This is a genomic window from Nocardia vaccinii NBRC 15922 (assembly GCF_001613305.1).
Classification (GTDB): domain Bacteria; phylum Actinomycetota; class Actinomycetes; order Mycobacteriales; family Mycobacteriaceae; genus Nocardia; species Nocardia vaccinii.
In genome coordinates this window covers 56,370-517,742 of sequence record NZ_BDCC01000009.1, presented here as the reverse complement: position 1 = coordinate 517,742, position 461,373 = coordinate 56,370, and the positions used below count along the sequence as shown (strand labels likewise).

The following is a 461,373-nucleotide window of genomic DNA, read 5'->3' as shown; positions in this document are numbered from 1 at the left end:
GCACCACCGCGTTCTGGGATGCGGCCGCGTTCGGCCTGATCCGGGAGCGTTCGCTGCACCTGACCTACGGTGAGTTCAGCTCGAAGTTCGCCACGGTGGCCAAGAAGAATCCGTTCATCGGCGATCCGATCGTCATCTCGACCGATCCGGGCACCGCGCCCGTGCCGGTCGCGGATCCGCAGGCCGATGTGATCGCCTGGGCGCACAACGAGACCTCGACCGGCGTCGCGGTTCCCGTGCAGCGTCCGGCCGGTTCGGAGAACGCGTTGATCGCCATCGACGCCACCTCGGGCGCGGGCGGTCTGCCGGTGAACGTCGCCGACTCCGACGTCTACTACTTCGCCCCGCAGAAATGCTTCGCCTCCGACGGCGGGTTGTGGATCGCCCTGATGAGCCCCAAGGCGCTCGAGCGGGTCGCGGAGATCAAGGAGTCGGGCCGGTTCACCCCGGAATTCCTGTCCCTGCCGATCGCGGTCGACAACAGCTCCAAGGATCAGACCTACAACACCCCGGCGCTGGGCACCCTGCTGCTGCTGGCCGACCAGATCGAGTGGATGAACGCCAACGGCGGCCTGGACTGGACGGTCAAGCGCACCCTGGATTCCTCCTCGCGGCTGTACGCCTGGGCCGAGTCCAGTGAATTCGCCACCCCGTTCGTGGCCGATCCGGCGCATCGCTCGCAGGTCGTCGGCACCGTCGACTTCGTCGATTCGGTCGATGCCGCGCAGGTGGCGAAGGTTCTGCGCGCCAATGGAATCGTCGACACCGAGCCGTATCGCAAACTGGGCCGCAACCAGTTGCGCGTCGGTATGTTCCCGGCGATCGATCCCGATGACATCACGCAGCTGACGCGTAGTATCGACTGGGTCGTCCAGGAAATCGCCGAGTAGTAGGCGAATACGGCAGGGGGGTTCGGATGTTTCAGCGGATTTCGGCCATAGAATGGCGATCCGGCCGGGTCGCGAACATGCTGATCGAAGCGAGCTGAATTGAACACGATAGCGCGCGCGGAGGTCTCGCGAGAGATTTCCGCGCGCGTGTCCTGCCACATGAATCTCAGAAGTGCACTACTGTTCCAGAACGTGGGCGGTGTCGCGAGCCTTGCTGTGATCGACGCGGCGCTGTGTTCGCTGCACTGATAAGGAGGTAACGGTGCGTGAGCTTCGAGTGATCGGTCTGACGCCCGATTCCGCGCACATCGTGTGCATCGATCCCGAGTCCGGACAGAAGTACCGGCTCGCCGCCGACGAGAAACTGCGTGCTGCCGCCCGAGGAGACCTTGCCCGATTCGGCCAGATCGAGATCGAAACGGAAGCGACTATGCGTCCTCGCGATATCCAGGCCCGTATCCGTGCCGGTGCGTCGGTGGAGCAGGTGACCGAGGAATCCGGAATGCCGCTGAGCCGCGTGGAGCGGTTCGCCTATCCGGTTCTGCTGGAGCGCGCGCGGGCCGCGGAGCTGGCGCAGAAGGCGCATCCGGTTCGCAAGGACGGCCCGGCCGTGGAAACTCTCATCGATGTGGTCTCGGCCGCGTTCGCCGAGCGCGGCCACAATATCGATATCGCCGAATGGGATGCCTGGAAGGACGAGAAGGGCTACTGGGTCGCCCAATTGCAGTGGCAGGCAGGTCGTTCGGTGATCGCCGCGCATTGGCGTTTCCAGCCCGACGCGCACGGCGGTTCGGTGACGCCGCTGGACGACCCGGCCAATGATCTGGTCGATCCCGATTTCGGCCGGGCGCTGCGAGGGCTGGCGACGATACTGCCCGAACCCGCCGCCGAACAGGCCGCGCCGGTGGAACCGGTAACTCCGGTGGCACCGACCCCGCCGCCGCGTGAGGAGCCCGCGGCGGTGACCGAGCGGGAGGCCGAGACCGAGGAGTATTTCGAGAAGCGTGCCGTCGGTGGCAGTTCGGTGCCGGTGACCGCGCAGCCGGCTCCGGTCGCCGCGCCGCCCGCCGCACCGTCGCGGGAGCCGCAGGCCCCGGCCGCCGAGTACGCCGCGCCCGCGCGTGAGCAGTCGGCTCCGGCCGCACCGCCGTCCCGCGAGCAGGCCGAGCCCGAACGCGCACCGCAGCCCGCGGCGGCGAAGGCGACCGAGCCCGCTGCCGCGGCGAAGCCGGCTCCGGCACCCGAGGCGAAGCCGGCCGCCGCGGCCACGGCGAAGTCCGCTCCCGCGGCCGCCGCGAACCAGCCGGCCGCCGAGGAGGCCAAGCCGCCCGCCAAGCAGACCCGGTCGAAGGCCAAGCGCGGTAAGGCGCCCATGCCGTCCTGGGAGGACGTCCTGCTCGGCGTGCGCAGCTCCGGTCACTGATTTCCCGCGTCGCACACCGGAGTTCGCCGATCCGGCGATGTGCTGTGTTTCGGCGGAACCGGTCTTGACACGCGCACGCGTCATCCGAAGTGCACCGTTTCGGTGTGCCAAAGGGTAGATTTTCTCATAGCGCCCAGCTATTTCGGGCGGGCACCCGGTGATCGTGGGTTCGGATGTCATCCGGCACTGTGGTTGCTGTGGAGTAGCTATGCTTACCCGTACGAGGATCGGGAGGTGTCGCAAGTGCCGTCCACTGCTTCGTCCCTCTGGTACGTCGACGCACCCGATCCGGTCGCGGTGCTTCGCGATCACCCGGATCCGGATCCGGCCGCCGCACTGGCGCTGGCCCGGCAGCTCAATCCCGACCTCGACGTGGTCCCGGCCGCCTCGGGCACCATGAAGGTCTGGGCCGGGCCCGATCCCGGTTCGATCTACATCGGCTGCTATCCGGGCGTCACCGTGGTGTGCACGACTCAGGCCGCGGTGGCCCGCCCGACGCGGCTTCCGGAGTTGCTGGTCCGCCCGCTCGCCTCCGAACACAGCTATCTGATCTCGTACGACGTCGAGCGCGGCTGGGGGGCGTTCGCCCATTGGGAGCGTGGGGAATTCCGCCGGTCGTTCAGTTCCACGCGAGTCGACATTCTCGAGAACGAGGGATTGCCGCAGGTGTGGGAGCGCTCATACTGGGCGGGGGAGCATCCATTGCGTTTGCTGCCCGGCGAATTCCCGGACCCGCAAACTCTGCCCTTCGATCCGACCGAATTCGCCGACGGGGCCAATGCCGAATGGCTCGGCTTCCATTATCGCGGCGGCCATCATGACGGTGCACTGGAACCGGCCGATATTCCGGTCTGCGGCTTCAGTCTGTTCCCGAAGGGGCAGGCGCCGTTACCGATCCGTCCGGAGGAGCTGCAGGGCGAGCCGCACACCAGCGGTCGCTGGTTCGGCTGGCTACGCGGTCGAACCGACCATGTGCACGAGAAGACAGGGTGACGGCGGCTCGCGCGAGTCAGGAAGATATCGCGGCGATCAGTAGTGCGCTCCAGCCCAGCACGATTCCGACGGCGATGCCCAGCAGGATCCACCGGACGACCGGCGTGCTGCGCCAGCGCCAGGCGCTCGGGGCCGCGCCGCCGACCGCGACGAGGTTCACCGCGACGGCCAACGTCCAATGGACCTGTGCCAGTGCGGCTCCGAACGCGTACACCCCGGCGGTGGCGAGCACCGCCACCAGGACGGACACCGCGATTCCCGCCGCCCACGGCGTCGGTTCGGGATAGGCGCCGTAGCGGGCGCCCGGAGGCTGATTCACGAGATGCGCACCCTTTCGTAGAAGGCCATCGCGGCGGCGGTGGCCACATTGAGCGAATCGGTGCCCGGCGTCATCGGGATGCGGGCGCGAATATCGGTGGCGGCCATGGCCGCTTCGGTCAGTCCCGGCCCCTCGGCCCCGAGCAGCAGCGCCACCCGGTGACCGGTCATCGCCCGGGCCAGTGTGGCCGCGGTCGGGTCGGGCGTCAATGCGATGATCTGAAACCCCTTGTTACGCAACATTTCCAGGCTTCCGGGCCAGTCCGGCAACCGGGCGAACGGCACCCGCAGCACATGCCCCATCGACACCCGCACCGCGCGCCGATACAGCGGGTCGGCACATCGGTCGCCGAACAGCACCGCATCCGCGCCGAGCCCGGCGGCATTGCGGAAGATCGAGCCGATGTTCTCGTGATCGTTGACGCCCTCCAGCACCGCGACGGTGCGCGCCGGGGCCAGTAGCCGATTCAGATCCGGTTCGGCTGGCCGGCGAGCGGCCGCCAGCACCCCGCGATTGAGATGGAATCCGACGATCTCGGCCATCACCTCCGCGGTGGCTCGGTAGTACGGCACGTCCACACCGGTCAGATCGCCGGCCAATTCCTCGTATCGCCGCCCGACGCCGAGCAGGCCGAACGGAGTGAAGCGCGAACCCAGCATCCGCCGCACCACCACGACGCCCTCCGCGATCACATATCCCTGCCGTCCGGGGAGATCCGGGCGGCGGTCCGCGGACTTGAGGTCGCGAAACGCCGCGACCCGCGGATCGGCGGGGTCCTCGATATCGATCACGTCGGCCACGATGCACAATCCTGCCCTGTGGGCATCGCGACTCGCTTGTGAGGCGGCCCGCATCAACTTTCTGGTTTCGCGAGCAACGATATGGTGAACAGTAAATTGGCCAATCCATCGAAACGGAAGAGGACGCATGACCAAGCCTGAAGTCGAGTTCCAGGACGGCCCCGCGCCGAGCACACTGGTGATCAAGGACCTCGTCGAGGGTACGGGCGCCGAGGCGGCGCCCGGCGGCACCGTCGAGGTGCACTACGTGGGCGTGGAATACGACACCGGTGAGGAATTCGACTCCTCGTGGGGCCGTGGCGAGTCCATCACGTTTCCGCTGCGCGGCCTGATCCAGGGCTGGCAGGAGGGCATCCCGGGGATGAGGGTCGGCGGTCGCCGCCAGCTCACCATTCCGCCGGAGCAGGCCTACGGTGCGGCCGGTGCGGGTCATCCGCTCTCGGGTAAGACCCTGGTCTTCGTCATCGACCTGCTGAACATCGTCAACTAGGGGCGTCGGACACTGCTCGCGCGCACGGCACCACACGTGCCGCGCGAGTGCTCACCGGTTCGGGAATTCCAGTACCAGTCGCACCCCGCCCAGGGCGCTGTCCTCGAAATAGGCTCGCCCGCCGTGCAACTGGGCCTGCTGGGCTACCAGCGCAAGGCCCAGTCCGGAGCCGCCCTTGGTGGCCTGGCTGCCGCGGATGAACCGTTCGAAGACCGCGGCTCGCTCCTGTGCGGGTATGCCGCGCCCATCGTCGTCGACCGAGATCACGACGCCCTCGGGGGTGCGATGCGCGGCGACCAGCGCCCGGGTCGCGCCGCCGTGCCGGGCGGAATTGGTCAGTGCGTTGTCCACCGCGAGGCGTAGCCCGGTGGGCAGGCCCCGGATGATCAGTTCCGGATCGGTGTCGATGCGCACGGTCAGTTCCGGGAAGAGCCGCATGGCGTCGTGGGCGGATTGATCGATCAGATCGCCGAGGTCTGTTTCCACGTGGTCGCGCTCGTTGGTGAGTTCACCGGCCGCGAGACGTTCGAGTGCGGCCAGGGTCGCCTCCACCCGGGCCTGGCTGCGTTGTAGATCGACGAGGATCTCCGCACGCTGGTCCGCGTCCAGGTCCAACGTACGCAGCACCTCGAGATCGGTGCGCATGGCCGTGAGCGGGGTGCGCAATTCGTGTGCGGATACCGCGGCGAAATCGCGGGCGGTCTCGAGTGCGGCGGCCGTTTCGGCCTGTGCCGCGCGCACGCGTTCCAGCAGCGAATTCACCGCCTCGGCGAGTTGTTCGGCCTCGCGCACACCCGACCCGTCCACCCGGGCCGTGCCCTCGCCGGTGCCGCTGTGCTCGCCGACCTGCCGGGTCAGATTCACGATCGGCCGTACCGCCCGGCCGCCGAACATCCAGCCCAGCGCGGCCGCGGCGACCATCGCCAGTCCGGCCGCGGACAACACCCAGCGACGCTGCTGGCTGGTCGCGTGATAGGCGTCGTTCAGCGGGATGCCCATCGAGACCACGCGGCCGGGCTGCTGATTCTCGGTGGTCGTCATGATCCGGTAGGGGGTGTCGTCGAGGGTGACGGTGTGCGAACCCGGATCCAGTCTCGGCAGTCGCATGAGCGTCGAGGCCTGGACCTCGCCGTCGTCGCGCACGGTCACCGCGAGGTCTCTGCTCGGGGTGACCACCGACAACACCCCGGCCGCGATCACCGGCTGCATCAGCACGATGCGCGAGGCGACATTCAGTTCCTGATCGGCCTGGGTGATGGCGTTGCGCTGGATGGCAACCATGGACAGCCAGCCCAGCAGAGCGGTGAGGATGATCGCGCCGAGTGCGGCGGCCGCCGCCACGCGGGTGCGCAGCGAATAGGAGCGACGTCGCCGTCGCCGTTGTCGAGCTCGCGGCGCCGCGACGGTCACTTCGGCGCTCGCAGCACGAAGCCGACGCCTCGGATTGTGTGCAGCAACCGCGGTGTGTCGTCGGCCTCGAGCTTGCGCCGCAGATAGCCGACGAAGACGTCGACCACATTGGTGTCGGCGGCGAAGTCGTATCCCCACACCAGCTCGAGCAGGCGTTCGCGGCTCAGCACCACCCCGGCGTTGCGGGCGAGTGTGGACAGCAGTTCGAATTCCCTTTTGGTGAGTTCGAGTTCGTGGCCGTTGAGCAGGGCGCGATATCCGGCCTCGTCGACCTCGAGCGGGCCGACGGTGATCGCGCCCGGAGTCAGCGGCGCGGCGGTGTCGGTGCGGCGCAGCAGTGCCCGGATCCGGGCGACCAGTTCGGCCAGGACGAATGGTTTGACCAGGTAGTCGTCGGCCCCGGACTCCAGCCCGGCGATCCGGTCGTCCACCGAATTACGCGCGGACAGAACGCAGATGGGCACCTCGTTACCCATCGCCCGCAGCGCCGTGACCACCCCCGCGCCGTCCAGGACCGGCATGTTCATGTCCAGGACGAGCGCATCGGGGGACTGCTCGGTCACGCTGCGCAGTGCCTGCGCGCCGTCGCGGGCGATGATCACCCGGAACCCGGACAGCCGCAGTCCGCGCTCGACCGAGGCCAGCAGGTCCTCGTCGTCGTCGACCAGCAGAACGGTCGGATTGTCGTGGCTCGTCACCACTACATTCTGCACAGATGGGCGCGCCGGGCCCGGGTAACAGACCGTCAGTAGTTGTGGCAGCTGTCCGCGACGGCCTGGATGGTCTGTCGCATACCCGAGGCTCGCGGGTCGTTCTGGATCTGCCCCTGCGCCTCGGGATGCTGGGCCAGATACTGCTGCGCCTCGGCGCGCCGCTGCTGGACCGGCTCGTCGAACTTCGCCTTCAGCTGTGCCTTCTGGCTGGGGTTGGAGTCCAGGATCGAGGCGAGCTGAGGGTTCTTGGCGTGCAGCGCGCGATCGACCTGATCGAAGGTGCAGGTGGAATTCAGAAGGGGCGCAACCATATCCATCGGCGCGGCCGCGGCTGGGCCGGTGGAGAGCAGGGCGGCGGCGGTGGCCAGGCCACCGATCGCGAGGACGGTGCCGGTGCGGCGGCGGTTACGCAGCGTGATCATGAGAAATCCTTCGGCTCGGGAACGTCCGAAACCCTAGGGGCTCGCTCTGGGGCCGGTGTGAACCGATTATGAGAAGACTATGAGGACCGGACCTGAGAGTTGTCGGCCGTCGCGGCCGGCCCCTCGGGATGAGCGCTCGCGATGATCTGGTCCTCCAGCGCGACCAGCACGGCGGGGTCCTCGATGGTGGCGGGCATCTCCCACTCCTCGCCGGAGACGATCTGCCGCATGGTCTTACGCAGAATCTTGCCGGAACGGGTCTTGGGCAGCGCCTGCACCACGATGACGTCGTGCAGGGTCGCGATCGCGCCGATCTGGTCGCGGACGCGGGCGGTCAGCTCCTCGCGCAGCCGATCCGGATCGACCTGGACGGTCTGCCCGGTCGCGTCCGATTTGAGCACCACGTAGGCGATCGGGCGCTGGCCCTTGAGCTCGTCGGGGATGCCGATCACGGCGCATTCGGCGACAGCGGGATGTCCGGCCACCGCGGCCTCGATACCCCCGGCCGAGAGGCGGTGCCCGGCCATGTTGATCACGTCGTCGCTGCGGCCTAGGACGTAGAGGTAGCCGTCCTCGTCGAAATAGCCGGAGTCGCCGGTCAGGTAGTGGCCGGGAAAGGCCGACAGGTACGAGCGCACGAATCTGTCGTCGTCACCCCACAGGCCGGTGAGCGTGCCCGGGGGCAGCGGTAGGCCGATCACGATATTGCCTTCGGTGCCCGCGGCGACCGCGTCGCCCTCGAAGTCCAGTACCCGCAGCCGGTAGCCGGGCACCGGCAGCGAGGCAGAGCCGGTCTTGATCGGAAGTGGCTGCAGCCCAAGGGGATCCGCGCAGATCGGCCAGCCGGTTTCGGTCTGCCACCAGTGGTCCACCACCGGGCAGTCCGGGCGATCGGCCAGCACCACGTCGCGGGTCCACTCCAGGGTGGTGGGGTCCAGCCGCTCACCGGCGCAGAACAGCGCGCGCAGACCGGACAGGTCGTGCCGGTGGGCAGCGGCGGCGTCCGGATCGGCGCGGCGGATCGCCCGCAGTGCGGTCGGTGCGGTGAACATCACGTGCACGCCGTGCTGTTCGACCATGCGCCAGTACGCGCCCGGGTCGGGGGTGCCGATGGGTTTGCCCTCGTAGAGTACGGTCGTCGCGCCGATCAGCAGGGGTGCGTAGACGATGTAGGAGTGCCCGACCACCCAGCCGATATCGGAGGTGGTGAGCATGACCTGGCCGGGGGCCATGTCGTAGATGTATCGCATCGACCAGATCAGCGCGACCGCGTGGCCGCCGTTGTCGCGCACCACGCCCTTGGGTTTTCCGGTGGTGCCGGAGGTGTAGAGGATGTAGAGCGGATCGGTCGCCGCGACCGGAACCGGATCGGCCGGTTCGGCGCCGGCGACCATGTCCTCCCAGTCCAGCCATTGCGCGGCAACGCTTTCCGCGGAACCCGGTAGATGTTCGGTGGCGGGCTGCGGCGCCGCGAACCGCAGGATGGGGAAGTTCGGGCGCTGTTTGACCACCACGTGCCGGGGCGCGATGGTGCGGACCAGATCCAACGCCTGCAACACGATCGGCGGGTACTCGAGCCGCTTGCCCGGTTCCAGACCGCCCGAGGCGGTGACGATCAGCACCGGTTCGGCGTCGTCGATGCGGGCGGCCAGTTCGTGTGCGGCGAATCCGCCGAACACCACCGAATGCACCGCCCCGATCCGCGCGCAGGCCAGCATCGCGATGACGGCCTCCGGAATCATCGGCATATAGATGACGACCCGGTCGCCGGTGCGCACCCCCAATCGCAGCATCGCCCCGGCGAACTGCGCCACCTCGGCCAGCAGTTCGGCATAGGTGTAGACGACGGTGGCGCCCGTCATGGCGGAGTCGTAGATCAGGGCGGGTTGATCCGCGCGGCCTCCGGTGGCATCCCAGACTCGATCGGAGTTCGATCCGGTCTCGAAGAGATCACGACCCGGCTCGCCGTCTGTCGAGGGCTCTATCGGTGTGATATCGCGCACATGACGGTCCAGTGCGTTGTAGGAGGTGTTCAGGCGGGCGTCCGGGAACCAGCGGGCCGTCGGACGGGCGGTGCTGTCGACGATCTGCGTGGGGGGAACATCCCAGCTGACAGCAGTCGCGGCCGCGCCCCAGAAGTCCGACGGGTCGACCAGGCTCGTCTGGTATGTAGGCCGGTACTCCTGCTGTGCGTTCAAACCGTGTGACTCCCTGCCTCGCCTCGATGCCCGCCTCGATAGATCAGCCTGATTGTGGCAGACTTCACGCGGCGTCCGGGCGGGCGCCGCGACCTTTGATTTTGTCCAGAACAAGCTGGTCAATGTGCGGAGGTTGCCAACAGGTCACACAAGAAGTTATTGATCCGTTAGAATCGCATGTCACATATTTCGGCCGTCAAGGACGCAATTTCACGGCCTGCCGCAGATCTCGGCCCGCTGTGCCAAACGAGTCCAGCCATGCGATCGTGGAGGCTCGCTGATGGCGCATGGCTGGGGCCAGTTTGGAAAGTGAGTGAAGATGCGCGACGCCGCTAGGTCCGGCAACAAGCGTTGGGCGCTTAGCAACTGGGACCTGCGTTGGAAGGTTACGGCGGTCTTGGCCGTCCCCCTTCTCGTTGCGGTGGTGCTCGGCGCGTCGAGGATCGCGGCGCAGTTCAGCGACTCGAGTCGACTGGATGCCGCGGTGACGCACGTCGGGGCGATTCCTGCGGTGACCGGCCTCAGTGGCGCGGAGGCCACGGTGGCCAGTGAGCAGATGGCGCAGATCGGCCCGGGCCAATCGCTGGTGCAGGATGCCGATCTCACGGCGCTCGACAACGCCATCACCTCGGCGCAGAAGAACGCACCGCGCCTGGACGGCGTGCCCGGCGGGCAGGCCGCGCTCGATCAGATGATCAAGGGCGCCCAGGAGGTGCGGGCCAACGGCCACACGCCGTCCCCCTCGGTCCCCGACGCGGTCAATCACGAAGAGAGCATTCGGCAGAACAGCGTCCGGACGACAGAGCAGATCACCTCGACGGTTTCCGACCCGCAGGTGGAGCAGGCCAAGCTGCGCCTGGTCGACACCCTGAACACCCGTGCGGTGGAGGTTTCGGAGGTCGCCGCCATCTCGGAGGCGCTGCGCGGCGATTCCAAGGGCGCGCTGCGCGACTTCCAGATCGCCGCCAACACCGAGCGGCAGATGCTCTCCACCCTGGCCCACCGCTTCCCGGACGGTGATCCGACGATCACCGCACTGACTCAGCTGGTCAGCAAGCGAATCGAATTGGCGGGTAGTCCGCAGGCCGCCGTCGGCCAGATTCCGGTGGCGGACATCAAGCAGTCCCTCCAGGACAGCCTGTCGTACTACCAGAAGATCGTCGACAGCTCGACCAGTCAGATCACCGCGCGAACGAACCACCTGGCCGACGATGCCCGCACCGGCGCGATCCGGTACGCGATCATCGTGATCGCGACGATCATGGCGGCGCTGCTGCTCGCGGTCGTCATCGCGCGGTCGATGATCGTGCCGCTGCGCAAGCTGCGTCTGGCCGCGCTGCGCGTCGCCGAGCATGATCTCGGTCACGAGGTCTCCCGGCTACGTGACGGCGCATCCCCCGAGGACGTTCCGCTCGAGCCGATGCCGGTGCACACCGACGAGGAGGTCGGCCAGCTCGCCCGCGCCGTCGACGACATCCACGGCCAGGCCTTGCGCCTTGCGGCGGATCAGGCCTCGATGCGTACCCAGGTCAACGATATGTTCGAGACCCTGGCCCGACGCTCGAAATCCCTTGTCGACCATCAGCTCTCGCTCATCGAGGCGATGGAGTACGACGAGAAGGACCCGCGTCTGCTGGAGAACCTCTTCCGGCTGGACCACCTCGCCGCTCGTATGCGACGCAACGGTGACAACCTGCTGATTCTGGCCGGTACCCGGCAGCGCCGCGGCAAGTCCGCGCCGGTCGAGATCGCCGACGTGCTGCGTGCGGCCATCTCCGAGGTCGAGGACTACGAACGCGTGAAACTGGGCGCCACCCCGCGCGGCGCCATCACCGAACCCGCCGCGTCCGACCTGGCGCACCTGTTCGCCGAGTTGCTGGACAACGCGCTGCGCGCCTCGCCGCCGGAGACCGACGTCAAGTTCACCTTCGCGCAAGCGCACGATCAGGGCCTGCTGGTCGAGGTCGCCGACCGCGGTATCGGTATGCCCCCGGCCGAGATGGCCGATATCAACCGTCGTTTGGAGACGGCCGCCGAGGTCGGGCCGGACACCGCGCGGCACATGGGTCTGTTCGTGGTCGGCCGGCTCGCCGAGCGGCACGGTCTGACGGTGCGGTTGCGGCCCACCTTCGACACCGCCCGGGATCCGGGCGTCACCGTCACGGTGCATCTGCCCAAGCCGATCATCGTCGCGCCGGTCGGCGGCACGCTCGCCGTGCCGACGCAGGCCACCCCGCAGGTGCCCACGCCGTCGCAGCCGATTCCGGTGCAGCCGCAGCCGAGCACTCCGTCCGCCACCATGCAGACGCGCGCGGTCACCCGCACGCCGAGCGGCAACATGATGGTGACCGTGGATCCCGGTGTGAGCGGGGCGATCCCGACCGATGCCGAGGATGTCGAGGACGGCGTATCGGCCGAGGGCGTGATCGGGTCCACCCCGCCCGCGACGGCCGCCCCGAGCGGCGGCCTGCCGCAGCGTCAGCCGGCCGGCGCGGCGCCGAGCGGGCTGCCGCAGCGTCAGCCGGGAAGCGCTACGCCCGGCGGACTGCCGCAACGTCAGCCCGGTGCGGACGGTCCCACCCTGCGGCGCAGCACCGTCGACGGCGGTCCGGGTCTGCCGCAGCGCGAGCCCGGCGCCAACGGTCCGCAGATGCCTGGTGCGCAGCCCGGAGCGAATCTGCCGCAGCGTCCGAATACCGGTAGCGGACTCGCTCAGCCGCAGGCCAATCTGGCCGCGAATATGCTCAAGCGTCAGCCCGGCGCGGCGGGCCAGCCCCGCACCGGCGGTTTGCCGCAGCGTCAGCGCGGCGGTAACGGCGCGCCACCGCGTGAACCCGGCGCGGGCGGTGTGCTGCCGCCGCGCGAGGCCGCCGGACCCGGCGGTCTGCCGCAGCGCGGTATGGGAGCCGTGGGTCTGCCGCGTCGCGGAGGTCCGGCGGGGCCGGATGCACCGGGCGGGCCGACGCCACCGCAGGGGCCCGGCAGTCTGCCGGAACGTCCGGCCGCCAACCGGCAGCCGGGTCCGAGTGGTCTGCCGCGGCGGGAGCCCGGCGCCAACGGCCTGCCCCAGCGTGGACCCAACGGTTTGCCGCAGCGGGGTGGTGATGGCCCGGCCCAGCGCGATGCCGCGGGTAACGGCCTGCCGCAACGTGATCCGGCCGGAAACGGTCTGCCGCAGCGCGGTCCGGGTGGTCTGCCCCAGCGGGATGCCGCGAAGGACGGTCTGCCCCAGCGTGATACGGCGGGCAATGGTCTGCCACAGCGCGATCCGGCCGCGCCGCAGCGTGATACGCCGGGCACCGGCCTGCCGAAGCGGGATCCGCTGACCGGGGACTTCCCGCAGCGCGATGCCGCGAGCAATGCCCTGCCGCAGCGGGATTCGTCCGCCGGTGGTCTTCCGCCGCGCGAGGGTGGTCTGCCGCAACGTGAGTCGGGCGCGAACGGTCTGCCGCGGCGTCAGCTGGGCGCGAACGGTCTGCCTCAGCGTGGTCCGGGTGGTCTGCCGCAGCGGGATGCCGCGAGCAATGGTCTGCCGCAGCGGGAGAACACCGGTGGCGGCCTGCCGCAACGTGACGGCAACGGTCTGCCCAAGCGCGAGAGCCCCGGCCTGCCGCAGCGGGAGAACACGGTCGGCGGTCTGTCGAAGCGGGATCCTCTCACCGGGGATCTGCCCAAGCGTGACGACCCGCTGACCGGCGATCTGCCACAACGTGATTCGATCGGAAACGGCCTGCCCCAGCGCGATTCCGCCGGAACCGGCCTGCCGCGGCGCAGCCCGACCCCGCCTGGATTGCCGCAGCGGGAATCGGCGGAAACTGTGACGCCGCAGCGGGATTCGGGTATAACCGGTCTGCCGCAGCGCAAGCCCGGTGCCGAACTGCCGCCGCGTCCGCTGCCGACGCCCGGCCTGAGCCTGCCGCCCGCGGATCGGTCGGCCGAGAACACAGACAAGGGGGAGGACCTGGGCGAGGGCCGCGAACGCGGTCGCCACAGTTTCAAGTCCAACCCGCAGAAGACGGCCGCGTTCTTCCAGACGCGGTTGCAGCCCACCGAGGACACCCAGTCGTCGATGGCCGACAGCCCGATCTTCGCGGAGATGATGTCGGCCTGGCTGGCGGATCCGAATTCGGATCGGTCCGAGGTGGCTGCCGCCTTCGAGTCGCCGGGCGACGAGGGCTGGGAGGCCGCCCGCCGGGCGGTCGAAGCGCCCTCGGAGAAGCGCACCGCATCCGGACTGCCGCAACGCGATCCGGGTAACCGGCTCGTTCCCGGTGGTGTCGATGGCAAGGTCAACCGGGTACCGAGTAGCCGTGACCCAGATTCCATCAGGTCAAGTCTGAGTCGTCACCAGCAGGGCGTCCGGGATGGCCGCGCAATGAAGGCAATGAACCTTACCGGAGATAAAGGAGACCGATGAACCCCGATCTAGGTGGTACGAACCGTCAGCTGGACTGGCTGGTTTCGAACTTCGCCAACGAGGTTCCTGGCGTCGCTCATGCCGTGCTGGTTTCGGCGGACGGTCTGTTGATGGCCGCGAGCGCCCAGTTGCCCGTGGACCGTGCCGAACAGCTATCCGCAGTGACCGCCGGGCTGGCCAGCCTCTCGGTGGGTGTGTCCAACCTGTTCGAGGGCGGCACCGTTCTGCAGTCGGTGGTCGAGATGGAACACGGCTACCTATTGCTGATGGCCGTCGGCGACGGGTCCTATCTGGCCGTACTGACCAACACGTCGTGCGACATCGGCCAGGTCGGCTACGAAATGGCGTTGTTGGTCGAGCGGGTGGGCCAGACGGTTCAGGCGACGCCTCGCGTCACGATGGGTTCCTGATGGTGGGATGGACATAGACAACCAGCGCGTGGGGAGCGCCGAGCCGAGCCTCGTACGCCCGTACTCACTGACCGCCGGCCGTACGCGGCCGACGGTCGAGTTGGCGTTGGAGGCGCTCGTCGCAGCGCAAGCGGTCGCCTTCGAGCGGCAGTTCGAACTCACCAATATCGAGACGTCAATTGTGGAGTTGTGCAGGGAGTCGCCATCGGTTGCCGAACTGGCCGCCCGGCTGGGTATCCCGATCGGGGTGGCACGTGTTCTCGTTGCCGATCTCATCGAGGCCGGACATGTACGAGTCTCGGCGACATTGAAGGACGACTCGAGCGACGATGAACGTCGCGAGCTGATCGAAAGGGTTCTTAGTGGACTCCGGCGTATTTGATTCGACGGCCCAGGTCGATACCCGCACCAGTAAACCTACCTCGGCGAAGATCGTGGTCGCGGGCGGTTTCGGTGTGGGCAAGACGACCCTGGTCGGTGCGGTTTCGGAGATCGTTCCGCTGCGCACCGAGGCATTGGTGACCAATGCCAGTGTCGGGGTCGACAGCCTGGCCGCCGTGCCGACCAAGAACACCACAACGGTGGCGATGGACTTCGGCAGGATCAGCCTCGCCGACGACCTCGTGCTCTACCTGTTCGGTACACCGGGGCAGTACCGCTTCTGGTTCATGTGGGACGACCTGATCCGCGGCGCCATCGGCGCCGTGGTGTTGGTCGACACCCGCCGGCTGGAGGACAGTTTCGCCGCCGTCGATTATTTCGAGGCGCGGAGCCTGCCGTTCCTGGTCGCCATCAACGAATTCGATGATGCGCCCAGGTATCCGACCGAGGACATCCGGCAGGCGCTGGCGGTCCCGGCGGATGTGCCGATCATGTCGATCGACGCGCGTCGCCGCGAGCCGGTGAAGCAGGCGTTGGTCTCGGTCACCGAGTACGCGCTGCGCAAGGTCGTGCAGGGTTACTGAGCGGCCCGGCGAGACAGGGTCGCGAGCCCTGTCGGCTGGAGAAGGGCCGCCCGGCACTCCGCGGCGTGTTCCGGCGTTACGGGGTGATCACCAGTCGCACCCTTGCCGGGGATGCGCACGATCATCCGATCCGAGTGGGTCGGATGCGTCGCGTATCCCGGGCAAGGGTGCGACTGTCCATGACTCGATGAGGGCTGTGGTCCATTAACTCTCGGTGTTACGAACGCCGTGTAGCGCACCGCCCACGCCTGCGCGAACATATCCTTAACTCGATCTCGGACAACGCGATCAGGTCCACTGGGCATCATCCGAGTTCCGTTTACCCTGAATAACGCCAACTTCGAGGCCGCGGCCGGGGTTGATTCCGGACTGACGGAGCGGAGGAGCGGAGGGAAGAAGCGGCCCCTCGGGGGCTGCGGCCCGCCGCCGGAGCGGAGGCCGAAGATGCAGGAGTTGTTGGCGGAGTTGCTCGATCCCGGTTCGTTCGTGAGCTGGGATCGGCCGCCGGTAGAGGTTGCGGCGGGGCCGGAGTATCGCGAGGACTTGCGGGCGGCCGCGGAGCGGTCGGGGGTGGACGAGTCGGTGGTGACCGGCGAGGGCCGGTTGCGCGGGCGGCGGATCGCCGTGATCGCTTGTGAATTCGGGTTTCTCGCGGGGTCGATCGGGGTGGCGGCGGCCGAGCGGATCGTGCTGGCGGTGGAGAGTGCGACCGAGCTCGGGCTGCCCCTGGTGGCCTCGCCGACCTCGGGCGGGACCCGGATGCAGGAGGGCACAGTCGCTTTCGTGCAGATGGTCAAGGTCGCCGCGGCCGTGACGATGCACAAGGCGGCTGGATATCCGTATCTGGTGTATCTGCGTGATCCGACGATGGGCGGGGTGTTCGCGTCCTGGGGTTCGTTGGGGCACATGACATTCGCCGAGCCGGGTGCGTTGATCGGCTTTCTCGGGCCCAGGGTGTATCGGGCGCTGTACGGGCGGCAGTTTCCCGCTGGCGTGCAGACCGCCGAGAATCTGTATCGCAGCGGCGTGATCGACGGCGTGGTGTCGGTTCGGGTGTTCCGGCGGATCGCACATCGGGTGTTGAACGTTGTGAATAACTCCGAGCGGCAAGATATTTCGGATTCGGACGAGTCGGGCAGACTTCCGGACATTCGCCTCGCCGGAACGGATGAGGTGGAACACGCTGCCGGACAATCGAATTCACCTTCAGGACTATCGACTTGGGATTCGGTGCTGATCTCCCGCCGCCCGGGCCGTCCCGGAATACGTGAACTGTTGCGCCACGTGACGGATCGAGTTCCGTTGAGCGGCACCGGTCAAGGCGAATCGGATCGGACCGTCGTCCTCGCCCTGGCCCGCTTGCGCGGTCGATCCTGCGTGGTATTCGGCCACGATCGCGCGGGACAGACCGGTGAGAACACCATGGGCCCGGCCGCATTGCGGGAGGCGCGGCGCAGTATGCAGTTGGCCGCGGAACTGCGTCTGCCGCTGGTCCTGGTGATCGACACCACCGGTGCGGCGCTCTCGCGCGAGGCCGAGGAACGCGGGCTCGCTCCCGAAATCGCGCGCTGCCTGGCCGATCTCATCACTCTCGGCACACCCACGGTGTCGGTGTTGCTCGGACAGGGCAGTGGTGGCGGCGCGCTGGCCCTGCTCCCGGCCGACCGGGTGCTCGCCGCGACGCACGCCTGGCTCGCGCCGCTGCCGCCGGAGGGCGCCAGCGCCATCGTTTTCCGCGATACCGAGCACGCGCCCGCCCTCGCCGACGCACAACGCATCCGCGCATCCGAACTGCTGGCCGACGGTGTGGTGGATCGCATCGTGCCCGAAAAGCCGGACGCCGCGGACGAACCGGTCGATTTCGCCCGCCGCATGGTGGGCGCGATCGCCGCGGAACTGACCTGGTTGGGCGGCCGATCGGCGGACGAACTCGTGCTCGCTCGGCAGCGGCGATATCGCCGTCTCGGTTTGCGATGAGTATCCGATGTCGCACCAACACGCTCGGGAGGGTTCGTTGACGGTCGGACGAACCGCTTCTACCGTCGGATTGTGACCTATCGCAGCGAGACCAGTGCCGTCCCCTCGATCGTCCTGAACGACGGGTCCGTGATACCGAGGCTGGGCTTCGGTGTCTTCCAGGTTCCGCCGGAGGAGGCGGCCTCGGCGGTTACGACTGCGCTCGAGGCCGGATACCGCAGTATCGACACCGCGGCTGTATACGCCAACGAAGCCGGCGTGGGCGAGGCGGTGCGCAAATCCGGTCTGGACCGGGACGAGGTCTACGTCACCAGCAAGCTGTGGAATTCCGAGCAGGGCTACGACTCCACGCTGCGCGCCTTCGACACCACGATGGCCGAGCTGGACATGGATTATCTGGATCTGTACCTCATCCACTGGCCGGTGCCCGCCGCCGATCGGTACGTAGATGCGTTCCGGGCGATGCAGGAGATCAAGTCGCAGGGTCGGGTCGGATCGATCGGTGTGTCCAATTTCACTCGCGAGCATTTGGAGCGACTCATCGGCGAAACCGGGGAGATTCCGGTACTGAATCAGGTCGAGCTGCACCCCAGCCTGGCACAGCCGGAGCTGCGCGCCTTCCACGCCGAACACGGCATCTCGACCGAGGCGTGGGCCCCGCTCGGGCAGGGCTCGGAACTGAAGGATCCGACGATCGCCTCGATCGCCGCGGAGGTCGGCCGCACCCCCGCGCAGGTGATCATCCGCTGGCATCTGCAGCTGGGCAATGTGGTGATTCCCAAATCCGTGACGCCGTCCCGGATCGCGGAGAATTTCGACGTGTTCTCCTTCGAGCTGAGCTTCGAGCAGATGCAGCTCATCTCCGCGCTGGACACCGGTTCTCGCCTCGGCCCGGACCCGGACGACTTCAGCGTCGGCCTGGAGGCCTGATCACGCGCGGGCCGTCCGCTATGGCCGGCGCAGGTCGAGGTATTCCGTGAGTTCCACCGCGGCGGCGCGGCCCGCGCGATTCGCGCCGATGGTACTTGCCGACGGGCCGTAGCCGAGCAGGTGGATGCGCGGGTCGGCGGCGACCTGGGTAGCCAGGCGTCCGGTCATCGTGATGCCGCCGCCCGGCCCGCGCAGCCGCAGCGGCGCGAGATGATCGAGCGCGCTGCGGAATCCGGTGGCCCACAGGATCACGTCGGCGGGCTGGAAGGAGCCGTCCGCCCAGCGCACGCCGCCGGGTTCGATCCGGGTGAACATCGGATGCCATTCCATCGCGCCGCGCGCGCGTGCGGCGCGAATCCGGTCGTCGACCGGTAGTCCGGTCACCGATACCACCGAGCGGGGCGGTAACCCGCGCCGCACCCGATCCTCGACCATCGCCACCGCGCGCCGACCGGCCTCGCGGGTGAATTCGTCGGTGCGCCAACGCGGTTCGGTCCGCGACGTCCAGGTCGTCGTGGTCACCTGCGATATCTCGTCGAGCAACTGCACCGCCGAGATTCCGGCGCCGACGACCACCACGTGCCGGCCGGTGAACTGCTCCGCGGTCCGGTAGTCGTGGGCATGTAATTGCCGTCCGCCGAACGTTTCCGCGCCCGGATAGTAGGGAATGAACGGCTTGTCCCACGTTCCCGTCGCATTGATCAGCCCACGTAGCCGCAGCGTAGCTACGGGGGTTTCGGAAGTCATTGCCGCACCGGCTGTTTCGATCGCTGAACCGGAACTCGCGGCCGTCCGCGCCTCGGCCGCGCGAGACGCTTCGGCCGCCCAGGTGCGATCCGTCTCGGGCGATCCACCGAGAGACGGTGTGGCGCTGCGGGATCCGCCGGTCGTCTCGGCTGAGGTCCGACGTGCCCGGTCGGCTTTCCCGGCGGAAGGGGATATCGTCTCGCCGGATGCGCCCGGAACGGTCTCGGCGTGCAGGAGGCCGTCGACGGATTCGGCGGGGCAGGTGGTGGGGGTGGCGCGGTCGCACACCACGCGGACGGTGGTGGGGCGGTGCACCCGCAGGCCGAAGCGCTGTTCGTAGCGGGCGTAGTACTCGGGGACGGCGGTGGCGGCCTCGGCGTGTTCGGAACCGGGCCGCAGCACCTCGGCAAAGGCCATTCCTGGGAGGTCGTGTACGCCGTTCACGGTGGTGAGGGTGAGCGAGGGCCACCGGAACTGCCAGGCTCCGCCGGGGCCCGGTGCGTGATCGACGATGAGAAAGTCCTGTTCGGGACGCAATCCGAGGCGTCGGAGGTGATATCCGGCGGACAGTCCGGCCTGTCCGGCGCCGATCACCAGGATGTCGACATCGGCTGCGGTCACGGCCGCCACAGTACCGCGAAGTGCGTCGGGTGCGGCCGGGCAACCGCCCGCCGCATACAGTGAAGGTTGTCCGAGGCGAGACGACGCGTCCAGTCCACTACCGTACGAACCGGGGAGGCCCCTTGCTCGCAGTGAGTCGCGATGGTGACGTCGTCACCATCGAATTACAGCGTCCGGAGCGCCGCAACGCGCTCAACGAGGAATTGGTCGGGCGGCTGCGAGAGGCCGTGGTCACCGCCGCCAAGGATGCCCGGGTCATCGTGCTGACCGGCCAGGGCACGGTCTTCAGTGCCGGCGCCGATCTCAACGGGGTGTACTCGCAGACCTTCCTCGACGCCCTGATGGACATGCTGTCCACCATCGAATCCGTCCCGGTGCCGGTCATCGCCGCGCTGAACGGCCCAGCGCTCGGCGGCGGCGTGCAATTGTCGCTGGCCGCCGATCTTCGGGTGATGGCGCCCGACGCCTACATCGGTATTCCGGCCGCGAAAATCGGTGTCTCCGTGGACCGTTGGACAGTGCGTCGGTTGGCCTCGATCATCGGCGGCGGCCCCGCGCGCAGCATCCTGCTGGGCCTGGACACCGTATCGGCTTCCGACGCGTACACTTTCGGCTTCGCGAATCGGATCGGCACATTGGCCGACGCACAGGGGTGGGCGAAGTCGATCGCGGAACTGGCCCCGCTGTCGCTGCGTCACCTGAAGCTGGTGCTCAACGACGACGGCACCCGCGATCCGCAGTCATCGGCCCAGCGTGCGGCGCTCGAGGCCGCCTGGAGCAGCGCCGACGCGCAGGAGGCGCGGTTGGCTCGGCAGGAGAAGCGTCCGGCGAAATTCGAGGGGCGCTGATGAGCACCTTGACCACGATCGTGCGCCGAACCGCCCTGGGCATGGCCGGCGCGGTCGGACTGAGCTGGGTCGCGCGGGCGGTCTGGGAGATGCCCGCGACGATGGGCGCCTCGGTGTCGGCAATCGCACCGGTGGCCGCGCGGTCCGCGCGCTATCGCAACCGGCAGTTCTACAACACCGAGCCCAGTTCTCTGATGGTCCCGGGATCCGGTGTGTCGCTGATGTTCTCGGCGCTGACTCGGCGCGGTGTCGGACGCCCGCCGGGCCGGATCCCGCTGGTCACGCCGGATGTGCCCGAACAGGCGGGTGAGCTGGCGGTCACCTGGTACGGGCACGCCTCGACGCTGCTCGAGGTGGACGGATATCGGGTTCTCACCGATCCGGTGTGGAGCGAACGGGTTTCGCCGTCCGCGATCGTGGGGCCGACGCGCATGCATCCGGTGCCGGCGCCGCTGTCGGAGCTGCCGCCGGTGGATGCGATCGTCATCTCGCACGACCACTACGACCACCTGGACCGCGATACGGTCACCGCGCTGGTCGCGGCTCAGGATGCGCCCTTCGTGGTGCCGATCGGCATCGGCGCGCATCTGCGCATGTGGGCCGTTCCCGAGGATCGCATAATCGAATTGGATTGGAACGCTTCATTTTCCCTGTCCGAACCGGTCGGCGGCGGGCAGCCGGGCGAACTCGTGATCACGTGTACCGAGGCCCGGCACTTCTCCGGTCGCGGGCTGGTACGCAATACCACGCTGTGGGCCTCGTGGACGATCGCCGGACCCACCCGGCGCGCCTTTTTCGGCGGAGATACCGGGTACACCAAGGCATTCGCGGAGATCGGCGAAAGCCTGGGCCCGTTCGATCTGACGCTGTTGCCGATCGGCGCCTACGACGTGCACTGGCCCGATGTGCACATGAATCCGGAGGAGGCGGTGCGCGCACACGCCGACGTGTGCCGTGGAAATTCCGGTCACGGCCTGATCGTCCCGATTCACTGGGCAACTTTCAATCTGGCATTCCATGGCTGGTCGGAGCCGGTGCGGCGGCTGGTCGCCTCGGCCCGCGCGGCCGGAACGCCGGTATCGGTTCCGTTGCCGGGTCAACGTATCGATGCCAATGCGCTATCACCGCAGGTTCGCTGGTGGGAAGATGTGGGCTGACCAGCGATAAATCCGATGGGTGAAGGAGCGGGACGGATGAGTCTGATGGATACACTCAAGGGCTTGGTCGGCAAGGGGAAGGAGGTTGCCGCCGAGAACGCCGACAAGATTCAAGCGGCCGTGGACAAGGCCGGCGGGTTCATCGATGAGAAGACCCACGGTAAGTACTCCGATCAAATCGGCAAGGGCGCCGCGGCGTTGAAGAACGCCATTCCGGAGCAGCCCGGATCGGCCGAATCCGGGGCCGCCGCGGAAGCCGCGCCTGCGCCCCAGGCCGAAGCCGCACCCGCTGTGAAGCCGCCGGCGGAGGTGGTCGCCGAGCCTGCGCCGCCGGCCGAGCCGGAGGCGGAGGCGGCTCCGGATACCGAATCGGTGCCCGAGGCCGCGCCGCCGAGCGATACCGAGCCAGAGCCCGGCAAGGGCTGATTTCCGGTCGTCTGTCGTCGGACGGGATGTGCTGTGCTGTGTTGGTGGTCCGCACCGCCCGTCCGTCTGCGGACCCGTGTGTGCGAAACCGATCAGCAGTTATCGGCCCGTAAACTTCGACCATGGCCACCCGCCGGAATTTCGGGGGTATCGAGGTTGAGCTGAGCAACCTCGACAAGGTGCTGTATCCGTCGACCGGAACCACCAAAGGCCAGGTCATCGACTATTTCACCGCGATCGCGCCCGCGCTGCTTCCGCATATCGCCGACCGGCCGGTGACCCGCAAACGCTGGCCCAACGGCGTGGCCGAACCCGCTTTCTTCGAGAAGAATCTTGCCGAGCACGCGCCGAGGTGGCTGGACCGCCGGGCGCAGCAGCATTCGAACCGCCGGGTGGTGTATCCCGTGATCGACTCGGTCGCCGGGCTGGCCTGGCTCGGCCAGCAGGCCGCGCTGGAAATTCATGTGCCGCAATGGATTTTCGACGACGAGCGGCGGGGTCCGATCACTCGGCTGGTCTTCGATCTGGATCCCGGCCCCGGGGCCGGGCTGGCCGAGTGCGCGCTGGTCGCGATGCGGATTCGCGATACAGTCCGCGATGTCGGACTGGATGCCTATGCCGTGACCAGCGGAAGTAAGGGAATTCACGTCTACGTCCCGCTGGCGCACATGCTCGATGCCGCCGGGGCCTCCACGGTCGCCAAGCAGCTCGCGGTGGGCCTGGAGAAGTTGTATCCGGATCTGGTGACCGCGACGATGGCCAAGGCGGCCCGGCCCGGCAAGGTCTTCCTGGATTGGAGTCAGAACAATCCGTCCAAGACCACCATCGCTCCCTACTCGCTGCGCGGGCGCACTTCGCCCATGGTCGCCGCGCCGCGCGCCTGGGAGGAGATCGAAGACCGGGGCAGCTTGCGGCACTTGACGTTCGAGGAGGTGCTGATTCGGTGGTGCGAACACGGTGATCTGCTGGCGGGGTTGGACTCATCGCACCGAGCCGACACGCCCGACCCGCTGCGCACCTATCGCTCGATGCGTGATCCCGACCGGACCCCGGAACCCGTTCCGGTGCAACCACCTACGCCGGGTTCGGGTGATCGCTTCGTCGTACAGGAACATCATGCCCGGCGCCTGCATTGGGACGTGCGGCTCGAGCGTGAGGGGGTCCTCGCGTCCTGGGCGGTGCCGAAGGGGCCGCCGACCTCCGCCACGCAGAATCGGCTCGCCGTGCGGACCGAGGATCATCCGTTGGAGTACCTCGACTTTCACGGTTCGATCCCCAGCGGGCAGTACGGCGCGGGCGAGATGACGATCTGGGATTCTGGCACCTACGAGACCGAGAAGTGGCGCGAGGACGAGGTGATCGTGCATTTGCGCGGCACCCGCCTGGACGGTCGCTACGCACTGATCCGGACCAGGGGCGATCAGTGGCTCATGCATCTGATGAAGTCGAAATCTGCTGCTGCGCAGCAGCTGTCGAATGACGGCCAACGTCATGTCGCGCAGATGCCGCACGATCTGAGCCCGATGCTGGCCACTCCCGGCGACGTGGCCACCCTGGACGCGAGAGACTGGGCTTTCGAGACCAAATGGGACGGCTTCCGATTGATCGTCGAAATCGAGGACGGCGTGGTCACCGCCCGGAGCCGGGCCGGAAACGTCGTGACGGAACGGTATCCACGTCTGGCCGCGCTCGGCGAGGAACTCGCCGAGCATCGCGTGGTACTCGACGGGGAGGCGGTCGTCTTCGATGCCGACGGCATCTCGAACCTTGCCCTGTTGCAGGCGGATTCGGTACGCGCCGAATTCGTCGCCTTCGACGTGCTGTATCTGGACGGCACATCACTTGTCCGCAAACGCTTTTCGGATCGTCGCTGGGTGCTCGAGGCGCTGGCCGCCCGCTCGCCCGGGCTGCGGGTACCGCCTCCGCTGGACGGTCCTGGCGCACAGGCATTGGACTACAGCCGCGAGCACGGACTGGAGGGCGTCGTCGCGAAACGGCTGGACTCGGTCTATCTGCCGGGACACCGCGGAAAGTCCTGGGTCAAGACCCGCAACTGGCGCACTCAGCAGGTGGTCATCGGCGGCTGGCGCCGAAGTGCCGCGCGGCCGTTCGCCTCTCTGCTGGTCGGTGTGCGGCACGAGGGCGCGCTGATCTACGCCGGCCGGGTCGGCACCGGATTCGGCGAGCGGGAAATGGCGGATCTGGCCGCCCGGATGCACCGCCTGCAACGCAAGACCAGCCCGTTCGACAACGATCCGACTCCCGCCGAACGCCAGGATGCCGTCTGGGTGACTCCGAAACTCACTGGCACCGTGCGCTATATGAACTGGACCGAATCCGGCCGCCTCTGGCACCCGGACTGGCTCGGATCCGATACCTGATCAGGCATTCCCGGCCAGCAGCGGGACGATGGTGTCCACATCGGTGACGATCGCGTTGCCCTGGAAGGCGAAATCGTCCATCGCCCGGCCCATGGCCGCTTCGTCCCGGCCGCCGCAGGCATCGCCGATGACAACCGGGACGAACCCCAGATCGGTGGAGTGCGTGACGGTCGGCGCGATCCCGATCTCCAATGCGACGCCGGCGATGGCATAGGAGACGATGCCGAGGTCGCGCAGCGTCGCGGTCAGCGGCGTCCCCTCGAATGCGGACATGGTTGTCTTGTCGAAGACGATCTCGTCCGGCCCCGGACGCAATTCGGGCACCAGTTCGAAGCCCGGCGTGTCGCGCAGCAGAATCGGTTGCAGGTCCTCGACCGAATCGACGCCCTGCCACGACATCGCCATGCGCAGGGCGAACACGCCGCTCAGACGGGGTGGCAGGAACATGTGCCGCAGGAAGACGATCGGATATCCACCCTGCCGCGCGGCCTGCACCACGCGCACCACCCGCGCGACGATCGCATCGGCATGCTCGAGCTGGGACAGCACGCCCACCTGCATGTCGTAGACGATCAGCGCCATCCGGTGTGGGCTGCAGACGTCGGCGAGTCCGTCCGGGATATCGAGCCCATTGCCGTGTCGCACCGAACTCTCCTTCTGTCGCATGCATTTTGGACCCACAGTACCGGGCCTCGGCGTGTCGCGGGAAAGCTTGCCCGACCGGCCGCGGGCATCGTTGACCTGGGTATTCGGGACCGATAGCGTGCACTTTCGGTGGTGAGGTGCGGTCGGGGTGGTCGGTGCCCGCGGCCCCTCGGGTGGCGACGTGGGAGGTTACGGATGGGATTCGGCTGGCTCGCGGGTGCACACGCTTCGCGTCGACGGGCGGGCGTGGTCCTGACCGTGGCGATCGCCTTGGTGCTGGGCCTGCTGTCGGCGCAGGTGGCCCGCGGCGAGGTGCTCGCTCCGGACGTCGACCCGTTCTACAGCGCGCCCGCGGATCTGGCCGCGCATCCCGCCGGCGCGGTGCTCGGTATCCGCCCGATCGGCGTGTTCGGCCTGCCCCTTCCGGTCTCTGCCTGGCAATTGCGGTATCGCACAACGGATTCGGTGAACCGCCCGATGCTGGACGTGGCCACGGTGGTGGTGCCGACCACGTCGTGGGACAGGGGCCCGCGGCCACTGCTGAGTTATCAGGTGCCCGAAGACAGCCTCGGCACCCGGTGCGCACCGTCGTACGCGCTTTCCGGCGGGCACGATCCGGGGGTGGTGAACACACTGCTGGACGTGCCGTTCATGACCGCCGCACTGTTGCGCGGCTGGGGGTTGGTGATCAGCGATTACGAGGGCCCGTACTCGCGCTTCATGGACGGGCCGGGTGCGGGCCGGGCGGTCCTGGACGGCGTGCGTGCGGCGCTGAACTTCGCTCCCGGCGGGCTTCGTGCGACGAGTCCCGTTGGGGCATGGGGATATTCGGGTGGCGCGTTCGCCACGCTGTGGGCTGCGCAGCTGCGCGCGAGTTATGCGCCGCAGGTGCGGTTCGCGGGTATCAGCACCGGCGGTGTTCCGGCCGGCATCCCCGCGATCGCCCGGCGCGTGGACGGCGGGATACAGGCCGGGCTGGCGTTGCTGATCGTCATGGCGCTCGCCCGCAATCACCCGGAATCCGGCCTGCCGGGCATGCTCAACGATCGTGGGCGGGGGCTGCTGGCCGCGAACGCCACCGCCTGCGGATCCGAGCTGGTGCCGCGCTACGTCAACGCACATGTCGATGATTTTTCGGCCGCCCCTGAACTATTGGCCAGCAAGGAATTTCGGAGTGTCGCCGCAGCGAACGAACTGGGCGGCAACCCTCCGGACGCCCCGTTGTACACGTATCACAGCAACTCCGACGACGTGATTCCCGTGGCCGGGTTCGACTCCCTGGTCGAGCGGTACTGCGCGACGGGCGCGACCCTCACCGCGATCCATTCACCGTTCCCCACACACAACGGCGCGGCGGTCGGGGAGGCATTGGGCGGTATGAATTTCCTCGCCGACCGCTTCGCCGGGCGGCCCGTCACGCCGGGCTGCACCATTCGCTGAACTCGGTGATCACTGATTCCACTTGGTGGTGCCGGGCGCGGCGCCGAGGGTGTTGACCAGGTCGAGACCTGCGACGACCAGAGCGGGACCGCCGACGGCGATGGTGCCGACGATGCCGCCGAGCGCGGCTCCGGCCAGTACGCTCGCCACCACACCGGGGCCGCTGACGATGCCGGTCAGCCCGATCAGCGCGCCCAGGGCGGTGCCGATGAAACCGCCGATCGCGGTGGCAATGCCGAACTGGGTCGAGAATGCTTCCAGCGCACGCTGATTCTCCGTCACCGAGGCGACCGGAAGCGCCCGCGCCGGGCGGGCCGCGGTCACATCCTTCACCGCGGTCAGGTCCAATTCGTGCGAATCGGCGCTGATCCGGTGTGGCAGCGGATATTCCGTGCCGTTCTGCCGGACCGACAGCGGCAGCGTGAGGACGGTGTTGCCGTCGGTGTCGCGGATGTCGACGGTTCGTCGGTCGGCGGCCGGGCGGAACGAGCCGCCGGTGAGTGTTGTCCGCACCGTGTTGCCCACCAGTTCGGTGGTGTAATGCACCACGGGCATGGCGGGGTCGGCGTGCACGATACCGGCCCCGAGGCCGAGGGCGATGGCCACCGGTACGACGGTAGCGATGAACTTGCGCAGGAGCATTCCTGTTCCAATCTTCATCAGGGTCGTCGGAAACTCGAGCGTGCGCAGGAACGGACTCCCGCTGCTCGATGGAGTTGCGCGGGGGTCTGTGTAGCGAGATGGTAACTGCTGCACGCTCGCGCAATCCTAGAGACTTTCCGGAATACAGCCCGCGAATTTTGGGTAACACCAAGGATTTCGGCCAGGATTGGATGATTCCGGGGTGCGAAAAAGACTCCGGGTAGGTTGCGGCCCTCTGTGATTCACGCGAAACGGAGGATTCCTACCGATCGGTCCGGATGGTTTTCTACAGCGCGAGGTTGATCGCCACTGCCGCAACGCATATCGCGATCACCACAATCAGTGCGATCGCATCGCGGCGTCCCGGTGTGCTCGGATACGCGGTGAGCTGTCCGGTGCCGCCGCGCGCGGTGATCGCCTCGCCGAGTTCGCCCGCGCGGCGCGTGGACACCGCCATGGCGGCGGTCAGGATGTCCATCATCGCGTTATCGGTGGCGCGTTGCAGCAACCCGTCGTTCGGGCGGAGTTTGCGTGCTGCTCGAAGGATGCGCATCTCGTCGAGCAGCAGCGGAAGCCCGCGCAACGTCAGCGCCACCACCACGGCCCACTCGTCCACCGGTATGCGCAGCAGGCGTAGCGGCGCACCGAGTTTCGCGAGTGCGGGGGCGATCTCGCCCATCGGCGTGGTCCACGCGATCAGGAAAGAGGAGATCACCAGCAGCAGCCCGAACGTCATGGTCTGTGCGTAGTGCAGTACCGCCGCCCAGCCGGCCGGGAGGGAGATGAAGGCTCCGATGCTCAGCAGTGCCCAGAACTGCCAGGGCAGTCGCGGCAGCGTGCCCGGCGGCAGGTGCGCCACCGCGCCGACGGTGATCAGGAAAACCACCACCAGACCGAGCACCGGCCAGGACGGCTCGAACAGGACGATCAGGCTGATCAGGAAGACCGCGATCATCTTCGTGCCGGCCCACAGCCGGTGCACCGGACTCTGGACCGGAACCTCGCGCAGCAGCACCATGGTCATCGCGGGACCCCCGGAACGTCGGACGGAATGCGTTGTGTGGGAACGGTTCTCATCGGTTACCTCCGGTCGCGCCGGGCCGCTTCGGAGTCAGCCTGCTCAGGCTGCGCGCCGCGAGTCCGGGAGCCTCGACGGGTTCGGTCCTCGGCTGCACCGCGGTTTCGGGGATCAGACCGTGACGCAGGTGCACGGTCCGGTCGCAGACGCCCGCCATATCCTCCACGTCGTGCGAGATGACGATCAGCGTCAGGCCCGAATCACGCAGTCGGGCAAGAAGTTCCACTACCTCGGCGCGGCCCTGCGGATCGAGTCCGGCCAGTGGTTCGTCGAGCACCACCACCTGCGGATGGCTGGCCACGATCGCCGCGAGCACCACGCGTTTGGCCTGACCGCCGGAGAGCTCCTCGATCGAGCGTGAGGCCAGTGCGCGATCCAGGCCGACCGCGTCCAGCGCCCGGCCGACCGCGGCCGAGCCGGTGCCGCTGCCGCCCCAGTCCTCGATCTCGGCGGCCACGGTCTGCCGCTGCAGTTGCAGCCGGGAATGTTGGAAGGCCAGCGCCACCGTGCCGATCCGGGTCGAGACTCGGTGGGTGCCGACGCTTTCGTGCAGTTCGCAACGGCCGTGGCTCGGTTCGACCAGTCCGGCCATGATCCAGGCCAGGGTGGACTTGCCCGATCCGTTCCCGCCCACGATCAGTAGTGCCTCGCCCCGTCGCACGGTGAGGTCGACACCATGCAGAGCTGTTGCGGCCCAGGGAGTTCCGCGATTGTAGGTGTGGCGGACATCGCGCAGTTCCAGGATCGGCTCGCCCATCGGGCGGCGGCGTTCGTCGCGGGCGGGCCGCGGCCACGCAGGCAGCCGATCCACCTGCCGTCCGGCGGACAGATGTACCACGCGGTCCGCCGCCGCGGCATCGGCCTCGTGATGGGTGACCAGGACGACCGCCATCCCATGCCGCCGGGGCAGTTCGGCCAGCAGGGCGACCAGATCGCGGCGGCCCTCGGGATCGATCATCGAGGTGGCCTCGTCCGCGATCAGCAATGCCGGTCTGCGGGCCAGCGCCGCGGCCACGGCCAGACGCTGCTGCTGACCGCCGGAGAGCGTCGCGGTCTCGGACTTACCCATCCCGCCGAGCCCGACCTCGGCCAGCAGCGACTGCACATCGACCTGTTCGGCCAGTTCCGGCGAAAGGCCCCACACCACGTCGTCGGCGACCTGCACGCCCAGGGTCTGGCTCTCGGGCCGCTGCAGCACCAGCGCGGTCCCGCCGAGCCGGCCCAGCCCCGCCGAGCCGGGACGTTCGACGGCGCCCGAGGTGGGCGGCTGTCCGGCCAGCAGTCTGGTCAGGGTGGATTTACCCGAACCGTTGTGTCCGACGACGGCCACGAACTCCCCGACGTCCACGGTGAGCGAGACCGCGGTGAGCGCGTCGGTGCGCGCTCCCGGATAGCGGAACGACGCCTCGTGCAGGGTGACCGGCAGCGGCGCGATGGGACGGTCGTCGGGCGGGGCGTCCAGCAGATCTCGGCCGGGCAGCCAGGTCAGTCTGTCCAGAACCGAACCCAGCGCGAACCAGGAGAACACCGCGGAAGCCACCAGGCCGACGAGAATGCTGCCGCCGATATAGATCCACCACCAGCGCAGAACCTCGTCGGTGATCGATCCGAGCGCGCGGCCGAGCGGTGCGAGCTGGGGCTGTTGTTCGGCGAGGCGCTGCACGCCCTTGGACAGGTTGCGAATGGTCTCGAACATCAGGTGCCGCGCGGCGGTGAACACCAGCAGCATCCCGACCGAGAACAGCGAGTAGGCCAGCCCGGCCAGGATCGAAAGGCCGAGGACCGCGGGCAAACCGCCGCCGCGACGTTTGACGATGCCGACGATCCCGCCGATGGTCGCCATCGCCACCGTGGTGAACGCGGGTAACGTGCCCGCCACCACGAAGGTGACCAGGGTCGCCGCCACACCCGCGGTGAACAGCGCGCGCAACCGGTGCCGATGTGCGAGCAGACCCATCGGCACCGCCGCGATCAGCATCAGCGCGGTGGCGATCGGAAGGACCGTGCCGACCGTCACCAAACCGACCGTGACGCCGGCCAGGACCGCCCCGGTGGCCAATTCGATCGGGCGCAACGGCCCTTGCCCCACCCGGGGCCGTTCGCTGCCTGTGGAAAGAGCGGTCACGGATCAAGTCTGCCAGGCGCGCCTGAGCGGTGTCGGAGCGCGAGCGGCAGGAAACCTGTGCGGGGAGCCGGGTGCGCCTGTGGACGACTGGGGATGAGCGTTCGGGACGTTCCACTGGACTGTGCCCGGGCCGTTCCGCGGCGGGTCGCTCGGCTGGACGCGACAACTCGGCGAGGAAAGTATGCGTACCGGCAGCACCGGTGATCCGCTCCCGGTGCAGTGAGTTCGCGCCGGGGAACGTCGTCCGCCGTGGATGGCATGGCTGCTCGAGGCGTGGTCGCGCGCACGGCCGGTCCGGATGACGCGCAGACCTCGGGCCATTTCGAACTGCTTCGCGATGGGCTGTTTCGGCATGTGGTGCGGGTTGTCGAGTGGTTGTGCCAGGACGGGTGGATCGTGGTCGAGCCGATGGTCGGTCTTGTGGTTGCGCCCCGAATCGGGGGCCGCTGCCGAAACAGGGCCCGCGGCGATCGGCTCCGAACGGGAGGGGTCAGGGAGTGCGGGTGAGGGTGTAGTCGGTGGGGTGCAGGGTTCGGGTGCGGAGGCGATAGGCGGTGACCGTGCCGGGCCAGTTGTTGGTGATGCGGCCCGATGCGTTGCGATACCAGCTCGAACAGCTGGACCAAGGCGTGCGAAGGAGTCGGCGTTGGACATCGGCGTCGAAATCGCGGGCGGCCCGCGAGGTGACCTCGAGGGTGTGGCCGGGGTGCGCGGTCAGGTGGGTCAGCGCCTGGCGGATGTAGCGGGACTGACATTCGATCATGTACACGATCGAGCCGACGCCCAGATTGGTGTTGGGACCGTACAGCAGGAACATATTCGGGAAGCCCGGGACCGTCATACCCAGGTAGGCGCTGGCGCCCTCGGCCCAGGCATCGGCCAGGTCCAGGCCGTCGCGGCCGAGAATCCGCATGGGCCAGAGGAATTCGCTCCCCTTGAAACCGGTGCCGTAGACGATCACGTCGGCAGGGTGCTCGACGCCGTCGGCCGTGCGCACCCCCTCGGGGACGATATCGGTGATCGCGGTGGTGACCACATCGACGTTGGGCTGGACGAGTGCGGGGTAGTAGTCGTTGGAGAACAGCACCCGTTTGCACAGCACCGGATAGTCCGGGGTGAGCTTGGCGCGCAGGGCCGGATCGGCGACCTCGCGCCGCAGGGTGCGGCGGCACAGGTATGCGGCCAGCCGGCGCAGCAGTGGCAGATCGGCCAGTCCCAGGGCGAAGAACTCCAGGAAGCACCACACCCAGAGTCGTTGTGCCAAACGCAAACCCGGCACGTGGCGGAACAGCGCGTGATGGATCGGCCGATACTCCCGGTCGGAGCGGCTCACCACCCATGCCGCGGTGCGCTGGAAGACCGTCAACTGGGCCACTCGCGGCTGGATCGCCGGGATGAATTGGATGGCGCTCGCGCCCGTGCCGATCACGGCCACGCGTTTACCGGTCAGGTCGACCGTGTGATCCCACTGCGCGGAATGGAAGGACGGTCCCCGGAAGGTTTCGCGGCCCGGGATGGCGGGCAGTTGCGGCCGCGAGAGTTGACCGACCGCGGAGATCAGCACGTCAGCGGTGTATTCCGCGCCGTCGGCGGTGTGCACGCTCCAGGTTCCGGTGGATCCGTCGAAGGCGGCCTCGGTGACGTCCGCGCCGAATCGGATGTGCTCGAGCAGGCCGTTGTCGGCGGCGAAGTTCCGCAGGTAGTCCAGGATGTCGGCCGCGCCCGAATAGCGGTGCGGCCAGTCCGGTTTGGGTGCGTACGAGTACGAGTACAGCGGTGAGGGCACATCGCAGGCCGCGCCCGGATAGGTGTTCTCCCGCCATACTCCGCCCGGTTCGGCGGCCCGCTCCAGGATGGTGAAATCCTCGAAACCGTTGCGCCGCAGCTCCATCGCCATGCCGAGGCCGCCGAATCCTGCGCCGATGATGATGACCGACGGTCTCCTTGCTGACATTGTGGCGCTCCTCACAGTTGCGGGTGTAGCCTCCACTCTAAAGAGCAGGGGCGCTGGTGATCGAGATATTCGGCCATAATCGGAGTATGGCAACGGAGCAGCATCCCGCGATTCGCAATTGGGATTTCCCGCGAGGAATGGCGAGCGTGGCTCTCATGGTCGGCTACGCCCGCGAATACGGAGTGTCCGCCGAGGTCATGCTGCGCGGCACCGCCCTGACCGAGCGCACCCTCGCCGATCCGGACGCGCAGATCGATGCGCGGACCGAATTGGCGGTCATCCGCAATCTGGTGCGCGCGCTCGGCGTCGAGCGTCCGGCGCTCGGCGTGGAGGTGGGGCGTCGCTATCACATCACCACCTTCGGCATCTTCGGCTTCGCGTGCGTCAGCAGTCCGACCCTTGGCGAGACGATCGCGTTCGCGCTGCGTTACCTGGAATTGAGCTTCACCTTCTGCCTGCCGGTAACCCGTTGGGAGCCGGGGCAATTCATTGCCGACATCCACGATGAACTGGTCCCCCCGGATGTGCGGCGCTTCCTGGTGGAACGCGACGTGCTGGCCATGCACCAGGTGATGAGCGATCTGCTGGGCCGTCCGCTGACGCTGTTGCGCGCCGAATTCGATTATCCGGAGCCGGAATACGCCGACCGCCTCGCCGAGATCATCGGTGTGCGACCGCGTTTCGGGCAGCCGCAGAATCTGTTCGCACTCGATCCCGCGGTACTGGAACAGCCACTGCCACAGGCCAACGAGTACACCTGGGCGATGTGTCTGGCCCAGTGCCGGGAGTTGGTGCATCGCCGACGCGCTCGCACCGGCATCGCCGCCGAGGTGCGCGAACGTCTGGTGCCGCGCGGAGGCGTCGACGGCTACGCAGCACCCCTGGGCATCGACGCGGTCGCCCGCGATCTCAATATGAGCACCCGCACCCTGCGCCGCCATCTGGATGCCGTCGGGACCAGCTACCGCTCCCTTCTGGACGAGGTCCGCCGGACCCTGGCCGAGGAAATGCTCACCGCGACACCGCTGTCGGTCAGTGATGTCGCCATCCGCCTCGGCTACGCCGAGGCCTCCACCTTCATCTACGCCTTCAAACGCTGGACCGGGACCACTCCGGCCTCCTACCGCCGCGAACGGGTGCGCAAGTAGCCGGTTTCGGTGTGCTTCGTAGCTGGATGGCTCGTTGGCGGGCGGGAGCGGTGCGTGTATACGGCTCGTTCGCGCGGACGGGGTTATCGACCTGGAGTGATTCGCTATACGGCGGCTATCCGGCCGCCCATGGGTACCGGGCGCAGGAGGGTCGTGAGGCGGCCCTCATCGATGACATGAAACAGGAGCGCCGGGTCGGGAGCGTAATCGATAGGGACATCGCCGGGTGCGGCCACCTCCCAGGCGCCGCCGATGGTCGAGGCGACGCTCGGGGCGACGACGAGCGGTTTACCACCGAACAGTGTGGTGCCCATGGTGTGCATATGGCCGGTGAGAACGCCGAGGATACGGTGATCCGCGGCGACGATCTGCTCCAACCACTGCGGATTGGCCAAGCGGATGGGGTCCACGACCGTGCTGTACATCGGCATCGTCGGATGATGCAGCGCGATCAGCACCGCATCGCCGGGCGGGGTGGCGCGCAGCAGATCGGTGAGCCAGGCGAAGGTGTCGTCGTCGAGTTCGCCGCCCGCGATGCCGGGCACGGTGGAATCGAGCAGCGCCACTGTCAGACCGTCCAAGCGTATCGCCCGATCCATTGGCTCGGCCGAGTCCGCTTCGCCGAGCAGTATCCGGCGCAGTGCCGCACGGTCGTCGTGATTTCCGGGCAGCACCCACAGTGGGATCGTGGTCGACCGCAGGGTGGCCAGCGCCTGTTCGTACTCTTCGGGCTTGCCCGCGTCGGCGATGTCGCCGGTGAGCAGGATCGCATCGGGTTGCCGTGGCAGTGCGGCCAGATAGGCCAGCACCCGTTCGACTCTTTCGGCGTTTCTGGTCTTCAGATCGAAATGTGTATCGCTGAGCTGAGCCAACAAAATCATCGGCGGGTGCCTTCTCGTGAGATCGCGCCGTTGCGCCCGAGCGTGCCTGGACAGCACCTGATCAGGCTGGATTGCGGGTTGCCGTCGCGTCTTCATGAGACGCGCCACCGAATATAGCCGAGATGCATGACAATTCGGTCTCTGCCGGCGCCGCGGGCGGGTCACGCGTCCGCGGCGTGTGCGAGCAACGCGTCCGGGTCATCGGTGAGCCGGGTGGTGCCCGCGGTCCAGAAGTCCGGGCCCGGCGGAGCGACGAGGTCCAGGTCGGCGGGATCGCGCCACGGCGCGTCCAATCGCAACCGCCACGAATGCAGGTGGGCGCGCGAGTAGGTGCCGGACCGGTCGAACAGGGGGTCACCGGCGATCGGATGTCCGATCCAGGCCAGGTGTACCCGGATCTGGTGGCGGCGTCCGGTGATCGGGCGCACCGCGAGCACCGTGTGCGCCGCACCGCGCAGCACGGTGGTGAATTCGGTGCGGGACGGATAGTTCTTGCCCGCCAGCACATCTCGCGATGCGACGGACCAGGTGGCAATTGCCGGGCCCTCGTCGGTGCGCACGATGGTCTCGCGCGGAGCCGCGATCCGCACTCGGTTCTTGCGGCCCACACTCAGCGGCAGATCGATGACACCGCGATCGGGCAGCCCGGTGGACGCGGTGACGGCCAGATAGGACTTCTCGGCCGTACGTTTGTTGAACTGCCTGGTCAACTGGCCGTGCGCGGCGAGATCCTTGGCCAGTAGCACCAGCCCGGAGGTCACCTTGTCGATCCGGTGCACCGGATACAGCGTTTCGCCGTACTCCTCGGCGAGTCGCACGATATCGGTATCGTGCCGCTCCCCGGTCACGGAGATTCCGGCGGGTTTGTTCAGCGCCAGAATCGCCGCATCCTCCTCGAGACGGCATCGCGCGCGCAGTTCCGGCCAGTGCATACCTTCAATAGTGGCGTCCGGCATTCGACGGCCCCTGTGCGCCCCCCGCGGTGTTGCTCGTCGTGCCTGCGCGGGCTGTGTGCACGCGTGTAGTCGGGTGACGACCACAGCGGAGACGAGCACGGTCACCGCACTCGGCGGACGGGCGGGTGTGAGTGCTCGTCACCGGACACATCTCGCCGATCCGGGCTGTCGTGGCCGGTGCATATCGATCGCATCGAGGCGCTGGATGTTCGCTCGATGCGGTGCCCGGTCCGGGCCTGGGTTCTGTCTCGAAGTGCCTCGTGGCTATGCCTCGTCGAGCTGGAGGACCATGCTGCGGATAGTCGCATAGCGGCTGAGGTGTTCCCGCACATCGGCGGCGCACTGCCGCCCGAGCTCTGACTCGAACGCCGCGACGAGGGTGGCCATGTCATCCCAATCCAGCATTCCCACGATGTAGTACGGCTCGCCGACTACGGGCATCGCGTCGCGGCTGACGGTGTAGCGACGCAGGCCCGGCAGCTTGTTGGCGAGCGGGATATGTACATCCCAGTAGTGGTGTTCGAAGGCCTCGATGTCGGAGGGGGTTTCGTACATGACCAGGAATCGGGCCGCAGGCTTGGGCGGCGTCGGTGCGCTCATCGGTCGGTCTCCTCGGGTGCTTGGGGGTCCAGCCGCGTTGTTCGACCGGATCCATAGTTCCGACGAACGACACCCCACCAGATCGACAGCTCGGCATGGAATTGTGAAACCCGTGCCCACAGGCTGCGAGCGCTTCCAGCCTCGCCCCTTGCGCATCGGTCAGGTCCGCCCGCCCCATGGCTCACTTCGAGACAGAACCTAGTGGCCGAGTGTCTAGCACGTCGCGTGTTCGAGTTCGGCGAGGGCGGTGTCCAGGTGGTCGACGAGGGCGGGGAGCTCGGGGACCGAGCGTCGGCAGCCCACTATGCCCACGTCGAAACTGTCCGCGGTGCTGGTGACGGTGATATTCATGGCCTGGCCGTCGAACGGGATGGACAGCGGGTAATTGTGCTCGAGCCGGGCGCCCTGCAGATAGACGGGTTTGCGCGGGCCCGGCACGTTGGAGATGACGAGGTTGAACGGGACTCGGGGCAGGGCCTGGAAACCGGGGAGGAAGGTCAGCCCGAGCGGAGACATCAGTAGTGCGGACAGCGCCAGTGCCTGCAATCGCGGCAATTCGGTGAAGACGCGCTTGGCTTCGCGCATCGATGTGCTGATCGCGGCCAGCCGCTGTGCCGGATCCGCGATGTCGGTCCCGAGATCACACAGCAGCGCGGCGACCAGATTGCCCTCGGGTTCGGCATCGTCGGTACGGCGCAGATTCACCGGAACCATGGCCGTGAGAGGCTTGTCCGGCAAGGCATTTCGTTTCAACAGGTATTCGCGCAGAGCGGTGGCGGACAGTGTCAGGACCACATCGTTGACGGTGGCGCCGGTGGCCCGGCGCACGGCGTGGATGCGTTCCATCGGCCAGGAGCCGACGGCGATACTGCGCGCACCGCCGATCGGGACGTTGAACATCGTCGGGGGTGCGGACAACGGCAACGCCAGTTTGCCCTCGGCCAGCGCGCGCACCGCACTGCGCACGCCACCGACCTCGGTGGCCAAGCGCGGTAACGCGTGCCGCACCTGCTGCCACAGGCTCTCCGGGACATCAGGGCCGGGTTCGGGCTCGGTGCGGCTCACCGTCCACGGCGCGCGGACTCGGGTGGCGTACGGATCGTCGGTCAGGCTGCGCTGCAACAGCCGCTGCGCGGAGACGCCATCGATGAGGGCGTGGTGCATCTTGACGTAGATGGCCAGCCGATCCTGCGCCATCCCCTCGATGATCCGCCCCTCCCAGAGCGGGCGGTGTCGGTCCAGCAGGGCTCCGTGCAGATGTTCGACCAGGTCGAGCAGTTCGGCCGTGCTGCCGGGCTGGGGCAGTGCAGAGCGGCGCAGGTGGTATTCGAGATCGATCTCGCCGTGCGCCCAGACCACGCTGGAGAAGCTGCCGAGGATGCGCCGCTGTCGTCGGCGAAAGCGCGGGTGCACCGGCGTGGCGGACATCAGCTCCGCGTAGAGCGAGCGTACGAAATCCTCGCCCTGCTCAGCGGGCCGCTCGAAGATCTGCAGACTGCCCACGTGCATGGGATGTTCACGTGATTCGGCTGTGAGGAACAGAGCGTCGATCGGGTTGAGGAGTTCCATCGGATCCGCCTATACCGGGTGGGTGTAGCCCTTGTGTGTACGGTGCGGCGTCGTTGCCTCCGTCTGGACGAATGCGACCTGATCCTGCTCGACGTGCTCGGCGCGACTACAGCGCCGCCGGGTCCAGGTCCAGGGTGGTGCGGTCGAGCGAGTCGAGCAGATCGAACAGCGGTGTGGTGCGCGGAAGTTCCCAACGATAGAAATAGCGTGCCGCGACGCGTTTACCGTCGTAGAACACGCCGGAATGTCCGTGCGCGGCGATGGCCTGTTCCAGCCAGATCCAGGCCAGCACCACATGTCCGAAGGCCTCGAGGTAGGCCGCCGAATTGGCCAGCGCGATCCGCGGATCACCGGACTTCCACAGCAGTGCGGTGCTGGTCGCGATCCGCTGGGCGGCCAGGGCCAGATCGTCGCCGAAATGGCCGAGTTCGGCATCGCCGGTGGCTCCGGCGGCGGCGACGGTTTCGCCGATGGTGTCCAGCAGCAACGACAACGCGACCCCGTTGTCGGCGGTGACCGCGCGCCCGAGCAGATCCAGGCTCTGAATACCGTGTGTGCCTTCGTGAATCGGATTGAGCCGGTTGTCCCGATAGTGCTGTTCGACGTCGTAATCGCGGGTATACCCGGCGCCGCCGTGCACCTGGATCGCCAGATCGTTGGCGGCCAGGCACCACTGGCTGGGCCAGCTCTTGGCGATCGGGGTGAGCACGCGCAGCAGCGACTCCGCCCGATTGCGCTCGGAATCGGTTGTGGCACTTCGTAGATCGTCGATCAGGGTGGCGCAGAACAGTTGCAGCGCCAGGGCGCCCTCGGCATAGGACTTCTGGGCCAGCAGCATGCGGCGCACATCGGGATGGTCCACGATCGGCGCCTGTGGGCCGTCCTTTGCGCCGGTCGGGCGGCCCTGCGGGCGATTGCGGGCGTAATCCAGCGCCTTGAGGTATCCGGTGTATCCCAGGGCGGTCGCCGCGAGTCCGACGCCGAGCCGGGCCTCGTTCATCATGTGGAACATATAGGCCAGGCCGCGATGCGGCTCACCGACGAGATAGCCCACCGCGCCGGCCCGCCCGCCCGGGGTGAACGCGCCATCGCCGAAGACCGGCGCGGTGTTGACCGTGCCGCGCCAGCCCATCTTGTGATTGATCCCGGCCAGTACCACGTCGTTGCGCAGGGTGTCCGAACCATCCTCTGCCGGAAGGAATTTGGGCACGATGAACAGGGAGATGCCGCGGGTGCCCGCGGGGCCGCCCGGAATTCTGGCCAGCACCAGGTGGACGATGTTCTCCGACAGATCGTGATCGCCGCCCGAAATCCACATCTTGCGGCCGAACAGCCGGTACGTGCCGTCCTCCTGGGGTTCGGCGCGGGTGGTGATATCGGCCAGATTGGATCCGGCCTGTGGTTCGGACAATGCCATGGTGCCGAAATACCGGCCCTCGATCATCGGCGTGACGAACTGCTCGATCTGCTCGGGCGAGGCATGCGCGGCGAGCAGGTTCGCATTGCCCATGGTGAGCATCGGATAGCTGGTCGTGGCGACGTTCGCTGCGTAGAACCAGGACATACACGCGGTGAACACGGTGTGCGGCAACTGCATACCGCCGACCCGCTCACTCATTGCCGCGCCGATCATGCCCGCCTCGGCGAACGCCTTCAACGCCCGCTCGACCTCGGGGAGGACGTGCACCTTCTCCCCGTCGAAGGTGGGCTCGTGCAGATCGCTCGCGCGGTTGTGCGGGGCGAAGTATCTGGTCGCCAGCTCCTGCGCCAGTTCGAGGACCTGATCGAAGGTCTCCCGGGAGTGTTCCCGGTAGTACTCGCGCTCGTTCAGCCGCGCGGTGTCCAGCCACTCGTACAGCAGGAACTCGAGGTCCCGCGCAGACATGATGAGCGAATTCATGGACTCCACCCTTGCGATCCGCGAGCCCGCGCGCAACCCTTCCCGGATACCCGCACCCGGTGTATGAAGACGCACCCCGTACAGGGCTTGCTCGGGGTGTGGATCCGCGTTCGGGGTGCGCCGGGACGTCCGGCGAATCAGCGGTGCGCGGAGGTGAACAGCGGGGCGATGAAGCGGTGCAGCATCTGCGACTCCTCGGCCTCGTCCCGGCCCGGGACGGTCAGCAGCGAGACGATCGTGCGAGTCAGCCAGCGGGCGAGCAGCGTCGCTTCCGGGTCCGGCGCATCGCCGGTCACCGAACCGGCAATGGCCTCGATGACCTGCGAAGTCTGTGCGATTTCGATGGCCAGCCCCGCGTCCCCCGGACGGAACCAGGCGATCAGCAGCGGATCGGCGCGCACCGCCCGCAGACTGGCCAGTACGCCCGCGACCGCGCGCTCGCCCGGATCGGTGATTCCGGCGATCTCCTCGGCGACCCGCGCCCCGACGTGCCGGGCCGCACGATGTACGAAGGCCAGCTGCACCGCCTGCCGGCTGTCGAAATAGCGGTACAGCGTGGCCCGGGAACAACCCGCGGCCTTGGCGATATCGCCCATCTGCGTGGCTGCCACCCCGCGCTCGGCGAACAACCGGGCCGCGGCGTCCAGGATCCGTTCGGCGGCGCTCAACGAACGCGCCTCGCCCAGCCAATCACTCACAACTCTCCCGTCCCCGCTCGTCTCCGGCATTCGCCGCGAACGCTGTGTCGAGGATGCACCGACTCCACCTCACCGGCCTCGTGCCGATTCGCTCAGGAAGCCGGGCCGCCGACACCGAATGGCACGCTGACCGGCCAGCGCACATAACTGCCGTCGGTGTACCGCACGTCATCGATGTCGATGGTGAACTCCGGACAGCGGGCGAGCAACTCCTGCAATGCGATGGTCGCCTGCATCCGCGCCGCGGCCGCACCGAGGCAGTGGTGGTTACCGTTGCCGAAGGTCATGATGTTCCGCGGGGCCCGGGTGATGTCGAGTTCGGCTGCGTCGGGCCCGAATTCGCGCTCGTCGCGATTGGCCGAGGCGTACAGCAGCAGTACGCGACGGCCCGCGGGAATGGTGCCGCCGTCGAGTTCCACATCGCGAGTCGCGGTGCGCGCCAGGCCTTGTACCGGTGAGGTGAGCCGCAGGAATTCGTCCACCGACCCGGGAATCAGATCCGGATCCTCGATCAGCCGCCGCCGCTGCGCGGGATACTGGGTCAGCAATTGCACCGCGCCGCCGAGATTTCCGGTGGTGGTGTCGTTGCCGCCGGTGATCATGGTGAAGGCGAAGCCGAGGATCTGCAGGATCTCCCCGACATCACCGTCCGCACCCAGCCCGGAGGCCACCAGATGGGAGATGGTGTCCGCACCCGGTGCGGCACGGCGCTTCTCGATCAGTCCGGTGAAGTACTGCATGAGCTCGGTGACCGCGGCCTGTGCCTGCATGACGCCGCCGGTACCGGTGGCCGACGCCGCGACGATCGCCTCGCTCCAGCCGTCGAAGGCGGCCCGATCCGCCTCGGGCACACCGAGATAGTGCGCGACGACCATGGTCGGTAGCGGTTTGAACAGCTCCGCCGTGATGTCGCCGCCGCCCGCCGCGCGCAGCCGCTCGATCCGTTCGATGGCGAATTCTCTTACCGCCGGGCTGATTTCCTGCACCTGCCGTGGGGTGAACCCCTTCGCCACCCGACGCCGGAAGATGGTGTGATCCGGCGGATCGGTGAACACGAACGGCCGGTTCCCGCCCAGTCCGATCGCGCTCAGATCGGTGTAGTCGACCGTCAAACCCTGTGCGGAGGAGAAGGTTTCGGGATCGCGCACGGCCTCGTAGACGTCGCGATACCGGGACAGCACGTAGTAGTCCTCGTCCTCGCGCCCCTCGGGTACGACGTGATGCACCGGATCCTGCTCGCGCAGCGCGGCATACATCCCCCACGGATCGCGCCAGCTGTCCCCGGACCGGAGTTCGAAGCGTGGCTCGCGAGACAAAGTATCGCTCATGTCTCAACGGTAAGTCAGATCAGGAAAAGTGTCTATAGGCGATATCGCTGTTATTCGGTCGGCGAACTCATATTCGCTCCCGTACGATCGCGTTCGAGACCCCGGCCCGCCGGAGTCCCGAACGGCCAGCAGGAGGGGGAGGGAGTTGAGACTTCGTCTACCGGCGACCGTCCGTCAAGGCGCGGACTGGTTGCGGCGTCTGGCCGCTACCACGCCGGGGGTGATCGCCGCGGTCGCAACCGCCGCCGTCGTGCTGTGCTTGATATCGGGTCTGGTCTGCGCGAACGAGTTGAGCGACAAGACCGCTCGCCGCGACAACGCCCTGACTCGTTCGGAGCCGCTGAACAACGCGGCGCAGAGCCTGTACGTCGCGCTGTCCCAGGCCGATGCGAGTGCTGCCACCGCATTCCTGTCCGGCGGTATCGAACCGCAGCAGATCAGGTCGGAGTATCAACAGGCGCTTGCCGACGCGGCAGCCGCACTGGCCACCGCGACGGCCGGGGCGAACGATCCGCAGAGCCGCCGTATCGTCGCCAACATCTCGGCGGATCTGCCGGCCTACACCGGACTCGTCGAGTCGGCGCGGGCCAACAACCGGCAGGGCTTCCCGGTGGGCTCGGCCTATCTGCGCGAAGCCTCGGGGCTGATGCAGAAGTCGTTGCTGCCCAGCGCAGCTCAGCTCGCCACCGAACGTGCGGCCGCCCTGCGCGCGGATCAGCGCGCGATCACCGGGCCGCCGTGGCTTGCGACCGTACTGCTGCTGGTGGTGCTCGCGGGTGCGGGCGTGGCGTCGCGAATTCTGTTGCGGCGCACGAACCGGCTGTTCAATCTCGGCATCGTCGCCGCCGCGGGCGCGGCGCTGGTGGCGCTGGTGTGGATCGTGGTCGCGACGATCACCTCGGCCGGTGCGATCGATACCGGCGCGGGCGGGCCGACCACGCGTTCGGAGAATCTCGCGCAGGCGCGCATTCTGGGACAGCAGGCCCGCACCGACGAAATGCTCGAATTGATCACCCGCGGCGACACCACCGGCACCGAGGCCGATTTCTCGGCCAAGACCGGTCAGCTGCGCGATCGCCTGTCCGGAGTGGTTCCGTCCGATTCGCCGGTGCTGCGGCAGTTCTCGCAGTGGCTGGCGGGCCATCGCGCACAGGTCGGGTACTACGACGCCGCGAACTATCCCGCCGCGGTGGAACAGGCGATCGGCACCGCGCCGGCCGACTCCTCCGAGACCTTCACCGCCCTGGATGGTTCGGTGCGCGGCGACCTCGCGCAGACCCGGGTTCAGGTGCGCGAGCAGATCGCCTCGGCTGGTGACAGCTGGATCGGCGGCGCCGCGGGCACACTGGTGTTACTGGTGTTCGCGGCCGGTGCCGCGGTCATCGGACTCTGGCCGCGGCTGAAGGAGTTCCAGTGAGGCGCACCCGATTGTTGCGAGCGCTGGTCGTCCTGGCGACGACCGCGCTGCTGGCGGGCTGCGGGGCCGATGCGGCCGTGCCGGTGTCCACGCCGGTCCCGCCGGTTCGGCCGCTGCCGCCCGATTCCCGGACGATCACGCCCAGTGCGACGCCCGCCGCCCAGTGCGGCGACGCCACCACCAGCCTGACGCCGAGTTCCGGTGGGTTCGCGGCGGATTCGACGATGGCGCGGCTCAGGGCGAAGGGACGCCTGACGGTCGGTGTGGACCAGAACACCTATCTGTTCGGGTTCCGCGATCCGTCCACCGGACAGCTGGAGGGTTTCGACATCGATCTGGCGCGGGAGATCGCCCGCGACCTGTTCGGCGACCCGAGCCGGATCGAACTGCGCTCGGTCTCCACCGCCGAGCGGGTGCCGGTGCTGACGGACCACCGGGTGGACATGGTGGTGCGCACCTTCTCGGTAACCTGTGATCGTCGTCGTGAGGTGGCCTTCTCGAGTACGTATTTCACTGCCGCGCAACGCATCCTGGCGACCAAGACTTCCGGTATCCGATCCGCGGCCGATCTGGACGGCAAGCGGGTGTGCGTCACGGTGGGCGCGGATTCGGCCGATCGGCTGTTCGCCCTGAATCTGCCGCACCCGCCGACGGTGCTGGGCGTGACGAACTGGACCGACTGCCTGGTCGCGCTGCAGCAGGGGCAGGTGGACGCGGTCAGCACCGACGAGCCGATTCTGGCCGGCCTGGCCGCACAGGACGCCAATCTCCAGGTGGTCGGCGGTCCGCTCGGATACGAGAATTACGCGGTCGGCTTGCCGCACGGCCAGGACGATATGGTCCGGTTCGTCAACGGTGTCCTGGATCGCATTCGCGCCGACGGCACCTGGCAGCGGCTGTACAACGCCAGCCTGAGTCCGCTCGGCCCCTCGACCGGACCCCCGGCCCCGCATTACAGCGGGTGAGGTCGTCGATGCACGCGCTCACCGCCCTCGAGATCGACAACGAACTGGCCTCGCGCGGCCGGGAGATCGATGCGGTCACCGCGACGCTGCTGGAACTGGATCGGCATCCCGGACTGCTCCTGCTGCGCGGATTCCCGCCTACCGGCGTCACCGCACGACAGTGGCGTCCGATCGAGGAGCTGCTGGATCTGATGTGGGAGGATTTCGGCCGCGTCCAGGCGATTCTGGATCAGGCGCGGGTCGTGCGGGCGCGGCGCACCAAACTTTCCGACGCCGATCGCGCCGAACTCACCAGACTGCTGCGTGATCGTCCGCACGAGGCGACGCGGACCGCTATCCCGATGGCGCAGCGCTCGTTGACCGGACCCGGCGAGCAGGTGCTGTTCGTGGGCATCGCGGACACGCTGGATCGGATGCGCACCGCATTCCCGCAGATCGCCCGGTTCCTCGATGCCGTGGACGCGGCCAACACCCGAGTGCTCGAGGCGCTGAATCCGGTGCAGGCCGAATTGACGCGGCTCGGCGGCGTCACCCCGGAGTTGCGCGAGATCGCCGAGACGGTCACCGATATGCTCCGCCACTCCGCGACCGACCCACTGGCCTCGAGTGCGGCCGAAACCGATTCTCGCGTGGCGGAATTGACGCGCCGCCTGGAGCGCGAATCGCAGGATCTGGCCGAACTGCGGGTGCTGAGCGCGCAGTGGGCGACGGCGATTGCGCAGACCCGCGACCGGCTCGCGGCGATCGGCAAGGTGATCGACCGCGCCGCACTCGCGCGGGAGCAGGTGCAGGAGAAGATCCACACCGCACCTCTGCCCGTCCATCGCGACGAGACCGGGCCGCTGCGGCGCGAACTCGACGCCCTCGCCGACCGTCCCCCGGACGCGCGCGCCGCCTTGGCCCTGCGGGAATTGCGTCACCGGATCGCCGCGACGCACGTCCGCGCCGAACAAGCGCTCGAACTGGCCCAGGGCCTGCTGGACCGCCGCGCCGAACTACGCGGCCGATTGGCGGCCTACCAGGCCAAGGCGGCTCGCCTCGGGGTGAGCGAGGAACAGAATGTCCTGTCCGCCAACCGAATCGCCACGGGCCTGCTCGGCCGCGTCCCGTGCGATCTGGCGGCGGTCACCCGGGCGATCACGGACTATCAGCAGGTCGTCGCGGAAGTGTCGGGGAGGCGGGGATGAGTGGTACGGCGGGAACGGGCGGGCAGTGCGCCGAACCCGGATGCACCGGGACGATCGTCGACGGGTACTGCGCTACCTGCGGTACGGCGCCGCAGGTACCCGCGCCGTCCGCCAACGCTGCGTCGAACGGTGGTCGATGCGGTGAACCCGGTTGCGGCGGAACGATTTCCCGTGGTTTCTGCGGTACCTGCGGGGCCGCTCCGGTTTCGGCGGGCCATGCCGCGGGCGGGTCGGCGGACGGATCGCCGTGCGGTGAACCCGGTTGTGCCGGGACGATTTTCGATGGCTATTGCGATAGGTGCGGGACCGCTCCCGCGGCGGTGCCGCCGGGAACATCCGGTGCCGCGGCGGGAGAAAGTCCGCCGCCGGGGACGCAGCCGGTCGCGACCGTAGGGGCGGCCCGCGGCGAAACTCGCTCGGCGCGGGCGCGGTCCACGTCGTCGCGATCGCGACGCGGGAGACTCGGGGCAGGGATGGTCGAGGTGCCCCGGGTCGCGCGGGTGGATCCGGCGAGTGCGGTGCTGACCGATCCGAGTGTTCCGGAGAACAAGAGATTCTGCGCGAATTGTGAACGGCCGGTGGGACGTTCGCGGGACAATGCGCCGGGGCGAGCCGAAGGCTTCTGCCCGCACTGCGGCGGCCGGTTCTCCTTCACGCCCAAGCTGGTTCGCGGTGAACTGGTCGGTGGGCAGTACGAGGTGGTCGGGCCGATCGCGCACGGTGGGCTGGGTTGGCTGTATCTGGCCGTGGACCGCAATGTCAACGATCGCTGGGTGGTGCTCAAAGGCCTGCTGAACACCGCTGACCCGGCGGCGATGGCCGCGGCGGTGGCCGAGCGCCGTTTCCTGGCTCAGGTCGAACACCCCAACATCGTCAAGATCTTCAACTTCGTCGAACATGCCGGGGCGGACGGCATTCCGGTCGGCTACATCGTGATGGAATACGTCGGCGGAACCTCGCTGAAGCAGGTGTTGCGCCGTCATCGCGACAGCACCGGCGCGCATTTACCGCCCGCGCAGGCGATCGCGTACGTCCTGGAGATGCTGCCCGCGCTGGGATATCTGCATTCGCTGGGGCTGGCCTACTGTGATTTCAAGCCGGACAACGTGATGCAGTCCGATGAACAGCTCGAGCTGATCGATCTCGGCGCGGTCATCGCGATGGACGATCAGGACAGTCCGATCTACGGCACGGCCGGATATCAGGCCCCCGAGATCGCGGAGACGGGCCCCACCGCGGCGACCGAGGTGTACACCGTGGGACGCACGCTGGCGGTGCTGGTGCTGCCGCTGCCCGAGCGCGACGGCCACTTCGCCGAACTTCCCGGCCCGGCAACCGAACCGGTTCTGGCGCAACATGATTCGCTGCACCGATTCCTGCTACGCGCCACCGACGCAGATCCCGCCGCGCGCTTCGCCTCGATGGAGGAGATGGCCGATCAGCTGACCGGTGTACTGCGTACGGTGCTCTCGGTCCAGGACGACGTACCGCATCCGGGGCTGTCGGTGAATTTCGGTCCGCCGCGCGGCGTATTCGGCGCGGGAGCCCCGGTACCCGACAATGCGGCGAACGCGCCGGTCCGGCTCGAGCCGCGGGATATCGTCGCCGCGCTGCCGGTGCCGCTGGTCGATCCCGCCGACACCGGCGCGGGGTTGCTGGCCACGACCAGCGGTACCAGTCCGGCCGAGCTCGAACCGGCATTCGCGGCGGGGCTGCGCGCGGTGGTCACCGGGGCGGCCGAGTCGGTGGAGATTCCGCTGCGGCTGATCCGCGCGGCCCTGGAGACGGGCGATGCCGTCGACGCCCAGCGCCGGATCGACGAGTTGGCCGCAACTCTCGGCGAGGACTGGCGGCTGACCTGGTATCGCGGGCTGGCCCGGCTGCTGGTCCGCGAATTCGACTCGGCCGCTGCGGAATTCGACGCCGTGTACGCCGCGCTGCCGGGTGAGGCGGCCGCGCAGCTGGCACTCGCGGTGGCGGCGGAACTGTCGGCCGGCCTGCCGGGCGCCGATCCGGATATCGAATTGAGCAGGGCCACAAGATATTACGACATGGTGTGGCGAACCGATCGAAGGTTCGTGAGCGCGGCCTTCGGTCTGGCCCGGCTGCGGCGTGCGGCCCGGGATCACGCGGGCGCGGTCGCGGTACTGGATCAGGTCGACCCGGCCTCGGCGCGACACACCGAGGCCGCGATCACCGCGGTGGAGGTCCTGTTGGCGGGCCGGAGCCCGGCCGAAATCACCGAAGAGCTGTTGCGCGAGGGCGGCAGCCGGATCGAAAGGCTCGTCATCGAATCGAAACATCGTGCCGCGCAAGTTCGCCGGGTTGTGCTGGACGCCGCCCTGACCTGGCTTTCCGCCGGCCATGCCGCGACCGGGTCCGAACCTCTCCTCGGCCGCGATCTGGATCTCGCCGGGGTGCGCTCGGGTCTGGAGAGCTGCTATCGCGATCTCGCCCGGGACGCCGGAGATCTGTGGGGCCGAATCGAACTGGTCGACCATGCCAACCGGATCCGCCCAAGGACGATGCTGTGAGCGCCGCCGTGGATCGGCACTGCCCGACATGCCGGGCCGGCATCGGCGCCGCCGACCGCTTCTGCGAGCAGTGCGGGCACGAACTGGCCATCACCCGCGCGGTGCTGCCGGACGTCACCATCGATCCGGCGGCGGTCTGCGAGGACTGCGGCGCGGCGGATTTCGACGCCGACGGCTACTGCGCGGCCTGCGGCGGGTTGCGTCGCCCGCCCGACCGGAGCGAGGCCGACCTCGGTGCGGTGCAACTGATCACCGATCGCGGACTCGTGCACGCCCGCAACGAGGACGCGGTCGCCGCGGCGCTGCTGGACGACACTTCCGGGCCGACGATCGTGATCGCCGTGTGCGATGGGGTGTCCACCTCCGAGGATCCACACCTGGCGGCGCGGGCCGGTGCACGCGGCGGGGTGGACGCCTGCCTGTCCGCGCTGGCCGCCGACCGCACCACCACCGACGCGGTGATGGCCGGTCTGGAGGCCGCGTTCCAGGCCGTGCGGGATGTGTCCACCGGTGCGGGCCACTCCCCGTCCTGCACCTACGTGGCCGCGGTGCTGCGCGCCTGCGGCGAAGGCGAATTCGAGATCACGGTCGCGAATGTCGGTGACAGCCGGGCATATTGGCTGTGCCCGGACGAGGCGCACGGTACGCCACCCTCGCAGCGGCTGACCATCGACGATTCCTGGGCGCAGGCGCTGGTCGACGCGCGCGTGATGGACGAGGAGTCGGCCATGCAGGATCCGCGCGCGCACGCGCTGGTGCGCTGGCTGGGTGCGGATTCCGAGCACAAGGCCGCCGATACCCGGGTGCGGTCGGTGCGGGTGCGCGGTCCCGGACTGCTGCTGCTGTGTAGCGACGGGCTGTGGAACTACCTGTCCGATCCGGCGGGCATCGCCTCGGTCGCCACCGCGACGGCGACGCAGGCGACCGAGTCCGCCCGCGAGCTGGTCGAATACGCCATGGCCGCCGGTGGCGGTGACAACATCACCGTCGCGCTGGCGCCGGTCGGCATGCCGTGGGGGCGGGGAGGCGAGGAATGAGTTCACCTGCGGTGGGGGGTATTTCGGTCGTCGTCGACCAGAATCAATATCTGGCCGAGGGCGCGGACACCGTGGACGCGGTCGTCACGGTGGAGGCGGGCGCGCAGTTCGCGGTGGCCGCACCGGCACGCGAGCGCGTGGAGATCATCATCATCGACTGTTCCGGATCGATGGCGGCCGGTGACCGGTTCGCCGGGGCCCGCGCGGCCACCCTCGCGGCGCTGGACGAGATGCCCGACGGCACCCTTTTCGCCATCGTGAAGGGCACCCACCTGGGCGAGGTGGTCTTCCCCGCGCACGGCCCGCTGCGGCGCGCCGATCCCGAATCACGCACCGCCGCACGGCATGCCCTGGACACGTTGCGCCCCTACGGCGGTACCGCGATGGGGATGTGGCTGGGGGTGGCGCGCCAGGTCGCCGGGCAGTATCCCGGCGCGATGGCCCATGCCATCCTGCTCACCGACGGCAAGAACGAGCACGAGGAACCCGCCCATCTGCTCGATGAGATCCGGCAGTCGGCGGGGCTGTTCACCTGTGACTGCCGCGGCGTGGGCACCAATTATGTGGTGGCGGAACTGCGTACCGTCGCCTCCGGGCTGCTCGGCTCGGTCGACGTGGTGAAACGGGGTTCGGAGCTGACCGCCGACTTCCAGGCGCTCACCCGCGCGTCGATGGGCCGCACGATTCCCGAACTGACCCTGCGGGTCTGGACGCCCGTGGGCGCCGCGGTTCGATTCGTCAAGCAGGTCGCGCCCACCATCGAGGATATTTCCGGTCGGCGTCGCGAGACCGCCGCGCAGATCGGCGACTATCCGCTGGGCTCGTGGGGCGCCGAGGAGCGCGACTATCACGTGCAGGTCCGTCTCGATCCGGGCGCGCCCGGCCGAGAGAAGCTGGCCGCCCGGATCAGTGTGGTCGCCGGGAACGAGGTGGTGGGCCAGGGGCTGGTGAAGGCGGTGTGGACCACCGACAGCGAGTTGTCGGCCCGGATCAGCCGCCGCGTCGCGCATTACACCGGTCAGGCCGAACTCGCCGAGGCGGTGCAGGAGGGGCTCACCGCCCGCAAACAGGGCGATGTGCATGCCGCGACGGCCAAGTTGCAGCGAGCGGTGGAACTGGCCGCCGAGTCCGGAAACGACGGCACCGCCAAACTGTTGCGCAATGTCGTCGAGGTGGACGACCACACCGGCACGGTCCGGCTGCGGCACGATGTCGACACCTTCGACGAGATGGCGTTGGACGCGCGTTCGACCAGGACCGCCCGGGTACGGAAGGAGTCCTAGTGCTCACCTGTCCCGATGGTCACCCATCGGCCGCCACCGATTACTGCGACGTCTGCGGGGCGGCCATGAGCAGCGGCCCGGCCCCGGTTCGGCCGGCCGCGGCGCCGCTGCCGTGCCCGTCATGCGGTGCGCCGATCTCGGCGCGGTTCTGCGAAGTGTGCGGCCATGACTCGGCACTGCCCGCGGCCGCATCGTTTCCGGCGCAGGCCGATCCCGCCGCCGCGGTGTCCGAATCTGCGGCGCCGACAGTCGAATTCGGTAAGTCTGCTCCGAACAGCGCTGCGGGAGAATTGATCTGGGTGGCGACAGTCGTGGCCGACGGCGATCTCTACCAGCGGATGTTGTCCCGCAAAGGTCCGGACGCCGAGCGGGTGGAATTTCCCGGCTATTATCCGGAGCGCCGGATTCCGTTGCGGGGCAGCGATTTCCTGATCGGCAAGCGCAGTGTGTCGCAGGGTGTGCTACCCGATATCGATCTCGGTATCGCCCCGGTGGACATCGGCGTATCCCGGTCGCACGCGCGGATCCACATCGACCGCGACGTTCTCACCGTCACGGACCTGGGCTCCACGAACGGGACCAGTCTGAACGGCATCGACGATCTGATCCCGCCCGGTACGCCGGTTCCGCTGCACAGCGGCGATCGGATCCACGTCGGCGGATGGACCACCATCACCGTGACCTACGAATCCGCCTGAACGGGCCGGAATCCGGCCCTCGGCAGCGGCGGCATGCAGATATGCCCGACAATCTGCTTGTCCGATCCGACGAAATCGCCCGATTTCATTCATGAGAGCGGACAATCTGGGTGTTACCGCTCACATTTACACTGCCCCGATCAGGTAGTACAAGGAGCAGCACATGCCAGCCAGTCCAGTCATGCCCAGTCTTTTCCTGCGCATCTCATCAGGCCAGCGCGAATTCTTCCGGCGCAAACCCATCGATCAGATCGAGGAGCACGACTCCGGTGGCTTGAAACGGGTCCTGGGCCTGTGGCAGCTGACCACGATCGGCATCGGCGGCATCATCGGCGCGGGGATCTTCAGTCTCGCGGGCGAGGTCGCGAACAAGAATGCCGGACCGGCGGTGCTGGTCTCCTTTCTCATCGCCGGTGTCGCGAGTGCGGCCGCGGCGCTGTCCTATGCCGAGTTCGCGGGCCTGATCCCGAAGGCCGGTTCGGCGTACACCTACGGGTATGCGGTACTGGGTGAGCCGGTCGGCTGGTTCATCGGCTGGGATCTGCTGCTCGAATACACCGCCATCGTCGCGGTGGTCGCGATCGGCATCTCCGGCTATATCGAATATCTGCTCGAACAGCTGAATCTGCATCTGCCGGTGTGGATGCTCGGTGCGCCGGGCACCGGTGCGGGACACAAGGTGGATCTGTTCGCCGCGTTGCTGTGCCTGCTCATCGCCCTGCTGCTGAATCTGGGCATGAGGGCGGCGGCGCGATTCGAGGCGGCCGTGGTCGCCATCAAGATCGTGGTCGTCCTGATCGTGATCGTGGTGGGCTTCTTCTACATCAAGTCCGGCAACTATCACCCGTACTTCCCGTTCGGCTTCGGCGGTGCGGTGACCGGGGCCTCGACGGTGTTCTTCGCGGTGTTCGGCTACGACGCGATGTCCACCGCCGCCGAGGAGTCCGTCGATGCCAAACGGCATCTGCCCAAGGCGATCCTGTATTCACTCGCCATCGCGATGGTGCTGTACGTGCTGGTCTGCCTGGTGCTCACCGGTATGCAGCACTACAGCGAGATCAATCCCAAGAGCGGGTTGTCCACGGCGTTCAAGTCCGTGGGACTGCCGGGTCTGGGCAGTCTGATCGCGGCGGGCGCGATCATCGGCATCACGACGGTGCTGTTCACCTTCATGCTGGGCGTCACCCGGATCTGGTTCTCGATGAGCCGGGATGGCCTGCTGCCCAAATGGTTCGCCAAGACCCATCCGACCCGGCACGTGCCGACCCGGATCACCTGGATCGCGGGCGCGGTGTCCGCGGCCATCGCCGGATTCATGCCGATCGGCTCGGCGGCCGAGCTGACCAACATCGGCATTCTGCTGGCCTTCGTGGTGGTGTGCGCGGCGGTGATCGTATTGCGTTACCGCTCACCCGAATTGCCCCGTTCGTTCCGGACCCCGCTGATGCCGGTGGTTCCGCTGGTCGGCATCGGCTTCTCGATCTGGTTGATCACCTTCCTGCAGCCGATCACCTGGTTGCGGTTCGCGATCTGGTTCGTGCTCGGCATGATCATCTACTTCGGTTACAGCAGAAGGCATTCGCTGCTGGCGACCGGGCCTCGCCCGGATGCGAGTGAAACCGCGAACGCCTGATCGCGCGAGCGGCCCATCGAGCGAATTCCGCTCGTCCGACGGGCCCTTCGCATCGCGGAGGCCGGCAGGCGCAACGCCGGCGCACCCGGATCGGCGCCGGACAGGGCGCCGATCCGGGCGGCGCCCTGGCCGGTGCGATCGCGATCACCGACCGGCGAGCTCGAGCGGGCTCAACCGCCGATCCGGTCCGGGTGAGCAGCGACGGTGCGGATCCCGGTAAGCGCCGTACCGCGGTCGGATACGTCGCCCCGAAATCGGGCCGCTGCTACGCGGGGCAGCGGCCGAGCTACCGTGTTGTCTTCGGTTGTCTGCGGCTGCTCACTCCCAAAGCGACGATCAGCAGCGCCGCGCCGCACCACCCGGCCGACGAGAGACGTTCGCCGAGAACGAATACTGACAGCAGGGCTGCGGTCAGCGGTTCCAGGAGCGCCGCGATGGCAGCGAAAATCGGTGCGGCAGTGCGTAATCCGCGGAAGTAGGCGGTGTAGGCAACAACGGTGGGTACGGTACCCAGGTAGGCCGCCGTGGCCAGGGGTGCGGGCCGAAGAGGCAGCGCCATGCCGCTGGCCAGGGCGATGGGTGTGAGCAGCAGGCCGCCGGTGAGCATGCCGAAGGCGGTGGTGCGCAACGGGTCCAGGCCCTCGATCGTCCGCGCGGTGAGCAGGGTGAGGGTCGCGAATCCGGCGGCGGCGAGCAGAGCGAAGCAGATGCCCGCGGCGAGTCGCCATCCGGTCGTGACGCCGTCCGGTGACCAGGTGAGCAGAATCAGTCCCGTGACCGCCGCTGCGATCGCGGCGAGCGTCGCGGTATCGGGTCTGCGCCGGGTCCGCGTCATGCCGCCGAGGGCGACGAAGACGGGCAGCGTCCCGATCGTGGCCATCGTCGCGATGCTCACCGAAATATATTGCACCGCAAGAAAATAGCTGCCTTGGAAGGATCCCAGCAGGCCGCCGGTGAGCAGGATCCGGCCGGCCGCGGCACGGGTGCGCGGCAGGCCGCGCAACCCGCCGGAGAAGGCCAGCAGGGCGATCGCGAGACCGCCGCCGATGAGCAGCCGGTAGGCCGCGACGGACAGCGGTGACAGATGTGCCTCGCGGGCGAGGATGGAGCCGGACAGCCCTCCTGTGCCCCAGAGGATTCCGGCCGAGATGAGAGTCAGTGCGGATCGGTCGCGCGCGGGCGCGACGATGTCGGCGGACATGGTTGTTGGTACTCCTGCGTCGAAGAGGAAGGAAGGACGACGACGCGAGGCAGTTGCCGACGATGTTCGTACCGGGAGACGGGTACCCGAACTCAACCGAGCGGCTGACGCCACCCGGCCCGTGAAACCACCTCGCTCAGGAGGCGGGCGGCGGAGTGACGGTGAAAATTCGGTGCATGGCCGAGATACTACCGGGCGTCCGGCTGCGTCCGGTATGCGTAGCGTAATTCCGGCGTGTCCAATTGGACACGCCGCGCGCATCGAGCGGTTTCGTAGTTACGCCCGTGTAAGACTGGCAATCGCACAGTTTTACTCCTCACTACGGGAGGACCGTCCATGACGAATTCTGTTGCATCACTGGATCTGCCTCGTCCCCTGGTCATCACATTGGGGAATCTGAAGGGCGGTGTCGGGAAGACCACTTCCGCGTTCTTTCTGGCCGCCTATTTCGCTCGGGTACACGAATTGCGCGTCCTGGTGATCGATGCCGATCCGCTCAGCCAGACCGGATATTCCTGGCATCGCAGGCTGGTCCGGGCCGAGGTGGACATCCCGTTCACGCTCATCGCATTTCCGTCCAGACACGTCGGCGACTGCATCGCCGACAATTCCGCCGACTACGACGTCGTGATCGTGGACGCCGGAGGTGAATCGGCGGATATTTTCAAGGCGGCCATTCCCGCTACCGATGAGCTCGTCCTGTTGACGAGCGTGAGCCCCTCGGAGGTGAAGCGAGTGCCCAGTACCTATCGGGCCGCCGAGGAGGCGGCTGCGGGCACGGACCGGGAAATCCGGGTCCGGGTCCTGATGACAAAGGTTCCGGTCACGATGAAGAACGGTGTCAACATTTCCACGGAATACCGCTCGCAGCGGGCCTGTCTGGAGGACGCCGATTATGAGGTTTTCCAAGCCTGTGTGAGCGCATGGAAGTGGTATCGCGAAGCCGCCGATGGGGAAGTCGGCGAGGGGGCGGAGAATCCACTCCAGGATCTCGGTGAATACCGACAGGTGGGCGATGAACTCGTCGCGCCCTACCGCGCCGCGCTGGGGGTGCCCGCCTGATGCCTCCGCAACGCAGAAAATCAATGATCGGCGGCGGACACGCGCAGGCGCTCAATCCGCTGGACGATTCGGCCGAGCACACACCCGCGGTCTCGCCGCTGCGCGATGCCGAATGGAATCAGCAGGGACGTTCCGGGCCGGCCCTGACGGTCGTACCGCCGTCCGGTGAACCACAGCTGGTGGATGTGCTCACGGTCCCGCTGCCCGATCCGGGCGAGGGACCACTCAGCGATGGTGAGCAGACGCAGTTGTCGGCCTGTGAATCCTCGATCGGCACCCTGCGCATGGCCTTCTGGGCGGCCGGGCGAGCGCTGCAGATCGTTCGTGACGGGCGGCTGTACCGCGATTCCTATGCCAGTTTCGACGATTATGTCGAACAGCGATGGGATATGCAGCGCTCGTACGCGCACAAACTGATTCGCGCCTGGCCGCTGGCCGCGAAACTGCATCCGCTTGCCCCGGGGATCAACGAGGGGCAGATCCGGGAATTGCTGCCGGTAGCGGCCGAGCACGGTGAGGATGCCGCGGTCACCGTCTACGCCACCCTCGCCGCGGGCGATGTGAAGATCACCGCGGGCAAACTGCGCGAAGCGGTTGCGGTGCTGCCCGGTGAATTCGATCGCGACCGGGTGGTGCAGCGCTTGCAGGCCTGGCTGCGCGGTGAGGTGGCCGAGGATCAGCGCGAACATCCGGTGGATCTGTTCAGTTCGGCCGAGACCCGGCTGGCCGCGCTGACCCGCCGGATCGTCAAGGGTTCCGGCGGCGACCCGGACGCGGCCCGTGAATTCGCCGCGAAGTTGCGCGGCCTGGCCGAGCAGATCGAACAGCAGATCAGCGCCTGAATGGTCTCCGGTAATGCCCCGTAGTGCAAAAAATGCATTACGGGGCATTGTCGTGAGATCGGTTGTTTTTCGATAATTTATCCTCTCGTTATGGTATTTCGTGCGGTTGTATTTGTAATTCCGCATTTTCCGGCGAAAGATTGCGCCTCGGATCCGCTCGACTGGACGCATCACCGTGATGTTTTTCGAATCTATTTCGAGGAGCTCGACGGAGTCACCCGCGTCATCGGGACGCGGCGTCGCACGGCCCCGATCGACCCTCGATGACAGGATCGTAAGGAGCACATCATGAGCGCAGGAAACGACGAGGTCCGATATAGCCGCCTGCTGCGGCGGGTGCTCTGGTTCGCGTTGGGAGTCGCCGCGGCAACTGTCGGAATGGTCTGGGCGACGGTGCTCACCACCGGCCAGGCAGCCGCCCAACCCCTGAACCTCCCCGGCATCGGTGTGATCGATGTACCGGACCAGGTCGCCGTCCCCGAAAACGTCGAACATGGGCTCCATCTGGCTCCGGCAGCGCCGCAGCCGAATTCGAACATCGAGCCACGGGTCGTGATCGGCGCGGCGCACATTCCCGAAATCGTGCGGTCCGCCGTCGGGCTCGCGTCTACTCCCGCGGTCGCGCACCCCGCCGCGACGCCCGTGCCCGGCGCGGTCGAGACCGAACCGGGCCTCGAAATCCTGCACTCCGCTGTCGTGGCGACACCCGCGATCGCCCATCCCGCTGTCGCGCTCGCACCGGCTCCAGCGATTGCGGGCTTTGCCGCCGCGCCCACCGTGACGACCACACCTGAACAGTCATCCCCATGGACATTCACGTTCGCCCCGGGCTCGGCCCCGGCTCCGAACTCGGCCCCGGCTCCGAACTCGGCCCCGGCTCCGAACTCGGTCCCGGCTCCGAACTCGGCCCCCGCACCCGGCGCCGCACAGCCCCAGCTGCCGGCCCTGCCGTCCGTGCTGGATATTCCACAGGTCCGGCAATTCCTGTCCGCACCTCAGTTCCGCGGTTTGACGCTGCCCGGCCTGAACCTGCCCACACCTCCGGCGCTGTCCGTACCGCAGGCGGCACCCGCGCCCCGGGAGACCGCCGGTGAACGCGCCCTCGATGCCGCTCGCTCCAAGCTCGGGTCCGCCTATCGCTACGGTTCGGCTGGTCCCAACGCCTTCGACTGCTCCGGCCTGGTGCAGTGGTCCTACCGGCAGGCCGGAGTCGCCTTGCCGCGCACCAGCTACGGCCAGCTCGACTCCGGAACCCCGGTACCGCTGAGTCAGTTGCGGCCCGGTGATGTGGTGTCGTTCTACGGCGGCGAGCATTCGGCCATCTACGAGGGCAACGGGCGAGTCATTCACGCCTCGACCGACAGCACCGGGGTGATCGAATCCCCTATCTCGCAGATGCCGGTCGCCGGCGCGCGTCGATTCTGATCGGCGGGCAACTGTGCACGTAAAGCCGGTGTGTTTCGTTCAGCCCGCGGCGAGTTCGCTGCCCGCCGCGACGACCAGCGCGTTGATCGCGGGTGGCAGGGTCTGCTCCGGATCGGGCGCGAAGCGGGGGGAGTGGTTGGAGGCCGTCCCGGCGGGCAGCGCCATCTCCCGATGCAATCCGATCCAATCCTCGGCGGTGTACCGATCCGCGGAGAATCCGCCGACGTACCAGAACACCGACGCGCAATTCGCCGCGGTGGCGAAGGCGCCGAAATCCTCACTGCCGGTGATCGGCCCGGGCAACGGGAAGGCTGGGAATCCGTTGGCGGCGAACGTTGCCAGCAGGCGGTCGGTATCGGCGACGGTATTGGTCGTCACCGGGAAGCTGTCGAATACCTCGACCACCGGATCCTTGTGCGCCCCAGCGGATTCGGCCTCCGTGGCGGCCATCCGGCGCACACCATTCAGAATCGTCTCGCGCGAGCCGGAGGTGAATGTCCGCAGGCTCAAAAGCATTTCGGCTTGTTCGGCGATCACGTTCGGGCGGTCACCGACGTGCAGCGCGGCGGGTGTGAGCACCGGTGCGGATGGCAACCCGGAATGCTGGGCGGCCAGGCCCTGCAACCGCTGCACCAGGGAGGCGGCCATGGTCAGCGGATTCACCGCGGCATGCGGCATGGAGGCGTGCCCGCCCGACCCGGTCAGCTCGATCCGGATCGAATCCGACGCCGCCATCAGCGTGCCGCCGCGGCTGAGGATCAGTCCGGCCGGAACCGGGCCGACGTGCTGACCCAGCACGATCCGCGGACGCGGGAAACGGTCCAGCAGGCCGTCGTCGAGCATGCCGCGTGCGCCGAAACCGGTCTCCTCGGCGGGCTGGAAGACCGCCACGATCGTGCCCGGCAGGTCGGACCGCTCGGCCAGGCGCGCACAGGCGCCCAACAGAGCTGTGACGTGTACGTCGTGGCCGCACGCGTGCATCACGCCCGGCGTGCGCGAGGCGTAGTCCAGTCCGGTCTCCTCCTGTACCGGCAGCGCGTCCATATCCGCGCGCAACCAGATCACCGGGCCGGGACCGCCGCCGAGCACACCGACCACACCCGTGCCGCCGACGCCCTCGGTGACCTCCCAGCCGGGCATCGCCCGCAGTTCGTTCGCGACCAGACTGGCCGTGGCGACCTCCGCGCCGGACAGTTCGGGATTCGCGTGCAGGTGCCGGTAGACCTCCAGCCAGTGCTCCTGCGCGGCGGGCATCGCCGCGACGGCGGCCAGACCGGCGCGCGCCGCGCTCTCGATATCGGCGGGGGAGGTCATCGGGCAGCTCCTTCATGGCGGGAGATCGGGCAGGGTCGCGCCCCGCGCACCCGAACCCGCCCGTCTCCGGACCGGATCCGCACGGCCGTGCGCACCACGAATATATGAGCAGCGGCGGCTTCCCGAGCGCCGAGGCGGTCACCGAGGCGAGCGATCAGACCGGCGCGCCCTGATCGACCCGCTCGTGATCGGCCAACTCGTCCTCGCTCGGGCTCGGGCAGATGCCCACGGTGCGCCAATCGGCGGCCTCCGGATTGCCCTGGTACAGCGAGATCTTGCAGTCCAGCACCGCGACGGTCTGTCGCAGCTCCTCGATCTGGGCCAGAACGTCGGCACGGGTGCGCTGGAACATCGCCAGGCGCTCCGGATAGGTCGACTCCCCGGCGCGGACGAGTTCGGCATAGCGGATCATGTCCGCCACGGACATTCCGGTGCGACGCAGCTTGCCGATCAGCGCCAGCCAGTCCATATCCCGATCGCTGAACCGGCGTTTGCCGGCGTGATCGCGGCCCACCGAATCCAGCAGCCCGATCCGCTCGTACCAGCGCAGGGTGTCGCGGGTCAGACCGGACAGTTCGGACACCTCGCCGATCGAATAACGCGCCCGCTCGTACTCGGGATCGTCCCTGTCGGTGATCCGATCCCATGCGGCCGTGCCCATATTTCTTGCCTCCGCTTCCGCTCTGCCGCGAACCTTGGTGCCGGCGTTGTTCAGGGTGTCGGAACAAGGTGTGGGTTTTGTCCACCTTCGGCTACCGGACGGTTCCGGTAGCCGTCGCAGCCCCGAACTCGTGACCCATTCTGCCCGAATTCGCCGTCGGCGGTCGGGGCCGGTGATCAGGAGCGCTTCGGGATTTCCTGCACCGCCCACTTGTTCCCGTCCGGGTCGGCGAAATAGGTGAACAAGCCCCAGCCCTCGTCCTTGACCGGCGTGGCGGCCACACCCGCGGCGGTCAACTCCTGATAGGCCTGTTCGGCGCTGGCGACGACGATCTGCATGCCGACCACGCTGCCGGGCGCGGCATCGGTGATACCCCTGCCGATGGCGATCGAACACCCCGAACCCGGCGGGGTGAGCTGTACGAAACGGATGTCCTCGGTGGGACTCTCGTCGTAGTCGGCGTTGAAGCCGATACCGGTGTAGAACTTCTTGGCGCGATCGACGTCGGTGACGGGGATGGCGACGAGCTCGATTTTCCAGTCCATGCGCACAGGATGACACCGCCCACCGACACTGTTTCGCGGCTCGCGCGGGTACCGACTCCGCACCCCTTCCAACAGGGCTGGAGGAAAAGGGCCGGACGATCGGGAAGAGTCGGCCTACGCTGAATTCATGGCCAAGGAGATCGATCGGATCCGCGCGAGATCGGCGCTCGAGACGATCAGGGAAAGTCCGCTCATCGCCGCGATCGCACTGTTGCCGGTGCTCGTGGTTCTGGGCGTCGTATGGTGGCTGACCAACTGGTTCGTAGCCCTGGTGCTGCTGATCGTGTTCGGTGTGGTCGTCGTGGTCCGCGGGCGGATCATCAGCTAGCCTCCCGTCGGCCGGCGCGGGACGTGGAAGCGCACCAGATCGCCCGTCCCGGTGTCCAGCTCGGCCCAGGTCCGATCGAATTCCAGGACCGCCAGCGCCGAGGTGGGAAATTTGCGGCTGAGCTGCGCGGCCGGTTCGGAATCGCGGTTGGCGGCCAATTCCCAAGCCGTCCACGGCATTCCGGGGGAGTGCCCGACCACGAGCAGGGTCTGCACTTCCGGATCGGTGAGCTGGATCAGCTCGATCAGCGTGCGCGGCGAAGCGTCGTAGATCGAGGATTCGTACTGCACCGGCGCGGTGACGGCGGTCGCGGCGAGCGTTTCGCGAGTGCGCACCGCGGTCGAACAGCGGACCGCATCGATCGCCGGTTGAGTCTCGCGCAGCCAGCCGCCGGCCAGGGCCGCCTCGCGCCGTCCGCGCGCCGCGAGCGGCCGATCGTGATCGACGACACGTTCGGGGTAATCGGATTTGCCGTGTCGCATCAGGATCAGGGTCCGCACCATAGCCGATACCGTATGCCGACCGGCCCGAACCGGTGCTCGGGCATGCCGGTCGAGGCGGTATTCGGGTTACCGAAACTCTGTTCCGGCACATCCTGATGAGAGAGACGTCTCACTCTCGAGGCACACTGAAGGTGGCGTCACATCCAGTGCTTACGAGCATGGGGTGCGATGCCCGTCCCGCTCCGAGCCCCGGCGCGGGTACGGCCCCATGATTGTTTTCGAGGATCTGCGAGATATGGCCTATGTGATCACGCAGCGCTGTTGCGACGACGCCAGCTGCGTACCCGAGTGCCCGGTCGATTGCATTCGTCCGACTCCGGAGCAACCCGAGTTCGCGACGACCGAGCAGCTGTACATCGACCCCGACACCTGTATCGACTGCGGTGCCTGTGTGGATGCCTGCCCGGTGGAGGCCATCTTCTCCGAGGACGATCTGAGCGCGTCCCTGGCGCGATTCGCCGAGATCAACGCCGCGTACTTCCAGCGTCATCCGCTGGAATCGAATTTCGACCCGCTGGTCACCCCGGCGCGTCCGCCGAAGGACCTCGGTACGCTGCGGGTCGCGATCGTCGGGGCCGGGCCCGCGGCCTGCTACGCCGCCGAGGAGCTGCTGCGCCGCGCGGACGTCGAGGTGGAGATGTTCGACCGCCTGCCGACCCCGTGGGGTCTGGTGCGCGCCGGGGTGGCCCCCGACCACCCGGGCACCAAGGGCGTGTCCAACATGTTCGAAAGCGCATTCCGCCGCGAGACCCTGCAGTACCACCTGAACGTCGAGGTGGGTAAGCACATCTCGCACGAGGAGCTGGTGACCCATCACCACGCGGTGATCTACGCGGTCGGCGCGTCCACGGACCGCCGCTTGGACGTGCCCGGCGAGGATCTGCCCGGCAGTCACTCCGCGACCGAGTTCGTCGCCTGGTACAACGGTCACCCCGACTACGCCGAGCGCACCTTCGACCTGTCGGGTGAGCGTGCGGTCATCGTCGGCAACGGCAACGTCGCGCTGGACGTCGCGCGCGTGCTGACCCTGGACCCGGAAACCCTCGCGAAGACCGATATCGCCGATCACGCCCTGGATGCGTTGCGGCAGAGCAACATCCGCGAGGTCGTGGTGCTGGGCCGGCGCGGGCCGCTGCAAGCCGCGTACACCTCCTCGGAATTCCTGGCCCTGGGCCATCTGCAGGGGATCGACGTCGTCATCGATCCGGCCGAGCTCGAGCTGGATCCGGAAAGTCAAGCGCTGCTGGATGATCCGGATATCGAGCCGTCGCAGCGGCTGAAATACGAACTGGCGCAGGAGTATGCGGCCAAGGCGCCGGATCCGGCCAACAAGCGCATCGTGTTCCGCTACCTGACCTCACCCACCGAAATCACCGGTGACGGTCACGTCGAGGCGGTCCAGATCGTGCACAACGAACTGGTCGTCGAGGACGGCCGGGTGGTGGCGCGGGCATCGGATCGCACCGAGACGCTGCCCGCCTCGCTGGTGCTGCGGTCGATCGGTTATCGCGGTCAGCCGGTGGGTGAGCTGCCGTTCGACGAGCGCAGCGGAACCATTCCGAACGAGCACGGCCGGGTCGTCGCGGACGGCTCGCATCTGCCCGGCATCTACGTCTCGGGCTGGATCAAGCGCGGCCCGCGCGGCATCATCGGATCCAACCGGGTGGATGCCACCGAAACCGTCGAGCAGTTGCTCGCCGATTTCACCTCCGGCAAACTCCAAGCGCCGCAAGCCGATCGGGCCGCACTGAAGACCCTGCTGGCCCAGCGTCAGCCGGATCTGGTGGACCGCGAGGGCTGGAAGGCGATCGACACCGCCGAACGCACCGCGGGCAAGTCCGGCGGCCGCCCCCGGGTCAAGCTCACCACGCGCGAGGACCTGCTCAAGGCTGCCCGGGGGTAGCACCCGTTCGGGCACCACCGAATCGACTACGCCGGAGGATCACTCGCGATCCTCCGGCGTTTTCGTGTGCCGCCGCCCTCACTCCGGCAGCGGGCCGATCCGCACGGTCGTGGTGGTCGTGCCGCCGACCACGAACCACAGCCGCAGCGCGGTGTCGCCGTTGTGATCACCCGATTCGAACCGGCTGCGCACGCTGACGTGCTGACGCGCGAGCACCGGCTCGATGTACTCGATGACGGCCCGGTGCGGGCCCGCGACGAGTTTGGGGGTATCGATCAGGTAGTGCTCCACGGCCTGCCAGTACACGCTGGTGTTGATGTGGTTGTAGAGGTCGATATCGGTGGCGCGCAACGGGAAGGGCAGATCGGTGTCCGATTCCGCCGGGGCCACGTCGGTGAGCCAGGGCCGCCAGCGCAGCCGGGTCTCGGAAGTGGTGCGCGCCAGGTGGGCCAGACCCTGATCGCTGATCCGGGTCGGCATGTTGGTCGACTCGTTGAGGTTGATCCAGAAGCCTTCGGTCTCGATCAGTCCGCCGTTGTCGCTGGTGATCCGGACTCGCATATTCGCCCAGCGCGTCGACATCGCCGAGCACCACCGCCGCAGTACCACCCGATCCGGCCACAGCACCGGCCGCACCACATCGATGACGGTGCGTCGCACGATCCACACCGGATCGGTGCGATGGAAGAAACCGCTCTCCAATTCCTCCCAGGCGACATCCTGCAGATAACGGGCGACGGTATCGAGCCGCACCCGGTTGTACGGATCCACATCACCGGTGCGGACAGGCCACGACGTGGTGAAGCCGATGCCCTCCTGCGGAAGCGGGGCGAGTGGCTGATCGAGTGACACTGGTGCTCCTCGCGCTGCACGGTGTGCCGCGTTCTCGTGCGGTGCTGCTTCTGCATGACTTTACGGTGCGGGCGGTCCGGCGTTACGCGGAGATGTCGGTACCAGCGCGTAGCATCCGTCCGTTTTGCGTGGGAATGGCGTGCTGAGGGGGCGCGGTGCGGCCGTTCGCTCGGGTACTATGCCGAACAGGTACGGGAGGGGCTACATCCAGGACCAAGCCACCCGATATCCGCTGCTGCAACGCGCCGGGGTGGACCGGATAGCGCTGACGCCGCAAATTATCGTCTTCCGGACTCGGGACGACGCTGCCGCAGGCCAACTCGTCGTCGATTCCGCCGCGCTCGGTGCTGCCGCGACTCGCGAACCAGCGGATCCCCCTGACAACGTTCCGGGTGCGGTCTGTGTGCACGACACGATCGCGCCGAACGCGGCGCAGATCCGATGCTTCGTGTCCTATCGCCGTTATGTGGCTCTGATCCTGGGGCAGAGTTTGTGGAAGACTCAGCAGGCAGCGGCGGCGCAATACGCGTTACTGGCCAATGCGCAAGCCGTGCTCGCGGATTGAGCCGCGCGTCAGTAGCCGACGTAGGAGCCACCCTGGCGAACCGCGACAACGCCCGGAACCTCGCTCAGCGAACCGTATTTGTTGATCGCGTATCTGCTGGCGGCGACGATGTTGTCGACCGGATTCATGATGTCCGTATGCCCCGGTACCGCAAAGGAATTGAAGGTGCTGTCGATGGTTTGCATGAGGCCCTTCGAGGGGTGCCCGGCGAGATAGTTGCTGTCCCACTCGTTGACGATCGAAGGGTTGCCACCCGATTCGTGCTCGATGATCGTCGCAATGGCGTTGTCGTCGATCTGATCGGCCGGAACGCCCTCTTGGATGAGGATCTCTCGGGCCTGGGCGATCCACTCGGCGACATTGCCGGACGATTTCGATTCACGGTCGCTGAACGAGGCATTGCTGTAGTGGCTGCTGCCGTTGTGCGATGACGTGCCGTTGCTGTGGGAGCTGTAATTCGTCGATTGATGATGCGGCGTCGAGGAATTCGAGGTGACCGACGCGGGGCTGGTGGTCGTCGGGACGGCGGGCGCCGGGTTGGCGCCGAGTTTCGGGTCGCCGAGGCCGGTGTATGCCGCGTCGACCTTTCCCTTCGCGGTGTTCACGGCGTTGATGAGATCGTTGGCGGCCGACTCCGCCTGGGCGAGCGCCCCCGTGATCTTGGCTTGGTGATCGGCGGCGAGCAGATCCTGGAAGCATTTCTGCCAGGTCTTCTCGCCGTCGTTCAGGCCCTGCAGTTTGTCGAAGTAGTCCTTGCGCTTGGTCGCGGTGACCACGCCGTTGTCGGCCACTTCGAACGGATCGGGGGGCGTGGCCTCCTTGTCCGCCGGATGCAGTGCCAGATCGCGGGCGTCCAGGACCGCTTTGCGGGTGTTCGTCAGGTTCTCGACGTGCGGGGTCATCGCCTGCTGCAGATCCAGCAGTGCGGCGCTCACCGCCGAGGCCCGGGTCTTCTCGGTGTCCATGCGGGTACGAGCGGCCTTGGCGGCGTTGCCGTCCCAGGTGAGATTGTTGATCGTCTTGTCCGCGTCGCCGAGGGCCTTGTCGAGGTTCGTGCTGGTGGTGTTGACCGCCGTGGCCGCGGTGGTGATCGCGGCGGGGTTCCATGCCTCGACGTTGGAAATGGTGAGGGTCATGCGTGCAGCCCGACCTTCTCCAGATCGGCGGCGAACTGTTCGTCGGTCATCGTGAGGACCTTGCCCGCGTGCTCGACCGAGTCCGCGAGTGTGGTCACGCGGTCCGAAATGCGTTGCAGGGCATTGTCTACGGATGTCTTGGTCTGCTGGCAGGTGTTCTGCCAATTGGTGCCGGGCAGGGCGGTCAAGGCGTCACCGAGTCCGGGATTCAACTTACCGATCGCGGCCGCCTCGTCGGTCAGCGCCTTGGCGAAATTGGCCAGCGCTCCGACGTCGACGTTCATCGATGGTTCCGGTGCCAAGACATCCCCCTTGCTCCGCAGTTCGGCGGGCACAAGCGTAGCAAAACCCGCTCCCGTGGACAGCTCGCTGCGAAGACCGGTTAACTTGTTCGGACAGGTGTCGGACGATCAGGAGCGATTCATGCGTGCAGCCCAGGTGAGCAAGCTCGAGGGGCCGGAGTCCATCGAGGTCGTCGATATTCCGGAACCACAGCCGTTTACCGGCGGCGTGGTGATCGACGTCCACGCCGCGGGCGTCGCCTTCCCGGATGTGTTGATGACGCGCGGGCTGTACCAGGTCAAACCGGAGCTGCCGTATGTCGTGGGCGGTGAGGTCGCCGGCGTCGTGCGGTCCGCGCCCGAGGGTGCGCACGTGCGGCCGGGTGATCGGGTGGCGGCGCTGACCATGCTCGGCAACGCCCTGGCCGAGGTCGCCGTGACACCCGCCGAGATGGTGTTCGCGCTGCCGGACAACATCCCGTTCGAGGCCGGCGCCGGAATCGTGTTCAACGATCTGACCGTGCACTTCTGCCTGCGCAATCGCGGCCGACTGGCCGCCGGGGAGTCGGTGCTGGTGCACGGTGCGGCCGGCGGCGTGGGCACCTCGACCTTGCGAATGGCCGCGGCACTGGGTGCGGGCCGGGTGATCGCGGTGGTGAGCACGCCGGAGAAGGCCGAGGTGGCGCGGGCCAACGGCGCTACCGATGTCGTGCTCGCCGACGGCTGGCTGGCCGCGGTCAAGGAGTTGACCGGTGGCCGCGGCGTCGACATCGTGCTGGACCCGGTGGGCGGCGACCGCTTCACCGACAGTGTCCGTTCACTCACCGCCGGTGGCCGCCTGCTGGTCGTCGGCTTCACCGCGGGCGAGATCCCGACGGTGAAGGTGAACCGGCTGCTGCTCAAGAACATCGAGGTGGTCGGCGCGGCCTGGGGTGAGTGGGTGGGTTCGCACCCGGGCTACCTGCAGGAACAGTGGGCCGAGGTCGGGCCGCTGCTGGCCGCGGGGAAGATCGCCCCGCCCCAGCCGGTGCTGTACCCGCTCGAGCGGGCCGCGGAAGCGGTTGCCTCCCTGGACAATCGGACCGCCACGGGCAAGATCGTCGTCACGATTCGGTGACCTGTCGGCCGGTGCCGAGTGTCCGGTCCGGATACGGGTGCTGCCCGGCTGCGAATCGTGCCCGCACGCACCTGGTCCGCGGTCGAACGCTCCGCGGTCGAAGCGGAAGGCGCCGCGCTGCTCGGATTTCTGGAGCCGGCGCTGAGCCCGAGCGTCGAAATTATCGTCTCGGAAGCCGACTCGCGGATTCGGCTCGGCACGGTCGACGGGCCGGTGTGAACGCTCAACTGTGCCGGTAGGCCGGGGCCTTACTGGTACCGGTCGGCGTGAGCGTCCGCAGCAGCGGCAGGGCCCGGCTCGGTACGACCGTGGACAGCACGATGACGCTGTGCGAGCGCACCACCGCCGCGCTGCGGTCGATACTCAGCAGCACCGACTGCAACCCGGCATGCGAATCGGCCCCGATGCGGCACAGCACATCCTGCGAGCCGGTGGTGGCGTACGCCTCCAGCACGCCCGCGATCGCCTCCAGATCGGCGGCGACCGCGTCCAGGGCGCCCTGGGCGATCTCCAGCGTGACGAACGCCTGTACGTCGAAACCCGCTGCGGTGACGTCGATATGGGGATCGTAGGAGGCGATCACGCCTGCCTCCTCCATCCGCGCGATGCGGGACTGGACGGTGGCCCGGGCGACGCGGGTGCGGCGCGACAACTCCAGAATCCCGGCCTTCTGGTACTCATGCATTGCGGTCAGGATCGCCAGGTCCAATTCGTCCAGCCTGGTCTCGGTGCGGCCCATCGGTAGTCTCCACTTCGATCCGTTGTTCTAGACAGATTGTCCAGCATGGGTGGGGTTTCAGTGGCATAATTCACCATCATGTCTACCGAATTTCGGTGATATTGCCTAGCGCCTCGGCGGACGATTATCTGGGGTCATGACTACCGAAACCGCCCCGATGACCATCCGCGAGGACCCGTCGGACATCCAGCTGATCGGCCTGGTCGAGCACGACTGCGCCCACGATCCGTTCCCGGTGACCGGCTGGGATGCGCTGGTCTGGGTGGTCGGCAACGCAACCCAGTTCGCGCACTACCTCCAGACCGCGTTCGGAATGCGGCTCGAGGCGTACTGCGGTCCCGAGACCGGCGTGCGCGATCACAAGGGATTCGTCCTGCGCAGCGGCAGTGCGCGTTTCGTGGTGACCGGCGCGGTTGATCCGGACAGCCCGCTGGTCACGCATCACGGCCGGCACGGCGACGGCGTCATCGATATCGCGCTCGAGGTGCCCGATGTGGACCGCTGCGTCGAATGGGCGCGGTCCCAGGGCGCGAACGTACTGGTCGAACCGCACGACGACACCGACGAATTCGGCACCGTCCGCTCGGCGACGCTCGCCGCCTACGGCGAGACCCGGCACACCCTGGTCGACCGTTCCCGCTACGCGGGCCCGTACCTGCCCGGGTACATCGCCCGCGAAACCACCTTCGTGCCCCGCCAGGACGCGCCGCGCCGGTTGTTCCAGGCGGTGGATCACGTCGTCGGCAATGTCGAGCTCGGCGAGATGGATCGGTGGGTCGACTACTACCACCGCGTGATGGGCTTCGCGAATATGGCCGAATTCGTCGGCGACGACATCGCCACGAATTATTCGGCGCTGATGAGCAAGGTCGTGGCGAACGGCAACCACCGGGTGAAATTCCCGCTGAACGAACCGGCCTTGGGCCGCAAGCGATCCCAGATCGACGAATATCTCGAGTTCTATCGCGGACCGGGCGTTCAGCACATCGCGCTGGCCACCGCGGACATCCTCGGCACGGTCGACATCCTGCGTCGCGAGGGCGTGGAATTCCTCGACACTCCGGACGCCTATTACTCCGATCCGGAACTGCGCGCCAGGATCGGACATGTCCGCGTCCCCGTCGAGGAATTGCGGTCGCGCGGCATTCTGGTCGACCGTGACGAGGACGGCTATCTGCTGCAGATCTTCTGCCGCCCGCTCACCGACCGCCCCACCGTCTTCTTCGAACTCATCGAGCGCCACGGCTCCCTCGGTTTCGGCAAGGGCAACTTCAAGGCTCTGTTCGAGGCCATCGAACGAGAACAGGACGCCCGCGGAAACCTCTGACCCGGCAGCCGGTCGGCATCAACTACTACACTTCGGCGCATGCGGAGGATGACGTCGGCAATCGTCACGGGGACTGCCATCGCAGCACTGTTGACGGCCTGCGGGTCGGGGGGCGACGCCAACGGCGACAACTCGTCGATGCGGCCGCCGATGAAGGTGGCCGCACTCGGCCCGTTCGTCGGTGAGTGCGGCGGTGTCACCGACGACGAGGTGCGCAATATCGGTGGGCTGGGCCAGATCTCGGCGGTGTACAAGAATTCGGTCGGCTGCAACTGGCAGGCGACCGGAATGGACGGCGCGAGCGTGACATTCGCCTCTTATCGGGGTAGTCCGCTGGGCCGGGAGAAGGCGTGGGTGACCGCGCAGGGCCGCAACCCCGAGACCATCGATGTGGGCGGGCACGCGGGCTTCCAGGACGCCACCCAGGACGGCACCATCTGCGATCTGGCGGTGCAGCTCGGTGACGATTTCTTCGAATGGTCCACCTCCAGTGGTCTTTTCGGTACGCCCAACGCCACCCCGTGCGACAAGAACCGCAAGCTCGCGGAGCTGACCGTGCAGCGATTGAAATGAGGTGCGCCATGAAGGCCCGGTCCGTTCTCGTCGCCGCGCTCGCGGTGGTGGTCGGCATGTCGGTCGGTGGATGCGGCAAGACCATCTCCGGCACGGCTCAACCGGCCGGTGGCGGCGGGGGCATCAACACGAACTTCGACAAACTGCTGCGCGAATGCGATGTGGTGAAGAAGGACGACATCGCGAAGACGACCGGTGCGCAGGACACGCAGGGGTCGTTCAACGGCGCGGTGTGCATGTGGAGTCTGGCCGGAACGCCCAGCGGCGACGGCATGGCCACGCTGAACTGGTACGAGATGGGATCGCTGACCAACGAGAAGACGACGAACGACAAACTCGGCTACAGCTCGACCAATGTGAACGTGCAGGGCCGCCGTTCACTGCAGATCCGCCGCCCCAACGACGGCGATTCGTGCGGGGTGATGACCCCGGCCGCCGATACCGGGATCGTCGGATGGTGGGTCAACTATCATCCGGGCGGCCACGGGGACCCGTGCGCCGCCGCGCAGAAACTGGTCGAGCTGACCGTGAACCTCGCTCGGTGAGCCGGATGTCGCCGCCGGTCTCGGCGGGACCCCTTTTTGCTACGCGCCGCGCCGACGGGTATCGTGGATCGCTGTGCCCGGAGCGTGCGGGCAAGTTTGTGTGCAGGACGTAAGCCAGCGAAAGCGGCCGACCGTTCAGACATGCCCGAAAATCGGGCGCTGATCTGCGCGCGACACGCCCGACCTCGGGACGCGAGTGACGCGATCCGGGCGAGCGGGTGAAGGCTCGACAACAGACACATGAAGTTCCAGACGCCTGGTAACTAACGAGGAAAGCCGGTCTATGCCAACCATCAACCAGCTGGTCCGCAAGGGTCGCCGCGACAAGGTCGCCAAGACCAAGACTGCGGCCCTGAAGGGGAGCCCGCAGCGTCGTGGCGTGTGCACCCGCGTGTACACCACGACCCCGAAGAAGCCGAACTCCGCGCTGCGCAAGGTCGCGCGTGTTCGCCTGACCAGCCAGGTCGAGGTCACGGCCTACATCCCCGGTGAGGGCCACAACCTGCAGGAGCACTCGATGGTGCTCGTCCGCGGTGGTCGTGTGAAGGACCTTCCCGGTGTGCGCTACAAGATCATCCGCGGTTCGCTCGACACCCAGGGTGTGAAGAACCGCAAGCAGGCCCGCAGCCGCTACGGCGCCAAGAAGGAGAAGAGCTGATATGCCGCGCAAGGGCCCCGCACCCAAGCGTCCGCTGATCAACGACCCGGTCTACGGGTCCCCGCTGGTCACCCAGCTGGTCAACAAGATCCTGCTGGACGGCAAGAAGTCCACCGCCGAGCGCATCGTCTACGGCGCGCTGGAGCAGGCTCGGGACAAGACCGGCACGGACCCGGTCGTCACCCTCAAGCGTGCGCTGGACAACGTCAAGCCCGCCCTGGAGGTCAAGCCCCGCCGCGTCGGTGGCGCCACCTATCAGGTGCCGGTCGAGGTTCGTCCCGGCCGCGCCAACACCCTGGCGCTGCGCTGGTTGGTGAACTACTCGCGCGCCCGTCGTGAGAAGACCATGGTCGAGCGTCTGGCCAACGAGCTCCTCGATGCCAGCAACGGCCTGGGCGCTTCGGTGAAGCGTCGCGAAGACACCCACAAGATGGCCGAGTCCAACCGGGCCTTCGCGCACTACCGCTGGTGACCCGCCACCCGGCCCCCGCAATGGTGCCGGGAGGGTTGGTCGCAGCCGGGCGCGGCACTAACCAGCCGCGTCCGGCGTTGTACAGACAGAACCCCCGACAGAGTCGAATCACCCGGCTCACCGCCGGGTTGTTCCCGAAAATCCCAACTAGCTGATCGCTAACAAGCAGAGCGGGGAAGATTTCCGTGGCACAGGACGTGCTCACCGACCTCAACAAGGTCCGCAACATCGGCATCATGGCCCACATCGATGCCGGTAAGACCACGACAACCGAACGCATTCTCTTCTACACCGGTATCACCTACAAGATCGGTGAGGTCCACGACGGCGCGGCCACGATGGACTGGATGGCTCAGGAGCAGGAACGCGGCATCACGATCACGTCGGCCGCGACGACCTGCTTCTGGAAAGACAACCAGATCAACATCATCGACACGCCCGGACACGTCGACTTCACGGTCGAGGTGGAGCGCTCGCTGCGCGTGCTCGACGGTGCGGTCGCCGTTTTCGACGGTAAAGAGGGCGTTGAGCCGCAGTCCGAGCAGGTCTGGCGGCAGGCCGACAAGTACGACGTCCCGCGTATCTGCTTCGTCAACAAGATGGACAAGCTGGGCGCGGACTTCTACTTCACCGTGCAGACGATCAAGGATCGCCTCGGCGCCAAGCCGCTGGTCATCCAGCTGCCGATCGGTGCGGAGAACGACTTCGAGGGCATCGTCGACCTGGTCGAGATGAACGCGAAGGTCTGGAAGGGCGAGACCAAGCTCGGTGAGTCCTACGAGACCATCGAGATCCCGGCCGATCTGGCCGAGCGCGCCGAGCAGTACCGCCAGGAGCTGCTCGAGACCGTCGCGGAGTCCGACGAGGCCCTGCTGGAGAAGTTCTTCGGCGGTGAGGAGCTCTCGGTCGAGGAGATCAAGGGCGCCATCCGCAAGATGACCGTCAACTCCGAGCTCTACCCGGTACTGTGCGGTTCGGCGTTCAAGAACAAGGGCGTGCAGCCCATGCTCGACGCCGTCATCGACTACCTGCCGACCCCGCTGGACGATGGTGGCACCGACGGCATCGTCCCCGGCAAGGAGGACCAGGTCCTGCACCGCAACGCCGACGTCACCGAGCCGTTCGCGGCCCTGGCGTTCAAGGTTGCCACGCACCCGTTCTTCGGCAAGCTGACCTACGTGCGCGTCTATTCGGGCAAGGTCGCCTCCGGCGCCCAGGTCATCAACTCGACCAAGGGCAAGAAGGAGCGGCTGGGCAAGCTGTTCCAGATGCACTCCAACAAGGAGCAGCCGATCGATGAGGCCCAGGCGGGCCACATCTACGCGGTCATCGGCCTGAAGGACACCACCACCGGTGACACCCTGTGCGATCCGCAGAACCAGATCGTGCTCGAGTCGATGACCTTCCCGGACCCGGTCATCAAGGTGGCCATCGAGCCGAAGACCAAGGCCGACCAGGAGAAGCTGGGCACCGCGATCCAGAAGTTCGCGGAGGAGGACCCCACCTTCAACGTCGAGCTGGATCAGGAGACCGGCCAGACCGTCATCGGCGGCATGGGCGAGCTGCAGCTCGACATCTACGTCGACCGGATGAAGCGCGAGTTCAAGGTCGAGGCCAACATCGGCAAGCCGCAGGTGGCCTACCGTGAGACCATCACCAAGCCGGTCGAGAAGCACGAGTACACCCACAAGAAGCAGACGGGTGGCTCGGGTCAGTTCGCCCGCGTCATCATCGCCCTGGAGCCGTTCAGCGGCGAGGACGGCGCGACCTACGAGTTCCAGAACAAGGTCACCGGTGGCCGCGTGCCGAAGGAGTACATCCCCTCGGTCGACGCCGGCATCCAGGACGCCATGCAGTACGGTGTCCTCGCTGGTTACCCTCTGGTCAACGTGAAGGCGAGCCTGCTCGACGGCGCCTACCACGAGGTCGACTCCTCGGAAATGGCGTTCAAGATCGCCGGTGCGCAAGCTTTGAAGGAAGCTGCGCGCAAGGCCGGTCCGGTGATCCTCGAGCCGTTGATGGCCGTCGAGGTGACCACGCCCGAGGAGTACATGGGCGATGTGATCGGTGACCTCAACTCCCGCCGTGGCCAGATCCAGGCCATGGAGGAACGCAGTGGTGCCCGTGTCGTCAAGGCGCTGGTTCCGCTCTCCGAGATGTTCGGTTACATCGGTGACCTGCGGTCCAAGACCCAGGGCCGAGCGAACTTCTCGATGGTGTTCAACTCGTACGCGGAGGTTCCGGCCAACGTGTCGAAGGAGATCATCGCCAAGGCGACCGGCGAGTAGTCCCATCGGGGCAAGTGCTAGCTTGCCCCGATAAGCCGGGAGTCCGTAGTACCCAACTCCTCGCACAAGCGGGGACGATCCCCAGCACTGCTGCAACTGCAAGCACCAACAAGTCCAGGAGGACCCAAAAGTGGCGAAGGCGAAGTTCGAGCGGACGAAGCCGCACGTCAACATCGGCACCATCGGTCACGTCGACCACGGCAAGACCACGCTGACGGCGGCTATCACCAAGGTTCTGCACGACAAGTACCCGGACCTGAACCAGAGCTTTGCGTTCGATCAGATCGACAAGGCTCCGGAAGAGAAGGCTCGTGGTATCACGATCAACATCTCCCACGTCGAGTACCAGACCGAGAAGCGCCACTACGCGCACGTCGACGCCCCGGGTCACGCCGACTACATCAAGAACATGATCACCGGTGCGGCGCAGATGGACGGCGCCATCCTGGTCGTGGCCGCCACCGACGGCCCGATGCCGCAGACTCGTGAGCACGTGCTGCTCGCCCGTCAGGTCGGCGTGCCCTACATCCTGGTCGCGCTGAACAAGTCGGACATGGTCGACGACGAGGAGATCCTCGAGCTCGTCGAGATGGAGGTCCGCGAGCTGCTGGCCTCGCAGGAGTTCGACGAGGAGGCTCCGGTCGTCCGCGTTTCCGGCCTGAAGGCGCTGGAGGGCGACGAGAAGTGGGGCGAGTCGATCATGGAGCTGATGAACGCGGTCGACGAGTCGATCCCGGATCCGGTTCGTGAGACCGACAAGCCGTTCCTGATGCCGATCGAGGACGTGTTCACCATCACCGGTCGTGGCACCGTCGTCACCGGCCGTATCGAGCGCGGCGTGATCAACGTGAACGAGGACGTGGAGATCGTCGGCATCCGCCCGACCACCACCAAGACCACGGTCACCGGTGTCGAGATGTTCCGCAAGCTGCTGGACCAGGGCCAGGCGGGCGACAACGTCGGTCTGCTGATCCGTGGTATCAAGCGCGAGGACGTGGAGCGCGGCCAGGTCGTCATCAAGCCGGGCACCACCACCCCGCACACCGAGTTCGAGGGCCAGGCGTACATCCTGTCGAAGGACGAGGGCGGCCGCCACACCCCGTTCTTCAACAACTACCGTCCGCAGTTCTACTTCCGTACGACTGACGTGACGGGCGTTGTGACCCTGCCCGAGGGCACCGAGATGGTCATGCCCGGTGACAACACCGAGATGAGCGTCAAGCTGATCCAGCCGGTCGCCATGGACGAGGGCCTGCGCTTCGCGATCCGTGAGGGTGGCCGCACCGTCGGCGCCGGTCGCGTCACGAAGATCATCAAGTAGGACCTGCGCTCAGCAGAGCTACGCGTGAAGGGCCGTTCCCCTCGGGGAGCGGCCCTTTTCGCGTGTATGAGGTGCTCCCCGTTCGATTCGGTTGATCGGATTGACTGAAAAGCAGAAATTCTGCGCCATGGATGTGGAATTTCGGGTCGCCTGACGGCCGTGCGACATTCCATTCGGAGAAGGACGAGGCAAGCGACCCTGTGGTGGCCCGGCCCCGTGTCGGTGACCATTCGATCTACAGGACGCCGTAATTCTGCTGTTCGTCGATGAGTTCGGTCACCGGGCCAGAGCCGTGAATCGCTTCGGGCGAGGCGCCTTGGGTTGACACGCCGGTTGGGTGTGAACCTCCGCCCGCACTTGTTCCGGTCTTGTCGGATGCTCGATCGGGACTATCAGGACGACCGGCTTCGCGTGTTCAGTTATGGTGACGATGTGCCCCGACTGGACGTCTGCCAGATAGCGGTCCAGGTTGTCCTGTAGTTCGCGTACTTCGACGTCCATGGGCAATCCCCTTGTATGGCAATACTGTTGAGTTCTGTTGCGGCCGCATCAAGGTTCGGTGCTGGTGGCTCACGCCGAGTCGGAGGCGGCCAGGAGAGCCTGGGCGAATTGGCGCATCTGGTCGGCGCCGCCGAACCAGGCGGAGACCAGGTCTACCGCTGCGGTGCGGGTGCGGCGGGCGGCGCGGATGAACTCCTCGAGGGAGACGTCGCCTGCTTCGGCTTTGTCGGCGATGTTCTCCAGGGTGTGGCTGGCCAGGAGTAGGTGCATGATCAGGTGGACGTCGATGTTCTTGGTGGCGTCGTCCTGGGGTGAGCTTCGACGTGGTTCTGCGGTGCGGGTGCGGCGGAGTGGGGTGGCATCGGGACTCGTTGTGCTGCTTTGGTTTCGATCGTCCGGCGCGGTGGTGGACGCGGCCTCCGCGGCGGCGCGTTCGGCGGCCTTACGGCTCATTCTGCTGCGGGGTGGGGCGGTGGTCGGCGGGGTCGGCGAGTCGACCACGTCGGTGGAATCAGGGGCGGTGAGTCCGGAGGTGGTGCGGGCGCGGGGCGCACGTTCGGCGGATGTGCCGGTAGACGTGGAGTTCGGTATCGGACCGGTTGCTGTGGAATTCTGTTCCGGCCCGGCCGCGGGCGCGGAGCGCTCGGGAAGGGGGGCCGGAGCCGCGGCGAGGGCCGGACCGCCGGTGCGGGTGCCGAATTCGGTGGAATCCGGCGGGGCATCGGTTGCTGTGGCGGTATCGCGTTCGGCGGTGGCCAGGAGGGAATTATTGGTGAAGTGGCCGGATTCGGTCGAGGTGTATGCCGAACCGTTCGTCAGATTGCCCGATCCGCCGGAGTTGCGGCGGGCAGGTGGCGGTGAATCGAATTGTGAGTCCAGCAAATTCACGATGGGCTGACTGTACGCGTAGTCGGACTCGTCGGAATCGGTGAATCGGTGCGGTAGTCCCGGAGTTCGTCGAGGTAGGCCCGGAGATTCCCCGGCCGGTTCGGCATCGGTGCGAAAGGCCGGATCGGGCACTGGTTTCGATGGCTCGGGTGCGGGCGGTGCGCTGAATTCTGTTGTCGCGGGCGGAGTATTCGATGCTGTGCGTGCCGACTCGGTATGAGGCATTCGCGGCGGTGGATTCGCGCTGCGCGGTTCGGGCACGGCAGGTGCGCCGAACGCGGAGAATTCCGAACCGTTGGACCCCGACGGGAATTGGGCGCTCGTGCCGGGAGAATTCTCGGGTTGCCGCCCCGCGGCCACCGAATCGGCTATCGCCGTGCCGAAATCGGGTCGGATGGCAACCGAATCGGGTGCGGACATCAGCGATTCCGCTCGGCCGTACGCCCGTTCGCCGATATTGCTCTGTGATTCCGGTGCGACCGAAGGTGTTGCGCCGCTCGACCATTCCGGGGCGGGATCGGCCGGAGTCCATCCCACGGCGACCTCCGGACGGCCCAGGCTGCCGCGGCCCGGATCGAATCCGGTGAGCCCGTTCGTCGATCCCGCCGCCTGTTCGTTGCGCGGATGGGTGAGGCGATAACCCTCCGGGCGCGAACGATTGGGCTCTCCGAAACTGGCGAAATCGGGGTCGGTCATATTGCCATTCTTACCTCCACATCCGTGGTATGCGAGCCTGCGGGTCATCGGATTATCCACAGGCGCACTCGATTCGCGTGGTAGCTGGGAAGATACGAACGGTGTGAATTCATCGGAGCCGGGGCGCCGGAACCCACCGCCCGTGGCGGGTGAGGCAGGCGGCGGCCTCGGTGGCGGTGGTGATCCGGCGGGGCACCTCCTCGGCATCGTCGAGTTCGCTCGAGGTGCATCGGACCGGGATCCAGCCGAGGGCGCGCAGCCGGTCGTCACGCAGTTCGGCGGCGAGTGCGGCACGTTCGGCGGCCTCGCTTTCGCGTCCGGGCTCCGGCCTCGGATCGAAGTCGACCGCGACGCCGAGCTCGGGGAACAGACAGTCGACGCGGGCGACGAAACTGTTGTCGGGGCTGAGTATTCGGGCCTTCACCTCGGGTGCGGGCAGGTCGGCCGCGGCCACCGCTACTCGCAGACGGGATTCGCCGACGCTGGAGCTGCGGCCGTCGAGGAAGGTCAGGACGTGCGCGGCTTGTTTGTAGCCCGGGCGGGCTCGCGCCCGGTGCAGCTGTTCGCGCAGCTGCGCCGCCGTCGTCGCGCCGCGGTGCAGGGCCGCGTCACCGGCCGCGACCGCCTGTTCGAACCCCTCGGTTCGGGCGATGTCGACGATCGTGCGGGCCGCGGTCGTGTAGCGGATTCCCTCCACCGTGACGATCTCGTCCGGCGAAAGCTGCCCGGCGTGCACCACCAGCAGGCGGCCGATCCGCGCGCCGTTGCGGCGAGTGCGGGTGAGATGGGCGCGATCCAGCCGGATCCGCCAGGTCGGCAGGTCGTGCCCGATCAACGCCGAAACGTGGCTCATCACCGCGACATCCGCGGTTGCCGCGATGGTCGCCCGGATCAGTGCTCGATGCCGGTCCACCGCGCTGAGCGTCTCGGCCGGTGCACTGAGATAGTGCCCGGTCCGGACGCGATGCCACAGGCCGTGCCGGCACAGTCTGCGCAGATCGGAATCCGACAGCCCGGTGGCGAGGGCGTCGCGGCGAGAGATCGGTTGCGGGGTTGCCATACGTCGATCATCAGTGCGCCGAAGCCCTTTCGGGCGCGCCTCGGGACGAATGTGGACAACTCGGGGGTTGTGGATAATTCACCGTCTCGCGGTCCGTTTCGCCACGCCGGAGGATGCGGCGGCGAATGCCCCAGCGCTCAGCCCAGATGCGTCATACCCGCGGCGACGACCTGCGAGATGTTCAGGATCTCGTCGGCGGTCGGCAGGCTCAGGCCGTCCAGGGCGTGCAGCCGGTCGGTGGTGGCGATGGCCAGCATCGCCGAGACCCACGCGCCCGCGCAGGCGCGCAACGTGCCGGGCCGGACCGGGCCGGGCGCGCTCGCCTGTAGCACTCGCGCGGTGATGTCCTGCAACTGATCGCGCATGCGCCGCAACTGTTTACGGACGTCGGGGTGGGTGTCGGCCTCGCGCCACATGATGACACGCAGCACCGAGGAATGGTGATCGCGCAGATTCAACGCGGCATCCAGGGCGATCAGGCTCTTGGCCGGATCACCGGGGGAGACGACGGCGTCGATGTCGTCGAGCGGGTTGGCCGGAATCCGCTCGGCCATCAGCGCCGACAAAATCGAATCCTTGGTCGGGAAGTAATAGAAGACCAACCCCTTGGGCACACCTGCCGTCGTGGCGATCGCCGCGGTCGCGGTGGCATCGAATCCGTGAGTCGCGAAAAGACTTTCGGCGGCATCGAGAATGAGCTGGCGGGCGTCGCCATCGACCTTCTTGCTCCGGCGGCGCCCGGCTCGATGGGGTTTGGTCATGTGCATCAGTGAGCAGTATGCATCCGTGCTGTTACTTGTGGAAGGGCTGCGACGGCGACCACGACGGTCAGTACGCCCACGATCCAGGACGTCCAGGACGCGCCGTTGAAGGAGCTGTAGTCCATGACCCACGGGGCGATGAACAGCAGGACGCCCAGCACGCCCATGGCGTAGTCCGTACCGGACATCGCCGGACGCGCCATCTGTGCCAGACCGGTCAGGGCGATGAGCACGCCGAGCACGATCAACGTCCACAGGGCCCGGTCGTTGTGATCGACCCATATCGGCGACAGCGCAGTGTAGACACCGAGCACGACTGCTACGAAGTCCTGCGCACGGGATTCGGTGAACATGTTTTGCCTCCTCGAGGGCGGTGATGTGTGTTCAATTCCCGGTATAACTCTGATTGACCGCCCGATCAATATCTGGTCAGGCACGATTGGGTGGCAATATCCGGTGCGGTCGGGACGTGTCGGTGATCACAGTCCAGAAATTAGAACACGTTCTAGAATAAGTTGGGTATCGTGCACCTTTCGATACCTGAAATCTGCCATGTCCGCGACACGCCCGGGGTGATCCGATGACCGGCCGGCCGATCGTGATCGTCGGTGCCGGCCTGTCCGGACTGCGCGCCGCGGAGGAACTGCGGCGCGCCGGATATGAGGGCGGGCTGGTTCTGGTCGGTGACGAGGTACATCTGCCGTACGACCGGCCGCCGCTGTCCAAGCAGTTCGTGCGCGGGGAGACCGACGACACCACGCTGCGCCCGGCGGAGTTCTTCGCGGAGAACGATATCGAGGTGCGCCTCGGCGTCGCGGCCACCGGCGTGGACATCGTCGCTCGGCGGCTGCTGCTGGCCGACGGGAACGCCTTGGACTACGACCGTCTGATCATCGCGACGGGCCTGCGTCCCAAGCGGATTCCGGGTCTGCCCGACGCGTCGGGGGTGCACGTGCTGCGCAGTCACGACGATGCCGCCGGTCTGCGCGACGGGCTGGCCGGCGCGTCTCGCGCGCTGGTCGTCGGCGCGGGTTTCATCGGTTGTGAGTTGGCGGCCAGTTTCCGTTCCCGCGGCGTCGAGGTCGTCCTGGTGGAACCACAGCCGACGCCGCTGGCCGCCGCACTGGGCGAGCAGGTCGGTGCACTGGTCGGGCGGCTGCATCGAGCACAGGGCGTCGACCTGCGCTGCGGCGTCGGTTTGGAATCGCTCGTCGTCGAGGATGACGCGGTGCGCGGTGCGCGGCTGTCGGACGGTTCGGCCGTCGAGGCCGATCTGGTGGTGATCGGCGTCGGCTCCGCCCCGGCGACCGACTGGCTCGCCGAATCCGGTATCCCGCTGGCCGATCGGTCCGCCGGCGGCGGCGTCCTGGCCGACGAGTCGGGCCGCACCTCGGTCGAGCACGTCTGGGCGCTCGGCGATGTCGCGGCCTGGCGCAAGGGCGGGGTGCATCGTCGGGTGGAGCATTGGACCAGCGCGGGTGAACAGGCTCAGGTGCTGGCCGCCGCGCTGCTGGGCGCCGAGGGGCCCGCGGCCGGGGTGCCGTATGTATGGAGCGATCAATACGAGGTGAAGATCCAGGTCCTGGGTTCGACCAGCGGGGCGGACGAGATCCGCATCGTCGAGGACGACGGGCGCAAGTTCCTCGCCCACTACCTCACCGACGGCGTGCTCACGGGGGTGGTCGGCGCGGGCAAGGCGGGCAAGGTGATGAAGATGCGGGCCGAACTTGCCGCCAACACCCGTCCCGGCGAGCGGGTCGGTTGACGTACCGGCTCGTCCTGCCGCAGGGCAGGGTGCGGCGCAGACAGCACGCCGGTCACTAATACAGTGGCGGGTGTGATTGTCGCGCTGATCGATTCGGGCCTCGGACTGTTGACCACCGGAGCGTGGTTGCGTCGGCTGCGGCCTGATCTCGACCTGCTGCTGCAGCTCGATCCCGAGGGTGCGCCGTGGGGTCCCAAGCCCGAATCCTGGCTGGTGGACCGGGTGCTGAACGCGACCCGTCGGTCGATCGAGCTGGGCGCGGAGGTCATCGTGCTGCCCTGCAACACCGCCAGCGTGTCGGCCCTGGAACAGGTGCGCGCCGAGGTTGGTCCAGGTGTCCCCGTGATCGGCACGGTACCGGCGATCAAACCCGCGGCCGCGGTCTGCGCCACGGTGGCGGTGTGGGCGACCGCCGCGACGACCGCGAGCCGCTATCAGTCCGATCTGATCACCCGTTTCGGCGGCGCGGCCGAGGTGACCGGCGTGGCCTGCCACGGGCTCGCCGACTCGATCGACCGGGGCGATCCGACCGGCATCGGGGAGGCCATCGCCGCGGCCGCCGCACTGACACCGCCGGGCACCGAGGGCATCGTCCTGGGCTGCACCCACTACCCGCTGGTCATGGACGCCATCCTGGCCGCGCTGCCGCCGGGTGTGCGGTTGTTCGACAGTGCTGAGGCCGTCGCGGTGCAGACCCTCCGTCGCATGGACGCGCTCGGCCGCCCTGCCGCGGGCTCCGGAACGGTCACCGTCTTCAACAGCGGCCGCCCCGGCGAACTGCCTACCAGCGCATCGGCTTTCGAAGCCGGACGGGTCCTGGGCGCACCCGCCGAAGTCATCACTGCCTGACCGAAGAGCGCGGACCCCAGTCGACTCCTCGCCGCCGAGTGAACGACGAGCCACGAAGCGAGCCGAAAACAGCCGTAGCGGAGCGGAGGCCGAATTACAGCAGCGGAGGCCAAATTTCAGAACTGGATTTTCAGGTGGTCGGTCACCGGGTGCGCCTGGCAGCCCAGGATGTATCCGGCCTCGATGTCCTCCGGGTCGAGGATCTCGGAGTTGTCCATCTCCACCTTGCCCTCGAGGACGGTGCAGGCGCAGGAGCCGCATTCGCCCTCCTGGCAGGAGTACGGCACGTCCAGGCCCTTGCTCAGCATGATGTCGACCAGGGTCTTGCTGCGCGGCCACTGGAGGTTGTGCACCTCGCCGTCGAGTTCCACGTCGACCGTGGCGGCCGCGGCGGCCTCCTCCTCGCTGACCTCTTCGGCTTCGACATCCGCGAACGGGTCTCCGGCGAGGGAATTGAAGACCTCGGCGTGGGTGCGGTTGCGTGGGACGCCCAATTGGGCGAGGGCATCGTGCACACCCTCCATGAACGGCTTGGGTCCGCACATGAACGCCCGGTGCTCGGCGAAGGGCCGGGCCAGCGCGGCCAGCTTCTCCACGCTCGGCAGGCCCTGCAGGGTTTCGAGCCAGTGCACGATCACCAGCCGCTGTGGATATTTATCCGCCAGTTCGCGCAGTTCCTCGGCGAAGATGACCGATTCGGCGTCCCGGTTCGCGTAGATCAGCGTGATCCGGCCGCTCCCGCCGACCAGCGCCGATTTGAGGATCGACATGATCGGCGTGATACCGCTGCCCGCGCCGAACAGCAGCAGATCCTCGTCCAGATCCTTGGGTGTGAAGACGCCCGAGGGCGGAAGTACCTCGATGGTGTCCCCGGCCCGGACGTTGTCGCACACCCAGTTCGAGGCGTATCCGTCGGCCGTGCGCTTGACGGTGACCTTCGGCGCGTCGTCGGTGTGCGGTGAGCTGGCCAGCGAGTAGCAGCGCGCTACTGAGCCGGTCAGCTCGCTGGGGATGCGCAGGGTGAGGAACTGACCGGGCTGATACTCGAACCGCTCGCGCAGCTCCGCGGGCACCTCGAAGACCAGCGAACAGGCATCGGCCGTCTCGGTGACGACCTCGGATACCCGCAGCATCACCGATCGCGAGCTGTGCGGTACGTCGGGATCGTGTCGAGGGTCGGCGGTGGTCATAACGTCCTCTCGGGCCGGGCGTTCACGCGAAAACATCAAACTAGAACGTGTTCTAATTTCATGATACGCAGCCCTCCTGCCGCCGGACAAGCTGGGCTTCCAGACCGGAGATCAGTACGTCCATACCGAAGTCGTAGGAGTATCGGCCGCGCAGGTCGCCCATATGTTTGACCGCGCGGGCCATTGCATCGGGCAACGTCGCATCGGCCAGGGCGGCGCGGTCCCGTGGATTGACCCGGCTGCGCCCGAACAGATACGTATGGATCGTCGCATAGGCCGACAGCACGGCGCGATCGTCGAATCCGGCGTCGGATAGGATTTCCATCACAGCGCCGATCAGATCCAGCTGTTTGCCGAGCATCTGTTCGATGAGTACGTCGCCGAGCCCCGGATGCTTGCGCAATTTCTCATCGATCTGATCGACCAGTTCGCGCAGGCGCTGCTGCCACGGACCCGATTCCCGGGTGGGTTTACGCACCCCGGTCAGTGCGGCGGTGGCCACCAGATCGAGTAGTTCGCTTTTGTCGGCGACGTAGTAGTAGGGGGCCATCGGAGAGACGCCGAGTTCGCGGGACAACCGCCGCATCGACAACTTCTCCACGCCATCCTGACGCACCACGCGCAGCGCGGCCTCCACGATCTCCGATTCCGACAGTGTCTGATTGGTGGCGCCCCCGGCATTACGGCCCCCACTGGTCTGCATCCGTCCGACTCCCATAACACCTCGAGACTGTGCCGGTGGTCCGCTCATGCTGTGTCCTTTTTCGGCATGAGCTCTGGGCCCTCCGTGGTTACGCAAGCTGCCTTCTCCGGGCCCTGATCGCTCATGCTGTGTCCTTTTTCGGCATGAGCTCTGGGCCCTCCGTGGTTACGCAAGCTGCCTCCTTCGGGCCCTGATCGCTCATGCCGTGTCCTTTCGGAATGAGCGGGGCGCGCGTGGTTACTCCGCTGCCGCCTCCGGCCACGACCGCTCATTCGGCGGCATACTCGTCCTGTAGCTGTTCACCGTGCTTTCTCCCCGAAGTCTAGAGCGCGTGGCGCGGCTGAGGTTCGGTTGTGTGTCACTCGTCGGCCGCGCACATTCGTGCGGGCGTCCGATTGCAATAGCCAGTTGTGAACTGTCCGATGCGGCAATGCGATCCGCCTCGTCGTCGAGTTCATTTGCGGTGTGATAGCCATTGATCGCGATCCGGTGTGTGATCGCGGGGCGGCGGGCATCGCGGTCGCTGCCGGGCTATTCGCGCCGAATGCGATCTGTTTTTCCGACACCTTGCACCGGAACGGCAGACAGCGCATAACATTTCCGGAATGCGCCATCAGCGACTGCCCAACGGGTTCGGGGTGCGGATCGATCCCAGGGTGCGCGCGTATTCCGGTGGCAGGTTCCTCGTCGGCGTTTCGCCGACGAGGTTGCTGCGACTTGCGCCGGATGCCGCCGCCCTGATCGGCGACGGCTACCTCGAGGTGACCGATCCGAAGTCCGCCGTGGTTGCCAGGCGGCTGCTCGATGCCGGGGTCGGCAATCCGCGACCGCGCCTGCTGCCGCGGCCGGAGGAGGTGACCGTCGTGGTGCCGCTGCACAACGACACCGACGGTCTGAGACGTTTGCTGCGCACCCTTCGCGGGCACAGCGTGGTGATTGTGGACGACGGTTCGGACCGGCCCGTGGACATCCCACGCACCGGCGGCCGATGCCGGGTGACCGTGCTGCGGCACGACCGCCGACAGGGGCCGGCGGCTGCACGTAATTCCGGATTGCGTGCGGCCACAACCGAATTCGTCGCATTCCTGGATTCGAACGTGGTGCCCCGGGCCGGGTGGCTCGAGGTGATGCTCGGACATTTCAGCGATCCCGAGGTGGCATTGGTCGCACCACGCATCGTCGCGCGCGAACCGGCCGCCACGGTGCTGGGCCGATATGAGCAGACCCGTTCGTCGCTGGATCGCGGTCGGCGCGAGGCCGAGGTGAGTTCGCGCGGTGCGGTGTCCTATGTGCCGGGTGCGGCGCTGCTGGTGCGGCGGCGCGCGGTGCTGGCCGAGGGCGGATTCGACGAGGAGATGTTCTCCGCGGTCGAGATCGATCTGTGCCGCCGGTTGGAGCAGGGCGGGTGGCGGCTGCGCTACGAACCGGCCGCGCAGGTCGCCTGCGATCATCCGGTGTCGTTCGGAAAGTGGTTCGGGCGCAAGGTATCCCACGGCGCCGGGGTTGCTCCGCTGGCACGTCGGCATCCCGGGACCGCGGCTCCGCGATCGGTGCCGCTGTGGGCGGTGGTGGCGACGGTTCTGCTGGGTATCGCCTCCAGAATCAGTGTTCTGGGTGCGGTGCTCACCCTCGCCGCCGCACTCGTGCGCCTACGCCGGGTCTTCGCCGACCTCGACCATCCGACCCGGGTGGCCGCGATCGCCCTGGCACGCGGCTATTCCGGGGGCGTGTGGCGCATCGTCTCGGTGATGTGCCGCGACTATTGGCCGGTCACCGCGGTGGCCATGGTGTTCTCCGCCCGGCTGCGCCGATTCGCGCTCACCATGGCGGCCGCCGATGGCCTCGCGGACTGGTTCACCCACCGCGACTCCGGCGGACTGGACCCAGTGCGCTACCTGGTCTGCAAACGCCTCGACGACCTCGCCTACGGCACCGGCCTGTGGATAGGCTGGTGCAGAGCCTGATCGCCGGCCGAGAACGGCTCGCTTCGTGCGGGTCGGTGAGAGTACACGGTCAGTGCCGCCGGGACGTGGCGCCGGGACGTGGCGCCGCTCACTGTGCGTGGTCGAGTAGACCGAGGTCGCGAAGGCTTTCGGCGGTTTGCACGATCGTGGTCTCGGCGGGGCGCGGTGACCAGTCGAGTTCGGTTTTCGCGCGGTCGTTGTGGATGATCAGCCGGGGCGGTTCGGCGCCGGGGACTTCCTCGGTCGGTACGCGGGCGGCGAGGGGGCCGAGATGGTCGCGCAGGATTCGGGCCATGTCCAGGAAGCTGATCGTCGGGCCGTCGGCCAGGGCCAGATAGCGTTTGCCCGCGGCTTCGGGGGCGGCCATCGCGCGGATGTGCAGATCGGCGATATCACGCACGTCCGCAACGCCGAAACGCTGACGCGGCGCGGCTGTCATCGTGCCGTCGAGCATCGACTTGGTCAATCCCAGTGACGAACGCACCTGCGCGATCAGGGTGGGGCCGAGAATGAACGTGGGGTTGACCGTGACCAGTTCGGTATCGCCGCCCTCGCGTCGGATGAAGTCCCACGCGGCGCGCTCGGCGATCGCCTTGGACCGCGGGTAGGGGGCGAGACCGGGCGTGTCGGGATCGGTCCAGTCCTGCTCGGTGTACTCCGCACCGGGTTTGGGCGAATAGCCGACCGCCGCGAACGACGAGGTCAGCACGACCCTTCGCGCGCCGGAGTCGCGTGCGGCCCGCAGTACGCGCAGTGCGCCGTCGCGTGCGGGAACGATCACCTCGTCCGGATCCTGCGAGTGGATCATCGGGGAGGCGGTGTGATGGATTTCCTCGCATCCCGCGGTCGCCTCGGCCCAGCCGTCGTCCGCGGTCAACCCGGCGGCGACGATCTCGAGGTCGCCGTCGTCCGCGCCGCCTCGCCGAACCGACGCACGCACCAGTGCGTCGCTCTCGAGTGAACGCACCGTCGTGCGGACCGGGCGGCCCTCGCGCAGGAGTGCGGCTATCAACTGGGTACCCAGATAGCCGGTCCCGCCGGTCACCAGAACTCGGCTCATTGCAGCACCATCGCTTCCAGTCGGGGGTACATGCCCTGCACCCGTTCGTTCGCCTCGGCTTCGGCGGCGGCGTCACCGTGATCGCGGGCATCCCACAGCGCGGCCTTGGCGCGTAGATAGTCCAGGTGGACGTGCAGCGTCGCGATCTCGGCCTCGATTCGCTCGGCGTGACGCAGCAGCAGATCACGCTGTTCACCGGCCGCGGCGTGGCCCCGGGCGCGGTTCGCCTGATATGTGCGCATCTCCGCGATGCCCAGGCCCACGGCCCGCAGACAGGCCAGAATCTGCAAATTGTCGAGGTCTCCCTCGTGGTATCGGCGATGCCCGCTGCTGGGATCGCGTTCGACCGGGCCGATCAGCCCGACCTGTTCGTAGTAGCGCAGTGTCGGTTCGCTCAGCCCGCTGCGCCGGGCGGCGTCCTGGATGGTGAATGCCATATATGCAGAAAAACAGACTTCAAGCGCTTGAAGTCAAGGAGTAGTTCGGTGCGAGCGTGGACGTTCGCGCGAAAGGGCATAGCTGGTTCGGCATTTCGGCAGCTGAGTGGCGGTGCCGCAGCTGAGGCCAGGGCTGGGATGGGCGCGTATTCTGGACGTCGAGGTGGTCCGGGTGTGCCCGCGGGGATGTGGGTGGGGTCACCGAATGCTTCGCCGGTGCCGGTCCCGGGGAAGGTGCGGCACCGGCGAAGGTTCGTGGGGGATCGCACTTACGACTGCAGTTGCTCCACCACCCAGGCCGCGGTCTCGGGGCTCGAGCGCAGGGTCGAGTGATCGACCGCGGGTGCGGCCGGGAATCGATCCTCGTACACGACGTTCACCACCCCCGGCTCCTCGATCAGCGAACAGGCCACTGCCGGGGTGGCGATGTGGTCCTTGCGAGTGGCCATGATCGAATACCGCACACCGGGCTGGGTGACCTTGCCGTCGAAGACCGCCCGATACACCTCGGACGTGGGGGACATCTGCATGGCGGGCGCCATGCCGGGGAACATGATCGCCAACGCGGACACCAGATATGGCGCGACCTCGGCCGCCTGGACCGGAGTCATCGGCGGGTTCGTGATCCCGTACTGGGCGAGCAGACCAGCGCCGTCGCAACCGCGTGACTCGGGCGCGAGCAATACCGTGTCGCGGACCGAGGACGCGCCGTGGAGCACCTTGAGGTAGTACTGGACAACGAAGGTGCCCGCCGAATGCGCGACGATGTCGACCGTGTCGGCGCCGGTGGCTCTCCGGACCTTCGTGACGAAATCTGCGACCTGCCACGCCTCGCTGGGCACATCACCGGCCCAGCGCTGCCCCTTGATGATGCCGCCCTGGAACACGAAGGCGCAGCCGCCGTCCGCGCGCAATGCCGTGAGCATCGGATTCCATTGCGCCGCAGTCTGATCGGTGGTCCCATCAGCGCCCGGGAGAACGATCACCGGATGTGGTCGACGCGGGCCGGGCATGCAGTTCACCACCGGCTCGATCACGGTGCCCGCCGGAATGGCCGAGGTATCGGTCCGGACCGGCGACTCGATACCGGGTGACGCCGATGGGCCGATCGGCGCCGCGACGGCCGGTGTGGCCACGACCGCCGCCACCCCCGCCAGCACGATGCCGATCAGCGCGATTCGAGCGCGCAACAACGTTGTCCTCATCTGCGGCACAGCCTTTCGATACGGTCCGAACCATCCCGGCCCGGTATGACCGGCGCATCGCGCCGCCGACCGGACCCCGTGGCGGGACGGGCCCCCTGATACCCGTACATCGGGCCGACCCCCCGAAACTGTCCCTATCGCACCAGCGTCATCCGCCCATGTCAACGGGTATACGGCGTGGTGACGCAAACGCGCCGCTGGAAGGGGTGCGTTCGGCGTCGCCGAGTCCGCGCGGATCGCGGTTGCGGGGGTGGTGACGGTTCGGCCGCGCGGTGGCCCGATTCGAGCGGGAAATATCCGCGAGGCAATGCCGTATGGTTGCTGAACATTTATGAAAACGTAATTCTTCAGCCGGCTTACAACTCTGTGAGTTGTGTCTGCAATGAAGCGAACGAAACATGGTCGGCGACTTGTTGTCGTGTCACCCCGGCCGGTCATACGTGCATTCGGGCGTATCACCCGTCCGGGAGCATTACTCTTTCGCCTTCGGCAAACCAGCCGATTGGTGCGAAACGAGGGCTGTATCTCGAACGTAACCCAAGGTGCGAGCAGGTTTTGTTAATGTCGGCATACGCTGTTGATCCAGAGTTGAAGGTTGGCGTCAATTCGATTCGAAGTCGTTCGGAAGAGTGTCTCGGAAATGCGTTTCGAGGTTGTCGTACGAAGGGGTGCGCTGTAATGAGCCAGAGCTGGAACCGGCGGCGGAACGTCGCGGAGATCCTGGTGGAACAACAGTCAGGAGATGTGCTGGTGTTTAACGACAGTGGATCCGCCGAACCGAGTGCGGCGGGGTATTACCTGGATCGTGACGGAGATGTGTGGGAGAAGGAGGCGCAGGGCTGGCGGTTGATCCTGCAGCGCGGCGTCGCGGTGGATCCGGTGTCGCTGTGGGATTGGGTGGAGGGGCATGTGCGCGACTATGCGCCGTTCATGCCCGTCGCAATGAACTGATCATTCGACCGGAAGCATTGCCGCGCCGGATGTTATCGTCAGGGTGACGATTACAATCTCGGTCATGGCCAATGCTTTTCGTCTCAATGCAGCGGTCGCCGTCGATCTCGTCGTGCTCACGCTCGGCGCTCGGAACGCGCCCAACGACACCCTGTGTGCCCTGCTCGTGCAGCGTTTGTACGCACCGTATCGAGGCAGGTGGGCGTTGCCGGGCGGATTCGTGCAGACCGACGAGAGCTTGTCGGCGGCGGCCGTGCGGCTGCTGCGGGAGGAGACCGGCATCCGCGCGGACCGGATGCATCTCGAGCAGCTCGCCACCTACGGCGAACCGAGCCGCGATCCGCGCGGCAGGGTCATCAGCACCTCCTATCTGGCGCTGGTGCCGAATCTGCCCGCGCCCACCGCGGGCGGGGATGCCACCGCCGCAGCGATCTGGTCCGCCGAGCAGATTCTGGCCGATCCCGGGCGGCTGGCCTTCGATCATCATCGGATCCTGGCCGACGGGGTCGAGCGCGCCCGGGCCAAATTCGAATACACCCCGCTGGCCACCGCGTTCTGCGGCCGCGAGTTCACCGTGGCCGAACTGCGGCGGGTGTACGAGGTGGTGTGGGGGACCGAGATCGATCCGCGCAATTTCCATCGCAAGGTGACCAGCACCGCCGGATTCGTGGAGGCGACCGGACGGACCAGCACCCGCGACGGAGGCCGTCCCGCCCAGCTGTACCGGGCCGGTCCGGCCGTGGCGCTGCGTCCGCCGATGATGCGCCCGCAGGCCGCCTGACCACCCGCTCGACCCGGGCAGCGGCATCACCGTCGACGAACCGCCCACCGCGATGTGGGTGCGGCGTTCACTCGCCGGTGCGTCGGTTCGGCGTCGTACACCGCGGCGGTCGCGGTGATCGCCGGACTGGCCGGCCCGGTGGCCTGTGCGGTCGAGACGGTGGCGTTGCCGCACAGTGGCGGGAGCCCGTACAGCGGACCGGTGCGGTTGCGCGGCAACGGTTCCGGGTGCGACGTTGCGGACAGGTGTCGGTGTGGCATCTGGTCTGTGCGAGGCGGGGCGTTCGCCGGTTACCGGTGGTACACCAGGGGGTATGAGCGAGGTTGTGGCCGACGCGCGGGAGATTCGCGGATGGTCGGCGGAATACTGGGGATATCTGATGTGGGGTCTGGCGGCAGCGGCGATCGCCGGGCCGGAGCTCGCTTCGGTGTTCGGAGTGGGGGATTGGCCGACGATCTCCGCCACGATCGGACATCTCGAGGCGGCGCATTCCTGGGTGCGCCTGGTGGTGGTGTTCGTGATCTGCGTCCTCGGGTATTACGCTGTGCCGCAGTTGCTTACGCATCCGTCCCGGCCGCGGGTCGTGGCGGGGCACCAGACCACGGCCAACGGCCGGGCCACCCGTGACGCGGAGGCCGTGCGATCCGCCGGCATGGGCTGGTATCTGGTGGTGGCCATCGCCGGACTCGTGCTCGGGCTCGCTGTCGCGCCCGGCGCCCGGCAGATGCATCCGGGCAGCTACGTCGGCGCGTACGTGCTCTACGGACTCATCGCGGTGCTGTGGGTGGTCGTGCCCAGTGTGCTGGCGATGTTCTTCGCGCGAGAAGTGCCGTTCCCCACGCTGTTTCGCACCATCGGCTACCTGGAGCGTCGCGCTCACCCGATCGCCGCGATCATCCTCGCCCTGCTGGTGATCCTGTTGCTGCACCTGGCGTTCTATCCTTGGCCGCGCTTCGGAGCCTGAAGTCGCACAGGGGAATCGGCGCGCAGTGCAGCGTACGTCCGAAGTCAGTGCGGTTCGCCGAACAGAGTCACCTCGAGCAGGCTGATGACGCGGTCCCGGGGACAGATTCGATCGCCCTCCCCGAAGACCCGGCCCAGGTCGACCACGAGGCTGAAGGCGGCCTGGACCAGGATGCGGGCTTGGGCCTGGGAAAGTTCCGGACGAACCTGGACCAGCAGCGTCACCCATTCGGCCACGATCAGCCGCTGGACGTTGCGCAGCATGGTGCGCTCCTCGGCCGGAATGTGGCCGAATTCCGCGTAATAGACGAAAGTCAGCTCGCGCTCGGCGAAACAGCCCGCGACGTACAGATCGATCAGCTTCGACAAGGCCTCGGCCGGGCTGTTCGACGAGGCGGTCGCTGGTCCGATCGCGCCCGCCATCCGATCGGCGGCCCGCCGGAACGCGGCGGCCAGCAGATCGCTCTTACTGCGGTAGTAGCGGTATACCGCCGAGGCCGCCGACAGTTCCGCGGCCGTCGCGATGTCCTCGACGCTGACGTTCGGATAACCGCGCTCGTGGAACAGCTCCACCGCCTTCTTCAGCAGCAGTTCGTGTTTGAACGATTGCGGGATCTCCACCGCACGGGGTGTGCGCGGATCCACTTGGGGTTCGGGCAGATCCGCGCGGACCACCGCCCACGCAGCTGAATTCAGCACGGCTGTCAGTGGTTTCACCGGGAGCGCGGCGTGATGGTCACCGATGCTGCTGATCACGCTGAACAAGGTCACCGAGCGCACCAGGCTGTCCCGGCTACCCAGCTCCGGGCGCAGATCGTCGATCAATCTGCGCACCACTGCGATCGATGTGCGGAACTGCTCGTCGAGGGTTTCGCGGTCGGTGTCGTCCAGATAGCGCCGCTCCCAGCGAGTCAGTGCGACCGTCGGGCGATTGGCGATGGTGTCGGCGATCATCGCGTCGATCACGTGACCGAGCCGCTGTTCCGGGGTCCAGTCCGCCGCCTCGTCGGGCAGCGTGACCGTCGCGACGGTGGCCGCGCCCAGCCGCAGCAGTTCCTCGCGGAACAGCGCGTATTTGCTCGGATAGTGCCGGTACAGGGCCGCGGAGGAGATGCCGAGGCGGGAGGCGATGTCCTCCATGCTCACGCCGTGATAGCCGAGAGAGCCGAAGGCGGCCGCCGAGGTCGCCGCGATCTGCGCCCGGCGATTCTTGGGGCGGCGGCGAATCACCCGTTCGGGTTTTCCGGTCTTCGATACCTCTGCTGAGTGCGCGGTACCGCGCTGACCTCGGCTCACAGTGCTGGCCTGTCTTTCGGTGACGGCGCGCGCACCCCGGATTTCGGTGTGCGCACGCGGCTGGCGGGTTGCCGTCGCGGTGGGTTCACCGCCGTGGCACTCCCGGAGTGTTCATGATCGCTATGGTAGCCAGCAGGCGATATGTCGCCGACCTGTGCTACCGGCGCGGTTGCCGTACCGTGCTAGGAGCCCGGTGGCGTCGCCAGCGGGGAGTCGACCTTGTTCACCAGCCAGCGATCGCCGTCCTTTTCCAGGCGCATCGAGATGGAGAGCTGTCCGGGTTCGGGTTTGCCCTGCGTGCCGAGGCTGCTGATGGACTGCCCGACCACCACGATGGCCTGCGCGGAGGTGGCGTCGCCGGAGATGATCGCGCACTGGACGTCGCTCACCGTGGTCGTCACCTCGCCTTTGACCAGCACGTCGCGCAGGTCCTTACTGGTGGAGTCGAATTGTCTGTGCCAGTCCCCGGTCGCACCAGCGAGTACCGCGTGGAAGTACGCGTCCAGATGTTTCGAGTCGTAGGTGGCCAGTACCGGCCCGTACTTGCAGGCGGTGTCGCGAGCCTGTTCCCGCGCGGACAGCGTCGACTTGTCGTGCTGGTCCTGAAGGTAGAAGTACCCACTCGACGCGACCGCCGCGATGAGCAGGATCGCGGCGGCACAGGACACCGCGACCCGCCCTGTCCGGCCGAGCCGCCGGCGGCGCGACCGCCGGGTACGACCTGCGGCCACCTCGGTCGAACCCGGCTCGTCGGCGCCGGATTCCGCTCCGGCCGGTGCGTCGACAGCCGCGGCGCCGGATTCGTCCGCGCCGGTGCCGTCCTCAGCGGATTCCGCTGTGATTCGGCCGGTTTCGAGCGCGGTTCGCCGGTCGGGAGCTCCCGCCCCATCCTCGGTCTCGGTGACAGCGGATTCGGTGTGCCTCGCGATCGCCTCGCTGGCAGCGGAATCGCCTGCGGCACTGCTGGTTCCGCGCTCTCGACAACCGTCCGAGCCGGTGTCGGTTGCCGCATTCCGAGCGGCGTCGGCGCGGATGGATTCGGCGGTAGCGCTGCCGGTTGATTCGGTGCTGGTGTTGGACGTTTCGGCTGTGCCGTCGGCGTGGGCAGTCGCGGGTCCGTGGGAGTCGGTCACCCTGTCGCTCATGGAGATTCGGCTCCTCAGTTGCCGGAGATGGGGCGGGACAGTTCGTTGCCGGTGACGCCCGGAGGCGGGCCGGAGCCGTTGTCGGGCACGTTGGGCCGCGGAGCGTCGGCCGAGCCGCGTACCTGAAGTGCAGGGTTGTCGGTCACGCAGTAGTTGTAGAGGCGGACGCGGGTGTCGGCGATATTCGTCGGCGCGACCGGAATCGTCTTGTAGTCGCAGCTCGGGCGCGGCCAGGGATCGACGAGGGTGTGATAGCTGCCGTCGTGGGCAGGTACGCCCAGGGCCTGGATGCCTTGGCGCAGCGCGGGAAACAGCGCTTCGATAGCGGGCTGCCGCAGTTTGGCCGCCTTGGTGATGGCGACGAAGTTGATCACCAGATCGGTCATCGGATCCTGGTTCTGCGTGACGACCCCACCGAGGGTGGCCAGATCCCCAGGACCCTGGTCCAGCAGTTCGCGAATCTCCCCGTCGGCCGCGCGGGCCTGCTGGAACAGCGCGGTGCCGCGTGCGGTGAGGGTGCCCAGATCCGGTTGCGCGTGCTGGGTGGTATCGGCGATGACCTCGAGGTTCTCGATCAGCTGACGAGTCTGCGGCAGCAGATTGCTCAGCCCGGCCATGGCCGTACTGATCCCGGCGATCATATTGCGCATCATGTCCGGACCGCCGGCCAGCGCCTTGTCCAGCTCGTTGATCACGACATCCAGCCGGTCCGGATTCAATCCGCTGATCAGCCCGCTCATATCGGTGAGCACGTTCTGGATCGGGACGGGCACGCTGGTGCGGGCGCGCTCGACGGTCGAACCGTCGGTCAGATAGGGGCCGGTGTCGGCGTCCGGGCGGAAGTCCAGGTACTGCTCACCGGCGGCGGACAACCGGCCCACGTGCACGGTGCCGCCGATCGGGATCTTCGTGCCCGCATCGATGGCCGCGACCGCGGTGATCCCGTCGCCCGAGACGCGCACATCGCTCACCTTCCCGACGCGGGTGCCGCGGAAAGTGACGTCGTCGCCGGGCAGCAGCCCGCCGGAGTTCGCCAAATCCACGGTTACCTGGAACGTGCGCGCAAACGGGTTGAACCGCAGCACTTCCCGGCCCAGATAGCCCGATCCGAGCAACAACACCAGGACCAGTCCGAGATTGGCCAGGGCGACGCGTTTGCGCACCAGCCATTGCCACAGCGGCGGATTCATCGCGCACCGCCCTGCACGGGCACACCCGGAATCGGCGACGGGAGCGTGGGATTCGTTGTGCTCGACGATGTTCCGGGAACGGGCTGCGGGGGACTGGTGATCCGTCCGAACACCTTCGCCAGCACCTGCGCGAGGCTGCCGATGAACGCGGGCACATCACCGACCTCGGGCCACCGGCTGCCCTTCGGATCGGTCAGCGCGCCGACGCTCAGATAGGAAACCGTCGCCGCGACCGCCAGTACCGGCCCGCGCATACTCGCCATCAGCGAGGGATACAGCGTGTGCAATTCCGCGAGCGACTGGGTGAAATTGTCGCCCATCTGGGTGAATCCGGACATCAGCTTCTGAATGCTGTCGAACAGGCTCAGGAATTGCGGTCCGGTGGTGTTGGTGAAATCGCCCATCGCGTCCATCGTGGTGGCCACCTTGGTGGTCAGGTCCACGATGCGCTGGTCGTTCTCGTCGAACAGTCCGAGCAGTTTCGGGAACGCATCGGCAGCCGCACCGAGTTCGGCCTTGTGCCTTGCCAGTTCGCCGGCGAGCGAATTCATTCCGGCGAGCGCGCCGTCGATATCGCCGGTGCGCTTGTTCAGATCGGTGATCACCGTGGTCAGCTCGGACAGCAGATGTGCCAGTTCCGGTGCGCGTCCGCCGAACATGGAGTTCATCTCGGAGGTGATCTGCGCGGCCTGATTGATGCCGCCGCCGTTGACCAGCATGGCGATCGACATCATCAGCTGCTCCACCGAGGCCGCGGTGCCGGTCCGATCCAGGCCGATCGTCGCGCCCGGTTTCAGCTCGGGGCCGGCCTGTTGTGCGGTGGGCAGCGTCATCGCGACGAACATGTCCCCCAGCGGGGTGGCCTGTCGCAGTTCGGCCGTGGTGCCCGAGGGGAGGCGGATGTCGTCGCGGATGCGCATCTGCACGTCGGCGATGAAATTCGTGGTCGTGATCTTGGTGACGATGCCGATATCACTGCCGCCGATCCGGACGTGCGCGTGATCGGGCAGGTTGAGCGCGTCCTGGAAGGCGGCGTGCAGGGTATAGCCGGGACCGCCGATGCCGGGTTTGGGCATCGGCAGGTTCTGCACCGTGACCGCGCAGCTCGACGCGCCGAACAGTGCGGCGGCCGTCACCAGCGCGGCCGCGGTGCGGACTCGCATGTGTCGCATCATTTTCTCGTGATCCCCAGCAGTGCGGCGGTGAGCCCGAAATCCGGGCCGAAATCTTCGATCTTTCCGGTGCGGCAGCCGTCCAGGCGCATCTGCACGCGTTCACAGAACGTCGCGAGCGCCTCGCCGTCGAGCAGTGATTTGTCCAGCAGGCCGTGTAGGCGCAGCGCCTGATGTTCGGTACTGGTCGCATTGGCCAGGTTCTGAAACATCAATGGGCCGACGTCCACGACCTCGGTGAGATTGCGCGCGTTGGCGCGCATCTGGTTGCTGATGGCCACGAACCGGTTCAGCGCACCGGCCAGTTGGTCCTTGTTCTGCCCCACCACGGCCGAGGTGTTGGTGACGAACGCGTCGAGCTGGGCGAGCACGGCCTGCAGACCGGGCGCCTGGCGTCCGAGCAGATCCACGAGTTCGGTGAGCTTGCCGCTGAAATCCCTTACGGTCGAATCATTCTGGGCAATCACCTGGGTGATGTCGTTCAGTTTGACGATGGTCTCGGAGATCTGGTCCTTGTTCGCCAGGGTGGTCCGGAAGGCCGAGGAAAGCTCGTCGAGGGTCTGATGGAGCTTGTCCCCGTTGCCGTTCAGCAGCGGGTACAGGACCCGGCTCGCCATCGGCCCGGTCTGGTTGTCGCCTTTCAACGCGGTGCCGATCTGGTCGAACGTCTGCAGGATGCGATCGAGCTCGACCGGAGCCCTGGTGCGCGGCAACGGGATATGAGCGTCGTCGGCCATCACCGGACCGGAACCCGAATAGGCGGGCGATAATTCGATGTGCCGGTTGGTGATCAATTGCGGATTCACCAGCGCGGCCATGGCATCGGCGGGTATCTGGACGCCCGGATCGATACCCATCGTCACCTGGACGTAACTACCCTCGGCTTCGATCGAGTCGACCTTGCCGACCGGGACGCCCAGTACGTCGACCTCGTTACCGGCGTAAAGCCCGGCGACGTTCTCGAAATCGGCGCTGATGTGCCGGTGCGGGCCCAGATACCGGCCCGGCATCGAGATCGGGCTGGCCGGCAGCAGCGAGCATCCCGAGGCCAGTCCGGTCAACGCGCAGACGGTGACGAGTTGGACCAGTGCGCGAATTCTCATCACTTGCACCCCTGTACGGCGTGGGCGAAACACAGCCAGTTGTCCGGGAACAGCCACGGGGCGTACACATCTCCGTACGGGCCGTTACCGAGCACATTGTCGAACTGACGCAGGGTGACCGGCATGATCTCGTACAGCCGGTCCAGGTTGTCCTTGTTCTTCTGCAGGCCCTCGGACATGGTGTTCAGATCGCGAATCGTCTGGCCGAGTTGGGAATTGTTCTCCAGGCCCATGTCCTGGAACAGCTTCGACAGGGCCGCGACATTGTCCAGCAACCGCTTCAGCAGGGCCTGGCGTTTTTGCACGGCCGCACCGATCGCCTCGCCGCGGGTGAGCAGCATCAGCACGCTGTTCTGGTTGTCCGAGGCCAGTTTCGAGACCGAGGCCATCCCCTTCAACAACGAATCGACCTCGCCCTTGCGGTCGTCGATCACCTTGGCCAGCTCGCCGATGCTGTTGAGCGCCTGCACCGCCAGCTGCGGAGAATCGCCCATCTGCTTGTCCAGGGCGTCCAGCGCGGTGCGCATCTGCTGCGGGTCGATCTGCTCGATGCGATCGAAGGACTGCTGGTACCGCGGATCCCGGATGACCTTGCTCAGGTTGTACGGGACGCTGGTGTTGCTCAAGTGAATCGTGTTGTCCGGCAGTCCGTTTCCGTTGCCCGGTGTGAGATCCACGTGCAGGCGGCCCAGGATGGTCTCCAGTTTGATCGCCGCCTCGGCGTCGGGGCCCAGCCGCAGGTCGCGACGCACCCGCAGGTCCGCGACGACCTCGGTCCCGGCGAGCCGGACCGCACGCACCGAACCCACCTCGATACCCGAGACGTCCACGGTCGCGCCCGCGCGCAGACCGGCGGCCTGCTCGAATTCGGCGTGAATCGTCTTGTCTCCCAGCTTGGCCTGGGTCAACGCACTGGAACCCACCAGCAGCACCACCACGACGGCCGCGGCGAGCAGACCCAGCCGCAGGAATTTGTTGCCGAGAAATCCGGGCAGTGGCACCGGCCGCAGCCGCACCGCCCGTAGCCGTGCCATCATCGGCACACCTCCGAATGTGAATTGCCGCCGACCTGGGAGAACAGCCCCGGCGGGAGCAGCACACCCCACAGCGAGACGTCCAGGGTGCACAGATAGGCGTTGCCGTATGCGCCGTTGCCGGAGAACTGCGCCACCCGGTTGAGGAAGTTCGGCAGTTCGACCGCCGCGGTGTCCAGTGCCGCGCCGTTGGTCAGCAGCAGTGCGATACCGCTGGTGGCCTTGTTCTGCGCCGCGGCCACACCGGGCTTGACCTGCGAGATGAGACCGACCAGCGAATCGGTGGACGCGGCCACCCGATCGACCGAACTCTTCAACGCCGAGCCCTGCGCGTACAGGCCGTCCATCAGCGAACGCGTCTGGGCTATCAGCGTTTCCAGGTCACCGCTGCGATGCGCCAGGCCGGTGACGACCGAGCTGAGATTGGTCACCACGTCGCCGAGGATCTTGTCGCGCTGACCGAAGGTGGTGGCCAACTGCGCGGCCTGGGTGATCAGCTCGCTCATCGATACGTCGTTACCCTGCAAGGCCTGAATCAGCGTCTTGGACAACGAGTTCACCTGATCGGGCTGAAGTACCGAGAACAACGGCTCGAATCCGGACAGCAGCGCGGAGACGTCGAAGGATGGTTCGGTGCGCTGGATCGGGATCTGCCCGCCCGGCGGCAGCAGCGTACCGGGATCCCGGCCGGGCATGAGCGCGATGTACCGCTGGCCGATGAGATTCTGATAACGCACCAGGGCCTTGGTGGTATTCGTCGGATGCTGATCGGATTCGATCCGGAAATCCACCTTGGCCCGGTAGTCGTCGCCGAAATCGATCTTGTCGACCCGGCCCACCCGGACCCCGGCCATCCGGATGTCGTCGCCGGCCCGCAGGCCGAGCACATCGGAGAAGATCGCTGAATAGCTCTGCGTCGCACCGGAAACCGAACGTTGCAGGGTCGAGTACATGGTGTATGTGAGCAGCACCGCGACGACCGCGAACAGGCCGAACCCGGTTGCCGCCTTACCCGATCTCATTGCGCCGCACCGCCTTCGCTCACCGTCAGATGCCCACCCGAGAGCACCGGGCCGAGTAGCAGCACCTGCGCCATATTCGGTTTGCCGCCGACCACCGCGTCGACTGCGGCCATGCCGCGCAGCGATGTGGGATGTACTGCGCCGGAGTCGGTTCGGTCGCGTTCCGCCGCCGGGGCGGTGATACCGGGAATCCGGGGGACGCCGGGGAGCTGCGACAGTCCGGGCAGCAGCTGCTGCGCCGTACCCGAGGCGGACGCGGCGAGCCGGTGTCGGCAGCGGTTTCGGTCCGGCCGCATCGAGCCATTGCGGCCGCATCGAGGCCGGATACTGTTGCGGCGGTGCGGCGGCCGGAACGCTGGGCCCGCCGCAGCGCGGTCCCCGCAGGCTGCCGTAGTGCGGGCAGTCCTTGGCCGTGTACTGCTGGAACGGGGTGAAGGTGACGTCCATCGTCCACACCATCTGTTTCTGTGGGCCGTAATGGAATGCGGTCTGCAGCCGCCGCAGCGCGGTATTGAGATTCGCTGCGGTGAACGGGATGGCCTGCGGGTCCTCGGCGAGGCTGCCGAACAAGCCGTCCAATCCCGAGACGAGGTATTTGCCGGAGTTGGGATTGCGGGCGAACAAGGCATTCACCGAATCGACCGCGCCGGACGCGTTCGTCAGCAGCGCAACGAGATTCGATCGTTTCTCGGTGAGAGTCCGCGCGGTGGTGACCGACTGCGCCAGCACGCCCACCAGATCCGGCGCGGATCGGCTCAGCGCCTGCGAGGCCCGGCCCAGGTTGCCGAGCAGATCGCCGATGTGCGGAATGTCGTGCACCTGGGTGAGCCAGATGTCCAGGCGTTCGACCGTCGAACCGGGTACGCGGGAGGAGGAGTCCAGCGCCGCGGACAACGTCGCCAGCACCCGGCCCAGCTTCTCGGGCTGAATCTTGTCCAGCACGTTGCGCAGGGTGTCCAGGGTGGTCTGCAGGGCGATCGTGGGTGTGCCGGTGTCCTCGGCGATGGTCATCCCGCTGTGCAGAGTGGCCGTGTCCGGGCCGTTGTCGACCAGTTCGATCGCGGTCACGCCGAAGATGTTGCTGGGGACCGCGCGTGCGGTCACGTTGGCCGGAATCGTCTGGGCCACAGCGGGTTTCAAGTCGATACGAGCACGCTGACGGACACCCGCGGCCACCACGTCCACCGAATCGACCGTGCCGACCAGCATGCCGCGGAATTTCACGTCGGCATGGGCGGGCAGCCCGTCTCCGGTGCTGGTGAGTATCGCGGTGACCGGTACCTTCTCGGTGAAATGGCCGGTGTAGCGCAACATCAGCAGATACAGCAGTCCGGCCAGAGCCAGGATCATCGCGATGCCCGCCAGGCCGAGCTGACGGGCCGTGGCGCCCCTGCCGCTGGGATCGAGAATCATGCTGTGCCCTTTCCGGCATGAACGGGGCGCTGCGTGGTTACGCTCCGCTGCCTCCTCCGCGCCTGACCGTTCATGCTGTGCTCTTTCCGGCATGAACGGGGCGCTGCGTGGTTACGCTCCGCTGCCTCCTCCGCGCCTGACCGTTCATGCCGGGCCCCCCTATCCCGAGATCCGGAAGCCGGGGTCGATACCCCAGATCGACAGGGTCAGAAACAGATCCGCGAACACCGTCACGACGATCACCATCTTGATCGCGCGCCCGGCCGCGGTGCCCACGCCCTCCGGGCCGCCGGTTGCCACGAAGCCGTAGTAGCACTGGATGAACGTGGCCAGCAGTGTGAACAGCACCACCTTCAGCAGCGAGTAGAACAGGTCGTGCCCGATCAGGAACTGGTAGAAGTAGTGGTCGTAGGTGCCCGCGGTGGTGCCGCCCAGGAACAGCACGGTGAGCTTGGTGGCCAGGTAGGCCGCGGCCAGGCCGATGCTGTAGAGCGGGACGATGGTCACCGTCGCGGCGATCATGCGCGTGCTCACCAGGTACGGAAGCGGCCGGATGGCAATGGATTCCAGCGCGTCGATCTCCTCGGAGATGCGCATCGAGCCCAGCTGCGCGGTGAATCGGCAGCCGGACTGGATCGCGAAGGCCAGGGTGGCCAGGATCGGCGCGAGTTCGCGGGTCGTGGCGAATCCGGAGATCGCGCCTGTCAGCGGGCTCATGGTGAGCAGATTCAGCGCCGTGAACGACTCCATCCCCACGATGATCCCGCCGAACGCGCACAGGATGAACACCACGCCGACGGTGCCGCCGCCGACGATCAACGAGCCGTTGCCCCACCCCACGTCGGCGGTCAGTCGCGCGACCTCGCGGCGATAATGTCTGAGCGCGAACGGAATCCCGGCCAATGCCCGGAAGAACGTGATCGCCTGATGGCCGAGCCGCTGGTTCGCCTGGACCGGCGCCATCGCGACCGTGCCGACCGCCCGTAGTGGCCGCACCGCCGGCGGAGTGTAGCTGCTGGCCATCTCAGACCACCTTCGACGGGAGCAGCGTGTTGTCGAGCTGGGTGAGGATGATGTTGGTGGCGAACAACATCAGCGCCGAACTCACGACCGCGGAGTTGACCGCGTTGGCCACCCCGCCGGGGCCGCCGTGGGCATGTAATCCGATGTCGCAGGCGATGATCGCGGTCAGCACCCCGAAGATCGCGGCCTTGGTCAGCGCGACGAGCAGATCGTCGGCCACGGCGAACGAGGCGAACGAGCCGATGAACGAGCCCGGCGTACCGGATTGCGCGTAGACGTTGAACATGTACGCGGTGGCGAAGCCGACGAAGACCACGAAACCGCACAGCAGCATGCTCACCAGCACCGCCGCGGCCATGCGGGGCGCGACCAGCCGCCTGACCGGATCCACACCCATCACCATCATCGCGTCGATCTCCTCGCGGATGGTGCGCGAACCCAGATCGGCGCAGATGGCCGAACCCACCGCGCCCGCGATCATCAACGCGGACACCAGCGGAGCGCCCTGGCGGATGATGCCCAGACCCGCGACCGCGCCGATGAACGTGGTCGCACCGACCTGGTTGACCAGCGCCCCGACCTGAATGGAGACCACCACCGCGATCGGAATGGCGACGAAAACCGTTGGCGCGGCGGACACATTGGCCATGAACGCGCACTGCTTGATGAACTCCCGGTACGGGAAGCGCCGCTGCACCAGCGAGAGCACCAGCTGGATGAACGCGTCGCGGCCCAGCATCACCTGGCGGCCCAGGGTTTCCAGAGACTGCTGCGGATGGCCGCGCCACAGCCCGCGCACCGATTCGGTGATCCGCGCCAGCTCGCCCTCCGCGGGTGGGTAGGGGCGCTGCGAGGGCGGCAGCGACTGTTCGGGAACCGGGGTCCGGGTCACGGGTGCCGATCCTTTCTCCATGGCCGATCGGCTCGGTACGACTTAGTTCAGGGTTGTCAGATAGTGGTCCAGCAGGACCAGACCCGCGCCGATCGCCGCGATCACGGCCGCGAAGCCGAGCAGCACGATGAGCCAGAGTGCCGGGCGCACAACGGGATTGACCTTCGTTCGGCCGCCGAGAATCCTGATCGCGATCACCAGGAGGTCGATGAGCCACACCAGCGCGAGCATTACGTCATGCACACGTTCGAGAAGGTGAGCACGGGCCAGCACACGATGGATCCGAGGAACGAGACCACGACGTCGATCCCGTGCATGTTCCGCAGCTGGGCGGTGTGGGTGAGGCTCCAGATCACCCCGATGATCCCGTACGGGATGCCGATCAGGATCAGCGTGCCCAGGAACTCCGAGACCCGCATCTCGTAGCTCAGGAGCCGGTCGAGCCGTTTCAACATGGTGGTGTCCGTCCTTTCGGATGCGAAGCGGCCGGTGCGGAAAGCGACTGCCCGCGGCTGCGTATGTTACGTACAATTCCACTCATAATGGAAGGGTTTGTACGAGATTGCGTCGACTTGGCCACAGGTCTATCGGTATATGACTCGCTGGAGGATCTGCATGAGTTGACTAAGTTATCAAAGATTCTTGGTATAAATCTGGCCGATTCGATTCCGTTCGGGGTGTGCTCGCCGTTATGCTCGGCGACTGTGCCGGTAGTTTCGAGCGCAGCATCGGCAGCTGCGAGAAGGGCGGGGCGGCGATGACCGCAGCACGGGCGTTCGAGCCCTCCGACGTCGAACCGTTGACCGTCGAGCAGACCCGGATCCACATTCCGGACGGGCATCGACTGGATTCCAAACGTCCACCGCGACTCGGTGATGCACTGGACTTCTGGCAATTCGCCGGTGCCGCGGCCAATGTCGCGATGCAGATGTCGCGCCCGGGAGTGGGCCACGGCGTCGCGGACAGCAAGGTCGAATCCGGTGCGCTGATGGTCCGGCCGTGGAAACGCTTGCGTACCACCGCTTCCTACCTCGCGGTCGCGGTCCTGGGGTCCGAGGAGGAGAAGGCCGCGTTCCGCGAGGCGGTGAACGTCGCGCACCGGCAGGTCAAGTCCGAGCCCGGCGCGGCGGTGAAGTACAACGCGTTCGACCGGCATCTGCAGCTGTGGGTGGCGGCGTGTCTGTACATCGGATTCGAGGATTCGTATCAGCTGCTGCACGGCAGGATGAGCCCCGAGGAGGCCGAGGCGTTCTATCGGACTTCCTCGCCGCTCGGCACGACCTTGCAGGTGCCGCCGGACATGTGGCCGCCCACGCGCGCCGAATTCGATGTGTACTGGAACGAGGCGTGCCGATCGGCGGTGCTGGACGAAAAGGTGCGCGCCTACGTCGAGGACCTGCTGAATCTGCGGATGATCCACTGGTACCTGCGGGTGTTCTTCGGCGGTCTGCTGCGGTTTCTGACCGCGGGATTCCTCGGGCCCTACTTCCGTGAGCAGATGGGTGTGCGCTGGCGTCCGATCGATCAGCGGCGGTTCGAGAACCTGTTCGTATTCGTGGGATTCGTCAACCGGTTCATCCCTCGATTCGTCCGGTTCGCACCGACCTATGTGCTGATGTACGACGTGCGCAGGCGCATGCGCAAGCATCGCGCTATGATCTGAAAATCCAGCTGTCACAATCTGTTACGTGATCATGCGGGTCGCGGACCGGTCTCGAAAGCGCATCGATTCGACTCGGTGCCCTGGCTCGGCGGGGGTGACGCATCGTAGGCTGCGCTGCGAATCTTCCACCCCTGATGAACGGAGTCCTGATCGATGCGCACGGTGAAGCTGGAGCGCACCATCCGGGCACCCCTCGCCGATGTATTCGAATGGCTCACCGATGCCACGAATTTCCAGCGCGTGCCGATCATCCGGCGGGTGACGCTGGTGCGTCCCGGCGATCTGGTCGAGCACGGCGTCGGCGCGGTGCGGTTGCTGGTGACGCCGCTGGTCCGGGTCACCGAAGAGATCGTCGAATACGAACCGCCGCGCTTGATCCGCTACAAACTGCTCAGCTCCTACCCGCCGATGCGGGTCCAGGACGGTTGCCTGGAGTTCAAGGAGACCGAGGGCGGCGCCTGGATTCGCTGGACGGCCCATTTCGAGGTCGCGGCCCCGCTTTTCGCCGACCTGTGGACCGCGAGTATGGCTCCGATGGTCGTCGGTGGAATCCGCAGTGTGCTCGTCACCGCCGAGAAGGAACTGCGCCGGCACTGAGGTGCCGAATGAGCGGAAGAATTGCGCTGTGTGCGCGTCCCGGGGTCGTATTGTTGACGGACCGGTGATTCGGCAGGTCGTGCGTGTTCCGCGGTGCGCGGAGCGACGAGCGGTCGTGGGTGCGCCAGGCGGGGTTGCCGGGGTGAAACGCGGGTCGGCGAACGTGCGATGGATTGCCGGTGCAGGAAGGTGAGGAGCGATGCGGCCGCAGTGGGTGCCTGACGAGAGTGATGTCGCGAAGGCGCGGATCACCGATTTCACGCGGTTCGTGACCAGCCGCACGGGAACCGAATTCGCGGATTACTACGCGCTGTGGGAGTGGTCGGTCCGCGATCTGCCCGGTTTCTGGGGTGCGCTGTGGGAGTATTTCGGTTTGGGCCCGGCGCCGGAGCAGGTACTTGTCGATCCGGAAATGCCCGGGGCACAGTGGTTTCCGAAGACACGGGTGAACTACGTCGATCAGGTCGTGCGGCAGGCGCGCACCGATCGACCGGCGATCGTATCGGCCACCGAGGGCGGCCCGCTCACAGCGGTGTCCTGGCATGAATTACTCGGTCGGACAGCGGCATTCGCGCGCACACTGCGCGAACACGGTGTCGCGCCCGGCGATCGGGTGATCGGCTATCTGCCCGATATCGCCGAGACGGTGATCGCTTTCCTGGCCACGGCATCGATCGGCGCGGTGTGGAGCGCGTGCGGGCAGGACTACTCGGCCAAGGCCGCGCTGGATCGGCTCGGGCAGCTCGAACCGGTGGTGCTCGTGACCGCCGACGGCTATCGGTACGGTGGCAAGGTCCACGACAAGCGCGAGGATATCGCCGCGCTGCGGGCGGGCCTGCCGGGGCTGCGGGCGACGGTCGTGGTTTCCCGCGTGGGCGGTGAGGTGCCCGATTCGCTGGACTGGGCGCGGGTCAGCGCGCCCGGCGAGGGCGAGATCGTGACCGAGGCAGTGGAATTCGACCATCCGCTGTGGATCCTGTTCTCCTCGGGCACCACCGGCCTGCCCAAGGGGATCGTGCACGGCCACGGCGGCGTACTGGTCGAACATCTGAAAGCCACTGCGCTGCAATCGGATATCGGCCCGGATGACGTGTTCTTCTGGTTCACCAGCCCATCCTGGATGATGTGGAACTTCCAGGTCGCCGGGTTGCTGGTGGGCGCGACCATCGTCTGTTACGACGGCAGTCCCGCCTATCCGACGCCGGATGCACTGTGGGACATCGCCGCTCGCACGCATACCACCGTGCTGGGCACCAGTCCCGGTTACGTGCTCGCCTGCATCAAGGCGGGGGTGCGGCCGAGGCGCGACCACGATCTGACGGCGTTGCGCACGGTCGGGATCACCGGCGCCTCGCTACCGGAATCCTCCTCGCTGTGGCTCGGGGAGAACGTCGGCGATCATGTGCAGGTGTCCTCGATCAGCGGCGGGACCGATGTGGTCTCGGCATTCATCGGCGGTGCGCCGAACGTTCCGGTGTGGCCCGGCGAGCTGTCGGTGCCATTCCTGGGGGTGGCGGTGGACGCCTGGGACGAGTCCGGCAAGCCGGTGCGCGGCGAGGTCGGTGAGCTGGTGATCACCGCGCCGATGCCATCGATGCCTATTCGGTTCTGGCGCGATGCGGATGGAACACGTTATCGCGCAGCCTATTTCGAGATGTACCCCGGAGTCTGGCGGCACGGCGACTGGATCACCGTCACCGACCGCCGCAGTGTCGTGGTGCACGGCCGGTCGGATTCGACGTTGAATCGGCACGGTATCCGGATGGGCTCGGCCGATATCTATCAGGCCGTGGAGTCGTTGCCGGAGGTCGCCGAGGCCCTGGTGATCGGCGCCGAACAACCCGACGGCGGTTACTGGATGCCGCTGTTCGTGGTACTGGCCCCCGGCGCCGAACTCACCGACGAACTCCGTGACCGGATCAGATCCGTGATCCGCACCGACGTCTCCCCGCGCCACGTGCCGGACGACATCATCCTCGCCCCCGGCGTTCCGCACACCCGCACCGGCAAGAAACTCGAGGTGCCGATCAAGAAGTTGTTCCAGGGTGCGCAGGCCGATCGTGTCGTGGAACGCACCGCCGTCGACAACCCCGCACTGCTGGATTGGTACTCGGCGGTCCGGATGCCGGGCGCCTCCGAATAGTGGTTGTCGCCCGCCGACCTTGCGTGCAGCGCAGTCGGGGGCGGGCCGTGTCGGCTCATCGGGATGCCAGGCCCGGGCGCGTGCTCGACCGCGGATCTCGACCCGGTCCGCACGGATTCGTGGGCGTGGTCGCGCGGTCGAGTGGCGGGGCGCGGACTCGGCTGTCGGGCAGTTGGCTCTGCGATATGTTCGATCATCGATCGTTTGTCACGCAACGAGTTCGGCGTTCTCGGCGGTGAGTTGTCCATCGACCATGCGGTATACGGCATCCATCCGGTGCAGGTGGGCGCGGTCGTGGGTGACCAGGAGGGTGGCAGCGGCGTGGTCGCGGACGATGCGCAGGATGAGGTCCATGACGGCGGCGCCGCGCTCGGAGTCCAGGGCGCTGGTGGGTTCGTCGATGACGAGCAGGGCCGGGTCGTTCATCAGTGCGCGGGCGATATCGATGCGCTGGCGTTGGCCGCCGGACAGTTGGGCCGGGCGCTTGTGTTCGTGGCCCGACAGACCCACGGCGTTGAGCAGATCCTCTGCTCTGGAACGTATTTCGTTGCGCTTCCGGTATGCGACGATGCGTCGGTCGCCGAGATGGGCGGTCACCTCGAGCTGTTCGGCCGCGGTGAGGGCAGGGATGAGGTTCGGTTGCTGGAATACGATACCGATCCGCCGGCGTCGCAGGGTCGCTGCCTCGCGGCGGTTCAGTTTTGTCAGATCGACTGTGCTGCCTCCTGTTTCGATGATGATGCGGCCGGAGTCCGGGCGCAGGAGGGTGGATGTCACCGCCAGCAGGCTGGACTTGCCCGATCCGGACGGCCCGGTGATGGCGGCGATCCGGCCGCCGTCCACTCGCAGATTCACCGAATCCAGGGCAGTGATACGTTCGCTGCCGTCGGGATAGGTGAGGGTGACGTTGTCGACGGTCAGTGTGGTCATCGAGAACTCCTGTGCTTCAGCGTGTCCGGTCGAGGGCGGTGAGCGGGTCGGCGGTGGCCACGAAGCGCAGGGCGACAGCCGCACCGAGCAGGCCCAGCGCGATGAGCGCCGCGCCCGGCGCCAGAGTCGTTGCGGCGCTGAGGACGAACGGCATCGCCGTGTCGAGCGCTGTCCCGGCGGCCGAGGTGATGGCCAGGCCGATGCCGACGCCGGTCAGCAATACGATCAATGCCTGGCCGAGGGCGTCGGCGACGAGGGAGCCGGTGGTCGCGCCCAGGGCCTTCAATATCGCGATATCGGGGCTTCGCTGAATCGTCCACACCGTGAAGAAGGCCCCGATGACCAGCGCGGATATCGCGTACAGCAGGATCGTCATCAGGGTGAGCGAGCTGTGCTCCGCCCGGTAGGAACCGATCGCCCGCAAGGAGTCCGAGGCGCTGGTCGTGACGGTGTGCGCGGCGGCGTTCACCGCGCTCGCATCGGGCACGCCCGAGGTGACCAGAATTGTCGCGGCGCCGCCGTGGGGAGTGAGGGCTCGCCAGTCGGGGAGCGTCGTCCAGACGACCGGGGTGTGCGCATACCAGTCGTCATCGCCGACCGCGGCCACGACGAAAGTCGCATTCCCGAGCATGATGTGGTCGCCGGCCGTCGCGGACAGATTCCGGGCCGCGGGCGCGCTCAGCACAACCGAACCAGTAGAGGTTGCCGATCGGTTGCCGAATGTGGCGCCCTCGCTGCCGAACAGCGCTACCTGCACGGGCGGGCCACCGTCCCGGGTGGCCCGGGCGCGGCTGATGCCGACGGGATCGGCGGGTGCGGCCTGCCGCCAGGCGCGTACCTGATCCGCGGTCAGCGCGGAGGAGTCGAAGGACGGTGCGGTCCCGGTGTCCGCGAAGACGACGGTATCGCCGGATATCTTGCGCAGGGCGGAGACGTTCTGGTGGGCGAGGCCGGAGGTGAGCCCGCTCAGGAAGCTGACGAGGATGGCGACCAGGACCACGACCAGCGTGATGAGCGCGAACCGGCCGCGCGCGGCCCGCAGATCTCTCAGTGCGACGAACATGCTTTCACCGTGCCCGGATGCACGGCTCGGTACATCGGCGGTGCGATCGAATCCGCGACCGGCCGAGGATGGGTGTCCGATTCCATCTTTCGATGGATGCCGTCGATGTAACCCCGCATAAGCTGGCAGGGTGCACCGCTCTCCGCTCACTCCCGTCTTCGCCGCGCTGCAGGCTGCCCTGCATGTGCTGATGGTGGCGTTGACGGTCTATGTGATGGTGCGTGCGCTGGTTCCGGGCGGGCAGCACCGGATCGCGGTGCTGGTGCTGGCGGTGCTGTTCCTGCTCATCTATTTCGGCGGTGCGGTGCTGCGCTCGCGGCCCGTAGCGGCGCGGGTGTGGCTCGGGGCGCTGACGGTGTTGTGGCTGGGGCTGGTGGCGTTGGCGCCGGAGGCGATCTATCTCGTCTTCGGGTTGTTCTTCTTGTATCTGCATCTGCTGCCGCGGTTCTGGGGGTTGATCGCGGTACTGGCCGCGACCGTCGTCTCGGTCGTCGGCTTCGCCTTGCACGAGGGGTGGACCGCGGGCGGGGTGATCGGGCCGGTACTGGGCGCGGCCGTCGCGCTCGCGATCGGATTCGGGTATCGGGCGTTGTACCGCGAGGCCGCGGATCGTCAGCGGCTCATCGACGAATTGCTGGCCACCCGCGCCACACTCGCCGAACGCGAGCGCACCGCCGGAAAACTGGCCGAACGCCAGCGGCTGGCCCAGGAGATTCACGACACGGTGGCACAGGGGTTGTCCAGCATTCAGATGCTCCTGCACGCGGCCGAGGGGGTCGCGCCGGATCATCCCGCGCTGCAGAAGATTCGGCTTGCGCGCGAGACCGCCGCGGACAATCTCGCCGAAACCCGGCAGTTGATCGGCGATCTCACTCCGGCGGCTCTGGAGGGGCAGTCCCTGGCGGATGCGCTCGAGCGAATCGCCCAGCGGGCCAGTGCGCCCGGGCTCGACGCGCACGTCCTGGTCGAGGGCGAGCCGGAGCGATTGCCCATGCCCGTCGAGGCGGCGCTGGTGCGGGTCGCGCAGGGCGCGGTATCCAATGTGGTGCGTCATGCCCGCGCGCAACGGATGCGGATCACGCTCACCTACGGTGAGGACGGTGTGCACCTGGACGTGGTCGATGACGGAATCGGTATCGCCCCGGAGGTTTTCGCGCAGGGGACGTTCGGTCTGAACGCGATGCGCAGCCGCGTCGAACAGCAGGGCGGCAGTATGGATGTGGAGTCCGAATCCGGGCACACCGCGGTCACCGTCTCATTTCCCTCCTCGGCGGCATGATGAATTCCGTTGGCGCAGGGCCGATCCGGTTGCTGCTCGCCGACGATCACGCGATCGTCCGGGCCGGGCTGCGCGCTCTGCTCGATGCGGCGCGGGACGTCGAGGTGGCCGGGGAGGCGGCGACCGCCGAGGAGGCCGTATCCGCTTGTGCCGCAATGCCTGTCGATCTGGTGCTGATGGATCTGCGGTTCGGGCCCGGGAAATCCGGTGTGGACGCCACGCTGGCGCTGCGCGCGCTGCCCGATCCGCCGAATGTTCTGGTGGTCACCAACTACGACACCGACGCCGACATCCTCGGGGCCATCGAGGCCGGTGCCTGCGGATACATTCTCAAGGACACCCCGCCGGGGGATCTGCTGGCCGCGGTGCGCGCGGCGGCGGCGGGGGAGAGCGTGCTGTCGCCGTCGGTGGCCTCGCGGCTGATGACCCGTGTGCGCAAACCGGATACGACGCTGAGCCCCAGGGAGATCGAGGTGTTGCGGTTGGTCGCGGAGGGCCATTCCAACCGGGAGATCGGCCGCAGCCTGTTCCTGAGCGAGACCACCGTGAAATCCCATCTGGTGCACATCTATGCCAAGCTCGGGGTGAAGTCCCGCACCTCGGCGGTGGCGCGCGCCCGTGAGCGCGGCGCGATCTGAGCGCGTCTCGCGCGGTTGCCGCGCACGGTCGGCACCCGCCCCTACGCTGTGGTCATGGCCATGACACTCGCTGATCCGAAGGTTCGTGAATTCCTCTCCCACGGCACCCGCACCGGAAAGCTCGCCTTCACCGCCACCGACGGCCGTCCCGTGATCAACCCGGTCTGGTTCATCCTCGAGGGCGAGGAACTGGTCTTCAATACCGGTAAGGACACCGCCAAGGGTCGCGCGATCACTCGCGACCCCCGCCTCGCACTCTGCGTAGACCTCGAGGAACCGCCGTTCGGGTATGTCCAGGTTCAGGGAGTGGCCGAGGTGTCCGAGGATCCGGCCGAGTTGTTGCGCACCGCGACCGCCATCGCGGGTCGCTATATGGGCGCGGAGCGGGCCGCGGAGTTCGGCGCGCGCAACGGCGTACCCGGTGAGCTGGTGGTGCGCATCCGCGCGGCCAAGGTGCTGGGCGGCTTCGATATGACCGGGTAGCCGCGCGGTGATCATCCGTACGGGCACCGAAGTGTCCGCGACCCGAGATCAGGCGGTGATTGTGAACTCGACGGACCGATGTCGGTCGGCGACGACCGTGGTCTGGGGTACGTTCGCGGGCTGTTCCCGGCCCGGCGCGTCACACGGAGGTGTCGGCTGATGTCCTCCGGTCCGGGCGACCAGCTCGATTATCGATTCACCCTCGCCAACGAGCGCACCTTCCTGGCCTGGATCCGGACCTCGCTGGGCCTGCTGGCCGGCGGTGTGGCGGTGCACACCCTCGTGCAGCCGTTCCATCGTTCCGGATTGCGGCGGGCCATCGCGGCCAGTTGTATCGTGCTGGCGGTGATCATGGCCATCGGCGCTTACCAGCATTGGCGCAACGTGGAGGACGCGATGCGTCGCGGCGAACCGCTCTCCGGCACCGTCATGGTCCCGTTGCTGGCGGTGGGGATAGCCGTGGTGTCGGTGCTGGCGGCTGTCGCGGTGCTGTTCGCATGATGCGGTGGACGGGCCGATGACCGCCGACACCGGTATGGCCCGGGAGCGGACGGCGCTGGCGTGGCGCCGCACCGCCGTTGCCTCGATGGCCATCGCCGTGCTGTTCCTCAACCATGTGGTGGTCAGCGGTTGGACCCATGCGGCCGCGGCTCCGCTGGTCGCCGTTCTCATGCTGGTCGTACTCGCGGTCATGGGCCTTCAGCGCAGTCGTGCCCTGCGCCACGGGGAGCACGGCCGTTCCCGCATCGAAGTAGCCCTCACCGCGACCGTGGTCACCGTGGTCTGCGTCGTCGCCCTCCTGATCAGCCTGGGCGCTCCCCCACGCTAGCCGCTTCGCAGACCGACTACGACAGAATTTCCCATGCCGCGCTAGAACCCTTTGCCGTACAACTGAATTGGGTGAGCGATCTTATCGCCTCCGAGCCCGCCTACTCAGGCGAAGATGGCATCGATGGTTTCGGCGGTGAGGATGCGTGTGGTCCAGGTTGTGAGGTCTGCGAGGGGTGCGTTGCGGACTGAATGGCGGACTGTTTCGGAGATGTCGCCGAACTTTGTGGTGAGTAGTTCGAGTACTACAGTCGCTCGCTCTTCGGTGCGTCCTTCGGCGATTCCTTCGAGGCGGAGCATGTCGCCGGTTGTCATGGTGGCCTCCTGGGCTGCTGGTCCGAGTCGGTCGATGATGGGTTTCATGCGGGTGAAGGGGGTGTCGGCAACTTTGATTATGTACCTCGTCGACTTTGCTCTGGTGCTCGACCAGGACGTGGATGTAGCCGTCGTGGCCGTCGATGCGGGCCCGGAAGAGGATGTCGCTGCGGCGGTCGTGCAGTTCGGGGGAGACGAAACTGTTCTTGCACACTCTCAGGGTGTTCCAATTCACCGCTGCGACAGTCTCTTCTGGCAGCACCGCACGTAGCTCGGACGCGGCCTCGGAGGAGCGGGTGAACACGTGCCGGAAGAAGGCGTCGTGCGGATTCGACGGAATGGTCCCCATGAGCGGCAACGGTAGCCGGGAATTCGGTAGATGGCGAACTTCGACAGAGCTCGAAATATATTGTCTAGGAGCGGTTTTCGTTCTTCTGACGCTTGGTCGAATGGGCGCGTTGAGGGTGGTCTGTTTCAGAGTGATCTCGTCGGGAATGGGTGCGTCGGTACGGTGCCGTTGGCGTAGGTGTGACGTCGCACGTCCGGCAGGGCTGTGCGGGGTAGTAGCCGGTCGACCCCGGTATAGCGGTCCGCCTACACTCGCCCGCATGACCGTGCATTTCATCGGGGCGGGCCCCGGGGCCGCCGACCTGCTGACGCTGCGCGCGCTGCGGTTGATCCGGGAGTCGCCGGTCTGTCTGTACGCGGGGACGTATCTCGATCCGGAGGTGCTGGCGCAGTGTTCGGCGGGGGCCCAGCTGGTCGATACCCAGGGGTTGGATCTGGATCAGATCATCGAGCACTGTGTGCGGGCCGATGCCGCGGGGCGCGATGTGGCGCGGTTGTGCTCGGGGGACCCGTCGTTGTACTCCGCGCTCACCGAGCAGACTCGCCGCCTGGACGCGCACGGTATCGCCTGGGACGTCACGCCGGGGGTGCCCGCGTACGCGGCGGCGGCCGCGGTGCTCGGGGCCGAGCTGACCGTTCCGGAGTTGGTGCAATCGGTGGTGCTCACCCGGACACAGGCGCGCTCGACCGCCATGCCCGACTCCGAGGCGCTGGCCGGTTTCGCCCGCACCCGCGCCACATTGGTACTGCATCTGGCGATCACCCGGATCGGCCCGATCGCCGCGGAGCTGACCGCCGAATACGGTGCGGAATGTCCGGTGGCCGTGATCTATCGCGCGAGTCAGCCCGAACAGCTGGTGCTGCGCGGCACCCTCGCCGATATCGCCGATCGAGTCGCCGAGGCCGGGCTGCGGCAGGCCGCGGTCATTCTGGTCGGCGGCGCGGTGGGCGCTCGCGCGCAGTGCGCGCAATCACATCTGTACGACCCCGCCCGCGAGCGGAGCGGAGCGTCGTCACCGGGGGTATCGGCCGCGACGGAGGCGAGAGGCGGTGAGGTGCGGTTGTGAGAGCGGAGCCGGCTATCGCCCGCGTCACATACGACCGGAGTCGAAGCGCCGCGGGGTGGAATCGTGAGCGCTACCATCTCCCGACGAGATTCGGCGCGGGGACAAACGCTATGAGCTGATCTGATGTTTCTTGGCTATGAACCTTTTTGGTCCTACACGGGATACGGACGGTAGATTGGTTCGGTGTTCATCAGTGAGGTTCGACGGAGGGCCGTGCCGTGGCCGGCGAGCGTGGTCGGGTCGATGTAACAAGATCGGCTCGAGCGACGGATAACTCCTTTGAACACGTATGTCTGATTGAGATTCGAAGTGAGCCCCGACCGCTGAACGCCATGCTGGGACAGATGTGCGTTCGCGTCGGTGTGCCATTGGGGAGCACTGCAGGGTGTTCCGGAAGTGAGGTTGCGGGTTGGACCGGCGGGAATTCGGCGGGAACGGCGAAGCTGGCAGCGAGATCGCGGCCGCGCCGGACTCCGGGGAGGCGCTCTTCCCGTTGTCGCCGGCGCAGTTGGGTATCTGGTATGCCCAGCATCTGGACCCGCAGGTGCCGATCACCATCGCCCAGTACGTCGACCTGCACGGCGATCTGGATGTCGACGTGCTCGAGCGGGCCAGCATCAATGCCTCTCGCGAGCTCGGGTCGGGTTTCCTGCGCATCGTCGAGCGCGACGGCGAGCCCCTGCAGTGGATCGACCATTCCATTGCCGACTACGACAAGGTCACCTACGTCGACCTGCGCGATGAGGCCGATCCCGAGGCCGCCGCGCACGCTTGGATGCGCGCGGAGTACAGCCGCCCGCTGAACCCGACCACCGATCGGCTCGTCGCGGTCGCGGCCCTGCAACTCGCCGACGACCACTGGTTCTGGTACTCCCGCGCCCACCACATCGCACTCGACGGCTTCGGCGCGATGACCAACCAGAAGCGCATCGCCGAGCTGTACACCGCATATCTCGACGGCGTCGAGCCCGAGCCGGCCAAGGCCGCGGATCTGCGCTCACTGGCCGAATCCGAATTCGCCTACCGGGACAGCACCCGTTTCCAGTCCGATAAGGAGCACTGGGCGCAGCGGGTGGCCGGGCTCGAGGAGGGCTCGAGCCTGACCGGCCGCTCGGCCCCGCCCGCACCGCTGAACGGCGTGGTGTCCGAGGCGCTGTCCGATGAGCGCAACGAACTGCTGGACGCGGCCGTACACGGGCACGACTCCTCGCCCGCGGCCCTGCTCATCGCGGGATTCGCGGCCTATCTGGCGCAGTGGACCGGCGTCGAGGACGTCATCCTGAGTCTGCCGGTGACCGCCCGCACCACCGCGCTGATGCGCCGCTCGGGCGGTGTGACTTCGAACATCGTGCCGCTGCGCCTGCACGTCGGCCACGAGACCACGGTCGCGGATCTGCTGCGTTCGGTGACCGTGGAGGTCTCCGGCGCGCTGCGGCACCAGCGCTACCGGCACGAGGACATCCGGCGGGACAGCGCGGGCGAGGGGGCCGCGGTCACCAAGGAGTTCTTCGGCCCCTGGGTCAACATCATGCTGTTCCAGGACGAGCTGGCACTGGGCCCGCTGGTCGGGCAGTTGCATGTGCTCTCCACCGGATCCATCGAGGATCTGGGCGTCAACTTCTATCAGACCGAGGGCGGCGCGCGCTCTCGCATCGACTTCGAGACCAACCCGAATCTGTATTCGGAAGATCAAGCGCAACAGCATCATTCGCGTTTCCTGGAGTTCTTCGACCGGTTCCTGGCGGCCGAGGCCGGGCAGCAGGTGTGGGCGCTGCCGATCACCACCGCCGTCGAGCTGGACCGGACCCTCGTCGAATGGAACGAGTCCACACACGAGGTTCCCGAGACCACGCTCGCGGCACTGCTGGACGACCGGATGCGGCGCAACCCTTCGAGCGTCGCGCTCGACTTCGAGGGCGATACGCTCACCTATGCCGAGTTCTCCGCCCGGGTCAACCGGCTCGCCCGGCACCTGATCGATGACGGCGTCGGCCCGGAATCGCTTGTGGCCCTTGGCATGCGGCGTTCACTGGAACTGGTGATCGGCATGCACGCGGTGCTGCAGGCCGGTGGCGCGTACGTGCCGATCGATCCCGATCACCCGGCCGAGCGCACCGCCTACATCCTGGACTCCGCGGCACCGGTCTGCGTACTGACCGTCTCGGGTGACGAGGTGCGGCTGCCCGAGTCGGTGCGGCAGATGCCGATCGACACCCTGGACGTGTCGGAGTACTCGGCCGATCCGATCACCGATGCGGATCGCCTTGCACCGCTGCGTGATTCGAATACCGCGTACGTCATCTACACGTCCGGCTCGACCGGTCGCCCCAAGGGCGTCGCGGTCACCCACCGGGCGATCGTCAACCAGCAGTTGTGGATGCTCGACCAGTACGGCTTCACCGCGTCGGACGTCTACCTGCAGAAGACCGCGACCACCTTCGACGTCTCGCTGTGGGGTTACTTCCTGCCGCTGCTGTCCGGCGCGAAACTGGTCGTCGCCACACCGGACGGCCACCGCGACCCGGTATACGTCGCGGAGATGATCCGCCGCCACGGGGTCACGGTCACCGACTTCGTGCCATCCATGCTGAGCGTGTTCGTCACCTCCGCTTCCCGCGCGGACTGTGCCACGCTGCGTGCGGTTTTCGTCATCGGCGAGGCCCTGCCGCCGGAGACCGCGGCGGGTTTCCGGGCGATCAGCGACGCCGGTCTGCACAACCTCTACGGTCCCACCGAGGCCGCGGTCTCGGTGACCCACCGGACTGCCGCCGACACCGACGCCACGGTCGTGCCGATCGGTGTGCCCGAGTGGAATGTCGAAGTGTACGTGCTGGATTCGCGGCTGCGTCCGGTCGCGATCGATGCGCCCGGCGAGTTGTACCTGGGTGGTCGGCAGCTGGCGCGCGGGTATCGCGGCCGGGCCGACCTGACCTCGGACCGGTTCGTCGCGAATCCTCACGGCCTGCCCGGTGAGCGCATGTACCGCACCGGTGACCTGGTCCGCTGGAACGCAGCCGGTGAGCTGGAGTACATCGGCCGCACCGACTTCCAGGTGAAGTTCCGCGGTCAGCGCATCGAGCTCGGTGAGATCGAGACCGATCTGCTCGCGCATCCCGCGGTGAGCCAGGCCGTCGTGCTGGTGGTCGATACCGCCACCGGTCAGCAACTCGTCGCCTATGTCGTTGCCGCGCGGGGACTTTCGATCGATCCGGTGGAGCTGAGCAGATTCGCCGCCGAGCAGCTGCCTGCCTACATGGTGCCCGCGGCGATCATGGTGCTGGACGCCCTCCCGCTCAACACCTCCGGCAAGTTGGATCGAAAAGCGTTGCCCGAACCGGTCTTCAGCGTCGACGCGGCCGGATACCGGGCCCCGCGCACCCAGGCCGAGGAGATCGTCGCGGGGATCTTCGCCGATGTGCTGAGCCAGGACCGGGTCGGCATCGACGACGACTTCTTCGATCTCGGTGGCAACTCGCTGGTCGCCACCCAGGTTGTCTCGCGCATCTCCGCCGCCTTCGGCATCACCCTCGGGGTGCGGGCGCTGTTCGAGACGCCCACCGTGGCGGCTATCGCCGCGCGTGCCGAATCCGCCACGCCCGCACAGATTTCCAGGCCGCCGCTGGTCGCCCAGCACACCGGCGAGAACGGTGAGCCGGTGCCGCTGTCGCTGGCCCAGCAGCGGATGTGGTTCATCAACCAGTTCGACCCGACCGTTCCGACCTACAACCTGCCGTTCGTGGTGCGGTTGCGCGGCGCGGTCGACATCGACGCGCTGACCGCGGCGCTGCTGGATGTGATGACGCGGCAGCAGTCGCTGCGCACGCTGTTCCCCGAATCCCCCGACGGCGGCGGCTACCAGCAGGTGCTGCCCGTCGAGGAGATCGATCTCGGCATCGCGGTGCTGCCGATCGCGGAGGCCCGGTTGGCCGCCGCTCTGGCCGATTTCGCCTCCACCGGCTTCGACGTGACGCGCGAGCTGCCGATCCGGGTGCGGGTCTACAAGGTCTCGGGCGGATCCAGCGCGCCCGGCGCCGATTACGCGATGGCCTTCGTGGTGCATCACATCGCCGCGGACGGTTTCTCGTTCGGCCCGCTGGCGCGCGATGTGACCGCCGCCTATCTGGCGCGCGCGGCGGGCGAGCCGCCGGCGTGGGCCCCGCTTCCGGTGCAGTACACCGACTTCAGCGTGTGGCAGCGCGAGGTACTCGGCTCCGAGGACGACCCGGACTCGATGGCCGCCCGCGAAATCGCTTACTGGCAGGGCGCTTTGGCCGGTCTGCCCGATCAGCTCGACCTGCCGACCGATCGCCCGCGCCCGCCGGTGCAGAGCTTCCACGGCAGCCGGGTCACCTTCGAGATCGATCCGGACCTGCACATTCTGTTGTCGAGATTGGCTCGGGCACAGGGTGTTTCGCTGTTCATGGTGCTGCACGGCGCATTGGCGGTGTTGCTGGCGCGGATGTCGGGCACCGAGGACATCGCGATCGGCACCCCGATCGCGGGTCGTGGCGAGCAGGCGCTGGACGATCTGATCGGCATGTTCGTCAACACCCTGGTACTGCGCTCGCAGATCGACGGCGGCGAGACGTTCACCGAACTGCTCTCGCGCACGCGGGAAACCGATCTCGCCGGATTCGCGCACGCCGACGTCCCGTTCGAGCGGCTGGTCGAGGTGCTCAACCCGGCCCGCTCGCAGGCGCGGCATCCGCTGTTCCAGGTGATGCTCTCGTTCCAGGAGCTCTCGCACGCCACCATGGAGATGGACGGGCTCACGGTCACCGCCGACGAACTCGACGTCGACATCGCCAAATTCGATCTGCAGTGGACCCTGACCGAGCAGCGCGGCGCGGACGGCTCGCCGGCCGGGGTATCCGCGGTGATCTCCTACGCCACCGATCTGTTCGACGCCACCACGGTCGCCGCATTCGGTGATCGCTTCCTGCGGACGCTGCACGCGGTCGTCTCCGATCCCGCCCGCCCGGTCGGGGATATCGAGCTACTCGACAACGCCGAGCGCACCCTGGTCCTGCGCGACCGCAACGCCACCGCCAGCCCCGTGCCGGACGCCGAGACGCTGGCCTCGCTGTTCGCCCGGCAGGCCGAACGCACCCCCGATGCCCCGGCGCTGACCTTCGAGCGGACGACACTGACCTACGGCGAGTTCGCCGCGCGGGTGCATCGCCTGGCCCGGCATCTGACCGATCTGGGCGTCGGCCCGGATTCGCTCGTGGCGCTGGGGATGCGGCGTTCGCTCGACCTGGTCGTCGGCATGTACGCGGTGACCGTGGCCGGTGGCGCGTACGTCCCGCTGGACCCGGATCATCCGGCCGAGCGCACCCGCTACGTGCTGGGCACCGCGCGTCCGGTGTGTGTGCTGAGTACCGTCGAGGACGAGTTCGAGACCGGCACCGATATCGCGGTGCTGGAGATCGACCGGCTCGACCTGTCGGACTACTCCGACGCGCCGCTGACCGACGCCGATCGGCTCGCCCCGCTGCGCCCGGCGAATACCGCGTACGTGATCTTCACCTCCGGTTCGACCGGTCGTCCGAAGGGTGTGGCGGTGCCGCACGGGGCGATCGTGAACCGACTGCTGTGGATGCAGCAGGAATACCAGCTGGACGGCACCGATGTCGTCGTGCAGAAGACCCCGGCCACCTTCGACGTGTCGGTGTGGGAGTTCTTCTGGCCCTTGCAGGTCGGCGCCCGGCTGGTGGTCGCCAAGCCCGACGGGCACCGCGATCCGGCCTATCTGATGCGGTTGATCACCGGTGAACAGGTCAGCACGGCGCATTTCGTGCCGTCGATGCTCGCGATGTTCGTGACCGAGATCGGCGCGGCCTCGGCCGAGGAACTCGCCGGACTCGGCCTGCGGCGGGTGTTCGCCTCCGGTGAGGCGCTGCCCGCGGTGACCGCGCAGCGGCTGATCGAGCTGACCGGCGCGCGCCTGCACAACCTGTACGGCCCGACCGAGGCCGCGGTCGACGTCACCTATCACGAGGTGAACGAGCTCGACACGGTGTCGGTGCCGATCGGTCGTCCGGTGTTCAATACCGCTGTCTACGTTCTGGATTCGCGGCTGCGGCCGGTTCCGGTGGGTGTCGCGGGCGAGCTGTATCTCGCGGGCGCGCAGCTGGCGCGCGCGTACGTGGCCCGGCCCGATCTGACCGTGGATCGCTTCGTTGCCGACCCGTTCGCGGGCGGCACGGCCGGTGAGCGCATGTACCGCACCGGCGACCTGGTCAAGTGGACCCTCGCGGGTGAGCTGGAGTACCTGGGCCGCACCGACTTCCAGGTGAAGTTGCGCGGTCTGCGGATCGAACTCGGTGAGGTCGAATCCGCGCTGACGGCCATCGACGTGGTCGCGCAGGCCGTCGCGGTGGTGCGTTCGGACGGCCATCTGGGTGATCAGCTCGTCGGCTATCTGGTCGCCGCACTCGATCACGAGGTCGATACCGACGCCGTGCGCGCCGAGCTGACCGAGGCGCTGCCCGGATACATGGTCCCCTCGGCGCTGGTGGTGCTGGATGCGCTGCCGCTGAACGCCTCGGGCAAACTGGAACGCCGGGCGCTGCCCGCGCCGGTGTTCGAGCTACGTGAATTCCGTGCTCCCACAACGCCGATCGAGGAGATCGTCGCGCAGACCTTCGGCGAGGTGCTCGGCCTGGCCCGGGTCGGCGTCGACGACGACTTCTTCGATCTGGGCGGCAACTCGCTGATCGCCACGCAGGTCGCCTCCCGCCTGGGCATCGCGCTGGACACCCGGGTTCCGGTGCGCATGCTGTTCGACGCGAGCACGGTGACCGCCCTCGCGGCCCGGATCGAATCCCACGTCGGCGACGGCGGCCGCGAGGCGCTGGTCGCCCGCGAGCGTCCCGAGCAGGTGCCGCTGTCGCTGGCACAGCAACGGATGTGGTTCCTGAACCGCTACGACACCGCGTCCTCGGTGAACAACATCCCGGTCGCCATCCGGCTGTCCGGTGAACTGGATGTGGCGGCGCTGCAGGTCGCGGTCATCGACGTGATCGACCGGCACGAATCGCTGCGCACGGTGTTCCCCGAGACCGGCAGCGCACCGGTGCAGGTGGTGCTGGACGCGGCCCAGATCGTGCCCGATCTGACCCCGATCCCGGTGACCGAGACCAATATCATCGAGCACCTGATCGAGCTGGCCTCGATGGCGTTCGATGTGACCAACGAAGTGCCCTTGCACGCAAGGCTTTTCGAGATCAGCGAGACCGAGTACGTGCTCGGTATGGTGGTGCACCACATTTCCGCCGACGGCTGGTCGATGGGGCCGCTGGCCCGCGACGTGATGGTCGCCTACGCCGCGCGCACCACCTGGGAGCCTCCGGCCTGGGCGCATCTGCCCGTGCAGTACGCCGACTACGCACTGTGGCAGCGCGAGGTGCTCGGCTCGGAGGACGATCAGAACTCGTTGATCTCCAACCAGATTCGCTACTGGACCCGCGAGCTGGCCGATCTGCCCGACGAGCTGATGCTGCCCTCGGACCGGCCGCGTCCGGCCGTGGCCACCTATCGCGGCGGTACGCACACCTTCGTCATCTCGCCCGAAATCCAGTCCCGACTGGTGGAATTGGGTCGTCGGCACAACGCGTCGCTGTTCATGGTGATGCACAGCGCGCTGGCCGTGCTGCTGGCGCGGCTGTCCGGAACCACGGATATCGCCATCGGCACGCCGGTGGCCGGTCGTGGCGAGGCGGCGCTGGACGATCTGATCGGCATGTTCGTCAATACGCTGGTGTTGCGGACCGAGGTGCGCGATACCGCGAGCTTCGCGGATCTGCTCGGCCGCTCGCGCAATACCGACCTGCAGGCGTTCGCTCACGCCGATGTGCCGTTCGAGCGGCTGGTCGAGGTGCTCAACCCGGCCCGCTCGCAGGCACGCCACCCACTGTTCCAGGTCGCGCTGTCGTTCGAGAATCTGCCCGAGCGCAATTTCGAGCTGCCCGGATTGCGGGTCACCACAGTCGATTTCGATGTGGAGACCGCGAAATTCGATCTGGCGCTGACGTTGCGCGAGACCGGTGCCGACAACGCCGGAATGCTGGGTGAGTTCTCCTTCGCCCGGGACCTTTTCGACGAGCCGACCATCGCGGTGTTCGCCGAACGTTTCATGCGCCTGCTCGAACAGATCACCGTGCGCCCCGAGCTGGCGGTGGGGGATCTGGAGATCCTGGCCGAGGCCGAGCGCGCCGAATTGCTCACCCGCCGTGGCGATGACGCGATCGAGCCGGCCACGCTGCCGGAGATCATGGCCGCCGCGGTGGCGGCCAATCCGGACGGGCAGGCCGTCGTCTTCCGCGGGCGTTCGCTGACCTATGCCGAGCTGGATGCGGCCGCCAACCGGCTGGCGCGGCTGCTGATCGCGCGTGGCGCGGGCCCCGAAGTCCTTGTGGCCGTGGCGGTTCCACGGTCCATCGAATCGGTTCTCGCGATCTGGGCGGTGACCCGCACGGGCGCGGCGTACCTGCCGGTCGACCCGGCCTACCCGGCCGACCGCATCGCGCACATGATCTTCGATTCCGGTGCGCAGCTGGGTATCACGCTGCTCGACGAGATCGAAGCACTGCCGTCGATGGCGGGTGCGGGCTGGCTCGCACTCGACGATCCGGAGCTGAGCGCCGCTGCCGAGGCCGCCTCGCCCGCGCCGGTCACCGATGCCGACCGCCGCGGCCCGCTGCGGTCGCGGAACATCGCCTACGTCATCTACACCTCCGGCTCCACCGGTCTGCCCAAGGGCGTCGTGGTCACCCACGCGGGCTTGGCGAACTTCAGCGCTTTGCAGGTGGAACGCTATGGCCTGGACCGTGATTCGCGGGCGCTGGCCTTCGCCTCGCCCTCCTTCGACGCGTCCGTGCTCGAAATGCTGCTGGCCGTGGGGTCGGCCGGCGCCCTGGTGGTCGTGCCGCCGGGCACCTACGGCGGTGAGGAACTCGGCGAGCTGATCGCGCGTGAGCGCGTCACGGTCGGGCTGATCACGCCGTCGGTGCTGGCGTCGCTGGATCCGGCCGCCCTGGCCGGCATGTCGGTCATCATCGCCGGCGGTGAGGCCGTCTCGGCCGATCTGGTCGCCAAATGGTCTGCCGCGCCGAGTGGTTCGGGCACCGACCGGCGGTTCCACAACGCCTACGGTCCGACCGAGGCGACCGTGGCCACCAATATCAGCGCGCGGCTGCGGCCGGGCGATCCGGTCACCATCGGTGGTCCGGTCCGGGGTATGCGTGCCCTGGTGCTGGACAGCCGCCTGCATCCGGTGCCCGAGGGCGTCGCGGGTGAGTTGTACGTCGGCGGAATCCAGTTGGCCCGAGGCTATTTCGCGCGCAGCGAGCTGACCGCGGCGCGTTTCGTGGCCGACCCGTACGGCGGCGAGGGCGGGGCTGGGGGCGCTGGTGGAGCGCGGTTGTACCGCACCGGTGACGTGGTGCGCTGGCGGCGCACCGGTCGCGACGCCGCCCCGGTCGTGGAATACGTGGGCCGCAACGACTTCCAGGTGAAGATCCGCGGTTTCCGCATCGAACTCGGCGAGATCGATGCCACGCTGACCACCCATCCGGACGTCGATTTCGCGGTCACCCTGGGCCACACCGTGGAGAACGGCTCGACCGTGCTGGTGTCCTATGTGCGCGCGGTGCCGGGGCGCGCGGTCGACGTGGCCGCGGTCTCGAACCATGTCGCGGACCGGCTGCCGGGTTATATGGTCCCCACCGCGATCATGGTGCTGGACGAGATCCCGCTGACCCCGGTCGGCAAGCTCGATCGCCGCGCCCTGCCCGCCCCCGAGCTGAGCACACGTGAATTCCGTGCCCCCTCGACACCGCTCGAGGAGCTGGTCGCGGGCATCTTCGTCGAATTGCTGGGCGCCGAGCGGATCGGTGTGGACGACGATTTCTTCGCCCTGGGCGGCAACTCGCTGATCGCCACCCAGGTGACCGCGCGCCTGAGCGCCGCGCTGGACGCGCAGGTCGGGGTGCGGACGCTGTTCGAGGCGCCGACCGTGGCCGGGCTGGCCGCGCGAGTCAGCACGCAGACCGGGTCCGGTGAGCGCCGGGCCCTCACCGCGCGGCCGCGGCCGGAACGTCCGCCGCTGTCGCCGGCCCAGCAGCGGATGTGGTTCCTGAACCGGTTCGACACCGATTCGGCGGCCAACAACATCGCGGTGGCGGTGCAGCTGCGCGGCGAGCTCGATCTGGCCGCGCTGCGCGGTGCGGTGGGCGATATCGTCGCCCGGCACGAGTCGCTGCGCACCGTGTATCCCTCGCACGAGGGCGTCGGCTATCAGCAGGTGCTGCCCGCGGCCCAGGCGCTGCCGGGCATCGATCTGGTCGATGTGATCGACGCCGGTGAACTGCACGCCGCGCTCACCGAATTCGCCGGCCGCGGCTTCGACGTCACGGCCGAGCCGCCGGTGCGGCTGCGCCTGTTCCGCAACGGTCCGACCGATCACGTGCTCGCCGTCGTCGCGCATCACATCGCCGCGGACGGTTTCTCGATGCGGCCGCTGGTGCGCGATCTGATGATCGCTTATGTCGCGCGCGGTGCGGGCCACGCGCCGGAGTGGGCGCCGCTGCCGATCCAGTACGTGGATTACGCACTGTGGCAACGCGATCAGCTCGGTTCGGAGGACGATCCGCGCTCGGTGGTCTCCACTCAGCTCGACTACTGGCGCACCACGCTGGCCGGACTGCCCGAGGAACTGCGGCTGTCCACCCGCCCGCGTCCGCCGATCGCGTCGTACGCGGCCGGGACGCACCGGTTCCAGGTGCCCGGCTATCTGGTCGACGCGCTCAACGAGGTGGCGCGTGCGCACGGCAGCACGCTGTTCATGGTGGTGCACAGCGCGTTCGCGGCGCTGCTGGCCCGCCTGAGCGGCACCGACGATATCGCGGTCGGCATCCCGGTCGCCGGTCGTGGCGAGCAGGCCCTGGACGACCTGGTCGGCATGGTCGTCAACACGCTGGTACTGCGCACGCCGGTGAATTCCGGTGCGGCGTTCACCGAACTGCTGGCCGATGTGCGCGAACGGGACCTGGGTGCGTTCGCGCACGCGGGCGTGCCGTTCGAGCGGCTGGTCGAGGTCGTCGATCCGGCGCGTTCGCAGGGCCGGCACCCGCTGTTCCAGGTCATGCTGACCTTCCAGAACATGGGCCCGACCGTGCTCGAGCTGCCCGGGCTGACCGTCTCCGAGCTGCGCGCCGATGCGCCGATGGCCAAGTTCGACCTGCAGCTGACGTTGTCGGAGACCGTTTCCGGCGAGGGCGCGGACACCGCGATGGACGCCGAACTCGTCTATGCCGCAGACCTTTTCGACTCCGCGTACGCCCGGACGTTCGGCGCGCGGTTCGTGCGCGTGCTCGAGGCGGTCGTGGCCGATCCGTCCGCGGCGGTGGGCGATCTGGAACTGCTCGACCCCACCGAGCGGGTCCGGGTGCTGCGTCGCTGGAACGAGACCGATTTCGAGATCGCCGCGGCGCTGCCGAGCACCTCCGACGACGCCGCCGACACCCTGATCTCCCTGTTCGAGGCCCAGGCCGCGCGCACTCCGGACGCGCCCGCGCTCAGCTTCGAGGGGACGACTCTGTCCTACGGCGAGTTCGCCGACCGCGTCCGGCGGCTGGCGCGCTGGCTCGTCACGCAGGGCGTCGGCCCCGAATCCGTTGTCGCACTGGGCATGCGGCGTTCGATCGAGCTGGTGGTGGGCATCTACGCGGTGAGTGCGGCGGGTGGCGCCTATCTGCCGCTGGATCCGGACCATCCGATCGAGCGCAACGAGTACATCCTGGACACCGCTCGCCCGGCGTGCGTACTGACCAGCGATACCGACTTCGTCGATCTGCCCGGCGGGCGTCCGGGCACGAACGCGCCGACGGTGGTCGAGGATCTGGACCTGTCGGTATTCTCCGGTGAGCCGCTCACCGACGCCGATCGGGTTGCGCCGCTGCATCCGTCGAATATCGCGTACGTGATCTTCACCTCCGGTTCGACCGGTCGCCCCAAGGGTGTGGCGGTGCCGCACGGGGCGATCGTGAACCGCCTGGTGTGGATGCACGCGCAGTACGGCCTCGCCCCCGACGATGTGGTGTTGCAGAAGACTCCGTCGACGTTCGATGTGTCGGTGTGGGAGTTCTTCTGGCCGTTGCAGATCGGTGCGCGACTGGTGGTGGCCAAGCCCGACGGGCATCGTGATCCGGCGTATCTGGCCGAGTTGATCGCGGCCGAGGGCGTGACGGTGGCCCACTTCGTGCCGTCCATGCTGGCGGTGTTCGTCGCCGCGCTGGCGAACGAGCGTGGGGCCGTGGCGCTTCCGGGTGGCGTCCCGGCGGTGCGGCTGCGCAACGTCTTCGCCTCCGGTGAGGCGCTGCCCGGCCCGATCGCGCAGCAGTTGCGCGCGCTGACCGGCGCGCGCTTGCACAACCTCTACGGCCCGACCGAGGCGGCGGTCGACGTCACCCATCACGAGGTGACCGATGCCGACGCCGTCGCCGTGCCGATCGGCGCGCCGGTGTTCAACACCCGGGTGTACGTGCTGGATTCGCGGCTGCGGCCGGTTCCGGTGGGTGTCGCGGGTGAGCTGTATCTGGCGGGCGCACAGCTCGCACGCGGGTATGTGGCGCGGGCGGATCTGTCCGCGGATCGGTTCGTGGCCAACCCGTTCGGTGACGGCGAGCGCATGTACCGCACCGGCGACCTGGTCGTCTGGACACCGAGCGGTGAGCTGGAGTACTTGGGCCGCACCGACTTCCAGGTGAAGTTGCGCGGCCTGCGCATCGAACTGGGCGAGATCGAATCCGCGCTGACCGCCATCGACACGGTCGCGCAGTCGGTCGTGCTGGTGCGGGCCGATGAGCGCCTGGGTGATCAGCTGGTGGCCTACCTGGTCGCCTCGCCCGGCGCGCGGATTTCCGTCGATGTTGTGAAATCGGAGCTGGCACAGCATGTTCCGGCATACATGGTGCCGACGGCATTCGTGGTGCTGGACGAGTTCCCGCTGAACGCCTCGGGCAAGTTGGACCGCAGGGCGCTGCCCGAGCCGACCTTCGAGGCGCGGGTGTTCCGGGCCCCGGGCACCTCGGTCGAACAGGCCGTGGCCGACACCCTCGCCGAGGTTCTCGGGGTGGAGCGGGTCGGTCTGGACGACGACTTCTTCGCCCTCGGCGGCAACTCGCTGCTGGCCACGCAGGTTGCGGCCCGCCTGGGCGCGGCGCTGGACACCGAGGTGCCGGTGCGCGTGCTGTTCGAGGCATCCAGTGTCGCGGCGCTGGCCGCACGCGTGGAATCGCATGCGGGACAGGGCGGTCGCGCACCGCTGACTCCCCGGTCACGGCCCGAGCTGGTGCCGCTCTCGCCCGCACAGCAGCGGATGTGGTTCCTGAATCGCTTCGATCACCGCACCGCGGTCAACAACATCCCGGTCGCCATCCGGCTGACCGGTGAGCTGGACCGGGACGCCTTCGCAGCCGCCGTGCGCGATGTGCAGATCCGGCACGAGGCGCTGCGGACCATCTATCCCGAGATCGAGGGCGTCGGCTATCAGCAGGTGCTGCCCGCGCCCTCGGTGGAGTTCGAACTCACCGCCGAACCGGTGACCGAGGCGGAGCTGCCCGCGCGCATCCTGGAGCTGGCCGGGGTGCATTTCGACGTCACCGCCGAGATCCCCTTCCGCGCGAACCTGCTGCAGGTGACTCGCCCGGCCGCGCCGAACCGCAATGGCGACCGTCGGCCGCTGCCCGACGAACACGTCGTGGTGCTGGTGATGCACCACATCAGCGGTGACGGCTTCTCGCTGCGGCCGCTGCTGCGCGATGTGGTGGCCGCCTATTCCGAGCGTTCCCGCGGTGAGGCCCCCGCCTGGACGCCACTGCCGGTGCAGTACGCGGACTACGCGCTGTGGCAGCACGAACTGCTCGGCGCCCCGGACGATTCCGCCTCGGCGGCCGCGCGTCAGATCGCCTACTGGACCGAACAACTGCGCGACCTGCCCGAGCAGATCGATCTGCCCGCGGATCGGCCGCGGCCGGAGGTCGCCACCAATTCCGGTGGTACGCACAACTTCTCGATAGACGCCGAACTGCACGGCGCGCTGACCGAACTGGCCCGCGCGCATGGGGTCACGCTGTTCATGCTGATGCACGCGGTGCTGGCCACCTGGGCGGCGCGGCTTTCCGGCAGCCGGGACATCGCCATCGGCACGCCGATCGCGGGCCGCGGCGAACGTGCGCTCGACGATATGGTCGGCATGTTCGTCAACACGCTCGTGCTGCGGACCGAGGTCCGCCCGGACACGCGGTTCGCCGAACTGCTCGACGAGGTGCGCCGCACGGATCTGGCCGCGTTCGGCCATGCCGACGTGCCGTTCGAACATCTGGTGGACGTGCTGAGCCCGGTCCGCTCGCAGGCGCACCACCCGCTGTTCCAGGTGGTGCTGACCTTCGAGGCGACCGGTCAGCGTGACGCCGCCGCGGTGAGCCTGCCCGGGCTCGACCTCGAGGTCGTCGAATTCGACGCGGCCACAGCGAAGTTCGACATCCAGCTGACCGTCGGCGAGGCCGTTCCGGAGGATCCGGCCACGGCCGCCGGTGGGCTGTCGCTGTCCTGGAACTACGCCACCGATCTGTTCGATCCCGCGACGGTCGCGGCCTTCTCGGACCGGTTGCTACGCATCCTGTACGCCGTGGTCGAGGATCCGGCGACGGTGCTCGGCGATATCGATCTGCTCGGCGAGGCCGAACGACTCGATGTCACCAGCCGTTGGGTGAGTTCCGGAAACGACACCCTGGACGCGGTAGTCCCGGCGGAGGTGGCAGCTCGCGCGACCACGCAGCGCCCCGGGAATGCCGCCAGCGGTACGGCGCGTTTCGCCGATCGCGACCGCACCCTGTCGGATCTGTTCGACGAGATGGTCGTGGCGAACCCGGACCGGATCGCGGTGAAGTCCGGCGAGGACCGGCTCACCTACACCTCCCTGGATCAGCGCGCGAATCAGTTGGCGCGCAGACTGATCGACCAGGGCGCTGGACCGGGCGCGCTGGTCGCGGTGATCCTGCCGCGCTCGGCCGATCTGGTGGTCGCCCTGCTCGCGGTGGTCAAGTCCGGCGCGGGCTACGTGCCGATCGACCCGAGTTATCCGGCCGAGCGGATCGCCTATGTGCTGGGCGATTCGGATCCGGCGGTGGCGATCATCGACAGCACCGTCGAGATCGATCTGGGCGTGCGCGCGGACGGCACCGCGCTACCGGTCGTGCTGATGGACCACTACGGCATCGATGTGCCCGATCTGCTGGACTCCGGCGAACATCCGGTCACCGACGCCGATCGTCTCGCACCGTTGCGCGCCGAGGACGTCGCCTACGTCATCTACACCTCCGGTTCGACCGGCCGTCCCAAGGGCGTCGCGGTCGAACACCGCAACGTGGTGCGGCTGTTCGCCAATACCGATCGGGACTTCGGTTTCGGCGCCGACGACGTGTGGACGCTGTTCCACTCCTTCGCCTTCGACTTCTCGGTGTGGGAACTGTGGGGTCCGCTGTTGTTCGGCGGCACCCTCATCGTGGTCGACTACTACACCTCGCGCTCGCCCGAGCAGTTCCTGGAACTGCTGCGGCGCGAACGGGTCACGGTGCTCAACCAGACGCCGTCGGCGTTCTACCAGCTCGCCGAGGCGGACCGCAACGCCGTATCCGATCCGCGGACCGCGGCGCGGCCGCTGTCGTTGCGGTACATCGTCTTCGGTGGTGAGGCGCTGGAGCTGCGCCGCCTCGCGGACTGGGTCGCGCGCTACGGTGCGGGTGCCGACGGCAGCACGCCGGGTAATCCGCAGCTGGTCAACATGTACGGCATCACCGAAACCACCGTGCACGTCTCGTATCGGCCGATCGACGCCGAAACAGTGTCCGCCGCAACGGGTTCGGTGGTCGGCCGGGCAATCGCCGGACTGCGCGTGCACGTGCTGGACGATCGCCTGCACCCGGTGCCGGTCGGTGTGGCCGGTGAGATGTACGTCTCGGGCCGTCAGCTGTCCCGCGGCTATCTGGGCCGCCCGGATCTGAGCGCGGCGCGGTTCGTCGCGAATCCCTTCGGGGGAGACGGCGCAGCCGGCGGCGGTTCCCGGATGTACCGCACCGGTGACGTGGCGCGCTGGAACCGGCACGGTGAGCTGGAGTACCTGGGCCGCGCCGACGATCAGGTCAAGGTGCGCGGTTTCCGCATCGAGCTCGGCGAGATCGAGGCCGCGGTGCTGGCCCAGCCGGGTATCGCGCAGACCGCCGTCATCGTGCGCGAGGACCAGCCCGGCGATCAGCGCATCGTCGCCTACGTGGTACCCGAACCGGGTTCCGCGCCGGCGCTGGAGGTCGTGCGCGACGGCGCCGCCGAGCGGTTGCCGTCCTATATGGTGCCCGCGGCGTTCGTGCTGCTTGACCGAATTCCGTTGACCGTCAACGGAAAACTGGATCGGCGTGCGCTGCCCGCACCCGCGGCGCAGGCCCGCGCCTACCGCGCGCCGGAGACGCCGGTACAGGAGGCGGTGGCAGCGGTCTTCGCCGAGGTGCTCGGCATCGAGCGGTCCGCCGGTCGCGGCGTCGGCCTGGACGACGACTTCTTCGATCTGGGCGGCAACTCGCTGATCGCGACCCGCGTGGTGGCGCGGATCGGCGCGGCGCTGGGCACCACGGTGGCCGTGCGCGCGCTGTTCGAGGCGCCGACGGTGGAGGCTCTGGCCGCCCGGGTGGAATCGCACACCGGCGACGAGGCCGGGCCGCGTCTGGCCCCGCGCCCGCGCAACAGCACCGACCTGGTGCCGCTGTCGTTCGCGCAGCAGCGGATGTGGTTCCTGAACCAGTACGACAAGTCCTCGGCGGCCTACAACCTGCCGCTGGCGATCCGGTTGTCCGGTGAACTCGACACCGCCGCACTGCAATTGGCGATCTTCGATGTGGTGCGGCGGCACGAGTCGTTGCGCACCCGCTACCCCGAGCACGGCGGCGCGCCGACCCAGCTGGTGGTGGCGGCCGAGCAGATCGCGCTGGATCTGCGGGCCTATCCGATCGGGGCGGACGAGCTGGCCGCCGCGCTCGCGGAGTTCGCTTCCATCGGATTCGATGTGGTCGAACAGGTTCCGTTGCGCGCCCGGTTGTTCCGGGTGCAGCCCGACGAGCACGTGCTGGTCGTGGTGGTCCACCACATCGCCGGTGACGCCATCTCGATGACGCCGCTGGCCCGCGACCTGATGACCGCGTACACCGCGCGCACCCAGGGCAGCGCCCCCGGCTGGGCTCCGCTGCCGGTGCAGTACGCCGATTTCGCGATCTGGCAGCGTGAGGCGCTGGGCACCGAGGACGATCCGGACTCGCTGCTCTCGCGTCAGCTGGGCTACTGGCAGGGTGCGCTGGCCGGTATTCCGGACGAGCTGACCCTGCCCGCGGATCGCCCGCGGCCCGCGGTCGCCTCGCATCGCGGCGCGACGCTGTGGCGCACGCTGTCCCCGGAGCTGGTTTCGAAGCTGGAAGATGTTGCCCGCCAGCGTGGTTCGTCGCTGTTCATGGTGATGCACGGTGCGCTGTCGGTGCTGCTGGCCCGGCTGTCCGGTGGCGACGACATCGCCGTGGGCACCCCGGTCGCCGGACGTGGTGAGGCCGCGCTCGACGATCTGGTCGGCATGTTCGTCAACACCCTGGTCCTGCGCACGGAGATCGATCGGGCCGAATCGTTCGGCACGCTGCTCGAGCGGGTGCGGCACACCGATCTGGAGGCGTTCGGCAACGCCGACGTGCCGTTCGAGCGCCTGGTGGAGCTGCTCGCACCCGAGCGGTCGCAGGCGCGCAATCCGCTGTTCCAGGTGGCGCTGTCGTTCCAGAACATGGAGCGGGCCGGTCTCGAGCTGCCCGGTCTGACGGTCTCGGCGCTGGACCTGGACGAGAACATCGCCCGGTTCGACCTGCAGTTCACCCTGTCCGAGCGGGATGCGGTGAACATCTCCGGCACCGCCGGGGCCGGGATGTCGCTGGCGCTGACCTACGCGACCGAACTGTTCGACGAGGCCACCGCCGCCTCCTTCGTCACCCGCTGGCAGTGGGTGCTCGAGGCGATCGCCGCCGATCCTGAGGTGGTCGTCGGGACCATCGAGATCCTGGAACCCGCCGAGCGTGCCGAAATCGTCTCTCGCACAGGAGGTCCCGGGCTCGCGCCGAGTACGCTGCCGGAACTGCTGGCGGCTGCCGTTTCCCGCGATCCGGCCGCGCCCGCGGTCGTGTTCCGCGACATCCGGCTCAGCTACGGCGAACTCGACGAACGCTCGAATCGCCTGGCGCGCTTGCTGATCGATCGGGGCCTGGGCACCGAGGATCTGATCGCGATCGCGATTCCGCGTTCGGCGGACTCGTATTTCGCCGAATGGGGTGTGACCAAGTCGGGTGCGGCCTTCGTGCCGATCGACCCATCCTATCCGGCCGACCGCATCGAGCACATGATCACCGATTCGGGCACCCCGATCGGCCTGACCGTGTCCTCGGTGCGCGCGGATCTGCCGGACTCGGTGCAGTGGCTGGTCCTGGACCAGCTGGACCTCGACGTGTTCGACGGCGCGGCGGTCACCGATGCGGACCGGGTGCGTCCGCTGCGGCCGTACAACCTCGCCTACGTCATCTACACCTCCGGTTCCACCGGCGTGCCCAAGGGTGTCGTGGTACCGCACGCGGGTCTGGCCAACTTCAGTGCCGAGCAGGTTTCCCGCTACCGCCTCGACTCCGATTCGCGCACATTGCATTTCTCCTCGCCGAGCTTCGACGCCTCGCTGATGGAACTGCTGTTCGCGGTCGGTCCCGGCGGCACGCTCGTGATCGTGCCCACCGGTGTGTTCGGCGGCGAGGAGCTGTACGAGCTGATCCGGCGCGAGCAGGTCAGCCATCTGTTCATCACCCCGGCCGCGCTGGCGACGCTGGACCCGGCCGGACTGGACAGTCTGCGGGTGCTGGCGGTCGGCGGAGAGGCGTATTCGCCGGAGCTGCTGGCCAAGTGGGCGATTCCGCTGGGCGGACCGGACGGGCCGATCCGCGCGTTCCACAACATCTACGGCCCGACCGAGACCCAGATCGTGGTCAACATCGGTGAGCCGCTGCTGCCCGGCGACGCGCTGACCATGGGCGGTCCGAACCGCGGCGTCGGGTCGCTGGTCCTGGACAACCGGCTGCAGCCGGTGCCCGACGGCGTCGCCGGTGAGCTGTACGTCTCGGGTATCCAGGTCACCCGCGGTTATCACGAGCGGGCGAGTCTGACCGCGGACAAGTTCGTGGCGAACCCGTTCGCACCGGGTGAGCGCATGTACCGCACCGGTGACGTGGTGCGCTGGACCTCGCGGCAACTGCGCGACGGCACGTCGGAGCACCGGCTGGAGTACGTCGGCCGCTCGGACTTCCAGGTGAAGGTCCGAGGTTTCCGCATCGAGCTCGGCGAGATCGACGCCGCGCTGACCTCGCACGAGAGTGTCGACTTCGCTGCGACGATCGGACACCGCAGCGCCGCGGGCGCGACCTCGCTGGTGTCGTATGTCGTTGCGACACAGGGGCATACGATCGATATCGCGGCGCTCACCGAGCACATCGGCAAGCGGCTGCCCGGCTATATGGTGCCCGCGTCGGTGATGGTGCTCGATCACATCCCGCTGACCCCGGTCGGCAAGCTGGACCGCCGGGCGCTGCCCGAACCGGTCTTCGCCTCCGAAGCCGCCTTCACCGCACCGCGCACGCCGCTCGAGCACACCCTCGCCGAGGTCTTCGCCGAGGTGCTGGGCATCGAGCGGGTCGGCATCGAGGATTCGTTCTTCGCGCTGGGCGGCGACAGCATCGTCTCCATTCAGCTGGTCGCGCGGGCCAAGGCGCGCGGCGTGGTGTTCTCTCCGCGCGACGTCTTCGAACAGCGCACGGTGGCCGCCCTCGCCGAGGTCGCCACCACCACCGACGCGCAGGGCGACGCGGTGGCGCGACTGGCCGAACTGCCCGGCGGCGGCGTCGGCACCATGCCGCTGACCCCGGTGGTGCGGTTCATGGTGGAGCGGCCCGGTGGTATCGGGCGCTTCAATCAGACTCTGGCACTGGAACTTCCGATCGGCATCGACCGCGCGGGGATCGCCGCGACGGTGGCCGCGGTCATCGACCGGCACGACATGCTGCGCGCTCGGCTGCGGCGGCATGCGGGCGCGGAATGGATCATCGAGACGGCCGAACCGGGCACGATCGATGTGGACGCGCTGATCGACCGGGTCGAATTCGATGCCTCGGCCGACGAGGCCGCGGTCTTCGACATCGCCCGCGCCGCACTGGATGTCACGCTGGACCGGCTGGATCCCGAAGCGGGCGTGGTGATCCGGTTCGTCTGGCTGGAGCCGGTATCCAGCTCGGGATCCGAGCGCGCCGGCCGACTCGTCGTCGCCGCGCACCACATGATCATCGACGGCGTGTCCTGGCGAATCCTGGTGCCGGACTTCGTTACCGCCTGGGGACAGCTGTCCTCCGGGCAGACTCCGGAGCTGGCCGAGCCGGGCACCAGCATGCGCACCTGGTCGCATGCGCTCGAGCAGGTCGCGGCCGAGCGCACCGGTGAGCTGGAGCGCTGGCGTTCGGTGGTCGAGGGTCCGGACCCGCTGCTGACCGCGCGTCCGATGGATCCGGCCATCGATGTGTCGGGCGTCATCGCCCGCCATCATGTCGAGGTGTCGGCCGAGGCCACCCGGGCGCTGCTGACCACGGTGCCGGCGCTGTTCCACGGCGGCGTCAACGATGCACTGGTGACCGCGCTGGCGCTGGCGACGGCGGCCTGGCGGGCCGAGCGTCTCGGCGAGGCCGCCGCGGACGGCGCGGATTCGCTGCTCATCCGGCTGGAAGGCCACGGGCGCGAAGAGGATCTGGTCCCGGGCGCGGATCTGTCCCGGACCGTCGGCTGGTTCACCGCGATCTACCCGGTCCGCGTGGATCTGTCCGAGATCGATGTCGCGGGCGCGCTGACCGGCGGCCCCGCCATGGGACGCGCGATCAAGGCGATCAAGGAACAGTTGCGCGCGGTCCCGGACAAGGGAGTGGGCTACGGCCTGCTGCGGTACCTGAACCCGGATACCGCCGCACAGCTTCCGGCGCAGTTGCCGGGCCAGGTCAGCTTCAACTACCTGGGCCGGGTCTCCGAGGGCGGTGTGCCCGAGGCACTGCGCGGCTTCGGCTGGATCCCCGCACCCGAACTGGGCGAGTTGGGCGGCGACTACGACGCCGATATGCCCGCGATGGCGCCCCTGGACATCAACGCCATCGTGGTCGGCGACCAGCTCACCGCCAATATCGGCTATCCGACCACGCTGCTCGGCGACGAGGCCGTCGCGGGCTTCGGCCGGATGTGGGTCGAGGCCGTGGAAGCCGTTGCGCGCCACGCTGTTTCCGCGCAGGCGGGCGGACATACTCCGTCCGACTTCGCGCTCGTGCACAGCACCCAGCAGGATGTGGACGACTGGGAGCGCCGATTCCCGACGTTGACCGAGGTATGGCCGCTGTCGGCCCTGCAGGCCGGTCTACTGTTCCACGCTCAGCTCGCGGCCACCTCTGTGGACGTGTACACCGCGCAGGCCGTGCTCACGCTGACCGGCTGGGTGGACGCGGACCGGTTGCGCGCGGCCGCGCAGGCGCTGGTGGATCGCTACGAGAACCTGCGCACAGCCTTCGTGACCGACGCCCAGGGCAATCCGGTACAGCTGGTTCTGGACGGTGTGCGGGTGGCCTGGGCCGAACACGACTGCCGTCCGGCGCTCGCGCGTCCGGGCGCGACGGCGAGCGAGATCATCGACGCCGACCGCACGCGGCGGTTCGACCTCGCCGAGCCGCCGCTGATCAGGTTCACGCTGATCCGGGTAGGCGAGAGCGAATGGCAGCTCGCGGTGTCCAACCACCACATCCTGCTGGACGGCTGGTCGATGCCGCTGCTCATGCGGGATCTGCTGGTGCTGTACGCCACCCGCGCCGACACCGCCGCGATGCCCGCGGTGCGCTCGTACCGGTACTTCCTGGAATGGGTTGCGCAGCAGGATCATTCGGCCTCGGTCGCGGCCTGGGCCGCGGCACTGTCGGGTGTCTCCGAGCCGACTCTGCTGACCCGTCCCGATTCGGGGCGCGAGATCACCTCGCTGTCCGGCGAATACCTGTTCGGCCTCGACCAGGCCGCCACCGCGCGGCTCACCGAGCTGGCGACCCGGCTCGGCGTCACGCCGAATACGGTGCTCCAGGTCGCGTGGGGAATTCTGCTGGGCCGCACCACCGGACGCGACGACGTGCTGTTCGGCACCACGGTCTCGGGACGCCCGGCGCAGTTGCCCGGCGTGGAATCCATGGTCGGCCTGTTCATCAACACCGTCCCGGTGCGGGTGGACATCGACCCGGCCGAATCGGTGCGCGCACTGCTCACCCGGACCCAGGGCGAACAGGCGGACCTGCTCGACCACCACTACGTCGGCCTGGCCGACATCCAGCAGGCCGCCGGAATGGGCGGGCTGTTCGACACCCTGGTCGTGTTCGAGTCCTATCCGGTCGATTCCGAGGGGATCCGGGAGCAGGCCGCCGATATCGACGGTATGGCCGTTACCGGACTCGAGGCCGCCGACGCCACGCACTATCCGCTGACGCTGATCGCGCAGCTCGACACCCGACCGGGCGATACCGGGCAGAGCCTGCGGATTCGCGCCGGATATTTGCGAGACCTGTTCCAGGAGAGCTCGATTCGGCGTATCGCGGGCCGATTGGTTCGCGTGCTGACCGCGATCACCGCCGATCCGGAGGTTCCGGTGGGCGATATCGCCCTGCTGGACGACGCCGAACGAGATCTGGTGGTCACGCGGTGGAACGACACCGCGCACCCGCTGCCCGATCCGGCCGCGACCCTGGTTTCGATGTTCGAGGCACAGGCCGCCCGCACGCCGGACGAGCCCGCGCTCACCTTCGAGGGGACGACTCTGTCCTACGCCGAGTTCGCCTCCCGCGTGCACCGCTTGGCGCGCTGGCTGGTGGATCGCGGCGTGGGCCCGGAGTCCTTCGTCGCCCTGGGCATGCGCCGCTCGATCGATCTGGTGGTCGGCATGTACGCCGTCGCCGCGGCCGGCGCTGCCTACGTGCCGCTGGATCCGGATCACCCCGCCGAGCGCACCGAATACATCCTGCGCACCGCGGACCCGGTCTGCGTGCTCACCTCCGGTGACGATCTGGAGATCGACACCGCGCAGGTGCGGATCGACCTGCTGGATCTGTCCGGTTACGCGATCGAGCCGCTCACCGATGCCGACCGCCGTTACCCGCTGCGCGCGGCCGACACCGCGTACGTCATCTTCACCTCCGGCTCGACCGGCCGCCCGAAGGGCGTCGCGGTGCCGCATTCGGCGATCGTGAACCGTCTGGTGTGGATGCAGTCCGAATACGGCCTCACCGCTGATGACGTGGTGTTGCAGAAGACGCCGTCGACGTTCGACGTGTCGGTGTGGGAGTTCTTCTGGCCCTTGCAGATCGGCGCGCGCCTGGTGGTGGCCAAGCCCGACGGTCACCGTGATCCGGCCTACCTGGCCGAGCTGATCGCGGCCGAGGGTGTGACGGTAGCCCACTTCGTGCCGTCCATGCTGTCCGTCTTTGTCGCCGAATCCGCCGTGGCGCAGTGCCGTTCGCTGCGCATGGTGTTCTCCTCGGGTGAGGCGCTGGCGCCTCGCTCCGCGCATCGGCTGCGCGAGCTGACCGGTGCGGCGGTGCACAACCTGTACGGCCCGACCGAGGCCGCGGTCGACGTGACCTACCACCAGGTCACCGCGGCCGATCAGGAATCCGTGCCGATCGGCCGTCCGGTGTTCAACACCCGGGTGTACGTGCTGGATTCGCGCTTGCAGCCGACTCCGGTGGGTGTCGCGGGTGAGCTGTATCTGGCGGGCACGCAGTTGGCGCACGGTTACGTCCGGCGGTCCGATCTGACTTCGGATCGGTTCGTGGCCAACCCGTTCGGTGACGGTGAGCGTATGTACCGCACCGGCGACCTGGTCTACTGGACCGGCGAGGGTGAACTGGAGTATCTGGGCCGCACCGACTTCCAGGTCAAGCTGCGTGGCCTGCGTATCGAACTCGGCGAGATCGAATCCGCGCTGACCGCCCTGCCCGAGGTCGGCCAGGCCGTGGCCGTGGTCCGCCACGACGTGCACACCGGCGATCAGCTGGTGGCGTATGTCGTTGCGGCCGAGTCGATCCTGGACACCGACGAGGTTCGCGAAGAGCTCGGCCGCCGCCTGCCCGCCTACATGGTGCCCGCGCTGGTGATGGTGCTGGACGAGCTGCCGCTCAACGCCTCGGGCAAGCTGGACCGCAAGGCGCTGCCCGCACCGGTGTTCGAGGCCGCGGTGTTCCGCGCGCCGACCACGCCGGTGGAGGAGATCGTCGCGGAGATCTTCGCCGAGACACTGGGTGTCGCGCGCGTCGGCCTGGACGACGACTTCTTCGCACTGGGCGGCAACTCGCTGATCGCCACCCAGGTCGCGGCCCGCCTGTCGGCCGCGCTCGACACCGATCTGAGCGTCCGCGAGATCTTCGAGGCGTCCACGGTGTCCGCGCTGGCCGCGCGAGCCGAGTCCGGAACCGGCGGTTCCACCCGCAAACCGCTTGTGCCGCAACCGCGTCCGGAGCGGATCCCGCTCTCGCTGGCGCAGCAGCGGATGTGGTTCCTGAACCGCTTCGATCCCGAGTCCGCGGTCGACAACATCCCGGTCGTGGTCCGGATGTCCGGTCTGCTGGACCGGCAGGCACTGCATATCGCGGTCGCCGATGTGCTGGCGCGGCACGAATCGCTGCGCACCCGGTATCCCGAGGCCGCGCTGGGCTCCCGCGAGCCCGCCCTGGCGGCGTACCAGGAGATCGTGCCGACCAGCCGGGTGATTCCGGATCTGACGCCGATCGACATCACCGAGGCCGAGTTGCCCGGCCAGCTGTCCGAGCTGGTGCTCACCGGCTTCGACGTCACCGCCGAGGTGCCGCTGCGGGCCCGGTTGTACGAGGTGAGCCCCACCGAACACGTGCTGGCCGTGGTGGTGCACCACATCTCCGGCGACGGATTCTCGATGGGCCCGTTCGCCCGCGACGTGATGACCGCCTACGGCGCCCGGGTCGACGGCGGCGAGCCCGCCTGGCAGCCGCTGACGGTGCAGTACGCGGACTACGCGCTGTGGCAGCGCGAGGTGCTGGGTTCGGAGAGCGATCCGGAATCGCTGATCGCCCAGCAGATCTCGTACTGGACCGATACGTTGCGCGGTCTGCCCGAGCAGCTGGACCTGCCGTCCGACCGGCCACGGCCCGCGGTCGCCTCGGGCCGCGGCACGATCCACACCTTCGAGATCGACGCCGAAACCCAGGCCCGACTGGCCGAGCTGGGCCGTCCGCACGGCGCGACCATGTTCATGGTCGTGCACGCGGCGCTGGCGGTCCTGCTGTCCCGGTTGAGCGGTGAAACCGATATCGCGATCGGTACACCGGTCGCGGGCCGCGGTGAACGCGCACTCGACGACATGATCGGCATGTTCGTCAACACGCTGGTACTGCGCACCGAGGTCGAGGCGCAGTCGAGTTTCGCGGATGTGCTGCGCGCGGTCCGCGGTGGCGACATCGCCGCCTTCGGACATGCGGACCTGCCGTTCGAGCGGTTGGTGGAGATCCTCAACCCGACGCGTTCGCAGGCCCGGCATCCGCTGTTCCAGGTGATGCTGTCGCTGCAGAACACCGGCCGCACCACGCTGGAGCTGCCCGGCCTGACCATTCACGGCGTCGAATTGCCCATCGAGACGGCCAAATTCGATCTGCAGCTCGAGCTGACCGAACGGATGCAGGACCCCGAGGGCGTCGGCGGCATACCCGTGCCCGCGGGGATGAGCGCCAAGTTCATCTACGCCACCGACCTCTTCGACGCCGACACCGTCGCGCAGTTCGCGCGTCGATTCGTCCGGCTGCTCAAGGCCGTCGCGGTGACCCCGGATCGCCCGGTCGGCGATCTGCCGCTGCTGGATGCGCGGGAGGCCGAACTCGAGCTGCGGGTGTGGAACGACACGCGATTCGATCTGGACTCCGCGCTGGCGGGGCGCGCGGCCACGCTGCCGTCGATGTTCGCCGCACAGGCGGTGCGCACGCCGGACGAACCCGCGCTCACCTTCGAGGGGACAACCCTCTCCTACGCCGAGTTCGCCTCCCGGGTGCGCCGCCTGGCGCGCCGGTTGATCGAAGCGGGCGTCGGTCCCGACGTGCCGGTGGCCCTGGGCCTGCGGCGTTCGCTCGAGCTGGTCGTCGCCATCCACGCGGTGGTCGAGGCCGGCGGCGCGTACGTGCCGCTGGATCTCGAGCAGCCTGCCGAGCGCATCGCCCATGTGCTCGAGACCGCGCGCCCGGCGTGCGTACTCACCACTGCCGCAGATGAATTCGCGCCCGAGGGTGTGCCGGTGCTGCTGCTCGACGGGCTGGACGTGTCCGGCTACTCCGCCGCGCCGGTCACCGATGCGGAGCGGATCGGCTCGTTGCGGCCGCAGCACACCGCGTACGTCATCTTCACTTCGGGTTCGACCGGTCGTCCGAAGGGTGTGGCGGTCTCGCATGCGGCGATCGTGAACCGTCTGGTGTGGATGCAGTCCGCGTACGGTCTCACCGCTGATGATGTGGTGTTGCAGAAGACTCCGTCGACGTTCGATGTGTCGGTGTGGGAGTTCTTCTGGCCGTTGCAGGTTGGTGCGCGGCTGGTTGTGGCGAAGCCGGATGGTCATCGTGATCCGGTGTATCTGGCGGAGTTGATCGCGGCCGAGGGTGTTTCGGTGGCGCACTTCGTGCCGTCGATGATGTCCGTGTTCGTGGCGGAACCCGAAGTGGCACAGTGTCGTTCGCTGCGGCTGGTGTTCGCCTCCGGTGAGGCGCTCGGACCGGAGGCCGCGCACCGGCTGCGCGAGCTGACCGGTGCGGCGGTGCACAACCTGTACGGCCCGACCGAGGCCGCGGTCGACGTCACCTCGCACGAGGTGACCGACGCGGACGTCGATCTCGTGCCGATCGGCCGCCCGGTGTTCAACACCTGTGCGTACGTTCTCGATTCGCGGCTGCGGCCGGTTCCGGTGGGTGTCGCGGGTGAGCTGTACCTGTCGGGCGATCAGCTGGCGCGCGGCTATGTGGGCCGCACGGATCTGACCTCGGATAGGTTCGTGGCCGATCCGTTCGGTGACGGCGGCCGGATGTACCGCACCGGCGACCTGGTCGCCCGCGCCGCGGACGGCGAGCTGATCTACCGCGGGCGCACCGACTTCCAGGTCAAGCTGCGCGGTCTGCGTATCGAACTCGGCGAGATCGAGGTCGCGCTGCGGGCGCACGAGACCGTCGCGCAGGCGGTGGCCATGGTGCGGTCCGACGATCGCACCGGGGCCCGGCTCGTCGCGTACGTCGTCCCGGCCGAACAGACGGATGCCGAATTCGATTCCGCCGGTTACGATCTGGCGCTGCGGACGCATCTGACCGGGCTGCTGCCCTCCTACATGGTGCCGTCGGCGATCGTCGTGCTCGACGCGCTGCCGCTGAGCCCCAACGGCAAACTGGACCGCCGCGCGCTGCCCGCGCCGTCGTTCGAGGTGCGCGAATTCCGCGCCCCCTCCACGCCGATCGAGGAGATCGTCGCGCACACCTACGCCGACGTGCTCGGACTGGGCACGATGGTCGGTGTCGACGACGACTTCTTCGAACTCGGCGGCAACTCGCTGATCGCTACCCAGGTCGCGGCCCGCCTGTCCGCCGCCCTGGACACCCGGGTTCCGGTCCGGCTGCTGTTCGAGGCGTCCACGGTGGGCGTACTGGCCGCACGGGTGGAACGGCAGGCCGGATCCGGCCATCGCGCACTGGTGGCGGGCCCGCGGCCCGAACGTATTCCGCTGTCGCTCGCGCAGCAGCGAATGTGGTTCCTGAACCGGTTCGATCAGTCCTCGGCCGCGTACAACGTGCCGATGGCGGTGCGGTTGCGCGGATCGGTGGACGTCGAGGCGCTGCGCGCGGCGATCGGCGACCTGGTCGCCCGGCACGAGGTGCTGCGCACGGTGTACCCGGAGGTCACCGTGAGTGGATCGCAGGCCGGGGGACCGGTGCAGGTGATTCTGCCGGTCGGCCGGTCCGTGCCCGAACTGGAGATCACCGCGGTCACCGCGGACGAGGTCGAGGCGGCCATGGCCCGGCTCATCTCGACGAGTTTCGATGTCACGAGCCAGGTTCCGGTGCGCGTCGCGCTGTTCGAGATCACCGGCGCGGATCGGCCGGAGTACGTGCTGGCGATGGTGGTGCACCACATCGCCGGTGACGGTTCCTCGATGGGCCCGCTGACACGCGACCTGATGTCGGCATACGCGGCTCGCACCATGGGCGAGGCGCCGGGCTGGGCCCCGCTGCCGGTGCAGTACGCGGACTACAGCATCTGGCAGCGCGAGCTGCTGGGTTCGGAGGACGATCCGGAATCGCTCGCGGCCAGGCAGATCTCGTACTGGCGCTCGGCCCTGGCCGAGCTGCCCGATCAGCTCGACCTGCCCTCGGATCGGCCGCGGCCGCCGGCGCAGACCTTCGCCGGGAGCCGGGTCGAGGTGCGGATCGATGCCGAGATCCACCGGGCGCTGGCCGAGCTGGCGCGCACCGAGGGCGCGACGCTGTTCATGGTCGTGCACACCGCGTTCGCGCTGCTGCTGGCGCGCCTGTCCGGCACCGACGACATCGCGATCGGTACGCCGATGGCCGGTCGTGGCGAGGCGGCGCTGGACGACATGATCGGCATGTTCGTCAACACGCTGGTGTTCCGGACGCGGGTCGATCCCAGCGAATCCTTCACCGATCTGCTCGCGCGGCAGCGGGAAACCGATATCGCGGCCTTCGCGCATGCCGACGTGCCGTTCGAGCGGCTGGTCGAGGTGCTCAACCCGGTTCGTTCGACCGCTCGGCATCCGCTGTTCCAGGTCGGTCTGTCGTTCCAGAACCTGGCCCAGGCCGGACTGGAACTGCCCGGCCTGACCGTCTCGGCGCTCGAACTCGATACCCGGCAGTCCCAGTTCGATCTGAACCTGATCGTCGCGGACGCCTACGGCGAATCCGGTGCGTCCCAGGGCATCAGCGGCTATCTGACCTATTCCACCGATCTGTTCGACCACGCCACGGTGCAGGGCTTCGTCGATCGTTTCGTGCGGATGCTGGGTGAGATCACCGCCGACCCCGGCGCTGCGGTGGGCGATATCGATCTGCTCGACGGTGCCGAACGCAGCCGGATCTTGGTGCGGCGCAACGCGACCGACCACGCGGTGGACTTCTCCGCGACCCTGGCCGCACTGCTGGCCGCGACCCTGGGCGCCCGCTCCGACGCGGTGGCCCTGGTCGGCCCGGACGGCGGCCGGATCACCTTCGACGAGCTGGATCGCCGGGTGAATCGCCTTGCGCGGCACCTGATCTCGCTCGGCGTCGGCCCGGAGTCGCGGGTGGCGCTGGCCTTCGACCGGTCGGTGGATCTGGTCGTGGCCATGTACGCGGTGGTGGCCGCCGGCGGTGCGTATGTGCCGCTGGGCCCGGATCAGCCCGCGGATCGCACCGGCTACATCCTCGAGACCGCGGCGCCGGTCTGTGTGCTGACCAATGCGGAGACCGCGTTCGGCACCGGGATCGCGCCCGTGGTCCGCATCGATGAGCTGGACCTGTCGGACGTCTCGGACGCCTCGATCGCCGCCGATGAGCGGACCGGACGACTGCGTCCGGACAACACCGCGTACGTCATCTTCACCTCCGGTTCGACCGGCCGTCCCAAGGGTGTGGCCGTCTCGCACGGCGCGATCGTGAACCAGATGCTCTGGGAGGTCGCCGAATTCGGCATCGACGAGAACGATGTGATGCTGCTGCAGACCGCGGCCACCTTCGACGTCTCGACGTGGGAATTCTGGGCCGGCGCGCTGACCGGCGGCCGCCTGGTGATCGCCGCGCCCGGCGGGCACCGCGACGCGGCCTACATGAACGAGCTGATGGCCCGCGAGGGTGTGACCACCCTGGGCACCGTGCCCTCGATGCTCGACGGCCTGCTGACCGAATCGGCCGACGCGCTGTCGCCTTCGCTGCGGCGGGTGCTGGCGATCGGTGAGGCGCTGCCGGGTTCGGTGGCGCAGCGGTTCCTGCGCGCCAACTCCGCCGGGCTGTTCAACGTCTACGGTCCGACCGAAGCGGCGGTCTCGATCACCAATCACGAGGTCACCGAGGCCGACGCGACATCCGTGTCGATCGGCGTGCCGGAGTGGAATTCCCGTGTCTACGTGCTGGATTCGCGGTTGCGTCCGGTACCGGACGGGGTGGCCGGTGAACTGTATCTGGCCGGTGTGCAGCTGGCCCGCGGCTATCTGGGCCGCGCCGAGCTGACCGCGGACCGGTTCGTGGCCAACCCGTTCGGTGTGGGTGAGCGGATGTACCGCACGGGTGACCTGGTGGTGTGGAATGCCAACGGCGAGTTGGACTATCGGGGTCGCACCGACTTCCAGGTGAAGATCCGTGGTTTCCGGATCGAGCTGGGTGAGATCGAGGCGGCTCTGCTGACGCTGCCGCAGGTCGCCCGCGCCGCGGTGGTGGCGCGTGCGGATCAGCGCCTCGGCGACACCCTGGTCGGCTACCTGATCCCGGCCGACGGCGCGTTGGACGTCGCGGAGGTGAAGTCCGCGCTCGCGGCGAGCCTGCCCTCGTACATGGTGCCCGCGGCATTCGTGGTGATGTCCGAGTTCCCGTTGAACGTCAGCGGCAAGCTGGATCGAAAGGCGTTGCCGGAACCGGAGTTCGAGACCACCGAATTCCGCGCGCCGACGACGCCGATCGAGCAGATCGTGGCGGGCGTGTTCGCCGACGTGCTCGGCGTCGAGCGGATCGGCCTGGACGACGACTTCTTCGCGCTCGGCGGTAACTCGCTGCTGGCCACGCAGGTGGCCGCGCGCCTGGGCGCCGCCCTCGACGCGCGGGTGCCGGTGCGCACGGTCTTCGAGAATTCCACCGTCGAGGGGCTGGCGACCGGGGTCGAACAGCACACCGGCGGCCGTCCCGCGCTGCGCGCGGCACAGCGTCCGGAGCGGATCCCGCTGTCGCTGGCGCAGCAGCGGATGTGGTTCCTGAACCGGTTCGATCAGCAGTCCGCGGCCTACAACGTGCCGATCGCGGTCCGGCTCACCGGCGACCTGGACGTCGCCGCGCTGGGCGAGGCCGTCGCCGACGTGGTGGCCCGGCACGAGGTGCTGCGCACGGTCTACCCCGAGACCGAATCCGGTCCGGTGCAGGTGATCCTGCCGCCGGGGCAGTCGGTGCCCGAACTGGTGGTGCGCCCTGCCGAGGCCGGTGAGATCGAGGCATTGCTGCTCGAATTCTTCTCGGCCGCCTTCGATGTGACGGCCGAGGTGCCGTTGCGGGTGACGTTGTTCGAGACCGGTGCGGGCGAGTACGTGCTGGCGATGGTGGTGCACCACATCTCCGGCGACGGCTCCTCGATGGCCCCGATGACGCGCGATCTGATGACCGCCTACGCGGCCCGCTCCACCGGCCACGCCCCGGGCTGGGCCCCGCTGGAGGTCCAGTACGCGGACTTCAGCATCTGGCAGCGGGCGCTGCTGGGCAGCGAGGACGATCCGGAATCGTTGCTGTCCAAGCAGACCGCGTACTGGACGCGGGCGCTGGCGGATCTGCCCGATCAGCTGGATCTGCCCGCGGATCGGCCGCGCCCGGCGGTGCAGTCCTTCGCCGGTCGCAAGGCCGCGCTGCGGATCGACGCCGAATTGCACCGTGCGCTGGTCGATCTGGCGCGCGAGCAGGGTGCGACGTTGTTCATGGTCGTGCACACCGCGCTGGCGGTGCTGTTGGCGCGGTTGTCGGGTACCGAGGACATCGCGATCGGTACGCCGATGGCGGGTCGCGGTGAGGCCGCGCTGGACGACATGATCGGCATGTTCGTCAATACGCTGGTGTTCCGCACGCGGGTCGAGCCCGCGACGACGTTCGCCGAACTGCTGGAAACCCAGCGCGAGACCGACATTCAGGCGTTCGCCAACGCCGACGTCCCGTTCGAGCGTCTGGTCGAGACGCTGAACCCGGTCCGCTCGACCGCTCGGCATCCGCTGTTCCAGGTGGGTCTGTCCTTCCAGAACATGGGCGTGACGAATCTGGAACTGCCGGGCCTGACGCTGTCCGGGATCGAGGTGGACACCGAGATCTCGCAGTTCGACCTGCACCTGTTCCTGGCCGACGGCTACGACGACGCCGGTCAGCCGAACGGTATGGACGGCTACTTCACCTACGCGACGGATCTGTTCGACGCCGCGACGGTCGAGGGCTTCGCGGCCCGGTTCCTGCGGCTGCTCGGCGAGGTCTCCGCTGCTCCCGCCACCCCCGCCGGTGAATTCGAACTCGTCGACGAGGCCGAGCGCGCGCTGATCCTGCGCGACTGGAACGACACCCGGCGCCCGATCGAGGCGACCTCGCTGCTGGACGGATATCGCCGGACGGTGGCCGCGCATCCGGATCGGGTGGCTGTTGCCTTCGACGGTGTGGAGCTGACTTATCGGGAGTTCGATGAGCGGGTGAATCTGCTTGCGCGCCGGTTGATCTGGGCTGGTGTCGGTCCGGAGTCGCTGGTCGCCTTGTCGATTCGGCGTTCGATCGATCTGGTTGCCAGCATGTACGCGGTGATTACCGCGGGTGGTGCGTATGTGCCGTTGGATCCGGATCATCCGGCCGAGCGGATCGCGCATGTGCTCGAGACGGCTCAGCCGGTGTGTGTGCTGACTCGCGACGCAGATGCGGTGCCGGTGCCGGAGGGCATCGAGGTGTTGAGTCTGGACACCGTCGATCTGGACGGTTTCGAGGTCACGCCGCTGGAGCCGGATGAGTTGGAAGGCCCGGTGCTGCCGGAGAATCCGGCGTATGTGATCTTCACGTCGGGTTCGACCGGCCGCCCGAAGGGCGTCACGGTCCCCACCTCCGCGGTGGCGAACCAGATCGCCTGGATCACCGGCGAATACGGCATCGGCGCGGACGACGTGGTGCTGTTCAAGACACCGGCCACGTTCGACGTGTCGGTGTGGGAGTTGTTCGCCCCCTTGGCCGTCGGCGCGCGCATGGTGATCGCGAGCCCGGACGGTCACCGCGATCCGCAGTACCTGGCCGAGGTGATCTCCGCCGAGCGGGTCACCATGACCTCGTTCGTGCCCTCGATGCTGCGGGTGTTCTCCGACAGCGTGTCCGCACAGGCGCTCCAGGCGCTGCGCATCCTGTTCGTCGCGGGTGAGGCGCTCACGCCCGACACCGTGGCGGCGTTCGGCCGGCTCGGTGTGTCCGCGCGGCTGCACAACCTGTACGGCCCGACGGAATTCACCGTGCACGCGACCTACGCGCCGGTCGCCGAGGATGTGCGCACGGCGGTGCCGATCGGCTCGCCGGTGTGGAATGCCCAGGCGTACGTGCTGGATTCGCGGTTGCACCCGGTGCCGGTGGGCGTCGCGGGCGAGTTGTATCTGGCGGGTGCGCAGACCGCGCGCGGCTATCTGGGCCGCGCCGATCTGACCGCCGACCGGTTCGTGGCGAATCCCTTCGGGGGTGGGTCCGGGGGCAATGGTGCAGCGGACAACGGGTCCCGGATGTACCGCACGGGCGACCTGGTCCGGCACACGAGTGACGGCGCGATCGTCTACCTGGGTCGCACCGACTTCCAGGTCAAGCTGCGCGGTCAGCGCATCGAACTCGGCGAGATCGAATCCGCGCTCACCGCAGCCGATTCCGTCGCGCAGGCCGTCGCGATCGTGCATTCCGACGAGCGCGCCGGTGAACGACTGGTCGCCTATGTGGTGCCCGCGGGCGGGAGCGTCGACATCGAGGCGCTGCGCGCCCAGTTGGTCGCGCAACTGCCCTCGTACATGGTGCCCTCGGCATTCGTCGTACTGGATGTGCTGCCGCTCAACGCGAACGGCAAACTCGACCGCAAGGCGCTGCCGGAACCGGAGTTCGAGGCGGCGGCCTTCCGCGCGCCGTCCACGCCGATCGAGGAGATCGTGGCGGGCGTATTCGCCGATGTGCTCGGCGTCGAGCGGATCGGCGCCGACGACGACTTCTTCGCCCTCGGCGGCAACTCACTGCTGGCCACCCAGGTGACCGCGCGTATCGGCGCGGCCCTGGACGCGCAGGTGCCGGTGCGCGCGATCTTCGAGTCCTCGACGGTGGCGGGTCTGGCGGTCAAGGTCGAGCAGGACTCGGCGGCCGCGAACCTCCCGGCGCTGGTCGCCCGGCCGCGGCCGGAGCTGGTGCCGTTGTCGCTGGCACAGCAGCGGATGTGGTTCCTGAACCGGTTCGACCAGCAGTCCGCGGCCTACCACGTGCCCGTCGCGGTGCGTTTGACCGGCGAGCTGGACACCTCGGCACTGCGGGCCGCGGTGCGCGACGTCATCGAGCGGCACGAGGTGCTGCGTACCGTCTACCCGGAGCGCGACGGCCTGCCGCATCAGGTGATTCTGCCGGTGGCGCAGGCGGTTCCGGATCTGGAACCGATCGCGGTGCGACCGGACGAGCTGCGGGAGACCGTCGTCGGACTGGTCACCGCGGGCTTCGACGCGAGTGCCGAAGTGCCGCTGCGGGTTCGGTTGCTGCGTGTGGCCACCGAGGACGCCAACCCCGAACACGTCCTGGTCGTCGTGGCGCACCACATCACCGCGGACGGCTGGTCGATGGGCCCGCTGACCCGTGACGTGATGCTCGCCTACGCATCGCGCAGCACCGGCGAGGCCCCCGCGTGGGCGCCGCTGCCGGTGCAGTACGCGGACTTCAGCGTGTGGCAGCGCGAGGCGCTGGGCGCGGAGGACGATCCGGACAGTGTGCTGGCCGCACAGGCCGACTACTGGCGCGGCGCGCTCGCGGGCCTGCCCGACGAGCTGAATCTGCCCGTCGACCGGCCGCGTCCGGGCGTGCCGACGTATCGGGGCGGGCGGGTGCCGTTCGCGATCGACGCCGATCTGCACGCCGCACTGCAGCGGGTGGCCCGCGAGCAGCACACGACGCTGTTCATGGTCGTGCACGCCGCGCTCGCGACCTTCCTGGCCAAGCTGTCCGGAACCGAGGACATCGCGGTCGGCACCCCGGTCGCCGGGCGCGGCCGGGCCGAACTGGACAACGTGGTCGGCATGTTCGTCAACACCCTGGTCCTGCGGACCGACGTGCGGCCGGAGGCGAGCTTCACCGACCTGCTCGCGCAGGCCAGGGAGACCGATCTGCAGGCGTTCGCGCACGCGGACATCCCGTTCGAGCGACTGGTGGAAATGCTCTCGCCGGAGCGTTCCACGGTGCGCAATCCGCTGTTCCAGGTCGCGCTGTCCTTCGAGAACATGCCCGAGACCGCTTTCGAGCTGCCCGGTCTGCGGGTGGGCGCGGTCGAGTTCGAGTCCGGGATCGAGAAGTTCGATCTGTCGCTGACCATGCGCGAGGCGCTCGACGACTCCGGTATGCAGGCCGAATTCTCCTTCGCGCGTGACCTTTTCGACGACGAGACGGTCGAGGTGCTGGCACGCCGGTTCGTGCGCCTGCTCGGCGTGCTGGCCGCCGATCCGGGCGCGTCGATCGGCGACGTGTCGCTGCTGACCGCGCCGGAGTTCGAGCTGCTCACCCACGTGCACGGCGACGACGTCATGGCCACCGCCCTGCTGCCGGATCTGCTGAGCCGGGGCGTGGCGCTCGGCCGGGACCGGGTCGCGGTGCGCTACGAGGGACGTTCGATCACCTACGGCGAGCTCGACGAGCGGTCCTCGCGTCTGGCGCGGGTGCTGATCGATCGCGGCGTCGGCCCGGAAAAGCTCGTGGCCGTTGCCTTCCCGCGCTCCTACGAGATGGTGCTCGCCGTACTCGCGGTCACCAAGGCCGGTGGCGCGCACGTACCGGTGGACCCGAACTATCCCGCGGACCGGGTCGCGCACATGCTCACCGATTCCGGTGCGGTACTGGGCATCACGGGTTCGGCGCAGGTGGCGGACCTGTCCGGTGAGGTGGACTGGCTGGTTCTGGACGATCCGTCGACCGAAAAGCTGTGCGCCGCACGATCGGCCGAGCCGGTCGCCGATGCGGACCGGATCACACCGCTGCGCATGCGGCATCCGGCGTACGTGATCTACACCTCCGGTTCGACCGGACGACCCAAGGGCGTCACCGTGACGCACGCGGGCCTGGGCGGCCTGGTCGATGTCGCGGTGGGTCACTACGAGCTGGAGTCGCAGCACCGGATGCTGCACATCTGTTCGCCGAGTTTCGACCCGTCGGTGCTGGAATGGCTGTGCGCCTTCTCCACCGGCGCGACGCTGGTGATCGCGCCCGCGCACGTCATCGGCGGCCCGGATCTGGCCGAGCTGATGCGGGCCGAGCAGGTCACGCACACCATCGTCACCCCGGCCGTACTGGGCACCGTGGACCCGGCCGGACAGGAACAGCTGCTGGTCGCCTCGGTCGGTGGCGACGTCACGACGCCGGAACTGCTCGCCAAGTGGCAGCCCGGCCGCAAGTACTTCAACGCCTACGGTCCGACCGAGACCACGATCATCTCCTCGTACGCGCGGCTGTTCCCGGGCCGCCACGTCACCATCGGCGAGCCGGTGCACGGCATGTCGGCGCTGGTGCTGGACGCACGGTTGCATCCGGTGCCGCCTGGTGTCGCGGGTGAGCTGTATCTGGCGGGCGCGGGTGTGGCCCGCGGTTATCGCAACCGGCCGGATCTGACCGCGGATCGCTTCGTGCCCAACCCGTTCGGCGCGCCCGGTGCGCGCATGTACCGCACCGGTGATGTGGTGCGCTGGTTCGCCGAACCCGGCGAGCGGGCCGGTAACGAGGCGGTGGCGTCGGTCCGCTGGGAGCTGGACTATGTGGGCCGCTCGGACTTCCAGGTGAAGATCCGCGGCTTCCGCATCGAACTGGGTGAGATCGACGCGGTGCTCGGCACCCACCCGGACGTCGAGTTCGCGTTCACCATGGGGCATGAAACCGCAGCCGGCGCAACGATTCTGGTGGCGTATGTATTGGGCGTCCCGGATCGGGCGGTCGATCCGGCCGATGTGAGCGCCCATGTCGCGAAGACTCTTCCGCCGCACATGGTCCCCTCGGCGATCGTGGTGCTCGACGAGATCCCGTTGACGCCGGTGGGCAAGCTGGATCGCAAGGCGCTGCCCGAACCGGAACTCGCGCCGCGGGAATTCCGCGCACCGGTCGGCAAGATCGAGACGATCATCGCCGAGGTGTTCGCCGAGGTGCTCGGCGTCGATCAGGTGGGTGTGGACGATTCGTTCTTCTCCCTGGGCGGCGATTCGATCCTGTCCATTCAGCTGGTGTCGCGGACCAAGGCGCGCGGTGTGGTGTTCTCCCCGCGCGACGTGTTCGAACGCCGCACCGTGGCATCGCTGGCCGAAATCGCGACGCGCGGTGACGCTTCCGAGCGGAAGCGGTTGGCGGAGCTGCCCGGTGGCGGCGTCGGCGAGATCCCGCTGACCCCGATCATGCGGCAGTTGCTGTCCAGTGGTTCGTCGTACGAGCGGTTCTCGCAGTCGATGACGGTGCGCCTGCCCGAGGGCATCGACCGGCAGACGCTGGTCGCGACCATCGGCGCGGTCTTCGAGCACCACGACGTACTGCGCTCGCGGCTGCGCGGCGACGTCGAGACCGGCTGGGTCCTCGAGGCCCTCGAGCCCGGCGCGGTCGATGTGGACGCACTGCTGCATCGCGTAGAGGTGCCCGGCGATACCGATCCCGAGGCGCTGAACCAGTTGGCGACGACGGAACTCGATGCGGCGCTGGGACGTCTGGACCCGGCGAACGCGGCGATGATGCAGTTCGTGTGGTTCGCCGCCGAGGCGGGCAGCGCGCGACGCGACGCGCTGCTGATCGTCGGCCATCACTTCGTCGTCGACGGCGTGTCCTGGCGCATTCTGCTTCCGGACTTCGCGCTGGCCTGGTCGCAACTGGCGGCCGGACAGCCGGTTGCCCTGCCCGCCAACGGCACCTCGATGCGGCGGTGGGCGCACGCACTCGCCGAGGCCGCGTCCGATTCCGAGCGTCTGGCGGAACTGCCGTTCTGGCAGCAGGTTTCGTCGACCCCGGACCCGCAACTGGGCTCGCGGCCGTTCGATCCGGCGGTGGATACCAACGCGACCGTGGACCAGGTGCGCGTCAGCGTGCCCGCCGACGTCACCGAGGCCGTGCTGACCACCCTGCCGGGGCTGTATCACGGCGGTGTCAACGACGGACTGCTCTCGGCGCTGGCACTGGCCGTCGCGCGGTGGCGTCCGCGTGCCGGTGACGCCTCGCTGATCCGGGTCGAGGGACACGGCCGCGAAGAGGATGTCGTGCCGGGTGCGGACCTGTCGCGCACCGTCGGCTGGTTCACCACCGCCTATCCGGTGCGGTTGGATCCGGCCGGCGCCGACCTGGATGACGCCTTCGCCGGTGGACCGGCGCTGGGCGCGGTGGTCAAGGCGATCAAGGAGCAGTTGCTGGCCGTGCCCGACAAGGGCCTCGGTTACGGCCTGCTCCGTCGGTTGAACCCCGAAACCGCCTCGCAGCTGGGCGATCCCGGCCAGATCAGCTTCAACTACCTGGGCCGGGTCTCCGCCGGCGAGGTGCCCGAGGGCCTCGCCGAACTGGGCTGGGTGCCGGTGGACGATCTGGGCGATCTGTCGGTCGGCCAGGACGCGGATATGCCCGCCAACGGCGCGGTCGACATCAACGCGATCGTCACCGACGGCGAGCAGGGCCTGCGCCTGGGTGCGTCGTTCACCTATCCGACCGGTCTGCTGGATCGGGCGCGGGTGCAGGAGTTCGCCGACCTGTGGGTCGAGGCGTTGACCGCGCTCGCGCGGCACGCCCGCCGCCCGGACGCCGGCGGTCTGACCCCGTCGGATCTGCCGCTGGTGCCCGCGACCCAGGCCGATATCGCGGTGTGGGAGCGGAACTATCCGGCGCTGATCGACGTGTGGCCGTTGTCCACACTGCAGTCGGGTCTGCTGTTCCACGCGCTGTTCGCGCAGAGCGGCATCGATGTCTACACCGTGCAGTCCACCGTCGGGCTGCGCGGCACGGTCGACATCTCGCGGCTGCGCGCGGCCGCGCAGGGCATCCTCGTGCGGTACCCGAACCTGCGCACCGCCTTCGTCACCGATGCCGACGGGCGCTCGGTGCAGGTCGTGCTGGACAAGGTCGAAGCGCCGTGGCGCGAGGTGGATCTCACGGGTCTGCCTGCGGCACAACGCGATACCGAACTGAAGCGGCTGATGGCCGCGGACCGTGCCGAGCACTTCGACCTGTCCGCGCCGCCGCTGCTGCGCTTCACGCTGTACCGCACCGATGCGCAGGAATGGCAGATCGTCATCACCACGCACCACATCCTGCTGGACGGCTGGTCGATGCCGCCGCTGCTGCGGGATCTGCTGATGCTGTACGCGGTGCGCGGCGACGCGAGCGTGCTGCCGCGCGTCGCGCCCTATCGGAACTACCTGGCCTGGCTGGCCGGTCGCGACCGGGACGCGTCACTGCGTGCCTGGCAGGCCGCGCTGGCCGGGGTCGAGGAGCCCTCGCTGCTCGCACCGCAGATCGTGGTCGAGGAGCAGACCTACGAGATCGGGCGTCAGGTCACCGAGATCGACGCCGAGCGGACCGAGCGGATCAAGCGGTACTGCGCCGAATTGGGCGTCACCGTCAACACGCTGATCCAAGCGGCGTGGGGTGTGCTGCTGAGCCGGATGACCGGCCAGGACGATGTGGTGTTCGGCGCGACGGTCTCGGGTCGTCCGGCGGAGCTGCCGGGCGTGGAATCGATGGTCGGCCTGTTCATCAACACCCTGCCGGTGCGGGTGCGGGTCGACGACGATACGTCGGTGGGGCAGTTGCTGTCCGGTCTGCAGGCCGAGCAGGCCGATCTGCTCGATCACCACTACGTGGGCCTGACCGATATCCAGCGGGTGGCCGGAACCGGTATCGGATTCGATTCGCTCGTGGTGTTCGAGTCGTATCCGGTGGACAAGGACGCGATCGAGGCGACCAGTTCCATCGACGGCATGTCGGTGACCGGTGCGGGCATGTACGACGACACCCATTACCCGATGACGGTGATGGTCAGCGCCGAGGCGACCGTCGTACTGGCGATGAAGTACCTGGTCAGCCACTTCACCGACGATCAGGTCACCGAGCTGTCCGCGCGTCTGCTGCGGGTGCTGGACGTCCTGGTGGACCGGCCGGATCGGCGCGTGGGCGAGATCGAACTGCTCGACGCCGCCGAACGCGACCGAATCCTGGTGCGCTGGAACGACACCCGGCACGATGTCGCGCCGGAGCTGCTGCTGGACGGATATCGCCGCGCGGTGGCCGCGCATCCGGATCGGGTGGCGGTGAGCTACGAGGGCGAGGAGCTGACCTATCGGGAGTTCGACGAGCGGGTGAACCTGCTTGCGCGCCGGTTGATCTGGGCCGGTGTCGGTCCGGAATCGCTGGTCGCCCTGTCGATTCGTCGTTCGATCGACTTGGTTGCGAGCATGTACGCGGTGATCACCGCGGGTGGTGCGTACGTACCGCTGGATCCGGATCATCCGGCCGAGCGGATCGCGCACGTGCTCGAGACCGCGCAGCCGGTGTGCGTGCTGACCCGTACCGCCGATGCGGTGCCGGTGCCCGAGGGTATCGAGGTGCTGGATCTGGATACTGTCGATCTGGACGGTTTCGAGGTCACGCCGCTCGAGCCCGACGAACTGGAAGGGCCCGTACTCCCGGAGAATCCGGCGTATGTGATCTTCACGTCCGGTTCGACGGGCCGCCCGAAGGGCGTCGCGGTATCGCACGCCGCGATCCACAACCAGATCACCTGGATGCTGGCCGAGTATCCGATGGGTGCGGGCGACGTCTACTTCCAGAAGACCGCGACGACGTTCGACGTCTCGCTCTGGGGCTATTTCATGCCACTGCGGGCCGGATCGAAACTGGTCGTCGCCACGCACGACGGTCATCGCGATCCGGAATACCTCGCCGAAACCATTGCCGCGCAGGGTGTCACGGTCACCGACTTCGTGCCCTCGATGCTGACGGTGTTCGCCGCGCACACCCGGGCCGGTGCGGTGCCGACCCTGCGCGACGTATTCGTCATCGGTGAGGCGCTGCCGCCGCAGACCGTCGCGGCGATGCGTTCGATCTCCAACGCCACGGTGCACAATCTGTACGGTCCGACCGAGGCCGCGGTCTCGATCACCTACTGGCCCGCGACGCGGGAAGACCGGTTGAGTGTGCCGATCGGTGCGCCGCAGTGGAATTCCCGGGTGTACGTACTGGATTCGCGCCTGCGACCGGTTCCGGCCGGGGTGGCCGGTGAGCTGTATCTCGCCGGTGACCAGCTCGCGCGCGGCTATGTGGCTCGCCCGGATCTGACCTCGGACCGGTTCGTGGCAGACCCGTTCGCGGGCGACGGTGCGCGGATGTACCGCACCGGTGACCTGGTAGCGTGGCGCGTCACGGACGGCACGCCGGTGCTGGATTACATCGGCCGCACCGACTTCCAGGTGAAGTTCCGCGGTCAGCGCATCGAACTCGGCGAGATCGAATCGGCGCTGCTGGCGCATCCGGCGGTGAGCCAGGCCGTGGTGCTGGTGCTGTCCTCGGAGCTGGGCGATCAGCTGGTCGCCTACACGGTTGCCGCGCCCGGACAGGTGATCGACCAGCGCGAACTGCTGGCTGCCGCCGCGGAATCGTTGCCCGCCTACATGATTCCCGCCGCGGTCGTCGAACTGACGGAATTCCCGCTGAACACCAGCGGCAAGCTGGATCGAAAGGCGTTGCCGGAGCCGGAGTTCGCGCACCGCGAGTTCCGGGCGCCGTCCACGCCGGTCGAGGAGATCGTGGCCGGCGTGTTCGCCGAGGTGCTCGGCGTGGACCGGGTCGGCGCGGACGACGACTTCTTCGCCCTCGGCGGTAACTCGCTGATCGCGACGCAGGTCACCGCGCGACTGGGGACAGCCTTGCAGACGCGGGTGTCGGTGCGGGAGCTGTTCGAACGCTCCAGCGTGGCCGAACTGGCCGCGCGGGTGGCGCAGTATGCCGGTTCGGATGTCGCCCGGCCCGCGCTGACGGCCACCGTGCGACCTGAGCAGGTGCCGTTGTCGCTGGCACAGCAGCGGATGTGGTTCCTGAACCGGTTCGACCCGACCTCCACGGCCTATCACGTGCCCGCCGCGGTGCGGTTGTCCGGGGACGTCGACCTGGACGCACTGCAGTCCGCGGTGCGCGATCTGGTGGAGCGGCACGAGGTGCTGCGTACCGTCTACCCGGAGCGCGACGGCCTCGCCCAGCAGGTGATTCTGCCTGTGGCACAGGCGGTTCCGGATCTCACTCCGGTGCCGGTGCAGCCGGATGCGGTGCCGGACACCGTGCTCGGACTGGTCACCGCCCCATTCGACGTGACCAGCGAGGTCCCGCTGCGGGCTCGCCTGCTGCGTCTGGACGCGCCCGGCGGCACGACCGGGTCAGGGCCGGAGGCGACAGCGGAGCGTAACCACGTAGGCCCCCCGGTTGTGCCCAATGGACACAACCCCGAATACGTGCTCGTGTTCGTCGCGCACCACATCACCGCGGACGGCTGGTCGATGGGCCCGCTGACCCGGGATCTGATGCTCGCCTACGCGGCCCGGACGGCCGGTGAGGCTCCGGGCTGGGCCTCACTGCCGGTGCAGTACGCGGACTTCAGCGTGTGGCAGCGCGCGGTGCTGGGTTCGGAGGACGATCCGGACAGCGTGCTCTCCGCGCAGGCCGAGTACTGGCGGACCACGCTGGCCGATCTGCCCGACGAGCTGAACCTGCCGGTGGATCGGCTGCGTCCGGCGGTGCCGTCGTATCGCGGCGGGCACGTGCTGTTCCCGATCGACGCGCAGGTGCACGAGGCGTTGCGGGAGATCGCCCGCGAGCAGAACACCACGCTGTTCATGGTCGTGCACGCCGCGCTGGCGGTGCTGCTGGCCAAACTCAGCGGCACAGAGGACATCGCCGTCGGCACGCCCGTGGCGGGTCGCGGCGAGGCCGAACTCGACGATCTGATCGGTATGTTCGTCAACACCCTGGTGTTGCGGACCGAGGTGAGCGCGCAGCGCAGCTTCCTCGAGCTGCTGGCCGAGGCCCGCGATGTCGACCTGCAGGCGTTCGCCCACGCCGACATTCCGTTCGAGCGGCTCGTGGAGCTGCTCGCACCGGAGCGTTCCACTGCGCGCAACCCGCTGTTCCAGGTGGCGCTGTCGTTCGAGAACATGCCCGAGACGACCTTCGAACTGCCCGGACTGCGGGTCGCCGGGGTCGAATTCGATTCCGGTATCGAGAAGTTCGACCTGTCGCTGACCCTGCGCGAGTCGACCGGCGATTCGGGGATCTCGGCCCAGTTCTCCTTCGCCCGCGACCTGTTCGACCAGGCATCGGTGGAGGTGATCGCGGCGCGCTTCGTCCGTTTGCTGCGGCAGATCGTGCAGCGGCCGGACACTTCGATCGGCGACCTCGAGCTCATCGAGGACAGCGAGCGCGCGGATCTGATCTCGCGCACCGGCCTCCCGGCCACCGCGCCGCGCACGCTGCCGGAGTTGCTGGCCGAGGCCGCGGCGCGCGATCCGCAGGCGATCGCCGTGGTGGAAGGCCATGCACCGGTGGCGGGTTCGTCGTGGGGCCGGAGTCTGTCCTACGCCGACCTGGACGAGCGGTCGAACCGGTTGGCACGCTTGCTGATCGAGCGTGGCCTCGGGGCCGAGGATCTGGTGGCCGTCGCGGTGCCGCGGTCACTGGACTCCTATCTGGCGGAGTGGTCGGTGACCAAGTCGGGTGCGGCGTTCGTGCCGATCGACCCGACCTATCCGGCCGACCGCATCGCGCACATGCTCACCGATTCCGGGGCCCGGGTCGGCCTGACCGTGGCGTCGGTGCACGAGCAGCTGCCCGATTCGGTGCAGTGGCTGGTGCTGGACGAACTCGATACCGCCGCATTCGACTCGGCCGCGGTGACCGACGCGGATCGGGTGCGGCCGCTGGTCCCGGCGCATCCGGCCTACGTCATCTACACCTCGGGTTCCACCGGCGTCCCCAAGGGCGTCATGGTCACCCACGCGGGTCTGGCGAACTTCCGCGACGAGCAGCTGGAGCTGTACGGACTCGATTCCGAGACGCGGGCACTGCATTTCGCCTCGCCGAGCTTCGACGCGTCGATCCTGGAGCTGCTGCTGGCCGTCGGTGCGGGCGGACGGTTGGTCATCGTCCCGCCGGGTGTCTACGGCGGTGCGGAGCTGGCCGATCTGATCCGTGCGGAGGGCGTCACGCACGCGTTCATCACCCCGGCCGCGTTGTCCACGGTCGACCCGACCGGGCTGGACAGTCTGCGGGTGCTGACCGCCGGCGGTGAGGCGGTGCCCGCCGATCTGGTCGCCAAGTGGGTCGTTCCGCTGGCGGACGGGACGTCGCGCCGGATGCACAACGTCTACGGGCCCACCGAGACCACGATCGCGACCACCCTCGGCGCGCTCTCGCCCGAGGAGCCGGTCACCCTCGGCGGCCCGATCCGCGGTATGCGCCTGCTGGTCCTGGACGAGCGGTTGCGGCCGGTGCCGGTGGGCGTCGCGGGTGAGCTGTATCTGTCGGGTATCCAGCTCGCGCGGGGCTACCACGCGCGCAACGGCCTGACCGCGCAGCGGTTCGTGGCGGATCCGTACGTGCCAGGTGGGCGCGTGTACCGCACCGGTGACGTGGTCCGGTGGACCGCGGCCGGTTCGGTGGAGTACGTCGGCCGGTCCGACTTCCAGGTGAAGGTGCGTGGTTTCCGCATCGAACTGGGCGAGATCGACGCCGCCCTCACCGCGCACGAGACGGTCGGCTTCGCGGTCACCCTCGGCCACCGCGGTGCGGCCGGATCGACTGCGCTGGTGTCGTATGTCGTTCCGGCGCCGGAACATTCGATCGACGTCGGCGCGCTGACCGCGCATCTGGAGGATCGCCTCCCGGCCTATATGGTGCCCGCCTCGATCATGGTGATCGACCGCATCCCGCTCACCCCGGTGGGCAAACTGGACCGGCGCGCTCTGCCGGAACCGGTGTTCGAGGCCGATACGCAGTTCCGCGCACCGCGCACCCCGATCGAGGAGGTCGTGGCGGGCGTCTTCGCCTCGGTGCTCGGTGTGGACCGGGTCGGCGCGGACGACGATTTCTTCGCGCTCGGCGGTAACTCGCTGATCGCGACCCAGGTCACCGCGCGCATCGGCGCGGCGCTGGACACCACGGTCACGGTGCGTTCGCTGTTCGAGTCGCCGACGGTGGCCGGGCTCGCGGAGGCTGTGGCGGCGCAGAGCCGCGGTGACCGGGTGGAGATCGGCAGTCTGGAACGGCCGGAACACATTCCGCTGTCGCTCGCGCAGCAGCGGATGTGGTTCCTGAACCGGTTCGATCCGGAGTCCACCGCGTACAACGTGCCGATCGCGGTGCGGTTGACCGGTGCGCTGGACATTCCCGCGCTGCGGGCGGCGATCGGCGATCTGGTGTCCCGGCACGAGGTGCTGCGGACCGTGTATCCGGAGACCGATCAGGGGCCGGTGCAGGTGATTCTGCCTGCGGTGCAGGCGATTCCGGCGCTGGATGTGCGGGTGACCGGGGCGGATTCGGTCGAATCGGCGGTGCTCGAGTTCTTCTCCGCCTCGTTCGACGTGACCGCCGAGGTGCCGTTGCGGGTGGCCGTGTTCGAGGTGTCCGCGGCCGGAGCCGACGGTACGGGCGAATACGTGCTGGCGATGGTGGTGCACCACATCTCCGGAGACGGTTCGTCGATGGGGCCATTGACGCGGGATCTGATGACGGCCTACGCCGCGCGCTCCGCGGGCGTGGCCCCGGACTGGGAGCCGCTGGCCGCGCAGTACGCGGACTACAGCATCTGGCAGCGCGCGGTGCTGGGCTCGGAGGACGATCCGGAATCGTTGGCCGCCAAGCAGATCGCCTACTGGCGCGAGGCGCTGGCGGATCTGCCCGATCAGCTGGATCTGCCGGCGGATCGGCCGCGCCCCGCGGTGCAGTCCTACACCGGTGGCACGGTGAGTCTGCGGATCGACGCGGACACCCACGCCGCGTTGGTGAACGTGGCGCGCGAGCGGGGTGCGACGTTGTTCATGGTCGTGCACACCGCGCTGGCGGTGCTGTTGGCGCGGTTGTCGGGTACCGAGGACATCGCGATCGGTACGCCGATGGCGGGTCGCGGTGAGGCGGCGCTGGACGACATGATCGGCATGTTCGTCAATACGCTGGTGTTCCGCACGCGGGTCGAGCCGGGGGCGTCGTTCACCGATCTGCTCGCGAGCCAGCGAGAGTCGGACATCCAGGCGTTCGCACATGCGGATGTGCCGTTCGAGCGCCTGGTGGAGGTGCTCAATCCGGAGCGGTCCACCGCGCGGCATCCGCTGTTCCAGGTCGGCATGTCGTTCCAGAACCTGGCACCGATCAGTCTGGAACTGCCCGGGCTGGCCGTATCCGGTCTGGATGTGGATGTCCAGATCTCCCAGTTCGACCTGCATCTGATCGTGGGCGACGGGTACGACGAGTCGGGTACGCCGCTCGGCATCGCCGGTGACCTCACCTATGCGACCGACCTGTTCGACCGTGAGACGGCGCAGACGTTCGCGGACCGGTTCGTGCGACTGCTCGGCGAGATCGTCGCCGCACCGGACGAACCCGTGGGCGATCTGGACTACCTGGACACGGGCGAGGTCACCGAACTGGTGACGGACCGCAACGCGACCGCGCACGAGACCGATCGCTCGGCGACCCTGGTGTCGTTGCTCGAGCGCACCGTCTCGCGCACGCCCGGCGCGGTGGCGCTGGTCGCACCGGACGGCAGCACGATCACCTATGCCGAACTCGGCGCCCGGGTGAATCGTCTCGCGCGTCGGCTGATCTCGCTGGGCGTGGGCCCGGAGGCGCGGGTCGCGCTCGCGCTGCGCCGGTCGGTGGATCTGGTCGTGGCCATGTATGCCGTGGCGACCGCCGGTGGTGCGTATGTGCCGGTGGATCCGGATCAGGCCGCCGAGCGCACCGATTACATCCTCGACACCGTGGCCCCGGTCTGTGTGCTGACCGATGCCGAGACCGCGTTCGGGACCACGATCGCGCCGGTCGTGCGGATCGATGCGGATCGGGACGGCGATGATGCGCCGATCGCGGCTGCCGAGCGGCTCGGTGTGTTGCGTCCGGAGAACACCGCGTACGTCATCTTCACCTCCGGTTCGACGGGACGCCCGAAGGGCGTGGCCGTGCCGCATGCGGCGATCGTGAACCAGTTGCTGTGGGAGATCGCGGAATTCCACCTGGGCGCGCAGGATTCGGTGCTGCTGAAGACCGCCGCCACCTTCGACCTGTCGGTCTGGGAGTTCTGGACCGCCGCGGTCTGCGGTGGCCGGTTGGTCATCGCCACGGCGGACGGCCACCAGGATCCGGAGTACCTGAACGGGCTGATGGCGCGGGAGTCGGTGACCACGTTGCACGTGGTGCCCTCGATGCTCGATGCGCTGTTGACCGAATCCGTAGGGGCACTGCCGGATTCGCTGCGGCGAGTGCTGGCGATCGGCGAGGCGCTGCCGGGTTCGGTGGCGCAGCGCTTCCGCGCGGGCAATGCGGCCGGGCTGTTCAACACCTACGGGCCCACCGAGGCGGCCGTGTCGATCACCAGTCACCAGGTCGGCGAGGCCGATCTGGCCTCGGTGCCGATCGGTGTTCCGGAGTGGAATTCCCAGGTGTACGTGCTGGATTCGCGGTTGCGGCCGGTGCCCGCCGGTGTGCCCGGCGAGCTCTATCTGGCCGGTGCGCAGCTGGCGCGCGGGTACTTCGCCCGCGCGGAGTTGACCGCGGACCGGTTCGTGGCGAATCCGTTCGGGGGCGATGGCGCAGGTGAGCGGATGTACCGGACCGGCGATCTCGTGGTCTGGAATGCCGCGGGTGAGCTGGATTACCGGGGCCGGACCGATTTCCAGGTGAAGATTCGTGGCTTCCGGATCGAGTTGGGCGAGATCGAGGCGGCGCTGCTGGCCCTGCCGCAGATCAGCCGGACCGCCGTGCTGGCCAAGTCCGATCCGCGCCTGGGCGACCGGCTCGTCGCCTATCTGGTGACCTCGGACGCCGAACTCGATGTGGCGCAAGTGCGTTCGGAGCTCTCGGCGAATCTGCCCTCGTACATGGTGCCCGCGGCGTTCGTCGTGCTCGATGCGCTGCCGTTGAACGTGAACGGCAAGCTGGATCGAAAGGCGTTGCCGGAACCCGAATTCGAGTCCACCCCGTACCGGGCGCCGTCGACTCCGGCCGAGCAGGTCGTGGCCGAGGTGTTCGCCGATGTGCTCGGGCGCGAGGACATCGGCGTCGACGACGACTTCTTCGGCATCGGCGGTAACAGCATCCTGTCGATTCAGGTGGTGTCGCGGTCCAAGGCGCGCGGTGTGGCGTTCAGTGCGCGCGAGGTGTTCGAGCGGCGCACCATCGCCGGGATCGCCGCGGGTGCGGTGCTCGGCGGCGACGAACTCGAACTGCCGACCGGTCCGCTGGTCGAGGTCGGTCCGGCCGACCAGCGGGCGTGGGAACAGACCTATCCGGCGATGACCGAGGTGTGGCCGCTCTCGCCGCTGCAGTCCGGTCTGTTCTTCCACGCGATGATGTCCGAGGCCACCATGGACATCTACAGCCAGCAGGCACGACTGGACTTCACCGGCACGCTGGACGCCGACCGGTTGCACGCCGCCGCGCAGGCGCTGGCGGACCGCTACGAGAACCTCCGGGTCGCCTTCACCACCGATGCCGACGGCAAGCCGGTGCAGATCGTCCAGGAACGCGTCGAACTGCCCTGGCGGCAAACGGATCTCACGGATCTGCCGGTCGAGCGCCGGGAGGCGGAGCTGGCGCGGCAGCTGGCCGCCGATCGCGCCGTGCAGTTCGATATGGCGGCGCCGCCGCTGATCCGGTTCGGCCTGTACAAGCTCGAGGCGGACGGTGAGCCGCGGACCCAGCAGTGGCGTCTGTCGATCACCGCGCACCACATCCTGTTCGACGGCTGGTCGATGCCGCTGCTGATGCGGGATCTGCTGGTGCTGTACGCGGTGCACGGTGACGTGAGTGTGCTGCCGCACGTGGCGTCCTACCGGGACTTCCTGGCCTGGCTGTCGGTGCGCGACCGCGAGGAGTCGTTGCAGGCGTGGGCGCGGGCGCTGGCCGGTGTGGACGAGCCGACCCTGATCGCACCGCAACCGAAGGCGGTCGAGAGTTTCGACATCGAGCATGTGGGCATCGAACTCGACGCCGAGCGGACCCAGCGCCTGAGCAAGTTCTGCGCCGATCTCGGGATCACCGCGAACACGCTGGTGCAGGCGTCCTGGGGGCTGCTGGTCGGCCGCCTGACCGGCCGCGGGGACGTGGTGTTCGGCGCGACCGTGTCCGGGCGTCCGGCGGAGCTGCCCGGTATCGAGTCGATGGTCGGCCTGTTCATCAACACCCTGCCCGTGCGGGTGCGGGTCGACGATCGCCGCACGGTCGCCGATCTGCTGACCGGGCTGCAGGGCGAGCAGGCCGCGCTGATGGACCATCACTACGTCGGGCTGCCCGAAATCCTGCGGGTGGCCGGACTCGGTGCGCAGTTCGACTCGCTGATCGTCTTCGAGTCCTATCCGGTGGATCGGGAGGCGATCGCCGCCGCCAGCTCCATCGACGGCGTCGCGGTGACCGGTATCGATTTCAAGGGTGGTACGCACTATCCGCTGACCATCACGGTGACGGCCGATACCACGATCGCGGTGAATCTGGAGTACCTGACCAGCCGGTACAGCGAGGCCGAGGTGCGTACCCTGGCCGCCCGGCTGGACCGGGTGCTCGAGGCGCTGGTCGGCGATCCGGACGCGCTGGTGGCCGACATCGATATCCTCGACGCCGCCGAACGCGCCCGAATCCTGGTCGAATCCGGCGGCGCGGCAACCGAACCCGCGTCCGCGCGGGTCGGCGCGCGCACCGTGGCCGCGACGTTGGGCGCGGTCGTCGAGGAGGATCCGCAGGCGCCGGCGGTGCTGATCGGCGAGTCCGAAATCGGCTATCAGGTGGTCGATTCGCGGTCCTCGCAGCTGGCGCGGGTGCTGATCGACCGCGGTGTGGGCCCCGGCGAGATCGTCGCGGTGGCGCTGCCGCGATCGATCGAGGCGGTGGTCGCCCTGTGGGCGGTGCAGAAGGCCGGTGCGGCGGCGTTGTTCGCGGACGGGCTGTCCTTCGGCGAGATCGTCTCGGCCGGAGCGGGATTCGGCATCACGCTGGAACCCGCTGCGAAGTCGGTGCGCTGGCTGGTGCCGACCGATCCGAAGGTCCAGGCGGAAATCGCCGCGGCCCCGGCGCATCCGGTCTCCTACGCCGATCGGCTGCGCCCGCTGCACGAGGACCATCCGGCCCTCATCGCCCGCCGCGTCGACGGCACCTGGCTGATCCTGACCCAGGAGCAGGCCCTCGACCACGCCGAAACCCTGCGCGAGGACAACGGCATCGACTACGAGTCGACGACGTTCACCGCCGCCACCGCCGGCACCGCGGCCCTGGCCGAATTCCTGGCCTCGGCCACTGCGGGCGCCCTGTCGGTCCTCCCGACCGGCGCGGACATCGCCGACGACCTCGCCGACGCCGAGGTCACCCACTGGTTCGCCACGTCCGCGGACTCCACCGAGGCCGCGAGCGAGGAGGTCCAGGTGGTGATCACCGACTGAGCCGACCCCTCGGTGGGGAGTGCCGCACCCGGCGCTCTTCACCGAATGGGACCGGCCCCACATGGTCTAGAATTCGACGGTAGTAGCAGGCGTTTCCAGCTCAGCTAGGTCGGAGGTGGTGTTTCATGGCGATGCCATTGTCCGAGTCATCGATGGAATTTCTAGCGAAACCAGGTCGATGGACTGCCGCCGACCTTGATCATCTACCCGAGAACGGAATGCGGTACGAGGTACTGAATGAGCAGCTCATCGTGAATGCCGCACCGAAGCCGCGTCATCAGAAGCTGTTGAGCCGATTGCTTATTGCGTTGTCGGCTATCGTGCCGGAAGGCTTCTGGGTGTTGCCTGGCGTCGGCATCTTCATTGGTGACGATGAGCCCATTCCGGACCTGATCGCGGGGCAGGGCACGGTGCTCGAGGACGAGCGTGGTGTTCCGGTCGAGCAGGTGGTCCTGGCTGTCGAGATCGTCTCGACCTCAACGACCATGCAGGATCGTATGGTCAAACCCGTCATGTATGCCGAGGCCGGCATTCCGAACTACTGGCGTATCGAGATCAACTCATTCAAGGGCCGCCTGCCGGGGGAGGAGTTGCCGGTTCTGTTCGCCTACACTCGCGACGGCGACGGCGAATATCAGCTCACCAACCGAGTTGCTGCTGGGCGGTCGGTGACCCTCGAATCGCCATTCGAGTTCACCGTGGATCCGGCCACCCTGATGCGCTGACGATCGGACGGGTGCGTCCCGGCGACCTGTCTGGGTGAGGATGTTCCGGTCGCGGTCATCCCGGAATCGGCCACTTGATGCGCTGACGTTCGACCTGCGACAGTGCCCGTGTCGGCTACGACGCGCGGGCCTGCACCGGCGCGTGGTCGGTGGGCTCGCCGGGGGTGCGGGCCGAGGGTATGAACCGGCGTCGTGGGCGATTCCGCGTGCTTGCCGCCGGCGTGGGTGTTCGTGATCGCGCGTCCGACCGGGGTGCCGCGCAAACGCGCGTCGGGTGGTCTGTATCGGCCAACCAGGTTTCAAAATTGCGATACCTGTTGTGTAGCAACTGGGTTCGGGGCGATTCGGTGAGCCGCTGGTACTCGGATGGGTGGTGGACGTCACTCGAAGATACGGGTAGTGCAGTACTGGCGATTTCCGTGCGGGATCAGTGGATCGTGGGGTAAGACGGATTGTCCGTCGGGCCGCGACAGTGCGGCGGGCCTGTCCCGCGGCCCAGCGAACTAGGGAACAGACGGTGGATCAGATCCTGTATTGGAACCTTCAAGTGCTCGGGGCGGACAGGTCGGAGCACGTCGATGTCGGCGGGGTGGCGCGTGCGCTCGCGATGACCCATCTGGCCATGTACGAGGCGTATCGCAGTATCGCCTCGGTCCCGTATCCCAGTTATCTGGCAGAGCCGCCGGTTCCGGAGCCGGGAGCAGCGCCCGAGACGGCCATGGCGGTCGCCGCGCATACCGTCCTGACCGCGTTGTATCCGCAATGGACCGCGCGGTTGGACAACGCCCTGCAACGGACCGGCCTGCGTGGTCCGGGCCGCACCGGCGGCACCGCACACGGCGTGGCGGTCGCGCACGCGGTGCTGGCTGCCGGCGACCTACCGGACCGATGAGCGCCCTGCGCCGGTAATCCGAATCGGGCCGTAGCCAATTTTGGGCAAATGACCCGTAGACTGAGTCCTCGACTGTTGTCGGGCGACGGCGGGAGCGGCGCATGACGGACACCGAGGTCGATTCGGAACCGCTGCGAGGTAGAGCGCGGTGGTTGGCGCTGGGGGTGCTCGCATTGGCTGCGGGCACGCTGGTATTCGACGCCACTATCATCGGCGTGTCGCTGCCGGCGGTCATCGCCGGAACGGGTCTCGGGTTCGCCGCCGCGCAATGGGTGCTGAGCGCCTATTCGGTGATGTTCGCGGCACTGTTGATCAGCGCTGGGCGGGTGGGCGACCGGGTGGGGATGCGCACACTCATGGCTATCGGTGTGGTGCTGGTCGTCGCGGGCAGTCTGCTCGCCGCGGCGGCACATCATCCGAACCTGCTGATCTGGGGCCGGATCGTGCAGGGCGCCGGGGCGGCATGTGTTCCGGCGGGGGTGTTCAGCGCCATCGATGCGGTGTTCCGTGGCCGCGACCGCACCCTCGCGCATACCGCCGGTGGTATGGCACTCGGCGGCGTCGCGGTACTCGGCGCGCTGCTGGGCGGGTGGCTGACCACCTCGTTCACCTGGCCCTGGATTTTCCTGGTGAACGTGCCGATCGGCGCGGTGCTGCTGGCCGGCATTCTCGCCGTGGTTCCCGAGGTCCGCACCGAGGATCGCGGTATGGACGTGGACGGCTTCCTGCTCTGCGCGGCGGGTTTCGCGATCGTCGTTTTCGCGCTGATCGAGGGGGCCGTCTACGGCTGGGGTCGGCCGCTGCGGACCTTCGGGGTGTTCGGCACGCACTGGTCGGCCCGCGCGGCGGCCTCGCCGGGGCCGGTGCTGCTGCTGCTCGGACTCGTGTTGCTGGCCCTGTTACTGCTCTGGGAACATCATCGGGCGACAGTGAATCGCCCTGCGCTGCTGGATCTTTCGTTGTTCGGCTCGCCCGCGTTCCGGTGGGGTGTGGCGGCGTCGTTCGCGAGCGCGCTGAGCGTATTCGGGCTGCTGTTCGTGCTGCCGCTGTATCTGGTCGACGTGCTGGGCTTGTCCACGCTACGCGGTGGCCTGGTCGTCGCGGTGGCCGCGTTGGCGGCGTTGCTCGGCGCGCTCGTCGCCCGCGGACCCGCGGCCGAGCTGGGGCGGGTGCGGATCCTGCGACTGGGCCTGGCCATCCAGACCGTCGCCGTCGCGCTCACCGCGCTGTTCATCACCGCGCACATCTCGCCCTGGTGGATCGCGGTTCTGCTGGTCTGCTACGGCGTGGGACTCGGGGTGACCGCCGCACATCTCACCGCCCTGACGCTGGGCGGAACCCTGCCCACGCGCAGTTACCGCCGCGCCCGGGCCGCACAGGCCACACTGGTCGGTTTCGGCGCGTCACTGGGCGTGGCGATCCTCGGCGGCACGCTGTCCCTCTCGCTCGGCAACGCGCTGCCCGATCGCCTGTCCGCGATTCACGGCCTGCCGCCTCGCGCGGCCCGCGAGATCACCATCGCCACCCGCGACTCGGCCGGTGGCGCGATCGCCGCCCTGCGCGCCCATCACGCCGACACCGCCGTCGTCGACGCCCTCGCCCGCGGTTTCACCGATGCCACCCGAGCCGCGCTCTTGGTCGCCGCCGTGATCCTGCTCCTGGGCTTCTTCGCCGCCACGCGCATTCCGGGCGGCGCGGGAAGAACCACGAACGCCCGGGTTCCCGACGGCGCGGCCGGAGGAATTTCGGGCGCCCCTGGCGAAGCATCGAACGGCACTGCCGAAGCATCGAACGGCACTGCCGAAGCATCGAACGGCACTGGCGAAGCATCGAACGGCAATGCCGACGGTGCAGGGGATTCGGACGGTACGGCAGCGTCTGATTCGACGTCCGGTACGCGGCCCGATGCGGCCGGAGGCCCGGCTACCTGAACGCATCTCGACCACGCCGACGGCCTGCCTACCGCTCGGTCGGTGTTGCCGTAGCGCTGCCTCACCAATCGATGAGGTTCAATTCGTGCAAGTGGCGGAAGATCAGCATCGAGCCCGGCGCGACGTGGGGCATGGCGGCGTATTCGCCGACGGTGAAGTAGCGGAGTTCGGCGATTTCGCTGGTGGGGTGGGGGTCGCCGGCGAGGTCGGCGGTGAAACAGGTCATGTGCAGTGCGGTGCCGGGGGCATGGCCGTACGCCTCGCATTCGAAGACGCCTAGTTCGGCGTACTCGGTGACCTCGACGCCGAGTTCCTCGCGGACCTCTCGATGCAGGGCCTGGACCGGGGTCTCGCCCGGATCGATCTTGCCGCCCGCCATGTAGAACACGTCCTTGCCCGCCGAACGTGCCTGCAGCAGGCGGCGATCGCGGACGTACGCCAGCGCCGCGGTGCGAATCATGGTGTCCACCTTCGTCTTCGGTGCTCAGCGGGCGGTGGGCGGCGCCAGCTTCCAGTGTTCGTGCAGGGCGTGTGCGATCTCGGGCAGCACTGTCACCGGAACTTGCTTGTGCCGCAACATCTTCCGGATCTGCGCGACCTGCTCGCGCTTGCGGTGCTCATAGGCGTTGGAGACCGGGCGGACCACCGGCGGGATGGACAGCAGCACCAACTCGCCGTGCTGCTCGTCACCGCCGGACAGGTCCAGCGCCAGCGCCCAGCGCGCCCGCTCGTCCAGGGTGAATCGCCCGGCAACCACTCGCTCCCAGGCGATATCGCTCTCGCGCAGCGGAGTGCGCCGGGAGATCGCCCGATCGGTCAGTACGACGACATCGCGCCCGAAGAGCGCGACCAGCACCGCGATCCCGACGGCGAGCCCTGCGAACAGTCCGGTGAACACCCGGTTCACCCCGAATGCGGCCACGGTCGCTCCGCAGATCAGCGCTGTCGCCAGCACCCCCAGCGTGCCGTAGATCAGCGCCCGCTGCCCGGGTACCACGCCCGCACGTACCATCGCCCTCGGTCCTTCCTACCCAGGACAGCACCGTACCGTGCGTCGTGTGGCCGGGGTGCCGAGGTGTCGCGACTCAGGGGCGCAGCGCGACCGCGGCCTCGGCGGTGTACACCAGGAAGGTCAGGCTCTCCTGGAAGTACAGCTGCACCGTCTCCGCGTCGTGCGACAGATAGCCGATCGAAAGATCCTGTCCCAGTTGCAGATCGAAGTCCCCGCCGCGGGTGGTCAGCAGGAACGCGCCGTCGATGGCCGGGGCCCAGATGATGTCGCCGTCCGGGATGAGACGTTCGATATGGGTGCGGATCGGATAGCCGTGATCGGCGGTCTCGCTGACCGCGGTGTACAGATCTGCATTCAGCAGAACCGAATACGGCCCGTCCACACCGGCCAGGCGCAGTTCGGTCACCGCCTGCGCGATCGCCTCCGGCGCCTGCCGTGCATCGGCGGGCGGGGCGATCGGCGTATTGGAGGAAGCCGCCCGGATTCCGGTGATGCCCGCGGCCGCATACCCTTCGAAGATCGTGCGATCCTCGGCGTAGGCGATCTTGCGTGCGGCATCCTTGACCGCGTCCAGATCGGTGTCCTTCCCGCCGCGCTCGACATTGTCGAGTTCCTCGCGGGAGAGGGTGAACGGCACGCGCAACTCCACCACCGGCGCGACCTGCCGCTGCCGCGCCACGATGCCCTCGTCGGGTGCATCGATGAGTTTGGTGCGGCCGAGACCGACCGCGGAGAACTCGCTGCCGTGTGGTCCGGAGACGTCGACCACGCGACGTCCGGCGATATGCCGCTTGAACGTGCGCGTGGCCTCTTCCTCGATCGCCGACCACGCTTCGGAGGTGATCGGAGCGAGTTCGCGGTGCAGATTGTTCATCGCTGGAGTCCTTTCGACGTGGTCGGACCCGTGGGCCGGACCGCTCGCGTACCCGACCCGATCATGCCGGGCCCTTCTTCAATGTGCCGATGCCGAGAGAGCCGTCCCCGGAACTCGCGGGGGTCCTCGGCGCGTCGGCGGACTCCCCGGGCGCGGGGTCGGGCAGATCGTCCAGGAAATCCGCGGTCGGGGTGAAGAACAGCGTGCCGGTGACCGCTGTGGAGAAATCCAGGATGCGGTCGTAGCGGGCCTCGTCGCTGCCCAGGAACATGCGCTCGAGCATGCGCTCGGTGACGCTCGGCGTCGCCGCGTAAGCGACGTAGTACGTGCCGAATTCGCCCTCGCGCACACTGCCGAAGGGCATGTTCGCGCGCAGAATCTGAAGTTGCGTACCGTCCTGGTCGTACACCGTGTTGACCGCGACATGTGAATTCGCCGGTTTGTCCTCGTCGGACAGCTCGTAGTCGCCCAGTTTGGTCCGGCCGATCACCAGTTCCTGCTCGTGCACCGGCAGCGCGTTCCAGGTTTCCAGATCGTGCAGATACTTCTGCACGATGACGTAACTGCCGCCCGCGAACGCCGGATCCGCATCACCGATCAGCGCCGTCGATGCCGCGAGCGCGCCCTCCGGATTCTCGGTGCCGTCCACGAATCCGAGCAGATCGCGCTGTTCGAAGTAGCGGAATCCCACCGTCTCGTCAACGATCGTGGCCGCACCGCGCAACCGGTCGCCGATCACCATCGCCAATTCGAAACAGGCGTCCTGGGCCTCGGCCTTGATGTGGAACAGCAGATCCCCGGGAGTGCTCGGAGCCGAATGTCTCGGACCACGGTAGGCGGGGAACTCGTGCAGTTCGGCCGGGCGCGGACCGGCGAACAGCCTGTCCCAGGCCGCCGAACCGATGCCGGCGATGCAGGTCAGATTCGCCCCGGGTAGGCGGAAGCCCACCGAACGCCGCAGCCCCGACAGATCTGCGAGCAGATCCCGGACGGTGCTCTCGCCGCCGTCGTCGATGGTGAAAACCAGGAAGAGGGCGGCCGGACTGAGCGGATCGAGGATCGGCTGCGACTCACTCATGATCGACAGCGTACGGGGGCACGCCGACAAGTGTGCGGAATGGGTCCGCGCCCTCGCTATTTCGCGACTGTCAGCAGGAAAGCGACATCCTCGACCGCGGACACGCTGTGCCGCGCGGCGGGCACGATCAGCAGATCGCCCGGCGAGCCCTTCCACTCGTTGGCGCCGCTGAACAGAGTGAGCGTCCCGGACAGCACCTGCAGTGTGGCCTCGCCGAGATTGTCGTGCTCGGCCAGGCTCTGTCCCGCGGTCAGCGCGATGACGGTCTGTCGCAGCGAATGGGTGTGGCCGCCGCAGAGGGTCTGGGAACTGCGCCCACTGGTATTGGCCGCAGCCAACTTGAGCTGCTGGCGGGCCACTGCGGTCAGCGATTTCTTGTCCATGAACAGCCTTTCACGCCTGTGCCGTGCGAGTTGTCACGGGCTGAATAGTCGTGAGTATGCCGCAGGCGCCGGGCGATAACGTCCTGTTTCACATTGCAATTCGATGTTCGGACGGGATCTGCGACCCCGCGCGCCTGGTGTAGTGCCGGACGCGGTAGCGCAAACCGGTCCTGGATTGCTCCCACGGCCCGTCCCGCACGATCCATTCCGGTCCGATGGCGGGCGCGTAGGTATCGCCGTCGATCTCCGCGTCCACCTCGGTGACCATCAGTTCGGTCGCGTATTGCATTGCGGCACGGTAGATTTCGCTGCCACCCATCACCCAGAGCGGGTCCGTTCCGGATGCCCGTAGCGCCTGCTCCAGCGAATCGGTGTGCTCGGCTCCGGCGGCGGACCAGTCCGGCTGCCGGGTGACGACGATATTGCGCCGCCCGGGCAGCGGGCGGAAGCGCTCCGGCAGCGAATCCCAGGTGCGGCGCCCCATCACCACCGGATGTCCGCCGGTGACCTCGCGGAAGTGGGCCATATCCTCGGGTATGTGCCAGGGGATCGTATTGTCCCGGCCGATCACGCCGTTCCTGGCCTGCGCCCAGATCAGCCCGACATGCGTCATACCGCGACCGGCGCTTTGATCGCCGGATGGTGCCGGTATCCGACCACTTCCACATCGGAGTACTCGTAGTCGAACAGCGACGGCGCGGGGCGCAGATGTAACTGCGGGAACGGGTAAGGCTCCCGCCCGAGCTGCTCGCGCACCTGCTCGACGTGGTTGTCATAGATGTGGCAGTCCCCGCCGGTCCAGATGAATTCGCCGGGGGCCAGCTCGGTCTGCTGGGCGACCATCAGGGTGAGCAGGGCGTAGCTCGCGATGTTGAACGGCACGCCCAGGAACAAATCCGCGCTGCGCTGATACAGCTGACAGGACAGCTTGCCGTCCGCGACGTAGAACTGGAACAGCGCGTGGCAGGGGGCCAGCGCCATCCGGTCCAGATCGGCGACGTTCCATGCCGAGACGATCATCCGCCGCGAGTCGGGATTGGTCCGCAGGGTGTGCAGGACCTCGGCGATCTGGTCGATCTGCGAGCCGTCGGGCGTGGGCCAGGACCGCCATTGCACCCCGTAGACCGGGCCCAGCTCACCCTTCGCATCGGCCCATTCGTCCCAGATGCTCACCCCGTGCTCGTGCAGCCAACCCACGTTCGAATCGCCGCGCAGGAACCACAGCAGCTCGTAGACGATCGACTTCAGATGCACCTTCTTCGTGGTGATCAGCGGGAACGACGCCGACAGGTCATACCGCAGCTGATGGCCGAACAGACTGCGCGTGCCGGTGCCGGTGCGATCGGATTTCGCGGTTCCCGAAGTGAGTACCAGGCGCAGCAGATCCTCGTACTGGGTATCGGGAACGCCGCCCGAGACCGTGTCCGGCACCGTGGCGAGCCGCGAGTCGTCCATACCTGGCAGCTTACGCAGTTCCGTGCGGCCGTCGACGGGACGGTCTGCCGCCCGGGCCCGGGCCCGCCCGCACCGTCCACCGGGAGGTTGCGGGCCGGGGCGGTTTGGCAAGCTTGCGCGTGTGCGGAAGCTTTATGTGATCGGGATCGGGGCCGGCGATCCGGAGCAGGTGACGGTGCAGGCGGTCAAGGCCATGCGCCGGGCCGAGGTGTTCTACGTCATCGGCAAGGGGGAGACCAAGCGCGAGCTGGTCGAGGTGCGGACCGCGATCCTGGCCGAGCATATGGATCGGGCGTATCGGATCGTGGAGATCGCCGATCCGCCGCGTGAGCGCACCGTCGCGGACGGGGAATACCGCGATGTCGTGCGGGATTGGCACGAGCGGCGGGCGGCGCTGCTGGGCGAGGCGTTCGCCGGGCACGACGGTGTCGGGGCGATCCTGGTGTGGGGTGATCCCGCGCTGTACGACAGCACGTTGCGGATGATCGAGCGGGTCGACGCCGTCACGCCGCTGGATTACGAGGTGATTCCGGGGGTGACCAGCGCACAGGCCCTGGCCGCGCGGCATCGGATCGTGCTGCACGAGATCGGCGAGCCGGTACACATCACCACCGGGCGTCGCCTGCGCGAGGAGGGGTTGGCGCCCGGTGTGCCCACGGTGGTCATGCTCGACGGCGAGACCTCGTTCACCGGAATCCCCGGTGACGATGTGCACATCTGGTGGGGCGCGTATCTGGGCATGCCCGACGAGGAACTCGCGGAGGGTCCACTGCGCGCGGTGGAATCACGAATTCTCCAGCGCCGCAGCGAACTTCGCGAGGCGAAGGGCTGGATCATGGATATCTACCTGTTGCGCCGCGAGGTCGGCTGAGCAATACGCGTTCTGCGTTCGGACGAAATGTCGTCGCCGGGTATCGCGGTGAGCAACGATTCCGGCGCAGGCAGCCGGCGCGACTCGACTGCGAGGTCGTTGTACGCGACCTGCATGGCTTCCGGCTACGGAACCGGCCGCTCTCGAGGGCGCGGTTCGTGAGTGCCGATCGATTCCGGTCGGAGTTCGCCGCCCGGCCTGTCGTGCGACGACGCGTCGCCGCGTCAATCGGCTCGGCGACGGGCGGGCGGGATTTCGGGCCGGGATTGTCGGTGCTCGCCGGTAGTCTGCACAGGTGCCCGAATTACCGGAGATCGTGGCGCTCGAGCGGTTCCTGGCCGAGCATGCGGTGGGCGCGGTGGTGGGGCGGATCGATGTCGCGGCGCTGAGCGTGCTCAAGACGTTCGATCCGCCGATCACCGCGCTGTCCGGTCGTGATGTCACCGGGGCGGGGCATTGGGGCAAACATCTGGGCCTCGAGTGCGGCGGGCTGTGGTTGATCACCCATCTGTCGCGCGGCGGTTGGCTGCGCTGGATCGACGAACCGGGCCGTACCCCGCCGAAGCAAGGCAAGGGGCCGCTGGCGCTGCGGGTGCATCTGTTCACTCCGGAGGGTGCGACCCCGGCGTTCGATCTGACCGAGGCGGGCACCAAGAAGCGCCTCGCCGTCTGGATCGTCGAGGATCCGCGGAGTGTTCCCGGGATCGCCCGTTTGGGTCCGGACGCGCTGGAGGTCACCGGCGAACAGTTCGCCGACCTGCTGCACGGCACCGCGCAGCGACTCAAGACCGTGCTGGCCGATCAGGCGGTGATCGCCGGCGTCGGCAATGCCTATTCCGACGAGATCCTGCATGCGGCGAAACTTTCCCCGTTCGCCACCGCCAACCGCCTGACCCCCGAGGAGGCCGAGCGGCTGTACGCGGCGATGCGCGAGATCCTCATCGGCGCCATCGACCGTTCGGTAGGTCAGGAGGCGGCGAAACTCAAGGGTGAGAAACGGTCCGGGCTGCGTGTACACGCCCGCACCGGGCTGCCCTGTCCGGTCTGCGGTGACACGGTGCGCGAGGTCGCATACGCGGACAAGTCGTTCCAGTACTGCCCGACCTGTCAGACCGGCGGCAAGATTCTCGCCGATCGGCGCATGTCGCGACTGCTGAAATGAGCCGCACGAAATTTCACGTTCCCCGCGTGGGCGGCTGATAGCCCGCAAGGCCCAGGTGCGCACCGATTTCCGCGAGCGCGTCCACGATCGTCCTGCCGTTCAATTGCGGCCATCCGGCGAATATTGCCGGCATGTCGTTGCGAGTGCCCGGACCGCCGATCTGGTCGACGGTCAGATCCGTGTGGTAGAGCAGCCATTTGAAGGCATCGCCGACGGAAACCCGATTTCCGTACGCGTCGGTGATGGTGTCGCTCAATTGCATATCTCCTCCTAGACTCCATTGGCCGAAATCGTCGGTCAGGGCTTGATCGATATCGCATTCGACGCCGTTGACATAGGCGTAGCCGAGTGAGACGTTCTGCAGGATGTTGATGCGCGGATCCTGATTTCCGCCGCTCCATGCCTGGGTCTGCCACGCCCAGGTGGCCACGCCCGCGTCCAGTGCCCGCGAGACGGGCCAGTAACCGCCGTAGATGCCCACGTAGTTCGTGCCGAGAACCGTTGCCGCGCCTTGCAGGTAGGCGTTGATCGGGGCCTGTTGTTCGGGCGTGGCGTCGAAGTCGGCGGAGAAATAGATCGGGCGATCCGCGGAACCGCCACAGGCGAGTGCCTGATTCAGTGCCGCCTGGGCATCGGCTCGTCCGGCATCGTATCCGTTCAGCATCGCCTCGGCATCGGTCTCCCAATTGGAGACGATATCGATACCGTTGGCGCGCAGATCATCTGCTTCGGCCGGAGTCAGCAGTTTCGCCGGCAGACCGGAACCGCCCGAGGCGAGATATCGGCACACGAATCGATATCCGGCGGCAGCTATCGCCGCACCTCCGGGAATTCCTCCGGCATAATCCAGACCATTGGCCATGTCATTCCTCCCCGATTGAGGATATTGGTGATCGGCGACGGACCGTAGTCGCCGCGAGAATATGCGCGTGCGGTCGGGGCGGATGCCTCGATTACCTTCCGGGCGTGTGCTTTACGTGCGACGACATTGAAGGTCTGTGCCGACGACGTCGGCACCGGGATGGATGAGCGGCAAACCCGCCGCGGGCCCATGGCGCGAATGAATTGGCGTGCATACGAATTCCTCAGTCTTCCAATGGAATCGAGAGACAGTACGCGAACCTAACCCTTCAATCTTCGCAGAGTGCGGCGCAACGAGCAAGCAAAACCGGCGCAATGGCCCTTGCTGCTCCCCCGGGGCGGCGGCGTCGGAAAAAACGGGCGTCCGGTTCGACGCGGCCCGGCAAAGCGGTTGCAGCGACGTATATCCCGGACTGGTATCGCCGAAAAATGTTGCGGCGCAAATGATCCTATAGTGCGCCCGGCTTTCGCGCGGCGGTGGCAACGGTTGTGTACGACATCGTGAAACTACCGCCCAGGTCATCGATCGCCGCGCCCACACCTGCCAGGATCTCGGCGAGACGATCCGGTTCGAGCCGGGTGAACAGGCCCGTCGTCGGCAACTGGTCGAGCCATTCGTCGCGGGTGTAGCCGCGCTGCCACTCGAACTGCCACCGTTCCGGTTCCTCGAACGCGCCGCTCGCACGAATACCGTCGGCAGCCTTGTCGAAGAATGCCCGGTAGACGTCGAGGGCCGGGCGGGGCGGCTGATCGGCGAACGGCGAGTCGGGTATCACCCGCCGATAGACGGCGTGCACTCGCTCGGCCAGCTCGGGCGGCAACTCGAAGACATGGTTGAACGGTGCGAGCAGACCGCCGGGGCGCAGCACGCGTCCGGCCTGCGCGGCTCCGGCGACCGGATCGACCCAGTGCCACGCTGTCCCCGAAACCACCGCGTCGAATCGCCGATCACCCGATTCCCAGGTCTCGAAGGTGGCCACCTGGGTCGCGATCCCGGTACCCCGCGCGAATTCGGCCATTCGCGCATCGGGTTCCACCCCGAGCACCGTGCAGCCGAGTGCCCGGAACTGTCGCGCGACGATGCCTGTTCCGGTGCCGACGTCGAGGATCTCACCGCCCGGCGCCGCCGCGCGGATCCGCTCGATCAGCTCCGCCGGATAGGCCGGGCGGGCGCGGTCGTAGCGGGCGGTGTCCACGCCGAAGGATTCGGCCATGGCGCGGGCCTCGTGTGGGTTGTTCGCCGAGGGGGTCTCGGCCCGTGCGGGACGGGCTCCTGGCTGTCCGGAAGGTAAAGTGGGCATGCGCCCACAGTAGTGGGCGCATGCCCACTCAACAATCGTCCGGGTGGCCGATCGTGTTCGCCCTGAGCGGAAGGAGCGCCGTTGCCCACGGGAGTGGCCCTGCGTGATGTGCGGGAGCAATTGTTCGGCGCGGCCGAGCGCATCCTGCTACGAGACGGTCCCGACGCGCTGACCAGCCGCGCGGTCACCACGGAGGCGGGCTGCGCGAAGGGTGTACTGCACCGGCACTTCACCGATTTCGACGAATTCCTGGCCGAGCTCGTCCGGGACCGCATCGCGAGGCTCGGTGCGCAGGCGAACGCGCTGGAGGAATCCGCCGGGACCGGAACGGTCGTCGGGAACCTCAGCGCCGCACTGACGGATCTGTTCGGCACCGTCGCCGTCTCGATCGTCAGCCTCGTCATCTTCCGCGACGAACTGCGCGCCCGGCTGCGCCGCTCCCAGCCGGCCGGAATACCGCTGCTGCGCGAGGCCGGTGCGATGATCGCGATCTATCTGCGCCGCGAGCGTGAACTCGGGCGCATCACCGCCGACGCCGATATCGATACGCTCGCACCGACATTGGTCGGTGCGGGACATCTGCGCTTCGCCGATCGAACCGCGCCACCGGAGTCCGCGGAGCTGGCGAAGATGGTGGCCACGGTCCTGGCCGGAGTACTGGCGGGCTAGCCGCTCAATATCCGGTCGAGACGCGAATCCCTTCCCAGGCAAGGCGTTTGGACTTCTCCGGATCGACCTCGAGGCGCGGCGGCGAGTCGATGACGCGGGTGATGCGTCGCTGTTCGCTGTACTCGGGCCAGGACGGCAGCGGGGCGCCGGTGCGCGCGAACGCCAGCCAGTTGTCCTGGAATTCGCGTTGCACCGCGAGGAAACCCTTGCGCCCGCCCGCGGCTGTGAGTGCCCGGCCGATCACGGAATCCACGCCGCCGAAGACGGGGATCAGGTCCAGCGCGTGCGTCGCGCCGAAACCGGCCAACCGGACCGCCCGCGGTGCGAAGTCCAAACGATAGGCGTAGGTCGGCGCGTGTCGGCTGTGCCCTGCCATGACCTCGAGCGAGGGCCGCCAGAACACGAAGTCACCGCCTGCCCGCACGGCAGGCTTCGCCGCTGGATAGCCGGGATACGCCGCGGCGATACGGGCTTCGGCGCCCTCGGAACCGGCCAGCACCTTGCGCATGCGCTCCTGCGTGGTGGGCAGGGTGTCATCGAACCGGGCGAACAACGTCGCCTCGTTGCGGTTCGTGCCGATGATCAGCGGCAGCGGGTGAGCCGTGCCGTTCACGATCGCATCGATCGGCGCCTCGGGCAGATAGTCGCCATCCACGACCGGGGATACGGCGAAGGTGCCCGGATATTCCCGCGACCACTTGTTCAGCCGGGATTCCACCGCCTTGCGGATCTCGTTCGGACTGGCCTCGACCAGCATCTTCGCCGCGTTTTCCGGTGTGGCGCCGAGCTTTTCGATACAGCTGCGGCCGAACCGCCGGGCCTGTTCCGCGGTCATCGCCCAGTCGGCGGGTGCGCTCTGGGCGATCCCGCGATGGAACAGTCCACGCGCGGCCGGTGTGGCCAACAGCGACAGCACCGCGTGCGCGCCCGCGGACTCGCCGAATACGGTGACGTTGTCCGGATCTCCGCCGAATGCGGCGATATTGCGCTGCACCCACTCGAGCGCCGCCACCTGGTCGCGCAGGCCCAGATTCGATTCGAAAGGTCGTTCGGGCGTGGAGAATTCGCTGAAATCGACGTAGCCGAACGCGCCGAGACGATAGTTGATGGATACGACTACGACATCACCGCGAGTCGCCAGGCGGGTGCCCGAATACAGGCTCAGTGCCGAGGTCCCGATCAGATACGCGCCACCGTGGATGAACACCATGACCGGCCGCGGAGTCGTGGACGGCTCCGCCGGGGCGACCACGTTCAGCGTCAGGCAGTCCTCGGCGGTCAGCTGCGTGGTTCGCGGGCCGATCCGTGCACCCGAGCGATGCTGCATCGCCGCGAATGCGAATTCGGTGGCCTCGCGCACCCCCTGCCACGGCTGCAGCGGTTGCGGAGCCCGGAACCGCAGCTCGCCGACCGGTGCGGCCGCATAGGGAATCGAACGCCAGCGCACGACGTGACGGCCGCGATGGCCGCGAACCACGCCTTCCGCAGTGGAAATCTCTGCCATGATGACGATGGTAACTGTTACTGCAGGTATCCTTCGACCTGCTTGGCCGGGTTGACCTGGGCATCGTTCGGATCGCCGCCCTGATCTCTCCGGGCTCGCCGCTGCCGCAGCAGATCCCAGCACTGGTCGAGCTGCACCTCCAGCTCGGCCAATTGCGCCCGTTCGGCCTCCTGACCGAGCGTGCCCTGTTCCGCCTTGGACCGGAGCTGATGCTCCCGATCCACCAGTTCGGTGATTCGCGCGAGGACATCATGTTCGGACATGAGATCGAGTCTAGTGGCCGCTGCGTGGCTGTGGTGGGGCCGCGGCCGCTTGCCGCTCACCGAGCTGTCGGATGTGCACAGCGGGAAGGCAATGCGGTCGGGGCAGAGTTTACCCGGGCTGGCCCCGGCGTTGCCGGAGCGGGCAGGGGTGGTGATCCTGAAATTCGAACGGGGCGAGCTCACCGGCCGGCCAGGCAACGGGCGGCAATCCGGGCCGCGGTGGCCAGGTCGGCGGGTGCGAGGGCGGCGTAGCCGAGGGGGATGCCGAATTCCCGGGGCGGGCCGCTGTGATGCCGGGCCAGGCCGTCGAGCAGGACTCCGTGGGAGCGGGCCGCGCCGACGGCGCGTTCCTCGTGGGCGGCGCTGGGCAGCGGCACGGTGACGTGGGACCCCGCGTCGTCGCCGACGACCTCCAGGCCGTGACCGCGCAGTTCGTCCACCAGAAGCGCTCGCCGGGGCGGCATCTCGCGGCGGAGGCGACGCAGGTGGCGGGCCAGGTCGCCGTGGCGGGCCAGTTCCACGAGGACCCGCTGTCCGGCGGGCGCCGGATGCGTGCCGGTCCATTCACGATGTGCCACCAGGGCGTTCGCGATATCGGGATTCGCGACCAACCAGCCCACGCCCAGGGTGGTCGACAGGATCTTCGATGTGGTGCCCAGGTGGATCACCACATCGGGGGCCAGGGTGGCCAGCAGGGGGAGCGGGGCGGTGTCGTAGCGCAGTTCGCCGTCGTAGTCGTCCTCGATCACCAGGGCGCCGGTGCGGCGGGCGAAGTCGACCAGGGCAACGCGGCGAGCCGCGGGCATTCGCGCGCCGAGCGGAAACTGGTGTGCCGGCGTGCAATACACGGCGCGGACGTCCGGCGGGATCAGGTCCACCCGCAGTCCGCCGGCGTCGAGTGGGACCGGGATCACCCGGATGCCCGCGGCTCGCAGCGCGCCGACCGCGCGCAGATAGCCGGGTTCCTCCACGGCCACCGCATCGCCGGGACGCAGCAGCGCGGAGGCGAGTTCGCTTACGGCCGAACCGGTTCCATTGGTCGCCAGGACCACGGTCTCGCTGCCCGCGTCCAGGCCGCGGTGTCGCAACAGATGTTCCGCGACCGCCGCGCGGTAGTCGGGTTCTCCCGCTCTGTTCTTGTGCGCGGCGGGAATTCGATCTCCGGCCGCGCGCCACGCCCGCCGCCAGGCCGCCCGATCGATCGCCGCGACGCACGGCGTACCCGGGACCAGGTCGAGCAGATTCGTGGCCGGATGTTCGGCGCTGACGAAGGTGTGGCCGGGCGGCGCGGCGGCGGGTGAGGCCGTGAGATAGGTACCCGAACCGTGGCGGCCGCTGAGCCAACCCTCGGCGTGCAACTGGTCGTAGGCAGCGGTGACGACCGTGCGGCTGACGCCGAGTTGGCCGGCCAGCGCGCGGGAGGAGGGTAGCCGGTCGCCGCCGCGCAGTCGGCCCGCGGTGGCGGCGTTGCGCAGTCCGTCGGCGATCTGTACGGCCAGCGGCGTCGCCGACGTGCGGTCGACCAGGAGCGGCAGATCGGGCTGGCCCATGAAAGTGGTCTTTCGAAACAGTGCGTAATTGGCCATTCGATAATGCCACTGGGCCGGGGAGCCTGGAAAATATGACCGAGTCAGTCGCCACCCGAACCCCGCTCTCGCCGACGCCCCGCAGCACTCTGACCAGGTACCGGGGCCAGCGTGACGCCACCGACCGCGCCGCGCTGGACGCGATTCTGGACGCGGCCACGATCTGCCATCTCGGCGTGCTGATGCGTGGCGCTCCGGTCGTGCTGCCCACCATCTACGGACGCGACGGAGACACCCTCTACCTGCACGGGTCCACCGGAGCGGGTAACCTCCGCGCGGCCATGACGGGTGCTGTGTCCGTCGCGGTCACCCTGGTCGACGGCATCGTCTACGCGCGCTCGGCCATGCACTTCTCGATGAACTACCGTTCGGCGGTGGTACACGGCCGTCCGGTCGTAGTCACCGGCCACGACCACCGCCTGCACGCGCTGCGCGTGATCGTCGAACACGCCGCTCCCGGCGCCTGGGACTCCGCCCGCCCGCCCACCGAGAAGGAGTTGGCCGCCACCACCGTACTGGCCCTGGACCTCACCGAATCCTCGGTCAAAACCCGCACCGGCGACCCCGGCGACGACGAGTCCGATCTCACCGCCGACACCTGGGCGGGCGTCCTGCCCACCCGCCACGCATTCGGCGCACCCATCCCGTCCGCCGACCTCACCCCCGGCATCGAGATCCCACCGCACGTCCTTGCCCGCCTCGGGTAGTCGTTCGGTCGCCGATCGTTCTCGGCTTACCAGAAGGTCGGGGTCAGACCGTGCTCGGCGAGGGTGGACTTGGCGAGATCGTGTAGGGCCGTGGCGGATTGGATGTGGTCGGGGTCCAGGGAGGTGAGGGCGAGGGTGTAGGTGTGGGCGAGGCGGGAGAGGTAGGCGGACAGCCGGGTGCGGGGGAGCGGGGGTGTGAGGCCGGGGTGGATGGCGCGGGCCGCTACACCGCGACACGGATGCGGGCCCAGGTGGGAAAGGGTGGTGGGGAGGGGGCCGATATTGGAGCACAGGATGTCGCGTTCCCCGGCTCCGCGGGTCAGGGCGTGCGCGGCGCGGGCCGGGAGCACCTGGAGGATCTCCTCGGGCAGACCGCCGGGGCTGGACATGCGGTGTTCGTATGCGGCACGGCACTTTTCGCGCAGGGATGCGGGAGTGTCCGAGCGGGTGACGGTGACCTCGGTCATGGCCATGTCGTTGTCGACGCGCGGTTCGCCGCGAGTGTCCACCGGAATGCCGGCCGAGATCTCCGGTTCGCCGAATCCGCTGTCCCACAACATCCGTGCGACCAGATGGACGAACAGGCTGTTACCCGTCGCCGCATGCGAGGCCACGGCCGTCTCCCAGTCCGGCACCGGAATCTCCAGTACGACACCGTATGTTCGGGCGATGCCCGAACGATTCGCAGAGGTGGCCGGGCGTTCCGGCACGCCGCGCCGCAACGCCCGCGCGGTACCGCCCAGGACGATGCTCCACTGTCGCCGCGCGTCCCACCAATCCGACCGCGGCGTAACGATTTCCGCCGCCGCAGTGCCCGAGAGCGCCTGATCGACCGCGATGGCCAGCCCGCGCCCGTCGGCCAGGACGTGTGAGCAGGTCAGCGCGACGATCGAACCCCCGTCCTCGAGCGCCGCCGCGGCCAGCCGCCAGCCGGGACCGTATTCCGGGTCGAGATCGAAGCCCTGGGCATCGGCCCAGCCGAGCAACTCGTCCGCGCGCAGCACCCGCTCTGTGATCCGGAGCGGATGGGCGCTGATATTCGCCCGCCAATACGGCCGCGCGCCCGGAATCCGCGCTCGTACCACCCGGCGCCCCAGCGAACCCGTGCACAGTGCGGCATGCACCTGCTCCAGCGCCTCCGGTGGGACCCGATCGGCGATCCGCCACAGCCCCTGCAGTGCGATCGGAGTGCCCATACCTCGATGGGTGCGCAGGAAGATCTCGTCGACGACGCCGAGCCGGCTCGTCGGGGGCTGATCGGCAGGCATGTCGTCATCGTGCCATCGCCCCACGTCGCGGGTTCCCCGGGGGAATGGCGAGATCAGGCAGGGCTGCCGTGGCGGCCCGCGCCGGAGGCGAAGCGCTGTGCACCCGCGAGCGCGCCGTCGGACAGGGCGTTCATGCCGTGGCGCAATTCGTTGGCGATACCCGCGGCCTCGTCCAGGCCCTGCTGTTCGAGCACGGACATGCGGTCCGAACGCAGGCAGGTCTGCGGGAGGGCGGCCAGCTCCCGGGCGAGATCCTCTGCGGCAGAGCGTGATTCGCCATTCGCCACGACACGGTTCGCCAAGCCCATCTGCAACGCCTCGGTGGCGCCGACGGCACGGCCGGTGAGGATCATGTCCATGGCGCGGCCCTCGCCGACGATGCGGGGCAACCGGACCGTGCCGCCGTCGATGAGCGGAACGCCCCAGCGGCGGCAGAATACGCCGAAGGTGCTGTCCTGCTCGGCGATTCGCAGATCGCACCACAGGGCCAGCTCGAGTCCGCCGGCCACCGCGTACCCCGCGACCGCTGCGATCACCGGTTTGGACAGGCGCATCCGGGTCGGGCCCATCGGCCCGTCGCCGTCCTCCGCGACGCGATTGGATCGCTCGGTGCCCAGACCCTTGAGATCTGCCCCGGCGCAGAAGGTTCCGCCCGCGCCCCACAGCACCGCGACGGCCGCCGCCGGATCGGCGTCGAACTCCCGGAACGCATCCGCCAGGGCGTTCGCCGTGGGGCCGTCGACCGCGTTGCGCGCCTCCGGCCGATCCAGGACGACGGTGAACACCGGGCCGCTGCGCTCGATTCGGACGCTCACATCTGCTCCTCGCTGTTGGTCGTACCCGCGGGTGGCGCTGGTCCGTTGCCGATACCCGACGATACGTCTCCGCTCGGGGCTTGCGTCAAGAAATGAATTTATGATTCACTTCTTGCGTGGCCTACCGCAGAACCCCCGCTGTGCAGGCCCGTCTCGACAAACAGGCGGGCGTGATCGTGCACGCGACCACGCGGGTGCTCTCCCGCGAGGGTTTCGCCGGGCTGTCGATGGCGGCGGTCGCAGCCGAGGCAGGAGTGGCCACGGGCACCGTGTACAAGCACTTCAGCGGCAAGTCCGAATTGGTCACCGCGGTGTTCCGCGAGGTCGTGGCGCGTGAGGTGGCCGCCGTCGCGCAGGCGGGTGCGGCCGGGTCCGGGGATGTGGTCGAGCGCGTCACCGCATCCGTGGAGACCTTCGCCGGTCGCGCGTTGAAGAACCCGAAGCTGGCCTACGTCCTGCTCGCCGAACCGGTGGATACGGTCGTCGACGCCGAGCGGCTGCGTTTCCGTCGCGCCTTCGCCGAGATCTACGAAACCGCCGTCGCCGAGGGCGTGGCCGGAGGCCGGTTGCCGCCCCAGAATCCGCGGATCAGCGCCGCAGCCCTGGTCGGAGCCATCGGCGAGGTGCTGGTCGGCCCGCTCGGCGAGGCGCGGCAGAGCGAGTCCGTGATTCCCGAACTCGTGGATTTCGCCCTGCGCGCGTTGGGATTCGCAGACGTCCGTGGTGTGGGCGGTGCGCATCCGGATGCCCGCACCCCGCAGACCCGCGACGACCGAGCCCCGGCGTCGCCCGAATAGGAGTTCCGCATGCCCACCCACGAGGTGTTCAACCAGGTTCCGAATATCGTTCCGTTCGACAACTCGCGCAATCCGGCGCTGATCGAGGGCCTGCACCGCGAGGGTGCGGGCTGGGCGGAGCCCGAGGTGCGCGAATTGGGCGCGCTCGCAGGCGGGTTCGAGGCCCAGGAATGGGGCCGGGTGGCCAACGAGTACCCGCCGGTGCTGCATACGCACGACCGCTACGGCAACCGGATCGACGAGGTGGAGTTCCACCCGTACTGGCACCGGCTGATGGACGTCGCGGTGGCGCACGGCCTGCACGGCTCGCCCTGGCTGGATGAGCGTCCGGGCGCGCACACCGCCCGTGCGGCCAAGTTCTACACCTGGGGGATGGCCGATGCCGGTCACATGTGCCCGATCTCGATGACCTACGCGATCGTGCCCGCGCTGCGGCACAATCCAGAGCTGGCCGCCCGGTACGAGCCGCTGCTGGGTTCGCGCACTTACGATTTCGGGCTGCGCGAGCCGTCCGGCAAGGCCGGTCTGATCGCCGGAATGTCGATGACGGAGAAACAGGGCGGCTCGGACGTCCGCGCGAACACCACCACCGCCACACCGCAATCCGACGGCTCCTACCGCATCGTCGGGCACAAGTGGTTCACCTCCGCGCCGATGTCGGATATGTTCCTCACCCTGGCCCAGGCGCCGGACGGACTGTCCTGCTTCCTGCTGCCGCGCGTACTTCCCGACGGCAGCCGCAATGCCCTTCGCCTGCAACGCCTCAAGGACAAATTGGGCAACAAGTCCAACGCCTCGTCCGAGATCGAATACGAGAACGCCGTCGGCTGGCTGGTCGGCCGGGAGGGCGCGGGCGTCAAGACCATCATCGAGATGGTCAATATGACCAGGCTGGACTGTGTGATCGGCTCGGCAACCGGAATGCGCGCCGGGCTCGTCCAGGCGGTGCACCACGCGCGGCACCGGGAAGTGTTCGGCGCCAAGCTGATCGATCAACCCGCCATGCGGAATGTCCTGGCCGATCTGGTGATCGAATCCGACGCCGCGACCACCGTGATGATGCGCCTGGCCGGGGCCACCGATCGCGCCGGAGGCGATCCGGCCGAGGCCGCGCTGCGCCGGATCGCCCTCGCGGTCACCAAGTACTGGGTGTGCAAGCGCGCCCCCGTGCACGCCGCGGAGGCGCTGGAATGCCTGGGCGGCAACGGATATGTCGAGGAATCGGGCATGCCCCGGCTGTTCCGCGAGTCTCCGTTGATGTCGATCTGGGAGGGTTCGGGCAATGTCGCCGCGCTGGATGCGTTGCGCGCCATGGGCCGTCAGCCCGAGAGCGTGGAGGCGTATTTCAACGAGGTTTCGCTGGCTCGCGGCGCGAACCACCATCTCGACGACGCGATCGATCGAATCGGCAAGGAACTCACCGACCTCGGCGATATCGAATATCGCGCCCGCCGGGTGGTCGAGCTGATGGCACTGGTGCTGCAGGGCGCGCAACTGGTCCGTCACGGCCATGCCGCGGTCGCGGACGCCTTCTGCGCGAGCAGATTCGGCGGCGACTGGGGTATTGCCTTCGGCACTCTGCCCACTGGCGTGGATACCTCGGCCATCCTGGAACGCGCCTACGTGGACTGACCGCGGGGTCGATCCGCCCGGCCCCTCACATCACGAGTCCTCTGCCGGGCCGCGAGCCGGTCGTCCAGCAGCCGGAACCGCGAAACCGCCATGACGACAACGTCACCGGAAGGCCGAACGAGCAGGGCGCATTTCCCGGTCCGGCGCGTATGTGATCGGTCTCAGCGGTGCTCGCGGTACCAGCTGATGAGGGCGTCGGTGGACGAGTCGCCTTGGGAGGCGGGATCTTCGGAGGAGGTGAGCAGCGGGGCCAGTTCGAGGGCCTGCTGTTTGCCCAGTTCCACGCCCCACTGGTCGAAACTGTCGATACCCCAGATGGTGCCTTCCACGAAGACCTGATGTTCGTAGAGGGCGATGAGCTGCCCCAGAACCGAGGGGGTCAGCTCGGGGGCGAGGATGGCGGTGGTGGGGCGATTGCCGGGCATCACCTTGTGCGGCACCACATCCGGGTCGGTGCCTTCGGCGGCGATCTCCTCGGCGGTCTTGCCGAACGCCAGCACCTTCGTCTGCGCGAACAGGTTGCTCATCAGGATGTCGTGCATGCTGCCGGTGCCGTCGCGGGTCGGCAGATCGTCGGTGGGCCGGGCGAATCCGATGAAATCGGCCGGAATCAGCCGGGTGCCCTGATGCAGCAGCTGGTAGAAGGCGTGCTGCCCGTTCGTACCCGGCTCACCCCAGAAGACCTCACCGGTGGAGGTAGTGACCGGGGAGCCGTCGGCGCGAACGGATTTGCCGTTGGACTCCATGGTCAGCTGCTGCAGATAGGCCGGAAAACGGGCCAGATCGTTCGAGTACGGCAACACCGCCCGGGACTGTGCGCCGAAGAAATTCGAGTACCACACGCCGAGCAACGCCAGCAGCACCGGCGCGTTCTCCGCCAGCGGCGTCTGCGCGAAATGCTGGTCGACACTGTGCATTCCGGCCAGGAACTCCGCGAACCGCGCACGCCCGATCGTCGCCATCACCGCCAGACCGATCGCCGAATCGACCGAGTAGCGGCCGCCGACCCAATCCCAGAAGCCGAACATATTGGCGGTGTCGATGCCGAACGCGGCCACCCGCTCGGCATTGGTGGACACGGCCACGAAGTGTTTGGCGACCGCGTCCTCGCCCAGCGCATCCACCAGCCAGCGGCGCGCGGCGGTCGCGTTGGTGAGCGTCTCGAGCGTCGAAAAGGTCTTGGAGGCAATGATGAACAGCGTCGATGCCGGATCGAGGCCGTCGAGTTTCGCGGTCAGATCGGCGGGGTCGACATTGGAGACGAAGCGTGCCGAGATTCCGGCGTCGACGTAGTGCCGCAATGCCTGGTACACCATCACCGGCCCCAGATCGGAGCCGCCGATGCCGATGTTCACCACCGTCGTGATGCGTTCGCCGGTCGCGCCGCGCCACTGCCCGGATCGCAGCTCATCGGTGAAATCGCCCATGGCACGCAGAACTTCGTGCACCTGTGCGCCCGCATCCTCGCCATCGATGGTCAGCGATGCCCCCGGCGGCAGGCGCAGTGCGATATGTCCCACCGCGCGATCCTCGGAGGTGTTGATGTGCTCGCCGCGGAACATCGCGTCGCGTCGCTGCGCCACACCGGCGGCCTCGGCCAATCCGACCAGGAGATCGAGGGTTTCGCGGGTCACACGATGCTTGCTGTAGTCGATGTGCAGATCGGCGATCCGAACCGTCAGTTCGTGGCCGCGCCGCGGATCTTCGGCGAAGAGTTCGCGCAGCGTCCGGTCGGCGATCGCCGAATAGTGTTCCCGCAGTTTCCGCCAGGCCGCCGTCGCGGTGATGTCGCTGCTCACCGATCCGACATTACCGCCAGTCCCGCGTGCATGTCGGCAATGCAACCGATGTCGCCGGCCGCGGCGACGGGTGCGCCGCGGCCGTGCGATCGATCAGTTCGCCCGGCAGATCCACATCCAGCGGGTGCCGTAGTGCGCGGCGGCATCGTCGTTCAGATGCACCCACTGCTTGTGGCCGGGCTTGTTGCCACCGGCCCGGCAGGGGTCGCCGACATGGTCTCCGTTGGGCGGAGTGGGCGGGGTGTTGTCGTCCTGCGGCGTCTAGGCGCCGAGACCACCGCTGCCGCTGGCGATGGGGCCCAGGTCGATTCCGGCGATGGTGGCGGCACTACCAGCACCCGCCGAGAATGCGGCGATGGCGAGGGCCATGATTACTACGACAGCCGTTTTCCGCACGATTGGATCTTCTCCTCACACGATCTTCGTTCGATCTTCGTTCGGTGTTCATCCGGGGCCGCGAACGGTGCTCGACCGGGCCGAGCGCGTCCGGGCCCGACAGTCATCAGACCATGGTCCAGGCCGGTCCGCACCGTCCTGATCGCGGCGGCGGGCGCCGCGGACGCGGTGCGGCCGGACCGCCCGGTGCGCTGGACAGCCGGGCATAGGCTGGTCACATGGTGTCCGAACGAGAACTACTCGCATCCGTCCCCACACAACTCTGGATCGGCGGCCCGGTGGATGCCACCGGTGGCGCGACCTTCCCGGTGGAGAATCCGGCGACCGGCGAAACCCTCGCCGAGGTGGCCGACGCCACCCCCGAGGACGCGGTGCGCGCCCTCGACGCCGCGGTGGCGGTGCAGGACGAGTGGGCCGCCACCCCGGCCCGGCAGCGCGGCGAGATCCTGCGCGCGGTCTACGAGCGGATCATCGAGCACACCGAGGATTTCGCGCTGCTGATGACCTTGGAAATGGGTAAGGCGCTGCCCGAGAGCCGCAACGAGGTGCGCTACGGCGCGGAATTCTTCCGCTGGTTCAGCGAGGAGGCCGTGCGCATCCACGGCCGCTACCAGACCGCGCCGACCGGCACCGGCCGCATCATGGTGCACAAACAGCCGGTCGGGCCGTGTCTGGCGATCACGCCGTGGAACTTCCCGCTGGCCATGGGAACTCGCAAGATCGGCCCCGCGCTGGCGGCGGGCTGCACGATCATCGTCAAACCGGCCTCGGCCACTCCGCTGACCATGCTGCTACTGGCGCAGCTGTGCCGTGACGCGGGCCTGCCCGACGGTGTGCTGTCGGTGATCACCAGCCGCCGTTCCGGCGCGGTGACCGCGCCGCTGATCAACGACCCGCGCCTGCGCAAGCTCACCTTCACCGGATCGACCGAGGTCGGCAAGAAGCTGGTGGAATCCTCCGCGCACGGCCTGCTGCGCACCTCGATGGAACTCGGCGGCAACGCCCCGTTCGTGGTGTTCGACGATGCCGACATCGATGCGGCGGTCGAGGGGGCGATGCTGGCCAAACTCCGCAACGGCGGTGAGGCGTGCACCGCGGCCAACCGTTTCCACGTGCACAACTCGGTGATCGAGGAATTCACCCAGAAGTTCGTCACCGCGGTTCAGCGGACCACCCTCGGCCCGGGCGCGGATCCGGACACCACGCTGGGTCCGCTGATCAACGCCGACCAGCTCGACACGGTCAGCGAACTGGTCGACGACGCCGTGTCCAAGGGGGCGCAGGTGCGAACCGGCGGCAAGGCGCCCGGTGGTCCCGGCTACTTCTATCCGGCCACGGTGCTGGTCGATGTGCCGTCGAATGCCCGCATCCTGAGCGAGGAGGTGTTCGGGCCGGTCGCGCCGATCATCGGGTTCGATACCGAGGAGCAGGGCCTGGCCGCGGCCAACGACACCGAATTCGGCCTGGTCGCCTACGTTTACACCCGGGATCTGGACCGGGCGCTGCGCATCGCCGAGGGCCTGGAGAGCGGCATGGTCGGCATCAACCGGGGCGTCATCTCCGATCCGGCCGCGCCCTTCGGCGGGGTGAAGGCATCGGGCTTCGGCCGCGAGGGCGGCACCGAGGGCATCGAGGAGTATCTGTCGACCAAGTACATCGCGCTGCCGTAGCCGGCGAGCGACTGCGGCAGGACAGCGAAAACCGCCCCGGGACCGATGCCCGGGGCGGTCCGATGCGAAATGCGATGTGACCGAGCCGATCTCGGCTGATTGTGGGTCAGCGGCCGAGACGGCCGCGACCCAGGCGCAACAGCAGCATGGCGAGCGTGTGGCCCTCCTGGCCCAGCTCGCTGAAACGCTCGAGGACCTTCATCTCGCGGGAGTGGACCAGCCGCGTACCGCCGTTGGCCATGCGAGTGCGGCCGATGATTCGCGAGATCTCGGTGCGGCGTTTGATCGCGGCCAGGATCTCCGCGTCGAGGCGGTCGATCTCCTTGCGGAGCTTGTCGATCTCCGCCTCGCTGCTGGGCAGCGCGGCATCGGACCCGGTCGTCGTCGTAGAGGTGCTCATACTTCTTCTCCTCGTGTCAGAACTTCGATCGGCGGGCGACCGCTGGCCGTTACCGATGGGTTCTTTCACCGTGAATCAGGCCCGGTGGGCCATATATTCCCCCCTTCGTCACCCATGCGCTCAAATGCGAAATCGGCGACCGGGGTGGACGGCGGTCGGCCGGGCTGCAGTGGTTGCGCGAGCACTGGACATGTGGTCAGTCTGCCATGCTGGGTACACGGCTACAAGCTTGTCGGTGCTCGCCGGTAGCGTGGGAGAGCGATGGAGACCACGGTGGCTGACAAGAGGCGTCCGCACGCGCGGACGGGGCAGGCAGATGACGCGGGGCATGCGGCGGGCCCCTCGCACGATGCGGCGGCGGGTGCGGTCGAGCGGCTACTCGAGGGTCTGAATCCGCAGCAGCGTGCGGCGGTGGTGCACAGCGGCACACCGCTGCTGATCGTCGCGGGCGCCGGATCGGGCAAGACCGCGGTGCTGACTCGCCGGATCGCCTATCTGCTGGCCGCCCGCGGTGTCACCCCTGGCCAAATCCTGGCGATCACCTTCACCAACAAGGCCGCCGCCGAGATGCGCGAGCGGGTGGCCGGGCTGGTCGGCCCGCGCGCGGCGAGTATGTGGGTGTCCACGTTCCACTCCAGCTGCGTGCGCATCCTGCGCACCCAGGCCGCGCTGCTGCCCGGCCGGAACACCAACTTCTCCATCTACGACGCCGATGATTCGCGCCGGCTGCTCGCGATGATCGGCCGCGATCTGGAACTGGACGCGAAGAAGTACACCCCGCGCCTGCTCGCCACCGCCATTTCCAATCTCAAGAACGAGCTGATCGACCCGGAGCAGGCCACGATCGACGCGGAGGCCGACGAGAGTCAGCTGCCCCGGATCGTCGCTCAGGTGTACACCGAATATCAGCGTCGGCTGCGCGGCGCCAATGCGATGGACTTCGACGATCTGATCGGCGAGACGGTCGCCCTGCTGCAACGTCATCCGCAGGTGGCCGAGTACTACCGCCGCCGGTTCCGGCACGTGCTGGTGGACGAGTACCAGGACACGAACCACGCCCAGTACGTCCTGGTCCGCGAGCTGGTCGGGCATCACGCCGCGGGTCCGGCCACCGAGACGGACGATGCGGATGCGGGTGCGGCAGCGGCGGATCCGGAGTTCACCCCGGCCCGGCGCGAGGATGCGGTGGCCCCGAGCGAGCTGTGCGTGGTGGGCGATGCCGATCAGTCGATCTACGCCTTCCGCGGCGCGACCATTCGCAACATCGAGGAATTCGAGCGCGATTTCCCGGACGCGGAAACCATTCTGCTGGAGCAGAACTACCGCTCCACCCAGCACATCCTGTCCGCGGCGAACGCGGTCATCGCGCGCAACGAGGGGCGGCGCGAGAAGAAGTTGTGGACCGATTCGGGCGAGGGCGACCTGATCGTCGGCTACGTCGCGGACAACGAGCACGACGAGGCGTCCTTCGTCGCGCGCGAGATCGATCGCCTGGTCGACCAGGGTGATTACAACTACGGCGACGTCGCGGTCTTCTACCGCACCAACAACAATTCCCGTGCGCTGGAAGAGATCTTCATCCGGATGGGGTTGCCGTACAAGGTGGTCGGCGGCGTCCGCTTCTACGAGCGCAAAGAAGTGCGCGATATCGTCGCCTACCTTCGCGTTCTGGAGAATCCGGAGGATGCGGTGAGCCTGCGCCGCATCCTGAACACCCCGCGTCGCGGTATCGGCGATCGCGCCGAGGCGTGTGTGGCCGTGCATTCCGAACAGCGCGGCATCGGTTTCGGCCAAGCCCTGCGCGATGCCGCCGACGGCAAGGTGGCCTTGCTCAATACGCGGGCTCAGCGCGCCATCGCGGGATTCCTGGATCTGCTGGAGGAGATCCGTACCGCGGGTGTTCAGGAGGATCTGGATTTCCCGGATGTGGGAACCGTGGTCGAGGCGGTGCTCGACCGTTCCGGATATCGCGCCGAGCTCGAGGCGTCCGATGATCCGCAGGACGGCGCCCGCCTGGACAACCTCAACGAATTGGTCAGCGTCGCACGCGAATTCAGCTCCGAGGCGCGTAACAACATGGAGGCTGCCCGCGCGGAGGGGCTGTTGCCCGAGGCCGCCGAGGGTGAGCCCGATCCGGGGTCACTGGCCGCATTCCTCGAGCGGGTGTCCCTGGTGGCCGACACCGATCAGATTCCCGACGAGGGCACCGGGGTGGTCACCATGATGACCCTGCACACCGCCAAGGGGCTGGAATTCCCGGTTGTCTTCGTCACCGGTTGGGAGGACGGCCAGTTCCCGCATATGCGCGCCCTGGGCGATCCGACCGAGTTGGCCGAGGAACGCCGCCTCGCCTACGTCGGCATCACCCGTGCCCGCCGCCGCCTGTATCTGACTCGCGCGGTGGTCCGGTCCGGCTGGGGACAGCCGGTGTCGAATCCGGAATCCCGCTTCTTGCAGGAGATTCCGGGTCATCTGATGGACTGGCAGCGGTTGGAACCGGCCAACTCACCCGGTGCCCGCGGCATGCGCCGCCGCGGCGAGGGCGACGGCCTGGAACGTGACTGGACCCGCGGCGACGGCTGGTCCGAACGTCCCGGCGTCCGCGGTGGCGACCGCCGTCCCGCCCCCGGCAGCGCCAAACGCGGCGTCACGAACCTGGTTCTGGCCGTGGGCGATCGGGTCAACCACGATAAATACGGCCTGGGCCGTGTCATAGCCGCCGAGGGCACGGGCCCCATAGCCAGCGTCACCATAGATTTCGGCACCGCGGGCAAGATCCGCCTCATCCCGCAATACAGCGGCGGAGTTCTGGTCAAACTGTAAAAGGTTGTCGCGCAGAGACTTCGCCACACTCTCCGCGAGAGCGTCCACCACGGCCCGTGATGCCCGGCGTACTCCCTGCTGCCGAGGTGTGCTTCCGTCCTTGTGACCACCTCGATCGCGCCCAGCGGCGAAGCGTCTCCGTTCCGCTGATAGTCGCCCGCGCTGCGAAAGACTCGGAAAGGCCGACTCCGAAGGTCCTCGGCGCGGGCTGGTCGTTCACTTCTTGGAAGCGCATGGCCGAAACCCCGAGTCTCGACCGCACAACACAAGCTTCTGGACACTGAAACCCCGCCGAAGCGAGGCAAGGCGAGGACTGACGCGCCCAGCGGCGAAGCGTCTCTGTCCCGCTGGGAGTCGCCCGCGAAGCGAAAGGCTCAGCACACCAACACCTAGGTTTTCGGCGCGGGCTCGTCGTTCAGCCCTCGAAGCGCATGGCCGAAGGCCGAGTCTCGAGGGGTGAACGACGAGCCATCAAGCGCGCCGAAAACAGCCGTAGCGGAGCGGAGGCCATTAAACCCAGCTAATCCTCTTCGGGGCCCAGGGAAATGCCGCGGCTGGCAAGCCAGGGGAGTGGGTTTATGCGGTCGGTTCCGTGCAGCCAGACCTCGAAGTGGCAGTGCGGGCCGGTGGAGAAACCCCGGTTGCCGATGGTGGCGATCTGATCGCCCGCCATGACGTGCTGGCCCACCGACACCGTGGTGGTGTTGACGTGCCCGTAGACGGTGACGGTGCCGTCCTCGTGACGTAGCCGCACCCACATGCCGAAGCCCGAGGCCGGCCCGGCATCGATGACGGTGCCGTCCATGACCGCGTAGATGGGTGTGCCGATCGGGCCCGCGATGTCGACGCCGGGGTGCAGCACGCCCCAGCGGGTGCCGTACCCGGAGGTGAAGGTGCCGCTGGCGAACTTCACGAAGACCGGCCGGAGTTTGGCCGCGGCCTGGGCGGCAAGGCTTTCGGCGAACTGCTGCCCGTGGTGCAGCACATCCTGGAACTGACTGATATCGGTCACCGGTGCGGCGTCGAGCACCTGCGGCGACTGATTCGAAGTCGCGGCGCCGTTGGTGGGCGTGGAGGCCGCGACCTGGCGTATCTCACCGGTCCTCGGCGCGTCGGCCGTGGCAGGGCGCTGACTGCCGACATGCTGCGCACCGGCCTGGCCGGCGGCGACGACCGCGCCGGCGGCGACCGCCACGACAGCCGCGCGACCCTTGAGGGCTGCGGGCGGAACGGGCATCCGGTGCGCGCCCGGGACACGAGCGGGCCGGTGGCCGGCGTTGCCGCGCGTGCCGCGGGAGATGGGCTGATACGGCTCGTCGGGCTGGTCGTAGTCGATCTGCTCGACCGCGGACGGATCGTCCGAAGCCCAGGGGTCCCACGGGGGATCCTCGGAAGACGGTTCCCCCCAGTGGTATTCGGGGGTCTGCTGCCATTCGTCGGGTTCGGGGTCTGCCCACGCGTCCGAAGGCGTGTTCCACGTATCGCCGACGGGTACGTTCCAGGTAGCCGCCGAGGCGGCGCCCGACCAGCTGTCGGCGCGGCGCGCGGGCCCGGCATACCCGCCGAACGACGCGGCATCGCCGAGGTTGCTCAGACCGTCGCCCTCGCGGCGGTAACGCAATGCGGAGGGGGCGCGATGTCCCGGCTGAAACGGATCGCCACTCATTACCGAATACCTGAGGAGAGATGGTGTCGTGCGGTCGACGGGTCGCCTGCGACGCGGCTCTCTACCTGCGGAGCGCTGTGCTGCAACAAGCCTGCCGTCCTCCTGTGCCCGTCAGCTGCGGAATGTAGTCGTCCGGTGGAGCCCGGTCGGGAGTACAGAGACTACCGCGTCGGACGCCCTCGTTCATGCCGGTCTTGTGACCTTGTTGTGACATCGGTCGCATCGACGGTAACGAAACGATTGCGACCCGGCAAGCGCTCCGACGCATCTACGCCTGCATGTGAGATTCATCACAAGAATTTCCGGGAATAACATGTTCGATATCGGAGCGGGTACGCGGCATTTCGAATACTACGCGGCGTAGTAATTCCATCCTCGCGAATGGCTCGAACCCTGGTCCCGCAGCCGCCGTGGCAACCTACTCGTGAGTAGGGGTGGCCAGCGGTTTTCCCCTCCCGGGCATGGGCCGGTGACCTGTGCCACTTAGGCTGTATGCGGCTGATTTCCCGTGCTCGCGAGTGATTAGAGTCCGATCCGACCCGCCCTGGAACGACGGGACGCCAACAAAGTCGTTGTCACCACAACGCAGACGAGACGGTGAGTACATGGATCTCTTCGAATATCAGGCGAAGGAGCTCTTCGTGAAGCACGGAGTGCCTTCGTCGGAAGGCCGGGTCACGGACTCGGCCGAGGATGCGCGTGCGATCGCGACCGAAATCGGCAAGCCGGTCATGATCAAGTCCCAGGTAAAGGTCGGCGGCCGTGGCAAGGCCGGTGGCGTCAAGTACGCCGCGACCCCCGATGACGCCTTCACTCACGCCCAGAACATCCTGGGTCTGGACATCAAGGGCCACATCACCAAGAAGATCCTGGTCGCCGAGGCCAAGGACATCGCGGAGGAGTACTACATCTCCTTCCTGCTGGACCGTTCGAACCGCACCTACCTGGCCATGTGTTCGGTCGAGGGCGGCATGGAGATCGAAGAGGTCGCCGCCACCAAGCCGGACCGCTTGGCCAAGGTGCCGGTCGACGCGGTCGAGGGTGTGGACCTGGCCTTCGCCCGCTCGATCGCCGAGCAGGGCCACCTGCCCGCGGACGTCCTGGACGCCGCCGCCGTGACGATCCAGAAACTGTGGGAGGTGTTCGTCGGCGAGGACGCGACTCTGGTCGAGGTGAACCCGCTGGTTCGCACCCCCGAAAACGAGATCCTGGCCCTGGACGGCAAGGTCACCCTGGACGAGAACGCCGAGTTCCGGCACTCCGAGCACGCCGAGTTCGCGGACAGGGATGCGACCGATCCGCTCGAGCTCAAGGCCAAGGAGAACGACCTCAACTACGTGAAGCTGGACGGCGAGGTCGGCATCATCGGTAACGGCGCCGGCCTGGTCATGTCGACCCTGGACGTGGTCGCGTACGCCGGTGAGAAGCACAACGGCGTCAAGCCCGCCAACTTCCTGGACATCGGCGGCGGCGCCTCGGCCTCGGTGATGGCCAACGGCCTGGACGTCATCCTGAACGACGCGCAGGTCAAGAGCGTGTTCGTCAACGTCTTCGGTGGTATCACCGCGTGTGACGCGGTCGCCAACGGCATCGTCAAGGCGCTGGAGATCCTGGGCGACGAGGCCAACAAGCCGCTGGTCGTCCGCTTGGACGGCAACAACGTCGAGGAGGGCCGCAAGATCCTCGTCGAGGCCAACCACCCGCTGGTGACGCTGGCGCAGACAATGGACGAAGGCGCGGATAAAGCAGCCGAGCTGGCGTCAACCTCCAACGGCTCGGCCAAGTAAGGAAACAACGGCAATGTCTATTTTCCTCAACAAGGACTCCAAGGTCATCGTCCAGGGCATCACCGGTGGCGAGGGCACCAAGCACACCGCGCTGATGCTCAAGGCCGGCACCCAGGTGCTCGGCGGCGTCAACGCCCGTAAGGCGGGCACCACCGTCTCGCACACCGACAAGGACGGCAACCCCGTCGAGCTGCCCGTGTTCGCGACCGTCGCCGAGGCGATGGAGAAGACCGGCGCCGACGTCTCGATCGCGTTCGTGCCGCCGGCGTTCTCCAAGGACGCCATCATCGAGGCCATCGACGCGGAGATCCCGCTGCTGGTCGTCATCACCGAGGGCATCCCGGTGCAGGACACCGCCTACGCGTGGGCCTACAACGTCGACAAGGGCGGCAAGACCCGGATCATCGGCCCGAACTGCCCCGGCATCATCACCCCGGGCGAGTCGCTGGTCGGCATCACGCCGAACAACATCACCGGCAAGGGCCCGATCGGCCTGGTGTCCAAGTCCGGCACCCTGACCTACCAGATGATGTACGAGCTGCGCGACTTCGGCTTCTCCACCGCCATCGGCATCGGCGGCGACCCGGTCATCGGCACCACCCACATCGACGCCATCGAGGCGTTCGAGAAGGATCCGGAGACCAAGGTCATCGTGATGATCGGCGAGATCGGCGGCGACGCCGAGGAGCGCGCCGCGGCCTACATCAAGGCCAACGTCAGCAAGCCCGTCGTCGGCTACGTCGCGGGCTTCACCGCCCCCGAGGGCAAGACCATGGGGCACGCGGGCGCGATCGTCTCCGGTTCGGCCGGTACCGCCGCCGCGAAGAAGGAGGCCCTCGAGGCCGCGGGCGTCAAGGTCGGCAAGACGCCGTCCGAGACCGCCGCGCTGGCCCGGGAGATCCTGGAGAAGGCCAGCGTCGAGGCCTGAGCCCAGTAGACAGCAGGAAGGCCGTCACCCAATTGGGGTGACGGCCTTCGTCATTGCCTCGGGCGCGTGTTCACGGTGCTGGGAATACGTGGCACAGCCCGAGGGTGCGAACCACTGTGCAGAACATTTCCGAAAGATTCACGGCAAACCTCCTTTATCTCCTCCCGGTAGCACGATCAGCTGGTTCACCTGGTTCATCGGGCGCACATTCCGGCCGACTGCGCGGTTCGCGGTGGCCGTGACCCGGGCGCTTTCGTGCAGTAGCGTCAAGAGGGAATTCAATCTTGACTACGAAGGACTCGATAAGGAGACGACGACATGTCATACCCGTCCGGGGGCTCCGGGTACAACGCACCCGCGCCGACGCCACCCTCCTCCGCGCCCGGCTTCGCGCAGCAGCCGGGCGGTGCTACCAGCAGCAAAGCGGGTCGCCCGGGTTCGAATGCCATGGGGCTGCCGTTCTATCTCACCGTCGGCGCCGCCGTGCTCGGCGTCATCAACTTCCTGCTGGGTTTCGCGCCGTTCGTCTCCACGAGCAGCCACGACCTCGGCGAGGGTTTGCAGACCCCCGCGACCAGCAGCGATTTCTTCTTCTCGTTCGCCGTGTCGGTGTTGATCGTGCTCCTGGCCGGCGGCCTGCTGGCGGGTCTGTCGCTGTTGCCCGGGCAGAACTGGACCGGCGCCGCGGCGGCGGTTTCCGCGGCCGGGTTCGTCGGCCTGATCTTCATCGTGATCGAGGTGCCCGACGGGGTCAGTGTGGGCTGGGGCGCCTGGGTGGTGCTCTTCCTGGCGCTCGTGCAGACCGCCGCGGCCGTTGTCGTGGTGCTCTTCGAAAGCGGCATCCTGTCCGTGCCGGCACCGAAACCGGCTACGCCACAGGCTGTTCCGGGAGGTTACAGCACACCGGGCTACGGCCAGCAGGCGTATGGTCAGGCGCAGCCGGGCCAGTACGGTCAGCAGCCGCCCTCGGCCCAGTCTCAGCAGGGACAGAGCCAGCCGTCCTACGGTCAGTACGGTCAGCAGCCCGGTTACGGTCAGTCGGCCCAGTCGCCCTACGGCCAGCAGTACCCGCAGTACGGTCAGCAGCAGGGTCAGGCGCAGTCGCCCTACGGTCAGCAGCAGTACGGCCAGCAGCAGTACGGTCAGCAGCCGGGCGGGTACGCGGCTCAGCAGCAGCCGTCCGGATCGAATCCGGGTGGTGAGGCGGCCGGTGGCCAGCAGCCGCAGTACGGCTCGCTGAACTTCGGTCAGCAGCAGGGCGGTCAGGGCGCCGCGGCCGGTCAGCCCGGGCAGTCGGCGAGCACGGCCAAGCCGGTCAACCCCTTCGGTGAGGAGCGGCCCGCCAACCCGGCCGCGGACCCCACCACCGCGTTCCGTCCCGGCGAGGACGACAAGAAGTAGCTGTATCGTCGGTCGTCGCTCGCCCCGGCGTGTTCGCCTGATTCACCGGCGTGCCCTGGATTACGCATGGACGAGTGGCGCACGATAGGGAACCTTGTCCACATGAAACCTTGTCCACATGATGGAGTCGGTTCACCTCAGGCGGTGCTGACGCCGGACTCGGAGGGTGGGTGCACAGCGCGGCTCGCCGAGCTGCCTGGTGCGATCAGTCAGGGTGACACGGTCGAGGAGGTGCTTGCGAATGTGCGCGAAGCAGCCGAGTTGCATGTGGAATACGTGACTTCGCAGGAGTGCGCCGCGATCTCAGCGCACCCGATCACGGCTCCTGTTCAGGTGGAAGTGGCGTGACTCGACTCCCGGTGGCATCCGGCGCGGACGTGGTCGAGGTGTTGGCGAAAGCCGGCATCGGTGCCGATGAATTCCGTGACCTGTCGTGACTGCCCCATACCCGGACGAACCGAGCATGAGCGGTGTGACGATCGATATCGGCGAGTCGGGTGCGTGTCGGCGCGCCTGACTCGCCGACACGGTGGAAGCTGTCACCCTGGGGTGTCGTGAGGGAGCGCCGTGGTGAAAGCGGGCGCGCCGACCCGTCGTGAGGGGAAGTCGTGACTGTCGCATCGAATGCCGGACGTCGCGGGGGAGTCGGACCGTGAAAGCTTCTCCCGTCCGGTGGGATCCCCGCGACGCACGCCCGCCGCGTGATGAGAATGCCCGCGGCCCGGGGCACGGGCCCGAGGACAATCTGTTCCTGTCGCTGAGCCCGGATCGGGCTCGGGTACTGCTCATCGTCGCCGCGCGGGCGACCAGTTACACGATCGTGGTGATCGTGGCATTGGTCCTGGCGACGCTGTCCGCCGCGGGGAGCGCGATGACCGGCGCATCGGGCGCGATCGCCGCGGGTTGGCTTGCGGTGCACCAGGTTCCGTTGGTGATCGGCCGCACGACGTTGAGTCTGCTGCCGCTGGTTCCGACGGGTCTGGTGCTGTGGCTGACCGCCCGCGACTGCGCCCGCGCGGTGGAACCGCGCTCCTCCCGCGCGGATCTGGGCTGGATCGTGGCCGCCGCGCTGGCGGGACCGCTGTTGGTCACCGCGGTATGTCTCGCGGTGGCCGAGGACGCCGCGGCGGTGGTAGCGCTGCAAGCGCCGCAGGCCTTGGCCGCCTTCGCCTGGGTGGGCGGATTGCATCTGGCGGCGGCCCTGGCCGGGCTGGCCGGGCGGCCCAATCCGTTGCGCGACCGGGTGATCGCGCGAATCCCGCTGTGGGTCGAATCCGCGGTCCGGATCGCGGTGCGCACGGTATGGCGGCTGCTGTTGTGCGCCGCGGCGCTCACCCTGCTGTCCTTCCTGCTGCACTGGTCCCGGATCGGTGAGACCTACCGCGCGTCGGGCAATATCGGCGGCGCGCTCGGGCTGTCGCTGCTGTCGCTGGCCTACCTGCCGAATACGATCGTCGGCGCGACGGGCTTGCTGGTCGGCGCGCACGTGCACATCGGCGTCGGCGGGCTGAGCGTGTTCTCGGTCTCGGGTGCGCCGGTTCCCGCGCTGCCCATCCTGGCCGCGGTACCGACCGGACCGGCGGCCGGATGGTGGCCGGTGGTGCTGGCCGTGCCCGCAGCGGTGGGTTTGCTGGCCGGGCGGGACTGCGCGCGCGGCACCTACGATCAGCCGCTGCGGCCGTGGGCGACGTTGACCGCGGCGGCGGTCGGGGCGGTGATCCTCGGTGTGCTCGGCGCGATCGCCGGTGGCGAGGTGGGTTCTTTCGGCGCGATCGGGACGGGCGTATTCCTGTTCGCCGGCTTGGCATTCGCCTGGTTCGCGGTGGCCGGATACCTCGGTCTGATCGGTTCGCGCTGGTTCCTGGCCGTCCCCGCCGCCGAACTCGTCGACGAACACGAATACGCGGATGCGAGCTACGCCGACGAGGAATATCACGAGGACGAGTACGACGAGGAGTACGCCGAGGACGGCTATTACGAACGGGACGGTTACGAAGCCGGCGACTACGAGCACGAGCGTCGCTATCTCGACCAGGGTTATGCCGACCGCGGCTACGAGAGTCAGGGCTACGGCGGCCGCGGCTACGACGAGCTCGACTACGACCGCCACGCCCGGCACGGCAATCCGGACGTCGAGGAGATCGACGGTGAACTCGTCGAGGAGCAGGCCGCCCTGGAACCCGTTGTCGATCCCGACGAGATTCTGGACGCCGAGGTGGTGGAGACGGACCTGCCGGAAGGCCGCCGGTGGGACGGTAGCTAGGCTCTAGAGCGGCGGTCCTCGCATCCGCCGCAATCCTGCAGTCTCGACGCACAGGGAGTAGAGCGCTGACGACTCCGCCCGCCCAGTTGGTGCCCGCGGCCTTGCCCGCGACCGTCGTCGTGCTCGCCTCGGGTACCGGATCGTTGTTGCGTTCGCTGCTCGAGGCCGCCGCCCAACCGGGTTATCCAGCCCGCGTGGCCGCCGTCGGCGTCGACCGGGCCTGTGCCGCAACTGATCACGCGGACGCCGCCGGTATCCCGCATTTCCGCGTCGCGCTGGGGGAGTACCCCGACCGCGATTCCTGGGACACCGCGCTGACCGAGGCGGTCGCCGCCTACGCACCCGATCTGGTGGTGTCGGCCGGTTTCATGAAGATCCTGGGCCCGGCTTTCCTGTCCCGCTTCGGCGGCCGGATCATCAACACCCACCCGGCGCTGCTGCCCTCGTTCCCGGGCGCGCACGCGGTGCGCGACGCACTCGCCTACGGGGTGCGGATCACCGGCTCGACCGTGCATCTGGTCGACGCGGGCGTCGACACCGGGCCGATCCTCACGCAGGAGGCGGTCGAGGTGCTGCCCGAGGACGACGAGGACACCCTGCATGAGCGGATCAAGGTCGTCGAACGGCGGTTGCTGGCGCAGGTCGTCGCCGCCGTCGCGACGCGAGGCATTGTCTCCGATGGACGAAAGGCAGTTATCCCAGATGAGCGAGTACTCCGGTGAGTGAACGCAGCGAACGACCCGCGAATGAGGCCGAGCGCAGGCCGATCACCCGGGCGCTGGTGAGCGTCTACGACAAGACCGGACTCGTCGAGTTGGCCACCGGGCTGCACGCGGCGGGGGTGGAGTTGGTGTCGACCGGTTCGACCGCGGCGCGGATCGCCGATGCGGGTGTCCCGGTGACGAAGGTCGAGGATCTGACCGGTTTCCCGGAGACCCTGGACGGTCGCGTCAAGACACTGCATCCACGGGTGCACGCCGGGATCCTGGCCGATCTGCGCAAGCAGGAACACGCCGATCAGCTGGTGGAACTCGGTGTGGAGGCGTTCGGTCTGGTGGTGGTGAACCTGTACCCGTTCACCGAAACCGTGGCCAGTGGCGCGAGTCCGGACGAGTGCGTGGAGCAGATCGATATCGGCGGGCCGTCGATGGTGCGTGCCGCGGCGAAGAACCACCCGTCGGTGGGCGTGGTGGTGGACGTCGCCGACTACGACCGGGTGCTCGACGCGGTGCGCTCCGGCGGATTCACCCTCGCCGAGCGAACCGTACTGGCGGCGAAGGCTTTTCAGCACACTGCGGGCTACGACGTCGCGGTGGCTGGCTGGATGACGAATGTGCTGACCGCGGAACAGGATTCGGAGGCGAAGGATTCGACCGAGCCGGATTCGGTTGCCGCGGTGCGGTTCCCGACTTGGCTGGGTGCGACGTGGACCCGCGAATCGGTGCTGCGCTACGGCGAGAATCCGCATCAGGCCGCCGCGCTGTACACCGATGCGGCGGGTGCTGCCGGTCTGGCGCAGGCGAAGCAGTTGCACGGCAAGGAGATGTCGTACAACAACTACACCGACGCCGATGCCGCCTGGCGGGCCGCCTGGGACCACACCGCGCCCGCCGTGGCGGTGGTCAAACACGCCAATCCCTGCGGGATCGCGGTCGGCGAGGACATCGCGCAGGCACACCGCAAGGCGCATGCCTGCGATCCGGTGAGTGCGTTCGGCGGGGTGATCGCGGCAAATCGCGAGGTGACCGTCGAGATGGCCGAGCAGGTCGCGGAGATCTTCACCGAGGTGATCGTCGCGCCCGGCTACGCCGATGGCGCGGTGGAAGTGCTGCAGCGCAAGAAGAATGTGCGCATCCTGATCGCCGAGCAGCCCGTCCGCGGCGGTGTGGAACTGCGCCCGATCAGCGGCGGGGCGTTGCTGCAGCAGCGCGACATCGTCGACGCCGAGGGCGACGATCCGGCCCACTGGACCCTGGTCTCCGGCGAGGCCGCCGACGCGGCCACTCTGGCCGACCTCGAATTCGCCTGGCGCTCCTGCCGTGCGGTGAAGTCGAACGCGATCCTGCTGGCCCACGATGGCGCCTCCGTGGGCGTCGGTATGGGCCAGGTCAACCGGGTCGACGCGGTCCATTTGGCGGTCCTGCGCGCCGACGACCGAGCCAAGGGTTCGGTGGCGGCCTCGGACGCCTACTTCCCCTTCCCCGACGGCCCCCAGCAGCTCATCGCTGCGGGCGTGAAAGCCATTGTGCAGCCGGGTGGTTCGGTCCGCGACCAGTTGACCATCGATGCCTGCCGAGAAGCGGGCGTCACCATGTACCTCACCGGCGCCCGACACTTCGCCCACTGAGGGGAAGGCAGCCGGGAACACGAAACCCTTTCCGGGAGTCGGCAAACCACCCACCTGGTTCCGTAAATCCCCCAGACCACACCGACGCCGAGGTTCGTGGCCCGTCTTGCCGTTCGGACGCGCGGCGATGGGGCCGAGAAGTGCCGCCGAAAGTCACCCAGGCCCGCTCACATCGGACGACACCGACACCAGGTTCGTGGCCCGTCTTGCCGTTCGGACGCGCGGCGGGTGCGAGGAACGAGTGCCCGACACGGGGCCGAGCGGTGAGACTTCGGGGGCCGCGGACCCGCCGCAGCGGAGCGGAGGCCAAGAACGCAGAGGCCGAAGATACAGAGAGACCCTGCGCGGGGCTGCGGTTCCCGCGCAGGGTCTCTTTTCATCCAGGCACCGGGCCGTGTACATCCCGGGTCCCGGGTTTCGTCATCCCGGCGGACGCCGGGAATCGGTCTGGGGTTCCCCTGGTGCGGGACGGGAATTCGGAGTAGCTCGACGGATGCGTCGCGAGGGGGAAGTGCGTGACATGAGTGCTCTGTGGGTGTTGTATGGCCTGGAGTTTCTCTACGTAACGCTTATGTCACGCAACGTATCACTTCCGAAGCGCTGCCGCTTCAGATGCTCTTGCTATAACAGCTGTTCGGGACGCTTTGTGATCGACATCACATTAGCTGGGATTTATTTCGCGCTGAGCACTTCTCGATTGCCGAGAGGTTGCTTCAGCTGGATGTCGAGGGTGCCGAACACCGCGATCATGGTGCACATGCGGCCCTGTGCCTCCGGCAGGCGGCCGGAGCGCAGTGCGATGGTGACGGTGCTGGAGGTCTCGGTGGCGGTGGCGTCGACGCCGAAACAGTCCGGCGATCCGATCTGGAAGTTCACCGCGATCCGATCGGCGGCGAGTGGGCTCCAGCTGTCGAAGGCCATCGGGCGGGCGTCGACGATTGCGGGATTCGCGGTGAACGTGCGTCCCGGATCGGGGGTCGCCTGTTCGGTCGGGGTGCTCGGCCCCGAGGTCGTGCTCGTATTCGCCTGTGTGCCACCATCGTTCGCCTGTCCGCAACCGGCCGCCAGTAGCGCCAGCAGGGTTGCGGCGGCCGCGCCGACGCGGCGCGGTCCCGAATTCGCCTTCATGCGCCACACCCTAGTGGGCTGCGCCTCCGGTTCCGGCGCCCGTGGTGTGCAGCCGGCCTGACCCACGGGCGTGCGCGGCCCGCATGCGCGATGCGAAGAGCCCCGGTAGATGTACCGGGGCTCTCGCGGCTCGACCGAGGGGATGGTCAGCGACTGGTGAACGGCAACAGAGCCATCTCGCGGGCGTTCTTCACCGCGACGGCGACCTGGCGCTGCTGCTGCGGGGTCAGGCCGGTGACGCGGCGGCTGCGGATCTTGCCGCGGTCGGAGATGAACGTGCGCAGCAGGTTCACATCCTTGTAGTCGACCACCTCGACGCCCGCGGCGATCAGGGGATTCTTCTTCGGGCGCCGCGCCTGCTCGGCCCGGACCTTCTTGGACGGTGCTCGCTTGACAGCCATATCGGTATCCTTCCTCGGCATGAGCTCTGGGCCCTACGTGGTTGCGCGAGATCTGGGTGGTCCACCAACTCGATTTGTGCACACCCGGCAGCTCCCCGCGGTGGGCCGGCTCGCGCACACGCACTCGGGAAAGGCCGAACTTCCGCGGATATCCACGTGGGCGGCCATCGGTAGCATCCCGATTGGGTAATCGTACCGGACCAGCATCGCGTGGCAGCCGCTGTAGTGCCGCACAGAGTTCTACAGTCTCGGGGGTCTGCGCGACGGGCGGCCGCCTTCGGTTCGTCGCCTCGCTCGGCACGGCAGCGGCTATCCGCTGATCACCGTCGAGTCGGCGCCGATTCCCATTCGTTCCGGACCGGTGCGCACCGCATCCTGGATACCGCGGGGTGGGTGGGGAGGTTCGAGCGCAAGTACGGTCGGCGCGTACCCGGCCGTCGCGGCGGCGAGCAGCGGGGTGGTGAGCTGGGATGGCGGTTCCCGGGCGGCGGATGTCCAGATCGAATTCCCGTAGCCGACCGGCTGTTTGGAAGGCGAGCGCACCGGATCCGGTGCCGCTGTGTGCCGACGGCACGGAGTATCGCGCGCGTCGACGGTCGATCGCCGCGGTGTGTCGGCGCCGGTCGATCCGCACCGGCGGCGGGTCGGCCGCGAGATGTGCTGTAGAACTGCGCAGTTTCACGGCATTTGTCCGTATACCGCGACCATCGGGCAAATGTTGAGATCGGTTCGAGCAGTCGAGAGTTCGCCAATGGCGATTGCGACAGAGTAGCTGATCTCTGAACTACCAACTGTCAGTTGGTTTTTGAATGTGAAAAAGTCCACGTGAAGTGATGATTTCGTGCTCCCGGCCCGGTAGCCTCATTCGGGAGGGCGGGTTCCCTCGGATATCCTGGGAACCCGCTCATCGCCATTTCTGGGGCCCGGTTCCGGCCGCACGTCCCGACGCGCTCGACCGAGCTTACGAATGTTCCGATCCGGCACCGCGTCCGAGCGGCTCGGGCAGCAGCGATTCCAGCCGCGCGAGCTGTTCGGCCAGCAACGCCAGCGGACCTTCCGCCAGCGAGAGCGGCCACGGCAACCGCGGTTGTTGTGACAGACCTCGCACCTGCTCCTCGAGTTCCGCGATCGTGGCCTCCAGATCGCCCACCTCGGTGCGCAATTCGGAAATCTGCGTCAACGCGGCAGCCACGGCGTCCACCAGGGACCGGTGCCGACCGTCCTCGTCGGTGCCCAACTGCGGCCATCCGGCCAATTCGGGCCCGCGAAGCTGGGTCTGGATATCGCGGAGTACGGCCACATGGTCCGGGGTTGCCTGCGACGCGTCGGTCTCCTCGGCGTCATCCGGGCGGGAATGCATGAGGCCACTGTAATTCGCCTACTGTTCGCGGCGCTCGGCATCGGTTGTGGCACTGCCGATCCGAAGCGGACGCAGGTGATGCACGACACTCTTCAATACCCGGGCAGGGTATTCGAACTGGCGCCATATGACGTATTTGTCCGAATTTGCGGGCATTTAACACGACTGCGGCAATTTTGCCGGGTTCTTGACTGCCGATGTTACAGTTTCGTAATCATCGAGCGCGAGTCTCTGTCTGGGCCACACGCCACGGCCCCGTGCACCCGGATTCCGGGGGGCATGCAGTGTGAGAAAGACCTGATGGGATCGCTATGAAGAAGATGACGTACGCCGTGTCGCTCGCGACCTTCGCGACGACAGCCGCGGTTGCGCTGGCCACCGGCACCGCCTCGGCCGCCGTGCCCGGCGCGGACGCTCCCGTTGTCGATCCGCACACGTTGAGCGTGCCGATCGCACCGGGTGTGCAGTACACCAGCAACACCACCGACCGCTCCACGGTGCTGGACACCCCGTTCGGCAAGGTGACCACCCAGGGCGGGCAGATCCAGGTGAACGACGCGAAGGGCTCGACGGTGTTCGGGCAGAAGACATTCCCGGTGATGCCCAAGGCTGCCGACACCGTGCCCGTGGCATCGAACGTGACGACCCACCAGGCCGATGCGACCGCCCCCGCGCCGCAGCCGGTCGACGCCCCGGCCCACGACCCGCAGGCGGACTTCAACTCCGCCCTGGGCACCGCGGCCACCCAGTTCGGCCTGGCCACCGGTGTCGGCACCATGGTCGGCGGGGTCGGCGGTCTGCTGGTCGGTTGTCCGCTCGGCGTCGCCACCGGCGGCCTTCTCACCGCGCCCACCGTCATCGGCACGCCGCTCGGCATCGTCGGCGGCTGCCTCCTCGGGGCCTCCGTGCTCGGCGGTGTCGGAGCTATCGTCGGCGGCGCGACGCTGGGCATCCCGGTCGGCGTCGCCAGCGGTGTGCAGATGTACAACAGCCTGCATGCGCAGGGAGACGTATAAAACCAGCCAGAGTATCGGGGACGCAGCGGTTTCGGTGAAACCCCGACCCTGACGGATTCGGGCCGGACCGCCCACTGTCGAGGGCGGTCCGGCCCGATTCGTTCCACTACCGCTCTCGGAACCGTCCGGGAGACCCGCTCACCCGACCGATTCGGGCGTGCGGGCGGTCTCGGCGGTGCGGTTCGGGCTGGGAATGCGGCGCTGGCGCGGGCCCTTGGGGACGCGTTTGGCGCGTGCTTCGGGCTGCAGTCGGCCCGTGCGGTCCGGCGCGACCAGAACCGCGGTGATCGGAATCGCGAGCGACATCGTGGCGACGACGAAGATCGGGATGAACATGGTGAACAGATCCCGCCCGCTGGGCTGCGGCATGGCCGGATCGATGTGGACCGAGACCCCGGCCAGGCCGAGGTAGTGAATTCCGATGATCGCGCCCGCGTACACCACGGAGATTGCGACCAGTGCCGTCGTCACGCGCCACCGGGTCGCCCACAGCAATCCGGCGGCGCCGACCACCAGCAGAACGGTACATCCGGCCATGAACCCGGGGCTGATCGTCGTGGTGCCCTGCACCGTCAGGGAGTTCAGGCCCAGATAGTTCATCAGCCCCAGACACAGCCCGGCGACCAGCCCGCCGATCGCCAGGCGCACAGGTTTGCGATCGTCGCCCGCGATGATCAGTCCGGCCAGCAACCCCACCGGCGCCGCGACGAGTGCCGCGATGCGCTGCATCAGGTCGTAGCGGACGACCCCACCGGGCAGTCCGACACCCAGCATCGTGACCGATACCGCCACCTGTGTGCCGATCGCGCCGATACACACCGCGGCCGCGATCAACCATACGAGCCGGAATTTCGCGGTCACCGACAGCGTCGACTGCCGGATACAGATCAGGCCCACCAGGGTGCCCGCCCACGCCACCCCGAGCGCCAGCACGAGCACCCAGGTCCCCATGGTGAAGTACTGCACGCAAAACCCCCTAACCGGGTCGGATTAATTCTCGATTACTTTGCTGCGTTCAGGCCTTGTACCACCGGCCGCCGTCCTGAGTCGTGATCTCGTCTCCCCGCGATGCCAGGGCGACAACTGATTTCGCGAGCACATCGGTAACTCGCCGGGAACGTCCGAAACCGTACAACATCCCTGACCGCCGCCCCGACGCGAAAGTCTCGTACCACCCGACGACCCGCTGAAGTCGCGGAGAGGCGGACTAGTGTGCTGGATCGCGGGGTCGCTCCGAGGCGGGCGGTCCGGTCAAGCGGGCGATGGCGTATTCCGTTACCGCTGCCAGGGATTGGCGCACCTGGACCGGATCACGGGCGTCGATGTCGACGATGGGTACGCCCTCGCGGATCGACAGCGCCTCGCGCAGTTCGGTCGCCGGGAAGCGGGGAGAATCGGGAAAATGGTTGACCGCCACCAGGAATGGCAGCTGCCGCGCCTCGAAGAAGTCGACCACGGCGAAACTGTCCTCGATCCGGCGGGTGTCCAGCAGTACCACCGCGCCGATCGCGCCCCGGACCAGGTCGTCCCACATGAACCAGAATCGGCGCTGGCCCGGGGTACCGAACAGGTACAGGGTCAGATTGCCGGGCAGGATGATGCGGCCGAAATCCATGGCGACCGTGGTGGTCTCCTTGCCCGGGGTGGCCGACAGATCGTCCACGCCGTCGGAGTAGCCGGTCACCATGGCCTCGGTACGCAGCGGCACGATCTCCGAGACCGCGCCGACGAAGGTGGTCTTACCCGCGCCGAAACCACCGGCCACCACGATCTTCGTGGAGGCGGTGCGGGTTTCGGCGTCCGAGACGTCAGAGAGCGCGGAGTCCACGCAGGGTCCTCTCCATGAGCGAACGGCGCTCATCGTACGTGGCGTTTTCACTGAGCGTGGTGTGCACCCGCAGCGTACCGGCGACGACCAGATCGCCGATGACGACGCGGACCATACCCAACGGCCGTTGAAGATGGGCGGCGATCTCCGCGACCGACAGCCTGCGACCGCCGAGGCGCAGGATATCGGTGCGGACGTCGCCTGCGGGCCAATCGAATCGGCTCGCATACGGCAGGGTCTCCACGACCGCCTCGAGCGGCAGATCGACCGCGGGCTGGGTGCGCCCGGCGGTCAGCGCGTAGGGGCGAACGCGTGTTGTCGGCCGGGGATCGGCTCCGAAGGAACTCGCCATGACACCGTCAGACCGACGAGCGGGCGGTGGCCTGAACGACCGCTCCGACCCGATCGGACAGTAGTGCCATCTCGTAGCCGATGCGGCCGATGTCGTGCTGCTTGTTGGCCAGCACGGCCAGGTGGGAGCCGTTGCCGACACTCATCACCAGCAGATAGCCGCGTTGCATGTCGACGATCGACTGCATCACCTTGCCGCCGTCGAACAGCTGGGCGGCGCCGGAGGACAGACTGGCCAGTCCGGCGGTCACCGCGGACAGCTGTTCGGCGCGATCCGCGGGCAGGTGCGGGCTGGTGGCCTGCAACAGGCCGTCGGCCGATACCAGCACCGCGTGCGAGACGCCGGGGACCTCGCGCGTGAAGCGCGTCACCAGCCAGTTGAGATTCTCGTCGGTGGGGGGCTGCTCGGTATCGGTCATACGTGTCCTCCATCGTTGTACTGCGCGTCGTGATGTTCGAGCCCGCCGCCGGACCGAGTTCCGTTGTACCCGTTTTCATCGCCGTACGACGCGAGGCCCGCGCGTCCGCTGCGCACACCGCTCAGGTGCCGGGATAGATTGCTGCGGATTTCCTCGGGATCGGGTGCGCCGGTGTCGGAGGGGGGAGTCAGGCCGCCCGGGACGAGCTGAGCGCCCGGATTGCGAATGGGAAGTCCACCGGAGGTCCGATGGTCCAGGGTCGGTTTGCTGGCCTCCTCGGCCGCGGCCCAGCCGGCGTCGGCGGGGGAGGACCAGGCGCCGCCCGGTTCGTTCGCCGACGGCTCGACCAGCCACTCCGAGACCATGCGCTGGTAGATGGGTGATTCGGCCGGTTCGGGAGCGCCGGGCCGCTGGACCGGCAGGGTCGCCGTCTGCGCCCACAGGTCCGCGGCCTCGGTTTCCCAGGACGGGGTGGTGCGGGCCGGTTCGGGGGTGGCGGGGGCCGCTGTGTTGCCCGGCATCGGCGGGAATTCACCCGAGGGCCAGGGCTCCGCCGCCGGGCGGCGGAGCCGCGGTCGCAGCACCTGCTCGCCGCCGGGGCCGGACCCGGCTCCGGCGGGCGAGCTCGGTGTCGCGGGCATGGAATCCGGCCCGCCCCAGGGCTTTTCGGTGACGCCACTCGGCTCGGGCCGCGCATCGGCCCAGAACTGTTGTGCTGGTTCGGATCCGGTCTCCTCCCAGCGCACCGTGCCGGACCACGAGTCGCCGCTCTTCCAACGGGCGACGTCCGGGCCTTGCTGGTACTGCGGCGCCTCGGTATCCCAATCCTGTTCCGACGCAGCCATTTCCCGCGAGCGCCAACCCGATTCCGGTCTCGACCATTCCTGCGCCGCCGACTCGTTGTCGTCCTCGTCCGGCCGCGACAACGCCGACCGGTCGGGGACGGCCCAGGGGTCACGCGCGCTCTCACCCGCGTGTCCGTACGGATTCTGTTCCTCCTCCGGCGGCTGATAGCCGATCACGCCGTCGGAGGCAGAATCCCGATCCTGGTGCGGGGCGAACAGTCCGGTCGGCTCGTCGTCGGGCTCCGGATCGTGCTGCGAGACGAACAGTCCGGTGGGTTCGTCGTCGGCAACGGCCGCGATCTTCGCGGCCGAGTCGCCGGAATCCTCGCGTGCCGGGCGGCGCTGGGGCAGCGGGGTCACCGACGAACCGAACAGCGGCACCGGGACCGCGATCTCTTCGGGCGCGGCATGAGCCGCGGTCGAGACCGGCGCGGCGGGCAGCGCGTCGCCCGGGAATTCGCCGGAATCCGGTTTGTCGGAGGTGATCAGAGATTTCGGCAGATGAACCGTGGCGGTGATGCCGGGCTGCTGCGCCATCGTGGAGGTGCGACGCAGGCTGACGGTGACCGTATGCCGCTTGGCGAGCCTGCCGACCACGTAAAGACCCATGCGGCGGGCGGTTTCGACGGTCACCTCACCGCCGGAGGCCAGCCGGTCGTTGATCTCGCGCAGATCGTCACCCGACATGCCGAGGCCGCGGTCGGTGATCTCGATCAGATAGCCGCCTTCGGGCGCGGCGGACACCGAGACCGCGACCGGAGTGCTCGGCGGCGAGTACCGCAGCGAGTTGTCGATCAGCTCGGCCAGCAGATGTTCGATATCCACCGCGGGCTCCCCGGCGACGATGCCGTCGGGCACCGCGCCGATCTCCACGCGCTGATAGTCCTCCACCTGGGAGACCGCACTCCAGAGCATGTCGGAGAGCGGAACCGGGGGCAGCTGGCCGCGGCGCAGCGCGGTTCCGGCCAGCACGAGCAGGTTGTCGCCGTTGCGGCGCATGCGGGTGGCCAGGTGGTCCAGGCGGAACAGGCTCTGCAGCCGACCCGGATTCTCCTCGTCGCGTTCGAGATCCTCGATCAGCGTCAACTGCTGTTCGACCAGGGATTGGCTACGCCGCGAAAGGGTTTCGAACATACTGCTGATCAGCAGTCGGAGGCGGGCCTGGTCGGCGGCCAGGTGCAGCGCCTGCCGGTGCATATCGTCGACCGCGCGGGCCAGCTGACCGATTTCCTCGGTGGTCTGCACGTCGACCGGGAGGATTTCCGGGGTCGCACCGCCGTCGCGCACCACCGACAGCTCGGCGGGCAGATCCACGTGGGCGACCTGCAGGGCGCCGCGACGCAGCCGGCGCACCGGCACGACCAGTGAACGCGCCACCGAAAGCGCCAGGGCCAGGCCCGCGAGCAGGGTCAGGACCACGGACGCGACGTCACGCAGAACCGTGCTGCGCGCGTCGATCGAGGTGCGGCTCAGACCCGAGGTGATCAGGTCGGCCGTGTTGTCGATGGCCTCGGTGTAGGTCGCGGTGCTGCGCTGCAGCGAATCGCTCACGCCGGCGATCGTCATCGGCTCGATGGAGTCCTGGCTCAGCGCGCGCAACCGGGTCTGCTGGGCGTCCAGCAGGACGTCCGGCTTGTACGCCGAGTTCGGCTGGACCACGGCGTACTGGTTGATCATGGTGAGTTCGGAGCCGGTCGCGGTGAGCGCCTGCGCCAGCATCGCCGGATTGTTCCTGATCTCGCCGCTGCGGATGATGAGCTGCTGCTGCAGGAACATTCGACGCGCGATGGCGAGATCGCCGAGCTGGGTGTAGTTGCGCTCGAGAACCGTTTCCTTCGGCGTGATCAGCGTGGTGACGGCGTTGCTGATGTGCGTGGCGACCTCGTCGGCCTGGGTGCCCACCACCTGGGCGGAACTGCCGTGCAGACTGTTTCGCATCCCGCGTCCGGTGGACAGCGCATCGGTGATCTCGGTGCTGACCTGCTGGTCGACCCGGGCCAGCGGCAGTGCGGACTGCAGATTGGCCGCCGCCTGGTCGAAGCGCGCGGAGACCTGGTCCAGTGTCGCCTGCCCGATGTGGTCGCCGACGCCGCCGGTGCCCGCGGCGACCGCGAGATCATCGGCGGCGGAACCGAAGTCGAGCAGTGGCCGGATGATCTGCGCCTGCTGGGTGGCGACGTTCAGCTGGGAGATGGTGCCCAACTCGTCCCGGATCCTCAGGAAGGCGAAGACCGAGGCCAGCACGACGGGCAGGAGCAGCACGATGCCGACCTTGCTCGTCACCGAGAGGTTGGAAAGATTCCGCTGCCATGGTCGCGGTGCAGTTACCATCCCGCTTCCGTCGCCTCCGCTCGCGCATTCGCCCTGCGGGTCCCACCGCGGCCGGTTCCCGGCTCGCAGCCTCACCTCGCAGGTGCTCGGCGCGCTGTGCCGAAGGCGCTGTATCCTCGGCCAGCTCTCGAGCTACCTCGCGGTAACGCAGATCCCGTCGTGCTCGAATTTGCGCAATGTGAACTGACGTTCTTCGGGTCCAACCGCCGGAGAACCGACTGCAGGTCTTCTTTTACGGCAGGCAACATACCGCGTGAACTTGGCCACGGCAATTCGGACTTCTATGCTCTGAAATTCGGTAATTTCGCCACGCACAAGGTGTTTCGTATGCGTGTGTCCGCGCGAGCGGGTAAAGCGACTGGTCACCGGCTCGCGGTGGTCGGCGTGTCGGACGGGGGCTTCTCAGTGGACTCTCAGTCGGTGCGGTCAGACTGGATCGCATGCGCATTCTGGTAGTCGACGACGACCGCGCGGTACGGGAATCGCTGCGGCGGTCGCTGACGTTCAACGGCTACTCCGTCGAGCTGGCGGTCGACGGGCTCGACGCTCTCGAACAGGTGGCCGCGCAGCGGCCCGACGCGCTGGTACTGGACGTCATGATGCCCCGGCTGGACGGCCTCGAGGTCTGCCGCCGGCTCCGCAGCACCGGCGACGACCTGCCGATACTCGTTCTCACCGCCCGGGATTCGGTCTCCGAGCGGGTCGCGGGCCTGGACGCGGGCGCCGACGACTACCTGCCGAAACCGTTCGCTCTCGAGGAGTTGCTGGCCCGGCTGCGCGCACTGCTGCGCCGGACTTCCGCCGATGCGGCGGGCGCCGACGAATCCGAGACGATGACGTTCGCTGATCTGTCGCTGGACCCGATCACCCGCGAGGTTTCCCGCGGCGAACGCGCCATCAGTCTCACTCGCACCGAGTTCTCACTGCTGGAAATGCTGATGGCGAACCCGCGCCGGGTGCTCACCCGCAGCCGCATTCTCGAGGAGGTCTGGGGTTACGACTTCCCCACCTCCGGTAACGCGCTCGAGGTGTACATCGGCTACCTGCGGCGCAAGACCGAGGCCGAGGGTGAACCCCGGCTGATCCACACCGTGCGCGGCGTCGGCTACGTGCTGCGCGAGACCCCGCCGTAGCAGTGGGCGTCATCGTGGGAAGGCATGTTCCGCGTTCGGTCGCGCGCGGCTCGGGCGGCCGGGGACGCGATGGGAACGGGCGCGGCCGCGACGTCGTGGCCGGGTTGCACCCGCACGCGGACACGCCCGATCTGCGCCCGCCGATGCCGCTGACGCGGTCGGTGTCGCTGCGCTGGCGAGTGACGCTGCTGGCGGCCTCGGTCGTGGCGATCGCGGTGGCGGTCACCTCGATCGCCGCCTATGCGGTGGTGGCGCGCGCGCTGAATGCCGATGTGGACAAACAACTTCGGGCCAGGGCGACCGGCATGATCGACCAGCGCCTGGACGCGCTGGACTATCAGGAGGTGCTGCAACTCGGCGCGCTGTACTCCAACGACGTATCCATCGCGCTGAACTATCCCGGCAGCGATCAGTGGGTTTCGTTGTCCCGCAACTCCGATTCGCCGATCGGGGCGCCCGAGGTCGCGGTGGCGCACGGCCGGTCCTCGTTCTCCCTGCGCACCAGCCGGAATCAGCGAATTCTCGCCGAGCATATGGAATCCGGTGCGACGCTGGTGATCTGGCAATCCCTGGAACCGACCCAGGAGGTGCTCGACCGGCTGGCCCTGCTGTTGTTCGTGGTCGGCGGCTGCGGCGTGGTGGTGGCCGCGGCAGCGGGAGCCGCGGTCGGCCGCACGGGATTACGGCCGGTGGCGCGGTTGACCGCGGCCGCCGAACGAGTCGCGCGCACCGACGATCTGGCGGCCATCCCGGTGACCGGTGACGACGAATTGGCCCGTCTCACCGAGAGTTTCAACACGATGCTGGTCGCGTTGGGCGAATCGCGCGAGCGGCAGCGGCGGCTGGTCGCCGACGCCGGGCACGAACTGCGCACACCGCTGACCTCGCTGCGGACCAATATGGAACTGCTGATCGCCTCGTCCCGGCCCGGCGCGCCGCGGATTCCCGAGGACGATATGGCCGAGTTGCGGGCCGACGTGGTCGCCCAGATCGAGGAGCTGTCCACCCTGGTCGGCGATCTGGTGGATCTGGCCCGCGAGGACGCCCCGGAGGACGTCTACGAACGGGTGGACGTCGGCGGGGTGACCGAGCGGGCGCTCGAGCGGGTGCGCCGCCGCCGCGCCGGAGTGGAGTTCGTCGCCGAGCTGTGCCCCTGGTTCGTCTACGGCGACGAGGCCGGACTCGAACGTGCCGTGCTGAACGTCCTGGACAACGCGGCGAAGTGGAGTCCGGCCGGGAATCAGGTGCACGTCACGATGGCCGAGACCGGGCCCGGGCTGATGGAGATCACCGTCGACGACGCGGGACCGGGAATTCCCCCCGCCGAACGCCGCCTGGTCTTCGAACGCTTCTACCGGACGATGGCCGCTCGGTCCATGCCCGGCTCCGGGCTGGGTCTGGCGATCGTGCAACAGGTGGTGACCAAGCACGGCGGGACGATCACCATCGAGACCTCCGGACGTGGCGGTGCGCTCGTCCGAATCGTATTGCCCGGCGAGAACCCGGCGCCGCCGGTGCAATAGGCCGGTGGCGAAACGGGCAATACCCCCGTGCAGTGCGCCGAATGCCGTCGACGGAGTTCCGCGGGGGCCGGTAGGTTGAGCTTACGAAGGCGGCCCGCCCACGATCGCGGAAGAACTGATGGAGAACTGAAAGCGCCGTCTCAGTTCGCTCTCAGTCGATGTCATCAGTCTGGTCGGCAGACGTGAGGAGAAACGAGAAGATGACCGAGGACCCGAAGGACAACCGGGAACAGCCACAGCCGTCGGCGAACTCGGAGTTGCGGGGGCGGACGCCCGATGCGCAGCCGAGCGAGCAGCAGTCCGCCGAGGCCGGTCGATCCGCGGGGGTCGCGGGCCAGGACAAACCTTCGCACGAGCCCGCGCAGCCGTCGGCGCCCCAGCAGGGCGCATCGCAGTCCGAGGCTCAGCAGCCGGGTTTGGGCGCGCCGCAGTCGCCGTGGTCCGGATCTGCTGTGCCGCAATCTTCCTCCGCGCAGTCTTCCTCCGCGCAGTCGTCCTCGTCGCAGTCGCCGTTCGGGCAGCCGGAGTCCGCGCAGACGCCGTCGGGCGGATCGGAGTCACCGTTCGGCCGGACGACGTTCGATCGACCGGAATCGCAGGGGCCCGCGTCCCAGGGATCTGCCGTGCCGCGGGCGCCGTTCACGCAGCCCGGCTCGGACCAGTCGCCGTTCGGGCAGCCGACCCCGGGCGGGGCGACCCCGTCGCAGTCGCCTTTCGGCCGGTCTCCGGCGCAGGAATCTCCGTTCGGGCAGCCCGGCTTCGGGCAGCAGCCGTCGCCGGATTCGCCGGCGCAGCCCGGGTACGGTCGGTCGCCGTTCGCCCAGTCGCCCTCTCCGTACGCGCAATCAGGGCCGCAGCAGGCGGTCACCGGTCAGTTCCCGCCGGCCGATCAGCTGACCGGCTCCGGTTCGGTGCCGCCGGAATACTCGCCGTACGCGCCCCGGGAGATGCCGACCCAGCACACCACCCCGATGCCGCCGTATCCGCACGCCTACGGGGCCGGTGGCGGGCAGCAACCGCCGACCGGTCCCGTGCCGGCCGTCGCGGGCTCGCCCTTCGGTCCCGAGCACCCCGGCGCGTACGCGAGCGCCCCGTATGCGGCCGCCGCGCCACCGCGGCGCGGCCGGGCCGGACTGGTCGCCGGCGCGATCGCGCTGGCGCTGGTCGCGGGCGGCGTCGGCGGCGCGGTCGGCGCGCTGGTCGCCGATTCGGGCAACGGCTCCTCGGTCGGCAACGCGCTCGACAACTCCTCGCCGAACGCCAATCCCGCCTCGGTCACCGCACCCGCCGGATCGGTGCAGGCGGTCGCGCAGAAGGTCGTGCCCAGCGTCGTGATGATCAAGGTGGCCGGTGATCGCGCCGAGGGCGAGGGCTCCGGGGTCATCCTGTCCTCCGACGGGCTGATCCTGACCAACAACCACGTCGCCAGCGGCGCCGGGCCGGACGCGAAGATGCAGGTGCAGTTCAAGGACGGCAGCACCAGTTCCGCCTCGATCGTCGGCATCGACCCGATCTCGGATCTGGCGGTCATCAAGGCGCAGAACAAGTCCGGCCTGACGCCGATCGACCTGGGCACCTCCAAGGCACTCCAGGTCGGCCAGCCGGTCGTCGCGGTGGGGTCGCCCCTCGGCCTGGCCGGAACGGTCACCACCGGTATCGTCTCGGCGCTCAATCGTCCGGTGTCCACCAGCGGCGAGTCCGGTTCGACCGGCACCGTGATCTCCGCGGTGCAGACCGACGCGCCGATCAACCCGGGCAACTCCGGTGGCGCCCTGGTCGATATGAACGGCAAGCTGATCGGCATCAACACTGCTATCGCGACCCTGGGCGGAGGCTCGGACAGCAGTCAGCAGAGCGGTTCGATCGGCCTGGGCTTCGCGATCCCGGTCGACCAGGTGCGCCGGGTGGCCAACGAGTTGATCAAGACCGGTCACGCCACCTATGCCCAGATCGGCATGACCGTGCTGAACCAGGCGCCCAGCAACGTCAGCGCCAACGGCGCGGTGGTCAAGGACGTCGCCGCCGACGGCCCGGCCGCCAAGGCGGGCATCCCCACGGGCGTCGTGGTCACCAAACTCGGCGATCTGGTGATCGACAACGGTGACGCGCTGGTCGCCGCGGTCCGCTCGCATCAGCCGGGGGACAAGGTCTCGCTGACCTACACCGACACCAACGGACAGAACGCGAAGACGGTCCAGGTGACCCTCGCCGGAGCCGCCGCGGACGGTACCCGTTGAGCCGCCCGCCGCGCCCCCTGACCCTCCTGACGGACAGCCGATCCGGCAGCGGGGGACCCGATTTCCTGTCACCCCCGGACGCTACGGTTAGCGATATGGAAATCGATGCTCCTGTGGCGGGTCGTGCGCTCGTGGTGATTGTGGACGACCGGTCCGCCCATGGCGGGGAGGATTCGCTGGGCCCCCTGGTGACCGAGTTGCTCACCGAGGCCGGGTTCCTGGTCGACGCCACGGTTCTGGTGGCCGGCGACGAGGTCGAGATTCGCAACGCGCTCAACACCGCCGTCATCGGCGGTGTGGACCTGGTGATCTCGGTCGGCGGTACCGGCATGTCCCCGCGCGATGTCACCCCCGAGGCCACCTCCGAGGTGCTCGATCGCGAACTACCCGGGATCAGTGAGGCGCTGCGTTCCTCCGGCCTGGCCGCGGGCTCGCTCGACGCCGGGCTGTCGCGCGGCCTGGCCGGGATCTCCGGCAGCACGCTGGTGGTCAACCTGCCCGGTACCCGGGCCGCCGTACGCGATGGCATGGCCACCCTCGGCCCGCTCGTCAGCCGGGTCATCGATGAGTTGTCCGGTCTGGACGAGTAATGAGTTCCACCCCTGACCAGGACGATCGAACCCTCCGCCCGCGCCGGGCGGAGGGTTCCGCGCGTTCGGCGGCCGATGCCGCGAAATTGGCGCGCATCTTCGGCGACATCCTCCCGCAAACCACCAGCGATGAACGCGGTACCGATGGTGAATCCCCAACTGTGGGAACATCATCCGACGAATGGTTGCGGTCTCAGGTCCCGCCTCATCACGGATGATCGATCCGTCAGCGCATATGCGTCGTTCTGGCGCATAAGAGCCGTCACTCGCTGCGGTTCTATTTTGCGAGCGCTAACACGGTTTTCGAGCCGGGCGTTCCATGCGCATTCGCTAATGTGATTTAGATCACAACATGTTTACATGAGCTTACGTTGTCAGCGTCTCCTCACTGCGTTTAATGTTCGCCTTTGGGCTATACCACAGCGGCTCTTCAGGGCCCGGGAACGGCGTCTCGGCGTCGGTACCGGCGGAACGTAGCCCGGTTCCGACAGGTTGGTCTGGCGGTAGCGCGACCCATGTCGCCGGTTAGGCGGCGGCAACATGCTGGCGAATGGACTGAGCTGGGCCCGGCAATGGGCCGCGTTTCCAACCCCGGTGGTCGGGGTCGGAAATCAGCCTCGGTGGTCGAGGCTGACTGCTATAACCTGATGAGGGGAAATATGAGCGAGAACCGCACCAGCGGTGCGCGTCGCGGTGCCCGTTTCGCGGGTATCGGGGCGGCGGCAGCCGTTGCGATCGGATTGCTATCGACCGGCGCTGCCAACGCCGACACCTTCGTGCCGTTGCCGGACGGTCACAAGGCGGGTCCCGATGGTGTTACCATCACCCGTACCCAAGAGCACGCCAACATTTCGACATCCATGGCAGACAACGGTGCCGGCCGTACAGTCTGGGTGTCGGGTATCGCGGCGGCGGATGTTCCCAATGCGCCGATCACCACGGTCGGACCGAACAACGGCCAGTTGAACACACCTGGCTCCAACAATTCGTCGACCCATGGCGCGTCGCAGCTCAACTCGGGCTACATCGTCGGCTGCCAGGTCGACATCGGCACCGACGCCATTTCCGCCGGAATCTCCGGCAGCGTCAGCCTCACCAGTGGATCGCTCGGTGGATCGATCGGCTTGAACCTCGGCCCCGGCCAGGTCAAGTTCGTACAGATCGACTCGATCGACATCACGCACCCCGGCCACTACTCGGTGGAGTACCAGGATGCCGAGATGCAGATCCAGGGTTGCGCGGGTTACGCACAGGCTCGTGCCTACACCGTTGTCGAAGTTGTCGGCAACAACTACTCGAAGACCACTCTGTACGGGCAGCCCTTCAGCATCGGCTGACGTGCGTGCGTGGTCCCAAGCGCCAACTCTTTTCTCGCGCATAGCGATTCACCCATGAGGGAATTAAATATGAACATCCGTAAGACTCTGGCACGTGTGGCCGGCGTCGGTGCCGTGGCCACCGCCGCTCTAGGTCTGTTCTCGACCGGCGCCGCGAACGCCGACACCTTCGTCCCGCTGCCCGGTGGCAGCATCGTCCGCAACCTGACCGATGGCACCTCCGTCCACATCTGGATGGATGGCGAGTCGGCGAACATCAACCCGTCCATGGGTTCGACTCCGCTGCACCGCAATGCGTGGGCCTCGGCCACCGCGCATGTGCACATCTCCGGTAAGACGACCGCCACCGGCGGCCACATTTATCCGGGATATGTCGTCGGCTGCCAGGTGAACATCTCCGGCGGCGGCGTCAACGCGGCGCCGAGTGTCGGCGCCAGCTGGGACAGCTCCGGCAACGTCACCCCCAGCGCCTCGGTGGGCACCGGCGGCAACCTGACCCTCGGCCCCGGCCAGGCGCAGGCGTTCTACGTCCTGGACCTGGAGAAGAAGGACGACTTCGGTGCGGACGTCCACAAGTCCTACACGCCGTTCACCGGTAACGACGGCTCGGTCGCGTGGGCGGACGAGACCATCGGCCTGACCGGCTGCGGCGGATACGCGCAGGCGCGTTCGTTCGTCAGCGTGGAGGTCTCCACCGATAGCGTCATCAGCTGGGTGACGCTGTGGGGCCAGCCGTTCAGCCTGGGCTGATCGGACTCTTTCTCCGGCATGACGGTGGGCCCGGCGCATTTTGCGCCGGGCCCACTGCCGAATCGGTGGTGGCATATTCCGTTGTGCTACAGGGGATTCAACTCCTTGGAATCAGCTCCGATTCGGGATTCGTGCCGACCGCCTGTGCTCTTGTTGCCTTCGGCGAGCAGATCGCGGATCTCGGCCAGCAGTTCGACTTCGGTTTGCGCATCGGCCATACCCCAGCGCTTCTTGACCCGAGCGGCCGGAAGCACGAGGAAGAAATAGACCACGGCCGCGATGATGACGAAATTGATCGCCGCGGTGATGATCGGGCCGAGTGCGACATAGGTCGCGGGTTTATCGGCGATGATCCGGAATCCCAGGCCCAGCTCCCCGGTTCCGCCGAATATCTCGATGAGTGGTTTGACTATTCCTTCGCTGAACGCAGTGACGATGGCGACGAATGCGGTGCCCATCACGACCGCGACCGCCAGGTCGATCACATTCCCGCGGAATACGAAGTCTTTGAAACCCTTCAGCATTGCTGCTCCTGTCTCATCCGGCGTACCCGGCCAGTGTCGAATGGTCTGGTCATAGCGGTGGACACCCATGATTACCGCTCATAGATCGGGTATCCGGGATGCTAGAGGGATTTTGTGGCAAATTGTTGGCGAATCAGTCGAACGCTACTGAAAAATAACTGTGAGCGCCGTCCGCAGCGAGGCCGCGGCGACGGCTGTGGCATGCGCCGAATCGAGTGCGATCAGTACGACGCGATCCTCGGGGCGAGGTGTTTTCCCGGTGCCGGATCTCTCGGGTACCGACACCACGACGGCCCCTGCGGCGAGAGTGCGAGCGGTGGTAGCGGCCGGAGTGTCGGCTTCGGCCGCGGCGACCACATCGACCCGATCCCCGGTGCGGAGTATCTCGGCAACGGCATTGTCCGCCAGGCGAATCGGGACGATCCGGGCATCGTGCGCCGCGATGGCGGCCGCGGCCAGGCGTGGCCCGAGCACCCGCAGATCGGTGAAGATCTCACCGGCCCGCATGGGTGCGGAAAGAGTGGCCCCCAACAGCGGCGCGGGTTCGTGGATCGCGCCCCCGGGCAGGCCGTTCGGGCTGAAGGTGGCGGTGCGCAGATCGGCGGCGGCCATCGGGCGGCCCGGCGACAGATCGTGTGCGGCGACCACGACCTCGACGCGCTCCGCGGCCGGGTTGCCGCGCAGGATCAGGAATCCGGCCAAGGCGGTGAGCGCCGCGGCCAGGATCCGGCGGGCGAGGGTGCCGTCCAGCCAGGCGGGCCGGCGGTGTCGCAACCATTCCCAGCGCGGGGCGCGGCCGAGGTCGATATCACCGCCGCGGTCTGGAGCCGACCTGCCTCGGCCGGACACGCTGTACGTCATGCCGGGGACATTACGGCCCGTGCGATATCGCTCCGCCTGGAAAACAGCTGGTCGGAATTGGGCTGTGGATAACTCGGGAGCTGTGGACGAAATCCGATGCGTCCACAGCGTCGACGGGTCAGGCAGCCGGTGTGCTCGTGGCGGCAGTGCTGCTGGAGGAGCTGCTCGACTCGCTGGAGGAGCTGCTCGAGGAGGAATCGCTCGACGAGGACGACGAGGAATCCGCTTTGGCGGGCTCGCTCGCGGTGGTCGAACCGCTGCGGCTGTCGGTGCGGTAGAAGCCGCTGCCCTTGAACACGATCCCGACCGAATTGAAGAGCTTGCGCAACTTGCCGTCGCACTTCTCGCATGTGCTCAGAGCATCGTCGGTGAACTTCTGAACGATGTCGAACTTATCGCCACACTGCGTGCACTGATACGAGTAAGTAGGCACAGGAACCTCCACAGTCTCCGTCGTTAGCACTCTACAGCCGACAGTGCCAACAACACCAATCGCCGGTTGATTCCGTGCCGGATTCCGGGGTGATTTCGAGCACGGAACACGGTGATGTCGAAGCTGGGCGCAGGGCGTCGCCGGGGCACGGGTCAGTGCGCTGCGGACAGCGGTGTCAGGCCCGCGCGCGGGGTGAGGGCCCAGCCCATGCGGCGGTCGTGGGGTTCTTCGGGTAGGCGGTCGAGGAGTTCCTCGTCGCGGACGACCGCGATGAGGCGCGCGTCGGGGCGGGCGGCGGGTAGGGTGCGGTCGTAGTAGCCCGCGCCGCGGCCGAGCCGGACGCCGCGCCGATCCACGGCCAGAGCGGGAACCAGGATAGCGGCGGCCCGGGCGATGGCGGCGGGGGACAGGTGCGGGCCGGTCGGTTCGAGCAGGCCGTAGCGGGCACGACGCAATGCCGCGGGTCCGGTGTACTCGGCCCAGTCCAGGGGGCCCGGCGGGCCGGTCACCGGCAGGAGCACCCGTGCGCCCGCGGTTCGGAGCGCGTCGAGCATGGCCGCGGAACCGGGTTCGCCCCGCACCGGCACGTAGGCGGCCACCCAGACCTGCTCGGCGTCGTCGAGCGCGAGCCGGGCCGCCGCGGCGGCCAGGGCGGCCGCCTCCGCCTGGTGTACGGCGGGGTCCGCCGCGGCCCGCGCCGCCAGCAGTTTCGCGCGCCATTCACGTTTGCCCGGCTGACCAGCGATCTCCACGCGGACAACGATAGGACGCCGATGCCCGGGGTGCGCTCGCCGCCGCCGGTACCGCTCACCACCGGCCCGCGGCTCGTCCAGGCGACCCCTCGCGCCCGTCCGCCGGGCAGCTCTCCCGCGCCCACCGGTTCTGGTCCCCGACGCGGCGGACTACTCGCCCGCTGGACGCGGTAGGCCGCGCGTTCATCGCCCCGGCCTGTTCGCGGTGGGTTCCCTTCGCGCACACCACGTCGCGAAGGTCACGTGCGACCAGGGTTTCCCGCTCGACTCGACGGGGAATTGTGCAAGCACGCTGGTGGCGGGCGCGCGGACGCGCCGCGGTATGGGGCGGAACTCGGCGAGCGGTCGCAGGGGCAGCCACCTAGGCTTCCCGGTGTGCCGCGCCGGGGCGAAGCCCGTCCGGCCGACGAAACTGATGGATAGGGTGTGCTTTATGACAGCATCGCGCAGCGGTTCCGTGAGGGGTGACGGTCGGGCGACGGGTGGGTCAGCTGACGCCGCGACGGAGAAATCCTGCTTCCGCACCGCGGTGGTCCCCGCGGCCGGACTCGGGACGAGGTTCCTGCCCGCGACCAAGACCGTGCCGAAAGAGCTGCTGCCGGTGGTGGATACGCCCGGCATCGAGCTGGTCGCCGCCGAGGCCGCCGATTCGGGCGCGGCTCGTCTGGTGATCGTGACCTCACCCGGAAAAGACGGTGTGGTCGCGCATTTCGTCGAGGATCTGATGCTGGAGAGCACCCTCGAGGAGCGCGGCAAATTCCATCTCCTGGAGAAGGTGCGCAAGGCGCCGGGCCTGCTCGACGTGACCTCGGTGATCCAGGAGGAGCCGCTGGGCCTGGGGCATGCGGTGGCCCAGGCGGAGAAGGTGCTGGACCCCGACGAGGACGCCATCGCCGTCCTGCTGCCCGACGATCTGGTGCTGCCCTCGGGCGTCCTGGACGTGATGAGCCGAGTGCGCCGCAAGCGCGGCGGTTCGGTGCTGTGCGCCATCGATGTGCCCAAGGACCAGGTGAGCGCCTACGGCGTATTCGACGTGGCGGCGGTGCCCGACGCGACGAACCCGAACGTATTGCGCGTCAACGGGATGGTGGAGAAGCCCGACCTCGCGGACGCGCCGTCCACCTACGCCGCGGCGGGTCGTTACCTGCTCGACCGCGCCATCTTCGACGCGCTCGGCCGCATCGAACCCGGTGCGGGTGGCGAATTGCAGCTCACCGATGCCATTTCGCTGTTGATTTCCGAAGGACATCCGGTCCATGTCGTCGTCCACCGTGGGTCGCGACACGACCTGGGCAACCCGGGCGGCTATCTTCGAGCTGCGGTCGATTTCGCTTTGGAGCGTGACGAATACGGGCCGGCCTTGCGTGAATGGCTGGAGCACCGACTCGCCCCCGACTGGGATCCGCAGCTGACCTCGCCGGAGTAGTCTGGCGGGCAGCCGAGCGAGCGCCGCATCGGACACGGAACGTGAGGAAAGGGCTGCATGCGCTCGGTGGAGGATCAGCAGATCAAAGTGACCGCGGCGGCAGTTGCGCCGAGACCGGTCCGGGTCGCGATCTCCGAAGCTCAGGGGCTGCTGTGCGCCGAGGATGTGGCCACCGAACGTCCGCTGCCGGGTTTCGATCAGGCGGCCATCGACGGTTATGCGGTGCGCAGTGTGGACGTGCAGGGTGCGGGTGCGGATATCCGGGACGAGAACGGTGATCCGGTCGATCTGACCCTGCCGGTCGTGGGCGAGGTCGAGGCGGGTTCGCGGCAGCCGATCCGGTTGCAGCCGCGGCAGACCGTGCGCGTGGACACCGGTGCACCGCTGCCCACTCTCGCCGATGCCGTGCTGCCGGTGGACTTCACCGACGGCGGCCGCGCTCGGATCAAGGTCTACGAGCCGGTCCGTACGGGCGATTACGTGCGCCGCATCGGCGACGACGTGCAGCCGGGCGATATCGCCGTCCGGGCGGGCACGATCATCGGCGCGGCGCAGGTGGGACTGCTGGCCGCGGTGGGCCGGGACAAGGTGCTGGTGCATCCGCGCCCGCGGCTGTCGGTGATCTCGATCGGCGGTGAGCTGGTCGACATCGATCGCACGCCCGGTCCGGGCCAGGTCTACGACGTGAACTCCTATGCGCTGGCCGCGGCCGCCCGGGACGCGGGTGCGGATGTGAACCGCGTCGGCATCGTCAGCGCCGATCCCAAGCGGCTGCGCGACGTGGTCGAGGGGCAGCTGGTCCGCTCGGAGGTGGTGGTGATCGCCGGTGCGGTCGGTGGCTGGGCGTCCGACCAGGTCCGCGAGGCGTTGGACGGCCTGGGCGAGTTGACGATCGATCGAGTGGCCATGCACCCCGGTTCGGTGCAGGGTTTCGGGCGGCTCGGCCGGGACGAGGTGCCGACCTTCCTACTGCCCTCGAATCCCGTTGGCGCACTGGTGGTTTTCGAGGTGATGGTGCGTCCGCTGATCCGCATCGCGCTGGGTAGACGGCATCCGATGCGGCGAGTGGTGCGGGCGCGCACCATCATGCCGGTCAGTTCGATGGCCGGGCGGCGCGGTTATCTGCGGGCCCAGTTGATGCGCGACGAGCAGACCGGTGATTATCTGGTGCAACCGCTGGGCGTGAACGGTTCCTCACATCTGCTCTCCACCCTGGCCGAGGCGAACAGCCTGATCGTGCTCGAGCCGGATGTGACCGAGGTTCGCACCGGCGACGAGGTCCAGGTTGCCTTTCTCGCTCAACGTGGCTGAATAGTTATGGATATGAACGTTTTTCGGGCCGCACAGCATCCCGGCTGGCCCGCGCACCTCGGACCGGTGCGGGTGGCCGCCGGGCAGGTCACGCTGCGTCCCGTCCGGTTGCGCGACGCGTCGGCGTGGGCGCGCATCCGGATGCGCGACCGCGACCATCTCGAGCCGTGGGAGCCTACCGGCCGCGGGACGTGGGAGGCGCGCAACCATCCCTCGAACTGGCCGTCACTGTGGTCGAGCCTGAAGGCCGAAGCCCGGCGTGGGGCGATGATTCCCCTGGTCATCGAGGTGAACGGTGCCTTCAGTGGACAGCTGACGGTCGGCAATATCGTGCGCGGCGCATTGCGTTCGGCGTGGATCGGGTATTGGGTCGCCAAGGATGTCGGCGGCCAGGGCGTCGCGACCGCCGCGCTGGCCCTGGGGCTGGACCACTGCTTCGGCCCGGTGGGCCTGCACCGCGTGGAGGCGACCGTCCGTCCCGAGAATCTGCCCAGCCAGGCGGTGCTGCGCAAGGTCGGTTTCCGCGAGGAGGGCATGTTGCGCCGCTACCTGGACGTCGACAGCGCGTGGCGCGACCACCTCCTGGTCGCGATGACCGTCGAGGACCTTTCCGGCACGGTGGTGGACAGACTCATCCGTGCTGGTGGCGCCGCTCCCGCATGATCATTCGTGGGCGAGAAGAGAGTAGGGATGTGCGAGGGGTCCGTCCGCGGCGCCTTTACCCGTGTTACTCCTGGGACAGATGTTGACGGCGCGCCTGCGACGGATTTCGCGATGGCCGAATTAGCCTACGGACGTCGGTGGTGCGTCCCGCATCGCCGGAAGGGAGCCGGTGCAGTGGCCCGAACATGCGGCGGTACAACCCTTTCCGCAGTTCCGGGACACGGTGCGGGAACGGTCGGCAGCATGTCGGCGATGTACGAGCAGGTCGCGAAATCTGTCGCAGGGTCGACAGCCTGGCGGGGACGGAGGTGCGGGCGCAGTGCCGAATTCGATCTTGTGGGTCGGCTTGGTGGTCCTCTGGGTCTTCGTGCTGTTCCCGATGCTCGCCGCGCGGTATCCGCGCATTCGGCGTACCACCGATACCGCCCTGGCCACCCGGGTACTTCATCGGGGTGGCACCAGACGACGCGCCAAGTCGGGGCCTGCCTCCGGGCACGACTCGGATCCGGACTGGGTGCCCACACGAGTGCAGAGAAGGCTTGTACACGGCGATGATGCGGAGGATCGGATGACGACTTCGGCCGACGAGCCCGTCACCGAGCACGACGACAGCAGCGGTACCCGAGCGGGTGGCGGCGTCGGTGAGGTCATCGAGGCCGAGGTCGGCGAGTCGGGCGAAGCCGAAATCGGCGGAGTGGACATCGCTCGCGAGGATGTCGGCACCGCGGCGGCCGAGGTCGTGGACGTCGAGTCGGGTGTGATGGACGATTCCGGAGCGGTGGCGGATGAGCCCGCCCCGATGAACGCGCGAATCCCTCCGGCGCGCACGGTATCCGGGGCGGCGGATCTGCCCGAGGCCGATGGCGCCGAATGCGCGGCTGCCGAGACGGATCTGATCGATGACGAACTCGTCTCCGCGACAGGACGTTTCATATCGAACCGGCGAGGTCGCGGCGGCTACGATCCGGAGGCCGACGCGATGGCCCGCGCGGCCCGCTACCGGTTCCGGCAGCGTATGACGCTCGCATTGGCGTTGAGCGCCTTGCTGTTCGGTGCGTTTTCGCTGGTGGTCTCGCCGCTGTTGTGGTGGGGATGCGGTCTGTCCGGCCTGGTGCTCGCGGGGTATCTGTTCTACCTGCGCCGCCAGGTGCGTTTCGAGGAGGAGATCCGGCGGCGCCGGTCGTCCCGGCTGTCTCGTGGCGCGCGGCCCGCGACCGCCCGCGACTCGGCCCGCCCCGCCGGGACCGAACCGGGCCGTGACGATGCCGGTGATCTGCGTCGCCGCGCCGTCGTGATGGATATCGACGACGAGGACCCGGCCTTCGACTTCCTGGAGACCTTCGACGCCGCTGCGGCCCGCGCCACCCGCGCCCGCGCGGCGGGGGGCGAAATCGCCCGCGCCGCAGGCGAATAGCCATCCGCAGCCGATCGGCCCGGTCAGTGGAGAGCTTCCACCGGCCGGGCCGAATGCACTGCGGGCGTAGGTGTCGGCGCGATTACTCGACCGTCGGGGTGATCACCGCGGCCACTACCGCGCCCAGGCCCCACACCGCGCCCGAGCGCTGCCAGGGGCGGCCGCGGTCGAGCGAGGTGCGGCCGGGCCGGTGAAGGCGATCGCGCGACGGCGAGGGCGTCGACGGCGAGGGCACAGACGAGGGGATTCCCGGGTTCGCCGACTCAGTATTTCGGGATGCCCGGGTCCTCGAACCCCGGGTCGGCTCGGCGCATGGCGGCGATATCGTCGCGGTCGCGCAGCTGCGGCATGGCGTTCCAGCGTTCGTGCAGGCGGGCGACCGCCTCCCGGTCGAGCGTGACGCCCAGGCCGGGTGCGTCCGGGACGGTGACCGCGCCCTCGGTGAAGGTGATCCGCTCGGTGATCACGTCCTCGCGCTGCCACGGGTAGTGGCTGTCGCAGGCGTATTCCAGATCCGGCACGGTGGCCGCGACATGGGTCATCGCGGCCAGGCTGATCCCCAGGTGGGTGTTGGAATGCATGGACAGGCCCCGGCCGTACGCGCGGCACACCGCGGCCAGATCGCGAGTGGCGAACAGACCGCCCCAGTAGTGATGGTCCGACAGGACGATCTGCACCGCGTCGCGGTCGAAGGCGGGCTTCACCTCGTCCAGTGCGGTCACGATCATATTGGTGGCCAACGGTATTCCGGTGAGTCGATGTACCTCGGCCATCTCGTCCACCGTGGCCGCGGGATCCTCCAGGTATTCGACCACCCCGGTGAGCTCCTCGGCGACGTGCAGCGCGGTCTTCAACGACCAGCCCCCGTTGGGATCCAAACGCAGTGGCATGCCCGGGAATTCGGCCGCCAGCGCCCGGATCGCCGCGATCTCCTCGTCCGGCGGCATGACTCCGCCCTTGAGTTTGAACGACCGGAAACCGCCGTACTCGAAGAACTTTCGCGCCAGTTGAACCACACCCGCGGGATCCAGCGCCGCGCCCCACTCGTCGGTGGGTGCGTCACCGATCGGATGCTCGGCCCATTTGTAGAACAGGTATCCGGAGTACTCGACCCGATCGCGCACCTTGCCGCCCAGCAACGTGTGCACCGGCACGCCGAGATGTTGTCCCAGCGCGTCGAGCGCGGCGACTTCGAGTGCGGACAGCACGCTCAACCGGACCTTGTCCGTGGTCAGCGCGCCCCGCAACCCGCTGGCCGCGGGCTGCGCGTCCAGTAGCGTGCTCGCTCCCCGCCCGATGCCGCCGATCGAGTTGACCGCCCCGATCGACCGCCCGGCCAGCTGCGGCGCGAGTGCCGTGGCACGCTCGAAATACACGGTGTCGCCGTAGGTTTCACCGAGCCCGACGATCCCGCCCTCGATTTCGACCTCCACGATCAGTCGTGGCGTGTACGGCTGATGCACTCCCGACAGATTCAACAGCGGCGGATCGGCGATCAGGATCGGCGTCAGCCGGACGTCGGTGATCGCGGGAAGTGCTGTACCGGTGTGTAATTCGTCGGTCATCGGTGTGCTCCATCGATTAGTGGGTGACGATTGCGCGCTTCGGCCTCGGGCAGTCGTGGGCTCCCCACACCGACGGCAACGGACTCGCGACGAGCTCTGGCGCGAGCGGGCGGGCGATCGCAGGGAAAGGCCGTGTGAGTGATCGAGAGAGCTGTGTCGCTGACCGATGCACCTTCCATCAGCGCACCCCGTCGACGCGACGGGGCAGATTCCAGGGGTTCGCGTCCTGGAGCGGGGGTGGGAGGAGAGCTTCGGGAAAGCCCTGCCAGGCGACGGGACGCAGGAAGCGGTCGATGGCGGCGGTGCCCATGGAGGTGAACTGGGGAGTCGTGGTGGCGGGATAGGGGCCGCCGTGCTGCTGGGCCCAGGACAGCGTGATGCCGGTGGGCCAGCTGTTCCAGATCAGGCGTCCGGCCAGACGGGTGAGCGCCGGGAGCAGGGCGCGGACGGTGTCGGCGTCGGAGTCCTGGGCGTGCACCGTGGCGGTGAGGCCCGGTTCGAGGTGGCGCAGCAGGGAACGCAGTTCGTCCGCGCCCGCGTATTCCACGATCAGCGAGACGGGGCCGAAGCACTCCGCGTCGAGGGATTCGGCGTGCGCGAGGAAGTCCGCGCCACTGACCTTCAGCAGCGTCGGGCCGAATTCGGCCGCGCCCGGTCCAGGTGCGTACAACACCGTGACCGCGGGATGTTCGCGCAGCCGGTCCAGGCCGTCGCGGTAGCCGTGCGCGATCCGGTCGTTGAGCAACCGCTGCGCCGGAACGGCGGTCACCGCCGCCAGCAAGGCCTCGTCCAGCCCGTGCTCGGCGGGCAGCAGCAACAGCCCGGGTTTGGTGCAGAACTGCCCCGCACCCAGCGTGAACGATCCGACGTACCCGCCGGCCACCTCTGCTCCGCGCTCGCGCACCGCGGTCTCGGTGACGACCACCGGATTGACGCTGCCGAGCTCACCGTAGAACGGGATCGGCCGCGGCCGCGCGTTGGCGATATCGAACAGGGCGCGCCCACCGGCCTCGGATCCGGTGAACGCCGCCGCCGCGATACCGGGATGACGCAGCGCGGTCACGCCCGATTCGAGCCCGTAGACGATGCCGACGGTCCCTTCCGGCGCACCTGCCGCGAGCAGCGCCTCGGACAGGATCGCGAAGGTGCGCGCGGACAGTTCCGGATGTCCGGGATGAGCCTTGACGACGACCGGACATCCGGCGGCGAGCGCGGCGGCGGTGTCGTGCCCGGCGACGCTCAGCGTCAGCGGGAAGTTGCTCGCCGTGAACACCAGCACCGGTCCGATCGGAACCGTCATCCGCCGGATGTCCGGACGCGGCCCCATCGGCCAGTCCGGATCGGCGTGATCGACCGCGGCGCGCAGGAATTCACCGTCGGTGAGCACCTGCCCGAACAGCCGCAGCTGGAATACGGTGCGCACCATCTCCGAACGCAGCCGCGGCTGTTCAGGTAGGTGGGTTTCCCTCGCCGCCAACGCGACCAGTTCCGGCGAGGCCTTCTCCAGCGCATCGGCCGCGGCCCCGAGCCAGCGGGCGCGTTCGGCGGGAGTGGTCTGCGCGAGCTGTTCCGCGGCGTCCACCGCCGCGGTGACGATGCGATCGATGTCCTCGGGAGACGTCTCGGTAGTCACTGTGTCCTCCACCGGTAGTTGGAATCTGTTGTCGGCTGGGCGGTTTCAGGATCGAATTCGGAATTCGTCGACGGTCCAGGCCCGCGCCTGATCGCTGAGTGTCACGCCGAGGCCGGGGCGCGACGACAGGTGCATGCGCCCGTCGCGGATCTCGAGCCGTTCGTCGAACAGCGGGTCGAACCATTCGAAGTGTTCCACCCAGGGTTCGATCGGATACGCCGCGGCGAGATGGACGTGCACCTCCATCACGAAATGCGGTGCCAGCTGGAGATGTTCGCGACCGGCCAGGGACATCACGTCCAGGAAGCGGCTGATGCCGCCGACGCGCGGCGCGTCCGGCTGCACGATATCGATTCCGGCCCTGATCAATTCGCTGTGCTCGGCCACGCTGGTGAGCATCTCTCCGGTGGCGATGGATGTGTCGAAGGTCTGCGACAGCTGTGCGTGTCCGGCGAAATCGTAAGCGTCCAAGGGCTCTTCGATCCACACCAACGACAACGGGTCGAACGCCCGGCACATCCTTCGCGCGGTCGGCCGGTCCCACTGCTGGTTGGCATCGACCATCAGCGGCGTGTGGTCGCCGATCTTCTCCCGCACCGCGGTGACCCGCGCGATATCCACCGCGTTGTCGGGATGTCCGACCTTGATCTTGATACCGCCGATACCGGACTCGAGCGAGGCGGTGGCACGGTCGAGCACCTCCTCGATCGGTGCGTGCAGGAAACCGCCGGAGGTGTTGTAGCAGCGAACCGAATCACGGTACGCGCCCAGTAATTTCGCCAGCGGCAGTCCGGCGCGCTTGGCCTTGAGATCCCACAGCGCGACGTCGAACGCGGCGATCGCCTGCACGGACAGGCCGCTGCGGCCGACCGAAGCCCCGGCCCACATGAGCTTGTCCCAGATCTTGCCGATATCGCTGGGGTCTTCGCCGAGCAGGACCGGCGCGATCTCCCGGGCGTGCGCGAACTGTCCGGGCCCGCCCGCGCGCTTGGAATAGCCGATGCCGATGCCTTCGAGCCCGGCTTCGGTGGTGATCTCGGCGAACAGCACGGCGACCTCGGTCATCGGCTTCTGCCGCCCGGTGAGGACCTTGGCGTCACTGATCCCGGTGGGCAACGGAAGGGTGACCGAGGAGAGCGTGACGCCGGTGATCCGGTCCAGTACGGCTGGGGTAGTGGTCATAACGGATCTCCTTGTCAGGCAATGCTCTTGACGAGCTCGGTCAGCTCGGCGAGCTCGCCGTCGGTCAGGTCGGTCAGCGGCGGGCGCACCCGGCTCGACGAGCGGCCCACCGCGGTCAGGCCGGCCTTGATGATCGATACCGCATATCCCGCGCTGCGATCGCGGATATCCAGGTAGGGCAGGACGAAGGTGCGCAACCGCCGGTACACCTCCTCGCGATCGTGCGCGCGCACGGCTCGATAGAACTCCAATGCGAACTCCGGCACGAAGTTGAAGATCGCCGAAGAGTATGTGGTGACGCCCATTTCGGTGTAGGGCAGGGCGAAGGTCTCCGCGGTGGGGAGCCCGCCGATATAGGTGAGCCGGTCGCCCATCCGCGCGTAGATGCGGGTCATCGTCTCGATATTGCCCACGCCGTCCTTGAATCCGACCAGGTTCGGGCATCGTTCGGCCATCCGCGCGACGGTCACGTCGTCGATGCGCGCATTCGCGCGGCTGTAGAAGATCACGCCCAGCGAGGTGGCCGCGCACACCGCGGCGACATGTTCCACCAGCCCCTCCGGCCCGGCCTCGGTCAGATATGGCGGGAGCAGTAGAATCCCCTGTGCCCCAGCGGATTCGGCGTTCCGGACCTGTTCCACCGCGACGGCGGTCCCGGCGGTTGCCGGGGCGATCACCGGCACGCCCTGTCCCGCTGTCTCGGCGACCGCGGCGCGCACGACCCGATCGATCTCGGCGGTGGTCAGCGAGAAACCCTCACCCGTACCGCCCGCGGCGAACAGCCCGGCCACGTCGTATTGCGCCAGCCAGCCGATGTGTTCCCGATAGGCGGCCTCGTCGAAGGCGAGATCGTCGTCGAAATGCGTGACCGGGAACGACAGCAGCCCGCGCCCCAGCGCGGGGCCGAGATCTTCGGCGGATATCTGTGACACGGGTTTCCTCCTCGGGGAATGGCATTCGCGGGCGGTATGCCGACGCGTCGGACTCAGGCGTCCGGCCAGGACTCCAACAGGTCGATGACGCGGCGCAGGGCCGGATTGGCGGGATGCCGCCGCCAGACCGCATACAGTTCGGCGGGTTCGCGCACGCCCGACAGGGGGCGGTAGCGCACCCCGTCGGGATGCAGGTGGCTGGCGGTCTCGGGAACCAGGGCCAGCCCGCGCCCGGCGGCCACCAGCGCGAGCATGGTGTGCACCTGGGTCAGCCGGTCGGCGGGATCGTAGGAGATTCCGGCCAGTGTCCTGGTCATGAGTTCGGCGAAGTAGCGGGCCGGACCCGGTGCGTACACCAGCAGCCGTTCGCCCTCGAGTTCGTCCAGCGCCATCGGTGTTTCGGCGTCGAGGCGGTGCCCGGCGGGCACGGCCAGCACCAGCGGTTCGCGGTGCACCAGCCGGGCGTCGAATTCGGCGCGGTCGAAGGGCGGGCGGGCGAACGCGAGATCCAGTTTGCCGCTGGACAATTCCTCGAACTGTACGGCGCTGACCTGTTCGGCGAGTACGAGTTCGATCTCCGGCAGCGACCGGGAGATCTGGTTGAGGAATCGGCCCAGGAAACCGAAGCCCGCGGTGGCGGTGAAACCGATTCGCACGGTTCCGGTCCGGCCCGCCGCGACCAGTCGCGCGGTACTCGGCGCAGCCTCGGCCAGGGCGAGCAACCGGCGCGCCTCGGCGAGGAAAACCTCACCGGCGGGGGTCAATTCGACCTGCCGTTGGGTCCGGTCCAGGAGCAGTACGCCGATATCGCGTTCGAGTTTCTGGATCTGGCGGCTCAGCGGGGGCTGGGTCATCTGTAGTCGTTCCGCGGCGCGGCGGAAATTACCCTCCTGCGCGACGACGACGAAGCCGCGGACCTGTTCCAGGGACAACATGGCGGACAACTTTCCGTCGCCGGTCATGGTTGCTCCTCGGTGCTGCGGGCGTGGTGTGTGGGCATCGGTTTCCTTTGCAGGCTAGGACGAGCCGGTGATACCCGTCCAACATCGTTTCAGCATCACGATATGCCCAAGAGGTATCATTCACGATTCATATATCTGAATACTTTCCGAAAGCCGGAGGTATTCGAGATTGAGAATGCGGAGGGCTCTGACTAGCCTTCCGAGACACGGGTCACCCAGCGAAGGAGTGCCATGCAGCGCCGCATCGGCAGTGAGCGTCGTGCTGATACCGATTCCGAATCCGATTCAGCCGCCGGGACCGGCGCCGCGGCCGAATCCGCGGCCGGGGTGAAATCCGCCCGCCGCGCGATCAGCCTGCTGGAGGTGTTCGCCGCACAGCAGTCCTGGTTATCCCTGGCGCAGTTGCACGCGGCCACCGGATTTCCCCGTTCGAGCCTGCACGGTCTGCTGCGCACCCTGCGCGACGCGGGCTGGATCGAGACCGAGGAGACCGGCACCCGATTCCGGCTGGGGGTGCGGGCATTGATGTGCGGCACCGCCTATCTCGACCGCGATCCGGCGATGCCGTTCGCCACCGAAACCCTCGAGCGGCTGCGCGAGCAGACCGGATTCACCACGCACTACGCCCGGCTGGCCGGTGCCGAGGTGGTGTATCTGGAGACCCGCGAATCACGCACCTCGGGACATCTCATCTCCCGGGTCGGCCGGGCGCTGCCCGCCCACGCCACCGCGCTGGGCAAGGCCCTGCTGGCCGAACTCGCCGACGCCGAACTGGGCGAACTGCTGCCCGCCCGGTTGCATCCGCTCACCGACCACACGATCACCGACCGCGACGTCCTGCATGCCGAGCTGGGCGTGGTGCGCGAACGCGGTTACGCGACCGAGCGGCAGGAGGGGACCGCGGGCGTGGCCTGCGCCGCCGCCGCGGTGCCCTACCGGATCCCGGCCACCGACGCGCTGAGCTGTTCGATGCCGATGGGCGAGGTGACCGAGGGCGAGCAGCACCGCATCGGCGAGGTGTTGCGCGAGGCCGCCGCCGAATTGGCCATGCGGCTGCGGCGCGCCGGAATACGTTGACCCGCCGCGACTTTCGCGGCACCGTACGCTACGCATCACAGCGAGGAGTTTCACCCATGTCGGATCAGCGCATCCTCATCACCGGTGCGGCGGGCATCGTCGGGACACTGCTGCGTCCCCGGCTCGCCCGTCCCGGCCGTACCCTGCGACTGCTCGACATCGCGCCGCTCGAACCCGCCGCGCCCGATGAGCTGGTCGAGATCATCACCGGATCGGTCACCGACGCCGAGGTTCTGGCGCGGGCCTGCGCGGGCGTGGATGCGGTGATCCATCTGGGCGGAGTCAGCCGCGAGGACACCTGGGAGCGCATCCTCGAGGTCAATATCGATGGCACGCACACCGTGCTCGAGGCCGCGCGGGCGGCCGGGGTGCCGCGGGTGATCCTGGCGTCGAGTAATCACGCGGTCGGCTTCCGCCGGATCGGCGAGGCCGGACCCGCCGGGCTGCCCGCCGACAGCAGCCCACGTCCGGACACGTACTACGGCGTGAGCAAGGCGGCCGTCGAGGCGCTCGGCAGTCTCTACCATTCGCGGTTCGGGATGGATGTGAGCTGCCTGCGCATCGGCAGCTGTTTCGAGCGTCCCACGGACGTTCGCCAACTCTCGATCTGGTTGTCCCCGCAGGACTGCGCGCGGTTGCTCGAGTCCTGCCTGAGCACGGCCGAACCGGGATTCCGCGTGCTGTGGGGCATCTCCGCGAACACCCGCGCGGTGGTATCGCAGAGTGCGGGGGAACAGATCGGCTATCACTCCCTGGACGACGCCGAGGTCTTCGCCGATCAGGTGCCGCCGGGTGAATTGCCCGGCTATTTGGGCGGTGCGTTCTGCGATATTCCGCTGGGGCAGCACAACCCGTTGTGACGCCGGATCCTCGGCCTGGCCCGAGGGCTGCGTATGCGCGGGATGTTCACATATGTGACAGCATTACGCGATACCGAATGGGCATCGTCATGTGTATTGCGTCCACCTATCGAGCATGTGACCCTGAGCACACTTGTTTGGTAGTGAAGGAAGCAGCACATGCAGTACTCGGCAACGGCGCCGGATCAGCGGCGCCGGATCAGCATCTCCTACCTCTATTTCTTCGGTGCGCTCGGCGGCATCCTGTTCGGATACGACCTCGGTGTGATCTCCGGGGTGCTGTTGTTCATCAACCCGCTGTGGCATCTGGGGTCGGTCGCGCAGGGCGTCGTCGGCGGCTCGGTCGCCTTCGGCGCGATCTTCGGCGCCATGTTCGCCGGCCGGATCACCGATAGGTGGGGGCGGCGGCCCTCGATCGTGGTCGCATCGGTCGTCTTCGTGATCGGCGTGCTGGGGTGCACGTTCGCACCCGGATTCGGGGTGCTGGTGGTTGGGCGGTTCATCACCGGCGTCGCGGTGGGCTGCTCCTCGGCGACCGTGCCCACCTACCTGTCCGAGCTCGCGCCGACCCGGGTGCGCGGCAGGCTGTCGACGTTGAATCAGCTGATGATCGTCTCCGGCATCCTGATCGCGTACATCATCGACTGGGCGCTGTCCGACGCGGGCTCGGCCAACTGGCGAATCATGTTCGCCATCGCGGCGATTCCGGCCGTGGTCCTGTTCGTGGGGTTGATGTTCATGCCGGAAACCCCGCGTTGGCTGGTCAAGGCCGGGCGCGAGGCCGAAGCACGCGAGGTGCTCACCCAGACCCACCGCAACGACGACATCGATGCCGAATTGGGCAGTATCCGCGAGGTCATCCGGATCGATTCCGAACAGCGCGGCACACTGCGCGATCTGATCGCACCGTGGGCGCGGCCCGCGTTGGTCGTCGCGTTGATTCTCGCCGTGGGACAACAGTTCGCCGGCACCAACGCGGTGAATCTGTACGCGCCCACCATGTTCAAGCAACTGGGCCTGGCCACCTCGGGTTCGCTGATGGCATCGATCATCATGGGCGCGGTCAAGCTGGTGTTCACCGGCTGGGTGTTCCTGGTCGTGGATCGCTGGGGCCGCAAGCCGCTGTTGCTGATCGGCAATGTGCTGATGGCGTTGTCGCTGATCCTGTTGGGCGCCTGCGTGCTCGGCCTGGACAAGGGCACCGGCACCGGCATCATCGCCCTGCTGCTGCTGTGCCTGTACTGGGTCGGCTACGAATTGGGTTGGGGTGCGGTCGTCTGGGTGATGATGGCCGAGATCTTCCCGTTGCGGGTGCGCGGTATCGGCATGGGCGTCGGCAGTACGGTGCTCTGGGCGGCCACCTTCGCCATCACCTTCCTGTTCCCGGTGATGAGCGATCATCTCGGCCTGGCCGCCTCGTCCTTCATCTTCGCCGGTGTCAGCGTCGTGCTGTACGTCCTGGTGACGAAGTTCGTCCCGGAAACCAAGGGCCGCAGCCTGGAACAGATCGAACTCGACCTGCGCGCACGCGTCGGCGGCGTCGCTCGGGAGGCCGCGTGAGCGGCTCGGCGACGACGGTCGTCTATGTGTCCAATGCGGGCAGCGCCGAGATCTCGGTGCTGCGGCTCGAGGACGACGGCGCACTGAAACCGGTGCAAACGGTGCACACCGGCGGGTCGGTGATGCCGTTGACGACCGGGCCGGGCCATCGGCATCTGTACGCTTCGCTGCGGTCGGAGCCATATTCGGTGGTGTGTTACGAGATCGCCTCGGGCACCGGGGAACTCACCGAACAGGCGCGAATTCGGTTGCCGGACAACATGGCGTATCTGTCCGTCGATCGGGCCGGTCGTTTCCTGTTCGCGGCATCCTATTCCGGCAGCGTCGTGTCGGTGAATCCGATCGGGCCGGACGGAATCGTCGCGGCCGAGCCGAGTACGGTTCTCGCCACGCCGCCGCATGCGCATTCGTTCGTGGCCGATCCGTCGAACCGGTACCTGTTCGCGGCCTCACTCGGCGGCGATGTGCTCCTGCAATATCTGTTCGACCACGTCACCGGGGTGCCCATACTCAACGTGCCGCCGCATGTCCCGACCCTGCCGGGGGCCGGGCCGCGGCATCTCGTGTTCCACCCCGACGGCCGGTGGGTCTACGTGGTGAACGAGCTCGACGGGACGGTCGGCAGCTATGAATTCGACACCGGCACCGGATGTCTCAGGCCGATGGCCACTTATTCGGTGATGCCCGAGGGGTGCGGCGAACCGTGGGCCGCGGAGGTGCGGCTCACCCCGGACGGGCGTCGCCTGTACGTGTCCGAGCGACGTTCCAGCACACTCGCGGGGTTCCGGGTGGATACCGGCACCGGCGCGCTGGAACCGCTGGGGCACACCGCGACCGAGACCTGCCCGCGCGGATTCGATATCGATCCGAGCGGGCGGTACCTGCTCGCCGCGGGGCAGGAATCCGATGCGCTGACGGTTCACGTCATCGATCCGGATACCGGCGCGCTGAGCACTTGCGGCCGCCAGGGGCTGGGGCGCGATCCGAACTGGGTGGAGATCGTCGAACTCCGCTGAGCTCGCCGTGCCGGCGGGCTGTGCAATGCTGATGAGGGGCACAGCCCGCCGGGTCCGGCGCGGCGGCCGGACGACTGGAGGCGAGGGTGGCCGAGGAGACCCCGGTGACGGACGAACTGCGAATGAGCGCGGGCGAGGCGCTGATGACGGTGAACCCGGCGACGGGCCGGATGGCCCGGTTCCGCGCGGGCGCGCACGATCTGTTGCGGGTCGGCCCGCGATTCGGTTGCTTCCCGATGGCGCCGTGGTGCGGCCGGATGCGCGAGGGCGTCCTCGAATGGGCGGGGCAGCGGTATCAGCTGCCCCGCAATGCCGAGCCGCACGCCATCCACGGCACGGTACGGGACCATCCGTGGGAGGTGGTTCAGCATTCGGAAAGCAAACTCGTTCTCGCCCAGGATCTTCGCGAGCCCTGGCCGTTCGCCGGCCGGGTGACGCAGTCCTTCGAGTTGGGTCCGGAAACCGCGACCTTCGGGATGACGGTCGAGGCGGCCGCGGAACCCTTTCCCGCACAGGCGGGTTGGCATCCGTGGTTCGAACGCCGCCTGAGCGCCGACGGCGCGCCCGTCGACATCGGCTTCACCCCCGCCTGGCAGGAGAAACGCGGTGCGGACCAGCTACCGGACGGGAACCGCATCGCACCCGAACCCGGCCCGTGGGACGACTGCTTCGGCATGCCCGACGGGGTATCGGTCACGCTGACCTGGCCCGGCGCGCTGGAGTTGACCGTGCGCAGCCCACTGCGCTGGGTGGTCGTCTACGACGAACCGGACGACACCGTCTGCGTAGAACCGCAGTCGGGGCCGCCGAACGGGCTGAACACCGATCCGTCGATCGTCGAGCCCGGTGTGCCGCTGGCCACCGAGATGTCCTGGGCTTGGCGGGTTCCGGCCTAGGGGGCCGACCGGAGAACCGGTCACGTGACGGATCGAAAGATCGGTTGCGGGCCCCGAGCGCGTCAGTGCACCCGGGACGAGTCGGGCACCAGATGCCCGACCGAGATCAGAGTGCGTACCGCGGCCCGGCGACGGGGGCATTCGTCGGTGCGGCAATTCAGATGCATCTGCATGATGGTGTGCGCTCGCTCGGCGGTTAGCCCGATGGGTTCGACCCAGCACGTACTGAACCTGTCCACGATCCCCTACCCTTCCTCATAGACGTCGGGTATGACGCCGCCCTGAAATGAGACTAGAAGCTGTTTTCGGGGGGAAGAATGTGACGAGGGGACTGATTGTTGGTAATTTCGGACCGTGGTTCCTATCGGAAGTCCGTTCGGCGCACTCCCCCGCAGTAGCGCCAGTGTGCGAATGATGATCGCGGTTGGGCATGCGCACGGGCTGGATGATTCGACGTTATTACGTGGCACAGGAATTACCGAGCAGAATCTGGCTGACGAGTTTGCCCAATTCTGGGCGGATCAGGAATACGACGTCGCGCGCAACCTGCTCGGTGCATTGGGAGATGAGCCCGGCCTCGGTGTTGAGACCGCTCGACACGCGACGCTCGGCAAGGCCGGTCTGGCGGGTCTGGCGGCATTGGCCAGTGCGACCACCGGCGCGGTGCTCAACGTCGCGATCCGCTACCAGGATCTGGTTCCGGTCGCCGCGCGGTACTCGCTCGAGGAAGTCGGCGAGGAGGTCCTGATCATCGTCGACGGCCAGGCGATTCCGGAGGATGTGCGAGCCTACTTCGTCGAGCGGGACGTGATGCTGATCTTCATCGCCGGGAAGGTTCTCGGCGTCGACATCCCGGTGCGTGAGATCGGCTTGCGCGATCCGGCCGAGCGGGTCGCCGGACTGACCTCGGTGCCGCCGTTCGATCGCTATCCGGTGCTGTCCGGGCAGGTCCGCAACAGTATCGTCATCCCGCGCACCTTCCTGCGGCAGCCGATGCCGCAGGCCGATCCGCACACCGCGGCGATGGTGGAGCGGCAACTCGGGGAGGCGCTGCGTCAGCTGGTCGGGACCGGTCGCGGGTTGACCGCCGCGGTGTGCGATCGGCTGCTGCGCGATTCGGGTGTGGTGCCCACGATGGCCGAGGTCGCCGGGGAACTGCACGTCACGGCGCGCACCCTGCGCCGACAGCTCGCCGCGGAGGGGTCCACGTTCCGCGGTCTGCTCAACAACGTCCGGGAGAGCCGGGCCGCGGAGTTGTTGCGTGGCGGGTCGACCGTCGAGGAGGTCGCCCGACTGCTCGGCTACGCCGAGACCGCCAACTTCACACACGCTTTCACTCGCTGGCGCGGTATGTCGCCGAGGGCGTTCCGGCAGTCTCTCACGCGTGGCCGATAACGTGATTATTCATGCGCGGATGGCGGTAATCCGGCCGATCGGATCGGCCGGAAAGTGAGGTCGGGATTGGTCAGAAATCGGCTTGGTTCACAATTCGCGACGCTGATTTGGTAACGATGTTACAACATTGAACAATCGGCCGTCGGAATAGTTGAATTACGAGTTATTTCACGGCACCCACCATTTCCGGGACTGCGCCGGGGAATCCACACACACTCGGCTTGTCGCCGTTTCGCGGCTCGCCTCCGGTTTCGGTGACTGTAGCGCCCCGAGGTCTCGCTGGGGACACGAAGGGTGAGACGCCGCACAGCGAGGTATTTTCCGGGTAAAATATCTGCTGAGCTTCTCGCGTGTTCCCGCCCCCGCACATGCACCTTCGCCCGGTCGATCGCTCGGCCCGGATGTTGTGGCGCGCATGGCAGGTGCTCTCGTTGCACGGGGCATTCCGGATGCGCCCGGCCGCCGACACCTGGCGGCGGTCCGCGGTCAGTGGACTGATCGCACTCGGTGTTCCGGAGGCGTTACTGCTGGCCGCCGGACATCTGCCACTGGCGTTCTACACGTGCGCCGGCGGACTCTGCGCGCTCTACGGGCACGGCCTGCCCTATGCGGCGCGGGCTCGTGCCCTCGGGTGGGTGGTCTTCGGGATGACCGCGGGGGTGGGCATCGCGCTGACCACCGCGGCGCTGACCGAGTCCGCGGTGGTTCGGGTGCTGGTCCTGGCGCTGCTCGCGGGCCTGTGCAAGTTGATCTGCGATGCCTCCCGGATCGGCCCGCCCGGCAATGTCATCTTCACCTTCATCATTTCCGCCGCCGGATTCCTGCCGGTACGCCTGGTCGACGTACCGGCGCATCTCGAGCTCGTACTGTGCGGTGGCACCCTGGCGTGGGTGGTGTGCATGGCCCCCGCGCTGACGCGTCCGTACGCTCCCGAACGGTGCGCCGTCGCCCGCGCGCTGACCGCCACCGCTCGCCTGGCGCGGTTGCCGGCCGGCGATCCGGCCGCGGCCCGCGCCCGGTACGACGCCGCGGCGGCGAGCCATGCCGCCTGGCACACCGTCCGATCGGTTCGCTGTGATACCCCGCAGCGGGTCGCCGAGATCACCGCGCTGATCCGCCTCCTGGTTCGGGCCGAATCCCTGGCCGCCGCGGCGCAGCCCGACCCGTCGACGCCGGACCGGTCCGGATCGGCCACCGCTGCCGCGTCTTCCGAGCGCGCACTGCTGGTCGGCTCCGGTCATACCGACCCGCTCGATCGATCCGCCGAGGCCGATCGACTCATCGACTGGGCACGCCAACTGCGCCGGCGTGCTGCCGATCGTTCCGGCCGGACCTCGTCGAGGCTCGAGGTCGACTGCCTGGTCGCCGAACAGGACGAGATTCGCGGCATCGCGATGCAACGCGAGGCGGGGCGTGCGCCGAGCGGAATGCGCAGGGTGCTGAAGGCTTTCCGGCCGACCTCGCCCGGCTTCCCACTCGCGGTGCGTGTTTCGGTGGGTGCGGCTGCGGCCGGACTGCTGTCGGTCGCGCTGGGTGTGGATCGCCCGTACTGGGCGGTCATGACGGCCGCGGTGCTGATCGTCGCCAATACCGTGCTGTCCTGGCATCGCGCGGTGCAACGGCTGCTCGGCAACCTGATCGGGGTCGGGCTGTTCACCGTTCTGATCCCGCTGACCGCACAACCGGTTGCGCTGGTCGCCGTGGCACTGGTCTGTCAGCTCGTGGTCGAGGCGACGGTCTCCCGGAACTATTGGGTAGCGTCGGTATTCGTGACGCCGATGGCATTGGTGATGGTCGAGTTCGCCGGGACCCGGCCCGCCGGGCGGCTGGCTCTGGACCGTTGGCTCGATACCTGCGTGGGCGCGGCCGTGGCGGTGGTGATCTGTTTCGCCGTGCCCAACCGGCGCGCCTTCGATCGGGTGGCGTTGGCACTGCGCGAGCTCGACGCGGTGCTCGCCCGTGCCCGCGAGGCGATGAGTTCCGGGCGCGCGGATCATGACGTGCGCCGTCGGCTCGCGGCCGCGCTGGTGGAGGTGCGCGAGTCCGCCGACATCGCGGCGGGGGAGTGGTGGAGCACCGAGGTGCCCGAGGAGCGGATCGTCGCCTCCGAACGATCGGGACATCAAGTGCTGGCTCAACTTCCGGTCCGGCTGCCGGTGCTCGTCCGATGACCGAGGATGCGGTGGCGGGCGTGCTGCGCCAATGGGAGATCGTATATCCGGAGCTGAACTTCGGCCCGATCGCGGTGCTCGGTCGCCTCAACCGCTGCGCGGCACTTCTGCAACGGGTCGCCGATGCCCCACTGGGTACGGCGGAGTTGAGCCGCCCCGAATTCGACATCCTGACCGCGCTGCGCCGCATCGACGGTGAGGTGACGCCCGGTCGCCTGGCCCGGGAGACCTTCGCCTCACCGGCTGCGGTTACCAAACGGGTGCGCGGACTCGAGAAACGGGGCCTGGTCGACCGGCGCATCGATCAGCGCGATCGCCGGGTGGCCCACCTCGCGCTCACCGACACCGGTCGGGAGCTGATCGATCGCCTTTTCCCGCAACAGCTTTCCTACGAACATGCGCTGCTGTCCCGGCTGCCCGCAAGTGAACAGGGAGAGCTGGCGCGCATCCTCGGTGATCTGCTGCTCCTGCTCGAGGGGCAGCTGGGCAGTGTGGACTACTGAGCCGACCAGCCCGTGACCAGCCTGCGCTGGACACGGGGCGCCTGACTATCGATGGATGGATCTGTCCGGTCCCTGCTCCGCGATCCGGCAGGACTTGGAATACCGGGGGCGATCAGTGATTCGCCGCGAAGGACATAGCCTGGTCGAGCTGTGGGATATCCGCCGGAACCTGGGCTGCGGTAAGGGATTCCAGCGCCGCGTAGTAGGCGGCCTCGTATCCGGCGCCGAGTCCGTCCACCGAGAACCGCTCCACCACGTGACGTCGGCAGGCGACCGGATCGATGCGACCCACCTCGGCGATGGCGGCGGGCAACTCGGACGGGTCGTCGCAGATGATTCCGGTGACCCCGTTCTCGACGACTTCCTCCACCGCGCCGCCGCGCAGTGCCACGACCGGGGTGCCGCAGGCCATCGCCTCGATCATCACGATCCCGAACGGCTCCTCCCATCGGATCGGGAACAGCAGGCAGCGCGCCGAGGACAGCAGCAGCCGCTTGGCCACCGCATCGGCCTCACCGAATACGCAGTCGCGGTCGGTCAGCAGCGGGCGCACCGCGGAATTGAAATACTCCCGTTCGGGGGGTTCGTTCATCTTCGCCGCGAGTACCAGGGGAATATCGGCCGCGTGTGCGGCCTGCAGGGCCAGATCGGGGCCCTTGTAGGGGGCGTACCGACCCAGGAACAGGGCGAAATCCTGTTTTTCCAGCTGCAACGGCCATTCGCTCGGCCGCACCGCATTGTGCACCCGGCTCAACCAATTCAACCCGGGGGCAAGGGCCCGCTGCCGATCGCTGATCGCGATCAACTCCGCGGAGGTGCCCAGCGCCCGGTAGTAATCCTGTGGTTCACCGTCCACCGGGCCGTGCACGGTCACGACGGTGGGGATGCCCAGCGACGAATACATCGGCGCGTTCAAGGGCCCCGCGAAGGTGTGATCGTGCACGATATCAATGCGTTCGGTACGCGCCATTTCGGTGACGATGCGCCGGACCTTCAGCGCATGCAGTACCTCGGGAAAGGGATCGCCGAGACGCTCGGCCAGAATGTCGTCCCAGACCTTGACGAACCGCGCGCTGGTTCCCGATCGGCCCGCTCCGAGCAGCGTGACGTGATGTCCTCGGTCGGTCAATGCGTCCGTGAGCTGCGCTACCACCGCTTCGACGCCGCCGTAACCCGACGGTGGAACTTCGAAATACGGCGGTGCGACCATGACGATATTGAGCGGCGCGACGGACCGTCGGAATCCCACAATGCGTGAATCGGCATCGGACGGGATGGAACTCATGGTACTGCCTCCTCAACGTGTGAAGCTGCGACCAATCGGAACATCAGGTGGATATCGCGCTCACCTGGTGTTGGAGCTCTCGCTCCGGTAACGGGTGCGACCGCATTTCACCGGGCGCGACCCCAGGGTGAGACATACCCAGCATTCAGTCAGCTAATCATATGTCCGAAAATCTTACGGAAGTGCCCGAATTGCACCGGTAGAATGTGGCTCCTGCTCGCCGCTGGTAGATAAAGTGCGCATACTTAGACCTTCTTGTCCGTATATCGCATGACCAGTTCCGAAGGTTGAGCAAAGGCTTTCCTACTTCGGTCGCCCGACCGGAAAGCGGGGCGCCGAACCCGAGCTGGAGCCGTTACGAGACACGAGCCGGCACTACAGCCGTTTCACATCCGGTCACCCAATATCTTCTCATCCTTCGGTAAAGGGACGCAAGGGATCCTCAGGCGGACCGGCGCGATGATGCCGACGAGATGACCGCCGCGACCACGACATTGGCCGCCAAGGCGAACAGACCACCGTTGACGCCCCACAGCGGATCTCGCCCCGCGGCGTGCAGGGCGAGTACGACGACGGTGCCGACCAGCAGCCCCGTGGCCGCCCCGGCGGCGGTCAGACGTCGCCAATAGAGTCCGAACAACACCGCCGGCAGCAACTGCGCGATGCCCTCGTAGGACAGCACCGACAGATTCACCAGCAGTTTCGGATATCGCAGCGCACCGCCCAGGGCGATCGCGCCGGCGATCAGGCAGATCAGCCGCGACCATTCGCGTTGCCGGTCACCGGATCTGCTCGGTCCCGCGGCCGCGCTCCGGGCGGCGCCGGCCAGACCGCCGCCGAGAATCGTTCTGCCCCACAGTGTTCCGATCGACACCAGGAATACGCTCATCGGCACGATGGCCGACAGCGCACCCGCGATGCCGATGATCGCCACTGGAACGGGCGGCAGCGAATCGGTGACCAGCGTGAACAACGCAAGGTCCGGATCGGCCAGCTTCGGCGCGACGAACAGCGCGGCCGCGCCGATGAACATCGGGATCACCAGGAGCAGTTGATACCAGGGCAGCAGGATCGAATTGCGGCGCAGCGCGGTGGGACCGCTCGCCGACAGATATCCCGCGACGGTGGTGGGGAAGATGCAGATGGTTACGACGTTCAACACGATCGTCGAGACGAACCAGGCCGTGCCGAAGGTCCCGCCGCCGGCGCCCGGAAATGTGAGCCACTGTGGATGTTCGGTGACCAGCCGGTCCAGCAGATGTCCGGGCCCGCGGAAGTAGTGCCATGGCACGTAGACCGCCAGGAACACCACCGACAGCACGGCGAGCGCGTCCTTGAGCACGCTGACCCAGGCCGATCCGCGCAGTCCCGAGGCCAGGATGAACGCCTCGGCCACCGCGAACGACACGACGGCGGCCACCTTCAGGTCGATGGCTCCATAGGACATCGCGTGCACCACCACGCCCATCCCCTGAATCTGCAGTTGTACATAGGGAATCAGGAAGACCGTGCAGATCACCGCCACGACGACGCCCAGGGCTCGCGATCCGAACCGGAATTCGGCGATATCGGCGATCGACATCAGCCCGTGCCGGGCACAGTAGGTCCACAGCAGCGGCGCGACGAAGTAGGCGGCGACCAGGCCGGTGCTCAGGTAGGCGATCAGATAGAAGATCGGCACGCCGTATCGATACGACCAACCCGCCGCGCCCAGGAACGAGAAGCTCGTATAGGACTCGCCCGCCATCAGCAGCAGGACGAACAGCGTGCCGAGCCCGCGTCCGGACACCGACCACTCCGACATCGAGCGTTCCCGCCCGCGCCCGGACAGCACCCCGGTCGCGACGGCGATGACCATGGCGACGGCGAACAGCGAGACGGCCACCGCCGCGCGAGCACTCACTGCCGCACCGCGCCGCGATCCGGTTCCGGCGTGCGGCCCCCGAACTCGCTCATGCCTCCTCCGCCGGGGGCACGGGGCGGGATTGGTCGTCGGCGGGCACATATTCCGGTGTGCCCGCGCGGTATACCGGATCGAACCGGGCGACCAGGCCGACCAACGGTCCGGTCAGCACCGTTACGGCGAGGAGATAGACGACGAGGAAGGGGATCCCGGCGACCCGCGGCTCGATGCGGTTGGCCACGAAGGGGGCGAGGCAGTACAGCACGCCCGGCAGCGCCAGCAGCCACAGGATCTTGCCGCGTCCGCGCAGCGGGATGGGTTCGGGCGCGGTTGTGGACTCCGGCATGGTGTCGCCTCTCGGTACGGTCCGGCGATCGTCTCACCCACCTTGGCCGATGCCAGGCTCGCGCGCCAGCGGCCCGCACGTGTCCGCCGCGGCCGATGTTGCCGGCGAATCCGCCTCAGGACGCCCCGATCCGGACCGGAACCTCATGTTTGTATTGCGACATTCCGGCGAAAACTCCTCCCTCATAATGGCGTGGCGCCGGTTTTGCCGGACCGACGCCGGATAGTGTTGTGTCCGCACTGACCTGCCGGATATGGGCTGTTTGTCCTATTAGCTGGGAGGTCGCTGGAGACTTGTTCCGACACGATTCCGAGGCATATCAAGATCATCTGTATGAAGATCAAAATTGTTGCTACGCAACGTCGTTGAGTATGTGTAAGCTGACGGACAATCATGACCCACTACGAGGTGGGACGACCGGCGAGGCGGTGTCACAGTGAATGTCGACAGACTCCGGATACGCCGCGCGGCCTATGTTGCGACCGCGTTCGGTGTGCTGGCTCTGGTGGTAGCGGGTCCGCTTGACCGGTTGTTGCTGGGCACGTTCATCTGCGTCGGGCTCGGGTTGGGCTGGCTGAACGCTCAGCTCACCTGGAAGTTCATCACCCATCAGATTCGTTCGGAGACGCCCAGTAAGCAAGGGTTGCTGCTATCATCCGCGGTCCGGTTGTTCGGACTGACGGCACTGTCGATCCTGGTGGCCTACCTCGCCCGGCCGAACGGCATCGGAGTCTTCTTCGGCCTGGCCCTCTTCCAGGTCATCCTGGTTCTTCACACTGTCCTGCCCGAGTGGAAAGCGATGCGCCAGCTGTCATGACGATCCACGCTTCGTTGACCGGTATCCCGAGTTCGATCGCCCGGTCAGAACTCCCGCTTGCCGATTCCGGCGCCAAGATCAAAGTCGGCGAACACGCTGTAGCGCATTTCTGGGGCATGGACTTCAACGTCGACACCATCGTCTCGACGTCGGTCGCCGCGCTCATCGTGATCACGCTGGCCATCTTCCTGCGCGTCAAGCTGACATCCGGTGTACCCAACGGGGTTCAGCTGTTCTTCGAGACCATCACCGTGCAGATGCGCGATCAGGTGGAATCGGCCATCGGCCTGCGGGTCGCGCCGTTCGTCCTGCCGCTGGCGGTCACGCTGTTCACCTTCATCCTGCTGTCGAACTGGCTCTCGGTCCTGCCGGTCCAGTACGGCGAGGGTGAACTGGTGTCGCCGCCCGCCTCGGACGTCAACTTCGTCTATGCCCTGGCGCTGTTCGTATTCGTCTTCTACCAGGGCGCGGGTATCATGCGGCGCGGATTGGGCGGGCACTTCAAGGCGCTGCTGAAGGGCCACACCGGATGGGGTCCGATGGTGCTGATCAACATCATCGAAGAGATCGCCAAGCCGCTGTCGCTATCCCTGCGACTCTTCGGCAATATGTTCGCCGGCGGTGTGATGATCGCGGTGATCACGCTGTTCCCGGTGTGGATCAGCTGGGGCCCGAACGCAATCTGGAAAATGTTCGATCTGTTCGTCGGAGCGATTCAGGCGTTCATTTTCTCGCTGCTGACCGTACTCTACTTCAGCCAGTCGATGGCGTTGGAGCATGAAGACCACTGATCGGCGCCGCCGGTCGGAGTAACTGTTCGAGAACAGGAAGTGAAAATGGCAGATCCAGCAACCGCTCAGATCGTCCAGGGTGCCCTCATCGGTGGCGGCATCATCATGGCCGGTGGCGCCATCGGCGCCGGCATCGGTGACGGCCTGGCGGGTTCCGCGCTGATCAACGGTGTGACCCGGCAGCCCGAGGCCGAGGGCCGGTTGCGCGGTAACTTCTTCCTGACCGTTGGTCTGGTCGAGGCCGCGTACTTCATCAACCTCGCTTTCATGGCGTTGTTCGTATTCGCCACTCCCGGTAAGTAATACGTGATGTCTCCGCGAACCGATGTGGAGGCCGCTGGGAACTTCCTCATTCCCAACGGCACCTTCTTCGCCGAGCTGCTGATCTTCCTGATCGTGCTCGGAGTCATCTGGTTCTTCGTCGTTCCGCCGATCCGCAAGGTCCTGACGGAGCGTGAGGAGCGGGTCGATCAGACCTCGGCGAACAACAAAGAGGCCAAGGAAACGTTCGCCGAGGCACAGGCCAGATATGAGTCCGCGCTCGAGAAGGCACGCGCCGAGGCCGCCGATATCCGCAACGAGGCACGGGCCGAAGGACGGGCCATCCTCGAACAGTTGCGTGGCGAAGCGCAGCAGGAGGCGGACAACATCGTCGCGGAGTCCGCGGCGCAACTGCGAGCCGAGGCCGACCAGGTCGCCGCGGAACTGCGTGATGCGGTCGAGCCGCTGTCGCAGTCCCTGGCCGAACGTGTGGTCGGTCGCGACGGAGGGCACGCCGGCACAAGCTCCGGCCAGCGAAGAGGACGGGCTACTTCATGATCAATACGAGCGGTGTGCTCGCTGAGGGCCCCTATCACATCTCGTTCGACTGGCCCGTCTTCTTCAGTCAGCTGTTCGGCTTCGTGGTGATCATCTTCGTCTTCGTGAAGTGGATCCTGCCGCCGCTGCGACGGATGATGGCCAGGAGTCAGGACACCATCGCGCGCCAGCTCGAGGAGAGCAGCAAGGCGGCGGCCCGGCTCGAGGAGGCCAAGCGGTCCTACGACAACGCTCTGGCGGAGGCGCAGGTCGAACTCGAGCGGATGCGCAGCGATGCCCGTGCCGATGCCGACCACATCATCGCGCAGATGCGCGAGGCGGCGACCGCGGAGGTCGAGCGGGTGCGCAAACAGGGTCGCGACCAGGTCTCCCAGCTGCATCGTCAGCTTGTGCGTGATCTGCAGGCCGAACTCGTCACCAATATGCTCGACCGCACCGAAGAGCGGGTGCGTCAGCAGGTGGCGACCCTGCAGGCCAAGGCCGACAGCGTGGAGAACTTCCTGGAAGATCTCGAGGTGATGGCCAATGCGCACGCCTCACCGGCGGTCAAGCGCCGCGCTCAGTCCCGCTGGAACTGATACGCGGGAGTGATCGGTCACCGCACACACGACTGATCCACAGTGGGGCAGCCCGATTCGCGGCTGGGTCTGCTCCGACACAACAGAATCTCTCCATCGCGCAGCGGGCCCGGAACTACGGGCCCGCTGCGCTGTTCCGCCCTTTCCGCGACTTCGGCGTGCCGTCCGTGCGGATGCCGTGTTTCGGACCGGCGGTCGGGTAGCTGATCACCGCCGGGGCGTGCCCCCGGGGTGTTACCCATGTGCTGGCCAAATCAGTTGTCCCGCATCGAAATCGATCATTGATGCGTCAGCGGTCGAGCACGGCTCGAGTAGAGTCGGGATGCAATGTCAGCACGGTGATCTCACTGGGGGCGAACAGGCGCAGCTGCGGGCCCCAAAATCCGGTGCCGCGGCTGGTGTAGAGGCGGGTGTGCTCGCCGTGCAGGCTCAACCCGGCGACCACCGGTTGTTCGAGCCTGACCAGATAGTGGAACGGCCAGATCTGGCCGCCGTGCGTATGTCCGGAGATCTGCAGAGCCACACTGGCTTTCACGGCATCGGCCACCTGCCTGGGCTGATGGGCGAGCAGGACGACCGGCAGCCGCGGATCGGCCCCGGCGAGGGCAGCGGGCAGGTCCGGTCCGTGTCCGGCCAGGCCGGTACCGGTGGGATCGTCGATACCCGCCATGACCAGACTGTCGCCGCCGTGGGTGATGATCTCGTGCTGATTACGCAACGGCTGCCAGCCGAGCGAGGCCATATGGTCGAGCCAACCCGGTGCGTCGCCGAAATATTCGTGATTGCCGGTGATGTAGAACCGGCCCAGCCGCGCATCGACCTTGCCCAGCGTGTCGACCTGCGGATGCCGCTTCGCCACCGAGCCGTCCGCCAGATCGCCCGCGTGACAGGCGATATCGGGTTGCAGCGCGTTGACGACCTCGACCACGCGCTCCGACCAGCGCAGCCGGTTCAGCGCCGCATAATGGGTATCGGTGAGCACCACCAGCCGCAGTCCGTCCAGACCCGGCCCGAGCCCGTGGATCGGCACATCGACCTCGCGCACCCGCGGCACCCGCCGTGCCTCGCGGATACTCCACGCCACCAGTACCGCCGACACCGCGAGCACACCCACCGCGACGATCCGCGAACGCGCCGGATCGTGCACCCCGCCCAGGGCGAGCGCCAGCCCGGCGACATTTCCGATCACCGACCAGGTGAAGAAGATCCACATCACCCCGAGCAGGGTGTCGCCCACGATCGACCCGAAATCGGATGCCGCGGGGCCGTGCCCGAGGTACATCCCCGCGGGCAGAGCGAGATAACCGAGCAGGAATACCGCCGTGCCGACCCAGAACGCGGCACCGGTCGTGACCGCCCCGATCACCGTCCACCACGGCAGTGCAAACAGGATCGCGGGAATCCCCAGAAACAGGATCAGGCGCGGAATGTATTTCACCAGGGTCGTCCTCGTCCGTGTGAGCGCAGGGCACCACACCCGGCCCAACCGACCATACCCGGAACGAACGCCCCTTTTCGCGGGTGGAGATTCCGGTGGGTTCGACGAGCAGTTGTCTCCGGCGGCGGGGCTGGGCGCGGGAGGTGAAATCGGTTTCCCGCTGGCGGAAGTAGTCATAGGGTCGCGGTATGACATCGGATCCTGTTGCCGACCTCGGGCGGGCCTTCGAGGCGGTGGGTGAGCTGATCGCGCGAATCGGGCCGGAGCAGTGGAATGCGCCGACGCCCTGTACCCAATGGACCGTGCGAGATGTGGTCGGGCATCTGGTCGGGTTGAACCTCGTGTTCACAGCATTGCTGCAGGGTGGTGCGATGCCGGACCACCATGATGATCATCTGGGCGCGGATCCGCTCGGGGCCTACCGGGCCTCCGCCGCGGCGGTGATGGCGGCGTTCGCCACCCCGGGCGTGCTGGACATGACTTTCTCCGGTCCGCTGGGCGATGCCACCGGTGCCGGGCGGTTGCGAATCCGGATGGCGGATCTGCTGACGCACGGCTGGGATCTGGCGCGCGCCACCGGTATTCGGGCCGATCTGCCCGAGGATCTGGTCGAGGAGTCGCTGGCGTACATCAGGCGACAGATGGCCGAGCATTCACGCGCCGGGCGTTTCGATGACGAACAGCCCGTCGCCGAGGACGCTCCTGTCCTCGACAAACTCGCCGCGTTCACCGGCCGCGTCGTCTGAGATTCTCGGTATCGGGGGCGGACCGGGCGCGTCCTGTCGCATGCTGGATGAAGAACCTGTACCTGTAGATGAGGTTCGCTCAGGGGTGGCTTTCTGCGAGGAGTACCGATGCCGACACGGTGGTTTCGCTGGCTCGTTTCGATTATGGGGATCGTCCTCGTGGGCGGACTCGTCGCGGGTCCTGCCCATGCGCAGAATCCGCTCGACCGGTTCTACCAGCAGCGGCTGGATTGGCAGCCTTGTCACGACGATGAACTCGACGCCGCAGGTGCGGAGTGCGCGAGGGTTCTGGTCCCGCTGAATTACAGCCACCCCGACGGGCGGACGCTCCACATCGCGATCTCCCGGATCGCGGCGACCGATCCGGAGCGCCGGCGCGGGGTGCTGCTGTCCAATCCCGGCGGCCCCGGCGGCCCGGGCCTACGCACCATGACGGGTGTGCGCAAGGTGATGAGCGCGGATGTGCGGGCACAATACGACCTGATCGGAATGGACCCGCGCGGTATCGGGCGATCGGATCCGGTGAACTGCGCGATACCACTGCCGACCATGCTGTTCTCGGCCGGATTCGATGTGTTCGGCTATGCCCGCGACACCGTGCTGGCCGGCGCGCTGGCCGCGTCCTGCCTGGCCGGGGACATCGACAAACTCCGCAACATCACCACGCGGAATACCGCCCGCGATATGGACGTCATCCGGGGTGCGCTCGGCGTCGGCAAGATCAGCTACTACGGCGCTTCCTACGGCACCTACCTGGGTGCGGTGTATACCCAGATGTTCCCGGCGGCCAGCGACCGGATCGTGTTGGACAGCGCCGTGGATCCCGACCGCTACTGGGTCGGATTGTTCCAGGACATGGGCCCGATCAACGAGTACGCGCTGGACGACTGGGCGGCGTGGGCCGCGCGGCACGACGATCGGTACCATCTCGGCGCGACACCGCGGCAGGTACGCGCATTCGTGGAGAACGTGATCCGGCGTGCGGCAAAGCATCCGGTGGTCAGCATCGGCTCCGGTTATCTGATCGACGAGCACACCGTGCCGGTGATGCTGCTCGCGCTGCTGTCCAACCCCAAGATGAACGCGAATCTGGCCGACGTCGTGCGGATGTTGTCGGACGGCGTCGACGGAAAACCGCTGGACGTGGCGAAACTCAAAGCCAAGATCAGCGCCGCGGTCCCGCTCGAGGCGTCCGGAATGGCCGCGGTGATGTGCGACGATCGGGCCGCACCCCGGGACCCGGCCTGGTACTACCGCAATATCGAGGCCGCTCGGTTAACCCAGCCGGTATTCGGCGCGTTCGCCAACAACATCACTGCGTGCGCATACTGGCCCGGCCCACTGGAAGCCCCGACCCGGGTGCGCAACGCGGTGCCCGCGCTGATTCTGGCCGTGGTCCACGACACCCGCACCGCCTATTCGGAAGGTCTTGCGCTGCATCGTGATCTGTCGGCCTCGCGTCTGATCACCCTGGCCGACACCAGGATTCACGGTTCCTTCCGGGTCGGTCTGAGCCCCTGCCTGAACGACCGCGTCAACACCTACCTCGCCACCGGAGCCCTCCCTGTCGGCGACGTCACCTGCGAACCCGATCCGGAGTACTTCCCGATGTAATCGCGGCGGGCCATGACGGGCCCGCTGGACCGCGAGTCCCCACCGTGGTCGCGAAAGTTCAGCGTCGCGCTGCGGCCGTCGGGATGCGGTCATCCGGTGATCCAACCGATCGCCGCGGCCGCTGAGACCGCGGTGCTGCCGGTATGTGAGATCGCGGGCCGCGCGTGGGCGAGTCCTGGCACCGGAGCTCGCGATGTATCGCCATGGGCATGGCCGTGCGGGCATCATGGGTGCGAGGCAGTCGCGCGGACTAGGAACGAATTGGCGTGAGAGAGAAGAACGATCGCTGGCGGGAGGCGCCGGGCGGATCGGGTGAGGACTTCGACTCGGCTGGTCCGGTGCCAGGGGGAACGGTGGCAGAGCGTACCGGGAAGAGTGGGCGGCACGCGTGGGAAGAGTCCGGCCCGGTAACCCGGCCGGGGGATCAGCGCGAGTCTGGCGGGAAGGATGCCACGGGAAAAGGTGATTCGAATCCATCTGGGGGACAGGAAGGTTCAGATGCCCGTCTCGGGGGTGGCGCCCCGCCGGGCGAGGGACGTCGAGAGGCTGCCGTATCCGGCCCTGGCGGGGTGATGCCTGCGGGGCGGGCGGGCAGTACGGGGCCGCTGGGTGGCAGGGCAGTTATGCGTTCGCGGGAGTGCGGCAACCAGGCGATCAGGAGCCGGTAGCCGAATCGCGCTCGGGTGCAGGGCAGTTCGAGGATCAGATAGCGACCGAGCGGGCGCTGCCCGGTGTTCGGGGATCCGGGGAATCACGCGAGCGGGCTGTGCCGCAGTCGAATTCCGGAGCGGTGAGCCGGCGCGGGAATCGGATCGGGATCGCCGTCGTGATCGGCGTGGTATCGGCGGTGGCGGTGGCTGTCGCGATCACGGTGTCGACCCGGTCGCCGGATCAGGCGGCATCTCCCGCATCGAGTGCACCGTCCTCGCAGGTCGTGCAGACCGCCAGTGCAGACGCCACGACGACCGAGGCCGTCGTCCGCGGATATCAGGGAGTTGCGGTGCCGTTCTTCGGGATCGGCTACGACGTGCCGACCGGGTGGGTCATCGAACCCGCGCGCACCACCTGGACGATCGGCGGCTTCACGGGGCGCGGTCAGGCAGACGAAGGTGCGCACTACTGCCCGGGGTCCGGGTTCCGGGCGGTGGCCACCCTCACCGATTCCGGACAGGGCGATCCGGCCCAGGCGGCGACGGCGGTCGGCACCACCGCGGCGCAGACCAGTTACGACGGTTCGGGTGGTGGAAACGCGTCACCGGCCGTCGCGCTGACCACCCGCAGCGGAATCACCGGGCAGTACGTGGAGACGTCGGGGAACTGGATGCCCGGCCGACCGGGTTGCAGCACAACGAAATTCTCGGTGTACACTTTCGCCTTCCTCGGCCGGTCGGGTGCGGTACTGGTCCTGGCCATCCTCGCGGACCGGGGCACGGCGGGGGAGCTGACTCCCGTCCAGGCACGCGAAATCCTCACCAGCGTGCGCGAACTACGCTGACCGGGTTCACAGGCCGAGCCCTCGGGCCAATGTGGGCCAGGATTGCCTCAGCGCGTCCTGCCAGTAGCCCCAGGAATGCGTGCCGGTGGCGGTGTAGTCGACCGCGACCGGGATGCCGAGCTGGTTCAGGCGATTCTGCAGATTGTGCGTGCAGGCATTGGTTCCCGCCTCGAGCAGGCCGCCGACCAGGAGCTGATTCGCCAGCGACGCCGGACCGGGATGCAATAGGAATGGGCTGTTCAGGGTGTCGTATGGGCCGGGTAGACCGCTGCCCGAGGACAGGAACAGGTTGATCCCGCGCAAGCGGTCGGCATGGACGAACGGATCGTTCGCCGCCCATAGCGGACTCGAATCCGGGCCCCACATATTGGCGGGATCGCCGTCGCCCCAGACCGATACGGCCGTCTTCACCACCTCACGTCCGAGTGGGTCGCTGGTCTGCGCGCAGCCGCTGTAGGAGGCGACGCTGCGGTAGAGGCCGGGCTGAGCGATGGCCAGGGCGAGCACCGAGGTGCCCGCCATCGACAGACCCGCGATCGCGTGAACGCCGTCGGTGCCCAGTGCCGCGTCGATCAGCGGTGGCAGCTCCCGGGTGAAGAAGGTCGTCCATTTGTTGCGGCCCAGTACGGGATCGTCCTTCAGCCAATCCGTGTAATAGCTCCACGCGCCGCCGATCGGCTCGATGACGTTGACGTTCTTATCGGCTAGATAGGGCAGCGCGTCGGTATTGCGCTGCCAGGTCGCCGCATCCTCGCCGCCGCCCGCACCATTGAGCAGATACAGCACCGGCCGGGGAGCCGAGGTATCGCGGGGGCGCTGCACCTCGACGGTGATGTCCTGATTCATCGCCGCCGAATGCACGCGCAGAGTCAGGTGGCGGGTGTCGCGAATGTAGTACGCGCTGATCTTCGACCCGTCGGCCGCGGTCGGGGAGGCCAGCAGATGTTTGCCGGCGATGATCGGATCGGCCGAGCCGGCCCCCGCACCCGAGGCTGCCGACAGTGTGGTGAGAACAGCGGTGGCCGCGGCCGCCGTGACGGTGCGGATCCTCGATCGGCGACGCAACGTGAAACCCCTGGGTGCTCAGCGTGATTCGGGTGATGTCGTAGAAGATATCGTCCGACGCGGGTACGGCATTACCGAATCGTCGCCGGAGGCTCGCACAGGCGGTAACGGCGGCGTGTGGATATCTCTGCGAAAACGACTGAGCCCCGGCGAATTCGCCGGGGCTCAGCTGTGGAAATCCCGGATCAGAACAGGCCCGCGAGCGAGGAGTCGCGGGACTGCAGGTCGGAGTTGCCGGTGTGCACGAGCTGAGCCGCACCCTGCAGGGTGGTGTTCAGCTGCATGATGTTCTGGTTCCACTGGGACTGCAGCTGCGCGAACGCGTCGTTCGCGTCACCCTGCCAGTGGTTGGTGACGAAGTCGGTGACCTGCTTGTGGAAATCCTCCAGGTCGGACATCAGGTTGCGGGCGCGGCTGATGAACGCGTCGGCACCTGCGGCGACATCGCCGAAGTTAGCGGAAATCCGCGAGGGATCGTTGGCGGCCATGAATTGCTCCTTATGAACGTGGTGATCAGGAAGCCCGAACGTGAAGAGCCGGGCGGGATCAGATGGCGGGCAGATCCAGGCTGGAGTTCTGCTTGGCGATCTGCTGCTGGAATTCCTCGTCCTGCTTGGAGTAGTTGTCGGCGGCCTTCATCAGGCTGTCGACCGTGTTCGACAGTTTGTTGTTCATCGCCTGCGCCTGCTCGTAGTAGCGCTCCATGAACTGATCGAAGGCGGAACGAGCCTGACCGCTCCAGCTGGCGGTGGTCTGTTCCTGATCCGCCTTGGTGGATTGGATGTGGGTGATCAGTTTCTGATGCTGGTCCTCCATGTTCTTGGAGAACGTGTTCATCTGATCGACATTGGCTTCGAGCTTGCCAGCCACGGTGTGCTCCTCTCGGGTCAACGATCTTTCGGCCGTTCGTCTGCCGTGATCGGTATGTCTGGTTGGACGTGTACGACGTCCGTTCGGTTCCACCTACTTCTGCCCAAGTATGAAGGGCACCCCCCAGGCGATGAAGCCGATCTGGTGTGCTCACGTAACGCGAGATGCCACGATGTGGACGCCATCCCACCCGTGCCGTCGGAGCAACCGGCTCTGGTACCAGGGGCAGTCGAGGCCGCCGAGGCCTCGAATCCGAACCCTCCTTCCCCTTGAAGTCCGGCCGGGACGGCCGGAAGTGCGAACCCCGCCATGCCGAAGGGACTCGATCGCCTACAGGTAATTGGACGCAGCATGCGCTGTTTCGGTTCCATCGATCGTCGAACGAATTCTTCCGATCGAATTGTGCGCGACGGGAATCGGCCGCCGAGACACCCCCTGCGGCAGGCATCGCACGATGACAGCGTATGTCCTCCTTCCCCCGAGGTGCCGCTGTACCCAGCTGACGGGCATGACTGCCGCTTTACCCTACCAATCGCGAGGCACGGGGGCCACAGGTGCCGACCCGCTCGCCGTCCGTGGGACGACCGGCCGCCGCACCGTAGGGTAGGTTCGGCACGTCGTCACCGGAGAGTTGGTCGGGTAGCTGAAGTGTCCACGATGCGTTTCCATGTCGTCAATCTGCCGCATACGCAGACCACTCGGGCATATTCGCCGTGTGCCTACACCCAGAAGGTGCGCCGGTTCTGCGACATGATGTCCGGGCTCGGACACGAGGTGTTTCTCTACGCCTCGGAGGAGAACGAGGCGGCCTGCACCGAACTGATCACCATCGTGACCAAGGACGAACAGCGCGAATGGTTCGATCACAACGACTTTTTCGACGGCCCGATCAACATCACCTGGGGTAAGAACGACAAACACTGGGTCATCACCAACGGCCGGGCCGTCGCGGCCATCGCCGAACGGGCGAAGCCCCGGGATTTCCTGTGCATCATCGGCGGCACCTGTCAGGAGGCGATCGGCGCCGCGCTGTCGGACCTGATGGCGGTGGAATTCGGAATCGGCTACAGCGGTGTGTTCGCGAAATACCGTGTGTTCGAAAGTTATGCGTGGATGCACGCTGTACACGGCGCACATACGACGCTGCCCGGAATCATGAGCGATCGCGGGCGATTCTTCGATCAGGTGATCCCCAATTACTTCGACGTGCCGGACTTTCCGTTCTCCGCGGAGAAGGACGACTACTACCTGTTCATCGGTCGGCTGATCGAGGCCAAGGGCTATCAGATCGCCGTGGACACCTGCCGCGCCCTCGGGCGTGAACTCGTGATCGCCGGCGCCGGAACACCACCGGACTTCGGCGAATACGTCGGCGTCGTGGACGTGGCCCGGCGCGGTGAGCTGATGAGCCGGGCCCGAGCGGTTTTCGTGCCCTCGCTGTATCTGGAGCCGTTCGGCGGGGTACATGTGGAGGCGATGTTGTGCGGGACTCCGGTCATCACCACCGACTGGGGTGCGTTCAGCGAGACCGTACAACAGGGCGTCACCGGATTCCGGTGCCGCTCCCTGCGCCAATTCTGTGATGCCGCGGACGCGGTCGACGAGCTGGATTACCAGGCGATCCGCGATTACGCCGTCGGCCGGTTCTCCACGGATGTGGTTGCGGCGCAGTACGAGGACTACTTCCGCCGCCTGGAAACCCTGTGGGGCGACGGCTTTTACACGTTGTGATTCGCGTGCCGGGGTCGGCGTCTCACTGAATGTGCTTGCTCAGCACCGGAACCAGCTTGCTCAACTCGGTCTTCTCCGAATCGGCTCCCCAGTTGCGCATGGCCGACACCGCGGTCGGATCGTCCAGCGGGATCACCGTGGCGTTGGACGCGCTGATCTCGTACGGCAGCCCCAGCAGACCTCCGCCCCCGGCGGCCTTGTCGCTGCGTACGGCGATGATGTAGCTGCCATCGGCGGTGTTGAGGGAGTCGTAGTCGCTCATCGGCTTCGGTGAGGTCTCGTTGCCGTGCTCGACGTAGCTGAGGTTGTAGACGAAGCCGAGCCCCTGCAGGAATTGGGTCTGCGGGGTGCCGCCGAGGTATATCGCGACCTTGTTGCCGTCGGAGATGTCCACCATGGTGATCGACTTCCCGGCGAAGGCCGGATTCTGCCGCTTGGCCTCGGCCACCGAGCCCGGTGCGGCCGCGGCGCTGGTCGTGGTGCTGGGACCGGCCGGTTGGTTGTCCTGGGTCACCCAGATCCCGATTCCCGCGGCGACCGCCACCACGACCACACCGACGACCGTCGGGATCAGCCACCTGCGACGACCGGGCGGCTTGGCCAGCAGTACGGACAGATCCCGTTCTCCTGGAACGGGATTTGCCATCCGGGCGTCGGTATTGCCCTGTGCGGCATAGGAACCCGAGATATTCGTACGCGGGTCGGTGGCGGGCCGACCGGGCACCTGGATCGGATACGTCGGCGAGGTGGAGGTGCGCACCGGGTTGTAACCGGGGACCAGGGCGCTGGTGGCCGCGTCGGTGAACTCCCGGCAGGTGTTGAACCGCTCGGCGGGATTCTTCGCCAGCACCCGGGCGAAGACCTGATCGATGACCGGGGGCAGTCCGGGGTTCAGGGCGGTTGCCCGCGGCGGCGGTTCGTACAGATGGCCCATCATGACCATCGCCGGTTGCATTGCGGGATAAGGGTTCTGGCCGGTCAGCAGCTTGTAGAAGGCGCAACCGAGACTGTAGATGTCGGCGCGGTGATCCACCGGATCGCCCTGCAACTGCTCCGGCGGGGCGTATGCGATCGTGGCCACGAAACTGCCGGTCTGGGTCAGCTCGCCCGGATCCTCGGTGGACTTGGCGACACCGAAATCGGTGAGCAGTACCCGTTCCTCGTCGTCGCCGTCGCCGGCGGACAGCAGGAAGTTGGCCGGTTTGACGTCGCGGTGCAGCAGGCCGCGGCGGTGCGCGTAGTCCAGGCCGCGCCCGACCTCGGTGACGATGCGCAGCGCCCGCAGCGGCGTCATGGCATGCCGGTCGCGGGACAGTTCGGCCGAGGCGTCGGTGCCCTGGACGTACTGCATCGCGATCCAGAGCTGCCCGTCCTCCTCGCCGCGGTTGTACACCGAGACGATATTCGGATGATCAAGTCCCGCGGCAAGATTGGCCTCGCGTTCGAACCGGCCGCGGAATTCGGCATTGGCCGACAGTTCGGTGCCGAGCACCTTGATCGCGTCCATGCGCGGCAGACTCGGATGTTTGCCCAGATAAACCGTGCCCATACCGCCAGCGCCGAGCACCCGCTCGATCCGATACCCACCGACGATGGTGCCGGGACTCATCGCCATCTGTCACAAACTCCTGGTCGATCGGGGTGAGAGGGTGCCGGTTCCGGTCGGATCGTGCTCTGGCGGAGCATACCGGCCCCGCCGGAGCACGGTCGAGCTACGGTTCCCATTGACTGTTGGCCAGCAGTGCGTATTGCGCGGCGGCACGTTGATGCGCATCGATCAGCTGATCGGATTCGACGTAGCCGACGTAATTGCGGTACGCGACCATACAGGTGAAGCGTTTGCGATCGGTGAAGATATCGGTCTTCGTATCGTTTTCCACGCAGGCCGAATCGGAGATCTTCGGCACCGCGGCGGCGGCCGATCGATGCGGTTGCGGGGTGAGCTGGTCGTGCACGGCCTTGTCCGCCGACGCGTCGTCCTTGGTGCGGACCACCAGTGCGGCATCGCTTCTGGCGAATTTGACCGCGTTCATCGCGGTGAAGGTCTGCTTCGCCTGCGCCCGGTAAGTCATGTAGTGCATGACGCCGCGCGGGCCGTAGACGGCGTTCTCGTCCTTGAATCCGATGGTGGTGCTCTTGTCCGGATTCAACGCCCGGCTGATCATGTACTCCGGGTCCCAGTCCAATCGCACGGTGTCCTCGTCCGAGATCGGCCGCAGTTGATCCAGGACCGGGAATTCCGTGTCGTAGGTCTTCTGGACGAGGGTGGTGAGATTCTGCTGATCGGTTGTGGGCGTGAAGGCCACCACCGCCGCCACATAGGAGCCGTGCGCCAGGAACGATCGGACGACGCCGCTGCCGGGTCGCCAATTCGCGTGTGCGCCGGGGTAGTTGGCGATCGGGAGTGGCTGATTCCTGGTGACGCCGATATCGGCGTTGGAGAAGTCCGTGGCCGCACGCCCGGCGGTATCGGCATCGGGGAACTGCATCACCAGCAGATCGATGGCGGTGGCTTTCTTCGACGACTCGGAAGGCCAGTCGGTGAGATTCAGGAAGGAGTCGGTATCCGATCCCACGGATTCGAAGCCGAAATACATGTTGTCGCGCTTGGCGACCGCGGTCATGGCGGGGCTGTTGCCGAGTGAGTCGGCGATCACGCCGCTGGTGAAGGATACGGAGTTCAGACCCCTGCTCAGATGGGGGTCGATATCGTAGGCATCGACCACGTACTCGCCCAGACGCAGACCACCGACCTGCAGGCCGTGCAGCAGACCCGGCGTGGCGTCCAAGTGGAAGTCGATAGGTTCGACCGGGTAGGGGCCGATATCCAGGGTGCGGACATCGATTTCGGCCGGTAGGGCGATACCGTGGTCCGTCCCGCAGGAACTCAGTGCGACGACGGCCGCGATACTGCCGAGGATGGCGGTGCAGGTGCGGGCGAGGGATGTCGTGATCATTTCGCCCTCACCAGGATCGCGTACTGCGCCGAAATACGTTGCTGCGCATCGAGAAGTTGTTCGCCCCACGATTGCGCGGCATATCGTCCGTAGGCGACCGAGCAGTAGAAGTGCACCGCTGCGAGCACGGGACCGTGGTATTGGCGGCATTTGGCGATCGGAAGATTCCGCGGCGGCGCTGCGGATTTGAAGTGCTTGGCCGGATCGCCCAGTTGATCGCGGACCTCCTTCGCGCCCTTCGCGTCTCGGGCTCGATAGAGGTTGTTGCCGTATTCGGCATACAGATCCACGCCGGCCTTCTGGAAGACCTTCTGATCCGCGACCGGATCGGTGGTCCAGCCCAGGGCGGCATGCGCGTGGAAGACGACGGGCGGATTCAGCCATTCACCCGTCGCCGCCTTCGGCCGGACCATCGTGCGGCCGAGCATGCCTTCGATATCGATCGGCTTGTCGGCGAGTTCGTTCGCCGGGGTCGGCGTGTATTTCGAGACGGCCGGGACGATCGTGTCCAGGCTCTTGGTCACCATGGCGACCAGCGCGGGCAGATCGGTGTGATGGAACCAGATCTTCGTGTGGTCGTAGTCGGAGGTGAATACGACCAGCTTCCCGGTGGCGTACCAACTGTCGATCGACTGGTCGCCGGGCTCCCAGTGTGCGTGTGCGGCAGGATATTTCGGGATCGGTACCGGCTGATTATCCGGTTTGGCGACGAAATCCCGGTGTTCGAGCGCGGTGGCCGCGTCGGCGGCCTGCTTCTCGTCGGGGAAGAGCAATACCGCGTTGAGCAGTTCGATACCGTCGTTGTCGCGGCTGTCGATCCCGTAACTGATATATCCGCTGATGAAATTGGGGGCATCCTCGGCGAAGTGGTCGAAGTCGCCGAAATTGTGCAGCTGGGTATTCTTCGGATCCTCGAAGACGAGGCTGCCGGAATTGCCGCCGTAGGTCAGGCTCGGATCGATATCCATGGCCAGCGGTACGACGTCGCCGAGACGTTCGGCCTCGAAATCGCGGGCCTGAAAGGCGTTCTTGGGCTTGCCCATATCGTGCGGAGTCGCATCGTAGGGGCCGAAATCCAGTGTGGCGAGGTCGATCACGGGGTCCTGCGGTGCGGCGTCGTGTCCGGAGCCGCAACCAGCGGCGCAGGCCGTGACCAGCAGCATCGCCGCCACGAACACCTTCGACCTGCGCATAGTTCCCCTCCCGTGGGACCGGCCGTCGCGCGATCCGCTAGGCCACGGCCCGCCGGTAGTGTACACACGGGGGCGCCTGCCACTGCCAGTGATTTGCCGCCGTGCGCGAACCGGCTCACATACTGTTCGCCAGCAGTGCGTATGCCGCCGAGGCCTTCTCTTTCATATCGGATTGGTCATTGCTGATGACCACCTCGACGTATCGCCCGTGCGGAATGTAGCAGCGGAATTTGGCCGAATTCGAGTGCACGGCGGAACTGCCGAGCTGCAGGCATTTCGCGCCGGGGAGTTTGTCCGGTGCGTCGGTCGGGCTGTAGGCCGATCCGGAGGCCGAGACCAGGCCGGTGATGAGCCGGGCGCCCGCCGCCGCGTCCCGCACCCGCAGCACCGTGCTCGTATCGGCGATGGCGACGGCGTCCAGACCGGTATCGGCGACCAGACGCTGCCTGGTGGTCTCGTCCTCGGCGATGTTCACGAAATCGTTGGGGCCGTAACTGGCGAAGCGGTCCCGATCGGGGGTGTGCTTATCGCGGTCGCGCACCACGGCGCGGGCGAGCAAACCGTCCGGATCGACCGGCAGGCTGGACAACAGGTCCTTCGGGGTGGCCTCGAATTCGTCGAGTGCCGGGACCTGTGCGTCGAGCGCCTTCTGCACCCACGCCTCCAGATCGTCCTGCTCGGGCCGGGGACGCTGGATGAACAGCGAGATCACGAAGTTCCCGTGCGCCAGGAACGCGCCGACGTTGGAGATGCCGGGACGCCAATGCACCAGCGCATCAGGGTATTTCGACAGCGACAGCTTCTTGTTGATGTCCGGGGCGACGCCGAAGTCGGCGTCCTCGAGTTCCCGCGCGGTGCGCTCGGCGGTGGCCGTATCCGCGAAACGCATCACGAAATCGGTGACCGAGGTGGTGTCGGAGGTGGAGATGGAGGTGCCGGGCTCATCGGGCCTGTCCGCCCCCGAGGCGGTGTAGCCGGTGAGCAGACCCTCCCTGTCCAGGATCGGCTTGGACACCGCGGCGAGCAGGCGGGTGGTGGCCTCGGTGTTGTTCAGCACGATGTGGCCGCCCTGCCCGATCTTCAGGGACGGATCGATCGCTACCGCGGGCACCACCGCCCGGGACATCCGCATACCCTCCACCACCGCGCCCTGGTCGTCGGCGGTCTGGCGGTAGGCGTGTTTGTCGACCGCGTAACTACCGACATCGAGTGTGCGCACATCGATCTCGCCCGCTACCGGGGTGCCCTTCACCCCGCACCCGGCCAACACCGCGACCGCGGCTGCCGCGGCGAATGCGATCCCTGCGCGACGTGTTGCCTGAACCATCGGCCAGCCCCCGTATCTCCAGCAATCTGCTCACAAATTACCGGACCGCCGGTGCTCGCGGGAACAGTCCGCGCGCCGCGATGATGCGGATGCGAGACCGCGAGAACCGGTCCGGGGATCGATGCGCATCCGTTGCTCTAACCTGGTGCGTGTGGTGACGACCGCATACCTGGTCCGCGGAGGCCGATTGCGTTGAGGGATCGGCAAGTCGAGGTTGTCCCGGGCAACCATGTCGTGGTCCGGGTAGCGGGTGCGCTCATATTGGCCGCCCATCGCGGCCCCGGGCCGGTGCGGGAGGAGTCGGCCGCGATGCGCGTGGCCGAGGCGCTCTCGCAGCTGGTCTTCGAGGCGACCGAACAGGAGCCCGGCGGACCCGGCCGTCTGGTCGCGCGGGAGGCGACGAATTGGCTGATGCGCGACGCCGAACAGCTCAGCCCCGGCATGCCGGTCGGACTGGGCATCCTGTCGCAGGCCGAGACCGGCGGGGTGGCGATCTTCCTGCACGGTGCGGTCACCGCGATGCTGGTCGGCGCCGACGGCGTCGAATACCACCGCGGCGGGGACGCCGCGTTCACCGTGGATCGAGTGGCGCCGGCACCCGCGCGGGCGGCCGCGATCTTCGCCGACGAGGAATCGGCCGGCGATCCGGAACTGCCCGAACGCGGTATCGGCGCTCTGGGTGAGGGCGTCGCGCAGGCGTCCGGTGCGGTGGTCTGGTTCGAGGGACGGCGATCACGGGCACGCGACCGGGACGAGGACCAGGCCGGGCAGCACCGTCCCGCGCTGACCGGATCGGCCCCGTTCGTCGATGAGCCGCAATCGGTTTCGAGTTCCCACGTCGATTCGCTTCGCGCCGAGACGCAATCGCCGGTAGTGCGGCCGAGTGACGACTCCGTGCCGCAGCCGCCGCCCCTGCCGGGTGCGGGTCCGGATGGTGACTTCGCCGTGCCACCGCTGCCCGGCCCGGGGCCGGGTGGCGATTCGGTCCCGCCGCCGCTGCCGTCCGCTCCGACTCCGCCGCCGCTGCCCACGGTCCCGCCGCCGCTGCCGAGTGCCGGGCCAGATCTGGCATCGCGGCTGGCGCAGACACAACTGGGTCGGCCGAGTTCGATTCCGCCGCAGCCCGGTCCGGAGCCGTTCGACCGCAGTGCGGCAGCCGGTGTCCGGGTGCTGGGATTCAAATGTGCGCGAGCGCATCCCAGCGATCCGCGATCGGCGTTCTGCACCGTTTGCGGTATGCCGGTGGATCAGACCCAGCCGCCGTCCGAGGTGCTGCGTCCGGCCCTGGGCGTGCTCGTCCTCGATGACGGCACCACGTTCACACTGGCCGCCGACGCCGTCCTCGGCCGCGATCCGCAGAACTCCGATGCCGCCCAGCGCGGCATGACCCCCTTCAAGATCGAGGACAACTCCGGCGGCATGTCCCGCGCCCATGCCGAGATCCGCCTGATCAACTGGGACGCCACCATCGTGGACCGCGGCTCCACCAACGGCACCCGCGCCCGCCTCCCCGGCTACCAGGACTGGATCCACCTGATCCCGAACCAGCCATTGGCCATGATCCACGGCACCGAACTCATGCTCGGCAACCGCGTCCTGCGCTACGACCCCACCGCCCCGCCGCCCTTCTGAAGCTGAATCTCGGCTATGCGTAGCGGGATTCGCAGGTCTGCTGGTTGCCGAGTACTCCGGCGCGGAAGGCGTCGACGCGGGAGAAACCGCTCGGGACGGTATTTCCCGCGATATCGCTGGCGGCCAGGCCGTCGCTCAGCAGGCCGGAGACGGCCTTGTCCAGGTCGCCGGGGGACAGGGCGAGGTCGCCGTTGGCCACCGTGCGGGTGGGGCTGGCCAATTTCGCGGTGATCACACCCGACAGGCAGGATGCGCGCAGGCCCGTCTTGGCGCCCGAGAGTTGCTGATGCAGATTGTTCTGCACCGCCAATGTGTAGCGGGAGATGAAGACGATGTAGGCGTTGTAGTCGCCGCCGATATGGGTCGGGAAATTTTCCTGATCATCGGTGTTCGCCTTCGCGCGGGCGGCGAGGGCGGACACGTCGGTGCCGATCGTGTTGGTCGACGGGCAGTAGGTGACCGGCTCGGTGTCCGTGGCGTCCGGGCAGCCCAATTTGGCGCCGCGATAGTCGTAGGCGGGTTCGGCGGGCACCGGCATGATCGAACTCATCGCCTTGCTCAGTTCGGTGAGATTGTGCTGGGTGACGGCCAATTCGCCGTGATCGGCATCGCTGCCGTACGACTGCGGGAGATTCTTGCGTCGGCGGGTGATGTCGTTCATATCAATCGCCGCGCAGCCTTTCGGACCGTCGGTGAAACCGATCTGCACCGCGGTCACCCGCTCGAAGGCCGAACCGTGCACCGAATCGGGATCGCTCGGATCGGCGTCGCGGATCGCCACCGTCGCGGCCAGCACCTTGTTCAGGCCGTCCGCGGTGTTGATCGTGAAATGCCTTGCCGCACCTTCGGCCACATGCCGCATGAACGCCCCGGCGAAGCAGTCGGCCTGCTGTTCCTTGACGATCACCGGCGTGCGGCCGGTGACGAGTTCGGCCATGGTCTGTACGGCGTGGCCGTACTCGTGGGCCAGCACCATCACCACCGACATCTTGCCGAATGCCTTCGTCATCCTCGGTAGCAGAACGCCACGGTCCCAGCCGATGGAATTGTCCAGGCGGCAGTAGGCGGCGTTCACCAGATGCAGGGTGGTCTGCTGGCAGAACTGGCTGTCCTGCGTCTGCGTGGCATCCCACGAGTAGAACTTCGGGACCGGTGTGAAGGAACCGCGGAAATCCGTGGAATATTGGCTCTGCCAATAGCTTTGGATGTCGTCGATGGCGTCGAGCGCCAATTTGTCGTACTCGCCGCCGATCGCGCCGTCGGCGGTCAGGGTACTGTCCGGAACGCCCGCGCGCGGCCCGCTGGGGCCGCTGGTGGTGGGCAGGCCGGCCACCTGGAACGGATCCTCGTAGATCGAGACGGCTCGGCCGTCGACGGACGAGGTACAGCCCGTCAATGTGAGGACGGTCAGAACCAACGCGGAGACTGCGGTTGTCACCTGGAGCTTCGCCACACGTACTCCCTCCCCTGGGCGGTCACGGTTCAGATACGGGCCCGCACACCCTATGTCGGTGGGAAATTGTGGTGCCCCGACACCCGGGCTTTCGCATAGTATCCGGCACATGTCATCACCGGGGGCGCAGAAGATCACCGTGCGCCATGAGGGAATCGATCGGGGTTTCGAAGCGGGGCAGCAGATCACCATCGGCCGGGCGCCGGAGGTGACGCTGTTCGTCGACAGCCCATTGGTTTCCCGTGTGCACGCGACACTCAGCTGGCAGGGCAGTACTTGGGTGCTGGCCGACAACGGCAGTACCAACGGCGTATTCGTGGACGCGCAACGGATTACGAGTCCGGTTGCGATCGGGCGGACGATGCAGGTGCGGCTGGGGGACGCGGTCACCGGACCGCTGCTGCAGCTCACACCGCAGGCGGGGCAGCGTCCACAGGCGCCGCCGCAGCAGCGGCGGGGGCCCGCGCCGCAGGACCGGCAGTCCGGGGCGCGTCCGGTTGCGCCGCTGCCGCCGCAGAGTGTGCCACCGGTGCCGGGGCAGGTGATGCCGCCACAGGCCGGGCAGGGGCAGGCGGTTGCGCCGCAGCGTCCGCCGATGCCGCCACAGCCACCCGCACAGCAGCGTCCGCCCGCGCCGATGCAGCGCCCGCCGGCCCCGCCATCGCAGGGGCAGGCGGTTCCGCCGCAGCGTCCGGCCGCACCGCCGCAGGTTCAGGGCTTCGCGCCGCAGGACCGGTCCGGTCCGATGCAGCGGCAACCGGCTCCGCCGCAGCAACATCCGATGACGCCGCCGCAGCAGGGCCCGCAGTCGCAGGTCCCGCAGGCCCAACAACGTCCGGCGCCGCAGCGTCCGCCGGTCGATCGGCCGGATTACGCGCCGCAGCAACCACTTTCGCCACAGCATCCGGTCCCTCCGCAGTCGCCCGTTCCGCAGCAGCCGGTCGCTCCGCAGCGTCCGGTTCCTCCGCAGCAACCGATTTTGGCACAGCAACAAGTTCCGGCCCCGCAATCGGCTTCGGCCCAGCAACCTGCCGCGGCCGATATCAATATGACCGCGAAGGCCGACGCCTCGATGCTGCCGCCGATGCCGCCGCCGATGCGCGCGTCGACCTCCACCGCGCCGTTCGCCCGCGCGGACCGAATTCCCGTGGGCGGCTTGAACATCGGCCGCACCAGCGACAACGAGATCGTGGTGAACGATCCGCTGGCCTCGCGGCGGCACGCGCGCCTGGTCAAGGGCCCCGAGGGGCTGGTCATCGAGGACGTCGGCTCGGCCAACGGCACCTTCGTCAACGGTCGCCGCGAACAGCGTGTCGCCCTGCGCGAGCGGGATATCGTCACGATCGGCAACATCGACTTCCTGGTGCAGGAGGGCGCGCTCGTCCTGCGCCAGAAGCCGGTCGCCGAGCAGGGCCTGGACGTGCACGGCGTCGGTTTCACGGTCGAGGGCAACAAGCAGTTGCTGGTCGATGTGAACATGCAGGCCGGGCGCGGCACCCTGACCGCGCTGATCGGTCCCTCCGGCGCGGGTAAATCCACGCTGTCCAAACTCATCGCCGGAGCGACGCATCCGTCCGCGGGCGCGGTCACCTTCGAGGGGCGTAACCTGCACGCCGAATACGAGGCCATGCGCAGTCGTATCGGCATGGTTCCGCAGGACGACGTGCTGCACCGCCAGCTCACCGTGCGGCAGGCGCTCGGCTACGCCGCCGAGCTTCGGCTGCCCCCCGACACCTCCAAGGCGGACCGTCGCGAGGTCATCGACGGTGTGCTGCAAGAACTTTCGCTCACCGAACACGCCGATACGCGGGTCGACAAACTCTCCGGCGGTCAGCGCAAGCGCGCGTCGGTGGCGCTGGAACTGCTCACCGGCCCCGCCCTGCTGTTGCTCGACGAGCCCACCTCGGGTCTGGACCCGGCGCTGGACCGTCAGGTCATGACCATGCTGCGGGAGCTGGCCGACGCCGGACGCACCGTCATCGTGGTCACGCATTCGGTGGCCTGCCTGGACATGTGCGATCAGGTACTGCTGCTCGCACCCGGCGGTAAGACCGCGTACTTCGGTCATCCGGGCGCGGTCGGCACCTTCCTGGGCACCAGCGACTGGGCGGAGATCTTCGCCCAGGTCGCCGCGGACCCGGATCGCGCCTTCGCGAACTATCGCGCCAAACAGGCCGCGGTACCGCCACCGCCACCGCCGGCACCGCCCGGCGACCAGGGCAAGCCGCCGAAATCCAGTGCCCGCAAACAATTCTCGACGTTGTCGCGGCGGCAGTTCCGGCTGATCCTGGCCGACCGCGGTTATCTGATATTCCTGGTGCTGCTGCCGTTCGTGCTGGGCGGGCTCTCGCTGGTGGTGCCGGGCACCAACGGTCTGGCCATCGGCCCGCTGTCACAGGTGAGCGACGGGAAGGGCAACATCATGTTCGTCCCCGACGGTGGCCGGGAGAGCGAACAGCTGCTGGTCGTGCTGATCCTGGGCGCATGTTTCATGGGATCCACCCTCACCGTCCGCGATCTGGTCGCCGAACGGGCGATCTTCCTCCGTGAGCGCGCGGTCGGGCTGCGCCCGTGGTCGTATCTGATGGCCAAGGTCGCCATTTTCGGCTTCGCGGCTCTGCTGCAGTCCGCGGTGATGGTGGCGATCGTCCTGATCGGCAAGAAACAGCCCGGCCACGGAACGGTGATTCCGTCCGGCAATGTGGAGCTGTACGTCGATATCGCGGCCACCGCCATCGCATGTGTGCTCATCGGTCTGGCGCTCTCGTCGGTCGCGAGGTCGAACGAGCAGGTGATGCCGTTGCTGGTGGTGGTGATCATGGTTCAGCTGGTGATGGCGGGCGGCGTGATTCCGGTGACCAATCGCGTCGTACTCCAGCAGATCGCCTGGCTGTTCCCCTCGCGATGGGGGTTCGCGGCGGGTTCCTCGACGGTCGACATGCCCGCACTGAATCCGCTCGACAGCAGTGCGGCCACCGATACGCTGTGGAAGCACACCTCGCATGTCTGGTGGCTCGATATCGGCATGCTGGCCGCACTCACGCTGGTCCTGATGATCCTCACCTGGTGGCGGCTGCGGCTGAAGAAGTCCTCGGCATGAACGGTATGAGCGTCAGTTGTTGTTGTCCGCATCCCGCGAAACGGCGGCGACCAGGCAGTAAACCTGGCCGGTCGCGCGTGTCGCCGAAGAAGAAGGCACACTTGTGCGTGTGACGGCTCGAGTTGGGGCGGTACATCTCGGATGGGATGTGGTGTCCGTGGCCGGCGGTGGCGGTGGTACGCCGATCCGCCCGGTCCAGGTGGAAGGAACATACACGCCGCCCGCGTATCTGCTGGCGGACGCGTCCGGTCGCCTGCATACCGCGGGCGCCGATCGGGGGCGTTCCGACCTGGGTATCGCCGTGGCCGACGTGCGGGACATCCTCGGCCACAAGCAGATCCGCATCGCGGGCGCGACCTGGCCCTCGGAACTGGTGTTCCGGGCGCGGTTGTACAACCCGCTGGCCGCCATCGGCAAATACGTGCGGGGCAAGCCGGACGTCATCGCGCTGCCGTATCCGGACGACTGGCCCGACGAGAAGATCGACGAATACGCCCGGCTGGTCGAGGAACTGGACGTGACGACCGAGCCGCTGCCCGAATCGGTCGCGTTATCGGGTTATGTGCGCGCCATCGGCCTGGTCCGCCCGCCCGATGCCAGTGGCCGGGCGACGAGCGCGACCGGCGTCTACTCCGACGGCCGGATGTGCCTGGTCGTCTCGGTGAACGGCGACGACGAGCAGCCCACGGAATCCGTCGGAGTGCCGATCGCCCCCGACGCCATGCGCGACGCGCATCACGCCGACAACGTGGTGATCGAGGTGATGGCCGCGGCCCGCTCGATCGGCGCGGACACCTCGCGGGTGCTGCTCACCGGCAATGTCTGCTTCAACGACGCGTTGCGACTGGCGTTCCAGAACCATCTCGGTCACCGGCTGCACGTGGCCGACCATCCGATGCACGCACTGGTGCTGGGTGCGGCGCATCTGCTGATCACCGACAGCGAATACGCCGACGAGGAGCCCGATCAGGGCTATGGGCCCGAGCCGGCACGCCCCGGCGGCCCGGGCCCGATACCGCAGGGGCCCGGACAGGCGGCGACGCCACGTCCGGATCAGGGTCGTCCGGTCGATCCGGGTCAGCATGGCGGCGGCCGCCCACCGGGCAATCCGGCGGGCGGATATTCCGGCTCGACCGGCGGGCAGGGTGCGGTGACTTCGTCCGCCGACCCGGCCGAGGAGGACGCCGTCGCGGCCGAGGGCGGGCGGCACGGCCGGCGAGGGCCGGAGTCGACGGGCCATCTCACGGGTGTGCGTCCGGGCCAGCAGGGTCCGCGGCACGCCGCGCCCGAGGAGGGCGAGCAGACCACCGTCATGGTGCACGACCAGGTGTCGAACGTGCATCCGGGCGTTCCCGCGATGGGCGGCCGGATGACCCGGCTGCCGGGTTCCCCGGCCGACACGATGCAGACCACCAGGATGGGGTCCGGCGGCGAACCGGCCGGTCCGCGGGCGCGTCATCCGGAGCCGCCGGTCGAGCAGCAGGGTGAGCAATCCGGCCGGGTGTGGAACAAGGTGAAGGACAACCTGTTCGGCGCTCCGACGATCGTGGGCGCGGTCGCGCTGGCGGCGATGGCGGTGCACATCGGATCGGGTCCGGGCAGTGTGAATCGGTCTGGCCTCGCGTCCGGGGTGCGGGCGGCGACGGATCTGGTGATTCCGGCCGGTGCGCCGCAGGGCTGCCCGGATATTCCGAACGCCGACGTGGAGCCGGGCCCGGGTATCGAGTCGGCGGAGAGCTGTGCTCGGTTCGGCATCGACAACCTGCACTATCTGGTGCCGACCGTGCCCGATGACCTCGACCAGGGCCCGCCGCTGCACGTCTGAACCGCGCCCGGTGGTCCAGGTGAGCACCGACGCCGGTGGGGTCACGGGTCCGATTTCGGGGGTGCGATGCCGGACTGGTATCGTTGCCCGCTGGCGTGCGATACGTCGCGAGTTCATCGCTTCGTGCCACGAGTCCCGGGTCTCCGCTGGCCGCCGGGGTCGCTCGATCGTCCGCCGGGCCGGTAGAACACCACGACAGACAGGGAAGAACTGTGCCTACGTACAGCCCGAAGGCAGGTGACGTCACCCGCCAGTGGTACGTCATCGACGCCACTGACGTAGTGCTCGGCCGCCTTGCCGTACAGGCAGCGAATCTGCTGCGCGGCAAGAACAAGCCGACCTACGCCCCCAACGTGGATGGTGGCGATTTCGTCATCATCATCAACGCCGACAAGGTTGCCGTCTCCGGCAACAAGCGGCAGGACAAGCACCTGTACACCCACTCCGGGTTCCCGGGCGGCCTGAAGTCCCGGTCTGTCGGGCAGCTGCTCGACACCCGTCCCGAGCGGGTCGTGGAGCGCGCCGTGAAGGGCATGATCCCGAAGAACAAGCTCGGCAACAAGATCGCCGGCAAACTCAAGGTCTACGGCGGCCCGTCGCATCCGCACGCGGCCCAGCAGCCCATTCCGTTCGAGATCAAGCAGGTGGCCCAGTGACCGCTCCTGAAGAATTCAACGAGGAATATGTCGCCGAGGACGGTGCTGTGGAAGACGCCGCAGTCGAGATCGTCGACGAGGGCGCCGGTTACGAGGAGTCCTACGAGTCCGCCTCCGTCGCTCCGATCGTGATCGACCGTCCGGTGCAGACCGTCGGCCGCCGCAAGGAGGCCGTGGTCCGGGTGCGCCTGCAGCCGGGTACCGGCCAGTTCGTGCTCAACGGGCGTCCCATCGAGGACTACTTCCCGAACAAGGTGCACCAGCAGCTGGTGAAGTCCCCGCTGGTCACCGTCGAGCGGACCGAGTCCTTCGACGTGCACGCTCGCCTGGTCGGCGGCGGCCCGTCGGGTCAGGCCGGTGCGCTGCGCCTGGCGATCGCCCGTGCGCTGATCGAGGTCACTCCCGAGGATCGTCCCGCTCTGAAGCGGGCCGGCTTCCTGACTCGTGACCCGCGTGCGACCGAGCGCAAGAAGTACGGCCTCAAGAAGGCTCGCAAGGCTCCGCAGTACTCGAAGCGCTGAGTCTGGATTTCTTGGCCTCCGCTTCGCTCCAGCGTGTTCGCGGCCCCCGAAGTCTCACCGCTCGGCCCCGTGTCGGGTACTCGTGCTTGCGCCCGTGGCCTCCGCTTCGCTCCGGCGTGTTCGCGGCCCCCGAAGTCTCACCGCTCGGCCCCGTGTCGGGCACTCGTTCCTCGCACCCGCCACGCGTCCGAGCGGCGAGACGGGCCGCGAACCTCGGGGCTGGCGGTGTCCGGGGTCGGTTGGCGTTTGCTGGCACTGTCGGCACGCGTCCGAGCGGCGAGACGGGCCGCGAACGGGCTTGTTGCCGTGGTGTCCGGGGCCCTGGACTCGCAGAGTGCCGGTCCGGCTCCCCGTCCGGTGCGGCTCGGAGTACGGTCGACTCGGCACCCGTACGAGAGCAGGCACCCGATCGGATCGTCCGCGATCGGATCGGGTGCCTGCTCTCGTGCTGTATCGACAACGGTTCCGCTGACCCCCCGACCCGGGTGCACCGGACGCCGTACGCAGACATTGAGGGGCATTTGAATGGGACGTTTGTTCGGCACCGACGGGGTCCGCGGGCTGGCCAACGGTTCGCTGGGTCCGGAACTGGCGCTACATGTTTCGGCCGCGGCGGCCCAGGTGCTCAGCCGCGGGAAGTCACGTCCGACAGCGGTGGTGGGCCGCGATCCGCGGGCCAGTAGCGAGATGCTCGAGGCCGCGGTGGTCGCGGGCCTGACCTCCGCCGGGGTGGACGTGGTGTCGGTCGGCGTCCTGCCCACGCCCGCGGTGGCCTACCTGACCTCGATCTACGACGCGTGCCTGGGCGTGATGATCTCTGCCTCGCACAATCCCATGCCCGACAACGGAATCAAGATCTTCGCCGCGGGCGGGCACAAACTCGACGACGCGATCGAGGACCGCATCGAGGAGTTGGTGCACCAGCGTGATTTCCTGCGGCCCACCGGCGCCGGGATCGGCCGGGTGCTGAGCCTGTCCGGGATCGACGGCCGGGTCGAGGAGCACTACAGCCAGGCCGGGACGCACGAACGCTATGTCGAGCATCTGGTGGACGCGACCGGTCGCGACCTGAACGGGCTGACCGTCGTGGTGGACTGCGCACACGGCGCGGCCTCGGACGTCGGCCCGGCGGCCTATCGGGCGGCGGGGGCGCGGGTCATCGCCATCAACGCCGAGCCGGACGGCCTGAACATAAACGACCGTTGCGGTTCCACGCATCTGGAAGTGATTCGCGACGCGGTGCGCGAATACGGCGCGGATCTCGGCCTGGCCCACGACGGCGACGCGGACCGCTGCCTGGCCGTGGACGCCACCGGTGCGGTGGTCGACGGCGACGCGATCATGGCGGTGCTGGCGATCGGGATGCGGGAGGCGGGCGAACTCGTGGACGACACCCTCGTCGCCACGGTGATGAGCAATCTGGGCCTGCACATCGCGATGCGGGAGGCGGGAATCACGGTGCGCACCACGGCTGTCGGCGACCGCTACGTGCTCGAGGAGTTGCGTCGCGGCGGTTACACCCTCGGCGGCGAGCAGTCCGGGCACGTGGTCTTCCCGCGGTTCGGCACCACCGGAGACGGCCTGCTGACCGGGCTGCGCCTGCTGGCGCGCATGGCCGAAACCGGCCGGAGCATGGCCGATCTCGCCTCCGTTGTCGAGACGGTGCCGCAGGTTCTGGTGAACGTCCCGGTCGCGGACAAGGTGGCGGTCGCGGAGTCCGGGGAGGTCCGCGACGCGGTGCTCGAGGCCGAGCGCGTCCTCGGTGAATCCGGCCGGGTGCTGCTGCGCCCCAGCGGAACCGAACAACTGGTGCGGGTGATGGTCGAGGCGACCGATCTCGATCGGGCCCGTCAGCTGGCCGACGACCTGGCCAAGCGCGTCGCGGCGGTGTGACCGCGGCGCCGGGCCGACCAGGCTTTCCGGTGCGTGATCGGTGATCGGAGAGCGTTTCGGGTCGGGGCCAAGTATGGTGGACTCGACTCATGATGCGACAGCGAGAGCTTGATTTCCGTGAGGGGGAACAGTGGACGCGCTGAAGCTGGATCCGGCGGCGATGGCCGCCTACAAGACCGTTGCCGACAATGTCTCGCAGCAGTTGGCCTCCGCGGCCGTGGCTGCGGGCGGCGCGGTGAATCCCGATCGGCTCTCGGCCGATCTGGGTTTGGTGGGAGCGGAGTTCGCGGCGCAGTTCACGGCCGCGGTCTCGCAGCATGTGCAGGCGTTGTCCACGGCGGGCCAGCTGGTCCACGCCTACGGACAGGTGCTGCGCGAGTACACCTCCGATATGCAGGATTCCGATGCCGGCACCGCGGCCGCCATCGCCAAGACCGGGGAGACACTGGTATGAGGCGAGCACCGCGGCTCGAACGGCGGCCGATCACCCCGCGCTCCGCGAGGCCGGCGGCGAAGACCAGCTCCGACGGTGTGGATCCGCCGATCATCGCGCGTCTGGTGCAGCCGATGCTGGCATTGCGCGCGTCGCTCGGTACCGGAGTCAGCGCGCCCGATGCGAGTATCGTGCGGGCGCTGACGAATTCGTCCACCCAGGCCGCCGATACCGAGGCACCGCACCGCGACGGTATGCATGTGCTGGAGTCGACCTGGTCGGGTCCGGGCGCGGATGCGGCCGTCCCGGCGTTGCGCACCACCCAGACCCAGATCGGCGACATATCCGATCGCGGCCCGCAGTATCTGGCGGTACTCGGCGACGCACAGTCCACCAGTTACCGGGCCGCGCAGAAGGTCGACGCGATCATCGCCGATTTCCGCCGCGACGCGCGCACCATCCTGAACAACGCCAAGGCCGCTCCCGACACCGATGCGGTGATCAACCGGGCCAGCCAGGCATTGCGCCAGGCGATCACCGCGGTCGATACCGCGAAGACCGAAATGGCCTCGCACACCTCGAAATTGAAGGCCATGGGTCCGCTGACGGTCACCACGCCGGTGGATCTGTCCACGAACCAGTTCTCCGGCGACAGCACGCCGAGCTACTCGAGCGAGGACGCGACCAATTCGAGCAGCTACACGCCGGACAATCTCTCGAACAACTACCACCCGTTCAACAGTGGGACTTCGTTCAACGGCACTGCGTTCAACGGCACCACGCCCGCGCTGTCCATGAACGGTTCCGGTACCGGTCCCCAGCTCGATCCCGCCGCGGCCGCGCAGTTGCAGTTGCAGGAGCAGCTCATCGCGGCGGGTGTGGATCTGGGGTCGTCGGCGATCAGCGCCGGGGTCAATATCGGCACCGAATTGATCGATAAGATCGCCGAGGTCGGTACGCATGCCATCGATACGGGCGCGCAGGTGGCCGAGCAGGCCATCCCGCAGCTGATCAATCCGAAGGCGAGTACCGACGGGACCAATGGGACCGGCGGCACGGACGGAACCGGCGGCGGCACCAGTTCGAGCCTGTTCGATTTCGGCGGTTCGCAATCCACGACCTCGGCCCAACCTGCGCAGAACTCGCATTCGATCCTCCCGCCGGACCAGGGCGGCTCGGATTCCGATACGCCCGCGCCGAGCGGCAGCAGTGCGCCGCCGGGTATGAGCGCACCGGCGCCCACGGCTAAACCGGTCCCGCAACCGGCGACTCCCGCGCCCGGTACCTCGGAGCCCGCGCCCAGCCAGTCCGGCCCGGCCGCGGGGCTGGCGTTGCCGCCGTCGGCGGGCACCGGCGGTGGTGATCAGAAGCCCCGGGACGGTCAGCTCGGTGTGACGGCTCCTGCTGCGGCGCAGATGGTCCCGACCGCCGTCATCGGCGATCTGGGCGATGACGAGATCTGATTCCGAGGAACCGGATCCCGGGCAGGACAATCCGTTCGACCTGGGTCTGCCGATGCTGCGTCCGCCCGAGCGGCAGCCGTCGCGCCGGCGTCCAGGGCGGCGCGGCACCCGACGGCGCCGACCTCCACCCGCGCGGCCCGCGCCGATGCCGATTCCCGGGACAGCCGATCGCTCCGGCGATTGGGAGGAATGGCTGGATCAGGGGGCGCGGCAACCGGATCCGCCCCCCGAGGCGCCCGCCGAGCGGACGCCGGTCAGGGAATACGATTACAGCGACGACGACGGTCCGGTTCGGGTTCCGCAGATCGTCGATCGTTCGGGTGGGAGCGCGGGTTCCCGGCTGCGCCGGGCGCGTTCGCGCCGAGCCGACGATCGTCGCCGCCGCGACAAGGTTTTGAGCCTGCTGATCCTGGTCGGCGTCGGCATCGTGATCGTCTCGGTGGTACTGACCGTGTTGCACACCGGCAATCGCAAGCACAACACCACCGCGGCGGCGAGTGTGCCCGCGGTGGTGGAGGATTCGGCTCCCCGCGTCACACCGCCGATGACCGCTGCGGCCTCGCCGGCGCCGATCGCGACCGCGGATTGTGAGCAGCGCCGCGATGCGGACGAGGTCTCCGGCACCGATCCCGGCGGCACGAGTTCGGGCCCCGACGCGATCCTGGCCTTCGAACGCGCCTACTACGTCCAGCGTTCCGGTTCGGCGGCCCGCGCGGTGGTCACCGACGACGCGACCGTGTCCTCGGCGTCCTCGGGCCCCTCGGCTTTTCCGGCCGCGGAGAGTATTCAACGTGGGATCAACCAGGTTCCCGTCGGCACCCGATACTGCGTGCAGGTCACCCGCGGCAGCAGCGACGGCAGCCAGTGGGAGGTCCGTCTCACCCAGCAGAAACCCGGCGAGCAGCCGCACACCTTCACCCAGATCGTCAGCACCCGCACCATCGCCGACCGCACCCTGATCTCCGCGATCAAGGAGGGCTGAGCGGCTCGGGCGTGTTCCTTCCGCGTGGCGGTCCGCCGTGATCGGGCGAGCCCCGGTCTGGCCCGAACCGCCGCTGGTGTGCGTGCCGTCGGATGTCGGCGGCACCGAGCCGCTCCCGTCGCGAGCAAGTCGCGCGGGTCAGTCTTGGGTGAGTTGCCCGTCGGTCATCCGCCAGCGCCGCGTCGCCCGGACGGTATCGAGCATGCGGCGGTCATGGGTGATGAGAATCATTGTGCCGGTGAAGGATTCGATGGCCTGCTCGAGTTGTTCGATGGCGGGCAGATCCAGGTGGTTGGTAGGTTCGTCGAGGATCAGCAGATTCACTCCGCGCGCCTGAAGTAGCGCCAGCGCGGCGCGGGTGCGTTCGCCGGGGGACAGGGTGTCGTTGGCGCGCAACACATGTGGCCCGCGCAGGCCGAATTTGGCCAGCAGCGTCCGCATCTCGGCCTCGGGCCAGTCGGGTACCTCCGCGCCGAATATCTCGGCGAGCGAGGCATTTCCGCGGAACAGTCCGCGCGCCTGATCGACCTCGCCCACGGCAACCGCGGAACCGAGCGTCGCGGTTCCGGTGTCGGGCGAGACCTTGCCCAGCAGCACGGCCAGCAGAGTGGATTTGCCGGAGCCGTTGGCGCCGGTCAGTACGATGCGGTCACCCCAGTCCACCCGTGCGGTCACCGGTCCCAGGGTGAAATCACCGCGAGTGAGGCTCGCGCCGGTGACGGTGGCGACCACCGACCCGCTGCGCGGGGCGGCGGCGATCTCCATGCGCAGTTCCCACTCCTTGCGCGGCTCCTCCACGACCTCGAGGCGTTCGATGCGTCGCTGAGTCTGCCGCATCTTCGATGCCTGTTTCTCGGTGGATTCCGCGCGCATCTTGCGGCCCGCCTTGTCCGAATCGGTCTTGGCCTTGCGGCGGGCGTTGCGGACGCCGTGCTCGAGCCAGTTACGCTGCATCGTCGCGCGCGCCTGCAGCCCGGATTTGGTGTCCGCGTACTCCTCGTAGGCCTCGCGAGCATGCCGGCGGGCGATCTCACGCTCGGCCAGGTACGACTCGTAACCGCCGTCGTACACGCCGACCTGCTGCTGCGCCAGATCCAGCTCGACGATGCGATTCACGGTGCGCGCCAGAAACTCCCGATCATGGCTGATCACCATCAGTGGCGCCCGCACCCCGGCCACGAAGCGCTCGAGCCGGGCCAGCCCGTCCAGGTCCAGATCGTTGGTGGGCTCGTCCAGCAGCAGAATGTCGAAGCGGGACAACAACACCGAGGCCAGGCCCGCCCGTGCGGCCTGCCCGCCGGACAGACCCGTCATCGTGGTGTCCAGACCCTGCGGCAGGCTCTCGATCAGGCCGAGTTCCGCGGCCACCTCCTGTGCTCGCTGGTCCAGATCCGCGCCACCCAGCGCCAGCCAACGTTCCAGGGCGGCGGAGTAGTCGTCCGCGCCGTCGGGCGCTGCGGCCAGGCGTTCGGCGGCGGCGTCCATGATGTTTTGCGCCGCAGCGACTCCCGTGCGTCGGGACAGGAATTCCAGCACCGTCTCTCCGGAGATGCGCTCGGGTTCCTGTGCGAGGTAGCCCACTGTCGCGTCGGGCGGGCTCAACGAGATCTGCCCCTCGGCCGCGTTGCCTTCGGACAGCATTCGCAACAGCGTCGACTTCCCGGCCCCGTTCACACCGACCAGCCCGATCACATCGCCGGGCGCCAGGATCAGATCCAGATCGCTGAACAGGACGCGTTCGCCGTGTCCGGCGGACAGGCCGCGGGCGTGCAGGGTCGCGCTCACGACTTCGCCTCGCCGGCGCGCACGCCGTGTCCTGTCGGTCCTGGGCTGACAAGCTTGTTCACGGACATGAGTCTGCCGTGTTCGGGGTTGTACCCCGAGATCGGGCCCGCGGAAATCAGGGTGTGCATCGGTCCTGGTCCCGATGTGCGTCCGGGTGCCGGGACGGCACAGTGGAGATATGACAACCAGTGATATGCGTCGCCTGACCCGTTCCCGTACCGATCGCTGGATCGGAGGCGTCTGCGGTGGGCTGGCCGAGTACTTCGGCTGGAACGCCACCCTGATCCGCCTGCTGTTCATCCTGTCGTGCCTGCTGCCCGGGCCGCAGTTCCTGATCTACCTCGTTCTATGGGTGGTCATACCGCAGGACTGAGAGCCGCTTCCGAATCCGGGTCCGCGCAGGTTGTCCACAGCCGGGTCCGGTTGCCGCACATATGCTCGACATCGCATTTCGTGAGTTATCCACAGGAACCCGGCAAAGGTGGATGCGCCGCGGGTGGGTCGGATGACAGGATGTAGCCACTTCCCTGCCGGACCCCATCCGAGGAGCTGCACATGGTCAATTCGGGCGACCTGCCAGGCCTGGACATGCCGGACGTCGACGCGCATTCCGATCTCGGCGGTCTAGGCGCCATCGAGCTCCACCACCCCACTCAGGATCTCAACGCCGACCACATCCCCGATGCCGAAACCGTCCATGGCACGCACTCCATAGACGTATGGAGCGATCTGGACCACGACGGCTTCGCCGACCACGTCACCGCCGTCGACAACGACGGCGACTATTCGGCGTGGGAATTCCACCACAACCCCGACGGTACGACCCAATGGGTGCGCACCGATCAGGGGCATGTGGGCGACCACAAGCACTGAGTTCGCGGCCGCAGTCGATGGCGTGCGGGCGAGATATGCGCTGGTGCAGGCGCATTCGACACTAGATCGACGTCGCCGTTCGGCACTGTGGGACCGAGCGTCGATCGTGTTGTGCAACTGTCCGATCCGGTCGGTGCCGGAGTGGTTCACCGGTAGCGACCGGAGATCCGTACGCCGACGGCCGGTCGCTGTGTCGGTCCGCCAACCTGCCCGATCGGTCCGATTCACCAGTACGGGAGGATCGGCCGGGCTCTCGTCGCCGACGACTCCTATGATCGGACGGAACCATTCGTATGCCGTGTACGTCCAAATAGGTAGGGCGATCGCGGGCCGAAGGATCGGCGGGGCGATTGCCGAAGCCGGTCGGGGAGTGGAGGGACACAGCGATGGCGAACGCGCCGTTGGACGTCAGTACGGACGATCTGGCCAAACTCGCCGGCCATATGCGGGATTCGGCGACGACCGTCGCCAATCAGGCCAAGGCGGTCAGCAGCGGCGATCATATGTTCGGCACGGGGCGCAACGGTGCGGAGTGTGAGGCCGGGCGCGCCTACGTGGCGCAGGGCGCCGCGATCCACGACGGGCTGCAGCACATCGCCGACTGGCTGCAGCACTGGAGTGATGCCACCACGGCGACCGCAACCGCGCTGGGGGCGAGCGCCATCGCCTACGGCTGGACCGACGGCTACAACGCCGAGCAGATCTCGAACGCCGACCAGTAGCCGCGGACAATCAGGGGAGCACGAGTTATGGGGATTGCGGCACCGACCGGAGACGAGATCAAGGCGCACGCGGGTGAGTCGGTCGATCAAATTCTCAACTGGGGTGCAAAGGGGGGAATCGCGTATTTCATGAAGTTCTACCCGCTGTATCTCGTACTGTGGCCTTCGAATCGAAGTCTTTCGGACATCGAGGCGCGATACGACGAACAGCGTGGCATGAACCTCGCGAAACTCGCCGGTACGCGTGATGCGTTGTCGGCGGCGCTGACTCAGGCGCAGACCGAGCAATACACCCAGCAGAACTGTGCTATTCGTCTTCAGGCTGTGTGGAGCGGCGGTGCCACCTCCGACACCGCGCATCAGATGGCAGTCGAGCAGGTTCGGCTGGCGGGTAATGATATCCAAGCGGCGCAGGCGGCGGTCGATGCGATCGGCAAGTTCGTCGACACGGCTCGTAGTGCTGTCACTGGTAAAGCGGCCAATGTTCGCAATATGACCGGCTTCGATGGAGATGATCCGAAGCTGGAGATCGATGGACGGTCTGCGGATGACATTCAGGAAATGATTGACATTCGTAATGCCAAAGAATGGGTCGGTAATCTTCAAGCGCGACAGGTGACTCTATGGTTCCCATCCAGGAAGATTGATACGGGCGATAATGAGGCGTTTTCCACGCACAATCCGGTCGATAAAAAGGACGGCTTGGGGCAGCGTACTCAGGCGGCAGTGAACTACTGGCTGGATCATGTTTTCAAACCCGATGTCGAAGCCAAGCTGAACATATTCGACACGGTGTGCGACGAGGCCGACGGCGATATCAACAACGCATACAAACTCGTCACCGATGCCATGAACGCGGTGCACGACACCAAGTATCCCCGCCCGGCGACATCCAACGCATCGCCAGCGCCGTCTCCGTCGCCCTCCCCATCTCCGTCGGCCTCCCCATCTCCGTCCAAGTCGACAACGCCGGCATCGACGACGACCACCGATTCGGGGGACAAGACCACAACCACGTCGCCCACGAACAACAACACCAACAACTCGAACAGCAACAACTCCAACCTCAGCACCACGCTCTCCAGCCTGGCGAGTCAGGCCAGTTCGCTGACCAGCACCGCCACCTCGGCGTTGAACGGCCTCGGCACCACGATGAATTCGATTGTCACCCAGGGGGAGAGCGCGATCAGCGCGCTGTCCGGGCAGATCGAGAAGGGTATCGATGGTGTCCTGAAGTCGGCGAGCGGTGCGTCGGGCGCTTCGGAGAAGTCCGTCGCCGAATTCGATATCGCCGGAAAGCATGTGAAGGTCGGGCTGGGCTCGCAGGGCGGTCTGGCGCTGAATCTGTCCGACTCCGCCGGAGACGACAAGACCTACACGCTCGAACTCGACGAGCACGGCATGCCTGTCATCTCCACCGAGGACCATGGGGCCTCGGGCCCGCAGGGCGCCTCGGATACCGAGGGCGCGTCAGGATCTCACGGCGCATCGGATTCGCACAGCTCCTCGGATTCCCATAGTTCTTCGGACTCGCACAGTTCTTCGGACTCGCACAGCACCGCGGAATCCTCAGGCGCATCGGGCAGTTCGTCCTCGACGTCCTCGGATTCCGGCAATCACATGAGCAGTCCCACCGCGGGTGGGCAGGATTCCACCACCGGGCAAACGCAGGACAGGACACCGAGCGTCGACACCGGAACAACCGTCAACCCCGGAACCGCCGCGTTGAAGGACCAGTCCAAGGACGAGCGGGCGAAGAACCAGACAACCCCCGCGCCTACGAAGCCGTTCGACAGCGGCGCGGAGCTTTCCGAGGCGGGGCCGCTGTGATCCGCACCGGGACCGACTGAACACGGAGTGTCGAAATCGTGGACTACGCCGCTGAAATCGAACGCATCGGCGCGGAGAACCGCCGCCGTATGTCGATGCTGATGGACGAACTGGACGAAGCCAAACTCCAGACCGAGCGCAACGCCCGGGCATGTGCCGAATGGTTCGCCGCGGAAGCGAATCGTGAGCGTCAGGAGCGCGAGCAGGCCGCCCGGTCCGCAGCCGATGAGGAAAGCGAACGTCGAGGTACCGATGCTCGCGAGCAGCAGGAGGCAGCGGCCCACCGTGCGGCGGAAATGCGGCAACGGCGTACGCCTGTGCGAACCGCTCCGGTACGACGGGCCAACGACCCCGCGATCCAGCAGCACAACGAGCAACCCCGCGAAGGTTGTGAGTCGACCGAACAGCTCACCGAAGCCGAACGCCGCGAGGCCGAACTCCGGGAACAACGCGCCGCCATCGCCCGTGCCGCTGCTTTCCGCAAGGCCAACAACGTGGTTCGTCCGGTCGACGACGAAGACGAGGACGACGAGTACTACCGGCGCAAGAGCTGGCTGGTCTGAGTCACGAATCGAATAGCCGCAGCCCCGGCCCGGTCGGGCTTGCTGGATCAGACCAGCCAGGACTTCTGCGGTTGCCCGTAGCCGTCGTCTTCGTCCCAGTCGGACGGACCGACGATCTGGTCGCGGTTCGGCTTTCGCGTGCCGGGGATGATCCGGGGCGCCGCCGCGGGAGGTATGGGTGCCGGGCGAGGGGCCGGCGGCGGGGTGACAGGCGGGGGAGTCGGGGAGCTGTCGTGATCCGGTTCAGGCGGTACGGGGAAGAACTCGTCCGTATTCGGCATATCCTCGAGGTCGACTTCCGATTGCACTGCGCCCATGCGAGTTTCGTACATCTGGCGGGCCGCGCGTTCGGCGGCCTCGGTGATCGCGCCCGCCAGTTTGCCGACGACGCCGCCACGGTAGGCGTCGGGCGAGATGTGTACGACGGCGACGATTCCCAGCGCGTCGACGCCGACGCGAGCCGTGTGATCGGTCGATGCGGCCTCGATGCCGGGCTGCGCGGATACGTTGGCGGGGTGGGGGTTTCGTGGTTCACCGATCGCGTCACTCAGCTCTCGGTTGATTTCCGCGAGCGGCGCCGCCGCCGACTTCGCGGCCTGCCGAACCTGGCGAGTCGCCTGCTGCGCCGCCTCGACCACCGATCTGCCGAGGTACTGGGGAGTGCTGCGCCGGAACGTCTCTGGGGCCAGCGTCACACCGGTTACCGCACCCGTAGGACTCACGGTCACCTCGACCAGCCCGTCCGCGGAGCGAGCCTTGGCGCTGACGGCCGCCAACCGCCGCTCGGCGGCCCTCAGATCGGCTTCCTTCCGATCGATATCGGCGAGAATCGCACCGAAGTCGATCGCTTCGAAGTCGGCTACTTCGCTCATCGGAACTCCCACACCCCTCGGTATTTCGCTCGATGATAGCCCCGGCGCCGACAGGCCGGGCCACGAGACGTCGTGATCACAAACACGCTGTGCAACATCGGAAATCGAGGGAACCGAACCCGGTCCGTGCGCGTCCAAGTAATCGTGCGGGCTGTACCCGCGGTCCGGTAGCCTACCGGCCGATAGATTCGGATCGAAGGGGGATGTGCGTGGCCACAGTGCTGAATGTGCCGTCGACGGAGGACTTCACCGGCTATCAGGGCTTGGTCGCCAAACAGGGTGAACACCTCGCGCCGATGGTGACCTGGGCGGGCAAGGAGTGCATGGACACCGACGGTTTGACCGGGGTGCTGAGCGTCTTGGTGAAGCCGATCGTGCCGACTCCGGCGAACTACATCGGCGCGAAACTCTCCCAGTGTCAGCGGGGTATGGGCGCGGTGAAGGACAAGATCGCCACCGTGGACAGGGAACTGCGGGCCGAGGACGACAAGAACGCGACGGATCTGAAGAAGATCTTCCCGGACCAGATCTCCGGATTCCCGGATATCGGGTCGCTGCCGACCATCTCGAGCGAGGCGGCCGATTTCACGGACGAGGATGTGGTTCTGAAGGAGCCCACCGAGGTGGAGACCACTCCGACCTCCCAGGTGTCGGAGCCCACGATCAAGAAGAGCATCAAGAGTCTGCGCAAGAAGAACAAGAAGGCGGCCAAAGAGGCGGCGAAGAACAGGGATGGCGACGGGTCCTCATCCGATGACGATTCCACTGATGCCGGCAACTCGAAGAGCGGACTGGGCGCGCTTGCGGAAGAACACATCTCGAACTGGACGAAATACCTCGACGCCAAGATGACCGGTTCCGGACAGGTACTGTGGCTGGCGGAAAAGGGCTACAAAATGGTGACGGGCCACAGCCTGATCGACACCGCGTTCAAGCCGATCGCCGGCGACTGGGATCGGTTGATCTATCTGCACGACGCGTACGACACGCTGGGTGACGGCTGCTACACGGTCGCGGGAACGTTGCGGAAAGCGTCGTGGAAGATCGGCAGTGAATGGAAGGGTGATACCGCGACGGCTTTCGATTCCTACATGTTCCGCTGGACCATGGGGATCGGCGGCGTCGGAGATCTCGCCAAACTGGTCGCCAAGGCGTACAAGGAGGCGCACGATCTTCTGCTGAAGTTGATCGGCAAACTTGTCGACAAACTCAGCGATATGATCGATACCGGAATCAAGAAGCTGGCCGTGAAAATTGCCGAGATGCTCGCGGGCGATGCCATCATCGAGACGGTCGGACTCGGTCCGGAAGATCCGGTTGCGGACGTGGTCGCGGTGGCGTACAGCGCGGAGAAGATGTACGAGATCTATAAACTGGTACGCACGGTCGTCAATGACGTCATTGCGGTGGTCGAGATATACAAGGAGATCAAGACCGCGATCGAGAAGCTGAGAACGGATATCGATACGGCCGTCAACAGCCTGACGCACGGCAGTTGGCCCTCGGTGGGCAGCGTCGTCGCCGATGTCGAGACGAAGGGCTTCGACTTCGAGAAATCGGGATCGTCCAGTAGCGGATCGGGTTCGTGGGACGCCGCGGCGGGTGTCGGGCGTCTCGCGTTGCTGCCGCAAATGTGACACAGCATGGCCGCATACAATTCGAATATCGAACGAGAGGCGTGCCGGATTCATCCGAGGCATGCCGGGGGTGGAATCATATGCTGAACGGCCTTACCGAATTCGACATAATTCCCGAATACAAGATTCGCGGTACAACTTTCTGGGTCAGGGTGCCCGGATCGGACAACCCGGTCGCGCGGATACGGCGAGACGTCGGCGTGACGGGCTCGGTCGGCGGTCTGCATCGTGTTTTCGTCGGGCCGAATCTCGATGAGTTCGCCGGATTCGTGACACCGACCGGTGCTTACGACGCCAGTCGGACGAAGGTCGGCTCGCTGACGGTCGACGATTCCGGTTATGCGACACTGGAGAAGCCCGTCGTGTTCTGCCAGGAAAATATGGAGCCGCTCACCGAGCACGCATCCGGCCTGATGGGCAGAATCATGCGACTGCCGCTGATGGGGTATCTGGTCTATTTCCTGAATCCCGTCGTCGTCATGGCGGGAATGCTGGTCGGCGCCAGGCGGGCCGCCGATTTCAGAAGTGCGCACAGCCCCGGATTCCGCATGGCGAAGGTCACGCGGGTGAAGAATCATTTCCGGTTTTCGATCAGCGATCCCCGGATCGATGTCCTGCTGGTGTTCTCCTGCTTTCTGGTGGCCCACAGCAGTTGGGGCTATCTGAATCCGAAGAAATCCCTGACGAGCACTGTTTCGGCATTCGACCCGAAGAGCTGGAAAGGGCCGCGGGCGCTGGCCGTCCGCAGTTGAACAACGGCCGACGCGGCTCGGCGACGACAACGCATCTATCAGGGGAGACACAGGCACCATGCTGGGAGAATTGGCGGGCTGGATCGCCCGCGACATGATCACCGATCGCATCGATCGGCATGTCGAGCAGCGGGAGGAGCGCAAAGGGAAATTCGGCGTTCCGGTGGTGACATCGGTCGCCATGATGATCGGCACCGTCGCCGCGGTCGGATTGTTCTTCGTGGAGCGGCGTTCCGATTCTTCGGGCGGTGTGCCGGTCTGGCCCATCATCCTGGTGGGCGTCCGTGCGGTGTTGGTTGTGCTGATTGCCTTCGGCTTGCGTGCCGGCCGGGCTGATCGGCGCGGTGGATGGGTGTACTTCGGAATAATGCTGACCGAGGCGGTCAACCTGTTCATCGTCCTCGTCGACGGGATTGCCGTGATCGCCGCGGGTTTGGGGCACGCGGTCAACGTCGTCGTCTCGATCGGTGGAGGTAGTGCGGCCGACCTCGTTCCGGCCCGGTTCGTGTGGGCGCTGACCGCGGTGGGCGTCGTCGGATTCCTGGCCGACATGGTCATCGCCATCGCGCTGGCGATCCGGCGGCGCGCGCTGGACTGAGTGCGGAGCCGCTGCCGTTTTGCCTTGCAGCAGGTCCATCCGCCGACTGGGCTCGGCCTTGTTCCGGATCGGTAGAGGTAGCGTGCATCCATGTCCGAGGCGCCCCCGTTCAGTCCCACGATCATGCTGCTCACCGTCAGCCGGGTGTGGGAGGCGGCGTTCGCCGAGGCGCTGAAGCCGCTCGGGCTGACCACGCGCCAGTACGGGTTGCTGGGGCATATCCGTGGGACGCCGGGCATTTCGTTCAGCGAGCTGGCGCGGCGTTCGCGAATCACCGTGCAGAGTGCGCACACCGCGGTAGCCCGGTTCGTCGCGGCCGGTCTCGTCGATGACAGCACTGCGCACGCCGGGTCGGCATCGACCCTCGAGGTCACGGCAGACGGGGCGGCTGTACTGGCTCGGGCCGCGGTCGTGGTGGCCGAGCTCGACGCGGAGTTCACCACCCGGCACCCGGATCTGACGGAGGCGTTGCGGGCGCACATGCGGGCACTATCGGCATCCGATATAACCTTCAGTTAGTCTGAAGGTTATGGAAACCGATGAGGCCCAGAGCGTATGAGTATCCGGCATTATCTGCGTCGGCCCCCGGCCGTGAGCGCCGCCGAGGCGGTTCGGCTCGTCGAGGGCGGCGCGCTCGTGGTGGACGTGCGTCGTCAATTCGAATGGAACCGCGTACACATCCCCGGCGCGGTCCACGCGCCCCTCGAAGTGTTACTGGACCGCTGCCTGAGCTTTCCCGACGATCGTCTCCTCATCACGTTCTGCACCGGCGGCATCCGGTCCGCGGGTGCGGCGAACCTGTTGGTGGAGAACGGATTCGACGCGGTCAATATGAGCGGCGGTCTCGTGCAGTGGCGCGCCGCGGGCGGACGGCTCACCGACTCCTGATGTTGTTTCAGCGGGTTTGCGGGCCTACTACATCGACGGCCTTGTCCGCGGCCGCGTCGACCCATTCCTGCACGCTGCTGCCCTGGGGCAGGTGATGTAGATGCCCCTTGGAATCTGTGAAGGATTGGGCCAGTAGGTCATTTGCCGTGAACGGGATCCGGTCGGTCGAGACCTCGTCGAGTGTGTTCGGGTCGAACGGCGGTGTTGTCGGGGCCGTCGTGTAGGTCGTGGTCATGGGCGAACTGTCGGTGGTCTCCATGGTGGACGTGGCCGAATGTCAGGTGATTTCGGTCAACGCCGGTCGCGCCACTGCACCGCGGTCAGGATGTAGTCCTCGATTCTGGCCGGCCCGGGCAAATCGCCGGCCGGTGAGCACAACGCGGCGACGAAGGCGGGAGGGACGTACAGGTCCATCAGCCAGATCGCGAGCAACCTGCCGAACGACGGATATCGGCCGGTGTCGGGGCGAAGGGCGACCAGGCCGAACACGGCCTTGCCGAGCGTGGTGTGGACGATCGTCTGGATGATCACGCGGTTGACGAAGGAGGCGGCCAGGAAGCCCAGGACCATGAATACCGCGATCGGTACCGCCTTCTGCCAATCACGGTGTAGCAAAGCCTCTTTCGCGGGATGGGGCGCCTTCGTGAAGGCGACGGCCCCGCCGATTGCGAGATGGATCAGCACGTCGAGTGCGAATCCGAGTGCACGCCTGAGTTTGCGCGGCGATGGATAGTCCGGATCATCCAGCGCGCCGTGTCGTTTCGGCTTCGCCTCGGCTTCGGGATCGCCGGGACGTTTCATCATGACCCGGCCGTTCTCCCGCTGCATCTCGTACTCGCCCGCGCCGGGACCATCGGATGACCGAGGCCGATCGACGCCCGGATCGCGATAGGTGAAGGTCGGCGGCCGCCTCGCCGGCGAGTAGTACGCATATCGCAACGGTCCACCGCCCTCGTGCACCGAGATGACGCCGTACTTGTGCGGATCGCCGGCGAACCAGACCTCGGTGGTCCGATGGTTCACCAGCTTGCCGATGCCGTTCGCCCACGTGCTCAGGATCAGCGCCGATATCGGCCGGCGATTCGCATCGAGAAGTTCCACCCATTCGTAACGGCCGGTGGAGATGTAGTTGATCTGCCAGCGTATCCACGGATTCCGCTGCAATGCCCTGCGTCGCCGTCGGTGTATCCACAGGAACGTCAGAGCGAACATCAGGCCGAAGACGAATATCAGAAAGAGCGGCCCGGCGAGGAATCTGCCCGCCTTTGCCGCACCGTGCACACCGGGACGGTCGAACTTGTTCACCGCCACTACAGCCAGCGGTCCGCAGGCGGCACTGACGAGTACGCCCAACCAGAGCCACAGCCGCCGATAACCCAGTGCCGCACGCGTGGCGGGCCAGTCGATCGCCCGCGGCGGATCAGCGGAATCGGCCGCGCCGACGGATTGATTCACCATTGCTCCCGGCTAGAGATTCAGACTGGAGTACGCGGGCGTCAATGCGGTGAACTCGATCGAGGTAGCCATTCCGAACAGCATTTCCCCGTACAGCGGGCCGGAATCGACCGACAGCGTGGAGAACTCGATCACCGCTACGGTTGTGCCGTCGTCCGAGGGAACCAGCGCTTCGAGTTGGAATACCGGGACATCCCCGGAGTCGCCATCGTATGCCGGCAGGTCGGGGGCGGGGAATCTCCGTGTGAGCTCGGAGAACAGCATCGGCCGCCCGTCGGCTTCGACGGGCTCGACAGTGGCCGACGGGGCCTGCGCCAGCTTGTTCATCGCGAGGTCCTGGACGACGAGCCGCGGGTTCTGTGGATCTCCGCACCGCAGAAGGGAAATCGTGATCCACGAGGTGACCTGCTCACCCGCCTCGGTCATGTGACGCCCGACGCCGCAATACACCGTCCGGCGAGCCGCGAGCGCTTTCAGGAAGAATTCGAGCACGCCCAACACGTCCGAGACGCTCGAATTCAATGAATCCGGAGCGGCTTCGGCGATCGGTCCCGCGGCGTCCCGGAGGGTTCGGTCGATATCCGTGAGCGGGAGCGGATGGTATCCGGAGGGAATGTCCAGGGCGATCGAATACTCGATCGGACGCTTCGGTGTGGTGTTCATATGCTCAACTCGTCGCCTCGTCGTATCCCCAGGTCCCGATCTTGGTCACTGAACTCTTGACTCCCTTGAGGACCTTCAAGGCGACTGCCGGATCGGGTACGGCATGCGCGCCTTCGACTTTCATCGCTTGCAGGACGGTGTGCGTCCCGGCGGTGAGGCCACTGCTGTTGAGCGCTGTCGCGAGCTTGCCGGTGCCGTCACCGATCAACTTCTGATTCAGCCACCCTGGTGCGTGCGCGGATTCCGACCATGCCCGCGCCATACCCTCGAATCGGCCGACGTCACCGACAGCGTCGCCCAGCATGGCGACCTTTCCCACCTTCGCCAGACCGCCGACTCCGGGGATCAGGCTCATGGCATCGCCACCCACGGTCTCGGCGGCCTTCAGCTTGTCCGACCAACTGCCGTGCAGGAACGCGTTGCGTATGTCCTTGTCGGTCGCGTCCAAGGCGAGTGCTCCAGCGCCCGCGGCGAGCGATACGCCCAGGGCGATGGCGTCGATCGGCGGCGGAGTGACGACCGCCAGCAATCCGGCTACCGTCGAGATGATGGACAGGGCCTCGTGCAGACCTTTGCGATGCTCGTCGATCCACTTCCCGACCGCCTTCACCGCGTCGGTGATGCTGTCCCACCAGTGGTGGTTCGGGGCGCTGGGGGCGAAATCCTTTGCGGCGGAGTCGAGTTCGGCGGCTACCTTGCGGGCCAGTTTGCCGTGTTCGGATTCGAGGTCCTTGGCGCGTTTGACGATGGCATCGATCTGGCCCTGGTAGTCGGCGACCGACGTGCCGGCGGTGTGGACGGCGGCGGTGGCGGCGTCGAGCCGGGATTGCGCTGCGGCCAAGGCGTTCTGGTCGGTGAAGGTCTGGTTGGCCAGGCCGAGGTCGGGGTTGGATTCGGCTTGTTGCAGGGCGGTGACGGCCTTGGCGTGGTTGGCGCGGGCCTGCGCCGCCTCGGTTTCCAGGGTTTTCGCGGTGTCCTGGTAGCCGACCAGACCGGTGTGCCATTCGTCCAGGACGGTGACGGCGCGTTCCAAGGAGTTCTGCGCGTAGCCGAGATCCTGGGCGAGGGTGTTGTCGAAGTGAGTGCGGAACGCGTCGCCCGCGTCGCCCTTCCAGATGTCGTCGTTGCTGTTGCGGAGACGTTTGAGCAGATCGTTGGTCTCCTTCACCGCTGTGCCCGCGGAATTGATCTGCGTCCGCAGGCCGGTGACGTCATCGGGCGTGCCGGGGACCGGGTCGAAGCCGATATTGGGATATGGGTTGGTCCGGGTCATACGTTGACCTGTGCGCCGGAGGTGCCGTCGACGACGGACTTCGCCTGGGACAGGGCCTCGGCGAAGGCGGTATCGGCCTCCTGATAGGCGTCGTGGCATTGTGAGATGCCATCCGCGGTGGATGTGGCGGACTTGCCGATCTGCTCGATCCCGTACTTCCACCGGCGCTGGAAGCTCTCGGCGGCATCGTTGAGCACCTTCGGGCCGATATCGCCGTGACCGCCCTGGGCCATCGCCTTCATCGCATCGGTCAGCACCTGTTCGGAGTTGCGCAACGACACCACCGCTTTACCCAGTGCCTCGATGTCCACCGAGAGAAATCCAGCCAATTTCCAGCCACCTCTTCATTCCGTCACGCGACGTACGACGTCTCCAGTGCTTGCTTGGACGTCCCGGAAACCGTTCCGGTTCCACAGCTTCCGGATATTTCCGCCAGATCTCCCGGTGCTCGGACGTGCTGCGATCGGGCATCGGCCGATCGACGGCCGTGCCGCGCTCGGCGGCCGAACTCAGCGGGATATTGGGAAAATCGGGCGAAACACGCTGTCCGCCAGATGGTTCCGCCTACTTGCGCAAGAGCTGGACAACCTGCAGCAGCTGCGTCTTCGACGGAGGTTCAGGTTCCTCGGTCGCGTGCGGATCGATGATCTCCGTGTGCGAGATCACTTCTTCCGGTTCGGCGAACGCCTTGTACTTCTTGTCGCCCAGCAACTGGTAGGTGAGGTATCCGACCAGCAGGCCGCGAGTGAGGCGTTCGGTCTTGGGCTCGAATTTGGCCGCTCCCAGCGCGGACAGGGCCCGGCGGCCACGGACGATGCCGTTGCGCGACGCGCCGTCGACCGAGCGCAGCACCGCGGGACCACCCCACGCGGCGGCCAGCGCGACGGCATCGGAACCGACCGCATCGGTATCCGCACCGGCGCTCAGGATCAGGGCGGGCGTTTCGATATCGGGGGCCAGGGATTCGGCCGAGGGTGCGGTGACCGCGGGATAGAGCGCGGCGACGGCCGCGACCTTGCGCCGCGAGGCCGCGATGACCGCGGCACCCGCCCCCATACCGTGACCGGCCAGCGCCAGTTTGTCGGGATGAACGCTGATCTTGCCTTCGCCCAGCCGCACTCCGGTGCAGATGTCCAGTGTGGTGAGCAGGTCGGTGGCCAGGTTCAGGTGCGAGGGGATCGGTCCGCGCTCGGTGTCGGGTGCGGCCGCGACGAAACCCCAGGAGGCGAGATGTTCGAGCAGCTTGCGGTAACGGCCGGCACCGGTGAGCCAGCCGTGCCCGAAGACGACGGCGGGCAGGTTCAGACCCGTCTCCGGGGTCCACACCAGACCGGGCTGCCCGGCGATGCCGAGATTGCCGTGCAGGACCCGATGCGGGCCGGGGCTGGCCAGGGTGCTCAGGAGCGATTTCACAGACGCCGACACGACGTCGAATTTATCCGATAGCCGCCCGCGGGCGGCGTTTCGCCGGATCCCGGGGCCGTCGCCGAGCCTGCCGATCCGGGCGGCAACGCATCTGCCAGCGCTTTCCGGGGTGAAGACATGCGACGGTCCCGGCATCCGCAGCTCGACACGCCCGGCTCCCGCACCCGGTACGATGCCTTCGCTCGAGCGAATGTGCCCCTTTGCCGCGCCGAACGAGCGCAGCCGGGCACGCGTGCGAGCGCATGTCGCGGCCGTGTCGCTGTCCTGGTTGCGCCCCAGTACGCTGGGTCCCCATGTGCGGAATCGTGGGCTACGTGGGATACCGGGACGCGCTCGGCGTCGTCGTGGACGCGCTGCGCCGTATGGAGTACCGGGGATACGACTCCGCGGGCGTGGCCATCCTGGACGGTGCGGGCGGGATCGCCGTGGAACGCAAAGCCGGTCGCCTGGCCAATCTGGAGGCCGAGCTGACCGATGCCGGGATGGCGAACTTCGCCGGCACCACCGGGATGGGCCACACGCGATGGGCCACGCACGGCGCGCCGACCGACCGCAACGCCCATCCGCACCGCGATGCCGAGGGTGCGGTGGCCGTGGTGCACAACGGCATCATCGAGAATTTCGCTCCGCTGCGTCACGAACTCGAGTCCGCCGGGGTGGAGTTGCGCAGCGATACCGACACCGAGGTCGCGGTGCATCTGGTTTCGCGCGCCTATGCCTCCGGTCCGACCGCGGGTGATTTCGTCGCCAGCGCGCTGGCCGTGCTGCGCCGGCTCGAGGGAGCGTTCACGCTGGTGTTCACCCATGCCGCGCATCCGGGCACGATCGTGGCCGCGCGCCGGTCGACGCCGCTGGTGGTGGGCGTCGGCAAAGGGGAGATGTTCATCGCCTCGGATGTGACCGCGTTCATCGAACACACCAGGGAGGCAGTCGAACTCGGGCAGGATCAGGTGGTGGTGATCACCGCCGACGGGTACACGGTCACCGATTTCTACGGCAATTCCGGTGTGCCCACCCGCCCCTTCTCCATCGACTGGGATCTGGCCGCGGCGGAAAAGGGCGGTCACGATTACTTCATGCTCAAGGAGATCGAGGAGCAGCCCGCCGGGGTCGCCGACACCTTGATCGGGCATTTCGACAAGGGTCGGATCGTGCTGGACGAACAGCGCCTGGCCGATCAGGAGTTGCGCGAGTTCGACAAGGTCTTCGTCGTCGCCTGCGGCAGTTCGTATCACGCGGGTCTGCTCGCCAAATACGCCATCGAACACTGGACGCGGCTGCCCGTCGAGGTGGAACTGGCCAGCGAATTCCGTTATCGCGACCCGGTTCTGGACCGTTCCACGCTGGTCGTGGCGATCTCGCAGTCCGGGGAGACCGCGGATACGCTCGAGGCGGTGCGGCACGCCAAGGAGCAGAAGGCGCGCGTGCTGGCCATCTGCAATACCAATGGCGCGCAGATCCCACGGGAGTCCGATGCGGTGGTGTACACCCGCACGGGTCCGGAGATCGGGGTCGCCTCCACCAAGGCGTTCCTGGCCCAGATCACGGCGAATTACCTTGTCGGCCTTGCCCTCGCGCAGGCACGCGGGACCAAGTACCCGGACGAGGTGGCGCGCGAATTCGGTCAACTCGAGTCCATGCCGGAACTGGTGGAGCGCGTGCTGGAGACCGCGCCGCAGGTGCGCGAGGTCGCGCGGCGGTTCGCCAACGCCTCGACGGTGTTGTTCCTGGGGCGTCACGTCGGCTATCCGGTGGCCCTCGAGGGTGCGCTCAAGCTCAAGGAACTGGCGTATATGCACGCCGAGGGTTTCGCCGCGGGTGAGCTCAAGCACGGTCCGATCGCGCTGATCGAGGACGGCCTGCCGGTCATCGTGGTGATGCCCTCGCCGAAGGGCCGCGCGGTGCTGCACTCCAAACTGCTCAGCAATATCCGCGAGATCCAGGCCCGTGGCGCGAGCACCATCGTGATCGCCGAGGAGGGGGACGACACCGTGCGCCCCTTCGCCGACCACCTGATCGAAATCCCCGCCGCGCCAACCCTTTTCCAGCCGCTGCTGTCGACGGTCCCGCTGCAGATCTTCGCCGCCGAGGTGGCGCAGACTCGCGGTTACGACATCGACAAGCCGCGCAACCTCGCCAAATCCGTCACGGTCGAGTAGGCGTTCGGTCGCGATCAGATGAGCCCGATCCGGTCTCGCCGGGTTCGGCGGCACTGGAGTCGAGACGTTCTCGGCTGACGGTGCGGCATCCTCGCGGCATACCGCGCACACCCGGATGCGGCGCGCCGAGGCTGTTCGATCGGGGCCGAGGAGTCACTGTCGGATAACGCACGCCTTCCTGGCGTCACGGTCGTGTGATGTGGCCGGTGGGGTGTCACTGTAGTGCCATTGCGCTGGTCACACGGGTGTGCTCGAACCTGCTCCGGTGACCGAGAGTTAGATATATCTCTTTCTGAAATAGGTTTAGTTATCCTTTCGTTAACCTTTAGTTCATTTGTCGCGACCATTCTGTGACTTGCCGAGATGAGCCAAGAGCAAATCTCCAGCGTATGGACACGACCGCTTTCGCGACATTCGTCGTCACGGCAGCGTCGGCTGTCGCCGGTTCCGGGCCGGTGTGAGACCGCGCGTATCCGTCATGTCTTCGGATAACTGAATCTCCAACTCCCACAACACAACCGACAAGCGGACAGGTAGCGGCGAACGCTTCGACCGCCAGGTCGAGCCGAGCGCTCGCGGGTACCGTCGCGCTGTCAGAAACCCAGTCGACATGCATCTTCGAAAACTGATCCCCCTGACCCTGCTCGCCGCCGTCGCGGTGGCCCCCGTGGCCGCGAACGCCGAAACGCTCATCCCGGGACTGCCGCCGCAGCTGCAGCAGCAGGCCCAGCAACTGCAGAATCAACTGCCGCCGGCGCAGCAGGCCCAGTTGCAGCAGCTCATCCAGCCGCTTCCGCAGCCGCTGCCGCAATTGATACCGCCCGCCTTCCCGAACAATCTGGACGGCTGGATCCGCAACGCGCAGTTCGTCATGTCGCAGCGCGGCATTCCCGGCAGCTACGAAGGGATTCACCGGAACATCATGCGGGAATCCGGTGGCAATCCGCGGGCGATCAACCTGACCGACTCGAATGCCGCCCGCGGCATCCCCTCCAAAGGTCTGATGCAGGTCATCGACCCCACCTTCCGCGCCTATCACGTGGACGGCACGTCGTGGGACATCTACGACCCGGTCGCCAACATCAGCGCCGCCTGCAACTACGCGGCCCACCGCTACGGCACGATCGACCGCGTGTTCTCGGCGTACTGATCCGGCTGCCGCACCGTCACGGTGCCGTGCGTATCGGCTACTGCACCGTGACGGTGCCGTGCATATCGGGGTGCAGCGGGCACAGGTAGCGATATGTGCCCGGGACGGTGAACGTGTGACTCCACGTGCCCGTGTTGAAGATCGGGCTGTTGATCCCCATCGCGCTGTCGCCGATGCCCTGCACCGCGTGCGGGAATCGGTCGGCGAAATTCCACGTCACGGTGCCGCCGGCCTTGATGGTGACCGCGTCGGGGGAGAACTGCATATTCTTGACCTCGACCCGCACCGCCCCCGTGGGCGCCGCCGCCGCGGTCGAGGACCCCGATGCCGCGGCCGGACTCGAGGTAGGGGCGGATGTTGTTGTCCCGGAACCACATCCGCTCATCAGCAGCGCTCCCGCGAGTGCGGCGACCCCGAATCCGGTGTGCAGAAAGTTCCGGCGACTCCAGTCCATCGGCATGTCGCCCAGCCTAGCCCCGCCCGACCACCCCGGTTCGCCGCAGCGCCGTTGTGCGGTTCGGCGGACGCGGTACGAGAACGGCCGCTGTCGAACCGCGGGGGCGTCGGGCAATTGCGTTCGACGACGTCCGGTGATGTCGAAGACTGCCGGGTGCGTTGCTGAACAGACATGCCGAGCGCGGTGCGCGCCGGCCTTTCCCCGAGCCGCCGAATCTCGTCGCGTCGACTGTGCGGTCGGCCGGGACGTCCGGTGTTGCGGCGTAGTCTGCTGTCGTCGGGTGTGCCCGGTCGGTGGGTAGGAGGCGAGCGATGGCGGTGCGCGGGTATTACACGGCCGACGAGGTTCGGGCGGCGGAGACGGAGCTGTTCGGACGGGTCGCGGCGGGTGTGCCGATGCGCCGGGCGGCATACGGGCTGGCGAATGTCGTCGCGGGGGAATTACGCGAGCGGACCGGCGCGGTGGCCGGGCGTTCGGTGACGTTACTGGTCGGGTCGGGGGACAACGGCGGCGATGTGCTGTGGGCGGGGGCGATGCTGCGGCGGCGCGGGGTCGCGGTGTCGGCGGTGCTGCTGTCGCCCGAGCGGGCGCATGCGCAAGGGCTGGCGGCCCTGCGTCGTGCGAGTGGGCGGATTCGGGAGGATATCGGCTCGCCCGATCTGGTGGTCGACGGGATAGTGGGCATCTCCGGCCACGGTTCACTGCGGCCGCGAGCTGCGGAACTCGTTGCGGCGGTGGATGTTCCGATCATCTCCGCAGATCTGCCCAGTGGCGTGGATCCAAATACCGGCGCGGTGGACGGGCCCGCGGTGCGGGCGGATGTGACCGTCACGTTCGGCGCGTACAAGCCGGTGCACGCGCTCGCCGCGTCCTGGTGCGGCCGAATCGAGTTGGTGCCCATCGGATTACACCTGCCCGAACCCGAACTCGGCGCATTGGAGCCGGGTTCGATCGGCGCGAACTGGCCGGTCCCCGGCCCGCACGACGACAAGTACACCCAGGGTGTGACCGGCATCTGCGCCGGGAGCGCGACATATCCGGGTGCGGCGGTGCTGTGTACCGGCGCGGCGGTGGCGGCGACCTCGGGGATGGTGCGTTACGCCGGGACCGGTGCGGCGCAGGTGCTCGCGAATTTCCCGGAAGTCATCGCCGCCGAGACGGTTTCATCCACGGGCCGGGTGCAGGCATGGGTGACGGGCCCCGGCGGCGGCACCGACGACGCTGCCCGCGAACGGCTTTCGGAAATCCTCGCGACGGACCTGCCGGTGGTCGTCGACGCGGACGCGCTGACCCTGGTGGCCGCCGATCCCGCTCTGGTCTCCGGTCGCCCCACGCCGACCGTGCTGACCCCGCACGCCGGTGAGTTCACCCGCCTCACCGGTGTGCAGCCGGGGCCGGACCGGGTGGCGGCTGTACGCGACCTCGCCGAGAAATGGCAGGTCACAGTACTGTTGAAAGGTCGTGCCACGCTGATCGCCGCGCCCGGCCGCCCGACCCTGATCAACGAGGCGGGCGGGTCCTGGGCCGCCACCGCGGGCGCGGGCGACGTGCTGTCCGGCATCATCGGCGCATTGCTGGCGGCCGGACGCGACCCGTCCTGGGCCGCCGCGGCAGCCGCCCGGGTCCACGCCCTGGCGGCCAACCTCGCCGCCCACGCCGAATCTCCCAGCGGCCCGGGGGCTCCCATCTCGGCGACCCCGCTGCTGCATCACCTGCGTCCGGCGATTCAGACCCTGCGCACCCTCGCCGCGCCGTAACGGCCGCCGAATCATCCAGCGGTACAGACCTTCTGGTGATCCGCCGGTCAGGATCCCTGAGCGAGTTCGGATACCTTGTCCCATTCGCGCCACTGCGCCAGCCGGGACTCGTAGTCCGCGGTCGCGATGCCCAGCGGATCCACCCCGAAGAAGATGCGCAGCGGCGGTTTCTCGGCGTCGACCACTTGCAGGATGGCCTCTCGGGTGCCACTCGGCTCGCCGACGCTGCGTTCGGCCCGCTGCTTCTCGCGCACGGCCCGAACCGCGTCGTATGCCGGATTCGGGGTGCTGCGCTTCGCGGACGGGCCCGCCCAATCGGTGCTGAAACCGCCCGGTTCGATCAGGGTGACGTGGATGCCGAAATCGGCCACTTCCTGGGCGAGGGACTGGGAGAACCCCTCCAGCGCCCACTTCGACGCGTGGTACGCGCCCACATTCGGGAACGCGCTGATCCCGCCGATGCTCGACACCTGGATGATGTGACCGCTGCCCTGCGCGCGGAGAATCGGCAGCGCCGCCTGTGTCACCCACAGCGCGCCGAACAGATTCGTCTCCAGCTGTGCGCGAACCTCTTGCTCGGTGAGCTCTTCGATCATGCCGAAGTGGCCGTAACCGGCGTTGTTCACCACGATGTCGAGCCGCCCGAAGTGCTCCGCGGCCTGCCGCACCGCCGCGAAATCCGCGTCTCGGTCGGTGACGTCCAGGTGCAGCGCCAGGAAGGTGTCGGGATATTCGGCGGTCAGATCGTCGAGAGTGCTCACCTCGCGCGCGGTTCCGGCGACCCGGTCGCCCCGCTCGAGCGCCGCGATCGCCCACTCGCGGCCGAATCCACGCGACACACCGGTAATGAACCAAACTTTGCTCATGGGAACCTTCCATGTCAGTGGTAGGGGCCCTGTCGGCCCCTACGATCAACGGTAAGTACCTGGAGTGCGCTCCAAGCAAGCGTCTCTTCGATGCCCCGGACCGACCGGACGACGGCCCGAGGTCCGGCAATGGCAGGATCGGTAGCCGTGAACAGCACAGCAGCGCAGGTGGAGACAGTCGTCGACCTGGACGCCATCGCACACAACGTGCGTGTGCTGCGCGAGTATGCCGGTGGCGCCGGGGTCATGGCCGTGGTCAAGGGCGACGGTTACAACCACGGTGCGGTGCAGGTGGGACGGGCCGCGCTGGCCGCGGGCGCCGCCGAACTCGGGGTCACCACCATCGCCGAGGCGCTGGACCTGCGGGCCGCGGGGATTCGTGCGCCGATCCTGAGCTGGCTCAACGTGGTCGACGCCGATTACTCCGCGGCGGTCGCCGCGGATATCGAGCTCGGCGTGTCCTCGGTGTGGCAGTTGCGGGCGATCGAACAGGCCGCGCGCGCCACCGGTGTGACCGCCACGGTTTCGCTCAAGGTGGACACCGGATTGAATCGCAACGGCGTCTCCGATATCGAATATCCGCAGGTCCTGCAGCTGCTGCGGGAACTGGTCGACGAGCGCGCGGTTCGGTTCCGGGCGATCTTCTCCCATCTTGCCCACGCCGACACCCCGCAGCATCCGGGTAACGATTCGCAGCGCGATCGGCTGCTGGAGGCGATTGCCGCCGCGAAGGAGTTCGGGCTCGAGCCCGAACTCGCCCATCTGGCCAATTCGGCCGCCGCGCTGGCCCGGCCCGATCTCACCTTCGACATGGTCCGGCCCGGTATCGCGATGTACGGGCTGTCGCCGATCGAGGAGGATGGATTCGGGCTTCGTCCCGCGATGACGTTCCAGGCGCAGGTCGTACTGGTCAAACGGGTCGCCGAGGGGGAGGGCGTGTCGTACGGGCACGAGTGGGTAGCACCGCGCGACACCACTGTGGCGCTGATTCCGGCCGGATACGCAGACGGCGTGTTCCGCGCGCTGGGTGGGCGGATCTCGGTGCGCATCGGCGAACGCGACTATCCGAGCGTCGGCCGGGTGTGCATGGACCAGCTGGTGGTCGATCTGGGAGGCGATGCCACCGGGGTCCGGGAGGGCGATACCGCGGTGCTGTTCGGCGGCGGTCCCGGACAGCCGCATCCGCAGCGATGGGCCGATCTGCTGGGTACCATCCACTACGAGATCGTGTGCTCGCCGCGTGGGCGGGTCGTGCGGCGTTATGTGGGCGGAGGGGCCTGTTCATGAAATACGCTCGGCCACAGAGTATTGCGAAGGTCGTGTGTCAGGGTGGAATGGCGACCGCGGGTGTGCTCGGCGCACTTGCCGCCACGCATGCGCTGCGGCGCGTCGGCGCCACGGTGCAGTGGCCCGCCCGCGTCGACGAGCTGCGCGAGGAGGATTTCACGCTGCTTGATCGGGACCGAGCGCGCACGGTGGTCACCGAAGACGGTGTGGCGCTGGCAGTTCGGGAGTGCGGGCCCGAGGACGCTCCCGGCACCGTGGTCTTCGTGCACGGCTTCTGCAACAGCATGGAGTCCTTCCACTTTCAGCGGCGCGATCTGGAAAAGCTATGGGGCCCAACGGTTCGCATGATCTTTTTCGATCTGCGCGGGCACGGCCGCTCGGGTGAGTCGGGCATCGGCGGCTGTACCGTGCCGCAACTGGGCCGCGATCTGGTCGAGGTGGTGCGGGCGTGCGCGCCGGACGGTCCGCTGATGCTGGTCGGACATTCCATGGGCGGGATGGCGATTCTCGCCGCCGCCGCGCAGTTTCGGGAGCTGTTCGAAGAGCGGGTACGCGCGGTGGCGCTGCTGTCGACCGCGGCAGCGCAGGTCGCCGCGGCCGGTGTGCCGCAGCTGCTGCGCAATCCGGCCATCGACGGATTCCGTGTGGCCGTGCACGCCGCGCCCGCGCTGATACAGGCCGGGCGGGTCGCCGCCCGGCAGGTGATCGCACCGATCCTGCACGTCAGCTCGTTCCACGGTGACGTGAGTCCGACGCTGTCCCGGTTCACCACCTCGATGATCGATCGGACGCGGGTCGACACCATCGTGAAATTTCTCGATGCCCTGCACGTGCACGACGAATCCGCGGCGTTGCCCACTCTCGCCCCGCTGCCGGAGCTGGTCCTCGGCGGTGGGCACGACATGGTGATTCCGTTCCGGAATTCGGTCGCGCTGGCTCGTCGGTTGCCCGATGCCGATCTGGTCCGCGTCACCGACGCCGCACATATGGTGCATATGCAGTACCCGGATCTGGTCAATGCCGCTCTGGACCGCCTGCTGTTGCGCGGCGGGCTGCTCGGCGCCGGGGAAAGACGGGAAGTCGCAGGTGGCTGAACAGCGGATTCTGCCGACGGTCGAGGATACCGAGGCACTCGGTCGCGAACTGGCCCGCGACCTGGGCCCGGGGGATCTGGTCGTGCTCGACGGTCCGCTGGGCGCGGGGAAGACCGCGTTGACCCGCGGGCTCGCGGATGGGCTCGGGGTGCAGGGGCGGGTCAGCTCGCCGACGTTCATCATCGCCCGCCAGCATCGGGCCGGGAACCATCCCGGCGCGGTCGGCATGGTTCACGTCGATGCCTACCGCCTCGGCGGTGATCTGGACGAACTCGATTCCCTCGATCTGGACACCGATCTGGATCACGCCGTCGTGGTCGTCGAATGGGGTCTGGGCGTCGTGGAACATCTCGCCGACCGGCACCTGCGCGTGCTGCTGCGCCGCGAGCCGGATTCGGACGTCCGCACGGCGACCTGGGAGTGGGTCGCGGCCACCTGAGTCGGCGAGCCCGAACGGATCGCCGGATGTCCGGCCGCCGACGCGACTCCACGAATGGCACCCATGTGGTGTGATGCCGGACACCATTGTCGGGTGTGAACGTCGGACGGACCGGTGCCGCATATCGCGATGACGGTGGCATCGGAGTCGGTAATCGTTGCGGTGCATGGTTGTTGGCGTCGATGCACGGATCCGCGCTACCCGATGCGGTCCGAGGCGGTGACACCGCTGCGACGATGAGGTGAACCGGGGGCGGCCGGGTTGCCGTCGTGGAGGTGACCACCCGGTATCGTTGAGGCAATCATGCTTGTACTCGCCCTCGACACCGCGACGCCTGCCGTCACCGCGGGACTGGTGGCACTGGAGCAGGCCGCGCCCCAGCACCATGAGGTCCGCACGCTCGCGTCCCGGGTGACCGTGGACGCCCGCGCTCACAACGAGGTGCTCACCCCGCAGATTCTCGAATGCTTCGACACCGCAGGACGTTCCCGCGCCGAACTCGACGCGGTCGTCGTCGGTGTCGGGCCGGGCCCGTTCACCGGACTGCGCGTCGGGATGGCGACCGCCGCCGCATTCGGCGACGCGCTGGGCCTGCCGGTGTACGGGGTGTGCAGCCTGGACGCGATCGCCGCGGCCGCGTGGCGCGACATCTCCGCGGTCGACGCCGAACTGTTGGTGGTCACCGACGCCCGGCGCCGCGAGGTGTACTGGGCCCGCTATCGCGCGGTGTCCAAGGCGGCCCTGGCCGGATCTTTCGTGGTCGGCAACGGCAATGGCGGTCCGCAGGGGCGCGCGGTGGTGCGCGTCGCGGGGCCGCAGGTGTGCAAACCGGGCGAGCTGGAGTCCGGTGATTCCACCGTGATCGCCGGATCCGCTTCGCACGTGGACTTTTTCGACCTTCCGGTGCTGCCGGTGGAGACACCGTCCCCGGCCGGGCTGGTCAGCGCCGCCGCCGCCGAGCTGCTGGCGCGAGCCACGCCGCAGCCGCTGATCCCGCTGTATCTGCGCCGCCCCGATGCGGTCGAACGCAGCTATCAGGCGGTCCGGGCGTGAGTGGTCAGGGCCGGAGACAGCGGCGGAGCGTTACCACGCAGGTCCTCGGTCATGCCCGCGATGGTGCAGTCGTGAGTGGTCAGGGCCGGAGGCGGCGGAGCGTCACCATGCAGGTCCCCGGTCATGCCCGAGAGGACGCAGCATGAGTGGTCGGATCGCGCCGTCGATCCGGATCGAGCCGATGGATCGGTCGGCGATCGATCGCTGTGTCGAACTCGAGCAGGTGCTGTTCCCCGAGGACGATCCCTGGCCGGAAGTGGCCTTCGAATCCGAGCTCGCCGGCGCGCACAACCGGTACCTGGTCGCGCGGGACGAATCCGGCCGCATCGTCGGCTATGCCGGGATCGCGCTGCTGGGTCCGCTGAATCATCCCGAGGCCGAGGTGCACACGATCGGCGTCGACCCGGACAGCCATCGCGGCGGGATCGGCACCACCCTGCTGCGCGCGTTGCTGGCCGAGGCGGGTAAGCGCGGTGGTCCGGTCTTCCTCGAGGTCCGCACCGACAACGCCCCGGCGATCGCGCTGTACGAGAAGCACGGCTTTCACATCATCGGCCTGCGCAAGAACTACTACCAGCCCAGCGGGGCCGACGCGTTCACCATGCGCCGCCCCGCGACCGCCGGCGTCGTCGATCCGAACGAGGTGCTCACATGAACCGCGGCGCACCGCTGGACATGATCCGTGCGGGCTGTGAAACAGGCTGTCGCACAACCGATGTGCCGACCGACAGGGGTGAGCGGGCATGATCGTGATGGGCGTGGAGAGCTCCTGTGACGAGACCGGCGTCGGCATCGTGCGCTGGCACGAGGACGGCACCTGCGAACTGCTGGCCGACGAGGTCGCCTCGAGTGTGGAACAGCACGCCCGCTTCGGCGGCGTGGTCCCGGAAATCGCCTCGCGCGCACATCTGGAGGCGATCGTGCCCGCCATGCGACGCGCGTTGGCCGCGGCCGAGGTGTCCAAACCCGACGCGATCGCGGTGACCATCGGCCCCGGACTGGCCGGTGCTCTACTGGTCGGCGTCGCGGCCGCCAAAGCCTATGCGGCGGCGTGGGATATCCCGCTGTACGCGCTGAACCACCTCGGCGGCCACGTCGCCGTGGACACCCTCGAACACGGTCCGATGCCGTCGTGCGTGGCGTTGCTGGTGTCGGGCGGGCACACCCATCTGCTGCACGTCACCGATCTGGCCGAGCCGATCACCGAACTCGGCAGCACGGTCGACGACGCCGCGGGCGAGGCCTTCGACAAGGTGGCCCGGCTGCTGGATCTGGGCTTCCCGGGCGGCCCGGCACTGGATGCCGCTGCGGCGCACGGTGATCCGCAGTCCATCGCCTTCCCGCGCGGTATGACCGGCCCCCGCGACGCGCGTTACGATTTTTCCTTTTCCGGTGTGAAGACCGCCGTGGCCCGGTATGTCGAGGCCGCGCAGCGCGAGGGCCGGGCGCTGCCGATTCCGGATATCGCCGCCTCGTTCCAGGAGTCGGTCGCGGATGTGTTGACACGCAAGGCGATTCGCGCGGCGCAGGACGTCGGCGTGGATACCCTGGTGCTCGGCGGCGGCGCGACGGCGAACTCCCGCATCCGCTCGATGGCCCAGGAACGCTGCGCCGCGGCCGATCTCACCCTCCGCGTCCCCGAACCCCGCCTCTGCACCGACAACGGCGTCATGATCGCGACGCTGGGCGCCCACGTCATCGCGGGCGGCGCGAAGCCCTCTCCCCTCACCGTCGCCACCGATCCGGGCCTCCCGGTCTCCACCACCCAACTGCCCTGAGTCCGCAGACCTGCTCGGCAAGTTCGGCCCGCGCGACCCGGCGGATCTCACGCCGGCGGGTCTTCCAGAACACGGTGAGCATGATGATCGGCTGCCCGCCCGGGAGCCGGTTGTCTCGAACAGCACACGACTCGACCTATCGCATATAGCGATAGGTCGAGTCTGAGGTTGTGCCGAGGCGGCTTTTCGGTTCGTCCTGGGCAACCGGTTCGGACCCGTTGATCTACCGGCCCGGACCGCTTGTCGCTCAGTGCTTTTCGGTGCCGTCGGCGTTGAGGATCAACTGGGCGGCCTTGGGGGAGGCGAAGTCGAACATCCCGGACAGGTCGCCTGCGCTGGCTTCGGAGGAACCGTTGCCGAGGGTGGGCAGGGACCAGTTGGCTTCGATGAACTTCACGATCGAGGTCTCATCGGTCAGGGTGTGGTCGACGTGGTTGGTCTTGGCGTAGGGGGAGATCGCCAGCAGCGGCAGGCGCGGGCCGGTGCCGCAGCGGCCCTGGTGACCGCCGAGGGCGGGCTTGCTCGCGCACGGGCCGTAGACGTCCGAGGCGCTGGTGGAACCGTTGATCACCGGCCCGGCAACATGGTCGTACCAGCCGTCGGAGTCGTCGTAGGCGATGAAGATCGCGGTCGACTTCCAGTCCGGCGACTGCTGGATGGCGTTGATCCGGTCCACCAGGAAGTGCTGCTCGTCGATCGGATCGGAGTATCCCGCGTGGCCGTCCTGATATTCGGACGCCTTGACGTAGCTCACTGCGGGCAGTTTGCCCGCCTTGGCGGCCTGGTCGAACCACTCCAACCCGTACTGGTGATTGGCCGGACCGGCGTGGCCGACCTCGTCCAGCGACGCCGGGACGGTGTGATGCGGATTGGACGTGGACTTGAAGTACTGGAACGGCTCGTGGTGCGGGCTGTAGTCCAGCGCCTGCTGACCGCCGACGTTCGCGTGCTTCGTGCCGCACACGGCGTACCCGGCGTCGTTCTTGCCGGTCGGAGTGAATCCGCCCTGGAACCAACCCCAGCTGATGTTCTTGTCGTTCAGCTCGTCACCGATGTTCTTGCCGTTCATGGCCATCAGATTGTCGGTGGTGGTGTGGCTCTTGTTCGAGCAGTCGTCGTAGGCGGGGTCGGCGTCGTCGATATCGGAGCCGACGCCCTGCTCGTCCGGTGCGGCGACCAGATTCGGATCCTGCACCGGCTTACCGGTTTTCGCGTCGATGGCCTGCGCGCCGTAGGTCTGCGCGGCGGTCACCTCGAGCGCGCCCGGCGTGGACGGGCCGAAGGTGGTGCCGAAGGAGTTGTCGCTCAGCGCGTAATGCTGGGCGTAGTTCCACAAGGCGGTGACCGTGTTGCCGTCGTAGTAGTCCATGACGATCCCGTTGGGACCGTAGGCGGCCGGGCATTCGTCCTTCTGCGTCTTCTGGACGAACTGATCCATCTTGCCGTTGTCGAACGCCTCCTGCTCGGCCTTGTAGGAGTGGTCCTGATCGCAGGTCATCGCCTGATCCGGGCCCAGGCGCTGCGGCTGGAACAGATTCGGGTTGTGCGTCAACAGATCCGGGGTCAGCCCGTTGACAGCCGGGGTGCCGGGCGCGGCGTGGAACGGCACGCCGTCGGTGTTGGCGGCGTTCGGATACGTGCCGAAATAGTGGTCGAACGAGATGTTCTCGTCGTAGAGCACCACGATGTGCTTGATCGGCGTCGTGGTCGTCGCCGACTTGTCGGTCGCCGTGGTGCTGGTCGAGGACGAGCACGCGGCCGCGAGCAGCCCGACCGTCGCGACGGCGGCGGCGATCGTCGTGCCCCGCTTGTACTTCCCGCTGCCGCCCTGCGCCCGTGCGCGCCGCTGGGAGCCTGTACTCACGTGTCCTCCTGGGTCGATCCCGCCTCGCCGCTCATGCGAAGTCACACGATAGTCACGAGCGGAGATTTCCCAAGGGTGAACACCGGGCGACGTCCGCTTGTCGGATGGAAGTTCCCCTCACGACTCCGCCTCGCCGGCGCTCGCCTCCGTCGTGCGCGATGCGCGCTGTGTCCGCGGTTCGCTCCGCTCACGTCACCAGCGCGCGAGCGTAGAAATCCGCGTCATCGCGCACGCCCGGCAACACGAAGAAATATCCGCCGCCGAAGGGTGAGATGTAGTCGACCAGCGGTTCGTCCGCCAGCCGTTTCTGCACGGTCTCGAACTGCGCGTGCGGATCACTTTGGTAGCACAGGAAGATCAGGCCCTGATCGAGATTGCCGGTGTCGTCGTTGCCGCGGTCGTAGTTGAAACTGCGTCGCAGGATCCGACTGCCCGCGGTATCGGGCGTGCGCGGATTGGCCAGGCGGATATGGGCGTTCAGCGGGATGACCAGTCCGGTGGGATCATCGCTGTAGTCCGGTAGGTCGCTCTCGTGATCGCCGTTCAGCGGCGCGCCGGTATCGCGCACCCGGCCGAACATGTTCTCCTGCTCGGTGATCGCGACCCGATCCCAGAACTCCACGAGCATCCGGATCAGCCGGACCACCTGATAGGTGCCCCCGGCCGCCCAGGCGGGTTCCCCGGCCCCGGCCCACACCAGATGCTGGAAGTCGGCACTGACCGGATTGGCGATTCCGTCCTTGAAGCCGAACAGATTTCGCGGCGTCCCACTCGGCCGGGGCGGGCTGACGAAACCGTTCATCCGCCAGCGCGGCTGCATCGCACCGCGCGTCGCGCGGGTGATGTCGCGCAGCGCGTGCACGCAGACATCGGCGTCGGCAGCGGCCAGTTGCAGGCTCAGATCGCCGTGACACCAGGCGGATCGGAGATCGTCGTTGGGGAACATCGGCATCGCCGTCAGCTTCGCGGGCCGCTTGTCGGACAGGCCGTATCGGTCGTCGAACAGGCTGGCGCCGACGCCCACCGTGATCACCGGCCCGCCCGGCGGGATCTCCGGACCGAGTACGCCGTTGTCGGCGGGCGGTGCGGTGATGCCGACCGCGGACGGCGGGCCGCCGTCGCTCAGGATGCGGGCGCGTTCGGTGAGGGTGCGGAACAACTCGGTCAGCTCGGCCGGATTCTCGGCGATCACATCGAACGACGCCGTGATCCCCTGCGCACCGGGCGGCGGCGGATCGGCGATTCCGGCCTGGTGGATTCCGTGGAACGGTGGTGCGACCGGTGCGGCGGTGACCGTATGCAACGCGGCGGGGGCGACCGCCGAGGCCGCGGTTACCGCGCCGCCGACGCCCGCGGCCATCGCACCGCGCAGGAAGGAGCGCCGACTCGGCGATGGATTCGCGGTCACTGGAACGTCTTTCGCGGTTTGCAGATGGTCGCGATCGGAGCGAGATATTCCAGCAGCCGGCTCAGGGTGCCGTTCAGCCGCTGCCGATCCGACCGGCTCAGCGCGGACACCGAAGTCCAGGTGCCACTGGCCGGAATGCCGGGAGTCGCATCGGTGTGATGCGCCTGCAACAGGGTTTCGAAGCGGTTCAACCAGGTCGTCACCTCAGGGAGCTGCCGATATCGGTTGCGCAGCACCGGATCCAGCACGGTGAGCAACTCCCGGGTTCCAGCGATGTTCGCCACGGCGGTGGCCAGTGAGGTGCCGCTGCCGTAGTCGGCATCGCCGGTCATCTCGAATTGCAGTGTGTTCTCCAAGATTTCGTGCGTGCGCAGGCCGAGATCCAGCAGCGGGACCTGGATATTCGGGAAGTCCGCGACCAGTCCGTGCGCATCTCGGGCCAATTGCTCGGCGGTCCCGGCCAGCGTCGTGAGCGACTCACCGTGCCACAGGCCGTATTCCACTCGGTGAAATCCGGTGAACTGCGGATCGGCGTTGCCCCCGGCAAGACCGTCGCTCCGGCCGTCGAGTTTGCCGTCGTACTCGCCGAATGCGTTGTAGGCCGCGCCGAGTCGTTCGTAATCCAGATGGGCGGTCAGCCAGGCCGTGCGCGCCGCGGTGAGATCACCGCGATCGACCGTGTCGCGTAGGAGGTCGGTGTCGGCGGCCAGCCGGTTCAGCCCGGTCGCGACGTAATCCACGTACTGTTTGTCCGGCCCGTACAGATCCTCGGGGGTGACCGGCGGTACCGCCGAGGCCGCGGGTGGCCCGGCGATCGTCACGGTCGGTCCGGTGATCAGCGCGTTGCCCGAACCTTCCATGGCGCACCGGAAGGCGAACGTGCCGCCCCCGACGTCGACCCGGGTGCTGCGGGTGGTGTTCGGCCCGATATCGGGCACCTCGGCGGAGATCGCGCCGGTGCGGACGTCGATGAGGTCGACCGTCGTCGGATTGGAACCGGTATTGCGGAAATAGAGAGTCTGCTGACCGGTGTGTGGATCGGTCCACCCCTGGCCGCAGGCGTTCTCGGAGACGTCGATGATCTGCTGGACCGGTTCCGCCGGAGCGGGGTGCCCGCACGCACTCGCCGCCGCGGTGCTGATCGCGGCGACGGCCACGACGATACGGCGTACTGGTCCCATGCGCATGACCGCGACAGCTTACGGCAGCAGCGGGCCCGCGGACGGGGCCGCACAATCTGTACAGCGGGTATTCATTCCGATGTCGTAGTCGGCCGATGCGGCGGAGATCGCCCGGCCGGCGAGTTGGAGTTCGGCTCACCCGGCCGCCCCGGCACCGGCATGCGGCAGATGCGGATCGTGCGTCGGCATAGCTGCTTTCGGGTCTGGGCCGGGTCGGTGTGCTGTCGTCGGTGAGTGGCGTCAGCCGGTGGAATGGACTGTCGCGCGGCCGAATCAGTGCCGGCCGGGGGAGAGAGAAACAGGCCGTGGTTCGGCGCGCGGGAGAGGCGGGCCGTATCTCCGGGGAAGGTGTTCCGTTGTGGAGCCGAAACGAACCCAGCACCTTGCGTTGTCGCCCGTTGGCTGCGTCGGTCGGAGAGGTGGAGTGCCGCTCGGTCTGATCGATGTCTGCGCGGGGGGAAACGAGCCGTAACTCGGGGTTGTTGTTCCGGGTCGGGGCCGGGCCGGTATTCGGCGCGGTGTCGTCGGTTGCCGACGTCAGTTGACGGGGTGGAGCGTCGCTCGCGCGGCTGAACCGGTGTTGGCGCGCGGCAAATGCGGGCCGTGACTCGGTGTCGCCGTTGTGGTCGGCACCGGTGTGGTGGTCGGGGCCGGGGCGGTGTTCGGCACGGCGGGCTGCGGGGTGGTGCTGCCCAGCAGCGGGCCGAACAAGTGCGGCAGATCCGGTAGGGGAATGGGCGGCAGTCCTGGGTCCGGACGCAGCGGTACGCCGGTGGTCGGCGGTGTGGGGCTCGGGGTGGTGGTGGGCTGCTCGCTGGTGTCCGAGGACGATGGGCTCGGTGTGGTGGTGGCCGCGGTGTGCCGGCTGGGCGTGGCCTGCTCGGTGGTGGTGGTCGATGGGCTCGCGGGGAGGGGAGCCGACTGCGGTGCCGTGGTGGTCGGGAAATCCGCTGTATGGCTGGTACCGGCGGGTGTGACGTCGTGATCGGCGGTCGGCACCAGTTCCTTGACGCCGTACCCGACGACCAGGCCGAGCACCACGACCGCACCGGCCAGGGTGCCGACGAGCTTGGTGAAGGTGCCGGGTTTGGCATCCGAGCCGAGGCTGATCACCGGGAAGGCCGACGGCTGCACCGAATCGGCAACCAGCGCAGCGCCTTTCGCGGTCGCCGCCTCCGGCTCGGGCACGGTGAGCACGATCAGGTCGAGCAGATCGGCGAGGCCGTTGACCACGGCGGCCATATTGCCGCAACCGCCGATCACGGTGACCGCCCGCGGATATTTCGGCGCGCGCGCGAACACCGCTGCGGCGTAGATCGCGGCCTCGTGCAACAGGTCGGCGATCAGCTCCTCGAAATCGGCGCGGGTGAGTTTGAGCGCCTGCCCGGCGACGTGATCGATGGTGACCGCCGGGGCGATGGACAGGTGCTCCTTGGCAGCCCGAGCGCGGTTGATGAGCATCGTGCGGTTGGGCCGGGTGCCGCGGCGGGCGAAATGGCAGTCGAGCAGATGGTGATAGATCAGCTCGTCCATGGCGTTGCCGCTGACGGTGTCCGTGCGCTCGCTGTGCAGTACCGCGTCGTCGGCGACGTCGGCCACCGAGACGGTCATACCGGAGGCGCCGAGATCGATCAGGCCGACCGTTTCGTATCGGTCGAGCAGGCCGGTGTGGCGCAGATAGGTCAGTGCGGCAGTGCTTTCCAGGATCAGCTGGACGTCGCGACGCTGGCGGCCGATGGCCGAGCGGATCGCCACGGCCTGTTCCCGATCGCGGTAGGCGACCGCGATGGCACCGGGGGTGGGAAACGGTTCGCCGGGCGTCGGTCCGGCGGCGTGCGCACCGCGCGGATACACGAATTCGCGGGGCATCTGAGTGGTCATCAGCTCGATCGAGGAGGCCACCAGATCGCCGAGGTCGGATTGTGCGGCGTCCGCGGAGACGATTCGGTAGTCGAATTCCTGAGCGCCGTTGGGTGCTGTGGCGACCAGCGCCGAGCACACCACCTCGTTCCCGGCGGAGATGCCGAGGGATGTTCGCATGTTCACCTCCCTTCGAGCGGATGGTCATCGCGTCGCCGACCATCGGATGCGGACAGCACGGACATCCGCGTGGATGGCGGATGGTCCGAGCTGATCGGGCCGGGCCCGTGATCCGGTCGGGCTCGGGCTCCGGCGACGATCACTTGCGGTCTGATACTCGTTCCATGGTGTGCGCCAAGGGCTCGCGCGGGGTGAAGCAGCATGCACAACGCTCGGCGGATCGCATGACGATGTGGAACCATTCGACTGCACCTCCCGATGGCACGGAGCCTTCTGGCGGCACGGCATCTGTTTGGCACGACAACATCACGGAGCCGTCGTACATAGTGTCACATTCCGTTATCCGAACGTTACAGATTTTCCGGATCAATTGCCACCGTGTTGACGGTGTGACTCGAGTTACCTGTGAGGTCCAGGGTCATCGTGGGTTTCCGCCGAAAAATCGTCGGCGTGTCGCGCAACGTGTCGTGGCACGGCAGGTTGTGGGCCGGTGTCGAATAATCAGCACTACCCAACCTTGAGCGCTGGCACTCTGCTGTATAGAGTGCTAGGTGGCACTGGTGGAAGTTGCTCAGCTGCCAGCACGACCACTGCACTGGGGTCCCGGCACCCGCGACGACGGGGCTATGCGCAGGGTCGGCACACGACCGAAACCGTGAGTCCGGGGAACAGCCCCGGACGAGAAGAAATCCCCTGAAAGTGGAGGGCTCAACGTGGCGAGCGTGAACATCAAGCCGCTCGAGGACAAGATCCTCGTCCAGGCCGGCGAGGCCGAGACGACGACCGCCTCCGGCCTGGTCATCCCCGACACGGCGAAGGAGAAGCCCCAGGAGGGCACCGTCATCGCCGTGGGTCCCGGGCGGGTCACCGACACGGGCGACCGTATCCCGGTGGATGTCAAGGAGGGCGACACCGTCATCTACAGCAAGTACGGCGGCACCGAGATCAAGTACAACGGCGAGGAGTACCTGATCCTGTCGGCGCGCGACGTCCTGGCTGTCGTCAACAAGTGACCCAGCTGTAGTCGAATGCTGCCCCGGCGCCCTGAGATGAGGCACCGGGGCAGCGTTCGTTACGGCCCCTTCCGCGGCGCTAGAGCCCGGCCCGGCGGCAGTCCGCGTGCGCAGGGCCCGGCGAGCGCCGCCGACCAGACACTGAAGGAATTTCGAACATGGCAAAGCAGATCGAGTTCGACGAGAAGGCTCGTCGGGCAATGGAGCGCGGCGTCGACAAGCTCGCCGACGCCGTCAAGGTCACGCTCGGTCCCCGCGGCCGGCATGTGGTCCTGGCCAAGGCATTCGGTGGCCCGGCCGTCACCAACGACGGCGTCACCATCGCCCGCGACATCGACCTCGAGGACCCCTTCGAGAACTTGGGCGCGCAGCTGGTCAAGAGCGTGGCCACCAAGACCAACGACGTCGCCGGCGACGGCACCACCACCGCCACCGTGCTGGCGCAGGCGCTGATCAAGGGCGGCCTGAAGAACATCGCCGCCGGGGCCAACCCGATCGCCCTCGGCTCGGGTATGAGCAAGGCCGCCGACGTGGTCTCCGAGGCGCTGCTGGCGGCGGCCGAGCCGGTCTCCGGCGAGAAGGCCATCGCGCAGGTCGCCACCGTCTCCTCGCGCGACGAGGAGATCGGCGAGATGGTCGGCAAGGCGCTGACCACCGTCGGCAAGGACGGCGTGGTCACCGTGGAGGAGTCCTCCCTGGTGAGCACCGACCTCGAGATCACCGAGGGCGTGCAGTTCGACAAGGGGTATCTGTCCGCGTATTTCGTCACCGACCTGGACAAGCAGGAAGCGGTGCTCGAGGACGCCGTGGTGCTGCTGCACCGGGAGAAGATCAGCTCGCTGCCGGACCTGCTTCCGCTGCTGGAGAAGATCGCCGAGAACGGCAAGCCCGTGCTGATCATCGCCGAGGATGTCGAGGGCGAGGCGCTGTCCACCCTGGTCGTCAACGCGATTCGCAAGACGCTGAAGGTCGTCGCGGTCAAGGCGCCGTTCTTCGGTGACCGCCGCAAGGCGTTCCTGGATGATCTGGCCATCGTCACCGGCGCGACCGTGGTCAACCCGGATCTGGGTATCAGCCTGCGTGAGGCGGGGCTGGACGTGCTGGGATCGGCGCGTCGTGTGGTCGTCACCAAGGACGAGACCACGATCGTCGATGGTGCCGGCACCCAGGAGGCCATCGACGGACGAATTGCCCAGCTGCGCGGCGAGATCGAGGCCACCGACTCGGACTGGGACCGCGAGAAGCTCGAGGAGCGGCTGGCCAAGCTGGCCGGCGGTGTCGCGGTGATCAAGGTCGGCGCGGCCACCGAGACCGCGCTCAAGGAGCGCAAGTACCGGGTCGAGGACGCGGTCAGCGCGGCCAAGGCAGCGGTCGAGGAGGGCATCGTGCCCGGCGGCGGCACCGCGCTGGTTCAGGCGAGCACCAAGCTGGCCGAACTGCGTGAATCGCTCTCCGGCGATGCGGCAATCGGCGTCGAGGTCGTCCGCAAGGCGCTCACGGCCCCGCTGTACTGGATCGCCAGCAACGCGGGCGTCGATGGTGCGGTCGTGGTCAGCAAGGTCGCCGACACCAAGGATGGCTTCAACGCCGCCACCCTCACCTACGGTGATCTGGTCACCGACGGCGTCGTGGACCCGGTGAAGGTGACCCGGTCCGCGGTGCTCAACGCCGTCTCCGTCGCCCGCATGGTGCTCACCACCGAGAGCGCCATCGTCGACAAGCCCGCCGAGGAAGAGGCCGACGACCACCACGGTCACGCGCACTGAGCTGTATTTTCTGCCTCCGGCTTCGCTCCGGCGGGGTTTTCGGCGCTATAGGGCTCGTCGTTCAGCCCTCGAGACTCGGCTGTGTCTACGGCCTCCGCTCCGCTCCGGCGGGTTTTCGGCGCTGTAAGGCTCGTCGTTCAGCCCTCGAGACTCGGCCTTCGGCCATGCGCTTCGAGGGTTGAACGACGAGCTGCGCCGAAAACCTTTTGGAGTGTTCTTACTGAGCCTTTCGCTTCGCGGGCGGCTACCAGCGCACAGAGACGTTTCGCCGCTGGGCGCGTTGGGTTTTCGCTTCGCCTCGCCTCGCTTCGGTGGGGTTCGGTGTGGTTCGATGGGTGCGCGCCGAAACCTTTGGGGTTCGGTGTTGTTGAGCCTTTCGCTTCGCGGGCCAGCGGGGCGGAGACGCTTCGGCCGGTGTACTGGCTGCGGGCTGCGGGGTTGGGCAGCCCGCAGCCGCGTTCTTCGCCCTCGAAGCGGCGTTGGTCGGTGTCGTGGCGTGAACGTTCCGCGAAGGTGCACGTTCGTGTGGGGTTGGGGGAGTGTGCATCTCGCGTAGCCGATTGTTGGCTCCGGCTTCGCTCGACCGGTTCGCGGTCGGGTGGGCTTGCCTGCCGAATGCGCGAGAATCTCGTTTCATCCGTGTGTTTCGAGGATGTTCGTCGACGAGCCGATCTCGAACAGCCCCTCGCGAACCGGTTCCGTGTGGGGTTGGGGGAGTGGATCTCTCGTGTTTCGGATCGGATATCTCGATGGGATATCCCGAATTTCGGCAAGCGCGGCCGAGGGGCATTCGTTTGGCGGTAAACAGAATTGCGGGCCGTTCACATTCATTCATGAATGTGAACGGCCCGTTGGCTTATCGGGAATATCGAGATTCTCGGCTGCGGATTCGGTTGTCTCGCAGCGGGATGGAATCGGCTAGGCGGTAGGGTTGCCCGGATGCACCGGATTACGTGGTGTACGGGCCGGTGCGGGACTTTCGGACTCTTCTGCGGCAATCATGTCCAGGACGCGATCACGCAGTGAGGCGGGCGGTGGGGTTGCCGACGCCGAGGCGAACAGGGTGAGAGCTTGTCGGTTCAGCTGCACTTCCGTGTTGAAGTCCGCACGCAGCACCGGGTCGTCCCCCTCGGCTATCTCCCGCACTGCGCGCTGGTCCTCGTCGCCGATCGACCCGAGCGCGACCATGTGCGCGAGATCGATCTGGCTTTCGTTCATCTCACGTCACTCCCAAATTCTTCTTCAGTCTGGTCAAGCCGTCCCTGATACGGGACTTAACGGTCGGTAACCCTACGCCGAGCTGCGCGGCTACCTCCGCATATGTATGTCCGCCGAAGTAGGCGAGCGAGATCGCCTCTCGCTGCGTGGCGGTCAGCGTCGCCAGGCCCGCGCGCACGGCCTGCTGTTCCAGGCGCCTGCCGACCTCCTCGGTGACCTCGTCGAACTCGTTACCGAGAGTGCTCGTCCCGTAGGCGACCTCGCGGAGGGCGTGGGCCTGTTCCGCGCGGACCCGGTCGACTGCTCGCCGATGGGCCAGCGTCATCAGCCAGGTGACCGCGGAACCCTTGGTCGCGTCGAAATTGGCTGCGGTGCGCCAGATCTGGAGATAGACCTCCTGCGTGGTCTCCTCCGCATAACCCGGATCGTGTAGAACGCGCAGCACCAGGCCGAATACGCGTGCACAGGTTCGGTCGTACAGTTCGGCGAAGGCTCGTTGATCGGACAGCCCGCACCGTTCCAGTAGTGCTGCCAGTTCGAGTCCTTCGGCTGCGCGCGCCGTCACCGCAGAGTCCACGCTGGGGGAGTTCGCCCGCCCGTCCCGAAACGCTTGGTGGAACGAGTCGTCCTCTGCGGCCGACGGCCGCGTTGTCACAACGCTCCATTCTGTGTCATCGGCCACTACCGTAGCCTGCCGCTATGACCTCCTGTTCGCTGGGGTATCGGCAAAACCGACTGCGCCTCAGCGGGTTTCGGACATCGGTCGACACGCGGAGATTTTTTCGATAGACACGCCGCGGACACGCCGAGTACATATGCGAAACGCCGTACTGGTGCGCAGTGGATCAACGTCGAACTCGCTCTGGTGGATACGGACTGCTGCATGGTTGCGTAGACCGTTTCCGCTGAATCAGGCGGCGCTTGCCGGATATCGGATGGCAACGCTGCCGACCGCTGCACCGCAGGTCTCACGGCGGTAGCCGCATATTCCAGGGTGCGGTGTTCGTGCTGTTCACTGGCCGGTACTCGAGTGGCCGGGTATTTGCTAGAGATTCGGCGCACCCGCGTTCGCGGATGGGGAGAAATTTTCTCCGACCTCGACGGCGACGCGTTCGGCCGGCTCAGACGGCGACGCGGCGGCGGTTTCGGCGCGCGTGCATCTCGCGTTCGGTCTCGGACAGACCGCCCCAGATGCCGTAGGGTTCGCTGACCTTCAGGGCGTGGCTGCGGCACTGCATGAGCACCGGGCAGTTCCGGCAGATCTCCTTGGCGCGCAGCTCACGCTGGGTGCGGGCACGTCCGCGCTCGCCGTCGGGATGGAAGAATACCGACGAGTCCACTCCGCGGCAGGAGCCGCGCATCTGCCAATCCCAGACATCGGCATTCGGCCCTGGGAGGTGAGTGGGCATGGGCATGGTGAACTCCTCGATGGTGCGAGCTCGTCGGCGTTGTCGAGCGGTGCGGTAGCAACGGCCGTCCGGCCCCCGCGGCGCGGCCGGATGGGACCTCGCCGAGATCGGGCTCGGACCGTGTCGCCGGGGGTCCGGCGATCGCAGTTCGCGGCACTCACATTTTCGTGCGGCGCCGATGACGGCGATGTCGTACGTTAGGACGGACAAACAAATCGAGTCAATAGTTTCCACAATGGGGATTTCAAAGCGAGTGAATCGCAGATTTAACCTCTGCGCTGTTTACTTTTCAGCTTACTGTCGAGATACTGATCTGTTTGGCGTTCGCGGCTGGTTGTCGGGAATCATGTGAGCGCTCACAAAACCGCAGGTAAACGGTAGTTTCCTGATGGAAATGCCCGCGTCGAGGCAACTCTGCGCACGCCGCGATATGTGACCGATCTCATGGTTTGAGTCGACATTCGCCTGGTTCGAGGTCCGTTCGGATGGCCGTTCCGGGGCGTGCAGGTTAATTACCCGAAAAGCGTGCGAACTTTTGATGCGCATGCTAGGTGATTGCGCGAGGTAGTTTTACGAGATCGAAACACCTGGGCCGCTTTCTGCATGCCGGATGGTTGCCAGGAGTTCCGCGGATGTCTCGGAACAGGCGCGTCGATAGGGTGCTGCGATGCAAGAGTTCAGTTCTGAATCCCGGCCGCGGCACGCGATATTCGCCGGCGCCGCCTTCGGCCCCGATCCGCGGGCGGCGACCGCGGAATTGCCCGCTGCCGCCGACGGCGTCGAGTCGTGGCTGCGTGCGGTCGCGCTGGGCGGACAGGGCCGGTACGCCGCCGCGCGTGCGGAACTTCGCCGCACATACTGGCTGACCAGGGATTCGGCACTTCGTTCGCTGGTCGCCAGCGCCGAGGCGTCACTCTTGCGACAGCTGGGGTGGCACGCCGAGGCGGCGGTCTCGGACGGTCGGGCGCTGGCCGATGCGTGTGGTTCGGGGACGCGGCTCGCGCCGACCGCCCGTCTGATCGATACCGAAGTGCTCTTCGTCACTCGTGTCGAAGCGGTGCGCGATGCGCTGACCGGCCTTGCCGCCGACGCGCTCGGAACCGCCCGGCCCGCACTCGCGGCCCGGCTGCTGGAACGTTGCCGTGAGCCGCTTGCGAGGTGCGAGGGTTGGCGCACCCGGCTGCGTTGGCACTGGGTCTGCGCCGAGACCGCCCTCGCGGCTCCCGGCTCCGGTCTGATCGACCGGCCCGCGCGCGAGCACGCCGAGGCGGCCGTGGCGATCGCGCAGGGCTGCCCCTCGGTGCGGCATGTCGTCAAGTCCCGTCTACTACTGGCCGCCACGACGGCCGCGGACGGCGATCTCGCTCGCTCCGCCGAACTCGCGGCGGCGGTGTCCGATCAGTGCCGCGAACACGGACTGCTCCCGCTGCGATGGGCGAGCGCGATGCTTCGCGGCGGAGTCGAAACCGGTTCCGCCGCAACACGCGCGGCTGCCGAAGCGGATGAGTGCGCCCGTGAACTGGCGGTACGCGGCGGTCGATTGCGTTCGGAGACCGGGGTTCTCGGCGACCGGTAGATTCACCGTGTTGCCGATCCCGAGGTTTGGAACGGCTATTGTTGGTTTCGTTCCGCCGACCGGCGGAAGCACTGGTCAAACACGGACCGTGCCACTTGTAACGCCAGGAATATCTCTGACGATGACGCACACGGGCGAGGAGTTGGACACCGCCGTCGCTGCCGCAGCGCAGGGTGATCGTTCGGCTCTAGCCCAGGTATTGGAGATCGTTCGCCCGTTGGTAGTGCGCTACTGCCGGGCGCGAATCGGTTCCGCGGAGCGTGGGCAGCTCTCCGCGGACGACGTAGCGCAGGAGGTGTGCTTGGCCGTGATGACCGCCCTGCCGCGGTATCAGGATCAGGGCCGGCCCTTCATGGCCTTCGTCTACGGAATCGCTTCGCACAAGGTCGCAGACGCCCATCGCAACGCCGCCCGTAACAAGTCGGACGCGATGGCCGAAGTACCAGATGTCATATCCACCGACCAGGGGCCGGAACAGCGAGCTCTCGAATCCGAAGCCGGACGGCAGATGAACACTCTGCTGGCCACGCTTCCGGAGAAGCACCGGGAGATCCTGATCCTGCGCTTGGTGATGGGTTTGTCAGCGGAAGAAACCGCAACCGCCGTGGGCAGTACGGCGGGTGCGGTGCGGGTGGCTCAGCACCGGGCTCTCGCGAAACTCAAGTCACAAGTGGCGAGGGCAGGTGAAATGTATGGCTAGGGATGGCGAGCGCGGTCGGGGCGACTGGAAAGCGCGGCTTGGATCGCAGAACAGCGGTCCCTACGCCGAGGATTCCGGTGACACCGGACCGGTGGATATCGTCGCGGTTCGTCGCGATGACGCGCTGATCGATGCGATCGCCGGCGATGGAACCGTGTCGACCGACAGCGACGAGGAGTATCAACTCGCGACGCTGCTGGCGAACTGGCGGTCCGACATCGTCGACGAGCCGTTGCCGGCCGGACCGGATCTGGACGACATTGTCTCGGCTGTCAACCAGGAAATCGGTGCTCGGCAGGCAAGGGTCAATGTCACCAAGCGCGGTCACCTGCGGCTCGTGCGCCCGCTCATGGGCGCCGCGGCCGCGGTCGCGCTGATCGCCGGTGGTATGACGGCGTTCTCCTACAATGCCGAGCCCGGCGATCCGCTGTGGAAGGTCAAGGAGGTCGTGTTCAGTCAGCAGGCCCAGACCACCATCGCGCAGAACGCCCAGGGCGATATGGCCAAGGCGCAGGAACTGATCGCCGCGGGTCATCCCGATCAGGCCAAGCCGCTCCTGGCGAGCGCGCAGGCAAGCGCGGGGCAGATCAGCGATTCGGGTCGCAAGCAGACCCTCACCGAGCGATGGAACCAGGTCTGGACGCAGTTGCACGACAAGGCGCCCGAGATCGCAGCCTCGCTGCTGCCCAGCGGCGTGACGGTGCCGACGTTGCCGAATTCGCCCGTGTTGCCCACGACGCTCCCGTCGTGGCCCAACGGTGAGAATCCGGGTGGCAGCGCCTCGACCTCGCGTGATTCGCGCATGCTGCAGGCGCCGTCGGGTAAGCCAACCTTCCCGCAGACGCCCGTCCAGACGGCGCCCGGCGGTCCGACGCTGCCGACCACCCTGCCCGGCACCCCGCCGACCACGCACCAGAATCCGCCGACCACGAACGAGAATCCGCCGACCACCCGGCCCGGCGGACAGCCCACCGGAACCGTTCAGCCCACGGTCGAGCCGACGAGCGTCCGGGTCGTGCCGACCATGGGGACGGGCCCGTCGACGCATCCCTTCCCGACCGAGAATCCGCTGCCGACCCAGCAGCATTCGCTGCCCACCGTGCATCCGGAGCCGGTCGTGCCCTCTACGGTGCACATACCGTCGGGCGGTGGGTTCTTGCCGGGTGGGGGGATCAGATAGCCCGCAGCGCGGGCACCGACGAACAACGAGGCGTTCTCGCAACGACCGGACGGCCACAGGGCGTCCGGTTCTTTCTTCTCTTCACCCCGGCCCGCCGTACCTGCGCCGGGCCGGGCGAAAAGCGGATCAGGCGTCGAAACCGTCGAATCCGTCGCCGTGCAGTGCCTCGTTCATCGAGGCATCGGCGTACCCGCGGCAGTAGTCCCACGTCACGTAGGCTTCCGGGGTCGGATCGTAGGCGGGCTCGTGCGGGCGCACCGTGCCGTCGACCAGGAGCTGCAGTAGGTTGGCGCGCAACATATCCCAATCGTGGTAGTGATCCTGCCGACAGTCCTCGCAGCTCACCACGAGCCCGCGGATACCGCGGTGCGCCAGGAGCGCCTCGTAGACCGCCAGGTCGGCGAGATCCTCTTCGACCGCTAGCCGCTCGTGGGGGTCCAGCGGCTCCCCAGGCTCGATGGCGTCCAGCGCGGCCGACGGGTCGGAGGGGTCTCCGGCGAATGGGTCCGGCGGCAGGCCAGGTGGTAGATGGTCACGCACATTCCCACGGTACGCAGAACCACCCCCTCCGCGCCAGCGCTGTGAATATTTTGACGGGCCTGTCGCGCGTCCAGCAAACCCCGCACACCCCCGAACGCGCAACTCGGGGTGATCGAGGCCGGGCCGTCCTCGGGTGTGGGCGGAGCCGCCGCGCTCGCGCACATTCGCGGCCGATACCATGGACGCCAGGCGCCGGGAAAGACTTTTCGGCTCCGCAATCCGTCAGCAGAAATTCGCGAGCCCGGGCGTGTTCCGGGCTCACAGCGTTCGAGGTCCAGGAGGGGTCGATCCGATGAGTAGTCCCGTGATGGGCGAACGCGCCGTCCGCCCTCGTACGGGTGGCGACGATCCGAACAAGATCGCCATGCTCGGCCTCACATTCGACGACGTGTTGCTGCTGCCCGCCGCTTCGGATCTGATCCCCAGCTCGGTGCAGACGTCGAGCCGGCTGAGCCGGGATATCACGCTGCGCACGCCGCTGGTGAGTTCGGCGATGGACACGGTCACCGAGGCGCGCATGGCGATCGCTATGGCGCGTGCGGGCGGTATGGGCGTGCTGCACCGCAATCTCGCGGCCGCCGATCAGGCGTCGCAGGTGGAGACCGTGAAGCGCTCCGAGGCGGGTATGGTCACCGATCCGGTCACCTGCCGCCCCAGCGACACCCTCGCCGAGGTCGACGCGATGTGCGCGCGGTTCCGCATCTCCGGCTTGCCGGTGGTGGACGAGACCGGCGAACTGGTGGGCATCATCACCAACCGGGACATGCGTTTCGAGGTCGATCAGAACCGTCGCGTCGCCGATGTGATGACCAAGGCGCCGCTGATCACCGCGCAGGAGGGCGTCACCGCCGAGGCCGCGCTGGGCCTGCTGCGCCGGCACAAGGTGGAGAAGCTGCCGATCGTCGACGGCGAGGGCCGGCTGCGCGGGCTCATCACCGTCAAGGACTTCGTCAAGACCGACCAGTACCCGAACGCCACCAAGGACCGCGATGGCCGTCTGCTGGTCGGCGCGGCCGTCGGCGTCGGCGCGGACTCCTGGTCCCGCGCGATGACGCTCGCCGACGCCGGGGTCGACGTGCTGGTCGTGGATACCGCACACGGCCATCAGGTGCAGGTGCTGGAGATGGTCACCAAGGTCAAGACCGAGGTCGGCGACCGCATCCAGGTCATCGGCGGCAATGTCGCCACCCGCGAAGGCGCCGCGGCGCTGATCGCGGCCGGCGTGGACGCGGTGAAGGTGGGCGTGGGCCCCGGCTCGATCTGCACCACGCGCGTGGTCGCCGGTGTCGGCGCGCCGCAGATCACCGCGATCCTCGAGGCCGTCGCGGTGTGCAAGCCCGCCGGGGTTCCGGTGATCGCCGACGGCGGCATCCAGTTCTCCGGTGATATCGCCAAGGCCATCGCGGCCGGCGCGTCCACCGTGATGCTCGGCTCGTTGCTGGCCGGCACCGCCGAATCGCCGGGTGAGCTGATCCTGGTCGGCGGCAAGCAGTTCAAGAGCTACCGCGGCATGGGTTCGCTGGGTGCGATGCAGGGTCGCGGGCAGGCCAAGTCCTACTCCAAGGACCGCTACTTCCAGGACGACGTACTCGCCGAGGACAAGCTGGTGCCCGAGGGCATCGAAGGCCGGGTGCCGTTCCGCGGTCCGGTCAATCAGGTGATCCACCAGCTGGTGGGCGGTCTGCGGGCGGCCATGGGCTACACCGGATCGCAGTCGATCGAGGAGCTGCAGAACAAGCAGTTCGTGCAGATCACCGCGGCCGGGCTCAAGGAGAGCCACCCGCACGACATCACGATGACCGTCGAGGCGCCCAACTACACCGGGCGCGGCTGACACCCCGGTAACCGGGGGGCGACTGGGCGCTGGTGAGGGTGGTTAGGCTCTTGCTGTGCGTCCGGCTCTCGCGCGACATCGGGCCCGTACTCGTTGCGGGGGCGGTTGCGTGTGCGACGCGGCTCGTTGTTCCGGACCGCGACATGTGCGGTGACGGAGCACCCGGCGGCTCCGCGGACCGGCGAGCCTCCCGGCCCCGCAAACCCGCGATGCCCGAGGCGGCGCAGCACGTACTGCGCAGGAATTAAGGAGTACTTACATGCGCGACATGGTCGAGATCGGCATGGGCCGGACCGCCCGGCGGACATACGAACTGGACGATGTCGACATCGTTCCCTCCCGGCGCACCCGTTCGTCCAAGCAGGTGTCCCTGGCCTGGCAGCTCGATGCCTATCGCTTCGACATTCCGCTGGTGGCGCATCCGACCGATGCGTTGGTGTCGCCGGAGTTCGCGATCGAGCTCGGCCGCCTCGGCGGGCTCGGCGTCATCAACGGTGAGGGGCTGTGGGCCCGGCACGCGGATGTGGCCTCCTGTATCGATCACCTGTTGGAGGTGGCCGAGAAGGAGGGCACCGAGGCGGCGATCGCCCTGCTGCAATCGCTGCACGCCGCGCCGATGCAGCCGGATCTACTGGCTTCGGCGGTCGCGCAGGTGCGGGCCGCGGGTGTGACGGTGGCGGTGCGGGTGAGCCCACAGAACGCCCGCGCGCTGACCCCGGGCCTGGTGCAGGCGGGGATCGACCTGCTGGTGGTGCACGGCACCATCATCTCCGCCGAACATGTCGGCGACGGGGAGCCGCTGAACCTCAAGACCTTCATCGCCGACCTGGACGTTCCGGTGGTCGCGGGCGGAGTGAGCGACCACCGCACCGCACTGCATCTGATGCGTACCGGCGCGGCCGGTGTCATCGTCGGGTACGGCTCGACCGCGGGCGCGACCACCACCGGTGAGGTGCTGGGCATCGGAGTGCCGATGGCCACCGCGATCGCCGACGCCGCCGCGGCTCGCCGGGATTACCTGGACGAGACCGGCGGTCGGTATGTGCACGTCATCGCGGACGGTGACGTCGTGTCCTCCGGGCAGTTGGCCAAGGCCATCGCCTGCGGCGCCGACGCGGCCATGCTCGGCGTCCCGCTGGCCCTGGCGCAGGAGTCGCCCGCCCGCGGCTGGTACTGGCCCGCCGCGGCCGCGCATCCGTCCGTCCCGCGCGGCGCGCTGCTGAAGTTCGCCGACGAGGACGACCGCCCGACCCTGCAGCAACTGCTCTACGGCCCGTCCAGCGATCCGTGGGGCTCGATGAATCTCGTTGGCGGCCTTCGTCGTTCGATGGCCAAGGCCGGTTACCGCGAGTTGAAGGAATTTCAGAAGGTAGGGCTCAGCGTCCGCGCTTGACACGGTACCGCCTCCCCGGAGGTCCCCGTTCGCTTCGAAAAAGCACACTAGAACAACAGATTTCCCAGGAACATGGGTAACTCATCGGGTCCGCCGGAACGCGACCATGCACTCGACTTCCGGCCCGAAGTCTCCAGGCACCCGATGGCACGCTGAAGTCCGGGGAGGCGGCCACGCGTCAGCGGGACTGGGTCAGGACGGTTTCGCGGAGGAATTTGCGGATGGCCGAGTTCACCTGGGCCGGATGGGTCATGTTGACCGCCTGCCGGGCTGCCTCGATCTCGACGAAACGTGAATTCGTCAGTCGCCGAGCCATTTCCACGGCATTGGTGCGGGCGATGCCGGCCAGGGTGGGGTGGATGACCAGGACCGGGCAGGTGATCTCGGGCAGGCGGTCCAGGACCGAATCGCGGCCCAGAATGCAGCCCGCGGCCACCTCGGTGGCGTGCGGGTCGCGGGAGAGCCAGCGCCTGACCCACACCGTGCGATACCAGCCGTCCTCGCCGATCAACCACTGCGCCAGCTGCTCGGCCATCTGGCGGCGCAGGCGCGGTTCGTGCCAGCGCTCCAGGAAGCGGCGGGAATTCTCGAGCTCGTGTGCGGTCGGGGCGTGGGCCTCGGTGGCGATGAGGATCAGCGCCGCGACCCGTTCGGGGGCCAGCAGTGCCGTGCGGATGGCGCTGAATCCGCCCTGCGATGTGCCGCCGACGATCGCGCGATCAACCCGAAGCTGATCGAGGACCGTGAGCGCGTCCCGCGCGGAGGTCCAGTAACTGAACGGCAGCCCCTGGTCCCGAGTGTGCCCGTGGCCGCGGGCATCCCAGGTGACGATGCGGAATTCCGGAGACAGCGCGGCGACCTGCGAGGCGAACATCGTTCTGTCCATGAAGAATTCGTGCCCGAGTAGGACCACCGGGCTGTGCCCACCGCTGTCCTCGTAGTGTATTTCGGCGTCGATCGCACGGGCGAATGGCACGAGCACGAGGATAGCTGGAACCCGCGTCCCACATGGGCGGTTGTCCAGCTTGTCCCACTGGCGCACCGCGATGCGCCGCCGAATCCGAGGCTGCTCCACATTCGCCGGAGCATTGGTGCGCCGCACGGGGATTCGATCCTGTCGGCTCGGAGAGAACAGTGCGACGTTCGCTCGAAGCCGTCGACGCCGACCTGCTGGGTGGTGCGGAAAATCGGGCTGAGATCGGCTCGCAGCAACTCGCCTCTCCCGTCCCGCCCGAAGCGAGCCGCCTTACCGGCAGCGAACACACCGCCGCGAAGCGGAGGCCGAAAAGTACACCGGGCGAAGCGTCTCTGTCCGGCTGGAACAGTCGGGCAAGAAACGCCAACCGTAAGGTTTTTCGGCGCGGCTCGTCGTTCAGCCCTCGAAGTGCATAGCCGAAGGCCGAGTCTCGAGGGCTGAACGACGAGCCTTACTGCGCCGAAAAACAGCCGGAGCGAAGCGGAGGCCGAAATTGCAGCCTCGTAGACTGTTGCGGTGGCAGAAACCCAGCGACCGGTGCTCGTTGTCGATTTCGGGGCGCAGTATGCGCAGTTGATCGCGCGGCGGGTTCGCGAATCCAGCGTGTACTCCGAGGTGATTCCGCATACCACGACCGTCGAGGAGATCGCCGAGCGCGCGCCGCTCGCGGTGATCCTGTCGGGTGGGCCGTCGAGTGTGTACACCGAGGGTGCGCCGCAGCTGGATGCACGGCTGTTCGATCTGAACATCCCGGTCTTCGGCATCTGCTACGGATTCCAGGCGATGGCACAGGCCCTGGGCGGTTCGGTCGCCCAGACCGGCACCCGCGAGTACGGACGCACGGAATTCAGCGTCGACGGCGGTGTATTGCACGGTGGTCTGCCCACCGTGCAGCCGGTATGGATGAGTCACGGCGACGCGGTCACCGACGCTCCGGCGGGTTTCGAGGTCACCGGCACGAGCGCGGGCGCCCCGGTGGCGGCCTTCGAGAACACCGAGCGGCGGCTGGCCGGTGTGCAGTATCACCCCGAGGTCCTGCACTCCCCGCACGGCCAGCAGGTACTGAGCCGGTTCCTGCACGAGATCGCCGGTATTCCGGCGGCATGGACCCCGGCCAATATCGCCGAGGTGCTGATCGAACAGGTGCGAGACCAGGTCGGTGACGGGCACGCGATCTGCGGTCTGTCCGGCGGCGTCGATTCCGCGGTGGCCGCGGCCCTGGTGCAGCGGGCCATCGGCGACAGGCTGACCTGCGTCTTCGTCGACCACGGCCTGTTGCGCGCGGGGGAGCGCGAGCAGGTGCAACGTGATTTCGTCGCCGCGACCGGCGCCAAACTGGTGACCGTCGACGCGGTGGACAAATTCCTCGGTGAGTTGAAGGGCGTCACCGATCCGGAGGATAAGCGCAAGATCATCGGGCGCGAATTCATTCGCTCGTTCGAGGACGCCGTGGCTCAGGTCGTGAAAGAGGCCGGGGCCGCGGAGGGTTCGACTCCGAAGGTGGAATTCCTGGTGCAGGGCACGCTGTATCCGGATGTGGTGGAGTCCGGCGGCGGCGCGGGGACCGCGAATATCAAGAGTCACCACAATGTCGGCGGTCTGCCGGAGGATCTGGAGTTCTCCCTCGTCGAACCGCTGCGGTTGCTGTTCAAGGACGAGGTTCGCGCGGTCGGGCGCGAATTGGGGCTGCCCGAGGAAATCGTTGCGCGCCAACCGTTCCCGGGGCCGGGATTGGCCATCCGCATCGTCGGTGAGGTCACCCGGGACAGGCTGGAGACGCTGCGGCACGCCGATGCCATCGCCCGCGAGGAATTGACCGCGGCGGGGCTGGATCGGCAGATCTGGCAGTGCCCAGTGGTGCTGCTGGCCGATGTGCGCAGCGTGGGCGTCCAGGGCGACGGCCGCACCTACGGTCATCCGATCGTGCTGCGCCCGGTGTCCAGTGAGGACGCGATGACCGCGGACTGGACGCGGCTGCCGTTCGACGTCCTCGAGCGCATCTCCACCCGCATCACCAACGAGGTCGCAGAGGTGAACCGCGTCGTACTCGACGTGACGAGCAAGCCTCCGGGGACCATCGAGTGGGAGTGAGCGCGGGACTCGCGTGACGACAGGGCCCGGACCGTTCGACGGTCCGGGCCCTGCTCTTTTCCGGAGTTTCAGCGTCGGCGTCGACGCGGCGAGATCACCATCATGATCCCGGCCGCGACGGCCACGGCCACCACGATCCAGCCGACCGGGACGAGGCTGTGCGTGGGCCACGCGGACGGGCCCAGGAACGCCCACACGCTCACCACCAGCGCCAGCAACCCCGCGAACAGGAGCGAGAACGACGGCACGCGACGGGTTTCCGGATCATCGGTCCTGGATTTCTCAGCCATGGGTCACCTCCGCATCTCCGGCCTGAACGTCGACATCGAGGGTGAGCACCGGGCCGGTGGCCGGGCCCACGAGTCCCTGCGGACAACTGACGTCGCCGACATTCGCCCGGCACCGCGCGTCCAGGCGCATCGATGCGGGTACCCGGACGTGGAAGTCGCCCGCGCGCACATGCACCGCGACGGTGCGGTTCTCGGTGAGATTCAGCGACCGCAGATCCAGCGTTCCGTCACCCGCGGTGATCTGGTAGCTGGGATTCAGTTCGGCCGTCGTCGCCGGTGTCCAGGTGTGCTCGCCCATCGTGGAGCGGTCGAATGTCACCGGGCCGACGAGCGAGGCCAGAATCACGAATCCGGCCAGCGGGGCCAGCAGCACCATCAGGCCGTAGCCGCGTCGCATGAACGCGCCGGTCAGCAGGCCCAGCCCGACCACCGCCAGCGCGACCGCGCCGATCCGGCCGGGGGTCATCCAGCTCACGCTGGCTGCCGCCAGCGCACCCGCCCCGGCCGCCGCGAGTACGGCCAGACCGATCACGATCGGGGTGAGCCGGGAGCGGGGACGCGGTGGTGGTGGCGGCGTCGGCAGCACCGGGCCGCGCGGGGTGGGATCGGGCAGATCCCAGGCCAGCGGGGACACTCCCAGCGGATCCCAGCCCGAGGGGGTCGGGCCGATCCGGGACGGGTCCGGTGTGGGCCGGAAGGGGCCGGTACGCGGTGGTGTGATCGGTTGTGTCGCTGCGCTTTTCGTGTCGGCGCTGTTCGGGGTGAGTCCCTCGTCCACCGGCGCGCTGGGCGAATCCTGTTCTGCGGTGGCCGGATCCACCGGAGGGGTGGAGCGGAGTACGGCGGTGTCCGACGCCGGAGCATCGGCCTCGGTGTGCGGTGCGCGATCTCGCGGAATGACCTCGGTCGCCGTATCGGATGCGGAAAAATCCTGGACAGCAGCATCTTTCGGCTGATCCGGCTCGTAGTGATCGGGGAGTCTGGTGTAGGGGCCGTAGGTCGGCCCGGTCCAGGTGGGACCGCCAGGGAACACTCCGGGATATCCGGTCGCAGCGGGTCCGCCGTCGGGCAGCAGCGGATCGGTGCTGCCCGCGGGCGGATTGGGTTGACGCAGGTACAGCAGCCACCAACCGGCCACCATCAGCGCGAAACTGATCAGTCCGGCCCCGCCGAGCCCGGCGCCCACCGGCCCCACGGTGCTGACCGCGATCACCAGCGCCACGATCAGCACCAGCGTCTTGGTCGGTGACTGCATGCTGTGGCCACGGCCGATCAGGCTCTCCGCGGCGGACACGTCGTCCTGCGCGGCCGGCATCAGCAACCATGCCAGCAGATACAGCACGATGCCCGATCCGCCGAAGATCGTCGACACCACGAAGGCGACCCGCACCAGCACCGGGTCCACCCCGTAGCGCTGCCCGAACCCGGCCGCCACACCGGCGACCGGCCCCCGGCGCGGCAGTCGCACCGGCCGCGTCCGCCACAGATGATGGAGCTGTTCGTTGAATCCGGTCCGGCCGGCCCCGCCGGCCCAGCCGTTCGCTCTGGTCATAGCTCCATGGTGGCCGTGCCGGTGCCCGGATCGCATCGGGGATGTCCCTGATTGGTCTCCTGAGAATCGGTTTTCGCGGGCGGAGGTTCAGTCCCCGCGCATCCAGTGCGGTCCGCCGCCGTCGCGATTCGCGCCCTTCTCGATCATCGCGAGATTGTGATAGAAGTGCAGGCCCCGGATGTGGGTATCGGTATCCGACGGTTGTCGTCCGGTGATCTCCTCGTAGTTCAGCCCGTCGACCAGGGTCTTGAGGAATTCCGTGCTGGTCGGGGCCCCGGCCGGGCCGGGCGGCCGACCGCCGAAACCCGCCCAGTAGGAGGTCTGCAGATCCTCGACCACGTAGATTCCGTTCTCGCGGAGCGCCGGAAACAATATCGCGAAGCTGGCCATCACGTGCTCGCTCCGATGGCTGCCGTCGTCGATGACGATGTCCAGCGGCCCGGTCGCGGCCAGGACGCGTCGCAGGTCCTCGGGTGCGGACTGGTCTCCCCGCAGCACCGTCGTGCGCGGGCCCGACATGTGTGTCTTGTCGAAGATGTCCAGGCCGTAGATCGCGGCCCGGGGGAAGTAGTTCTTCCACATCCGGAGCGATTCGCCGCCCTGGGCGGGATCGTGGTAGCCGCCGACCCCGATTTCCAGGATTGTCAGCCGACGATCCCGGATCGGTTCGAAATGTCTCTCGTACCACTGCGGATACTGGTGGGCGCCCCACTTGTCCGAGCGGTGGCGCACGCAGAGTTCGGCCAGTCCCGGCCGATAGGCGTGGTCGATCGAATCCAGCAGCCGGCGTACGGTTTCGAAGGCATCCTGCGGTCGGCCGAACCACCCCGGTGCATCGCTCTCCGCCCAGCGCAGGATCCGGGTGGCACTGGATGCGCCGCCGCGGGGGCCGCAGACCGCACGGACGACCTCGGGTAGCGACTGTTCGATCGTGACGGCCGCCCCAGGGTGCGGGTCGGTGAAGACGGCCTTCGCATCCTCGACCCGGATGGCGACGTCGGCGGCGGTGTCTCCCATGTGTAACCGGAACAGGATGTCGGCAGGTGGGCACCCGTGCAGATCCACGCGATCGAGTATCTCGGCCAGCGCGGTTCGGGCGACCGGGTCCACACCGATGTCCGCGATGCATTCGATGAGGACGCGATCGTCCGACCCGGCGGCATTGAGCAGCCGGTCGACACCGGAATTCGAAACAGGGTGAGTCACCCGGCAACCGTGGCACCGGGGTGGTGCCTCGTCAACCGGGCCGACGCGTGATGGCCCGTGCCCCGGCATGTTTCGGCGCCGGCCGTCGGTGTTTCGCGGTCGGTCGTCGGCGGACGGCCTCTCCCCGAGGGGGAAATGGGGTATTTCCCCGATGGTCGCTGTCGGTGGGGCGTGCCAATATCGAGGCATGTATCCGTCCACGCCCGCTTTCGATGCCCGTGGGGTCGAGCTCACCGCGCCGCGCATGCAGCGGCGGTCCGGTGGCCGTGTCGTGGGCGGGGTGGCCGGCGGGGTGGCCGATCATCTCGGGGTCGACGTGTTCAAGGTGCGTGTCACCTTCGTGCTGCTGTCGGCGCTGATGGGCGCGGGCATCGTCGCCTACGGGCTGCTGTGGATCTTCACCACGTCCGGCCCGGACGGCCCGCCGCCGACGGCTCGGGAACGGCGGCAGGCGGCCGGGCTGGCGCTGCTGGGCGTGGCGCTCGCGGTGTCGATGTCCTGGTTGTTCAGCGGTTCCGCGGCCCGGGTGGTCGGGCCGATCGTCGTGGTCGCGGTGGGCGCGGCGCTGGTGTGGCGAGAATTCGACGCGGAGGGCCCGCGGTCGGTGTTCGGGCTGCCCGCCCGGCCCACGGTTCTGACCTGGACGCGCATTGTGGCTGGTGCGACGTTGATCGTGGTCGGGCTGGGCGTGGTGGTCCTCGGCCGGATCAATCTGAGTTCGCTGGGCTCCGCGCTGATCGCGGTCGCGGTCACGCTGATCGGGGTCGGCCTGCTGACCGTGCCGCTGTGGCTGCGGATGATGCGGGCGTTGAATTCCGAGCGGTCGGCCCGCATCCGCAACGAGGAGCGCGAGGAGATCGCCTCCCATCTGCACGATTCGGTGCTGCAGACGCTGGCGCTGATCCAACGGCAGGCCGAGGATTCCCAGGAGGTGCTGCGGCTGGCTCGCAGCCAGGAGCGCGAACTGCGCAAATGGCTGTTCGAGGACGCCACGCCCGCCCAGTCCAGTCTGGCTGCCGCGTTGCGCACCATTGCGGGTGAGGTGGAGGATCAGTACGGGGTGAAGGTCGCCCCGGTGACCGTCGGCGATGTGTCGATGGATCCGGGCTATACCGGATTCGGTCTCCCCCGAGAGCATTTCACCGCCCTGCTCGGGGCGACCCGCGAGGCGCTGGTCAATGCCGCCAAACACGCCGGGGTGCCCACCATCGATCTGTTCGCCGAGGTCGAACCGCATCAGGTGGGTGTGTTCGTGCGCGACCGGGGGGATGGTTTCGACCCGGCCGACGTTCCGGCGGATCGGCAGGGCCTGGCCAAATCCATCCATGCCCGGATCGAGCGTCGCGGCGGCACGGTGGTGATCGACTCGACGCCGGGGCGCGGCACCGAGGTGCGGATCACGTTACCGCGCAGCGATTCCGAGGGGGCGCAGGAGGTGTCGGGCGATGCGGTGCCCGAGCCCTCCGCGGTTCCCGAATTCGATTCCGGAAGGCATTGAGGCGCAATCTGTTCCGTATCCCCGGTGACGGCGGATCAGCGTTCGCGAATCGGGCGGGCATGACGAGCGTGGGCGGGGCAAGATGCGATGTGGTACCGATGACGGTGTGCCATGCCCGGCATGCGTGTGAGTTCCGGTCTCAGGTGAGGAGATGCAGTGTCCATCCGGGTGTTTCTGGTCGACGACCATGCCGTGTTCCGCTCGGGTGTGCGTGCCGAACTGGGCCGCGAATCCGATATGGAGGTCGTCGGTGAGGCGGGGGCGGTGGCCGAGGCCGTCGCCGGAATCGCCGCGGCCCGGCCGGATGTGGTGCTGCTGGACGTGCATATGCCCGATGGCGGCGGAGTCGCGGTACTGCAGGGCCTGGAACACGGCCAGCAGGGCCCGGTCTGCTTGGCGCTGAGCGTATCCGACGCCGCCGAGGACGTGATCGCGGTGATTCGCGCGGGTGCTCGCGGCTATGTCACCAAGACCATCTCCGGCCCGGAACTTGCCGACGGGATCCGGCGTGTGGCCGGCGGTGACGCGGTGTTCAGTCCGCGCCTCGCCGGTTTCGTGCTGGACTCGTTCACTGGGCGCTCCCCGGCCCCCGAACCGCCGCTGGATCCGGAACTGGATTCGCTGACCCCGCGCGAACTCGAGGTGTTGCGCCTGCTCGCCCGCGGCTACACCTACCGGGAGATCGCCGAATCCTTGTTCATCTCGGTGAAAACCGTGGAAACGCACGCCTCCAACGTGCTGCGCAAAACCCAGCAGTCCAACCGGAACGCGCTGACCCGCTGGGCCCACCGCCGCCGCATCGACTGACGCGGCTTCCAGCCCGCGGCTACATCACGGCGATGAGGATGACGACCAGGATCAGCAGGCCGATGAGGAGGCCGACCGCGATGGCCAGGGGGGCGGCGTTGGGGCCGAGGGAGGAGAAGGCGAAGGCCGGTTTGCGTTGCGCGGCAGGGGCTTTGGGGGCATTGGCGCGGGGTGGGCGCGGAAGCGGGGTGGAGTGCGGGCTGCGCAGTCCGGCCGCGGAGTTGCGGGCCGCCCAGGCGGGAATGGTGCCGTCCTCGGTGCGGACCGGGGCGCCGAGAATATAGGGGCCGGTGCCGGGACCGAATGCGGCAGTGAGGATTTCGTTGCGGGCCTCGGCCATGGTGGGCCGGCGCTGCGGTGCGGGTTCCATCATGTGCAGCAGCGCCTGGGTCAGGGCGCCGCTGCGGGTGGGCGAGATGATCTGGGCCATCGCGGCGCGGGTCACGATGACCTCGTCGTCGTCCTCGTCGATACCGTAGGGCGGATGCCCCTCGATCGCGGTGTACAGCGTTGCGCCGAGGGAGAATACGTCGCTGGCGGCGGTGGGCTGCGCGCCGCGCGCCACCTCGGGCGGCAGGTAGGCGGGAGTGCCGGTGATCACGTCCTCCGGCTCGTCGGACAGGTCCCCGGCGCCGCGCGAGATACCGAAGTCGCTGAGTTTGACCTTGCCGACCTCCGCGCCCCGATCGGCGACCAGGATGTTGCCGGGCTTGATGTCGCGGTGCACGATGCCCGCGGCGTGCGCGGTGGCCAGCGCATCGGCGACCTGCGCGCCGATCTGTGCCACCTCGATCGGCGAGAGCGCGTCCGCCAGCGCCAGCGCCTTGGCGACGCTGCGGGAGGGCAGGTATTCCATCACGAGCCACGGTTCACCGGCCTCGAGTACCACGTCGTAGACGGCGATGGCGTGTTCGTGCGACAGCTTGGCCGCGACCCGGCCCTCGTGCACGATCCGGTCGCGGACCACGCGGGCCTCGTCCTCGCTCAGGCCGAGCGTGGACAGGACCTGCTTGATGGCGACGTCGCGGTTGAGCAGCCGGTCGGTCGCCAGCCAGACCGCACCCATACCGCCGCCGCCGAGTTTGGATTGCAGACGGTAGCGGCCGGCGACCAGATAGTCGGGGCCGACGATGGAGCGGGCGCGTTCGGTCACGGGCGCGAGAATAGCGGAAAACCATCCTGACTGGCCTGCTTCGGAACCATGAGGTTGATAAGAGCACCTCGTGGCGGCAGGTTTTCGCCGTCATCCGGAGCGGGGGAGCGGGTGATGCCGCAGGTCACGGTAGTTGCCGAGCATCCGAGGACGTCCGGACACCCGTCGGCGGCCAGGATATTCGCGGATATCGCTGTCGGACAGCCGGTTCGAGCCGTGAACGATCGTGGGAGAACCCATCTTCGTGGTTACCGGTCCGCTGACCTCCACCAGTACGGCCGTCTACGTCGCGGTGATCGCGGTCCGATCCGGTGACGGATACGACCACAAGTGACAACTACATCCTGCGTCACAGCCGCTTGACGCAGTTGGGGGTGGGGGTTCTACTGACAGTCGATCGAACGTATATTCGATTAGCATCGATAGCTGGATCGGTGCTGGGATCCACTCGGTGGAGATAGGCGGTCGAGGATGGGTTCGCTCGACGAAGTGCGGCACGAGCGGCTGGCCGAGTTGCGCCGGCGGATGGCCGCGATTCCGGCGCGTGGGGTTGCCTCGGCGGTCCGGGCGCCGCTGTCGCGGGAGTGTCGCGGTGAATCGCTGCCGGTACCGTCCGCGCTGGTCGAGCTTTTGCCGGAAGGGGGGCTGGTCAGGGGTTCGGTGGTCGAGTACTGGGGTGCTAGCTCGTTGCTGGCCGGACTGCTGGCGTCGGTGACCGGTGCCGGTGGGCATGCCGCCGCGGTGGGACTGCCCCGGCTCGGTCTGCTCGCCGCGGCCGAGATGGGTGCGGATCTGGAGCGGCTTGCGGTGGTTCCCGACCCGGGGCCCGATCCACTGGAGGTTGCTTCCATATTGCTGGACGGTCTCGATCTAGTGATGATCGGTATGGGCGGACGGGAGGTGCCGCCTGCGCGGGCCCGAGTGCTCGCCGCTCGGGCTCGCGGCAAAGGCGCCACGCTCGTGGTGGCGGGCGGGCGCTGGAGTGGTTCGATGCTGCGTATCGATACCCGGATCGCCGGCTACGGAGGTCTGGGGCGTGGTTGTGGACGTCTGCGCACCATGCGCCTGGATGTCCGTGTCCGTGGCCGCTCGATCCCGCACCGCACCGGCACGCTCGACCTGGCCCCTCGGGGCGGGCATATCGAATGGGTTGCCGCACAATCGGATTCCGCTGTGCCGACGATCGCGGAGGCGCGCCATGCGGCATCGTGATCCGTGTGACGCGGGGCCGGGCTGTTCGGTCCGCGCCACCGGGGTTCGTGCACGGTGTCGGTGAGGGCTGGGCGTGTCTCCCGGGTGCTGGCGCTGTGGTGCCCGGACTGGCCGGCCGTCGCGGCCGCCGCGGCGGCGGATATCTCGCCGACCCGGCCGGTGGTGGTGCTGCATGCGAATCGGGTCGTGGCGTGTTCGCAGTTGGCGCGGTCCGCCGGGGTGCGGCGCGGGTTCCGGCGGCGAGAGGCGCAGGCACGATGTCCCGACCTGTATGTGTCGCAGGAGGATCCGGACCGTGACGCGCGGTTGTTCGAACCGGTGGTGACCGTCGTGGACGCGACCGTGCCCGGGGCGGAGGTGTTGCGTCCGGGCCTGCTGGTGCTGGCTGCGCGGGGCGCGACGCGGTTCTTCGGTTCCGAGGAGGAGGCGGCCGAACGGCTCGTCGACGCGGTGGCGGCGATCGGGGTGGAGTGCCGGATCGGGATCGCGGACGAGATGTCCACGGCGGTCCTGGCCGCGCGCCGGGCCGCCCTCGTGCCGCCGGGAAAAGGTGCGCAATTCCTGGCGGCACTGCCGGTGAGCGAACTGGCCACCGAGCCGAGCCTGGCCGGTCCGGAACGTGCGGACCTGGTGGATCTGTTGCACCGCTTGGGCTTACGGCGGATCGGCGATTTCGCCGCGCTGACTCCGGCGGAGGTCGCCTCCCGATTCGGCGCCGATGCGATCGCGGCGCATCGCTGCGCCCGCGCCGAACCGGAACGTGCGCCCGCCGCCCGCCCGCCCGCGCCCGAACTGACGGTGGAGTATCCCTGCGATCCCCCGATCGACCGGGTCGATGCGGCCGCCTTCGCCGGCCGCTTGCTCGCCGTGCGGTTGCACGAACGTCTGGCCGACGCCGCGGTGGCCTGCACCCGTCTCGCGGTGACCGCGGAAACCGCTGCCGGAGAACGACTTTCCCGGATATGGCGATGTGCCGAACCGCTCACCCCGGAGGGCACCGCCGATCGGGTGCGCTGGCAACTGGACGGCTGGCTCACCCATCGCGCTCTCCGCGGCGACGTCTCGGGACACGACGAGTGGACCGGAATCGCGGCGATCGGCAGCGGGCCGGACCGTTCCGGGGAATCCCGTACGCGGCGATCGGCGCCGTCGAACGGGAGCGTGGGCGATACCGCGGCTCCCGGACGACGTGGTGTCGGTGACCTGCCTGCGGCCCCGATCGTCCTGCTGCGTCTGGAACCGGTCGAGGTGGTGACGGCCGGTGCGCTGCAACTCGGTTTGTGGGGCGGGGAGGGTGAACAGGAGGAACGGTTCCGGCGCGCGCTGGTCCGGGTGCAGGGCCTGCTGGGCGGGGAAGCCGTGTTGAAAGGTGTGCTCAGCGGCGGCCGTGGCCCCGCCGAACGCATCACGCTGATCGCGCTCGGCGACGAGCGGTCACCCGCCGCCGACCCCGCCCTGCCCTGGCCCGGCCGGCTGCCCATGCCCGCACCCGCGGTGGTCCTGCTGGATCGCCCCGAGGTGATCCTGGAATCCGCCACGGGCGTCCCGATCTGGGTCACCGATCGCGGCCTGTTCACCGCCGACCCGGCCCGTCTGCGCTGGGGGGCCAAGGACTGGCAGGTCGCCGCATGGTCCGGTCCCTGGCCCCTGGACGAACGCTGGTGGTCCGGCGTCCACACCGGCGCCGTCCGCGCCCAGATCCTCCTGCAGGACGACGTCATGGTCCTGCTCTTGTTCGGTCACGACCACACCTGGCACGCGGAGGGCCTCTACGATTAGCCGCCCGGTCAGGGTCTGGAGATCCAGATTTTTCGCCCGGCCGCGACGAACCCGGCGCGCAGGTAGAGGTTCGCCTCGTTCGGCGCGGCCTCGAGCCAGACCGTCCTCGCCCCGCGTCCGTGGGCCGCGGCAGCCAGATAACGGCTGATCGCCGTCGCGATACCGCGGCGACGGAAGGATTCCAGGACGCCGACGGCAGCGAGTTCGCCGATATCTCCGATCGTCTCGACGAGGCCGGAGCCGACGGGCCGGCCGAGGGCAGTATCCGTGGCCAGTGCGATCAGCCCGCCGCGTCGGGTGCAGGAGCGCAGGCGGGCCAGATCGTTCGGGCCTGCCGGTTCGGGGCTGCGGTAGGCCAGGTTCTGCGCGACGGCGGCGGCGAACAATTCGTCATCACTGGTCGCGAGCTGTAGGACCACACCGGCCGGGGTTGGGCGACGGGGAGTGAGCCGGGCGCGGACACCATGACCGGCGGTCGGCCCTCGACGGTGAACCCCGCGCTCCTCAGTGCGGCTTCCACCTGCGGCGCGGCGGCCGGAACGTACTCCAGGCGCGGCACCCGCCCGTATCTTTCGAACACCGTGACCAGTGCGGTGATGTCGGCCGGGCCGGGTCGGGCGCCGTCGTCCGGGACGGCGTAGTTGCGCCACGGATCGGCGCTGTGTGCGTCGAACGTCGCCAGGAACGGGCCGATTCGCTCATGGGCGCGCTGTGCGACCGCAGCCCGGATATACCCGGCGACCAGGCCGGATATATCGCTGTCGAAGGAAACACTTATAACAGGAACCCCTTTTGTGTCGAGCTTTCCAGGAAGGGACTTCGAGGAAAGGACGCAGCCACCGCCGACCAGGCCCCACAGGGACCGGTCGTGCAGTAGCCGCAGATCGGCTGCCTGCTTCGGGGAGGCCTCAGCCCTTTCGGAAGGTGTTCGTCATCGTGCTCGGACATGAGCGCGCGCCCCTGATCTCGACGCAAACAGATATCGCAGGGCGGTCCGGCTATCGCCCTTCTGGTCGGCCACGACCATGCCTGGCATGCCCGCCGGAATGTGATGTGGCGGGCCCGCGCGTCGATATCGGCGGCTGCGGGTCGGCGGCCCGTATCCTGGCTGATCGTGGAGTCGATGGTTACCAGTGTTTCGTCCGGGGACGTGCGGATCGCCTATCGCGATTTCGGATCCGCTGCCACGGCGCATCCGCTGTCCGAGGTTCCGGTGTTGCTGGTGCACGGTATGGGCGGGGACGGGCACACCTGGGATCGGTTCGGGCAGCGGCTGTTTCGGCTGGGACGCCGGGTGATCGTGCCGGATCTGCGCGGGCACGGACGCAGTGCGCACGCCGGTTCCTACCGGTTCGACGAATTCGGTGACGATCTGCTGCGGCTGTGCGAGCAGCTCGAGTTGACCTCGGTGGATCTGGTCGGGCATTCGCTCGGCGGTTATGCGGCGACGTGTGTGGCGATCGAGCGGCCCGAGCTGGTGCGTCGCCTGGTGATCGAGGAACAGCCGTTGCCGCTGCGTTCGGATGCCGAGCAGCTCACGCTCACCCGTCGACTGCCGACGGTGCCTGAGCTGTGGCATGCGACGACCAATCTGCTGCGTCATCCGAGTGCCGTGCTGGCCTTCGACCGGTCGATGACTCGGATCGCGCTGGAGCAGTTCCGCACCCCGAATCCGCGGTGGTGGGAGCGGCTCGGTGGGATCACCGCGCCAACCCTGATGTTGCGCGGCGGACCCGGCGGCATGGTCGATCCGGAGAAGCTGGCGCTGCTGCGCGCCACCGTCCCGGACTGCACGGTCGTGCCCTTCGACTGCGGGCACAGCATCCACCGCGACCGCTATCGCGAATTCGCCGCGGCGGTCCTGCCGTTCCTCGGGCACTGACGGTCGCCGCCTACCGGCAACCGCTGAAATGGTGTTGCCGGTGCAAGCCCGAGCGCGGCACCATCGTGGGATGGACACTGCACGGCCCGCGGTGCTGACGCCGCAAGTCGCGCCGCCCGAGCGAATCGATCTCGGCGACCTGGTGATTCGGCGGTGGCAGCGAGGCGATGCCGAGGCGCAGTTCCAGGCGATCGAGGCGTCGTACGAGGAGTTGCACACCTGGATGCCGTGGCTGCCCGAGCGGCGGACGCGTGCGCATCAGCGCGAGTTCATCGAGGCCGCGGTCGCGAACTGGCCCGCCGAGGGGAATTGCAACTACGGCATATTCGATCCGGCGGGAACGCTGCTCGGCTCGCTCGGCCTGCACGATCGGGTCGGTCCCGCGACGCTGGAGATCGGATACTGGTGCCATACCGGCTATACCGGCCGTGGCGTGATCACTCGTTCGGTTGCCGGCTGGCCACGATCGCGCTGGCCCTGCCCGGTGTCGAACGCATCGAAATCCACTGTGACGCAGCGAATATCCGCAGTGCGGCGGTGCCGCGGCGGCTCGGGTGGCGATTGGAGCGGACCGAGCCGCGCGAGCGGCATGCGCCGGGGGAGTCCGGACGGGGGATGGTGTGGGCGCGCGAACGCGCCGATCTACCAGTGGGTTCCGGGGACCAGACGCGCCGCGCGGCGCAGGACGGTGCGGGTGGCGCGCCCGGCTTGTGACCGTTCGCGGTGCGGTTTACGTTGCGGGGCGGGGATTTCCGGAGCAACCTCGGGCGTGGCCTCGCCTTTGGCGGCGGGGGAGTCCGGCAGGGCGCGGTAGTACCGGTGCAGGACCCGGTCCTTGAAACGAGGGGTGAACAGGCTGCCGTATTCGGCGAGGGTGCCCAGTGGGACGTCGATGCGCTTGGGACGTTCGATCAGCGCGCGCACGATGGTCGCCGCGGCCCATTCGGGGGATTCCGAAGGGCCCTGTCTGCCACTGGGAGCGATCATCGGGGTGCGCACCAGCGGCATGTGGATGGTGGTGAAAGTGACGTTGTCGGCGAGCATTTCGATCGCGGTCACCTCGGCGAACTTGTCCAGCGCGGCCTTGGAGGCCAGGTAGGCGGCGAAGCGTGGGGTGGCGACCTGCACGCCGGCACTGGAGATGTTGACGACATGCCCGAATTTGCGTTCGCGCATCTGCGGCAGCAGCGCAAGCGTCATCCGTACCGCGCCGAAATAGTTGACCGCCATGGTGCGCTCGAAGTCGTGCATCCGGTCGGTGGAGCGGTGCACGGCCCGCCGGATCGACCGCCCGGCATTGTTGACCAGCATGTCGACATGTCCATGCTCGTCGAGAACGGCCTTGACCGTCTGCTCGACCGACTCGGCATCGGTCACATCGCACCGATATCCGTGCGCCTGCCCGCCCGCGTCTCGCACCTCGGCGACCACCGCGGCCAATTCCTCCTCGCGGCGGGCCAGCAGTAGCACCACCGCGCCCTTGGCGGCGACCGCCAGCGCGGCGGCCCTGCCGATACCGGAGGAGGCCCCGGTGATGAGTACATACCTGCCGGTCAGATCCAGTCGGCCGCGCCGGGGTCGATCGGCCGCGTGATTGTCGATCATCACCGCTCCCTTGCAGTTGGATTCGACATGAACTTACTCCAAAGTAAGTTCAGGCGGCAATGGCTGGCCGCGTCGGCGGCCGGTTATCGGCCCTCGAGGCGGCCTTGCGCATGCTCGTCACCTCCCCGCTGTCTCGCGCGTCATCGCCTTGCGGAACGAAACCCATGTCGTCGGCCGTCGGGGTGGGCGTGATACTTCAGGACGCTTGCCCATGTGTCGAATGTATGTTCGAGTATAGAAAGAACCGAATGGTCTGTAGGAGGTGTGTATGGGCTGGGGACAGGGCCCGCCGAGCTGGGCGGAGATGGAGCGGGTGCTTTCCGGGCGGCCGGGGCGCGATCGGCCCGAGGGCGACGGCGGGGACAGTCCGGCCTGGTCGCGTAAACGTGGTGCGTATCGGGCGGGAGAGCGGCCGGTCGGGGGCGAGCCGGTGGTGCCGTATGCGGAATTGCACGCGCACTCGGCCTACAGCTTTCTCGACGGCGCCTGCCAGCCCGAGGAACTCGTCGAGGAGGCGGTGCGGCTCGGGCTCGAGTCGCTCGCACTGACCGATCACGACGGGTTCTACGGTGTGGTCCGGTTTGCGGAGGCCGCGCGCGAATGGGGGTTGCCGACGGTGTTCGGTGCGGAGCTGTCACTGGGCGACGTCGCCGGAAACGATGTGGGGGATACCGAGCCGCGCGCGGGCAACCCTGATCCGGGCGGCACACACCTGCTGGTGCTCGCCCGGGGGCAAGAGGGCTATCGGCGGTTGTCGCGGGAGATGTCGTTCGCGCATATGACCGGTGGGGAGAAGGGGATCCTGCGCTACGACCTGGATCGGCTCACCGCCGCGGCGGACGGGCATTGGCAGATTCTCACCGGATGCCGCAAAGGCCATGTGCGCCAGGCGCTTCGGGAGGGTGACGCGCAGGCCGAGGCCGCACTGCGCGACCTGGTGGAGCGGTTCGGCCCCGACCGGGTCACCGTGGAACTGACCCGGCACGGCACCGCGACCGACGACGAGCGCAACGCCCGGCTCGTCGCCCTGGCCGATCGGGTCGGACTGCCGATCGTCGCCACCACCGCGGCGCATTTCGCCGTACCTCGGCAGGGTCGGCTGGCGATGGCGCTGGCCGCGGTGCGGGCCCGGCAGAGTCTGGACGGGATGGATGGCTGGCTCGCCCCCGCCGGCGGGTCGCACCTGCGTTCCGGTGCGGAGATGGCCCGCCTGTTCACCGCCTGTCCGCAGGCGGTGCCCAATGCCGTTGCCCTGGCACGCGAATGCGCTTTCGATCTCCAATTGATCGCGCCGAAGCTGCCGCCGTTCGACGTTCCCGACGGATACGACGAGGATTCCTGGCTGCGCAGGATCACCTACGAGGGGGCCGAGCGACGCTACGGCTCACGGTCGGCGAATCCGAAGGCATACCGGCAGCTCGACCACGAACTGCGGGTCATCTCGGAGATGTGTTTTCCCGGCTATTTCCTGGTGGTGCACGACATCGTCGAATTCTGCCGGAAAAGCGACATTCTGTGCCAGGGAAGGGGTTCGGCGGCCAATTCCGCGGTCTGCTATGCCATCGGCATCACCAATGTGGACCCGGTGGCCAACAAGCTGCTGTTCGAACGTTTTCTGGCGCCCGAGCGCGACGGGCCGCCCGATATAGATGTAGATATCGAGTCCGATCGCCGGGAGGAGGCGATCCAGTACGTCTACCGCAGATACGGCCGCGAATATGCCGCGCAGGTGGCCAATGTGATCACCTATCGCGGTAAGTCCGCGGTTCGTGATGCCGCACGGGCGCTCGGGTTTTCGCCCGGACAGCAGGATGCGTGGAGTAAACAGGTGAGCCGCTGGCACGGCGTTGCCGAGGAGAAGGATTCCGATATCCCCGCCGAGGTCCTGGAATTGGCAGGCCGGATCGAGGGTCTGCCACGGCACCTGGGCATTCATTCCGGCGGCATGGTGATCTGTGATCGGCCCATCGCCGATGTATGCCCGGTGGAGTGGGCGCGCATGCCCGGACGCAGCGTGCTGCAGTGGGACAAGGACGATTGCGCCGTCGCGGGATTGGTGAAGTTCGATCTGCTCGGTCTGGGCATGCTCTCGGCGTTGCACTACATGATCGATCTGGTACACGAGCACAAGGGCGAACTCGTCGAGTTGCATCGACTCGATCTCGCCGAAACCGCCGTGTACGACATGCTTTCGCGCGCGGATTCGGTGGGGGTGTTCCAGGTGGAGTCACGTGCCCAGATGGCCACCCTGCCGCGGCTGCGGCCGCGTGAATTCTACGATCTCGTCGTGGAGGTGGCGCTGATTCGGCCCGGTCCCATTCAGGGAGGTTCGGTACATCCCTATATCCGTCGCCGCAACGGCGCCGAAAAAGTGGAGTACGACCATGCGGCACTGCGTAATTCGTTGTACCGCACGCTCGGCGTACCGCTGTTCCAGGAGCAGTTGATGCAGATGGCCGTCGACGTGGCCGGATTCACCGCGGCCGAGGCGGATCAACTGCGCCGGGCGATGGGTTCCAAGCGCTCGCCGCAGCGGATGGAGCGACTGCGCGGGCGGTTCTATCGCGGTATGCGCGAATTGCACGGTATCACTGGTGAATTGGCCGATCGGATCTACGAGAAGGTCTATGCCTTCGCGAATTTCGGTTTCCCGGAGAGTCATTCGCAGAGTTTCGCCTCGCTGGTCTTCTATTCGGCGTGGTTCAAACTGCATCATCCGGCGGCGTTCTGCGCCGGACTGCTGAACGCTCAGCCGATGGGTTTCTACTCGCCGCAATCGCTGGTCGCCGACGCCCGGCGACACCGGGTGGTGGTGCACGGCCCCGATATCAACCACAGCCTCGCCGCGGCGACCTTGGAGGAGCGGGGGACGCAGGTGCGGCTCGGCCTGGGCACGGTCCGGTACATCGGCGACGATCTGGCCGCCCGGATCGTCGAGGCTCGCGCGAGCGGCCCGTACACATCGTTCCTGGATCTGACCGGACGCGTGGAACTGACTGTGCCGCAGGCCGAATCGCTGGCCACCGCGGGTGCGCTGGACAGTCTCGGGATCACTCGTCGAGAGGCGCTGTGGGCCGCCGGCGCCGCGGCGGGCGAGCGGGCGGATCGGCTGCCCGGTACCGGCGCGGCCACCGCCGCGCCCACGCTTCCCGGGATGAGCGACTTGGAGTCGGCCGCCGCAGATGTCTGGGCGACCGGTGTCTCACCCGGCAGTTATCCGACCGAATTCCTGCGTCCGCAACTGGATGCACTGGGCGCGATACCAGCCGCCGGGCTACTCGCGGTGCCCGACGGCTCGAAGGTGCTGGTGGGCGGAGCTGTCACACATCGGCAGCGGCCCGCCACCGCCGCCGGGGTCACCTTCATCAATCTGGAGGACGAGACCGGCATGGTGAACGTGGTGTGCTCGGTGGGGTTGTGGCAGCGTTATCGCCGCCTTGCCCAGGGTGCGTCCGCACTTCTGGTGCGCGGACGTGTGCAGAACGCCGAGGGCGCGGTCAGCGTCGTCGCGGAACATCTGCAACGCATGGATCTGCGCGTCGCATCACGTTCACGCGACTTCCGCTGAACCCGGCTAGAAGTCGCTGCCACCTCCTCCGCCGCCGTCACCACCACCGCCGTCGAACCCGCCGCCGCTGTCGCCGCCGAAGCTGTAATCGCCTCCGCCGCCGCCGAACTGGTCGCCGCCGCCCTGATAACCCTGGTCGTAACCACCCTGGTCGTAGGCGCGGTCACGTTCTTCCTCGCGGCCTTCCATCTTCCCGAGTTCGTAGCCGAGCAGGCCGCCGCCCACCGCGCCGCCGACCGCGCCGAGGCCACCGGCCATACCGGGGCTCATCCCGCCGCCCGGGCCGTAGCCGCCGCCGGGACCGTAACCGCCCGGACCGTAACCGCCCGGGCCGTAGCCGCCGGGGCCGTAGCCGCCCGGCGCGCCGCCGCCGCCACCGGGGAATCCGCCGCCACCGCCGCGCCGGCGCCGGACCACCGCGACGATGGCGGCCACGATCAGGGCCACGATGATCAGCGGGCACAGCCAGCCCAGCCAGCTGCTGCCGTGACCGGTGCTCGTGGCGTGATGGTGGGACCGCTGTGGCGCAACGTTGTTCGCGTTGTGCGGGGCGGCCTGGTTGGCGGTGCTCGCGAGCGATTGCAGTGCGGCCACGGTCGCGCCGGTGTAATCACCGGAGCCGAAGGCGCCCTTGAACGCCGCGCCCGCGGCCGAGGTGTCCCGGATATGTGAATTGGAGCCGGTCTCGATCGCCAGATGCCGGGACTTGGTGTTGATCGCGATCACCACGTCGGTCGCGTTCCGCACATCCTTCTTCGCCTCGCTCTCGAAGGCGGAGTTGTCGTCGGAGAACTTCTCGGTGGTGTAGATCTGCACCGGATCGGACAGTGTGTTCCCGGCCGTGGTCACGCGCCCGGCGTCGAGAACCTTCGAATCGTCGTGAATGGTGACCGGACCGGCCAGGGCCGCACCCGTCGTCGCCAGGATTATTCCCGCTGTCATCGCCAGCAGGACTGTCAATCGCTTGGACATACCACACTCTCTGGTCGTTGCCAGGGCCCTGCCGCCCCCGTTCCCACCCGAGCGTACCGGGTCTCACAGACAAGACTCGGTGGTCTCGTATCGGCATGCTCGGGTACCGGAGAACGCGCACCCCTATTGCGTTCCCGCACCCCTTGCGAGCTGCGAAAAGGGTGCGTTCACCAGGAGAGGGTGCGGCTGTCGCCGGACCCGTGACAGGCGCATGCGGGGCTGGATACGGTGCCGGAAGTCGTTGAGCGGTGATTCGAACGAGGGGGAACAATGTCCGGTTCGGGTGTGGTCGGTGATTCGTGTGTGGTCGACACGGATGCGGTACGGCGATTCGGCCGGCTCGCGCGCCAGGCGGGCCAGGAGCTCGACACGGTCCGCGGCGCGGCGATCCAGATCGCCGCGCTGATCGGTGATCTGGTGCCGCACAGCGCCGCGGTGTCGCTGCTGTGCGAATCAGCCTGCACGGCAGCGGATCTGGTCCAGCGCAGTGCCGATCGTCTGGGCGGGCTGGCCGAGCGTACCGATCGCGCGGTCACCGCGTTCGTCGAGGCCGATTTCGCGCACGGCCGTCTGCTCACCGGGCTGGAGGTACGGATATGACCCCGCCGCGCTCGGTACTGGTGACCTGGCGCGCACTGGAGGCGGCCGACCGGATGCGGGCCGAATTCGGCAGGCGCATCGAGGATCTGGAGACGTTGTCGGCCGCGGTGCGCACCGAATGTCATCGACTCGACGGCGACGGCTGGCAGGGCGCGGTCTTCGAAGCGGTGCTCTCCTCCGTCGAGGCGGCGCACCGCCACGATCGGATGCTGTGTGACCATGCCGAGGGGCTGTGCGCCGCGGGCGCCCACGCTCTGTCCGATCTGCACTACACGGCGATGGCGCTGCTGGACTACGTCGCCGATGCCGAGGCGGCCGGATGTACCGTCGCCGATGATTGGACGGTCACCGCGGGATCGTCGGCGGCCGTCGAGTGGTCCGAGGTCATCGCCGAGGCCGTGGCCGCGCTCGATCGCGCCGAGGAGCGCGGCAGGCGGGCCATCCTCGCGGTGGAGCGTGAAATGCGGCATCTGGCAGTCGCTCTCGCCGGAAGCGCGAAACCAGGCGGTCCGCACGATGATCGAGTATCCGCACGGCAACGGCATTCCACCGATCGGGATGGTGGGGTGAAGCCCGCTGCGGAATCCGACCGCATCGCGGGTCCTGCCGCACAGTCGGTCGCCATCACGGCTCCGGTCAGTGTTGCGCAAACCCATCCCGCCGTGGATTCGGTTGCCCCGGCGGCTGCTGTGGGTCCCGCTCCTACAACGGATTCGGCCCCCACGGCGAGGCCGGTTTCGGTGGCGGGCCCGGATTCCGCTCTCGCGCAGGTGGTTCCGGTGTCAGCAGCAGATGATCCCGGTGGTGAATTGCCGATACGCGACGTCGCCGCCGAGAATACCGCTCCCGCAGCGGTATCGACTCCGCTCCCGCCGCAACAACCCGCGCCACCTCAGGGCATCACGGCCGAGCAGCTCACCGCGATCATGCCGGATCTGTCGATGGATCGAGCCCAGCAGTATCTGCCCGCGCTCAATGCCGCCATGCTGGAAGGCGATATCACCACGCCCGCGCGGCGAGCCGCATTCCTGGCCCAGCTGGCCCATGAAAGTTGTGAATTCCGGTATTTCGAGGAACTGGGCGACGATGCCTACTTCCATCAGTACGACCCGGGACAGCCGAATACCGCCGCGGGTAACACCCAGCCGGGCGATGGCCCGCGCTATCACGGCCGCGGCCCCATCCAGCTGACCGGTCGCGGCAACTACCGCGCCGCGGGGCAAGCCCTGGGCCTGGATCTCGAGGGTGACCCCGAATTGGCGGCCCACCCGGACGTCGGCTTCCGGATCGCACAGCCGATAGTCATACAGTGACCTATGACCTGGGACACAATTGCCCCTACATCCTGGGCCGCAAAGCTCGCCAGCGTCGATCGGATGCACCAGCGGTCGACCGTGACCGCGGAGCGCACCAACCTCGGTTTGCCTGTCGGCCAGAGGCACCCGTCGTCCTGACCACGTCCGCAATGTCCGGTCCGTGTCGGTGCCCAGTCGTATCGTCATCGCATGACCGATATCGCCCCGCTCGCCGCCTCGACGCGGGCAGCTTTCGGCGATCCGGGCGTTCACGTCGTCGTCCGTGCCGGACGCGTAGCGCTCGACGGGGAACTGGTCGGCATCCACGCCCACCTCGATCGGCGCTGGCAGCAGCCCAGGCAGTTGAGATCGACGAACGGCGCCGCGAAGGCGGGCACGTTCGCCTGCGCCCGACCGGCCGAGAGGATCTCTGCCACGGCCGCGGCTGCGACGGCGGTGGGCAGCTTCTTCTTGTTGACAGTGGGCTTTTCTTTTGATGGATGGAGCGAATTTCAGGTAGCGCCGAATCCGGCGCTACCTGAGTTGAATTCCTGTGATCAGAGAAGCTGGAAGGTGCCGGTCAGTGAGTCGAGCGCGGCCTGCGCGTCTTCCGGAGTCCGACCTTCACCGATCAGCTTGAATGCCTGGTCCCGGTTGATGAAAACGATCATCACCATAGAGCCGGAGTCGTCCTTGGCGGAGACGGTGAGCGACGGCCGGCCACGGAAGGTGCCGTATTGCACCGGCCTCGCGACTTGCGCTATCTCGGCGCCAATTGTCTGCAGGGTCACTCGGCTCGACGGCAGACGCCAGTACCGCACCTCGACACCGGCGGCGTCGTTGTCGTTGTTCAGGTTGCCCTTGATGTAGTGGGTGCCGGCCATCGAGTGCGGGTCCACTCCCACGTCGACTCGTCCCGGCATGAGACCGGCGCACAGGCAGACTGGGTCCATGAAGGGCGTGGTGGCGGGCAGCACCTGGGCGTGTGCTGTTGCGGCGGAAAGGATTCCAGCGACGACGGTGCCGGCCAGTACGGCGCCGGCGATTTTCTTGTCGATCATGTGTTTCTTTCGTCTGCGGGTGGTGGCCGATCAGGCGGGAGTGGAGAAGAATTCGGGTAGCGCCGAATCCAGCGCTACCCGAGTCGAATTCGCCGTGCGATCAGAGGATCTGGAAGGTGGCGGCCAGGGTGGCCAGTGCGCCCTCGGCATCCTCGGGGGACGCTCCCCAGCCGGTCAGGGTGACCGCGCGGTCGCCGTCGACGATCGCGGTCATCTGGGTGTAGTCGCCCCCGTTGTCGAGCACCCGGGTGGTGAACGACGGGTGACCGCGGTAGGTGCCGTACTGCAGCGGTCCGAGATCGCTCTCCAACGCGGCACCGAGATCGGTGATGCTGAGCCGCTGACGCAGGGTGAAGTAGCGGACCTTGGCGGCGGCGTCCGGATTGGATGCGGTCCAATTGCCCTGGATGTAGCGGGTTCCCAGCGGGGACTCCGGTTCCACGCCCATCTGCACCTGACCCGGCAGCAGCCCGGCGCACAGGCAGCCCGGGTCGATGAAGGGGGTCAGGAACGGGCCCACGTTCGCGTTCGCCTGGCCGGCGCCGAGGATTGCGAGGGCCGCGGTGGCCGCGAGGACTCCGGCCATCTTTTTTGTTCTCACCGTGAATCTTTCTGTCGAGCAAGGATCTCCCGAGAACCGTAACTCGGGTGGTAACCGGATTACACACAGCCGGTTCTCATGAAAATGGGAGCTACCTCACAGCGGACCGTGGGTCACCACTCCGGTCGGTAGACAACCCGGTCAACACCGACGCCCCCGCGTTGCCTCATCCCGGTGTCGCACAAAATGTTCCATGCCCCGCTGAGCGCCTCTTCGGCTTGCGCTCGTCGGAGTCCGCGCTCTCGGACAGACTTTCCAAGAGTGCGTGCGCTTTTCTATGACCTCGAGCGCGGCATCGGTTATCGCCTGCTTCTTTTCGGCTTTGGCCAGCGTCACCCAATTCCCTCGGCGTGCGGTCACGGAATTCCTTCGATTGGTGGGCCTTGGCGTTAGTACAGCGGGGTGCTGGGAGTGTCGGAATTTTGGCTATGCAGCACATCTCGGATAGTCCGGCCTGAGAAGCCAAATATGCACTATCCGAGGACTTTCCGGCCCCTCGCTGTCTGATCTGTTGGGTACTCAGAGGGGCAGATGCCGTGGGTCAGTTGACGATCTCAGACGATCCCAAGAATTCCTGGGCCTGGTGTTGCGCTGCGTTTCACTATTTGAAGTTGTTCGTAGGCTCGTCGTGGTTGGACGGGGTGCAGGAACTGGTAGGTGTGCTGTTCGATCGCGCCGGTGATTGTGTTGCGTACCCGGATGAGGGTGTTGTTGGTCTCTGCTTTGGTGAGTTCGGTGCTGAAGAATCGTGTGAATTCCCTGGGGGCCTGTGAGTGACAAAAGTTGAAGATCTCGTCCAAGCGTTGCTGGGGGACGAGTCCCGGCCCCATGACGCGGAGTAGATACACCAGCTGGGTGGCGATGGTCTGCCAGTCGACCAGTATTTCTCTTGCGGGCGTGGTCATTACCCATTCGACCAGATTGGTGGGGCGCGACGACCCCGGGGTGGCCGGTACGAGGCTGGGCACCAACCGGCGTGCGGTGTAATTGGCGGCCAGGATGTCCAGGTGCGGGAAGATGAGGTAATAGGCGGGGGCGGTGACGGTTTCGAGGTGATCGAGCTCGTCGTTGCCGAGTGTGGGTGGCTGAGGCTCGATTCCGAGGTGGTCGAGGCCGTTGAGTGCCAGTGAGGTGATTTTGCGCAGCATCCAGTCGGGGAGGTCCAGGGCGGAGCACCAGGCGGCCAGGCTTTCGATGCTCGGGTTACGCAGGCCTGCTTCCCATTTCCGCAAGGAAGATACCGTTGTCGTGGCTGCCAGGGCGACTTCGTCCTGAGTCAAGCCGAGCGCTTCGCGGCGTCGGCGCAGGTATGACCCGACCTGGGGGCGATCGCACACCCAGGACAGCTTCTGGGGGGCGCGGCGTTGCCGGGTCACCGGGGCGGCCAGTGGTTTCCCGAGGCGGATCGAGAGGGGGTCTGGGCGGGGCACTGGTGGTGCGGCGATCTCCACGACGGGGCCTTTCTTGACTACGTGACGCGAAGCCTGACGTACCCGGGAATTGTTGTTTGGTCGTGTGGATCACCGGGCGATCGGTCGTGTGGATCGCCGCGATTGAGCCCCCGTTTCCCAAATCCTTTGCAGCGCAAACTTCTTTGCTGAAGAAAATTAATACATGATGCGCGTACTACACGCACTGTGGTGTGCATCACTCCACCCGCTCTTGTTGACTGTGGATCCCGGAGAAGGGCCGTGTCCGAGGGGTGGTGCGTGGTTGTGACAATTTGTGTCACCGCGGGTCTGGGGCCGATGCGGTTCGGCTCATCCTTCTGGGTCGAAAGCTGCTGGTAAGCGGACTGATCCGGCGTCATGGGCGGTGTAGAGCAGGGGTTATTTCGGGGACCACATTCGGTGATTGCGGTCGGATTGCGCATTGAGTCCACTCCAGGTCTTCGCTCCGCCGTGCGATAGGGCCAGTTTGCCGGGTGTAGTTGCAGATAAATGTCCGAAATGCCCGCGGCGTAATGGGTTTCGTTGCCTTCGGATTCAATGTTTGCTGATGATGTGCTGATGTCGCCGGGGCTGTGTGGCGTCTGCGTGGTCGAGGTTGCGTGCTTGTCGTTTGCGCTGCACAGTCTGCACTGGAATGAGAACCTGTGATTCAGCTGAGCGATTGATGTGATCGCTCGCCGTTCGCCGGTGTGTCGTTCTGTGGGGTGGTCGCGGCGCGGAGCCGCGCCTGACGTCGATGAAAGGGTTCCTGCAGTGAGCGCTTTGGGTCTGATTCGTGTGGGAGTAGCCGCTGTCGCGTTGGGGGGTTCGTTGACCTTGCTGCCGGTGGCCGCGGCCGCGCGGCCGATTCCGTTGACACCGGATGACGGAGGTCGCGTGTTCTCGCAGCCGATCGATTCGGCTTCGACGGGCACCGGATCCTCGAGCAGCGGTTCCTCGGTGGGTGGGTCGTCGTTCTCGGGTCCGTCCGGCAGCGGCTCCTCGAGTGGGGGATCGCTCAGCGTGGGGGTTCAGGGCGGCGGAGCCGGCACGGTGCGGTCGGTGATCGATGGGTTCCTCGGTCGTGCCGACCGCAACCCCGCAGCCGGTCGCTGATAACGAAAAGCATGCGGACACAGGCACTCTCGGCCGTGGGTTGAACGGTGAGGGTGGCGTACCCGGGTCGGCGGATCCGAGCTGCCGGTTTGTCCGCGGCTGACCTCGTGGCGAGGGCCGCGTAGCAGAAAGCCAATATCTGATGAAGTCATTGAACGGCCGCGATCCGGATCCCGATTCGTCCGATCCCATCGGTCTCCCGGACCACGATGCGGCCGATCCCGACGCGACGGAACTGCTCGCAATCGGCGGCAGCGAAAGTGTCGATCCGGCTCCGACGGAAGTGATTGCGATCCTCGGCGAGGATCCGGGATCCGAGGCGACCGATGTCGCGTTCGCACAGACCAGCATCACTGATCCCGACGATCAGGATGACACTGCGGCCGACTCGGATTTTGCCGATGACGATGCTTGCGATGACGACGGCGATGAGGCCGACGATCAGCCGGTGACGATGCTCGCACGGTGGCGGCACCGGGTGAGCGGGAATCGGATTGTGCAGGTACTTGCGGACCGGAAAGTGCGCCGGTATCTGCCGCACGCGGCCGCGGTAGCCGTATTGCTCATCCTGGTCGGGGTGGCCACCGCGGAATCGAGGGGAGCGGACCACACGGGTACGAAGGCTGCGTCCCAGGATGTTTCGGCGACCGACAGTGCTGATGATCCGACCACCGAGCTCGAATCGACCGAGACGACCGGCAGCAGTGACACGGTGACCCCGAGCGACGTGCCGGTCCCGGGCGAGGCGACTTCAACGCAGACTGCCACTGTCGATCCGGCCACGACGACCGACGCCGGAGCGGAGGTCCCGGCTACCGATGTCGGCAGTACCGCACCGGACACCACGACGGTAGATCCGGTGACCAGCACGCCGGTCACGACGACCGATACCACGACATCGGCGCCGAGTTTCTCGGTCAGCGTGGGCGCGAATGCAAGCGGAAGCTTTTCAGCGCAGTCCACACCGGACCAGCAGCAGTCGATCGGAGGCGCCATCCAGGATCCGATCACCACGACGACCACGGTGACAGTGGTCAGCCCGCCCGGGACGAACACCGTCACGGTGATTGTCCCGCCGACCACGACCGCGCCCCCGCACACAACGACCTCGCCGCACAAGACGACCCGGCCGCCAACGCGGACACCGTCGAGCACCGCGACGCCAACCACCACATGCCACCCGACGAAGGCCGCGACCAGCAAGCAATCCCTGACCCCGGCGACCCCGACTCTGGCGCATCCGCCGACCACGACCCGCACGCACCCGACGACTGCGGCACCGAAACCGTCCACAGCTTCCTCGGTCACGAGCACGTGCAGGTAGCAATGACCGAGAAGATTCGTGTACTCCCCGGAACGACGGGAGCACGGCTGGTGCTGCTGGTGTCGACGGTCGTGATGGTGATCGCCGCGTGTGGTGGAACTGCCGACCGGACGTGGTATCCATCGCCGCCCGTCCCCCATGGTGCGATGCCGGCGATCCGCCTGGATGCGCTGGAGAACAAGGTCGACCAGCTGCGGGACTGGGCCGGGGCGCGGGCCAGCAAGCATGGTATTCCGGTGCGCGCGCTCGAGGCATACGGGTATGCGACCGTAGTCATGGCGAAGGCGCAGCCGCAGTGTCATCTGGGCTGGAGCACCCTGGCGGGGATCGCCCGGGTGGAAAGCGATCACGCCCGTTTCGGTGGCGCAACCATCGCTACCGATGGTCTCGTGCGACCGCCGATACGTGGTATCGCCTTGAACGGCACCAGCGGTAACGCCGTGATCGTCGACTCCGCGGCCACGGGGGGAGCCCGACGCACCGTATACGCGCGGGCGATGGGGCCGTTCCAGTTCATCCCCGACACCTGGAAGCGGTGGGGTGCCCGCGCGAGCACCGACTACCACCTCCTGGCCGCCGCACTGCAAGGCGGTAAACCCGTTGCCACGAACACTCTTTCGGGGAGCCCGGACAATATCGACGACGCGGCACTGGCCGCGGGCCGCTACCTGTGCGCATCGGGAGGCGACCTGGCCACGGCCAGCGGTTGGCGGCAGGCGATCTTCGCCTACAACCACTCCGCCGCCTACGTGAACCAGGTACGTGCCACCGCGATCGGCTACGACACCTGACCCCAACGCATGGGGCCCGAACCGTGACAGAACACCCGAACCGCTCTGTAGAACGTTCGGGCTTTCTGAAAGTAACTAGCTCTCAATCTATTTCGTGAACCCCCCGTTTCCGGGGCCGGACAGTCTGCTTGGTGACATGAAACCTCTTGAACAGCGCCGTGTGTGGTCGAACACGCGGACCCGTTTCTGGCTGTGCGCCGCGGCTGGTGTGCTGGCCTTGGCGCTGACCGCGCAAACCGTGCACGTCATGGTGACACCGACAGCAGCGAGTAAGCACGTGATCGATGCGGCACGGCACCTGCCTTTGATGAAACCCCAGACCAAACCGGCCAAGATCCCTGCACCGAATAAGCGACCTCCCCAGCCTCCCAAGGCCGACTTCAGGCCGCTGGGTGCGATGTTGGCGAGGTCAGGCACGCATAGCGGCTTCAACCCGAAGACCTCCAAGGAGGTGTCGCGGTCGCAGAAGGCTGTCGGGTACGTGAACAAAGACGGGTCGCACTCGCTGGTGTTGTCGCAGACGCCGGTGAGTGTGGCTGACGGACAAGGCCATTGGGTGCCGATGGACACCCGAGTGGTAGGGGGCAAGTCGCCGAAGAAGGCCAACGCCGCCCGTGACGGCGCACACACAGAGTTTGCGCCCTTCGCCAACGACCAAGCGCTGCTGCAGGTCAACGACAGTGGTGCGCCGGTGACGTTCGCGCTGAAGGGGGCTCATAAGGTTGCGCGGTCGGTGTCGGGATCGACGGTCACATACGCCAATGTGCTGCCGGGGCAGGATCTGAAATACGAGGTCGAGCCGGGCGCGGTCAAGGAATCGGTGATCCTGAAGTCGCGGGCCGCGGTCGGTGATGGCCGGTGGGTGTTCGAGATGAAGCTGGGTGCAGGTTCAACGCCGCAGCTGCGTGACAACGAAGTCGTCATCACCGACTCCCACGGCAAAGAGATAGCGGCACTGCCGCCGATCCAGGTGCGCGATTCTGCTGGCGAGGGCAAGAACAACAAGAAGAAAAAGGATGCCCGTAACAGCGGAAAGTATGAGCTCGAGCGCAAGGGTGATTCCTGGTCGCTGACGGTCACGGTGAACAAGAGCTGGTTGACCAACAAGGCGCGGGTGTATCCGGTCGTGGTCGACCCCACCTATACCTACGGTTTCGGCAATACCGCCGCGACGACCGCGTTTTCCTCCGACGGTACGACCGCGTGCGCGAACACCTGCGGTATCGAGATCGGCAACTCCCTGCCCTCAGGACAAGACTTGTTCTGGCGCTCGGGGTTCCGGTTCGATTTTTCCCCGCTGTTCGGCAACACGGTGGTCGGTGCCCGGATGGATTTCCAGACGACCGGAACGGCTGCCACGACTGCGGCGACGGCGAACTTGTACCAGGCCACGAGTCCGCTGGGCTACGGCTCGCTCGGCCCGCAGTTGGCGTCCGCGCAGGTCGGCAACGCCGGCTCGATGTGGTCCCCGAACCTGACCACCTACATCGCCGGACGTGTTGCCGCGCAGGACAACAACGCGTGGTTTCTCCTGACCGGCGCGGAAACCGCCGGTGCTCAAACCCTGCAAACCCTGCAGGCCCAGCTGATCGTCGACTACGGCACCGCACCCCCGGCCGCGACCGCGGTCGGACCGGTCGACCAGGCGGTGGTAGGGACCCGGACGCCGACGCTGTCAGTGAACGCGGTCACCAACCCGTCCGGTGACGCCACGCTGTATTGCTTCAAGGTGTCCACCGGTGTCGACGGGCTCTCCGGCGAGACAGCGGATTCGGGGTGCCTGACCACACCGACATGGACCGTGCCGAACTACGTGCTACATGACGGCGCAACCTACACCTGGACCGTGCTCACCGCGCTGTCCGGTGGTGTGACCACCACAGCACCGCCGTGGGTGAATCACTTCAAAGTCGATCAGCGCCTGGGGGATGGGAAGATTTCGCCCACGGACCGAATGGGCCCTGTGACGGTGAACCTGTACAACGGCAACGCCTATGTCGAGGGCGGTGGACCTACCTTTCACTCCGTCGGCGGGGACTCCGGGGTCAAGCTTGCCTACAACTCGTTGGCCGGGTGGGGCCGGGGAGTAACGACCTCGTATTTCAACGACCCCACCCACACAGGCACACCTGCGGCTGTTCCGGTGATGGTGCGCACCGAACCACAAGTCAACCTGGATGTTTTCGGCTTCTTCCAACCCGCGTCCAACGGATACACGGTGCCGGGGTTGACGTTGGCGCCGGCCCTGGACCCGTCGTGGTATGTGGTTCGCTACGAAGGATATTTTCAGGCTCCGGTAGCAGGTGACTACCGGTTCGACGGCTCCTATGCCGACGGAATGCGGTTGTGGGTCAACAACAATCTGCTGATCAACGACCCGCAGGGGACCCGCACGTCCAGCGATTTCACCACCGTCGGCCCGAAAACCTCGCAGGACATCACCCTGGCCGCGGGCCAGCGGATCCCGCTGAAAGTCGAACTGGTACACCACACCTCGGGTACACAACCGAAGATGGTGCTGTGGGGGCGGGCGGCCACCGGCCCGGACACCGCTCGCACGTTCACGATGAACCCGCAGATCGTGCCCACGAACCTGCTGTACGCGAACGACACCGCACCACTACCCGGCGGTTGGAACCTGGCGGTGCCCGGCGCGAAGTACATGTCCGCTACTCAAATGGACGGATCGGTCGTCCTCACCGAAGGCACCGGCACGGTCCACACCTGGGCGCGGACATCGGAGGGCGGCTACATACCCCCGGTCGGTGAGGACGGGGTGCTGGCGTTCGATGCCAACGGACGCATCACCGAAACCGAGGGCGGAGTGGCATCGGTATTCAACCCCGACGGAACCCTGAGCACCGTCACAACAGTGGAAGACAGTAAGAAACCCGCAGCGCTGCAATACATTTACAGCGGATCACCATCGCGGTTGACCTCGATCAAGGACCCGGTCTCGGGGTTGTCGCACACCCTGTACTACAACACCGACAACAGCAACAACTGTTATGGCGGCGCGAGCGCCCCCGCAGGCGCCGCGCAAGCACCCGAACAAATGTTGTGCCGCATCAAGTATTGGGACGGCACCGAAACCCGACTGTGGTACTCGACCGTGCGAACCTTGGACAGGATCGAAAACCCGGGCGGCGAGATTCGCGACTTCACCTACACCGACGAGGCTAGCTATGCCTCGGCGATCGCGAACAACTCGGACCCCGTCGCGGTGGAGAACTACATCGCCTCCGTCGGACCGCTGTATCAGCTGCGCGACCCTCTCGCCAGTGACTGGGAAGCCACCCAAACCTCATATTCGGGGACCGCTGACCGCACCACGATCCTCTACGACCAATTCCAGCGCACCCCCGATCTACCAACTTTGGCGCCGACGACGATCAACAGCCCAGCTCCCGATGGAGTGACCGCAAATACCGAGCCGGCGCACACCTACCTCTACGACCCCACACACAATTCCGCGACGGTGAAGATCTACGAAGGACCCAACTCGGCGTACGCGAGCTATACCTCCACTTACGACTCCGCCGGACGAAGCCTGACCAAGACCGACCCCGACGGACTGGTCACATCGGCGGAATGGACGCCCAAGGATAAAGCGTCCGGGTTCACCGACGCCGCGGGCCGCCGCTCGACCATCGTGTACGACTACGCCGACCGCCCGATCGACAACTACGGTCCCGCCCCCGCATCCTGCTTCACCGGGCAGACACCCACCGCAGCGTGTGCGGCGACGGTTCCACATACCCACACCAACTACGACGAAGGTATCGCGGGTCTGTCGGCCTCGCTGTACAGCAACCCGGTCCTATCTGGGATCCCCGCGATCTGGCAGACCGGTGTCGGCAGCGCGGACGGTTCGCTGGCCCAAACCTGGGGTAGTTCACCACCGGTCACCAACACCGGCGGCTGGTCCGCCCGGTTCACCGGGGAGATCCAATTCTCCGCGACAGGCAACTACGGCCTCGGGTTTACCGCCGTCGACGGCGTGCGGTTGTGGATCGACGATGTCCGACTGGTAGACAGCTGGACCGACAAGGCCAGCACCGCGACCGCCGGCACCTACAACAACACTGTCGCTGGGAGCTGGCATCGCATCCGCGTGGAGTACTACAACCGTAGCGGTACCACCGGCGCGTTGAACTTCACCTGGACTCCACCCGGTGCCGGGTCCCCTGCGACCGTGCCCGGGCAAAATCTCAAGCCCCGCTATGGGTCGGAGACCAGCACGGTCGACGACGACACCTCCGGCGGCAGCGTCGAACGAGCACCCTCGAGCCACACCGCTACCAGTTATTCGGATCCTGCACACGGTATCGACCCGGTGTACCAGCTCGCGGTGTCCACCACGAACGATCCCGGTGGGCTCGCGCTGACGACACGCTCCACCTTCGAAACACCGGGTAACGGGTATTTGCGTAAGACCGCGCAGGCGTTGCCCTCTGGTGATGTCACCAACCCGGACAAACGCAGCACCACCACCTATTACGGTGATTCGGAAACTCGCGCGAACCCTTGCGTGTCCGGGTCGTCGGCAGTGAATCAAGCCGGACTACCGAAAATCGTGATGGCGGCGAAAAACTCTGCGGGGCAAGCGAACACCGCGGAATCGGTATACGACTCCTCCGGTCGGGTGGTCGCCACGCGGATCAATACCGAGCCGTGGTCATGTGTCAGCTACGACGCACGCGGCCGGAAGATCTCGCAGTCGTTCCCGGCGCAGGGGACCCAACCGGCCCGCAATATCGCTTACGACTACGCGGTCGGCGGTAACCCGTTGATCACCAAGGTCACCGACGAAAGCGGCTCGGTCACTTCGACGGTCGACCTGGATGGTCAGGTGGTGTCCTACACCGACGCCAACGGCGCGGTCACCGCGACGGTGTACGACACGGCCGGGCATGTGCTGAGTGACACCACCACGGTCAAGGGCGTCACCTCAACCCTGGCCTACACATGGGACCAAGCATCCCGGCTGCTCACGGTAGCTCTGGATGGCACCACGGTCGCCACCCCCGGCTACACCAATGCCGGGCAGATCCAGAACGTCTTGTACGGCAACGGATCCCGCCTGGACTCGATCACCCGCAACCCCGCAGGCGCGGTCACTGCGCTGGCATGGAAAACCGCCAACACCACCGTCGCCGACACCGTCGCGCGATCCTTGGCCAACCGGATCACCGATGAAAACCTCACCGACAGCGTCGGTCCGGCCACCTACACCGACGCCTACACCTACGACACCGTCGGACGGCTGGTCGCCGCGACCGTGCCCCACCACCAGCTGACATACAACTTCGACGCCACCGGTGGGTGCGGCCCGAATACCGCGGCGGGTACAGACACCAACCGCACCGGGTTCACCGATGTCCGCGATACTCAGCCCGCCGTGTCCACGGCCTACTGTTACGACAACACCGACCGTCTCCTGTCGAGCACCGGCGCGAACGCGTTGACCTTCGGTTACGACGTGTACGGCAACGCCACCAGCGTCGGCAGCGACACCCTCGGCTACGACTCCACCCGCCGGCACGTGCAAACCACCACCGCGGCCGGGGTAAACATCCAATACACTCGCGACGTCAGCGACCGGCTGACCCAGCGCACCACCCAGGGCCAGCAGGCACCCGCGACCAACGGGACCACCCGCTACGGCTACACCGGAGCCTCGGCATCCACTCCGCAATTGACCCTCGACAGCACAGGGAATCTGCTGCAACGACTCCTGCAGCTACCCGGCGGGGTGTTGTTGACCAAAACCTACAGCCCGACGGCAACCACGAACTGGTCCTACCCAGACGTACACGGCAACATCATCTTCACCGCTGACGGCACCGCCGCCCGCACTGGCGGCATCCACCTGTACGACCCGTACGGCCAAGATATCGACCCGGCCAGCGGTGCGTTCGCCGACATCGCGATCCCCGCCACTATGACCGGCGGCATGGACGCGGGCTGGCAAGGCCAGCATGTCATCCCGACCGAACACTTGGCTTCTCAGCAGGCGTTGGAGATGGGTGCCCGCACATACCTGCCGGTCCTCGGACGGTTCCTGCAAACTGATCCGGTCGCCGGTGGGTCGGCGAACGACTATGACTACACCAACGCCGACCCAGTCAACAGCACCGACCTGTCTGGCAAATTCAGTATCAGCTCCGCCTGGAACTCTGCGGTCGACGTCACCACCGAAGTCGCCGAAGTCGGCATGATCCTGCCCGGCCCCATTGGAGAGGCCTCCGCCGCCGTCGCCACCGCCGGGCAACTCTCCCAAGGCCACTACGCGGATGCTGCCGTCGACGCCGTCGGCATGCTCCCCGAAGGGGGGCTGGCAGTCAAAGGCATTCAGGTCGGGGTCAAAGAAGGCCAAGCAGCCGAAAAAGCCGCACAGGCCGCGCAGAAGGAAGGAACCTGCAACTCCTTCACCCCCAGCACCCTCGTCCTCATGGCCGATGGCACCTCCAAACCGATCAACGCCATCACCACCAACGACCAAGTCCTGGCCACCGACCCCGCCACCGGAACCACCAAACCTGAACCCGTTGCTGACGTCATCGTCGGACACGGCACCAAACATCTCGTAGTTCTCCAGTTCGCCAGGGGAGGTGGGGCCGCGATCACCGCCACTTCAGCCCACCCGGTCTGGGTCAAGGGGCGCGGATGGATCAACGCAGAGAACCTGCAGGCCGGTGACAGTCCCGTAGGTCTCCCAGGTACCGAGCCCTTGAGCGTCGCATCAGTGGCGGACCGTGGTGATGTAAATAATCAATCCGTTTACAATCTGAGTGTTTCCCAGATTCACACCTTTTATGTGCTTGCCGGATCTACCGCGATTCTGGTCCATAACTGCGATGTCCATCCGTCGACGCCGGTAGGGTCACGCAGATCTGAAATGGATACTCAAAAGTCCAATAATACGCGTGGAAATATTGGTGGGCGTGACTATACTGGTCATGCGCTCGATCGGACACAAGGGCGAGGGATTCCGCCATCAGTTGTAGAGGATACGATCCAGCATGGCATTAAAAGTCCGGGAAACCAGCCCGGCACTACTCGGTACTTCAGTCCGGAGAATGGGGTTGCAGTGATTACCAATGATAGAGGAGATGTTATCACTCCGATGTATGCTAGCAAGTGACCTGGATGGAAGGAGTGGTACGCCTTGTCGCAATTGATGATCTGTCGGCTATTGTCTCGTTCTCTGGGCTCGTATTCTGAGGGTAAATACTCGCTAGCGTCGCTGATCAGAGAAGTCGAGTCCTTACTTATGAGCGTTGAAGGTAATTCCCCATGGCGTTCCGAGTTGGAAGAACAGTGGGTAACGCTGGAGGAGTTCTATGCGGTTGCCCTCGATCGCGGTGAGTCGCTGGAAACTCTTCAGGTTGATCGCAACCCTACGATCCGTACGGCCATCTCCATAATTAGTCGCTTGGTTGACGAGATAACGCTTATAGCTGGAATGGAATCTGATTCTGTAGTGACAGATCGGAGACATTCGGGATTCGAAGTGCGTCTAAAAAATGGGCGGCTCGGATTTCTGGAGGATACCAAGAATCAGCGATGGGTTGATGGCCATGATCTTGAAGTTGGTGATAGCGAAACGGTCGTCGTCGTCGATGCCGGTCGGATCCCACTCAGTGTCAGCTCGCTTATCCTTGATTTGGAGCGTGCCCGTGATATCAGGGAAGAGTTGAGCTGAAATTCAACGCTGCACCGCGTCGTCGAGATTTGTATCTCCAGGCCCGAGTAGCAAGCGTATGCAACGGTCGTTGAACGCCGCAGATCTTCAATCTGCGGCGATTGCCGTCGCGTTCGCGACCGCGCCGAGGGCTCATCGTGGGCCGGTTTCGCGTCGTTGAGAAAAGCGTCGAGCAGGTCAACAACGCGTCCAATGCCCGGACACTTGCTGGTCATCGGTCAGGGGTACATGATGATCCCGGTCCGGCAGCACAATGTGCGTGATGATTCGGGCCCAGGTGTAGTTGCTTTCCCTACCCAGGTGATTGGTCATCAGCCAATCCCGGAAACCGACGAGACCCTGTCCACCGTGCCGGACCGCCGACTCGCTGTAGCCGGTGAGGAAGCCCGTCACCGCATGCCAGGTGGTGTAGCCGACATACATGCCAGGACGGGCGGCGAAGCAGAGAACCTCACATGGTCGCCGACGCCAATGCCGCTCCACACGACCACGTTCACAACGCCACGCTGCACACCATCTACCGGTCCTTCGGTGATGTTCGCCCGGCCTCGGACGTGCTGCACATGATCGGTGCCGGCGCTGCCAGGGATGCTGGCGATGGAGGCGACCGGCCCACATAGTGGGCGGACCACGGTGTCCGGCAGCACAAGCCCACCCAACCCACCACTTGGCCGCCGACCCAGCACTCGGTGACAATTACAACCTGTCGTTACAACCGGACGCCGACCACGTCCCCAATGTCCGGTCCGTGTCGGTGCCCGCTCGTATCGTGGCCGCATGACCGATATCGCCCCGCTCGCCGCCTCAACGCGGGCAGCCTTCGGCGATCCGGCGTTCACGCCGTCGTCCGGTCCGGGCGCGCAGTACACGCAGTCGCGCTCGGCCAGTGGGTCGGCGAGGAAGTCGTCCCGGAACTCCTCTACAGAACCGGCGTGGCCGGATGGCTCCATCAGCCTTAGCGCCCACACGAGCAGAAATCACCTGCGCCCGATGCCTCCGTCGAATCGGCGCACCCTTCACCCATCCGCGCCAGCTTGTGCTGTTCGGAGAGGACGACACCCGAACCGCCTCGTCAGGGGCAGGCGAATAGCGGCAACCCTGATCGATCGAGATGAGCGGGGTGATCGAATGGCAGCGGTAGCTTCGCACCTGGTGTCCGGTAGCGCCGCTGGGCATGACTTCCCGGGTCGCGGTCACAGTGCCGAGTGAGTCTGTCTGTCGTGTGGCGGCTTCGTCGTCTCGTGGACGGTCTGGCAGCATCCGAGTGTTGGTGTCCAGGAAGGGAAGTGAGCGTGATGACCGACAGGTACGGCAATTTCCCCACACAGCCGCTGCCGATCCTGGCCGGACCGCCGCCTCGCGCGGGCCGGACCGGGCGGCGAGAAGCCGACAGGTTCCCTACCGAGCCGCTGCCGGTCCTGGCCGAATCGTCTCGCCACGTGGTCCGGCCGCAGGTGGCAAGTGGTGTTCTGCGGTCGGGGCGGGTAGCCAGTGGGCGTGGTGTGGCGCTGGCGGGGGGACATGTGGCTGTGGCTTCGGTGGTGAGCCGGGTGACGGGGTTCGCGCGCACGCTGGTGGTGGCGGCTGTGCTGGGTGCCGCGGCGGTGGGCGATGCCTACAACGGGGCGAACAACCTGCCGAACATGGTGTACGAGCTGTTGCTGGGCAGCGTGTTCGCCAGCGCGGTGGTGCCGCTGCTGGCTCGCGCGCACCGTCACGGCTGCAGGCGCTCTCGCGAGTTCACCCAGCGTCTGCTGCTGGCCGCAGTGATCCCGCTGGGGCTGATCACGGTGCTCACCGTGCTGTGCGCTCCGCTGATCGTGCGGATCTTCGTCGCTGACGCCGGACAGCGGCACCTGACCACGGTGTTCGCGTATCTGCTGCTGCCGGAGATCTTCTTCTACGGCGTGACCGTCCTGGCGAGCGCGGTGCTCAACGTGCGTGACAGTTTCGCCGCGGCGGCGTGGGCGCCGGTGGTCAACAACGTGATCGTGCTGGCCACGTGCGGGGTGTTCGTGCTGCTCCCCGGGCCGGTCGTGCTGACTCCGGGGTCGATGACCACCACGCAGGTCCTCACTCTCGGTGTGGGCACCCTGGCTGGGATCCTCGGGCAGGCTGCGTGGACGGTGGTGGCGTTGCGGCGCACTGGGTTCCGGTGGAGTTGGCGGGTGCGGCCGATCCCGTATACGTGGCGGCCGGTGCGGGTGGCGGTGCCGCTGCTGGGCTGGCTGCTGGGATACGCGTTGATCAGCCAGGTCGGGGTCGCGGTCACCATGCGGATCGCGTTCGACCATCACGGGGTGTCGATCTACACCTACGCCGATCTGTTGTTTCAGGTGCCGTACGGTGTTCTGGCGGTGTCCTTGCTGACGGTGTTGATGCCGCGACTGTCCCGCTCGGCCGCGGAGGGTGACCGGGCGGCGCTGATCGCGGACCTCGGTCGCGGGACCAGATACCTATTGGTGGCGTTGATGCCGATGACGATGGCGATGATGCTGCTCGGTCCGATCGTGTGTTCACTGGTGTTCGCCGGGCGGATCGACCCCGCCAGCGCGCGGTTGATCGGTGCGGCGATCGCGTCCTCGGCGTTCGGGTTGGCGCCGTTCGCGCTGGTGATGCTGCAGATGCGAGTCTTCTACGCCAGCAACGACACTCGCACACCCACCATCATCAACATAGTCATGATGCTGGTGAAGCTCGCGGTTCTCACCGTATCGGCTGAGGTGTTGCCCAACCGTACTCTGGTGGTGATGCTCAGCGTGGCTGCTTCTATCTCCTACCTCGCCGGAGCGATGACCGGGCACATTCTGCTGCGACGCCGCTACGGGCTGCTCGGATTCTCCACCGTCGCAACGACCTTCAACCAGGTCATGGCTGCCACCGCCATCGGCGGCAGCAGCGCACTGGCCGCGATGATGCTGATCCAGCACACCGCCTCCGGCGTCACCAGCAGCCAACTGGTCACCCTTACTGCCGGAACACTGGTTGGCGCGGGCGGGTTCCTGGCCGCGGCCAAGGTGATCGGGATACCGGAGATCCGCGTCGCCCGAACACTCCTGACTCCCTGACTGGGGCCCGAAACCACCCGTTAGCAGCATCTCGCGAGGTCCCGCCGCCGTGCTCGTGTGCCCTATGGCGTATTCCGCTGTCCTACTGGCTGATTCGTGATCAAATGCTCTCGTTTTCGACGCACAGCGTGGCGGGGAGGCCGATGGGTGGCTGACGTGACCGTGCGAGCACTGCGGCAGGCTGCCTCGAACGGCTGCAGGTCCAATTCCGTTGTATCGCTGCATATCTCGGCGGTCAGCGCCCCTGCTGCCGGAGTGGGTTTCGTTTGTCCGAATCAGGCAGTGGTACTGGACCTCGCGCAATATCAACGCACTGGCCGACGCCGGTGATTTCGCCGCTGTCACCCGAGCGGTGAACGGTGGATACAACGGCCTGCAGGCCCGTGCGGCCTACTACCGCCGAGCCCTGGAGGTACTTCGGTGACCGCCCGGAACCATTGCGGGGCAGGGATTTCGATGCTCATCGGTTGTGTGTTGATCGTCTCGGGCTGCGCCGCGGGAATATCCCCTGCGGCGTCGGATACGGGCAGAAGCGCCGATGCGTCGCTGAACGCGCGGGCGTTCGTCTTCCGCACCAGCACCGAACTGGTGCTGGCCACGTCGCGGCGGGTGATCGCGCGCTACGGCGGCAGCTATTCCGAAAGCGGTTTCACACAGGACAATTCGCATATCTACGCCCTCGACGGTTCCGGCGGGATCACCGCGATGGAGGTTGGGGGCGGCACAGTGCTGCCAGGCCGCGTGGACTGTCATTGTGCTCGCATCTTCCCGCTGCGCGGGACGACGGTCGGCTGGTGGAACGAGCCGGACAACTTCCTCCAGGCCGATCTGCGCGCTCCGCACCCCGCCCTGCGCGCCAGGATCACCCTCCCGCCACCGGATCCGATCGCGCCGGGGGCCGTGGTGTCGGTCCCGCGTCTGCTCGCGGCCGGTGAGCGGGTTCTCGTTCTCGACCGGGTCGAGTCACCGCCCGGTGCGCCCTGGGGTATCAATCACCTTTCCCTCGTCGACACCGATACCGGTGTCGTGCGGGCGCTGGGCCGGATCGAAGGCGTCAACACCGCTTTCGACCGGGCGGCGCTGCGGCCGGACGGTCAGGCGGTCGCGATCGCGGGCCGGACCCGCGACGGAATCGCCTGCGGTACAGCGCAATTACTGCGCATCGACCTGCTGAACGATCGAATCGACCCGCTCGATCCGCCTGCTACCTCGGCCTGTTCGGCCCTGGAGGATCTGCGCTGGGATGGTGCCGATCTGACCGCCACCTACGCGAATTGGCAGGCCGGATCTCCGAGCCGCCTCGTCACCACCGTCTGGAGTCGGTCCGCCGCGCGGTGGGAGCGGCGCGGCACCGGCGACACGCTCCGGTACGGCTCTCTCACTCCGGCGGCCGCACTCGAACTCCGTCGCACCGGCGCCGAGCAGCCCCGCATGCCCCACACCGGTGATCTGCTGCTCACCACCCCCGGACAGTTGCAGATCCTCGCGCACGATGTCCTAGATATGCGGCTCCCACATGTCTAGCCGCCGGATGGATGACCGCGAGGCGCGGGATTACGCTGTGCGCCATGCCGACAGTGGTCCGGGCGACGATCACGCCCAACAGCCGTAAGGGCCCGCTCGTCGAGGTGCTCGAGGACGGCGCGTTACGGCTGTATGTGCGCGCACCGGCAGTCGAGGGCAAGGCGAACAAGGCGGCCATCGAACTGCTGGCCGCGCACCTGGGCGTGTCGAAGAGTTCGGTCCGACTCACCGGTGGCGCTACTTCCCGCTTCAAGCGCTTCGAGATCGCCGACTGACGCCGGCCCGGCTCGGCCTACATCGCTCCCGGAAACCCCAGCTGCCGCCACGCCTCGTACACCGCGACGGCCGCCGCATTGGACAGATTCATCGACCGCCGACCGGGCAGCATCGGAATTCGCAGCCGATCGGTGATGTGCGGGTCGCTGAGCACCTCCTCGGGCAATCCGGTCGGTTCCGGCCCGAACAACAGCACATCACCCTCGCGGTACGCGATATCGGTGAAGCGCGTGTTCGCCCCGGCGGTGAAGGCGAACGTCCGCTCGGGATTCAAGGATTCCCATGCGGCGGAGAGGTTTTCGTGCACGGTGACCGTGGCGAGATCGTGGTAGTCCAGTCCGGCCCGGCGCAGCCTGGGCTCGGACAGATCGAAGCCGAGCGGTTCGATGAGGTGCAGCGAGAACCCGGACCCCGCCGCCAGCCGAATCGCATTACCGGTATTCGGCGGAATCCGTGGTTCGTAGAACATCAGCCTCAGCACAGCAGAACGCAGCCTTTCATCACGTCCGGACGGGATGAACCCTACGTCTCCTTCCATCGCCACCCGGGTGCCGGGAGGTTCCGGCGAACGAATGCGAGAATCGGGGGGTGACCGATGCTTCCGCAACCGCTCATTCCGAACGACCGCTCGGATTCCTGCGTAACCAACTGCCGATGCTGCTGGTCGCGGTTGTGCTGGTGGTGGCTGTGGTGTTCCTGGTGCAGGATCGGTGGCGCCGCGGGGCGTTCGTCATCGGCGGCGCGCCACTGCTGGCGTCGGTGCTGCGGCTGGTACTTCCGGAGGTGCGGGTCGGCCTGCTGGCGGTGCGCGGCAAACCCTTCGACGTCGGTGCCTACGCGGTGCTCGGCGGCACGATCATCGCGCTGGCCGCGACGATCAGCAGCTTGGGCGTGGGCTGAGCCGAACCCTGAGCCTCGCCGACCGCGATCAGGAACGCGCGGTGCGTGCCAGATCCATCGTCTGGGCGAGCAGTTTGCCGACCGCCTCGGTCTCGGTCAGGAAGCCGTCGTGCCCGTCTCGGGAGTGCACGACTTCGAGCCGCGCGCAGCCGGGAAGCAGATCGGCCAGTTCCTGTTGCGTGCGCAACGGGTACAGCCGGTCCGAGTCCACGCCCCCGACCACACAGGGCACCGATGTCGCGGCGAGCGCGGCCGCCACCCCGCCGCGCCCGCGGCCGATGTCGTGCCGGTTCATCGCCTCGGTCAGCAGCACATAGCTGGCCGCGTCGAAGCGATTCGCGAGTTTGCGGGCCTGGTGATCCAGATAGCTCTGCACCGCGTAGCGGCCACCGCGCCAGGGGTCCTCATCGCCCTGCGCGTGATTCTCGAAACGGTGGTCCAGCTCGAAATCCGTGCGGTAGGTCAGGTGCGCGATGCGCCGGGCGATGCCCAGACCGCTCGTCGGGGCCCGGCCGGTGCCGTGATAGTCGCCGCCCTGCCAGTCCGGATCCGCGGTGATGGCGGCGATCTGCGTGGTCTGGGTGCCGATCTGATCGGCGGTCGCCCGCGGCCCGACGGCCAGCACCAGTGCCGCGCCCACCCGCTCCGTATGGCCGACCATCCACTCCAGCACCCGCATACCGCCCATCGAGCCACCGGCCACCGCGGCGATCCGCTCGATGCCCAGCAGATCGAACAGCGCGACCTCCGCGGTCACCTGATCGCGAATGGAGATTCCGGGAAACCTTGCCCCCCATGGCTTTCCGTCCGGCGCCGGGGACGCCGGTCCGGTACTGCCCTTACATCCGCCCAGTACGTTGGTGGCGATCACACACCATTCGTCGGTGTCCAGCGGTGCGCCCGGGCCGACGATGCCGTCCCACCAGCCGGGCAGCGGATGCAGCTCGTCAGGCGCGCCGGTCACGTGCGAGTCGCCGGTCAGCGCGTGTTCGATGAGTACGACGTTGTCCGCGGTGGGCGACAGCTCGCCCCAGCGCTGCACGGCGAGTTCGGCTCCGGGAACCACGGCCCCGCTCTCGAGCCGGATCTCGCCGACGGCGATCGTGCCCAGACTTCCGTCCGATGGCGGCAGCAAGGTTGCCGCGCAATTATTGGATGCGTTCCGGTCGATACTCACGGTCACCGCGCCACCGCCGCCTCGGGAGGCGAGATCCGCCCATCCCTCGGACCGGCGAACATCGCGCGGACTGTGCGCGCACGGGGGCCCGCAAGCGGGTCGACGACGGGAGAACGCACGTCTCCGATGGTAGCCACAGCGTTCCGGCGTCTCGGCGTCACGCGAGAATATCGGGGCCGGTCAGCGCATATCGGTGCGAGGTGCGGGCTGCGCGGCACGAAGCCCGGGTCGGTCGCGGGCGCGGGCGAGTTACTCATGTCATGCTCCGAGAAGTGTGCCGGTGGGCGTCAGCGGTGTCCGGATAATGGACGGCTACAACACATTTCGGGAATCCTCCTGATGATCGCGCTTGCTCCCGGCCTTCGGGAGCCCGGTCATCACCCGGAGCACCCCACCGCAACAGGAGGGTTGCCGACCAGCGAGCCGGGGCTTGGCGCTGGTGCTCATGACCTTCCCGACATCGTAGCCGGAGCTCGCGCGAGTCCGAAACCCGTGGTGGATTTCACCAGGTACGAGCGGAATCGCCGACATCGGACATGGGTTGTACGCGGTAAAGGAGAATTCGCACAGATGTGACGGATCTATCACTCGGGGTAGGTCCGGTGCCTATGAGATCCATCGCACCAGTACGCTTGTTCTGTTTGGCACCTCGAGTCTCGTGGACAACACGGGGCGTATACGTTGTCTGTTGAACAGCTGGGTCCGCTCACAAGCGTGTTCACCTGGCGGAACAATGGGAGCACCATCCTAGGAGGACACGAAGATCCATGTCCAAGATCAAGGTTGAGGGAACCGTCGTCGAACTCGACGGCGACGAGATGACCCGAATCATCTGGCAGTTCATCAAGGACAAGCTGATTCACCCGTACCTCGATGTGAATCTCGAGTACTACGACCTCGGTATCGAGTACCGGGACAAGACCGACGACCAGGTGACCATCGACGCCGCGAACGCCATCAAAGAGCATGGCGTCGGCGTGAAGTGCGCCACCATCACCCCCGACGAGGCGCGCGTCGAGGAATTCGGCCTGAAGAAGATGTATCGGTCGCCCAACGGCACCATCCGCAACATCCTCGGCGGAACCATCTTCCGCGCACCCATCATCATCTCCAACGTTCCGCGCCTGGTCCCGGGCTGGACGAAGCCGATCATCATCGGCCGCCACGCCTTCGGCGACCAGTACCGCGCCACCGACTTCAAGGTGCATCAGGCCGGTACCGTCACCCTCACCTTCACCCCGGAGGACGGCAGTGAGCCGATCGTCCACGAGGTCGTCAAGGTGCCCGAGGACGGCGGCGTCGTCATGGGCATGTACAACTTCAAGAAGTCGATCGAGGACTTCGCGCGGGCTTCGCTGAATTACGGTCTGCAGCAGAACTATCCGGTGTATCTGTCGACCAAGAACACCATCCTGAAGGCCTACGACGGCATGTTCAAGGACACCTTCCAGGAAATCTACGAGACCGAGTTCAAGCCGCAGTTCGACGCGGCCGGTCTGACCTACGAACACCGGCTCATCGACGATATGGTCGCCTCCTCGCTCAAATGGGAGGGCGGTTACGTCTGGGCGTGCAAGAACTACGACGGTGATGTCCAGTCCGACACCGTCGCGCAGGGCTTCGGTTCGCTGGGCCTGATGACCTCGGTGCTGATGACCCCGGACGGCAAGATCTGCGAGGCCGAGGCCGCGCACGGCACCGTCACCCGGCACTACCGGATGCACCAGCAGGGCAAGCCCACCTCCACCAACCCGATCGCCTCGATCTTCGCGTGGACCCGTGGCCTGGCGCACCGCGGCAAGCTGGACAACACCCCCGAGGTGATCGGCTTCTCGCAGACCCTCGAGGACGTCGTCATCAAGACCGTCGAGGACGGCCAGATGACCAAGGACCTGGCACTGCTGGTCGGCGGCGATCAGGGCTATCTGACCACCGAGGAGTTCCTCGGCGTGCTCGATGCCAACCTGGCGCGCGAGCTGAGCTGAGCTGGTCGCTCGTCCGGCGTGAACTCCGCCGTGACGAGATGAAACACCGGGCACCCGCCCCCACCGCACGCGGTGGCCGCGGGTGCCCGAATTGTTTCGGTACTCGACGGCGAGGCTGTGTCCGTGGGGCCGCACCGGCCGGAAGTGACGTGAACGCCCAGTCCGTCTCCGGCCGCGGGGCGAGTGATTCGGGTTACAACGCGGTCTTCGAGGCCGAGGTCTCGTTCTCGAAACCGTTGTCGCCGAGTCGATTCGGGATCTCGTCCGGTACCGGCGCCGCCGGCGGTGAGTGAGATCACCGGTGGCTCGGGTATCGGTGCCGATCCCGGCCGTGTTGGCGTTGACCGTGCCCGACTCCCTTTCCGCGTCCGAAGTGTCCGTGCAGCCCGCGTCCGCCCGCGGCGACAGTACTCCGGCCGGCCGGCCACCGCGGGACGGAGCATCACCGCGCACGCGCTGGCACATTCCCGCGATGTTGGCGCTGGCGCTGGGCGGATTCGGCATCGGGACGACCGAATTCGTCACCATGGGCCTGCTGCCGGATATCGCGCATGCCATGCGCGTGTCCGAACCCACGGCGGGGTACAGCGTGTCGGCTTATGCGCTGGGGGTCGTGGTCGGTGCGCCGGTGATCGCCGCGCTGTGCGCGCGGGTGCAGCGCAAACGGTTGTTGATGGTCCTCATGGCCGCGTTCACGGTGGGAAATCTCGCGACGGTGCTCGCGCCGACGTTCGGAACCCTGGTGTTGGCCCGATTCGTTTCCGGACTTCCGCACGGCGCGTATTTCGGCGTCGCCTCGCTGGCCGCGGCGACGCTGGCCCCGGCGGGACAGCGCGCCAAGGCGATTGCTGCGGTTATGCTGGGGTTGAGCGCCGCCAACGTTGTCGGCGTTCCCGCTGCTACCTGGCTGGGGCAGAATCTGGGCTGGCGGGACGCCTATCTCGTGGTCGCCGCGATCGGTCTGACGACGGTTTTCGCCATCGCCCGTTTCGTGCCGCAGCTGTCCGGAATCCGGGTCACCGATCCGCGCACCGAATTGGGTGCGCTGCGCCGCCCGCAGGTATTGCTGACCCTGCTGGTCGGCGCCATCGGCTTCGGCGGCATGTTCGCGGTCTACACCTACATCACCACCACGCTCACCGACGTGGCCGGATTGTCGCTGGGCCTGGTCCCGCTGGTGCTGGCGCTGTTCGGCTTCGGCATGATCGTCGGGAGCATCCTCGGCGGCGTGCTGGCCGACCGCGGCGTGGACTCGTCGGTCTTCGCCGCGCTGATCGCGATGGTGATCATCCTCGCGGGATTCGTTGCCGCAGCGCATAATCCGATCTCCGCGGCAGTGGGTGCGTTCCTGGTCGGCGCGGCCGGCGCGGCATTGTCGCCCGGCTTGCAGACCAGGTTGATGGATGTCGCCCACGACGCTCAGACTCTCGCCGCCGCGCTCAACCACGCCGCTCTGAACATCGCCAACGCGGCCGGTGCGTGGCTGGGCGGGCGTGTCATCGCCGCCGGCCTGGGCTACACCGCCCCGGCCGCGGTCGGCGCCGGGCTCGCCGTGGCGGGCGTGCTGTTGTTCACCGTGACTGTCCAGCTCGCTCGGCGTACTGCTTGACGGCTGTCCTCTCCGGTGCGGGAGTGCGGCATTTCCATTCAGACCTGAATGTAAGTGTAGAATTCCCGGAATGACCAGGCCCGCACCGTCCAAGCCGCTGCGCCGGACGCAGGAGCAGCGCAGCAGTGAGATGCGGGTGCGGCTGCTCGATGCGACCATCGACTGCCTGGTCGAATACGGGTACGCCGGGACGACGACGCCACGGGTGGCCGAGCGGGCGGGTGTCACCCGTGGTGCGCAGGTACATCATTTCGGCTCCAAGACCGATCTGGTGGTGGCCGCGATCAGTCATCTGGCCCAGCGCCGCACCGAGGCGGCCATGCGAGCCCTCGGCCGCGTGCAGGTCGGGGGCGATCCGATCGGCGCGATGCTCGATTCGCTCTGGGCGCTGCACCAGGGGCCGCTGTTCATCGCCGCGATGGAGTTGTGGGTGGCCGGTCGCACCGACGCGGTGCTCGCCGCCGAGATGGAGAAGGTCGAACCCTTCGTCAACAACGCCGTTCTGATGTCGGTGGCGCAATTCGTCCCGGACGAGTTGCGCCGCAAAGAGGTTCGCGATTTCGTCTACACCGCGATGGATGCCTTGCGCGGAATCCTGGTGTCCAACTTCATCTCTCCCGATCCCGAACGCGCTCAACGTCGTTGGCGGCGCGCCTCGGCTCATCTGCGCGCCGCCGCCGAATCCCTGCTCACGGGCCTGAATCTCACCCTCGACTGATCCGCCTGCGGTGGGTGCGTCTCGCCTCATCGAGAATGCCAACGAGCGTTCGCTGAGACTCGCGGCCGGCCTGGGGTTTTCAGCCGGTCCGCGCCTTCGAATGGTTCGACGCCGAGCAGGCTCTCTGCCTCACTGCCTGTGCTCGTTCAAAACTCGCAACGGCAGCTGACGCGGTCGGTTCCGCATGCCGTGTCGCTGACAGCACTGCTGGCCGGCGCGCGACCGAAGCCGCTCCACGACGTCGGATTCAGCCGCGGAGTGACATTCGTATGCACCGCATTCGCCGGACGCCGAGGCTCACGTTGCCGAATGGGCCTCGAGGGTGCGTCGCGGGCTGTATGTAGCGGCAGCGGGGTCTGAACTCGACGTCTTCGCGGGATCGAATCCCTTGCGGTGTTACATACAGCTCTGTATGTTTGTTTCATCGGTCCTGCGGGAGTCGTGGATGCCGCCGCCCTCGTGCGGTCGGCGGCCGGAGGTGAGGAGTTCGATGGCGAACAAGGTCTACGTCGTCGGCGTCGGCATGACGAAGTTCGAGAAGCCGGGGCGCCGCAAGAACGACGACGGCAGCGACTGGGACTACCCGGATATGGCGCGCGAGTCGGGTACCAAGGCCCTTGCCGACGCCGGGATCTCGTACCAGCAGGTGCAGCAGGCATATGTCGGCTACGTGTACGGCGAATCCACGTCCGGTCAGCGTGCGGTCTACGAACTGGGGATGACCGGAATTCCCGTGGTCAACGTCAACAACAACTGCTCGACCGGATCGACCGCGCTCTACCTTGCGGCACAGGCGATTCGGGGCGGCCTGGCCGATTGCACGCTGGCGCTGGGCTTCGAGAAGATGCAGCCCGGCTCACTCGGATCGACCTGGGACGACCGGGAACAGCCGATGGCCAAGCACATCATGGCGATGGCGGAGATCTCCGAGGTGCTCTTCCCGGTGGCGCCCTGGATGTTCGGCGCGGCGGGCCGCGAGCACATGAAGCAATACGGCACCACCGCGGAGCATTTCGCGAAGATCGGGTTCAAGAACCACAAGCATTCGGTCAACAATCCGTACTCGCAGTTCCAGGACGAATACACGCTCGACGACATCCTGGACGCGCGGATGATCTACGATCCGCTGACCAAACTGCAGTGTTCGCCGACCTCCGACGGTTCCGGCGCGGTGGTCCTGGCCTCGGAGTCCTTCGTCGACGAGCACGGGCTGGCCGGTCAGGCGGTGGAGATCGTCGGCCAGGCGATGACCACCGATTTCGCTTCCAGCTTCGACGGCACGGCAAAGAACCTCATCGGCTACGACATGAATGTGCAAGCCGCGCAACAGGTGTACGCGCAGTCGGGCCTCGGTCCCGCGGACTTCCAGGTGATCGAGCTGCACGACTGCTTCTCCGCCAACGAATTGCTGATGTACGAGGCCCTGGGCTTGTGCGGGGAGGGCGAGGCCGCCGCGCTGCTCGATGCGAATCAGACCACGTACGGCGGCAAGTGGGTGGTCAACCCGTCGGGCGGACTGATCTCCAAGGGGCATCCCCTGGGAGCGACCGGACTGGCTCAGTGCTCGGAACTGACCTGGCAGCTGCGCGGCACCGCCGACAAGCGTCAGGTCCCGAATGTGACCGCCGCACTACAGCACAACATCGGCCTCGGCGGCGCGGCCGTTGTCACGGCATATCAGCGCGCCGATCGCTGATCGCGGACTGTCCGATCCGCATGTCCGCCGGAAGTGGCTGCCCGGCAACCGAACTCGACGAGGAGTTGTACCGTGGGACATATCGAATACACCAAGAAGATGGCCGCCGAACCCGAGGCGTTGTGGGCCGTGGTCGGTAATCCGAACACCTGGGGTGACTGGTTCTCCATTCACGAGCGTTGGATGGAGGAGCCGCCGGCCACGCTCGAGATCGGCAGCAAACTCGTCGCCAAGGTCGTCATGCTGGGTATGGCGAACAAGTTCGAATGGAACGTCGTCGCGGTCGACGCGCCGAACACGCTGACTCTCGGCGCGACCGGAATGGCCGGTGTGAAGGTCGAATTCACCTTCCGGATCTCCGGTGACGGCGACGGGAGCGAGCTCTCGCTGCAAGGCGACTTCGAGGGCGCGCTGATCAAGGGCGCACTCGGTAAAGCCGTGGAGAAGGACGGGATGAAGCAGCTCGAGACCTCGCTCGATGCTCTCGATACCCTGGCTGCGGCGTGAACGGTCGGGCGCGGAGGGTCGAATTCGACGATTCGGGGCTGAACACCTGGTCCGACGAGGAGCGTTTCGAGGTGACCAGGGAGCGGATCGCCGAATACGCCGCTGCCACGAACGATCCCATCGCCGTCCATCGCGCCGGGGACGTTGCCCCACCGGTTTTCGCGATCGTCCCGGTATTCGACGCCATGCTGGTCCCGGTGATCGACGTGGCCCCGACGGACATCTTCGGCCGAGTCGTGCACGGGGAGCAGGACTTCCACTTCCACCGCCCGATCCGGCCGGGCGAGACGCTGGTGGCCAAGGCTCGTGCGATCGGATACGCGAGTCGCAGCAGCGGCAGCACGATCACGATGCATATCGAAACCCGTTCCACAGCAGGCGATCCGGTCAACGAGCAGTATCTGACCGCGTTCTTCCGCAATGTCGACGCGGGCCGCACGGTCGGGAAATCGGCCCCGCCAAACGGTTTCGACGACAGCCTTCGCGCCCGGGATCCGATCGCGGTGGTATCGCAGCACGTGGACGAGGATCAGACCTTCCGCTACGCACCGGCATCGGGTGATCCGGTACCGCTGCACCTGGACGAGGAGGTCGCCAAGGAGGCCGGACTGCCCGGCATCATCGCGCACGGCCTGTGCACGATGGCCTTCGCCTCCTGGGCGGTGCTCACCGAGGTCGGCGGTTCGGATGTGAGCCGGGTGCGCCGGTTCGCCGTCCGGTTCGCCGGACTCGTGTTTCCCGGGGACGACCTGTCCACCCGCATCTGGAAGGTCGAGTCCGGCAACGGCGCCACCACTTACGCATTCGAGACCGTGCGCGGTTCGGACGTCGTGCTCAGCGACGGTCTCGCCGAGATCGCGGACTGACGTTCCGCCTCGCCCGGCGCGCGTATCGCGAACCGAACGCCGCCGGGCTCCCGGACACATCGAACAGGAGAAATGATGGGTGCATTGGAGGGCAAGGTCGCGGTCATCACCGGTGGCGGCCGGGGGATCGGCCGCGAGCACGCGTTGCTGTTCGCCCGCGAGGGCGCGAGCGTGGTGGTCAACGACCTCGGCGGCGACAATGCCGGTGAGGGCGCAGACAGCGGCCCGGCGCAGGAGGTGGTGCACGAGATTCTCGCCGCGGGCGGCCGCGCCTACGCCAACACCGACAGCGTCGCGCTGTGGGATGGTGCGAAAAACCTGGTGGATCAGGCTGTTTCGGAATTCGGCCGACTCGACGTGGTGGTCAACAACGCCGGCATCCTGCGGGACGGATTCGTCGCGGGCCTCGAGGAAGCGCAGTGGGACGCGGTGATCGCGGTCCACCTGAAGGGGCATTTCAACGTGCTGCGGCATGCCGCCGCGTACTGGAAGGATCAGTCCAAGGCCGGGAATCAGCCCACCGCCGCGGTGGTCAACACCGCCTCGGCCTCGGGCGTCACGATTCCGAATGCGGGACAGGCGAATTACGGTGCGGCCAAGGCCGCAATCGCCGCGCTGACGCTGGTCGCCGCCGAGGAGCTCGACCGATACGGCGTACGGGTCAACGCGATCGCCCCGATGGCGCGCACCCGGCTGACCCTCGCCACGCCCGGTATGGGCGCGATCTTCGCCGCCGAGGTCCCCGAGGGCGAGTTCGACGCGTTCAGCCCGGCCAATATCTCCCCGCTGGTCGCCTATCTGGCCTCGGACAGGTGTCCGATGACCGGCAAGGTGTTCGCGGTGCAGGGCGGGGCCATTTCCGAGCTGGCGGGCTGGCACGACGTGAAGACGATCGAGACCGAGGGCCCCTGGACGATCGACGATATCTCCGCCCGGTTGCCCTGATCGCGCCCGGCTGGAAAAGTTTGGAGGACAACGATGTTCGAATGGTCCGAGACCGACGAGATGATCCGCGCCGCAGTGCGCGGGTTCATCGACAAGCAGGTTCGGCCGCATGTGGATGCGATGGAGAGCGGCGAGATGACGCCGTATCCGATCATCCGGAAATTGTTCGCGGAGTTCGGCATCGATGCGCTCGGTGCGGAATCGGTCGAGAAGATGCTCGCCAAGGAGCGGGCGCGGGCCGACGCGGGGCGGGCGGAACCGCCCGAGTCGGAGAAATCCACCGGCGGTGGACCGTTCGGCGGACAGCAGTCGATGATGGCGGTGCTGATCGGCGAGTTGTCCGGTGTCTGCATGGGGCTGGTGTCCGCGATGGGCGTCAGCCTGGGGCTCGGCGCGGCCACCATCATGTCCCGGGGCACGCTCGCGCAGAAGGAGCGCTGGCTCGCCGACATCGTGACGATGAAAAAGGTTGCGGCGTGGGCGATCACCGAGCCGGATTCGGGGTCGGACGCGTTCGGCGGGATGAAGACCTACGTCCGCCGCGACGGCGAGGACTACATCCTCAACGGTCGCAAGACGTTCATCACCAACGGCCCGTACGCCGATACGGTGATCGTCTACGCCAAGCTCGACGAGGGCGACGGTGCGGATCGTCGCGATCGCAAGGTGCTGACCTTCGTGCTGGACAAGGGGATGGAGGGCTTCACCCAGGGCAAACCGTTCCGGAAGATGGGCCTGCACGCCTCGCCGACCGGTGAATTGTTCTTCGACAACGTGCGCCTGGGCCGCGATCGCCTGCTGGGGGAGACCGAGGAGCACAAGGGCGGCGACGGACGCGAAAGCGCCCGTTCGAGTTTCACCGCCGAGCGCATCGGGGTGGCGTTCATGGCCCTGGGCATCATCAACGAATGTCACCGCCTGTGCATCGATTACGCCAAGAGCCGCACCCTGTGGGGTCAGGAGATCGGCCGCTTCCAGCTCATCCAGCTCAAACTGGCGAAGATGGAGGTCGCGCGAATCAACGTGCAGAACATGGTCTTCAACGCCCTGGAAAGCACCCAGGCCGGTAAACCGCCATCTCTCGCCGAGGCGTCGGCCATGAAGCTCTACTCCTCCGAAGCGGCCACCGAGGTGGCCATGGACGCCATCCAGCTCTTCGGCGGAAACGGCTACATGACCGAATACCGCGTGGAACAACTGGCCCGCGACGCCAAATCCCTGATGATCTACGCGGGCAGCAACGAAATCCAGGTGACGCACGTGGCCAAGGGGCTATTGGGGCAGTAGCTACGCCGATTACACAGCTCGTAGATGTGTCCTGCTGGCGTAGACGTGCTCCGCGATCAGCGTGGCGATCCGGTCCGGAGCCTCCAGCATCGGTACATGCCCGACCCCGTGCATCAGTATCCGATCGGAGGCTTCGGGCAGTTCACGCAGGAATCGTTGTGCATAGGGCTGATTCGGGATCACCCGGTCGTTCTCGCACATCAGCAGGCGCACCGGCGTGCGCAGTGTGGACATGTCCTCGAGTGCCGGCATCCGGAGTCCGCCGGTGAGCAGGGGTAGCATCGCCGGGCAGTTCATCGCCGAGGTGAGTGCCGCCTCCAGCAGTCGCCGCGGCACCGCCGAGGTGTTCTTGCTCAGGATCATGGCCGCGAATTGCCTTGCCGGAGCGCTCAATCCGATCGAACTTCCGACCCGCCTGCCGACCTGCACCACCGGTACCAGCGAAAGGAATTTCAGGCCGACCCGGATCTGCATCAGTGACGGGCTCGCCCAGCCGCCGGCCGGAGCGATCGCGGTCAGGGTCCGGGCCCGGCCGCGGCGGGCGAGTTCGAAGCCGACCCAGCCGCCGAGTGAATTGCCCGCGATATGACAAGTGCGCCAACCCAATTCGTCGATTTGATCCTCGATCTGATCGGCGAGTGTGGCGATGTCGACGCGCCAGCCGTCGAGGGCGGGGCCGCCCCAGTGGCCGCGCAGGGCCGGGGCGTACACCTCGCAGGTGCTGGACAGTCGCTGCGCCACGGATTCCCAGCAATGCGGGGAGAGCATGAATCCGTGCAGTAGCAGAAGGGGGTCGCCCGAGCCCGTGTGCAGGGCTTTGGTCGGCATGAGCGGGGCGGTGCCTGACATCATCGTCATCACCCCTTCCTGGACGACGGTGTCCGCAGGGAGTGTGTCTGACCAGCATTGTACGGTCTTCCGGTGGCCAATATCATCAGTACGATCAACGTGAACGGGGTGCGCGCGGCCACCGGTAAGACGGGTAAAGGAATGCTCGAGTGGCTCGCGGCCACCGAGGCCGACGTCATCTGCCTGCAGGAGACGCGCGCGACCGATGAGCAGACTCGCAAGGCCCTGGGGCCCGCTCTCGATGCCGGATGGCATCTCGCACTTGCCGAGCCGGGCACGAAGGGCCGCGCCGGAGTCGCGATCCTGTCCCGTCGGGAGCCGGTGGCGGTGCGAATCGGATTCGGCAGTGCGGAATTCGACGGACTCGGCCGCTACATCGAGGCCGAATTCGACGAACTCACCGTAGCCAGCGTCTACGTGCACACCGGCGAGGCCGATACGCCGCTGCAGGACGAGAAGTACCGCTTCCTGGCCGAGCTCGGCGCACATATGAAGGCGCAGACCGGCAATTTCGTGATCACCGGCGACTGGAACGTCGCACACACCGAACTGGACATCAAGAACTGGAAGGGCAACATCAAGAACGCGGGTTTCCTCCCCGGCGAACGCGCCTGGCTCGACGAGATGATCGCCGCGGGCTACGTGGACGTCGTCCGCACCCTGCACCCCGGAGTCCCCGGTCCGTACAGCTGGTGGTCCTACCGCGGCCGGGCCTTCGACAACGACGCCGGCTGGAGAATTGATTACCAACTCGCCCGCGGCGAGATAGCCGCCCGCGCCAAACAGGCCGTCGTCGAACGCGCCCCCGACTACCACCTGCGCTGGTCCGACCACGCCCCGGTGACGGTGCAGTACCGCTGAGCCTGTCCGGTAACGGAATTCGGGTCGAGAAGCAGTGGTGAGTCGCTCAGCCTTGTGCGGGTCGGTCCGTCCCGAGTGTGAATATCCGGCCTCGCGCTTTCGCTCACGTACGAACTGCCTCGAGTACCGCTTCGGGTGCCACCGTCGACCCGACGAGCTTCGAGTTGATCAGCTCTCAGCGACAGTCGCAGTCGGCGATTGCCTTGCGACTGCGGACCACTCCCGGTCGGCTGGAGACGTGGCCGTCCGGGATCGTGGCCGGGTGCTTCCCGCTGGGACATTCCCACACGCTGTGGCTTGCTTTGCCGCGACGTTTACTCCGATGGAGGACTGCCTCGATCGCGGCTCCAGCGTCTGTCGGATCTCATGCTTCGTCCGTGCGCGTGTATGCGCGTCGACGTTGCGGCTGTGTTGCGCTGATGGTCAGGTGACGTAGATTCGGTTGTCATGACCGATAGTCGTGCAGCCGTCGGGGCGCGTAACTTGGCCCGCATCGCGGAATCCGACCATGCCTGTGTGGCGGTGCGGTGCCGATGAAGGTGTCCGGCAAGAAGATTCAGAGTTTGCTCGGGCTCGGGGCGGTCGTTGTCGTGATCGTGGTCGGGCTACTGGTTTCGCATGGGCATTCGTCGCAGTCGTCGTCGGGGGCGGCCTCGTCCTCGAAGGCGGCGGCGGTGCAGGTGAAGGGGACCGCGGCGCCGGTTACCAGTCGTGCCGCGGGTGTGCCCGACCACGCCTATCGGACATTGACCGAGATCGATGCGGGTCGCTGGCCCGGTTCGGCGAACGCTCCCGGCACCAAGGGCGGCGATCAGTGGATGAACCGCGGCGGCTCACTGCCCGAGACCGATTCCTCGGGGAAGGCGATCAGCTACCGGGAATGGGATGTCAACCCCAAGAAGCGCGGCCAGACCCGCGATGCCGAACGCATCATCACCGGCAGCGACGGGTCGGCCTACTACACCGGCGACCACTACAAGACGTTCACCAGGATGCGCTGACGGGCTCGGAACGGGTCTCGCGGCGGTTTTCGAAAGGGATGCTCTCGATGGGTGAGGCGATCACGCTCGCACACTTTCTGACCGGTACGGAGCCGGATGCGTCCACCGCGTCGGTCCTGGGTTCGCTGACCGTCGACGCGGCCGGATTCAGCGGCGTGCGGTTCCGGGCTCCGGAGGGTTATGTCGTGCGCGAGTTGCGCGGGTCGAAGATGCGCACCCTCGCGGGCGTATTCGACGAGTTCGCCGCGGCCTTCCAATTCCCGTACTACTTCGGGCAGAACAAGGACGCCTTCGACGAATGTCTGCGGGATCTGGACGAATTCGTCGGTCCGGCACCGGGATACGTTGCGGTCGTGCGTGATTCGGCGCAGCTGCTGGCCGAGCGGTCCGCCGAACGCGCCTGGTTCGTCTCGGCGATGACCGATTGCGCGCGATACTGGTCCGCACACCAGGGCTTGTTCCGCGTCGTACTGCAGTCCGCGCCGGAGGGGCTGCCGGTGGTCGCGCTCAGCGTGTGAGGCGGTAGACCGCGCTCGGTACGACAGAGGGCGCTCAGCGCAGGCGCCGGGCCAGATCCTCGCCCAGCAGGACGAACACCTCGGTGGTGTGATCGATGAGCTGATCGCGGGTCATCGGCAGATCGCCGTGCAGCCAGCTGGTCAGGGTCTGCACCAGACCGCCGACGAGGTAGGTGGCGCGGAAGCCGATCGAGGGGTCCGCATTCGGTCCGGCGATGGCGTAGAAGTTGCTGCCCTCGGCGGCGACGAGACCGGCGAAACCGCGGATCGAGTCCATGGTCCGGGCGCGCAGCTCGGGGGTCGCGGCGCTGATGATCAGCGCGATCTGCGCCTTGCGCGGATCGTCGGTGAGAACGTGGATACCCGCGGCGATGGCCGCGTGCGCGCGTCCGTAGGTGTCGGTGGGCGCGTCCTGCGCCGCGGCCAGGATGGCCGTGGCGAGTTCCTCGGCGATGCCGTCGAACAGCGCGATCAGCACGGCATCGCGGCCGTCGAAATTCTCGTAGTAGTAGCGCTCGTTCAGCCCGGCTCGGGTGCACAGCCCGGCCACGGTCAGGCGGTCCAGGCCCTCGGTGCCGATGATGTCGAGTGCGGCCTCGAGCAGGGCGGCGCGGCGCTGGGCGCGGCGTTCCTGCGCGGAGACTCCGCCGTAGGTGCGTTGCGCTGCCATCCGTCGATTCTGTCATGCCGACAATTCTGGTTCTTGCCATTGCCAGAATTGTCGATCTGGGGGATGCTTTTGCCAGATGTTTCGAACGAGGAGGCAACGATGCCCGAGTCCGGTTATTTCGCCGACGATTCGATGATTCGCCGTGTCATGCGCAAGCGGGCGGTCGGCCTCACCTACGGGCAGCGCGCGCTGGTCGTCGGAGCGGTGAATCCGCTGCTGTACGTCGGGACCGCGGAGCACACCGCGCACCGCACGACGCCGTACACCCGGTTGGCCATCACCGGGCGGTTGTTCGAGGCCGTCGCACTCGGCAGCAAGGCCGAGGCCGATCGGGCGCGCTCGTACACCGACAAGAAACATGCGAAGGTGCACGGCGAGCTGCCCGAGGACGCCGGCGCGCAGCACCCCGCGGGGACGGCCTATTCCGCGCACGATCCGCATCTGATGTTCATGACCATGGCCTTCACCTTCGACTCCGCCGAGGTGATGCACGATCTGCTGGTCCGCAGGCTCACCGCGACCGAGCGCGAGGATCTGTATCAGGACTACGTGTACTGGGGCGAACTCTTCGGCATGCCGCGCGAGTCCGCGCCCGCGAGCTATCCGGGATTCCGCCGCTATTTCGATGGCTATCTCGCGTCCGAGGCGCTGTACCTCACCGACGAGGCCCGCCTGGTCGGCTCGTATCTGGCCGGGCAGCAGGTGCCCTATCCACTGCCGCTCCCGCTGAACCAGGTCGTGAACAGCGTGCATCTGCTGGTCCAGGGCAGCCTGCCGCCGCGTATCCGCGAGATGTACGACATCCGCTGGGGCCGCCGCGAGGAGTTGGCCTTCCGCACCCTGTCCCGCGCGGTCCGCACCGCCCACACCTCCGTACCCCTGACTCCACGTGTCCTGCACGGCACCCTGGCCGGCCCCAGCGCCCCGGTCTACCGCATGCTCGGTCGTCGCGAAAAGGAACTCGTCGGCTCGGGCCGCCCCAGCATGCCCGGGGTGGATCCCCGCAGCTACGCCGAACGGCATGCGGTCTGAACCGGGGAACCGCCGCGCAAGCTGCGACGATCAGTCGGTGCGGAACAATCGGCGCCCGGTGATCTCATCGGCCGTGATCGCGACATAGTTGTACTTGCCGCCGAGTTCCCAGGGGGTGATCCCCAGTTCATCGAGCGCCGCCATCTCACCGAACGACTGAACGAGACGGGCGGCTCCGTGTATCACGACGCTCCAGGCGACCCGATCGGCCCGGTGGTCGACCTCGAACGCGACCTTCGGAGCGACGGCCACGCTCGCCAGCTTGCTGCCCTCCGCCGACTTGAAGTAGACGGCGCGGCCGGAAATGCCGTAGTTCACGGGAAAGATCTCCGGCCGACCGCCGGCAATGGTGATCAGCCGGCCGAGCTGCTCGCTGGCGAGCAAATCCCAGCAATCGTCGACTGACAGCACTTCTTTCAGCTGTCCATCTTCTGCGTCACTGCTCATATCGCTCCTTCGGATGTAAGGGGCCACGCGGCGGCAAATGTTGCGACTACATGGCAAACTATCAGCGTCACGCCTGCGGCACGCTGAATTCCCGGGTAGGCCGGGGAGCTAGGATCGCCCTATGTCGAGTCCTGCACCAACCAGTGAGCGCAAGCAGCGGGTCCTGTCCGGGATCCAGCCGACGAGTGATTCCTTTCACCTCGGCAATTACCTTGGCGCGCTGCAGTATTGGGTGCAGTTGCAAGAGGATTTCGAGGCGCTCTACTTCATTCCGGATCTGCACGCCATCACCGTCCCGCAGGATCCCAAGCAGTTGCGCAATCGCACCAAGCGCGCGGCGGCGCAGCTGCTGGCGCTGGGCATCGACCCGAAGCGCTCGACGCTGTTCGTGCAGAGCCAGGTGCCCGAGCACGCCGAGCTGACCTGGGTGTTGAGCTGTATCACCGGATTCGGCGAGGCCAGCCGAATGACGCAGTTCAAGGACAAGTCCGCCAAGCAGGGCGCGGAAAACGCGACGGTCGGCCTGTTCACCTATCCGGTGCTGATGGCCGCGGACATCCTGCTGTACCGCCCGCACCTGGTTCCGGTCGGCGAAGATCAGCGCCAGCACCTCGAGCTGACCCGGAATCTGGCCCAGCGCTTCAACACTCGCTTCAAGAAGACCTTCGTGGTTCCCGACGCGCACATCGTGTCCGGTACCGCCAAGATCTACGATCTGCAGGATCCCACCGCGAAGATGAGCAAGTCGGCCGCCACCGACGCGGGCCTGCTCAATCTGCTCGACGATCCGAAGGTGTCGGCGAAGAAGATCCGCTCCGCGGTGACCGACACCGAGCGCGAGATCCGCTACGACCCGGAGACCAAACCGGGCGTGAGCAATCTGCTGGTGATCCTGTCCTCGCTCACCGACACGCCGATCGTGACACTCGAAAAGGATTATGTCGGCAAGGGATACGGCGAGCTCAAAGGCGATGTTGCCGACGCTCTGGTGGAATTCGTCACTCCGCTACAGGCGAAGGTGCAAGAGTATATGGGCGATCAGGGCGAACTCGATCGCATCCTCGCCGCCGGAGCGGAACGGGCGCGGGAGATCGCCGGCAACACTCTCACGCAGGTGTACGACCGAGTGGGCTTCCTGGCCCGCTGAATCCGTGCGAGAAGAGTGGGCCTCGCGGGCGTAGCCGGGGCCCGTGCGGGTATGCCCTGAGCGAAGATCGACCAGTCGAGTTACCGTCCGTGCGGGTTGGTGTGCTGAAGTCGGCGCCCGCCGCGGACATCCGAGCGGTTGCGGGAGGTTGGGTGTTCGACGGGATCAAGGCGCGGATCTCGGGCGCGGTCCGGACCCGCCCCTGGCTGGACCACCTGGTCCGGGCCGGCGCCAGTTATCAGCGCCAGCGCGGCGACTACTACGCGGCCGGAATCACGTACTTCACTGTGCTGTCGCTGTTTCCGATGCTGATGGTCGCCTTCGCGGTGGCCGGATTCGTGCTGTCGCACAATCCGCATCTGCTGACGGAGATGCAGGACAAGATCGTCGCGAATATTCCCGGATCGCTGGGCGATCAGGTCAACAGTCTGGTCGATCAGGCCGTCAAATCCCGCACCAGCGTCGGGATCATCGGTCTGGTCGGCGCGTTCTACGCCGGGCTGGGCTGGATGGCGAACCTGCGTGCCGCGTTGACCGAGCAGTGGGAACAGCAAGCACCGCAAGGTAATTGGTTTCGAACCAAACTCTCCGATGTGATAGCGCTGCTCGGCCTCGGTGTCGCGCTGGTGATCTCGTTCGGATTGTCGGCGCTGGCCACGAGCGATCTGGGCCACCAGCTGCTCACCGTGATCCACCTGCGGAACGCCCCCGGTGTCGGCCTGCTGCTCACGATATTGTCGCTGGTCCTGGCGGTGCTCGCGTCCTGGGCGGTATTCGCCTGGGTGATCGCGCGCCTGCCGCGCCAGCCGGTCACCCTGATCAGCGCGGGTAAGGCGGCGTTGATCGCGGCGATTGCCTTCGAGGTGTGGAAACAGGTCGCCAGCTACTACCTCAAACAGGTCCTGACCAGCCCGGCGGGTGTCGCCTTCGGGCCGATCCTGGGTCTGATGGTCTTCGCTTACATCACCGCGCGCATCATCCTGTTCGCTACCGCCTGGGCGGCCACGGCCCGTGAGAACATCCTCGAGGCCGAAGTGCCACCGCCCGGCCCCGCGGTGATTCAGCCGCGGATGTCGGCCGGGATGACCGCGAAGACGGGCGCGGTGTTGTTCGGCGTGGGTGCGGCCACCGCGACACTGCTGCCCCGATTGCGTCGGGCGAAGCGGTCGTCGATCGAAAGCCGTTGATTCCCGGCGCGTTTCGGTTATCCGGATGGCGCCGACCGAGTCAACGCCGGGCGCGGCCGCTGATCCGCCAGGCCAGAACGACCAGGATCAGCACAACGGCCAGGCCGACCACGATCAGGGTCGTCCGCAGGCTTTCGTGGCTGTGGTTCGCAGCCGGCGCCGATGCGCCGACGCCGCGCGCCGGCGGGGTGGCCAGGGCCGCGGTGGGAGTGGGGGACTGGTCGGTGTCGGAGCCCGGAAGGGAACCGATATTCGCGCCCGCCGGGAGCGAGAAGCCGTAGTCGAGCAGGCGGGCGGCCTGTTCGGGTGGGCGGATCGGCAGGACGTCGGCCTTCAGCATGGTGACGACCAGGCGGTGGCCGCCCCGCTGCGCCGCCGTGACGAAGGTCTGCCGGGCGTCGTCGGTGTAGCCGGTCTTACCGCCGAGGTCGCCGTCGTAGTCGTAGAGCAGCCGGTTGTCGTTGGCGATGGGGAAGCCGGGGTGGTCTTTGTCGCCGGGAATCTTCGGATCGGCCGGGAAGCCGGGGAAGTTGTACTGCTCGGTGTGCACGATGTCGGCGAAAGCAGGGATCGTCATATCGTGGCGGAATATGGTGGCCAGGTCGTAGGCCGAAATACTCATCCCCGGCCCGTCCAGGCCGGACGGGGTCGCCGCCCGGGTGTCCAGGGCGTGCAGTTCCGCGGCCTTCGCGTCCATCTGCCGCAGAGTCGCGTCCACACCGCCCAATTCCATGGCGATGGCGTGCGCCGCGTCGTTGCCCGAGCACATCAGCAGGGCGTGCAGGAGCTGGTCGTTGGTATAGCGGCCGCCGGCGCCGATACCCACTCGGGTGCCGTCGGCGTTCGCGTCGTCCTGGGTGCCGATCACGACCTTGTTCAGCTCGAGTTGCGGTAGCGCGACCGCGGCCAGCAGCGTCTTCATCGTCGAGGCGGGGCGGTAGCGGCCGTGCGGATCCTTCGCGGCCAGCACCTTGCCGGTGTCCAGATCGGCGATCACCCAGGCCGTCGCGGAGATCTCCTTCGGCGCCGGTGGCGCGCCGCCGGGCAGCAGTACGCCGCAGCCACCGAGTTTGCCGCCGCCGACCGGGGTCGCGGGTACGGGCAGCGGCTTGGGCACGGTCTGGCCCGGTTCCGGGACCTCGGATTCGTCGATCGGCGGCGGCGGGGCGATTCGATCCGGGCAGGAATCGGTGTTCGGGGTGACGAAGGGAACCGAGGTTCCGGTCGGCTGCGCGGCCGCCGTGCCGGAGACCGCGACGCCGGTCGCAGCGGTGGCGGCCACGAGTCCGGCGGCCAGAGCGACGGCGAGGCAGGCGCGCGGGCGTCGGCTCGCGCGCGAAGTGCTGGTGCGGCTGTCGGGCCGAGGTGTTCGAGTGCGCATCGCCGTCGAGCTTATGCGGAACCGATCCCGGCGTGGCTGTGAGCTGGCCGAGTATCGGGTTCCGGCGATGGCGTGCTCGGGACATCCCCGTTCCAGTCGAGTATTGACATCTTCTACAAAATGAGAGCTACTATCAAAATAATGAAACATCCAAACGATTGGAACTGTCATGAAGGCAATGGACGCGCACGACAGCGGCCCCCTCGCCGGGGCGTCAGGGGTGGCGGCACAGTCGTCCGGCCGGGCGCGCTGGCTCGCGCTGGGAGCGCTCGCGACAGCCCTGCTAGCGATCGGTCTGGATACGACTGTGCTGGTGGTGGCCCTGCCCACCATCTCGGTCGAGTTGCATGCCGGCACCTCGGCCCTGCAGTGGTTCACCACGGCGTACACGCTGGTCCTGGCCGCACTCATGCTGCCCGCTGGTGCGCTCGGAGATCGATACGGCCGCAAGCGTTTTCTGCTCGCCGCGCTGGTCGTGTTCGGCGGGGCCTCGCTGTGGTGCGCGCTGGCGACCTCGTCCGGTGAGCTGATCGCCGCGCGAGCGACGCTGGGCCTGGCCGCCGCCGCGATGATGCCGCTGTCGATGTCGGTGCTCCCGGCGCTGTTCCCCGAGAAGGCCGATCTGCAACGGGCGCTGACGGTTTGGGTCACGTCGAGCGCGATCGGCATGCCGCTGGGGCCGATCGTCGGCGGCTGGCTGCTGCGGAACTTCTGGTGGGGCTCGGTCTTCCTGATCAACGTCCCGATGATCCTGATCGGGCTGATCGCGGTGGCCCTGCTGGTTCCGGAATCGCGCAGCGAGAAGGTCTTCCGGATCGATCTGCTCGGCGTCGCGCTGTCCGCGGCCGGAATGCTCGGGCTCACCTACGGTTTCATCCGCCTGGGCGGACAGGGCTGGGGCGATGCGCTGGGCTGGAGTGCGGTCGCGGCGGGCGCGGTGGTGCTGGGGCTCTTCACCGGGTGGCAGCGCCGCACCGATCATCCCCTGGTCGATCTCGGTCTGTTCGGGGTGAACGGATTCCGCTGGGGGACAATGTATTCCATTGTGATCAACTTCGCGATGTTCGGAATGTTCTTCACCGTGCCGCAGTACTTCCAGGCGGTGCTGGGGGTGGATTCGCTCGGCAGCGGGTTGCGGCTGCTGCCGTTGATCGGCGGGCTGCTGGTCGGCACCCGGCTGGTGGACAAGCTGCTGCCGAGGGCCGGGCTTCGCGTCGTACTGGTCGCCGGATTCCTGCTGCTGGCGGGCGGTCTGGTGGTCGGCGCGCTGACCACGGTGAGCAGCGGCTACGGATATACCGCGTTGTGGATCACGCTGCTCGGGGCCGGGATGGGATTCGTGATGCCCGCCGCGATGGGGATGGCGATGGGTGAACTGGACGCCGAGCGATCCGGTTCGGGCTCCGCGCTGATCCAGGCGCTGCGACAGGCCGGTGGGACGATCGGCGTCGCGGTCCTGGGGACCGTGCTGGCCACGCGGTACCGCGCCCAACTGGGCGGCTACGACCATTCGCCGATCTCGGACGGCGTCAGCGGGGGTGTGGCGGTCGCACACAAACTCGGAGACGGTGTGATGCTCGGCAAAGTGCAATCGGCCTTTGTCGGCGGTATGGGTGCGATGCTGTGGGTGTGCGCGGGAATCTGCCTGATCGCGGCCGTCGTCGCCGCGATCAGTACCCGCGGTGGGGCGTCGTCCGCGCGGACCGCGGACCATGCGGGAGAATCGCTACATGTCGGCTGAGTCGAAGGCACCGCCGGCGCAGGCCCGTGCCGGGACGAGTTCGCCCCGGACAGGCCTGCGCGAGCGCAAGAAGGAACGCACCCGCCGCACGATCCGGACCGAGGCCATGCGGCTGTTCCGGGAGCAGGGGTACGCCGAGACGACGGTCGAACAGATCGCGGAGGCCGCGGACATCTCGCCGAGTACGTTCTTCCGCTACTTCCCGTCCAAGGAGCAGGTAGCCATCGCCGACGATCTGGACCCGCTGATGATCCGGGCGGTCGAGGCGCAACCCGCGGATCTGTCTCCGCTGCGCGCGTTCGTTCGCGCCACCATCGAGGTCTTCGAATCGCTCGAGCCGGATGACCTGGAATTCGAATACCAACGGATGACGCTGATCTACACGGTGCCGGAGCTGGCCAGCGTCATCGCGCGCGAGACCGAGCGCAATGTGCGTCTGGTCGCTCGGTTGGTCGCGGACCGGACCGGACGTTCCGCCGACGAATTGGAGGTCCGCGCGTTCGCGGGCGCGATGATCGGCGCGATGAGCACCACGTTCGACGCCACCACCGGGCTGGGACTGGACATGGCGAAGATCAAGCAGGTCGCCGACTTCCTCGAGTCCGGTATGCGACTGTAGTCCGCTGCGCGACGATATCGTCGGTCACCGTGGCGAAGAATCCGCCGACCACATCCTCGATCTCGGAAATCGAAGCCGCACAATACAACACGGGCTGATAGCGAGTTATGTCGTAGGCCGCGGTGCCCATCTCGCGCACGTTCAGCGGTCGCAGTTCGGCGGTGCGGAACTCCTCGATCTCACCGTACGAGGACAGCAGACCCGCGCCGTAGCAGCGGATCTCGCCATGTTCGCGGACCACGCCGAATTCCATCGAGAACCAGAACACGTCGGCCAGGAACTTCAATGCCGCATCGGTTTCCAGCCGAGCCACCGCCGCGCCGACCTCGGCGTAGATCGCGGCGAACCGGGGGCTCGCCAATTGATTGGCATGGCCGATGATTTCGTGGATCGCATCGGGTTCGGGCGTGTAGAGCGGAGCCGAATGATGCCGGATGTACTGGGTGGAATGGAAGACGCGGTCGGCGAAGGAGCCGAAGAATTCCCGCAGCGGGACCAGCCCCGCCGCGGGCAGGTAGCGAAAACCGCTGAGCGGCACCAGTTGTGCGGACACCTCGTCGAGTTGCGGTATGTGATCGTGCGGCAGGCCGAGCCGCTGTGCGCCCGCGAGCACCTCCGCGGACGCGTACGCCTGGTGTTTGCGGGACAGCTCGGCCGAGGCGATCCGCCACACCCGTTGTTCGTCCTCGGTGTAATCGATCCGGGGCGTCGGCTCGCCTCGCCGGTGGGCCAGCGCCCGTGCCGCGATCGCGTTGCGACGAGCCCGGTAGGCGGGATCGTGCACGCCGGGATGCTCGTCGCTCAGGTGCACGGTCACATCGCCGTCGGCGCCCCTGGTGACCGGCGAGTACAGCTGAGCTTCGGTGAACATATCTAGATGCAATCACTGCTGAGCTCAGCCGACAATAAAAGGTCGATTACCTTGTCAAATTGACTAGATGACCCGTTGCCCGCCGACGTTCGGGGCCATCAGAAGAAGCCGTCGTCCCGGCGTTCGTCGGCGTATTCGCCGTCCTCGAAACCGCGTTCGTAGGCGCGTTCGGAATCCTGGTCGTCGTCGAAGAGCATCTCGCCGAGCAGCATGCCACCGACCACGCCCGCCGCACCCGCGCCGACCACGGCGGCGGTGCTGTGTCCCTGACGCTGGGCCGGATAACCGGGCTGGGCCGGATAGCCCTGCTGCGGATAACCCTGCTGGGGATAGCCGGGCTGCGGGTAACCAGGCTGGGGGTAACCAGGCTGGGGATACCCCTGCTGTACGGGCTGATAGTAGGGCGGCTGCGTGGTCTGAATGCGTTGCGCACACATCTGGCAGACCTCGACGGGCCGCGGCACGCCCCACTGCGGTTGCCACATCGCTTGCGTGGTCGCCTGGCCGTGGGCGGAATCGAAGAAGCAGATCACGGCACTGTCCTCACTATGAATACGCCCGTCCCCGTACGGAATCGAGCGTCGAATAGATCTGCACTGCCAACGCCGGGTGCCGGCCGCGGAGTTCCCGCCCACGCCACCGCCGATGGGCTGTGTGACCACCGTCATCGCGTGCGTGGCACAGGGCAGGCCGCCATCGCAGCCGGAATCCGCTGGTACCCATTTAATATGAGCGTTCCGACACCGTCGCGGTCCGCATCGTGGCATGGACGAAGGCCGCTCACATCCGATGATGTGAGCGGCCTTCGGGGCGTTTACCTTTCCGGGCGAGTCCGGAGCGGAGTCGTTACCGCGCGAACAGCAGTGCGCGCTTGACCTCCTGGATCGCCTTGGTCACCTCGATGCCGCGGGGGCAGGCATCGGTGCAGTTGAAGGTGGTGCGGCAGCGCCATACGCCTTCGACGTCGTTGAGGATGTCCAGGCGCTCGCGGGCGCCCTCGTCACGGCTGTCGAAGATGAAGCGGTGCGCGTTCACGATCGCGGCCGGGCCGAAGTAGCTGCCGTCGTTCCAGTACACCGGGCACGAGGTGGTGCAGCAGGCGCACAGGATGCACTTGGTGGTGTCGTCGAACCGGTGCCGGTCGGTCTGGGACTGGATGCGCTCGCGGGTGGGCTCGTTACCCGAGGTGATCAGGTACGGCTTGACCGCGCGGAAGGCGTCGAAGAACGGCTCCATGTTGACCACGAGGTCCTTCTCCACGGGCAGGCCGCGGATGGGTTCGACGGTCATGGTGAGGGTTTTGCCGTTCTTGGGCAGCATGTCGCGCATCAGCACCTTGCACGCCAGCCGGTTCACGCCGTTGATGCGCATGGCGTCCGAACCGCAGACACCGTGTGCACAGGACCGGCGGAAGGTCAGCGTGCCGTCCAGATAGGACTTGATGTAGATGAGCACGTTCAGGAAGCGGTCCGTGGGCAGCACCGGAACCTGGAAGGAATCCCAGTGCGCGCCCCGGTCGTCCTCCGGGTTGAACCGGGCCACCTTCACGGTGACCATGACCGACCCGTCCGGAACGGGGGCCGCCTTCTGAGGAGTCGCTGCAGTGCTATCGATTACAGCAGTCATCAGTACTTACGCTCCATCGGCTCGTAACGGGTCTGCACGACCGGTTTGAAGTCCAGCCGGATGTCGGCGATCAACTCCGCCGGCGCACCGGGATCGACCTGCTTGTACGCCATGGTGTGGCGCATGAAGTTGGTGTCGTCGCGGTTCGGGTAGTCCTCGCGGGCGTGGCCACCGCGCGACTCCTTGCGGTTCAGCGCGCCCACCACGGTCACCTCTGCCAATTCCAGCAGGAAGCCCAGTTCGACGGCCTCGAGCAGGTCGCTGTTGTAGCGCTTGCCCTTGTCCTGCACGGTGATCCGCTCGTAGCGCTCCTTGAATCCGTGGATATCGGTGAGCACCTTCTTCAGCGTGTCCTCGGTGCGGAACACACCGGCATTGGCATCCATGGTCGCCTGCAGCTCGCCGCGGATATCGGCGACGCGCTCGTCGCCGTGCTCGGACAGCAGGTTGGCCAGCCAGTTCTGCACCATCGTCGCGGGTTCGGACGGCAGCTCCACGAAGTCGTGGCGCTGGGCGTACTCCGCGGCGGCGATGCCCGCACGGCGGCCGAACACGTTGATGTCCAGCAGCGAGTTGGTGCCCAGGCGGTTCGAGCCGTGCACGGAGACGCAGGCGCACTCACCGGCGGCGTACAGGCCCGGCACCACGTCGGTGTTGTTGCGCAGCACCTCGCCGCGGATCCGGGTGGGGATGCCACCCATCACGTAGTGGCAGGTCGGCATGACCGGCACCGGCTCCTTGACCGGGTCCACACCCAGGTAGGTGCGGGAGAACTCGGTGATGTCGGGCAGCTTCTCCTCGAGCACGTCCTCACCGAGGTGGGTCACGTCGATGAAGACGTAATCCTTGTTCGGCCCGCCGCCGCGGCCCTCGGCCACCTCCAGGACCATCGACCGGGCGACGATGTCGCGGGGGGCGAGGTCCTTGATGGTCGGCGCGTAGCGCTCCATGAACCGCTCGCCCGAGGCGTTGCGCAGGATGCCGCCCTCGCCGCGGACCGCCTCGGAGATGAGGATGCCGAGACCGGCCAGGCCCGTCGGATGAAACTGGTGGAATTCCATGTCCTCCAAGGGAAGTCCCTTGCGGAACACGATCGCCATACCGTCGCCGGTCAGCGTGTGCGCGTTGGAGGTGGTCTTGTACATCCGGCCCGAACCACCCGTGGCGAAGATGATCGCCTTGGCGTGGAAGACGTGCAGTTTGCCGGTGGCCAGCTCGTAGGCGACCACCCCGGTCGCGACCGGGCCGCGGTCGGTGTCGGTGAGCAGCAGGTCCAGTACGTAGAACTCGTTGTAGAACTCCACGTCGTGCTTGACGCAGTTCTGGTACAGCGTCTGCAGGATCATGTGACCGGTGCGGTCCGCGGCGTAGCACGCGCGCCGCACCGGCGCCTTGCCGTGGTCGCGGGTGTGCCCGCCGAAGCGGCGCTGGTCGATCCGGCCCTCGGGGGTCCGGTTGAACGGCAGGCCCATCTTCTCCAGGTCCAGCACCGCGTCGATGGCCTCCTTGGCCATGATCTCCGCGGCGTCCTGGTCGACCAGGTAGTCACCACCCTTGACGGTGTCGAAGGTGTGCCATTCCCAGTTGTCTTCCTCCACGTTCGCCAGTGCGGCGCACATGCCGCCCTGGGCCGCGCCGGTGTGGCTGCGGGTGGGGTAGAGCTTGGTCAGGACCGCGGTGCGCACCCGGGGACCGGCCTCGATCGCCGCGCGCATGCCGGCGCCGCCGGCGCCGACGATCACGACGTCGTAGCGGTGTTCCTCAATCGGGGATTCAGTCATCGCTGGAGGCCTGTTCCTAACTGATGTTGGGGTCGAAGGTGAAGATGACGTAGGTGCCCACGCCCATGATCAGGATCATCGCGACGGCCAGCAGGCTCTTGAGCCAGAACCGGGTGGAATCCTTGCGGGAGTAGTCGTCGATGACGGTGCGCAGACCGTTGCCGCCGTGCAGCTGAGCCAGCCACAGCATGGTCAGGTCCCAGATCTGCCAGAACGGGCTGGCCCAGCGCCCGGCCACGAAGCCGAAGTTGAGCCGCTTCACGCCGCCGTCGAGCATCAGCATGATCGTCATGTGGCCCAGGACCAGCACGATCAGCAGGATTCCGGAGAAGCGCATGAACAGCCACGCGTACTTCTCGAAGTTGTTACCCGAGGCGCGACGCGGCGCGCGGGGCGCGTCGAGGCTGGCGGGGCGGTCGTAGGACTTGCCGAGGACAGGTGCGGTCATTGTCTCAGAGCTCCGTCGTGATCATGTAGAACAGCTGGCGTCCCACGCCCATACCGGCGACGATCACCCAGATCGCGAGCACGATCCAGAGCATCAGCCGCTGGTACTTCGGGCCCTTGGACCAGAAGTCGACCAGGATGACCCGGATGCCGTTGAGTGCGTGGAACAGCACGCACACGACCAGGGCCATCTCCATCAGAGCGACGATCGGGTTCTTGTAGGTCTCGATCGCCCGGTTGTAGGTGTCCGGACTTACCCGCACCAGAGCGGTGTCGAGCACGTGGACGAAGAGGAAGAAGAAAATCGTCACACCGGTGATCCGGTGCAGCGCCCAGGACCACATGCCAGGGTCGCCGCGGTACAGGGTCTTCCGCTTCGGCTGAGCCGGAGCTTCCAGCGTGGTGGTCATAGAGTGCGGTGCCTCCAACGTCGTTGTGGACCCGCCGGGCGGGCCGGCAAGTGGCGATCCGGTCGCAGATTTCGGGGCGCGGACTCCAGGAGCCGTTGGATCTGAATTCACCAGCTCTGTGCCCGGGGCCGACACCCCAGAGGCGGTGGCCGCCGGTGCACGGCCAAACCTGAACCGATCTGTCAGAACTGTAATCCCCGGACATTCGCGGAACTAATTCGGCGTGCCGGGCGTTGGGCCGAAATTCGATGAGTTAGGTTTGCCTTGCCTGATAGGCCGAAGCGTCTGCGGTAGCTTTTTCCCGACCGTTGACGACCAGCCCGGACGGAGGCTCGATATGCCGGAAATCGATTGGGATATATTGCGCCACAATGCATTCGAAGTTATGCGGAATGCGTATGCACCCTACTCGCGGTATCCCGTGGGCGCCGCCGCGCGCACTCTCGACGGCCGAATGGTGCTCGGGTGCAATGTGGAAAATGTCTCATACGGGCTGGGGCTGTGTGCTGAATGTGTACTGGTCGGTAACCTCTGCGCGTCCGGTGGCGGGAGGTTGCTGGCGATTGCTGTGTGCGATTCGCGCGGGGCGGTCCTGATGCCCTGTGGACGTTGCCGACAGCTGCTCTACGAGCACGGAGGCGGCGATCTGCTGGTCGATCACGTTGACGGCCCGGTGTCGCTGAAGCATTTGCTGCCGTTTGCGTTCGGGCCCGATGATCTCGCGGCGGGGCGGAAATGATGTGAGTTTTCGCACGGCTTCCCAGTGCTGCTGATCGTTCGCTCTGTGGTCCGCCCGCCCGCCCCGCGGCGCACTGTCGCTGCGGTTGTTCGCGATTGATTCGTAAAGCGTTGTGGCACAACAAATTACGGGGCAAAAGCGGATTTGCCGCCGGTTGAATGTGAGCTACGTTACGTACGCTACGGGAGTTTCCGGGGGAGCGGTCGCGCTTTCGCCGGATCCATGAGATTTCGGCGGTCGCACATATCTCCGGGGAATTCGCACGCGATTCATGGCCGTACACGCCGAAGGCCCGTGCACTGCCGGGAAACCTCTGGGAGTCTGTCGGGCATGGTGAGCGTGCATTCGGCGGTGTCGGTGATCACGGCCAAGCGGGACGGTGGGGAGTTGTCGGATGAGCAGATCGACTGGGTGATCGGCGGATTCACCCGGGGTGAGGTGGCCGACGAGCAGATGTCGGCCTTGGCGATGGCGATTCTGCTGCGCGGGATGAACCGGCGCGAGATCGCCCGCTGGACGGGCGCGATGATCGAGTCCGGACAGCGGATGAGCTTCGCCGATCTCCCGCGCCCGACCGTGGACAAACACTCGACCGGCGGTGTGGGGGACAAGATCACCCTGCCGCTGGCACCGCTGGTCGCGGCATGCGGTGCGGCCGTGCCGCAGTTGTCCGGACGCGGTCTGGGGCATACCGGCGGCACCCTGGACAAGCTCGAGTCGATTCCCGGGTGGCGAGCCGATATCTCGGTTCCGGATATGCGCCGGGTACTGGCGGATCCGGCGATCGCCGCGGTGGTCTGCGCCGCCGGTGCCGATCTGGCGCCCGCCGACAAGCGGCTCTACGCGTTGCGGGACGTCACCGGGACCGTGGAATCTATTCCGCTGATCGCCAGCTCGATCATGAGCAAGAAGATCGCCGAGGGCACCGCGGCGCTGGTACTGGACGTCAAGGTCGGGGCGGGCGCGTTCATGAAAACGCTCGATACGGCGCGCGAATTGGCCAGGGCCATGGTCGAGCTGGGCGTCGACGCGGGCCTGCGCACCGTGGCGCTGCTGACCGGGATGGACACCCCGCTCGGCCGGACCGCGGGTAATGCCCTCGAGGTTGCCGAAGCGGTCGAGGTGCTCTCCGGCGCGGGGCCCGCCGATGTGGTCGAGCTGACCCTCGCCCTGGCCCGGGAGATGCTGGCACAGGCCGGAATCCACGACGTCGATCCGGCGGACGCGCTGGCCGACGGCCGAGCCATGGACCACTGGAAGGCGATGATCCGGGCGCAAGGCGGCGATCCGGACGCCGCGCTGCCCGTTGCCGCGCACACCGAGGTCGTCACCGCCGAACGATCCGGCACGCTGACCCGTCTCGACGCGATGGGCGTCGGCCTGGCCGCCTGGCGTCTCGGGGCCGGGCGCGCCCGCCAGGGTGATCCGGTCCAATTCGGCGCGGGCGTCGAGATGCACGCGAAGCCCGGTGCGGACGTTGTCGCGGGCCAGCCCCTGCTCACCCTGCACACCGACACACCCGAGGCATTTCCGGCCGCGCTCGAGGCGCTGCGCGACGCTTATGCGATCGATGCCGCGCCGACCGCGTCCGCTGCGATCGCGTCCACTTCCGGCCCGTCCGTGCCTGCCCCGTCCAGCTGGGACCCGACCGTGCCCGCCGCCATCGTGCTCGACCGCATCGAACCCTGAGCGCACCGTGCCCCCCGCCGCGCTCCTGGCCGCATCACCTCCAGCGTGGTCGCCCCCGGATTCCGGCCACGCGGCCTCGGGCGATACCGTGCGCCCGGCCGATCCGGCGCGCGGTCGCTTCGGGCGCCTTCGCCGCTTGCGGTCGGATGTTCAGCACCTCCGTCCGGTTCCACGGCCGGTGACCGGCCCGTCTGGTTCTGCGGATTCCGGTCGCGTCGCATTGCTGAGCCATCTCCATCTCTGCCGCACCACTGCACCTCGGCCGCATTCGGTACACCGGCACGCAACAACTGATTCCGTGAACACATGGGTAACCTTCCGGGGACGGGCTGACCTGGCCACTCGTCGACCGCCGGCCGCCGACGCCACGTGCCCGGCACACGAATCCGGCCCGAGGCGCGGGGAGGCGGGATGAGCTAGCGTCGATACATGACTGGACCGATGCCTTTGACTCTTGCCTCGATCCGCCAGGCCCCGAAGGCCGTGCTGCACGACCATCTCGACGGTGGATTGCGTCCCGCGACCGTGCTGGATCTTGCGGCACAGTGCGGCTACGACCAGCTACCCGCGCAGGACGCCGCCGCGCTGGGCAACTGGTTCCGCGATGCGGCAGACAGCGGATCGCTCGAGCGATATCTGGAAACCTTCGCGCACACCACCGCCGTCATGCAGACCGCCGAGGGTCTGCACCGGGTGGCCCGCGAATGCGCCCTGGACCTGGCCGAGGACGGCGTGGTGTACGCCGAGGTGCGTTTCGCGCCCGAACAACATCTGGAGCGCGGCCTCTCCCTGGACGAGGTCGTCGAACACACCCTGGCGGGCTTCCGTGAGGGCGAACAGCTGGCCGCCGAGGCGGGCATGCCCATCCGGGTCGTGTGCCTGCTCACCGCCATGCGGCACGCGGCGCGCTCACTCGAGATCGCGGAGCTGACCGTGCGGTGGCGCGATCGCGGCGTGGGCGGATTCGATATCGCCGGGGCCGAGGCGGGCTACCCGCCCAGCCGGCACCTGGACGCCTTCGAATACATGCGGGCCAACTGCGCGCACTTCACCATTCACGCCGGTGAGGCGTTCGGCCTGCCGTCCATCCACGAGGCCGTCGCGTTCTGCGGCTGTGAGCGGCTCGGCCACGGCGTGCGCATCACCGACGACATCAGCGACTCCGAATCCGAGCCGAAACTCGGATTGGTCGCCAATTATGTTCGGGACCAGCGGATTCCGCTCGAGCTGTGTCCGTCCTCGAATGTGCAGACCGGCGCGGTGACCTCGCTGGAGAAGCACCCGTTCGACCTGCTGGCCCGGCTGCGATTCCGCGTCACGGTCAACACCGACAACCGGTTGATGAGCGACACCAGCATGAGCCGCGAAATGCTCAAACTGGTGAATACGTTCGGCTACGGCTGGAGCGACCTGGAACGCTTCACCATCAATGCCATGAAGTCCGCCTTCATCGCGTTCCCCGAACGTCTGCGCATCATCGACGAGGTGATCAAACCCGGCTACGCGGTGTTGCTCGGCTGACCTCCTGCCTCAATCGCGCGAGAATGCCGCGGCCGCAGCCATTTCCAGGTCCTGGTAGGGCTTGCCGCTGACGTCCTCGATGACCTGGTGCATGGTTCCCCCGGTGAACGGGAACGGCGCGCGGTAGCGCACGGAAACGGACTGGCCGTTGTCGCGGCCGATGCGGATCCCCTCCCCGACCCCGGAGAATACGACGGGTTGAGTCCGCATGTCGTCGAGTGAGCCGACGGGATTCTCATCGATGTAGAGAACGCCCTCACCGGTTGGTGTGAAGTTGTCCGGGCGGGTTCCGCGGCGTTCGTACCGGACTCCGAGAATGTGATCGCCCACCGGTACCGGGCGATCGGAGACGATGGTCTGTTCTTCCTCGCCGAGGAAGTTGTAGGTGTAGTACAGGTGGCCGTCCTTGACGTACAGGGTGTGTCCGCCGAGCCGGCCGCCATGGGCGAACAGCACCCCCTGGACATCCGCACTGTCGATCGTCGTCTTTGCCAGCAGCGCGAACGATCGTCCTCTGATCTCCAGCGCCGCACCGGGTCCCACCTCCGCGCTACCGGGATAGTAGACAGCGCTGTCCCGCTCCGCCGTGTACGTCGGGCGGTAGCGGGTCATCGTGGAGATGAAGTCGAGATCATTGAGCGGCAGGCCGTTGTATCGCGCGGCCTCGGAGAACCACAGCGCCTTCATTTCCTCGAGCTTCTCGGGATGACGGTCGGCGAGGTCGTGAATCTGGCTGCGGTCCTGCTCGATGTGGAACAGCTCCCAGCGATCCTGGTCGAAATGGCCCCAGCCGGACGGGCATGCGGCGTGGATGGCGTCGGCGAACCAGCCGCGATGCCAGATGCCGCGCGTGCCCAGCATCGAATAGAACTGTGTGTGCTTGCCGACGTCCGCGTCGGCGTCCTCGAACAGCGCCCGGAAATTGATCCCTTCCAGCGGACGCTGCCGCACGTGCTTCACCGTCTCCGGGGGCGTGATGCCGAGTAGGTCGTAGACGGTAGGGGTGATATCGCAGACGTTCAGGTACTGGTGGCGCACCTCGCCGCGGGCCGCTATCCCGGCAGGCCACGACATGAGGCAGGGGTCGGCTATCCCGCCTTCGTGCGACGCGTATCGCTTGTACAGCTTGTACGGGGTGTTGAACGCCATCGCCCACCCGATGCTGTAGTGGTTGTAGGTGGTCGGCGAGCCCAGCTCGTCGAGTTTGGCCAGACTGTCCTCGATGGTGTCGATGTAGCCGTTGAAGAACTTCATCTCGTTGGCCGAGCCGTTCGGGCCACCCTCGCCGCTGGCGCCGTTGTCCGAGAAGGCGACGACGATGGTGTTGTCCAGCTGGCCGCTTTCCTCGAGATAGTCCAGCAGCCGGCCGATCTGCGCGTCGGTGTAGGACAGGAATCCCGCGAAGACCTCCGCCTGCCGAGCGAACAACCGCCTCTCGTCCTCCGACAGCGAATCCCAGGCTCGCACGGTGTCCTGCATCGGCCACGGCTTACCGTCCGCGCTGGTCACATTCGCGTACGGGTTCATAGGCGACAACTCGGTGTTCTCCGGCACCAGACCCATGCGCTTCTGGTTCTCCAGGACGATCTCGCGATACTTCTCGTAGCCCATGTCGAACCGGCTGCGATATTTGTCGGCCCACTCCCGTGGCACGTGATGCGGCGCATGCCCGGCCCCAGGGCACAGGTAGGTGAACCACGGCTTGTCGGGTGCGATCACCTTCGCATCGCGAATGAATTCGATCGTTTTGTCGGCCAGATCTTTCGACAGGTGATACCCGTCCTCCGGTGCGTACGGCTGCGCGACCGGGTGATTGTCGTACACCAGATTCGGATACCACTGGTCGGCCTCTCCGCCCAGGAATCCGTAGAAGCGATCGAACCCGCGCGCCAGCGGCCAATGCCGCTTCGAGGCGGCCAGATTCTCCTCTTCGAGGGGCGTCATATGCCATTTTCCGACCGCGTACGTATTCCACCCGTGCTCCGCGAGGACCTCCGAGCACAGTGCGGTTTCGTCCGGTATCCGGCCACACATGCTCGGGAACCCGTCGGAGAACTCCTCGATGGTCGCCATGCCGACGGAGGTCGCGTTTCTCCCGGTCAGGAGCGAGGCACGCGTCGGTGAACACAGGGCGGTGGTGTGGAACTGCGTGAACTGCAGGCCACGATCTGCGATCCGCTTCATATTCGGCATCTCGACCAGACCGCCGTAGCAGTCCCAGGTGCCGATTCCGATGTCGTCCCACACCAGGTACAGGACGTTCGGCGCGTCCTGCGGTGCGGTCGGCTCCGCGAAAGGCCGCCAGTCGGCCTCCGAATCACGGATGTCGAGCGCGATTCTTCCCTCGAACTTCCTGACCATCATCCACCTCCGTAACGAGAACTGCGCATTTGGCATACACGCGCGAACATCGATCGATGTGGAGTCGGTTGTTCAGTGAGCGTACGACGTCGCACCGCCGTATGTCACCAGGTCGAAGGTCGGCAGCGACCATCGAAATCTCCCGCTCCCGGCGACGGGCCGAAGTCGCCGGGACGCGGGACGGTCAGCCCTTGTGCAGACGGGCTTCGAAGGAGCGTTCCAGGGCGCGCCAGGCTTCGGCCTCGGCGGCGAAGGGGGCGCTGGGCGCCAGCCTGCCCGGGTCGGGTTCGAGCAGATACGAGACGTACGAACCGAGCGAGGTGGACTTGGCCAGTGCCTGCTCCACGGCGTCGTCGTCGGCGTAATCGGCTGCGTCGGTGAACAATTCGACCGCGAGATCGAGCTGATCGAGATCGACGGCCTCGGGGCCCTCGGCCAGATCGTCGGCCAGGCCGGGCAGGACGTAGACGTTCTCGTCGGAGACCTCCACCTCCAGCGATCCGTCGATCGCCGCCGTGTGCACCTCGCCGTACGTGCTCACCGCGGCCAGATCGTGATCGTGGTCGTCGGCCAGGTAACGGGCCAGGGCGCGCTCGGATCCGAAGACCGTGATCTGGCCGTTGCTGCCGAGGAACACCGGCTCGTCGTCGAGGTAGCAACGCAGTGTGAAGAATTGGCCTTCAGAGGTGACGATCCGGACCGGGTCGATACCGACTCCGTGCCAGAAGGTCTCGTCCTCGTCCTCGGCTTCTTCGTCCTCGGCATCGAGATCGACGTGCTCGATCTCGTCGTCCTCGTCGTTCTCGGCGGCATCCTCGGCGTCGACGATATTCTGTTCCGCCGCAAGCAGTTCCGCCTCGGCGACCGATACGGCATCCGCATCGACCTCCGGCGATTTCACCACTCCGTCGATGGCGTCCACGACCGCGTCCCAGTCCTTGACGATGGCCGCGCCGATCTGCCCCCACACTTCCTCGCCCTCGCGGCCGAAGAAGGCGTTCACGCCCGCGTGCAGCGCGCCGATCTCCGGATGCGAGTCGAAGAACTTGGTCACCACCTCGAGTTCGCACACATCGCCGATCGTGCGAGCCATATCGAGCGTCGCGTCGAGTTCGGCGATGATATCCGGGTCGGGATCGCCCGCCGCCAGTTCCGGCACCGCGACCAGATCGAAGATGTGCTCGTCCTCGGGCTCCAGCTCCGCGGCCGACAATCCGGCGATGACCTTCCATGCCGGATGGTCGACCAGATCGTTGTCGTCGTTGGTCCGGATGAACGCGACCAGCTCCGCGACCGAGTCGAAACCGTACAGCGAGTCCTCGTGTCCGAGGAATGCCTCCCACTCGTCCTCACCGTCGCGCCAGCGCGGTGCCCATAGGGTGACGAGATCGCCGTCGGTCAGGCCGAGCTCGATCGGGACGATGTCTCCAGAAGCCATGACCGTGAGCCTATCGACCCTGCGCCTGTGGCACTATTCGGCCCGCCCCCCAACATTTCCCGCCTGCGGTGCTGTGAAGCTCGAATTGAGCGTCGCCACGACCGCGGAGCGCTGTTCGCCCGCATCCTGGGCCGCCTGGGTGCAGGCCTGAATGATGGCCTGGCCCACCTCGACAGGCGGACGCGAGGTGATCGACTCGGCCAGCCGCAGCCCGACCAGGGCGCCGTCGCTGTTCACCTCGACGCTGATCAGGCCATCGTCGGTGGTGTGCTTACCGCGCACCTGCCCGAGGCCGTGCAGTGCGGCCTCGAGGGCCTCCAGCTTCTCCGTCGCGGCGGCGACGAGAGCGTCCATCTCTGCACTCATACCCTCACACCTGCCTCATCCAGCTCGTGGGTCCGGTGTCCTCGTCGTCCATGCGATCCAGCTCGTCCACGGCGGTCTGACGAGTGGGCAGGCCGAGCTTGTCGAGGATCTCGACCGGCATGCCCGACTCGGCCAGCAGCTCCCGCCGCCGCGCCTTGGCCACGATCGCCGAACGCTTGGTCAGGCGCAGGATCTCGGCGGCCAGAGCCTGTGCGCCGTAACGATATTCGCTGCGCTCGAACTTGATCTCCACCGGCATGCCCTGATCGGTCGCGCGCACGCTGATGGTCCCGGAACGATTGGTGCTCGAGGCGACCGTGACGTTCGGGATCTCCTTCTGCGGCTGCGGCGCGCTCATGACGTGGGCCTGTAGAAGCCGTGGAACGCCATTCCCATGTTCTCCGTTCGAATCGCGTCGATCTGAACCGGATCTCCGGCCTCGACCATCTTTCCGTTACCCACCACCATGGCGACGTGACCATCCCAGATGGCCAGGTCGCCGGGCATCACATCGCCGGGGCCGACCTGTGTGGCGCCCTGACTCTGATCGGCCGCCAGGCGGGGCAGGTCGACACCGGCCTGGCCGTACGCGTATTTGGTCAGACCGCTGCAATCCAGGCCCTGACCAGGTGTGTTACCGCCCCACACATACGGGGTGCCGCAGCATTTGATCGCGGCGTTCACCGCCGTCGCGGCCTTCTGATTGGGCGCTTCGACCTTGGTCCCGTCGGGCAGCGTGATCATCACGCCGCCGTTCTTGGTGGTCTTGTCGGTGCTGCTGTTGGCCGCGGTGGAGGTCTTCGATGCCTTCGCCGAGGCGGGGGTGGTCAGCGAACCGACCGCCGAACCACCGCTGGACAAGACGCCGCCGAGCAGCGACGACGCCGTCTCCGCGCCGCTGCCGGCCTGGGAGATCAGCGAGGCCGTGTTGACCGGGGTGGCGACCGTGGACGGGGTGGACGGAGCCGGGGTCAGCTGCGTCATCGAGGCGGTGTGCGTGTCGAGATCCGAACGCACCTGCCCGACCACGCCCACCGCCTGGCCGAAGTGGTCGATCGCCGAGGTGACCACCGTCGTCAGGCCCACGGGTGTGGTGGCCGCGGGGCCGAGCACGTTCACCTGGTGCACGAAGTCCTGCAGGATTCCGGCGAGCTTCTGCTGGCCGGTCTGCACCGTGGAGGCGGCCTGGCTGACCACATCGGCCATGCTGGTGCCGCGATCGGAGATGTTCGCCGCGGAGGTCTGCACCTGCATCGCCTTGTCCATCGCGGCGTCACCGGCGCGGCCGTTCCAGGCGTCGGTCATCTGGTTGATGCTCGTGCTGCCGGCCTTGTGAATGCCGTCCAACGTCGTGGAGGTCTGGCGCAGCGCATCCGCGGGGCCGCCGGCGGGCAGCACACCGGTGCCGAAACTGGCGACCAGATCCACCAGCGGTTTGGCCAGGGCGTCGAGATCGATCCCGGCGATCATGCCTGCAGCTCTTCCTGCACGGCGCGCATGGCGGTGACGCGCTCGGCGTCGTTCTCCGCGTAGCTCACCGAGGCGCCGGCCGCGGCGGTGCCCATGGTGCCGAGCACCGCGGACAGCTGGCCGATCGAGGCCACGTGCCCGGCGTGGGCGGCGGAGTACGCGGTGAGGAAATCACCACCGACGAGCCCGAAGATCGGGCCGAGCAGGGCCGGATCGGCGGCTGCCGCCGCGGTTGCGGCCGAGGCCATTTCACCGGCCAGCCCACCGGCTGTCGCACCGTAGGCGGCAAGGCCCTCGGTGTCGACCGAGATCTTTGGCATCACAATCCCCCATCGTGCTGGTCTGGTGGCAGATTACGTCATCCGAGTGGTTTGACGCAGGCGCCACGAGAACGGTTCCACTCCGCGAGCGAGAAAATCCCGGACGGAGTGCGGGCCGAGCCCCGGCGCAAACCTTATCGTTCCCTCATGCGAACGCACACCGTGGATCATCCGCTCGCTTCCACTCTGCTGACCATCATGCGCGATGAGCGCACACCCAACCCGGCTTTCCGTGGCGCACTGCGGGATCTGACCGGAATCCTCATCTACGAGGCATTGCGCGAGGCCCCGCTGACGACGTTCGAGATCAGCACACCGGTGGCGGCCACCGAGGGGGTGCGGCTGGCCCATCCGCCACTGCTCGTGCCGGTGTTGCGGGCCGGGCTCGGCATGGTCGACGCCGCCAGTGAGCTGATCCCCGAATCACGCGTCGGCTTCGTCGGCATCGCCCGCGACGAGCGCACCCATCAGCCGGTGCCGTATATGGAGTCCTTGCCCGAATCCCTGGCCGGAGTACCGGTATTCGTGCTGGACCCGCTGCTGGCGACCGGCGGTTCGATGCGGCACACCCTGGAACTGCTGGACGCCCGCGACGCCACGGATATCACCGCGGTGTGCGTCGTCGCCGCGCCGGAGGGCATCGCGGCGCTCGAACAGTCCGGTCTGCCGGTCCGGCTGGTCACCGCGACGATCGATACCGGACTCAACGAAAACGCCTACATCGTCCCCGGTCTCGGCGATGCGGGGGATCGTCAGTTCGGTCCGCGCTGAACCACTGGAGCTCAGCGGCTTTCGAAATACTTGCGCAGGTCGGACAAATGTTGTGCGGCAGCCTGTTTCGCCTCTGGCAACGCCGCCCGGGACGATACCGGCTCGATCACCTCGAGATAGCACTTGAGCTTGGGCTCGGTGCCCGAGGGGCGGACCACGACGCGCTGCGTGTCCGCTTCGAAGATCAGCGCGTCGGTGCGCATCGGTCCGCGCACCTGCGCCATATCGGTGCAGGTGACCGGCGTCCCGGCGATGGCGTCCGGCGGATTCTCGCGCAGCTTTTCGAGAACCTGTGCGGCAGCGTCCTGATCGGCCAGCCGCAGGACACGATCGTGGTCGCCACCAGAGCGTCGGCGGGTGCGCTGCACAGCACGAAATCGCCCAGCAGCACACCGGTTTCGTCACCGCGCAACATGCGGTGGCCCCGCGGTCCGGGCAGCGCGACCGCGCATCGATCCGCATCGGGATCCAGCGCGATCGCCAGATCGGCATCGATTCGATCGGCCAGTGCGAGCAGCAGATCCGCGGCGCCCGGCTCCTCCGGATTCGGGAAATCGACGGTCGGGAAATCCGGGTCCGGCGCGAACTGCTCGACCACCACCTGCACATCGGTGAATCCGGCCGCGTGCAGCGCCGCGACGGCGAGTTCCCCGCCCACGCCGTGCATCGGCGTCAGCGCGATCCGGAGTTTGTTGCGCCGCAACGGAATCGGGACGACCTTCGAAGAGGTCACCGACGCCCGGCTCGCGTCGCCGATGGCCGGTGAGCCGGTCACCGGGTCTGGACCGCCGGCCGCCGCGGCGGCTCGGTCGCGCGAGGCTTCGGCCCCGCCGGTTCGGGTTTCGGGTCCGTCGAGCCGTGCATCGGGACGCGGATCGGCCGTACCGGGCGGCGTACCGGTGCTGCCGGGGAATGTGTCGGGGCCACCGAGCCGGGCGGGCAGGGTCGCGACGCGGTCGAGATAGCGGCGGACGATCTCCTCGCCCAGTTCGGCGATGGGAGTGCCGGGTGGGAGCGCGAGCAGTTGCGGGTCGGGGGAGGTCGGCCGCGGATCGGCGCGGGGAATCGGTTGGCGCACCGCTTCGATGCGCTGTTCGATCTCCGTGTCGGCGGGCGGGATCAGCTGAGAGCCGCCGCTGAGGTACACCTTGTAGCCGTTGTCGGTGGCCGGATTGTGTGATGCGGTGATCTGCACTCCGGCCACGGCGCCGAGTTCGCGCACCGCGAAGGCCACGACCGGGGTGGGCAGCGGGCGCGGCAGCGGCAGGACCGAGAATCCGGCGGCGGCGAGGACTTCCGCGGTGGCCGTGGCGAATTCGGCCGATCCGTGCCGGGCGTCGCGGCCGACGATCACCACGCCCCCGGCCGGACAACGCTCGCGCAGCCAGTCGGCGAGTCCGGCGGTGGCACGCAACACCGTGTCCACGTTCATCCCGTCCGGGCCGTCCCGCAGCGGTCCCCGCAGACCGGCCGTCCCGAATCGCAGCATCAGCACAATCCTTTCCGGCACATCAGGTTTCCGGCACTTCGGCTTCCGGTGCGGCCGCACCGAACCGGCGCGGTTCGCGAGTTCGCCGCCTCAGATGCGTTCGAGCACTCCGCGCAGCAGTTTGCCCAGGCGCGGGGCGGCGGCGCGTCCCTCGGCGAGCACCTCGGCGTGCGAGAGTGGTTCGCCCGTCACTCCGGCGGCCGGATTCGTGACCAGTGAGATGCCCAGTACCCGGGCGCCCAGCGCGCGACACGCGATGGCCTCCAGAACCGTCGACATGCCGACCAGATCCGCGCCGACCGCGCGGAGCATGCGGATCTCGGCGGGCGTCTCGTACTGCGGCCCGGTCAGCCCCGCGTACACGCCCTCGGTCAGGGCTGGATCGACTTCCTTTGCCAGGCCGCGCAATTCGGGATCCCACGCGTCGACCAGATCGACGAACGCGGGACCGTCGAGCGGCGTGCGCCCGGTGAGGTTCAGATGATCGGAGATCAGCACCGGGTCGCCGACCCGCAGTCCGGACCGGATCCCGCCGGCCGCATTCGTGAGCAGGACGGTGTCCGCTCCGGACGCGATCGCCGTGCGCACCCCGTGCACCACCTGCGCGGGGTCGTATCCCTCGTACAGATGCTGACGGCCCATCATCAGCAGGACGGGGGAATCGTTCACCGTCACCGAATGTACGGTGCCCTGGTGGCCCTGGGCGGTGGGCGCGTCGAATCCGGGCAGTTCGGTCATGGGCACCGTCGCCGCCGGGACGCCGATCTCGGTGGCGGCGTCCTGCCAGCCCGACCCGAGTACGACGGCGATGCGGTGGTGTGGAACTCCGGTGCGCTCGGCCAGCGCCGCCGCGGCCTGTTCGGCAAGCATGTGGTTCACGATAGTGCGGTACCTCACGGCGTGCGGTTTCCGGGTGACCTGCCGTCGTACGGAGTGCCTGGTAGCGTCGCGCACGCCCGGACCCGCAGTACGCGGGTGGACGTCGTGTCGAAAATGTGGTGGGAACAGAGTTGTGACTGCGCGTGAGCTCGTCGTGCTGGGGACGGCCAGCCAGGTGCCGACCCGCCGGCGTAACCACAACGGGTATCTGCTGCGCTGGGACGGCGAGGGGTTGCTGTTCGATCCCGGCGAGGGCACCCAGCGGCAGATGTCGTTCGCGGGCGTATCGGCGGCCTCGATCACCCGGATCTGCCTGACCCACTTCCACGGCGACCACTGCCTCGGCCTGCCGGGGGTGCTCGCGCGCTTGAACCTGGATCAGGTGACGCATCCGGTCGACATCTGCTTCCCGGCGGAGGGCCGCGAGTTCTATTGCAGACTGCGCGATGTGGTGCCGTTCTTCGCCGGTCTGCGCGAACAGCCGATCGACGCGCCGGGGCCGATCCCGTTGCCGGGCACCGCGTTCGCGGTCGAGGCGATCCGGCTGGACCATCGCGTCGAAACGTTCGGCTACCGGTTGATCGAGCCCGACGGCCGGCGCATCCTGCCCGAGCGACTGGCCGAATTCGGAATCTCCGGACCGGATGTCGGCCGTCTGCAGCGCGAGGGTTCGCTGCGGCTGTCCCAGGGGCGGGTCGTCACCCTGGACGAGGTCTCCACCTTGCGCCGGGGGCAGCGCTTCGCCTTCGTCATGGACACCCGAATGTGTTCCGGCGTAGCGGAATTGGCGCAGGACGCGGATATGCTCGTGATCGAGGCCACTTTCCTGGACGCCGATGCCGGGCTGGCGCACGAGTACGGTCACCTCACCGCCGCGCAGGCCGCGCAGGTGGCCCAGGCGGCGGGCGTGCGAACCCTGGTGCTCACCCATTTCTCCCAGCGATACGCCGATCTCGAGGACCACCGGCTCGAGGCGAGCAAATACTTCGACGGTGAGCTGGTCGTGGCCGAGGATCTGATGCGCGTGCCGGTACCGACTCGCCGGTAACTTGTGCGGTGGCGTCGTTATGCTGCTGCGTATGCCGTATTTGGAACGTGACGGGGATGTGTTCGTGCTCTACCTCGGCAACGAGGGCCAGACCGATACCGAGAACCGCTTCCATCCCGACTGGATCGACGCCTTCCACGGGGTGCTGGACGAGGTCGAACAGGCCGGCGTCACGTCCGAGCAGCCGAATCCACCGGCCGCGCTGGTCACCGTCTCGACCGGCAAGTTCTTCAGCAACGGACTGGACACCGACTGGCTGTTCGGCAACTTCGACCGCAGCGGCTGGTATCTGGACCGGGTGCACAGCATGTTCAGCCGGCTGCTCACCTTCCCGATGGCCACGGTCGCAGCCGTGAACGGTCACGCCTTCGGCGCGGGCGCGATGCTGGCCACCTCGCACGATTTCCGGGTGATGCGCGCCGATCGCGGCTACTGGTGCCTGCCGGAGGTCCATCTGGGCATGCCGTTCACGGTGGCGATGAACGCGCTGGTGACCGAGCGGTTGACCAATCAGGTCGCGGTCGAGGCGATGACCACCGGACGTCGCTACGGCGCGGACGACGCGATCGCCGCCGGAATCGTCGACGCCAAGGCCGATGCGGACGCCCTGCTGGCCGCCGCGGTCGAACGGGCCGCCGCGCTGACCGGTAACCGCAAGCCGAATCTGCCGGTCATCAAGCGCGCCCTGCACGGCCGCGCGCTGTCCGGGCTCGCGGTGCCGACCACCCAGGACAACCTGGCCTTCCAGGTCTGACCGACGCGGTACGCCCGCGATCGCCGGCACCGGGCTCGCGAGCGTCCCGGCCAACACCGCGCAACCTCGCGGTCGGGTGCGAGACTGATGCCATGGCATATCGCGGCGCCGACCCACAGCCCGAGCCCGCGGGTCCGCCGCCGGACCCGGTCCTCGCGGCGGCCGATCCGACGCTCACCGCGGCCGCCGACGCCGGGATCGCCCGCGTCGCCGCGGAGCTGGTCGCGCTGTCCCACTCGATCCACGCCGAACCCGAACTGGCCTTCGCCGAGGTCCGCAGCGCCGCCAAAACCCTCGCGCCGCTGCGCGAGCGCGGATTCACCGTCGACGCGGGAGTTGCCGGACTGGATACCGCCTTCACCGCGACCTACGGTCACGGTCCCCTCGTCGTGGGAATCTGCGCCGAATACGACGCGTTGCCAGAGATGGGCCATGCCTGCGGGCACAACATCATCGCCGCCGCGGCGGTGGGTGCCGCGCTCGGGCTGGCCGAGGTGGCCGATGCGTGCGGGATCACGGTGAAGGTCTTCGGCACGCCGGCCGAGGAGAGCGGTGGTGGCAAGGTGCTCATGCTCGAGCGCGGTGTGTTCGACGGTGTGGCGATGGTGATGATGATCCATCCGGGGCCGCACGACATCGTCGGTGCGCGCTCGCTGGCCCTGGCCGATCTGTCGATCACGTACCGCGGCCGGGCCGCACACGCCAGCGCGGCTCCCGAACGCGGCCGGAATGCCGGTGACGCGGTCACCATCGCGCAGGTCGCGTTGGGGTTGCTGCGTCAACATCTCGCGCCCGGGCAGCAACTGCACGGTATAGTCGAATCCGGCGGCGTGGCCCCCAATATCGTGCCCGAGCACGCGGAACTGCTGTATTACCTACGGGCAGCCGACTCCGCATCCCTGGACGATCTGATGCGACGCGCATCGGCTTGTTTCGAGGCGGGAGCGCTGGCAACCGGAACCACCCACGACATCCGGACGCTCGCACCCACATACACCGAGCTCACACCCGATTCGGCAGTACTGTGGGCCTACCGCGAGCAGCTCGCCGGTATCGGACGCGTACCGCTACCGCCCGAACTCGAGGCGGCACGTCCACTGGGCAGCACCGATATGGGCAACGTCACCAATGTCATCCCGGGCATCCATCCGGTCATCGGGATCGATGCCGCGGGATCGGTGACGCATCAGCCGCAATTCGCGGCCGCGTGCGTCACCGAGTCCGCGGATGCGGCGGTGGTCGACGGAGCCACGGTGTTGGCGCGTACCGCGATACAAGTTGCGGGCGATCAATTCCATAGGGAACGGTTGTTGGAACACAGCGTTCAGCGACAGGAGGATTTTCGGTGAGCACAGACGGCCGAGCCGCGGCGGCGGGCCCGGACACGACGGCCTCGGCGGACGAACCCGGCAGTCCGGCCGCGGGGCGCGCGATCGTCGGCGCGTGGCTCCGCGACAACGCGGATGATCTCATCGGGTGGCGGCGGCATCTGCACACCAACCCGGAGTTGTCCCGCACCGAATTCGCGACCACCGAATTCGTGGAGTCCTGGCTGGTCAAGGCCGGACTCGAGCCTCGCAAACTGCCCACCGGCACCGGTCTGCTGTGTGATATCGGCCCCGCCGGCCCGCGGATCGCCCTGCGCGCGGACATGGACGCGCTGCCGCTGCAGGAGTACACCGGGCTGCCCTTCGCCTCGACCGTGCCGGGCGTCTCGCACGCCTGCGGTCACGACGCGCACACCGCGATTCTGCTCGGCGTGGCCTCGGCGCTGGCCGAGGTGCCCGGTCTGCCGGTCGGCGTGCGGCTGGTGTTCCAGCATGCCGAGGAGGTCATGCCCGGCGGAGCGATCGATATGGTCGCCGCGGGCGCGATGGAGGGCGTCTCGCGGACGTTCGCGCTGCACTGCGATCCCCGGCTCGAGGCCGGGCGGGTCGGGGTGCGGGTGGGTGCGATCACCTCGGCCGCGGACACCGTGGAGCTGGTGTTGGACTCGCCCGGCGGACACACCTCGCGACCGCATCTGACCAGCGATCTGGTGTACGCGATCGGCACCGTCATCACCGGCCTGCCCGGACTGCTGAGCCGTCGGATCGATCCGCGCACCAGCACCGTGATGGTGTGGGGTGCGGTCTCGGCGGGCAAGGCCCCCAACGCGATTCCGCAGACCGGCATGCTCACCGGAACCGTGCGCACCGGCGATCACGCGACCTGGTCGCTGCTCGAGCCGACGGTGCGTGAGATCGTCGACGGCCTGCTCGCGCCCACGGGCGTGCGGTATCAACTGAACTACAAGCGCGGCGTCCCGCCGGTGGTCAACGACGAACACGCCACCCGGATGTTCGAGGACGCCATCCGCGCGATCGGTCCCGACGCGCTGGCCGACACTCCGCAGTCCGGCGGCGGCGAGGACTTCTCCTGGTATCTCGAACAGGTGCCCGGCGCGATGGCCCGCCTGGGTGTGTGGTCCGGCCACGGCGACCAGCTCGACCTCCATCAGCCCACCTTCGACCTGGACGAACGCGCCCTGGCCGTCGGCGTGCGCGTACTCACCAACCTGGTCTTGAACGCGAGCTAGCGCACTTCCGCTCCGGGGCGGCCGCATCCACACCGGATGCGGCCGTTGCGTTTCGAACCCACGTCACCTGGGAAGCCGCCGCCCGAGAATCGGGCACGATCACCCAGCGCCGGGGCCCACGTTGCGTGAGTTCCGGGTGCGCAGCGCGTGGACGTATTCGGCTGGGGCTCCGGCCTTTTCGGCGGCGTCGGCGATCACGCCGATGTAGCGGGCCGAAGGCAGGCCGCCTTCGTAGGCGTCCAGGACGTACAGCCAGGCGAGCACGGGTTGCGAGCCGGTGCCCGAACTCGGGGTGACGCGCAGCCGGATCTTCTTGTGGATGCCGAAATCCGAGCCCTCCCAGCGATCAAGGCTCGCCTCGTCCTCGTCGGGGACGTCGTACAGCACGACGAACACCCGAGCCCCGGGCTCCTCGACCACCGTCGCCAGCGGTCCCTCCCAGCCGATATCGTCCCCGGCGAAGGTCAGGCGCCAGCCCTCCAACCAACCGGTTCCGTACACGGGGGAGTGCGGACAGCGCTTGAGCATCTGCTCGGGATCCATATTGGATCCATATGCGGCGTATATCGGCACCAGGCAAGAGTATCGAATGACCGCGCGCACTCGCCCCCATCCCGCCCATCCGATATCCGGCATCCGGACCGGGCGTCCCGTGGCAACCGCTCGGACGTGCGCGAAATCGCCCGCGAACGAATCGGTGTGCGATTCACCGCCGCGCCGGTGGGATGGTCCAGCGATCGCCGGGCACTCGGCGTCACCGCACGCGGCGGTAGCCCGGTGACGACCGCGCACGGGGCCGCAAACATGCGGCGGCCGAGCCTGCGTGTCGGCGCACAGATACCCTTTCCACGACCGGAGATCCCGATCGAACAGCACGAAGGCGGAGGTATCCATGACCCGCATTGCAATCATCGGCGGCGGCCCGGCGGGCTACGAGGCCGCATTGGTGGCCGCCGCGCACGGCGCGGAGGTCACGGTGATCGATCGCGACGGCGTCGGTGGTGCATGCGTGCTGTGGGACTGCGTGCCCTCCAAGACGTTCATCGCCTCCACCGGTGTGCGCACCGATCTGCGCCGCGCCCGCGACCTGGGGATCACCCTGCATCCGGCGCAGGCCCAGGTGCGATTGTCCGAGGTGAACTCCCGGGTCAAGGCTCTCGCGCAGGCGCAATCCTCCGATATCCGCGCCAAACTCCAGGCCGCCGGGGTCACCATCCTCAACGGGGACGGTGAGCTGATCGATCAGATTCCTGGCCTGGCCACGCATATGGTGCGGGCCAGGATGGTCGACGGCGGGGAACGGGTGCTCGAGGCCGAGGTGGTGCTGATCGCCACCGGCGCGAGCCCGCGCGTGCTGCCCGGCGCCGAACCGGACGGTGAGCGAATCCTGAACTGGCGGCAGCTGTACGACCTGCAGGAACTGCCGAAGACCCTGGTGGTCGTCGGATCCGGTGTCACCGGTGCGGAATTCGTCAACGCCTACACCGAGATGGGCGTGCAGGTGAAACTCGTGTCCAGCCGGGACCGGATGATGCCCGGCGAAGACGCCGACGCCGCGCTGGTGCTCGAGGACGCGCTGGCCGAACGCGGTGTGGAACTGGTCAAGCAGGCGCGCGCGGACGCGGTGGAGCGCACCGCGGACGGAATCGTGGTCAAACTCTCCGACGGTCGCACGGTCACCGGCTCGCATGCCCTGATGACGGTGGGTTCGACCCCGAACACCGGCAACCTCGGCCTGCAGCGGATCGGCATCGAACTGGACCGCGGCGGCTACCTTCGAGTGGACCGGGTCTCGCGCACGTCGGTTCCGGGCGTGTACGCCGCGGGCGACTGCACCGGACTGCTCCCGCTGGCCTCGGTGGCGGCGATGCAGGGCCGGATCGCGATGTACCACGCACTCGGCGAAGGGGTGCAGCCGATCCGGCTCAAGACGGTGGCCTCGGCGGTGTTCACCCGTCCCGAGATCGCCACGGTCGGCGTGAGCCAGAACGCGATCGATGACGGTGAGGTCCCGGCGCGCACGGTGATGCTGCCGCTGAACACCAATCCCCGGGCCAAGATGTCCGGGCTGCGCCGCGGTTTCGTGAAGATCTTCTGTCGCCCCGCGACCGGTGTGGTGATCGGTGGTGTGGTGGTGGCCCCGATCGCCTCCGAGCTGATCCTGCCGATCGCGATGGCGGTGCAGAACAATCTCACCGTGAACGACCTGGCGCAAACCTTCTCGGTGTATCCGTCGCTGTCCGGTTCGATCACCGAGGCGGCTCGCCAGTTGATGCGGCACGACGACCTGGGTTAGCCCTGGCGGCACGGCCTTCGGCGAGGCCGCCGGCGACACCCGATCAGTCCCCTCGACGACGGGTAATACGGGAACGAGTGCGTTTGCGCCACTGGGAATTCGGTTCATGTTGCCGGAAACCTGTTCGTATGATTCACTTCCCGCAGAGATGTGAGTGGTGGGTCGGTTGGCGGGTTTCGTGTGCGGGGGATGGTGCCTTTCCCGACCGGAATTCGCGAGCGGCCTCCGGGGTCGCGCCAGCGGTCCGGCATCTGATGAGGGACAACGGGAGCGCGGTAGGCCTTGCGGGACGTGACGGCAGCCGCGCTCGGGAAAGGGACTGCGAGCAGTGAAACATCATCGTAGTAAGCCGAATCGGGTGCAGCGCGCGGTGGCAACCTCGTTGCCGTTGGCCACCGCAGCCGCCGTTGCCACTCTGCTGGCGGCGCCGGCCGGTGCGGACCCGGTGAGTCCGTCCGCGGTTCCGACCACGCCCGCCCAGCCGGGCGACACGCAGGCGGGTAGCCCCTCGACGCAGAATCGGGCTCCGGCGCAACCGGGCGTCACCAAGCCGGGTCAGCAGTCGAACGACACCAACACTCCGCAGCCCGGTGTGACCGCGCCCCAGCCGGGCGTGACCGCGCCGCAGCCGGGGGTCACCCAGCCCAATTCCGATGGGACGCAACCGGATCAGAGTCTGACCGGTCCCGTTCAGCCGGGTGTGACCACGCCGCGCGTCGCGCCGCTGCCGGTGCCGGGGCAGAACACCCAGGAGCAGAACGGTCCGGCGCAACCGGCCATCATGCCCGGTCCGAACGAGACCCAGCCGCAGCCGAGCCAGCAGCCGGGCCAGGACACCAACACCATGAACGGGCTGGCCGGCAACGGCAATGCCCACCAGGGCACCGTGCAGGCCCCGCCGCGCTGGAATTCGCCCAGCCTGCACTCCGCCCCGGCCGCGCCGGTCGTGCAGATGAACGGTCCGCACACCGAGGTCGGCGCGAATATCGACGGCGGTAGCGTCGCGCCCGGTTATGTGGCCAATACGCACCACTTCAACAACGCCAATGGCTACGTCGGAACAGTCGGGTACCGGACGCCTACGGGGACCGGCGATGCGGGCGTCTCGATCGAGTACGTCGAGGCCAACAAGATCAAGGTCACCACCTACACCCACACCACGGGTATCGATGACCTCAAGGCCCGCACCGGTTTCAACGACGTCAAGAACGAGACCTACATCGACTCCACCCAGGCCAACGCGGCCAAGGCCGCGGTGGAGGGCTGGATCCGGATGCAGCCGGGCGGGGTCGCCGCACTCGATGCGGCCGCGCACGTTGGTAAGCTGCCGGAGGGGAATTACGCCCCGCAGACGGTGAATGTCGCCGGTGTCACCACCCAGTGGAGTGGTTCGGTCCAGAACTGATATTCGGTACGGGCTGGCCGGAGGCGCCGGTACAAGCTGATTCGACGTGGGGCGGTCGTTGGTTGACCGCCCCACGCGGGTGTCATGGGGAAGGAACGGGTGATGGCCTCCATGGACGATGCGGAACACGACGAATCGGGGGAGCCGGTTCCGTCGTCGCGCGATCGTGGCGAGTCGGGTTTCGGGCCGCCGACGTCCGAATTCGGCCCGCCGGTGGGTGAATTCGGCCCTCCCGTTGATGCGTTCGGCCCGCCGACCGCCACTGGGAAACCAGTGGGATGGCAGCCCGCCGATGGTCCGGAGCGCCCTACCGTCGGATGGCAGCCCGCCGATACACCCGAGCGCCCCAGTCTCGGCTGGCAGCCGGTCGATCAGCCTGCGCCACCGACCGTGCCCGCGCCGCCGCAGCAGTACCGTGCGCCGGACTCGACGGGTTCCCGGGAAATCGTGCAGCCGCAGCCGTACCGTGCGCCGGACTCGACCGGTTCGCGCGAGATCGTGCAGCCGCAGCAGTACCGTGCGCCCGATTCGACCGGCTCGCAGGAGACGGTGCGGTATGGGGATCAGTCCGCTGCTCAGCAGGGTGGGCCGGATACGGGTTCGCGCTGGCGGGCCGCGCCGCCTCGCCCGCCCGAGCAACCCGGCGATGCGCCCAAGCCCCAATACGGCCAGTCCGGACAGCCGCGCTCGCTGTGGGACGACGACGACCTGGCCAAGAAGCTCGCGGCCCCGCGCGAGCCGAGCGTCGCCGCCCGCGGATCCGGATCCGGCAAGGGTTCGTCCTCGGGCTCGCTGTGGGATGACGACGATCTGGTCTTGAAGGTCGGCGGTACGTCCGGCCGCCCGCTTTCCGCGCCGTCCGCCGAGCGACCACGCCGTAACCGTGGTGTGTTGATCGGTGGGATCGCCGCGGCGGTTGTCGTGGTGGTGGCGATCGTGGGCGTGGTCGTCTTCGCCATGCGTGGGAAAGGGGAGACCGACACCTCCGCCGTCGCGACGTCGGCCCCGGCGGCAGGATCGGGGTTGGATTGCGCGGCGAAGACGACGCCGACAATGGTCGTGGGAAATGGACCCGGGGACACCAACAGTGGGCCGGGGGCGATCCTGGGTTACTGGCACGCGCTCATCGTGGATCGTGACGCGCGGCTGATGCACAGCTTCGCTGCGCCGAACGTGAACCTCCAGCCTGTCCAGGAACTGCAGGCCACGATCGACGCACAGATTCCGAAGGGCGCTACCTTCTGCGCGACGATCACGATGCAGGCGCCTGGCCAGTACAGCGTGGTGGTTACCCAGCGCGATCCCAGCGGCAAGATAACCGGTTACAACCCGGAAGTGATTACGACCGGGATCGTTGGCGGTAAGACTCTCGTGCAGTTGACCCGGGTGCTAAATTGACCACAATGTGAGATTTTGGTTTCATAATTTGGGTTGTCGCGTGCAATGGTGAGTGTGTTCGAAGATTCACCCTCGCACTCGGAGGTGTCCCTATGTCGCCGATCTCACCCTCGCTGTCCAGTCGTCTCGACGGTCTGCAGAGTTCGGCGATTCGTGACTTGTTGAAGCTGACCGAGCGACCGGAGGTCATCGGTCTGGCTGGTGGCCTGCCTGACGAACACCTCATGCCGCGCGATCGGATCGCGCTGGCCGCCGAGTCGGCGCTCTCCGATCGTTCGCGGTTGCAGTACACCCAGTCGGCGGGTTGGGGACCTTTGCGGGACGTGCTCGCGGCACGCGAGTCGGCTCGGCTGGGCCGATCGGTGCCGGTCGAGGAGGTCTTCGTCACCCACGGCTCGCAGCAAGCGTTGTCACTACTGGGCGAGGTGCTGCTGGACCCGGGCGCGCTGGTTGTGGTGGAGGATCCGGCCTATGTCGGTGCGCTGCAGGTGTTCCGTGCCGCGAGGGCGCGAATCGTGTCGGTTCCGCTGGATGAGGAAGGTATGCGCGTCGATGTTCTCGGCGAACTGCTCGAGCGCGGTGAGCGTCCCGCGGTCGTGCATACGGTCAGCAACTTCCACAATCCGCGCGGGGTGACGTTGAGCGCGCGGCGACGCTCGGAACTGGCCGGGTTCGCCGACCGGTACGGCTTCTGGGTGATCGAGGACGATCCCTACGGTGAGCTGTGGTTCGATCGCCGCTCGCCGGACCCGGTCGCCACACACTCGCCCAACGTGATTCGGCTCTCCAGTGCCTCCAAGATCCTCGCTCCATCGCTGCGTGCGGGCTGGATGGTCGCGCCGGACGTGGTCTGTCGTGGGGTGGAACTGCTCAAACAGGGCGCGGACCTGTGCGGTTCGGCGCTGACTCAGCAGATCACCGCCGAACTGCTCGCCGACTCGGATTGGCTTGCCGCGCACGTGAATACGGTGCGAAGTAGCTACGGCGAGCGGGCGAAGGCGCTGGTCGGCGCGCTCCGCGAACGGTTCGGGGAGCGTATCGTCAGCACCGACGCGGCAGGCGGCATGTTCGTGTGGGCGGCCTTCACCGACGGCACAGATACTGCCGAATTGCTCTCGCGCGCAGTCGATCACGGTGTTGCCTATGTCCCCGGGTCCGCATTCGCGGTCGATTCGGACTACCGCAACGCAATGCGTCTGTGCTTCACCACCTTCGACGCGACGGTTCTGCGCGAGGCCGTGGATCGGCTGGCCCGCGCCCTCGGCGAGTAAGACGTGGTCGGCGAATCCGCACGGGCGGGGGAGGATTCGTGTCCGGATCGGACGGTTCGGGTGTTGTCGGCGGTTCGACTGCTCTCGTAGGGTCGAATGTGCTCGGGGTAGTAGTCGACAAGGGATCGGGAGGATGTCGAATGATCAGGAAGATAATGGCGAGTGCGGTGCTCGCGGTGGGGCTGGCGTCGATAGGGGCGGGCGTGGCGCAAGCCGACCTCTGTCCGCCGTCTCCGCCGGTTCAGCCAGGTGTGTGCAATAACCCTTCGGCGCCGCCGTTGCCGACGCCTCCTACGCAGCCCGGGGTTGGACCCGGACCGGCCAGCCCTCGGTGATGGCCCCTCAGGCCCTCGCACCGCGGTAGGCGTCGGAGAACGAAACTGTGCCCGGCAGATCTGATCTGCCGGGCACGGGCGTATCTCGATCGGGATGTGCGAGAACGGACGGCCTGGGCATGCGCTTCGGGGTGTAGCGGCTTGTTGTGCGGGTGGTGCACTACTGTGAGGTGCAGCTACTAGCCGGTAACGGGTTGGGGTGTGTGAGGCGGGGCCGTGCGTTCGTCGGCGGCGTTCGGTGATCTCCGGCCCGGGACCGACGACCAGGACGTAGACGTCACCAACGAGCGTTTCGGCAACCGCTGGAGGAGTCGAGGATGACGAAGACATCGCAATCGCAGTCTCAGCCGTCCGGGGAGTTGGGGCCCGCGCAGCGGGAGGCCGCGTGGGAGCGGCTGGGGCGGGATCATTTCGACGTGGTGGTCGTCGGCGGCGGGGTGGTCGGCGCGGGTATCGCGCTGGACGCGGCCACCCGGGGGCTCGAGGTCGCGCTGGTGGAGGCGCGCGATCTGGCCTCGGGGACGTCGAGTCGCTCGTCCAAGATGTTCCACGGCGGGCTGCGGTATCTCGAACAGCTGGACTTCGGTCTGGTGCGGGAGGCGCTGCACGAGCGCGAGTTGAGCCTGAAAACCCTTGCGCCGCATCTGGTCAAGCCGCTGCGGTTCCTGTATCCGCTGACCCACCGGCTCTGGGAACGGCCCTACGTCGCCTCGGGACTGGTGCTGTACGACACCATGGGCGGTGCGAAATCCGTTCCGGGACAACATCATCTGACCCGATCGGCGGCGCTGCGGCTGTCTCCCGGAATCCGCCGGGACGCGCTGATCGGCGGGGTCACCTACTACGACACGGTCGTCGACGACGCCCGGCACACCATGACCGTGGCCCGCACCGCGGCGCACTACGGCGCGGTCGTCCGGACCTCCACACAGGTGGTGGGATTTCTGCGCGAGGCCGATCGCGTGGTCGGGGTGAAGGTGCGCGACAGCGAGGACGGCCGCACCACCCAGGTGCGCGGTCATGTGGTGATCAATGCGACGGGTGTGTGGACCGACGAGATCCAGGCCCTGTCGAACCAGCGCGGCAGGTTCCACGTGCGCGCCTCCAAAGGGATACACATAGTGGTGCCGCGCGATCGGATCACCAGTGAGGCCGCGCTTATTCTGCGCACTCCGACCTCGGTGCTTTTCGTCATCCCGTGGGGTGCGGGCCACTGGATCGTCGGAACCACCGACACCGACTGGAATCTCGATCTCGCCCATCCCGCGGCGACCAAGGCCGATATCGACTATCTACTCGAGCGTGTGAATCAGGTGCTGGTCACCCCACTCACCCACGAGGACATCCAGGGCGTCTACGCCGGACTGCGGCCATTGCTGGCCGGGGAGAGCGATGAGACCTCCAAGCTCTCCCGCGAACATGCCGTCGCGCGGATCTGCCCGGGTCTGGTGGCCATCGCCGGCGGGAAGTACACCACCTACCGGGTGATGGCCTACGACGCGGTGGACGCCGCGGCGCAGGACATCCCGCAGCGGGTCTCCCCGTCGATCACCGAGAAGGTGCCGCTGCTGGGTGCGGACGGATATTTCGCCCTGCTCAACCAGGCCCCGCAGCTGGCCCAGACCTACGGTGTGCATCCGTATCGGATCGAGCATCTGCTCGACCGCTACGGCTCGCTGGTCACCGACGTTCTCGATCTCGCGGCCGGCGATCCCGATCTGCTGCAACCGATCACCGAGGCCCCGACCTATCTGCGGGTGGAGGCGATCTACGCGGCCGCGGCCGAGGGCGCGCTGCATCTGGACGACATCCTGGCCCGACGCACCCGCATCTCCATCGAGTACTCCCATCGCGGCGTGGCCTGCGCTGAGGAGACGGCTCGGCTGGTCGCGCCGGTCCTGGGCTGGAACGGAGAGCGTATCGCCCGGGAGGTCGAGACCTACAACGCCCGCGTGGACGCCGAGGTCTGCTCGCAGACGCAGCCGGACGACGTCTCGGCCGATGCCCTTCGGGCCGCCGCTCCCGAACCGCGCCCGCAGATCCTCGAGCCGGTCCCCGCCGACGGCTGAATCTCGGCGCACCGACGCGACGACATCGAAGGATCGTGCCGGCTACGACGCGAACATCCTGGCCGATGACGCGACCGTACGCCCGACCCAGTCGCGTTGTCCCGACCGCGAGTCGAGGTGGGCCGGGCGTCCGGTGACGGGATATCACCGGGGTGCTGTGCCCTTCCGACGAGCGCCCGCCGCCGAGCGGACGCTCGCGCAGACGGTCGTGTTCGGGTCGGCCTATCCGGTGTGCTGCGCGGTGTGCAGTAGCAGATAGCCGAGCAGCAGCATGACGGCAAGTGCGACCAGCGTGTACACCAGTTGCAGGGCGATTCGCGCGATGCGTCGGGCGGTGGCTGCGGTCATGGACGACCTGTCTCGTGTTTTCCCATCGACAGTGATGTCGGTTGGCCGGAACGAGATATTAGCTATTGAGTGGCAAACGCCACTGCGTAGTGGGCGGGCGCGTCGCGGGAAAGTTGTGCGAGTCCGGGGTCACTCCTGGCAGCCGGTGCAGAAGTAGATCGCGCGCTCGCTGTCCGGTCCCTCGCCGATGAGGGTCAGGGTCAGGTTGGTGCCGCATCGGCGGCACGGTTGCCGGTGGCGGCGGTAGACGTACGGCCGCCAGGGGGGATCGTGTGCGGCGCTGTGCAGCACTCGATGCGCCCGATCGACCAGGGCGGGCAGATCGGGTACCGATCCGACCGGGCGGCGCGGGTCGACGCGTTCGATGAAGCAGATCTCGCTGCGGTAGATATTGCCGATCCCGGCCAGGTTGCGCTGGTCGAGCAGCGCCAGCCCGATCGGGCGATCCGGCTCCGCGATCAGTCGGCGAACCGCTTCGGCCGCATCCCAATTCGGGCCCAGTAGATCCGGGCCGAGCCGGTCCAGGACGGTGTGTTCCTGGTCGCGGCGCAGCACTTCCACGGTTCCCAGCGCGAAGCCCACGGCCTCGGCCTCGGCGGTGGCCAGGATCAGCCGGGCGGTGAACGCCGGTTTGGTCCAGCGTTGACCGGGTGCGAACACGCGCCACGTGCCCTCCATCTTCAGATGGGTGTGAACGCTGACCGTCGGGGTTCGCACGAACAGATGTTTGCCGTAACTGCCGACCTCCTGCACCGGCTGTCCCGCCAGATCCAGCGTCGCATACCGCGGCACCCGGAAATCGCTGCGCACCAACGTCTTTCCGGCCAATGCCGTGCGCAGTCTCGCCGCGGCGCGGAAAACGGTGTCACCCTCGGGCATCGTGGTCTCCCGCCGGTGATCGGCCTTCGCTATGCCTCGGCGCCCGCGGATAAGCGTGACGCGCAAAGCGGCCGAGACCACATGGTGGTTCCGATCCGTGCGGATGTCGCGGCGCTGTCGAACGTGTTCGCCGCGTCGTAGGGCTCGCCGTTCGTGGGCGTCGAGGCCTGTCCCGGTCGCCCGGCCTCGTTGTGCGGCCCGGACGCACCGCGTGCTCGGGTCTCGTCACGAGTTCCGGTGCCGGGCGCACCACGATGCTCGGACGGTTCGGCCTTCGCGCAGGCCGCGACCCGGGCTCACGTTGTGCGAGCGGGTGGGTCGCCCGGCCTCGGCCACTCACGGCCTGCTCCGTAGACGGAAACCGCGCGGGGTGGCGGCGAAACCGGCTTCGGTCAGGAAGGCGGCGAACGTGTTGCCGTGTACGGATTCCCCGTCGACGCGCTCCACGACCAGTGAGTCGATGTGGTGGTCGTGGACCAGCGCGGCCAGTGCCGCGGCGGCGTGGGTGCGGCGGTGTGGGTCCTCGGTGAAGGTCAGCAGGGTCTTGCCGCCGCGTTCGAGGTAGAGGGTGAGTTCGCCGTCGACGAGGACGACAAGGGCCCCGGCCTTGCGCCCGGGACGGTGTCCCGCGCCCTCGGCCGTCCCCTTCGGCCAGGGCAGCGCCGCGCCGTAGGGGTTGGCCGGGTCGCAGGCGGCAAGAGCCAGGGATGTGTCCGAAGTATGTTGTGCGCGTTCGGATTCGGCGGATCGCTCGGTGTCGAAGGAGCGCAACCGGTCCACCACGTCGGTCGTGGAGAACTGTGCGCCGCCGAGCGAATCGATGAAATAACCGCGTCGACAGCGGCCGCGGTCCTCGAATTCGGTGAGCACGCGATACATCAGTGCGAAGCCGCCCGGAACCTGTTCGCCCTGAACCGATCCCCGGGTCAGCACCCCGTACCGCTCCAACAGCAGATCGGCCGTGGCATGTGCGCGAATCGTGTTGTCCACCAGGCGCTCCGGCAACAGCGACCAACGTCCGGCGACCGTCGGCGGACCCGTGCGGGTCGGCATATTCGCCCGCGGCAGATACATCCGTCCCCGCGGCGTGCGCCGGGGCGCACGATGCGTGGTGGTGCTGCGCGTGGTCCCCGACAGCAGCGCGCGCACCGGCGCGAACGTGTCACCCGCGACGTGTCCGGCCCACACCAGCTCCCACAGCGCCGCGGCCACCGCCGCGTCATCGAGCAGTCCGGTGGCATCGGAGAGCTGCCGGAAGAAATACGCCCCGCCCGCCGATGGGACCACTCGTGCCGATCCGCTGCTGTCGGTGAGCGGTTCGTCCGGTGAACGTGAATCGTCCTCCGAAGGCGTTTCGGCCGCTTGCGAGATGACGGTGGCACCGAGAGCGAGCAGGAGTTGGGTCTGGGTTTCGGTGAGGTCGATGTCGTCGGGCGGAGGGAGGGTCAGGGCGGCATGCTCGGCGGGATGCAGGGCGATCCAGCCGTCCTTGGCGGTGAGGGAGCCGTGGCCGGACCAGATGACCTCGCCGGTGGACATCAGCTCGTCCAGCATGGCGGGCGAATAGTCGCGCACTCGGGCGGGGAAGATCAGGGACTCCCATGCCGAGGCCGGAATCGGCACGCCCGCAAGCTGTTCCACGACCGAAGCCACACCGTCGACGCCGCGCAACTGGCCGGTGCTCACCTGCTGCCAGGCGGGCAGGAACCGGGCGAACGCGGTGGTCGCCACGGGTTCGATCTCCTTGCGCGCCGCGGCCAGCGAGCGCCGCCGCAACCGGCGCAGCACCTGGGTGTCGCACCATTCCGTACCGGCCGAGCCGGGGGTGAATTCGCCCTCCACGACCCGCTTTTCGGCGGCGAGCCGATGCAGGGCGGTCGCCGCGACGGCCGGGCCGATACCGAATCGGCGGGACAGTGCCGCCAACTCGAACGGGCCGTGCGTGCGCGCGTACCGGCCGACCAGATCGCCGAGGGGATCGGCGACCGGCTCGACGAACGCCGCCGGAACCCCGATCGGCAGCGGTACACCCAGCGCGTCGCGCAGCCGTGCGGCATCCTCGATCGCAACCCACCACTGCTGTCCGGCATACGAAACCGCGAGGGCGCGACGGGCTTCGGCGAGTTCGGCGAACCACGGTCCGGGATCGGCGGTACATCGCAGCGCCGCCTCGGCCGGGGTCAGCGGGCCCAGCAGACGCAGCAGATCAGCCAGCGCCTCGGCGTCGCGGGCCTGGCGTTCGGGTGTCAGGCGCTGCAATTCGCGTTCGGTGAGTTCGAGTACCCCGGCGTCGAGCAGTTCCCGTAGTTCCACCCGGCCGAGCAGTTCGGCGAGCAGGCCCGAGTCCAGTGACAGCGCCGCGGCACGCCGTTCGGCCAATGGACTGTCGCCCTCGTACATGAACTGGGCGATGTAGTCGAACAGCAGGGCGTTGGCGAACGGCGAGGGAGTGGCGGTCTCGACCTCGACCAGTCGCAGCTTGCGGTGAGCGATGCCGGTCTGCAGTTCGCGCAGGGAGAACAGATCGTAGACGTCCTGCAGACATTCGCGCGCGGTCTCCAGCAGGATCGGAAAATCCGGGAATTTGCGCGCCACATCCAGCAGTTGCGCCGCGCGTTGGCGCTGCTGCCACAGCGGTGCGCGGCGGCCCGGATCGCGGCGCGGCAGCAACAGCGCCCGCGCCGCGCACTCCCGGAACCGGGACGCGAACAGCGCCGAGCCGCCGACCTGTTCGGTCACCACGTCGTCGATCTCGTCCGGTTCGAAGACGAACAGATCCGCACCCGGCGGGTCGTCGGTGGTGTCGGGCAGGCGCACCACGATCCCGTCGTCCGAGGCCTGCGGCGCGGCGTCCACCCCGAAACGCTCACGCAGCCGCGCACCCACCGCCAACGCCCACGGCGCGTGCACCGGCAGTCCGTACGGCGAATGCAGGACCACCCGCCAATCACCGAGCTCGTCCCGGAACCGCTCGACCAGCAACGTTCGATCGGTCGGCAGATGCCCCGTCGCGGACCGCTGATCCCGCAGCAGCGCAACCAGATTGGCGGTCGCGAAATCGTCGAGCCCCGCGCTGTGCGCGATATCGCCGAATTCGTCGATATCGCGGACGCCTCGGCTCGCGCGGCGGGACGGAATGCGCCCCTGATCGTCGCTCGCCCCAGCCCGCTCGCGTTGCGAATCGGTCGGCGCACCGCCGTCCGGCGATATCGCTGCGTCGAGTAGTGCATCGATCCTGGCCGAAGTCGCGCGCTCGATCGCCTGACCCGCGGTCCGCACGAATTCACCCAGGGCCCTGCCCAATTCGGCGGGGCGGCCGAGAGAATCGCCGTGCCAGAAGGGAAGCCGGCCCGGGAGGCCGAAGGCAGGGGTGACCAGGACGCGATCGTGGGTGATCTCCTCGATGCGCCAACTCGTCGCGCCGAGGGCGAAGACGTCGCCGACGCGGGACTCGTAGACCATCTCCTCGTCGAGCTCGCCGACGCGAGAAGCCTTCTCGCCCACCATGAACACCGGGAACAGGCCGCGGTCCGGAATCGCGCCGCCGGAGGTGACGGCCAGGCGCTGTGCCCCCGGACGCCCGGTCAGTGTGCCCGCGTCGCGGTCCCACACCACGCGCGGGCGCAGCTCGGCGAATTCATCCGAGGGATAGCGCCCGGACAGCAGGTCCAGCACCGACTCGTAGGCCGAACGCGGCAGTGTCGCATAGCTTCCCGTGCCCCGGACGATGTCGAACCAGGTATCGACGTCGATCGGGTCCAGGGCGCAGGCCGCGACGGTCTGCTGGGCCAGGATGTCCAGCGGATGCGCGGGAATCCGCAGCTGTTCGATCTGCCCGGCCGTCATCCGCATCGAGGCGACCGCGCAGTGGATCACATCGGTGCGATGCTTGGGGAAGATCACGCCGCGGGAGATCTCGCCGACCTGGTGTCCGGCCCGCCCGACCCGCTGTAAGCCGCTCGCCACCGAGGGCGGCGCCTCCACCTGCACCACCAGATCGACCGCACCCATATCGATGCCGAGTTCGAGACTGCTCGTGGCGACCACGCAGCGTAGCCGGCCGGTCTTGAGGTCGTCCTCGATGATGGCGCGCTGCTCCTTGCTCACCGACCCGTGATGCGCACGAGCCAGCAGCGACGTACTGCCGTGATTGACGTCCGAGGTCGAGCCCAGCAGCGCCGGAGTGCGCCGGGCGGGCTCGGGTGCGGGCCCGGAGTCCGCGGAACTCCCGCCGATCCGTTCGGCATATGTCTCGTTCAAGCGGGCGGTGAGCCGTTCGGCCAGCCGCCGTGAATTGGCGAAGACGATCGAGGACCGGTGTGCCAGAACGAGATCCACGATGGCCGAATCGACGTGCGGCCAGATCGAGCCGGGCTGATCCGAATCACCCGCCGGGTCCGGCTCGGTCATATCCGCCACCGGGACCCGCACCGACAGATCGAAGGTCTTCGGCGCGGGCGGGGCGACGATGGTTATGGGTGCGCCGCCGACCAGGAACCGGCCGATCTCCTCCGGCGGCCGGACCGTGGCGGACAGGCCGATCCGCTGGGCGGGCCGCTCGGTCAGCCCGTCCAACCGGGCCAGTGAAAGTGCCAGGTGCGCACCTCGTTTGGAGCCCGCGATGGCGTGTATCTCGTCCACGATGACGGTGTGCACCGAACGCAGCGTCTCCCGCGTGGCCGAAGTGAGCATCAGGAACAGTGACTCGGGAGTGGTGATCAGAATGTCCGGTGGGGTGCGCTGCAACGATCTGCGCGCGGCCGCGGTGGTATCGCCCGAGCGCACCCCCACGCTGATCTCGGGCGCGGGCAGCCCGAGCCGCTTGGCGGTCTGGGTCACCCCGACCAGCGGTGATCGCAGATTGCGCTCCACATCCACTGCCAGCGCCTTGAGCGGTGAGATGTACAACACACTGGTGCCGCCGACCTCCCGCGCCGGGGGCCGCGCCGCGAGCTGGTCGATCGCCCACAGAAATGCCGACAACGTCTTGCCCGACCCGGTCGGCGCGATGACCAGCGTGTGCTCCCCGGCGGCGATCGCCCGCCACGCACCCAGCTGAGCGGCCGTCGGCGCGGCGAAGGCGCCGTCGAACCACTCCTGCGTAGGTAGGGAGAACTGGTCCATGCGCACAGTCTGCACCCCGGCACCGACACGAGCCCGCGCCTCGGCCGGCACCCTGCGCCCCGGCGTGAAGGATCTCCCGGGCTGTGCGTATTCCTGGCCAGTCCGGCCGCGGGTCACATCAACGGCGCTCAGGTACTGGTCGACGGCGGTTTGTTCCGGACCCTCCGACGCCTGCGCCGTGCGCCGGGGCACGCCGAAGGTCGGCAGAACTACCCGGCGGAGAACTCGATGCCCTGCGCCAGGGGCAGCTCGGTGGAGTAGTTGATCGTGTTGGTGGCACGGCGCATGTACGCCTTCCACGAGTCCGAGCCGGATTCGCGACCACCGCCGGTCTGCTTCTCGCCGCCGAACGCACCGCCGATCTCCGCCCCCGAGGTGCCGATGTTGACGTTGGCTATGCCGCAGTCGGAGCCGTCGGCGGCGAGGAATCGCTCCGCCTCGCGCTGGTCGCGAGTGAACACCGCGGAAGACAGACCCTGGGGAACCTGGTTGTGCAGGGCGATCGCGTCGTCGAACTCGTCGTAGGTGAGCAGGTACAGGATGGGCGCGAAGGTCTCCTCGCGCACCACCTCGGTCTGCGCGGGCATCCGCACGATCGCCGGGCGCACATAATAGGACTCCTCGCCGTTGACCATGACACGCTCACCGCCGCAGAGCAATTCGCCGCCGTCGGCGAGAGCGCGGGCGAGTGCGTCCTGCATCGACGTGTAGGCCCGGCCGCTGATCAGCGGCCCGACCAGTACGCCGTCCTCCAGTGGATCTCCCACGCGCAGTTGGTGATACGCACGGCACAGCCGGTCGGTCAGCGGGCCGACGACGTCCGTGTGCGCGATCACCCGCCGCAACGTGGTGCAGCGCTGCCCCGCGGTGCCCGCGGCGGCGAAAACCACGGCGCGCGTAGTCAATTCCAGATCTGCCGACGGGGCGACGATCGCCGCGTTGTTCCCGCCCAGTTCCAGCAGGCAGCGTCCGAACCGGGCCGCCACCCGGGGGCCCACGGTGCGGCCCATCCGCACCGATCCCGTCGCGCTGACCAGTGCGACCCGCTCGTCGTCCACCAGGCGTTGCCCGACGTCGGCCGCGCCCTGGATCAGCTGATGGATCTCCGGGTCCGCGCCTACGTCGGCGGCCGCGCGCCGGATCAGCGCATGACCGGCCAGTGCGGTCAAAGGCGTTGTCTCCGAGGGCTTCCAGACCACGGTGTCACCACAGACCAGGGCGATCGCGGTATTCCACGACCAGACCGCCACCGGAAAGTTGAACGCCGAGAGCACCCCGACGACGCCGAGCGGGTGCCAGGTCTCCATGAGGCGGTGTCCGGGACGCTCGGAGGTCATGGTGCGTCCGTACAGTTGCCGGGACAGGCCCACGGCGAACTCGCAGACGTCGATCATCTCCTGCACCTCGCCGCGCGCTTCCGCGCCGATCTTGCCCGCCTCCAGGGTGACGAGTTCGCCCAGCTCGCGCAGGTTCTCCCGCAGTAGTTCGCCCAGCCGCCGCACCACCGCGGCCCGCTGTGCCGCGGGCACCGTGCGCCAGGTGTGAAATGCGGTGGCGGCCTTGTCGATCGCGGCCTCGACCGCCGCATCGTCACTCGGTGCGAGGGTGGTCAGCGTCCCGCCGGTGATCGGTGTGCGCGCCACCAGCGCACCGGGCGCGGGCAGGGTGACGCCCATGCTCAGCAGGAGTCCTTCGGCGTGTGCGGCCGGATCGCCGACGACCGATGCGGCACGTGTCATGGGTACCTCCGTAAGGGTGCGGGTGTAGGGCGGCGGCCGCGGTTCCGGCCACGAGTCCGAATCGCTGCGTTAGCCTTCGCTGATGGCGGATGCATCGGCGAAACCTGTTCTGGACGAGATCGATCGACTATTGATCCGCGAGCTGACCGAGGACGGCCGCGCCACGCTGTCCAACCTGGCGGAGAAGGCGAACTTGTCGGTGTCCGCAGTGCAGTCGCGGGTGCGCCGCCTCGAGGCGCGGGGCGTGATCCAGGGATACACCGCGAAGATCGATCCGGAGGCGCTGGGGCAACTGCTGTCGGCATTCGTCGCGATCACTCCTCTCGACCCGTCCCAGCCCGATGAAGCCCCCGCCCTGCTCCGGCACGTCCCGGGTATCGAGGCGTGTCATTCGGTGGCCGGCGAGGAGAGCTACATCCTGCTGGTGCGGGTGGCCTCCCCCCGGCATCTGGAGCAGTTGTTGCAAGAGATCCGCGCGACGGCCAACGTCCGGACACGAAGCACCATCATTCTGCAGACATTCTATGACAGATGATCTCCGATCGTAACTTCTACGGAAGTCTGTAGAGATTGCGTAAAAGTTTCCGTAATCTTGAGGGGTGACCCTCGAATTGGAGCGCCCCGGGGTGGTTGCTGACGCGCCGCAGGTCACCCCCGAAAAGGTGCACGAGATTCTGCGCGCGAACATCCTGGCCGACGGCTTCGACCTGGTGCTGGACCCGGCTCGATCGCACGGCCGCCGACTCGTCGACGCCCGCGACGGCACGGCCTATCTGGACATGTTCGGATTCTTCGCCTCCTCGGCCCTGGGGATGAACCACCCCGCCCTGGTCGAGGACGAGCGCTTCCGGGGCGAGCTGCTCACCGCCGCGATGAACAAACCCAGCAACTCCGATGTGTACACCGTCGAAATGGCCCGTTTCGTGGACACTTTCGCCCGCGTACTCGGCGATCCCGCACTGCCGCATCTGTTCTTCATCGACGGTGGCGCGCTCGCGGTGGAGAACGCGCTCAAGGCGGCCTTCGACTGGAAGAGCCGGCACAACGAAACGCACGGGCGCGCAGCGGATCTCGGCACGAAGGTGCTCCACCTGACCGGAGCTTTCCACGGGCGTTCGGGATATACGATGTCGCTGACCAACACCGAGCCGGTCAAGATCGCTCGCTTCCCGAAATTCGCTTGGCCGCGAATCGATACCCCGTACCTGGCTCCCGATGTGGACATCGAGGCCGCCGAGCGGCACGCGCTCGCACAGGCGCGCGCCGCCTTCACCGAGAATCCGCACGATATCGCCTGTTTCCTGGCCGAACCGATCCAGGGCGAGGGCGGCGACCGGCATATGCGGCCCCGCTTCCTGCGGGCGATGCAGGCGATGTGCCGCGAATTCGATGCGCTGTTCGTACTGGACGAGGTGCAGACCGGCGTCGGGGCCACGGGCGCCCGCTGGGCGTACGAACAACTCGGTCTCGCGCCGGATATCGTCGCTTTCGGTAAGAAGACCCAGGTCTGCGGGATCATGGCGGGCGGCCGTATCGAGGAGGTCCCCGACCACGTCTTCGCGACGAGTTCGCGGCTGAACTCCACCTGGGGCGGCAATCTCGCCGATATGGTGCGTGCGCGCCGCATCCTCGAGGTGTTCGAGCGCGACGGCCTGGCCGAACGCGCGGCCCGGCTCGGCGCCCATCTGCTCGACCGGCTCGTCGCGCTGGCGGACAGGCATCGGTTGCGGCTGAGCGATCCGCGCGGACGCGGCCTGCTGTGTGCGATCACGCTGGATTCGGCCCAGCTGCGCGATGAGGTTCTCACGCGGCTGCGCGAAGACGAGCACGTCCTGCTGCTGGGTACCGGCGATCGCGGGATCCGGTTCCGCCCGCCCCTGACCGTCACCGTCGATGAACTCGACAGCGCCGTCGACGCGATGGATCGAGTGCTGAGCTGAACTCCGGTTGCGGCGACGTCGCCGTACCTACCGACCGTCCGGTGGCATCCGCGGGGCTCGATTGTGACTTTCTACCGGCTTCACGGAGCGGCTTTCGATCTATCTCACCGCATTTCATCAGGGGTTTTCGACTGGCGAACAGTCAATAAGGGTACCCATCAGTAGCCCCTACTGGAATTCCGTGCGGCACTGGTACTGGCTACACTCCGGAACATGACGAGTGTCCAGCAGCAGCCAACGCCGGGGTCGGCGGGCGCCCCTGATATTCACACCACCGCTGGCAAGCTGGCTGATCTGCGCAATCGGCTGGAAGAGGCCAAGCACCCCATGGGTGAGGCCGCCGTCGACAAGGTGCACGCCAAGGGCAAGATGACCGCGCGCGAGCGGATTCTGGCCCTGCTGGACGAGGGCTCGTTCGTGGAGATGGACGCGCTGGCCCGGCACCGCAGCGTCAACTTCGGCCTGGAGAACAACCGCCCGCTCGGCGACGGCGTGGTGACCGGTTACGGCACCATCGACGGCCGCGACGTGTGCATCTTCTCCCAGGACGTCACCGTCTTCGGCGGGTCGCTCGGCGAGGTCTACGGCGAGAAGATCGTCAAGGTGATGGATCTGGCCATCAAGACCGGCCGCCCGCTGATCGGCATCAACGACGGCGCGGGCGCCCGCATCCAGGAGGGCGTGGTCTCGCTCGGCCTGTACGGCGAGATCTTCCACCGCAACATCCAGGCATCGGGCGTGATTCCGCAGATCTCGCTGATCATGGGCGCGGCCGCGGGCGGGCACGTGTACTCCCCGGCGCTGACCGACTTCGTCGTCATGGTCGATCAGACCAGCCAGATGTTCATCACCGGCCCCGACGTGATCAAGACCGTCACCGGTGAAGAGGTCACCATGGAGGAGTTGGGCGGCGCGCACACCCACATGGTGAAGGCGGGTACCGCGCACTACGTCGCCTCGGGCGAGCAGGACGCGCTGGACTACGTCAAGGATCTGCTGAGCTACCTGCCCAGCAACAACCGCGCCGAGGCCCCGCGCTTCGCGCCCACCGATCCGGTCGACGGCGCGATCGAGGATTCGCTGACCGAGGAGGACATCGAGCTCGACACGCTGGTGCCGGACTCGCCGAATCAGCCATACGACATGCACGAGGTGATTCGTCGTCTGGTCGACGACGACGAATTCCTCGAGGTGCAGGCCGAGCGCGCGCAGAACGTCATCATCGGGTTCGCCCGGATCGACGGCCGCAGCGTCGGCTTCGTGGCGAATCAGCCGACCTACTTCGCCGGCTGCCTGGACATCGACGCCTCGGAGAAGGCCGCGCGTTTCGTGCGCACCTGCGATGCGTTCAACATTCCGATCATCACCCTGGTCGACGTCCCGGGCTTCCTGCCGGGTACCGATCAGGAGTACAACGGCATCATCCGTCGTGGCGCGAAGCTGCTGTACGCGTACGGCGAGGCGACGGTCGGCAAGATCACCGTCATCACCCGCAAGGCGTACGGCGGCGCGTACGACGTGATGGGGTCCAAGCACATGGGTGCGGACGTCAACCTGGCGTGGCCGACCGCGCAGATCGCGGTCATGGGCGCCTCGGGTGCGGTCGGTTTCGTGTACCGCAAGAAGTTGCAGCAGGCCGCCGCCGAGGGCGCCGATGTCGAGGCGCTGCGCCTCGAGCTGCAGAACGAGTACGAGGACACGCTGGTGAACCCGTACGTGGCCGCCGAGCGCGGTTACGTCGACGCGGTCATTCCGCCCTCGCACACCCGCGGTCAAATTGTTTCGGCACTGCGACTTCTGGAACGAAAGATGGTCGCACTGCCGCCGAAAAAGCACGGCAACATTCCGCTCTGATTCGACGATATGTCCAGTGCGGGGCGCAGACTTGCTGTGAGACGTCCTACACTCGCCGCGCGAGCGGCTCATCCGAGCAAAGATGGAAAGAGCGGCTGTCGAGAAAACGGGAGCCGCGGCGAATACCGTTCGAGGGTTCCGGAAGAATTTCGAACCCCCGGACGTCCGGCCTTTCGGAGGCCGGGCACAGAAAACAGGAGGAGCTGGCGCTGTGACGGCTGTGGCTGATGAAGAGGTCCTTCGCGCTGCTGAATTGGCACTGTCGGTCGACGAGGTCGTCGACGCGGTCGAGCCGGTGGCCGCCGAGTCCGAACCGAGCGCGGGGCCGGATATCCGGATCCTGAAGGGCTCACCCACCGACGCGGAGATCGCCGCCCTCGTGTGTGTCTTCGCGGCCGCCGCGAATTCCGCCTCCGCCGCGCCCGCGCAGTCCGGACCGGTGGATCTGTGGGGCAAGCCGACCATGATGCACCGCGGCGCTATGCCGTTCTCGCCGTACGCTTTCCCCTTCCTGTCGCATCTGCGCGACTGAATGGGAGCATCGCGGAGCGATTCCATGAGGGCTGGTGGTCCGGAGACGGACGGGCCCGGATTCGTACTAGGGTCGGCCTCGCCCGCCCGCCTGCAGGTACTGCGATCGGCGGGCCTGGACCCGATGGTGCGAGTCTCGCAGGTGGACGAGGACGCCGTGGCGGCCGCCCTGCCCGCTGGTACCTCCCCCGAAGGCGTGGTCTGCGCCCTCGCGCGGGCCAAGGCCGAGGCGGTGGCCGCCGCGCTGATCACCGAACAGGCCGACGTCGTCGCCGATTGCGTTGTCGTGGGGTGTGATTCGATGCTGCTGGTCGACGGTCGGCTGCAGGGCAAACCGCTGACCCCCGAGGTGGCGCTCGAGCGTTGGGCCGGGATGGCCGGGCACAGTGCCGATCTGCTGACCGGGCACTGCGTGTTGCGGGTGCGCCAGGCGCGGATCGTTGCCGAGTCGGCGGACTGCACCGGCACCACGGTGCATTTCGCCACGCCGGCCGCCGCCGAACTGGACGCCTACATCGCCACCGGCGAACCGTTACAGGTGGCGGGGGCGTTCACCCTGGACGGGCGCGGCGGCTGGTTCGTGGATCGCATCGACGGCGATCCGTCCAGCGTCATCGGAATCGGGCTACCGCTGGTTCGTCGACTGCTTGCCGACGTGGGCGTCGCCGTGACGCAGCTGTGGGTCGGTGGGGCGCAACTGCGGGCCGACGCGGCTGGCTGACGGGGTCGCCGCGGCGATCCTCGGCTCGGTCGCCGCACCCGCCGGCGCGTCCGGCATCGTGGCGGGATCGGGCACCAGCGAATCCTTGACCGCTTCCAGGCGCGCCACACACAGTTCGGGCCCCACGAAGGGGTGCAGCCGCACGTTCACCGTGTCGTGTGCGCCGTTGCGGTCCAGCGCCTCGCGCAGCAGGCCCATGTGCACACCGCACACCACCTCCGAATGAGTGCGGGCCAGTTCCCGCAGCGGGCAGCCGGTCATTCGGATCAGCGCCTGCTCGTCGGGTTCGGGGCCGGTCTCGCGCTCGGGTGCGAAGCCGAGTTCGGACATCGCGGTGACGATCAGGTTTCGGGCGTCCTCGAGATTCTCGATCGGCTGCTCGAGCGTCTCCAGCTTCGAGCCCCATGCGCGTCCGGCGGCCATGGCGGCCTCCGTGCGCCGACGCGGATCACTGCCGAGCTGATCGGCGAGCACCTGAGCGAGATCCTGATAACCGACCGATCGCTGGACAGCGCTGTATCCGATCCGCGGGCGACCGCGACCCCGCGGCGGTTGCTGGAACTGCCGCACGAGCGACTCTCGCGTCAGCACGTCGAGGTGGAATCGCACCGTCGTGACGTGCTGCCCGGTGACCCTGGCCAGTTGCTGGGCATCGAGAGGCTCGCCGGCGCCGCGTAGGATCGCGAGCAGACGCCGTCGCGGCCAAGAATCGGACATAGCTCACCCCTCCTCCCGGGAGACTTTATCGGATGAGGCTGCGACTTATTCGCTCATTCATCCGATTCGCGACTGGCGGACCAGTTGTTGTAAGGCTTCGCGCTTACCATCGGAAACGGAACCGCTCGACCACCGTCTATCACGTCTGAAGGACCAACTACCGTGCCCGTCGCCTCGGACCCTCATCCTTCGTTCGGCTCTTACGCGTACCCGCACCGACTGGTAACCACGCAGTGGCTGTCGGCAAACATCGGCGCGCCGGGGCTCAAGATCGTCGAGTCCGACGACGACGTTCTGCTCTACGACATCGGGCATGTGCCAGGTGCCATCAAGGTCGACTGGCGCGCCGAGCTTACCGATCCGCTGACCCGCGATGTCGTGGATGGTGAGCGTTTCGCCGAACTGATGCGGGCGAAGGGTATTTTGCGTGAAGATACCGTGGTTGTCTACGGAGACAAGGGCAATGGCACCGCAGCTGCCACGATGTGGGCCTTCACCCTGTTCGGTCACACCGATGTGCGCCTGCTGGACGGCGGGCGCGACGCCTGGATCTCCGAGGCGCGGGACACCACCTTCGAGGTGCCTCCCGCGGGGCTGAACGAGTATCCGGTCGTCGAGCGGGACGACAGCCGGGCTCGGGCCTTCCTGGACGATGTGCGCCGGCATCCGGGCCGTCCGCTGATCGATGTGCGCACGGCCGAGGAGTACTCCGGCGAACTCGACCGGATTCGTGACCGGCCGGACGAACAGGCGCTGCGCGCCGGGCACATCCCGACGGCGGTGAGCATCCCGTGGAACTCGGCGGTCGGCGCGGACGGACGATTCCGGTCCCGAGCGGAACTGAGCCGGATATACGCGCAGATCCCCGCCGAGGAGGAGACGATCGTCTACTGCCGCATCGGCGAGCGGGCCGCGCACACCTGGTTCGTGCTCACATTTCTGCTCGGGACGGCGAATGTGCGAAACTACGACGGCTCGTGGACCGAATGGGGAATTCCGTCCGTACGCCCATCGTCAAGGGGGCTGCACCCGGGCAGGTCGTATCGATGCCGGACAAGGCCGTGGCGCCCGGGATCTGAGCACGCTCCTACTGTTCGGTAGTGCCTCCCGGGTTCGGGTTCTATTGGCAGAGTGCCTACACTCGCCCGAGACGAAAGTATTCAGAGCACAGGAGGCTCAGTGCCCAACCATGCCAACGCGCAGATCACCAAAGTCCTTGTAGCGAACCGGGGCGAGATTGCCGTGCGCGTGATCCGGGCCGCCAGGGATGCCGGAATCGCCAGTGTCGCGGTGTACGCGGAGCCGGATGCCGATGCGCCGTTCGTGAAGCTGGCTGACGAGGCGTTCGCCCTGGGTGGGCAGACTTCGGCCGAGTCGTACCTGGTGTTCGAGAAGATCCTCGACGCGGCCGCCAAGGCCGGCGCCGACGCGATCCACCCCGGATACGGATTCCTGTCCGAGAACGCCGATTTCGCGCAGGCGGTGCTGGATGCGGGCCTGATCTGGATCGGCCCGTCGCCGCAGTCGATCCGGGATCTGGGTGACAAGGTCACCGCCCGGCACATCGCCGAGCGGGCGAAGGCGCCGATGGCCGCGGGCACCAAGGACCCGGTGAAGGACGCCACCGAGGTCGTGGAGTTCGCGAAGCAGTACGGCGTTCCGGTCGCGATCAAGGCCGCTTTCGGCGGTGGCGGGCGCGGGATGAAGGTCGCGCACACCATCGAGGAGATTCCCGAGCTGTTCGAGTCCGCGACGCGTGAGGCGACCGCGGCGTTCGGGCGTGGCGAATGCTTCGTGGAGCAGTACCTGGACAAGGCGCGGCACGTCGAGGCGCAGGTGATCGCCGACAAGCACGGCAACGTCGTGGTGGCCGGCACGCGCGACTGCTCGCTGCAGCGGCGGTTCCAGAAGCTGGTCGAGGAGGCCCCCGCGCCGTTCCTGACCGACGAGGTGCGCGCGAAGATCCACGAGTCCGCCAAGCGGATCTGCAAGGAGGCCGGTTACTACGGCGCCGGCACTGTGGAATACCTGGTGCAGGGCGAGACGGTGTCCTTCCTCGAGGTGAACACTCGACTGCAGGTCGAGCACCCGGTGACCGAGGAGACCTCCGGACTGGACCTGGTGCGTCAGCAGTTCCGGATCGCCGAGGGCTACGAGCTTTCGGTCACCGAGGATCCGACCCCGCGCGGGCACTCGTTCGAGTTCCGGATCAACGGTGAGGACGCGGGCCGCAACTTCCTGCCCGCCCCGGGCCCGGTGACCGTCTACAAGGAGCCCACCGGCCCCGGCGTGCGCGTGGATTCCGGCGTGGTCGCGGGCAGCGTCATCGGCGGTCAGTTCGACTCGATGCTCGCCAAGCTGATCGTGACCGGCGAGAACCGCGAGCAGGCGTTGCAGCGTGCGGCGCGGGCGCTGGCCGAGTACCAGATCGAGGGCCTGGCCACGGTTCTGCCGTTCCACCGGCACATCGTGGAGAACCCGGCGTTCATCGGCGACGGCGAGAAGTTCGATGTCTACACCAAGTGGATCGAGAACGACTGGGACAACCCGATCGAGCCGTACACCGGGGGCCAGCCGATCGAAGACGAGGACGAGCCGCGGCAGAAGGTCGTCGTGGAGGTCGGCGGACGTCGCCTCGAGGTATCCCTGCCGGGCCAGTTCAGCGTGGGCGCGGGCGTCGCGGCCGGCGCCACCAACGGTGCGGGCGCGGTGCGCAAGAAGCCGAAGCCGCGCAAGCGTGGTGCGGGCACGGGCGCCGCGGCCTCGGGTGATTCGGTCACCGCGCCGATGCAGGGCACCGTGGTAAAGGTCGCGGTCACCGAGGGGCAGAGCGTGGAGGCGGGCGACCTGATCGTGGTCCTCGAGGCCATGAAGATGGAGAACCCGGTCAACGCCCACAAGTCCGGTATCGTCACCGGTCTGGCGATCGAGGCGGGCGCGGCCATCACCCAGGGCACCATCCTGGCCGAAATCAAGTAGGCCGCAGCAGGTTTCATCCGAGGGCCCGTCCGCTCGACTCGAGCGGACGGGCCCTCGGTCTGCGTCGGGACGGCTCGCGCTGTAAGCCGCCGACCTTCTCGTTTCCGAACACGTTGTGCCCCTTGTGTTTTCATTGATTCCCTCGATGGATTCGGGAGTTGCACCGTGGGTTGAGCGACCCCTGCCGCCCAGGACGACCAGCGCGATGATGCTGCGGATGACCTCGAGGGTGAACGCCGGATGGTGCGTCGCGCGGGAAGGCCGAGGTCTGGCCCACGGGTAGTCCGGCAGGGCGAGCGTGAAGCCCGCGTGGGGCAGTACTTTCGGGCGGTGCGGGTCGGATTCCTGTCGGTATGACAGTGATCCGGTCGGGCGGCCGCTCGGCTGCGAGACAGAACCGCGCGGCGGGCGATTGCTCGTTGAAACGCGGTGTGCGGAGCGGTTATCGGCCCGCGGGCGGTGGCCACTGCCAGGTCGGGATGACGATGCTCGGAGCCGGGGCGATGGTGAAGGTGGGGGCGGGGAGTCGGAAGGTGAAGGTGAAGCCGGGGATCTGCGGGACGGTCGTCGGGGCCGGTCCGCCCGGTTCGGAGGTCGGCGCGGGTGGCTCGGAGGTAATGGCGGGGGATTCGGAGGTGGTCGTTCCGGGGTTCACCACGTGCAGGCCGCCGCCGCTCATCAGGGCGGTACAGCCCACGATCACCGCGAACACGACGACGGCCAGGACGACCAGCGCGACGATGCCGCGGATGACCCTGGGGGTGAACACCGGATGGTGCGTCGCGGGCGCCCGGACCGGGTCCGGCTCGGCGCGGGCGCCCGGGTTCGGCACCGGGAGTACCCGGGTCGGGCGGGGGCCCGCCGCGGCGGGAACGGCACGGGCCGGATGTGCGGCGGCCGGGCGGGTCGGCCGCGGTCCGCGATTCGGCGGCGCGCCGGCCTCGGTCACGGTGTGCACGGGCGGCTGCGGAGCCTTCCCGTCGAGCGGGGGCAGCGCCCGGGTCCGGCCCGGAGGTTCGAGTTCCGGCGGCGTTCGCGGAATCGGTTGTGCCATACCGATTGCGGTGAGCGCGGCGGCCGCCAGCTCACCGGCGGTGCGGTATCGATCCGCGGGCTTCTTGGCCATACCGCGGGCGATCACCTCGTTGAGGGCGGCGGGTACGGATTCGATATCCGGCGGCGGCTCGTGCAGGTGGGCGTGCAGTTGCTGGACGGGATCGGTATCGCCGAACGGCCTTCGCGCGGTGAGGCATTCGTAGAGCACACAGGCCAGGGAGTAGATGTCCGAGCGTGGCTCGGCGTCGCCCGCGAACCGTTCCGGGGCCATATAGGCCAGCGTGCCGATGGTGAAACCCGTTGCGGTGATGGTGGTCTGGTTCGAGATGCGGGCGATGCCGAAATCGATCAGATACGCGAATCCGCTCGCGTGCACGATGATGTTGGCGGGCTTGACATCTCGATGGACCAGCCCGGCGGCGTGTGCGGCGTCGAGCGCCTGGGCGACCTGGGCGACGAGATCCACCGCTTCCGGCGCTCGCATCGGGCCGAGCTGCAGTTTGCGCGCGACGTCGACACCGGGGATGTGCGCCATGTCCAGATACAGCCGACCCTGGTGCGCGCCGAAGGTGTGGATCGGCACGACATGCGGATTATCCAGGCGCGCACCGATATTCGCCTCGCGCTCGAATCTGCGCCGGTAGTCCGGATCCTCCGCGGCGGCGGGGGACAGGATCTTCAGGGCCACCGTGCGGCCGGTGGCGGTGTCGTGCGCGAGCCAGACCTCACCGGCCGAACCGCGCCCGATCAGCCGATCGAGTCGATACGCGCCGAATTGCCGCCCCGCCATCAGCATCCCCGCGCGGGCCGGGCCCTGTGCGCCACGACGGCTGGTCCCCTACAGCTGCGGCGATCCCGGTACATGGTCCGACCCTAAACCGGCGTACGCGCCGGAGCCAATGTGATTCCGCGCCCGGCTCCGTGCTCGTGACACGGCCGCGCCGGCCGGGGGTTAATCTCGTGCTATGGCCGATTCACCCGACATCCGCATCGGTACCGCGGAACGTGAGACCGCCATGCGGCAGCTCTCCGACCATTTCGCCGCCGGGCGACTCTCGGTCGCCGAATTCGACGAGCGCAGTGCGGTGGTCGCGGCGGCGGTCACCCGGGGCGATCTGGTCCGGGTCTTCGCCGATCTGCCCGATCCGGCCGCACAGCCGCGACAGCCCGCCGCACGACCCCAGCAGCAGCCCGGCCGCCGGGCGGAGGTGCGCGGTGCGGTGATGGGGATCACCGTCATCGCGGCGCTGGTGCTGTTCTTCGCCTTCCACACCTGGCTGTGGTTCCTGCTGATCCCCGTGGCCGCCATTCTGGTGGGACCCTCGGGGCGGCGGGATCAGGGCCGGCTGCGGCGCGATGAGCGCCGGGAACGCCGCGACCGGCGACGGGGCCGGTAGATGGAACCCGTCGAGATCAATGCGGGCGCCTGGTACCTGCGCGCCCTGCGCGCGGACGATCGCATCGACGACCGCCCGGCTCTGGCCGACGGCGGCATCACCGATCCGGACCACGTCGCCCACCGCAACCGCGAATGGGCCGAGGAGACCGGATATTCGTGGGCCGTCTGTGAACCCACCACCGCCGAACTCGTCGCCGAGATCGTGGTGACTCCGAATTCCGATGGTACGGCCTCGCTTTCGGGCTGGGCTCGCGAAGGTTACTCCGCCGCACTGGAAACCGGCGAGACCGCGGTCCGCCGTTTCGTCTCCGGCGCGCTGGGCCTGCGACCCGCGTGAGCCCTCCCCGGCATCGCGTGCCCTGATCACGGCATGGGTTCGGCCGAAATGCCCAGCGCAACATGAAGTTCCCGTGCCCGTTCGAATCCTCGCCGGACGGCCTCGGTGCGACCACGGCTCGCTCGCATACGATCCGGCGCGGATGCCTGACGCGGTGCGACAGCACAGCTCCCGGGAGAGCGGCCGAAGTTTCTGTCGGCGTGCGGTTTCGAGTTCACCGCGCCCTGCGGCCCGCGACGTGGGCCGTCCGAGGAATCGGCGATCAGGTCATCGGTGTTGTCCCGCAGCGCATCCCGAAGACCCGAGATCCGAGTAGCTCGGGAACGATTCGGCACACGTTGCCGGACAGCGAATTACGGAAGCGGCGGATTGCGTCCGGTACCCACTGTGTCCGGAGTGCCCGGAAATTCACTGTCTTGTCCTGATCATCGGCGTTACGGTAGAGGTCCTGAATCCGAGCAAGGGGAGGCGCGCGGTATGTGGGAGTGGAGTAGGACAGTCACGGAGCGGGCCGTGGCTGCGGGATGGAGCGGCCGGTGCCGGCGGGAGCCGCGGCCGACGGTCGTGGACCCGGAGCCGTGGGTCCGCGCGCAAGAGCAGCGGGACGAGCGTTCCGGCGATCACCGAGAGGACGGCATGCCCACCGAGGCAGCCGCCATCGACGCGTACTGCCTCGCAGGCTGAATCGATGACAGGCGATGGCGCCGCACCCGGACGGGTGCGGCGCCATCGTCACGTCCGGACACGTTGTCCGGCGGGGCCGGTGTAGCCTTCCAGGCGTGCACAGGCCCCCCTTGGACATCGCTGAGCTGCAGCGAAGCATCGCCGAATCACCGGATCTGTCGTTCTTCTCGCGGATCGATGTGGTGGAGTCGACCGGATCCACCAATGCCGATCTGATCGCGCGGGCGAGCGATCCGGCTGCGGACGGGGCCGTACTGCTCGCCGAAACGCAGGAGCGCGGCCGTGGACGGCACGACCGGTCGTGGTCGAGCCCGCCGCGTGCGCAGCTGGCGCTGTCGATGCTGGTGCGTCCGGCCGGTATCGCCCCGGCCGCACTGGGCTGGCTGCCGCTGCTGACCGGCGTGGCGGTCGTGGACGCGGTGCGCCAGACGACCGGGCTGAACGCGAATCTCAAGTGGCCCAACGATGTTCTGATCGACGGCCGCAAGGTGTCGGGCATCCTGGCCGAGGTCGCCTCGCCCGGTGACGCGCCCGCGGTGGTGATCGGCGTCGGGCTGAATGTCGCTCTGACACAGGACGAATTACCCGTACCCCATGCCACTTCGCTGTTTCTGGCCGGGGCGTCCGAGGTGGATCGCACCGCCCTGGCGCTGTCGATCCTGCGCAACTTCGCCGCGCAGTTCACCCGTTGGCGCGATGCGCACTGGGACGTCGAGGAATTGGCACAGCGGTATCGCGAGCGGTGCATCACCCTCGGCGCCCAGGTCCGGGCCGAACTGCCCGGCGGCGAAGTACTTCTCGGCATCGCGACCGGCGTCGACGCGATCGGTCGGCTGCTCATCGGTGACCGGGCCGTCTCGGCGGGTGATGTCACGCACCTGCGCCCCGTCGAATCCTGAGCCGCGAGCTGCTCGCCACCTGCGCGCGGCTACCGCCTGCTGTGGGTTAGCTGACCGTCGCCCTCACCCGATCGCGCGGTAGGGTTCGGACATGGGTTATCCGGAGGGGCTGCTGGCGCCGGACGAGCGCTTGCTGCTGCATCATCATCCGCACTGGAAGATGTTGTTCTGGCCCGCGGTCACATTCATCCTGGCCACCGCGCTGGCCGGATTCGCGGGCGGGTTGACCTGGCGGCACGTCGGTGACGCCGCGCGCACGGCGGTGCTGATCGGCATCGCCGCGGTCTGGGCGATACTCGTGCTGTGGCGTGCTGTGGGTCCGGTAATCCGTTGGGCCTCAACACATTTCATCATCACCGACCGGCGAGTGCTGGTGCGTGACGGGGTTCTGACACACACCGGGATCGACATCCCGATGAACCGCATCGCCAGTGTCCAGTTCCGGCACAGGCTTTTCGAGCGACTGCTCGGGACCGGGACGTTGATCATCGACGCCGCGTCTGGCGATCCCTTGGAGTACCACGACATTCCCGAGGTGGAACAGGTACACGCGCTGTTGTACCACGAGGTCTTCGACAGCTCCCGTGATCCGCGGCTCGACCGGCAGTCCGAAGCGGACCACGAGCGTGGGCAACGGGATTACCGCTGATCGATGAGTCGGCCGTGGGGTCGGGAACGTAGTCTGGTCACGTGACCGCCGTATTGCTGGCCGAAGATGACGAGGCCATCGCCGCCCCGCTGTCACGGGCGCTGGGACGCGAGGGTTATTCGGTAACCGTGGAAAGTTTCGGACCGGCCGTACTCGAGCGTGCCCTGCACGGTGAGCACGATCTGCTGATTCTCGATCTGGGCTTGCCCGGTATGGATGGGCTCGAGGTTTGCCGCCAGGTCCGCGCCAGCGGCGCCGATCTCGCGGTGCTCATGCTCACCGCCCGCACCGACGAGGTCGACTTCGTGGTCGGCCTCGACGCCGGCGCCGACGATTACGTCGGCAAACCGTTCCGCCTCGCCGAACTGCTGGCCCGGGTGCGAGCGTTGTTGCGGCGCAGCGGAATCGGTGACGAGGCCGTGGAGATCGGCGGCATCCGGCTCGAACCGCAGGCCCGGCGGGTCATGGTCAACGGCCATGAGGTGAATCTGGCCAACAAGGAGTACGAGCTGCTCAAGGTGCTCATCGACCGGGCCGGTCAGGTGGTGCCGCGCGAGGCGATCCTGCGCGAGGTGTGGGGCGATGCGGATCTGCGCGGCTCGAAGACGCTCGATATGCACATGTCCTGGCTGCGTCGCAAGATCGGCGACGAGGGCCCGGTGGCCGAGCGGCGCATCGTCACCGTCCGGGGCGTCGGCTTCCGGTTCAACACCGACTGATCGCGGATGCGGCGCAGAATCCTGCGGTCCATGCTGGCCGCGCTGCTGCTCACCACCGTGGTGCTGGGTATCCCGCTGGCCTTCACCGCCTGGCAGTGGGTGGCCGATATCAACCGCAACGATCTGATGGCCCGGCTGGATCGGATGGCGCAGGAGGTGCGCGGTCAGGAGCAGGCGGACGGGCTCGTGCACGGCACCCTCGATCTGCATCTGGTGCAGGCGCTCATTCCGCAGGGCGGCAAGCTGACCATCATCTACCCGACCCCGGAGGACGCCGCGCTGAGCGTCACCGCGGGCGTGCCGAATGTGCAGGACCCGGTGGCACAGTCGCTGTCGATGGGCACATCGGGCTCGCTGCGTCTCGAGGTGCCCGCGGACCGGATGCACGCGATGCAGTGGCAGGCCGTCGGTGCCGTGGGCCTGGTCGCGCTGGCTTCGCTGGCGGCGGGCGTCGCGGTGGCGGTGGTGACCGCGCGCCGGGTGGCCGACCCGCTGCGCGATGTCGCGGGCCGGGCCGCGCGCCTGGCGATGGGCGATTTCCGGTTGGAAGTCCGGCGGCACGGGATCACCGAGCTCGATCGGGTCTCCGATGTGCTCGATTCGGCCGCGGTCGAGATCGCCGGCCGGCTGCAGCGCGAACACACCCTGGTGGCGGACGTATCCCATCAGCTGCGCAGCCGCCTGACCGCGGTGCGACTGCGCCTGGACGAGTTGTCCGCGCACGCCGATCCAGCGGTGGTGCACGAGGCGGAGGAGGCGATGGCCCAGGTCGACCGGCTCACCGCCGCCATCGATGAGCTGGTGCGCGCCTCCCGCGACGAGAACGCGGCCGATCGCGATCCGGTGCCGGTGGTGGAGGAGCTGCGCGGGGTGGTGGCCGAATGGCGGCATCCGTTCGCCGACGCCGGTCGCCGGTTGATCCTGTCGGGCGATCCCACGCTGCGCGCGCCGGTGACCGGTTCACGACTGCGCGAGGCGCTCGCGGTGCTGATCGACAACGCCCTGATGCACGGCGCCGGCGATTGCACGGTCTCGGTGCGCACGGTCTACGGCGGTCCGGATCGGGAGCCGCTGATCGCGGTGGAGGTGGCCGACGAGGGTGACGGCGTCAGCGACGAATTGGCCCCGCACATTTTCGATCGTGGTTTCTCCGGCGCCGGGTCGACCGGTGTCGGGCTCGCGCTGGCGCGGGCGCTGATCGAGGCCGACGGAGGCCGTCTGGAACTGCAGCGGCGACGTCCGGCGTTGTTCGCGGTCTTCCTGGGCAAACCGACTCGCACGCGCACAGCCGTCGGCGTTTCAGGGGAACCGCGCTGAGTTACCCGGTTACCGGTGTGCTCGGCGGCGGATTTTCCGTGTGGCGTTCTTCCTCGTAGAGTTCCTCGAATTCGTCGACGAGGGCGTCGATCTCGTCGGGGAACACCCAGCGCTTCATGGTCCAGTACCGGAAAGCCATCTGCAGCAGGTTGCCGATGATGAAGGCGCTGCAGAAATCGGCGATGTTCTCGGTGGTGAGGCTCACGTGCGGTACGCGCAGTTCGAACACATAGCTCGAGATCCACAGCGGAATATTGCTCAGCAGCACACCGATGCCGCTGACCACGAAGAACAGCAGCGCCTCGTGATGACGCTCGCGTCCGCCGCGGCCTTTGAACGACCATTCCCGATTCAGGATGTAGGACGCGATGACCGCGATCACACCGGAGATGATCTTGGCGGTGACCGGTTTGGGCGAAAGCACCGTCAGCTTCAAGGCATAGAAAATGCCGCTGTCGATGACGAAAGTGGTCGCTCCGACAATGGCGAACTTGATCAGTTCGTGATGACGGATTGCGAGGTCCCGCACCGTTTTGGGCAGGACACTGACCACATTGTCGACGATTGACACGGGATGAGTCTACGTCCGTTCCAGTTCGGGCAACCAACCCGCACGCATTCGCCGGTAGCGGCGCATGACAACATTGTGGCTCGTGACGTCCCGTTCTTTCGACAATTCGGGCATGCCGACCGTGACGATGATCGGTGGCGGCCAGCTTGCCCGCATGACGCATCAGGCCGCCGTGGCGCTGGGGCAGCGCCTGCGCGTGCTGGCCGAGCGCCCCGATGATCCCGCCGCTCAGGTGACACCCGAGGTCGTGCTGGGCTCGCATACGGATCTGGCGGCGCTGCGCAAGGCCGCGGTCGGCTCGCACGCGTTGACCTTCGACCACGAACACGTGCCGACCGCGCATCTCGAGGCGCTGGTCGCCGAGGGTGTGAACGTCCAGCCGCCGCCGCGGGCGCTGATCTTCGCCCAGGACAAGCTGGCGATGCGGCGCCGGCTCGCCGAATTCGGTGCGCCCGTTCCGGCGTTCACCGCCGTGGAATCGGTCGCGGACGCGGTCGGCTTCGGTGCGGAGCATGGCTGGCCGGTGGTGCTCAAGGCGGTGCGCGGCGGGTACGACGGCCGCGGGGTGTGGATGGTCGACGACGCCGAGCAGGCCGCCGCCGTCGCGGGGGAGCAGCTGGACCAGGGCGTGCCGCTGCTGGCCGAGCAGAAGGTCACCTTGCGCCGCGAGCTGTCGGCGATGGTCGCGCGTTCGCCGTTCGGTCAGGCCGCGGTGTGGCCGGTGGTGGAGACGGTGCAGCGGGACGGGCAGTGCGCGGTGGTGATCGCGCCCGCGCAGGAGCTGTCCGAAGGGTCGGCTTCGCAGGCACAGTCGCTGGCCCTGCGGCTGGCCACCGAATTGGGCGTCACCGGTGTGATGGCGGTGGAGCTGTTCGAGACCCAGGACGGCGCGCTGCTGGTGAACGAGCTGGCGATGCGTCCGCACAATTCCGGGCACTGGGGGATGGACGGCGCGGTCACCGGTCAGTTCGAACAGCATCTGCGGGCGGTACTGGACTATCCGCTCGGTGACACCACCCCGCTCGCGCCCGTGACGGTCATGGCGAACATCCTGGGTGCGCCGCAAGCGCCGGAGATGTCGATGGACGAGCGGCTGCACCACCTGTTCGCCCGTCTGCCCGAGGCGCGAGTTCACCTGTACGGCAAGGGCGAACGCCCGAAGCGCAAAATCGGGCACATCAATATTCTCGGCGACGACGTCGCGGTGGTTCGGGAGAAGGCGGAGCGTGCGGCGCACTGGATGTCGCATGCGGTATGGACCGACGGATGGGATCCGCACGATGAGCACTGAGCAGGCACATTCCGCCGGCGGCAACGAATCCGGCGGTTCGGGCCCGGCGGTCGGCCTGATCATGGGCAGCGACTCGGACTGGCCGACCATGCAGGCCGCGGCGGAGGCGTTGGCGGAGTTCGGCATTCGCTTCGAGGTCGGCGTCGTCTCGGCGCACCGCACCCCCCGGCGCATGCTGGACTACGCCCGCGACGCGGCCGCCCGCGGTATCCGCGTCATCATCGCGGGCGCGGGCGGCGCGGCCCACCTGCCCGGCATGGTCGCCTCGGCCACCGCCCTGCCCGTCATCGGCGTCCCGGTCCCGCTCAAATACCTCGACGGCATGGATTCACTCCTGTCGATCGTGCAGATGCCCGCGGGCGTTCCGGTCGCGACCGTCTCCATCGGCGGCGCCCGCAACGCGGGTCTGCTGGCGGTGCGCATCCTCGCCGCCGCGGACCCCGAATTGCGCACTCGCATGGAGCAATTCCAGGCCGGCCTGGAAACGATGGTGCTGGAGAAGGACGCCGCACTGCGCGCGCGCCTGCTGGGCTGAGGCGATCCGGCGCCTACTCGAGCAATGTGGTGGGCCGGCAGGTCCGGTCTCCCGCCGGGAAGGCGCCGTCGCGGAAGTAGTCGTTGGTGGTGTCCAGGACGCAGGTGCTCAGACCGGGCCGCAGCACCATGTGAATCCTGGTGTCGGTCAACGTGATCAACCGCGACCCCGACATCTGCTGATGCAGGGCGACGGCTCCCGGGTAGGGGGTCCGGTTGTCGCCGGTGGCCTGCAGGATCAGTGCGGGCACGGCGTTGTCGACCACGGTGGGCGGTTCGGCGGGCGGCGGCCAGAAGGCACAGGGCTGAATGTTGTTGGCCAGTGCGGCGAAGATCGGCTGGGTCGGCCGGGCCGCCTGGATCGCGTTCCAGTACCAGGCGGGATCGGCGGGCATCGGCGCGTCCGCGCACCAGATCTGCACCATGACCGAATTCTCGTCGTGCTCGTCGTCCTCGATCAGCTTGCGCAGCTCCGGCGGCACCTGCGGCGGGCGTCCCGCGGCCGCATCGGCGAGCGCCCGCACCGACGCCGCCAGGGCCGCGTTCAATCGCGCGTCGCGCAACATCGTCCACAGCACGGTCGGCAGCAGATGATCGTCGAATCCGAAGCCCTCGATCACGATCGGCGACCGCGCTGCCCGGTCGATCAGGGCTTCGACGTCGCGACGCACCTCGCCCGTGTCGGCTCCGAGGCGATATTGCCGGTCCCGGGCGGCGACCCAGCCCGCCCAGTCGTCGAAGGCCGCTTCCACCGCCGGACCCCAATCCTGTTGCAACCCCAGCCAGTAGCGTCGCGGATCGATGGCGCTGTCGAGCACCATGCGATCGGATCGGCCGGGGAACAGCTGGGCGTAGACCGCGCCCAGGTAGGTGCCGTACGACACGCCGTAATAGCTGAGCCGGTCCTCGTGCAGCGCGGCGCGGATCACGTCCATGTCGCGGGCGGTGTTGCGAGTGCTGAGTTGCCGCATCCAGTCTCGATCGCCCACCAGACACTGTGCGGCCAGCTGCGCCTGCAGCCCCGTTTCGGCGACGAATCCGGGCAATCCGACGCCCGCCGAGCGGATCGGGGTGGCGACCGGCCAGCCGCAGCGCTGGCGCCGCCCGGATCGGGCGACTCCACGCGGGTCGAAGCCGATCAGGTCGTAGCGGCTCAGCACATCGGGTCGCAGCACGTCACCGACCAGATCGAACGCATCGATCCCCGGCGTTCCCGGTCCGCCCGAGTTGGTCAGCAGCACACCGCGACGATGTGCGGTATCGCGCGCCCGGATCCGCGAGATCGCGATCGTGATGCTCGGGCCGTCCGGCCTGCCGTAATCGAGCGGCACCGCGGCATCCGCGCAGTCCGCGTGCTCCGCCGGTAGAGCCGGATCGTCGCACGGATGCCAATCGAGTTGTTGCCGGTGAAAGTGCGCCAGGGGGTCTGCCGGTCCGGCGACCGCGACACCAGCTGCCATCGCGGCCGCCAGAACGGCGACGGTCATCGTCGCGACGACACTTCCGGCATTACGCAACCCACGATCTCCAATACCCACCGGAAATCGCCCCTTTCAGCAAGTCGAGACCGAATCACGCAGGGAGCCACCGCAGACCGAGCGGAAATCAATGAGAGTCAACCGCAAATGCGAGCGATTTCACGGAATCCGCTCGGCGTTTTGCGACTCGGCCGCAGATCCCGAGTCGATACCCGATCCGTTCTCGAACGAGCCGGAGAGAATGGTCGTGGAGCGGGGACAGCTGTGCGCACCCCTTCTGGGATAATCGCCGATATGCCGACCGGCCGACTGATTTCGCGAGCACATGGGTAATTCACGGGGCACGCCCGAGGCCCGGCCGGACAGCGAACCGCCGGCCCGGGGCACACATCTCTCCGCATCCGAGGAGCCGCAGAATTCCCGGGGTGGTGGCGCGGCATTCCGGTTGTCGGTGGTCGATCACGCCTTGCGGTTGTTCGCGGACAAGGGGTACGAGGCCACGGCTGTCGACGAGATCGCCGAGGCCGCGGGCATCTCGCGACGCACCTTCTTCCGCCAGTTCCGGTCCAAGGAGGATGTCGTATTCGCCGACCACGAGGCGCAATTGGCGCAGGCTCGGGCCTATTTGGATGCGGCGCGGGGTGATCCGTGGGACGAGGTGTGCGAGGCCGTGGTGGGGGTGTTCGAAAGATTCACTCGCACAAGGGAATTGGCCGCGCGGCGGTATCGGGTGGTGCGGCAGGTTCCGGCTCTGCGTGATCGGGAGATCGTGACGGTGTTCCGGTACGAGCGGTTGTTCACCGACTATCTGCGCACCGCTCTGCCGCAGACGCCGGATCTGGCGCTCATCCAGTTCACCGCGGCGGTGACGGCCACGCACAACTACCTGCTGCGACGGATGGTGCGCGGTGAGTCCGACGGCGGGGTGGCGGATCTGCGCGCCGCGCTGGCCGGTATCGGACGCGAGCGCGACGGCGGCGAGGAGATGGTGGTCGCGGTCTTCCCGCGCGCCATGCCGCCCGCACAGGTGACAGAATTCCTCGGTCGACGTCTCGGTAATCTGTGATAACCGTCACTTCCGGGTTATGACACTCAGTGCCAGGGTGACCGCGGGGCATCGCGGAATACGAGGGTGAAATGGCGACGTATACTCGTCATCGACTGGCACTGAGTGCCGACATGCTGAAAATTCGCGGACCCAGGTGATCCGACCCGACGACCAGGAGAGACCCATGGCGGGCAATCCCGATTTCGACCTGTTCAAGCTCGACGACGTACACAACGAGCTGCGCGAGGCCATTCGTGGCCTGGCGGAGAAGGAAATCGCCCCCTACGCCAAGGATGTCGACGAGCATTCCCGCTTCCCGCAGGAGGCGCTGGACGCGCTCAACGCCGCCGGGTTCAACGCGGTGCACGTGCCGGACGCCTTCGGCGGGCAGGGTGCGGATTCGGTCGCGACCTGCATCGTGATCGAGGAGGTCGCCCGGGTGTGCGGCTCGTCCTCGCTGATCCCCGCGGTGAACAAGCTGGGCACCATGGGCCTGATCCTGAAGGGCTCCGACGAGCTCAAGGGCAAGGTGCTCCCCGATATCGTGAACGGCCAGATGGCCTCCTACGCGCTGTCCGAGCGCGAGGCCGGATCCGATGCGGCCGGTATGCGCACCCGCGCCCGCCGCGACGGCGACGACTGGGTGATCAACGGTTCCAAGTGCTGGATCACCAACGGCGGCAAATCCAGCTGGTACACCGTGATGGCGGTGACCGACCCGGACAAGGGCGCCAACGGTATCTCCGCGTTCATGGTGCACATCGATGACGAGGGCTTCGTCGTCGGCCCGCTCGAACACAAGCTGGGCATCAAGGGCTCGCCGACCGCAGAGCTGTACTTCGAGAACTGCCGCGTCTCCGGCGACCGGATGATCGGCGCGGAGGGCACCGGCTTCAAGACCGCGCTCGAGACCCTGGACCACACCCGCCCGACCATCGGCGCGCAGGCGGTCGGTCTGGCACAGGGTGCTCTCGACGCCGCGATCGCGTACACCAAGGAGCGCAAGCAGTTCGGCAAGGCCATCGCGGACTTCCAGAACACCCAGTTCATGCTCGCGGATATGGCGATGAAGGTCGAGGCGGCCCGCCTGATGGTCTACACCTCCGCCGCCCGCGCCGAGCGCGGCGAGAAGAACCTCGGCTTCATCTCCGCCGCCTCGAAGTGTTTCGCCTCCGACGTGGCGATGGAGGTCACCACCAACGCCGTGCAGCTGTTCGGCGGCGCGGGCTACACCACCGACTTCCCGGTGGAGCGGATGATGCGCGACGCCAAGATCACCCAGATCTACGAGGGCACCAACCAGATCCAGCGTCTGGTGATGTCGCGCGCCCTGCTGCGGTAATGCTGTAATTTCGGCCTCCGCTGCGCTCCGGCGTGTTCGCGGCCCCCGAAGTCTCACCGCTCGGCCCCGTGTCGGGTACTCGTTCCTCGCACCCGCCACGCGTCCGACCGGCGAGACGGGCCGCGAACTGTGGTGGATTGCCTCCGCTGCGCTCGGCTGTTCGCGGCCCTTCGGGTCTCACCGCTAACTCGGCGTCGGCGTCGTCCACGGCGTTGGAACCAGGTGTGTGGGAGCGCGTGTCGGCTTCGGGGCGTCGCGAGTCCGGTTGCCACTGCTTCGCTCCGCTGCGCAGCACGCTGTTTCCGGCTTGTCCAGGGCGGTGAGATCTGTTCTTGCAGACGTAAATACAGTCGCAATCGGGCGAATTCGGGTCTATCGAATGTGGCTCGCACGGAGCACTATTGAGGCATGGCCGGAGTCGAGATCAACGACAAGTTCGTCCGGCGCACGTTGGACAACGGGCGGATCGAAGAGGTGCTGTGGCGGGACCTCTCGGAGGTCCGGGTGATCACTACGGCGGACGGACCTTTCGCCGAGGCGATGTTCTTCGTGCTCATCGGGACGAAGGGAAATGGATGTGTGGTACCCCATTCGGCAGCCGACACCGAATTCCTCGTGCGGCTGCGGTCGTTACCGGGTTTCGACAACCGGCGGGTGAACCAGGCCATCGGCACCGTGCTCGACCGGCAATTCTCGGTGTGGCGGCGTAATTAGCCGCCCACCATGTCCGCGTATTCGCGGTGTTCGGCGATGAACTTCTCCACGTACCAGCACGTGGGAATCACCGAGAACCCCGCCGCCTTGGCGTCTTTCAGCGCGAATTCGACCACCTGTGCGGCCACGCCGCGGCCGCGGAACTCCGGGAACGTCAGGGTGTGCTGGAAATCGCGCGTCCTGCGATCGCCGTCGGTGCGCTCGCTGTAGTCGGCGTATCCGGCGAGGGTGTCGTCGAGGTAGATCTCGTAGCGGGTGTCGGCGACATTGTGCTCGAACCTGGTGGTCATATGTGGTGAAACTCCTCGGGGCGGTGAGTTTGTTCCGGAGTACCCGGTTCCGGGCGGTTTACAGCACGGCGCCGGGATTGAGAATGCCGTGCGGGTCCAGCGCGTCCTTGATGCGCCGGGTCAGGGCCATCACCTCGGGGCCGACCTGATCGGGCAGCCACGCCTTCTTCAGCCGCCCGACGCCGTGCTCGCCGGTGATGGTGCCCCCCAGCGCGATCGCCAGGTCCATGATCTCCCCGAACGCCTGATGCGCCCGGGCGGTCTCCTCGGCGTCGCCGGGATCGTGCACGATCAGCGGATGCGTGTTGCCGTCCCCGGCGTGCGCGATGACCGATACCAGAACCTCACGGCGCGTGGCGATCTCGGCGATTCCGGTGACCAGCTCGCCCAGCCGGGGCAGCGGCACCCCGACATCCTCGAGCAGCAGTGTGCCCTTGCGCTCCACGGCCGGGATGGCGAAACGTCGCGCGGCGGTGAACGCCTCGCCCTCCTGCGGGTCCTCGGTGCTGAACACCTCGGTGGCCCCGGCCTTTTCGCAGGCTTCGACCATGATCGCGGCCTCGGCGGCGGCGTGCTCACCGGGTGCGTCGGATCGGGCCACCAGCATGCCCGCCGCGGTGCGGTCCAGGCCCATGCGCAATTCGTCCTCGACGGCGTTGATCGCCACCGCGTCCATGAACTCCAGCATCGAGGGCCGCAGCCGCGCGGTGACCGCCAGGATCGCCGCGGTGGCCGTCTCGACCGTGGAAAACGTTGCCACCACGGTGCTTTGGGGTGTCTGCGCGGGCAGCAGACGCAACGTCACCTCGGTGATGACGCCGAGGGTGCCCTCGCTGCCGACGAACAGTTTGGTCAGCGACAGCCCGGCGGTGTCCTTCAGCCGCGGCCCGCCCAGCCGGACCGCGGTGCCGTCGGCCAGCACCACCTCCATACCGAGCACGTAATCGGTTGTGACGCCGTACTTCACGCAGCACAGGCCGCCCGCGTTGGTGGCCGCGTTACCGCCGATCGAGCAGATCTCGAACGAGGACGGGTCCGGTGGGTACCAGAGCCCGTGCTCGGCGACCGCCCGTTTGACCTCCGCGTTCAAGAGTCCAGGCTGAGCGACCGCGGTCCGGGTGACCGGATCGACGGTGATCTCTCGCATCCGCTCGGTACTCAGCAGCAGTGCGCCGTCCTGGGCGGTGGCCCCGCCGGACAGTCCGGTCCCCGCGCCCCGGGGCACCACCGGCACCCGGTGCCGCTGCGCCCACCGCAGCACGGTCGAGACCTGCTCGGTGGTGGTGGGACGAACCAGCGCCAGCGGGGTCCCCGCATCGGGATCCAAGGCCCGATCCTGCCGATATCCGGCGAGAATGTCCGGATCGGTCACGACCGTGCCCGCGGGCAGAGCCCCGGCGAGGCTTGCCGCTCCCCCGCCTGCTCCTCCGCCTCCCCGCGACTTCAGCGTGTCGTCGGGTGCGTGGAGACCCGCGCTTCGGGCCGGCGGTTCAGAGCCTGCTCGAGTTTCGGGCGTGCCCTCGGAGTTACCCATGTACCAACCAGATCAGTTGTCGCCTGCTGGTGCAACAATCCGGTGCAACAAACTGTGCGGTGAGCGGCGGTGTGACCATGCAGCCGAACGTCGGTTGTCCTGGTCTCATACAATTTCGCGGTGTCCGATCCGAAGCTCGAAATTCAGATGTTGCACGACAGGGTCATCGTGCGGGAAACCCCGGAGGCCGGGGAGCGGCGCAGTAGCGGCGGCATCCTCATTCCCGCGACCGCGCAGGTGGCCAAGCGTTTGACCTGGGGCGAGGTGTGCGGTGTGGGGTCACATGTGCGCAGCGTCCAGGTCGGGGACCGGGTGCTGTACAGCGCCGAGGATCAGTTCGAGGTCGAGATCCAGGGACAGGCGTACGCCGTCATGCGCGAACGCGACCTGCACGCGGTCGCCAACGACCGCACCGAGCACGGCACCGGTCTCTACCTGTGAGCCCGTCCGTCCGGTAGGTACCGGCCGGACGGGCCCATCGGCCGGACGAGGGCCTTCGCGGTGAGCCGGATTCAGGGCCGGGTATGCCTGGGCAGGGCGAACGCGGCCGCCAACGCGATCACCAGAACCGCGAGCCCGACCAGCGCGGCGGCCCGCATGGCGTTCACGTAATCGCCCGTCCCGCCCGCTGATCCCAGGACCGCGAAGAAGGTGGTTCCGAGAATCGTCGCACCGATGGCATTTCCGAACTGCTGCGAGGTGGTCAGTGCCCCGGCTGCCATCCCGGCCTGCTGCGGCGGGATGCCCGAGGACAGCACCGCGCCGATCACCGAGGGCAGGGTCAGGCCGTTGCCGATACCGACGATCATCATGCCGGGAACGAGTGCGAACACGCTGACCTCACGACCTGACCAGCTCAGCACGGCCAGCACGATCACGGTGCCGAGCAGTCCCGCGCCGACCCCGGCCACCATGACCCGATTGCCGATCCGATCGGCGACGCGGCGAGCCAGGAAGAACGAACTGCCCGCGAAACACAGGCCCAGCGGCGCGAATGCCAGCCCCGCGCGCAAGGGGGAGAGGCCGAGCCCGTCCTGCAGCAGCAAGGTCAGGCAGAGCATGAATCCGGCGAAGAAGGTCAGATAGCCGCCGCCGATCAGCATGCCCGCGCCGAACACCCGGCGGCGCACCATACCCATGTCCAGGACCGGCGCGCCGCCCCGGCGGCCGAGCCTGGCCTCATAGCCCGCAGTGAGCAGCGCGACCGGAACGGACGCGGCCATCGAGATCCACGTCCACAGCGGCCAGCCCTCCGGACGTCCCGCCGTCACCGGTACCAGCAGCAGGGCCAGTGCACACGAGATACCCAGTGCACCAATGGGATCCAGCGTGGTGCGCTGACGTGATTCGGCGCGCGGCAGCCAGCGCGCGGCCAGCGCGGCCGCGGCCAAGCCGATCGGCACGTTGATGTAGAACACGGTGCGCCAGCCCCAGCCGAACAGATCCGCCTCGAGCAGCAGCCCGCCCAGCACCTGCCCGGCGACCGCGCCCAGGCCGATGGTCGCCCCGTAGGCGGCCATCGCGCGGGGGCGCTCGGCGACCGGGAACAGGGTGTTGATCAGGGCGAGCAGCTGCGGCACCATGAGCGCCGCGGTGCCGCCCTGCAGAATGCGGAAGGCGACCAGCGTCCAGGAATTCGGTGCGAGCCCGCACAGCAGCGATGCCGCGCCGAAGGCGAGCATGCCCAGGACGAACATGCGCCGGTGGCCGTACAGATCGCCGAGGCGTCCGCCGGTGATCAGGGCCGATGCGAAGGCGAACCCGTATCCGCCGACGATCAGTTCCAGTGCGGACTGACCGGTGTGCAGATCGTGTTGCAGCGAGGACGCCGCGACGTTGACCACGAACCAGTCGAACATCGCCATGAACATGGCGCTGAGCACCACCGGCAGTACTCGCCAGCGTGCGGCGAAGGGCGCGGCGGTTTTCGGCTCCGGCGGTGCGGCGGGTACCTCGATCTTACCGTCTGCCAGAAGCATTGGAGCAGAAGAGGTTTCGAGAGTGGACATGACGATCTCCCGGAATCGGTATGCGGATGCCGGGCGCCGCGCTGCGCCCGTACTGGGTCGAGGACGGATCCTCGAATCCAGTAACTAACCGGTTGGTTGAGAATATTCCAGTCTGCCGCGCGGCTTGTCAACTATTCGGTTGGTTAGACTCGGTCCATGGCTCCGAGAGATCCCGAGGCGACGAGAGCGCGCATCTTCTCCGCGGCCATCGACGAGTTCGCCGCGTATGGGATCGTCGGAGCCAGGGTCGATCGCATCGCCCGTAACGCCAACGCCAACAAGCAGCTGATCTACGCCTATTTCGGCGATAAACAGCAACTGTTCCGCCAGGTGCTGGAGAAGGTCATGCTGGATGTGGCCGAGGCGGTGCCCATCGACCTGACCGATCTGGACGCCTGGGTCGACGCGCATCTGGACTACCACCGCGCCCATCCGGAATTCCTGCGTCTGCAGATGTGGGAGGCGCTGGAGATGGGACCGGACGAGATCACCGCGGGTGCGGCCCGCGCCAACCGCTACCAACACAAGGTCGCCCGGGTGGACGACGCGCAACAGCGCGGGCTGGTCCGCGACGATATGCCGCCGGGATATCTGCTGACGCTCCTGACCGGCCTGATCAACTACCGGGAGGCCCTGCCCCAGTCCGCCCGATTCGTGCTGGGCGACGACGCCGACCCCGACCTCTGGCGACAGTGGGTGAAAAGAGCGGTCCGCGATATCGCCCTACGGGACAGGGGAATCCCCGAGAAGTAACGAGGATTCGGCCCCGGCCGGCCGCACGGTCGCACTCGGCGTCGTCCGTGGCCGCTCGGCTCGGGCGGCACCGGGCTCCGTACGGTGTTCGGCGAGGTCGACCTCGAGCGACCGGGCCCATCATGCCGGCCCCGGCGTCGTTCACCGGACCGTCGGTGCGCCCGTGCCGGTCCAGCGTGGCCGGGACCGGATCGCGCACCCGCACGGGATCGGTGACGTCGGTGAGTACGGCCGACGCGTATCAGGGTCGGCCGAGCAATACCTCGGCCCGGTCTCCCTCGACGATCACCGCATCGTCGTCGGTCAGAGCCCAGTGCGGGATCCCCTCGGTGCGGAACTTCGCGGCCAGTGCGGTGCAGACCCCGTCCGGGTCGGTCGCCGGGGAGTCGACGTGCGGGACGATGCGTCGGTCCACCAAACCCAGGCCGTCCCAGCGGGTTTCGACTTCGCATGCGGGCAGGACCTCGGCCGGGTCGTCGGCCGACTCGAGTCCGTGCAGGTCGGGGGTGAGCAGGCAGGCTCCGGCGCTGTACCCCGCATAGACCAGGGCGTCCTCGCCCAGCAGGTCCCGAAGGACGAGATCGGCTCCGCTGCGGGCGAATTGGGCGCGCAGGACGAAGGTGTTGCCGCCGCGGACCCACAGCGCGGGATACCGCCGCAGCGTCTTCTCCAATTCGCCTGTGCGGCCGATGTAGTCGCGCAGGTCGACCACGTCGGGGCGAAAGCCCGCGTGGCGCAACGGGGCTCGATCGCTGGTGACCGCGCTCGTCCAGGCGGCGGGCCAGGCGTCGCAGGCGTTCGGGATGATCGCGATCGGCCCCGGTTCGCCCACGAGCGCGGCGAATCGGTCGTAGTGCGCCCCGAATCGATAGCTGGACAGGAACAGTCGCATCGGTGCTCAGATGGTGAAGCGCAGGGTGTCGATCACGCGACGGCCCAGATCCGCATCTCCGGTGATGATGATCTGGTCCGAATGCTCTGCGGCCGTGGTTCTTCCGGCGCGCAGCCGGGCGAACAGCCCGGAGGGCATTTCGATGCGCACCGTAGCGGGGCCGTCGAATTCGTCGACCTGATTCGCTCGGCCGTCCACCACCAGATGCAACTGCCGGGTGACGGGTCCGGTCAGTATCACGCTGATTCGCGAACCGTCCGGGGCGTGCGCACCCTTGACCACCGCGCGTCCGAGGGTCGGCGTGAGTTCGTCGAAGGCGATCTCGGCTCGCGGCCCGCCCTCGGGCACCGCGACGCCGAGCGCATCGGCGATATCGAGTTCGTGCATCCAGCAATCGAACAGGCGGACCTGCATGAACCGGCCGTACGGCACGATGCCCACCGGTGATTGCGACGGGTTCTCCCACTGATCGTCGGTCAACTCGGCCAGCGCCTTGCGCCGGCGATCGGTGACCTCGGTGAATTTCGCCAGGAGTTGTTCGCCCCGCAGCGGACGCAGCGAGTCGATCCATGCCTCGTTGAGCGCGCCGATCTCGTTGTGCACGTGCGGCGCCGCGGTGATCGCGGCGTCCGCTGCCGGACTGGGCTCACCGAGCAGGATGGATTCGATGCCGACCAGATGGGCCAGCACATCGAAGACGGTCCAACCGGGCAGCGGAGACGGTGTGCGCCACTGGTTTTCGTCGAGATCGGCGACCAGCTGGGTCAGCGAATCCCATTCCTGCGACAGGGCGGTGACGAGGGCGTCGCGGTCGGTCATGCTTGCTGTTCCTTGTCTGTGTCGGCGGATTCCTCGGTATTCAGCCGATCCAATCCGATGCGGATGGCGGCGGCGGTGGTCGCGGGCTCGGGCTGGCTGCCGACCCGTCCGCGAAAGAGCATTCCGGTGGCGAAGGATCGGATATCGCCGGCGCGCCGCGGCACCACGTGCAGATGTACGTGGTGCACGGTCTGGAAGGCCGACTTCCCGTCGTTGAGGATGAGATTCGCGCCATCGGCCCCGAGGGTGCTGCGGCGCAACGCTTTTGCCATCCGATGGCCGAGGGTGAACAGCTCGGCGCCCAGGGTCGCGTCGAGGTCGTCCAGATTGGCCGCGTGGCATCTGGGGATCACCAGCATGTGCCCGCGGGTGATGGGCCGGATGTCGAGGAACGCGCACAACGTGTCGTCCTCGTGGACCTTCGTCGCCGGTGCCGTGCCCGCGGCGATCGCGCAGAATATGCAGCCGCTCACAGTCGAGACATTACGGTGTACGAAGCCTGCGGGACACCCCCGGTCGGCTTTGCCCGGGTCAGAGGCGGGTCCGGTGCTCGTGGGCGCGGCGCACTCGCGATACGGACGAACCGGAACGGCGTGTGAGATTGATCTCGGATACGCTCACCGGCGAGCCGGTACAGTTGTGCGACCTGAAACCTACCGGTGGGTAAGTTTCGGGGCCGAAGGAACGGCTCGAGGCTCCGCACGAACCGTGGGGCCGGCTACCGTCACGAGTAAGGATGTTGACCAGTGGAGACAACGCAGAGCGGAGTCGACGCAGCGCCACCCGGTGATGATGGGAGCGCCCCGCAGACTACCCGTGTCGGTGTCGTGCGTGAGACGAATCCCGGTGAGCGCCGGGTTGCGTTGGTGCCGAAAATCATTGCGGGCCTGGTGAAGCAGGGGGTCCAGGTTGTCGTGGAGGCCGGCGCCGGGCAGGGGGCACTGATCCCGGATACGGCGTTCACCGAGGTCGGCGCGGTGATCGGTGACCCGTGGCCGGCGGAGGTGGTGGTGAAGGTCGCCCCGCCGAGTGATGCGGAGATCGCGAAGTTGTCCGCGGGGCAGACGGTGATCGGTTTCCTGGCTCCACGCAACGCGGACAACAAGATCGGCGCGTTGCGCGATGCGGGGGTGCGGGCGTTCGCGGTGGAGGCGATTCCGCGGATCTCCCGCGCCCAGGTGATGGACGCGCTGTCCTCGCAGGCGAATGTGTCTGGATACAAGGCCGTTCTGGTGGCGGCCTCGGAGTCGACGCGGTTCTTCCCGATGCTGACCACGGCTGCGGGGACGGTCAAACCGGCCACGGTGCTGGTGCTCGGCGTCGGTGTCGCGGGCCTGCAGGCATTGGCCACCGCCAAACGCCTGGGTGGTCGCACCACCGGTTACGACGTGCGCCCGGAGGTGGCCGATCAGGTCCGGTCCGTGGGCGCGCAGTGGCTGGATCTGGGCATCGACGCCGCCGGGGAGGGCGGCTACGCGCGTGAGCTGACCGACGAGGAAAAAGCTCAGCAGCAGCAGGCCCTGGAGAACGCCATCAAGGGTTTCGACGTGGTGATCACCACCGCGTTGGTGCCCGGTCGTCCCGCGCCGCGCCTGGTGACCGCCGCCGCGGTCGAGGGGATGAAGCCGGGCAGCGTGATCGTGGACCTGGCGGGTGAGACCGGCGGCAACTGTGAGCTCACGAAGCCGGGCGAGACGGTGGTGGTGCACGACGTGACGATCGCGTCACCGTTGAACCTGCCCGCGACGATGCCCGAGCACGCCAGTGAGCTGTATGCGAAGAATATTGCCGCGCTGCTGGAGTTGATGCTCGTCGACGGTGTCCTGGCACCGGATTTCACCGATCAGGTCCTCGCGGACTCGTGCGTCACCCGAGACGCGGAGGCGGAGGCGAAGACGGACTCGGCCGAAACCTCTGTCGATACCACGGATTCGACTGCGGACACCTCGGATTCGAGTGTGGCCGGCTCGGCCGGGAAGGAACAAGGCTGATGTATACCGAGTTGTTGGCGAATATCGCGATTCTGGTGCTGTCCGGGTTCGTGGGTTTCGCGGTGATCTCGAAGGTCCCCAATACCCTGCACACGCCGCTGATGTCCGGTACCAACGCGATTCACGGAATCGTCGTGCTCGGCGCACTGGTGACGCTGGGCAATGTCAAGGACCCCTCGATCCTGACCCAGATCATCTTGTTCGTGGCCGTGGTGTTCGGAACCTTGAACGTGATCGGTGGTTTCGTGGTTACGGACCGGATGCTCGGCATGTTCAAAGGTAAGAAGGCAGATAAGTGATGCATACCTTCGACAACGTGAGTTATCTGGTGAACGGGCTGTACATCATCGCGTTCGCCCTGTTCATCTACGGCCTGATGGGTCTGACGGGTCCCAAGACCGCGGTCCGAGGGAATTTGATCGCCGCGGCGGGCATGGTGATCGCGGTGGTCGCCACGTTGATCTCGGTGCGGCACACCGGTAACTGGATTCTGATCATCGCGGGAATCGTGGTGGGCGTGGTGCTGGGTGTGCCCCCGGCGAAATTCACCAAGATGACCGCGATGCCGCAGCTGGTGGCCGCGTTCAACGGTGTCGGCGGCGGGACGGTCGCGTTGATCGCGTGGTCGGAATTCCTGAACTCGCACGGCTTCTCCCATTTCGACGAGCAGCCCACGGTGCATATCGTGGTCGGATCGCTGTTCGCGGCGATCATCGGGTCGGTGTCGTTCTGGGGATCGCTGATCGCGTTCGGCAAACTCCAGGAAATCCTCCCCGGGCGTCCGATCGGTGTCGGGAAACTTCAGCAACCGCTCAACCTCCTGCTGCTGGTGGGCGCGATCGCGTGCGCGATCGTGATCGGCGTCGGGGCGACCGGGCACGGCGTCTCGCAGCTGTGGATGATCGCGGTGCTGGTCCTGGCCGGCGTGCTCGGGCTCATGGTGGTGCTGCCGATCGGCGGCGCGGATATGCCGGTGGTGATCTCACTGCTGAACGCCTTGACCGGATTGTCCGCCGCGGCGGCCGGATTGGCGTTGAACAACACCGCGATGATCGTTGCCGGAATGATCGTGGGCGCGTCGGGCAGCATTCTGACCAACCTGATGGCCAAGGCGATGAACCGGTCGATTCCGGCGATCGTGGCCGGTGGTTTCGGTGGCGGAGGCACCGCCCCCAGCGCCGGCGGCGGTGAGCAGAAGCAGGCCAAGGCCACCAGTGCCGCGGACGCGGCGATTCAGATGGCGTACGCGAACCAGGTGATCGTGGTGCCCGGCTACGGGATGGCCGTGGCGCAGGCCCAGCACGCGGTCAAGGAAATGGCCTCGCTGCTGGAGGCCAAGGGCGTGGAAGTGAAGTACGCGATCCATCCGGTGGCCGGTCGTATGCCCGGTCATATGAACGTGCTGCTCGCCGAGGCGGAGGTCTCCTATGACGCGCTCAAGGAGATGGACGATATCAACGGTGAATTCGCGCGTACCGATGTGGCATTGGTGATCGGCGCGAACGATGTCACCAACCCCGCCGCGCGGGAGGACTCGTCCAGCCCGATCTACGGGATGCCGGTGCTGAACGTGGACCAGGCGCACAGTGTGATCGTGTTGAAGCGCTCCATGAATTCCGGATTCGCCGGAATCGACAACCCGTTGTTCTATGCCGACCACACCTCGATGCTGTTCGGTGACGCCAAGAAATCGGTCGGCGCCGTGACCGAAGAACTCAAGGCGCTGTAGCAGTTTCGCAGGAACCGGCCCGCACCGATCGATTCGGTGCGGGCCGTTTCGGATCGATCGCGTCGATCTCGCCGCGGGCATTCGAACACGATTAGGCTGTGCACCGTCCAGCTCACCGGTACGAAGCCGGTGATCGATGTCCGATACTCGAGTCAGGGGGCAGTATGACGACCGGAGAGCATCTCGAACTTCCTGCGGAAGTGCCCGATTCGGCAATCTTCGGTACCCCGTATCAAACCCCCGGCGGCGCGACGATCATCACCGTCGCCCGGCCCGGCGGCCGATCCCGTCGCGGACCGCGCCCCTTGGGCGCGATCGTTGTCCAGGGCGGTGACTCGAAATGGATACCTGCCACCGACGACACCCGAATC

378 protein-coding genes, 5 pseudogenes and 1 riboswitch (2 of these 384 running past the window's edge) are annotated in these 461,373 nt (G+C 67.5%); of the genes and pseudogenes, 210 read left to right on the top strand and 173 right to left on the bottom strand.

What is annotated here, in order from left to right:
• From serC to NV1_RS06825, 3 genes are all read left to right on the top strand, one after another.
• Window positions 1–890 carry the 3' portion of a phosphoserine transaminase gene (gene serC, locus NV1_RS06835; protein WP_067886535.1) on the top strand. It extends 238 nt beyond the left edge of the window, so only the last 890 of its 1,128 coding nucleotides appear in the window; its start codon lies off the left edge, out of view; the stop codon is at window positions 888–890.
• 262 nt (window positions 891–1,152) lie between these two features.
• Window positions 1,153–2,313 (top strand): septation protein SepH, encoded by a 1,161-nt coding sequence (gene sepH, locus NV1_RS06830; protein ID WP_084525141.1) that lies wholly within the window; start codon window positions 1,153–1,155, stop codon window positions 2,311–2,313.
• A gap of 243 nt (window positions 2,314–2,556) precedes the next feature.
• A complete protein-coding gene (locus tag NV1_RS06825) occupies window positions 2,557–3,306 on the top strand; it encodes a DUF6928 family protein (protein WP_245713586.1) in 750 nt (249 codons plus the stop codon).
• A gap of 16 nt (window positions 3,307–3,322) precedes the next feature.
• Here NV1_RS06825 and NV1_RS06820 read toward each other — a convergent pair whose 3' ends face one another.
• Both NV1_RS06820 and NV1_RS06815 read right to left on the bottom strand, forming a co-directional pair.
• Window positions 3,323–3,625 (bottom strand): DUF2537 domain-containing protein, encoded by a 303-nt coding sequence (locus tag NV1_RS06820; protein WP_067886531.1) that lies wholly within the window; start codon window positions 3,623–3,625, stop codon window positions 3,323–3,325.
• Complete coding sequence (locus tag NV1_RS06815) at window positions 3,622–4,425, bottom strand: TrmH family RNA methyltransferase (RefSeq protein ID WP_067886530.1); 804 nt, start codon at window positions 4,423–4,425, stop codon at window positions 3,622–3,624. Before NV1_RS06815 ends, NV1_RS06820 begins: the two co-directional genes overlap by 4 nt.
• A gap of 127 nt (window positions 4,426–4,552) precedes the next feature.
• Between NV1_RS06815 and NV1_RS06810 the strand changes: the two genes are divergently transcribed.
• Complete coding sequence (locus tag NV1_RS06810; protein WP_067886528.1) at window positions 4,553–4,915, top strand: FKBP-type peptidyl-prolyl cis-trans isomerase; 363 nt, start codon at window positions 4,553–4,555, stop codon at window positions 4,913–4,915.
• 51 nt (window positions 4,916–4,966) lie between these two features.
• On the opposite strand, the gene NV1_RS06805 is transcribed toward NV1_RS06810, so the two are convergent.
• The 4 genes from NV1_RS06805 to NV1_RS06790 form a co-directional block, all read right to left on the bottom strand.
• Window positions 4,967–6,325 (bottom strand): sensor histidine kinase, encoded by a 1,359-nt coding sequence (locus tag NV1_RS06805; protein ID WP_245713585.1) that lies wholly within the window; start codon window positions 6,323–6,325, stop codon window positions 4,967–4,969.
• Window positions 6,322–7,023, bottom strand: a complete 702-nt coding sequence (locus tag NV1_RS06800) for a response regulator transcription factor (protein ID WP_373864588.1) — start codon at window positions 7,021–7,023, stop codon at window positions 6,322–6,324. The genes NV1_RS06805 and NV1_RS06800 overlap by 4 nt, the downstream gene beginning before the upstream one ends.
• A 47-nt stretch (window positions 7,024–7,070) precedes the next feature.
• Window positions 7,071–7,460, bottom strand: coding sequence for a hemophore-related protein (locus tag NV1_RS06795; RefSeq protein ID WP_067886521.1), 390 nt, complete (start codon window positions 7,458–7,460; stop codon window positions 7,071–7,073).
• Window positions 7,461–7,537: 77 nt separating this feature from the next.
• Window positions 7,538–9,658, bottom strand: a complete 2,121-nt coding sequence (locus tag NV1_RS06790; RefSeq protein WP_067886519.1) for an AMP-binding protein — start codon at window positions 9,656–9,658, stop codon at window positions 7,538–7,540.
• Between the two features lie 319 nt (window positions 9,659–9,977).
• Between NV1_RS06790 and NV1_RS06785 the strand changes: the two genes are divergently transcribed.
• From NV1_RS06785 to NV1_RS06760, 6 genes are all read left to right on the top strand, one after another.
• Window positions 9,978–14,075, top strand: coding sequence for a sensor histidine kinase (locus NV1_RS06785; RefSeq protein ID WP_084525168.1), 4,098 nt, complete (start codon window positions 9,978–9,980; stop codon window positions 14,073–14,075).
• Entirely contained in the window at window positions 14,072–14,485 is a 414-nt protein-coding gene (locus NV1_RS06780) for a roadblock/LC7 domain-containing protein (RefSeq protein ID WP_011207200.1), read from the top strand. The genes NV1_RS06785 and NV1_RS06780 overlap by 4 nt, the downstream gene beginning before the upstream one ends.
• Window positions 14,486–14,492: 7 nt before the next feature.
• Window positions 14,493–14,867, top strand: a complete 375-nt coding sequence (locus NV1_RS06775) for a DUF742 domain-containing protein (protein ID WP_040818858.1) — start codon at window positions 14,493–14,495, stop codon at window positions 14,865–14,867.
• A complete protein-coding gene (locus NV1_RS06770) occupies window positions 14,848–15,450 on the top strand; it encodes a GTP-binding protein (protein ID WP_174435003.1) in 603 nt (200 codons plus the stop codon). Before NV1_RS06775 ends, NV1_RS06770 begins: the two co-directional genes overlap by 20 nt.
• 444 nt (window positions 15,451–15,894) lie before the next feature.
• Window positions 15,895–17,427 carry an acetyl-coenzyme A carboxylase carboxyl transferase subunits beta/alpha gene (locus NV1_RS06765; RefSeq protein ID WP_067886518.1) on the top strand — a complete coding sequence of 511 codons (1,533 nt, stop codon included), beginning with the start codon at window positions 15,895–15,897 and terminating at the stop codon, window positions 17,425–17,427.
• Window positions 17,428–17,499: 72 nt separating this feature from the next.
• Entirely contained in the window at window positions 17,500–18,357 is an 858-nt protein-coding gene (locus NV1_RS06760) for an aldo/keto reductase (protein ID WP_067886515.1), read from the top strand.
• Between the two features lie 18 nt (window positions 18,358–18,375).
• Here the strand turns inward: NV1_RS06760 and NV1_RS44460 are convergent, their stop codons facing one another.
• Window positions 18,376–19,725, bottom strand: a complete 1,350-nt coding sequence (locus tag NV1_RS44460; protein ID WP_084525167.1) for an NAD(P)-binding domain-containing protein — start codon at window positions 19,723–19,725, stop codon at window positions 18,376–18,378.
• Between the two features lie 122 nt (window positions 19,726–19,847).
• Here NV1_RS44460 and NV1_RS06745 point away from each other — a divergent pair, with 122 nt between their 5' ends.
• The 4 genes from NV1_RS06745 (at window position 19,848) to NV1_RS06730 (ending at window position 24,537) form a co-directional block, all read left to right on the top strand.
• A complete protein-coding gene (locus NV1_RS06745) occupies window positions 19,848–20,573 on the top strand; it encodes an enoyl-CoA hydratase (protein WP_067886513.1) in 726 nt (241 codons plus the stop codon).
• Window positions 20,573–21,730 carry an MBL fold metallo-hydrolase gene (locus NV1_RS06740; protein WP_373864587.1) on the top strand — a complete coding sequence of 386 codons (1,158 nt, stop codon included), beginning with the start codon at window positions 20,573–20,575 and terminating at the stop codon, window positions 21,728–21,730. The genes NV1_RS06745 and NV1_RS06740 overlap by 1 nt, the downstream gene beginning before the upstream one ends.
• Before the next feature lie 36 nt (window positions 21,731–21,766).
• Window positions 21,767–22,156 (top strand): antitoxin, encoded by a 390-nt coding sequence (locus NV1_RS46585; RefSeq protein ID WP_067886510.1) that lies wholly within the window; start codon window positions 21,767–21,769, stop codon window positions 22,154–22,156.
• Between the two features lie 122 nt (window positions 22,157–22,278).
• On the top strand, window positions 22,279–24,537 hold the full coding sequence (locus tag NV1_RS06730; RefSeq protein ID WP_067886508.1) for an ATP-dependent DNA ligase: 2,259 nt from the start codon (window positions 22,279–22,281) through the stop codon (window positions 24,535–24,537).
• Here the strand turns inward: NV1_RS06730 and NV1_RS06725 are convergent, their stop codons facing one another.
• The gene (locus NV1_RS06725; protein ID WP_067886786.1) at window positions 24,538–25,182 is read right to left on the bottom strand and encodes a cysteine hydrolase family protein; all 645 of its coding nucleotides are present in this window, start codon (window positions 25,180–25,182) and stop codon (window positions 24,538–24,540) included. It abuts the gene before it with no gap.
• 195 nt (window positions 25,183–25,377) lie between these two features.
• Between NV1_RS06725 and NV1_RS06720 the strand changes: the two genes are divergently transcribed.
• Window positions 25,378–26,622: a lipase family protein gene (locus tag NV1_RS06720; protein ID WP_067886507.1), complete on the top strand. Its 1,245-nt coding sequence runs from the start codon at window positions 25,378–25,380 to the stop codon at window positions 26,620–26,622.
• A gap of 9 nt (window positions 26,623–26,631) precedes the next feature.
• On the opposite strand, the gene NV1_RS06715 is transcribed toward NV1_RS06720, so the two are convergent.
• From NV1_RS06715 to NV1_RS06700, 4 genes are all read right to left on the bottom strand, one after another.
• Complete coding sequence (locus NV1_RS06715) at window positions 26,632–27,282, bottom strand: DUF8020 domain-containing protein (RefSeq protein ID WP_245713584.1); 651 nt, start codon at window positions 27,280–27,282, stop codon at window positions 26,632–26,634.
• 268 nt (window positions 27,283–27,550) lie between these two features.
• Window positions 27,551–28,288, bottom strand: a complete 738-nt coding sequence (locus NV1_RS06710) for an energy-coupling factor transporter transmembrane component T family protein (protein WP_067886503.1) — start codon at window positions 28,286–28,288, stop codon at window positions 27,551–27,553.
• A gap of 49 nt (window positions 28,289–28,337) precedes the next feature.
• The gene (locus NV1_RS06705) at window positions 28,338–30,467 is read right to left on the bottom strand and encodes a DUF2232 domain-containing protein (protein WP_218026924.1); all 2,130 of its coding nucleotides are present in this window, start codon (window positions 30,465–30,467) and stop codon (window positions 28,338–28,340) included.
• Between the two features lie 490 nt (window positions 30,468–30,957).
• Window positions 30,958–32,421: a flavin-containing monooxygenase gene (locus tag NV1_RS06700; protein WP_067886500.1), complete on the bottom strand. Its 1,464-nt coding sequence runs from the start codon at window positions 32,419–32,421 to the stop codon at window positions 30,958–30,960.
• A gap of 86 nt (window positions 32,422–32,507) precedes the next feature.
• Between NV1_RS06700 and NV1_RS06695 the strand changes: the two genes are divergently transcribed.
• Entirely contained in the window at window positions 32,508–33,569 is a 1,062-nt protein-coding gene (locus NV1_RS06695; RefSeq protein ID WP_067886498.1) for an AraC family transcriptional regulator, read from the top strand.
• A 104-nt stretch (window positions 33,570–33,673) separates the two neighbouring features.
• Here NV1_RS06695 and NV1_RS06690 read toward each other — a convergent pair whose 3' ends face one another.
• From NV1_RS06690 to NV1_RS06660, 7 genes are all read right to left on the bottom strand, one after another.
• Window positions 33,674–34,450, bottom strand: coding sequence for a metallophosphoesterase (locus tag NV1_RS06690; protein ID WP_067886496.1), 777 nt, complete (start codon window positions 34,448–34,450; stop codon window positions 33,674–33,676).
• A 161-nt stretch (window positions 34,451–34,611) separates the two neighbouring features.
• On the bottom strand, window positions 34,612–35,382 hold the full coding sequence (locus NV1_RS06685; protein WP_067886494.1) for an RluA family pseudouridine synthase: 771 nt from the start codon (window positions 35,380–35,382) through the stop codon (window positions 34,612–34,614).
• 288 nt (window positions 35,383–35,670) lie between these two features.
• Window positions 35,671–36,006: an EthD family reductase gene (locus tag NV1_RS06680; RefSeq protein ID WP_067886493.1), complete on the bottom strand. Its 336-nt coding sequence runs from the start codon at window positions 36,004–36,006 to the stop codon at window positions 35,671–35,673.
• 213 nt (window positions 36,007–36,219) lie between these two features.
• The gene (locus tag NV1_RS06675; RefSeq protein ID WP_067886490.1) at window positions 36,220–37,575 is read right to left on the bottom strand and encodes a WS/DGAT/MGAT family O-acyltransferase; all 1,356 of its coding nucleotides are present in this window, start codon (window positions 37,573–37,575) and stop codon (window positions 36,220–36,222) included.
• A gap of 106 nt (window positions 37,576–37,681) precedes the next feature.
• Complete coding sequence (locus NV1_RS06670; protein ID WP_067886488.1) at window positions 37,682–39,475, bottom strand: acyl-CoA dehydrogenase; 1,794 nt, start codon at window positions 39,473–39,475, stop codon at window positions 37,682–37,684.
• Window positions 39,476–39,612: 137 nt separating this feature from the next.
• Window positions 39,613–40,203: a TetR/AcrR family transcriptional regulator gene (locus tag NV1_RS06665; RefSeq protein ID WP_067886484.1), complete on the bottom strand. Its 591-nt coding sequence runs from the start codon at window positions 40,201–40,203 to the stop codon at window positions 39,613–39,615.
• 62 nt (window positions 40,204–40,265) lie between these two features.
• The gene (locus NV1_RS06660; RefSeq protein ID WP_067886482.1) at window positions 40,266–41,501 is read right to left on the bottom strand and encodes a cytochrome P450; all 1,236 of its coding nucleotides are present in this window, start codon (window positions 41,499–41,501) and stop codon (window positions 40,266–40,268) included.
• A gap of 145 nt (window positions 41,502–41,646) precedes the next feature.
• Here NV1_RS06660 and NV1_RS06655 point away from each other — a divergent pair, with 145 nt between their 5' ends.
• The 8 genes from NV1_RS06655 to NV1_RS06620 all read left to right on the top strand — a co-directional run bounded on the left by NV1_RS06655 (window position 41,647) and on the right by NV1_RS06620 (window position 52,255).
• Window positions 41,647–42,918 (top strand): GlnX family signal transduction membrane protein, encoded by a 1,272-nt coding sequence (locus tag NV1_RS06655; RefSeq protein WP_245713583.1) that lies wholly within the window; start codon window positions 41,647–41,649, stop codon window positions 42,916–42,918.
• Window positions 42,915–43,883: a glutamate ABC transporter substrate-binding protein gene (locus NV1_RS06650; protein WP_067886478.1), complete on the top strand. Its 969-nt coding sequence runs from the start codon at window positions 42,915–42,917 to the stop codon at window positions 43,881–43,883. The genes NV1_RS06655 and NV1_RS06650 overlap by 4 nt, the downstream gene beginning before the upstream one ends.
• A gap of 8 nt (window positions 43,884–43,891) precedes the next feature.
• A complete protein-coding gene (locus NV1_RS06645; RefSeq protein ID WP_067886783.1) occupies window positions 43,892–45,070 on the top strand; it encodes a hypothetical protein in 1,179 nt (392 codons plus the stop codon).
• Between the two features lie 320 nt (window positions 45,071–45,390).
• Entirely contained in the window at window positions 45,391–47,604 is a 2,214-nt protein-coding gene (locus NV1_RS06640) for a serine/threonine-protein kinase (RefSeq protein ID WP_245713582.1), read from the top strand.
• Window positions 47,601–48,641: a PP2C family protein-serine/threonine phosphatase gene (locus tag NV1_RS06635; RefSeq protein ID WP_067886473.1), complete on the top strand. Its 1,041-nt coding sequence runs from the start codon at window positions 47,601–47,603 to the stop codon at window positions 48,639–48,641. The genes NV1_RS06640 and NV1_RS06635 overlap by 4 nt, the downstream gene beginning before the upstream one ends.
• Complete coding sequence (locus tag NV1_RS06630) at window positions 48,638–49,924, top strand: vWA domain-containing protein (protein WP_067886471.1); 1,287 nt, start codon at window positions 48,638–48,640, stop codon at window positions 49,922–49,924. The genes NV1_RS06635 and NV1_RS06630 overlap by 4 nt, the downstream gene beginning before the upstream one ends.
• A complete protein-coding gene (locus tag NV1_RS06625) occupies window positions 49,924–50,622 on the top strand; it encodes a double zinc ribbon and FHA domain-containing protein (RefSeq protein ID WP_067886469.1) in 699 nt (232 codons plus the stop codon). Before NV1_RS06630 ends, NV1_RS06625 begins: the two co-directional genes overlap by 1 nt.
• Window positions 50,623–50,785: 163 nt before the next feature.
• The gene (locus tag NV1_RS06620) at window positions 50,786–52,255 is read left to right on the top strand and encodes an amino acid permease (RefSeq protein ID WP_373864586.1); all 1,470 of its coding nucleotides are present in this window, start codon (window positions 50,786–50,788) and stop codon (window positions 52,253–52,255) included.
• Between the two features lie 286 nt (window positions 52,256–52,541).
• On the opposite strand, the gene NV1_RS06615 is transcribed toward NV1_RS06620, so the two are convergent.
• Window positions 52,542–53,456, bottom strand: coding sequence for a DMT family transporter (locus NV1_RS06615; protein ID WP_067886465.1), 915 nt, complete (start codon window positions 53,454–53,456; stop codon window positions 52,542–52,544).
• Between the two features lie 336 nt (window positions 53,457–53,792).
• Between NV1_RS06615 and NV1_RS06610 the strand changes: the two genes are divergently transcribed.
• The 3 genes from NV1_RS06610 (at window position 53,793) to NV1_RS46720 (ending at window position 56,785) form a co-directional block, all read left to right on the top strand.
• The gene (locus NV1_RS06610) at window positions 53,793–54,518 is read left to right on the top strand and encodes a ParA family protein (RefSeq protein ID WP_067886463.1); all 726 of its coding nucleotides are present in this window, start codon (window positions 53,793–53,795) and stop codon (window positions 54,516–54,518) included.
• Window positions 54,518–55,360, top strand: a complete 843-nt coding sequence (locus NV1_RS06605; protein WP_157116612.1) for a hypothetical protein — start codon at window positions 54,518–54,520, stop codon at window positions 55,358–55,360. The genes NV1_RS06610 and NV1_RS06605 overlap by 1 nt, the downstream gene beginning before the upstream one ends.
• A 288-nt stretch (window positions 55,361–55,648) precedes the next feature.
• Window positions 55,649–56,785: a C40 family peptidase gene (locus NV1_RS46720; RefSeq protein WP_373864585.1), complete on the top strand. Its 1,137-nt coding sequence runs from the start codon at window positions 55,649–55,651 to the stop codon at window positions 56,783–56,785.
• A 39-nt stretch (window positions 56,786–56,824) separates the two neighbouring features.
• Here NV1_RS46720 and NV1_RS06595 read toward each other — a convergent pair whose 3' ends face one another.
• The 3 genes from NV1_RS06595 to NV1_RS06585 all read right to left on the bottom strand — a co-directional run bounded on the left by NV1_RS06595 (window position 56,825) and on the right by NV1_RS06585 (window position 59,305).
• Window positions 56,825–58,099 carry an amidohydrolase gene (locus NV1_RS06595; protein ID WP_245713581.1) on the bottom strand — a complete coding sequence of 425 codons (1,275 nt, stop codon included), beginning with the start codon at window positions 58,097–58,099 and terminating at the stop codon, window positions 56,825–56,827.
• 154 nt (window positions 58,100–58,253) lie between these two features.
• On the bottom strand, window positions 58,254–58,760 hold the full coding sequence (locus NV1_RS06590; protein WP_084525136.1) for a MerR family transcriptional regulator: 507 nt from the start codon (window positions 58,758–58,760) through the stop codon (window positions 58,254–58,256).
• 176 nt (window positions 58,761–58,936) lie between these two features.
• Entirely contained in the window at window positions 58,937–59,305 is a 369-nt protein-coding gene (locus NV1_RS06585; protein ID WP_067886459.1) for a VOC family protein, read from the bottom strand.
• Between the two features lie 127 nt (window positions 59,306–59,432).
• Here NV1_RS06585 and NV1_RS06580 point away from each other — a divergent pair, with 127 nt between their 5' ends.
• Window positions 59,433–59,633: a hypothetical protein gene (locus tag NV1_RS06580; protein WP_040818918.1), complete on the top strand. Its 201-nt coding sequence runs from the start codon at window positions 59,433–59,435 to the stop codon at window positions 59,631–59,633.
• On the opposite strand, the gene NV1_RS06575 is transcribed toward NV1_RS06580, so the two are convergent.
• On the bottom strand, window positions 59,630–60,136 hold the full coding sequence (locus NV1_RS06575; protein ID WP_067886457.1) for a SixA phosphatase family protein: 507 nt from the start codon (window positions 60,134–60,136) through the stop codon (window positions 59,630–59,632). The two genes, NV1_RS06580 and NV1_RS06575, sit on opposite strands and share 4 nt — an antisense overlap.
• Window positions 60,137–60,371: 235 nt before the next feature.
• Between NV1_RS06575 and NV1_RS06570 the strand changes: the two genes are divergently transcribed.
• Window positions 60,372–62,039: an FAD-dependent oxidoreductase gene (locus NV1_RS06570; protein WP_067886776.1), complete on the top strand. Its 1,668-nt coding sequence runs from the start codon at window positions 60,372–60,374 to the stop codon at window positions 62,037–62,039.
• Window positions 62,040–62,117: 78 nt separating this feature from the next.
• Here the strand turns inward: NV1_RS06570 and NV1_RS06565 are convergent, their stop codons facing one another.
• Window positions 62,118–62,891, bottom strand: coding sequence for an acyl-[acyl-carrier-protein] thioesterase (locus NV1_RS06565; protein ID WP_067886455.1), 774 nt, complete (start codon window positions 62,889–62,891; stop codon window positions 62,118–62,120).
• A 178-nt stretch (window positions 62,892–63,069) separates the two neighbouring features.
• Here NV1_RS06565 and NV1_RS06560 point away from each other — a divergent pair, with 178 nt between their 5' ends.
• Window positions 63,070–63,456 carry a DUF7373 family lipoprotein gene (locus tag NV1_RS06560; protein WP_067886453.1) on the top strand — a complete coding sequence of 129 codons (387 nt, stop codon included), beginning with the start codon at window positions 63,070–63,072 and terminating at the stop codon, window positions 63,454–63,456.
• Between the two features lie 8 nt (window positions 63,457–63,464).
• Here NV1_RS06560 and NV1_RS06555 read toward each other — a convergent pair whose 3' ends face one another.
• Both NV1_RS06555 and NV1_RS06550 read right to left on the bottom strand, forming a co-directional pair.
• The gene (locus NV1_RS06555; protein ID WP_067886451.1) at window positions 63,465–64,592 is read right to left on the bottom strand and encodes a transglycosylase SLT domain-containing protein; all 1,128 of its coding nucleotides are present in this window, start codon (window positions 64,590–64,592) and stop codon (window positions 63,465–63,467) included.
• Complete coding sequence (locus NV1_RS06550; RefSeq protein WP_157116610.1) at window positions 64,589–64,876, bottom strand: ESX-1 secretion-associated protein; 288 nt, start codon at window positions 64,874–64,876, stop codon at window positions 64,589–64,591. Before NV1_RS06550 ends, NV1_RS06555 begins: the two co-directional genes overlap by 4 nt.
• 139 nt (window positions 64,877–65,015) lie before the next feature.
• Between NV1_RS06550 and NV1_RS06545 the strand changes: the two genes are divergently transcribed.
• Both NV1_RS06545 and NV1_RS06540 read left to right on the top strand, forming a co-directional pair.
• Window positions 65,016–65,990: an NADPH:quinone oxidoreductase family protein gene (locus tag NV1_RS06545; protein ID WP_067886773.1), complete on the top strand. Its 975-nt coding sequence runs from the start codon at window positions 65,016–65,018 to the stop codon at window positions 65,988–65,990.
• An 18-nt stretch (window positions 65,991–66,008) separates the two neighbouring features.
• A complete protein-coding gene (locus tag NV1_RS06540) occupies window positions 66,009–66,209 on the top strand; it encodes a hypothetical protein (RefSeq protein WP_067886447.1) in 201 nt (66 codons plus the stop codon).
• 4 nt (window positions 66,210–66,213) lie between these two features.
• Here the strand turns inward: NV1_RS06540 and NV1_RS06535 are convergent, their stop codons facing one another.
• On the bottom strand, window positions 66,214–66,729 hold the full coding sequence (locus NV1_RS06535; protein ID WP_067886445.1) for an Lrp/AsnC family transcriptional regulator: 516 nt from the start codon (window positions 66,727–66,729) through the stop codon (window positions 66,214–66,216).
• A 136-nt stretch (window positions 66,730–66,865) separates the two neighbouring features.
• Between NV1_RS06535 and hppD the strand changes: the two genes are divergently transcribed.
• The 7 genes from hppD to tuf all read left to right on the top strand — a co-directional run bounded on the left by hppD (window position 66,866) and on the right by tuf (window position 73,913).
• Window positions 66,866–68,056, top strand: coding sequence for a 4-hydroxyphenylpyruvate dioxygenase (gene hppD, locus NV1_RS06530; RefSeq protein ID WP_067886443.1), 1,191 nt, complete (start codon window positions 66,866–66,868; stop codon window positions 68,054–68,056).
• Between the two features lie 39 nt (window positions 68,057–68,095).
• Window positions 68,096–68,629, top strand: a complete 534-nt coding sequence (locus tag NV1_RS06525; protein ID WP_067886441.1) for a DUF3558 domain-containing protein — start codon at window positions 68,096–68,098, stop codon at window positions 68,627–68,629.
• An 8-nt stretch (window positions 68,630–68,637) separates the two neighbouring features.
• Entirely contained in the window at window positions 68,638–69,174 is a 537-nt protein-coding gene (locus NV1_RS06520; protein WP_067886439.1) for a DUF3558 domain-containing protein, read from the top strand.
• 283 nt (window positions 69,175–69,457) lie between these two features.
• The gene (rpsL, locus tag NV1_RS06515; RefSeq protein WP_011211612.1) at window positions 69,458–69,832 is read left to right on the top strand and encodes a 30S ribosomal protein S12; all 375 of its coding nucleotides are present in this window, start codon (window positions 69,458–69,460) and stop codon (window positions 69,830–69,832) included.
• Between the two features lies 1 nt (window position 69,833).
• On the top strand, window positions 69,834–70,304 hold the full coding sequence (gene rpsG / locus NV1_RS06510; RefSeq protein ID WP_040818938.1) for a 30S ribosomal protein S7: 471 nt from the start codon (window positions 69,834–69,836) through the stop codon (window positions 70,302–70,304).
• A gap of 185 nt (window positions 70,305–70,489) precedes the next feature.
• Window positions 70,490–72,592 (top strand): elongation factor G, encoded by a 2,103-nt coding sequence (fusA, locus tag NV1_RS06505; RefSeq protein WP_067886437.1) that lies wholly within the window; start codon window positions 70,490–70,492, stop codon window positions 72,590–72,592.
• Window positions 72,593–72,722: 130 nt separating this feature from the next.
• Entirely contained in the window at window positions 72,723–73,913 is a 1,191-nt protein-coding gene (tuf, locus tag NV1_RS06500) for an elongation factor Tu (RefSeq protein WP_067886435.1), read from the top strand.
• Between the two features lie 276 nt (window positions 73,914–74,189).
• On the opposite strand, the gene NV1_RS41935 is transcribed toward tuf, so the two are convergent.
• The 5 genes from NV1_RS41935 to NV1_RS06480 all read right to left on the bottom strand — a co-directional run bounded on the left by NV1_RS41935 (window position 74,190) and on the right by NV1_RS06480 (window position 78,172).
• Window positions 74,190–74,414: a type II toxin-antitoxin system Phd/YefM family antitoxin gene (locus NV1_RS41935; RefSeq protein ID WP_084525134.1), complete on the bottom strand. Its 225-nt coding sequence runs from the start codon at window positions 74,412–74,414 to the stop codon at window positions 74,190–74,192.
• A 69-nt stretch (window positions 74,415–74,483) separates the two neighbouring features.
• The gene (locus NV1_RS06495) at window positions 74,484–75,998 is read right to left on the bottom strand and encodes a hypothetical protein (RefSeq protein ID WP_067886433.1); all 1,515 of its coding nucleotides are present in this window, start codon (window positions 75,996–75,998) and stop codon (window positions 74,484–74,486) included.
• 109 nt (window positions 75,999–76,107) lie between these two features.
• On the bottom strand, window positions 76,108–77,058 hold the full coding sequence (locus NV1_RS06490) for a type IV toxin-antitoxin system AbiEi family antitoxin domain-containing protein (RefSeq protein ID WP_067886431.1): 951 nt from the start codon (window positions 77,056–77,058) through the stop codon (window positions 76,108–76,110).
• 137 nt (window positions 77,059–77,195) lie between these two features.
• Window positions 77,196–77,819 carry a TetR/AcrR family transcriptional regulator gene (locus tag NV1_RS06485; protein WP_067886769.1) on the bottom strand — a complete coding sequence of 208 codons (624 nt, stop codon included), beginning with the start codon at window positions 77,817–77,819 and terminating at the stop codon, window positions 77,196–77,198.
• A gap of 5 nt (window positions 77,820–77,824) precedes the next feature.
• Window positions 77,825–78,172 (bottom strand): SPW repeat domain-containing protein, encoded by a 348-nt coding sequence (locus NV1_RS06480; protein WP_067886429.1) that lies wholly within the window; start codon window positions 78,170–78,172, stop codon window positions 77,825–77,827.
• Window positions 78,173–78,399: 227 nt separating this feature from the next.
• On the opposite strand from NV1_RS06480, the gene NV1_RS06475 reads away from it, so the two are divergent.
• Window positions 78,400–79,584 carry an NAD(P)/FAD-dependent oxidoreductase gene (locus NV1_RS06475; RefSeq protein ID WP_067886427.1) on the top strand — a complete coding sequence of 395 codons (1,185 nt, stop codon included), beginning with the start codon at window positions 78,400–78,402 and terminating at the stop codon, window positions 79,582–79,584.
• Between the two features lie 72 nt (window positions 79,585–79,656).
• Window positions 79,657–80,433 (top strand): glutamate racemase, encoded by a 777-nt coding sequence (locus NV1_RS06470; protein ID WP_067886766.1) that lies wholly within the window; start codon window positions 79,657–79,659, stop codon window positions 80,431–80,433.
• A gap of 116 nt (window positions 80,434–80,549) precedes the next feature.
• Here the strand turns inward: NV1_RS06470 and NV1_RS06465 are convergent, their stop codons facing one another.
• A complete protein-coding gene (locus NV1_RS06465) occupies window positions 80,550–81,623 on the bottom strand; it encodes a ferredoxin--NADP reductase (RefSeq protein ID WP_067886426.1) in 1,074 nt (357 codons plus the stop codon).
• A 58-nt stretch (window positions 81,624–81,681) separates the two neighbouring features.
• Window positions 81,682–82,326, bottom strand: coding sequence for a mycofactocin system transcriptional regulator MftR2 (mftR2, locus tag NV1_RS06460; RefSeq protein ID WP_084525133.1), 645 nt, complete (start codon window positions 82,324–82,326; stop codon window positions 81,682–81,684).
• A gap of 605 nt (window positions 82,327–82,931) precedes the next feature.
• On the opposite strand from mftR2, the gene mftF reads away from it, so the two are divergent.
• Complete coding sequence (gene mftF, locus NV1_RS06455) at window positions 82,932–84,290, top strand: mycofactocin biosynthesis glycosyltransferase MftF (protein ID WP_067886423.1); 1,359 nt, start codon at window positions 82,932–82,934, stop codon at window positions 84,288–84,290.
• 88 nt (window positions 84,291–84,378) lie between these two features.
• Here the strand turns inward: mftF and NV1_RS06450 are convergent, their stop codons facing one another.
• The 3 genes from NV1_RS06450 to NV1_RS06440 all read right to left on the bottom strand — a co-directional run bounded on the left by NV1_RS06450 (window position 84,379) and on the right by NV1_RS06440 (window position 86,992).
• On the bottom strand, window positions 84,379–85,350 hold the full coding sequence (locus NV1_RS06450) for an NAD-dependent epimerase/dehydratase family protein (protein WP_067886421.1): 972 nt from the start codon (window positions 85,348–85,350) through the stop codon (window positions 84,379–84,381).
• Window positions 85,347–85,787 (bottom strand): MerR family transcriptional regulator, encoded by a 441-nt coding sequence (locus NV1_RS06445; RefSeq protein ID WP_067886419.1) that lies wholly within the window; start codon window positions 85,785–85,787, stop codon window positions 85,347–85,349. The genes NV1_RS06450 and NV1_RS06445 overlap by 4 nt, the downstream gene beginning before the upstream one ends.
• Before the next feature lie 269 nt (window positions 85,788–86,056).
• Entirely contained in the window at window positions 86,057–86,992 is a 936-nt protein-coding gene (locus NV1_RS06440; RefSeq protein WP_169813294.1) for an esterase/lipase family protein, read from the bottom strand.
• Window positions 86,993–87,670: 678 nt separating this feature from the next.
• Between NV1_RS06440 and NV1_RS06435 the strand changes: the two genes are divergently transcribed.
• Together NV1_RS06435 and NV1_RS06430 are read left to right on the top strand one after the other, a co-directional pair.
• The gene (locus NV1_RS06435) at window positions 87,671–87,943 is read left to right on the top strand and encodes a hypothetical protein (protein ID WP_067886416.1); all 273 of its coding nucleotides are present in this window, start codon (window positions 87,671–87,673) and stop codon (window positions 87,941–87,943) included.
• A gap of 64 nt (window positions 87,944–88,007) precedes the next feature.
• Entirely contained in the window at window positions 88,008–88,724 is a 717-nt protein-coding gene (locus NV1_RS06430; RefSeq protein WP_067886761.1) for an NUDIX hydrolase, read from the top strand.
• 26 nt (window positions 88,725–88,750) lie between these two features.
• Here NV1_RS06430 and NV1_RS06425 read toward each other — a convergent pair whose 3' ends face one another.
• Window positions 88,751–88,984, bottom strand: a complete 234-nt coding sequence (locus NV1_RS06425) for a hypothetical protein (protein WP_067886414.1) — start codon at window positions 88,982–88,984, stop codon at window positions 88,751–88,753.
• Window positions 88,985–89,037: 53 nt separating this feature from the next.
• Between NV1_RS06425 and NV1_RS06420 the strand changes: the two genes are divergently transcribed.
• Entirely contained in the window at window positions 89,038–89,688 is a 651-nt protein-coding gene (locus NV1_RS06420; protein WP_067886412.1) for a hypothetical protein, read from the top strand.
• 44 nt (window positions 89,689–89,732) lie between these two features.
• Here the strand turns inward: NV1_RS06420 and NV1_RS06415 are convergent, their stop codons facing one another.
• From NV1_RS06415 to NV1_RS06360, 12 genes and pseudogenes are all read right to left on the bottom strand, one after another.
• Window positions 89,733–90,983 carry a TetR/AcrR family transcriptional regulator gene (locus NV1_RS06415; RefSeq protein WP_067886410.1) on the bottom strand — a complete coding sequence of 417 codons (1,251 nt, stop codon included), beginning with the start codon at window positions 90,981–90,983 and terminating at the stop codon, window positions 89,733–89,735.
• Between the two features lie 182 nt (window positions 90,984–91,165).
• Window positions 91,166–92,128, bottom strand: a complete 963-nt coding sequence (locus tag NV1_RS43300) for an Rv1363c family protein (protein WP_157116605.1) — start codon at window positions 92,126–92,128, stop codon at window positions 91,166–91,168.
• A 14-nt stretch (window positions 92,129–92,142) separates the two neighbouring features.
• Window positions 92,143–93,318 (bottom strand): MlaD family protein, encoded by a 1,176-nt coding sequence (locus NV1_RS06405; protein ID WP_067886408.1) that lies wholly within the window; start codon window positions 93,316–93,318, stop codon window positions 92,143–92,145.
• On the bottom strand, window positions 93,315–94,481 hold the full coding sequence (locus tag NV1_RS06400) for an MCE family protein (protein ID WP_084525161.1): 1,167 nt from the start codon (window positions 94,479–94,481) through the stop codon (window positions 93,315–93,317). Before NV1_RS06400 ends, NV1_RS06405 begins: the two co-directional genes overlap by 4 nt.
• An 8-nt stretch (window positions 94,482–94,489) precedes the next feature.
• Window positions 94,490–95,593: an MCE family protein gene (locus NV1_RS06395; RefSeq protein WP_067886405.1), complete on the bottom strand. Its 1,104-nt coding sequence runs from the start codon at window positions 95,591–95,593 to the stop codon at window positions 94,490–94,492.
• A complete protein-coding gene (locus tag NV1_RS06390; RefSeq protein WP_067886403.1) occupies window positions 95,593–96,627 on the bottom strand; it encodes an MCE family protein in 1,035 nt (344 codons plus the stop codon). Before NV1_RS06390 ends, NV1_RS06395 begins: the two co-directional genes overlap by 1 nt.
• Complete coding sequence (locus NV1_RS06385; protein ID WP_067886401.1) at window positions 96,627–97,649, bottom strand: MlaD family protein; 1,023 nt, start codon at window positions 97,647–97,649, stop codon at window positions 96,627–96,629. Before NV1_RS06385 ends, NV1_RS06390 begins: the two co-directional genes overlap by 1 nt.
• 432 nt (window positions 97,650–98,081) lie before the next feature.
• A pseudogene (locus NV1_RS46580) lies at window positions 98,082–98,963 on the bottom strand (MlaD family protein); the annotation flags it as partial.
• A gap of 258 nt (window positions 98,964–99,221) precedes the next feature.
• Window positions 99,222–100,085, bottom strand: a complete 864-nt coding sequence (locus NV1_RS06375) for an ABC transporter permease (RefSeq protein WP_067886399.1) — start codon at window positions 100,083–100,085, stop codon at window positions 99,222–99,224.
• A 1-nt stretch (window position 100,086) separates the two neighbouring features.
• Complete coding sequence (locus NV1_RS06370; RefSeq protein ID WP_373864584.1) at window positions 100,087–100,977, bottom strand: MlaE family ABC transporter permease; 891 nt, start codon at window positions 100,975–100,977, stop codon at window positions 100,087–100,089.
• A 42-nt stretch (window positions 100,978–101,019) separates the two neighbouring features.
• Window positions 101,020–101,220: a hypothetical protein gene (locus tag NV1_RS06365; RefSeq protein ID WP_245713580.1), complete on the bottom strand. Its 201-nt coding sequence runs from the start codon at window positions 101,218–101,220 to the stop codon at window positions 101,020–101,022.
• A complete protein-coding gene (locus tag NV1_RS06360) occupies window positions 101,208–101,432 on the bottom strand; it encodes a hypothetical protein (protein WP_067886396.1) in 225 nt (74 codons plus the stop codon). Before NV1_RS06360 ends, NV1_RS06365 begins: the two co-directional genes overlap by 13 nt.
• Window positions 101,433–101,734: 302 nt before the next feature.
• On the opposite strand from NV1_RS06360, the gene NV1_RS06355 reads away from it, so the two are divergent.
• The 3 genes from NV1_RS06355 to NV1_RS06345 all read left to right on the top strand — a co-directional run bounded on the left by NV1_RS06355 (window position 101,735) and on the right by NV1_RS06345 (window position 105,380).
• Complete coding sequence (locus tag NV1_RS06355; protein ID WP_067886752.1) at window positions 101,735–102,640, top strand: oxygenase MpaB family protein; 906 nt, start codon at window positions 101,735–101,737, stop codon at window positions 102,638–102,640.
• 153 nt (window positions 102,641–102,793) lie between these two features.
• Window positions 102,794–103,237 (top strand): SRPBCC family protein, encoded by a 444-nt coding sequence (locus NV1_RS06350; RefSeq protein WP_067886395.1) that lies wholly within the window; start codon window positions 102,794–102,796, stop codon window positions 103,235–103,237.
• Window positions 103,238–103,436: 199 nt separating this feature from the next.
• Complete coding sequence (locus NV1_RS06345) at window positions 103,437–105,380, top strand: acetoacetate--CoA ligase (RefSeq protein ID WP_067886394.1); 1,944 nt, start codon at window positions 103,437–103,439, stop codon at window positions 105,378–105,380.
• 207 nt (window positions 105,381–105,587) lie between these two features.
• Here NV1_RS06345 and NV1_RS06340 read toward each other — a convergent pair whose 3' ends face one another.
• Window positions 105,588–106,310 (bottom strand): ABC transporter ATP-binding protein, encoded by a 723-nt coding sequence (locus NV1_RS06340; protein WP_067886393.1) that lies wholly within the window; start codon window positions 106,308–106,310, stop codon window positions 105,588–105,590.
• Window positions 106,311–106,326: 16 nt separating this feature from the next.
• Window positions 106,327–107,373, bottom strand: a complete 1,047-nt coding sequence (locus tag NV1_RS06335; RefSeq protein ID WP_067886392.1) for an ABC transporter permease — start codon at window positions 107,371–107,373, stop codon at window positions 106,327–106,329.
• Window positions 107,374–107,503: 130 nt separating this feature from the next.
• Between NV1_RS06335 and NV1_RS06330 the strand changes: the two genes are divergently transcribed.
• From NV1_RS06330 to NV1_RS06310, 5 genes are all read left to right on the top strand, one after another.
• Window positions 107,504–108,652, top strand: coding sequence for a sensor histidine kinase (locus tag NV1_RS06330; protein WP_067886391.1), 1,149 nt, complete (start codon window positions 107,504–107,506; stop codon window positions 108,650–108,652).
• A complete protein-coding gene (locus NV1_RS06325; protein ID WP_067886390.1) occupies window positions 108,652–109,290 on the top strand; it encodes a LuxR C-terminal-related transcriptional regulator in 639 nt (212 codons plus the stop codon). Before NV1_RS06330 ends, NV1_RS06325 begins: the two co-directional genes overlap by 1 nt.
• A gap of 54 nt (window positions 109,291–109,344) precedes the next feature.
• Window positions 109,345–109,773, top strand: a complete 429-nt coding sequence (locus NV1_RS06320; protein WP_218026923.1) for a PPOX class F420-dependent oxidoreductase — start codon at window positions 109,345–109,347, stop codon at window positions 109,771–109,773.
• 159 nt (window positions 109,774–109,932) lie between these two features.
• The gene (locus tag NV1_RS06315) at window positions 109,933–110,274 is read left to right on the top strand and encodes a YidH family protein (RefSeq protein WP_067886389.1); all 342 of its coding nucleotides are present in this window, start codon (window positions 109,933–109,935) and stop codon (window positions 110,272–110,274) included.
• Between the two features lie 16 nt (window positions 110,275–110,290).
• Complete coding sequence (locus NV1_RS06310) at window positions 110,291–110,602, top strand: DUF202 domain-containing protein (protein WP_067886387.1); 312 nt, start codon at window positions 110,291–110,293, stop codon at window positions 110,600–110,602.
• Between the two features lie 104 nt (window positions 110,603–110,706).
• Here NV1_RS06310 and NV1_RS45530 read toward each other — a convergent pair whose 3' ends face one another.
• Window positions 110,707–110,916 carry a DUF4351 domain-containing protein gene (locus NV1_RS45530; RefSeq protein ID WP_067886385.1) on the bottom strand — a complete coding sequence of 70 codons (210 nt, stop codon included), beginning with the start codon at window positions 110,914–110,916 and terminating at the stop codon, window positions 110,707–110,709.
• A 145-nt stretch (window positions 110,917–111,061) separates the two neighbouring features.
• Window positions 111,062–111,265 (bottom strand): annotated as a pseudogene (locus tag NV1_RS46715) (Rpn family recombination-promoting nuclease/putative transposase); the annotation flags it as partial.
• Window positions 111,266–111,524: 259 nt separating this feature from the next.
• Between NV1_RS46715 and cobM the strand changes: the two are divergent.
• The 5 genes from cobM to NV1_RS06275 all read left to right on the top strand — a co-directional run bounded on the left by cobM (window position 111,525) and on the right by NV1_RS06275 (window position 166,721).
• Window positions 111,525–112,331, top strand: coding sequence for a precorrin-4 C(11)-methyltransferase (gene cobM, locus NV1_RS06295; protein ID WP_067886381.1), 807 nt, complete (start codon window positions 111,525–111,527; stop codon window positions 112,329–112,331).
• A gap of 409 nt (window positions 112,332–112,740) precedes the next feature.
• The gene (locus tag NV1_RS06290; RefSeq protein WP_067886379.1) at window positions 112,741–163,173 is read left to right on the top strand and encodes a non-ribosomal peptide synthetase; all 50,433 of its coding nucleotides are present in this window, start codon (window positions 112,741–112,743) and stop codon (window positions 163,171–163,173) included.
• Window positions 163,174–163,298: 125 nt separating this feature from the next.
• Window positions 163,299–163,898, top strand: coding sequence for a Uma2 family endonuclease (locus NV1_RS06285; RefSeq protein ID WP_245713578.1), 600 nt, complete (start codon window positions 163,299–163,301; stop codon window positions 163,896–163,898).
• A gap of 517 nt (window positions 163,899–164,415) precedes the next feature.
• On the top strand, window positions 164,416–164,790 hold the full coding sequence (locus tag NV1_RS06280) for a hypothetical protein (RefSeq protein WP_067886377.1): 375 nt from the start codon (window positions 164,416–164,418) through the stop codon (window positions 164,788–164,790).
• A 101-nt stretch (window positions 164,791–164,891) separates the two neighbouring features.
• Window positions 164,892–166,721: an MFS transporter gene (locus NV1_RS06275; protein ID WP_067886375.1), complete on the top strand. Its 1,830-nt coding sequence runs from the start codon at window positions 164,892–164,894 to the stop codon at window positions 166,719–166,721.
• 61 nt (window positions 166,722–166,782) lie between these two features.
• On the opposite strand, the gene NV1_RS06270 is transcribed toward NV1_RS06275, so the two are convergent.
• The 7 genes from NV1_RS06270 to NV1_RS06240 all read right to left on the bottom strand — a co-directional run bounded on the left by NV1_RS06270 (window position 166,783) and on the right by NV1_RS06240 (window position 171,523).
• Window positions 166,783–167,181, bottom strand: coding sequence for an NUDIX hydrolase (locus tag NV1_RS06270; protein WP_067886740.1), 399 nt, complete (start codon window positions 167,179–167,181; stop codon window positions 166,783–166,785).
• 24 nt (window positions 167,182–167,205) lie between these two features.
• A complete protein-coding gene (locus NV1_RS06265; protein ID WP_067886372.1) occupies window positions 167,206–167,733 on the bottom strand; it encodes a hypothetical protein in 528 nt (175 codons plus the stop codon).
• Between the two features lie 73 nt (window positions 167,734–167,806).
• Window positions 167,807–168,607 carry a family 1 encapsulin nanocompartment shell protein gene (locus tag NV1_RS06260; RefSeq protein ID WP_067886370.1) on the bottom strand — a complete coding sequence of 267 codons (801 nt, stop codon included), beginning with the start codon at window positions 168,605–168,607 and terminating at the stop codon, window positions 167,807–167,809.
• Window positions 168,608–168,668: 61 nt separating this feature from the next.
• Window positions 168,669–169,685, bottom strand: coding sequence for a Dyp-type peroxidase (locus tag NV1_RS06255; RefSeq protein ID WP_067886368.1), 1,017 nt, complete (start codon window positions 169,683–169,685; stop codon window positions 168,669–168,671).
• Window positions 169,686–169,741: 56 nt separating this feature from the next.
• Window positions 169,742–170,068: a cupin domain-containing protein gene (locus NV1_RS06250; protein ID WP_067886366.1), complete on the bottom strand. Its 327-nt coding sequence runs from the start codon at window positions 170,066–170,068 to the stop codon at window positions 169,742–169,744.
• A gap of 88 nt (window positions 170,069–170,156) precedes the next feature.
• Window positions 170,157–170,681 carry a dihydrofolate reductase gene (locus tag NV1_RS06245; RefSeq protein ID WP_067886364.1) on the bottom strand — a complete coding sequence of 175 codons (525 nt, stop codon included), beginning with the start codon at window positions 170,679–170,681 and terminating at the stop codon, window positions 170,157–170,159.
• Entirely contained in the window at window positions 170,678–171,523 is an 846-nt protein-coding gene (locus NV1_RS06240; RefSeq protein ID WP_067886362.1) for a thymidylate synthase, read from the bottom strand. Before NV1_RS06240 ends, NV1_RS06245 begins: the two co-directional genes overlap by 4 nt.
• Window positions 171,524–171,644: 121 nt before the next feature.
• Between NV1_RS06240 and cobF the strand changes: the two genes are divergently transcribed.
• Together cobF and NV1_RS06230 are read left to right on the top strand one after the other, a co-directional pair.
• On the top strand, window positions 171,645–172,394 hold the full coding sequence (gene cobF / locus NV1_RS06235) for a precorrin-6A synthase (deacetylating) (RefSeq protein ID WP_067886361.1): 750 nt from the start codon (window positions 171,645–171,647) through the stop codon (window positions 172,392–172,394).
• A 295-nt stretch (window positions 172,395–172,689) separates the two neighbouring features.
• The gene (locus NV1_RS06230) at window positions 172,690–173,556 is read left to right on the top strand and encodes an Fpg/Nei family DNA glycosylase (protein ID WP_067886359.1); all 867 of its coding nucleotides are present in this window, start codon (window positions 172,690–172,692) and stop codon (window positions 173,554–173,556) included.
• Window positions 173,557–173,569: 13 nt separating this feature from the next.
• Here NV1_RS06230 and NV1_RS06225 read toward each other — a convergent pair whose 3' ends face one another.
• Together NV1_RS06225 and NV1_RS06220 are read right to left on the bottom strand one after the other, a co-directional pair.
• On the bottom strand, window positions 173,570–174,418 hold the full coding sequence (locus NV1_RS06225) for a glycoside hydrolase domain-containing protein (protein ID WP_067886357.1): 849 nt from the start codon (window positions 174,416–174,418) through the stop codon (window positions 173,570–173,572).
• Window positions 174,419–174,866: 448 nt separating this feature from the next.
• Entirely contained in the window at window positions 174,867–175,718 is an 852-nt protein-coding gene (locus NV1_RS06220) for a class I SAM-dependent methyltransferase (RefSeq protein WP_067886355.1), read from the bottom strand.
• A gap of 81 nt (window positions 175,719–175,799) precedes the next feature.
• Here NV1_RS06220 and NV1_RS06215 point away from each other — a divergent pair, with 81 nt between their 5' ends.
• Window positions 175,800–176,387, top strand: coding sequence for a TetR/AcrR family transcriptional regulator (locus NV1_RS06215; protein ID WP_067886354.1), 588 nt, complete (start codon window positions 175,800–175,802; stop codon window positions 176,385–176,387).
• 4 nt (window positions 176,388–176,391) lie between these two features.
• On the opposite strand, the gene NV1_RS06210 is transcribed toward NV1_RS06215, so the two are convergent.
• The 3 genes from NV1_RS06210 to pdxR form a co-directional block, all read right to left on the bottom strand.
• A complete protein-coding gene (locus tag NV1_RS06210; protein ID WP_067886352.1) occupies window positions 176,392–177,891 on the bottom strand; it encodes a carboxylesterase/lipase family protein in 1,500 nt (499 codons plus the stop codon).
• 17 nt (window positions 177,892–177,908) lie between these two features.
• A complete protein-coding gene (locus tag NV1_RS06205) occupies window positions 177,909–178,154 on the bottom strand; it encodes a DUF2630 family protein (protein ID WP_067886350.1) in 246 nt (81 codons plus the stop codon).
• A gap of 179 nt (window positions 178,155–178,333) precedes the next feature.
• Window positions 178,334–179,740: a MocR-like pyridoxine biosynthesis transcription factor PdxR gene (gene pdxR / locus NV1_RS06200; RefSeq protein ID WP_245713577.1), complete on the bottom strand. Its 1,407-nt coding sequence runs from the start codon at window positions 179,738–179,740 to the stop codon at window positions 178,334–178,336.
• Between the two features lie 35 nt (window positions 179,741–179,775).
• On the opposite strand from pdxR, the gene NV1_RS06195 reads away from it, so the two are divergent.
• Window positions 179,776–180,447, top strand: a complete 672-nt coding sequence (locus NV1_RS06195; RefSeq protein WP_067886346.1) for a pyridoxamine 5'-phosphate oxidase family protein — start codon at window positions 179,776–179,778, stop codon at window positions 180,445–180,447.
• A 26-nt stretch (window positions 180,448–180,473) separates the two neighbouring features.
• Here NV1_RS06195 and NV1_RS06190 read toward each other — a convergent pair whose 3' ends face one another.
• Window positions 180,474–181,715, bottom strand: a complete 1,242-nt coding sequence (locus NV1_RS06190) for a hypothetical protein (protein WP_067886737.1) — start codon at window positions 181,713–181,715, stop codon at window positions 180,474–180,476.
• 53 nt (window positions 181,716–181,768) lie between these two features.
• Window positions 181,769–182,530 (bottom strand): crotonase/enoyl-CoA hydratase family protein, encoded by a 762-nt coding sequence (locus NV1_RS06185; protein ID WP_067886344.1) that lies wholly within the window; start codon window positions 182,528–182,530, stop codon window positions 181,769–181,771.
• Window positions 182,531–182,646: 116 nt separating this feature from the next.
• On the opposite strand from NV1_RS06185, the gene NV1_RS06180 reads away from it, so the two are divergent.
• A complete protein-coding gene (locus tag NV1_RS06180; protein ID WP_084525130.1) occupies window positions 182,647–183,327 on the top strand; it encodes a TetR/AcrR family transcriptional regulator in 681 nt (226 codons plus the stop codon).
• A 9-nt stretch (window positions 183,328–183,336) separates the two neighbouring features.
• Complete coding sequence (locus tag NV1_RS06175; protein ID WP_067886340.1) at window positions 183,337–184,959, top strand: acyl-CoA dehydrogenase family protein; 1,623 nt, start codon at window positions 183,337–183,339, stop codon at window positions 184,957–184,959.
• 161 nt (window positions 184,960–185,120) lie between these two features.
• On the opposite strand, the gene pgi is transcribed toward NV1_RS06175, so the two are convergent.
• Window positions 185,121–186,758 carry a glucose-6-phosphate isomerase gene (pgi, locus tag NV1_RS06170; protein WP_067886338.1) on the bottom strand — a complete coding sequence of 546 codons (1,638 nt, stop codon included), beginning with the start codon at window positions 186,756–186,758 and terminating at the stop codon, window positions 185,121–185,123.
• A 261-nt stretch (window positions 186,759–187,019) separates the two neighbouring features.
• On the bottom strand, window positions 187,020–187,154 hold the full coding sequence (locus NV1_RS46315; protein WP_281181791.1) for a hypothetical protein: 135 nt from the start codon (window positions 187,152–187,154) through the stop codon (window positions 187,020–187,022).
• Between the two features lie 218 nt (window positions 187,155–187,372).
• Here NV1_RS46315 and NV1_RS06160 point away from each other — a divergent pair, with 218 nt between their 5' ends.
• A complete protein-coding gene (locus tag NV1_RS06160; RefSeq protein ID WP_067886334.1) occupies window positions 187,373–188,824 on the top strand; it encodes an NAD-dependent succinate-semialdehyde dehydrogenase in 1,452 nt (483 codons plus the stop codon).
• Window positions 188,825–188,930: 106 nt separating this feature from the next.
• Here NV1_RS06160 and NV1_RS06155 read toward each other — a convergent pair whose 3' ends face one another.
• Window positions 188,931–189,224: a chorismate mutase gene (locus tag NV1_RS06155; protein WP_067886332.1), complete on the bottom strand. Its 294-nt coding sequence runs from the start codon at window positions 189,222–189,224 to the stop codon at window positions 188,931–188,933.
• 261 nt (window positions 189,225–189,485) lie between these two features.
• Between NV1_RS06155 and pcrA the strand changes: the two genes are divergently transcribed.
• Window positions 189,486–192,047 (top strand): DNA helicase PcrA, encoded by a 2,562-nt coding sequence (pcrA, locus tag NV1_RS06150; protein ID WP_084525129.1) that lies wholly within the window; start codon window positions 189,486–189,488, stop codon window positions 192,045–192,047.
• A gap of 520 nt (window positions 192,048–192,567) precedes the next feature.
• On the opposite strand, the gene NV1_RS06145 is transcribed toward pcrA, so the two are convergent.
• Complete coding sequence (locus NV1_RS06145; protein WP_067886330.1) at window positions 192,568–193,713, bottom strand: M23 family metallopeptidase; 1,146 nt, start codon at window positions 193,711–193,713, stop codon at window positions 192,568–192,570.
• Between the two features lie 605 nt (window positions 193,714–194,318).
• Between NV1_RS06145 and sucC the strand changes: the two genes are divergently transcribed.
• The 8 genes from sucC (at window position 194,319) to NV1_RS47270 (ending at window position 203,628) form a co-directional block, all read left to right on the top strand.
• Window positions 194,319–195,500, top strand: a complete 1,182-nt coding sequence (sucC, locus tag NV1_RS06140) for an ADP-forming succinate--CoA ligase subunit beta (protein ID WP_067886328.1) — start codon at window positions 194,319–194,321, stop codon at window positions 195,498–195,500.
• Window positions 195,501–195,513: 13 nt separating this feature from the next.
• Window positions 195,514–196,428, top strand: a complete 915-nt coding sequence (gene sucD, locus NV1_RS06135; protein WP_067886327.1) for a succinate--CoA ligase subunit alpha — start codon at window positions 195,514–195,516, stop codon at window positions 196,426–196,428.
• A 318-nt stretch (window positions 196,429–196,746) separates the two neighbouring features.
• Entirely contained in the window at window positions 196,747–197,829 is a 1,083-nt protein-coding gene (locus tag NV1_RS06130; protein WP_067886325.1) for a DUF5336 domain-containing protein, read from the top strand.
• 66 nt (window positions 197,830–197,895) lie between these two features.
• A complete protein-coding gene (locus NV1_RS06125; RefSeq protein ID WP_218026922.1) occupies window positions 197,896–198,177 on the top strand; it encodes a type II toxin-antitoxin system HicB family antitoxin in 282 nt (93 codons plus the stop codon).
• A 304-nt stretch (window positions 198,178–198,481) separates the two neighbouring features.
• Window positions 198,482–200,092, top strand: coding sequence for a cell division protein PerM (locus tag NV1_RS06120; RefSeq protein ID WP_067886322.1), 1,611 nt, complete (start codon window positions 198,482–198,484; stop codon window positions 200,090–200,092).
• A gap of 101 nt (window positions 200,093–200,193) precedes the next feature.
• Window positions 200,194–200,814, top strand: coding sequence for a phosphoribosylglycinamide formyltransferase (gene purN / locus NV1_RS06115; protein WP_067886730.1), 621 nt, complete (start codon window positions 200,194–200,196; stop codon window positions 200,812–200,814).
• A complete protein-coding gene (gene purH / locus NV1_RS06110) occupies window positions 200,811–202,439 on the top strand; it encodes a bifunctional phosphoribosylaminoimidazolecarboxamide formyltransferase/IMP cyclohydrolase (protein ID WP_067886321.1) in 1,629 nt (542 codons plus the stop codon). Before purN ends, purH begins: the two co-directional genes overlap by 4 nt.
• A gap of 721 nt (window positions 202,440–203,160) precedes the next feature.
• Window positions 203,161–203,628: a hypothetical protein gene (locus tag NV1_RS47270; RefSeq protein ID WP_507762134.1), complete on the top strand. Its 468-nt coding sequence runs from the start codon at window positions 203,161–203,163 to the stop codon at window positions 203,626–203,628.
• Between the two features lie 85 nt (window positions 203,629–203,713).
• Here the strand turns inward: NV1_RS47270 and rpsR are convergent, their stop codons facing one another.
• The 3 genes and pseudogenes from rpsR to NV1_RS46710 form a co-directional block, all read right to left on the bottom strand.
• Complete coding sequence (rpsR, locus tag NV1_RS06100) at window positions 203,714–203,968, bottom strand: 30S ribosomal protein S18 (protein ID WP_067886317.1); 255 nt, start codon at window positions 203,966–203,968, stop codon at window positions 203,714–203,716.
• Window positions 203,969–204,032: 64 nt separating this feature from the next.
• Window positions 204,033–204,281: pseudogene (gene rpsN / locus NV1_RS41925) on the bottom strand (30S ribosomal protein S14); the annotation flags it as partial.
• Window positions 204,278–204,511: a hypothetical protein gene (locus NV1_RS46710; protein ID WP_067886315.1), complete on the bottom strand. Its 234-nt coding sequence runs from the start codon at window positions 204,509–204,511 to the stop codon at window positions 204,278–204,280. The pseudogene rpsN and the gene NV1_RS46710, both read right to left, overlap by 4 nt.
• Here NV1_RS46710 and NV1_RS47265 point away from each other — a divergent pair.
• Window positions 204,439–204,690: a 50S ribosomal protein L32 gene (locus NV1_RS47265; RefSeq protein WP_084525128.1), complete on the top strand. Its 252-nt coding sequence runs from the start codon at window positions 204,439–204,441 to the stop codon at window positions 204,688–204,690. The two genes, NV1_RS46710 and NV1_RS47265, sit on opposite strands and share 73 nt — an antisense overlap.
• 239 nt (window positions 204,691–204,929) lie before the next feature.
• On the opposite strand, the gene NV1_RS06090 is transcribed toward NV1_RS47265, so the two are convergent.
• Window positions 204,930–205,328 carry a hypothetical protein gene (locus NV1_RS06090; RefSeq protein ID WP_067886313.1) on the bottom strand — a complete coding sequence of 133 codons (399 nt, stop codon included), beginning with the start codon at window positions 205,326–205,328 and terminating at the stop codon, window positions 204,930–204,932.
• 311 nt (window positions 205,329–205,639) lie between these two features.
• Here NV1_RS06090 and NV1_RS06085 point away from each other — a divergent pair, with 311 nt between their 5' ends.
• Entirely contained in the window at window positions 205,640–206,344 is a 705-nt protein-coding gene (locus NV1_RS06085; RefSeq protein ID WP_067886311.1) for a hypothetical protein, read from the top strand.
• Between the two features lie 138 nt (window positions 206,345–206,482).
• Here NV1_RS06085 and NV1_RS06080 read toward each other — a convergent pair whose 3' ends face one another.
• From NV1_RS06080 to NV1_RS45510, 5 genes are all read right to left on the bottom strand, one after another.
• Window positions 206,483–207,310, bottom strand: coding sequence for an MHYT domain-containing protein (locus tag NV1_RS06080; protein ID WP_067886309.1), 828 nt, complete (start codon window positions 207,308–207,310; stop codon window positions 206,483–206,485).
• Between the two features lie 241 nt (window positions 207,311–207,551).
• Complete coding sequence (locus NV1_RS06075; protein WP_067886307.1) at window positions 207,552–208,172, bottom strand: GTP-binding protein; 621 nt, start codon at window positions 208,170–208,172, stop codon at window positions 207,552–207,554.
• Complete coding sequence (locus tag NV1_RS06070; protein WP_067886305.1) at window positions 208,153–208,524, bottom strand: DUF742 domain-containing protein; 372 nt, start codon at window positions 208,522–208,524, stop codon at window positions 208,153–208,155. Before NV1_RS06070 ends, NV1_RS06075 begins: the two co-directional genes overlap by 20 nt.
• A 7-nt stretch (window positions 208,525–208,531) precedes the next feature.
• The gene (locus NV1_RS06065) at window positions 208,532–208,942 is read right to left on the bottom strand and encodes a roadblock/LC7 domain-containing protein (RefSeq protein ID WP_067886303.1); all 411 of its coding nucleotides are present in this window, start codon (window positions 208,940–208,942) and stop codon (window positions 208,532–208,534) included.
• A complete protein-coding gene (locus NV1_RS45510) occupies window positions 208,939–212,070 on the bottom strand; it encodes a HAMP domain-containing sensor histidine kinase (RefSeq protein WP_067886301.1) in 3,132 nt (1,043 codons plus the stop codon). The genes NV1_RS06065 and NV1_RS45510 overlap by 4 nt, the downstream gene beginning before the upstream one ends.
• Before the next feature lie 488 nt (window positions 212,071–212,558).
• On the opposite strand from NV1_RS45510, the gene NV1_RS06055 reads away from it, so the two are divergent.
• The 6 genes from NV1_RS06055 to NV1_RS06025 all read left to right on the top strand — a co-directional run bounded on the left by NV1_RS06055 (window position 212,559) and on the right by NV1_RS06025 (window position 219,688).
• Window positions 212,559–213,251, top strand: coding sequence for a response regulator transcription factor (locus tag NV1_RS06055; protein WP_067886299.1), 693 nt, complete (start codon window positions 212,559–212,561; stop codon window positions 213,249–213,251).
• Window positions 213,252–213,394: 143 nt separating this feature from the next.
• Window positions 213,395–214,774, top strand: coding sequence for a HAMP domain-containing sensor histidine kinase (locus tag NV1_RS06050; RefSeq protein WP_084525158.1), 1,380 nt, complete (start codon window positions 213,395–213,397; stop codon window positions 214,772–214,774).
• 971 nt (window positions 214,775–215,745) lie between these two features.
• Window positions 215,746–217,011 (top strand): S1C family serine protease, encoded by a 1,266-nt coding sequence (locus NV1_RS45505; RefSeq protein WP_373864591.1) that lies wholly within the window; start codon window positions 215,746–215,748, stop codon window positions 217,009–217,011.
• 95 nt (window positions 217,012–217,106) lie between these two features.
• Window positions 217,107–217,601 carry a MogA/MoaB family molybdenum cofactor biosynthesis protein gene (locus NV1_RS06040; RefSeq protein ID WP_067672269.1) on the top strand — a complete coding sequence of 165 codons (495 nt, stop codon included), beginning with the start codon at window positions 217,107–217,109 and terminating at the stop codon, window positions 217,599–217,601.
• A gap of 659 nt (window positions 217,602–218,260) precedes the next feature.
• A complete protein-coding gene (locus NV1_RS06030; protein ID WP_067886295.1) occupies window positions 218,261–218,938 on the top strand; it encodes an MspA family porin in 678 nt (225 codons plus the stop codon).
• 69 nt (window positions 218,939–219,007) lie between these two features.
• Entirely contained in the window at window positions 219,008–219,688 is a 681-nt protein-coding gene (locus NV1_RS06025; RefSeq protein WP_067886293.1) for an MspA family porin, read from the top strand.
• An 86-nt stretch (window positions 219,689–219,774) separates the two neighbouring features.
• Here the strand turns inward: NV1_RS06025 and mscL are convergent, their stop codons facing one another.
• From mscL to NV1_RS06010, 4 genes are all read right to left on the bottom strand, one after another.
• Window positions 219,775–220,212 (bottom strand): large conductance mechanosensitive channel protein MscL, encoded by a 438-nt coding sequence (mscL, locus tag NV1_RS06020; protein ID WP_067886291.1) that lies wholly within the window; start codon window positions 220,210–220,212, stop codon window positions 219,775–219,777.
• A gap of 144 nt (window positions 220,213–220,356) precedes the next feature.
• Window positions 220,357–221,073: an SAF domain-containing protein gene (locus tag NV1_RS06015; RefSeq protein WP_084525124.1), complete on the bottom strand. Its 717-nt coding sequence runs from the start codon at window positions 221,071–221,073 to the stop codon at window positions 220,357–220,359.
• A gap of 118 nt (window positions 221,074–221,191) precedes the next feature.
• On the bottom strand, window positions 221,192–221,506 hold the full coding sequence (locus NV1_RS41910; RefSeq protein ID WP_084525123.1) for an FmdB family zinc ribbon protein: 315 nt from the start codon (window positions 221,504–221,506) through the stop codon (window positions 221,192–221,194).
• 152 nt (window positions 221,507–221,658) lie between these two features.
• The gene (locus NV1_RS06010) at window positions 221,659–222,258 is read right to left on the bottom strand and encodes a 5-formyltetrahydrofolate cyclo-ligase (protein WP_067886289.1); all 600 of its coding nucleotides are present in this window, start codon (window positions 222,256–222,258) and stop codon (window positions 221,659–221,661) included.
• 433 nt (window positions 222,259–222,691) lie between these two features.
• Here NV1_RS06010 and NV1_RS06005 point away from each other — a divergent pair, with 433 nt between their 5' ends.
• From NV1_RS06005 to sepX, 4 genes are all read left to right on the top strand, one after another.
• The gene (locus tag NV1_RS06005) at window positions 222,692–223,684 is read left to right on the top strand and encodes a UTP--glucose-1-phosphate uridylyltransferase (RefSeq protein WP_067886288.1); all 993 of its coding nucleotides are present in this window, start codon (window positions 222,692–222,694) and stop codon (window positions 223,682–223,684) included.
• 57 nt (window positions 223,685–223,741) lie between these two features.
• Complete coding sequence (gene glp, locus NV1_RS06000) at window positions 223,742–224,995, top strand: molybdotransferase-like divisome protein Glp (protein WP_067886286.1); 1,254 nt, start codon at window positions 223,742–223,744, stop codon at window positions 224,993–224,995.
• A gap of 12 nt (window positions 224,996–225,007) precedes the next feature.
• Window positions 225,008–225,658, top strand: coding sequence for a GNAT family N-acetyltransferase (locus NV1_RS05995; RefSeq protein ID WP_067886720.1), 651 nt, complete (start codon window positions 225,008–225,010; stop codon window positions 225,656–225,658).
• A gap of 319 nt (window positions 225,659–225,977) precedes the next feature.
• Window positions 225,978–227,072: a divisome protein SepX/GlpR gene (gene sepX / locus NV1_RS05990; RefSeq protein ID WP_067886284.1), complete on the top strand. Its 1,095-nt coding sequence runs from the start codon at window positions 225,978–225,980 to the stop codon at window positions 227,070–227,072.
• Window positions 227,073–227,154: 82 nt separating this feature from the next.
• Here the strand turns inward: sepX and NV1_RS43280 are convergent, their stop codons facing one another.
• The 6 genes from NV1_RS43280 to NV1_RS05965 all read right to left on the bottom strand — a co-directional run bounded on the left by NV1_RS43280 (window position 227,155) and on the right by NV1_RS05965 (window position 233,346).
• On the bottom strand, window positions 227,155–227,307 hold the full coding sequence (locus NV1_RS43280; protein WP_157116603.1) for a hypothetical protein: 153 nt from the start codon (window positions 227,305–227,307) through the stop codon (window positions 227,155–227,157).
• A 28-nt stretch (window positions 227,308–227,335) separates the two neighbouring features.
• Complete coding sequence (locus NV1_RS05985) at window positions 227,336–228,637, bottom strand: enolase C-terminal domain-like protein (protein WP_067886282.1); 1,302 nt, start codon at window positions 228,635–228,637, stop codon at window positions 227,336–227,338.
• 178 nt (window positions 228,638–228,815) lie between these two features.
• Window positions 228,816–230,270: an aldehyde dehydrogenase (NADP(+)) gene (locus NV1_RS05980; protein ID WP_067886718.1), complete on the bottom strand. Its 1,455-nt coding sequence runs from the start codon at window positions 230,268–230,270 to the stop codon at window positions 228,816–228,818.
• A gap of 45 nt (window positions 230,271–230,315) precedes the next feature.
• Window positions 230,316–231,452 (bottom strand): L-talarate/galactarate dehydratase, encoded by a 1,137-nt coding sequence (locus NV1_RS05975; RefSeq protein ID WP_067886280.1) that lies wholly within the window; start codon window positions 231,450–231,452, stop codon window positions 230,316–230,318.
• Between the two features lie 14 nt (window positions 231,453–231,466).
• The gene (gene kdgD / locus NV1_RS05970) at window positions 231,467–232,384 is read right to left on the bottom strand and encodes a 5-dehydro-4-deoxyglucarate dehydratase (RefSeq protein WP_067886278.1); all 918 of its coding nucleotides are present in this window, start codon (window positions 232,382–232,384) and stop codon (window positions 231,467–231,469) included.
• Window positions 232,385–232,437: 53 nt separating this feature from the next.
• Complete coding sequence (locus NV1_RS05965) at window positions 232,438–233,346, bottom strand: LysR substrate-binding domain-containing protein (protein WP_245713576.1); 909 nt, start codon at window positions 233,344–233,346, stop codon at window positions 232,438–232,440.
• Between the two features lie 231 nt (window positions 233,347–233,577).
• Between NV1_RS05965 and NV1_RS05960 the strand changes: the two genes are divergently transcribed.
• The 5 genes from NV1_RS05960 to NV1_RS05940 all read left to right on the top strand — a co-directional run bounded on the left by NV1_RS05960 (window position 233,578) and on the right by NV1_RS05940 (window position 238,755).
• On the top strand, window positions 233,578–234,423 hold the full coding sequence (locus tag NV1_RS05960) for an IclR family transcriptional regulator (protein WP_084525121.1): 846 nt from the start codon (window positions 233,578–233,580) through the stop codon (window positions 234,421–234,423).
• A 56-nt stretch (window positions 234,424–234,479) separates the two neighbouring features.
• Window positions 234,480–235,283 carry an NAD-dependent epimerase/dehydratase family protein gene (locus NV1_RS05955; RefSeq protein ID WP_067886276.1) on the top strand — a complete coding sequence of 268 codons (804 nt, stop codon included), beginning with the start codon at window positions 234,480–234,482 and terminating at the stop codon, window positions 235,281–235,283.
• Between the two features lie 159 nt (window positions 235,284–235,442).
• Window positions 235,443–236,843, top strand: a complete 1,401-nt coding sequence (locus tag NV1_RS05950) for a sugar porter family MFS transporter (RefSeq protein ID WP_067886273.1) — start codon at window positions 235,443–235,445, stop codon at window positions 236,841–236,843.
• Window positions 236,840–237,859, top strand: a complete 1,020-nt coding sequence (locus tag NV1_RS05945; protein WP_067886271.1) for a lactonase family protein — start codon at window positions 236,840–236,842, stop codon at window positions 237,857–237,859. Before NV1_RS05950 ends, NV1_RS05945 begins: the two co-directional genes overlap by 4 nt.
• 104 nt (window positions 237,860–237,963) lie before the next feature.
• Window positions 237,964–238,755 carry an aldose epimerase family protein gene (locus NV1_RS05940; RefSeq protein ID WP_245713575.1) on the top strand — a complete coding sequence of 264 codons (792 nt, stop codon included), beginning with the start codon at window positions 237,964–237,966 and terminating at the stop codon, window positions 238,753–238,755.
• 62 nt (window positions 238,756–238,817) lie between these two features.
• On the opposite strand, the gene NV1_RS43275 is transcribed toward NV1_RS05940, so the two are convergent.
• Complete coding sequence (locus NV1_RS43275) at window positions 238,818–238,994, bottom strand: hypothetical protein (RefSeq protein WP_157116601.1); 177 nt, start codon at window positions 238,992–238,994, stop codon at window positions 238,818–238,820.
• Window positions 238,995–239,166: 172 nt separating this feature from the next.
• Between NV1_RS43275 and NV1_RS05935 the strand changes: the two genes are divergently transcribed.
• The 3 genes from NV1_RS05935 (at window position 239,167) to NV1_RS05925 (ending at window position 242,824) form a co-directional block, all read left to right on the top strand.
• Window positions 239,167–240,150 (top strand): AraC family transcriptional regulator, encoded by a 984-nt coding sequence (locus tag NV1_RS05935; RefSeq protein ID WP_084525120.1) that lies wholly within the window; start codon window positions 239,167–239,169, stop codon window positions 240,148–240,150.
• A gap of 431 nt (window positions 240,151–240,581) precedes the next feature.
• A complete protein-coding gene (locus NV1_RS05930; RefSeq protein ID WP_218026921.1) occupies window positions 240,582–242,321 on the top strand; it encodes an FUSC family protein in 1,740 nt (579 codons plus the stop codon).
• Entirely contained in the window at window positions 242,318–242,824 is a 507-nt protein-coding gene (locus tag NV1_RS05925; protein ID WP_067886266.1) for a MarR family winged helix-turn-helix transcriptional regulator, read from the top strand. Before NV1_RS05930 ends, NV1_RS05925 begins: the two co-directional genes overlap by 4 nt.
• Window positions 242,825–242,936: 112 nt before the next feature.
• On the opposite strand, the gene NV1_RS05920 is transcribed toward NV1_RS05925, so the two are convergent.
• The 3 genes from NV1_RS05920 to NV1_RS05910 all read right to left on the bottom strand — a co-directional run bounded on the left by NV1_RS05920 (window position 242,937) and on the right by NV1_RS05910 (window position 246,358).
• The gene (locus NV1_RS05920; RefSeq protein ID WP_067886263.1) at window positions 242,937–244,109 is read right to left on the bottom strand and encodes a glycosyltransferase family 4 protein; all 1,173 of its coding nucleotides are present in this window, start codon (window positions 244,107–244,109) and stop codon (window positions 242,937–242,939) included.
• A gap of 442 nt (window positions 244,110–244,551) precedes the next feature.
• Complete coding sequence (locus NV1_RS05915; protein WP_067886261.1) at window positions 244,552–246,012, bottom strand: sodium:solute symporter family protein; 1,461 nt, start codon at window positions 246,010–246,012, stop codon at window positions 244,552–244,554.
• A 49-nt stretch (window positions 246,013–246,061) separates the two neighbouring features.
• The gene (locus tag NV1_RS05910; protein ID WP_067886260.1) at window positions 246,062–246,358 is read right to left on the bottom strand and encodes a DUF3311 domain-containing protein; all 297 of its coding nucleotides are present in this window, start codon (window positions 246,356–246,358) and stop codon (window positions 246,062–246,064) included.
• 436 nt (window positions 246,359–246,794) lie between these two features.
• Between NV1_RS05910 and NV1_RS05905 the strand changes: the two genes are divergently transcribed.
• The 5 genes from NV1_RS05905 to NV1_RS05885 all read left to right on the top strand — a co-directional run bounded on the left by NV1_RS05905 (window position 246,795) and on the right by NV1_RS05885 (window position 249,363).
• A complete protein-coding gene (locus NV1_RS05905) occupies window positions 246,795–247,175 on the top strand; it encodes a hypothetical protein (protein ID WP_067886257.1) in 381 nt (126 codons plus the stop codon).
• Window positions 247,176–247,291: 116 nt separating this feature from the next.
• Window positions 247,292–247,966: a F0F1 ATP synthase subunit A gene (gene atpB / locus NV1_RS05900; RefSeq protein WP_245713597.1), complete on the top strand. Its 675-nt coding sequence runs from the start codon at window positions 247,292–247,294 to the stop codon at window positions 247,964–247,966.
• A gap of 45 nt (window positions 247,967–248,011) precedes the next feature.
• On the top strand, window positions 248,012–248,269 hold the full coding sequence (locus NV1_RS05895) for a F0F1 ATP synthase subunit C (protein WP_040819136.1): 258 nt from the start codon (window positions 248,012–248,014) through the stop codon (window positions 248,267–248,269).
• 6 nt (window positions 248,270–248,275) lie between these two features.
• Window positions 248,276–248,785, top strand: a complete 510-nt coding sequence (locus NV1_RS05890) for a F0F1 ATP synthase subunit B (RefSeq protein ID WP_067886253.1) — start codon at window positions 248,276–248,278, stop codon at window positions 248,783–248,785.
• A complete protein-coding gene (locus NV1_RS05885; protein WP_067886251.1) occupies window positions 248,782–249,363 on the top strand; it encodes a F0F1 ATP synthase subunit B family protein in 582 nt (193 codons plus the stop codon). The genes NV1_RS05890 and NV1_RS05885 overlap by 4 nt, the downstream gene beginning before the upstream one ends.
• A gap of 289 nt (window positions 249,364–249,652) precedes the next feature.
• Here the strand turns inward: NV1_RS05885 and NV1_RS05880 are convergent, their stop codons facing one another.
• Window positions 249,653–250,801, bottom strand: a complete 1,149-nt coding sequence (locus NV1_RS05880; protein ID WP_218026920.1) for a metallophosphoesterase — start codon at window positions 250,799–250,801, stop codon at window positions 249,653–249,655.
• Window positions 250,802–250,989: 188 nt separating this feature from the next.
• Between NV1_RS05880 and NV1_RS05875 the strand changes: the two genes are divergently transcribed.
• From NV1_RS05875 to NV1_RS05865, 3 genes are all read left to right on the top strand, one after another.
• Window positions 250,990–251,547, top strand: a complete 558-nt coding sequence (locus tag NV1_RS05875) for a TIGR03086 family metal-binding protein (protein WP_067886249.1) — start codon at window positions 250,990–250,992, stop codon at window positions 251,545–251,547.
• A 108-nt stretch (window positions 251,548–251,655) separates the two neighbouring features.
• A complete protein-coding gene (locus NV1_RS05870; protein ID WP_067886247.1) occupies window positions 251,656–253,161 on the top strand; it encodes an alpha/beta fold hydrolase in 1,506 nt (501 codons plus the stop codon).
• A gap of 826 nt (window positions 253,162–253,987) precedes the next feature.
• The gene (locus tag NV1_RS05865) at window positions 253,988–254,656 is read left to right on the top strand and encodes a DUF8017 domain-containing protein (protein WP_157116599.1); all 669 of its coding nucleotides are present in this window, start codon (window positions 253,988–253,990) and stop codon (window positions 254,654–254,656) included.
• A gap of 6 nt (window positions 254,657–254,662) precedes the next feature.
• On the opposite strand, the gene NV1_RS05860 is transcribed toward NV1_RS05865, so the two are convergent.
• The 3 genes from NV1_RS05860 to NV1_RS05850 all read right to left on the bottom strand — a co-directional run bounded on the left by NV1_RS05860 (window position 254,663) and on the right by NV1_RS05850 (window position 256,591).
• Window positions 254,663–255,721, bottom strand: a complete 1,059-nt coding sequence (locus tag NV1_RS05860; RefSeq protein WP_084525116.1) for an alpha/beta hydrolase — start codon at window positions 255,719–255,721, stop codon at window positions 254,663–254,665.
• A gap of 185 nt (window positions 255,722–255,906) precedes the next feature.
• The gene (locus tag NV1_RS05855; RefSeq protein WP_067886243.1) at window positions 255,907–256,209 is read right to left on the bottom strand and encodes a WXG100 family type VII secretion target; all 303 of its coding nucleotides are present in this window, start codon (window positions 256,207–256,209) and stop codon (window positions 255,907–255,909) included.
• Window positions 256,210–256,267: 58 nt separating this feature from the next.
• The gene (locus NV1_RS05850) at window positions 256,268–256,591 is read right to left on the bottom strand and encodes a WXG100 family type VII secretion target (RefSeq protein WP_157116597.1); all 324 of its coding nucleotides are present in this window, start codon (window positions 256,589–256,591) and stop codon (window positions 256,268–256,270) included.
• A gap of 657 nt (window positions 256,592–257,248) precedes the next feature.
• On the opposite strand from NV1_RS05850, the gene NV1_RS05845 reads away from it, so the two are divergent.
• A complete protein-coding gene (locus NV1_RS05845; RefSeq protein ID WP_169813291.1) occupies window positions 257,249–258,322 on the top strand; it encodes a glycosyltransferase in 1,074 nt (357 codons plus the stop codon).
• Window positions 258,323–258,344: 22 nt separating this feature from the next.
• On the opposite strand, the gene NV1_RS05840 is transcribed toward NV1_RS05845, so the two are convergent.
• The 4 genes from NV1_RS05840 to NV1_RS05825 all read right to left on the bottom strand — a co-directional run bounded on the left by NV1_RS05840 (window position 258,345) and on the right by NV1_RS05825 (window position 263,799).
• The gene (locus NV1_RS05840; protein WP_067886238.1) at window positions 258,345–259,937 is read right to left on the bottom strand and encodes a serine/threonine-protein kinase; all 1,593 of its coding nucleotides are present in this window, start codon (window positions 259,935–259,937) and stop codon (window positions 258,345–258,347) included.
• A gap of 97 nt (window positions 259,938–260,034) precedes the next feature.
• Entirely contained in the window at window positions 260,035–261,279 is a 1,245-nt protein-coding gene (locus tag NV1_RS05835; protein WP_067886236.1) for a DUF7373 family lipoprotein, read from the bottom strand.
• On the bottom strand, window positions 261,276–262,472 hold the full coding sequence (locus NV1_RS05830; protein ID WP_157116595.1) for a DUF7373 family lipoprotein: 1,197 nt from the start codon (window positions 262,470–262,472) through the stop codon (window positions 261,276–261,278). Before NV1_RS05830 ends, NV1_RS05835 begins: the two co-directional genes overlap by 4 nt.
• A gap of 115 nt (window positions 262,473–262,587) precedes the next feature.
• Window positions 262,588–263,799 carry a DUF7373 family lipoprotein gene (locus tag NV1_RS05825; protein ID WP_067886232.1) on the bottom strand — a complete coding sequence of 404 codons (1,212 nt, stop codon included), beginning with the start codon at window positions 263,797–263,799 and terminating at the stop codon, window positions 262,588–262,590.
• Window positions 263,800–263,991: 192 nt separating this feature from the next.
• Between NV1_RS05825 and NV1_RS05820 the strand changes: the two genes are divergently transcribed.
• The gene (locus tag NV1_RS05820; protein WP_067886230.1) at window positions 263,992–265,431 is read left to right on the top strand and encodes an FHA domain-containing protein; all 1,440 of its coding nucleotides are present in this window, start codon (window positions 263,992–263,994) and stop codon (window positions 265,429–265,431) included.
• Window positions 265,432–265,444: 13 nt separating this feature from the next.
• Here NV1_RS05820 and NV1_RS05815 read toward each other — a convergent pair whose 3' ends face one another.
• A complete protein-coding gene (locus NV1_RS05815) occupies window positions 265,445–266,884 on the bottom strand; it encodes a neutral zinc metallopeptidase (RefSeq protein ID WP_067886228.1) in 1,440 nt (479 codons plus the stop codon).
• A gap of 109 nt (window positions 266,885–266,993) precedes the next feature.
• On the opposite strand from NV1_RS05815, the gene NV1_RS05810 reads away from it, so the two are divergent.
• The 8 genes from NV1_RS05810 to NV1_RS05775 all read left to right on the top strand — a co-directional run bounded on the left by NV1_RS05810 (window position 266,994) and on the right by NV1_RS05775 (window position 277,757).
• The gene (locus tag NV1_RS05810; RefSeq protein ID WP_245713574.1) at window positions 266,994–269,984 is read left to right on the top strand and encodes an FHA domain-containing protein; all 2,991 of its coding nucleotides are present in this window, start codon (window positions 266,994–266,996) and stop codon (window positions 269,982–269,984) included.
• Window positions 269,985–270,093: 109 nt separating this feature from the next.
• Complete coding sequence (locus tag NV1_RS45495) at window positions 270,094–271,809, top strand: hypothetical protein (protein WP_245713573.1); 1,716 nt, start codon at window positions 270,094–270,096, stop codon at window positions 271,807–271,809.
• 212 nt (window positions 271,810–272,021) lie between these two features.
• Window positions 272,022–272,465: a 50S ribosomal protein L13 gene (gene rplM / locus NV1_RS05800; RefSeq protein WP_040819166.1), complete on the top strand. Its 444-nt coding sequence runs from the start codon at window positions 272,022–272,024 to the stop codon at window positions 272,463–272,465.
• Complete coding sequence (rpsI, locus tag NV1_RS05795; protein ID WP_084525113.1) at window positions 272,462–272,986, top strand: 30S ribosomal protein S9; 525 nt, start codon at window positions 272,462–272,464, stop codon at window positions 272,984–272,986. The genes rplM and rpsI overlap by 4 nt, the downstream gene beginning before the upstream one ends.
• A 525-nt stretch (window positions 272,987–273,511) precedes the next feature.
• The gene (gene glmM, locus NV1_RS05790; protein ID WP_067886225.1) at window positions 273,512–274,879 is read left to right on the top strand and encodes a phosphoglucosamine mutase; all 1,368 of its coding nucleotides are present in this window, start codon (window positions 273,512–273,514) and stop codon (window positions 274,877–274,879) included.
• 130 nt (window positions 274,880–275,009) lie between these two features.
• On the top strand, window positions 275,010–275,333 hold the full coding sequence (locus tag NV1_RS05785) for a hypothetical protein (RefSeq protein ID WP_067886223.1): 324 nt from the start codon (window positions 275,010–275,012) through the stop codon (window positions 275,331–275,333).
• Window positions 275,330–276,775 (top strand): RodZ family helix-turn-helix domain-containing protein, encoded by a 1,446-nt coding sequence (locus NV1_RS05780; protein ID WP_245713572.1) that lies wholly within the window; start codon window positions 275,330–275,332, stop codon window positions 276,773–276,775. The genes NV1_RS05785 and NV1_RS05780 overlap by 4 nt, the downstream gene beginning before the upstream one ends.
• Complete coding sequence (locus NV1_RS05775) at window positions 276,762–277,757, top strand: DUF8176 domain-containing protein (RefSeq protein ID WP_067886221.1); 996 nt, start codon at window positions 276,762–276,764, stop codon at window positions 277,755–277,757. Before NV1_RS05780 ends, NV1_RS05775 begins: the two co-directional genes overlap by 14 nt.
• Before the next feature lie 138 nt (window positions 277,758–277,895).
• On the opposite strand, the gene NV1_RS05770 is transcribed toward NV1_RS05775, so the two are convergent.
• Window positions 277,896–279,542 (bottom strand): ABC-F family ATP-binding cassette domain-containing protein, encoded by a 1,647-nt coding sequence (locus NV1_RS05770; RefSeq protein ID WP_067886219.1) that lies wholly within the window; start codon window positions 279,540–279,542, stop codon window positions 277,896–277,898.
• A gap of 178 nt (window positions 279,543–279,720) precedes the next feature.
• Here NV1_RS05770 and NV1_RS05765 point away from each other — a divergent pair, with 178 nt between their 5' ends.
• The 5 genes from NV1_RS05765 (at window position 279,721) to NV1_RS05745 (ending at window position 283,530) form a co-directional block, all read left to right on the top strand.
• Window positions 279,721–279,915 carry a PspC domain-containing protein gene (locus NV1_RS05765; protein WP_084525112.1) on the top strand — a complete coding sequence of 65 codons (195 nt, stop codon included), beginning with the start codon at window positions 279,721–279,723 and terminating at the stop codon, window positions 279,913–279,915.
• A gap of 182 nt (window positions 279,916–280,097) precedes the next feature.
• Complete coding sequence (locus NV1_RS05760) at window positions 280,098–280,415, top strand: DUF6802 family protein (RefSeq protein ID WP_067886215.1); 318 nt, start codon at window positions 280,098–280,100, stop codon at window positions 280,413–280,415.
• A 386-nt stretch (window positions 280,416–280,801) separates the two neighbouring features.
• Window positions 280,802–281,137, top strand: coding sequence for a hypothetical protein (locus NV1_RS05755; RefSeq protein WP_067886213.1), 336 nt, complete (start codon window positions 280,802–280,804; stop codon window positions 281,135–281,137).
• Between the two features lie 27 nt (window positions 281,138–281,164).
• Window positions 281,165–282,967 (top strand): hypothetical protein, encoded by a 1,803-nt coding sequence (locus NV1_RS05750; protein WP_067886211.1) that lies wholly within the window; start codon window positions 281,165–281,167, stop codon window positions 282,965–282,967.
• Window positions 282,968–283,005: 38 nt separating this feature from the next.
• Window positions 283,006–283,530, top strand: coding sequence for a hypothetical protein (locus NV1_RS05745; RefSeq protein ID WP_067886209.1), 525 nt, complete (start codon window positions 283,006–283,008; stop codon window positions 283,528–283,530).
• A 47-nt stretch (window positions 283,531–283,577) separates the two neighbouring features.
• Here NV1_RS05745 and NV1_RS05740 read toward each other — a convergent pair whose 3' ends face one another.
• The gene (locus NV1_RS05740; RefSeq protein WP_067886207.1) at window positions 283,578–284,402 is read right to left on the bottom strand and encodes a YbaB/EbfC family nucleoid-associated protein; all 825 of its coding nucleotides are present in this window, start codon (window positions 284,400–284,402) and stop codon (window positions 283,578–283,580) included.
• A gap of 209 nt (window positions 284,403–284,611) precedes the next feature.
• Between NV1_RS05740 and NV1_RS05735 the strand changes: the two genes are divergently transcribed.
• The 5 genes from NV1_RS05735 (at window position 284,612) to NV1_RS05715 (ending at window position 288,277) form a co-directional block, all read left to right on the top strand.
• The gene (locus NV1_RS05735; RefSeq protein ID WP_067886205.1) at window positions 284,612–286,039 is read left to right on the top strand and encodes a hypothetical protein; all 1,428 of its coding nucleotides are present in this window, start codon (window positions 284,612–284,614) and stop codon (window positions 286,037–286,039) included.
• Between the two features lie 80 nt (window positions 286,040–286,119).
• Entirely contained in the window at window positions 286,120–286,791 is a 672-nt protein-coding gene (locus NV1_RS05730; protein ID WP_067886203.1) for a hypothetical protein, read from the top strand.
• 58 nt (window positions 286,792–286,849) lie between these two features.
• Window positions 286,850–287,389: a hypothetical protein gene (locus tag NV1_RS05725; RefSeq protein WP_067886201.1), complete on the top strand. Its 540-nt coding sequence runs from the start codon at window positions 286,850–286,852 to the stop codon at window positions 287,387–287,389.
• A gap of 90 nt (window positions 287,390–287,479) precedes the next feature.
• A complete protein-coding gene (locus tag NV1_RS05720) occupies window positions 287,480–287,908 on the top strand; it encodes a MarR family winged helix-turn-helix transcriptional regulator (protein ID WP_067886199.1) in 429 nt (142 codons plus the stop codon).
• 36 nt (window positions 287,909–287,944) lie between these two features.
• Entirely contained in the window at window positions 287,945–288,277 is a 333-nt protein-coding gene (locus NV1_RS05715) for a rhodanese-like domain-containing protein (protein WP_067886197.1), read from the top strand.
• Window positions 288,278–288,284: 7 nt separating this feature from the next.
• On the opposite strand, the gene NV1_RS05710 is transcribed toward NV1_RS05715, so the two are convergent.
• The 6 genes from NV1_RS05710 to NV1_RS05685 all read right to left on the bottom strand — a co-directional run bounded on the left by NV1_RS05710 (window position 288,285) and on the right by NV1_RS05685 (window position 293,093).
• Window positions 288,285–288,512 carry a hypothetical protein gene (locus NV1_RS05710; protein ID WP_157116593.1) on the bottom strand — a complete coding sequence of 76 codons (228 nt, stop codon included), beginning with the start codon at window positions 288,510–288,512 and terminating at the stop codon, window positions 288,285–288,287.
• A 56-nt stretch (window positions 288,513–288,568) separates the two neighbouring features.
• The gene (locus tag NV1_RS05705; RefSeq protein ID WP_067886194.1) at window positions 288,569–289,735 is read right to left on the bottom strand and encodes an RDD family protein; all 1,167 of its coding nucleotides are present in this window, start codon (window positions 289,733–289,735) and stop codon (window positions 288,569–288,571) included.
• 9 nt (window positions 289,736–289,744) lie between these two features.
• The gene (locus tag NV1_RS05700; RefSeq protein WP_067886192.1) at window positions 289,745–290,395 is read right to left on the bottom strand and encodes a hypothetical protein; all 651 of its coding nucleotides are present in this window, start codon (window positions 290,393–290,395) and stop codon (window positions 289,745–289,747) included.
• A gap of 4 nt (window positions 290,396–290,399) precedes the next feature.
• The gene (locus tag NV1_RS05695) at window positions 290,400–291,668 is read right to left on the bottom strand and encodes a hypothetical protein (RefSeq protein WP_067886190.1); all 1,269 of its coding nucleotides are present in this window, start codon (window positions 291,666–291,668) and stop codon (window positions 290,400–290,402) included.
• The gene (locus NV1_RS05690; RefSeq protein WP_067886189.1) at window positions 291,665–291,997 is read right to left on the bottom strand and encodes a hypothetical protein; all 333 of its coding nucleotides are present in this window, start codon (window positions 291,995–291,997) and stop codon (window positions 291,665–291,667) included. Before NV1_RS05690 ends, NV1_RS05695 begins: the two co-directional genes overlap by 4 nt.
• Before the next feature lie 235 nt (window positions 291,998–292,232).
• Complete coding sequence (locus tag NV1_RS05685) at window positions 292,233–293,093, bottom strand: dienelactone hydrolase family protein (protein ID WP_067886703.1); 861 nt, start codon at window positions 293,091–293,093, stop codon at window positions 292,233–292,235.
• A gap of 293 nt (window positions 293,094–293,386) precedes the next feature.
• Here NV1_RS05685 and glmS point away from each other — a divergent pair, with 293 nt between their 5' ends.
• A complete protein-coding gene (glmS, locus tag NV1_RS05680) occupies window positions 293,387–295,252 on the top strand; it encodes a glutamine--fructose-6-phosphate transaminase (isomerizing) (RefSeq protein ID WP_067886187.1) in 1,866 nt (621 codons plus the stop codon).
• Window positions 295,253–295,919: 667 nt separating this feature from the next.
• Window positions 295,920–296,402: a transglycosylase SLT domain-containing protein gene (locus NV1_RS05675; RefSeq protein ID WP_245713571.1), complete on the top strand. Its 483-nt coding sequence runs from the start codon at window positions 295,920–295,922 to the stop codon at window positions 296,400–296,402.
• A gap of 37 nt (window positions 296,403–296,439) precedes the next feature.
• Here NV1_RS05675 and NV1_RS05670 read toward each other — a convergent pair whose 3' ends face one another.
• Entirely contained in the window at window positions 296,440–296,862 is a 423-nt protein-coding gene (locus NV1_RS05670; protein WP_245713570.1) for a plastocyanin/azurin family copper-binding protein, read from the bottom strand.
• A gap of 314 nt (window positions 296,863–297,176) precedes the next feature.
• Between NV1_RS05670 and NV1_RS05665 the strand changes: the two genes are divergently transcribed.
• Complete coding sequence (locus NV1_RS05665; RefSeq protein WP_067886699.1) at window positions 297,177–298,616, top strand: NAD(P)H-hydrate dehydratase; 1,440 nt, start codon at window positions 297,177–297,179, stop codon at window positions 298,614–298,616.
• A 47-nt stretch (window positions 298,617–298,663) separates the two neighbouring features.
• On the opposite strand, the gene NV1_RS05660 is transcribed toward NV1_RS05665, so the two are convergent.
• On the bottom strand, window positions 298,664–299,482 hold the full coding sequence (locus tag NV1_RS05660; RefSeq protein WP_067886185.1) for an SDR family oxidoreductase: 819 nt from the start codon (window positions 299,480–299,482) through the stop codon (window positions 298,664–298,666).
• Window positions 299,483–299,611: 129 nt separating this feature from the next.
• On the opposite strand from NV1_RS05660, the gene alr reads away from it, so the two are divergent.
• From alr to tsaB, 4 genes are all read left to right on the top strand, one after another.
• Complete coding sequence (gene alr / locus NV1_RS05655; protein WP_067886183.1) at window positions 299,612–300,769, top strand: alanine racemase; 1,158 nt, start codon at window positions 299,612–299,614, stop codon at window positions 300,767–300,769.
• Between the two features lie 47 nt (window positions 300,770–300,816).
• Window positions 300,817–301,863 carry an alpha/beta fold hydrolase gene (locus NV1_RS05650; RefSeq protein ID WP_245713569.1) on the top strand — a complete coding sequence of 349 codons (1,047 nt, stop codon included), beginning with the start codon at window positions 300,817–300,819 and terminating at the stop codon, window positions 301,861–301,863.
• A complete protein-coding gene (gene tsaE / locus NV1_RS05645) occupies window positions 301,856–302,302 on the top strand; it encodes a tRNA (adenosine(37)-N6)-threonylcarbamoyltransferase complex ATPase subunit type 1 TsaE (protein ID WP_067886178.1) in 447 nt (148 codons plus the stop codon). Before NV1_RS05650 ends, tsaE begins: the two co-directional genes overlap by 8 nt.
• 303 nt (window positions 302,303–302,605) lie before the next feature.
• Entirely contained in the window at window positions 302,606–303,355 is a 750-nt protein-coding gene (tsaB, locus tag NV1_RS05640) for a tRNA (adenosine(37)-N6)-threonylcarbamoyltransferase complex dimerization subunit type 1 TsaB (protein WP_067886176.1), read from the top strand.
• On the opposite strand, the gene NV1_RS43270 is transcribed toward tsaB, so the two are convergent.
• Window positions 303,337–303,480, bottom strand: a complete 144-nt coding sequence (locus tag NV1_RS43270) for a hypothetical protein (protein WP_157116591.1) — start codon at window positions 303,478–303,480, stop codon at window positions 303,337–303,339. The two genes, tsaB and NV1_RS43270, sit on opposite strands and share 19 nt — an antisense overlap.
• Window positions 303,481–303,497: 17 nt before the next feature.
• On the opposite strand from NV1_RS43270, the gene rimI reads away from it, so the two are divergent.
• Both rimI and tsaD read left to right on the top strand, forming a co-directional pair.
• Window positions 303,498–304,010, top strand: coding sequence for a ribosomal protein S18-alanine N-acetyltransferase (gene rimI / locus NV1_RS05635; protein WP_067886174.1), 513 nt, complete (start codon window positions 303,498–303,500; stop codon window positions 304,008–304,010).
• Between the two features lie 88 nt (window positions 304,011–304,098).
• Window positions 304,099–305,133 carry a tRNA (adenosine(37)-N6)-threonylcarbamoyltransferase complex transferase subunit TsaD gene (tsaD, locus tag NV1_RS05630; protein WP_067886172.1) on the top strand — a complete coding sequence of 345 codons (1,035 nt, stop codon included), beginning with the start codon at window positions 304,099–304,101 and terminating at the stop codon, window positions 305,131–305,133.
• A 247-nt stretch (window positions 305,134–305,380) separates the two neighbouring features.
• Here the strand turns inward: tsaD and NV1_RS05625 are convergent, their stop codons facing one another.
• The 4 genes from NV1_RS05625 to NV1_RS05610 all read right to left on the bottom strand — a co-directional run bounded on the left by NV1_RS05625 (window position 305,381) and on the right by NV1_RS05610 (window position 311,626).
• Complete coding sequence (locus NV1_RS05625) at window positions 305,381–306,997, bottom strand: phospholipase C (RefSeq protein WP_067886170.1); 1,617 nt, start codon at window positions 306,995–306,997, stop codon at window positions 305,381–305,383.
• Between the two features lie 187 nt (window positions 306,998–307,184).
• Window positions 307,185–308,357, bottom strand: a complete 1,173-nt coding sequence (locus NV1_RS05620; RefSeq protein WP_067886697.1) for a Dyp-type peroxidase — start codon at window positions 308,355–308,357, stop codon at window positions 307,185–307,187.
• A 44-nt stretch (window positions 308,358–308,401) separates the two neighbouring features.
• A complete protein-coding gene (locus NV1_RS05615; RefSeq protein WP_067886168.1) occupies window positions 308,402–309,592 on the bottom strand; it encodes an EfeM/EfeO family lipoprotein in 1,191 nt (396 codons plus the stop codon).
• A gap of 531 nt (window positions 309,593–310,123) precedes the next feature.
• The gene (locus NV1_RS05610) at window positions 310,124–311,626 is read right to left on the bottom strand and encodes an Hsp70 family protein (protein ID WP_067886166.1); all 1,503 of its coding nucleotides are present in this window, start codon (window positions 311,624–311,626) and stop codon (window positions 310,124–310,126) included.
• A 713-nt stretch (window positions 311,627–312,339) separates the two neighbouring features.
• Between NV1_RS05610 and groES the strand changes: the two genes are divergently transcribed.
• Together groES and groL are read left to right on the top strand one after the other, a co-directional pair.
• Window positions 312,340–312,639: a co-chaperone GroES gene (groES, locus tag NV1_RS05605; RefSeq protein WP_067683434.1), complete on the top strand. Its 300-nt coding sequence runs from the start codon at window positions 312,340–312,342 to the stop codon at window positions 312,637–312,639.
• Window positions 312,640–312,797: 158 nt separating this feature from the next.
• Window positions 312,798–314,405 (top strand): chaperonin GroEL, encoded by a 1,608-nt coding sequence (gene groL, locus NV1_RS05600; protein WP_067886164.1) that lies wholly within the window; start codon window positions 312,798–312,800, stop codon window positions 314,403–314,405.
• 918 nt (window positions 314,406–315,323) lie between these two features.
• On the opposite strand, the gene NV1_RS05595 is transcribed toward groL, so the two are convergent.
• The 3 genes from NV1_RS05595 to NV1_RS05585 all read right to left on the bottom strand — a co-directional run bounded on the left by NV1_RS05595 (window position 315,324) and on the right by NV1_RS05585 (window position 317,038).
• A complete protein-coding gene (locus tag NV1_RS05595; RefSeq protein WP_067886162.1) occupies window positions 315,324–315,623 on the bottom strand; it encodes a hypothetical protein in 300 nt (99 codons plus the stop codon).
• Window position 315,624: 1 nt separating this feature from the next.
• On the bottom strand, window positions 315,625–316,200 hold the full coding sequence (locus NV1_RS05590; protein WP_067886160.1) for a sigma-70 family RNA polymerase sigma factor: 576 nt from the start codon (window positions 316,198–316,200) through the stop codon (window positions 315,625–315,627).
• Window positions 316,201–316,744: 544 nt separating this feature from the next.
• Window positions 316,745–317,038, bottom strand: a complete 294-nt coding sequence (locus NV1_RS05585) for a WhiB family transcriptional regulator (RefSeq protein WP_040819224.1) — start codon at window positions 317,036–317,038, stop codon at window positions 316,745–316,747.
• A gap of 661 nt (window positions 317,039–317,699) precedes the next feature.
• Between NV1_RS05585 and NV1_RS05580 the strand changes: the two genes are divergently transcribed.
• The 3 genes from NV1_RS05580 to NV1_RS05570 all read left to right on the top strand — a co-directional run bounded on the left by NV1_RS05580 (window position 317,700) and on the right by NV1_RS05570 (window position 320,488).
• Window positions 317,700–318,608, top strand: coding sequence for a hypothetical protein (locus tag NV1_RS05580; protein ID WP_067886158.1), 909 nt, complete (start codon window positions 317,700–317,702; stop codon window positions 318,606–318,608).
• A gap of 121 nt (window positions 318,609–318,729) precedes the next feature.
• Complete coding sequence (locus NV1_RS05575; protein WP_040819228.1) at window positions 318,730–319,308, top strand: sigma-70 family RNA polymerase sigma factor; 579 nt, start codon at window positions 318,730–318,732, stop codon at window positions 319,306–319,308.
• A complete protein-coding gene (locus NV1_RS05570; protein ID WP_245713568.1) occupies window positions 319,301–320,488 on the top strand; it encodes an anti-sigma-D factor RsdA in 1,188 nt (395 codons plus the stop codon). The genes NV1_RS05575 and NV1_RS05570 overlap by 8 nt, the downstream gene beginning before the upstream one ends.
• Window positions 320,489–320,614: 126 nt before the next feature.
• Here NV1_RS05570 and NV1_RS05565 read toward each other — a convergent pair whose 3' ends face one another.
• Window positions 320,615–321,028 carry a DUF5319 domain-containing protein gene (locus NV1_RS05565; protein WP_019932909.1) on the bottom strand — a complete coding sequence of 138 codons (414 nt, stop codon included), beginning with the start codon at window positions 321,026–321,028 and terminating at the stop codon, window positions 320,615–320,617.
• Between the two features lie 292 nt (window positions 321,029–321,320).
• Here NV1_RS05565 and guaB point away from each other — a divergent pair, with 292 nt between their 5' ends.
• Window positions 321,321–322,862 carry an IMP dehydrogenase gene (gene guaB, locus NV1_RS05560; RefSeq protein ID WP_245713567.1) on the top strand — a complete coding sequence of 514 codons (1,542 nt, stop codon included), beginning with the start codon at window positions 321,321–321,323 and terminating at the stop codon, window positions 322,860–322,862.
• A gap of 259 nt (window positions 322,863–323,121) precedes the next feature.
• Window positions 323,122–324,255 carry a GuaB3 family IMP dehydrogenase-related protein gene (locus NV1_RS05555; protein ID WP_067886154.1) on the top strand — a complete coding sequence of 378 codons (1,134 nt, stop codon included), beginning with the start codon at window positions 323,122–323,124 and terminating at the stop codon, window positions 324,253–324,255.
• A gap of 178 nt (window positions 324,256–324,433) precedes the next feature.
• On the opposite strand, the gene NV1_RS05550 is transcribed toward NV1_RS05555, so the two are convergent.
• Window positions 324,434–325,231 carry an alpha/beta fold hydrolase gene (locus NV1_RS05550; protein ID WP_067886693.1) on the bottom strand — a complete coding sequence of 266 codons (798 nt, stop codon included), beginning with the start codon at window positions 325,229–325,231 and terminating at the stop codon, window positions 324,434–324,436.
• 516 nt (window positions 325,232–325,747) lie between these two features.
• Here NV1_RS05550 and guaA point away from each other — a divergent pair.
• A complete protein-coding gene (gene guaA, locus NV1_RS05545) occupies window positions 325,748–327,322 on the top strand; it encodes a glutamine-hydrolyzing GMP synthase (protein WP_067886153.1) in 1,575 nt (524 codons plus the stop codon).
• Between the two features lie 68 nt (window positions 327,323–327,390).
• On the opposite strand, the gene NV1_RS05540 is transcribed toward guaA, so the two are convergent.
• The 3 genes from NV1_RS05540 to NV1_RS05530 all read right to left on the bottom strand — a co-directional run bounded on the left by NV1_RS05540 (window position 327,391) and on the right by NV1_RS05530 (window position 330,370).
• The gene (locus NV1_RS05540) at window positions 327,391–327,612 is read right to left on the bottom strand and encodes a hypothetical protein (protein ID WP_067886151.1); all 222 of its coding nucleotides are present in this window, start codon (window positions 327,610–327,612) and stop codon (window positions 327,391–327,393) included.
• Window positions 327,605–329,164 carry a PspC domain-containing protein gene (locus NV1_RS05535; protein WP_067886149.1) on the bottom strand — a complete coding sequence of 520 codons (1,560 nt, stop codon included), beginning with the start codon at window positions 329,162–329,164 and terminating at the stop codon, window positions 327,605–327,607. The genes NV1_RS05540 and NV1_RS05535 overlap by 8 nt, the downstream gene beginning before the upstream one ends.
• Window positions 329,165–329,251: 87 nt before the next feature.
• Window positions 329,252–330,370, bottom strand: coding sequence for a class I SAM-dependent methyltransferase (locus NV1_RS05530; RefSeq protein WP_067886147.1), 1,119 nt, complete (start codon window positions 330,368–330,370; stop codon window positions 329,252–329,254).
• Window positions 330,371–330,557: 187 nt separating this feature from the next.
• Between NV1_RS05530 and NV1_RS05525 the strand changes: the two genes are divergently transcribed.
• Window positions 330,558–331,868, top strand: coding sequence for an ATP-binding protein (locus NV1_RS05525; RefSeq protein ID WP_067886145.1), 1,311 nt, complete (start codon window positions 330,558–330,560; stop codon window positions 331,866–331,868).
• A gap of 162 nt (window positions 331,869–332,030) precedes the next feature.
• Window positions 332,031–332,675: a response regulator gene (locus NV1_RS05520; protein WP_067886691.1), complete on the top strand. Its 645-nt coding sequence runs from the start codon at window positions 332,031–332,033 to the stop codon at window positions 332,673–332,675.
• Window positions 332,676–332,694: 19 nt separating this feature from the next.
• Here NV1_RS05520 and NV1_RS05515 read toward each other — a convergent pair whose 3' ends face one another.
• Window positions 332,695–333,828 (bottom strand): serine/threonine-protein kinase, encoded by a 1,134-nt coding sequence (locus NV1_RS05515; protein ID WP_067886143.1) that lies wholly within the window; start codon window positions 333,826–333,828, stop codon window positions 332,695–332,697.
• 471 nt (window positions 333,829–334,299) lie between these two features.
• Between NV1_RS05515 and imuA' the strand changes: the two genes are divergently transcribed.
• The gene (gene imuA', locus NV1_RS05510; protein WP_067886141.1) at window positions 334,300–335,040 is read left to right on the top strand and encodes a DnaE2-dependent mutagenesis accessory factor ImuA'; all 741 of its coding nucleotides are present in this window, start codon (window positions 334,300–334,302) and stop codon (window positions 335,038–335,040) included.
• Window positions 335,041–335,100: 60 nt separating this feature from the next.
• Entirely contained in the window at window positions 335,101–336,819 is a 1,719-nt protein-coding gene (locus NV1_RS45490) for a DNA polymerase Y family protein (protein WP_245713566.1), read from the top strand.
• Window positions 336,820–336,827: 8 nt separating this feature from the next.
• On the opposite strand, the gene NV1_RS44440 is transcribed toward NV1_RS45490, so the two are convergent.
• The gene (locus NV1_RS44440; protein ID WP_169813290.1) at window positions 336,828–337,238 is read right to left on the bottom strand and encodes a GNAT family N-acetyltransferase; all 411 of its coding nucleotides are present in this window, start codon (window positions 337,236–337,238) and stop codon (window positions 336,828–336,830) included.
• Window positions 337,239–337,933: 695 nt separating this feature from the next.
• Between NV1_RS44440 and NV1_RS05495 the strand changes: the two genes are divergently transcribed.
• Both NV1_RS05495 and NV1_RS45485 read left to right on the top strand, forming a co-directional pair.
• Window positions 337,934–338,701 (top strand): alpha/beta fold hydrolase, encoded by a 768-nt coding sequence (locus NV1_RS05495; RefSeq protein WP_067886689.1) that lies wholly within the window; start codon window positions 337,934–337,936, stop codon window positions 338,699–338,701.
• Between the two features lie 28 nt (window positions 338,702–338,729).
• Window positions 338,730–339,098: pseudogene (locus tag NV1_RS45485) on the top strand (GNAT family N-acetyltransferase); the annotation flags it as partial.
• A 245-nt stretch (window positions 339,099–339,343) separates the two neighbouring features.
• Here the strand turns inward: NV1_RS45485 and NV1_RS05485 are convergent.
• Complete coding sequence (locus NV1_RS05485; RefSeq protein ID WP_067886137.1) at window positions 339,344–340,306, bottom strand: SDR family NAD(P)-dependent oxidoreductase; 963 nt, start codon at window positions 340,304–340,306, stop codon at window positions 339,344–339,346.
• Between the two features lie 268 nt (window positions 340,307–340,574).
• On the opposite strand from NV1_RS05485, the gene NV1_RS05480 reads away from it, so the two are divergent.
• Window positions 340,575–343,874, top strand: a complete 3,300-nt coding sequence (locus NV1_RS05480) for an error-prone DNA polymerase (protein ID WP_067886135.1) — start codon at window positions 340,575–340,577, stop codon at window positions 343,872–343,874.
• 6 nt (window positions 343,875–343,880) lie between these two features.
• Here NV1_RS05480 and NV1_RS05475 read toward each other — a convergent pair whose 3' ends face one another.
• Window positions 343,881–344,846, bottom strand: coding sequence for a hypothetical protein (locus NV1_RS05475; protein ID WP_067886134.1), 966 nt, complete (start codon window positions 344,844–344,846; stop codon window positions 343,881–343,883).
• 270 nt (window positions 344,847–345,116) lie between these two features.
• Here NV1_RS05475 and NV1_RS05470 point away from each other — a divergent pair, with 270 nt between their 5' ends.
• Together NV1_RS05470 and NV1_RS45035 are read left to right on the top strand one after the other, a co-directional pair.
• On the top strand, window positions 345,117–345,446 hold the full coding sequence (locus tag NV1_RS05470; protein WP_067886132.1) for a hypothetical protein: 330 nt from the start codon (window positions 345,117–345,119) through the stop codon (window positions 345,444–345,446).
• Entirely contained in the window at window positions 345,443–346,759 is a 1,317-nt protein-coding gene (locus NV1_RS45035) for a glycoside hydrolase family 19 protein (protein ID WP_067886130.1), read from the top strand. Before NV1_RS05470 ends, NV1_RS45035 begins: the two co-directional genes overlap by 4 nt.
• Window positions 346,760–347,298: 539 nt before the next feature.
• Here NV1_RS45035 and NV1_RS05460 read toward each other — a convergent pair.
• The 4 genes from NV1_RS05460 to NV1_RS05435 all read right to left on the bottom strand — a co-directional run bounded on the left by NV1_RS05460 (window position 347,299) and on the right by NV1_RS05435 (window position 352,257).
• Window positions 347,299–347,802 (bottom strand): hypothetical protein, encoded by a 504-nt coding sequence (locus NV1_RS05460; protein WP_067886128.1) that lies wholly within the window; start codon window positions 347,800–347,802, stop codon window positions 347,299–347,301.
• A gap of 100 nt (window positions 347,803–347,902) precedes the next feature.
• Window positions 347,903–348,403, bottom strand: a complete 501-nt coding sequence (locus NV1_RS05455; RefSeq protein WP_157116589.1) for a hypothetical protein — start codon at window positions 348,401–348,403, stop codon at window positions 347,903–347,905.
• A gap of 554 nt (window positions 348,404–348,957) precedes the next feature.
• The gene (locus tag NV1_RS05450) at window positions 348,958–349,854 is read right to left on the bottom strand and encodes a helix-turn-helix domain-containing protein (protein WP_084525106.1); all 897 of its coding nucleotides are present in this window, start codon (window positions 349,852–349,854) and stop codon (window positions 348,958–348,960) included.
• 1,536 nt (window positions 349,855–351,390) lie between these two features.
• On the bottom strand, window positions 351,391–352,257 hold the full coding sequence (locus NV1_RS05435; protein WP_157116587.1) for a hypothetical protein: 867 nt from the start codon (window positions 352,255–352,257) through the stop codon (window positions 351,391–351,393).
• Between the two features lie 18 nt (window positions 352,258–352,275).
• Between NV1_RS05435 and NV1_RS05430 the strand changes: the two genes are divergently transcribed.
• From NV1_RS05430 to NV1_RS43260, 3 genes are all read left to right on the top strand, one after another.
• Window positions 352,276–353,064 carry a lysozyme family protein gene (locus NV1_RS05430; RefSeq protein ID WP_067886117.1) on the top strand — a complete coding sequence of 263 codons (789 nt, stop codon included), beginning with the start codon at window positions 352,276–352,278 and terminating at the stop codon, window positions 353,062–353,064.
• Window positions 353,065–353,200: 136 nt separating this feature from the next.
• Window positions 353,201–360,211, top strand: coding sequence for a PA14 domain-containing protein (locus NV1_RS05425; protein WP_067886115.1), 7,011 nt, complete (start codon window positions 353,201–353,203; stop codon window positions 360,209–360,211).
• Between the two features lie 129 nt (window positions 360,212–360,340).
• Complete coding sequence (locus tag NV1_RS43260) at window positions 360,341–360,772, top strand: hypothetical protein (RefSeq protein ID WP_157116585.1); 432 nt, start codon at window positions 360,341–360,343, stop codon at window positions 360,770–360,772.
• A gap of 177 nt (window positions 360,773–360,949) precedes the next feature.
• Here the strand turns inward: NV1_RS43260 and NV1_RS05420 are convergent, their stop codons facing one another.
• Window positions 360,950–361,195, bottom strand: coding sequence for a hypothetical protein (locus NV1_RS05420; protein ID WP_067886113.1), 246 nt, complete (start codon window positions 361,193–361,195; stop codon window positions 360,950–360,952).
• Between the two features lie 32 nt (window positions 361,196–361,227).
• On the opposite strand from NV1_RS05420, the gene NV1_RS44435 reads away from it, so the two are divergent.
• The 4 genes from NV1_RS44435 (at window position 361,228) to NV1_RS05400 (ending at window position 365,639) form a co-directional block, all read left to right on the top strand.
• Window positions 361,228–361,392 (top strand): hypothetical protein, encoded by a 165-nt coding sequence (locus NV1_RS44435; RefSeq protein WP_218026918.1) that lies wholly within the window; start codon window positions 361,228–361,230, stop codon window positions 361,390–361,392.
• A gap of 675 nt (window positions 361,393–362,067) precedes the next feature.
• On the top strand, window positions 362,068–363,840 hold the full coding sequence (gene murJ / locus NV1_RS05415; RefSeq protein WP_084525105.1) for a murein biosynthesis integral membrane protein MurJ: 1,773 nt from the start codon (window positions 362,068–362,070) through the stop codon (window positions 363,838–363,840).
• Between the two features lie 456 nt (window positions 363,841–364,296).
• On the top strand, window positions 364,297–365,364 hold the full coding sequence (locus tag NV1_RS05405; RefSeq protein ID WP_067886109.1) for a hypothetical protein: 1,068 nt from the start codon (window positions 364,297–364,299) through the stop codon (window positions 365,362–365,364).
• Between the two features lie 44 nt (window positions 365,365–365,408).
• On the top strand, window positions 365,409–365,639 hold the full coding sequence (locus tag NV1_RS05400) for a DUF167 domain-containing protein (protein ID WP_067886107.1): 231 nt from the start codon (window positions 365,409–365,411) through the stop codon (window positions 365,637–365,639).
• Between the two features lie 17 nt (window positions 365,640–365,656).
• On the opposite strand, the gene NV1_RS05395 is transcribed toward NV1_RS05400, so the two are convergent.
• On the bottom strand, window positions 365,657–366,121 hold the full coding sequence (locus NV1_RS05395; RefSeq protein WP_067886105.1) for a tRNA (cytidine(34)-2'-O)-methyltransferase: 465 nt from the start codon (window positions 366,119–366,121) through the stop codon (window positions 365,657–365,659).
• A gap of 173 nt (window positions 366,122–366,294) precedes the next feature.
• Between NV1_RS05395 and NV1_RS05390 the strand changes: the two genes are divergently transcribed.
• Window positions 366,295–366,540, top strand: coding sequence for a DUF3017 domain-containing protein (locus NV1_RS05390; protein WP_067886685.1), 246 nt, complete (start codon window positions 366,295–366,297; stop codon window positions 366,538–366,540).
• A gap of 28 nt (window positions 366,541–366,568) precedes the next feature.
• On the opposite strand, the gene metX is transcribed toward NV1_RS05390, so the two are convergent.
• Window positions 366,569–367,723 carry a homoserine O-acetyltransferase MetX gene (gene metX / locus NV1_RS05385; RefSeq protein WP_084525104.1) on the bottom strand — a complete coding sequence of 385 codons (1,155 nt, stop codon included), beginning with the start codon at window positions 367,721–367,723 and terminating at the stop codon, window positions 366,569–366,571.
• Between the two features lie 334 nt (window positions 367,724–368,057).
• Window positions 368,058–368,168, bottom strand: a riboswitch (SAM riboswitch).
• Window positions 368,169–368,484: 316 nt separating this feature from the next.
• Between metX and NV1_RS05380 the strand changes: the two genes are divergently transcribed.
• The 9 genes from NV1_RS05380 (at window position 368,485) to NV1_RS05345 (ending at window position 377,330) form a co-directional block, all read left to right on the top strand.
• Window positions 368,485–369,702, top strand: coding sequence for an NADP-dependent isocitrate dehydrogenase (locus NV1_RS05380; protein WP_067886101.1), 1,218 nt, complete (start codon window positions 368,485–368,487; stop codon window positions 369,700–369,702).
• 149 nt (window positions 369,703–369,851) lie between these two features.
• Window positions 369,852–369,995 carry a hypothetical protein gene (locus tag NV1_RS43255; protein ID WP_157116583.1) on the top strand — a complete coding sequence of 48 codons (144 nt, stop codon included), beginning with the start codon at window positions 369,852–369,854 and terminating at the stop codon, window positions 369,993–369,995.
• A gap of 179 nt (window positions 369,996–370,174) precedes the next feature.
• Window positions 370,175–371,311 carry an MFS transporter gene (locus NV1_RS05375; RefSeq protein ID WP_067886683.1) on the top strand — a complete coding sequence of 379 codons (1,137 nt, stop codon included), beginning with the start codon at window positions 370,175–370,177 and terminating at the stop codon, window positions 371,309–371,311.
• A gap of 70 nt (window positions 371,312–371,381) precedes the next feature.
• The gene (locus NV1_RS05370) at window positions 371,382–372,029 is read left to right on the top strand and encodes a TetR/AcrR family transcriptional regulator (RefSeq protein WP_067886098.1); all 648 of its coding nucleotides are present in this window, start codon (window positions 371,382–371,384) and stop codon (window positions 372,027–372,029) included.
• A gap of 490 nt (window positions 372,030–372,519) precedes the next feature.
• On the top strand, window positions 372,520–373,725 hold the full coding sequence (locus NV1_RS05365) for a lipid-transfer protein (RefSeq protein ID WP_067886097.1): 1,206 nt from the start codon (window positions 372,520–372,522) through the stop codon (window positions 373,723–373,725).
• 72 nt (window positions 373,726–373,797) lie between these two features.
• A complete protein-coding gene (locus NV1_RS05360) occupies window positions 373,798–374,232 on the top strand; it encodes a type II toxin-antitoxin system Rv0910 family toxin (protein ID WP_067886094.1) in 435 nt (144 codons plus the stop codon).
• Window positions 374,229–375,098 carry a MaoC/PaaZ C-terminal domain-containing protein gene (locus tag NV1_RS05355; RefSeq protein WP_067886092.1) on the top strand — a complete coding sequence of 290 codons (870 nt, stop codon included), beginning with the start codon at window positions 374,229–374,231 and terminating at the stop codon, window positions 375,096–375,098. The genes NV1_RS05360 and NV1_RS05355 overlap by 4 nt, the downstream gene beginning before the upstream one ends.
• Window positions 375,099–375,173: 75 nt before the next feature.
• Window positions 375,174–376,043 (top strand): SDR family oxidoreductase, encoded by an 870-nt coding sequence (locus NV1_RS05350; RefSeq protein ID WP_067886090.1) that lies wholly within the window; start codon window positions 375,174–375,176, stop codon window positions 376,041–376,043.
• 33 nt (window positions 376,044–376,076) lie between these two features.
• The gene (locus tag NV1_RS05345) at window positions 376,077–377,330 is read left to right on the top strand and encodes an acyl-CoA dehydrogenase family protein (RefSeq protein WP_067886088.1); all 1,254 of its coding nucleotides are present in this window, start codon (window positions 376,077–376,079) and stop codon (window positions 377,328–377,330) included.
• 9 nt (window positions 377,331–377,339) lie between these two features.
• Here the strand turns inward: NV1_RS05345 and ephH are convergent, their stop codons facing one another.
• Window positions 377,340–378,188 (bottom strand): epoxide hydrolase EphH, encoded by an 849-nt coding sequence (gene ephH, locus NV1_RS05340; RefSeq protein ID WP_245713565.1) that lies wholly within the window; start codon window positions 378,186–378,188, stop codon window positions 377,340–377,342.
• A 63-nt stretch (window positions 378,189–378,251) separates the two neighbouring features.
• On the opposite strand from ephH, the gene NV1_RS05335 reads away from it, so the two are divergent.
• From NV1_RS05335 to NV1_RS05325, 3 genes are all read left to right on the top strand, one after another.
• Complete coding sequence (locus NV1_RS05335; protein ID WP_245713564.1) at window positions 378,252–379,040, top strand: exodeoxyribonuclease III; 789 nt, start codon at window positions 378,252–378,254, stop codon at window positions 379,038–379,040.
• Window positions 379,041–379,573: 533 nt separating this feature from the next.
• Window positions 379,574–380,041: a guanyl-specific ribonuclease gene (locus NV1_RS05330; protein WP_067886085.1), complete on the top strand. Its 468-nt coding sequence runs from the start codon at window positions 379,574–379,576 to the stop codon at window positions 380,039–380,041.
• Window positions 380,042–380,088: 47 nt separating this feature from the next.
• On the top strand, window positions 380,089–380,559 hold the full coding sequence (locus NV1_RS05325; protein ID WP_067886678.1) for a barstar family protein: 471 nt from the start codon (window positions 380,089–380,091) through the stop codon (window positions 380,557–380,559).
• A 34-nt stretch (window positions 380,560–380,593) separates the two neighbouring features.
• Here the strand turns inward: NV1_RS05325 and NV1_RS05320 are convergent, their stop codons facing one another.
• The gene (locus NV1_RS05320) at window positions 380,594–381,229 is read right to left on the bottom strand and encodes a TetR/AcrR family transcriptional regulator (protein ID WP_067886082.1); all 636 of its coding nucleotides are present in this window, start codon (window positions 381,227–381,229) and stop codon (window positions 380,594–380,596) included.
• Between the two features lie 99 nt (window positions 381,230–381,328).
• On the opposite strand from NV1_RS05320, the gene NV1_RS05315 reads away from it, so the two are divergent.
• Window positions 381,329–382,261, top strand: a complete 933-nt coding sequence (locus NV1_RS05315) for an oxygenase MpaB family protein (protein WP_067886080.1) — start codon at window positions 381,329–381,331, stop codon at window positions 382,259–382,261.
• A 30-nt stretch (window positions 382,262–382,291) separates the two neighbouring features.
• Here NV1_RS05315 and NV1_RS05310 read toward each other — a convergent pair whose 3' ends face one another.
• Window positions 382,292–382,708, bottom strand: a complete 417-nt coding sequence (locus NV1_RS05310) for a pyridoxamine 5'-phosphate oxidase family protein (RefSeq protein ID WP_067886079.1) — start codon at window positions 382,706–382,708, stop codon at window positions 382,292–382,294.
• 121 nt (window positions 382,709–382,829) lie between these two features.
• On the opposite strand from NV1_RS05310, the gene trpS reads away from it, so the two are divergent.
• Both trpS and yhjD read left to right on the top strand, forming a co-directional pair.
• Window positions 382,830–383,855: a tryptophan--tRNA ligase gene (gene trpS / locus NV1_RS05305; protein ID WP_067886077.1), complete on the top strand. Its 1,026-nt coding sequence runs from the start codon at window positions 382,830–382,832 to the stop codon at window positions 383,853–383,855.
• Window positions 383,856–384,007: 152 nt separating this feature from the next.
• Entirely contained in the window at window positions 384,008–385,042 is a 1,035-nt protein-coding gene (yhjD, locus tag NV1_RS05300) for an inner membrane protein YhjD (protein ID WP_067886676.1), read from the top strand.
• Window positions 385,043–385,082: 40 nt separating this feature from the next.
• Here yhjD and NV1_RS05295 read toward each other — a convergent pair whose 3' ends face one another.
• Window positions 385,083–386,423 carry a D-alanyl-D-alanine carboxypeptidase family protein gene (locus NV1_RS05295; protein ID WP_084525103.1) on the bottom strand — a complete coding sequence of 447 codons (1,341 nt, stop codon included), beginning with the start codon at window positions 386,421–386,423 and terminating at the stop codon, window positions 385,083–385,085.
• Between the two features lie 169 nt (window positions 386,424–386,592).
• Here NV1_RS05295 and NV1_RS05290 point away from each other — a divergent pair, with 169 nt between their 5' ends.
• Both NV1_RS05290 and NV1_RS05285 read left to right on the top strand, forming a co-directional pair.
• Window positions 386,593–388,164, top strand: coding sequence for an MFS transporter (locus tag NV1_RS05290; RefSeq protein ID WP_245713563.1), 1,572 nt, complete (start codon window positions 386,593–386,595; stop codon window positions 388,162–388,164).
• Between the two features lie 106 nt (window positions 388,165–388,270).
• Window positions 388,271–388,783: an acyl-CoA-like ligand-binding transcription factor gene (locus NV1_RS05285; RefSeq protein ID WP_373864590.1), complete on the top strand. Its 513-nt coding sequence runs from the start codon at window positions 388,271–388,273 to the stop codon at window positions 388,781–388,783.
• On the opposite strand, the gene NV1_RS05280 is transcribed toward NV1_RS05285, so the two are convergent.
• The 6 genes from NV1_RS05280 to sdhC all read right to left on the bottom strand — a co-directional run bounded on the left by NV1_RS05280 (window position 388,740) and on the right by sdhC (window position 393,918).
• Window positions 388,740–389,654 (bottom strand): phenylalanine 4-monooxygenase, encoded by a 915-nt coding sequence (locus NV1_RS05280; protein ID WP_067886075.1) that lies wholly within the window; start codon window positions 389,652–389,654, stop codon window positions 388,740–388,742. The two genes, NV1_RS05285 and NV1_RS05280, sit on opposite strands and share 44 nt — an antisense overlap.
• Window positions 389,655–389,752: 98 nt before the next feature.
• Window positions 389,753–390,187, bottom strand: a complete 435-nt coding sequence (locus NV1_RS05275; protein ID WP_067886669.1) for a DUF2076 family protein — start codon at window positions 390,185–390,187, stop codon at window positions 389,753–389,755.
• Window positions 390,188–390,500: 313 nt separating this feature from the next.
• Complete coding sequence (locus NV1_RS05270; protein WP_067886073.1) at window positions 390,501–391,280, bottom strand: succinate dehydrogenase iron-sulfur subunit; 780 nt, start codon at window positions 391,278–391,280, stop codon at window positions 390,501–390,503.
• Window positions 391,280–393,061: a succinate dehydrogenase flavoprotein subunit gene (gene sdhA / locus NV1_RS05265; protein WP_067886071.1), complete on the bottom strand. Its 1,782-nt coding sequence runs from the start codon at window positions 393,059–393,061 to the stop codon at window positions 391,280–391,282. The genes NV1_RS05270 and sdhA overlap by 1 nt, the downstream gene beginning before the upstream one ends.
• A 16-nt stretch (window positions 393,062–393,077) precedes the next feature.
• Entirely contained in the window at window positions 393,078–393,509 is a 432-nt protein-coding gene (locus tag NV1_RS05260; RefSeq protein ID WP_067886069.1) for a succinate dehydrogenase hydrophobic membrane anchor subunit, read from the bottom strand.
• 4 nt (window positions 393,510–393,513) lie between these two features.
• Window positions 393,514–393,918: a succinate dehydrogenase, cytochrome b556 subunit gene (gene sdhC / locus NV1_RS05255; protein ID WP_067886067.1), complete on the bottom strand. Its 405-nt coding sequence runs from the start codon at window positions 393,916–393,918 to the stop codon at window positions 393,514–393,516.
• Window positions 393,919–394,255: 337 nt separating this feature from the next.
• Here sdhC and NV1_RS05250 point away from each other — a divergent pair, with 337 nt between their 5' ends.
• The 3 genes from NV1_RS05250 (at window position 394,256) to NV1_RS05240 (ending at window position 397,867) form a co-directional block, all read left to right on the top strand.
• On the top strand, window positions 394,256–394,657 hold the full coding sequence (locus NV1_RS05250; protein WP_067886065.1) for a cytidine deaminase: 402 nt from the start codon (window positions 394,256–394,258) through the stop codon (window positions 394,655–394,657).
• 339 nt (window positions 394,658–394,996) lie between these two features.
• Window positions 394,997–396,346 carry a thymidine phosphorylase gene (locus NV1_RS05245; protein WP_218026928.1) on the top strand — a complete coding sequence of 450 codons (1,350 nt, stop codon included), beginning with the start codon at window positions 394,997–394,999 and terminating at the stop codon, window positions 396,344–396,346.
• A 429-nt stretch (window positions 396,347–396,775) separates the two neighbouring features.
• Window positions 396,776–397,867 carry an adenosine deaminase gene (locus NV1_RS05240; protein ID WP_067886063.1) on the top strand — a complete coding sequence of 364 codons (1,092 nt, stop codon included), beginning with the start codon at window positions 396,776–396,778 and terminating at the stop codon, window positions 397,865–397,867.
• 9 nt (window positions 397,868–397,876) lie between these two features.
• Here the strand turns inward: NV1_RS05240 and NV1_RS05235 are convergent, their stop codons facing one another.
• The 6 genes from NV1_RS05235 to NV1_RS05210 form a co-directional block, all read right to left on the bottom strand.
• Window positions 397,877–400,228, bottom strand: coding sequence for an arylsulfatase (locus tag NV1_RS05235; protein ID WP_067886667.1), 2,352 nt, complete (start codon window positions 400,226–400,228; stop codon window positions 397,877–397,879).
• Between the two features lie 184 nt (window positions 400,229–400,412).
• Window positions 400,413–401,666 carry a SatS C-terminal domain-containing protein gene (locus NV1_RS05230; protein ID WP_067886061.1) on the bottom strand — a complete coding sequence of 418 codons (1,254 nt, stop codon included), beginning with the start codon at window positions 401,664–401,666 and terminating at the stop codon, window positions 400,413–400,415.
• 33 nt (window positions 401,667–401,699) lie between these two features.
• Window positions 401,700–402,032 (bottom strand): YbaB/EbfC family nucleoid-associated protein, encoded by a 333-nt coding sequence (locus tag NV1_RS05225; protein ID WP_067886059.1) that lies wholly within the window; start codon window positions 402,030–402,032, stop codon window positions 401,700–401,702.
• 4 nt (window positions 402,033–402,036) lie between these two features.
• Window positions 402,037–402,390, bottom strand: a complete 354-nt coding sequence (locus tag NV1_RS05220) for a hypothetical protein (RefSeq protein WP_067886058.1) — start codon at window positions 402,388–402,390, stop codon at window positions 402,037–402,039.
• Complete coding sequence (locus NV1_RS05215; protein WP_067886056.1) at window positions 402,387–403,502, bottom strand: NlpC/P60 family protein; 1,116 nt, start codon at window positions 403,500–403,502, stop codon at window positions 402,387–402,389. Before NV1_RS05215 ends, NV1_RS05220 begins: the two co-directional genes overlap by 4 nt.
• Complete coding sequence (locus NV1_RS05210) at window positions 403,499–403,822, bottom strand: DUF2563 family protein (protein WP_067886054.1); 324 nt, start codon at window positions 403,820–403,822, stop codon at window positions 403,499–403,501. The genes NV1_RS05215 and NV1_RS05210 overlap by 4 nt, the downstream gene beginning before the upstream one ends.
• A 147-nt stretch (window positions 403,823–403,969) precedes the next feature.
• Between NV1_RS05210 and upp the strand changes: the two genes are divergently transcribed.
• Window positions 403,970–404,593, top strand: coding sequence for a uracil phosphoribosyltransferase (gene upp / locus NV1_RS05205; protein WP_067886052.1), 624 nt, complete (start codon window positions 403,970–403,972; stop codon window positions 404,591–404,593).
• Window positions 404,594–404,604: 11 nt separating this feature from the next.
• On the opposite strand, the gene NV1_RS45480 is transcribed toward upp, so the two are convergent.
• From NV1_RS45480 to NV1_RS05190, 3 genes are all read right to left on the bottom strand, one after another.
• Window positions 404,605–404,796: a hypothetical protein gene (locus tag NV1_RS45480; RefSeq protein WP_245713561.1), complete on the bottom strand. Its 192-nt coding sequence runs from the start codon at window positions 404,794–404,796 to the stop codon at window positions 404,605–404,607.
• Window positions 404,778–406,082 (bottom strand): phosphohexomutase domain-containing protein, encoded by a 1,305-nt coding sequence (locus NV1_RS45475; RefSeq protein WP_245713560.1) that lies wholly within the window; start codon window positions 406,080–406,082, stop codon window positions 404,778–404,780. Before NV1_RS45475 ends, NV1_RS45480 begins: the two co-directional genes overlap by 19 nt.
• A gap of 90 nt (window positions 406,083–406,172) precedes the next feature.
• Window positions 406,173–406,952 (bottom strand): purine-nucleoside phosphorylase, encoded by a 780-nt coding sequence (locus NV1_RS05190; protein WP_067886665.1) that lies wholly within the window; start codon window positions 406,950–406,952, stop codon window positions 406,173–406,175.
• Window positions 406,953–407,094: 142 nt separating this feature from the next.
• Between NV1_RS05190 and NV1_RS05185 the strand changes: the two genes are divergently transcribed.
• From NV1_RS05185 to NV1_RS05170, 4 genes are all read left to right on the top strand, one after another.
• Entirely contained in the window at window positions 407,095–408,009 is a 915-nt protein-coding gene (locus tag NV1_RS05185; protein WP_067886046.1) for a ribonuclease Z, read from the top strand.
• A gap of 31 nt (window positions 408,010–408,040) precedes the next feature.
• Window positions 408,041–408,763 (top strand): enoyl-CoA hydratase-related protein, encoded by a 723-nt coding sequence (locus NV1_RS05180; protein WP_067886663.1) that lies wholly within the window; start codon window positions 408,041–408,043, stop codon window positions 408,761–408,763.
• A gap of 92 nt (window positions 408,764–408,855) precedes the next feature.
• The gene (locus NV1_RS05175) at window positions 408,856–410,112 is read left to right on the top strand and encodes a M20 family metallopeptidase (protein ID WP_084525099.1); all 1,257 of its coding nucleotides are present in this window, start codon (window positions 408,856–408,858) and stop codon (window positions 410,110–410,112) included.
• Window positions 410,113–410,195: 83 nt separating this feature from the next.
• Entirely contained in the window at window positions 410,196–411,341 is a 1,146-nt protein-coding gene (locus NV1_RS05170; protein ID WP_067886660.1) for a M20 family metallopeptidase, read from the top strand.
• Between the two features lie 99 nt (window positions 411,342–411,440).
• On the opposite strand, the gene NV1_RS05165 is transcribed toward NV1_RS05170, so the two are convergent.
• A complete protein-coding gene (locus tag NV1_RS05165) occupies window positions 411,441–411,914 on the bottom strand; it encodes a gamma-glutamylcyclotransferase family protein (RefSeq protein ID WP_040819344.1) in 474 nt (157 codons plus the stop codon).
• 319 nt (window positions 411,915–412,233) lie between these two features.
• On the opposite strand from NV1_RS05165, the gene NV1_RS05160 reads away from it, so the two are divergent.
• From NV1_RS05160 to NV1_RS05140, 5 genes are all read left to right on the top strand, one after another.
• Window positions 412,234–413,637: an NAD(P)H-quinone dehydrogenase gene (locus NV1_RS05160; RefSeq protein WP_067886044.1), complete on the top strand. Its 1,404-nt coding sequence runs from the start codon at window positions 412,234–412,236 to the stop codon at window positions 413,635–413,637.
• 328 nt (window positions 413,638–413,965) lie between these two features.
• Complete coding sequence (locus tag NV1_RS05155; RefSeq protein WP_245713559.1) at window positions 413,966–415,042, top strand: hypothetical protein; 1,077 nt, start codon at window positions 413,966–413,968, stop codon at window positions 415,040–415,042.
• Window positions 415,043–415,144: 102 nt separating this feature from the next.
• Window positions 415,145–416,440, top strand: a complete 1,296-nt coding sequence (locus NV1_RS05150; protein WP_157116581.1) for a DUF8176 domain-containing protein — start codon at window positions 415,145–415,147, stop codon at window positions 416,438–416,440.
• A 92-nt stretch (window positions 416,441–416,532) separates the two neighbouring features.
• Window positions 416,533–417,711 (top strand): aminotransferase-like domain-containing protein, encoded by a 1,179-nt coding sequence (locus tag NV1_RS05145; protein ID WP_067886040.1) that lies wholly within the window; start codon window positions 416,533–416,535, stop codon window positions 417,709–417,711.
• A gap of 652 nt (window positions 417,712–418,363) precedes the next feature.
• On the top strand, window positions 418,364–420,115 hold the full coding sequence (locus tag NV1_RS05140; RefSeq protein WP_067886039.1) for a glycerol-3-phosphate dehydrogenase/oxidase: 1,752 nt from the start codon (window positions 418,364–418,366) through the stop codon (window positions 420,113–420,115).
• Window positions 420,116–420,337: 222 nt separating this feature from the next.
• On the opposite strand, the gene NV1_RS46310 is transcribed toward NV1_RS05140, so the two are convergent.
• From NV1_RS46310 to amaB, 4 genes are all read right to left on the bottom strand, one after another.
• Window positions 420,338–420,463 (bottom strand): hypothetical protein, encoded by a 126-nt coding sequence (locus NV1_RS46310; protein ID WP_281181786.1) that lies wholly within the window; start codon window positions 420,461–420,463, stop codon window positions 420,338–420,340.
• Window positions 420,464–420,592: 129 nt separating this feature from the next.
• Complete coding sequence (locus NV1_RS05135; protein WP_067886036.1) at window positions 420,593–421,342, bottom strand: DNA-formamidopyrimidine glycosylase family protein; 750 nt, start codon at window positions 421,340–421,342, stop codon at window positions 420,593–420,595.
• Window positions 421,343–421,678: 336 nt separating this feature from the next.
• Entirely contained in the window at window positions 421,679–426,466 is a 4,788-nt protein-coding gene (locus NV1_RS05130; RefSeq protein ID WP_067886656.1) for an ATP-dependent helicase, read from the bottom strand.
• 209 nt (window positions 426,467–426,675) lie between these two features.
• Complete coding sequence (gene amaB / locus NV1_RS05125) at window positions 426,676–428,205, bottom strand: L-piperidine-6-carboxylate dehydrogenase (RefSeq protein ID WP_084525098.1); 1,530 nt, start codon at window positions 428,203–428,205, stop codon at window positions 426,676–426,678.
• Window positions 428,206–428,287: 82 nt separating this feature from the next.
• Between amaB and NV1_RS05120 the strand changes: the two genes are divergently transcribed.
• From NV1_RS05120 to NV1_RS05100, 5 genes are all read left to right on the top strand, one after another.
• Complete coding sequence (locus NV1_RS05120) at window positions 428,288–428,740, top strand: Lrp/AsnC family transcriptional regulator (RefSeq protein ID WP_067886034.1); 453 nt, start codon at window positions 428,288–428,290, stop codon at window positions 428,738–428,740.
• Window positions 428,741–428,804: 64 nt separating this feature from the next.
• Window positions 428,805–430,145 carry an L-lysine 6-transaminase gene (lat, locus tag NV1_RS05115; RefSeq protein WP_084525097.1) on the top strand — a complete coding sequence of 447 codons (1,341 nt, stop codon included), beginning with the start codon at window positions 428,805–428,807 and terminating at the stop codon, window positions 430,143–430,145.
• A gap of 213 nt (window positions 430,146–430,358) precedes the next feature.
• A complete protein-coding gene (locus NV1_RS05110; RefSeq protein ID WP_067886032.1) occupies window positions 430,359–431,999 on the top strand; it encodes an acyl-CoA carboxylase subunit beta in 1,641 nt (546 codons plus the stop codon).
• Window positions 432,000–432,210: 211 nt separating this feature from the next.
• Window positions 432,211–432,531, top strand: coding sequence for an acyl-CoA carboxylase subunit epsilon (locus NV1_RS05105; RefSeq protein ID WP_067886030.1), 321 nt, complete (start codon window positions 432,211–432,213; stop codon window positions 432,529–432,531).
• 24 nt (window positions 432,532–432,555) lie between these two features.
• Window positions 432,556–433,251, top strand: coding sequence for a Maf family protein (locus NV1_RS05100; RefSeq protein ID WP_067886650.1), 696 nt, complete (start codon window positions 432,556–432,558; stop codon window positions 433,249–433,251).
• Here the strand turns inward: NV1_RS05100 and NV1_RS05095 are convergent.
• On the bottom strand, window positions 433,156–433,968 hold the full coding sequence (locus NV1_RS05095; RefSeq protein WP_067886028.1) for a helix-turn-helix transcriptional regulator: 813 nt from the start codon (window positions 433,966–433,968) through the stop codon (window positions 433,156–433,158). The genes NV1_RS05100 and NV1_RS05095 overlap by 96 nt on opposite strands.
• A 162-nt stretch (window positions 433,969–434,130) precedes the next feature.
• On the opposite strand from NV1_RS05095, the pseudogene NV1_RS05090 reads away from it, so the two are divergent.
• Together NV1_RS05090 and NV1_RS05085 are read left to right on the top strand one after the other, a co-directional pair.
• Window positions 434,131–435,047, top strand: a pseudogene (locus NV1_RS05090) (sulfurtransferase).
• Window positions 435,048–435,147: 100 nt separating this feature from the next.
• Window positions 435,148–436,947, top strand: a complete 1,800-nt coding sequence (locus NV1_RS05085; protein ID WP_067886026.1) for an acetyl/propionyl/methylcrotonyl-CoA carboxylase subunit alpha — start codon at window positions 435,148–435,150, stop codon at window positions 436,945–436,947.
• Between the two features lie 442 nt (window positions 436,948–437,389).
• On the opposite strand, the gene NV1_RS05080 is transcribed toward NV1_RS05085, so the two are convergent.
• Window positions 437,390–438,793, bottom strand: a complete 1,404-nt coding sequence (locus NV1_RS05080; RefSeq protein ID WP_169813288.1) for a serine/threonine-protein kinase — start codon at window positions 438,791–438,793, stop codon at window positions 437,390–437,392.
• Between the two features lie 175 nt (window positions 438,794–438,968).
• Here NV1_RS05080 and NV1_RS05075 point away from each other — a divergent pair, with 175 nt between their 5' ends.
• The 6 genes from NV1_RS05075 to NV1_RS05040 all read left to right on the top strand — a co-directional run bounded on the left by NV1_RS05075 (window position 438,969) and on the right by NV1_RS05040 (window position 444,007).
• Complete coding sequence (locus NV1_RS05075) at window positions 438,969–439,400, top strand: DUF1707 SHOCT-like domain-containing protein (RefSeq protein ID WP_067886021.1); 432 nt, start codon at window positions 438,969–438,971, stop codon at window positions 439,398–439,400.
• Complete coding sequence (locus NV1_RS05070) at window positions 439,401–439,739, top strand: hypothetical protein (protein WP_067886019.1); 339 nt, start codon at window positions 439,401–439,403, stop codon at window positions 439,737–439,739.
• Window positions 439,740–440,518: 779 nt separating this feature from the next.
• The gene (locus tag NV1_RS05055) at window positions 440,519–441,322 is read left to right on the top strand and encodes a biotin--[acetyl-CoA-carboxylase] ligase (RefSeq protein WP_067886013.1); all 804 of its coding nucleotides are present in this window, start codon (window positions 440,519–440,521) and stop codon (window positions 441,320–441,322) included.
• 91 nt (window positions 441,323–441,413) lie between these two features.
• Complete coding sequence (locus NV1_RS05050; RefSeq protein WP_067886011.1) at window positions 441,414–441,971, top strand: PH domain-containing protein; 558 nt, start codon at window positions 441,414–441,416, stop codon at window positions 441,969–441,971.
• Between the two features lie 41 nt (window positions 441,972–442,012).
• Window positions 442,013–442,690: a response regulator transcription factor gene (locus tag NV1_RS05045; RefSeq protein ID WP_067886009.1), complete on the top strand. Its 678-nt coding sequence runs from the start codon at window positions 442,013–442,015 to the stop codon at window positions 442,688–442,690.
• 6 nt (window positions 442,691–442,696) lie between these two features.
• Complete coding sequence (locus tag NV1_RS05040; RefSeq protein WP_067886007.1) at window positions 442,697–444,007, top strand: sensor histidine kinase; 1,311 nt, start codon at window positions 442,697–442,699, stop codon at window positions 444,005–444,007.
• A 1-nt stretch (window position 444,008) separates the two neighbouring features.
• Here NV1_RS05040 and NV1_RS05035 read toward each other — a convergent pair whose 3' ends face one another.
• On the bottom strand, window positions 444,009–444,578 hold the full coding sequence (locus NV1_RS05035) for a GtrA family protein (RefSeq protein ID WP_067886005.1): 570 nt from the start codon (window positions 444,576–444,578) through the stop codon (window positions 444,009–444,011).
• Window positions 444,579–444,642: 64 nt separating this feature from the next.
• On the opposite strand from NV1_RS05035, the gene NV1_RS05030 reads away from it, so the two are divergent.
• Both NV1_RS05030 and purE read left to right on the top strand, forming a co-directional pair.
• Window positions 444,643–445,869 (top strand): 5-(carboxyamino)imidazole ribonucleotide synthase, encoded by a 1,227-nt coding sequence (locus tag NV1_RS05030; RefSeq protein WP_067886003.1) that lies wholly within the window; start codon window positions 444,643–444,645, stop codon window positions 445,867–445,869.
• Window positions 445,859–446,404 carry a 5-(carboxyamino)imidazole ribonucleotide mutase gene (gene purE / locus NV1_RS05025; protein ID WP_067886001.1) on the top strand — a complete coding sequence of 182 codons (546 nt, stop codon included), beginning with the start codon at window positions 445,859–445,861 and terminating at the stop codon, window positions 446,402–446,404. The genes NV1_RS05030 and purE overlap by 11 nt, the downstream gene beginning before the upstream one ends.
• A 13-nt stretch (window positions 446,405–446,417) precedes the next feature.
• Here purE and NV1_RS05020 read toward each other — a convergent pair whose 3' ends face one another.
• Window positions 446,418–447,941: an alpha/beta fold hydrolase gene (locus NV1_RS05020; protein WP_157116579.1), complete on the bottom strand. Its 1,524-nt coding sequence runs from the start codon at window positions 447,939–447,941 to the stop codon at window positions 446,418–446,420.
• A 265-nt stretch (window positions 447,942–448,206) separates the two neighbouring features.
• Between NV1_RS05020 and NV1_RS05015 the strand changes: the two genes are divergently transcribed.
• From NV1_RS05015 to NV1_RS05005, 3 genes are all read left to right on the top strand, one after another.
• Window positions 448,207–448,947 carry a TetR family transcriptional regulator gene (locus tag NV1_RS05015; protein WP_084525093.1) on the top strand — a complete coding sequence of 247 codons (741 nt, stop codon included), beginning with the start codon at window positions 448,207–448,209 and terminating at the stop codon, window positions 448,945–448,947.
• A gap of 166 nt (window positions 448,948–449,113) precedes the next feature.
• Window positions 449,114–450,271 carry an acyl-CoA dehydrogenase gene (locus NV1_RS05010; RefSeq protein ID WP_067885997.1) on the top strand — a complete coding sequence of 386 codons (1,158 nt, stop codon included), beginning with the start codon at window positions 449,114–449,116 and terminating at the stop codon, window positions 450,269–450,271.
• 408 nt (window positions 450,272–450,679) lie between these two features.
• Window positions 450,680–450,985, top strand: a complete 306-nt coding sequence (locus NV1_RS05005) for a hypothetical protein (RefSeq protein WP_067885995.1) — start codon at window positions 450,680–450,682, stop codon at window positions 450,983–450,985.
• On the opposite strand, the gene NV1_RS05000 is transcribed toward NV1_RS05005, so the two are convergent.
• Window positions 450,982–451,275: a GNAT family N-acetyltransferase gene (locus NV1_RS05000; RefSeq protein WP_067885993.1), complete on the bottom strand. Its 294-nt coding sequence runs from the start codon at window positions 451,273–451,275 to the stop codon at window positions 450,982–450,984. The genes NV1_RS05005 and NV1_RS05000 overlap by 4 nt on opposite strands.
• A 58-nt stretch (window positions 451,276–451,333) precedes the next feature.
• Window positions 451,334–452,647: an FAD-binding oxidoreductase gene (locus NV1_RS04995; RefSeq protein ID WP_245713557.1), complete on the bottom strand. Its 1,314-nt coding sequence runs from the start codon at window positions 452,645–452,647 to the stop codon at window positions 451,334–451,336.
• 282 nt (window positions 452,648–452,929) lie between these two features.
• Between NV1_RS04995 and NV1_RS04990 the strand changes: the two genes are divergently transcribed.
• Window positions 452,930–453,250, top strand: coding sequence for a GroES family chaperonin (locus NV1_RS04990; protein WP_067885991.1), 321 nt, complete (start codon window positions 452,930–452,932; stop codon window positions 453,248–453,250).
• 71 nt (window positions 453,251–453,321) lie between these two features.
• On the opposite strand, the gene NV1_RS04985 is transcribed toward NV1_RS04990, so the two are convergent.
• Window positions 453,322–454,788, bottom strand: a complete 1,467-nt coding sequence (locus NV1_RS04985) for an MFS transporter (RefSeq protein ID WP_067885976.1) — start codon at window positions 454,786–454,788, stop codon at window positions 453,322–453,324.
• A gap of 186 nt (window positions 454,789–454,974) precedes the next feature.
• On the opposite strand from NV1_RS04985, the gene NV1_RS04980 reads away from it, so the two are divergent.
• A complete protein-coding gene (locus NV1_RS04980; RefSeq protein ID WP_067885974.1) occupies window positions 454,975–455,571 on the top strand; it encodes a TetR/AcrR family transcriptional regulator in 597 nt (198 codons plus the stop codon).
• A gap of 241 nt (window positions 455,572–455,812) precedes the next feature.
• Here the strand turns inward: NV1_RS04980 and NV1_RS04975 are convergent, their stop codons facing one another.
• From NV1_RS04975 to NV1_RS04965, 3 genes are read right to left on the bottom strand one after another with little or no spacing between them, the layout of a single operon-like run.
• On the bottom strand, window positions 455,813–456,463 hold the full coding sequence (locus NV1_RS04975) for a Type 1 glutamine amidotransferase-like domain-containing protein (protein WP_067885972.1): 651 nt from the start codon (window positions 456,461–456,463) through the stop codon (window positions 455,813–455,815).
• Between the two features lie 6 nt (window positions 456,464–456,469).
• Window positions 456,470–457,282: a maleylpyruvate isomerase family mycothiol-dependent enzyme gene (locus NV1_RS04970; protein ID WP_067885969.1), complete on the bottom strand. Its 813-nt coding sequence runs from the start codon at window positions 457,280–457,282 to the stop codon at window positions 456,470–456,472.
• Complete coding sequence (locus NV1_RS04965; protein WP_067885967.1) at window positions 457,279–457,755, bottom strand: HIT family protein; 477 nt, start codon at window positions 457,753–457,755, stop codon at window positions 457,279–457,281. Before NV1_RS04965 ends, NV1_RS04970 begins: the two co-directional genes overlap by 4 nt.
• Before the next feature lie 354 nt (window positions 457,756–458,109).
• On the opposite strand from NV1_RS04965, the gene NV1_RS04960 reads away from it, so the two are divergent.
• The 4 genes from NV1_RS04960 to NV1_RS04945 form a co-directional block, all read left to right on the top strand.
• The gene (locus NV1_RS04960; RefSeq protein WP_067885965.1) at window positions 458,110–459,273 is read left to right on the top strand and encodes an NAD(P) transhydrogenase subunit alpha; all 1,164 of its coding nucleotides are present in this window, start codon (window positions 458,110–458,112) and stop codon (window positions 459,271–459,273) included.
• A complete protein-coding gene (locus NV1_RS04955; protein WP_067885963.1) occupies window positions 459,273–459,572 on the top strand; it encodes an NAD(P) transhydrogenase subunit alpha part 2 in 300 nt (99 codons plus the stop codon). Before NV1_RS04960 ends, NV1_RS04955 begins: the two co-directional genes overlap by 1 nt.
• On the top strand, window positions 459,572–461,002 hold the full coding sequence (locus NV1_RS04950) for an NAD(P)(+) transhydrogenase (Re/Si-specific) subunit beta (protein WP_218026917.1): 1,431 nt from the start codon (window positions 459,572–459,574) through the stop codon (window positions 461,000–461,002). Before NV1_RS04955 ends, NV1_RS04950 begins: the two co-directional genes overlap by 1 nt.
• 164 nt (window positions 461,003–461,166) lie before the next feature.
• Window positions 461,167–461,373 carry the 5' portion of a hypothetical protein gene (locus NV1_RS04945; protein WP_067885961.1) on the top strand. The gene runs 114 nt beyond the window's last position, so only the first 207 of its 321 coding nucleotides appear in the window; the start codon lies at window positions 461,167–461,169; the stop codon falls past the right edge of the window.

Excerpts from the sequence above, each read along its gene's own strand:
- NV1_RS06810 (WP_067886528.1), top strand. The coding sequence starts at position 4,553 with ATGACCAAGCCTGAAGTCGAGTTCCAGGACGGCCCCGCGCCGAGCACA.
- NV1_RS06795 (WP_067886521.1), bottom strand. The coding sequence starts at position 7,460 with ATGATCACGCTGCGTAACCGCCGCCGCACCGGCACCGTCCTCGCGATC.
- NV1_RS06785 (WP_084525168.1), top strand. The coding sequence starts at position 9,978 with ATGCGCGACGCCGCTAGGTCCGGCAACAAGCGTTGGGCGCTTAGCAAC.
- NV1_RS06780 (WP_011207200.1), top strand. The coding sequence starts at position 14,072 with ATGAACCCCGATCTAGGTGGTACGAACCGTCAGCTGGACTGGCTGGTT.
- NV1_RS06775 (WP_040818858.1), top strand. The coding sequence starts at position 14,493 with ATGGACATAGACAACCAGCGCGTGGGGAGCGCCGAGCCGAGCCTCGTA.
- NV1_RS06765 (WP_067886518.1), top strand. The coding sequence starts at position 15,895 with ATGCAGGAGTTGTTGGCGGAGTTGCTCGATCCCGGTTCGTTCGTGAGC.
- NV1_RS06740 (WP_373864587.1), top strand. The coding sequence starts at position 20,573 with ATGAGCACCTTGACCACGATCGTGCGCCGAACCGCCCTGGGCATGGCC.
- NV1_RS46585 (WP_067886510.1), top strand. The coding sequence starts at position 21,767 with ATGAGTCTGATGGATACACTCAAGGGCTTGGTCGGCAAGGGGAAGGAG.
- NV1_RS06730 (WP_067886508.1), top strand. The coding sequence starts at position 22,279 with ATGGCCACCCGCCGGAATTTCGGGGGTATCGAGGTTGAGCTGAGCAAC.
- NV1_RS06720 (WP_067886507.1), top strand. The coding sequence starts at position 25,378 with ATGGGATTCGGCTGGCTCGCGGGTGCACACGCTTCGCGTCGACGGGCG.
- NV1_RS06715 (WP_245713584.1), bottom strand. The coding sequence starts at position 27,282 with ATGAAGATTGGAACAGGAATGCTCCTGCGCAAGTTCATCGCTACCGTC.
- NV1_RS06710 (WP_067886503.1), bottom strand. The coding sequence starts at position 28,288 with ATGACCATGGTGCTGCTGCGCGAGGTTCCGGTCCAGAGTCCGGTGCAC.
- NV1_RS06700 (WP_067886500.1), bottom strand. The coding sequence starts at position 32,421 with ATGTCAGCAAGGAGACCGTCGGTCATCATCATCGGCGCAGGATTCGGC.
- NV1_RS06695 (WP_067886498.1), top strand. The coding sequence starts at position 32,508 with ATGGCAACGGAGCAGCATCCCGCGATTCGCAATTGGGATTTCCCGCGA.
- NV1_RS06690 (WP_067886496.1), bottom strand. The coding sequence starts at position 34,450 with ATGATTTTGTTGGCTCAGCTCAGCGATACACATTTCGATCTGAAGACC.
- NV1_RS06685 (WP_067886494.1), bottom strand. The coding sequence starts at position 35,382 with ATGCACTGGCCGGAACTGCGCGCGCGATGCCGTCTCGAGGAGGATGCG.
- NV1_RS06680 (WP_067886493.1), bottom strand. The coding sequence starts at position 36,006 with ATGAGCGCACCGACGCCGCCCAAGCCTGCGGCCCGATTCCTGGTCATG.
- NV1_RS06675 (WP_067886490.1), bottom strand. The coding sequence starts at position 37,575 with ATGGAACTCCTCAACCCGATCGACGCTCTGTTCCTCACAGCCGAATCA.
- NV1_RS06670 (WP_067886488.1), bottom strand. The coding sequence starts at position 39,475 with ATGAATTCGCTCATCATGTCTGCGCGGGACCTCGAGTTCCTGCTGTAC.
- NV1_RS06665 (WP_067886484.1), bottom strand. The coding sequence starts at position 40,203 with ATGCCGGAGACGAGCGGGGACGGGAGAGTTGTGAGTGATTGGCTGGGC.
- NV1_RS06660 (WP_067886482.1), bottom strand. The coding sequence starts at position 41,501 with ATGAGCGATACTTTGTCTCGCGAGCCACGCTTCGAACTCCGGTCCGGG.
- NV1_RS06645 (WP_067886783.1), top strand. The coding sequence starts at position 43,892 with ATGCACGCGCTCACCGCCCTCGAGATCGACAACGAACTGGCCTCGCGC.
- NV1_RS06630 (WP_067886471.1), top strand. The coding sequence starts at position 48,638 with ATGAGTTCACCTGCGGTGGGGGGTATTTCGGTCGTCGTCGACCAGAAT.
- NV1_RS06620 (WP_373864586.1), top strand. The coding sequence starts at position 50,786 with ATGCCAGCCAGTCCAGTCATGCCCAGTCTTTTCCTGCGCATCTCATCA.
- NV1_RS06615 (WP_067886465.1), bottom strand. The coding sequence starts at position 53,456 with ATGTCCGCCGACATCGTCGCGCCCGCGCGCGACCGATCCGCACTGACT.
- NV1_RS06610 (WP_067886463.1), top strand. The coding sequence starts at position 53,793 with ATGACGAATTCTGTTGCATCACTGGATCTGCCTCGTCCCCTGGTCATC.
- NV1_RS06605 (WP_157116612.1), top strand. The coding sequence starts at position 54,518 with ATGCCTCCGCAACGCAGAAAATCAATGATCGGCGGCGGACACGCGCAG.
- NV1_RS46720 (WP_373864585.1), top strand. The coding sequence starts at position 55,649 with ATGAGCGCAGGAAACGACGAGGTCCGATATAGCCGCCTGCTGCGGCGG.
- NV1_RS06595 (WP_245713581.1), bottom strand. The coding sequence starts at position 58,099 with ATGACCTCCCCCGCCGATATCGAGAGCGCGGCGCGCGCCGGTCTGGCC.
- NV1_RS06590 (WP_084525136.1), bottom strand. The coding sequence starts at position 58,760 with ATGGGCACGGCCGCATGGGATCGGATCACCGACAGGGACGATCCCGAG.
- NV1_RS06585 (WP_067886459.1), bottom strand. The coding sequence starts at position 59,305 with ATGGACTGGAAAATCGAGCTCGTCGCCATCCCCGTCACCGACGTCGAT.
- NV1_RS06580 (WP_040818918.1), top strand. The coding sequence starts at position 59,433 with ATGGCCAAGGAGATCGATCGGATCCGCGCGAGATCGGCGCTCGAGACG.
- NV1_RS06575 (WP_067886457.1), bottom strand. The coding sequence starts at position 60,136 with ATGGTGCGGACCCTGATCCTGATGCGACACGGCAAATCCGATTACCCC.
- NV1_RS06570 (WP_067886776.1), top strand. The coding sequence starts at position 60,372 with ATGGCCTATGTGATCACGCAGCGCTGTTGCGACGACGCCAGCTGCGTA.
- NV1_RS06560 (WP_067886453.1), top strand. The coding sequence starts at position 63,070 with ATGCCGAACAGGTACGGGAGGGGCTACATCCAGGACCAAGCCACCCGA.
- NV1_RS06555 (WP_067886451.1), bottom strand. The coding sequence starts at position 64,592 with ATGACCCTCACCATTTCCAACGTCGAGGCATGGAACCCCGCCGCGATC.
- NV1_RS06550 (WP_157116610.1), bottom strand. The coding sequence starts at position 64,876 with ATGAACGTCGACGTCGGAGCGCTGGCCAATTTCGCCAAGGCGCTGACC.
- NV1_RS06545 (WP_067886773.1), top strand. The coding sequence starts at position 65,016 with ATGCGTGCAGCCCAGGTGAGCAAGCTCGAGGGGCCGGAGTCCATCGAG.
- NV1_RS06535 (WP_067886445.1), bottom strand. The coding sequence starts at position 66,729 with ATGGGCCGCACCGAGACCAGGCTGGACGAATTGGACCTGGCGATCCTG.
- hppD (WP_067886443.1), top strand. The coding sequence starts at position 66,866 with ATGACTACCGAAACCGCCCCGATGACCATCCGCGAGGACCCGTCGGAC.
- NV1_RS06525 (WP_067886441.1), top strand. The coding sequence starts at position 68,096 with ATGCGGAGGATGACGTCGGCAATCGTCACGGGGACTGCCATCGCAGCA.
- NV1_RS06520 (WP_067886439.1), top strand. The coding sequence starts at position 68,638 with ATGAAGGCCCGGTCCGTTCTCGTCGCCGCGCTCGCGGTGGTGGTCGGC.
- rpsL (WP_011211612.1), top strand. The coding sequence starts at position 69,458 with ATGCCAACCATCAACCAGCTGGTCCGCAAGGGTCGCCGCGACAAGGTC.
- rpsG (WP_040818938.1), top strand. The coding sequence starts at position 69,834 with ATGCCGCGCAAGGGCCCCGCACCCAAGCGTCCGCTGATCAACGACCCG.
- NV1_RS41935 (WP_084525134.1), bottom strand. The coding sequence starts at position 74,414 with ATGGACGTCGAAGTACGCGAACTACAGGACAACCTGGACCGCTATCTG.
- NV1_RS06495 (WP_067886433.1), bottom strand. The coding sequence starts at position 75,998 with ATGACCGACCCCGATTTCGCCAGTTTCGGAGAGCCCAATCGTTCGCGC.
- NV1_RS06490 (WP_067886431.1), bottom strand. The coding sequence starts at position 77,058 with ATGGCAACCCCGCAACCGATCTCTCGCCGCGACGCCCTCGCCACCGGG.
- NV1_RS06485 (WP_067886769.1), bottom strand. The coding sequence starts at position 77,819 with ATGACCAAACCCCATCGAGCCGGGCGCCGCCGGAGCAAGAAGGTCGAT.
- NV1_RS06480 (WP_067886429.1), bottom strand. The coding sequence starts at position 78,172 with ATGTTCACCGAATCCCGTGCGCAGGACTTCGTAGCAGTCGTGCTCGGT.
- NV1_RS06475 (WP_067886427.1), top strand. The coding sequence starts at position 78,400 with ATGACCGGCCGGCCGATCGTGATCGTCGGTGCCGGCCTGTCCGGACTG.
- NV1_RS06465 (WP_067886426.1), bottom strand. The coding sequence starts at position 81,623 with ATGACCACCGCCGACCCTCGACACGATCCCGACGTACCGCACAGCTCG.
- mftR2 (WP_084525133.1), bottom strand. The coding sequence starts at position 82,326 with ATGCAGACCAGTGGGGGCCGTAATGCCGGGGGCGCCACCAATCAGACA.
- mftF (WP_067886423.1), top strand. The coding sequence starts at position 82,932 with ATGCGCCATCAGCGACTGCCCAACGGGTTCGGGGTGCGGATCGATCCC.
- NV1_RS06450 (WP_067886421.1), bottom strand. The coding sequence starts at position 85,350 with ATGAGCCGAGTTCTGGTGACCGGCGGGACCGGCTATCTGGGTACCCAG.
- NV1_RS06445 (WP_067886419.1), bottom strand. The coding sequence starts at position 85,787 with ATGGCATTCACCATCCAGGACGCCGCCCGGCGCAGCGGGCTGAGCGAA.
- NV1_RS06440 (WP_169813294.1), bottom strand. The coding sequence starts at position 86,992 with ATGAGGACAACGTTGTTGCGCGCTCGAATCGCGCTGATCGGCATCGTG.
- NV1_RS06435 (WP_067886416.1), top strand. The coding sequence starts at position 87,671 with ATGAGCCAGAGCTGGAACCGGCGGCGGAACGTCGCGGAGATCCTGGTG.
- NV1_RS06430 (WP_067886761.1), top strand. The coding sequence starts at position 88,008 with ATGGCCAATGCTTTTCGTCTCAATGCAGCGGTCGCCGTCGATCTCGTC.
- NV1_RS06425 (WP_067886414.1), bottom strand. The coding sequence starts at position 88,984 with ATGCCACACCGACACCTGTCCGCAACGTCGCACCCGGAACCGTTGCCG.
- NV1_RS06420 (WP_067886412.1), top strand. The coding sequence starts at position 89,038 with ATGAGCGAGGTTGTGGCCGACGCGCGGGAGATTCGCGGATGGTCGGCG.
- NV1_RS43300 (WP_157116605.1), bottom strand. The coding sequence starts at position 92,128 with ATGAGCGACAGGGTGACCGACTCCCACGGACCCGCGACTGCCCACGCC.
- NV1_RS06405 (WP_067886408.1), bottom strand. The coding sequence starts at position 93,318 with ATGAATCCGCCGCTGTGGCAATGGCTGGTGCGCAAACGCGTCGCCCTG.
- NV1_RS06400 (WP_084525161.1), bottom strand. The coding sequence starts at position 94,481 with ATGCGAGTCCGCACCGCGGCCGCGCTGGTGACGGCCGCCGCACTGTTC.
- NV1_RS06395 (WP_067886405.1), bottom strand. The coding sequence starts at position 95,593 with ATGAGAATTCGCGCACTGGTCCAACTCGTCACCGTCTGCGCGTTGACC.
- NV1_RS06390 (WP_067886403.1), bottom strand. The coding sequence starts at position 96,627 with ATGGCACGGCTACGGGCGGTGCGGCTGCGGCCGGTGCCACTGCCCGGA.
- NV1_RS06385 (WP_067886401.1), bottom strand. The coding sequence starts at position 97,649 with ATGAGATCGGGTAAGGCGGCAACCGGGTTCGGCCTGTTCGCGGTCGTC.
- NV1_RS06375 (WP_067886399.1), bottom strand. The coding sequence starts at position 100,085 with ATGGCCAGCAGCTACACTCCGCCGGCGGTGCGGCCACTACGGGCGGTC.
- NV1_RS06360 (WP_067886396.1), bottom strand. The coding sequence starts at position 101,432 with ATGTTGAAACGGCTCGACCGGCTCCTGAGCTACGAGATGCGGGTCTCG.
- NV1_RS06355 (WP_067886752.1), top strand. The coding sequence starts at position 101,735 with ATGACCGCAGCACGGGCGTTCGAGCCCTCCGACGTCGAACCGTTGACC.
- NV1_RS06350 (WP_067886395.1), top strand. The coding sequence starts at position 102,794 with ATGCGCACGGTGAAGCTGGAGCGCACCATCCGGGCACCCCTCGCCGAT.
- NV1_RS06345 (WP_067886394.1), top strand. The coding sequence starts at position 103,437 with ATGCGGCCGCAGTGGGTGCCTGACGAGAGTGATGTCGCGAAGGCGCGG.
- NV1_RS06340 (WP_067886393.1), bottom strand. The coding sequence starts at position 106,310 with ATGACCACACTGACCGTCGACAACGTCACCCTCACCTATCCCGACGGC.
- NV1_RS06335 (WP_067886392.1), bottom strand. The coding sequence starts at position 107,373 with ATGTTCGTCGCACTGAGAGATCTGCGGGCCGCGCGCGGCCGGTTCGCG.
- NV1_RS06325 (WP_067886390.1), top strand. The coding sequence starts at position 108,652 with ATGAATTCCGTTGGCGCAGGGCCGATCCGGTTGCTGCTCGCCGACGAT.
- NV1_RS06320 (WP_218026923.1), top strand. The coding sequence starts at position 109,345 with ATGGCCATGACACTCGCTGATCCGAAGGTTCGTGAATTCCTCTCCCAC.
- NV1_RS06315 (WP_067886389.1), top strand. The coding sequence starts at position 109,933 with ATGTCCTCCGGTCCGGGCGACCAGCTCGATTATCGATTCACCCTCGCC.
- NV1_RS06310 (WP_067886387.1), top strand. The coding sequence starts at position 110,291 with ATGACCGCCGACACCGGTATGGCCCGGGAGCGGACGGCGCTGGCGTGG.
- NV1_RS45530 (WP_067886385.1), bottom strand. The coding sequence starts at position 110,916 with ATGACAACCGGCGACATGCTCCGCCTCGAAGGAATCGCCGAAGGACGC.
- cobM (WP_067886381.1), top strand. The coding sequence starts at position 111,525 with ATGACCGTGCATTTCATCGGGGCGGGCCCCGGGGCCGCCGACCTGCTG.
- NV1_RS06285 (WP_245713578.1), top strand. The coding sequence starts at position 163,299 with ATGGCGATGCCATTGTCCGAGTCATCGATGGAATTTCTAGCGAAACCA.
- NV1_RS06275 (WP_067886375.1), top strand. The coding sequence starts at position 164,892 with ATGACGGACACCGAGGTCGATTCGGAACCGCTGCGAGGTAGAGCGCGG.
- NV1_RS06270 (WP_067886740.1), bottom strand. The coding sequence starts at position 167,181 with ATGATTCGCACCGCGGCGCTGGCGTACGTCCGCGATCGCCGCCTGCTG.
- NV1_RS06265 (WP_067886372.1), bottom strand. The coding sequence starts at position 167,733 with ATGGTACGTGCGGGCGTGGTACCCGGGCAGCGGGCGCTGATCTACGGC.
- NV1_RS06260 (WP_067886370.1), bottom strand. The coding sequence starts at position 168,607 with ATGAACAATCTGCACCGCGAACTCGCTCCGATCACCTCCGAAGCGTGG.
- NV1_RS06255 (WP_067886368.1), bottom strand. The coding sequence starts at position 169,685 with ATGAGTGAGTCGCAGCCGATCCTCGATCCGCTCAGTCCGGCCGCCCTC.
- NV1_RS06250 (WP_067886366.1), bottom strand. The coding sequence starts at position 170,068 with ATGGACAAGAAATCGCTGACCGCAGTGGCCCGCCAGCAGCTCAAGTTG.
- NV1_RS06245 (WP_067886364.1), bottom strand. The coding sequence starts at position 170,681 with ATGACGCATGTCGGGCTGATCTGGGCGCAGGCCAGGAACGGCGTGATC.
- NV1_RS06240 (WP_067886362.1), bottom strand. The coding sequence starts at position 171,523 with ATGGACGACTCGCGGCTCGCCACGGTGCCGGACACGGTCTCGGGCGGC.
- NV1_RS06225 (WP_067886357.1), bottom strand. The coding sequence starts at position 174,418 with ATGGCCAATGGTCTGGATTATGCCGGAGGAATTCCCGGAGGTGCGGCG.
- NV1_RS06220 (WP_067886355.1), bottom strand. The coding sequence starts at position 175,718 with ATGCCCACTTTACCTTCCGGACAGCCAGGAGCCCGTCCCGCACGGGCC.
- NV1_RS06210 (WP_067886352.1), bottom strand. The coding sequence starts at position 177,891 with ATGGCAGAGATTTCCACTGCGGAAGGCGTGGTTCGCGGCCATCGCGGC.
- NV1_RS06205 (WP_067886350.1), bottom strand. The coding sequence starts at position 178,154 with ATGTCCGAACATGATGTCCTCGCGCGAATCACCGAACTGGTGGATCGG.
- pdxR (WP_245713577.1), bottom strand. The coding sequence starts at position 179,740 with ATGGCCAATTACGCACTGTTTCGAAAGACCACTTTCATGGGCCAGCCC.
- NV1_RS06195 (WP_067886346.1), top strand. The coding sequence starts at position 179,776 with ATGACCGAGTCAGTCGCCACCCGAACCCCGCTCTCGCCGACGCCCCGC.
- NV1_RS06190 (WP_067886737.1), bottom strand. The coding sequence starts at position 181,715 with ATGCCTGCCGATCAGCCCCCGACGAGCCGGCTCGGCGTCGTCGACGAG.
- NV1_RS06175 (WP_067886340.1), top strand. The coding sequence starts at position 183,337 with ATGCCCACCCACGAGGTGTTCAACCAGGTTCCGAATATCGTTCCGTTC.
- NV1_RS06160 (WP_067886334.1), top strand. The coding sequence starts at position 187,373 with ATGGTGTCCGAACGAGAACTACTCGCATCCGTCCCCACACAACTCTGG.
- NV1_RS06155 (WP_067886332.1), bottom strand. The coding sequence starts at position 189,224 with ATGAGCACCTCTACGACGACGACCGGGTCCGATGCCGCGCTGCCCAGC.
- pcrA (WP_084525129.1), top strand. The coding sequence starts at position 189,486 with ATGGAGACCACGGTGGCTGACAAGAGGCGTCCGCACGCGCGGACGGGG.
- NV1_RS06145 (WP_067886330.1), bottom strand. The coding sequence starts at position 193,713 with ATGAGTGGCGATCCGTTTCAGCCGGGACATCGCGCCCCCTCCGCATTG.
- sucC (WP_067886328.1), top strand. The coding sequence starts at position 194,319 with ATGGATCTCTTCGAATATCAGGCGAAGGAGCTCTTCGTGAAGCACGGA.
- sucD (WP_067886327.1), top strand. The coding sequence starts at position 195,514 with ATGTCTATTTTCCTCAACAAGGACTCCAAGGTCATCGTCCAGGGCATC.
- NV1_RS06130 (WP_067886325.1), top strand. The coding sequence starts at position 196,747 with ATGTCATACCCGTCCGGGGGCTCCGGGTACAACGCACCCGCGCCGACG.
- NV1_RS06125 (WP_218026922.1), top strand. The coding sequence starts at position 197,896 with ATGGACGAGTGGCGCACGATAGGGAACCTTGTCCACATGAAACCTTGT.
- NV1_RS47270 (WP_507762134.1), top strand. The coding sequence starts at position 203,161 with ATGTCGAGGGTGCCGAACACCGCGATCATGGTGCACATGCGGCCCTGT.
- rpsR (WP_067886317.1), bottom strand. The coding sequence starts at position 203,968 with ATGGCTGTCAAGCGAGCACCGTCCAAGAAGGTCCGGGCCGAGCAGGCG.
- NV1_RS47265 (WP_084525128.1), top strand. The coding sequence starts at position 204,439 with ATGGCGGTTCCCGGGCGGCGGATGTCCAGATCGAATTCCCGTAGCCGA.
- NV1_RS06090 (WP_067886313.1), bottom strand. The coding sequence starts at position 205,328 with ATGCATTCCCGCCCGGATGACGCCGAGGAGACCGACGCGTCGCAGGCA.
- NV1_RS06085 (WP_067886311.1), top strand. The coding sequence starts at position 205,640 with ATGAAGAAGATGACGTACGCCGTGTCGCTCGCGACCTTCGCGACGACA.
- NV1_RS06070 (WP_067886305.1), bottom strand. The coding sequence starts at position 208,524 with ATGGCGAGTTCCTTCGGAGCCGATCCCCGGCCGACAACACGCGTTCGC.
- NV1_RS06065 (WP_067886303.1), bottom strand. The coding sequence starts at position 208,942 with ATGACCGATACCGAGCAGCCCCCCACCGACGAGAATCTCAACTGGCTG.
- NV1_RS06055 (WP_067886299.1), top strand. The coding sequence starts at position 212,559 with ATGCGCATTCTGGTAGTCGACGACGACCGCGCGGTACGGGAATCGCTG.
- NV1_RS06050 (WP_084525158.1), top strand. The coding sequence starts at position 213,395 with ATGCCGCTGACGCGGTCGGTGTCGCTGCGCTGGCGAGTGACGCTGCTG.
- NV1_RS45505 (WP_373864591.1), top strand. The coding sequence starts at position 215,746 with ATGCCGCCGTATCCGCACGCCTACGGGGCCGGTGGCGGGCAGCAACCG.
- NV1_RS06040 (WP_067672269.1), top strand. The coding sequence starts at position 217,107 with ATGGAAATCGATGCTCCTGTGGCGGGTCGTGCGCTCGTGGTGATTGTG.
- NV1_RS06030 (WP_067886295.1), top strand. The coding sequence starts at position 218,261 with ATGAGCGAGAACCGCACCAGCGGTGCGCGTCGCGGTGCCCGTTTCGCG.
- NV1_RS06025 (WP_067886293.1), top strand. The coding sequence starts at position 219,008 with ATGAACATCCGTAAGACTCTGGCACGTGTGGCCGGCGTCGGTGCCGTG.
- mscL (WP_067886291.1), bottom strand. The coding sequence starts at position 220,212 with ATGCTGAAGGGTTTCAAAGACTTCGTATTCCGCGGGAATGTGATCGAC.
- NV1_RS06015 (WP_084525124.1), bottom strand. The coding sequence starts at position 221,073 with ATGACGTACAGCGTGTCCGGCCGAGGCAGGTCGGCTCCAGACCGCGGC.
- NV1_RS06005 (WP_067886288.1), top strand. The coding sequence starts at position 222,692 with ATGACAGCATCGCGCAGCGGTTCCGTGAGGGGTGACGGTCGGGCGACG.
- glp (WP_067886286.1), top strand. The coding sequence starts at position 223,742 with ATGCGCTCGGTGGAGGATCAGCAGATCAAAGTGACCGCGGCGGCAGTT.
- NV1_RS05995 (WP_067886720.1), top strand. The coding sequence starts at position 225,008 with ATGAACGTTTTTCGGGCCGCACAGCATCCCGGCTGGCCCGCGCACCTC.
- NV1_RS05985 (WP_067886282.1), bottom strand. The coding sequence starts at position 228,637 with ATGACCGACGAATTACACACCGGTACAGCACTTCCCGCGATCACCGAC.
- NV1_RS05975 (WP_067886280.1), bottom strand. The coding sequence starts at position 231,452 with ATGACCACTACCCCAGCCGTACTGGACCGGATCACCGGCGTCACGCTC.
- NV1_RS05965 (WP_245713576.1), bottom strand. The coding sequence starts at position 233,346 with ATGACCGGCGACGGAAAGTTGTCCGCCATGTTGTCCCTGGAACAGGTC.
- NV1_RS05960 (WP_084525121.1), top strand. The coding sequence starts at position 233,578 with ATGCAGCGCCGCATCGGCAGTGAGCGTCGTGCTGATACCGATTCCGAA.
- NV1_RS05955 (WP_067886276.1), top strand. The coding sequence starts at position 234,480 with ATGTCGGATCAGCGCATCCTCATCACCGGTGCGGCGGGCATCGTCGGG.
- NV1_RS05950 (WP_067886273.1), top strand. The coding sequence starts at position 235,443 with ATGCAGTACTCGGCAACGGCGCCGGATCAGCGGCGCCGGATCAGCATC.
- NV1_RS05935 (WP_084525120.1), top strand. The coding sequence starts at position 239,167 with ATGATGATCGCGGTTGGGCATGCGCACGGGCTGGATGATTCGACGTTA.
- NV1_RS05925 (WP_067886266.1), top strand. The coding sequence starts at position 242,318 with ATGACCGAGGATGCGGTGGCGGGCGTGCTGCGCCAATGGGAGATCGTA.
- NV1_RS05920 (WP_067886263.1), bottom strand. The coding sequence starts at position 244,109 with ATGAGTTCCATCCCGTCCGATGCCGATTCACGCATTGTGGGATTCCGA.
- NV1_RS05910 (WP_067886260.1), bottom strand. The coding sequence starts at position 246,358 with ATGCCGGAGTCCACAACCGCGCCCGAACCCATCCCGCTGCGCGGACGC.
- atpB (WP_245713597.1), top strand. The coding sequence starts at position 247,292 with ATGGACTTCAACGTCGACACCATCGTCTCGACGTCGGTCGCCGCGCTC.
- NV1_RS05895 (WP_040819136.1), top strand. The coding sequence starts at position 248,012 with ATGGCAGATCCAGCAACCGCTCAGATCGTCCAGGGTGCCCTCATCGGT.
- NV1_RS05890 (WP_067886253.1), top strand. The coding sequence starts at position 248,276 with ATGTCTCCGCGAACCGATGTGGAGGCCGCTGGGAACTTCCTCATTCCC.
- NV1_RS05885 (WP_067886251.1), top strand. The coding sequence starts at position 248,782 with ATGATCAATACGAGCGGTGTGCTCGCTGAGGGCCCCTATCACATCTCG.
- NV1_RS05875 (WP_067886249.1), top strand. The coding sequence starts at position 250,990 with ATGACATCGGATCCTGTTGCCGACCTCGGGCGGGCCTTCGAGGCGGTG.
- NV1_RS05870 (WP_067886247.1), top strand. The coding sequence starts at position 251,656 with ATGCCGACACGGTGGTTTCGCTGGCTCGTTTCGATTATGGGGATCGTC.
- NV1_RS05855 (WP_067886243.1), bottom strand. The coding sequence starts at position 256,209 with ATGGCCGCCAACGATCCCTCGCGGATTTCCGCTAACTTCGGCGATGTC.
- NV1_RS05845 (WP_169813291.1), top strand. The coding sequence starts at position 257,249 with ATGCGTTTCCATGTCGTCAATCTGCCGCATACGCAGACCACTCGGGCA.
- NV1_RS05840 (WP_067886238.1), bottom strand. The coding sequence starts at position 259,937 with ATGGCGATGAGTCCCGGCACCATCGTCGGTGGGTATCGGATCGAGCGG.
- NV1_RS05835 (WP_067886236.1), bottom strand. The coding sequence starts at position 261,279 with ATGATCACGACATCCCTCGCCCGCACCTGCACCGCCATCCTCGGCAGT.
- NV1_RS05830 (WP_157116595.1), bottom strand. The coding sequence starts at position 262,472 with ATGCGCAGGTCGAAGGTGTTCGTGGCGGCGATGCTGCTGGTCACGGCC.
- NV1_RS05825 (WP_067886232.1), bottom strand. The coding sequence starts at position 263,799 with ATGGTTCAGGCAACACGTCGCGCAGGGATCGCATTCGCCGCGGCAGCC.
- NV1_RS05810 (WP_245713574.1), top strand. The coding sequence starts at position 266,994 with ATGTCATCACCGGGGGCGCAGAAGATCACCGTGCGCCATGAGGGAATC.
- glmM (WP_067886225.1), top strand. The coding sequence starts at position 273,512 with ATGGGACGTTTGTTCGGCACCGACGGGGTCCGCGGGCTGGCCAACGGT.
- NV1_RS05780 (WP_245713572.1), top strand. The coding sequence starts at position 275,330 with ATGAGGCGAGCACCGCGGCTCGAACGGCGGCCGATCACCCCGCGCTCC.
- NV1_RS05775 (WP_067886221.1), top strand. The coding sequence starts at position 276,762 with ATGACGAGATCTGATTCCGAGGAACCGGATCCCGGGCAGGACAATCCG.
- NV1_RS05765 (WP_084525112.1), top strand. The coding sequence starts at position 279,721 with ATGACAACCAGTGATATGCGTCGCCTGACCCGTTCCCGTACCGATCGC.
- NV1_RS05760 (WP_067886215.1), top strand. The coding sequence starts at position 280,098 with ATGGTCAATTCGGGCGACCTGCCAGGCCTGGACATGCCGGACGTCGAC.
- NV1_RS05755 (WP_067886213.1), top strand. The coding sequence starts at position 280,802 with ATGGCGAACGCGCCGTTGGACGTCAGTACGGACGATCTGGCCAAACTC.
- NV1_RS05750 (WP_067886211.1), top strand. The coding sequence starts at position 281,165 with ATGGGGATTGCGGCACCGACCGGAGACGAGATCAAGGCGCACGCGGGT.
- NV1_RS05740 (WP_067886207.1), bottom strand. The coding sequence starts at position 284,402 with ATGAGCGAAGTAGCCGACTTCGAAGCGATCGACTTCGGTGCGATTCTC.
- NV1_RS05730 (WP_067886203.1), top strand. The coding sequence starts at position 286,120 with ATGCTGAACGGCCTTACCGAATTCGACATAATTCCCGAATACAAGATT.
- NV1_RS05725 (WP_067886201.1), top strand. The coding sequence starts at position 286,850 with ATGCTGGGAGAATTGGCGGGCTGGATCGCCCGCGACATGATCACCGAT.
- NV1_RS05720 (WP_067886199.1), top strand. The coding sequence starts at position 287,480 with ATGTCCGAGGCGCCCCCGTTCAGTCCCACGATCATGCTGCTCACCGTC.
- NV1_RS05715 (WP_067886197.1), top strand. The coding sequence starts at position 287,945 with ATGAGTATCCGGCATTATCTGCGTCGGCCCCCGGCCGTGAGCGCCGCC.
- NV1_RS05710 (WP_157116593.1), bottom strand. The coding sequence starts at position 288,512 with ATGACCACGACCTACACGACGGCCCCGACAACACCGCCGTTCGACCCG.
- NV1_RS05705 (WP_067886194.1), bottom strand. The coding sequence starts at position 289,735 with ATGGTGAATCAATCCGTCGGCGCGGCCGATTCCGCTGATCCGCCGCGG.
- NV1_RS05700 (WP_067886192.1), bottom strand. The coding sequence starts at position 290,395 with ATGAACACCACACCGAAGCGTCCGATCGAGTATTCGATCGCCCTGGAC.
- NV1_RS05695 (WP_067886190.1), bottom strand. The coding sequence starts at position 291,668 with ATGACCCGGACCAACCCATATCCCAATATCGGCTTCGACCCGGTCCCC.
- glmS (WP_067886187.1), top strand. The coding sequence starts at position 293,387 with ATGTGCGGAATCGTGGGCTACGTGGGATACCGGGACGCGCTCGGCGTC.
- NV1_RS05670 (WP_245713570.1), bottom strand. The coding sequence starts at position 296,862 with ATGCCGATGGACTGGAGTCGCCGGAACTTTCTGCACACCGGATTCGGG.
- NV1_RS05660 (WP_067886185.1), bottom strand. The coding sequence starts at position 299,482 with ATGAGCAAAGTTTGGTTCATTACCGGTGTGTCGCGTGGATTCGGCCGC.
- alr (WP_067886183.1), top strand. The coding sequence starts at position 299,612 with ATGGCAGGATCGGTAGCCGTGAACAGCACAGCAGCGCAGGTGGAGACA.
- NV1_RS05650 (WP_245713569.1), top strand. The coding sequence starts at position 300,817 with ATGGCGACCGCGGGTGTGCTCGGCGCACTTGCCGCCACGCATGCGCTG.
- tsaB (WP_067886176.1), top strand. The coding sequence starts at position 302,606 with ATGCTTGTACTCGCCCTCGACACCGCGACGCCTGCCGTCACCGCGGGA.
- NV1_RS43270 (WP_157116591.1), bottom strand. The coding sequence starts at position 303,480 with ATGACCGGGGACCTGCATGGTGACGCTCCGCCGCCTCCGGCCCTGACC.
- rimI (WP_067886174.1), top strand. The coding sequence starts at position 303,498 with ATGAGTGGTCGGATCGCGCCGTCGATCCGGATCGAGCCGATGGATCGG.
- tsaD (WP_067886172.1), top strand. The coding sequence starts at position 304,099 with ATGATCGTGATGGGCGTGGAGAGCTCCTGTGACGAGACCGGCGTCGGC.
- NV1_RS05620 (WP_067886697.1), bottom strand. The coding sequence starts at position 308,357 with ATGGCCGCGGGCGTCGGCGGCGCGGTAACCGCGGCCTCGGCGGTCGCC.
- NV1_RS05615 (WP_067886168.1), bottom strand. The coding sequence starts at position 309,592 with ATGCGCATGGGACCAGTACGCCGTATCGTCGTGGCCGTCGCCGCGATC.
- NV1_RS05610 (WP_067886166.1), bottom strand. The coding sequence starts at position 311,626 with ATGCGAACATCCCTCGGCATCTCCGCCGGGAACGAGGTGGTGTGCTCG.
- groL (WP_067886164.1), top strand. The coding sequence starts at position 312,798 with ATGGCAAAGCAGATCGAGTTCGACGAGAAGGCTCGTCGGGCAATGGAG.
- NV1_RS05595 (WP_067886162.1), bottom strand. The coding sequence starts at position 315,623 with ATGAACGAAAGCCAGATCGATCTCGCGCACATGGTCGCGCTCGGGTCG.
- NV1_RS05585 (WP_040819224.1), bottom strand. The coding sequence starts at position 317,038 with ATGCCCATGCCCACTCACCTCCCAGGGCCGAATGCCGATGTCTGGGAT.
- NV1_RS05580 (WP_067886158.1), top strand. The coding sequence starts at position 317,700 with ATGCAAGAGTTCAGTTCTGAATCCCGGCCGCGGCACGCGATATTCGCC.
- NV1_RS05575 (WP_040819228.1), top strand. The coding sequence starts at position 318,730 with ATGACGCACACGGGCGAGGAGTTGGACACCGCCGTCGCTGCCGCAGCG.
- NV1_RS05570 (WP_245713568.1), top strand. The coding sequence starts at position 319,301 with ATGGCTAGGGATGGCGAGCGCGGTCGGGGCGACTGGAAAGCGCGGCTT.
- guaB (WP_245713567.1), top strand. The coding sequence starts at position 321,321 with ATGAGTAGTCCCGTGATGGGCGAACGCGCCGTCCGCCCTCGTACGGGT.
- NV1_RS05555 (WP_067886154.1), top strand. The coding sequence starts at position 323,122 with ATGCGCGACATGGTCGAGATCGGCATGGGCCGGACCGCCCGGCGGACA.
- NV1_RS05540 (WP_067886151.1), bottom strand. The coding sequence starts at position 327,612 with ATGGCTGAGAAATCCAGGACCGATGATCCGGAAACCCGTCGCGTGCCG.
- NV1_RS05535 (WP_067886149.1), bottom strand. The coding sequence starts at position 329,164 with ATGACCAGAGCGAACGGCTGGGCCGGCGGGGCCGGCCGGACCGGATTC.
- NV1_RS05525 (WP_067886145.1), top strand. The coding sequence starts at position 330,558 with ATGTATCCGTCCACGCCCGCTTTCGATGCCCGTGGGGTCGAGCTCACC.
- imuA' (WP_067886141.1), top strand. The coding sequence starts at position 334,300 with ATGGGTTCGCTCGACGAAGTGCGGCACGAGCGGCTGGCCGAGTTGCGC.
- NV1_RS05485 (WP_067886137.1), bottom strand. The coding sequence starts at position 340,306 with ATGATCGACAATCACGCGGCCGATCGACCCCGGCGCGGCCGACTGGAT.
- NV1_RS05480 (WP_067886135.1), top strand. The coding sequence starts at position 340,575 with ATGGGCTGGGGACAGGGCCCGCCGAGCTGGGCGGAGATGGAGCGGGTG.
- NV1_RS05475 (WP_067886134.1), bottom strand. The coding sequence starts at position 344,846 with ATGTCCAAGCGATTGACAGTCCTGCTGGCGATGACAGCGGGAATAATC.
- NV1_RS05470 (WP_067886132.1), top strand. The coding sequence starts at position 345,117 with ATGTCCGGTTCGGGTGTGGTCGGTGATTCGTGTGTGGTCGACACGGAT.
- NV1_RS45035 (WP_067886130.1), top strand. The coding sequence starts at position 345,443 with ATGACCCCGCCGCGCTCGGTACTGGTGACCTGGCGCGCACTGGAGGCG.
- NV1_RS05460 (WP_067886128.1), bottom strand. The coding sequence starts at position 347,802 with ATGATCGACAAGAAAATCGCCGGCGCCGTACTGGCCGGCACCGTCGTC.
- NV1_RS05430 (WP_067886117.1), top strand. The coding sequence starts at position 352,276 with ATGACCGAGAAGATTCGTGTACTCCCCGGAACGACGGGAGCACGGCTG.
- NV1_RS05425 (WP_067886115.1), top strand. The coding sequence starts at position 353,201 with ATGAAACCTCTTGAACAGCGCCGTGTGTGGTCGAACACGCGGACCCGT.
- NV1_RS43260 (WP_157116585.1), top strand. The coding sequence starts at position 360,341 with ATGAGCGTTGAAGGTAATTCCCCATGGCGTTCCGAGTTGGAAGAACAG.
- NV1_RS05420 (WP_067886113.1), bottom strand. The coding sequence starts at position 361,195 with ATGTATGTCGGCTACACCACCTGGCATGCGGTGACGGGCTTCCTCACC.
- NV1_RS44435 (WP_218026918.1), top strand. The coding sequence starts at position 361,228 with ATGGTCGCCGACGCCAATGCCGCTCCACACGACCACGTTCACAACGCC.
- murJ (WP_084525105.1), top strand. The coding sequence starts at position 362,068 with ATGACCGACAGGTACGGCAATTTCCCCACACAGCCGCTGCCGATCCTG.
- NV1_RS05405 (WP_067886109.1), top strand. The coding sequence starts at position 364,297 with ATGCTCATCGGTTGTGTGTTGATCGTCTCGGGCTGCGCCGCGGGAATA.
- NV1_RS05400 (WP_067886107.1), top strand. The coding sequence starts at position 365,409 with ATGCCGACAGTGGTCCGGGCGACGATCACGCCCAACAGCCGTAAGGGC.
- NV1_RS05390 (WP_067886685.1), top strand. The coding sequence starts at position 366,295 with ATGCTGCTGGTCGCGGTTGTGCTGGTGGTGGCTGTGGTGTTCCTGGTG.
- NV1_RS05380 (WP_067886101.1), top strand. The coding sequence starts at position 368,485 with ATGTCCAAGATCAAGGTTGAGGGAACCGTCGTCGAACTCGACGGCGAC.
- NV1_RS05375 (WP_067886683.1), top strand. The coding sequence starts at position 370,175 with ATGTTGGCGCTGGCGCTGGGCGGATTCGGCATCGGGACGACCGAATTC.
- NV1_RS05370 (WP_067886098.1), top strand. The coding sequence starts at position 371,382 with ATGACCAGGCCCGCACCGTCCAAGCCGCTGCGCCGGACGCAGGAGCAG.
- NV1_RS05365 (WP_067886097.1), top strand. The coding sequence starts at position 372,520 with ATGGCGAACAAGGTCTACGTCGTCGGCGTCGGCATGACGAAGTTCGAG.
- NV1_RS05350 (WP_067886090.1), top strand. The coding sequence starts at position 375,174 with ATGGGTGCATTGGAGGGCAAGGTCGCGGTCATCACCGGTGGCGGCCGG.
- NV1_RS05345 (WP_067886088.1), top strand. The coding sequence starts at position 376,077 with ATGTTCGAATGGTCCGAGACCGACGAGATGATCCGCGCCGCAGTGCGC.
- ephH (WP_245713565.1), bottom strand. The coding sequence starts at position 378,188 with ATGACGATGATGTCAGGCACCGCCCCGCTCATGCCGACCAAAGCCCTG.
- NV1_RS05330 (WP_067886085.1), top strand. The coding sequence starts at position 379,574 with ATGAAGGTGTCCGGCAAGAAGATTCAGAGTTTGCTCGGGCTCGGGGCG.
- NV1_RS05325 (WP_067886678.1), top strand. The coding sequence starts at position 380,089 with ATGGGTGAGGCGATCACGCTCGCACACTTTCTGACCGGTACGGAGCCG.
- NV1_RS05320 (WP_067886082.1), bottom strand. The coding sequence starts at position 381,229 with ATGGCAGCGCAACGCACCTACGGCGGAGTCTCCGCGCAGGAACGCCGC.
- NV1_RS05315 (WP_067886080.1), top strand. The coding sequence starts at position 381,329 with ATGCCCGAGTCCGGTTATTTCGCCGACGATTCGATGATTCGCCGTGTC.
- NV1_RS05310 (WP_067886079.1), bottom strand. The coding sequence starts at position 382,708 with ATGAGCAGTGACGCAGAAGATGGACAGCTGAAAGAAGTGCTGTCAGTC.
- trpS (WP_067886077.1), top strand. The coding sequence starts at position 382,830 with ATGTCGAGTCCTGCACCAACCAGTGAGCGCAAGCAGCGGGTCCTGTCC.
- NV1_RS05295 (WP_084525103.1), bottom strand. The coding sequence starts at position 386,423 with ATGCGCACTCGAACACCTCGGCCCGACAGCCGCACCAGCACTTCGCGC.
- NV1_RS05290 (WP_245713563.1), top strand. The coding sequence starts at position 386,593 with ATGAAGGCAATGGACGCGCACGACAGCGGCCCCCTCGCCGGGGCGTCA.
- NV1_RS05285 (WP_373864590.1), top strand. The coding sequence starts at position 388,271 with ATGCGGCTGTTCCGGGAGCAGGGGTACGCCGAGACGACGGTCGAACAG.
- NV1_RS05280 (WP_067886075.1), bottom strand. The coding sequence starts at position 389,654 with ATGTTCACCGAAGCTCAGCTGTACTCGCCGGTCACCAGGGGCGCCGAC.
- NV1_RS05270 (WP_067886073.1), bottom strand. The coding sequence starts at position 391,280 with ATGACTGCTGTAATCGATAGCACTGCAGCGACTCCTCAGAAGGCGGCC.
- sdhA (WP_067886071.1), bottom strand. The coding sequence starts at position 393,061 with ATGACTGAATCCCCGATTGAGGAACACCGCTACGACGTCGTGATCGTC.
- NV1_RS05260 (WP_067886069.1), bottom strand. The coding sequence starts at position 393,509 with ATGACCGCACCTGTCCTCGGCAAGTCCTACGACCGCCCCGCCAGCCTC.
- sdhC (WP_067886067.1), bottom strand. The coding sequence starts at position 393,918 with ATGACCACCACGCTGGAAGCTCCGGCTCAGCCGAAGCGGAAGACCCTG.
- NV1_RS05250 (WP_067886065.1), top strand. The coding sequence starts at position 394,256 with ATGCCGGAAATCGATTGGGATATATTGCGCCACAATGCATTCGAAGTT.
- NV1_RS05240 (WP_067886063.1), top strand. The coding sequence starts at position 396,776 with ATGACTGGACCGATGCCTTTGACTCTTGCCTCGATCCGCCAGGCCCCG.
- NV1_RS05235 (WP_067886667.1), bottom strand. The coding sequence starts at position 400,228 with ATGGTCAGGAAGTTCGAGGGAAGAATCGCGCTCGACATCCGTGATTCG.
- NV1_RS05230 (WP_067886061.1), bottom strand. The coding sequence starts at position 401,666 with ATGGCTTCTGGAGACATCGTCCCGATCGAGCTCGGCCTGACCGACGGC.
- NV1_RS05225 (WP_067886059.1), bottom strand. The coding sequence starts at position 402,032 with ATGAGTGCAGAGATGGACGCTCTCGTCGCCGCCGCGACGGAGAAGCTG.
- NV1_RS05220 (WP_067886058.1), bottom strand. The coding sequence starts at position 402,390 with ATGAGCGCGCCGCAGCCGCAGAAGGAGATCCCGAACGTCACGGTCGCC.
- NV1_RS05215 (WP_067886056.1), bottom strand. The coding sequence starts at position 403,502 with ATGATCGCCGGGATCGATCTCGACGCCCTGGCCAAACCGCTGGTGGAT.
- NV1_RS05210 (WP_067886054.1), bottom strand. The coding sequence starts at position 403,822 with ATGCCAAAGATCTCGGTCGACACCGAGGGCCTTGCCGCCTACGGTGCG.
- upp (WP_067886052.1), top strand. The coding sequence starts at position 403,970 with ATGCGAACGCACACCGTGGATCATCCGCTCGCTTCCACTCTGCTGACC.
- NV1_RS45480 (WP_245713561.1), bottom strand. The coding sequence starts at position 404,796 with ATGCGCACCGACGCGCTGATCTTCGAAGCGGACACGCAGCGCGTCGTG.
- NV1_RS45475 (WP_245713560.1), bottom strand. The coding sequence starts at position 406,082 with ATGCTGCGATTCGGGACGGCCGGTCTGCGGGGACCGCTGCGGGACGGC.
- NV1_RS05190 (WP_067886665.1), bottom strand. The coding sequence starts at position 406,952 with ATGCTTGCCGAACAGGCCGCGGCGGCGCTGGCCGAGCGCACCGGAGTT.
- NV1_RS05180 (WP_067886663.1), top strand. The coding sequence starts at position 408,041 with ATGCCGTATTTGGAACGTGACGGGGATGTGTTCGTGCTCTACCTCGGC.
- NV1_RS05175 (WP_084525099.1), top strand. The coding sequence starts at position 408,856 with ATGGCATATCGCGGCGCCGACCCACAGCCCGAGCCCGCGGGTCCGCCG.
- NV1_RS05160 (WP_067886044.1), top strand. The coding sequence starts at position 412,234 with ATGACCCGCATTGCAATCATCGGCGGCGGCCCGGCGGGCTACGAGGCC.
- NV1_RS05150 (WP_157116581.1), top strand. The coding sequence starts at position 415,145 with ATGGCCTCCATGGACGATGCGGAACACGACGAATCGGGGGAGCCGGTT.
- NV1_RS05145 (WP_067886040.1), top strand. The coding sequence starts at position 416,533 with ATGTCGCCGATCTCACCCTCGCTGTCCAGTCGTCTCGACGGTCTGCAG.
- NV1_RS05140 (WP_067886039.1), top strand. The coding sequence starts at position 418,364 with ATGACGAAGACATCGCAATCGCAGTCTCAGCCGTCCGGGGAGTTGGGG.
- NV1_RS46310 (WP_281181786.1), bottom strand. The coding sequence starts at position 420,463 with ATGACCGCAGCCACCGCCCGACGCATCGCGCGAATCGCCCTGCAACTG.
- NV1_RS05135 (WP_067886036.1), bottom strand. The coding sequence starts at position 421,342 with ATGCCCGAGGGTGACACCGTTTTCCGCGCCGCGGCGAGACTGCGCACG.
- NV1_RS05130 (WP_067886656.1), bottom strand. The coding sequence starts at position 426,466 with ATGGACCAGTTCTCCCTACCTACGCAGGAGTGGTTCGACGGCGCCTTC.
- amaB (WP_084525098.1), bottom strand. The coding sequence starts at position 428,205 with ATGACACGTGCCGCATCGGTCGTCGGCGATCCGGCCGCACACGCCGAA.
- NV1_RS05120 (WP_067886034.1), top strand. The coding sequence starts at position 428,288 with ATGGCGGATGCATCGGCGAAACCTGTTCTGGACGAGATCGATCGACTA.
- NV1_RS05110 (WP_067886032.1), top strand. The coding sequence starts at position 430,359 with ATGACGAGTGTCCAGCAGCAGCCAACGCCGGGGTCGGCGGGCGCCCCT.
- NV1_RS05100 (WP_067886650.1), top strand. The coding sequence starts at position 432,556 with ATGAGGGCTGGTGGTCCGGAGACGGACGGGCCCGGATTCGTACTAGGG.
- NV1_RS05095 (WP_067886028.1), bottom strand. The coding sequence starts at position 433,968 with ATGTCCGATTCTTGGCCGCGACGGCGTCTGCTCGCGATCCTACGCGGC.
- NV1_RS05080 (WP_169813288.1), bottom strand. The coding sequence starts at position 438,793 with ATGGCGGGGCGGCAATTCGGCGCGTATCGACTCGATCGGCTGATCGGG.
- NV1_RS05075 (WP_067886021.1), top strand. The coding sequence starts at position 438,969 with ATGGCCGATTCACCCGACATCCGCATCGGTACCGCGGAACGTGAGACC.
- NV1_RS05070 (WP_067886019.1), top strand. The coding sequence starts at position 439,401 with ATGGAACCCGTCGAGATCAATGCGGGCGCCTGGTACCTGCGCGCCCTG.
- NV1_RS05050 (WP_067886011.1), top strand. The coding sequence starts at position 441,414 with ATGGGTTATCCGGAGGGGCTGCTGGCGCCGGACGAGCGCTTGCTGCTG.
- NV1_RS05040 (WP_067886007.1), top strand. The coding sequence starts at position 442,697 with ATGCGGCGCAGAATCCTGCGGTCCATGCTGGCCGCGCTGCTGCTCACC.
- NV1_RS05030 (WP_067886003.1), top strand. The coding sequence starts at position 444,643 with ATGACAACATTGTGGCTCGTGACGTCCCGTTCTTTCGACAATTCGGGC.
- purE (WP_067886001.1), top strand. The coding sequence starts at position 445,859 with ATGAGCACTGAGCAGGCACATTCCGCCGGCGGCAACGAATCCGGCGGT.
- NV1_RS05015 (WP_084525093.1), top strand. The coding sequence starts at position 448,207 with ATGGGTAATTCACGGGGCACGCCCGAGGCCCGGCCGGACAGCGAACCG.
- NV1_RS05010 (WP_067885997.1), top strand. The coding sequence starts at position 449,114 with ATGGCGGGCAATCCCGATTTCGACCTGTTCAAGCTCGACGACGTACAC.
- NV1_RS05005 (WP_067885995.1), top strand. The coding sequence starts at position 450,680 with ATGGCCGGAGTCGAGATCAACGACAAGTTCGTCCGGCGCACGTTGGAC.
- NV1_RS05000 (WP_067885993.1), bottom strand. The coding sequence starts at position 451,275 with ATGACCACCAGGTTCGAGCACAATGTCGCCGACACCCGCTACGAGATC.
- NV1_RS04985 (WP_067885976.1), bottom strand. The coding sequence starts at position 454,788 with ATGCTTCTGGCAGACGGTAAGATCGAGGTACCCGCCGCACCGCCGGAG.
- NV1_RS04980 (WP_067885974.1), top strand. The coding sequence starts at position 454,975 with ATGGCTCCGAGAGATCCCGAGGCGACGAGAGCGCGCATCTTCTCCGCG.
- NV1_RS04975 (WP_067885972.1), bottom strand. The coding sequence starts at position 456,463 with ATGCGACTGTTCCTGTCCAGCTATCGATTCGGGGCGCACTACGACCGA.
- NV1_RS04970 (WP_067885969.1), bottom strand. The coding sequence starts at position 457,282 with ATGACCGACCGCGACGCCCTCGTCACCGCCCTGTCGCAGGAATGGGAT.
- NV1_RS04955 (WP_067885963.1), top strand. The coding sequence starts at position 459,273 with ATGTATACCGAGTTGTTGGCGAATATCGCGATTCTGGTGCTGTCCGGG.
- NV1_RS04950 (WP_218026917.1), top strand. The coding sequence starts at position 459,572 with ATGCATACCTTCGACAACGTGAGTTATCTGGTGAACGGGCTGTACATC.